Genomic DNA, 461373 nt, shown 5'->3' on the forward strand with positions numbered 1-461373 from the left:
TTACTGCTCGAACACAACCTGCCGTCCCCTCGGGACGAAGTGTTAACTTGTCATTATTCAAATTATCCTGCCAAGAATACATTTCCTTTTCCACAATATCTGTTTGCTCGCCAACACTGTGAATATATAGGTCAGTGTTTTCAACTAATGGAAGTTTTATTTCCTCATATGCAAAACGGTCTAGCACCTGATATGCGGTTTCATAAAAAAAACGCCAATACTTTTGCTTTTCAGGTAAGACGTCATAGAAACCCTTGATTGATTGATACTTTTTCATTTATCTATACTTTTTATCTATATAATTTTTGATGATGTTTTTGAACTCATCAGCAATATTATCACCTTTTAATGTGACTGTTTTTTCACCATCTTCGTAAACAGGAGCTACAGGTATCTCTCCCGTTCCAGGTAAGCTAATTCCTATATCAGCCATTTTGGACTCTCCTGGACCATTCACCACGCAGCCCATGACGGCTACTTTCATATTTTCTACTCCCGGATAACTTTTCTTCCACTCCGGCATATTTTCTCTTAAATATGATTGGGTTTGTTTTGCTAACTCTTGAAAGAAAGTTGAAGTAGTCCTTCCGCATCCAGGACAAGCAATCACTAAGGGAACAAAAGACCGAATATTCATTGTTTGTAAAAGTTCTTGCGCAACAACAACTTCTTTAATTCTTGTTTCTCCTGGCTCAGGAGTTAACGATATCCTTATTGTGTCACCAATACCTTGTTGCAAAAGATAACCCATCGATGCACTGGAAGCGACAACCCCCTTAGTGCCCATTCCAGCCTCTGTCAATCCTAAATGAAGGGGGAAATTGCAACGCTTCGCTAGTTGTTCATAAACAAAAATAAGATCTTGGGTGTCACTTGTTTTACATGAAATAATAATTTTATCTTTTGCTAATCCTTGTTTGACTGCGGCTTCAGCACTAAGCAATGCAGACTGAATCAAGGCCTCCCGCATGAGATCGTTAGAGGATTTTGGCTCACTCAATTGTTGGTTTTGATCCATCATTTTAGCTAGTAAATCTTGATCCAATGATCCCCAATTCACTCCAATACGAACTGGTTTGTCATGGTCAATAGCACATTGAATCATTTGTGAAAACTGATCCTCACGTTTTGATCCTTTACCTACATTCCCTGGATTTATTCTGTATTTATCTAGCGCCTTTGCGCAATCTGGATAAAGTTTTAGGAGCTTGTGTCCGTTAAAGTGGAAATCTCCAACAAGCGGGACATTGCAACCTACGCTTAACAACTTTTCTTTAATTTTTATTGTTGCTTGAGCAGCAGCCTCAGTATTCACTGTAATTCGTACTATTTCAGAACCAGCTTTCCATAGCTCTAGAATTTGTTCAACAGTCGCCTCGACATTTTCAGTATCGGTATTGGTCATAGATTGAATTACCACGGGGTGATGACCTCCAATATGAATATCACCGACTTTTACAACTAATCTATTTTTTTTGATCAATTATCTTTTTCCCTCTTGAATTAATCGCAACGTCCGTTTTGTTTTATCTTTTACATCCCCAGCTAACTGTCCACAGGCTGCATCAATATCATCACCTCGAGTTTTACGGATGGTTGTGACGATGCCACTGTCCATTAAAATTTTCTGAAAACTCAATATCCGCTCCCTGCTTGAAGATTCATATCCGCTTCTAGGAAAAGGATTAAATGGGATGAGATTAAATTTACAAGGGGTGTTTTTTACCAAATCAACTAATTCTTTTGCATGCTGATCTTGGTCATTAACATCCTTTAACATCACATATTCCATGGTAATAAAATCTCTTGGTGCTTCTTCAAGATAGCTTTGACAAGAATCTAGCAATACTTCAATTGGATACTTCTTGTTAATCGGCACGATTTCGTCTCTGATTTTATTATTGGGCGCATGCAACGAAATGGCTAAAGACACAGGACAATCATATTTTAATTTCTCAATCGCAGGCACTAAGCCGCTGGTAGAGACAGTAACTCTTCTTCGGCTTAATCCATAAGCCTTATCGTCCAACATAATTTTTAAAGAAGAAGCGACCTGATCATAATTGGCTAACGGCTCTCCCATCCCCATCATTACCACATTAGTTACCGGCTTATGTTCACTCGTATCATAGTCATTAGATAGTAAATGGTTGGCTAACCACAGCTGGCCAATAATCTCAGCCTGAGATAGATTGCGGTTAAAGCCTTGGCGACCGGTTGAGCAGAATGTACATTCCAGGGCACAACCCACTTGTGATGAAATACAAAGAGTCCCTCTATTTTTCTCTGGAATAAAAACCGTTTCGATCGCGTTATTTGAGCCCATATCAAATAACCATTTACGTGTTCCATCTCTTGAAACATGATCGAAGTTAATTTTTGGGAAATTGAGCTGGTAGTTGTTGCTAAGAAATAAGCGGAAATCTTTAGCAAGATCCGTCATTTTATTAAAATCGGTTTGCTCTTCCTTAAAGAGCCAACGCCATAACTGCTTGGCTCGAAAAGGTTGATGACCAGATTTTGCAATTTGATCTTGAAAGGTTTTTAAATCAATATCAAGTAAATTAATCAAAAAAAATTAGCCAAAGAAATATTCAATTTCAATTTTAGCATTTTCTAATGAGTCAGATCCATGCACAGCATTTGCATCAATACTTTCAGCAAAGTCAGCACGAATCGTGCCTGGTGCAGCTTCTTGAGGGTTTGTAGCGCCCATTAATTCACGATTTTTAAGCACAGCATTGTCACCCTCTAATGCCTGAACCATCACTGGGCCAGAAGTCATAAAAGTTACTAAATCGTTAAAGAAAGGACGTTCTTTATGAACTGCATAGAATCCTTCTGCTTCCTCTTTGCTGAGATGAGCCATTTTAGCTTGCACTATTTTTAAGCCATTTTCTTCAAATCTTGTGTAAATTTTACCAATGACATTCTTTGCCACTGCGTCTGGCTTGATAATTGATAGGGTTTGTTCTGTTGCCATGAATATCTCCAATTGATCTTAAAAGAGCGTTAAAATAACATTTTTTAAGCTTTTAATAAACGTTTTAATCGGGAAGTTTCAACCTACATGGATAAGTATCTAGTCACCGCCTTGTATCACTTTGTCAATATTGATCAATTTAAGTCTTTTCAACGGCCCATTCTAGATTTTTGCAAAGCCAATGACATCAAAGGGACCTTATTACTTGCTAAAGAAGGGATCAATGGCACTATTGCAGGACTATCAGATGCAATTACCAAATTCCACCATTTTATTAAATCCGACCCCCTCTTTTTGGGTGCTTTTGAAAATATCGATCACAAGGAATCTTGGGCATCATCCAACCCTTTTTATAGAATGAAGGTTAAGCTTAAAAAAGAAATCGTCACTTTGGGTATTACTGGAATCAGTCCTAAGAAAAATGTTGGTCAGTACGTGGACCCCCTAGACTGGAATAATTTAATCAGTGACCCAAATACAATTCTTGTCGACACCCGCAACGACTATGAGTATGACATCGGCACCTTTAAAAATGCCATTAACCCAAATACAAAAACATTTCGTGAGTTTCCGGAATATGTCAAAAAGAATCTTGGCGGGCAAAAGAATAAGAAAATTGCGATGTTCTGCACCGGTGGCATTCGTTGCGAAAAGGCCACCTCCCTTCTTCTTGATGAAGGGTTTGATGAGGTCTATCACCTTAAAGGTGGAATTTTAAAATATTTAGAAAACGTTCCCAAAGAAGAAAGTTTATGGGAAGGAGAATGTTTTGTTTTTGATCAACGTGTTAGCGTCAAACATGGTCTTGCGGAAGGAATTTATGATCAATGCTACGCTTGCCGTCATCCGCTCAATCCAGATGAAATTAATTCTTCTTTATATGTCAAAGGAGAATCTTGTCCTTACTGTCATGATAAATTAAGCCCTGAGAAAAAAGCCTCGCTGCATGAAAGACAAAAACAAATTGAGTTAGCAAAAGCCAGAGGTGAACAACATATTGGTCGGGAGTTTGATGACAGTGTTACCAAAAAGGAATTTCATGAAGACAGTTAACTGGGGTATCTTAGGAGCTGCAAGGGTCAATCAAAGACTTCTTCCAGCGATTGAGAATAATGCTCATTCACAAATATTAATGTTAGCCAGCAGACGCAATGGCGCTGCAGATGAATGTGTCAAACAATACGTAAAAAATCCTGATGGGATAAAAACAACGACCCAATTTGTCGACGTAATTAATCATCCTGATATTAACGCCATTTATATCCCCCTGGCTAATGAGGAACACACTGAAGTTGCCTTAAAAGCGATAGAACAAAAAAAACATGTACTAATAGAAAAGCCAATGGCATTAACCCAACAAGAAGTCAAAAGCATCACTCAAGCGGCAAAAGATAATAATGTCATCGTCATGGAAGGTTTTATGTATGTCTTTCATCCGCAATTTGATTTTGTTCTAGACTTTATTAACTCAGGCAAATTAGGGAAAATTCAATACACACATAGTATGTTTTCCTTTCCAATCCAACCAGCACGTTACTACCGCATCAATCGATCTATGCAAGATGGTGGTGGAGCTTTCTGGGATATCGGCCCTTATGCCATTCACACACTCAGACAAGTTATGGGGGCTCACATTAAGCAGGTTAATGCCACTGCTAAGATGAATAGTCATCAAGCGGATATGTCTGCCAGTGGAATTTTAGAGTTTACTGATCAACGACGAGCCACTTTTGATATTAGTTTTGAGTGCACAAGACGATCTGAATTTGAAATATTTGGGGAAAAAGGACGATTAAAATGTCATACCGTGTGGCAGCACGAAAATGATGAGGCGATTATTAGTTTCGAGCTAGAAGGATCCGCCCCAGTTGTTGAAAAAATTCAAAAGGGAAACCATTTTGATTTAGAAATTAATCACTTTGTCGACTGCATACTCAATAACAAAGAAAGCAAGAAATTAAGCATGGATGATGCTATTAAGCAGGCAGCTACAATGGAGGCCACATTCAAGTCTATCCAAAGCAATCAGTGGGTATCCGTTTGACCTCGGCTTTTATTTTTGATTTTGATGGGACGTTAGTCGATTCTGAACAAGCCATATATCAATGTTTTCAAAGCATTACCAAACAACTTGCTCCAGAGCGAATGGAGTATGCAAAAAATATTCTTATTGGGCCGCCCTTAAGGGATACCGCATCAGAAATATTGGGTCCTGATCATCAGGATTCATTAGATGAATTTGTGCAATTATTTATTGCCATGCATGATGAGCAAGTCATCCAGCACACACAACCCTACCCTGATGTCATTCAAGTCTTAAAACAATTGTACAATAAAAATATATCCATGACGGTAGCCACGAATAAAAGACTAGCCCCGACACAAAAACTTATCGATCATTTTGGTTGGAATGATTATTTTTCATTTATTGAGTGTAGTGACAGCCAGAATGAAATGAGAAACAAGGACAGCATGATTCAAGACATCATCAATCAAAATGAATTATTTCACGGGAGCTTCTTTGTCGGAGATACCGTGAATGATGGTTTATCCGCGAACCTGAATCAGCTCAGATTTATCAAAGCTTGCTATGGCTATGGTCGAGATCAAGACTGGTCCAATGTCACCACCTATCAAGAAATTCATCAGTTTATTGAAATTTTAAAGCTCATTTAAAGCCTCACCTCATGGCTATCTCACTCATTTAAACATCAAGAAGTTCGTTTTGAAATTTGACTATTGAATAATTAAAATAATGCATTAAATCAATAACTTAGATAAATAATTGAATAATCTGGTAGAGGATAAAACCTAACAACCCCGTCACTAAAAACAGGGCCATGTTGTCAAGAATAAAATGCATAAACTTGCTAAACATGGTTACCTTCAATATATATATCAATATGACAACATTATGCCTATTGAACGTATAAAGCAATACGTAAAATATGGTTATTTATTTGAGGCGGACGCCGGGTTGATGATCGGGGGTACCGATGAATTCCACACCTCCCTCTTCTAAAGTTTTCTGTATCGCGTCAAGAATTCTTGCTTGACCTGATGGTAATCCATTCATGGCCTCAAGTCTTCTAATTGTCGCAACGCCTATTTCTGATTTCTTTGCCAGATCATCAGCAGTCCATTTCAACATTGCTCTTGCAGCTCTTATTTGTTCGCCTGTAATCAATTGTTTTTTTATTTATTTTGATTTTTTTTATATCATTTTTAATATATAATTAATAATATTAAATATGAAAGCAATTAAAAAAATATAACACAAATATTTAAGAAACTCGAGGGTGCCTATGCGGACTCTACCATACGCGCCTACGCCAAGAACATTGAGAACTATCAAAAATATTTCCAACAACACAATGCAGCTGTGTTGCCATCTCAAATAGACATTATCGTGGGCTTCATTGACCACCTGTTAGCACAAAACCTCAGTGCCTAATAAATCCTCCGCCACGTGACCGCCATCGCCCATATCCATCGCATGAGTCACCGAACTGATCCGACCATAGATCCAGACATTAAAATCGCTATGCATCGTGCTTTTCGGCAACAAGGACGCTACCAGCAACAAGCCTACCCCATCCATCAAGAGATTATTAATGACTATCAAAAACTCTTGCCCTTAATGCAAGAAGCCAGCCTGCCAGATTTGGATACCTATGACAAATTAATGCGTTATCAAACGTCTCTCAACAATCAACTCTCTAAACAGATTGGCGAACTGGTTGAGCTTGAAAAAACGTACGCTAAATAGTGCGAAGTTTTTTAGGAAAAATGATTGCTAATAGAATACAAGCAAAGAAAAAATAGATTTTTTCACGAAGACGTCTTCGGCACTGCGGCGCATACAAAGCAAGTCTTAAAAAACCAAAACGAGATAATGGATACCATTGTTTTACAAAGGGATCTTTTTCAAGTTTCAGCATTTTAATTAGACGCAATACTTGATCAAAACCCTCCCCTAACAACACTCTCTTAAATCTCACAAAAAATCCAGCAAAACCGACATGCGCCCCAAAGGCATTTAACTCATGTTGTCGATATTGCATGCCGGCATAACAATCAATAAACCATTTACAATCATTCGTCCTAGCAAAAGCATAAATTAACCAATCGTGATACTGCTTCATTTGGCTAACTTCAGCTTGATTGTTTTCTAAAAAGGTTTGTAGATTGGTTGCGAGTTTTTTGTTAATCACAAAAGTACAGCCTGGTCCAGCGGACTCAAACAAGTGGTCAAAGTTTTGTTGAGGCTGATTTTTAATTAAAACTTTTCTCTTGCCATCGGCCCAAAAGGCTTCCACATTGGAAGAATAGCCATCGTAACCTTGTTCTAATTTTTGAATCGCTTTTTCTAGCTTATCCTCTTTCCAGATATCATCCTGATCTGCCAAGGCAATGTAATCGACATCATTAAGATCAACACGCATTAATAGATTGATAAAATTTGACGCAGCTGACCCAAATTTTTTATTTGTTTCTAAAATTTGAATTTCATTAAAACTTTTTGCGCATCTCTTAACAATATTTACTGTATTGTCTGATGACTGATCAATATTGACGAAAATTTTATTAGGCTTTTGTGTTTGATTTAAGATAGATTGGATCTGCTGCTCAATATAATCTTCACCATTATAAGCTGCTAATAATACATTTATTCTTGAACTCAAACTTGCTACACCAATTTAATAAAAATAAAAATAGAAGCTAATAAAATTGTAATCCGTCCCAATATGCGTATTGCAATAAGCTCAAAGAGAACAGATGGATTTTTTTTATTTTTTGTTGCATCAATAAATTTAGCCACTTTTGGATCCATGTAATAGACTACAAACACAGAGCTGATTGCGGTTAATGCAGGGCTTAGTTGCACAATCCATAAACTATGCTCTTTAAAAAAATAACTTAATATATTTAAGTAGAATGGAACATATAAATAAATTGCATAAATAACCAAGCCAATAAGCAATAAAAATGTATTTTTTTTCGTCAAAGGGAAATAAAAATTTATTCTCATTTTTGATGAGAAATTAACTGACTGCAGCAACGTTAATATTAATGTGGCGATGCTCGAAATCAACAAGCATAATAGTAAAAAATATAAATTATCTCGAGTGAGCATTAAGCCCAATAATGGTGGAGTAAAAAATAAAAAACCACGACTTAGAAAATCAAACTGAAATTTTTTTGTATAGGCTGTAGCAATCTTTGACGAATTGTGACGCGAGGTAAGATAAAAGATAGCGTAATTATCTAAAAATACTGCTACATTTTGAACAATAACAATAAACGCTAGTAAGAATATTTCCATCGTTATTTGATCTTATAAGCTTTCGCAAAACGTTGACTGTCTTGTCTCAATTTGATTGCTTTGAGCACCTTCTTATCATCCTTTTGTATCTCCCGAGGTGCGTAGACTGCGCGCTGGTGAGAATCAGCTTGCTTTGGTTCAGTCAGATAATATACAGCCAAGCTTTTGCGATAGATGCCTTTCGGGACCTGTAATTGCTGACTCATGCCATGCCAGGAGTGTTGCGTGGTATCAAAGATAATGGCCCTGTTGAATACAGGAGCGATCTCACGAATCAGCTCTTTGGGTTGGTTAGCAGTTTCATCATGACTCCATAACCCTAAATGTCCCTTGTGTTCGCTTGGTCGTAGGTCTTGCGACAGATACATAATGATATTTAATTTACGCTGCAAACCACACTTAGGATGAATCGAATAATCGAAGTGGGGGTTAAGATTACCCCCCGTGCCATGCATGTGCCACCCTCCTCCATGTAAGCCCATGTCCGGAAAGAGATGCGCTCCGACATATTTTTCTAATAGTTGGATCATCTGGGGAGAATTGAGCATCATTAAAATTTGGTAAGTCAGTGGCGGGTACTTATTCCAGTCGTTCAGTGCTTTTTTGTGTTCAAGCGGGTTGTTGTACTCAAACCAGACCTTGTCCTCGTACCTTGGGAAATCACTCTCCAATCCCTTCGCTGTTTTAAGATCAAAGAAGTTGTCGATCACGCAATGATCAAAGGGTTGGTTGTGTTTGAAGTTTTTGAGGGCTTGCTCTATGTGGTCGAAACGGATCATAAAATAATTTTAAAAAAAATATTTATCCATTATAACTGTTAATGCACCTGTTTAAGCACGAGATATCCCTTTCATTTACTATTCTTCACGTTAGTATTGTAAGAAAGAAAATACAAGTGATATGAATGAGGGGATAAGTATCAGTAATGAAAAAAATAAAAATCTAAAAAAAATAAATCTTGCAAAAATAAAATTAAAGTTACTTATTTTCTTTTGATTTATAAATAAAAATAGAAGCGGGGAAAATAAAAATAGTGTAAAAATAAAAAAAGCTGGAATTTTTAACAAAGGTGAATAAAAATCACTCCCCAAGAGTGATAAATTTGGCAAATAATCTCTAAAGGGGCCATTAACAATCATTGTTAAATCAACGTTTTCCTTTAGGCCGCTGCCATTAAATATAAACCAAACAAAAAACAAATATCCAATCATTTCTAAAATTGAACAAGTTACTTTCTTATTAATAAAAAAATATAACAATGAAAAAAAAGGAGCAATATAAATAAACCATTGGGGATGCCATTTAACAGAACAAAAAATTGTAACAAAAGAAAGATATGAAATTAGTGTTACATATTTTAAAAAATTATTATTTTTGTATTGATAAAAATATGAAAATAAACAGATCGTTAAATAAAAAAGAATAAAAATAACCTTTATAAAAAAATATATAGAATTTAGGCCGCTAACTGAATTTAATGAGGAGTCAGTAATTAGGTGAACAAAAAAACTTAAAAATTGTGATTGAAAAGCCGGATCAACACTGAAAATAATAACTTGCAAAAGAATAAAAGAAAATACAATTAATGAGTAATAAAATAATTTGGGAATATTTTTTTCAATAATAAGTAGTAATGGGAAAAACACAATAAGAGGAATAAATTTAAAACTAGCTGCGACGCCAAATAATATACAAAATAGAAGAATTTCTTTTTTTAGGTAATAGTAAAAGCCCAATAGTAAAAAAAACAGACCTAAAATATCATATCCTCCAAATATGAATACTGAAAAAATTGCCAGAGGGGATGAAATGTAAATAGATTTGAGATAATTTATATCATTATGTTTAGAGGTATAAATATTTAAAATCTTGTTGAAAACCTGAACAGAAAAAATAAAAAAAATCACCAATAAAAGTTTATTCCAAAGGCTAAAAATGAAAAACGGTATTTGATAATAATCTCCAAAAATTAGATAAATTGGCAGATTAAATAAACTGAAAATAAAGTATATGAACGGTAAATAATCATTTCTTAAGACTATATTTTTATTGTAAGTATAAAAATCAAAAAAATGTCCATTAAATAATGCGTAAGATGATTTTGCAGTATGCATTAAATCACCATCAAAAAAGAAAGGGTTGTTAATGTCAGCCTGAAGAAATAGAACCGAAAAAATTAAAATAATTAATAAATAAAAAAAGTTTTCTTTTGATGTAAAAACAAGATAGCTTGATAAAAAAAGCATAACTGAAATTATTATTTTTTTGTTTTAAGAAATTTAAAGTTTAAATATATAGTGTAGCATTTGATTGAACGCCATCCTATTATAAAGTAGGATGAAAAATTCAGTATCAAATGGATAAGATATTCTGACTAAAGATTATGGATAGTTAATGTTGCACCGTAAAAGTCAGTGTCTACAACGTGTTGATTTTGGTAGCTCAGCGGATCATCTGAATTTGAGTAATTTCGAATTTCATTGTATTTTCCAACATGGGCAAAAGGCGGAATGATTACGTTGTCATGAACCACTACATTGGATTGAATTACAGCTTGAGGGCCAATAACGACTCCTTCTCCGATAGATACGAAATTTCCTACTTTGACTTGACGGCCAATCTGGGTTCGACTGCCTACAATTGAGTGGATACCAATACTTACTTTTTGACCAATGGAGCAGGATAAATCAACGAACGCCCCTCTTGCCAACTTTGCTGATATATCTTCTTGTTTGAGAGGCTGAAGTTTTGGAAAACTGCTTAGAATTTGATAAATTTGTGCACGATACAAACCAAAATTCCTTGGCGATACAAAATTTATGACCTCACCCTCATTGTTTTCAATAGCTTTAATAAATTGCGTTTCATCGTTACGATCAAACAAAACTTGAACTGTAGTGGTGTTATCAAATTCGAAATGCGCCATTTTAGCCTTAGAAAAATCAGAATTATCGTGAATAATAATTAGTTTATTTTGCATACACTTCTCGGTCTAAAAATTCATTAATGCGAACATTCTGGTTTTCATAATCACCTAAATTTTGCATATCTTGACCGTTCTCGATCTGCTTTTGCAGACCCTCAACAGCCACAAAATCTTCTTTTAAAACCACCTTTGCTTTTTCAAACCATTCATAAAAGACCGCCAAACTCGGTGTTTTTCCAGTTGCTTGAGTAATAAAAAAACTTAAGTCTAAGCGTGTTTTATTAGGTGAAATGGGGACGAAATTCTCCACTGCAAATAAAGTTCCACCATCAGGTGATGGAATATGGGTGTATGGAAATAATAACCAATTTAAATAGGACTTGCCATCATCGCAACACATAAATTCAGATTTATATTTTTCTGGAGGAAGCTTGTTTTCACCATCCCGGCTAAAATTAGATAGCTCAGCAAGTTCTGTAATCGGTTGATTATTAATTACAGGTTCCTTAAATGTTGCAAAAAAATCTACCTCTTGTGTTAGAGAAGTAGGATGCAAATATAGAGGATGAACACAGTCTCTGAGGTTTTCAAAAATAAGCTTCCAATTGAAATTAAGCTCGATTGACAATGATGCAAATGTTTTATTGAGCATTCCTTTGGTCTTATTTAAATTATTTAAAACTTCCTCACCAAATTGCTCTTCAATGTCAATAGGAAAATCATCCCCATTGATAAATAAAAAATCGCCTAATTGTTTGATGGATAGTTTTTTTAAACTCATCTGTGAAATTTCTGACTGATTTAATCCATACATTTTCTCAGCAAATGGAATATTTTTTACATGCCCATTCGACTCGTAAGACCAACAGTGATATGGACAAATTAATCTTAGAGGACCATAGGGCTCTGATACGATTGGATGACCACGATGTAAACACTTGTTATAAAAAGCATTAAACTGATCATTCTCTTTAGTAATAATTACTTCCCCAATTGGAGAGTTAATTAATACATAACTGGATTGAGTTTGGTCAAACTCAGGAACAGCAGCTGCATAAATCCAAAGCTTAGAAAACAAATGCTCTTGTTCTTTATAGAAATATTCTTGTTTATGATATCTTAAGTAATCTATTCGCTTCATATGCATATTCGCTTAACATTGTTAGATGTTTCAAAGCCATTATAAGGTATAAAGAAAATTAATAATTAAATTACAACATAAAATCTATATTAATTTGACATATAATTAGGACATAAATATTAAAATTTATTCATATGAAAAATATAATTAAGAATACACAGTCTTTATTAAAATTTGGATATCAAAAATCTAATCTACTTTACCAGGCGATCAAATATAAATTAAATTTAACCTCTCCTTATATACTGCCAAGAGAATACTACATAAGTGAAAAAATACTCGAAAAAGAACATAAAAATCTTTTTGAAAAATATTGGATTTTTGCCGGCCTTACTCATGAAATTAAAGAGAACAAATCATGGGTGAGGAAAAAAATTGGTCATCGTGAAATATTATTAGTGCATGAAGATGGAAAATATTTTGCATTAGAAAATGTGTGTCCCCATAAAAATATGCAGTTGTGTAAGGAAAGTAAAGGTAAAGGAACATTTGTTTGTGACTATCATGCATGGTCCTTTAACTGTGACGGCTCGGTAAAAACTATCCCTTTTCATGACCGAAGTTATAAATTTAATAAAAAACAACAAAATTTCTCAAACATGAGCAAATTTCAAGTTGTAGCTGTTGGGGCGTTCATATTCGTAAAAATTAAAAAAAGTAATATCACTATTCAAAACCAGTTTGACCCAGCAATCATTAAATCTCTCAAGCTTATGTCAAAAATGTTACAAGATCAGTACGGTACTTTTTTTGAGGTCCGTGACTTTAATTGGAAATTAAATTTTGAAAATTTAAGAGACTCTCTCCACCCCCCTGTACTTCACTCAAAAACACTTGGCAAGGAAGTGGATTTTTCGGCACAGTATGAGGATGTTCCAAAAATATATAAATTACTTGGTCGAATATCTCTAAAATATGCATCCTCATTTACCAAAGACGGAGACAATATCAAAGGTAAAAAAGGTCACTTAGATGAGATAATTAAACCCTCATTTTCTAATGGTTATTACAATTGGCTTTTATTTCCTAACTTTCATATGGCCACCCCTGATGGAGGTAGAAGCTATAGTATTGAAGTTCACAATCCTGTAGGTCCTGATAAAAACGAGATTTCCCACTATGTGATTGTCAATAAAGCAAATGACCCTGACGATGTATTTATGGATGAGATTATTGAACACCGACTAAGAGGACTAAGACCAGTTCTAGATGAGGATTATGAAGCATGCGAAAGAGTCCAAAAAGCCATCAAATTTACAAACAGGGAACAAAATGTGGGTTGCTATGAACATTACAATATAAACATAGCTAAGATGTATAAAAAAATATTAAATAAATACTTTTTTTAGAGCAAGAGTATAGTTAAACATCATTCCCAAAATAACCCCTAATGCTTGACCAAATAGTTGCAAGTCGGCGCCATAATAACTTATTACAGCATTAAGTGTAATCAAGTTAATTAATAACCCTAAAATGTTAACGCTTAAATATTTGAAGTATTTAGCAATTAAAATATGACCGTAATAATGTCTTTTAAAAGTAAACTTTGAATTAAAAAGAAAGTTTGAAAATGTCGCAAATAAAAAAGAAATAATTGAAGATATATTTATATTAATAGAAATTTTAGTAAGAAAATAAAATAAGGTAAGGTTTACACATAAACCAATTGATCCAACAAATGCAAATTTAAAAAAAGTTTTTGGATTTAATATTTTTTGCATGTATTAGAAGCTTTAAATAAGAAAACATAAAGCTCAAAAGTTTCCTTTTTGATTTTCCATGTAATCTTTTATTAAATGAAAAAGGTATTTCTAAGATTTTAACTTGATATTTTATAGTCAACTTTATCAAAATTTCTTCAACAATGTCAAAATTTTCACCAATAAGCTTTATCGATTTTAATTGATTTGTTTTGTAAAATCTAAAGCTATTTGAAATATCTTTACAATTTAATTTTAAGGTTAACGAAAAAAATTTGTTAAGAATAATACTTAATGCTTTTAATATTAAACTATTATTAGAATAACCTCCCTTAACATATCTTGATGCAATTATTAGATCGTAATTGCCTGTTGTATATTTCTGAATAAATTGATTAATATAGATGGGATCGTGAGAGCCATCAGCATCCATGATAACCGTATGTTCAGAATTTAAATGTTCAATACCTGATCTAATTGCATCTCCGTAAGAATCAGATGGTTTTCGATTAATTATTTTGATATTATTTTTTTTAAGAAAAAACTTTTTATTGTTTTTTTTTATTAATGATTGGTATCTAGGATCTGTTACTAGGTTTTCTACTATTATTATTTCAAAATTTCTACTATATTTTTTTAGAGTCAAAATTAGTTTTGGTAGCAGTAATTTGATATTTTCATATTCTTTGTATGCGGGGACCAAGACTGATAATTTATAATTTTGCATACGAATTTACCCAATCTAACATTTTATTAATACCATCTGACCAGCTTACTTTTGGCTCCCACCCAGTAAATTTTTTAATTTTTTCAATATTTGCAATAAAAACTAATTGATCACTTTCGCGTGGTGGTTTTTTTGAATATTCAAGCTGCATAGCTAGTTTAGAATTAAGATAATTGAATAATTCTAAAATTGATAGACTATTATCAGGTCCGCCGCCAATATTAAATGCTTGTCCTCTTACCTTATCTATATTTTTTAAGATTAAAAAATATAGATCAACCATGTCTGTTGTGAATAATACATCCCTAACTTGCTTACCATCTCCACTGATATCGAATTGATGATTTTTACGATGTTTTTGCTCAGCTGCATTTAAACAAAACCAGCCTATCCATCCTTGATCAGCAGTTGAAAATTGCCTTCCTCCATACATAGATGAATGTCTTAAAACAACTCCTTTAATGTCAAACATTCTTGAATAATCAAGAATATATTGATCAGCGGCACCTTTAGAATTTCCATAAGGTGAGTGAAAATCAAGAGCTACATTTTCATCAAAACCATTAGGCATCTCTTCACAAAAATAGCGAAAATTGCCTTCTTTATAGTTAAACTGATTCAGATCACCATAAACTTTATTTGTAGATGAGTAAATTATAGATGAACCAGGGCTATACTTTCTTATTGCCTCAAGAATATTGAAAGTGCCTAGGGCATTTATTTCAAAATCTTTTCTTGGGTTAGATATGGAAGTTGTCATCGCTACCTGACCAGCCAAATGAAAAATATGATCTGGCTTTATTGAAGATACAATCTCTTCAACATCATTTTGATTTCTAATATCAGAATTAAAAAAAGTAAAATTACCTATATCTTTTAACCATAGATAATTTTTTTCAGAACCAACTCTAGACATATTGTCAAAAATGGTAAGCTCAAAATTATTTTTGATTGCTTCTTTTGCAAGGTTAGAACCTAAGAATCCCAATCCACCTGTTATAAGAATTTTCATATTTTATTTTGGGAGATTAATTTATCGAAAATATTATCAAAGTTAATATCCGGTTTCCATCCAATCTTTTTTATATTATCTAATTGTAAAATTGGATTATCAACATCAAAACTTGGTCTTTTTAATGCACCATATTTTAATTTCGTACTAGAGTTTAATTTAAATTTTATTCTTTCAATATAATCTTTTAATTTATGGTTTTCATCGGCACCAATATCAAAATTAATATCTTTATCAATACATTCCAATTGACTAATAATTAATTTAATACCGTAAACCAAATCATCAATATAAATAAAATTTCTTAATTGATCACAATCTGACAAATCAATTGATTTATTTTTATTAAAAAAAGAAGTTAAAAGATGGTTAGTGAAGCTTTTATAATTATCAGGCCCGCACATAAAGTCAAATTTAATATTTATTTTTACTATTTTTTTGAAAAATATCATTAATTTTTTAAAGGAATTTTTTGTTGCGGAATAAATACTATTTCTTGGATCAAGTGTCGTATCAATATTAATAAGATATTGAATATTTTCTTGAAATGTTTCTAAAATTAATAATGGTAAATTTATATTTACATCACAAATTTCTTTTAATGTTTCATTATTTCTTCCATAACATGTTGCCATATGAATAAAAATAATTTTTTTACCTTCAAGATTTTTTTTTAATAATCCAAAATCAGATGGTTGATAAAAATTATGATTATAAGTATTTTGTAATTTTTTTCTTGAAATCAAATGAATTTCATAACCTTCTATAGATCTTAAGAAATTAGATCCTAAATAACCAGTACCACCTGTAATGAGAATATTTTTCAAAGTTAAAAATTTAGTCCAAGAAAAGTCTCTATTCGATTAATCATATACTCAATCATTTCATCATTTATTCCTGGATAAACCCCAATCCAAAAACTATTATTCATAATAAAATCTGTATTTGTTAAAACTCCAGAAACTTTATAATTTTTATCAACCATATATGGTTGCTTTGTTAGGTTGCCAGCAAATAGTAATCTTGTTCCTATTTTTTCTTGATTCAAATATTCAACAAAAGCAGTTCTAGGAGTAAGTTCTGGGTTTTTTACTGTTATTAAAAAACCAAACCATGATGGATCACTATCCTTGGTTGGTTCTGGAAGAATAATATGGTCTAAACATGACTTACTTAAACCTTCATAAAGTTTTTGATAATTTTCTTTTCTTTTCTTAATAAAGCCATCTAATTTAGATATCTGAGCTAAACCACAGGCTGCCTGCATATCAGAAATTTTTAAATTAAAACCTTGATGTGAGTATGTGTACTTATGATCATATCCTTTAGGAAGATTGCCAAGCTCCCAACCAAATCTCTTACCACAAGTATTATCTTTACCAGGAGCACAATAACAATCCCTACCCCAATCTCTGAATGACTCAATAATTTTTTTTAATAATGAGTCATTAGTAAAAACAGCTCCTCCCTCACCCATTGTTATATGATGAGCTGGGTAAAAACTTAATGTTCCAATATGTCCAAATGTGCCAGTAAGTTGATTTCTATATCTTGATCCAAGTGCATCACAATTATCTTCAATTAACCATAAGTCATATTTTTTGCATAACTCCATTACTCTTTCAATATCAAAAGGGTTACCTAAACTATGTGCAATCATAATAGCTCTAGTTTTGTTAGTTATTGCATCCTCAATTAAATTAGGATCTATATTGTGTGTATCTTTAGTAATATCAATAAAGACAGGTACAGCTCCATTTTGTAAAATAGGATTGACAGTTGTCGGAAATCCAGCCGCAACAGTAATTACCTCACTACCTGGAAAAACTCTTTTTTCTCCTAAAAGCGGAGAAGTCAGTGCGGAAAAAGCTAGCAAGTTCGCAGATGATCCTGAGTTTGTAGTCAGTAAATGTTTCACTCCAAGAAAATTTGATAGTTTATCCTCGAATTCATTATTAAATCTCCCAGTTGTAAGCCATCCATCCAAAACAGAATCTGTCATGAACATGAGTTCTTCATAATCTAAGATTTTTCCAGAGGGTGGAATGAATGTTTCCCCAGCTATAAAGGTATTGTTTGCATACTTAATATCACTGTATGATTTAATTAACTGCAAAATATCACCCCGAATTTTTTCTAATTTATCATCCATTATCCTCAAAGTATCCTCTAATTTGATTTTCTGTAAAAGTTAGCATGTCTTGTTTATTAAAAAATGCATCGTACCAATCAATGGTCATGTTTATAGTGTCATGGTAGTCTAATTTGGAAGTCCAATTTAGGTATTTATTAGATTTGCTCGAGTCAAGCTTTAAATATCCAGCCTCATGAAAACCAACATGATCTTTCTCAAATTTTATGTCTAAGGAGCTCCATTTTTCTCCAAAGATGGTTATTATATCTTCTACACTCTTTTCTTGAATTGAACTTGGTCCAAAATTCCATGAAATATTATCTAATTCAAAGTTTTTAGTATTTAAAAATTCAATTAATTTAAGATAACCACAAAGAGGCTCTAATACATGCTGCCAAGGCCTTGTTGATAGTGGATTTCTTATGTAAACAGCAGAGTTACTCTCTACGCCTCTTATTAAATCTGGAATCAATCTATCCTTTGACCAATCACCACCACCAATAACATTCCCCGACCTTGCAGTAGCCAGGTGATTTGTCGAATTTTTAATAAATGAATTATAAAATGAGGAAGTAACAAGTTCAGAACATGCTTTACTACTACTGTACGGATCAAAGCCTCCAAGCTCGTCAATCTCTCGATAACCCCATAACCATTCGTTATTTTTGTAGCATTTATCTGTTGTAATATTTAAAAGACAAGAATTTTTCCGCAACTTCAAACACTCTAGGATATTGACTGTGCCGATCACATTAATTTCGTAGGTGTCTCTTGGATTATTATAAGAGTCGGATACAAGTGGTTGAGCAGCCATATGAATGATAATATCTGGGGCAAAATCTAGAATCGACTGATTTAACGTCTCAAAATCTCTAATATCAGCAAATGTCGTTGGTATCAAATCACATAAATTTAATAAATTAAACATTGATGGATCAGTGTTAGGTTGTAAAGCATAACCATGCATTTTTGCACCAAGATTATGAAGAATTAAAGATAGCCATGATCCTTTAAAACCAGTATTACCAGTTACAAAAACTTTTTTATTAATCCAAAAATTTTTATCTAATCCCATAACTTCCAAGGTGCCTTATTTTGATCCCACATATCATTAAGCATATTTTTTTCCCTTAATGTATCCATCGGTTGCCAAAAACCCTGATGATGAAATGCAGTAAGATTTTTATCATTCACTAGATTTTTTAAAGGAGCTTGTTCAAAAACAGTAGAGTCGTCAGCAATATAATCCTTGATTTTTTTATTTAAAACAAAAAAACCACCATTAATAAAATTGGAATCTCCAATTGGTTTTTCATAAAAGGAAGTAACAACATTTTGATCAATAGCAAGCGCACCAAATCTGCCAGGAGGTTGAACTGCAGTAACGGTCGCGATTTTATTAAATTTTTTATGGTGTTCTAATAGCTGAAGTATATTGACATCAGATAACCCATCTCCATAAGTCATAAAAAAGTTATCATCAACGTAATTAAGTATCTTTTTAATTCTTCCACCAGTCATGGTATTTTCACCTGTATCAATGAGTGTAATTTTCCAATCTTCTGATTTGTTGTTATGAAAATTTATTGAGTTATCATGTAAATTAACTGTGAAATCAGATGTATGACTGTAATAGTTGATAAAATATTCTTTTATTAAATAGCCTTTGTAGCCTAAACATATGACAAAATCGTTAAATCCATAATGTGAATAAATTTTCATGATGTGCCAAAGTATCGGCTTACCGCCGACTTCGACAAGTGGTTTTGGTTTAATATCGGTTTCTTCTGAGAGTCTTGAACCAAGACCTCCAGCTAAAATAACTGTTTTCATAATTTAATTTCTTTAAATGATATTTTTCTATTATTTAAAATTTGTAATATAAGTTTTACTCTATTACCAAAAAATAAATTTTTAAATATTATAAAAATATTATTACATTGGTTTATTTCTAGATTAAAAAAATCTAGAAATTCTTGCTCAATTACTTTTCTTGAAAACCCAAAAGGATTGAAATAATGCAATGAATATTTATCAATTTTTTTTCTTTTTAAAATATCAGTAACCTCATCATTGGATATATTATAAATTATCTTAACATTTAAAATTTTTTGACTCATGTCCCTTAAAATCCTTTATTAACTCAGGAAATAAATCATAATAATTTGGATCACAGTGACCAACAACATAGGATTTATTCTCTGGCTTAATTATCTGAGATAGACATGCATGACCCCAAGACCAATCATAGACAAAATAATTAAACCTTTTTTTGTAAAATCTTTTATCATCTTTGAAATTTAAAAGAAACTCATCTTGTAAAATATAGGGTGTTGGATTAATTTCAATATATTTTTTAAAATCATTTAGATAACTTTTAAACTCGTACGCTTTAATGAACATGAATAAAGTATTTATTAGGAAAATAATAATAAGTGTATTTAAAGATATTTTAATAAAACCATTAAACTTTTCTAGGCTAAAAAGAAATATAAATGATGTAAAAAAAATAATAATTAATAAGAACATAGTTTTTGAGAAATAAGAATTAGATGGGTAGTGGTTAGCAGTGTTTGCTAATATACAAAATACGGCAACTACAAATAAAATAATAATTCTTACTTTTGATTTTTTTTGTTTTTTATCATTTTTATTATTAGCGGTAAAAAAAATTATTGTTGATATGAGCATAGCTGCAACAAAATATATAATTGTGTCGTATATAAAACCATCTGGCTGTCTATAGGCATATTCAGTTAGCCCCTTAAGACCGTTGGTAACTATTTGAGCATCTAGTGAAAATTTAGAGCTCAAGATTGCTAAAAGAGAGATTATCAATAATCCAATTTCGGGGATAAAATAATTAATCTTTTTTTTATTGTGGTGATGATTAAAAAAAATAGTTAATAGTAATATAGAGAAAAATGGAAAAACATCGTATGAAAGAATTAAAATAAATATTGAAATATTAAATATTATTCTGGCTGTTACATCCTCTGGTAAATCCTTTAATTGAAAAAAAGATGCAATAATGAGGGGTATTAGGGGATATATTAAATTATATTCACCAACAGCAAAAAAACTGTAAGGAATATAAAACAAAGATACAATGAGAAAAAAAATAAAGTATCCTATTTTTTTGTAGTCATTTTTGAAGAGCTGAATTGCTCCAAATGAAATTAAAAATGGGATAAAAAAACCTAAAGCAAATATTTTTTCCGCAATAAAAAGATCTTTAACGTGAAATTGTTGAGAAAAAATCATTGGTATTTTTAATAAAAATTGACTTATAGACCTTGTTGGTATTTCAGAAAATACGCCCTGATAAAAATTTTCAAGCAAAATACATGCGCCATCTGCAAATAAATATCTTTCAAAAAAAATCCTATCTGCAAACAGAACAACTAGTGAAACAAAAGCCAAATAGAAAATTAAAGACTCTTCTTTTACTTTGTGAGTTATAAAATCCATGTTGCACCGCCATCCATAATCACTGTTTCACCTGTAATAAATTTAGACCCTTGAAGACATATAAAAGCCACAGCATTTGCCACATCCTCGGGTGAACCCAGGCCTAATGGATAATCATGAATATTATTCACTGCGTTACCAATATTTCCCTCCCATAATGGTGTGTCTATGGCTGCTGGTGCAATCGAGTTGACAGTGATATCTTTCTTCAATAAATCTCTGGCCAACCCATTAAAAGCTGCATCACAACCAGCTTTTGAAGCCGCATACGCCACAGTATTATTGGCGCCAATATAGGCAGAGATTGAAGAAATAAAAACTATTCTGCCTGGTTTGTTAATTTTATTAGCGCGGAGTAAATTTGAAACAAAGTCTAATGTTGAAATAAGATTAGATTCTATTACATCTCTAATAAATTTTTTTGATAACATACGCATTGGTCTAGCGCCAATGATTCCATGACAGAGAATTAAATTATCAAAAGCTTCTACCTCTTTTGCAAATTTTTTAACTGCTTCCTCGTCATTTAAATCCAAACTTACCGGCACTACTGAATTATTTTTAATTTTATTTAATTTCTCCTCAGACCTGCCGAGGGCAATTACGTTTTGACCCGAGCTTGTAAATAACTTAACAATCTCTTCACCCAAACCACCAGTCGCACCAGTGACAAGTGTCGTTTTACCATTAATTTTTGCTAAATCATCAAGCATATCGTGACTTTCCAAGCATACGTCCGGCATCTGCAGCAATCATTTGTCCATTAATCCATTTGCTCCTTTGTGATATTAAAAATAAAAATGGCAAAGATGAATAATCTACAGGACTTACCCCAATGATATCCTTGTCATTAACTTCAACGCTGTTTGACATATCAGACTCAACATAATCAAAAGATGCCACATTAAAGCGAATTTTATTAGAAAAGGATACATCTGCGACCAAAGAGCGAGCTAACCCCAACAATCCCATCTTGGCAGCCGCATAAGGAGCGGTGCATGGCGGATGACACAATCTGGCAGCCGCTGAGGTAAGTACTACAGATCCTGAGTCTTTAATTTTTTTTGACTTGAGTAAGTGTCCTATTAAAGACATGGGCGATGTGAGATTGGTGGTGATTTGCGGTTCGATCGTTTTTCGTTGCAACATTTTTGGTGGAACAAGTTTGACAATCCCACTGACTACACACACCGCATCTAATACTGGTAACTCTTGAACCAGGTGTTTTATGGACTCGTCATCATTGATGTCGCATGCGTAATAATTGGTGTTTAATTCTTGAGCTAATTCTTTTAACTTTTCTTTATTTCTTGACGAGAGAAGGGGTCTGGCTTTGAGTTTTGCTAAGTCAGAAGACAACTGTCTGCCAATCCCCTGACTTGCACCCATCACCAAGATGGTTTTATTTTCTAAGTCTTCAAAAAAATTCATTAGTCATATAAGTGAAAGCTTTTTTCCTGTCCGTTTGCAACGTATCCTAATGTCGACCATGACAAACCGATCCCAAAGCCACACATAATTGTTTTAGTACTTTGATTGTTCCATTTTCCATCAAGTCGAGCAGTCAACGTTATAGGTATAGAAGCACTGGAGGTATTGCCATGGTCAGATAATGACTCTGGAAACTTCTCTATCGGGAGTTTTAACTTCATCCGAATTGTGTTATTGATCATTTTGTTCGCCTGATGCAACACAAAATAATCAACCTCTTCCATTTCTAACTGCATTTCTTTAGCCATTTTAGTGAGCTCATCGGGCACTAATCCTACTGAGAAATTATGAATCGCAGGACCATCCAGCACCACATCTGTTCCAGAGCGCATCACACCAGTAGAGTCTAACTTTACGTCATGAGAATCTCGAGTCACAGGTCTTACTTTTCCTCCATGAGGGATGTACAGCGCCTCTAAGCCAGAACCGTCTGTACCGCAACTAAAGTGTGCTGAATGTTCATGACCTAGGGTTACACTGGTAACCGTACAACCATCGCCAAATAAAACTCCATGCCCTTCATCGGTCGTACCGGGACTGTAACTTTGATCACCAACAACGATCAAGACTCTTTTCATACCAGACATTAAATGACCGTGAGCCACAAACAACCCATAGGGATAACCGGAGCAACCCAAATTAATATCATACGCCAAGGTCGATTTGCCAAAATGACATCGGTCTTGCAATAACACGGCAGTTCCAGGAATAATATAATCTGGTGATTGGGTTACTACAATAATGCCATCCACATCATCCGTGGATAACTTTAACTCTTTAAGCAAAAAGTTTATCCCTGTTTCACCTAAAGTTGAAAATCTTTGTCCTTCACTGCAAACATATTTACTTTCAATGCCAATGGACCGCGATAGTCGCTTGATCTTATCACTCGAATCTTCTTTAATAACATTTATTTTTTTTGCAGGGCTTACAGAGACCAGGCCCTCAATAAATAAATTGTTCAATCCAATGTGTTTCATTTTGAAACCATATCATACAACTGTTTCGGAGTGACTTGATCTTCCCATAACTTTTCTCCATTAACTTGGTGATCAAACTCAATCTCACAAAAAGTCATAACCCCTAGGGTAGCCAAAGAATCGAAATCAGGAATTTGACAGAACGAGAGATCAGGATCAAGGGAGGTTATATCCGGTAGGTCAATTGCTGTAACCAAACCGTCTAAAAAATCGTCGAAACTCATATTAAAACCTTTTTAAAAAAAATATTTGAATTAATTTGATTGCTACATATGCAATTATACCTTTCAAAATAACTAATAAGTTAAAAAACCGTAAACTTTTTAAGGAAATAATTTTTTTTGCCAACAAATAATTAACCTGAAAATTAAATAAGTAAGTTGATCTTAAGGTGCCTTGCATTACGTTGATGGTTTCCAGGGTTTTATCAATCTGATAAATATCACTTTGAGTTGACCAAATCCCTGCAGCATGAACTCTATAAAAAAAACTAGGCTCTTTGATAATTTTTGCAGGGCCATGTTGAAGCAGCTGCATAAATAATGGGTAGTCCCCTAAGGGCAAATCAATATAAGCTGGGTCAATTCTTGAAATAATTGTTCTTCTGAAGACCACGGTGCCTAGTTGGATAAAATTTCCTAACGAGAGGATGGAGGCTGAGACATTCCCGTAAAATTTTGAAATGGATTGTTTATCTCGTGTCCCTTTATAAAATCGGGAGCCTACAAAACTAATGTCTTTTTGGTTATTTAATATTTGGCTTGCGGTTTCAAGGTATTTGTCATTGACCCAATAGTCATCCCCTTCTAAAATAATAACCAAATCTCCTGAGGCATGTTGAAGTAATTTATCAATATTTTTAAGGCCGCCTTCATTTTTTTCCCACACGAACAACTGGATTCGATCATCTTGTTTTGCCAATTTTTCCACCACGTGTGCTGTTGCATCCATTGAAGCATCGTCCCCTACCAGTATTTCAATATCTTTAAAGGACTGGTTTATTGCCGACACAATCGTTTGTTGAATAAAACTCTCTTGGTTAAAAGTGGGAATCAGAACGCTTATCATGATTGTATTTTTATATCATTAATTAATTTATAGAATTAATCACCTGAAATACCTTCTTGATCTCGTCAGGTTTCAAATGCAGATGAAAGGGGATACCGATGGTGGTTTGAGCTAACATATCTGTCTGCGGCAGGCTATAGGAAGCAAATTGCCTTAAATATTCATTGGCATGGCAGCCTTGATTCCACCAATCACGCCACTCAATATTATTCTTATCAAACTCTTTAATTAAAAGTTGTTTTATTTTTTTATCTTTGCAATGAATGACGCACGTGGATGAAACATAATCAACCCCCCAACCTTGCATGAAATGTATGTTGGGATTGTCTAAAGAGGATAAAAATTTGTGGGCTAATTGAAGATACTTTATTTTTGTTTTGTTCCAAAACTTCAAGGTAGGAATACCAATAGCGGAATGAATTTCACTCAACTTATGATTTAACCCAGCCTGAATAGAATCTCTTTTGTTAATAAAACCAAAATTAGAATACGCACGGGCAGACTGAATAATTTTTTTTGATGGTGAATATAACAATCCACCTTCACCAATGGCAAATACTTTAGTCGCATGCATCGATATGACGATTGACAGTCTTTTGTTAAATGCATTATCAAATCCAGCTGCTGCATCTACCAAGATTGGAATTGAATATTTTTTGGAAAATTGTCTAGGGCCAGTATCTCGAATGGGTTTGCCAAACGGGGCCACAAGAAGCAGTATGGCTGTTTCGTTTAATACTCGTTTTGGAACTTGATTTAATTGGTCCTGAGATGGCTGCATTGTTTTAAGATCAACATCTAGATAATAGGGAACCAAGCCAGCTTCTTTAATAGCCTGCACGGTTGCCACAAATGTCCAGGAAGGAACTAAGCAATATTTTTTTTTTGGTGCACTGATCGCCTTGATTGCAGACACTAATGCTGAAGTGCCACTGGAAAATAACTCAATATAGTCGCTATCTACATTGAAAAAATGTGCTAACTTATTTTTAAACTGATTGTAAAGCGGCCCAAAATTAGCAAACCATAAGTTCTTATGCATTTTTGTTAAATATTGTAGGTAATATTTTTTATCGATCATGTAAGGCTTAAACAGATTAATCATAAAAATAACCTCAATTTTGATTTTAAATCCTTAAGTACAATATATATCACTGCAAAAAAAACTATAAAAGTTAAACCACTCAAATAAAACAACTCTTCATCAAACAAGTGCGGGTAAAAACAGAGAAAATTTAATTCATAAAAAAGATGAAATGGATTGAGGGTAATAAGATAAGCAAAATTACTTTTTATATCTCGAATGAAATAAATGACTGGCGATAACCAAAAAAGAAGTTGCATAATCAAACCAAAAATTCTTTCAAAGTCATCAAAAATAAAAGCCAATGGGGCAATTAAGTGTGCCAAAAATATGATCGATAAAATTAATAACAAAGAAATGACAATGACTAAAATCAAGCTTATCAATGGAAATTGAAACCAAAAGGCATACACCATTAATAAACAGATAAAATTAATGAACTGCATTAGTACTTCAGCATTAATAATAGCTGAGGGTGATAAATAAGAATTCTTTAAGATATGGTTATATTTTTTTAATGAGGTTAATGACAATGTCAATGAATTGGCAATTAAAAAGTAAACCAAAACATTTACTGCTTTTAAGCCAGGTTGCATTGTATCTATATTGCCACTAATTAATTTCCCAATAAAAAACTCAATTGAAATACTTGTGATTAGAATGGGTAGTAACCCAATTAGAAAACCAACAATATGATTTTTTTTCTGCAAAACAAACAGCAACTTAAAAAAAGAAAAAAATTGCTGCATTAATTCACATCCTCAAAATCACTTGGACTGAGAATACGAATAATACGATCACAGTTATCTTTTAACACATTGGGATCATGTGAGACAATAATCGCACATTGAAGAGATTTTAATTTCTGTTTCATTTTCAAAGCAGATTGATCCCGAAAGTGCTGATCACCAACAGCAAAAACCTCATCTAGCAACAGGATGTCTTCATTACCATGCATGGCTAATTCAAAAGCCAACCTAGATTTCATCCCAGACGACAATGATCTTAATATGGTTGAGGGCCTCACATTCAAACCCGCATTTTCTAAAATTTCAGTCACAAATTGCTCATTAACCATAAAATTTGCTGAGAAACTGAGATTCCATAACTCTATATTCCTTTGGATATCTAAGTCAGGATGAAAAACATGTCCTAAACCCAGTAAAGGTAAGACTTTGCCTGAGGTTTTAATTTCACCTCCTTCGGCAGGTAGCAAACCAGCAATAGCAGCCAACAAGGAAGTCTTGCCCACTCCATTTGAACCCTCAATGCCAATAATAGTTGAATGACCAACCTCTAATGAAAAATTTTCAAACACTACTTTTTTTTCAGGTAAAAGATTGCCGGTCATTAAAAATTTTTTAAATGAATAATTATCAGACTCACTCTTAAAATAAGCTAGATTGAGGTTTTTGATACTAATGGCAGAATTCATCTGAGATAGTTAATTCATTTTTATTGATTTTGGGGTCACTAATTTGGATCCAGAAGGAAGGTCCCTTAATACGGTAGCGCCTGCACCAATGACACAGTCATCTCCAATGTTAATATTATTGCCAATAATAGCCCCAGAATGAATATTATTGCGGCAACCTATGGCTGAATTACCACCTATGATTACATTAACGCCAATATGATTAAAGTTGCCAATGCGGCACTCATGAGCGATAACGGTTTGACTATCTATAAAATTACCAATACCTACCGAAGTTAGATTGGATATCTTACATCCAAAATAAATGCCTGATTGAATTGAGGCTGCATCAGCAAAGTTAGTATCGACTCTGAAGTCATGAATTTGGTCATCAGAAATATTGTATTTTTTAACAAATTCAAACTTATAGTTTGGATCACCAACTCCTAATAAAAAACGATTTTTCTGATCAGAAGAATCAAGGTCATCAGGAGAAATGACCTCATATGGCATCCCATTATTCCTCAGGATTGACTTAAATTGTTGTCTATTTTCTTTCCTATCATCCAAAAAACCCATAAAACAATTTCCTGCCCCCGGTACTTTTATAAATCTGTTTGCAATATCAAAAGCAAAACCAGATGTTCCTAAAACCCATATATGTCTGTCCATAAGTTATTACTCGTGAAAATTCATTATTTTAAAATCCTGCGATAAACCGCATGAAATCTTTCGATCATTCTCTCATAAATACCATTGCTAGGCATCATAATAAGATTATTGTTCATTTTGGACTGTATTTTTTCAAGCAAAGAAAAGTCCTCTTCGTAAACTAAGTTTGATGATTTTGTTAGACGATTTAAAAATTGAATCAGCTTGTAATTGCGTAAATTGTGCTTAGTGAGAAGATAACTTATATTAATCTTAGTTTGATTGGCGCTAATGGGTTCAAAAAATTCAACCACAAACGTTGAGCCATTATCGGCACTGGCAATATGAACATTAGGAAACAAATGTAAGTTAAAGTATCGATTGCTACAGTTCCATGGATCTTTAAACAATTTAGCATAATCAGGTTTTCGAATCTCGACATCCAAGCCCCCAAAACTCAAAGACTTAATATTCAACAAGAAAGTTGGAATCCATTTTGGTATTCCAGGTAAACCGCTTTTCACAGACTGCATTAAAGTTTTTTTATGAACAAATAAAGGGTGTAGTGGATCTCTTAGATTATCAATGATTAATTTCCAATTAAAATACCTTTGCTTAACTTCAGTGTGACTTTCTTCAATACAGTTTGAAATGCTTATGAGTTCATCAATAATTTTAGTTGAAAATTGTTTTGTTAAAGGAATTGGTCTTTTTGCAAAATTAATAAACATAAACTTTCCAACAATGTTCAGTGCTATTGAGTGCAAGCCTATATTATTTGAATTGAGCTTATATAACTCCTGATTAAAGGGGATGTTGTTCACAACACCATTTAATTTAAAACTCCACCCGTGGTATGGACAGGTAATCAGATTTCGGTCACATTGCTCTTCTGCAACTAACTCTGCAAAACGATGTGGGCATTGATTCAAAAAAACATGATGTGATTTTCCATCGAATGTAAACACAAGATCCATGCCTAAGATATTTTTTTTAACAATTTTATTTTTAGTAAATTCGAAGGTAAACCCAGCAAAAATCCAATATTTAAAAAAAATATTTTTCTTTTCCTGATTGAATATTTTTTCACAACTATAGTAATTTGATGAAAGCATATTAACCGGCCAACCCAACTAAAAAGAGCAACATAAGGGACTCAATACAACTTTGTCTTTGGTAATTATTTTTTAGAAATAACTTTAATTTTTTCAATCTTGAGGATTGCATAAAATTGATAAAGTCATCAACTTGGCTTGCCTTAGAAAGATGTCCCCAGCACTTTTGATTTTGGGACAATACCTCACTAATATTGTACTGATGTTGAAAATAATTTTGTGAAACAACCTTAGCAATCGTTTTATATATGCGCATAAATAAATTAACTCTAAAACCAATGAGGGAGTCATGATGCTGCCGATAAAACAACAAAGGTCGATCATCTAAAATGACTTCTACATCATGGATCATTGAAACAATATAACACCACCAGTCATGCGATGGAATTTGAATACCTTTTGTATTATATTGCGTCAGAATATTTCTAAATGTGCTATTAAATGCCATGGTGTTACCACCAGTAATATTTTCAAAAAAAGAATTTTCTAGTGACGGACTGACCATTTCATGATTAGTAGCACCAATACATGTTTTATCATCATTTATGATTATTTTGGAGCTGGAGTAAAGGATCGGTTTGTTATTGGAGTGTCGTTTAAAGCAGTCCACAATGTAATCAAGTTTTTTGGGTACCCAAAAATCATCTTGATCACAAAATAAAAAAATATCCGCTTGTATATTTTTTTGATTTACTAATGATAAAAAATTATTAACATAATCTTCTTTTGGACCTTGTTGGTAAAAAATCTTATCTGGATATTTTTTTTGATACTGGGCAATGATCTGATATGTTTTTTTTGAAAATGAATCATCACTGACATAGAGTTTAAAATGCATATAAGTTTGCATCATTATCGAATCTAACTGATCCAAAATAAAATATTCATCTTCAAACGTCGCCATCAAAATAGCAATTGTTGGATGTTTATGCATCTGACTTTTTCAATTTTAAAAAATGAATTATTTTGATAAATACTAATAATGCAGATCTTAAGAATAATTGAATAAACTCATGAAATACAAACCAAAAATATTTCTTTTGGGTTGTTGCTATGTATTTAAAATCCTTCATTAATTGTTTAAATCGCACTTTCGAATGAATGGGTACTTTTTTACCTAAAACTGAAAATACCTCATCACCAATCGTATGTATAAATTTTGTATTAAAATTTCCATAAAGATGGAAACCCATCCTTCTAATCCTTAAGCTCCATTCTATATCGACATAATCAATAAATAAGTTTTCATCAAAGAGCCCAGTGTATCTAAAAATTGGGGCATAAATTAATAGGCCTGAGGTGATGGCAGAGTGTATCTGAATAATCTTTTTACTACCTTGTTGATACATTCTTTTTCTGAATAGACCATAACTCATGAAATATGGCTTATCTTTTTTACTTCTCACATAGCTCGCCCCAAGAGCAACCATCAATGGATCATCAATGCTGTCAAACATGTTGAGATGATCTTTTATTTTTTTAACATCTAATAACGTATCCTGATCAAACAATATTACTTTTTTTGCATTTAACTCCAGAGATTTATTAATCCCGATATTTAGTGCTTTACTCAGACCTAAATTTTTATTGTTGTTGATAATCGTTGTATGTTGATATTTTTTTATGTTTTTGTTGATATCGGAGTTGTTTTTTTTATCAATGGTATTATTTACGCAAATAACTGAAAAATCTTTTAATTTTTGAATATTATTTTCCAAAAAATCTAAATCAGGATTGAATAAAACGATAATTAAAACAACGTTGTCAGTCGATGCCGTCACAATTTATTTACTTCCATGATACTGCATCAAATATTTTTGAAAGGATATGCCGAGTTTGTCTTTCTCTGATAGGATTGGATCAGACAATAATGGCCAATCAATAGCAAGGTCATCATCATCATACAAAATACAAACCTCACTTTCTTTCGAGTAAAAATTCGTTGCTTTATATAAAACCTGAGCTGATGCTGATAAAACTAAAAAGCCATGAGCAAATCCAGGTGGAATCCATAGTTGTTTAGTATTCGTTGCTGATAACAATTCCCCCACCCACTGACCTCTTGAAGGCGAATCAGGTCTGATGTCAACAGCTACATCAAAGACTTCACCCTCAATGACACGAACTAGCTTTCCTTGCTCAAAAGGTGGACGCTGGTAATGCAATCCTCTAAGTGTATTTTGTTTAGACTTTGAATGATTATCTTGCACAAAATGGATATCATCATGTAGCAAAGAATTAAATACATCTTGATTGAAAGACTCATAAAAGAACCCCCGGTCATCATTAAACACATTTGGAGTAATCAACTTTACTTCAGGGATTGCCAGAGAGGTTATGGTAGCCATTTATCTTAATTGTTTAATTTTTTATATACATAAATATACCCTATCGACAGTAAAGATAGAGCAATAATCACAATATTTAAACTAATTTGTGGAAATAAAAATAAGACTATAGTTGTTGGAATTGTGTACAAAGGAAACAAAGCAAGAGTGGTTATTACGTTTGAAAATTTAGTCCTGTTATATTTATTCTTTAATTCATTAAAAATAATCGTATGCAGATGTCTGTTGTCCGGAGTCAAAGGACTTAATCCCGATGATATTTTTCTAATAAAGGAAAATAGCAGCTCCAAACAGGGATAAAATAGAATTAGAACTGCGAGCCATGAAAGAAGCTGGTTATGCTTTCCAAATGTATAAATAGTTAACAACGCAATAACAAAACCATAAAAATACGCACCGGTATCGCCAACAAAAACTTTCCCCAATGGAAAATTAAAGCATAAGAATACAATCAGAGGTACTAAGAAAATTGAAGATACAACAACAACCTCATTATCTCCGTAAAAAAAACCAATTGAGGCTATAGATACTAATTGAAAAATAGCCGTCAAACCAAAAAGCCCGTTCATGCCATCAATCAAATTCATCCCATTCATCACCACCAATAAAGAAAAGGTAAAAAATATGATGCCAACTGGATACACAGATATTAAATGTCCTAAATATGGAAAATCGATTACAGGAAAATCTATTGGATTAAGATAGAAAAAAATCAAACAACCCATCACCATTGTTATTAGCCTCAGTCGCGGGCTGGTATTATGGAATAGATCTTCTTTTGTACTGATTGCTATGAAAGGTATTGCTGAGATAAGAATGTTAACAATAATTTTTTGCTGGATAAATTCAAACCACACAAGCAAAGCTATAAAAATATAAATAAAAATGCCTCCTAATCTTGAAACTTCGTTTTTATGTACTCGCTGAATATTTTGATATGTCTTGAAATTTAAGGCATGAAATATATTTGTCCAAAAAAAAGATATGAAAGCAAATGCAATAAACAGACCTAGCAATGGGTACTTTAAAAATAAAAAAACATCAAAAAAACTATTGAGCATGTTTGGTTAAAATAAATTTTGTTTTTGTTTCAGGAAAATTTTTTATAATGATTTTCTGATCAATATTCACTACATTATTAATTTTATATAATTTATAAAGCGGAGAAGATTGATTATTTTCATCTTTTACAAGATCTTGGATACTGTAATTTACATAATATTTGATTCTTTGATGTTCCTGAAAATCAACCTGTTGTAATGCATTTTCTTTTAAATAATCAGCGACCTCTTGCTCTAAACTTTCATTCTTATCAATTAAACAATTTAGAATAAAAAAAGCTATCGTAATTCCTAGGATTTTTTTTATAAATCTATTTACCTTTCCATCTTTAAATATGATTAATATAACTGGTGTAATTAAAATAAATATCCACCACCAATGAAAACCCCAATACCGATTTGTCAATACATACACATTAAACAAATTGATACTGACTAATATAAAACTGACAATTAAAAAGAAATAGATGTATTTTTGGTAATTATTTTTTATTTTTTTCTTTGCAAACAATGAATAAAAAAACAAACCCCCATGTAACACCCCCAAACCCTTGATCCACTTAAAAATTAGCACTGAAAACAAAACTGCATAGGTAATAATTAAACTGTAATTTTCAAATAAATTTGATAAATATTCATTATCTGTTTGAACGGGTAATGGTTTTACAAGCTGCTGAAGAAATAAAATGGGTCGATTTAAAAACTCAGTTAAACGTGATGAGCTCATCACATTCATTAAATCAATATTTGAAAATAAAATTACTAACAGGGCTAATATTGCTGCAAGGATACATAGTGAATAATCTAGAACCAATTGTTTTAACTTTTGAGTTTTGTTTTGAGTTAAATTCCACAATGGCAAAAGAATTACAAATACCAATCCCTCTGGACGAAAAAGGCCTGCAAAGAGAAATCCTAACTGCCAAGTTATAGAATTTTTTAAGGAATATTGTTTTAAATTTTTAGAATAGAAGTAAGTCCCCATCATACAACCCGCCCACAATCCATGATCTCTTAAGACCATGCCCACATAATCATCCATGATCGGAATAAAAGATAATAAGATTACCCCACCATAAAATATGATGTGTTTTTCTTTGTTATAAATAAGTTGCAGTGTTTTTAGATAAAACAAAATAGCAATTCCAAACAAGGCTAAATCAACCCCATGCGCTACGACCTGAAAATGTAAATTTGTGAATTTATGGAATATAGCAATTAGGATGCTAAAGAATGGCCATGGGTATAAAGCTAAACCCTCTTTCCAGCTACCCTCCGCAATTAAATAAGCCTGTTTGAGGTAAAGCAAGCCATCGCGGTTGATGTGACCGTCTTGAATATAAATAGACCAGATGGCAACAAGCATAATGACCGACCACATCGGCCATAGTGAGGACAATTTCTCTCTAATTAAATCGAAATATTTCATTTAAGAATTCACGCTCCACGCATCGCGACACATCGACTCTAAATTTAACTTTGCTGACCAATTCAAGTGATTTTTTATTTTATCGACTGCTGCATAGCAGGTGGCAATGTCCCCATCACGCCTGGGTTGAATTTGATACGGAATCTTCACTTGATTAACTTCCTCAAAAGCCTTTACCATTTCTTTCACAGAAAATCCTTTGCCGCAACCCACATTATAAATCTCACAACCGATAACATCATCCATTAACGCACTCCAATGTGCCTCCATCAAATCCGTCACATGGATGTAATCCCTCACCCCTGTTCCATCATCAGTCTCATAATCGTCGCCATAGATATTGAGGAAATCATACTCTCCTCGAGCGACTCCCAATATGTATGGCATCAAATTATTAGGCATACCGTTTGGCTTTTCTCCAATAATGCACTTGTAAGAACCCACCGGATTAAAGTAGCGCAATAACTTCACCGAGGCTGTTTTAAAATACTCATCTTGTATAAATAGTTCTTCAACTTGAGCTTTGGTTTCACCATATGGGTTATAGGGCTGGACTGGATGGTCTTCATCAATCGGCAAATATTGAGGGTCGCCATACACCGTTGCACTGGATGAGAAGATCAAATTTTTAATGCCTTGCGCTTTTATGCAGTCGATCACATTTTGTGAACCCACTACATTATTGTCATGATAGAGATCAGGATTGGCGACCGACTCAGCCACTGATTTTAACCCCGCAAAATGAATCACCGCGCTGAAACGATGCTCATTAAAAAAATCTTTTAACTTATCTTGATCGCGAATATCAATATTAAAAAAGGGAATGGTGACATTGAAATGTTTTTCTAAGGTTTGTAAATTTGAGAGGTCACTATTGCTTAAGTTATCCACCACCACCAAATCGATTCGCTTTTCTAAACAGAGGGCGACCATGTGTGAGCCTAAAAAACCAGCTCCGCCAGTAATTAAAATAGGATGTGAAAATGTGTTTACATCAGTCATTCTTAAGCACTATTCAGATAAGACTTTCATGAGGTACTGGCCGTATTGGTTCTTCAGTAACGGCTTGGCTAAGTCTTCTAATTGGGGTGCACTAATCCACCCTTGACGATACGCCACCTCTTCCGGGCAGGCTACTTTCAACCCCTGGCGGTTTTCAATGGTTGAGATGAACTGACCTGCATCGAGCAATGAGTCATGCGTGCCGGTATCCAGCCAGGCATAACCTCGGTCCATGATCTCGACACTGAGATTTTTTTGAGTGAGGTATAATTTATTCAGATCGGTAATTTCCAATTCTCCACGAGGTGATGGTTTGAGGCTCTTGGCTAAACACACCACCTGCTCATCATAAAAATACAAACCCGTCACCGCGAAGTTGGATTTTGGCTTGCTGGGTTTTTCCTCTAAGGAAATGACTTGATTATTGTCATCAAACTCTGCCACACCATAGCGTTCTGGATCATGCACATGGTAGGCAAACACGGTAGCCCCAGTTTCTCGTTGATCTGCGGACTGGAGTAACTCTTGCAGGTCATGTCCGTAAAAAATATTGTCTCCCAATATTAACGCTGACGGATCGTCGCCAATAAATTCTTCGCCTAATAGGAACGCTTGGGCTAAGCCATCTGGGCTCGGTTGGACCTTGTATTTAAAGTTCACGCCCCACTGCGATCCATCACCCAACAGAGACTCAAATCGTTGTGTGTCTTCAGGTGTTGAGATGATCAAGATGTCGCGCATGCCGCCGAGCATGAGTGTGGTCAGCGGGTAATAGATCATCGGCTTGTCATAGACTGGAAGGAGTTGTTTAGAGATGGTCTGTGTCACCGGATACAGTCGGGTCCCTGAGCCACCTGCCAAGATAATGCCCTTACGATTCATGTTTTTTCCTTCCAATTAAACTTTATGTTTTTATTTCGTACCGCGATCAGATCGGGGTTGAGTATTTTACTCACATTATAAACCAAGGATTGGTCATCTAAGGTATAGATCTCACCGCCAGTTTCTTTTAAAATCGCATGTCCGGCCGCCATATCCCAGAGCGAGGTTGGCCCAAAGCGTGGATAGGCATCAGCCAACCCCTTGGCCAACATAGTCAACTTTAAACTGGATCCTGCCGCAACCGTTTCGCCTTGGTGGTGCTGAATAAAATCTTTTGTTTGTTGATTGAGGTGTGACCTCGAGACCGCAAAAATCGGTGGCTGCCTTGTTTCATTTTGTTGCTTTAAAAGAGGTTGAGTCTCTCGGTCTTTTATCTTTTTTGCGCCAGCACCCTTTGTCGCCAAAAACGTTTCATTTGTCACGGGGATATGAATCACTCCCAAGACTGGCTGATGGTTCTCTATTAATGCAATGTTTACTGTGAATTCACCATTACCTTTAATAAATTCTTTGGTACCGTCGAGTGGATCGACACACCAAAAGGTCACAACATCCCCTTCTAATTCCTCCCCCTCCTCGCTCAAGATCGGGATCTCAGGTGTCAGTTTTTTTAATGCTTTTGAGATGATGTGATGTGAGGCTAGGTCAGCTTGCGTTAAAGGGCTCTGGTCACTCTTGGTTTGAACCTCAAAGTCATCCTGCTGATAGATTTGAAGAATCGCTTGACCGGCCTCCTCTGCAATGATTTTGACGTGATCGAGTAAAGTCTGGTCTAGCTCGATCAAGTGAGATTAACTTTCTCTAAGATCAGCTGCACACATTCACTGATCGATTTATTTTGGGTGTCGATGATGACGTCTGGATTTTCGGGTGGCTCATAGGGAGAATCAATACCAGTAAATTCTTTAACCTCACCCCGTCGTGCTTTTTGATATAAACCTTTTACATCACGCTGTTCGCATTCTTGTAAAGAAGTTGAGATATAGATCTCTTTAAATTGATTATCTTTAAAAAGACTACGTGCCCAGTCACGCTCTTGTTTAAACGGTGAGATTAAACCTGCAATCACAATCAGTCCGGCATCGACTATGAGTTTGGCTGCCTCGGCTGCACGCCTCACATTCTCATTACGGTCTGCTTTACTAAACCCTAAATCTGAATTGAGTCCGTGGCGCAGATTATCACCATCGAGGATATAAGTGTGTTTCCCTTTTTTGTTCAGCTCCTGCTCTAATGCATTGGCTAGCGTTGACTTACCCGCCCCGGAGAGTCCGGTCATCCACAGGCACACAGGTGTCTGGTGTTTGATCTTGGCCCGCTCGATTTGCGTCAAAGCGAACTGTTGGAATTTGATATTCTTATCCATGAATAATTTTATTTAACTCTTGTGACCAATCATTAAAACTTAAGCCAAAAGATTTTTTGATTTTATCATTACTCAACACACTATTCGCCGGCCGTTTGGTTTTTGTTGGGAACTCATGAGTTGAAATGGGATGTAAATTATCCAGATTAAATTTTGGATTCGTTTGACCAATAATTTCATTCGCAAACTCATGCCAGGAACAAGACCCATCCGGCACCAGGTGATAGATCCCGGTATTTATTTCAGAGAGTAGCGGGATGATACATTTGACTTGCTCGGCAATAAATTGGTTGGAGGTCGGAACACCAAATTGGTCTGCCACCACCTTGAGTTCTTCTCGTTCTTGGCTTAACTTTTTCATGGTGAGGTAGAAGTTGTGCCCGATGTTAGAATACACCCAGCTGGTTCTGAAGATATAAGTTAACCGACCGACTTCTTGAATCGCCTCCTCGCCCGCGCACTTGGACTGCCCATAAATGCCTAAGGGATGGGTGGGATCATTCTCAACGTAAGCCTCTTTTTTCTCGCCATTGAATACGTAGTCGGTCGAGAAGTGAATGAGTGGGATATTATATTCGCTTGCCTTTTCCGCCATCACCTTGGGTGCGTCTTGGTTTATTTTAAAAGCCAACTCAGGCTCGTCCTCAGCCTGATCCACTTTCGTGTATGCCGCGGGGTTGATGATCAGATCCGGTTGGTGCTGGTCGATGACTTGTTTGATTTTATCTAAATTGGTCAGGTCGCAATCTTGTCGGGTGAGGCCAATTAATTCATGCTCGGTGAGTTCACGCATTAAGGCATGCCCCACCTGACCATTGATGCCCGTGATTAAGATCTTCATGAATAGTTTTTATTGAGCCAGTGTTGGTACTCGCCCGACTGAACGTTAGCGACCCAGTCCTGGTTATCCAGGTACCACTGGACCGTCTTACGGATGCCGGTCTCGAAGGTCTCTTCCGGTTTCCAGCCAAGCTCATTACTAATCTTGGTCGCGTCAATCGCGTAGCGTCGGTCGTGTCCAGGCCGGTCTTTAACGAAGGTGATTTGGTCTTTATACGACTTGCCATCCTCGCGGGGTTGGAGTTCGTCAAGCAAGTCACACAAGGTATGCACGACATCTAAATTCGCCTTCTCGTTCCAGCCACCGATGTTGTAGGTCTCGCCAATAGCGCCCTTCTCCAACACGGTCGCAATGCCCTTGCAGTGGTCGACCACGTAGAGCCAGTCCCGGATCTGCTGGCCATCCCCATAGATCGGTAGGTCTTGGCCCTGCAGGGCTTTGAGGATACAGAGAGGGATGAGTTTTTCTGGGAAGTGATAGGGTCCGTAGTTATTGGAACAATTGGTTGTTAAGACAGGTAAGCCATAGGTGTGGTGCCAGGCACGAACCAAATGGTCTGACGCCGCCTTTGACGCACTATAAGGACTATTGGGTTCATACTGGTTCGTTTCTTTAAAAGCCGGGTCGCTTGCGCTTAAGGTCCCGTACACTTCATCTGTTGACACATGCAGAAATCGGAATTGTGTTTTTGCATCATCGCTCAACGTATTAAAAAATGATCGGACTTCCTCTAACAAGCGATAGGTGCCGATAATGTTGGTCTGCATAAAGTCATCCGGTCCGTGAATGGATCGGTCGACGTGACTCTCCGCCGCAAAGTTCACAATGGCTCTGGGTTGATGTTCTTGAAATAGTTTGGCTAGTAATGTTGAGTCCCCAATGTCACCCTGCGCAAAAGCATAGTTTGGGTTGTTTTCCACTGACTTTAAATTCTCGAGGTTGCCCGCATAGGTCAACTTATCTAGGGCAATGACTTTTTCATTGTTGTTGTTTAACCAATTGAGGACAAAATTGGAGCCGATAAAGCCGGCTGCGCCGGTGACGATAATACTCATGCTTTTAACTGTAATCCTTCTTCAATGAGGTCACATAGAATATGGCCGATGGTGATGTGCATCTCCTGGATGCGTGCGGTGGTGTTTGAATTAATCACAATCGCTTCACTCACTAAAGATGATGCCTTGCCCCCACCCTTACCTAATAAACCAATCGTGGTCATCTGTTTTTGGTTGGCGACTGCCAGAGCGTTTAACACATTCTGACTGTTACCCGAAGTAGTGATACCTACTAACACATCCCCCTCAGAACCAAGACCCTCTACCTGGCGTGAAAAGATGTGTTCATAGCCATAGTCATTCACAATGCAGGTCATGACCGCCGAGTCTGCATTCAGTGATATCGATTTGAGGGCTTTCCGATCCCCAACGAAACGACCAACCAACTCGCCTGCTAAGTGTTGTGCATCAGACGCACTGCCACCATTACCGCACCAGAAGATGGTCTTACCATCCTGTAAGGCTTGAATCATGTTATTCGCCACCCTATCTATTTGTGGGGCTAATAACTCAAGGGTAGATAATACAGCTTGGTGTTCTTCGAGGTGTTTTTTAATGATTTCGTTCATAGACCCTATTATAACTAAGGAATTACATTCCATGATGAATCTTTTAGATATAAAAAAACCAGCCTAAGCTGGTTTTTTAAGATATTGTTTTATTTCTCACGCTTTTTTTAACTCATTAACAATTAATGTTTTTAATCTCAATCTTTCTTTTTTTAGCTTAGTAACTACATCATCTGATAGGTAATGTTGATAAGCATCAACGATTTTTTCACTTAACTCTTTATGTCTTGACTGTAAATGTTGTAAATTCATTAAAACTCCTTCAATTAATACGTTATATATAAAATAGAATTTGTTGCTAAATTTACATCTCCTTTTCTATGAATTTATTAGATTCACATCTTTAAATTACTCCTAAAATAATTAAAAAAGAAGGGGTAATTTGTAACAAAATTGTAAAAATTTAATCCCAATCAATTACTTAGATACCTGCACAATCATGATGCATTAAAAAAAGTTCAAAATTTGTAAAATTTTTTCCACATTATCTGTGGATAAAATTGTGTATAAACCCTGAAAATTAGTTTAAATCCCCTTTTTTTTATAGCGATTTATAAAATTGATTAATTTTTAATCAAAAAAAAAATCAATAAAATCAATAACTTATAATTAAGTCTTTGATTTTTCTATGTCTTAAGTCAGAGAAATTAGTGAAAAATAGGATGATGGGCAAAGGTGTGCATAAGTCAATCCTTTTTTTTGATTTTTTTTTCTTATTAAAACCGTTTTTTTAAAAAAAGGGGTTGTCAAATTTTACGAAGTATGTGTATTATTTTTTAATTTTTAGGGAGAAAAAAATGAAAATAATTAAAGAAATGAAAGAAGTACTAATTGCATCAGGAATTTTATTTGCTATTTTGATGTGTATTTTAGTTTTCACACAAGTTTATTTCTAACTTTTATTTATAAATCTTTATAAAAACCATACTTTAAATATAGTTTTTTCAAGCTCTATTTCGTGATAAAGTTTGCACTCTTAATTTAACTTTAATAAGGGTATTAAATTATGTTGCGATATCTAATAATTGCTTTTATGGCCAGCCTATCTGCTTGTTCATTTGTCGAACAAAAACCTGGCTCAGAAAATGTCACAGTCACTGACAAGGATTCTGTTGTGAGCTGTCAAGAAAAAGGTAAATCTCGCGTTACGGTGCTGTCTGAAATAGGAGTAGCAGACTTAATGGACGAGTATGTTGCAGAAAAACTCGACTTAATGGGTAAAAACGCTGCAGTGGATCAAGGCGGTGACACGATCGTAAAAATTGAAGAACCTGAACCAGGCATCGCCGTATACGCTATCTATAAGTGTAAATAACCATGAAAGCCCTAGTCAAAACAAAAGCCGAAGAAGGCATTTGGCTTCAGGATATGCCTGAACCGGAATGTGGTAACAATGACGTCATAGTAAAAATCCACAAAACGGCCATATGTGGCACAGATATTCATATCTATAATTGGGATGAATGGGCTCAAAAAACAATTCCAGTTCCTATGATTACTGGCCATGAGTATGCTGGTGAGATTGTCGAAGTGGGTCAAAATGTCACTGACTTATCTGTGGGCGACATTGTATCTGGTGAAGGCCACATCACATGTGGGCGCTGCCGCAACTGTTTAGCAGGCAGAATTCATCTTTGTCCTAATACTATTGGTGTTGGCGTAAATCGTACAGGAGCATTCGCTGAGTATGTGTCTATTCCAGCCAAAAATATTTTTAAACCAAGTCGTGAAATCACTACTGATCTTCTATCTGTATTTGACCCCTATGGAAATGCAGTGCACACCGCCCTATCCTTTAATATGGTGGGTGAAGATGTTTTAATTACCGGAGCAGGTCCCATTGGAAGTATGGCAGCACTTGTTGCCAAACATGCGGGTGCGAGAAATATTGTTATTACCGACATGAACCAATTCCGTCTCGATCTGATTAAAAAAATATTACCAGAAGTAATTACCATCAATGTATCTAAGGAAAAAATCACAAAAGAGATGATGGCTAAACTGGGTATCTTTGAAGGGTTTGATGTTGGTCTAGAAATGTCAGGCTCTCCACAAGCATTCAGTGGAATGTTAGATCTCATGATTAACGGTGGGAATATTGCCATGCTAGCCATCATGCCTGCTGGCTCAGGAATTGATTGGGATATGGTGGTTTTTAAAGGCTTAACGATCAAGGGAATTTATGGACGTGAAATCTTTGAGACTTGGTATAAGGGATCTATGATGGTACAAACTGGCTTGCCTTTAGAAAAAATAATCACCCACCGATTCTCTTATCAAGAGTTTCAAGACGGTTTCGACGTCATGCGCTCTGGAAACTCTGGAAAAGTCATCTTAAACTGGATATAAGTTATGAGCTTCGAAACACTAAAAGAATCCTTTCAAACAGATCTTCAAGATATTAAAGATTCAGGATTATGGAAAAACGAACGATTTATTGATTCGGATCAAAAAAGCAAAATCACACTTCAAGATGGATCTTCCGTCATCAACATGTGCGCGAATAACTATCTTGGATTAGCTAATAATCAAGAGATCATTCAAGCCGCGAAAGAAAGCCTAGATCGTTGGGGGTTTGGTGTTGCTTCTGTTAGATTTATTTGTGGAACACAAACCCTGCATAAAAGATTAGAAGAAGAGGTGTCAAAATTTCTTGGTACTGAAGATACTATTTTGTATGCAGCCTGTTTCGACGCTAATGCCGGGTTATTTGAAACTTTATTAAATAATGAAGATGCCATTATTTCTGATGAATTAAACCATGCCTCCATTATTGATGGTGTTCGCTTATGTAAAGCTCAACGTTATCGTTACAAGAATAACGATATGCAAGACTTAAGAGCAAAGCTTGAGGAAGCCAAAAAAAATAAAGCGCGACGTATTTTAATTACCACCGACGGTGTATTTTCAATGGATGGCACGATTGCCAAACTCGATGAGATTTGTGATCTTGCTGATGAATTTGGTGCTATGGTTCATCATGATGATTGTCATGCCACAGGCTTTATGGGCAAGCAAGGTAAAGGCGTGCATGAGTATCGCAATGTCATGGATCGTGTAGATATCATCACCAGCACCTTTGGGAAAGCACTTGGTGGAGCATCCGGTGGATTCACGTCAGGTCGGGCAGAAATTATTGATATGCTCAGACAACGGTCTAGACCTTACCTCTTTTCTAATTCCCTAGCACCTAACATTTGTGCCGCCTCCCTAAAAGTATTTGAAATGCTTAACCAATCAACTGATTTAAGAGATAAGTTAGAAAAAAATACTCACTATTTTAGAAAAGGCATGCAGGAGCAAGGTTTTGATGTGGATAATGGTGATCATCCAATTGTCCCAATCATGCTTGGTGATTCTGTCCTTGCGCAAAAAATGAGTCAAGAATTACTGAAACTTGGTGTGTATGCGATTGGCTTCTTTTACCCGGTTGTTCCTCAAGGTAAAGCCAGGATTCGAACTCAGCTGTCTGCTGCACATAGTTTTGAAGACCTTGATATTGCTATAACTGCATTTAGCAAAGCCAGAGAAGCTGTTTCTTAAAAAAATATTTAAAAAAACTGAGTGTTACTATTGATTTTTTAAATGAGAATCATTATCATTAGCATTAAGGTTAATAAAAGATAAATACAAATGACAGATTTTGAAAAATATTTGAAGAATCACCAGCAAAAACAAAAAACTAGTAAGAGTGTTTACTATGTTGGCATTCTATCTCTGATTGCATTAGTAGCCATTGTAGTTAATTCTGCTTCACTAATTTAGTACTTATTGTTTTACCACATTCTTCGAGAGTGTCACCTCTCTCGTGAAAGATATCAATCCAAAAATAAGTGCACTCATCGCTCCAATAAATAAGAAAGCAATAAACTGGTCAAAGTTAAATTGAATTTCTGTACCAATAAATATTGAGGCAATGACAATACAAGTCAGCAATGCTGATAATGTAGTGAGTGCAATTGCCCAATGAGTCCATTTAGCCCTTAATCGCAACATATTAAGCTCTAATAAATCATCATTACTCAATTTAGCTCGACCTTCATTTAGTACTCTGAACCGATCAATAATTCGTGCTAATCGATTAGTCATCACCGTTAAGGTAGCGCCAATTGCCGTGAGTAGAAAAGCTGGGGCAACAGCCAGCTGAATAGCGCTTGCAACTTCCATGAGTGGATTCATATGACAAATAGATTAAGTTATTAATTAATCACATCATAATATAAAAAATTGAAGTGATAATAAATATTGTCAAAATATTCATGATAAAACCTACTCTTACCATATCTATCACCTTAATTTTTTCTGTTGCAAAGATAACAGCATTTGGCGGAGTCGCAATGGGCAACATAAAAGCACAGCTGGCAGCCATCACAACAGCCATGCCAATAATATTAACCGGAAGTCCTATATCAACAGCTATTACACCAATGATCGGAAGAAAAGATATAGTTAAAGCCGTATTAGACAAAACTTCGGTTAAAAATACCGTTGCAAAAATCAAAATTAAAATTATATAAATTACAGAAAAGTTATCGAGAAAAGTTAACTGAGAACCAAGCCAATCACCCAAGCCACTGACCATAATTGCTTTTGCCAGGGCCAAGCCGCCCCCAAATAGCAACAACAACCCCCAAGGTAGTTGTTTCATATGCTTCCATTGTAATAAATCATTTTTTTTATTTGACGATGGGATAAGAAAAAATAAAAAAGCTGAGGTGATAGCAATACCTGAATCAGTTAAGTTAGATAAAAAATTAAACTGATTTAAGTAACCACGGAACACCCATGCAGAGACCGTTACAATAAAAACCAATAAAACCTTAACTTCATCGCTGCTCATAGTGGGTAATTTTTCTAATGAAATATTTTGCCACTTAGTTTGGTCAATGTTTTTATTTTTTTTAATCAAATAAAAGAAGATAAAAAAAGATACAAATAATATGATTGCTGATATCGGCAAGGCCACTGTCATCCATTCTAGGAAAGATATCTGTATATCAAAATTTTCATGCATAAAGCCAACGAAAAAAACATTTGGAGCTGTGCCAATAATGGTGCTCATCCCTCCAATACTTGCTGAATATGCAATACTAAGTAATAGTAAAATTTCAAATTGCGTATTTTCCACCTTCAACTCTTTACAGACTTGAATAGCGATTGGGAGAAGCATTAAGGCCGTGGCTGTGTTAATAATCCACATGCTTGTAAAATAAGATACCAACATAAAACATGCCAAAACACTAAACATACTTCGTCCAAATTTTGAAATCATGAGATAGGCGAATCTTTTATGTAAGCCAGATATTTCTATTACAATGGCCAGCATAAAACCACCTAAAAATAAAAAAATACTAGGGCTTGCATATGGAGCTGCTACCTCTTGGAAATTCTGATTGGTCAGTATAGGTATCAGAATTAAAGGAAGCAAGGCGGTAACATAAATGGGGATAACTTCAAAAAACCACCAGACAATCATCAATAGCATGATTGATAATACCGCCAAAGCCTCAGAGTTTAAGGATGATATAGAACCAAAAGATATGAATATAAATATTATTAAACCAACCCAAAATCCGATTTTCTTTATCGCTTGCTTTGAATCATTCATCTAATAGCTTATTGGTTGGGCGATAATTAATTACTAGAATTGCTATGGCAATAAGTAAGATTGCTCCAGCCTCAATTAATATATTTGTTGGATCCGACTGATTGCCTTTTAGAATTATAAGTCGACAAAGCGCAGTAATAGCAATGTACATAGGTATAGAAATTGGAATTCTATTGCTTTTACAAAATACAGCTACCATTCCTAAAATTTCGGAGTAAATAAATAATAAAAGTAACTCAGCAAGAGTAACGTTCATATTTAGAAACATATTTTTAATTTCTAAAAGAGCTGCACACAATGTTGCGATAGCGACGATTATAAGAAGAATCTTTTCGGCGTAAGTTATTAAATCTTTAAAATGATCTTTCACGAGGAAAATTTATTGGGAATTAAATACTTTTGAATTGCATAAGAATGTTCTTTGCAAGAGAGGCATTAATAGCATTCCAGTCCATTAGATTGCCGTTATCTTTTTGGTAGCCTTTGATTTTATCTCGATCATAAAAATCTAAATTAATAAAACGCATCGACCACGCTGCAAATTCTCTGACATCAATATCCTTCTCAGATATTAGGTTGACATTAAAGTGACGAGGGTCCTTGCAAATCTTTTTATAAAGATTTTTAAGATCTTTTTCTTCGCCCTCAAGAACCTGGCAAAAGGAACCTTGATCGTAGAGCAATAACCCTGTGATACTGTGATCAGAATTATGACGCATGCTTTCAAACATGATGGACTGCAGGTCGTCCTTAGTCATCCTGTTAGCAGCATTACTCACATAAATTAATTCAAACATTCCCAAACCTCCCCTTTTGAGAAAAGTCTTAAAGTTAGTTATAAATTAGCATATAAAAATTTACGTTGCAATAATTAATTTGCTGTGGATAAATCTGTGGATAAATTAAAAAAATTAAAATTTAAACAATTGTGATTTAATTTAACAAAACATATATTAAAAATTAATATTTAAAAACAATAATTTATCAGTAACAAAAAAAATATATCAGGTATAGGTAAAATCAAAGAGATTTAATTTTTATATAAAAAAAAATATAAAACTGTGGATAAATCGTAGGATAACTTAATTTTGACTATCCCTGAGACGCTTTTAAAGCTTGATCTATATCCGCAATAATATCCTCTATATGTTCAATACCTACAGAAATTCTGACCATATCTTCCGAAACACCTGCGCTTTTCAACTCCGTAGGGTTAAGTTGTCGATGCGTGGTAGATGCAGGGTGACATGCCAATGATTTTGCATCCCCAATATTCACTAAACGAAGAATCATTTGCAGGGCATCAATAAACTTTGCTCCAGCCTCCAGGCCTCCCTTCACACCAAAGCTGACAATACCTGAGGCCTTTCCTTTTGAGATTTTTTTACAAACATCATGATACTTATCTGTGGCAAGTCCTGCATAATTAACCCAATTTACACTTGCATGACTTTTTAAATATTCTGCTAATGCTTGGGCATTTTCACAGTGTCTTTCAATCCTCAAACCTAGCGTCTCTAGTCCCTGAAGAATCTGAAATGCACTAAAGGCTGACAGCGCTGACCCGGTATTTCTTAATGGCACAACCCGACATCTTCCAATGAATGCTGCGGGACCCAACGCCTCAGTGTAAACAACCCCATGGTATGAAGGATCAGGCTCATTCAACATTGGAAATCTTTCTTTATTTTTTGCCCAATCAAATTTTCCTGAATCAACAATTATCCCCCCCACCGTTGTTCCATGGCCACCTATATATTTTGTTAATGAATGAACAACAATGTCTGCACCAAAATCTATAGGTTTACATAAATACGGAGTCGGGACTGTGTTATCAACAATTAAGGGTATCCCATGCTTGTGAGCAATTTTTGCTAAGTTCTCAATATCAACCACATTGCCTAGTGGATTACCAATCGATTCACAATAAATAGCCTTCGTTTTGTCATCAATAGATAGTTCTATTAAGTCAAAATCAGAAGCATCAACCATCTTTACCTCAATGCCCTGCTGAGGAAATGTGTGTGCAAATAAGTTAAATGTCCCTCCATACAGCTGATTAGCACTAATGATATTATCTCCAGCTCTAGTGATGCACTGGATTGAATAAGTAATAGCTGCCATTCCTGAAGCCAAGGCCAATGCACCAATGCCTCCTTCCATTTCAGCAATTCTCTGCTCTAAAACAGCATTGGTTGGATTCATAATTCTTGAATAAATATTACCTTCAACTTTTAGATCAAAGAGGTCGGCTCCATGTTGTGTGTTATCGAAGGTAAATGATGTTGTCTGATAGATTGGAGTTGTGGCTGCTTTGGTGGTAGATTCTGATGTGTACCCGGAGTGCAGTGCTATGCTTTCTAAGTTCATGGTTATCCTTTAATTGTGTGTTTAATAACATTTTAGGGTTTTAAGAATAAAATTCAAATTTTCTAAATATCAAAATTAGGAACTTATTTCTTTAAATGTACTTTTAGATAAACGAGATAGATAAATGTTATTAAATGAATTAATACAACACATCCAAAGAAATAGGTCATTGATAGGGGTGAGTTGAATAAATTAATCCACACTAAAAATACAAACACATGAAGTATTAAAAATTTAAAGGTAAGCTTATTGATAAAATGAGTGCTAAAAAACTTTCGTAAAATAGGATAATTCAGTATTTTAATAATGGCATGCAAAGCCCATATTACAGTCATCATTTGAATTAACTTGATTGCTTCATAATAGTCCTCGCTAAAAAATTTCATAACAATGTCTTTAGCAAAAAAACTAACAATAAAAGCAAGCATCAAATAAGTTGAGATGAAAAATAAAACACTAGGTATAGTTTTGTTAAAGCTACTCTCCTTAGAATATATTCTGATCGACTGGGCAATCACATTGGTTAAGGCACCTCCCATTCGGTAAACTTGATCACCTAGGTTAAAGATTGCCATAGCCATTGGTCCTCCTACGATAGTAAGACCAAATCCCCATAAGGTGTTAATTTGATTATTAGTAACTGCATTTAATAAATAAGGGAAACTCGATTGAATAACAAGCGTGAACTGTTTTTTATTAAAATTTATCCAGGAGTAGGAATGTCGCATAATCATATGCCAATATGCATACAACGTAATTGCCCCCATATTAATTCCTTGAGCTAAGAAAGCCCAGTAAGCAGATGAATTATCGTTAACCAAGAAATATATGACGAGCAAATAAACCAGTCGAGATATTAATGTTGGCAAAATCATAGTTTGTGGAATTTTGTTGACTTGAAAAAACCACAGTGGGTATGCACCCCACATTAAAATGCTTGGAATAATACTCATCCAAAACAACAGAGGAAAGTTAAGTAAGTTTGCCATAATTAAAAAAAGGATAATCAACAAACAAACAACAGCGATGCTTAATCTGAGGCTCAGCAGAAGACTAATTAATCTATTTTTATCGCGCAGTGTTTTTGCCCTACTCCAATTCTCTATACTAAAATGCTGAACCCCCCAGTCACTAACGACCCAAGATAATTGCACCAGCACAAAACCTATGGCCACTTGACCAAAAATAAAAAAATCCAACCGTGACGCTAAGATAGGAATAGCAATAAGAACCGAGAGTTGATTGGTAAGTATTATTGAACCCCGACTAAGGGCATGCTTGAGAATATTAAAGAACATTAGTCACTATTCACTAATATTGGATACAAATTTTACCAAAATGTTGATTGGATTCTTGATGTTTGAAGGCATCAATCAAACTTTCAAATGGGAACACCTTGTCAATAACTGGCTTAAATTGATATTGATTGATGGCATTAATCATATTCAGCTGATGCTGACGGTTTCCAACCAGAACTCCCTGAATTTTAATCTGTTTTAGAAGCAAATTGATCATGTCTAATTTTCCATCGAGGCCGCTTAAAATACCAATAAAGGAAATATGGCCATTCACTTTACAAGCCGTCAATGAATGGTTGATGGTGTTTGGACCTCCAACATCAACAACATAATCAACTCCTTGACCGTTAGTCCAATCTAAAACAGCATTGCCCCATTCAGGGTTTTTTTTATAATTGATGCAATAATCAGCACCAAACTCATACAGTCTTTTTATTTTGTCATCACTAGAGCTGGTTGCAACAACTCTTGCTCCAATCATCTTGGCAAACTGTAAAGCATAGATAGATACCCCGCCGGTACCTTGAATAAGAATGGTGTCATTTTTTGTAATTTGTGTATCCTCGAACAAGGCACGCCAGGCCGTTAAAGCGGCTGTAGTTAATGTTGAAGACTCAAGATGTGTCCAAAGTTTTGGAGCCTTGGTAAAAAAATTTTCATCCACTGCAACATAATCACGAGCATAGCCATCAACACCATCCCCAGGAACTGTTTTAAAGTCTGAATAAATTGGCTCACCTTTATCCCAATCAGGGAAAAAGGTACTAACCACATGATCGCCCACTTTGAAATTTTTTACATTGGTCCCGATGGCAACAATTTCCCCCGCCCCATCTGACATTGGAATTCTGTCCTCTGTTGGTCCCCACATTCCGGACACAACAGCATAGTCATGGTAATTTAATGATGAGGCTTTAATTTTGACTAGAATCTGGTGCTCATTGATAGCTGGAATATCACTTGTTGTAATAGATACCGAATCAAAACCACCACCTTGATTTATTCGTAAAATTCTTGACTGCATAAATAACTTAGGAAATTTAAAGTAGTTTAAATTATAAACACAAAACTTTTACTTATAATTTTATTGAAGGATTTTCTATTTAAAATTTGAATCATTATTGAAAGGAAAAAAAGGGGTGGGTGTTTATCTTTAAAAGGTTTTGATAATTTTTACGTTTTTAAACTCGATTGAGCGAAAATATTAACCGATTAAAACGATTAATTCACCAATGAAAAGAAGAAATGGTGGAGCTGGGGAACATCAGACCCTTTTCTATAATGTTCTATAATCATCTTAATTATTGATATTAAATAATCTCTATTCATCCGTTTAAGTCTATAATTTTCTATAGTGTTCTTAGGTAATCTATTTAAAAGTGGTATACAAATGAAGTGGTATACAGAATTGGTATACATGTTTATAAACTTAACAAATAAATAATAATAAAATTAATTACTGATAAGTAAAATTAATTAGTGTTCTGATAGTTAGTGTGCTAATAATTATATTGGTTCACAAATTATAAGGACATAAATATGTTTAAAAATACAGTTTTTGATTTATTTGTTATTCTTTATCTGCTTTTTGGAATTGCAATCTCAGTATATTTATCTCTTTATTTTGTGTTGTCTTAAAAATTCTTCGAGGAGGAATATTATGGGAAGAGTAATTTTATTTAACTCATTTGTTGCAATAAGTTTTATTTTTGCAACAATTTTTAGTCAATCTGTATTAGCTGAAGATAAAAAAGAGAGTTTGTACACGAGATTAGGTGGTATCTATAATATCGCAATCACAGTGGACCACTTGGTTGATAAACTCTATACAAATCATGCACTTAATGCTAATCCGAACATTAAAAATGTTCATGACCAAATTCATACTAAAGCGGGTTTTAAAGTTTGGTTAACCAATTGGGTTGCAAAAAGAACTGGAGGTCCAGATGTTTATAAACCTGATGAATTTGGTAGAGGTAAAAATATGAAAGATTCACACCCACATCTAAAAATTACAGATCGTGAATTTGACATTATTATGACCGAATGTTTACAAACATTCTATAACTTCAATGTACCTGATCAAGAGATATCTGAATTAATGGCTGATCTTCAAAGCTTTAGGGATGATATTGTAACTAACCCTACAGAAGGTTATAAGAGTCCTTATCAGATTCAAGAAAAATATAGAAATTAAAAGTATTTAAAAAAAAGAGGGGGTTAGCCCCTCTTTTTTATTTACACAATATTAGTTTTAAAGATTCACGATCCTCTTCGCTAATATCCATAATTTGTGATAACTCATTAAGTCTTTGTTTTAAATCATCAAAATCTTGTTTTGGTAGATGTGTTTTACAAGCAACTTTATCTTGAATTAAAGCTACTTTCTCCTCGAGGTCTCGACCTTTTTTTGTTATTGATATATTTATTAATCTTTCATCAGACTTATCTCTTTGTTTCTTGATCAAACCTTGATCGATAAGCTTCTTAATTATTGGTGTAACTGTTGGTGCATCAAGATTGAGTTTTTTTGCAATTTCACTAGCAGTAACTGTCGTATCTTCATTTTCCCACACAACCAATAAAACAAGGTATTGAGGATAGGTAATGCCAAATTCTTTTAGGTAAAACCGATAATATCGAGTAACTGCATTTGTAGCAGAATATAGTGCAAAGCAGAGTTGGTTTTTTAAAAGTAAATTGGAAAAATTTGTCATAGTTGTTAAGTTAATTGATCACTTTAAAACATTCAAGAAAATAAATAATCTATTAATATTTAATGGTGGAGCTGGGGGGAATCGAACCCCCGTCCGCGAATCCTCCGCAGATAGTTCTACATACTTAGCTTATTATTTAATTTAATTAACACTTCAGTAACAAGCAACCAAATATATTAACGAGTCACCTTAAATTTAAGAAACTACTAAGTAACCCAATAATTTCCGAGCCTCTCTGTATGACGCTGAAACCTGAGCGAGTGGCATATCAGGACAGCGTTTAGCTGGATTAAGCAGCTAAAGCGTAGTTATCGTCGTTTGCGATTACTAATTTTCTAGCTTTTTTTACGAGGACACTAGGCCTCGGTATGCCCTATTCTGTTTTGTAACCCACGTCGAAACCGGGTCAGCCCCAAAACATAATCTAATTATACTATGCTTGTTTATTGGTAGATCGTAAAATACGTTCTTTTTCACGCTGCCAATCTTTTTCTTTTTCTGTTTGACGTTTATCGTATTGCTTCTTGCCCTTTGCCAAACCGACCTGAACCTTTATTTTTCCTTTGGAAAAATGAAAGTCTAGTGGGACTAGAGTAAAGCCTGATCGTTCCACTTTACCAATGAGTTTGACGATCTCCTGACCCTTTAAAAGAAGCTTTCTAGTGCGAATCGCATCCGGTCTGATATGGGTTGAGGCGGCTCCTAAGGGTGTAATATGGCAACCTAATAAATATATTTCACCTCTTTGAATAATGACATAGGATTCTTTGATATTAATCCGATTGTCTCGTATTGCCTTCACTTCCCAACCTTCTAAAACAATACCTGCCTCATATTTCTCTTCGATGAAGTAATCATGGAAAGCTTTTTTATTAGTGATGATTGTCATTTTTTTATAAAAGTAAAATTTTTATGTAGCCAGTAACTTGAAAATACTGAACTGAGTATAGCTAAACCATGAGCAAGGTACAAATATTCGTAATCAAAATATTTATAAAAACTATTCTTTAATAAAACTGTAACAATATAAATTTGTAATAAGGCTATTACATTAACAACGAAAAAAATAGCTGGTGATCCTTCTTTATTTTCTTCATGACTAACAAATACAAAATTTTTAAAAAGATAGTAGGCAGTAATCATCCCAAGAATATAAGCAAATGTAATTGAGATATATAAATCTAAAAATGCACTAAACAATATTCTTGATGAAAAATTTACAAAAGCAGCAAAACCACCGCATGCTAAAAACAGCAGTTTCTCCTTATATTTGAAAATAATATCTTTAGAAGTATTCATTAATTATTTTTTTAGCAAACTTAATACTTTCACTGATGCCCCTATCCTCAGGGTAATAAAATGAAGTGTCTGCAACATATAATCCTTGAACAGGTAATTTCACCTCAGGAAGAATTTTTGAATGATTAATTTCACAAACAGGTTGGGAGTAAAAGTAGCGGTTAACTTTGATATCAATAAAGTCACTTTCATTTATTTGAGGATTTATTTTTTTTATATATTTTTTTACCTTTAACTTAAATGTATTATCTGAATCTTTAAATTTAGGATTATGTTGTGGCATATAAAATGGTATATAAGCAATAGAACTCTTCTCAATAGTTCGTAAATTAGAGTATTCAATAATGCCTGGAATATCCATATCATCATCATTAATATTCAACCAAAAATGATCTGTGATTTTTTTCTTTAATTTAACAATGACACAAACAACACCAATATTTTTTATCTTTTCATAGCTTGCTAATATTTTTTTTGGAAGCTGTGGAATGATTTTTGGAATATATGGAATTGGAATTGTTGATATGATATTTTCAGCTTGAATTTTTTTAGCTTTAATACTAAAGCTTATTACTTTATTATTTTTTATATTTACCTTTTCAACAGGGGTACTTAAGTGGATTTTACCGCCATTATTTAAAATAAATTCTTGCATCGCATTTAACAATGTTTGAGATCCATTTTCCAGGTAGCCAAGCTGTTCAGTAAAAATATTTTTTCTTGAAAGACCTGTTCTTTTAATTCTCGACCAGATCCATGCGGCTGAAACTTTATCACTGTACTCATAGAACTTTAGATTGAATAATTTTTTCCATAAGATATCAAATGAATGATTGCTAATTGATTTCCGCAACCAAGTTTCTGCACTGACCTGATCCAGACTCTGCCAATTTGTTCTTTTGGTGGAAATCAAGGTACTGAAAGCGTACCTAAGTTTTTCTATTGTTGAGAGATAAGGAAATTTAAGGAGATCAAATGGACCAGACCAACTGTGTATTTTGCTTTTATACCAAAAACCCATGCGAGTATTCTTCCAGTGAAATTTTTTACTTAAATTTAATTCATCAAGAATGTTAAAAAAATCACGGTCAGTTTTACAATGAAAATGATAAAACCTTTCAATATTTAGACCATTAAAATCGAAACTAGCCGTCATTCCCCCTATTCGATCATCCGCCTCATAGATAATAGGTTTATAGCCTTTTTTTATAGCGTAAAATGCAACCCCGAGCCCCATCGGGCCACTTCCTAAAATATGAATGTCTTTTTTCAAAATTAAAATCTCAATTTAATATCTCTATATTTACTATTTCCATAGGTTCTTTTCGCAGCAATTTTAAACTTTGTAGTTTTTACATTAAATATACTTTCCCAATCAACCGTTGGAAAGACTTCCGGAATGGTTAATGCTTTTAATTGATATATAGTGAAGGGAGGATTACGATCGAATAAAGCCCACATTTTTAATAAAACGTAAAAAAAGATATATGGAATTTTTATAATCAAAGTTTTTGATTTTTGGATTTTTTTAATTTCTTTAATAATTGAAATATATGTTATCTGCTCTTTTCCTGATATATCTAAAATACCTTTTCTATTGATCGATAATGTTGATGCTAAAATCTTGGCAAAGTCCTCCACAAATAACGGTTGGCGTATATATTTACCATTACCTGGAATAGGAAAGATCGGAAATTTCATCATAAAACGGCTCAGCCATCCCAAGTGTTTTCTATCGAATAACCCAAACATCAAGGTTGGCCTAAGAATAAGAATGTTTTTAGAAAATTTCTTAACCAAACTCTCTTGAGTTTTTTTTGAACGGACGTAATAATCATCAGCCATTGAGTTCACTACAGAGGAACTGACATGGGTAATATCAGAGGAAGTAATACTTTTTTTTCGAATGACTGATAACACATTTTGAGTTGAATCAATTGTATTTCTTTTAAAGTCTTGCCAATTCAGACTGCTAATCTGTGCGTGAAGTATAAAAACATGCGACTTTTTGACAAAAATATTTTCCCATTTACCTTTTATAGATAAATCATAATGATGAATCGTAATGGATGGAAATAATTTCTTTAAGAGATTTAAATTATGAAGATTTTTGTCGATAACATGAATATTGCCAATATCTTTTTCAACTAAAACCTTTACAAGGTTAATGCCAACAATCCCAGCTCCACCAGTAATAATAATTTTTTTATTCATCTATATTTTTACTTAATCTAATAAAACAATCTTTTTCGTAATCCATAATAATCGTATTATCAAGTTCGGTACCAAATATATACCCAAGAGCATGATCAGATTCTTTTATAAAGAAAGGTAGCTTTGTAAACATAGATTTTGTCGCAATAAGCCCAGATGGAAATTCATTATCATAGACATATAATACGCTTGAAGTATTTCTATCTAGCTTAAGATCGACATAGCTGTATTGCTCATTCTTGCCTTTTGTGTATTTGATTTTTGATATTCTTTCATCACACTCATTATTAGTTTTGGAAAAGGTTGGAATTAACGCTTGTTTAGTTAATTTTTTTGAAAAAAGAAATTTATTTTTTATGTGATCGTTATTCATTAAGTCATAATTCATGTGAGGAAGGATATTTCCATGATTATTAACCACAACAGCTAAATCAATATATCGTTTAAGTGTTTTATAATCTATCTCTCTGAATACTTTTAATTGATTCACAAAAAAAGAAATTAAAACAAAAATAAATATCCATCTTATGACCCTACTGGGAGTTTGAAAATATTTTTTTATATCAGAGAAAAATAGAATTGCAAATGTAACCCAATAACAAATAGTAGGCGTTGTATACCTTGATGAAACAGCATGAATGTAACCGTCCTGGTGCCTAGAAAGGCCAACAAGAACAGCAGTACCAATGAGAAAAATTAAGTAATAAAAAATTGGATTCTTATAAAATTTAGATATTTTTGTTAAAACAAATAATATTGATAAAAAACCCATACACCCAGCTAGAAATGCTCCAAAAACACCCTTGCCAACTAAGAAACTAAAGACATTCCCTAAAAATACAAAAGAAAATAAAATTACTTTTAACGGGTGATGCATCATGCTTTCGATTGGTGACATGTAACTTGGGTTACCTTGATAGCCTATAAAATAGAGAGTGAAAATTACAATTGTTAAAAATATAAATACCAAAGCTCTGAAAAAATTTTTATTTATTACATAATAAAAAGTTACCAATATGGGTATCAACAAACCGTTCCCCATAGACAGCACGGAGAATATGGAGAGGATGATAACAAATACGAAATTCCATTCTTTTTTGATTGATAAAAAGGTCAACAATGAAAAAATTTGAACCAGATAAAACTGTGATTGAAAAGCCCACGTTAAATTAGCTTTTTGACTCCAAAAAAATAACATTGAAAGAATAAAAAGAGGAAATAAGGTTTGTTCTTTTTTATTTAAATTGTTTTCAAAACTTAAGCTAGAAAATAAATTAAATAATATAAAAATAAATAAAATATGAGTAATTAATAGAAATACCTCAGAACCTCCGAATAGATGTATATCTAACCAAAATAAAATTTTTGAGGGAAGAATTCGATGCTCGTTATGAAGAGAAATAAAAGACGAGAAGTGACCTTCAGATATATCCTTAACTAGCTCATAATTTGACCAAGAATCTGCAATAGGGATTGGAGAATAATTAACATATACTCCCAGAAGTGCTAAAAATAAAATTAAAAAGCTGTATGTTTTGTAGAAATTGATTGGCATTTAGATATTCAGCTTGTTAAAAATAAAACTAGGTAATTTTTTTATAATAAACATTATTAATAGCCATTTAAATGACAAGTATGAATGATATTTTTTTGTCGAAAGTACTTTAATGATTTTTTTAGCTACTGAATTTGGATCTGCGAATACATCCTTATTTGATAAATGATTCGTCATCTTTGTTAGGGTTGGGTGAATAATAATGTTATAAAATTCAATATCTTTATTTATTTGTGCGTACTTGTGCCTCATCCCCTGGGAAAATATATCAATCGATTTTTTTGCTGCACCATATAGAAAAGTTGTCTTTCGTCCTCTTTCAGCAGAGGGGGAGTTAAAAAAAACAAACTTGCACTTTTGTGGTTTTAAGCTAAGAATCATATCTGTAAGCTTGATAGGAATTATGGTATTGATTAGAAAAATCTTATCAATGTCCTCCGCCTCATTAGACAAAAAACCATTTGCAAAAAAAACAATGTCGATCTTAATATCTTTAAATAAAGTTTTAATTTTCTGAAGAGACTTTTCGTTGTAGTTAGTCTGAAATGAACTAATTCCATTTAGCTTTAATTTTGATCTAGAAAAAGCATATACGTTAGCTTTATCTTTTTTATATAAATCAATAATATTTTGTGAAATTGTTGATGATGCACCAAAAATAACTATATTTTTTTTCATTAGAATATTTTTCTCTTCATATTGGAGGATAAATTGACATCCATGAATTTTTTAAATGTATTAAATTCAGGATAAAAATTCTGAAACATTTTCTTATCAATAAAGGCATCTTTTGCAAGGTAAGTTCTGCCCTTATAACTCTTAATAAGCAATTGCAAATCTCTAATCAAATCTGGAGTATGTTTATTATTTCTAAAATCTACTGCAACTGAAAGTCCATTTTTAGGAAAACTCAACATCCCCGATTTTTTAAATTTTGTAAACAGTTTTAAAACTACAAGAAACGAAGTTAAATTATATTTTTTTAATAAATTAAAAAACTCAACTTCAAAATTTTGTAAATTATTCACTGGTATAAGAAATTGTAGTTGAAAAAAACCACTAGTCCCGTACAACCTATTCCATCCAAGTACAGCATCCAATGGGTATAAATTTTTTACATAATGTTGAATGAATTTATTTTTTCCTAATTTGTTGATTAAATAATATAAATAATTAAAAACAGGAATAGAAAACTTATTAAACACAGGTATTAAAGGAAAGTGCCTTAAATTAATTTTTGTTTTTAAATTTTTATTCGTCTCATTTTGTTTTGTTTTTAAAAAATTGGAATTAAATATAAAGCCTCGTCCCATATATTTACTTACACAATCCATCCAGCCAACAGAATATTCATATTGATCTTCAAATTTTTTTGATAGTTTTACAAAGTCTTGCATACTATCGAAGGGTAATTTTTGAACGTCCATAAAAAGCGAACTTACTTTTTTCAAATTTATTGAAACTTCAGTAATTACGCCTGTTAAACCTAATCCACCAAATGAGGCAAAAAATAATGATTTATTATTTTTTCTAGAGCAAAGATATTCTTTACCATCTGATCTTAAAATTTTAATATAGTTAACTGATTGAATAAAAGATCCAGCAGAGTGATAATTTTTTCCATGAATATCATTTGCTACGCAACCTCCTAGAGTTACATACTGAGTCCCAGGAGAGATATTTACCACCCAAAAATATTTTGTAACAACATCATGAATTTCTTTAATTGTAATACCTGCTTGAGCTCTTAACTCACCAGTATTTTTATTAAACAATATGATCTTATTTATCTTTCTCATTGACAGAAGTGGTTTATCATCATTCAAGCAACAGTGGCTATAACTTCGTCCATTACCGTGTATCAATAATGTTTTTTTGTTTTTTGTTTGTAATTCGTCAGTGATTTCATGAAAATCTGAAAATCCATTTGATACAAAAGGCCAAAAAAGATATTTATTATTTATTTTCATACAAACAGAACAACATTAACAATTAAAAAAATTAAAAAAAGACTGACTGGATTTTTCATTGCAAATACAACCGGATCATTAACAAATCTACTCACAAATCCAGAATACCAAAGATAAATCAACCATATGTATATCAGCCCTAAAAGCGATAAAAATGTTGAGAAATTAAATTGATTTGCAATTTGAAGGTAATTATAACTATCGATAATAAGTATAAAAGAGATGAGTAAAGCTCCTAAACCAATAACTTTTAAATTTTGTTTATCTTCAGCAATGTAAGCTCTCCCTGAGTTTTTAATATTTGGTTGATTAATCAGTTCTACTATACGCTTAAGTGACCCCAGGCTAAAAAATATAAGCAAAGTAAATAATAAAAATCTTTTAGATATGATCGAATTGGGATCAATTTCAATGCCTGAAAAAATTCTTATATTAAAAAATATTGATAATGCAAAAATATCAATATATTTAATTTTTTTTAAGTAGATTGAATAAATGATATTTAACACTAAATAGGTTAAAAGAATATAAATCAATACCATGCTGCTATTTAAAACAAAACAAAGTATTAAAAATGATAAAAATAAAAGCAATAATACAGATTCTTTTATATCAAAAAAACCATTGGCAAGAGGCCTATGTTTTTTCTGAGTATGCTCTCTATCGTGAGCAAGATCAATGATGTCATTTAACACATAAACAAAAGAGGCTGTTATGGAAAAAACGAAAAAGAATATAAGATAATTTAAAAATATTGGAACATCCAAGCTTTGAAAAACAATCAATGGGTGCAAAAAAATAAGACCATTTTTACTCCATTGGTGCATCCTTATAAAATAGCTTAGATTTTTTAAGTACCCTTTATCTTTTTTAAAAATTTTATCGAAATAATTTCTAAAAATTAACTGAAGATAAATATTATTAGCCAAGATCTTTTTTCTTGCATATTTCCACACTTTAAAATCAGCAATGGAATTTCCAATGTAGTCAAATTTTTCTCTACCAAACTTTTTGATAAGAATTTTAGCTTTTTCACTTCCTACTAAATTTTGATTATTAGTTGAATTATAGATACCAGAAAAAATTGTTAATTTACTTTTAATTAACCCTATGCTTGATTTAGTTGAGCCCGTTACTAAATAAATCTCTCTCCCCTCTTTCTTTTGATTCTCCAACCAGGATATTAATGCTGTGTTAAATGGAATTTTGTCTGGGTTCGGCTTGTATGAATCTGTTATGTAGTTTTTAAAAGTTATTCGTTGAGTGATTAATTTATAAATAGCAATGAAGATATGAAAAAAATTTAATTTTATGTAGATAAGGAGTGACTCAATGAATAAATCGCTTTTTATTAACGTTCCATCTAAATCGCAAACTATAGGTGTATTCTTTTTTTTCATTACTTCTAAATTATAATAGTAATAATGATTATTAATAAAAGTGCTTTCGTATTTTTTAACCAAAAAAAAATTTTTCAACTTGTTGACGATGTTGAACATTACCCTGACTTTTTGCCCTGGTGCGGCGGAAGCAAGGTAATCAAGAGAACAGAAGAGATAACTGAAGCTACGATTGAAATTAATTTCAAAGGTGTAAAGCAGTCTTTCACAACCAGAAACGTGAAAAAACCTTTTGAAGTAATGGAGATAAACTTGGTTGACGGGCCATTTAAAAAATTAACAGGATTATGGAAGTTTGCTGATATTGATAAAAATAGTTGCAAAATTGAGCTTAGTTTAATTTACGAATTTGATAATTTGATTCTTGAGAAGTTAATTGGACCAATTTTTAATATAATAGCTAATACATTTATTGATGAATTCATAAAAGAGGCTAATAAACGATTTAATGAGTGACGATCATATTCTGATAGAGGTTGCATTTGCATCTCCAAGCAAACAATTAATAATTCCTATTAATGTTAAAAATGGAACAACGGCAAGGGAAGCTATTATTAAGTCTGGGATAAAAAAAGAATTTCCAGAAATAAATATTGATAGTGACCCTATTGGTATCTTTGGAAAACATATCACTTACGATCAAACATTAAGGGAGAAGGATCGAGTCGAAATCTACCGTCCTCTGATAGCCGACCCCAAAGAGATTCGAAGACAAAGGGCGGAACAAGGTAAAAAAATGAAAAAAGGCGGAGGAAATAATGAAGAGGACTCCTCAAAAGCCTAAGTTTTCTGTATAATCTCGTTTTGCGCGATAAGGAATTCAACATGCGTCTCTTAGAACAAGCTTTAACATTCGATGATATTTTATTAGTCCCTGCTCGATCAAATATATTACCTAAAGAAGTATCATTAGCCACACAACTAACTCAAAATATTTCAATTAATATTCCGTTGCTTTCAGCTGCCATGGACACTGTTACTGAATCTGAATTAGCGATTGCCATGGCTGAAGAAGGTGGCATTGGTATTATTCATAAAAATATGTCGCCACAACACCAGGCTGAACATGTGTCTAAGGTAAAACGATTTGAGTCTGGCGTGGTTTTAAATCCTATTGTCATTGATCCGAATATGACGGTTGATGAGGTCATCAATTTAACCAAGAAACATAAAATTTCTGGATTACCGGTGGTTGAAGGCAACAAAGTTGTCGGTATCGTCACCAACAGAGACTTAAGATTTGAAGAGAATCTAAATCAACCAGTCAAGAATGTGATGACACCACGCGAAAGATTGGTGACTGTTAATGAAAAAGCTTCTAAAGAGGAAGTGATGCGCCTGCTTCATCAATATAGGCTTGAAAGATTATTGGTGATTGATAATAACGATCAATTAAAAGGACTTATTACTGTTAAAGATATACAAAAATCCTCTGACCATCCCTTTGCATCAAAAGACAAAAAAGAAAGATTAATCGTTGGTGCTGCCGTGGGTGTCGGTGCGGATACTGAGGCACGAGTTGAACAGTTAGTCGAGTCAGGTGTAGATGTCATTGTGGTGGATACTGCTCACGGACACTCTCAAGGCGTAATAGATAGAGTGAATTGGATCAAGAAAAATTTCTCAAATACAGATGTGATTGGCGGAAATATTGCCACTGGTGATGCTGCAAGAGCACTAGTTGATGCTGGAGCAGATGCAGTCAAAGTCGGTATTGGGCCTGGGTCGATTTGTACAACAAGAATTGTTGCTGGAGTTGGTGTTCCTCAAATTACAGCTATTAATAATATTGCTGAAGCATTAAAAGCAAAAAAAATACCTCTCATTGCTGATGGTGGCATTCGTTATTCAGGTGATGTGGCTAAAGCACTTGCTGCTGGTGCATACAACGTGATGCTCGGAAGTATGTTTGCAGGCACCGAGGAAGCTCCAGGCGAAGTTGAATTGTTTCAAGGTCGTTCATATAAATCTTACAGAGGTATGGGCTCAATTGGAGCAATGCAACAAGGGTCCAAAGATCGTTATTTTCAAGACAGTGAAGACAATGCTGAAAAATTAGTACCCGAGGGTATTGAAGGTCGAGTTCCATATAAGGGTTCCGTTAAAAATGTCATTCACCAACTTATGGGCGGCTTAAGAGCGTCTATGGGGTATGTTGGAGTCGGGAATATAAAAGACATGCGAGAAAAAGCTGAATTTGTTCAGATTACAAATTCAGGTATGCGGGAATCTCATGTGCATGACGTTCAAATCACAAAAGAAGCACCAAACTACAGATTGGATTAAGTTGGATAAAATACTAATCCTAGATTTTGGTTCGCAATATACGCAGTTAATTGCCAGACGCATTCGTGAAATGAATGTATTTTGTGAAATTCATCCCTATGATGTGAGTTTAGACAAGATAGATGATTTTTCACCAAAAGCAATTATTCTCTCAGGGGGTCCTAATTCAGTCTATGAGGATGAAACACCAAAAGCTCCTCAAGAGATTTTTAATATGAATGTTCCGACCCTTGGAATCTGTTATGGAATGCAAACCTTATGTGAGCAGCTTGGTGGTAAGGTAATAAACAGTACTAAGCGTGAATTTGGTCATGCCCAAATTAGAGCGCATGGTCACTCACTCCTATTGAAAGACATTCAAGATCATACAAACCCCAATGGCCATGGATTACTTGATGTATGGATGAGTCATGGAGATAAGGTAGAAAGCATTCCAGATCAATTTAAGATCATCGCAAGTAATGACTCAACACCCATTGCTGCCATTGCTAATGATGAAAAGAAAATTTATGGTGTCCAGTTTCATCCAGAGGTCACTCATACCAGCCAAGGCGAAAAGATCTTAGCTCGATTTGTATTGGACATAGCCGATTGCAAGCCTGAATGGAACATGCCAGATTATATTGAAACAGCGATTGAGGTTATAAAAAATCAAGTTCATGATGAGCATGTGATTTTAGGACTGTCTGGTGGAGTTGACTCATCGGTTGCAGCAGCTCTGCTGCATAGAGCGATTGGTGACCAACTCACATGTATTTTTGTTGACCATGGCTTATTAAGAAAAGATGAAGCCACAAAGGTCTTGTCCTTATTTAAAGAAAATCTTGGGGTAAAAGTCATTCATGTCGATGCAACAAAAAAATTTATGGATGATTTAAAAGGTATAGATGATCCGGAAGAAAAAAGAAAAATAATTGGTAGAAACTTTGTTGAGGTCTTTCAGGATGAATCAAAAAAAATTAAAAATGCAAAATGGTTAGCTCAAGGCACTATCTATCCCGATGTGATTGAATCGGCCGGCGGTAAAACTAAAAAAGGACACAACATCAAGAGCCATCATAATGTTGGCGGATTACCAGAAACATTACACCTCAAACTGTTAGAACCTTTACGCGAATTGTTCAAGGATGAAGTCAGAAAACTCGGGGTCGCACTCGGTCTACCCAATCATATGGTGTATCGACACCCCTTTCCTGGTCCAGGTCTGGGAGTCAGAATTCTTGGAGAAGTTAAATTAGAGTATGCTGATTTATTAAGAGAGGCTGACGATATCTTTATCCAGGAATTAGAACAATCAGGCTGGTATGACAAAACCTCTCAGGCATTTTGTGTTTTCTTACCAGTAAAGTCTGTAGGTGTGATGGGCGATGGAAGAACTTATGAGTATGTGGTGGCATTACGATCGGTTGAAACAACAGATTTCATGACTGCTAAGTGGTCTGAACTACCTTACACATTATTAGCCAAAATTTCTAATCGCATCATTAATGAGGTCAAGGGTATTAATAGAGTGGTGTATGACGTCTCCGGTAAACCACCAGCTACTATTGAGTGGGAATAAAAATTGGATCCGTTAAGTCAAGGTGTCCTTGGCGCCTCACTGCCACAGAGCTTTTCTAATAAAAACAATATTGTCTTTGTTTTTATTATTGGTTTTCTTGCTGGCATGTTTCCAGATATCGATATTTTGTTTCGTTCTAATCATGACCCACTTTTATTTCTTGAATTTCATCGACAGTTCACGCACTCATTAATTTTTATTCCAGTGGGTGGGTTCATTTTCACAACAATCTTTTATGGTTTATTTTTTAGATTAATCCCTTTTAGTTTTTTAAAAACTTGGTTATTTGCCACCTTGGGGTATGGCACACATGGATTGCTTGATGCTTGCACCAGCTATGGCACTCAGTTACTCTGGCCATTTTCAAATGAACGCATTAGTTGGAATAATATCTCCATCATTGATCCTTTATTTACTATTCCTGTTTTAATTTTATTAGTTTTATCGCTTATAAAAAGAAAATCATTCTGGTCAAAAATTGCCTTAGGGTGGGCTTTAATCTATCTAACTATTGGATTTATACAAAATCATCGAGCAGAACAAGTTGCAAATGAAATAATTACAGAAAGAAATCATCACCCAGAAATTATTAGCGTCAAACCAAGTTTTGGTAACTTAATTTTATGGAAGATAATTTATCAACACAATGATTACTTCTATATTGATGCGGTCAATATTGGTCCAAAAAAAGAAGTGTTTGCTGGTCAAAAAATAAAAAAATTTAATAAGTTGGATCTACCCTACTTCAATAACCTCAGTGAGATACAAAAAAAAGATATCGATCGATTTTTATGGTTTAGCCAGGATTTTGTAGCTGTAAATCCACAGAATGAATTTGAGCTCCTTGATATTCGTTACTCAAACCTTCCAAATGAGATTGGTGGCTTGTGGGGAATTCATTTAACTCCAAATACGGAGAACCATGTTGAATTTATATCAAACAGGTCATTACAAAAAAGAGATTTTAGGCAATTTTTCCAGATGATATTTAATGGTTATTTTGATTGATATTGTTTAAATAAAACTCACAATCACTCATCGAGCTAAATTTTTCGATTGGGATTGAGTTTTGAAAATCTGTCGATGATGAGTCAATACATTGAAAATCTTGCGTCAACTTAATTAGTCGACTCTCAGATTTGCTAAAAATTTGTTGGGTCCAGTGAAGTGAGGTTTCATCGTTAGCAACAAGATCATGAAAAAAAATAAATAAAAATATGGTAAATAACGCTTTCATCCCCATAATATACGTATTATTTTAAAAGAAGCAATATGAGTAGAGCCTTTGTAAAAGAAAATGATTTAGAACATGCTGGCATTGATATTCCAGAAAGACCAGTCAGTCAGTTACCCAATTACGTCACGCCAAACGGACATAAGCAATTAAAAGAAACCATTCATTTAATTGAAACAGAAATAAAATCAATTAAAGAATTAAAAGACTCTCCTGAGAATAAACAAAATAAGATGAAATTAGAGCGTGATTTACGTTATTATCTTAAACGCTTTGAAACAGCCATTCTTATTGATAAACATGAGGATAGTAATAAAGTGTTATTTGGTGCGCATGTTATCTTGATTGATGAAAATGATGAGACTTATGAGTTTCAAATCGTTGGCGAGGATGAGGCTGATATTAAGCAAAACAAACTGAGTTACGTCTCTCCATTAGCCAAAGAATTAATTGGCTCATTAATTGGGGATGAGGTTATCTGGAAAAGAGCTGACGGCAATCGTGTCGTATTTATTGATTCTATAAATTATTAGAGGGTGGTATGGATTTTAAAAAAATAGTTCAAGAGAGAAGATCAATTAAATATTTTGATGCAAATCACAAAATGACCAAGGATGAGGTCAATGAGCTTTTCAAAATGACTGTGTTATCACCCACCGCGTTTAATATTCAACATTGGCGATTTGATGTCATTGAGAATAGAGAGTTACGTGAAGAAATTAAAAAAATTAGTTTTAATCAATCGCAAGTAACCGATGCGTCATTGTTAGTCGTTATCTCAGGTGACCTGGATGCCTGGAAAAAAAATCCAAAAAAGTATTGGAAAAATGCTGACGAAAATGTGCAAAAGATGATGGAGTCCATGATTACTGATTTTTATATTAACAAAAAAGAAATGCAGCGTGATGAAGTGATGAGGTCTTGTAGCATGGCCGCGATGACGATGATGCTTTGTGCCAAAAATATGGGATACGACAGCTGCCCGATGGATGGGTTTGACTTTCCAGAGTTGTCAAAACTACTTCAGTTTCCCAAAAACCAGATACCAGTCATGTTTGTGGCTATTGGAAAAAAACTTCAAGATGCTTGGCCCCGAGGTGGGCAATTAAATTTAAACCAAGTGGTCAACTTCAGAGAGTAAGTATTAAGCCTCTCGGGAGGCTCTTTTACGCTCATGTTCTAATAAAAATCTTTTACGTATGCGTATTGACTCTGGGGTAATTTCAACCAATTCATCATCATCAATAAATTCAACGGCATATTCTAGCGACAAAGGTATTGGAGGAGTTAGATTTACCGCTTCATCCTTGCCAGACGCTCGAACGTTAGTCAGCTGTTTTCCTTTAATTGGATTTACAACGAGATCATTATCTCTGGAATGAATACCGATCACCATTCCTTCGTATAATTTATCCCCAGGATGCACAAACATTCTTCCACGATCTTGAAGCTTCCATAATGCATAGGCCACTGCATCGCCATGTTCGGCAGAAATTAAGACACCGTTCCTTCTACCCGGAATATCATCTTTAATTGGACCGTAATCATCAAAAATATGGGCCATGATGCCTGTACCACGGGTCAATGTTAAGAACTCACTTTGAAAGCCAATAAGCCCCCGTGCAGGAATCCGGTATTCTAGTCGTGTTCGACCCACACCATCATTCTCCATGTTCGCCAACTCGCCCCGACGATGACCTAATTCCTCCATGACTGCGCCCTGGGACTCATTATCAATATCCACTGTCAGAAACTCATAGGGCTCAGATTTAACACCATCGATTTCTTTAAACACCACTCGTGGCTTGCCTACAGCGATTTCATAACCCTCGCGGCGCATGTTCTCCAATAAAATGGTGAGGTGCAGCTCGCCTCGGCCTGACACTCTGAACACATCCGCATCCGATGTTTCTTCTACCCTTAAAGCCACATTAGTGAGCAACTCACGATCCAAACGATCCTTAATTTGTCGACTGGTCACAAACTTGCCTTCTCGCCCAGCCAGGGGTGATGAGTTCACCACAAAATCCATCGTCAGGGTGGGCTCATCCACCTTCATTAAAGGGAGACCCTCTGGTTTATCGTTGGAACAAATCGTATAACCAATACCGATGTCTTCAATTCCAGAGATAATGATGATGTCACCAGCAGATGCCTCGGGGATAGCCACCCTTTCTAATCCTTTAAATCCGAGGACTTCGTTAATACGACCCTGAGATACTTTTTTATCACCAGCCATCACAGAGACGCTCATGCCTTGTTTTATTGTGCCGTTTTGTACGCGTCCCACAGCCAATCTTCCGGTATAGCTGGAATAATCAAGTGCTGATATTTGCATCTGTAAGGGAGCGGATGGATCACCTTTAGGAGCTTGAACATGACTTAAAACTGTTTCAAATAAAGGCTTCATGTCGTCATTACTGTCTTCTTCCTTATGTTTTGCATAGCCGTTTAATGCGGATGCGTACACCACGGGAAAATCTAGTTGCTCATCGTTGGCTCCAAGATTGGCAAAAAGATCAAATGTTTGATTAATGACCCAATCACAACGGGCCCCGGGTCTGTCAATTTTATTCAACACCACAATCGGTCTTAAGCCCAGACTCAATGCTTTTTTAGTCACAAATCGTGTTTGTGGCATCGGCCCATCAACGGCATCGACTAATAATACACAGCCATCTACCATACCTAAGACTCGTTCTACCTCACCACCAAAATCTGCGTGGCCTGGGGTATCCACAATATTAATCAACGTGTCATTAAAGGTCAGTGCAGTATTCTTGGCAAGAATGGTGATCCCACGTTCCTTTTCTAGATCATTCGAATCCATCACCCTCTCAGACACTTCTTTATGGGCCTCAAAGGTACCCGACTGCTGTAAGAGTTTATCGACCAAGGTGGTTTTACCATGGTCAACGTGGGCAATAATAGCGATGTTCCTGAGGTTTCTAGACATATGGGTTCTTTATAAAAAATTAACGCGCCATTATAGCACCGTTATATGGTTTAAACAGGTTTGGTTTTGATTTGAGATCTTGCTTGTTGTGCTTTATTTCTGGCCTCTTGAATGTCGTCAGCATGGGCCAAAATAACGCCCATTCTTCTTTTCTTAAACGATTGAGGTTTGCCAAATAAGCGGATATCGAGACCCTTATCTGCTAAGGCTTTTGGAATATTTTCGAACGAAATAGCATCACAGTCATGACCACCATAAATCACCGCTGAGGCACCTGGATTAGATAGTGAGGTATCGACAGGCAATCCCAAAATGGCTTTTGCATGCAATTCAAATTCAGATTGCTTTTGAGTAATCATGGTGACCATGCCCGTGTCATGCGGACGAGGGCTCACTTCAGAAAACCAGACCTGGTCCTCTTTGATAAAGAGCTCTACCCCAAAAAGTCCTAAGCCGCCTAATGCAGATGTCACTTTTTCGGCAATTTCTTTTGATTTTATTAAGGCTTTTTCATTCATGGGTTGTGGCTGCCAGCTCTCAACATAGTCTCCATCTTCCTGACGGTGACCAATCGGCTCACAGTATGAGGTGATGATATTTCCATCGGAATTTAAAGATCTTACTGTTAATAATGTGATCTCATAATCAAAATCAATTTGACCCTCTGCGATCACCACACCCTCATTAACTCGCCCCGTGGTTGCAGCATATTCCCAAGCTCTCTCAACATCATCCATGGATGTAATGCGAGATTGACCCTTACCTGAAGAAGACATAGTTGGTTTAATAAAACATGGCAAGCCTACCTTATTCACCGCTTCTTTTAACTCGTCACAGCTGCTAGCAAAGGCATATGGTGATGTTGGAATTGTTAAGTCTTCTGCAGCTAACTTTCTAATACCCTCACGATTCATGGTGAGTTGCACTGCTCGGACATTGGGAATGACTTTGGTGACATTATCAGCTTCAAGCTTTTCAAGCAGCTTCGTGTTGATCGCTTCTATCTCAGGAACCACCAAGGTGGGTTTTTCTTGTTGAATCAATTGTTCAAGTGCCGCAGCATCAGTCATGTCAATTGAATAAGCACGATGGGCCACCTGATGGCCGGGAGCATTCTCATAACGATCCACGGCAATCACCTCCATGCCAAGTCGTTGAAGTGAAATAACAACTTCCTTACCTAGCTCACCACTACCTAGGAGCATCACCTTGGTTGAATTTGGTTTGAGTGGGGTTGTAAACTGCATGCATATCCTCTATTAATGCTGGATATTAATATTATATCGTGAGATCGGATAATAGATGGTGAAAATAAATCACAAAATACAAAAAAGCCCTCAAGTGAGGGCTTTTTCTAAACTAAGTAGATACCTTATTACTTAAATTGATATCCAATCGTTATCCAAGCAGCTTGAGGTGAACCTGGGATCACACCAACACCTCTGAATGGGTCACCTGTTCTTGCGTTGTTACCCACACCGGTAAAGCCGTTCATGAGTAGACGTCCGCCACTGTAATAGTTCTTGTCGAGCAAGTTTATTGCCTTTAAAGAAACCATCCAGTTTTTCGCTGGGCTCCAGTTAACGTCTGCATTAAAGATCATGTAACCAGGGTTTTCACCGTCACCACTGTGTTTTTGGTTCTCGTTACCCATCATGTAGGTCTTACCGTATGCCAGACCGGTTAAACCGAATCTTAGGTTTGGTGCAGCTTCATAATTTAAACGAGCTTTTAAACGGTGTTGAGGAATGTTCGCCAAACGATCACCCTTGCTAACATTAATTTTACTGGCTTCGATACCAACGTTTGTATCAATCCATTCTTCCATTTCTTCAAGGTTAGAGGCTGTCCAATCAACTGAATCAACTTCATAGTTTTCACCCTCAGCTGATGCAACTGATAAATCGACATCAGGAGCTGCAGTGCTTGTACCAAGGGTTGCGGCTGATTTATTATCGAAGAAATTGGCCAAATTATAGAAAGTCTCAGAAACTTCATATGCATCTTCTTCTTCCTCGAACTCATAAAGCTCATCAAATTTGTTGTATGAAGTGGTTGATGTTGTTCTAGAGCTATTTGCGTCTGACACCAACTCCAAGTCTGAGTCGTAGGTCGCATTCACATAACCGTAAGAACCTGACCAAGAAAATTTGGATCCTTGACCAAAGAGATCAAGCCCAAACAAACCTGAGCCACTTACTCCTACATCGAGACCATCACGGCGTGTGCGGCCGACGTTATCAAAGTAACCCAAACCGTTTTGGGCGTTACTGTTAATAAAGTGAATATCATCGTGGTTCATCGCATGATAAATAGCCGCATTCCATTTGATATCACCTGTTAGACGACCTGATGCACCAGCCTCGTATGTTTTCGAGACGATGTCGTCGAGTGGAGGATCATCTGCCATTTGAGTCGGAAGACTACAAGCGATCGCAGGGTTCGAACAACCCAGCTCGATCGATGTTGGAGCACGATTAGATTCACTATATGACGCGTAAGTCGTATAGTTCTCCGTTGGCTTATAAGTCACGCCCACTGTTGGGTTAATTCTTGAGAAGCTCATTTTCTCAGTTAATGAACCCTCACTCTGGTCCGACCTTCTATCTTTGTTATCGACCTGAATGTGGTTGTAACGCAAACCACCGGTCACGTGCCACTTGTCGTTTAAAGAAAGAGTATCTACTGCGTAAATACCGAACGTGTCAGTCCTTCCTTGTAAGTCTGTATTTTGCTCATATTCACCCGTCTTAGCATTAATCACACGAGTATCGCCTGCAAACGTTGATCCCTCGTACTCGGCCTGGTCAAATGAGATCAGTGATGTTTCAACGTTGACACCGGTAACTAAATGGTTCTTGTAGCCGAACAAATCTTCTGTAAAGGTCAACTGACCTGTCGCACCGTATTTATTCTGTCTAGTACGAGTGGTTCGCGTTTCGCCTTCGATCTCAATTGTTTCACCATCTTCGAACTCAGGTTCAATCATATATCTACCAATTGTAGAAACATAACCACCTTCACTCGCATCATATTCAGCCTCGAGCTCAGCGTCACCATTCAGAGTGTAACGATTGGATGACACTGCATATGCATTAGCACTGAGCATAATCGTATCTGAAAAGTAATCTGTGTAAGATAAGTTGAATTTGTTGTAACGGTTTTCTGTTGCGTCAGGCACCGTATTCACCCCTGATCGGTCGCCGCCTAATAAATATTTAGGAGCCAAACCATTACCAATCAGGTTATTCGATGCACCGGTGTAGCTAAGCTCAACACGACCGCCTGTTTCTAAATCAAAACCTAACTTACCAAAAGCCTGGTTAATGTGCGATGGTGAGTAATCACGCCAGCCATTTTCTGAGGTGTGGTTGTAGCCAAAGTAGTAATCAATCTTAGTACCATCAATGATGCCACCCATTTCAACTAAACCCCCTGTTCGATCCCATGAACCAGCTGTTGCAGAAATGACACCCTTATTAAACATCTTACCGTTTTTAGTCTGCATGGAGATAGCGCCACCCAATGTGTTTAAACCATAAATCGGGTTACTGCCGCCCACCACTTGAGCTCCAGCTAGTGCAAACGTTGGAATTGTGTCCCATAAAACCACATCACTAAAGGGTTGGTTTTCACGAACACCATCAACGTAGATAGATAAGCCTTGAGGGTTACCTGCAATCGCTCCCGCGGAATATCCTCGGTAGAAGATCTCAGGCTGCCAGGGGTTACCACCGACTTCGTTGAATGAGATGCCTTGTGTATTGTTATTTAAGTAATCAGCCAGTGAGACACCAGATTGCTGTTTAACATCCTCTGGTTTGATTACAGTAATTGCTCCTGGCACAAGAGACTGATCCAAACCAATGGATGGTAATGGTGCAGGACTGTATACGTTAATTTTACTGGTCTCAAGATCTTCCGCATGAGCTGAATAAGCTAGTGCAGACAGAACAGCCAGACTTAATTTGGTTTTGGTTAACTTCATAAAAATTCCTTAAGTGGTTTTCTAGAATTTAATAACAAAATCATTGATACGAGTAGGGATAGTGTCCCGTATGTTGTATTTTTTGGGGTTTTTTTTAACTATGTTGTTTTTTTGCAACAACCAACAACAAAAATGATTTTTCTTGATTAAATATAAACACTTTTTGTATTCTGCTCGAAATTAAATATTTTTTTACCCAATCCTCGAATTTTTAAAGATCAAACTTCACCAATGAGCTTGCAGATCGGGATAAAATCCCGTTTTGTCAGGATTCTGTCCCTCTCACGAAATCATTTAATCCACATAAAATTTAACTTTAATTAACTTAATTTATATCTGTATCTTATGAATGACGATTTATTATTAGTAATTGGTGTGGCCGTAGGCATGATTATTCTGTTTACACTGATTAATATTTTCTACGGTGCTCTGACTTCTATCTTCTATTAATCTAGATCAGGTTATTTTCTTTAGCCGCGTGGAATAACTCAAAATCAGAACTGACCTCCATTTTTTCTTTTATAAGCGCCAGTTTATTAGCCACAGTCTTAGGACTTATATTGAGGAGCTCTGCCACCTCACTGTTCGTCTTCCCTGAAGCGAGTAATTTTAATACCTCAAACTCACGGGTCGTGAGTATATTTAAATTTGTTTTATTAGATTGACTAGTCTGAACAGCGTCAGATAGCTCTTGTGAGATAAAGACTTTACCTGAAAGGATAGTCTTCACAGCCGTGTTTAAGTTTTCAGCAAATTCACCCTTGCTAATAAAACCCATCGCCCCTGCCGTCATCACCTGGTGAATGATGGCCGGATTCTCATGCATTGATAGCATCAGTATTTTTTGACTGGGGTATTTCTGTAAAATTTTTCTCAAAGTCTCAACACCACTGATGCCGGGTAAATTAATGTCCAGGATGATTAAATCAAACACCTGATTGTTCATCAGCTGGTAAGCATCTGAACCGTTGCCAGCCTCATGGATATCATCTACTTCGGGGTGCGTCGACAACACACTCTTAATCCCCTTTCGGATAATTTCATGATCATCAACAATTAAAAGTGTGGCCATCTACAGTTAACTTTACATAAGAAAACAAAATTATAGTTTAAAAACTCTATTTATACACAGGTTCATCTAGGCTACCGAAAGTTTTTGGATAGGTGATCACACCCCATGGCTTGCCAGGCACGTTAAGGCGCTTCTTCTCGGCATAGGTCATGGCATCGAGAACAAGAAAATCATCAGAGCCACCGCAAGCAATGAGAATATCCTCGCCGCTCGGGCTAAAACTCATATGCCAGCATCGCCTAGCGTTCAGGTCAACCGTCCTAAATTCTTCTCTGGACGCCATATCATACACAAGCATCTGTTGCGACTTGCTTGCCAGGACATACAGACGCTGGCCATCTTCACTAAACATCAAACCATAAGGATTTTTACCCGTCGGAATGGACTCGACCACAGCATATTTATTCAGCTCATTTGTAATCAAGACCACATTATCACTATGCTCCATGGTTACCGCGTAAAAATTTCCAACCGGCGATCGTTTAATACCCCTTGGTCTCTTACCGTGATCCTTTAAATCGATGGATGCAAGTTGATCACCGGACTTGATGTCATGCACACTCACAGTACTGTCATTCTCATTCGTGACAATAATCGCCTGTCTGTCATGGGTGAACTCAATGCCCTCCGTCTCAATCCCTGCCTCGATGTCTTGAATTATTTTTCCGTTGGTGATATTGACCACCTTGATTCGGGCTGGCTCCTCCTCCTCATCGTCATCGTCATCGTCGTCATCTTCTTTTTTTGCTGCATCATGTTTTTTTTCGGGCATCGGTTTACCTTTTGATGACGGTTCAGTGGATACGAAGACATGATCGCCGTACACTCGAATAAATTCTGGATTTTCCCCAACCTCTATCTGCTTATTTTGGTTATCTGATCTGAGGTCGATCAGATTAATCGACGCACTCCCCTTGTTAGCGGTTACTAGATATCGTCCGTCTCGAGTGATCCCAACTCCTCTTGGCTTATCTTTATTCTCAAGTTGTTGTGTAACCTCATAAGTCTCAAGATTGATGATACTCACCCCGCCCTTTTCCGTTGTAACAAATGCTAGTTCTTCATTCTTATTATCGGCACATCCCACCAACAAAAGACTTACTATGAAAAAAAAGTGGAGGTTGAATTTGAAAAGCTCATGCATAAGGATTTTTTCCTGAGATTGTTATAGAGCTTCTATACTAATAATTGATAAGCTAATTGAAACAGGATTTTGTCCCGTCTAGTCGGGATATAAACATTATTGAGATGAACTTTTCTTCACCGTCCAAGTCATTAAAATTGATTTTACAAATTATTCACATAGGAATTTAAATAAAATGTTAAAAAAAGCAACACTCGCAGCTCTCATATCTTTTTCATCATTGGGTATGGCAGCTCACACTGAAGAAGAAATTGCCAAATCTCTTACCTCTGGTTTAGATAAATGTTTCATGGCAGTCCATAAAAAATATGGTGGGAACATTGTCTCACTCGAACGTGAGGTTGAAGATGGCCAAGCTGTGTATGAGCTCGATATCAAAACCAAGGACGGCAAAGAGATTGAAATCGAATGTAACGTAGCTACAACTGAACTTTCTGACGAGGAAGTTGAGGTTGCCGCGGATGACAAGGCCTTTGTAGGCGCAGTTAAGATTTCTGCTGAAGAGGCAGAAAAGATTGCTCTAGAGAATACGCCAGGCAAGGTGGTTGAAAGAGAGTATGCGTTTGAAGGTGATCTTCCTGTTTATGAGTTTGATATTTATTCTGAAAAAATTGGCCACGAAGTTGAAGTAGAGATCAACGGAGTGACAGGTGAGATCATGGAATCAGAAGTTGAGATTTATGACATCGGTATGGACGGTTAAATTTATCTTTAAGAAAAAACCCCAACACGTTGGGGTTTTTTATTGCCTATTTTTTGGGAGAATAAAAAAATAGTAAAAAGCTTGTGAAATTAAATAAAATCAAACTACATGGTGAATATAACCTTGTATCTACAACTCAATGAAGGGGATTTGTCACGAATGCCAGTGTATTAGTCCCGACTCAATTACCAGTCAGCGGAATTAAAACTGTAACAACAAAGTTGTCCTTGATTTTTTTAGCGGAAAAGCTGCCACTTAATGCCGCTACTCGCTCTCTCATCCCGATCAATCCTAGTTTTGAGGTCTTTATTTTAGTTTTACGTATGCCATTATTTCTAACCATTATCTTAAGTTGATCTTTCTTCTCCAAAATTGAGATGGATGTTTTTTTTGAGTCGCTATGCTTGCTAATATTTGTGAGGCACTCTTGAATAATGCGGTAGAGGTTAATTATTTGCCGCTTATCAAGAACATCTAATTTTTCAGTTATATTTATTTCAAGCTCCACATTTTTTTGCTTATTTTTCTTAATCCATTGGTCTATTAGGTCATTCAGTGCCGTCTCAATACCCACCTCATCAATGATCCCAAGGTTTAAACTTTGCAACAGGGTCCTTAAATCTTGGATCATTGATTTACTGATACTTATTATTTTTTTAAGTTGTACATTTTTGAAAGCTTGGCTCTGCTTTTCAGTGGCGACATATGCCTCAGCCTGAATAGCCGCAAGCGATTGGGCAAAGTCGTCGTGCAAATCTCGTGATATAGATTTCTTTTCGTCCTCTTGGATATTCACTACGGCCCGATTAAGTCGCATGATTTCGTCATTATTTTTTTTTAATTGACGTGCCATGACATTAAATTTTCTGGATAACGTATTGAACTCTAAAATTTTAGGAAGAGGTACGGCAACGTTAAATTGTTTTTTTGCTAGCCGATCAAAAGACTCAATAAGCTGATTAATGGGAGACAGTATTCGCGAAAAGATAATAAAAATAGATACATTAATCAAGAGCACAAAAATAATTGTAACAAGTAAGCTGTTTTTAAACTGTTCCCATATTTCATTAAATTCTGAGGTAGGATCTGGTGTTAGTTTAATGTAACCAATGTCTTTTCCAGACACGTTTAGTGGAATAATTTCATGCTCATAATTCTCTTTTTGTTTCCACGATAGCAAAAAAGAAAACCATGCGGGAGTGAGTGCCTGCGTATTTTGATTTAAATTAGTCTCAAGTAACAAGTCATCTTTATTGTAATACTCGATCAAAAGGTGTCTCACCGTGATGAGTTCGGAAATCCCGAGCGTTCGGTTTGCCTCTAGATATTTTATATATTCTGGATTTTTTTGAATGGATTGCCTAATGGCATAGGACGCTAACTGTTTTGAAGATAAAATCTCACTTTTAGTATTCTTAGCTGAATTTAATACAATAAGAATTAAACTTAAGACGATACTTAATATAAGCAGAGTGTTGACAATCAAGATAAGGCGTAACTTAAAGCTCATAATTGTTATTTAAATTATTCTTAATTCAAAGCTTAACCCAGCTTCATCATTCTTGCATAGATAATTGATATCTGTTGCAATTCCCGGAATCGTTACTGCTTTGTTATTAAAGTAAACAACAGGATAGTTTATTCTCTCCCATGGCGGAATTTTATTTTTTTGAAAAATGTACTGCAGGGTTCTTGCTGGCTGATGAGGATGTATTTTAATCTTGGCGCTCATGTTTCGAGGTTGATCAATTTCAATTGTATTTTTTTTTAATCTTTCTTGGTGAATTCCTTGACCACCCTTATTTTTAATAATAATCATTCTATTATTATCTAAGATTATTTTCTTTTGACTGGTCCAGATGACTTTTTTAAATGATGCATCATTGTTTTTAACTAAATATAATAATTGATTAAAAGAGCAAATATAAAAGTGGTCGACCTTAATTTTGATATTACTTTCAGAATGGATCTTTTTAACCTGGCCTATAATTTGTCCAAGAACTTTTATGCTAGGCATTAAAACCTGATGTTCGTTTAACCAAAAACGAATGACGTTACCCATATCGTAATCAGATAGTTTTTTTAATTTCAGGCCATTTAATTGATTGCTGCCCTCAAGCACATTCTCATAGAGTTCTGCATGCATTGAATTTTGGTGGTTATAGGCATCAGCAATATGCTTAACGGATCTTCCAGAGGTGGTCGCAAACTGTGGAAATCTTTTTTTAATTAAGGGAATCACTTTGTTTCTTAAGTAATTTCGATCGTATTTATTATCTTGGTTTGACGAATCTTCAATAAATTTGAGTTTATGTTCTTGTTGATATCTATGAATTAGATGCTTACTCACACCTAATAACGGTCTCCAAATTTTTAATTTTTCATGGTACTCAGGCATGCAGCTCAAACCCTTTGATCCAGCCCCTCTGGCAAGCTGAAGCAGTAAAGTTTCAAGCTGATCGTCTTCATGTTGGGCGAGCACTAAAATATCTTGTTGATGTTTTTGGAATGCTAGGTACCTATGTTTTCTGGCAGCGCCTTCGGTACCTAATTTAAGATCCTGATCGATTGTGACTTTTTCATAAATATATTGAATCGATAATTTTTGTGCGAGCCGTTTTACTGTGGTGGACCATTTTTTTGAATCTGGATGCAATTGGTGATCAATGTAAATAAAATTTAAATCAAATGGGTATTTTGATCTTAATTGACTTAGGGCGTGTCCAAGAACAACGGAATCGATACCGCCACTTACTCCAACGAGGAGGTGACAATTTTTTTTAAGTTTCTGTTTTAAAAATGATTGCTCAACAAAGTTAACGAGCTCATTCATAGATTAGGACTGAAATTCACCATAACTCATCAACCTCTGATACCTTGTGCTTAATAAAATATCTATGGGTTGTTTTTTTAAGCGACTCAATTGTTTAATCAGTGCCTGTCGGACAGATTCCATGATCGCATCAATATCGCGATGTGCTCCACCGAGAGGCTCAGGAATTACTTCATCAGCTAGACCCACTTTTTTTAGATGATCGGCCGTGATCCCAAGACTTTCTGCCGCAATGTCAGCTTTTTTTGCGTCTTTGTAAAGAATCGATGCACAACCTTCAGGTGATATCACTGAATAAGTAGAATACTGGAGCATCATTAGATGATCGACGACTCCGAGTGCCAATGCACCGCCAGAACCTCCCTCACCTATAACAATCCCTATGGATGGGGTTTTCAGTTCACTCATCGCATATAAATTTCTTGCAATCGCTTCTGACTGACCCCTCTCTTCAGCCCCAATTCCAGGATATGCGCCTGGGGTATCAATTAATGTGATAAGTGGAAGATTAAATTTTTCTGCTAAGTGAAATAATCTGAGTGCCTTACGGTAACCTTCAGGTCGCGGCATACCAAAGTTACGGTATTGTCTTTCCTTGGTATCTCGTCCTTTTTGTTGTCCCACCACCATCACGGGCCCACCCTCAAACTCAGCCAGGCCGCCAATAATTGCAGGGTCATCTGCAAAGGCTCGATCGCCATGTAACTCTTGAAAGTTAGTAAAAATATTTTCAATGTAATCACTGGTATAAGGTCGTTGCGGATGGCGAGAGACCTGAGATATTTGCCATGGGGTTAATTCATCGTATATCTGATGCAACAAATCGTCTGTTTTATTTTGCAATTGTTTGACTTCTTTTGAGATGTTTAATTTTGGATTATCTCTATGAGCTAACTCAAGCTCTTCAACTTTGGAAGCTAATTGTTGTAGTGGTTTTTCAAATTCTAAGTAATGTAGTTTCATAATCAGATTATCTATATAACTTATCCGTGGCTAATTATAAATGATTTTAACATTCTCATCCTGAAATGATTTTTTCAGATCAAAGATAAGGTTTTCATGAGGAGCAACAGCCCAATTGTCACCCAATTTAATTTCTGCAGATCCCTCTTGATTTTGATACTCAATCACCACTGGACACCTTCCAATCTCTTGCGGATAGGCTCCGTTGCTGTAAGGTTTCAATAATAACTTTAGTTGTTCAGGGTTCAGATTCTCACCCACATTGATTTTTATTTGTTTTGTTTTTCGACTTTGCACAGTTAATAGATCAAAAATATTCACTGCTGATACCCGATTACCTCCAGTAAATTCATCCGGGCTGACCTTACCTTCCACGATCAATAATTGATCTTCTTTAATCAGCGGGTAGACCGTGGATAATAATTTACTTCCAACAATCATGTCTAATCTCCCTTCACCATCATCAAGAGTCACGATGGCAATTTTTCCTCGTTGAGTCATTCTATTTCTGACCGCCATCACTACACCAGACAACCATTGGTTATTATTCGATGGTCTTGCATCACGTAATGACTGAGGATACATCGCCCGAACCATTTCTTTGTAATGTGAAAAAGGATGACCGCTATAATAAAAACCTAAGGCCACCTTCTCTTCATAAATTTGCCTTTTACTATCCCACTCATCTGTTGCAACATAATTAGTCACTTCTTTATTCGCTTCTTCACCAAAGAGAGAGTCCTGACCCATATGAGATTTTGATTGCTCTGCTAGAGATATGGCTTGATTAATAGATGCTAATAAGGAAGCCCTATTTTTTTCTAACTCATCAAAGGCGCCGGCACGAATCAACGATTCTATTACCTTCCGATTTACTTTTCGTAAATCAAGTCGCACACAAAATTCAAATAGTGACTGGTAAGGTCCATTGCTATTTCTATCCTCTAAAATGACTTCAATCGCAGCCAACCCAGTTCCTTTGATGGCTCCTAATCCGTAGAGGATTTCTTTATCATTTAATGGCTGAAATCTAAATACACTATAATTAATCGATGGAGGAAGCAGTTTAATTTTATTAAGTACGCAATCATCAAATAAGAGTGCAATATTATCTGTATTATTCATATCTGCAGACATTGAGGCTGCGATAAATGATGAAGTGTAATGTCTTTTTAAATAGGCAGTTTGATAGGCTATTTTTGCATAAGCAGCCGCATGAGATTTGTTAAAACCATATCCAGCAAACTTTTCAAGTAAGTCGAATAGGTTTGAGGCCTGTTGTTTTTCTAAGCCGTTTTGAGTGGCTCCATGAATAAACACCTCTCGCTGGGCATCCATTTCTTCCACTTTTTTCTTACCCATAGCCCTTCTTAAAAGGTCTGCTCCACCCAGAGTATAACCAGCAACAGTCTGAGCGATTTGCATCACCTGCTCTTGATAAACCGCAATCCCATAGGTTTCTTTCAAGATCCCTTCTGTGGATGGATGGGGATAAGATACCAATTGTTGCCCATGTTTTCTTTTACAAAAATCTGGAATCAAATCCATTGGGCCGGGACGATATAAAGCAACCAAGGCAATAATATCCTCAAAGCAGTCCGGTTTGGCCTGTTTCAGCATATCCTTCATGCCCCTTGATTCCAATTGGAAAACTGCCGTCGTATTCGCATTACTTAACCACTCAAAGGTCTCTTCATCATCTAGCGGAATATCATCTAATTGGATAGGTGATTTGCCTTCGGTGGTTCTCATTTTATTGGCGTTATTAAGAGCCATAGAAAGAATGGTTAAGGTTCTTAAGCCAAGGAAGTCAAATTTAATAAGGCCGATGGATTCCACATCATCTTTGTCAAATTGACTCACCATACCCTCACCACCTTCTTGGCAATATAAAGGTGAGTAGTCTGAAATTTTTCCAGGTGCTATCAGAACACCTCCGGCATGCATCCCTACATTTCTAACCAAGCCCTCTAGCTTTAGGGCAAGATCAAAAAGTTCTTTTACTTCCTCTTCATTTTTTATTCTTTGTTGAATTTGTTCTTCTTTTTCAATGGCGTCTTTTAAAGTTATGCCTAGTTCCATAGGGATTAACTTGGCAATGCCGTCAACAAAAGGAAAGGGTAAATCTAGCACTCGGCCAACATCTCTTATCACCGCCCTAGCGGCCATGGTACCAAAGGTAACGATCTGACTAACGGCGTCATAACCATATCGTTCTTTTACGTACTCAATAACTCGGTCACGACCCTCTTGGCAAAAATCAATATCGAAATCCGGCATGGAAACCCGCTCAGGGTTCAAAAATCTCTCGAACAGTAAGTTGTAAGAGAGCGGATCAAGGTCAGTAATACCAAGAGCAAAAGCCACCACAGAGCCTGCACCTGAACCCCTACCTGGGCCAACCGGAACATTATTTTCTTTTGCCCAGTTAATAAAGTCTGCAACGATTAAGAAATAACCAGCATAGCCCATTTGATTGATAACATTGATCTCAAAATGTAATCGATCCAGATACTTTTTTTCTTGAGTCTTAAAATTCTCCTCTTCAGGATATAAATTTTTAAGTTTTTTCTCTAATCCATCGATGGCAGTTTTTTCCAAATACTCATTAATGGTTAACCCTTCCGGAATTGGAAAATCAGGAAGGAAAACATTCCCTAAATCAAATTCAAAATTACACCTTTTGCTAATTTCTAAAGTATTACTTATCGCTGACGGAATATCATCAAATAAAGCGACCATCTCCTCAGGTGTTTTGAAGTATTGTTCAGCAGTAAAATTTTTTGGTCTACGCTGATCTCCAAGCACGTATCCTTCAGCAATACATGTTTTTGCCTCATGGGCCTGAAAGTCTTCTTTTTTAATAAATTGAATTGGTTGGGTGGCGACCAGGGGAATATCTAAATCATAACCAAGTTGAGCTATCGCTAAAACTAAATTTTCCTGCTCCTCGACTTTTTTTGCAACCTCGTAACGCTGGACCTCAAAGTAAAACCGATCATCAAAAGCTTCTTTTAACTGTTTGGCTATGTGAATAGCTTTCTCTTTTTTTTGCGAAAGAAGACTTTGTCCAATCGCACCAAAATTAAACCCTGAAAGGCAAATTAACCCATGGTTCAAATCTGAAAACAACCACTCGAGCTTTATTTCTGGTCGGTCTCTGTATTGATTTTCTGTGTACGCTCTTGACAGTAATTTAGATAAATTCAGATAACCTTGTTTATTTTGACAAATCAATAACAGGCGACTTGATTGGTCTCGATTGTCTTCATTCTGGATGTAAACATCGGCTCCGATGATTGGCTTAATTCCATTACTGGTCGCTAACTTAAAAAATTTAACGGCTGCAAAAACGTTACTTAGGTCACTGATTGCTAGCGATTCTAATTCCAATTCTTTTGCTAAAGAAACATAATCACCAAGCCTAACAATACCGTCTGTTATTGAATATTCGCTGTGACATCTGAGGTGAATAAACTTGGATTCTGAATTACTTTGCATGTTTTAATTTTACCTGATATCTTTATTTATTCACGATATCTTTAAGACTTTATGGAGAGAAAAATGTCATCAGTTACACTTAAAGGAGACCCGGTCAAAATTGGCGGTCAGTTCCCTGAAAAAGGATCCTCAATCGCAGATTTTAATCTTGCTAATCAAAAAAGAGAAAATGTGTCATTAGAACATTATGCTGGCAAAAGAAAAATTCTGAATATCTTTCCAAGTATTGATACGCCGACCTGTGCACTTTCAGTCAAACGATTTAATGATGAAGCGGCCAAGTTAAATAATACTGTGGTGTTATGTATCTCAGCAGATCTACCATTTGCACAAAAAAGATTCTGTGGAGCAGAAGGTGTAGAAAATGTTGAAACATTATCTGCCTTTAGAGACATAGCTGGTTTTGCTAATGCATTCGGTGTGGCAATTAACGATTCCAGCCTACAAGGACTAACTTCAAGAGCGGTTATTGTGGTTGATGAGAATAATACCGTCATGCACAGTGAATTAGTCTCTGAAATTACCGAAGAACCAGATTACGAAAGTGCACTTAATTCTCTTGCTTAAGCTTGCGGTTGCTACCAGCAACCATGACAAACTCAAATAATCTGCAATCCAAGGCCCCGTTATATAGCGGGGTCTTTTTGCTGGCAGATAATCTCAAACCTCTTGGAAAAGCCATATCATTACTAATAAAGTATGCTCTCCAGCCGGAAAATTCTTTTTTTAAAACAGATCCCCAAAGCTGATAACTTTCAAGAAGCTTTTCAGACTCGTCTAACCTCACCCCATAAGGTGGATTACAAACAATCACACCATGATCATTGGGTGCATTCGATGTTTCAAATCGGCGATTATTAATTCGTATATAGGGCTTCAATCCCATCTGGTCGATGTTGGTTGATGCCGCATTAAAGGCCTGGCGATCAATATCAGAAGCATAAATATGTAATTCTTTTTCTATTTGCTTTTCTTTTAGCTGTACTTTAATTTTGTGAAATACCTCTTTATCAAAGTCATACCAATGGTGAAATCCAAACATGCGGTTCATTCCAGGATAGATATTTAATGCCATCATGGCGGCTTCAATCGGGAGCGTGCCGCTTCCGCACATTGGGTCTAATAGTGGCACCTTAAAATCCCACTCAGATAGAGTAATTATGCCTGCCGCCAGATTTTCTTTTAGAGGAGCCTCGATTGTTTTTTGTCGATATTCTCTTTGATAAAGTGGCTTGCCAGATGAATCAATGTAAATAATATAATTATTCTTTTCTAAAAAAAGATGTACTTTAATATCAGGATCTCTCACATCAACATTGGGGCGCTGTTTATATTTTTGGTTAAACACATCACAGATGGCATCTTTAATTTTTAAGGTCACAAAATCAATACTTTTTAAAGAGGTTTTAATTGAAGTTGTTGAAACTTTTATGGTTTTATTTACGGGAAAAATATCATCCCATTTTACTTTCATTGCTGCCTGATATAAGTCATTTTCAGACTTGAATTGACCGTATGATAATCTTTTTAATACTCTAGTGGCATACCTTGAAGTTAAGTTTAAGGAGTACATACTGTCCTGATTGCCATTAAAAGATACCCCGCCATCATGAACTTTTATTTTTTGACCATCGAGTGTTCTAATTTCGTTAAAGAGGAATTTTTCTAGTCCTCTAGGGCATGTGGCAAAAAGGGAAATTTTTTCTAGTGACAATGTATATTCTCAAATAATTGTTTATTTCTTTTCAGCATTCTCTTATAAAAAAAGTTTAAATCAAAATTTATTTTGGCTTGTAAAAGTTTTAATCGGTATTCCATTTTCTTATTTGAAGAGAATTTAAAATGTTCCTTGAAACAAAACACCATGATATTTCCTGGGTCATCAGATTCAACAACTATTGCCTTTGAAAAAATATCTTTGAGTTCTTTGATATACCTGGGTGTATTTTTATCAGAACCCCATAAATTAATAATAAAAATTCCTTGTTTTGTTATTCTGTCATGACAAGTTTGAAAATATTTCTTTTGTGTAAATTGTTTTGGAATCCCATAGCCGTCAAATAAATCTGAAATTAATACTTCATGTTTATTCTTTTTTGTAAGAAAGTCCATTGCGTCCTGCTCAATCACTTTATGTCTTGAGGTATCCTTGGGGACTTCAAACATCATCCTAGCTACATTGATTACCTGCCTATTGATTTCAATGGTTTTTAGTTTGGTTCTAGCACAAAAATAGAAAAAGAATTTTGTTAATGATCCTGCGCCTAAGCCGAGGATGGTGATGTTTGTTGGATGTCTATTAAATAGCAGTAGCAGCGCTGTCACTTGGGTATATTTAAGAGTTAGATGGATCGGGTCTGAAATATCCATCGAACTTTGAATGGAGTCAGTCTCAAGGTGAAGTGAGCGAAATCGATCCGTCTCGCTAATCTCAACTGGTAGTTTTTTAAGGTTCACTTTCACTTATTGGTATTCTCTTAATATTTGTGCCCATTCTTTATCCATCCGCTTGACTGAGATGGGAGAGTTAGTTTTAAGCTCCTGAGCAAAAAAAGATACTCTCAATTCTTGGAGTTTCCATTGAAAGTCAATGTATGCTTCTGGGATTTCTAATTCATTTTCAACAAATCCTAATACTTTTTCCACCCATTTATTTTTAATTCGATTGTATTGTGAGATACACTCTTGATCATGATCCATTCGCTGCGGGTATTTTTCAATGCGCAATTTCAGAGCCTCTAGGTATTTTGGAATATATTGAAGTTTGTCATATTGAAAAAGAGGTTTTTCATAAGGAGGCAACAGAGCTTCTAACTGCTCCTCGATGTCATCCTCAATCTCCTCGATATAACTTTGTGATTGACGTAACTTTTGAATCTCTCTATAGACGGAAGCAATCTTATTTAAATGCATTGTCATATGATCAATCATTCTGGGTAAGTTATTTCTTCCATCATTGATCAATTGTTCATAATCAATTTGTTTTCTTATATTGGTCTTATGGCCAATCATTTCATCAACAATTACATCACATAAATTTTCCATCAAATCTTTTGGAGGTATTTGTGTTGATAAGGCAATTGCTGCTTCAGAGAGATCGGGTGGTATTTTTTGGATTCGCTTAAACCTCTCCTTAAAATGAAAATAAATTAATCTTCTTAGCCCTTGTAAATGATTTTTTTCTGCGCGCTTAGGGTTATCAAACACCTCAATGGATATCGAATTTTGATAATCAACAAAAGCTGGGTAGGCCTCAAATTTTTTTCCATTAATGGTTTGCTCAACCTTAATCGGTAATTCGTCTATCGACCAGCTCGTAATTCCATCCTGTTCTATATTAAATTGAATACGCTCAACCACTGCCTCAACATTTTTTTTATATTCTTTTTTTAATAAATCAAGATCTTCATTAAGATCAATCATCTTCCCTTGGTCATTGATGACTTCATATTTAATTTTTAAATGACTTGGGATGGAAGCAAAATAATCATCTGACATTAAAAAATTAGGGTCAACGTATTTCCAAATAAAACGAGTAAATGTTTCCTTAAAACTTCCCTGCCTCGGATACTCCAAGAATTTTTCTAGCCAATCTTTCACCGGAATACATTTTCTACGAATATCTTTGGGTAGGTTCTTAAATGACCAGGTAATCTTTTCCTTTAATAACCCAGGCACCAACCAGTCTAACGCTGAACTATCAATTAAATTCAAGTTTGGCAATGGGATTGCAATTGTTAATCCGTCACGAGGGTGATTGGGTTCAAAATGATATTTCAATTGATACTTTTGCTGGTTGATGGTGATGTGATTAGGATACACAGTTTCTGTAATATCTTTGGCACTGTGCTGCATCAAATATTCTTTTGTTAGGAACAGGTATTCAGGTTGATTTTTTTCAACCCCCTTTCGCCAGTGTTCAAAGCCAGCGGCATTGATGACATTTTCACTAATTTTTTCATCGTAAAACTCAAATAACACATCATCGTTGATCAAAATGTCTCTTCTTCTTGATTTATGTTCTAGGTCCTCAATTTCTCTGATCAGTTTTTGATTTTCCATCCAGAACAGACCTGGGCTGATATATTGGTTTTCAACTATTCCTTGTCGAATAAATATTGATTTAGATAATTCTGGATTGATTGGTCCGTAATGAATGGTCCGGTCTGGAACGATCACTAGACCAAATAATGATAGCTTCTGTGTGGCATCTACACGATTTAGTTTTTTATTAAATCTAGGGTTTGAATATTCAGCCTCAAGAAGATGTTCTGCATATTTCTCAATCCACTGGTCATTAATTTCAGCAATACATTGAGCATAGAATTTACCTGTATCAATAATCTCTGCCGCCATAATCCATTTAAATTTTTTATTTCGAAACAGTTTAGGTCCAATAAGAAACCTTAAACTTTTACATCCTAAATAATAATTAGATTCAACTTCTTTAAAACCAATGTTCCTTAAAAGGCCGCTCAATAAAGATTGGTGTATCTGGTCATAAGTTGATTCTTTATTATTTAACCGATAACCCAATTCTTCGACGATTTGCATAAGCTGTTTATGCATCTCTTGCCACTCACGCATCCGAGTAAAAGATAAATAATACTTTTTACAAAAGACTGCAAAGTCTTTAATCTTCTTGCTCCTAACCTCATCTAACAGAAGTAACCAGAGTCTATAAAAACTCATAAAGCCAGACCTTGGATCATGAAAGTTCATTTGAGCCTTCTCTGCTTCTTCCAGCTTGTCAAAAGGTCTTTCAATGGGGTCAGCCACAGATATTGCTGCAATGATAGGAATAATTTCAGACAGACAATGCTGCTTGGAGGCTTCAATAATGATTCTGGAAAAAACAGGGTCTATTGGTATTTGGGCCATTGTGCGACCCAGCTCAGTAATGGCACGGTTTTTCTCAACCGCATGAAGCTCAAATAATAAGTCATAACCATCTTGAATAAATTTTTTAAAAGGAGCATCAATAAATGGAAAGACTTCCACATCGCCTAAGTTCAAACTTGCCATTCTTAAAATTACGGATGCAAGCGAGCTACGCATTATTTCTGGATCGGTATACTCTGATCGGTTATTAAAATCATCCTCGTCATACAGCCGGTAACACACACCTGGTGCGATTCGACCGCATCGACCGGTTCTCTGATTAGCGGCTGCCTGAGAAATTTTCTCGATGAGTAGTTGTTCGATCCGCAATCTTGGATTGTATCGGACCACTCGCGCCAGCCCTGAATCAATGACAAATTTAATATTTGGGACGGTTAATGATGTTTCGGCAATATTAGTAGCCAGGATGATTCTTTTTTTTGTACTGGTCGTAAATATTTTCTGCTGATCTGGGACAGGAAGCCTTGAAAAGAGTGGGAGGACCTCGTAATCATGATTTAGCATCTCATTCAAATAACGGCGAATGTCATGTATGTCTTTTTCGCCAGGAAGAAAAACCAGGACATCTCCGGATTGGCGGCCTATCTCTTGTATCACCTCATAGACCGACTCCTCAATCGATAACACATCCTCCTCTTCAATATTTTTCATCGGGCGATACAGCGTCTCGACTGGAAATGTTCTTCCCGATATTTCAAGCGTTGGCGCATTGTTAAAATGTTTTGAAAATTTGTCGACATCAATGGTGGCGCTAGTGATAATTATTTTTAAATCGGGTCTTTTGGGGAGAAGTTGTTTGATGAAGCCAATTAAAAAATCGATATTAAGATTTCGCTCATGTGCCTCGTCGATAATTAGAGTGTCATATTTTTTTAGCAATGGGTCTGTTTGCGTCTCAGCCAGTAGGACTCCGTCGGTCATAACCTTAATTTTAGTTTTATTGGATGTTTTATCAGTAAATCGGACCTTGAAACCGACCTCCTGACTTAAGTCCACCTCAAGTTCTTCAGCTATTCGTGATGCAACCGATCGAGCTGCGATTCTTCTTGGCTGAGTATGGCCAATTATTTTTTTTTGTCCTCGACCTAAATCAAGGCAGATTTTAGGTAGTTGAGTTGTTTTTCCTGAACCTGTTTCGCCACAAAAAATAATGACTTGGTTGTTATCAATCAGCCTTTTGATTTCATCAACATTTTGACTAACCGGTAAGGAATTTGGGTATAAAATTTTAATAAATCAACACCTTATTTTTTAACTTGGATACAATCTTCAAAGCCTGTATTACCTCCTTTATAGCCTGGTTCAAAATAGAATTTGTGAAAACTCCATGATTGATTTTCTGACTGTTTAAATTTAGCAATTCCTACACCATAATCTTCATTTTTGCGATCATCTAATGCGAAATAAACAGCCACATCCAGACCGTTCGCCGATGCAAATCCATAATAATCACCAAAACCTGGGACCTTTAATACAAAGTCATAACTCGCATAATTATCTTTGCTGAATTCAGGGATTTTTTTCATAATCACCTCACCTTGATATGCCCCTTCACTAACATCATTTCCTTCGCATTGGTATGTCCCTGTAAAGTCATTAGCGAATACTGAGCTAGTTAATAAACAGAATGAGAAAAGAAATTTGTTCAAGATGGTCTCCCGTGAGTTATTTAAATATTTAAGAATCGAGATTGTAACTCTGATAAGTCAAAATCAGTCAATAATTTTTCAATGCGGGCGCCTGCAGATGGCTTCTTTTGCTTAATATTCTCAGCTATTATGATTTCATTTTTCATAGAATGTTCCCAGCCGACCAGCTCTGTCACCGTGACTTTAAAACCATGATATTCAAGCTTTAGGCACCTTAATACGTTTGTTAACATACTTCCAAATTCTCTTGAGTGAATTCCATGGCGATATAGTTCAACTAGATGATGATTGAGGTTGTTAGATTTATTTTTTTTTAAGTGCTGATATACCTCAGCCTGACAGCAAGGGATGACCACAACCCAGTCTGCATTTTTTTGTAATGCAAAATCAATCGCCTCATCTGTAGCAGTATCACAAGCATGCAGAGCTGTAACAATTTCTGCATTTTTAATTATCTCGTTACTGGAAGCAATATCTTGTGACATGAACGACATGTTTGGAAATTTAAATTTCTGCATCAATTGGATTGATTTTTTCACCAACTCCTTATTGATTTCAACCCCTATGATTTTGCCCAACGTGTTTTTGATGATGAGGTCATACAAAATAAATCCCAGATAAGACTTCCCTGCCCCATGATCAATTAAGGTAAAGGGCTTTTTTTCATATGTTTGAATAATGGGTTCTATAAAGTTTGCAAGATGATAAATTTGCTTTAATTTTCTTCTGGAGTCCTGATTGAGCTTTTGATCGCGAGTCAAAATATGAAGCTCTTTTAATAGCTCAATTGACTGATCAGGTCTTATCTCGTAGGTTTTTTCCATGCGTTTAAGTTTACATTATAATAAGCTTAACTACAGAGGGATAATATGGCGGTTCAATGGTTTCCTGGTCACATGACCAAAGCAAAAAAAGATTTTGAAAAAAATCTCAAATACAACGATCTTGTCATTGAAGTGGTAGATGCGAGACTGCCTCACTCATCTGAAAATCCGATGTTAAATCAAATTATTAAAAATCGTGCTAAGCCGCACCTTAAATTGCTCAATAAGTCTGATATTGCAGATGAAAAAGTTACTAAACAATGGATTAATTTTTTTCAAAAAGAGACAAATATTTCAGCACTTGCCGTATCAGCTAAAAATAAAAAAAATAAAGTTGACATAAAAAATGCGTGCATGAAGCTTGTGCCTCACCGAGGAACAAGCGTCAAGCCTGTCCGAGCTATCATTATTGGAATACCAAACGTTGGCAAATCCTCCCTCATTAATCTATTAACGCAAAAAAAGATTGCTAAAACTGGGGATGTTCCTGCGGTCACCCAAATGCAACAAAGAATTATTGTTGATAATGATTTTGTTTTAACCGATACCCCAGGCTTGATGTGGCATAAAATTGAAAGTGAAATACAAGGTAACTATTTAGCCGCCTCAAACATTATCGGAATCAATGCGTATGATGAAACTGAAGCAGCACTGTACTTACTCGATTGTTTGAAAGAAAATTACTCATGGAATTTAATCGACCGTTATAAACTTGACAAAACAATCATTAATCAACCATCCGAAGATATTATTGAGGCCATTGCCATAAAAAAACACATGTTACTCAAAGGCAATAATCCTGATTTAAGAAAATCAGCAGTTATTATTTTGCAAGATTACCGATCACAAAAAATTGGGAAAATATCTTTAGAATTTCCTGAAAAATAACCTATGTATAAGGAAGGGTAAATAAAAAAATTAAGAAATTGAAGCTTGTGGCTTAGTATTTTTTTTAACAGGCTTTCTTCTTGGTTTTGATTTTGTTTTTGCATCAGTCTTAAATGCTAGTTTTTTTCTTTTACTTGAGAAAGTATATTTATCTTTCTTTTTATTGCGAACCGAAGATCTTCTTTTCTTTTTAAAGCCGCTCTCTTTTTTCTTGTAAACCAAGGAAACATCAGAGGTACTATGGGTGGATTTAATGATCTCGATTTTGATGTTTGCGTATTTTTCAATCTTCTGTAGCATGAATTTTTCTTTATCGACGACCAGGCTAATGGCCTTACCTTTTCTCTCCGCCCTGCCTGTACGACCAATTCGATGAATATAGTCTTCCACCTGCCTTGGTAAGTCAAAGTTAATGACGTGAGTGATGTCATCAACGTCAATCCCTCTTGCAGCGACATCAGTTGCCACCAGAATTTGAATTTCATTATTCTTAAAACGATTAATGGTGCGTGTTCGCTCTCTTTGGCTCATATCCCCATGCAATGTTTTTGATCGATGATTCATTAAATACAATTCATCCGAAAGGCGATCCGCCTCACGTTTTGTGGCTGTAAAAATAATCGCCTGATTAAGATCAGCCTCATTCAGCACATCCACCAACACTAATTTTTTCTGGTTATAGTCTGCGACTGGATAAGCTATCTGCTGAATGTTTTTATTTGATTTATTTTCCTGTTCAATTGCAATTCGTTGTGGGTCTTTTAAAAACTGTTGTGCAATTTTTTCTATTTGTTTATTTAATGTCGCGGTAAACATCAATACCTGCTGATCCTGGGATGTTGATTCAAAAATCTTTTTAATGTCTGGGATAAAACCCATGTCCAGCATACGATCGGCTTCATCAATCACAAGCGCATCGATATGCTTTAGATTAATTTTTCTTTGTCTTACCAAATCCATCAAACGTCCCGGTGTGGCCACTAAAAAATTTACATTGAATTTTAATAATTTATTTTGCAATTTATAAGACACGCCGCCTACAACAGCAACAATATTGGTGTCCATGAAGTGGCTAAATCGCTTTAGTTCTTGTTCTATCTGAGTCGCCAGTTCCCGTGTTGGAGACAATATCAGAACATCGGGACTGATATTTCGCTTGTGTTTGTGTTTTGGCTTGTTTGCCACTAAATCCAACAAGGGTAGACAAAATGCAGCAGTCTTCCCAGTACCAGTTTGTGCCGAGGCCAAAACATCCTTTCCTGATAGAACAACAGGAATGCATTGCTCTTGAATGGGGGTTGGGTTGGAATAATTGATGCGACTGATGGCCTTACCGATAGGTGGAATAAAACCAAAATTAGAAAACGACATGACGATCCTTTTAATTATTTATGAACAGACTGGCTCTCATAAAAACATCAAGACAATCAATTAGTTGCGCCATTATAGACAGGTATAGATATTAAGCAAGCGAAATTTAATTCGTTAAAAATTCAAAAATAATTACAATGCCAATTAAGCCAGTTATGAACCATCCAAGCTGATTAATATATCGCTGAATAAAGTAATCCACTCGCTCCCCAAAGAATTTTACAAAACAAGCAACGCCAAATAACCTCAAACCTCTTCCCAAAAAGGAAGCAATTAGAAAAAGGGGTAAATTCATCATCAAGGCCCCGGCGGCAATAGTAAAAATCTTATAAGGAATTGGCGTCACAGCAGCAATAAAAATGGCCCAAAATCCCCAATCAGCAAACCATTGCAGGGCAAGATCATAATGGCTTTGGTAACCGTATTGTTCAATGTAAGGTTGCACAAGATTAAATCCATACATACCAATAAAATATCCAAGCACTCCACCAAGCACTGATCCAAGAATAGCAATTAAAGTGAGTTTCCATATTCTCTTAGGCTGGGCTAAGCACATCGGTGCCAACATTACATCGGGAGGGACAATAAAAAAGGAGGCCTCAGTAAAGCTTAAAAGAAAGAGATAAAAAGTTGCAGCTGGTTTAGCAGATAACTCAATTGTTTTAGTGTAGGTTTTTTTAAAAATACTCATCTAAAATAGTCCATTAAGCTCAGATGAGATCATAACAAAAATTCTCTTTGTATATTAGTTGATTGTTTGTTAACTTTTACTTTTTTTTGGAAAGCTCACGTCATATATAACAAACAAGATAAACAATAAAACAAAAAATTGCGTCTGGGATAACTCTGAAAAGTTAAGCCAATAGGTTAAGCTAAAAAAATTAAACATTTCGTATCTCCTTAACTTTGATTAATGCAATTTTTGTACCAATTATTTATATTTTTAAGTTATTGTTTTTATTAAAAAATATTTTTAATCAGATACTTATATTCAATTTAATGCACCCTTATGAGACAGGAATGCAACCAAAAAGATCAAAAAAATTGAACATTGCATTGTTGAGCCAATCTGTTAATCTTTAAAACTTTTAAATCATGAAAGGTTAGATATGTATTCAAAATTACTAGCAGCTCTAGTTGCTTCAACTTTATCTCTATCAGCTTTTGCTGCAGTTGAAACTGATACAAAAGATGACAAAGAAAAAGCTGAAAGAGGCTTTTTTGTAGCAGGTGACGAAAAAGAAGGCGACAAAGATAAAGCTGAAAGAGGCTTTTTTGTAGCAGGTGACGAAAAAGAAGGCGACAAAGATAAAGCTGAAAGAGGCTTTTTTGTAGCAGGTGACGAAAAAGAAGGCGACAAAGATAAAGCTGAAAGAGGCTTTTTTGTAGCAGGTGACGAAAAAGAAGGCGACAAAGATAAAGCTGAAAGAGGCTTTTTTGTAGCAGGTGACGAAAAAGAAGGCGACAAAGATAAAGCTGAAAGAGCTATTCTAGTAGCGGATAACCATGGTGATCATGACCACGGTGATGCAAAAGAAGAAGCTAAAGCAGAAGAAGAGAAACCTGCTGAAGAGCCGAAAAAAATTGAGTACGAAGATCCAACTAAATACTATCCAAAAAAATAATTGGATTTGTTGATCTATTAAAAAAGGACTCTAGGGTCCTTTTTTTATTGAGGCCTGACATGTTTTGCTAAAATTTTCGCATTATTTTGTTTAACATAAATACTTTTTTTCCATTGCCACAGCAAGTCTTTGGACTCCCTAATACGTCCTTGAAAATTATATTGAGCTTGAGGGTAGTTCGATTCATTTGAAAATAAATCATTGGATGGCAGCGGTAAATTTATAATGTATTCAGGTTGATGAGAGTTGAGTTCTGGCACCCATGTTTTTATAAATATTGCTTCAGGATCATGATCCATTGCCTGTTTTTTTGGATTGTATATACGTATCGTATTAATGCCCGTAACTCCAGCCTGCATTTGAATCTGTGGGTAGTGAATACCTGGTTCAAAATCAAGGAAGAGTCGCGCTAGAGCTCTGGCCACTAATTTCCAATGAATCCTTAAGTAGTGACATGCAAAACTCACCACCATCGCCCTACTTCTGAAATTGACATAGCCTGAATATTTTAAAGCTCTCATTGATGCATCAATTAAAGGGAAACCAGTCGTTCCATTTAGCCAAGAAGTGAAGTCTGCATGCTCCTCATCTTCCACAAGGTATGGAAAGTTTTGATAACCTTTATTTATTGTTTCATTTTCTATACGACATTCACTCTCAAACTTTTGTATAAAATGACAGTGCCAATGAATTCTTGAAGACAATGCAGCCATAGATCTTCTCCATCCGACCCGGTTCCAATTTTCTAAAATTTTTTGATAGATTTGACGGATGCTGATGTTTCCATATGCAATATATGCCGACATCCTTGAGCAACTGATTCTACTCTTATGGGGCTTAGAAATAAACTTATAGTAATCCTGACCTCGGGTTGAAAAAAAATCTTCAAGGATAGTTTGTGCCTCGACCATTCCACCTTTTTGAAAATTACCATCCACCTCAAATGATGGAATATTTACCTCATCAAAATTGATATCAATTATATTTAATTTTTGGGGATCGATCTTAATGATTTTATCCCGCATAAATCTGGCCCATGCCTTATCCCAAGTCTTCCTATCCTGAAGGCCTCTAATAACCGCATTAGATTGTGACTCCATCCAGGAAATATTTTGTCTCTTAAAAAAATTAGCTACATTTTTATCCCTCTCAAAAGTAACATTTAATCCTGTTTCCTCGTGGCTAAACACGTATTGAATGTCATAGCGATTTGATAATTTATTAAAAATATCGACTGATTCGCCATAAGCAATTGAAAGTTTATTTTGATTTTTAGCCAGCTCTAATTGAATATCCTCCAGAGACTCCTGAATAAATCGCCAATGACGTCTGTCATAGTGAGGGTCTGAAATTAATGATGGTTCATAAATGTATAGCAGGATAAAAGGGGTATTTTCTTCTTGTGCTCTATAGAGTGGCTCATGATCTTGCAATCTTAGATCACGTTTCAACCAGACAATGTTTATTTTTGATCGCATTATTTACCAACGTACGCAATGACCGCGGTAGTTAACACGACAGATAGACTCATACATTCTTCTATACCTTGACTCAGACAACTGTTGTTTAATATCAAAAATTAACTTTTTCCATTCAAACTTTGCATCAATAGATGACAACTTACCTTGGTTAATTTGTTCTTTTAACTGCTCCCCTTTGAGAAAAAGCAAGTCTACCTCGTCCGTCTTAAGATTCTTGGTGATTTCATCCGACTGTATGCATTCAAATACATCTATAAATTCACTGTGTAAGGTTTCGCAATTAAGGTAAGCCTGGTCCATGAGAACCACAGGTTCCTTATAAGCTGTTGAACAGTTGGTTAACAACACAAACAAAATAAGCATGTAAAAAAATTTCACTTAGATTCCTTTTCTAAAATCTGGCAATGTTTAAGTCGTTTATATCTATACTCAGCAAAGATGTTATAAAAATACTTTGCTAACGAGTGAATTAAAGGGAGTTGGATAAGAAAAGACAAAAATTTAAAGTATGTGATGTTTTTCCATATCCTAGCAAAAGCATCTACGCCAATAAAAACCTTTTCATTGTCAATCACATGAAGATGTTTTAAAGCTGTGTGAAGCTCAATATTATATTTTTCTTTGGAATCAATCGAATTGACATCCTGCCAAATGAAATGACCTTTTGGAGCTACCCTTTTGTAAAAGGATATCTCTTTTGAGCAGACACCACACTTCCCATCAAACAAAACCGTTATTTTCATTGTTTTTAGCATTTAAAATTCATGGACTCTTGAAATAAAAAAAAGTTATTTTTATCTTTAAAATAAATGAACATTAATCAGGATTAACAGCCAAACACCCAAATGAATTTAGTAAACTTTATAGACAGCGCAATTAAGCTCATACAACGTGGAGTTGTGGACCGTAAATCTTTTTTTCGACATCCCGTCTTAGCCTCAACGGATGAACAAAATATTTTTCAGAGAATTGTAGTGATGAGAGAATTTGATTTTGAAAAAAAAAGTATTGTGATCTTTACTGACTCAAAAAGTCAAAAAGTTGGGCAAATTCTAAATCATCCTGAGTGTAGTTTGCTATTTTGGGACCCTAGAAAAAAACTTCAAATCAGCGTTCAATCAAAATCTCACATAGAAATAGATAGCTCTCATTATTGGTCAAAGATTAATGATAGGCAACAAAAAGACTACACCGTTAACCCTCCCCCAAAATCAGAAATAAAAGCTCATGATGATTATGAATTTAGTGACCAAAATCGTTTTACGGTAATCAACCTCACTTTTAAATCAATGGATGTATTACAACTGTCTGACCAAGGTCATATTCGAGCTACTCACGATTTTGAAAATAATTCCCAGTCATGGGTAAGTCCCTGATGTTTAAGATTTTTGAAAACCTGATTCACCCATTCCCTAAAGACAATCTCAAAGTTGGGAATCTTTCTTTAAACGGTTTTATTTGGAATTGTTTAAATGGAATTAAAAGATATATCCTCGGAATGTCTTTGCTGACAGCCTCGGTTGCCAGTATCGAAGCTGGTCTGTATCTAATCGTTGGCCTAATAATAACTAACATGGTGTCATCTGGTCCTGAAAAATTTATTTCTGACTTTGGCGGGGAGTTATTTATCATCGCCTTTATTTTTATTTTTACCATCATCTTGGTTTTATTCCAGTCATTCCTGAAACGTCAAACATTGGCAGGAAATATTCCGATGCTCTTGCGATGGAAGTTTCATAAACATTTATTGAATCAAACTTTTGATTTTTACAGCAATGAATTTTCTGGAAGAATTTCAGCCAAAGTTATGCAGACAGCCGTCTCCATTCGTGACCTAGTTTTTACCATGACTGATATCATGATCTACGCAGTCATTTATACCCTTACCATGATTGGTATTGTCAGTTCCTTTTCTCTGCTACTTTCTGTTCCTTTTTTAATCTGGCTAGGATTGTATATTCTCTCCCTTATTTTTTTCGTTCCTAAACTTATTCAGCTATCAAAAAATCAGGCAGATGCTAGATCATTGATGACGGGAAGGATTACGGATGCTTATACCAATATAAACTTGGTTAAGTTATTTTCCCACTCCGGACGTGAATCTGATTATGCAAAGAAATCGATGTCAGATTTTATGGTGACAGTTCACAAACAAATGAGACAGGTGACCTTAATTGAGGTGGTCAATCACTCTCTCAGTGTCTTTTTAATTATCTCAACCACAGCATTAGCTATTTACCTGTGGACCAAGAATATAATTGATATCGGTATTGTTGGGGCAGCTACTGCGATGTCCTTGCGCCTAAACGGGATATCTCACTGGATCATGTGGGAGATTGCCAGTCTTTTTGAAAACATTGGAGTGACTCAAGATGGGTTCAATATGCTCTCGAAGAAAATTGTTATCAATGACAGTCCCAATGCTAAACCACTGACTATTAATAAAACGCCGCAGATTGAATTCAGCAATATTCGATTCGCATATAACCAAGACCCCATATTTGATAACTTCAATTTAACGATAAAACCAAATGAGCGAATTGGTTTAGTGGGTAAATCAGGGGCTGGCAAATCCACTCTAGTTAACCTTCTATTAAGGTTTTATGAGCTTGATGATGGCAGGATCAGAATTAACAATCAAAATATTAAATCCCTAAAACAAACTAGCTTGAGAAGCCAGATCTCAGTGGTCACTCAGGATAATTCATTACTTCACCGTTCAATTAAGGAAAATATTGCTTACGGTAAGCCAGACAGCAAGATGGAGGATATCATAAAGGCTGCCAAAGTTGCAGAGTGCCATGACTTCATCATGCAACTCCAAGACCAACACGGCCGCACTGGTTATGACACCCATGTTGGTGAGAGAGGGGTAAAGTTATCAGGTGGTCAGAAGCAAAGAATTGCGATTGCTCGCTTGGCATTAAAAAATGCCCCTATTCTAATCCTTGATGAAGCCACCAGCGCACTTGACTCTGAGGTGGAGATGATTATTCAACAGAGCTTACAAAGCCTTATGGCTAATAAAACTGTTATTGCAATCGCCCATCGGCTGTCAACCATCTCGATGATGGATCGTTTAATCGTCCTGGATAACGGTAAGATCATTGAAGAAGGAACCCATACACAATTAGTCAGAAAAAAAGGGTTGTATGCCAAACTGTGGAAAAAACAAAGTGAAGGATTTATTGGCAATATATGATGGATAAAGTTTTTTTGACTATATTGATTGTAGCGGGAGTTTATTTTTTTATTTACGTTATTTTGATGAAAATAGGTCTGTTAGATAAGATTCAAAGTTGGATTAATTCTCATCTGAGATAAATTAGAATATCAAATCTTTAAAGGTAAACACAAACCACGCCGCTAATTTAATGATAATCAGAGCGAAAATCCAGAAAAGTAAGGACGTCTTACATCTATCCCAAACTGAAGGTTTTCTTAAATTGTTTAACTCTATTAAATATCTGGTGTAATCCATAAAAGATACTCTTTTCAAAAGGTTGATATCTGATAGGTTGACACCTTATTTTGTTCAATATTTTTTAAAAATTGTTAATAAATTGTTTCAGTCGGAGCCGATTAAGTCCAGTTTAATAAAGATAAAGTGAATGATTCTAAACAATAGAATGATACCTAGAAGATAGGTTAGCGAGGAAACTAGGAAATATAAGTACCAGATATTATCTATGTTTGGGAGTTGGCGCATCGTGATGGTTGCAATAACTGCTAAGATAAAAAATATGACTAATCTCTTCATGACTCAAGTGTAAACAAAATGAGAAATCGTGACAAGCAGTGCCATATTTGCATGGCCAATTACGACGTTTTATATCGTTGTCGTTATGATATGTCAAAAACATGGTATTTTTTATGTGAAACATGTTTAAAAAATATTAAAAATGAATATCAAGAATCCTATCAATACGGAGGTACTTGGAAGGCTGTGAAGAAAAAATAACTTGAAAAAAACAATGATGACGTCATATTTATATTAATGAGAAATTTAATAAAAGCATTTGAAAATTTAATGTATGCAATGGAAGCTACTTTAATTGAATTAATTAGATTTATTTTTCAATTAATTCGTGGCGCTGGAAGTTTTGCTATTTTAATTGCGATTATGATTATTGGACTTTTTGTAGCTCATGGAATCTTAATTGGCTTTTTAGTTTTAGCTGCCCTCTTTTATATAAACTATTCAATACCTGACTTAAAATATAGGTTTAATAAATTTTTAAATCGATTTAAAAAATAAATAAGATGGCTTCTTCTTTTGGTTTTAATTTCAACGATACCTACTCCAAACTACCCAAAGAATTTGTGAAAAAAGCTGAGTTATATTCCTTTAAAAATCCTCAGCATCAAATTTTTAATACTTCACTAGCTCACACATTAGGGCTTGATGAAAATGCCATCAAAGAAAGTAACTACATTTTCGCAAACGGGAACAATCTTCCACATGGCTCAAGCTCAATTGCCCAAGCTTACTGTGGTCATCAATTTGGGCATTTTGTAAAACTGGGTGACGGCCGAGCCTTATTACTTGGTGAGCATGTCACATCGGATCAAAAAAGATACGATATTCAATTAAAAGGGTCAGGTCCGACAGAATTTTCTCGCGGTGGTGATGGATTTGCTGCTCTAGGTCCAATGCTACGTGAATATTTAATCAGTGAATCAATTCATGCCTTAGGCATCCCGACCACAAGAAGCTTATCGGTAATCGCCACAGGTCAGCCGGTATTTAGAGAAACAACCTTAAAAGGCGCCATGTTAACCCGGGTTGCCCAAAGTCACATTAGGGTAGGTACATTCCAATTTGCTTCCTTGAATGGAAAAGACCATGTTCGTGATTTAGCAGAGTATACAATCGACCGTCACTTTCCTGATCTTAAAAATCAAGAAGATAAATTCGAAGGACTGTTGTTACGAATTATTGATTTGCAATCACAATTGATTGCCCAATGGATGTCTGTTGGGTTTATTCATGGCGTAATGAACACGGACAACATGTCTATCTGTGGAGAAACCATCGATTACGGGCCTTGTGCTTTTTTAAATCACTACAAACAAGATTCGGTGTTTAGCTCTATTGATAGGAATGGGCGATACGCATATAGAAACCAACCCATGATTGCCCATTGGAACCTGACACGTTTGGCTGAAAGTCTTTTAATTTTATTTGCTGAGGATATCGATATGGCAAAAGAAAAGGCTCTGGATATGTTGTCCTTATTTAAAGAGAAATATATGAGCTACTGGGTGGGCTTAATGGCTGGGAAGATTGGTATTGAGAATTCTTCAAAAATAGATGAGAAATTTATTAATGATTTCTTAAGTCTTTTGGAAAAACACCAAGCTGACTTTACCAACTCATTTAGAAACCTTAACAACTTAAATCAACTAAAAGATTCACTGACTCATGATGAGTTATTTGTTCAATGGAATAATCAGCGAATAAATTTGATCGGTAAGGAGAATATGATTAGAAGTCAAAAGATGATGGATTCTATCAACCCATGCGTGATTCCTAGAAATCATTTGGTGGAGCAAAGTTTAGACGATGCTAATAATGGAAATTTAGAAACGTTTCATGAGTTACTCAATGTCGTCCAGTATCCTTTTGCTATGCCTGAAAATCCCATGTATTTAGAGCCACCTTCGCCAGAGTATGAGCAAAGCTATCGAACTTTTTGTGGAACCTGATTGTTTACCACTGGTGAGTATTTGCGCACTCTAACTTATGACCGTCTTTAGCAATATTAAGTAATTCCCTTCGTTGTGTTTGGATTTGATCTGGCGACCCATCAAAATCATTAATCGCGATAGAGCTCCCATCAAAACTTCGTACACATTGCTGGTAAGGCGAAAATAGATAGTAGACAACAAAATAAATTAATAAAGCCGCTATTAAAAACTTAAGAAATCTCATCATTAATTTAACTCATTTAAATTTTGAAGGTATTCAATTCGCTCCTCGAGAGGTGGGTGACTCGAAAAGAATCTCATAAAACCCGCATGCTTAGTGCCTGATACTCCAAGAGCGCTCATCTGATTTGGCAGGTCAGAAGGTTGGTAATAACTTTTTAGACGCAATAAGGCAGCGATCATTTTATGCTTATCGGTTAATGCCGCGCCTCCGTAATCAGCCCTGAATTCTCTTTGCCTTGAAAACCACATCACAATCATTGAAGCAAGGATACCAAGAATAATTTCGGCAACGATCATAGTGATATAAAAACCGGGGCCTACGCCGTTGCGGGTTTTAAAGATCACTTTATCGACTGTGTATCCAATCACCCGTGATAAAAACATGACGAATGTATTGACGACGCCTTGTATTAGAGTCAATGTCACCATATCACCATTTGCGACATGTGATACCTCATGGGCCAGTACTGCCTCCACCTCATCTTTTGACATGTTATCCAACAGTCCTTGAGAGACAGCGACCAGGGCATTATTCTTATTCATTCCTGTAGCAAATGCATTTAATTGTGGTGATGGAAAAATGGCGACTTCTGGCATCCCTATTCCTGCTCGCTGAGCTTGGCTGGCAACCGTATCAATTAACCACTTTTCAGTTTCACTCTGTGCTTGTGTAATGACCCGTGCCCTGGACATGCGTTTTGCAGTCCATTTTGAAATAGCCAGAGAAATAAAGGCTCCACCGAATCCAAAACAGGCTGCGAAGATCAGTAACCCTTGATAGTTGATGCCATTTTCATCAAGATATCCTTTAAAACCGAACAGGCTCATAGTTATCGAAAGGACAAAAACAATAGCCAAGTTAGTAAGCATAAAAATAATAATTCTATTCATTTATTTACTTTCATTTTATCTAAAGAAATTGACCAAAAAAAACCCACTAAGTTTAGTGGGCAAAATCTAGGAGATTTTTTATTAAGCCTTGCTCAATGTAACCATAGAAAATAAATATTACATAAATATGAAATTATTGAAATATTTTCTTTGCACATAATTTTTGAACTCTATTGTTATCTTCAATAAAATTAACTAGATCTAGCTCAGATTTAATGTCCATCTGCTTTGATAACTGATCAAAAATTACCATTGATTCTGGCTTAAGGTTGCTGGATAGACACTCGCATATTGTTTTAACTTGAGCTTCAGCCATATTTTGGTCGCTAGGAATTGAAAAATTGACTGATGACTCATTACATTGAATTAGTTTAGATTCAACTTGATTAATATCTGCCGCAACAATGTTTAATGGTAATAAAGTCAAAAAAAATAAATATTTCATGATAAAAAATTTCTGAATGTCGTATATTATTGATGCAAATTTTAATAAAAAAATATTACACAATTATGAAAATATTGATTTACAGAACCTACTTTTTTACCATCTCTATTATTTTTTTGTTGATATATAGTGGCTTTGCCAATGCTGAAAAAAACCTGCCTTCTTTAGATCTTTTAATTGAAGAAGTTCAAGATAAAAATGATCAATTAGTAATTTTCAAAAGATGTGCTGCCGTTTATTTAACCTCCTCCACTACGGCAAAAGTTCGACCTGATACTGCACAATTTGAGAAGAAATTAAAGGGTGTAGCAAAATTTTTTATTTTTCTCTCCATCGAGCTAGCAAAAAGTGACGGAATCCATCAAGATGACAATCAAATTGAAAAAGATATTGATGACCTGTATACATATTATCTTGCTGATATTGAAAACAATAAAGATACGGATGGCAGTTACAAAGATGGATTATTACAGCAAGACCTTCCTGTCTGCAGCTCAATATATGAAGCTAGCAAATCACTGTAATCTATTTCATACACTCCAGAAATGTTGAGCCATTTTCCAAAAAAAATTGACGCTGATTCTCTCTTATTTTTTTATTCCGAGCATTCTCAAACGCCTCTTCATTGATAAGATAAAACCTACCTTCTGTCATTCCAAGCCTAAAAGTTAAATTATTTTCTGGGTTTAAATTATCTATACAAACCCAATTGTTAATATCCATAAAACTAAACTCCGAACAATAGTCCACTATAATAAAATCTTCAAAATCATGATCACTAGGTTTATCTTTTGAACCTTTTAAGACTTTAGCTCTTTGCTCAATTAAAATTTGAGACATTTCATCAAAGCGAAAACGATAGAAGAATTGGTAAGGATTGAGTATCTCTTCCTCAGAGGTAATTTGACGCTCATAGTAGTTGATACATCGATCGCTACACTCTCTAACATCTTGGTAAGAATGACAATAATGAGATTGTAGGTTGGTGTGAGGTTCAGCTAACAAGGCACTAGGCCAACAAATGATAAAGATAAAACTATATGCAATTAATTTATCCATGCGTTTTATTTTAATGCAAACATTCGGTATGCTTATGGTGTCAATTTCTAACATCAGGTTAAATTAATAATTTTCTCTTTTTTTGGTCTGACGATAAAATCAACCTCAGACTCTTTATCCAAACATGCCGATGATATCCTTGCAAACACACATGTTGGATAATCTATATTAAATTTCTTTTGAAAAAAATTAATAGCTTCGGATAAACCTGGATTGTGTCCAACAAGAAGAATGTTTGATTTATTTATCCCTTGAAGGTGATTTAATATGTATATTCCTGAAGCATGATAAAGACTATCTAGAAATCTTATTTCTTTAAAAGCACTTGGTACATTGTCATAAATTAAATCTAAAGTTTCTTTCGTTCTTGCAGCAGACGAGCATAGAGTTAGATCAAATTGAATTTTCTTATCTCTAATAAAATCAGCCAATGTAACTGCATCATCCCTACCTCTTTTTTCAAGTACCCTGCTGTGATCATCCACAAAATTCTCCCAAGAGGATTTGGCGTGTCTCAAAAGATATACGTTCATAAAAGTTATTAATAAATTAAAAAAATATTATAAAACCTGGGTCAGGATGTTTCTAGTAAAAAAATATTTATTGCAACATTTGATATCTGTCAAACTTCTTAATAATAAAGACATAATATTATTTTAATTATATTGTCTTGACAAGAGTTAGATTTAGGCCTAAGGTTAATTAAATAGTTTAAAAGGAGAGATCATGAATTTAGCTTTTTATACATATTTAGTTGGGGTATGTATAGGGAATATATGTACTTGGGAACCCACTGTGGAATATAATAAATTTACATCTATAGAAAATTGTCAAATGGCTGGTGAGCTTTTGAAAGATATTGCAAACCAAAGAGTGCTAGATGAGCATAACTATCCCTACCTCAAATTTAACTATCAGTGCTATAACTGGTGGGAAAAATACAATAGAGAGTTAAAGGACAAATTCGGATATACAAAAGAAGCAGGCTATTAATTTAGATAATAGTTACCATAAGCTTTTTTGAACATTTTGTTCACTTACTAATCACATATTTTTTAAAAATATTTAACTTATGAGATTAGTCGTCACTGATAACCAATTTAATCCAAACCCTTATTGGGATAAACCCATTGAAGGTGATATTAATACTGCATCTAATCAACTCGTTGAATTCTTTGATCAGAATGGGTATGACCTTACCGTGTTAGAACAAATCTATGCTGAGGCCAACCAGGCGAAAACAACCGTGCATAGAAATTCAGAGCACATTACTTTAAGACAGACATGGTTTTCGGACGATGCTCCAAAATCATCTGGTGCGCACATTAATCATGCGGTCATGTTCGAAAGAAAAGGTTTTACAGGCGATGCCCTTTTACAGTTGAAGGAATGGGCTCAGCAATCACCTCAGCTGTATAAGCTGATAGCCATGCGTCCAAAATGGGGGTTAGATTTTTCAATCGATTATTGTGATGAAGAGGGCAATGTTTTCGAGTTGCTGCACTGGGAATTCGACGGATTCGATTACCAAGAAATCTACAACAAAAAGATTCACATGGATGAGTTTCTAATTAAGCAAGACTGGGACGAACGGGCAAAAAAAATGTTAGAACAAAAAGAGGATTGGCATTCTTTAGGTTTTTTTGAACAAAGTGAGTGGAAAACTCATTTTTTTGGTATAGATAAAGAGCGTTTCAAGATGGTGCTCTGGAAATAAATGGTTATAAAAATATGAGAATAACAACGATCCTCTGCTTAAATTTATTTATAGGTTTTATTTTTCCCCAACTGGCGCTGTCAAATGAAGACTTGATTGATGAGGTTCTTGCTGGAGAGCATCGTGATGCTAATTATATTAAGAGGGATAAATATCGTCATCCCAAAGAAACTTTAGATTTTTTTGGTATAACGCCAGAGAAATCAGTTGTCGAAATAACACCGGGTTATGGCTGGTATGCTGAAATTCTAACACCCCTTCTACGAGAAAATGGAAACTACATATACGCCTCATATAAATTAAATGACGACATTAATCCTTTTTTTGTAAAGGTAGAAAAAGCGTTCATTGAAAAAATGCAACAACACCCTGATGTCTATGACAAACTAAACTGGGTCCACTTTGAAGCTAGCGATCCTCATTTAACACCAGATGGGCCAGTAGATGCCGTTGTAACATTTAGAAACGTTCATAACTGGGCTAAAGCCGGAACCACAAAATCAATGTTTGAGGGGTTCCACAAAGCTTTAAAGCCTGGAGGTGTGCTTGGTTTAGTTGAGCATCGCGCCATACCAGGGACGTCGCTAGAAAATCAAATCAAAAGCGGCTACATGACCGAGGATTTTGTCATTCAAATGGCTGAAAGTGTTGGCTTCCGTTTAGATGCTAAGTCTGAGATCAATGCCAACCCCAAAGATACCAAAGATCATCCAGGTGGCGTGTGGAATCTCCTTCCCAACCTTCGAAATGTTGCCGTTGAAGACAAGGACAAAATGGTCGAAGTTGGTGAATCAGATCGTATGACCCTGCGTTTCATCAAAGACTAGAATCTCAACTTTTAACAACTAGGAATTTTTCCTGTGAATTTTCTTTACTTTTAATACTCATAGTGCGATGACAAAAACAAGTTACATTTCTGTAGAGGAAGTTTCAAAGCTCCTTATGGTCGATAGAGGCACCATTAAAGAGTGGGTAAAAGATGGTAAATTTCCACCTCCAAATCGGCTGAATGAAAGAAGCTGCATTTGGAGTTATGCGGTTATTGAGAATTGGATTGCGCAGCAGCAGCAAACTCAAGACTTCATCAATAATAACGACATCGACTTAATTTAAACCCATGAAATACCTTTTATTACTATTTTTTATTCCATCCATATCGTTGGCATGGGAAAATACTTTTGAGATCACAAGCGATAAGAAAAGAAGAATTACATCTTATTTTAATGATGACAATATGCAATTCTCACGATCAAAAAACTATGAATTCGACTGTGTTAATGAAAATTATAAAATCCTAAAGGCAACCTCCTATCAGTTTCCAGAATTAAAAGGGAAATCTATGGATGAGAATGCTGATCCAGAAAAGGTATTCCAACCACAACCTCACTCAAATGAATACACCCTTCTTAAAGAAGTTTGTAACTATAAGTAGCATGCATAAGTATCTAGTATTCATTCTTTTTCCACTAGTAAGTTTTGCTGAAGAAATTACATTTGAATGTAAATATAAATCAAATAACGATAATCAACCAACAGAAATGAATGAAAGTATCATCTACGACACATCTAAAGAATCACTTATTGTTATCAGGTATAAGGAGCCTTTGCAATGTGTTAAAGATAATTGGGTAATGAATTGCCAAGGTAGATTTGAAAACGATAATGAAGACATTCAAGATTTAATTACTATTGGTCGAAAAGATATTAACTACAGACAAACTATTACGCTAACCAAAAAAGATAATTCAGCTAAAACGGTCAATCAGTTTAAAGGTAAGTGTCGTATTGTGGAAAGCAATTAGGAAGCTCTAAGTGATAAAAACATATCTTAAAGACTTAAGAAAACTCTTATTCGTAATTGTTTTACTCATTACATTGTACTTTTGGCTTTCACCAACCCAAGATTGTATTAGGAAAGGTGAAGAATTTAAATCATTTGATGTCTGGAAAGACGGTTTATCAACTAAAGAAAAAAAGTTTATTGAAGATAGCTGGGCCTCAAATTTATATGACAAAGAAAAAACTAATTGGGAAAGAGTTATTGCAAAGCAATGTCGCACAAACAATAGTTGGTAGTATCAATATTTCATTTTGAATTCATCAAAAACTACTTTATAAAACGATTATTTCACCTACCGGACATTCTGCATTGTTTTGATTTACCAATTGAATATACTTGGTTTGACCAAAGTTTTTGTAATGAGTGAATAACCAAATCCAAGCAATAATTATATAAATAAAAAAGCATTGCCAAAGTTTATTTTCCATTACCAAGCTCACTGAGAGGAATTATATTTTCAGATGGATTAAGAGGTTTAAATTCCTCTTGTCTCTCTTTTTTAACACCCCTGGCTTCATTGCTATTTGACGTATCTTCATCATGGTAATTATCAATATCCGACTCTATCCATATTAAAAAGCTAATTAGGCCTATAATTGAACTCAAAGGTATATAAAAAATTTTTTTCATTGATTCCTAATCAATCCTTACCATCAATTCATTTCTTCTAAAAAAAGGTAGGGTCCAGGGTGGGTTATAGCGAGCAATCTTGACAGCGCTCTGCTGTTTTAAACCATTCTCTTCAAGATAGTTATGTAACAGTTCGACTTTCTCAGAATAACTAAACTCTCGAACAAGCCCTGAAAATAAAATAACTGCATATTTTTCTTTAGGTACCTCAATAATCTTAACTTGAGGGTTATTAGGTTTAGGCAAAGTATCTAAGCTGTATTCTTGAGGCATAACAAAATTCATCAACCACTTGTCGTTAACCTGGTCGTCCATTACCGGACTGGTGATTAAAAAGTTTTCAGACATTGGGGACATCTCAACTGGAGTGGTCATACTAATTTTTTGGCTCTCGCCCTCTAAGAGATTATTTCCAAAAATGTAATCAGCTAATAACTTAAATCCCACGGATGAGGCTTCATCAAAATCTCCTTCTACCTCAACTTGAGCAATTATCTTTGGGTCGTATTCTCTTATTTGAAACTCACCCTCTTCCGAGATAAGTTTAAATTCTGGTTCTTCAGTCGCCATCACAGTACTAAAAAAATTATTTATAAAAAGTAAACTAGCTAAAAATAGGTATCTCATAAATTAATCTTTATTTACACCCACCATACCCATTGGAAATACATTTTGTTTCTTCCTGAGGTGAAATTTCTTTGCCTTTCACATTGATCTTTATTTTTTTTGAAACAACCACTGGGTCGTGAGGAATGTGCATATGGTCACCAAGCATTAATTGCAGTGTATGTTCACCTTGATCTAATTCAATGACAGTCTCTGTTTGACCTTTCCCAAAATGCCTGTGATTGTCATCACTTGGAATTGGTGAATTAGTATCAGGCAGTTCAGCGACATCTATTAAGAGGTGATGATGCCCTGTGTTGTTAAATTTTATTCCTGCCGGTGCTACCCCCATACCATCAAGACCAAAAACTATTTTGACAGGGTTTGTAACCGTTTCACCATCTGTGGGTGAAATAATATACAAGCTGGCATTATCTGCTGCTTTCGATTTTTCAGCTGCATATGCCGGAACTATAAAAAATCCTAAGAAAAATAGAATGCTGGTAATGTAATTTTTCATCTCAAAAATTCCTTAATACTGTAATTAGCTATATGTATGAGGAAGACAATAGAATTTATGTAATGTTTCACATCAAGACTCAATATTTTGTAATTTTAAACATATCTTTTTTTTATAAGCTAATATGGGATGAAAGATTAATTTATTGGAGAGTTATATGAGATTTTATTTAATCACAACTGTTCTACTTTCAACCATCAGTTTTGCTGAAGAATACCCAGAAGCTAAAATTATTAAGCAAGAGCAAATTAAGAGTATTAAATTTAGAACTGTCTGTATTGATGGATATAAGTTTCTAAATACCGATAGACAGATAAGCAAACATGTTTTAAATAACAGCACGATTCAGATGTTTGAAGAAAAGAATGGCATATCTGTACCATCAAAATGTGAGTAACTTACTCGTTTTCCATGGTGTCATTATTTTCTGTATGAGGTGAAACCATCTTCTCGCCATCCCATTGCTGTCCACACCAACAAACGCCTTCGGCATTAATGATACAAGTCCCACTTCCGCAACACCTCTTGTCTTCCATATTGATTCCTTTTTGATGAATAAACTTATCAGATTGATACGAGAATCATAAGTGCATAATATTTGATTTATGTTACATTTATCAAATGAAAGAAAAATATCTCTCCGCTCCCCAGGTTGCAAAAATGTTAAAGATAAGCAAAGAAAAGGTCTTTTTATTAGCTAAACATGGATTATTTCCAAAACCAATTCATTTACATACAGGGGCTCAATTATGGAGCGAAAAGGCTGTAAAAAATTGGATAAATATGCGCTTTAAAACATAAAACTGGATAACCAAAGATATCAAAACTGAACTGTTTTAACCTCCTTAAGTCATTACTATTCATTTGAATTATGGGTAAAAATAAAAAATGCGTATTATCATTATCACTCTAGGAGTTTTTGTTATTCCTTATGTGCTGAAAGTACTATTTAATTTGTTTAAAAAACAAAAAAAACAGATTAACTACCAGCAAATTTCCCGATGAGAATCATATTTATGATTTTTAGACGCTTTATTTTTCGCTGGTTAATCAGAATAATAATGAATAAATTTAGAAAGTAGATTGGTTACCGTGAATAATTACAAAAAACTAATGAATGTTTTATTTGCAATCACTATATTTCACTCACTGCTGATAATTGTATGTATGGCAAGTCTGGAATTATTTGATTCTGAAATTCTTGGAATGACCTATCTAAAACACTACACCATGTTTGAAATGCTAGTGACTCTATTTCTTGGTCCAGTAGTGGTTATATTAGTAAATTCTGTAGCAATGAAAAAACTCATGATCTGGCATCGATAGTTACCAGTTCAATCAACTAGATTTGGCTATTACTTTTGAGCAAGCCCCCACCTCAATAAAGGGGTTATTTAATTTAGATTGCTCCTCATGATTATTTACACCTGTGTAACCCATCATGTTCGTCCTGACAAATTTCATTTCCTGTAAGTCAACCAGCATCTGCCCACCAATGATGTTACAGGACAGTCTGTGAAATCCAGTTTCACTCATAATGCTGTCGTCGCAACCTTGACCAGAAGTTAAATCAACATTCTGTCCAAAGTAATTGATAACCCAATGGCTATATTTTGAAATGATATATTGTAAATCTACTGAGAATTCAGTACTGCTAAATGTATTAGATGATTTATCAAACTTCACCCCAGACGATATCTCAGGAGTGCATACATAAGTTACCGAAGATGAGCTATCTTTAGGGTACATTTGTTCCATCACATCACTTGCTGCCATTGAAGGCGAATGAGTAATAATGATTAAAAAATATACCAAAAACCTAAAAAACCTGTAAATAAACTTCATAAATATTTATGAGTTATTTATTTTTTTTATTTTTGTAATAGTCATATAGCTTGGTATAACAAGGACAAAATGCCCACATGATAAACCAAGTTAACAAAATACCATTTGTTACATAACCTGAAGCGAACCATTCCATAATATTATCTCTGTGTTATTTATTCAAACAACAAAGACGAAAATATTTAAGAACAGTTCACTCTGTTCAAATCTAAAGGGTATGAAATTATCATAAATTAACTACAGATCATCATTGATAAATTCATCATTCAAGAATTTATCTAATCCACCAAATTCATACCCACATGACTTACATTTAAATTCAGGTTTTGTTGCCTCAACATCAACTAGATCTTCATAGGCAATCTCGATAATCATATTAGATTTGCATCGTGAGCAAGCTTTCATAAGCACATTATTCACCTCGTCAAATATTAAGTAAATACCATATTGTATTCGTTCCGCTTGCTTTGATGGCTATGATGAGGTTAGTAAAATTACTGGTATTATTCTTATATGAAAAAAATTGTTATTTTTGTATTGATAGGCCTATCACTTTACTGGGTATTTAATAATACTGACTTCGAAGATTTGTTTTTCTCATCTATTGATTGAATTTCAAATCTAGCTACTATTTTTAACAGATAGTATGTTAAAAATATCCTGACCATTCATAAAACAGTCATCTCTTAACTAAGAGGTCAGTATATTTTACTTCATAGAGCCCTCTTCCGCTTAGGCTATCCAGCGGCAAGTGGATAGCCACCATCAAAGGCTGAAGTATGAATAGGATTTTAACAATTGTCTTATTACTCATTGTGCTGATATTTATTCAGTCATGTAAAAGCTCTAAAGTTGAAGTAGGTCAATCAACTATTAATTATGAGTCGATCATGACAGCAGATAAAGGAAATTAATATGGAATTAAGAAAAGCTTTTTTGCTTGTTGTTTTTTGTTTAAGTTTTTTAGTTGGCTTAGGGTATGCAGAGGCAGATGAGTTTTTATTCAACTTAAAAAGTGTGCTCAAAGTGTGTTGAAATACATTTTGAATTTTTGAAAAGGTGGCGCCCTCGGCACGAATCGAACGTGCGACCCTCCCCTTAGGAGGGGGATGCTCTATCCACTGAGCTACGAGGGCTTATCTGATTTGTATTTTAACTTGATTATTACTTTAAGGTTGGTTTGTATTTTTTATTAATAATATTTACCAAGTGAAGCATCACAGGAACCTCAACAAGAACTCCAACGATAGTGGCTAACGCAGCAGGTGAATTTATTCCAAATAAAGTAATAGCAACAGCAACAGCTAATTCAAAGAAGTTGGATGTGCCAATTAAACAGGCTGGCCCAGCGATATTTTTTGTTAACTTTATTTTTTTAGATATAAAGTAACCTAAATAAAATATTAGGTAAGTTTGAAGTATTAATGGGATAGCAATTAGAACCATATGAAAAAAATTATTTACAATATTATCTGATTGCAAACCGAATAATATGAGTATGGTCAACAATAATGAAATGACGGAAAGTGGTTTAAGCTTTTGAATGATTTGCCCAAGATTTTTTATAAAATATTGACGAATCAATATAGATGCAATTAGCGGCATCACGATAAATAAAAAGATAGATGTAAATAGCGTTTCATAAGGTACGACAATATCAGAAACTTGTAACAAAAACCCAGCAATTGGAGCAAATGCAAAAAGCATAATCAAGTCATTCACCGATACCTGAACAAGAGTGTAGTTGGCATCCCCTTTCATTAAATGGCTCCATACAAATACCATTGCTGTGCAAGGTGCCACGCCAAGTAAAATCATGCCAGCAATATACGATTGAGCCACTTCTTCAGAGATATAGCTACTGAAAATATATGACATAAAAAAAGTAGCTATAAAAAACATAGTGAAGGGCTTAATTAACCAATTTAAACTCAAGGTTAAGAATAGACCCTGTGGTTTTTTTGATAGACTTTTAATGCTTGTGAAATCAATTTGTAGCATCATTGGTAAAATCATTGCCCATATAAGTATGGCGATCACTAGGTTGATATTTTGATATTCAAGTACTGCTATTTGTTGGAAGTGTTGAGGAAAAACCAAACCTAACAATTGACCTATGACAATTGCAAGGAAAACCCAAACACTTAAATATTTTTCAAAAATACCCATTATATGAATGTCTCCTCAATGTGCTTAATATGTTTTTTTAATAAATCAGGATTATCTTGAATTAACTCAGAAAACTTTGATATTACTTTTTTTAATTTATCAAATAGATCTTGAAAAGCCCTATCCTTTTCAGGACCATCAGCGAAAACAGAAGGGTCTTCAAAGCCCCAATGAGATTTAATGCAATCGCCAACCCATATTGAACATGGCTCGTTATGAGCACTTCCACAAAGAGTTATAACTGCATCAAATCGTATATGCTGTAAATCATTAATTGATTTAGAAATTAAGTTATGAGTACTGATGTCATGATTTGTTAGTATCTCAATTGCTTTGGGGTTGATCCTGCCACTTGGGCTACTTCCTGCACTATATGCATTAAAACTATTGGAGGCAATTGACTTTGCTATTGCCTCAGCCATGATACTGCGACAGCTATTGTGGGTACAGATAAATGCAATATTCATTATTATCTTTCTATGAATAGTATCTAATTATTCTTCTTGATTTGTTCGAGTGCAATCTCATTTGGATGGCGCGGATCACCTGTTTTATTTTTAAGTGAATAATCCAATTTTTTTGATAGCCAATAGGTATGTTTTGATTCTATGTGAGGATACAAGGCCTCATTAATGACTCTTTCTTTTAGCCTCTGATTTTTAATTGGAAAGGTTACTTCAGTTCTTCTAGATAAATTTCTTTCCATCCAGTCTGCTGAGGAACAATAAACCAATTCTTCTCCGCCATGATAGAAATAGAATATCCTATGATGTTCTAAAAATCTTCCAACAGTTGATAAAACCTTTATATTTTCTGATTGGCCTTTCACTTCTGGAATTAATCTCGACACACCCCTTACAATCATGGTGATCTTTACTCCAGTATTTGAGGCCTTATATAGCATATCGATAACTCTTATATCGGTTAATGAATTAACCTTAATAATCATTTCAGCAGTTTTTCCAAGCTTAGCCTGTCTTATTTCATGGGATATCATTCTTTTTAAAAAAGACATATGCGATTCTGGCGAGTGAATTATCTCCTTTGGTTTAATTGCTTTACGTACTCCAGACAAAAGATCAAAGGTCATTAAGATATCATTGCATATTGTTTTATCAGCAGTAAAAAGACCGAAATCTGTATATGAATTTGCATTACCAGCACTATAATTACCTGTTCCCAAATGAGCATAGTTTTGTATGTATGGTTTATTATTTTTAGGGTTTATTTCTTTTCGACTAATGATTAATAATTTAGCATGGCATTTAAAATTTGGTTTTCCGTGAACTACATGTGCTCCAACATTTTCTAGTTTTTCAGCCCACTTTAAATTTGCTTCCTCATCAAATCTTGCTTGCAGCTCAATTACAACATTTACATCAATACCGTTAATTGATGCGTCCATCAAAGACTGAATAAGTTTTGACCGTTTATCAGCTCGATAAATTGTTTGCTTTATTGAAATTACATTGGGATCATTAGCGGCAGATTTTACAAACTTATTCACAATGTCAAAACTCTCATAAGGATGGTGCACAAGTCGATCTTTTTCTTTTATCCATTCAAATATATCTTTTCCAAAAGAAACTTTTTTAGGCTGATGTTTTGGGAAAAAGAAATTTTTATTTTTTATATGATCCAACAGGCCTACGTAATTTGCCAATGAAGGTGTACCTCGGAAGGGATGAATGTATTCTGTTGTCACATCGTGGTTATCAGCGATAAACTTAACGATGTTCTTTGGCATTCTAGTGGATGTTTCAATCCTAACTGGCTCCCCTGTTTGCCTGGTCTTTAATTTACCGGATATTGAATCCCTTAAATCATCCATATCTTCGGTTGATAATAAAAGGTCAGAATTCCTTGTCACCTTAAATTGGTATTCATTAATGTAGTCATGATCAGGAAATAATGAGCTAGCAAACTCACGCATCATTGCCACCAAAAAAACAAAGCCGTGTTTTTTTGCTCCAGTTGTTTGTTTTGGGAGTTCGTAGACTCTCTGAAATTGTCTCGGTATCTGGACAATAGCGTATCGGGTTTGTTTTGTATCTTTTTCATGCAACTCAACAAAATAACCTGTGGATTTGTTAATCATTTTCGGAAAAGGTCGATTAACATTTAAAACGATCAAATTGAGGTAGGGCTTAACTTGCTGGTTAAATATCCGCTTTATTGTTTTGCCATAGTTTTCTGGCCAATCATTGTCTATGAACAAGGTAATATCGTGACCTCTAAGAACAGGAATAATCTTTCCAAAAAGCTCTTCTTGGATTGATTTTTCAATTTTTTTTGATTTTTTTTGGATTAAACCAATTTTCTTCTCAATGTTTTTTGGATCTTTTGTGTTTTTGGCTTCTTCAAGGACGCTTGAAAAGCGGATTTCAAAAAATTCATCCAGCAATGAACAACAAATACAAACATAACGGAAGCGTTCAATTAATGGAACTTTTGAATTACAAGCGATGGTGAGAACTCTTGAAATAAAATCTAGATTACTCAGCTCGCGATCATGATACGTAAAACTCATATTATTTAATTTTAAAATATTTAGATGACATATTTATGACAAATATCATAAGTGACTGATTTCATTTAATTATTACTTCCATATATTGTTCAAATATAGAATCTTGGAACAATTTTTTTTAGGACATAAAAAAAATAATTTAATAATGTCTTGAGACATTATTAAAAATTTGTTAATATGTCTTCAATTGATATTTATTTAATTTATTAAATATATTTAAAGGAGAAAATAATGACACAAAACAATAACAATGTGAACAAGAGTAATTTTAGTTCGGTTGAATCTTATATAAATAAAAATACTCCATCATCTCCGGCAGTGCAAAATAATGCTGATGTGAAAAATACTCCATCATCTCCGGCAGTGCAAAATAATGCTGGTGTGAAAAATACTCCATCATCTCCGGCAGTGCAAAATAAGGCTGGTGTTAAAGGTGGTAGCAAGCCAACTTCAGAAAAGAAGAACCCTGCAGTTACTAAACAAGATGCTAAAAATACAAGTACTGCTAAAAGCTCAGTTAAAAAAACTAAAGCACCTGTCGTAATGCCAATTCCAGAGTATTTAATAGCCCCCAAATCTAGCTATCAACTTTGGTATGACGCCTATCAGCAAGCAAAGGCATCAAAAGATAAAAAAATTCACCAAGCTTTCAAAAAACATAAAAAAATTTACAAAGATTGGAAATCAGATGCATTAAGTTTTGAGGCTTGGTGGAAAGAGAAGGCCTATCTATTCGAGGATAAGTCAAAAGTCGAGGAAGTCAGTAAATATATAAAATCTAAAACCTCAGTCAATTTAAGTATTCCAGTTAATAAATCAATGGATACCTTGGTTAATCAATTTAAAACTGTGATGAAGCCAATTCTTGATAAAACAAAAACTCAAGAAGTGATCATTAAACATAAATTTGCACCGACCATCAATAAAGGACTTAAGCCAATCAATATAAAGTTATTACTTGAGCTAAATAAAACAGTTTTCAATCAAAAATTTGAAGACAAACAAGAGTTAGCGTATCAAGTGAGCATAATTGTCAATAAACCAGAATATAAAGATACTGCACCTGCTTCATTAGTTAAATTTAAAGAACTATATGAGAATATGCAGAAATCTAACCCACTTATCAAAGCCATTGTAAAAAGTGTGGATATAAAAGAGATGAGCAATGTGAAACGTTACATCAATCGGTATCGTCAAAAAGGCCACAAACTTCTAATGAATGTTGCCATGGGGATTTTTCCGGGAAAATATTAAGTGGAGCCTTTATTGAATAAAAAATTTAAAGAATCAAAAAAAGTTGAAAAACTTACAAAGAAGTAACAACTTCGGCTAAAAAACAATTGTAATGCTTCTAAACTCTACTATTACTTAAGATTCTTTTTTTGATAACAAAAAAAAACCGCCGTTTGGCGGTTTTTTTTAATCTTATATTTGAAAGTTTTAAGCAGCTTTTTTTACTGCTTTTTTGGCAATTTTTCTAGCCACCTTCATTTTTGATGGAGCCTTCTTAGCTACCACTTTTTTTGCAAATTTCAGAACTTTTGCAACTTTTTTCTTTTTAACATCAGCTTTTTTTACTGCCTTTTTCGCAACTTTTACCAATACCTTTTTTTTAAGCGATTTCGCCATCTTTTTTCTCCATAATTTTAAAAAAAATATATTATATACAATTATTTAATAAAAATAAAGACAATAATTAATTATTTTAGTTATGTCTTTTTTATTTATTTAAGTCTTTCATGCCCTTTGCAAATATTATTAAAATTAAGCTAATATTGATGTATGCAAAATATATGTTTTGAGTGCACGGTACAGGATAGAATCATGTATCGATGCCGATATGGTGAAAATCAAGACTGGGTGCATCTGTGCCAAGATTGTTTGTTAGATATTCGTTCTCAGCACAGAGATAATTTTGAATTTGATGAAACTTGGAAGACCTTCTAGTTTATTTTTTTAAAATGTCTTGTATCAAATTAAAACCAAACCTCACACCGAAGCCATTGACATCAGACATAGCAGCACCTAGACCGCCTTTAGTATTGCTTGAGGATAAATCAACATGCAGCCACGACTGTTTAGAGTCAGACAAAAATTGACTTAAGAAGCGTGCTGCGTGAATATGATCCGGCCCACCTTCCAATGTGCATTGTTTAATATCAGCAATATCGCTTTTTATATCTTCCTCATAATCCTCATCAAAGGGAAAACTACTCACCCTTTCTCCTGCTTGCTGTCCTGAACCAACTGCAAGGCAGGCAAGCTCTGGTTTGTTACTAAATATACCGCTATAACGATCTCCCATAGCTACCGCCATGCAACCGGTCAATGTGGCAAAATCAATGACCGCATCCGATTTTGTTTTTGTAGCTAAGGTAAGGGTGTCAGCGAGAACCATTCTGCCTTCAGCATCTGTATGAATAATTTCTATGGTCTTTCCATTTAAAGCTTTCACGACATCATTTTGTTTATAAGCCTTTGGTCCAATATGGTTCTGTGCGATTGCGAGCCAGCAATCGATTTTTACAGGAAGTTTATTAAGAGCGGCCGCCTCCAAGATTCCCAAGGCAGTAGCGGAACCATTCATATCCTCATGCATGCTGAACATATATTTTGAGGGTTTTAGGTTGTGGCCCCCGGTATCAAAACAGATGCCCTTTCCAACTAGAGTAATGGTTTTTTTAAAAGTTTTAGGCTGGTAAGTCAAATGTACGATAGCCGCATCTTGAGGCTCTGAACCTTGCCCCACTGCAACAAAGGCCCCCGCTCCCATTTTTTTTAACTGACCCATGTTGTATTCTTTGAATTTCCATTTTCTTTTAGTCGCCAATTTTTTTATTTCTCGACGGTAATGCGTTGGGGTCAAATCATTGGGCGGAGTCATCGTAAGCTGTCTTGACAAAGTGTTTCCCTCAACCAAGGCTTCAATTTCTGCAACATCTTTAGCAGATAAATTACCGTAAAAATTAATCACCTTAAGTTGTTTTTTCTCAGTTTTACTTTTTCTTGAAGGTAGGTCTTGAGAATTTAAAAGGGTTGTATATAGCAGCTCACGGTTCCATGTGGGGTCATCATCTTCACAAAATAAATTAATGGTATCTGGGTTTTCACTTAAAAGATTTTTGAGACCCTTTCTTAAATGTGTCTGAATTTTAAAAGTACTCTTACTGCTGTATTTTATAAACACATAATGGCCGGCATTATCCCCATCAACACTTAAAAATTTGGTCTCTAAATCATTAAATTTCATATTCAAACGTTTTAATTTAGCTTTTGCAATATCAGAAAATAATTCAGATTTATCATTTTTAATGACATTTAGATAATGTTTCGCAGATTTTAGCGACATTTTGTCTGATTTTTTTTGAAGATTAATTTTTACTTTCATGATTAAATTCCACCCTTTAAATTTTTTATGAAAAATTGAATATTTAACGTAAAATTATACTCTTCGAGATGTTTTTCACACTTAAAGTTCTTAATATTTTATTAGAACTATTTTAAGATTTATTTTTATTACGTTTTCAATTTGGAGTTGTAGTTTATGGAGTTGTATCCAGATACAGATATTCAAGAAACCCAGGAATGGATAGATTCACTTAATTCAGTCCTCGAATCAGATGGGGCTGAGCGGGCTCATTATCTGATCGAAATGATGATTGATCAGGCTCGTCGCTCAGGATCCAATCTTCCTTACAATGCTACTACTTCATATGTAAATACGATACCAACTCATTTACAACAAAAACATCCAGGCGATCCTGATATGGAAAGAAGAATTAGGGCTATTGTTCGCTGGAATGCGGTAATGACGGTATTGCGAGCTAATGAAAAATCACCTGGAATCGGTGGGCATATTGCAAGCTTTCAGTCTTCTGCAACTCTTTACGATGTGGGCTTTAACCACTTCTTCCGTGCACCAAACGAAAACTTTGATGGAGACTTGGTCTTTTTTCAAGGTCACAGTTCACCAGGTATTTATTCAAGAGCATTTTTAGAAGGTCGATTAACTGAAGCTCAGCTCAGTAATTTTAGGCTTGAGTCAAAAGGTCAAGGGCTTTCAAGCTACCCTCACCCCTGGTTGATGCCTGACTTCTGGCAATTCCCCACGGTATCTATGGGGCTCGGTCCTATTATGGGAATTTATCAAGCCCGCTTCCTTAAATATCTTCATGATCGTGGCATTGCTGACACCAGCGATCGTAAAGTTTGGGTATTCTGCGGTGACGGTGAGATGGATGAACCAGAGTCGCTGGGTGCAATCTCACTCGCGGCACGAGAAAAACTAGATAATCTTATTTTCGTTGTGAACTGTAACTTACAACGTCTAGATGGTCCGGTTAGAGGAAACGGAAAAATAATCCAAGAACTTGAATCTGATTTTAGAGGCTCTGGTTGGAACGTGCTTAAAGTAATCTGGGGCTCCTACTGGGATCCGTTATTTAATTTGGATAAAGAAGGTCTCCTTAAAAAACGCATGGAAGAATGTGTGGACGGTGAATTTCAAAACTTTAAAGCCAAAGGTGGGGCTTACACACGTGAGCATTTCTTTGGTAAATATCCTGAATTAAAAGAGATGGTCTCCGCCATGTCAGATAGCGACATATGGAGACTAAACCGTGGCGGTCATGACCCGCATAAGGTATATGCTGCCTATGCTGCGGCAACATCACACAAGGGTCAGCCATCGGTTATTCTTGCCAAAACAGTAAAAGGTTATGGTATGGGGGATGCTGGTGAGGGACAAAATATTACCCATCAGCAAAAAAGCATGGACATTGAGTCACTGAAAAAATTTAGATCACGATTTGATCTTCCGATTACAGATGAAGAAGTAGAAAATCTAAAATTCTACAAACCAGAACCTAATTCTCCAGAAATGACTTATATGCGTGAGAGAAGAGAAGCGCTGGGTGGATCATTGCCTCAAAGAAAAACCAAAGGGAACTCATTAACGGTTCCAAGATTAGATAGCTTCTCAAATCTTCTAACATCAACGGGTGAGAGAAAAATATCAACCACCATGGCATTTGTTCGCATGTTAACCACCATGGTGAAAGATAAAGAGATTGGTAAATACGTGGTACCGATTGTTCCAGACGAAGCGAGAACATTTGGTATGGAGGGTATGTTTAGGCAATTGGGAATTTATTCGTCAGTGGGTCAGTTGTATGAACCACAAGATGCTGACCAGGTGATGTTTTATAAAGAAGAAAAAGATGGACAAATTCTAGAAGAAGGGATTAATGAGGCTGGTTCGTTTTCATCATGGATTGCATCTGGTACTTCTTACAGCACCACAGGAATACAAACCATACCTTTTTATATTTTCTATTCTATGTTCGGCTTCCAAAGAATTGGTGACCTTGCATGGGCGGCTGGTGACTCAAGAACAAGAGGCTTCTTACTAGGTGCCACAGCAGGACGAACCACACTTAATGGTGAAGGACTTCAACATGAAGATGGTCACAGTCATTTATTATCAGCGACCATTCCTAATTGTGTATCGTACGATCCTTGCTTTGCTTATGAGTTGGCCGTGATTGTTCAAAATGGTCTATATCGCATGATTGAAAATCAGGAAGATGTGTACTACTACATCACAATAATGAATGAAAACTACTCCCACCCTGACATACCTAAAGGTGTGGAAGATCATATCATCAAAGGGATGTACCAATTTAGTAAAGCATCTGGCAAGGCGAAAAATAAAGTCCAGCTCATGGGTTCAGGCGTCATTTTAAGAGAGGTCATTGAAGCAGCACAGTTGCTTGAAAGTGACTGGGGCGTTGAATCAGATGTCTGGAGTGTGACCAGCTTTACTGAGCTTCGTCGCAATGCTTTGGATGTTGAAAGGCACAACCTATTAAACCCTGATGACGAACAACGATCATTTATCCAAGAGCAAATTACTGACACTGCGTCACCGATTATTGCTTCGACGGATTATATGAAATCATTTTCAGATCAAATTGCTAACTTTATTCCTAACTCATTTACCTCGCTTGGAACAGATGGGTTTGGAAGATCAGATAGCCGTGAAGCATTGAGATCATTCTTTGAAGTAGACCGATACTATGTTGTCCTTGCCGCCTTAAAAGCATTGAAGGATCAAGGCAAAATAGATAAAAAAGTTATGAGCGAAGCGATTAAAAAATACAACATTAATCCTTCTAAAGTTAATCCTGCATTGAGTTAATTATGAGTGAAATTTTAATACCTGATATTGGTAATTTTGATAGTGTTGACGTCATTGAGATCCTGGTTAAACCGGGTGATAAAGTCAATAAAGATGATCCGCTCATAACCCTAGAGTCGGATAAGGCCTCAATGGATATCCCTGCCACTGAATCTGGAATAATTAAAGAGATTAAGGTCAGCGTGGGTGACAAGGTGAAAGAAGGTATTGCCATCGCCACTTTTGAAAGTGCTCCAAGCGACGAAAAGAAGGTGGAGTCAAAACCAGCTGCAAAAAAAGAAGCGGCTAATGATGTAAAAGACAAAATTATTAGCGAACCTTCTCGGCCAGCTCCAGAACCACCTCAGACAATTCAACCTGAAAATAAACCGATGCCGGTGGCAGAAAGTATTGTTGCCGAGCCAGGTAAAAAAAGTCACGCCTCACCTTCGGTCAGAAGATTTGCCCGTGAGTTAGGGGTTGATTTATCCTTCATTAACGGTTCAGGGCGTAAAAATAGAATCCTTATTGAAGATGTGCAAAATTACGTTAAGGGTGAATTAAGCAAACCACGCTCACAAAATATGGGGGCTAATTTTGCACCAAGCCCGATGCCCGTCATCGATTTTGATCAATTTGGTCCGAACGAGACGAAGCCGCTTTCAAAAATCAAAAAAATATCAGGATCCAACCTTCATCGAAACTGGGTGTCAGCGCCACATGTTACCCAATTTGATAATGCAGACATCACTGATTTAGAAGCCTTTAGAAAATCGATGCAGGCTGAGGCAGAAAAACGTGGAACCAAATTAACTCTATTAGCTTTCCTCATGAAAGCTGCAGTGAATGCGCTTAGAGCTTACCCTATTTTCAATACTTCCTTAGCCGCAGATGGTGAGAGTCTAATTTATAAGAATTACTTTAATGTTGGTTTTGCATGCGATACACCCGACGGGTTAGTTGTTCCAGTGGTTAAGGGTGTCGAAAAGAAAGACGTTCTTGAAATTGCTCAAGATTTATCCGCCTTATCTGCTAAGGCACGTGAAAGAAAGCTCACGATTGATGAGATGCAAGGGGGTTGCTTTACCATATCCAGCCTAGGTGGCATTGGAGGCACAAAATTTACTCCAATCATTAATTGCCCAGAAGTGGCTATCTTGGGTGTGTCTAAAGCTGAAATGCAGCCCATCTATGACAACAATTCCAAAGGATTTGAGGCGAGATTAATATTACCACTTTCATTATCTTATGATCATCGAGTGATTGATGGTGCTGATGGAGCAAGATTTACATCACACTTACGCATGATGTTATCTGACGTTCGAAGACTACTTCTCTAAAAAATCTATGGCTAATAAAACATTTACTATCCCAGATATAGGTAACTTTGACTCGGTTGAAGTGATTGAAATTCATGTGAAAGCTGGCGACTCAGTCAAGACTGATGACGCCCTGATCACCCTTGAATCAGAAAAAGCATCGATGGACATTCCTGCTACTTTTGATGGGATTGTTCAAGAATTGCTTTTAAAAGTTGGGGATAAGGTAAAGCAAGGAGACAACATCCTCAGTTATGACATCATTGGCGCTAAAGAAACCAAGCCCGCTGAAACAAAATCAAGCTCAACCAAGCCTATTGAACCAACAAATAATAATGACGACGCATATGATGTTGTTGTGCTTGGGTCAGGTCCAGGGGGCTATACAGCCGCTTTTAGAGCTGCAGACCTTGGTCTGAAGGTAGCCTTAATTGAACGATTTTCTTCCATCGGTGGTGTTTGTTTGAACGTGGGTTGCATTCCTTCTAAGGCTTTGTTGCATATGGCCAAAGTCATCACCGAAGCTGAAGATGCCAGTCATCATGGCATTAAATTTAATAAGCCTGAGATTGATTTAGAAAAAATTCGTGAATGGAAAAATAACGATGTCGTGGGTAAGCTGACTGGTGGTTTGAGTCAAATGGCCGGCCAAAGAAAAGTGACTGTAATTGAAGGTTATGGAAAATTTACCGGATCCAACTCCATTGATGTTGAAGATAAAGATAAAAAAACGACTAAGGTGAATTTTAATTCAGCCATCATAGCGGTTGGCTCTAAACCAATTGTCATTCCAAACACACCGGACCATGCAAACATCATTGACTCCACTGGTGCTCTTGAATTTAAAGATATCCCTGAAAGAATGTTGATTGTCGGTGGCGGTATTATTGGGTTAGAAATGGGTACCGTTTATGATGCCCTCGGTTCCAAGATTACTGTTGTTGAGCTTGCTGATGGCCTGATTCAAGGATGTGATCGTGATCTTGTTCGTCCTTTACAAAAACGAATGGAAAAACGATTTGAAAGTATTCATCTTAATACTAAGGTTGTTGAGATTAAGGCTGACGGAGATAACCTTAAAGTTACCTTTGAAAATAAAGATGGTCAATTTGAAGATACTTTTAACAAAGTTCTCATTTCAGTTGGACGTACTCCAAATGGAAAATTAATCAATGCCGAATTAGCAGGTGTTAATGTGGATGACAGAGGATTTATTAATGTTGATCGACAATTTAAGACAAATGTGCCACACATCTATGCGATTGGCGATGTCATAGGCCAACCGATGCTGGCCCATAAGGCTACTCATGAAGCAAAAATTGCTGCCGAAGTGATTGCAGGAGAAAAAGTCGAATACCAAGCCAACGTCATTCCATCGGTCGCTTATACTGATCCTGAAGTCGCTTGGGTGGGTGTTACCGAGAACGAGGCTAAGCAAAATAACATAGAAATTGAAAAATCAGCTTTTCCATGGGCTGCTAGCGGTCGAGCCTTATCTAATAACAGAACGGAAGGGTTGACCAAACTTATCTTTGATAAACAAACCAAACGCCTTATCGGCGCAGGTATTGTTGGAGTGAACGCTGGTGAATTAATCGCTGAGGCCTGTATGGCTATTGAGATGGGTGCGGATGCTCAAGATATTGGCTTAACCATTCATCCTCACCCCACCCTATCAGAGTCTGTTGCCATGGCTTCTGAGGTGTATGAGGGAACGATTACAGACTTATTTATCCGTAAGCGCTAATTTTTTATATATCTTTAAACCCTCGATCACTGCATTATCAATCTTGTGGTATTTTTGCTGCATCTGCTCCTCAAGAGAATCGAAAATAATATTGGCATCACCACCGGTGAGATAAATATCTATCTCATTAAAATCAAGGTGATGATGCATGATAAATTTTTCAACCGCACCTGAAACAGACATTAAAAATCCGTGCAGTAAAGCCATATCAGAATTATTAATATCTATAGTCATGTCTTTGTTTTTCATTCTAATTGCAGCAGAGTTTTGCATCAGAGACTGGTTAAACAGATGGAATCCAGGAAGAATTAATCCACCTTTATGCAGATATGAATCATAATCAGACAATAACAAATCAATGGTCAACGCGGTACCTGAATCTATGATGATTGCATTTTTTTTGGTTCTCTCAGTTAGTGCTAAGACACCCAGCCACCGATCAACCCCTAATTCATTTGAATAATTAGTATTTAAAAAATGTTTATTAACTTTAGCAAACAAGATATGTGGACACAAGGGTTTTATCTTCTCAATAATTTGCTGTTCCAACACTTCAGAATTGACACTAGATATAAGCACATTCTCAATTCGTTCCGCTTTAATGGTTAAATCATTTAACTCTGTATTGAAAATGAGTCCTGTTTTTTCAACATCCTCATTGGAAGATAAACACCACTTTGTTTTTGTATTTCCAACATCAATGAATAGATCCATAAATTAAATCTTATAAATAAAAAATTAATGACATAATTATGTAATAAATAACGGGTATATTTTAGCAAAGATGGATTCTTTTTTATCGAACAAAACAGAGAACTTGGTAGCCGCCATTGATTTAGGCTCAAACAGCTTTAAATTAATGATTGCTAAAATCGTATCAAACAATGGAATTATTCATATCGAGGAACTGGACACCATTAAAGAGTCGATTAAAATTGCATCAGGATTAGACGATAAAGGTTTTCTCTCAGAAAAATACATCAAAAAAACCTATGAGACCCTTATTAGATTTGGTGATCGCCTTCGTAGGTTTGACAAAAAATCTGTTACCGCAGTCGGAACCTATACTCTCCGCTCTATAAAAAATAAAAATTTCATTGAAAATACGCAAAAGCTTTTAGGTTTTGATATTGAGATCATATCTGGTCACGAAGAGGCAGAATTTATCTACCAAGGTGTGATGCACGTCTCACCCGAGCTAAGTGGAAAACAGTTGATTATTGATATAGGCGGTGGATCCACAGAAATCATTATTGGTGACAGAAAAAAAATCAAAGATTCACTATCACTCTCCTTGGGATGTGTCACCTCTGCGGTAAGCTTTTTTGATGGCACCAAAATAACAAAGAAAGCTTTTAATAATGCCGTAGTTCATGCAAAAAAAGTATTAGAAAAAAACTTAACTAAAGATTTTAAAAACTGGGCAAATGTGATCGGTACATCTGGAACATGCAGGGCCATTGCCGATATTATTTTAATCAACAATCTTGACACAACTACCAATAGTCCAATTGATGAAATTGGAGGTTTTATAACACTGAAAGGATTAAAAGCAATAAAAACAGAACTCTTGGAGGCTGGTGATGTAAATCAATCCAATCTGAGTGGAATCAAAAGTGATCGAAAAGGCGTTATTGCAAGTGGTTTATCTATTTTATTAGCCGTCTTTGAACACTTAAAAATTAAGCAAATGGAAGTTACAGAATCAGCTCTTTTATACGGATCTATTCATAAAAGATTATTTAATTTGATTGATAATCCAAACAATGCCATTGGAGCGTATAAGAAAATTATTCCGCTTGACGTGTCAGATAAGATCAAAGATCAATGTGAAGAAGAGATAAAAATTCTTGAAGAAAAATTTTATTCTGATACAAAACAAACTAATCGAGTCTACCTCACCGCTACATCATTGTCTGAACAGTTGATTTCAAAAGAGGAGGATAGAAAAATTTTATTGTGGGCTTCAAGATTATTGGAGATTGGCAAATCCATTAATCTCAAAAATTATCACATCTATTCAAGTTACATTATTAGTAATAGTGAACTTCATGGCTTTACCAACAAACAAAAAGTTAGGCTCTCTACTTTAGTCCATGCTCACAGGGCTTCCTTAAATACTTATAACTTTAATAAGCAATATATCGATTGGATTATGTTATTTACGCTAAGACTAAGTTATATTTTATGTAAAAATAGGGAATTGTTTGATTTTTCAAATATAAAAATTGATAAATCAAAAAAAAGAATTATTGTTAGTTTCAAAAAAGATTGGTTAGGCCAAAACCCATATCTATCCTTCAGATTAAAAAAAGAAAATTCATATTGGAAAAAATTAAATAACCATTTTAAGATCGAAACTTCTTAACTATTTGTTCATTAATAATTTGATTGGCATTAATCGCAATCTCTTTTCTGTTTCTATTCTTCCCATCTATACCTTTAAAATAAGTGACGCTAGCCTCAAATCCAGGATTTTTAACTATCCGCAGAATAGATTCAACCAATGTATCATCGCCAACATATGCTGGAATATTTGTAAATTGATTATCTTTTAAATACTCAATAGAAACTGGATAAGTTGATTTACATAGATCAACTGGGATCTGAAAAAAATTACTATGAAACGGCTTAACATGTTTTCCAACTGTAGAAGTGCCTTCTGGGAAAATAAAAATTGAGGAATGACTCAATGAAGACTTGATATGCTGATAAGCCATTAGCATGGATTTTTTCGATGAGCGATCTAAGAATATTGTGTTCGTAAACCTGGCCATTAAGCCAAAGACTGGCCAGCTTTTCACAGATGATTTGGCAACAAATGCTACTGGCATAATACTGTTTATAACTATAATATCTAACCAAGAGATGTGATTTGCAACAAAAAATTTATTTTTTAATAAACTTAAATTTTGCCCCGATATTTTTATTTTTACTTTAATAATTCTTAACAAACAAAGGCACCAAGACTTGATAATTAAAGTCTTCATTTTTTTTGTCATTACAGGAAATGTTACCGCCAATAAAAGTCCTGCTAACACATGAACGAATAATTGCAATATTCTTACTAAATTTGAAACTGTCATATTTTTTACATATTCATGGCCTACCATTACAAAAAACTTTGAATGGTTTTCATGAATCACTTTCGTACTATTTGGATATCAGATACGCACCTAGGAACAAAATCTTCCAACGTCAAGCATCTCAATAATTTCTTTAAGCATAATACAGCAGATAAAATATATTTAGTAGGAGATATCATTGATGGTTGGGAGTTAAATAAAAAATGGTACTGGCCAAAGTCTCATAACCAATTCATTAGGATCGTTCTAAAAATTGCAAGAAAGTCAAAAGTTATCTATATTCCAGGAAATCATGACTCGTTTTTAAGAAATTTTTTAAGCTTAATTAAGTTTTCCTCTATCTCATTTAAGAAAAATACAATTCATATAACTAAACATAAAAAAAAGATACTAGTTACACATGGAGATCAATTCGATAATGTGCGACACGTATCTGTCTTGATGAACAAACTTGGCGACCTTCTCTATTCATTTTTTATATTTATCTCAACAAAAATTACTGACTGGAGAAATTCAAGAAATCTCCCCCATTGGTCATTTGCGACGCAAGTAAAAATGAAATCAAAAAATGTAAAAAAATACATAAAAAACTATAAATTATTTATGGCAAATGAAGCCAGAAGAAACAAATGTGATGGAGTTGTTTGTGGTCATATTCATCATCCTGAGATAGAAACTATTGATGGAATTAATTACTACAACGATGGAGACTGGGTTGAACACCTTTCAGCTTTAGTCGAGGATAAAAATGGCAACATAAAGTTGATTTACTGGAAAGAAATTAAATAACCAAAGGGCTAAATATGAAAATTACAAATCTACAAATTAACCGCAATGTCCAAACCGCAAAAAGAGTTAAAAAATCCAGTGATAGACCATTAATCTTAGCTGACTGGATTCAGAATAAAAATGATTTAAAAACAGTACAAAAACTTCGTTATAAAATTTTCAAAAAAGAAATGGGAGCAAATATAAAAGGATCTCTCGATAAGGATACCCTCGATGATTACTGCGAACATTTAATAATTAAAGATGCAACCAATAATCAACCTATTGGCACATACAGAATACTTACCCCTTATAAAGCAGAGGAGTATGGGTCTTTATACACAGAAAGTGAATTTAATATAGGAAGTCTTGCTTCTATAAAAAATGAAATGATAGAACTTGGAAGAGCTTGTATTGATAAAAAATATCGCACTGGAGGGGTAATAATGATGCTATGGGCCGAGATTGCAAAATTTATGGTTACAAATAAATTCCGTTATCTAATTGGCTGCTCAAGCGTATCAGTAAAAGATGGGGGATACAACGCTGCTAATTTGTATTATCAATTAAAATCTCATAAACAGTTTCTTGAATTAGCAGACGTTTACCCCTTGCATCCACTTCCAGTTGAAAAGTTATGTAATGGAGAAAAAGGCGCTATACCGCCTCTACTAAATGGTTATATTAGACTTGGAGCAAAAATTATTGGCAAACCTGCTTGGGATCCAGAATTTCAAACTGCTGATTTTCTTACACTACTTGACTTGGAGAATTTACCAATAAAATATAAAGCTCACTTTCTGAAATAATTAATTTTCATCAGAAATGCTGCGGGAGAAAATCTTTTTTGCATAAGGTTTTATTTTTGTATCAATGCGATTAGCAATAATTAAATCCGAATTATTGGTAAACTTTTTAAAAGATTTTTCAATGTCAAATGTCATTATACTTTTTTGTTGATTTAGTAATGGTTCGTAAATAATAATTTTTTGGCCTTCCTGTTTCAAAATTTTAATTACATCAATTATCGCAGATTCTCTAAAATTATCGGATTTTGATTTCATTACTAATCTGTATACCCCAACTGTTTTAACCTTTTTTTCAATAATTTTATTCGCAACAAATTGTTTTCTTGTCAAATTACTGTCAACTATAGCCTTCATTAAATTATTGGGGATTTGCTTATAAGACGATAGCAGCTGCTTTGTATCTTTTGGTAAACAATACCCCCCATAACCAAAAGAGGGATTATTGTAAAAATTTCCAATTCTTGAATCTGTACACACGCCATCTAATATATCTTTTGTATCCATACCTAGTTTAATTGCGTATGTATCTAATTCGTTAAAAAAAGCTACTCTCATAGCAAGGTATGTGTTTGCGAACAACTTTATTGACTCCGCCTCTAATTCATTCGTAAAAATTAAAGGAGCTGTTCTGTTAAGAGAGAGTTTTTTGAATATCTTGCCAATTTTTTTTGCGTATTGATCTTTTCCACCTACAACAATTCTAGATGGGTTTAAGCAATCATAAAGCGCTGTGCCTTCACGAAGAAACTCTGGTGAAAAGTAAATCTTGTCAAATTTAAAAGTTTTCCTTAAATAATTAATATAACCAACCGGAATGGTTGATTTAATTAAAATCATACAGTCTTTATTAACTTTTAAGATATTCTGTATAGATTTTTCAATTGAAGATGTATCGAATGAATCATTATCAACATCATAATTTGTTGGCGTAGCAATCACGACTAACTCACGATCTTTGTATGCTTTTTCAAAATTTTTAGTCGCTAAAAAATCTTTACTAACATTGCCCAGGTAATCATCGATCATAGAGTCACTAATTGGGGACTTTCCCTGATTAATTTTTTTTATTTTTACTTCATCTACATCAACTAGTACAACATTGTGCGACTGATCAAGCATTATTGCGTTTGCTAGTCCAACATACCCTATACCAACAACTGCAATTTTCAATGAATTAATCCTGAAATTAAAATATCATGGCATTGTTGCCATGACCATTTTTTTGATGATTGACGTTTAATTTCATTTCTATTTAATCTAAAAGCAAGCTCAATATTATCTTTTAAATTTTTTCCAAGAAAACCATCAACACCATGTGTGACAATGTCTTTAGGTCCAGTTACATCATAGGCTGCAACAGGAAGTCCATTTGAAAGAGCTTCAATGATTACTATCCCAAAAGTATCAGTTAAGCTTGGAAAACAAAAAACATCATTCGAATGATAATATTGCGCTAAGTCCTTACCAAACTTATAACCGACAAATTTAATATTTTTATATCTTGTTTCAAGTTCATACTTAATAGGGCCATCACCAACAATAGTTATCTCAAAGTGATTATGTAATTCACACAACTTTAAAAGATTTTTCTCTCTAGAAACTCTCCCTACATACAGCACTTTAATCTTATTTTTATTTTTTCTTTTAAAAGGAGCATCAACAATTAACTCATCCGATACCCCCCGGGTCCATAAATTAAGATTAGAAAATCCTAATTTCTTCAAATCATCTAAACATGATTTACTTGGAACGAAAATCATCTTTGACTTCTTATGAAATAATTTTAAATATAAGTAGGCCACATTTTTAAAACGTCCAAAATATGATTCCAAATATTCAGGAAATCGTGTGTGATATGCGGATGTAAAAGGTAAATTATTTATCTTGCAATAAAATCTTGCTACCAGTCCAATTGGTCCTTCTGTAGCAATATGAATGTGGGTAGGTTTGTGTTTTTTAATTTCCCTATAAACTCTCAAAAATTGAAAACAAAACTGAATCTCTGGATAAGCCTTGAAAGATCTATATTTAAATAATGCAGGATGAATGATTTTGATCTTTTTATTGGAATATTCAAAAATGTTTTTATATGTCGTAGAAACTCCATTGACTTGTTCGAAAGTATCACTAGCGATAAGTATCTTTTTCATGAACACTATTTTTTCATCAAAATATTACAATTTTGTGACAAGGAATCACCAATCTGTTTGTTTCTTCAAAAAAAAAGAAAGATGTCATAAATGTTTCATATTTGATGAATAACCTTTAATTATGCCAAAATCTATAAAGATGTTTATTAACCAATGCAACAAAGTAGACACTGATTGGTGTATAAAGCTTAATCGTCTATCAAAAATTCTATTTATACAAAACTTTTTTAATTTCATAAGCTGGTTGGGTAATGGAAAAATTTGGTATGTGACAATATTTCTGATTCCCTTCATGTCGAATAGCGGCATTCTAATCTCATTAGAAATGATTTTTTTTGGTTTAATTGGAACAACTGTCTATAAAACACTAAAGAATAAAATCAACCGACCAAGACCATACAAAATTAATCAATCTATATATCTTGGAGGAAGAATACTTGATCAATTCAGTTTTCCATCAGGGCATACTCTGCATGCAATTATTTTTTCATTGATATTAATTTTTTATTTCCCTGACCTTACAGAAATATTATTTATTTTTACTCTATTCATAGCTTTATCCAGAGTGATTCTTGGAATGCATTACCCTTCTGATGTATTTATTGGAGGGATCATAGGTTATATCATTTTTAAATTATTTCTTTATTACAAAGATTATGAAAATTTTATTTTTATCTGACGTTTACTTTCCTAGAGTTAATGGAGTATCCACTTCAATCAAGGTATTCAAAAATGATTTAAAAAAACTAGGTCATGAGGTACATTTGATATGTCCAGCCTATAATGAAAAAAATACCGATAAGACTATAACAACCATCAAATCTAAACCAATATTCTTTGATCCTGAAGATCATTTAATGTCATGGACAGAATTAAATAAAAAAATAGAATGGATTAAAAAACAAAAATTTGACCTGATTCACATTCAGACCCCATTTATTGCACATTACTTTGGTAAGAAGCTAGCAAAAACCTTAAATGTTCCGATTATTGAAACTTACCATACTTCTTTTGAAGACTACCTCCATCTTTATTTGCCCATACTTCCAGAAAGTTTTGCACGATGGCTTTCACGAAATATTGCAAAATATTTATGTAACCATTGCCAAGGCATTATTTCTCCATCTGAGCAACTAAAAGAGACTTTAAAAAACTATCAAGTGACTAAACCCATTAAGGTGGTTCCGACAGGTCTACCAGATCAATCATTTAAAAAGACTAATAAGTATACCTTCAGGAAGTTATATAATATTTCGCTAACTGACCCGTTATTATTATTTGTTGGTCGGGTCGCACATGAGAAAAATATAGATTTTTTGTTGCATGTGTATAAATATATCGCAAGGGAAAATAAATCTATTAAATTCCTTATTACTGGTGAAGGTCCAGCTTTTGAGCATATTCAAAAATTAATCAAAAAGTTGAATTTAGACCGCTCTGTTATATTGACAGGTTATCTGGAAGCTAACAATGAGCTCTTAAATTGTTATGCTTCATCTGATTTGTTTATTTTTGCGTCCAAAACAGAAACACAGGGCCTCGTCTTAATTGAGGCAATGGCACAAGGTTTGCCAGTTGTAGCCTTAGCTGAAAACGGCACAAAGTCGATACTTGAAAATAATCCCGGTGCAATAATTGCAAAAGATGATCCAAAAGAATTTGCAAAAACATGTCTCAGACTTTTAAACAATAAGAAAAAACTTTCTGAAATGTCCGTGAAGGCAAAAAAAGAGGCTAAACAAAAATGGGGCTCTGTGGCACAAACAGAAAAATTAATAGCGCTGTATGAAGAGGTCGTTAACGATTTTTGTTCAGATAAATCTAACAATAAATTACTAGCAACAAATGATCTCAGCAACTAGTTTTATACATCGTTAAGCACTTATTCTGATCAATTGATAATTCCCTTTAAGTGTCGAATTTTATGATTGATTTCATAGATACTGATATTTTTTAGAGGTAAAAAATTTTGGTCGGAACGGTGAGATTCGAACTCACGACCCCTTGCACCCCATACAAGTGCGCTACCAGACTGCGCTACGCCCCGATTATCCTTTTAGTATCTTTAGAATTTCTGCTAATTGATTTTTAAGATTTGTAACAGGAACATTACTATTTAATGGCTCATTCGATAAAGGAAGTTCTGCCTGAGCCTTTTGTATTTGTTCTTGTGACGTTGTCTCTTTGACAAACTGTTTATTAGATAACTTTTGTTTTGCTCCCTGAATTGTATACCCTTCTTCGTAGAGCAGCTCTCTTATTTTACGAATAAGGAGTACTTCCTCAGGTTGATAATATCTTCGATTTCCCCGACGGGTATTCGGAGACAAATTAGGAAACTCTTGTTCCCAGTATCTTAAGACATGAGGTTTAACGTCACACAGCTTACTCACCTCACCGATTGCGAAATATCTTTTTTGAGGGAGTGGAGGTAAATTTGTTAGAGATTTATTATTTTCCAGAGGATCCACCATCTACACTAGACTTTAATTTTTGGCTAGAATGGAAAGTGACTACTCGTCTGGCTTTAATAGGAACTTCTTCCCCAGTTTTTGGATTTCTTCCGGGTCGCTCTGATTTGGTTCTTAATTCAAAATTTCCAAAACCAGATAATTTAACACTTTCACCATTCTCTAGAGCAATTTTAATTTGCTCAAAGAAAGCCTCTACCATTTCTTTAGATTCTGTCTTATTCAAACCGACTTGTTCGAATAATAAATTTGATAAATTAGCTTTGGTTAATGTCATGTTATTTACAGTCTTAATTCAGCATTAAACTCTTTTTTTAATAAATTAATTACTTCTGTCACACTTTTTTCAACGTCTTTTTCCTCAAGTGTTTTGTAAGTATCTTGCATAAGTATCAGAAATGCAAGGCTTTTTTTCCCTTCAGCAATTCCTTGACCCTGATAAACATCAAAAATTCTGAAGTCTTTGATGAAGTTAATGTTTCTTTTACTAACCACATCAATCACATCTCCGGCGACCACATCTTCATCCACAAGGACTGCAATGTCCCTTTGTAATGGAACAGATTTAAGGATCTCGGTATTGAGTTTTAACTCATTTTCAGATAAATGATTTAAACCAATTTCAAATAGATACACTTCCTGATCCACGTCTAATTGTTTTTGTAGGGATGGATGTAATTTTCCTAAGCGCCCAATCTTTTTATTATCTCTGAAAATATCTGCTGACTGTCCAGGGTGGAATGCACCAATCGTTTCTGCTGATTCTTTCATCGCAATCCCATCACCTAATAATTGCTCAAGATCAGATTTCACATCATAAAAGTCATGGGCTCTATTTTTTTCTATCCAATTTTTAGGGATTGCCTCTCCTGACACCAGACCGCTCAGCACTTGTTCTTCTGAGAAATTTGAATTGTCTTGGGTAAATTTGTTAGCAATCTCAAAAAATTTTATTTGGGTACGGCCACGATTGGTATTAAATTTTAATGCATCGATATGGCTAGACCATAAACGACTTCGCATGGTATTCATATTTTCAGCAATTGGGTTTTCAAGTTTAATCAGATTGTCATTGCCATGCACAGTTGACTCCATCGCTTCATCAATAAAGCTATAACTGACTAACTCAGAATACCCAAGGTCTGACATCGTGTGTCTGATCTTGCGCACATCAGAGTGTCTATCCTTGGTTGATCTGGGGTTAAGCATCATTTTCGGGTTCATAGCCCCAATATTGTCATAGCCTGCAACCCTAATCACCTCCTCCACTAAGTCCTCTTCGATCTCTATATCAAATCGATAAGCTGGCGGGGTGACTGTAAAAACGCCGTCATCTAAAGTAAATGGTAGATCAAGGTTATTGAGTATCTGCACCACCTCATCTTGACTGACGTCTCTTCCTAAGATTCGGGTGACTTTGCTTGGCCTTAATTGAATTAGGTTTCTTTGCGGTAAATCATGACTGACGCTTGAAACTTGACTTGTCAGGCCACCACAATGCTCATTGATAAGATTAATGACTCGGGTTAGTGCATGTTCTGTCTGAGAGAAATCAACACCTCTTTCAAAGCGGTGCGACGAGTCAGTATTCAGCCCATAGCTTCTGGCTTTACCTGCCATCGATAATGGAGTGAAAAATGCGGACTCAATAAATATATTAGTGGTATTGGTTTCAACAGCAGACTCTAATCCACCCATCACTCCGGCTAATGCGAGTGGACCATTATCATCAGCGATCACCAAATCATTTTCCATCACCTCAATTGTTTGATCATTTAACAAGGTCATCTTTTCTTGTCTTGATGCATTTCGGACAACTACATTTCCCTTGATTTTATTTAGATCAAAGGCATGCATTGGCTGACCAGTCTCTAACATCACATAGTTCACTAAATCAACAACAGGGTTTATTGATTTAATATCGGCACAGTCCAGTCGATGAATAATCTCATCTGGAAGCTGAGCTGAATTGTTGATCTGGGAAATGGATGCATAACTATATACTGGACAGGCTTCTGTATTTGTCACGGTCGGGGTAATCTTGCATTTGTCACTTGAGGTAATCTGATTAATTTTGGGCATATCAAAGGCTAAGCCTTTAATTGATCTGACTTCTCTTGCGATACCTAAAATACTTAAACAATCTGCACGATTAGGGGTGAGCGACACCTCAATCACAGAATCATTTAAATTCAGCGCTTTTGCAACGGGCTCACCATTGGTGAGGTCAGGACTGAGTTCCATTATTCCATCGGCCTCTTCAGACAATCCAATTTCTTTTGCTGAACAACACATCCCAAAAGACTCAACCCCCCGAAGTTTTGACTTCTTGATCGTAAATTCTGTAAATTTTGTGCCAATCAGCGCACACGGAACTTTAATGCCTGCTTTTGCATTGGGAGCACCACACACAATTTGTAGTTTTTCAGAACCTACATCCACCTGACAAACATTTAATCGATCCGCGTCAGGATGTTTTTCAATGCTAACAATTTCACCTACAACGATATTTTGAAGAGATTCGCCAGGATTATGAATAGACTCAATCTCGAGGCCAGCCATTGTCAAGTCATCAGCCAACTCATTGAGATTTAATTTATTTGCAAATAATTGATTTAACCACGCATAAGAGAATTTCATTTAAATTGCTCCAAGAACCTGAGGTCGTGATTAAAGAAATGCCTGAGATCATTTATGCCATATTTCAGCATCGTCAACCTTTCAACACCCAGACCAAAAGCAAACCCTTGATACATTTCTGAATCAATATTTACATGCTTTAATACGTTTGGATGAACCATTCCACAACCACCTATCTCTAACCAGCCATCATTCCAACTCATGTCAATTTCTGCAGAGGGCTCTGTAAATGGGAAGTAAGACGGTCTAAAACGAATGGTTAAATTTTCATCCTCGAAAAAACTTTGTAGAAATGACTGCACCACACCTTTTAAATTAGCGAAGTTCACATCCTCATTAATAACTAACCCTTCCACCTGATGAAACATTGGCGAGTGGGTTGCATCAGAATCGACACGATACACTCGGCCTGGCGATATGATTTGGATAGGTGGCATATTATTTTCCATATACCTAATTTGCACGGGCGAAGTATGCGTTCTTAATACATACTCTTTGTTGACATAAAAAGTGTCATGCATTGCTCTGGCTGGGTGGGATTCAGGAATGTTTAATGCAGTAAAGTTATGAAAATCATCTTCGATTTCTGGGCCATCAGCCACATCAAACCCAATCCCATGAAAAATGGTGCTAATTTCATCTATGGTATTCATGACTGGATGGAGTGACCCTTTCATCTTCGGCCTAGATGGAAGCGTGACATCAATTTTTTCTTTTTCTAATTTTTCATTCAACTCAAGATTTGAAATTTCTTGTTTACGAGTCTCTAACAAGGCTTCTATTTGTTTTTTGACTTGATTAATCTCTGCACCTTTTTTAGGTTTCTCTTCAGGTGAAAGGCTGGCTAATGATTTCATCGCCTCAGTAATTGGACCACTTTTGCCAAGAAATTTAGATTTGATATGGTCAAGGTCCGCCAGCTTCGAGCAGCTAGCAAAATCTTTTTTTGCCTGATCAATGAGTTGATTTAATTCGTTCATAATATTTAAATAAAAAAGGGGCTTTCTTAAAAGCCCCTTTTTAAAAAGATATTTTTAAATTAGGCTTCAATATTTGATTTAGCCAATTCCGCATATTTTTCAAATGCAGCTTTATCAAATACCGCTAGATCAGCTAGAACTTTTCTATCTACTTCTACTGAAGCTTTTTTCAAACCGTTGATTAAACGGCTGTAAGTTAAACCGAATTCTCTAGCACCAGCATTAATACGTGCAATCCACAATGCTCTGAACACTCTTTTCTTTTGTCTTCTATCGCGGTAAGCATATTGTCCCGCTTTCATTACCGCTTCTTTAGCTACACGGAATACATTTTTTCGTCTTCCTCTGTAACCTTTAGCAGCATCTAATACTTTTTTATGTTTGGCTCTGGCAGTAACGCCACGTTTTACTCTAGGCATAATCTTCTCCTTATATCTTTAACTATTGAGTAGGCATCATGGCGCGCACACGTTTCACATCAGTAGAAGATATGATCTCGGTACCACGAAGATGTCTTTTTTGTTTAGTTGTTTTCTTGGTCAAGATATGACGAAGATGTGAATGCGTTCTTTTGATCGCACCACTTCCTAGAAATTTGAAGCGTTTTTTTGCTCCACTTTTTGTTTTCATTTTTGGCATTTTTTTCTCCTTATTATTAAGAGACGCTTAGGCATGCCTAATTAGCCGTATCGTCTTCTTCTTTCTTTTTTTCGACCTTCTTAGGTTTCTTATTAGGTGATAACACCATAACCATTTGACGGCCTTCCATCTTTGGAAACTGCTCAACTACTGCATATTCCTCAAGATCTGTTTCAACTCGTTTTAATAAATCCATGCCGAGTTGTTGGTGGGCTATTTCACGCCCCCTAAAACGTAAGGTCACTTTAGCTTTATCGCCATCGGTTAAAAAGCGAATTAAGTTACGCAATTTAACGTTGTAGTCACCCTCGTCTGTACCAGGTCTAAATTTAACTTCTTTAACCTGAACATTCTTTTGTTTCATTCGTGCTTCATGGAGCTTCTTGCTTTGGGCATATTTAAATTTCCCATAATCCATCAAGCGACAAACAGGTGGTTCAGCTTTTGGTGCAATCTCAACTAAATCGGTATCAAAATCATCTGCTTTTCCTAAAGCTTCTGATAAGCTCATAATTCCTAGAGCTTCACCTTCTATACCTACTAAACGAATTTCTTGGGCTGTTATGTCTCCGTTAATTCGTGCATCTTTTGATTGTGCTATGCTTAACCCCTATAAAAATAAAGCCGTTAACTCACTTTTTAACTCTTGGCTGTAATTTGTGTGTTCATGGTTTCCACAAACTCTTCTAGAGTCATTACACCCAAGTCTTCACCTTGTTGAGTACGAACGGCAACTTGTTTATTTTCCATCTCTCGATCACCTATGACTAACATATATGGTATGCGAGAAATGCTATGTTCGCGTATTTTATAGGTTATTTTTTCATTTCTCAAGTCTGATTCGCATCTAATGTCATTTTTCTTAAGAAAATCAACAACATCGCCAACATATTTGACCTGAGAGTCAGATATATTCATCACCACAGCCTGAACCGGTGCAAGCCAAGTCGGAAACTTGCCGGCGTAATGTTCAATCAAAATACCGATAAATCTTTCCATGGATCCTACAATCGCTCTGTGCAGCATCACCGGATGTTTTTTATTGCTATTTTCATCAACATACTCTGCATTTAAACGAACAGGTAGGTTAAAATCGAGCTGAATGGTGCCACACTGCCATAATCGATTCAAGCTATCCCGCAAGACATACTCAATTTTAGGACCATAGAAAGCGCCTTCGCCTGGTTGAATCTCGTAGTCTAAACCTGTCGCCTTGAGTGCTTCCTCCAAGGCTTTTTCAGACTGATCCCAAACCTCATCACCACCCACTCTTTTCTCTGGTCGAGTAGAAAGTTTGACCTCAATATCATTAAAACCAAAGTCTTTGTAGGTTTCCATGAGCATTTTGTTGAAGTTGATTACTTCATCAAGTATTTGATCTTCAGTGCAGAAAATATGAGCATCATCCTGGGTAAATCCCCTCACCCTCATTAACCCATGCAAGGCACCGGATGGCTCGTTTCTATGACATGAACCAAATTCAGCAAGCCTTAAAGGTAACTCTCTGTAACTATGCAAGCTGTGATTAAAAACCTGGACATGTCCTGGACAATTCATTGGCTTAACAGCATAATCACGGTGTTCCGAGTGTGTAATAAACATATTCTCGTGATAATTTTCCCAGTGCCCTGATTTTTCCCATAATGTTTTATCTAGCACGGTTGGGGTTTTTATTTCTTGATATCCGTAATCAACAAATTTTTTTCTCATGTAGTTTTCTATTTCTTGCCACAAAGACCACCCTTTAGCATGCCAAAATACCATACCAGGTGCGTTATCTTGAATGTGAAATAAATCTAAATGCTTTCCTAGCTTTCTATGGTCCCTTTTTTCAGCTTCCTCAAGGCGGTGCAGATAGTCTTTAAGATCATCTTTGGTCGCCCAGGCCGTTCCATAGATTCGTTGCAGCATCTCATTATTAGAGTCCCCTCTCCAATAAGCGCCAGCTACTTTCATCAGTTTGAAAACTTTTAATTTTCCAGTTGACGGGACGTGAGGACCTCGGCATAAATCAGAAAACTTTCCCTCATGGTAAACCGTCACTTCCTCATCTTGAGGAATGGAACCAATAATTTCAGCCTTATATTTTTCCCCCTGATCAAGGAAAAACTTCACTGCATCATCACGCTTCATCACTTCTCGAGTAACAGCGTGGTCTTCTTTGACTAATTCAGCCATCTTTTTTTCAATGGCACTTAAATCTTCAGGGGTAAATGCTCGATGATATGAAAAATCATAATAGAACCCATCATCAATTGTTGGTCCTATGGTCACCTGGGCTTCAGGAAATAATTCTTTGACAGCGTAAGCTAAAAGGTGAGCTGTGGAATGTCTAATGATATCCAAACCCTCATCATTTTTAGCAGTCACAATAGAGACTGCTGCATCTGAGGCTATTTCATGAGTTAAATCTACCAATTTGCCATCAACATGACCAGCCAATGCGGCCCGACCCAGACCTTTACCAATGTCATAAGCGACATCAGACAAAGTGATGGTGTTTTCAAACTCTTTAATCGAGCCGTCTGGCAGTGTAATTTTTATCATGTTTTTTAAATTGGTAGGCGCGATTGGATTCGAACCAACGACCCCCACCATGTCAAGGTGGTGCTCTAACCAACTGAGCTACGCGCCTGTAGTCAAAAATAAGCGATTATTTTATATCATCACCGCATCAACAGCAATCTATAACTACCTCTCCATATTTTGAATAATTTCCGTGTAACCAGTCTCAAAACTTGGGTGCTTAAATCGATAATTTAACTTTTGAGACAGAAAAGTTGAAATAATTTTTTTCCCCACGACCCTATTAATGGATTCAAGGGTTACCTCAGGAAGATTTAATTTTTTTCTAATAAAATTTAAAACTGCATAAAGTTCAGCAGGGTGAGAGTCCGTCACATTGATAATTTTGGGCAAGTCAAATTTTGGGTCTTTATGTTTGCTGCTGATTATTTTTACAATAATATTAGCTGCGTCTTCATCAAAAATTCTATTGGTAAAACGATTTGCTGGCCAAGATTCTTGATCTTTCGCTAGTCTCAGCATCATGGTTCTTTCTAGACCATAAATTCCTGTTAAACGAAAAACATTACCCCTTCCGCTGTTAATTGCAATACGTTCCGCATGACCTAAGATTTCACCTTGCTCATCATTTGGACTTATCTCATCATGATCATCCAATGCCTCCAGTTTAGAACTGCCATTAAAAACCCTGGTACTGGAAATAAAAAATACCCTGGTCTGCAGATTGTTGCTTTGAATTACATCTGTTATTTTTCTAAATCCTTCGACATAAATTTTTTGATAATCCGATGGTTTGGAGGTGCTAGGAGTAGCTGAATAAATGACATAGTTTGGGTTTTCGGCAACAATCCATGCAGAGGAATCTTTGGCAAAAATATCTTTGGCAAGAATTGGAAAATTGCCTTGTTCACCCGGATTTCTTCTTACACCAAGAACTTCAAAATTTGTGTGCTGAGCAAAAATATCCCCAATTTTTTCCCCTAAATTACCACAGCCTACGATAATAACTTTAGGGTTGGCTATTTCCACAATACTTTGATCACAAACCCGGGTGAGCTAGATACGATAAATAGAGATAAGAGTGCTGCATAAAACTGCCAATCTTGATTATGAACCGATCCTATCATGGACCACTCCAGTGCATAGGTGATTAATCTAAAGATTAAAAAATACAAGATAACTTCAAGAATGATAATGGGTAAAGACTTTTTAGCAGGGAAAAGGAGCATGAAGTTAGTTGTCATCCATGGCAAGTTAGCTAAAAAAATCATTAAGATAAGAATCAGTAAAAAAATCATTAAAATATGAGTGCTGAAGTCAGTGTCGCTATATCCATCAATGAAGATGGAAACAATCCAATAATCAGTAATGAAATAGTATTGATTGATAAAGTTACGCTCAGTTCATTATTCGATGATTTTGAAACTTGATTTAAATTTTTTCCTGGTTCGTCGAAGTAAGCGACTTTGATAATTCTTAAATAATAAAATATTCCAATGAGAGCACTCATGACTGCAATGACTGCTGGCCAAATCCAACCAAACTGAATTGTTGCCTGGATAATTGAAAACTTCGCATAAAAACCGATGGTTGGAGGAATTCCCGCTAAACTTAAAAATATGAGCAACAGCAAAAAAGCACACCATGGCTTTTGTTTTCCCAAACCTGAGAGGTCAGTAATTTGGTCAAGTTCTTTACCTTGGTTGCTTAAATGGATTATTAACCCAAATGACGCTAGGGTCATAAGTACATATACAGCGATGTACATCAAGGCAGATGCTATGCCAGTAATAGTTCCGGTAGCTAAACCTAAAAACATAAAACCCACATGAGAAATGGCTGAATACGCCAACAGTCTTTTAATTTTTGTTTGCGCTATGGCGGTGATGTTGCCAAATAACATTGACACAATAGCCATGATCAGTAGCATTGCTTGCCAATCTAATACCATGTGATCTAAACCTTGAAATAAAAGCCGGATTAACATGGCCACAGATGCAAATTTTGGCACTGAACCAATAAACATGGTGATGGGAGTTGCTGACCCCTGATACACGTCGGGTACCCATAATTGGAACGGGGCTGCGCCAAACTTAAAGGCAATGCCAACAACAACAAATACCAAAGCAAATGATAAGACCACTGGATTGATTGAGGCATCTGATAACCTGGATGAAATTTCTGCAATCTGCAGGCTTCCAGTAATGCCATACAACATTGAAAAACCATACAATAAAAATCCTGAAGCGACTGCGCCAAGAACAAAATACTTCATTGCCGCCTCGGTAGCTTCTGGTCTATTTCTGTCAAAAGCCACTAGGGTATACAAGCTTAACGAAAGGAGCTCAAGGCCCATGTATAGGCTCAATAAATGATAGGAAGAAATGATCAGATTAATCCCCAACAATGCAAACAGCGTAAGGGCATAGAATTCACCGTTATGTAAATTACGACTTTGTAAAAAGCTCCGGCTATAAATTAACACCAATGATAAAGCAAAATAACTGAGCAGCTTAAGAAACATCGATAGGCTATCAGCAATAAACATCTCATTAAATGCTGTTAACTTAAGATCAATGGGTAATTGTGCAGTGAAATATGCAGCGATCAGTAGAGTGAGCTGCGTAATACCAAATAATGAAGTGGTGTTCTTATAAAACACACCAAGTAAAAGAACACTCATGGCAGCAATCAAGATAATGATTTCTGGAACAGCAATGGTCAATAATGTTGAAAGCGTCATAGTGTTATAAAATTTTTGATTGTTGTATTAATCCCAACATCATTTGGGATGACTGATTCGTAATATCGGTAATCAGTGCTGGATATATTCCAATAGCTAAAGTCATCAGGGCCAATACACTCATTACAAAAAACTCTTTTCCATTTAAATCTTTAAGTGAGGCGATTTTTTTATTTTTCACCTCACCAAAAATAATTCTTTTCACTAACCATAAAGAGTATGTTGCTCCAAAAATTAGGGTCAGGCTAGCAAAAAAAGCAATCCAAAAATGATCTTGCATCGCTCCTAAGATGACAAGAAACTCTCCAACAAACCCTGATGTTCCTGGTAGCCCAGAGTTAGCCATAGCAAATAAAACAAAGAAGGAGCCAAAGATGGGCATACTATTTATTAACCCTTTATAGTCACTGATATTTCTCGAATGCATCCGGTCATAGAGAACACCAATTGCAAAAAATAATGCTGCGGAAATAAATCCATGAGAAATCATCTGAACATATCCACCTTCAAATCCCAGTGGATTTAAAATAAATAAGCCGAGCGTTACAAACCCCATATGTGATATTGATGAATAAGCAATTAATTTTTTCATATCTGTTTGTACAATAGCCACGAAAGCAATATAAACAATCGCGATCAAAGACAGACCAATTAAAAAAGGTTTTAAAAAGATTAATGCATCAGGACTAATAGGCATAGCAAATCGAATAAAACTATAGCCTCCCAATTTCAACATAATCGCAGCTAAAATGACCGAACCTCCTGTGGGTGCTTCCACGTGTGCATCAGGTAACCAAGTATGCACAGGCCACATGGGAATTTTGACCGCAAACGCCATAAAAAAGGCCAAGAAAATCAACACCTGGATATTAAGCGATAAAGGTTTGGTGTAAAAATCTAAGATGGCAAAGCTTGCCGTTTGGTTATAAAGGTATAAAAATGCAACCAACATCAACAACGAGCCAAGCACCGTATACAGAAAAAATTTGATAGTGGCATAGACGCGATTTGGACCACCCCAGATACCAATAAGCAAAAACATCGGAATAAGCATTGCTTCCCAAAATACATAGTATAGGATTGCATCAAGGGCCAGAAAAACACCAATCATTAGTCCTGAAAGAATTAAGAAGGCTGAAATATAAAAGCCAATGTCTCGCTGAATTGAATTAGATGAAATAAAAATCACAAGCCAAGAAATAAAACTTGTTAAAAGAACAAGCGGTAAAGAAATCCCGTCCAAGCCAAGATGATAATTTATCGAAAAATGATTAATCCATGGATAGATTTCTTGAAATTGAAAACCAGAAAATCCTTTATCAAAATAAATATACAAAGGCAGGGTGACAAGAAAAGAAATAAATCCAAATAGATTGCCTAATCGGTATGTTAGGGTTGTTGATAATTTATTTTGTACCAACAATAAAATTATGCCCAGTACAATCGGAGTCCAAATTGCTAGTGACAGTATGCCGGTCATGACTTACCACCCAAAATAAAATAGCTTATGAAAATCAATAATCCGATCACCATCACAAAGGCATATTGAGAAATAAAACCAGTTTGAATTTTTTTAGTGATGTGTGAGAAAAGATTAATGGTTCTAGCTGAGCCATTAACAAAGAAATTATCGATTATTTTTATATCCATATATTTCCATAAAACATTTCCAAGCCTAATTGTTAGAGGTGCCAAAATATATTCATTGAAGTTATCAAAACCATATTTATTATCTATGACTTTTTTCAAAACCTTCGGTATCTTTATAAAATTAATATTCTTGTAATACAAAAGATATGCAACGATAAAGCCTAATACCATTAGCCAAAACGGCAGTGTGACTAATGCGTGTAGAGCCATATTTATAGGTCCATGAAAGTGTTCAGTGACCTGAGAAAGAGCAAGATGTGAATCCAAAATAAAGATATCTTTTAATAAAAAACTACTATTGATTATTGGCTCTATCGTAAAAAATCCAATGAGGACCGATGGAATAGCCAATAAAATGAGAGGTATCGTTACCACCCAGGATGGCTCGTGAGGTGATTGATTTGAATTTAAGCCATGGTCATGATGGTTGCGTGTTACAGACTTATCTCTCCACATCTCCTCTCCATGGAAGACAATAAAATACAATCTGAAGCTATACAGCGAGGTGATAAAAACGCCAAAGACGGAAGCAAAATATGCAAAACTTGAACCAACAATTTCACTATATTTTACCGCCTCGATGATTGATTCCTTGGAATAAAATCCTGAGAAAAGTGGCATGCCAACCAAAGCTAAAGTGGCAAGTAAAAAAGTTATCCAAGTAATTGGCATATATTTTTTTAGATTCCCCATATTCATAATATTTTGATCGTGATGCATGCCAATTATTACTGAACCGGCGCCTAAGAATAACAAAGCCTTAAAAAATGCATGAGTAAATAAATGAAACATTGCTAAGGAGTAACTAGAAACACCCAAAGCAATCGTCATATAGCCAAGTTGCGACAAGGTCGAGTATGCAACAACCCGTTTTATATCATTTTGAAAAATACCTAAAATACCCATGAATAACGCAGTAATGCTCCCCACGATAAGGATAACGGATAGTGCTGTGCTTGATAACTCCACTATTGGAGATACTCGTGTTACAAGAAAGATTCCTGCCGTTACCATGGTTGCTGCATGAATAAGAGCTGATATTGGAGTTGGACCCTCCATAGAATCTGGTAACCAGACATGTAAAGGCACTTGTGCAGACTTACCCATTGCACCTATAAATAACAAAATTGAAATTAACGTGACTAGAGAAACTGATGAACCCACAAGCATAAACTCTTGACCAGCCAAAGTATCTACTCTTGAAAAAACTTCCTTATAATCGAGAGTTCCAAAATAAAACATTATTAGAGCGATTCCTAAAAGAAAACCAAAATCACCGACCCTGTTCACCAAAAAAGCTTTCATATTGGCATGAATGGCTGTTGGTTTTTTATACCAAAATCCGATAAGTAAATAAGAGACTAAACCCACAGCTTCCCAACCGAAAAAAAGCTGTAAAAAATTATTACTCATCACCAGCATCAGCATGGCAAAGGTAAATAATGAAATAAAACTAAAGAAACGGCTATATCCAGGGTCGTTTTCCATATATTCAATGGTATATATATGGACCATCAATGAAACAAACGTCACTACCGACATCATTAGTGCGGTCAGATTGTCGACCATGAAACCAATATTTAAATCATACTGGCCAACAGTCATCCACCTAAATAGATTCTCATTAAACACGTAACCATGATAGGAAATATATAGGGCGTATAGAGATAACAGAAAACTTCCCAACACTAAGACAAAAGGAATTAAATGTGAAAATGCTTTTGGTAATTGACGGCCAAATAGACCAATAACGATTGATGCAATAAGAGGCATCATAGGGATTAAGGTGTACAGCTTCATTAACGTCATTCTTTTAACCTATTCACATCTGCTACATTAATCGATTTATAGTTTCTAAAAATCAAAATAATGATAGCTAAACCTATGGCTGACTCGGCTGCTGCAACAGTCAGAATAAAAAAAACAAAAATTTGGCCAGATAGATCACCGAGATAACGACTAAACGCAATAAAGTTTATATTCACTGCTAGCAACATTAATTCGATCGCCATAAGAATTAAAATAATATTCTTTCTATTTAAAAAAATCCCTAGAATACTTATGGCAAATAGAATTCCTCCTAAAAATAGATAGTGAGACAAAGTAACCATTACTTCTTTTTCTCCGATTTCATTTTGACCACTCTGACTCGATCATTTCTATTCACCTTAATTTGATCTTTAGGGTCGATCGCTTTATGCGATTTCTTGCCGTACATTGTCAGCACAATAGCGGAAATGATAGCGACCAATAAAATAACTGCCGCAACTTGAAATGGCAATAAATAATCGGTATACAAAACACTGCCTATCGAGTGGGTATTGCTTTTCTCTAGAGGGATTCCGGCTGGATCTGAAGAGCTGAAAAACTTATCCGTTACCACTAAATAAATCTCAAAAATAAATAACAAGGCAATTAAAAGTGCAACCGGTAAATAACTCCAAAATCTTTGTCTAAGAGCTTCAATATTGATATCTAACATCATCACAACAAATAGGAATAACACCATGACTGCACCAACATAGACTAACACCAGCGCAATGGCTAAAAATTCAGCATGTAAAAGCAACCAGATTCCTGCTGCACTAAAAAATGCAAGGACTAATGAAAGAGCAGAATAAACAGGATTATTTGCAGTAATAACTCTCAAAGATGCCAAGACTAAAATGCTACTAAAGAGATAGAAAAGATAGTCTGTGAAAATCATTAACGGTACTTCGCCTCTTGTTGACGGTCTTTGGCAATTTGTTTTTCATACTTTTTACCCACATCTAAAAGCATGTCTTTGGTGTAAAGCAAATCACCTCTCTCTTCTCCATGGTATTCAAATATTCTCGTTTCGACGATTGAGTCTACTGGACATGACTCTTCACAAAACCCACAAAAGATACACTTAGTTAAATCAATATCATATCGAGTTGTTCTTCTTGAATTATCTTCCCTTAATTCAGATTCAATTGTGATTGCCATTGCGGGACACACTGCTTCACACAACTTACAAGCAATGCATCTTTCTTCACCATTCGGATAACGTCGCAACGCATGGAGACCTCTAAATCTAGGAGACTGAGGTGTTTTTTGTTCTGGATACTGGATCGTAACCTTCTTTGCAAAAAAATAACTTAAAGTTAATTTCATGCCTTTTAAAAGTTCGTAAAGAGATAAGCTTCTAGAAATATTTGAAATTAATTTTCTCATTAATGAAAGTATCCTGCATAACTGGTTTGCATCATAGCGCCTACAAAAATAATCCATACCAAAGTGAGTGGGATAAACACCTTCCACCCAAGTCTCATTATTTGATCGTAACGGTAGCGTGGAAATGTAGCTCTTAACCATAAAAAGCAGAACAGCACAAAAGCTACCTTAATAATTAGCCAGAATATACCATCTGGGATAAACGAAACTGGTGACAACCAGCCTCCCAAAAACATAATGACAGCAAGAATACTGACCAAAATCATATTGGCATATTCTGCTAAAAAGAATAAGGCGAAAGCCATACCTGAATATTCAACATGAAAACCTGCCACGATCTCTGACTCACCCTCAGCAACGTCAAATGGGGCTCGATTGGTTTCTGCCACAGCACTAATAAAATAAATAACAAACAACGGGAATAATGGCCAACAATACCATTGTGAGATACCTCCCTCTTGAGCTATTACGATATCTCCAAGATTAAGACTATTGGCACACATCAACACCCCAACAAGGGTGAATCCCATTGCGATTTCGTATGACACGATTTGAGCCGCAGATCGTAAACTTCCTAGAAAGGCATATTTTGAGTTAGATGCCCATCCCGCAATAATGACTCCATAAACTGCAATTGATGTCATCGCTAATACATACAAAAGACCAGCATTGATGTCAGCTAATACCATTTCATAATCAAATGGAATGACTGCCCAGGCTGCCAGAGCCGGTGCAATTGATAATAATGGAGCAAGAAAAAATAAAAAGTTATTAGACTTTGATGGCAATACGATTTCTTTAAACATCAATTTAAGGGCATCAGCGATGGGTTGGAGTAAACCAAAATAACCGACCCTGTTTGGTCCAATTCTAGACTGCATGAATCCAATCACCCTTCTTTCAAAGAAGGTAAGATAGGCAACAGAAATCATAACCGGTATAACAATTAAAATGATCTTAAAAAGATAAGATAGAGTTAAGGCAACGTCTGAACTAAAAAATTGTGAGAAAAAATCTTGCAATTACTTTTCACTCCTTAAGCGCTTGGTATTTTGTAATGCTGTTGATCTTCTTACCAGTGCATCACTATTGTTAATATCTTTTAACCAAAAATCATTGGCCTGAAGTTTCACTTGCTGATTAATTAAATTGAATCTTTTTAATTTATTTTTTGAAAGTTTCTGAACGGCTTTTTCTTTGATCTCGCTGCATGATTCAAATGTAAACTCTGGACTATCAATGAAATTACCAAGTACACGGAGTATTTTCCACAGGGGTTTAGATTCAAATTTTGGACTTATGGTTTGACTAAAACTTTGTACTCGAGATTCAAGATTAACAAACGTTCCTTCGTTTTCAAAATGAGTTGTTGACGGCAAGATCAAATCAAACTGCTTACTATTTTTATTTAAAAATGGTGTTACTCCAACATTAAATTTAGATTTATTTAACACTCTTTCGAATAATGATTTATCTTTGATATCTTCTAATTCTATATTAAGACTAATAGATGCTTGATATTTCTTATCATCAATATGGTTAACATAATTGCCAAACAGCTGTTGAAGACCAACTGTATTGGAACCTGTTGGAAGGCAGCCAATTTTCATGCTTGTTAAATCAATCAATTCATTTATGACGTTAGTCAAATTCATAAAAGCAGGATTAGTGTAAATATCTTCACCCACTAATAACAAAGTTTTTTCCGACAATAAATTCGCAATATTTTTTTCAGTTGAATTTTCTTTTTTCGCAACTTTGGTGGATAGAATTTTATGAATATGTTCAAAGGTTTTTTGGAAATCTTTTATGGGTTGAATAATTTTATTTGCAACAGTTAGTTGTAGATCAAAATCAACTGTATTGATTATGTTAATGGTCTTACCAGCATTCCCCATCTTGCGAAGACGTTGTAATAACAATGGATTTTCATTTCTTAATTGTGATCCCAAAAGAATAATATTTTCAAAACTTTCCACATCACCGATCATGCCATTTAATGATGGATTTGCAATTAAGTTAGGATTATTAGCGACATCAAACTTAACCTGCTTTGTTCCAACATAGCTCGCTAATTTATCTAGCAAATAAGCCTCTTCAAGAGTCATTTGGTTAGAGGAAAATATAGCAACTTCGTCTTCCTTAAATTTATTTAAAGATGGATGAAAGACTCTTTCAAGGGTATGAAATGCTTCATCCCAACTAATGGGTTTAAAATTTGATCCAGTTTTTAATAATGGTGTTTTAATACGATCCTCACTATTAATACCTATGTATGAGAAACGATCTCTGTCAGATATCCAGCACTCATTAATATCCTCATTTTCTTTAGGTAAGACTCTCATGACGTTACCATCTTTTACATGAGCTTCTAAATGCGATCCTAGGCTGTCATGCGGAGAGATAGTTGATTTTCTAACCATTTCCCAAGTCCGTGCAGAATATCGAAAAGGTTTTGAGGTTAAAGCGCCCACTGGACATAAATCAATGATATTTCCTGATATTTCTGAATCTACAGATTTTTCAACATAGGCTGATATTTCTGCATGTTCACCGCGTCCGATTAACCCCAGTTCCTGCATTCCGCCAACTTCTTTCAAGAAGCGAACACATCTGGAGCATTGAATGCATCGATTTAGATCTGTTGACACCAGGGGGCCAAGATTTTTGTTAAGGACCACTCGCTTCTCTTCTTGATACCTTGATTTTGGACTTCCATACGCCATCGCTGTGTCTTGAAGATCACACTCACCACCTTGATCACAGATTGGGCAATCTAACGGGTGGTTGATGAGTAAAAACTCCATCACACTCTGCTGGCAGTCTTTTGTTTGTTTTGATTTAGTAAAAATTTCCATTCCTTCATTCACTTGTGTTGCACAAGCAGGGAGGGGCTTAGGAAAGTTTTTAACTTCTACCAGGCACATTCTGCAGTTAGCAGCTATGCTTAATTTTTTATGGTAACAAAATCTTGGAATTTCAATTCCATTGTCATCGGCCACTTGAATAATCGTGCTTTTTTCAGGAGCCTTAAATGTTTTGCCATTGATTTTAATTTTTACCATCTTAATTAATTTACAGATTTTCCATGTTTAATAAAATTTTCAAATTCGCTTCTAAAGTGTTTTATAAAACTAAGCACAGGCGTTGCAGCTGCATCACCTAAAGCGCATATAGTTCTACCAGAAATTTTTTTACTCACGTCCGTTAAAAGATCAAGGTCAGCTAATGTGGCTTGTCCTTTAAATATTCGATCGATAATTCGATATACCCATCCTGTTCCCTCTCTACATGGAGTACATTGCCCACATGACTCCTCATAAAAAAAGTAGGATAATCTTCTTAGAGCTTGAACCATACATGTGCTGTCATCCATGACAATCATCGAACCAGCCCCAACACTCGAGCCGATTTGAGCAAGCCCATCATAATCAAGAGTCGCATCCATAATGATGTTGGCGGGCACTACCGGTGTTGATGGACCGCCTGGGATAACCGCTTTAAGCTGTCTGTTTTTCCATACACCGCCAGCTTCAGCAAGTAATTGTCTAAATGGCATTCCCAACTGAATCTCATAATTACCAGGCTTTTCAACATGGCCAGAAACGGAGAAAATTTTGGTTCCACCAGAATTTGGAACACCATGACTCATAAATTCTTGCCCGCCATGCTCAATAATCCATGGGATTGAAGCATACGTTTCTGTGTTATTAACATTTGTTGGCTTACCATAGATTCCATAGGTTGCTGGAAAGGGAGGTTTGTATCTTGGCTGGCCCTTCTTACCTTCAATAGATTCAATTAAAGCAGTCTCCTCGCCACAGATATAAGCGCCATAACCGTGAACAGCATGTAGCTCAAAATCAAACCCTGAGCCTAGTATATTGTTTCCCAAGAAACCGGCTTTTCGTGCATCTTCAATTGCTTTTTCAAAAGATACGTAGTCTTCCCAAATCTCGCCGTGAATGTAATTAAAGCCCACCTGAGCATCCATAATGTATGCACCGATTATCATTCCCTCGATTAGTTGATGAGGATTGAAGCGAATGATATCCCGATCCTTGAATGTCCCAGGCTCTCCCTCATCACTATTACATACAATATATTTGGTCCCATCATAATCTCTGGGCATGAATGACCATTTTACTCCGGTCGGAAAACCAGCCCCACCCCTGCCCCTTAAGCCTGAAATTTTTATTTCATCAATTAATTGTTGAGGGTCAATTTTATTTTTTAAAATTCTCTTAATCTGTTCATACCCGCCAATGGATTGATATGTTTTTATCGAGCCTGGATTTTTAAGAGATGAGGTTCTCAAGCAGATATTAAATAACTGCTTGTTATTATTTTCTAACTGAATATTTTTATCTACGACATCGTTCATTATTTAAGTTCTTTTAATAGCTGATCAACTTTATCAATGTTTAAATTCTCATGCATCTTTTGATTATTTACGGTTAATAATGGAGCTCCTCCGCATGCACCCATACACTCACTCTCTTTTAAACAGAATTTGCCATCTTTTGTAACTTCATTGAAATCAATTTGTAATTTTTCTTTTAAATGGTTCACAATATGATCGGCATCTCTTAACATACAAGAAATGTTAGTACATATAGATAACTTGTATTTGCCAACTGATTTTAAATCAAACATGTTATAAAAAGTAGCGACCTCAAGAACGGCAATTTCAGGCATATCTAAATATAATGCCACCTCGCTTATATCCTCTTTAGAAAGCCATCCCCTATCATTTTGCATAATTGCAAGAGCAGCAATAACAGCCGACTGTTTTTTATCGGATGGGTATTTTTTTAATTCTTTATCGATTAACTTTTTTAATTTTAAATTCATGCCTAACGATCAATTTCCCCAAATACAATATCTTGAGTCCCAATAATTGCTACCAGGTCAGAAATCATGTGCCCTTTAGTCATCTCATCTAAAGACGCAAGATGTGCAAATCCTGGTGCTCTGATTTTTAAACGGTATGGTTTATTTGCTCCATCAGAAACCATATAAATTCCGAACTCTCCCTTGGGATGCTCCACCGCGGCATAAGCCTCTCCCTTAGGAAGATGAAACCCCTCTGTGAACAATTTAAAATGATGAATCATAGACTCCATATCTTCTTTCATGTCTGTACGTTTGGGTGGTGCAAATTTTTGATTATCTGAAATAACTGGACCTGAGTTTTCTCTAAGCCATTTTGTGCACTGTTTTATAAGATGAACAGACTGTCTCATTTCTTCAATTCGAACCAGGTAGCGATCATAACAATCCCCTTCAACTCCAACAGGAATGTCAAAATCTAATTTATCGTAAACTTCATAAGGTTGTTTTTTTCTTAAATCCCACTCAATTCCAGAACCTCTTAACATAGGACCTGTAAAACCAAGCTCAATTGCACGCTCAGGAGATACTACGCCGATACCAACAGTTCTTTGTTTCCAAATACGGTTGTCCGTTAGAAGTGTTTCATACTCATCAATATATCCAGGAAAGCGCGTGGCAAAATCCTCAATAAAATCAAGCAGAGACCCTTGCCGATTTTCATTTAACTTATGTGTCTCAGAGGGTCTTGAAAAACGGGTATTTTGATACTGCGGCATATGATCTGGTAAATCTCTGTAGACACCACCCGGACGATAATAGGCAGCATGCATTCTTGCTCCAGAGACAGCTTCATAACAATCAAATAAGTCTTCACGCTCTCTGAAGGTATATAAGAAAACCGACATTGCTCCAACATCGAGTGCATGACAGCCAAGCCACAATAAATGATTCAACAACCTTGTAATCTCATCGAACAACACTCTGATGTATTGAGCACGAACAGGAACCTTTAAATTTAACATTTTTTCAATTGCCATAACGTAAGCATGCTCATTCATCATCATGGACACATAATCTAATCGATCCATATAAGGAACTGATTGAATGTATGTACGATTTTCTGCAAGCTTCTCTGTCGCTCGATGTAATAAACCAATATGAGGATCAGCTCTTTGAATAACCTCCCCATCCAACTCCAAAACAAGCCTGAGCACTCCATGCGCTGCTGGGTGTTGAGGGCCAAAGTTCATTGTGTAATTTTTAATTTCAGCCATTACGGAACCCCTCCTCATCAATTACGCGAGGGATATTGTTACGCGACTCTATTGTGACTGGTTGGTAAATCACTCTTTTTTGTTCAGGATCGTAACGCATCTCAACATTACCGATCATTGGAAAATCTTTTCTAAATGGGTGTCCAATAAACCCGTAATCAGTCAATATTCTACGAAGGTCAGGGTGATTTAAAAACATAACTCCAAACAAATCAAAGGCTTCACGTTCATACCAATCCGCATTAGCATAGACGGTTGTGGCCGTCTCTATAACAGGAAAATTATTATCCTCAACAAATGCCCTGACTCGCAAACGTTGGTTGTTTTTTATAGATAATAAATGGTAAACCGCAGCGTAACGATTATTATCAAAAAGTTTTTGTGGATACTGGGAATAGTCTACTGCAGCAATATCAATTAATTGCAAAAACTTAAATTGTGCGCCTGTTTTTAATTTCTTTAATGTCTTAATGATTTCATTTCCATAAATCGATAAGGTTGCCTCATCAAATTGTTTATTTACGACAGCTTGAGGAAAAGTTGATTTTAGATTGGATATTAGTTTATTAAGATCACTCATCGTGCGATTGTATTGGTCCTTTTAATTTTCTTTTGTAGTTGAAGTAAACCAAACATAAGCGCCTCTGCAGTGGGTGGGCATCCAGGAACATAAACATCAACTGGAACAATACGGTCGCAACCTCGCACCACGGAGTAAGAGTAATGATAATAGCCTCCGCCATTAGCACAAGAGCCCATCGATATTACCCATTTAGGATCGGGCATCTGATCATAGACTTTTCTTAACGCAGGTGCCATCTTATTTACCAATGTTCCTGCAACGATCATCAAATCTGACTGACGCGGACTCGGTCTGAAAACCATACCAAAACGATCCAAGTCATATCGTGATGCGCCTGCATGCATCATTTCTACAGCACAACATGCTAACCCAAAGGTCATGGGCCACATTGAATTTGTGCGTGTATAGTTAATTAAGGTATCAAGGTTTGTGGTAACAAACCCTTTTTCTAATAGACCATCAAGACTCATTACTTATTCCCAATCCAATGCACCCTTTTTCCATTCATATATAAATCCGACAACTAGAATGCCCAAAAAAATCATCATAACTATAAATCCTTGCAGACCCAGCGTATCAAGCACAACTGCCCATGGAAAAAGAAAAGTAATTTCTAAATCAAAAAGAATGAACAAAATAGCCACTAGGTAGTATCGAACATCAAACTTCATTCTTGCATCCTCAAATGCTTCGAAACCACATTCGTAGGGTGAATTTTTTTGATCGTTAGGTTGATGAGGTGCTAGTATTTTTCCAAGGACAAGGGGGCCTATGCCAACACCCAAGCCAACAAGAATAAATAGTAAAACCGGAAAATATGAATCTAACATCAAAACCTATCGTTTAATTTAATGGTGCCGTCGGAGAGACTCGAACTCTCACGACTTTCGTCACTACCCCCTCAAGATAGCGTGTCTACCAATTCCACCACGACGGCAAAAACTAATCAGGGATGTCTGAGAGCTCCTCACTCAAGTCTTCTGACTGAACATCATCAAAAGAGTTTCCATCGTCCAAAGTATCAATTGTATCTATAGAGGATGCATCTACAACACTTCTATCACCATGCTTATTGCTTGCGACAAGAGCAAGACTAATGCTGGTGATAAAAAACAGAGTTACACAAAAAGCTGTTGCTTTAGTCATAAAATTTGATGAACCTTGGATCCCAAAAGAACCACTTGAATTACCACCGCCAAAAGCTGATCCAGCATCTGCACCTTTGCCATTTTGCAGTAAAACCAAACCAATAACACCGATACTTGCTAATAAGTGCAAGATAATTAATATTGTTTCCATAGAATTTATTTAAAAAAGTTTAAATTTGATGAGCCAAGTTACAGATCTGAATAAATTTATCAGCACTTAATGAGCACCTGCCTATTAGTGCTCCATCAACCTCATCTAAAGACAGTAATTGTAACGTATTTTTCTCATTTACGCTGCCTCCATATACTACTTTTAGAGGTATTTTTTTCTGATCATCATTACCGTTAGTGAGCACTTCAGAGTGAATAAAATCTTTAATAAAAGAACACATATTTTGAGCCTGCTCAGGTGATGCCGCCATATCGCTTCCAATTGCCCATATTGGCTCATAAGCTACAACAGAATCCGTAAATATTTCTGGCCCATTGCTCAAGATTGTCTCCAGCTGCGCTTGGACCACTTTTTTTTCCATACCAGCTTCCCTCTCAATCAGAGTTTCCCCAACACATAGAATTGGTCTGACATGGTGGTCTTTTAATCTCTTAAATTTCTCTGCAATGTTTAAATCTGATTCACAATAAGCTGTATTTCTTTCTGAGTGACCAATAATGGCATACTGTGAGGAAAAATCTGTCAGCATTGTTACACTCACCTCGCCAGTAAATGGACCTTCAATATCTTTAGCAACATTTTGTGAACCCCAAGAAATTGCACTATTTGCAAAAATTTTTTCTGCCAAAAAAAGGTATGGGTATGGAATACACATGACAATCTCAACATCATTTGCTGCTAATTGTTGGTGAGCAGATTTCACTTGTGCAAACAAATCTTCATAAAATGAGGAGGAACCATACATTTTTAAATTTGCAATGATAATTTTTTTACTCATGGATAATTTTTTTTATATTTAAAGTTACTTTATTTGCATTATTAAACTTGTTAGTTTCAACTGAATATAAGCATTTTACTCTATCTGGGATTGATTCTTGATAGTTAAAAAAGATACCCTCAAATGTTTGATTATGTTTAGTTAAGTTTAATTTAGTGTGAAGGTCTTTGATTAACTCTTGATCAACACAATCAAATGTGTCTGTAAATAATGGTCTTTGAAAACCATTTCCCCACTCCAACTGATTAATTTCATCAATAATATGAACGTTAATATTATCTTGCAAAATACTATCATCCACCTCAATAATTTCACTTAAGTCCTCAGGCTTTAAAATGGATTCAGCAACTTCCTCAAAAGATTGTACAAAACTGTCAAAACGATCTTTTTTAATGGTCAAGCCGGCGGCCATTGCGTGACCTCCAAAAGTAACAACTGCTTCGGGATTTTTTTTTACCACAAGATCAATCGCATCCCTAACATGAAATCCCTCAATTGAGCGTGCAGACCCTTTGAGATATCCTGATTCATCTTGAGCAAAAATAATAACTGGACGATAGAAATTTTCCTTCAGTCGTGATGCGAGAATACCTATTACACCCTGATGCCATTTTTCATTAAACAAACAAATTGTTTTGTTGTTATTATTAAATCCACGCATGATTGCTTGAGCATCTTCCTGCATGTCAGCTTCGGTTTTTTTTCGTTGAAAATTAAACTCAATTAACTGCCTGGCATACTCATGTGCTTCATTTTCATTTGTAGCTGTAAGGCAAGCGACGCCAAGACTCATATCATCCATTCTTCCTGCTGCATTAATTTTTGGTGCAATCACAAAGCTGAGGTCACTCGTTAATGCAGTTAAGTGAGATTTATTAGTCAGTTGGAATAATTTTTTTAAACCTAAATTACATTGTTGAGATCGAATCACTCTTAAACCATGATGGACAAGCAAACGATTGTTAAAATCCATATTCACCATATCGGCAATGGTAGCCAATGCAACCAAATCAAGAAGTTGCATGAGGTTTGGCTCGTCTAGATTCAAATTATCAAAATAGTTCTGATCACGTAGCTTTTTTCTTATTGCGATCAATAAATAAAAAACCACTCCTGCCCCACATAAATTTTTACTTGGAAAGCTACATTTTTTTTGATTAGGATTAATAATAAATTTTGCATCGGGTAAATTCTCAGCTTGTAAATGATGGTCTGTCACGATCACATCAATCCCAAAGTCATTGGCATGGCTTATACCCTCAAAGCTGGCAATTCCATTATCGACAGTAATTATGATATCTGTCTTTTTTGTGTTCGCCATATCTACAATCTCACTAGATAATCCATACCCATTTTTAAAACGAGAAGGGATTAAAAAATCAACTTCAATACCTAGCAGCCTAAATCCAAGTATTGCTACTGATGAGCCTGAGGCTCCATCTGCATCATAATCACCGACAATGGTAATTTTTTTTTGTTTATGAATGGCATCAGAAAGAAAATCTGCTGCTTCATTGCAGTTTAAAAGTTTATTTGGGGAAAGAAGCTGTTCAATTGGGTATTCAACATCTTTAGAAGAAGAAATGTTTCTAGCGGCCAAGATTTGTGAAACTAAAGGATGACGTCCAGAATTGATGAGTTGTTGTTTGATGCTTTCATCAATTTTTTTATTAATTAATTTCATTCCAGAATTTTCTTGACCCGTTAAAAAAATTAATAAATCTATTTGTTTTTTCTAATGTATAAGATATGTCGTCAACAACTAAAATTAATTTTTCAATGTCGTTAATATTTTTTTTCAAATAAGTTTCAAACTGCTCATTGGAATGTGCTCCAAAAATAATAAACTTATCTGAATCTTCAAATTTTTTATCCCTTATTTGATTGCAATCTATGCCTGGGAAATCATCATCATCAGAAAATACAGTCATCTTATTTTTTTGATCAGAATAAAGACCAACTTTTAAAAATATTAAATTATTAAATGGTTGATTAATTTCATTTTTAAGAAAAAATGCATGAGTGAGCATTGAGATATCATTAAAAAAAACTTTATGTGAAATTGAACTATGCTCATTAATGCAATAGGGATTCTTTGTTAAATCATGAATTGAGTTATAACAAAAATCTAAATTACTTTTAGATAACAAAAACATAAATTTTCCAATGTTTTGAAAATCAAAAAGATTTTTGTCCAGTTCACTTTTTATAAATCGAGAATATATTGACAGTAAGTTTTTTGAAGCATTTTTTAAACCAGTAAAAATAAATGAATCTCTCTGAAGTTCAAAGTTTGCAGGTAAGGCCAAATAAACCCAATGATTTTCAACTTCAAGATTTTTAATAATTCCTGATGGTAACACCCCTACCTCATCATCTATGAGTAAATCACTGTAGATAGTGGGTAGGTCAGTAGAATTTTTTTTTATCTGAAATCTATTGCGCCAATGATAAAGAGAATCGATTATTTCTTGAGAAGGTTGATTTATTAAAACAAAGCTTTTCAATTATCCACTAACAAACAAGTAAATTAATAATGAAAAATATAAGAATGCAAAAAAAGCAATGAGGAAAAAAACTATTTTTAAAGTTTTTAAAATTGCTTGTAAATTTTGATTAATTTTTTTTAATTCTTTTTCGCTCATGACAACTAAAGATTAAAAGTGGTGCCCGGGGCCGGAATCGAACCGGCACGATCGTAAGATCGAGAGATTTTAAGTCTCTTGTGTCTACCAATTTCACCACCCGGGCAACGAAACGTATTCTATCATCATCCTTTATAAAAAAGAATGGAGGCGCGTGCCGGAATCGAACCGGCGTCTAAGGCTTTGCAGGCCTCTGCATAACCACTTTGCTAACGCGCCAAAATATAAAAGGGGAGCTTTGTCTCCCCTTTATAAAAAAAATTTGGAGCGTGAAACGAGGTTCGAACTCGCGACCTCAACCTTGGCAAGGTTGCGCTCTACCAGCTGAGCTATTCACGCAAACAGAAGCAGTATTTTAGCTTTTTTTTAAGTGATGTCAATCTCAGCGAAGAAATGATTTAGTTTAATTCCTGGCAAATGCTTTTTTCAGATAATACAACATAGAAATAATGGTGAGAATTGCTGCAAGATTAATTGCTATTTCACCAAGCAGTCGAGTTGGAATAAGATAAATATCCTCAAAATACAACAACAAAGTTATCGCAACAAACTGAATAGTCGTTTTTAATTTACCGACAAAGGCAACCGCAACACTCCCAGCACTTCCAATACCGGCCATCCATTCTCTTAAAGCACTGACAGCAACCTCCCTACCTATGATGATAATTGCAATTAATGCACTGATCCGATCCAACTCAACCAATAACACTAACGATGCGATCACTATTAATTTATCTGCAACTGGATCAATAAAAGCTCCGAACTTCGATTCTAGCTGTAACTTTCTTGCTAAGAATCCATCTAGCCAGTCGCTTATTCCAGCAAGGATAAATAGGCCGGTAGCGATTAAATTTTTATCAAAATTACCTATAACAGAATGAGGAAGATAAAAGATCAGAATTAAAAAAGGAATCAGAATAATTCGAAATAATGAAATGTAATTTGGGAGATTCATACTTTAATGATAAAAGTTATAAACAATCTCAGCAAGCTTTTGATCGACGCCTGTGACTTGAGACAATTCCTCAACAGAGGCATTTCTGATACCATCAAGACCACCAAAATACACAAGTAAGGCTTTTCTTTTTTTAGGTCCTATGCCCTCAATTTCCTCAAGAGATGATGAAAGATTTGTTTTAGCCCTTTTTTGTCTATGCCCAGTAATTGCAAAACGATGTGCTTCATCCCTAATGTGTTGCAACAAATGAAAGCCGATGTTATTTTTTGGGATATCGTTGAGAATCTCCCCATCATCAAGGATTAATGACTCCAGTCCTGACTTTCTTCCTTCACCTTTTGCTATTGAAACAAGACGAATACCTACAACATTATATTTATCGAAAACTTCAAGAGCCATTTTTAATTGACCTTTACCGCCATCGATCAACATCATGTCAGGTTTTGTCTGCTCCTCATTTATAATTCTTTTGACCCGCCTCTCTAGCACTTGATACATCGCGGCGTAATCATCACCCGGGGTAATGTCATTGATATTAAATCTTCTGTACTCCTTATTTTGCATCCCTAAATCGTCATAAACCACGCATGAAGCAATCGTTTGGTTACCCATGGTATGGCTAATATCAAAACATTCAATACGATTTAAATCTGGCATATCGAGGAGCTTTCTTAAGGACTCAATCTTGTCGGCCTTACCTGACTCAAGCAGATTTTTTTGTCTAACATTGATCATCGCGTTTCTTTTTGCCATCTTTAACCACATTCTTTTGTCACCCGTTGCTTTCGAAATAATCTTAAATTTTTTATCAGGAAATTTAAGGTTGAAGAATGAGTTCACTAAATCTTTGTCAAAAATTCCTTCTGTGACAATTACTGGCGGTGGTATCTGTTCATCATAGTGTTGACATAAAAAAATCTCAGTAAAATTACTTTCAGAGTCATTCGCATTTTTTGGGAAGAAGGTCTTGTCACCCAAATGTCTTCCGCCGCGTATCATGACTAAATTAATACACACCATCCCTGACTCCTCAGCCAAGGCAATAATGTCAGCATCATTTTCACTAAAATCACTGACGAACTGTTTTAACCTAACCTGTCTCAGGCTTTGAATGCGGTCACGGAAAACGGCTGCTCTTTCGTATTCCTCATTTTCCGCTGCGATGTTCATATGTTCCGTCATTTGTTCAACCACTTCATTATCTTTTCCTAGAAGAAACAGTTCAGCTTGACGACAATCCTCATTATAAGATTTTTCATCGATCAATTTTACGCATGGAGCTGTGCATCGTTTAATTTGATGTTGTAAACATGGACGAACCCGATTATTAAAAGTTGAATCATCGCAATTTCTCAGAAGAAAAACTTTTTGTAATAATTGAATACTCTCCCGAACCGCATTTGAATTTGGAAACGGCCCAAAATATTTATTTCCTTTTTTTTGTACTCCCCGATGAAACTTGAGCATTGGAAAGGCATGGGATGTCATCATTAAATAGGGATACGATTTATCATCCCTAAAAATAACATTGTAACGAGGCATTAATTCCTTGATTAGATTATTTTCCAGAATTAAAGCTTCGGCCTCGGTGTTCGTCACCGTGTATTGAATCGATTGGATATGCGAGACCATCAACCTAGTTCGAGGACTGGGAATGTTTTTATTAAAATAACTGGCAACTCTTTTTTTTAGATTCTTTGCCTTGCCAACATATATAACCTTATCCTTTGCATCCACCATGCGATAAATGCCGGGATGAGTTGGTAATGTCTTAATAAAATTTTTTATGTCTTCCACATTGTTAGCCGAGCAAATTTCCTCCAATGGCCCAATCTTCTGTGGCAACTTCGTCAAATACTACATAAGTATATGATGCCGGCTTATTCGCTATTCTAGACATTGTGTCGGTTATTTCTTTAGCAATTTCTGCTTTTTGTTCTTTATTAATTGATCCAGCTAACTTGACGTTAATGTAAGGCATTTTAGTTCTCCATTTCTGTTTTAATTTTAAAAAAAACATCTTCAAACATTGATTGAGTTAATCTTTTTGTCTGCGTGTTGTAACGACTGCAGTGATAACTATCATACAATATTTGCTGATCCGATATTATGTGTCTTGCACCATGGCTGAATTTAAAATAATTTTTTGTTAACTGTTGAGAGGTTAACACCGCCTCATGTGCAATTTTCCCAAGTGCCAAAATTATTAATTTATTTTTAATTTCTTTGATCTCAGTAGCGAGGTAATTGTTGCATTGTTTGATTTCACTTGTCGTAGGCTTGTTTTCTGGGGGTAAACATTTCACTGCGTTGGTAATGCGAACACCAAAAAGTTGTAACCCATCTTTTACAGAGATGGATTCTGGCGAAGAGGAAAAACCGAATTTATTAAGGGTCTCATACAGAAGAATACCAGCATAGTCGCCCGTAAAGGGTCGGCCAGTTTTATTGGCACCATGCATTCCTGGAGCAAGTCCAACAATTAAAAACTGAGGACTCATGTCCCCAAAAGGTGCTACTGGACGACAATGGTAGTCCGGATTGGATTGACTGACCTTATCTAAAAAATTTGTTAGCCTTGGACATTTTTTGCAATTAGGATCAAATTGCATAATATCAATTAACTTGCTGCAGCAATCCCAATAACTTTTTTATCGCCCGCATAGTCATCCATTAAATGGAAATTTAGGTATTGATAAATGTTATCCTCAATAGGTGAGATCTTTTCTTTCACAATCTGGTGATACTCTTCAACCGTTGGGATTTTTCCCAATAATGCACACACAGCTGCCAGTTCTGCTGAGCCTAAATACACCTGTGCACCCTTACCCATTCGATTATCAAAGTTTCGAGTGCTCGTCGAAAAGACATGAGCATCATTTTCAACACGGGCCTGATTACCCATACACAAACTACATCCTGGTAACTCAGTTCGTGCTCCAGCTTGACCGAATACAGAGTAGTATCCTTCTTTTCTTAACTGAACCTCATCCATCCGTGTAGGTGGAGCAACCCATAATCTTGTCGATATTGCTCCTTGGTTTTCCAATACTTTTCCTGCGGCACGATAATGCCCAATATTAGTCATACAACTTCCTATGAAAACTTCATCTATCTTATTGTTTTGAATTTCAGATAAAGTTTTAATGTTATCTGGATCATTTGGACAGGCAATTAAAGGCTCTGTAATTTCATTCAAATCAATCTCAATAATAGAAGCGTATTTTGCATCGTCATCAGGCTCAAGAAGTTCTGGGTTTTTCAACCAACCTTGCATGCTCTGAATTCTTCGCTCAAGGGTTCGTTGATCTTCGTAGCCTTGTGCAATTAGGTTTTGCATCAATGCAATATTCGACTCAAGATACTCAATAATAGGTTCCTTATTTAATCTGACAGTACATCCATTAGCAGAACGTTCAGCCGACGCATCAGCAAACTCAAAGGCCTGCTCTACTTTCAAATCGGGTAAGCCCTCAATCTCCAAAATTCTGCCATTAAAAATATTTTTCTTACCTTGTTTAGCCACTGTTAATTCACCATTTTTTATTGCCTGGTATGGAATGGCATTGACTAAATCTCTCAGAGTGATTCCTGGCTGCATTGTGCCTTTGAATCTCACCAAAACAGACTCAGGCATATCCAGCGGCATGACACCTAGTGCAGCTGCAAAAGCCACTAAACCCGAACCTGCTGGGAATGAAATACCGATTGGAAATCTTGTATGTGAATCCCCACCGGTACCGACTGTATCAGGAAGAATCATTCGGTTTAACCAAGAATGAATAACCCCATCACCTGCTTTTAAAGACACCCCTCCCCGACTACTGATAAAGTCTGGCAAAGTATGTTGCAGATCAATATCCACTGGTTTTGGATAAGCAGCAGTATGACAAAAACTTTGCATAACAAGGTCTGCGCTAAAACCTAAACAAGCCAGTTCCTTTAATTCATCTCGAGTCATTGCTCCAGTTGTATCCTGAGATCCAACCGATGTAATTTTTGGTTCACAGTAGGTGCCTGGCAAGACTCCCTCCACACCGCATGCTCTGCCCACCATCTTTTGTGCCAGAGTATACCCATGTTGTGTGTCCTTATTTTCGCTGATGTTGCTGACAAAAATTGTAGGCTTATCAACACCTAAAATATCAGCTGATTTATCAGACAAGCCACGACCGATAATGAGCGGAATTCTTCCTCCAGCACGAACCTCGTCAAGAATTGTGGGCGGATTATGTTCGAATGAGACAAGCGTGTTTCCTGATAGATCACAAATGATTTTGTCGTTAATTTTTAAAATGATTTCATCGCCATTATTTAGGTTTGAGACATCACATTCAATTGGCAATGCTCCTGAGTCTTCCGCAGTATTGAAGAAAATTGGAGCAATCTTACTTCCAAACACATATCCACCCGAGTGTTTGTTGGGGATAAATGGAATTTCATTTCCCATATGCCACTGCAATGAATTAATTGCAGATTTTCTTGATGAGCCAGTACCAACCACATCTCCCACATACACCAAAGGATTACCTAATTTTTTTAGATCTTCAATTAATTGCAAGCCCTCAGGCATTTTATTAATAAGCATAGATTGCGCATGCAATGGAATGTCTGCACGTGACCAGGCATTTTGTGCTGGTGATAAATCATCTGTATTGGTTTCACCATCCACCTTGAATACAGTGAGTTTTATTTCATTTGGTAATTCATTTTTACTAGTAAACCAATCTGCCTGAGCCCATGATTCAAGCAATTGTGTAGCAGATATATTTCCCGAATTATGTTTTTCAACCACATCATGAAATGCATCAAAGACTAAAGTTATTTTTGATAATGCTTTCACTGCCTCATCAGCAAATTCACTATCCAATAGTGGAACTAAAGCCTGTACATTATATCCACCCAACATCGTCCCTAATACTTGAATTGCTTTTTCTGGCGATATGACACTTGAGGTGATTTTCTTATTTGCAATGTCATTTAAAAAACCCGCTTTGATATAAGCGGATTGATCAACGCCTGCTGGAACTTTATTTAAAAGAAGATTGAGAGCTTCATTAAGATCTTGATGGGTCTCGTCTTTTAGGTATTCTATTAAATCTGCTGTTTGCTGAGGGTTAAGAGGCAATGGGGGGAGTTGTTCTTTTTTTCTTTCGTTGGTGTGGGTTTTATAGGTATCTAAAATCATAAATAAGTTTATTGTGTTCGCATGTCAAAACATTATTTTAGAGCAAATATTTTAATTTCCCAAAAACTTTCTTTATCAACAATGCCTCATCACCAAGCAAGTAAGGTAAAATATGACTTTAATAACTGAGACTTAACTAAATTATTATGGCCACACCTCTTCTGAATATCTCACCTCTTGATGGAAGATACGCTAAGCAAATTGATTCTTTACGCAATCACTTGAGTGAGTTTGGTTTAATTAAAACTCGAGTTGAAGTAGAGATACATTGGCTGATCAGTCTTGGTAATAATCCAAAAATCAAAGAGGTGAAAAAATTCAATGCAAGTGCTCAAAAAAAGATGCTGTCCGTTATTGATAAATTTTCTGAAAAAGACGCTACTGAAATTAAACAGATTGAATCTATCACCAACCATGATGTGAAGGCGGTGGAATACTGGCTGAAAAAAACTTTAAAAAAACAGAAAGATGTTGCCCCGTATTTAGAATTTATTCATTTTGCCTGCACCTCGGAAGATATTAATAATCTCTCATATGCGTTAATGACAAAACGGGCTGTCAATGAAAATACCCTGCCTGGACTCAATGAAATATATTTAAAGATTCAATCCTATGCAAAACAGTATGCAACCATCGCAATACTTGCTAGAACCCACGGTCAATCGGCTAGCCCAACCACCATGGGAAAAGAATTTGCAAACGTTGCAGCAAGATTGAAAAGACAAATAAATCAGCTAGCAAAACAAGAATATTTAGGAAAAATTAATGGGGCCGTCGGTAACTTTAATGCGCATGTTGTTGCTTACCCCGAAGTCAATTGGGAACAACATTCCAAAGACTTCATCAAATCTCTGGGGCTGACATACAATCCAATGACAACCCAAATTGAGCCACACGACTTTTTATCAGAAATTTTTAATGCCATAGCTCGTACTAATACCATTCTGATCGATTTTAATCGTGACTTATGGGGCTATATTTCTTTGGGTTACTTTAAACAAAAGTTAAAGAAAAATGAGGTAGGCTCATCTACCATGCCGCATAAGGTCAACCCGATAGATTTTGAAAATTCCGAAGGAAACTTAGGCTTAAGTAATTCGATCCTGAATCACTTGAGTGAAAAATTACCAATCTCCAGATGGCAAAGAGATTTGAGTGACTCAACAGTTCTTAGAAATATCGGAGTGGGTTTTGGCTACCATGGCTTAGCCATCAATTCTTGTCTGAAAGGTCTGAATAAATTAGAAATTAACAAACAAGTTATTTATGACGACCTGAATCATGCCTGGGAAGTGCTAGCAGAACCAATACAAACAGTGATGCGTCGTTATGGCATTCCTGAGCCTTACGAGAAATTAAAAGCATTAACTCGTGGCAACCAACATATTAACGAGGAAGTGTTGCATTCATTTATTCAAAACTTAGATATTCCGCAAAAGGCAAAAAAAGATCTAATAAACTTAAGACCTGAAAACTACATTGGATTAGCCAACAAACTGGCAAAAAAATCTTAAAAGATGGTTGATATATTAGTTCTCTATTGTTCGCAGGATGGTTCGGTTCATAAACTGGCTCAACAAATTGCTCGTGGAGTAAATTCCGTCACCGGTGCAGAAGCAAAGTTAAGAACTGTCCCTAACAATAAACCTAAAAATAATTTGTTTGCGCCGGAAATCAAACTCTCTGAAATAGAAGAATGTGATGGGCTAGCCCTCGGCAGCCCGACTCATTTTGGTAACATGTCAGGAGCAATGAAGAATTTCATTGATGAGCTGACACCGCTTTGGTTTAAGGGTAGCCTTGAAACAAAAGTTGGAACCGTATTCACCTCTTCTCATTCTCTTCATGGAGGCAATGAAGCTACCTTACTAAGTATGCAAATACCCCTGCAGCATCTTGGTATGATGATTATGGGCGTTCCATATTCAGTCAAAGAATTAAATATCACAAAAGATGGCGGCACACCTTATGGTGCTAGCCATGTGGGTGATCAGGCAGTCACGCCCGTGGAAGAAAAAATAGCTTACGCCCAGGGTAAAAGACTCGCTGAATTAACCATCAAAATTCGATCATGATCGTTTGGGTCAACCTTTTATCTTACGTTGCCTTGATATTTAACACATTGCTGTGGGAGCTTTTTTATACCCCTTCAGGCCAATCATCGTGGATGGTCATTAAGGCGGTGATTTTACTTTTACCACTGAGACAACTGATCAAGAAAAATTTATATACCCTGGAATGGATAAACTTTATAATCATTTTATTTTTTATTGAGGGAGTTGTCAGGGCATGGTCGGAGACTATCCCAAGCCAGTTATTTGCAATTACCGAGGTTATTTTGACTGTAGTTTTTTTCTTTACCAGTATATTGATTTTTAAAAAATGAAATTCTTACTATCCAACGATGATGGGTATTTCGCTCCCGGAATAAATGAATTAGCCCACACCCTCTCTTCTATCGGAGAAGTGGTGATTGTTGCTCCGGAAGAAAATAAAAGTGCTTCTAGTAGCTCATTAACTCTTAAAAACCCTCTGACTATCACGGAGCATAAAAAAAATATCTACTATATCAATGGCACACCAACCGATTGTGTACATATTGCATTGTCTGGTTTTTTAAAATTTAAACCTGACATGGTCATATCCGGAATTAATGATGGACCTAATATGGGTGATGATACGATCTATTCTGGCACAGTAGCGGCAGCCATGGAAGGTTATCTATTAGACATTCCATCGCTAGCGGTCTCCATGTCCCAATACGATCCAAAATACTATGCCACTGCTGGGCAGGTGGTATTGGGTCTGATTCCAAAAATAAAAGATTTACAACAATCAATGCTACTAAACATTAACGTTCCAGATTTACCTTACGATCAACTGAAAGGATTAGAAATCACCCGTCTTGGTAAGCGGCACAAGGCTGAACCGATCATCCATCATCCCAATCAAAATAACAAGCTAATGTATTGGGTGGGGGCGGCAGGTGAACCCAATGATGGCGGTCCCGGGACAGACTTTTTTGCAATTAAAAATGAAAAAATATCAATTTCTCCTATAATATCTGATCTAACAAACTTCAATAAATTGGATTTATTAAAAGAAAATTTAATATGAAATTAATACAATTATTTTTGCTACTTCTAACAATCAGTCTCTTTCAGGGATGCGCCTCAAAGTTACCAGTGCCGGTGGATAATAGTAAAAATGTGATTCAGAAATGCCCTGATGTTTACATTGTAAAAAAGGGAGACACTATATTTAGTCTGAGCCTTAAGTGTGGATTTGATTATAAGGATGTTGCCGAGGTTAACAATATAAAAAAACCATACAAGATCAGCGCTGGCGAAGAGATTCGATTTGATTTACTTAGAAATGAAAGCAAATCCAATTCCGAAAGTGATGACTCAAAATCAGACAATGTTGAGATTGCTCGGCTGAATGACAACGATGAGCAAGATGTTCGAGAAGAAAAAGCATTAACACAAGATGATATTGGCGAGCCCATAGAGATTAACGAACCTGTAGCCACGCGAGAAATATACAATACTCAATCAGTTAAAAAGACCAAAGAGATCGTTGCTAAAAATACCGAGTCTTTAGCTAATCGCTTTGTGTGGCCTACTGACGGAGATGTGGCTCAACAATTCAATCCTGATGATGGTATGAAGGGAATTTTAATTGAAGGTTCACTCGGTCAAGAGGTCAAATCAATTGCCAAAGGTCGAGTCATTTATGCGGGTGAAGATTTAAAGGGTTACGGCAAACTCATCATCATAAAACATGATGACGATATCTTGAGCGTGTATGGTCATAACCGGGAACTTCTGGTCACGGAGGGTCAAAAAATTAGCTCTGGAGAGATCATTTCCACCATGGGTCAGACCGATGATGGAAAAATACACTTACATTTTGAGATTCGGAAAAGTGGATTATCAGTTAATCCAATGAACTACTTTAAATCTAAGTCTTAATTAAATTCGCCGCGTTCTTGTTTATCAATATAATCACGAACTGCGGTCATGTCATATTCTCTGGCCCACTTAATGATTTCATCAAACGCCGGTGCGCCAATTTCACCGACCTGAGCGTGGATACCAGCTTTTTCACGAACGACTAATAAACCAGGAATTTTTTCAACTTCAAAGTATTCACCGATTTCTGGATGTTGTTCCACATCCACCATGCCAAAAACGATATCTTTATTAGCTTCTGCTGCCTTTTCAAAAATTGGCGTGAAATTTTTGCATGGTTCACACCAAGGCGCCCAGAAGTCAATGATCACAAAATCATTTTTTTCTATCGTGTCTTTAAAATTTTTTGTTGTCAGTTCTAATACTTTTGCCATCGAATTTTCCTAATATTCTATTAAAATTTATTTACGCTAAATATCTCTTCCAGTGGTAATCTGTTTCGAGCAGCCCCTTCACGCTCCTTTAATTCTTCTCGTGTTTGATCCAGACTTAGAGGTTTGCCAATTGCAATAACCGAGAGAATATCATAATTTTCAGGAACCTGCGCCAGTTCCCTTGCATCATCTTTACTAAACCCGCCCATCTGATGTGCCGCCAGACCCATCGAGGTCGCTTGAAGGCAAATATTTTCGGACGCTGCACCTAAGTCATAATGGGCATATCCATTTTCTTGGTCGTTGTGTCGATAATAGCGGTTGGTGGTAGTAATGATGAGTAGAGCTGCGTCCATTGCCCAGTCCTGATTGGACACGGATAAACAATTCAACGCCTGACTAAACATGGTAGCATCCCTTTTACTAAACAACACAAATTTCCATGGCTGTTCACCACGGCAGGATGGTGCCCAACGAGCAGCTTCCATGAGTGAATGTATGTCATCATCGACAAGAATGAACTCGGGGTCAAATGAACGCGGACTCCATCGGTCAGCGATGAGATCATGAATGGGGGCTTGTGTCAGTGCTTTCTTTTCCATGTTACTGCTTAATTCCTTCTACCAATAAATTGACCTCAATTTTATCACCTAATGAGCTATTTTCTTTCAATCCCCAGCTGTAGCCAAAATCAGAAGCTTTGAGATCAATATTTCCTTCCAGTCCAACGCGATACCCACCCCAAGGGTCATCGCCAAAACCAAGCAATTTAAACGGGATATCCAGTGTTTTTTCAACTCCACCCATCGCTAAAGTTCCAGACACCACTCCATTTGTATCATCTTGCATCACAATCTTGGTGCTATTAAATGTGATTGTTGGAAAAACTGAGGTGTTTAAAAATTTCTTTTCCTGAATATGGTTGTCACGTTTCTTATGATCACTATCAATCTTTAATAAACTCATTTCCACATTTATCTTTGATTGACTCATGTCATCCAGATTAATCATCATCTCTCCGGTCATGTCTGGTATGGTGCCTGATGTTTTAGAGACCACGTGACGGATCTTCCAATTCGCAAAGCTATGTTCAGGGTCCACCTTGTAAGTACCGGACTGGGCAAAAATAGATGATGAAATAAAAACCAATAAAAAGACGAGTTGCTTCACTTTTTCCCTCATAATTTATTAAACAGTTATTATGATGAAAAATAAAAAAATTAATTCAAAATTTATGACTGACCATACACAGTTTATGCAAGCAGCTTTGGATGAGGCAGAGAAGGCTCGTGAGTTAGATGAAATTCCTATCGGCGCTATTGTTTCCTTAAATAATGAAATTATAGGTCGCGGTTATAATTCAGTGATCAAAAACTCAGACCCCACCTGTCATGCTGAAATCATGGCATTACGCGATGCGGCGCATTCTCAATCTAACTACCGCCTCCCTGAGGTCAATCTCTATGTCACTTTAGAGCCCTGCATCATGTGCTTGGGCGCTATTTTTCAAGCCAGAGTCAAGCAAGTCTATTTTGGTGCCTACGATGCAAAATTTCATAGTTGCGACCCAAGTCAGAAACTAGTAAATAATAAAATGATCAATCATCACACCTCATTTGAAGGCGGCATCCTTGAGAAAGAATGCTCCACTCTTTTAAAAAATTATTTTAAAAATAAAAGGTAAAAAAAAGACCCGCTTAAAAGCGGGTCTCTAAAATTTAGGAGATTTTTAAGTATTCAAGTGAATTAGAACATCCACTGAATACGAGTTTGAAGCAATGTTTCTGAATCGAATTGCTCATTACTTGCAACGTCAGGAGCAAGAACATTTTCACCATAGTCTGAGTAAGTTAGTGAGGCCTTAGCTAAGACATTTGGGTTTGCAATCCATTTCAAACCGACCGTGTATTGATTCACTTCTAAGTCACAGCCTGTGTTGAATCCACCACTAAGCTTGTAAGTATCTCTGACTGCTCCACCACAATCGAAAGCACCTCTGAGTCGAGATTCATCGCCTGCACCGCCGCCAGTCAATTTAATATCATCAACCTCTAGTCTTTCATATCTAGCTACAACTTCCCAGGCACCTGTACCAGTTCCCTTTTCAAAGTCAAATGGGTTCTTAACTTTGATGCCCTTCATCTTGCCGCCTTTATAAGACTTCGAATAATGTTCACCGGTTAGGATGTATCCTGCTGAAATGTAGCCAATTTTTACATCAGCTTCAGCTGAATCACCTGCAACCTCATTCGTTCCTTCAAACGTACCTTGACCATATTCGGCTTGTAATTTGAAAGGACCTTTAGCAAAAATACCTTCAATAGCACCAAAACGGTTTTCGTGATGGTTAGCTGTTTTGCCTAACTGACTAGCGCCGCCAGCTCTTAAATCCTCGCCTTGAACTTGAATCGCAGCCAATGGTGAGTAGCCACGGCCAGCACTCTTGAATTTAAATAATGTAGAGTGTGTTGTAGCTCCATAATCGCCACCAGCTAAAGATGCACTTGATCCATTACTTGATGTTTTAGGACGAGCTGCATAATCTTCTGTAAAGCCTGCGATACCCACGTGAAAGATTGAATCTTTAATCTTGTTCGCTTCAGCCCAGTTGTATGTCACTCGGCCTGAGTAGTTTTTCTCATCTTCCATCACATTATTCTTGTATCCCTCTTGGTATTTAGTAAATGCGTACGTCATACCTTTAGTTGGTGTACCTTTAAAAGCAATACCCAATTTTTTATGAGGAGAGATTTGATTCATAAAAGAACGTTCAACTAAATCAATGTCGTTCGAGCTTGTTAAGCCTTCCAGGTTGAATGCTTGTTTGAATCGACCAAATTGGATCTGGAATGGCTTCATAGCGGCAAATGTTAGCGATGCGGTATCTAAATTATTACCTTTTTTGCCATTCGCATTTAAGACAACATCATATTTCCAAATGCCGTCGAGTTTACCTTTAATACCGATACGAGCACGTCTCATCTCAAACTCGCTTGGGCTTGTCGATTTTGTATCAACGTCATAATCGTCAGCGTCTGTGCTACCGAAATCGCCGTCATCTAAATCTGAGTGTCTGTAATCAAAGTGCATACGACCTGTTAAGGCAATTTCATTTTTGCCGTCAGCACTTTGAATTGAAAACTTACCACCTTTGTTTTTCAAAACTGGGGTATTTGCTTTTTTCTTATCATTACCTTTTGATAAAAGCGCACCCTCTTCTTCTGTTAACACACCTTTTGTAACTAATGCATTAATAAGGTCACCTGCCGTGTCGGCATAAACTGTACCTGAAAGAGACAATACTGCCGCAGAGACTGCACCAGCAACAATCTTTTTATTCATTACGAATCTCCTAAAATTAAAAAAATATTTATTGTTAAAGACTTATAACAATAATTACAGTATTCAAATTGTAGGAATTGAATGTGACACTTTTATGACATAAACAGGATAAGTGTGTGAATTTGAATGATTAATTTAGAGGATGTTGTTTTTTTACAACAGCAATTTTAGATATCGAACTTGACTGATCCGGTGGCCAAATCATAAACAGCACCCACAAGAGCAATGTGATTGTCTTGAACCATTTTTTTGATAATGTCGCTATTCTGTTTGATGTTATTAATCTGCTCATGCACGTTATGCCAGCACACTTTTTCAACGAAAGAGGTATTTGATGAATTTCGCTCAGAATTTATGGAAGTTTCGTGACCCACTGCTGGATTTATCATTTCGATAATTTCTCCAATATTACCCCCCTTAAAATGATCGCATGCCGCCTTAACCGCACCACAATTGCTATGGCCCATCACCACTACCAACTTTGAGCCTAGATACTGTGTTGAAAATTCTAAACTACCAATGGCTAAAGTTGACGCTACATTTCCTGCTAACCTGACTGAAAAAATATCTCCCAGGTTTTGATCAAAAATAAGCTCCACCGTCGTTCTGGAGTCACTACAACTCAATATTGAAGCAAAGGGATGCTGTTTATCTTTCAGCTCATCTCGCACACTCAACATATCGTGCTGTCGTTTGACATTATTAACAAAACGTTCATTGCCTTGTTGCAAAATTTCAATCGCCTGTTGCGGGGTCATTTGATCACGATCAATTTCAGGATGCATGTACATAACTATTCTGGCCTCATGTGTGGAAATAAAATAACATCTCGAATGCTTGGTTTATTAGTAATCAGCATAATTAAGCGATCAATGCCGATTCCGCATCCGCCCGTGGGAGGCATACCATACTCAAGAGCACGGATAAAGTCTGCATCATAATACATCGCCTCATCATCCCCAGCTTCTTTTTGTTCCACTTGTTTTTTAAAACGCTCTGACTGCTCTTCGGGGTCATTAAGCTCAGAGAAACCATTAGCTATTTCTCGACCTGCGATAAACAATTCAAAACGCTCCGTGATAGTTGGATCGCTATCTGACGCCCGGGCCAAAGGTGATACTTCAGTTGGGTAATCGATGATAAACGTTGGATACCAAAGATGCTCCTCAGCGACTGCTTCAAATAAAGCTAATTGAAGCGATCCTAATGATCGATTTGGTGGAAGCTCTTCCCCCATCTTTTGCAGAGTTTGCTCAATAAATTCAGCATTAAGGAGGTCTTCGGATTTGAATTGGTTATTGTATTTTTCGATCGCTTGCACCAGTGTTAAACGGTCAAATGGCTGTGAAAAGTCTATCTCTTTATCCTGATAGGTAAGTTTTAAATCCACCCCACATCCTGTGATACTGGAACGAATACAATCCTCTGTAAATGTCATTAGCCATTGATAGTCAGCGTAAGCAGCATAAAACTCCATCATAGTAAATTCTGGGTTATGCCGAACGCTCAAGCCCTCGTTACGAAAATTTCGATTGATTTCAAACACACGATCAAAACCACCCACCACCAATCTTTTTAAATACAATTCTGGAGCAATACGCATAAACATTTCCATGTCCAACGCGTTGTGGTGAGTCACAAAAGGTTTTGCACTCGCACCTCCAGGAATTGGATGCAACATCGGTGTTTCGACCTCAAGAAATTTATTGTTGACCATAAATTCGCGAATAGATTGGATGGCTTTAGATCTGGTTAAAAAAGTATCTTTCGTCTCTTGATTGACCATTAAGTCAACATAACGCTGACGATACTTCATCTCTTGATCTTGCAGCCCATGAAACTTTTCTGGCATCGGTCGTAAAGATTTTGTTAATAAACAAATTTCGGTAACCTCGATCGTTAATTCATCCGTGTTTGTTTTAAAAAGCTTCCCTTTAGCGCCAATAATATCTCCCATGTCCCACCTTTTGAAAGAAGAATATAGCTCGGGATTGTCTTCATTATTGATAAGATCTCTGGCTACGTACAATTGAATTCGGCCTGTTCGATCCTGAATTGTCGCAAAACTTGCCTTACCCATCACCCTTTTTAGCATCATTCTCCCAGCAACGACAACTTCAATATTTTTTTCTTCTATGGTTGGCTTATCAAATCCATCATATTCTGCATGTAATTTAGAAGAATCATGTTCAGGCTTAAAGTGATTTGGGAAAGCAACGCCGATTTTTCTTAACTCAGCTAGCTTGTTTCGACGTTCTTGAATAATCGAATTTTCATCAACTGTTTGATTTTCTTTATTTTCCAACTTAAACCCCTTGTTTTAAACTTTCTGTAATAAATGGATCAAGATTGCCATCGAGCACACCTTGAGTATTTCCCACTTCAACACCCGTCCTCAGGTCTTTGATTCTTGATTGATCAAGGACATAACTTCTGATTTGATGACCCCAACCAATGTCTGATTTAGCATCTTCCATAGCCTGCTTTTCTTCATTTCTCTTATCCAGCTCAATTCGGTAAAGCTGAGCTTTAAGCATATCCATCGCCTGAGCTTTATTTCGATGCTGAGATCGATCATTCTGACACTGCACAACAACGCCACTTGGCTCATGCGTAATTCTAACAGCAGAATCCGTTTTATTGATATGCTGACCACCCGCTCCTGAAGCCCGATATGTATCAATTCTTAAATCCGCAGGGTTGATGTCAATTTCTACTGACTCATCAATTTCTGGATATACATTCACTCCAGCAAAAGAGGTGTGTCTTCTGCTGCCTGAATCAAAAGGTGATTTTCTGACCAATCGATGAATGCCAGTTTCTGTTCTAAAATAACCATAGGCATAATCGCCTATAATTTTAATCGTAGCTCCCTTAATCCCAGCAACCTCACCTTCCGTGATTTCCATCACCTCAACCTTGAAGCCCTTTTCCTCACAATATCTCAAGTACATTCTAAGCAGCATATTAGCCCAATCTTGAGCTTCCGTTCCGCCACTGCCGGATTGAAAATCAATAAAACAATTATTAGGATCAAGAGGGTTTGAGAACATTCGTTTAAACTCCAATTGACCTAGTTTTTTTTCTAAATTAATGGTGTCTTGAAATAAATCGTTAAGTGTAGAGTCATCACTTTCCTCAAAAGCTAAATCAAACAGTTCTTTGTTGTTCTCTATGCCCGAGTTCAACTGTTCAAACTCTTGGATCGTATCTTCTAAAATTCTTTTTTCTTTACCAATTTTTTGACTTAATGAGTGATCCTCCCAGACTTTAGGATCCTCTTGTTGGCGAGTAAGCTCTTCAAGCTGTTCTTTTTTGTTATCGAGGTCAAAGATAGCTCCTGAGTGCTGAAAATCGATCATCGATTTCAGATAAGGTTGTTTTCAATTGATTAAGTTTTTCTGCTTCCATTTTTTGAATGATAAATATTAATCCTGCGACATTTTAACCTTTTTTTTGTAAACATAAAATTGTCATAAAAGTGTCATACTGAAACTTTAGAATCAGGTTTCAATTTTAATACTCAAACAGGAGCGATTATATGGTTTCAACTTTAAAAAAAGCTGTATTAGCAACTGTAGCTACTACTGCGTTAACAACTTCAGTATTTGCTGCAGACATCATTAAAATAGATGGTTCATCAACGGTTTATCCAATTACTGAAGCGGTAGCTGAAGAGTTCCAAAAAGAAACAGGCAAGAAAGTAACTGTTGGTGTATCAGGTACCGGCGGTGGTTTTAAGAAATTCTGCCGTGGTGAGACATCAATCTCTGGTGCATCTCGTCCAGTAAAAGCAAAAGAAATTAAAAAGTGTAACGAAGCAGGTATCTCATTTATTGAAGTTCCAGTGGCTTTCGACGCATTAACAGTTGTTATTAACAAAGACAATGACTGGGCAGCAGAAATGACACCTGAAGAATTAAAAAAAATGTGGGGTCCTGATGCACAAGGTAAGGTGATGAACTGGAGCCAAATCCGTGAAGGCTTTCCTGATCAACCATTAAAATTATATGGTCCTGGTGCTGATTCAGGTACATTTGACTACTTCACTGAAGCAATTATTAAAAAATCTAAATCTATTCGTGGTGACTTTACAGCATCAGAAGATGATAACGTTCTTGTTCAAGGCGTAGCTGGTGATAAAGGTGGCTTAGGTTACTTCGGTTTAGCTTACTATGTTGAAAACAAAGATAAACTAGGTGCTGTTAAAGTTAAAAATAAAGAAGGTAAGTTTGTTGAGCCATCTCTTGAAACAGTGATGGACGGTTCATACAATCCGCTTTCACGTCCTTTATTCATTTACCTAAATGCAACAAAAGCAGCATTTGATCCAAATGTGAAAAAATTTGTTGAGTTCTATTTAAATAATGCAGCTAAGTTATCTAAAGAGGTGGGTTACGTGCCATTCTCAACTGCTGAATATGATTCAATCAAAAACCACGTGAAGTCATTAAAAACTGGTACAGCATTTAAAGATGGTCCAGCAATTGGTCTTTCAGTAGCTGAAATTTTAGAAAAGGCTACTGACTAAGAGACTTAAACCCTCTTAATCTAAGATTCAGAAAAAAGAGGGGATTTATCCCCTCTTTTTTTTTTATTTTATGTAATAATTATCCTGTTTTTTTTAAAGAGTTTTACTGATGGCCAACAAAAAATCTAATGCAAAACCCAATATTAGTCCTGCCTTAGCCAAAAATATTAGACGAAATTTTTTAGAAAGAATTATTGAATTAGTTTTGATGTTCTCTGGGTTCATTGCCGTACTCATAACATTCGGTATTGTCTATATATTGGTGTCTGAATCCATTCCTTTTTTTGAGGCCGTCACCTTTAAAGAATTTTTAACTTCTACCGTCTGGACCCCAAATTTTGAGATAAAAAATTACGGGATTCTCCCGTTAGTTGCAGGCACCCTAACGATCACCGGAGTAGCATTAATTGTCGCGGTACCAATAGGTACAATTACAGCAGTGTATCTCTCAGAATTTGCTTCTCATAAAGTCAAAGAAACAGTAAAACCTGTTCTAGAACTCTTGGTCGGTGTGCCAACTGTTGTATTTGGCTACTTCGCACTACTTTTAGTGACTCCATTGTTACAAAAAATATATCCAGACTTATCAACCTTTAACATGCTTGGACCTGGTATCGTGATGGGTATTATGATAGTTCCCTACATTGCTTCAGTCGCAGAAGATGCTATGCGAGCTGTACCAATGTCTATGAGAGAAGGATCCTACGCCATGGGGGCGACTCGATTTCAAACAGCGGTCTCGGTAGTCATGCCAGCGGCAACTTCTGGCATAGTGGCTGCTTATATTTTGGCAGTTAGTCGTGGTATTGGTGAGACAATGATCGTAGCCATCGCCGCTGGACAGCAACCGAATTTCACTTTTAACCCCGTTGACAGCGCTGCAACAATCACTGCCTATATTGTATCTGTGGCCCTAGGCGATCTCGAGCATGGCGGTATTGGTTATCAAAGTATTTTCGCAGCAGGTATCACACTGTTTGTAATGACTTTAAGTTTAAATATACTAGGTCAATGGACCAGAAATAAATTTACTGAAAGATATTAAAGATGGCTATCTCGAAAAAAAATGATGACAAAGACCTAAACTTAATCAGACAACTGATTAAGAAGCATAAAAAAAATGATCAGATTTTCGCTGGCATTGGAATGTTTATAATTGTCTCTTTAGCAATCACTTTACTTGTTCTCTTTCTTGATCTTGTCATCGATGGGTATCCAAAAATAAATTTGGATTTCTTTTCCAATTTTCCATCCAGAAAACCCGAAGGAGCTGGTATCTTGTCTGCCTGGGTTGGCTCTGCTCTGGTACTAATTGTGACATTCTTTGTAGCTGTTCCAATGGGTGTAGCAGCTGGAATTTATTTGGAGGAATACGCTAAAAAAGGATGGTTTGCCGACCTCATTGAAATTAATGTTGCCAATCTTGCGGGCGTGCCATCTATTATTTATGGCCTGTTAGCACTCGGTTTATTTGTCTACGAGTTTGGTCTTGGCACCAGTGTATTAACTGCTGGTCTGACCCTCTCATTACTAATGCTTCCCATAGTCATAGTTTCAACTCGTGAAGCTATTCGTGCAATACCTGTTCATATCAGAGAGGCTGCTTTTGCAGTAGGTGCAACCAAATGGCAGGTTACTCTTCATCATGTGCTTCAATATGCCATGGGTGGAGTATTAACAGGAATTATTATTGGTATGGCAAGAGCCATTGGCGAGACAGCTCCTGTGATCACAATCGGTGCGTTAACTTTTATCGCATTTTTACCCCCATCTCCTGTGACTGATGTCGCACCATTTTTTAATTTCGCATGGCTTGAGGCAGGTTTTACTGTTTTACCAATCCAAATGTTTAACTGGATTTCAAGACCAGAACATGCGTTTCATATCAATGCTGCCGCTACAGGAGCGGTCATCATTGTGCTCACATTATTAATGAATGGTTTAGCGATTAAGTTGCGCTATAACATCCGAAAAAAAATTAAATGGTAGGAAAGATATGGCTCAAAATAAAGAAATACTAAAAGCAGAATCAAAAAACTTTAACTTTCATTACGCTGATGGCACCCATGCTCTCAAAGACATCAACATCCCATTATATGAAAAGAAAATAACCGCTCTCATTGGCCCATCAGGATGTGGGAAGTCAACTTTCTTGAGATCTTTCAACCGCATGCATGACCTATACAGTGGAAATAAGTATGGTGGGGAAATCGTTTTGCACCCGGATAATACAAATATCTTGGACAACAAAGTCGACCCGATTGAAGTCCGAATGAGAATAAGTATGGTCTTCCAAAAACCTAATCCCTTTCCTAAGTCGATCTATGAGAATGTGGCTTATGGTTTAAGAGTTCGTGGTGAAAATAACAAACGACTTCTTGATGACAAGGTAGAAGAGGCACTCAAAGGTGCATCGTTATGGAATGAAGTTAAGGATCGTTTGCAAGATTTAGCTTACAACCTTTCAGGTGGGCAACAGCAACGTTTATGTATTGCAAGAGCCCTAGCCACAGATCCTGAGATCATGTTGTTTGATGAGCCTACGTCAGCACTTGATCCTATTGCCACAGTAAATATCGAAGAATTAATGAGTGAGCTAAAGAAAAAATTAACTATTTTAATTGTGACTCACAACATGCAGCAAGCGGCTCGTATTTCTGATTACACTGCCTATATGTACCTTGGTGAAATGATTGAATTTGATGAAACAGACACCATTTTCACAAAACCTTCAAAAAAAGAAACAGAAGACTACATTACAGGTAAATTTGGCTAAATATTGCTTACTGCAAAAAAAGAATTATTGTGGAAAAAAATAAACAGACTTTTCAAGTCCAATAGATTCAATGATGTAATATCACTCACTCTTGAAAATATTAATGATAGTTTAAATTACGATAATATAAAGTTTATTAATTTAGCCGCCGAAGCCTCACTACAAACAAATCAGTTAGAGCTCGCAAAAAAATTTTTAGAGCATTCCCTCAAGATCGACTCACAACAATATCTTCCTTTATACAACCTAGGAGTAATGCACGAAATTGATGAAAAATTCATAAATGCAATTTCTTATTACAAACAATCACTAAATTACAATCCCGAATATTTTGATGCTAGGTTTAACTTAGCTAATGTTTTAAAAAAAATACAGAAATTTGAAGATGCGTTAATTCAGACTAAGCAATTAATTAAATTACATAAGAACTATGACTCAATGAATCTTCACGGAGCAATACTTCTTGAGTTAAATGAACTAGATTCAGCGTTCAAAATATTTACAGAATTAAACTCACAATATAAAGATCCAAATATATTAAATAGTATTGCAAAAATATATAGAAAATGGGGTAACCAAGATAAGTTTTTTTTGACACTTGAAGAAGCCTATGAAGTGGATAAAAATTTTCCACAAACAAATCACAATCTTGGAAATTATTATGAATCAAAAAGAAAATACATGGAAGCAGAAAAGTTTTATAACTCAACTTTAAAATTTGATGATAATCCTGATACGAGAATTAGTCTTGGAATATGTCAGCTAAAACAGCAGAAATTTAATATTGGTTGGGAAAATTATGAATCTAGATGGAAATCAAGCCACTTATTGACAAAGTTCATTAAAACTAGAAAGCCTTTATGGAATGGAGATCAATGCGATTCCATACTGGTATGGGGAGAACAAGGTATTGGTGACGAGATATTGTATTGCTCGATGCTCAATGACGTATCAAAATTTGCAAATAAAGTTTTCTATTCATGCTCATCTAAAAAGATAACCTCAATATTAAAGAGAAATTTTCCAAATATTACAATACTTCATACAGATGACGTTACCAGTGATGATTTTTTTGACACACACATACCTGTAGGCAACCTTGGGAGATATTTAAGAAATAATCCATCATCTTTTAAAAATACAAATTATCGAATACATCCGGATCCAAAAAATAAAACGCTTATTAAAACGAAATTTTCAGATCCTATGATTGGAATAAGTTGGAGAAGTAATGATCAATTAAAAAATATTGAATTAGCAAATTTTAAAAGTTTAATAAATAGCAGATACAAACTAATAAGTCTTCAATATCAACCAACAGATGATGAATTGAAAATATTAATAGAATTAGGAATCATTGAATCCAAGCTAAATATATATGATGATCTGGAATCACTTTTATCACTAATAGATTGTTGTGATTATATAGTTACAAGTTCAAATATTAATGCTCACTTTGCTGGCGCATTAAATAAGAAAACTTTTTTGTTAGATAAAAATAACATTGAGTTAAAGCATTTTCATTATTGGTCAAGCCCAACGAAAAATTCTTTGTGGTATCCAAGTATTGAAATAGTGAATCAAAAAAAAGAAAATAATTGGAAGGATGAGTTTCAATATATTAAAAGTCAAATTGATGTGTAAATTTAATCTTCAATAACTTTTTTAATCATTTGAGCCGCTTTTAGAACAAGATTTTTATTTTTCCCTTCAGTCATAATTCGAACTAAGGATTCTGTACCTGATTTGCGTAGCAAAACTCGCCCATTATTGTTCATTATTTTTTCAGCCTCATGAATTGAGTTTTGTATTTCTTCGGTCTCTAAATCAATTTCTTTATCGAGTGGAATATTTAATAAAATTTGAGGATATAAATTAATTTCTGATACAGCCTGATCAAAACTTATTTGTCTTTTTTTAATGGCTTTAAGAACTTGCAATGCAGAGATGATTCCATCACCTGTGGTATGAAAATCTTTCAGTAAAATATGACCTGAATTTTCGCCGCCATAGATCCAGTTTTTTTCTTGCATCATTTCGGACACGTATCTATCACCCACTCCTGACCTAGAAAACCCAATCCCTAGATCTTTCATGCTCTCTTCAAAAGCTAAATTAGTCATTAGGGTCCCGACCACACCACTATCAAAATGATTCTCCTCAAATGCAGCACGAACAATAATAAACAGGAGTTGATCTCCATCCACTTTATCGCCATTAGAATCGACCATTAACACTCGATCACCATCGCCATCAAAAGCGATACCAAGATCAGCATTTATTTTCTTTACTTCTGATCTTAATAATTCAAGTGAGGTTGACCCACATCCATCATTAATATTTGTTCCATTAGGAGCAACGCCAATAGTATGAATATCAGCCCCTAATTCTGTAAAAATTTTTGGGGCAACTTGATAAGTGGCTCCATGCGAACAATCAAGGACGATTTTTAATCCCTCAAGCGATAGATCTTTGGGAAATGTGTTTTTACAAAACTCTACATAACGACCTTGAGCATCATCCACCCTTTTTGCTTTGCCAATATTTTCAGAATCTAAATTCTCAATACCATCTATTGTTTTTTCTATCTCAAGTTCAATCTCGTCATCTAGCTTCAGGCCATTGCTTGAAAAAAATTTAATCCCATTATCCTGATATAAATTATGGGATGCAGAAATCACTACCCCAATTTGCGCTCTTAGGGCTTTTGTAAGATAGGCTATGGCTGGGGTTGGAATAGGTCCTGTTAAAAAAACATCCACACCAGCAGCAGAAAAACCAGCCTCCAGAGCTGATTCCAACATATAGCCTGACTCGCGTGTGTCTTTTCCAATAATTACTTTTGGTTTGCTTGATGATTGATTATCTTTCGTTAAAACTTTTCCTGCAGCAAAACCAAGCTTTGTAAAAAAGTCTACTGTAATTGGAAATTTTCCTGCCCTACCCCGTATTCCATCCGTACCAAAATACTTCCTCATATGTTTCTTTCCAGATATTTTCTTGTCACAGCAACATTATGTGTTCTGATGATTAAAGGGTTTTTAACATTTACCATCGATGAAAAAAAACCGGTTGCATCATCTAATCTTTGTAAATCATCGCCCACTATTTTTTTTAGCATACTTTTCCTCGACATAGCAATGAGCAGTGGTGTATTCAATTCTGCAATTGTCTCAAGATTTTGATAAATTTCCCAGTTATCTTCAAAAGTTTTTCCAAAACCAAAACCCGGATCAAGAATGATTCTATCTTTATGGATGCCATCCGCAATACATACATTTAATCGGTCTTGAAGAAACTGTTTTATCTCCTCTGTGATGTTTGTTGCATAATGAGGTTTGTCCTGCATTGTTTCTGGCGTGCCTTGCATATGCATCAAACAGACCATGTTGCTGGGGTAATCTTTTACTGTTTTAATCGAATCTTTTTCCCCTAATGCTTTGATGTCATTAATTACATCCACCTCATGATCTAAAGCAAACCTCATTGCCTCTGGCTTATAGGTGTCGACCGAAATAAACACTGAGGTTTCCTTTTTTATCGCTGTGATAATCGGGCCAATTCTTCGAAGCTCTTCTTTTAATGTCACTGGCTTTGCACCGGGTCGTGATGACTCTCCACCAATATCTATAATATCAACACCTTCATCAATCATTTTTTTTGCTTGCTTCATGGCCTTGTCTGGATCGATAAAAAGACCCCCGTCAGAGAATGAGTCTGGGGTGACGTTGAGCACGCCCATAATAATTGGGCGGGTTGAGTTATCAATGAATGATGAAAAAGTCATACAGGGTAATCGAGTTAATTACCCTATATTTTACTTGGATTTTGCGGATGGTTGCGGAGAAGTTACCGCTGGACCAGAACCTGTGCCTTTATCGCCAGATGGAGATTTGCCAGAATCTGCTGGCTTAGGTGCTCTCACTTTTTTTCCAGCCATGATGTCATTGATTTGTTCAAAATCGATGGTCTCATACTCCAGCAAGGCCTTAGCCATTGCTTCCACCTTCTTTTTATTTTTTTCAATAATTTTTCTAGCTACCGCATATTGCTCATCCAAAATTCGTCTTACTTCAGCATCCACTTTTTGTTGAGTTGCTTCAGAAATAGTTTTGGATGGCATACCAAAGGTAGACTCATTTTGATCATCGCTATAAACCATTGTGCCTAATTTGTCAGACATACCATATTTGGTCACCATGTCACGAGCTAATTTAGTCGCTCTTTCAAAATCATTAGATGCACCTGTCGACATTTGCTTCATGAATACTTCTTCCGCAATTCGGCCGCCAAATAAGATGGAGATTTCCTCAAGCATTTTATCTTTGAAGTTACTAAATCGATCAAATTCCGGCAGTTGCCATGTCAAACCTAAAGCCCAACCTCTAGGCATGATGGTCACTTTGTGCACAGGGTCCGCCTTCGGTAAGGACTTAGCCACAATTGCATGTCCAGATTCATGATAAGCGGTATTAATTCTTTCATCTTCTTGCATGACAAGTGATTTACGTTCAGGACCCATATAGATTTTATCTTTAGCATCCTCAAAATCCTGCATGGTCACGGTACGATGAGATCGACGTGCGGCAAATAATGCGGCTTCATTAACAAGATTAGCTAAATCAGCGCCTGAGAACCCAGGAGTCCCTCTCGCTAATATGTCTGATTTCACATCAGCATCACTTGGTATTTTTCTCATGTGTACATTTAGAATTTGTTCACGACCTTTGATATCAGGTAAAGATACAGCCACTTGACGGTCAAATCGACCAGGTCGTAATAGCGCTTTATCTAAAACATCTGCACGGTTAGTTGCTGCAATAACAATAACACCTGAATTTGCCTCAAAGCCATCCATCTCAACTAGAAGTTGGTTTAAGGTTTGTTCACGCTCATCATTTCCGCCACCCATGCCAGCTCCACGGTGTCTACCAACAGCATCAATTTCGTCAATGAAGACAATACATGGAGAATTTTTTTTGGCTTGCTCAAACATATCACGTACTCGAGCTGCACCAACACCTACAAACATCTCTACAAAGTCAGATCCAGAAATAGTATAAAAAGGTACTTTGGCTTCACCCGCAATTGCTCGCGCTAGCAATGTCTTACCCGTACCCGGAGGGCCCACCATAAGAACGCCTCGAGGTATCCTGCCGCCTAACTTATGAAATTTATTGGGATCTCTTAAAAAATCCACCAACTCAGTGACTTCTTCTTTGGCTTCATCGCATCCAGCGACATCAGCAAAAGTTGTCTTATTGGTCGTTTGGTCTAGCTGTCGTGCCTTACTTTTACCAAATGAAAACGGACCACCACCTTTACCACCGCCTTGCATTTGCTTCATAAAGAAAATCCATACACCAATAAGCAGAATCATCGGGAACCAAGAAATAAAAATACTCATCAGCATAGATTGTTTTTCTTCTGGCTTAGCCTCAACAATCACGTTATTTTTTAACAAATCGGACACCATCCATGGATCTGTTGGTGAGTAGGTTGAGAATCTCTTGCCATCAGCAGTAATGCCATTAATGTTCCGACCATCAATTTCAACCTTAGAAATATTTCCAGACTTTACTTGCTCCATAAACTGGGAATAGACAAGTTTGGTTTCAAAGCGATTCGCTGGTGAAAACTGATTAAAGATCATCATCATAAGCGCGCCAATAGCTAACCAAACTAAGATCGTTTTTAAAGTGTTATTATTCAAATCATTTCCTTATAAATTTGCGTAATTTGTTCTTATTCTATCTTTTTTCGAGACCAATTAAAAAGAATTCTGCACTTCTGTCTCGCGAGGAATCTGGTTTTTCAATCTTTACCACGTTAAAGAGACTTCTTAGTTTTTTAACATAGTCCTCAAAACCACTTCCCATAAAAGTCTTGACCATAAAATATCCCTTTGGTTTCAACCAATCTGAGGCAAATTCCAATGACAAGTCATTCAAATCGTTAATCATGGCCTGGTCACGACTTTTTATACCACTAATATTGGGGGCCATATCAGAAATTACAAGGTCTACAGCTGTATTTTCTAGCAATTCTTCAAGTTTCTGTAATATGGAAAGCTCACGAAAATCGCCTTGAATAAAAGTGGTATTTTTAACATCATCCATCGGCAATAAGTCGATTGCAAAAATTTTTCCATTATTTGATATTAGTGAGCTTGCTGCTTGAGACCAGCTTCCGGGCGCTGAACCCAAATCCACAATACGATCATTAGGACGTATCAAGTGATACTTATCATTCATTTCAATAAATTTATACGCCGCACGGGATCGAAATCCATCTTTTTGAGCTCGCTTGACAAATTCATCGGACAAATGCTCTTTAATCCAGTTTTTTTTGGTTCTTGTTTTTTTCATGTCTGATACAATGTTATTTTTTTTAAAAAATCATGTTAAATAATAAACAAATCAAGGCATTAAAGGCTGAAGCTCATCACCTCAAAACAACAGTCTCTATAGGTTCAAAAGGTATCACAAATCAGGTCATTTCTGAAATAACCAACACTATAAATTTTCATGAGTTAATCAAAATACAAATTCAGTCGGATACGAAAGAAGACCGATTAAAAATTGCAAAAGAGATCTGTCAAGCAACAGAGTCAGAATTCGTTCAATTAATCGGAAAACAGGCGGTCATCTTTAAACGAAAAGACGAAGAAAGCAAATTCTCTATTTAGCGCCACCTAAGCATTAGTACAGTGACTAATATGGTCTGAATCAAAAATGAGATGCTAGAGATGCCATGCCACATAGCAAAGCGATCAGCAAAAATACTTTCCATAACTTCTTTGGGTTGTGCATTAATTTTAAGCGCTTCCAGTGTAGGCTGAATACCAAAAAAATTTATCAGAACAATCAAGGCTATGAATAAAATGAGCCAAAACTGGCTAGATTTAACCACGGACCATCCATGATATTTGAACAAATGAAAAAAAATCAAAACTGACATCCCTATACTAAAATAACTAAGGTAATGAAAAAGCTGGCCCGCAACAACTCCAGCTAAAAAAGCCGTTGGAATTTTATCGAATAACACCTTGGCCACAATGATCATCCACCAAAGCGACCCAGCCCATATTGATAAAAAGAGTTTAAGAAAATGTCCCATAAAGTTAAATGTAACTTACGTTAGTGATTTCATATGTTTTTTGCCCACCAGGCGTTTCCACCTCAACCACATCACCATCTTCTTTGCCAATTAATGCTCGAGCCAATGGCGAGCTGATTGAAATTTTATTTGCCTTGATATCAGCTTCATCCTCACCAACAATTTGATAAGTGAATAATTTTTCTTCATCTAAATCCTCTAATTCAATGGTGGCACCAAACACACACTTGCCATCTGCACTCAGTGCTGAAGGATCAATAATCTGCACATTGGATAATTTGGCCTCAATCTCTGCAATACGGCCTTCGATAAAACCTTGTCGCTCTTTGGCTGACTCATATTCCGCGTTTTCTGACAAATCCCCTTGCGCACGAGCTTCGGCAATCGCCTGAATGATATTAGGGCGATCTTGACTCTTTAACTGATGTAATTCTTCTTTTAAACGCTCAACACCATTTCGCGTCATTGGGATTTGACCTGCCATTTATTAACCTTAATAGATAATTTAAAAACTTAATCTGATACTTTTTGAAGTATATCTGGATTTTAAAGATTGAATATTACTTATGCAAGCTTTGTAGGCTATTCACTTGTAGCTCATCCACAAAAGACATGCCTATACATGCAGCTTTCGCTCCAGCTAATGTCGTGTAGTAAGTTACTTTATTCATCAAAGCATTACGTCTAATCGTATAGGAATCGGCAATCGCTTTCTTATCCTCAGTGATGTTAACAATAAAATCAATTTCTTTATTCTTGATAATGTCAACAATATGGGGTCTGCCTTGAGCTACTTTGTTGATTCTTTGGACCATTAATCCATGGCTTTGAATAGATCTAGCTGTCCCATCTGTGGCCACTAGATCAAATCCTAATTTAGCCAGAGCTTGTGCTATATCAATAATATTTTCATGATCTTCTTTGCGAACACTTAAGAAAGCTTTGCCTTTGAAAGGCAGTGTCGTGCTGGCGCCTAACTGAGATTTAATAAATGCTTCAGCAAAGGTATTTCCAGTTCCCATGACTTCGCCTGTTGATTTCATTTCTGGGCCTAGAATCGTATCCACGCCAGGAAATTTAATAAAGGGGAAAACAGCCTCTTTGACAGAGTAAAATTGTGGGGTAATTTCTTTAGTAAAGTTCTGACTTTTGAGCGATTGCCCAACCATAACTTTGGCCGCAATCTTGGCAAGAGGTTTACCAATCGCCTTTGACACAAACGGAACAGTTCTTGAGGCTCTAGGGTTGACTTCAAGAATGTAAATTGTTTCTCCTTGGATGGCAAATTGGATATTCATCAAGCCATTAACTTTAAGTGCCTTAGCAAGCATTTTCGTCTGTTTTATTAGATCTTTTTGGATCGTTTCACTTAAATCAAATGGAGGCAGTGAGCATGCCGAGTCACCTGAATGTACCCCAGCTTGCTCGATGTGTTGCATAATCCCACCAACAACAACATCCTCACCATCAGATATCGCGTCCACATCAATTTCTTGAGCATCATTCAAAAAGCGATCAAGCAATACTGGAGATTCATGGGAGACTTTGACTGCCTCAGTCATGTATCTTTGTAAATCTGATTCTTCATGCACAATTTCCATTGCGCGACCGCCTAGAACATAGCTCGGTCTGACCACCAATGGATATCCTATTTCAGCCGCCAACTGAATGGCTTCTTCAGGGGTTCTTGCAGTTCGGTTTGGAGGTTGATTTAGTCCTAATTCAACGAGTATCTTTTGGAATCTTTCTCTATCCTCAGCAACATCAATGTCCTCTGGTGTCGTTCCAATAATCTTTACCCCGGCCGCTTCAAGGCCTTTAGCAAGTTTTAGGGGCGTTTGCCCTCCATATTGAACAATAACCCCATCTGGATTTTCAATATTAATAATTTCCAAAACATCTTCGAGGGTTACCGGCTCAAAAAACAAACGATCCGAAGTGTCGTAATCAGTCGATACAGTCTCCGGATTGCAATTGACCATGATCGTTTCATATCCTTCTTCTTTAAGAGCATAAGATGCATGAACACAACAATAATCAAATTCGATACCCTGTCCAATTCGATTTGGTCCACCGCCAAGAATCATAACTTTTTTGTTTTTGCTCGGTAAAGCCTCGCACTCCTCATCATAACTGGAATACATATATGCTGTCGAAGTCTCAAATTCAGCTGCACAAGTATCTACTCTTTTAAATATAGGTCGAATATGATGCTGTTCACGAAAGGATCGAATTGCTGATTGAGTGGTATTCAATAAATGTGACAATCGGGCATCAGAAAAACCTTTCTTTTTTAATTCTTTCAAAGATTCAGGCTCTATACAATCTAAGCCTTTGTTTTGAAGCTCTTTTTCTAAATTAATAATTTCTTGTATTTGGATTAAAAACCATGGATCAATTTTTGATTGCTCGTGAATTTCCTCAACCGTCATACCTAGTCTAACCCCATCAGCCAAATACCAAATTCTTTCGGGCCCAGGTTGTCTGAGCTCCTTAATGATTAAATCTTTATCATCAGTTGTTGAATCAAGACCGTCAACTCCAATTTCTAACCCTCTTAATGCTTTCTGAAATGATTCCTGAAACGTTCTGCCAATGGCCATGACCTCGCCAACAGACTTCATTTGTGTCGTCAGATGACTATCTGCTTTAGGAAACTTTTCAAAAGCAAAGCGTGGAATTTTGGTTACAACATAGTCTATGGTTGGTTCAAACGATGCTGGTGTTTGACCTCCGGTAATATCATTTTTTAATTCATCCAGCGTATAACCAACCGCTAGCTTTGCGGCAATTTTGGCAATAGGGAAACCAGTTGCCTTAGATGCTAAAGCCGAAGAACGTGATACTCGTGGGTTCATCTCAATCACCACCATCCGACCATCCGTAGGATTGATAGCAAATTGAACGTTTGAACCGCCTGTATCTACTCCAATTTCTCTGAGAACTGCAATAGAAGCAGATCGCATGATTTGATACTCTTTATCCGTAAGTGTTTGAGCTGGAGCAACCGTAATCGAGTCACCCGTATGAACACCCATAGGATCGAGATTTTCAATGGAACAGATAATAATGCAGTTATCATTTTTATCCCTAACAACCTCCATTTCATATTCTTTCCAACCCAATAAGGACTCTTCAATCAGAAGCTCATTGGTTGGTGACGCGTCTAATCCACGCTCGCAGATTTCAATAAATTCATCCTTATTGTAGGCAATCCCTCCCCCACTGCCACCCATAGTAAAAGATGGTCTGATAATAACAGGATATCCAATGGATGCCTGGACCTGATGAGCCTCTTCCATGCTGTGAGCTATTGCAGATCGAGCAGAAGATAAACCAATTTTATTCATGGCTTCTTTAAACAATTGACGATCTTCGGCTTTATCGATCGCTTGTTTTGAAGCACCGATGAGTTCTACATTGTACTTTTCTAAAATTCCATGCCGATCTAGATCAAGGGCACAGTTCAATGCAGTTTGACCTCCCATGGTTGGCAAAATGGCATCGGGATTTTCTTTGGCAATAATCTTTTCAACAATGTCCCATTGAATTGGCTCAATATAAGTGGCATCTGCAAGGTTGGGGTCGGTCATGATGGTAGCTGGATTCGAATTAACCAGAATTACTCTATAACCTTCTTCTTTTAGTGCTTTACACGCTTGCGCACCAGAATAATCAAACTCACATGCCTGACCAATCACTATCGGACCAGCACCAATAATTAGAATAGATTGAATATCTTCTCTTTTAGCCAATCAACTCTCCTTTGTGGACTTGCATATTAGAAAAAAACTGATCGAATAAATAAGCCATCTCGGTGGGCCCTGGACTTGCTTCTGGGTGGCCCTGAAAACTAAAAGCTAATTTGTTTTTTGACTCAATCCCTTGAATTGTTTGATCAAACAGTGATTTATGAGTGACGACAATATTATCATTCAACGAGCTTTCATCAACAGTAAATCCGTGATTTTGACTGGTAATAAAAACTTTCTTTGAGTTTAAATCTTGTACAGGATGGTTCGCGCCATGATGTCCAAATTTCATTTTTTTGGTTTGCGCCCCAAGAGCTAATGAGAGTAATTGATGTCCTAAACAAATTCCGAAAATTGGAATGGATTGCTTTAAAAATTCTTTAATATTTTTGATAGCATATTTGCATGGCTCTGGATCACCGGGTCCATTGGATAGAAAAATTCCATCAGGATTTAATTTTAAAACTTCTTGAAAGTCCATTTCAGCAGGAACAACAATTAAATCAGCTCCACGGGAAGCTAGCATCCTTAAAATATTTTTTTTAATTCCGAAATCATATGCCACAACCTTGAATTGTGTTTTAGAAATGTGTTTGTGTCCTTCACCTAAAGACCATTCCCCTTCATCAAAAGCATATTGTTTTTTTGTTGAAACCACTTTTGCAAGATCCATACCAGACAATCCGGGGAAAGCATCTAACATGCTGGTATTGTCTTGATCTTTACCTATTAAAATCAATCCTGGCTGAGCTCCATTGTTTCTAATGTGTCTTGTTAGTTTTCTGGTATCTAAGTCAGTAATGGCTGGAATGTTATGTTCTTTTAAAAATACAACAAGATCTTTTTGATTCCTAAAATTTGAACTCAATGGTGACACACTATGAATAATCAAACCCTTACAATAAGGAAGGTTACTTTCATAATCTTCATTATTTGTCCCTGTGTTCCCGATATGAGGATAAGTTAAGGTGACAATCTGCTCTGCATAGGATGGATCTGTAAGAATTTCTTGGTAACCAGTAATTGAAGTATTAAATACAACTTCACCAACTGAAGAAGTGTTAGCGCCAATTGATGTGCCATGGAACCTAGTTCCATCTTTAAGGATTAGAAGAGCCGGTATTTTTTCCGACAAAGAACACTCCTGCGTTAATTAATCTAGGGGTGTTTAAAAGAATAACTTTCAAACTTCTGAATTATATTAGAAATTTAAGTGTCGTTCAATAAATTGGATTAATTAAATCTAACTTATTTTAAATTTAACACTTCTTGCATATCAAATAATTTTGGTTTTTGCTTTGCAACAAACCTAGCTGCCTTTAAAGCGCCTGATGCAAAATTTAAACGACTGGTAGCTTTGTGAATCAATTCGATTCTTTCCCCATTTCCAGCGATGTACACCGTGTGTTCGCCAACAATATCCCCTGCCCTAATAGTAGAAAAACCGATTTCATTATTCCTTCTTTTCTCTTCACGGCCATGTCGTGTGTAGATCGCATTTTTTTCTAACGATATGTTTAACCCATCAGCTGCCGCTTGACCAAGTCTTAAGGCGGTTCCTGACGGCGCATCTACTTTATGTTTGTGATGAGCCTCAACCACTTCAAAATCATATTCAGGAAGTAATTCAGCGGCCTTCTCAACCAAAGAGATGAGGACATTCACACCAACGCTCATATTCGGAGCCATACAAATTGGAATATGTTGGCTGAACTGTTGGATCAAATCCAACTCAGATCCGTTAAATCCTGTTGTTCCAATAACATAAGAAGTTTTGTTGTCAGATGCTTTTTTAAGAAATTCCATTGTTCCTTCGGGTCGAGTAAAGTCAATGATCACATCACACTCAGACAGAAGATGATCAATATTGTCTTGAATCAAAACTTTAGTTTCTTTGCCAATAAAATAACCGGCATCTTTTCCCATGGCATGACTGCTAGTAATATCATGCGCTCCAATTAATATTAATTCATCATCGTTAATGGTTTCTTGAATTAACATTTGCCCCATCTTGCCAGAGGCGCCAAGGATAATAACTTTTATTTTACTCATAATTAAAAACCAATTTTTTCTAATAATAACTCAAAATATTTGGGATCGGATTCATCGGGTAGCGATTTTATTATATCGTCCTTGACCGATGAGCTCATCGACTGAGTTTCATCAATCGCATATTTTTCCTCTTTACTATCAACAACATCAATACCATCTTGCTCTGAAATAATCTTCACAGGTTCCTCTTTGGAAAGTAAATTCTCATCCTCTTGAGTTACATCAACAGACTTCTCTTCGATTGCAACGGTTTTAGAATTTTTCTCAACTTTGATATCTTTTACCGACCCATTTTCATTTTCATTTTCATTTTCATTTTCCCAGAACTTAAGACGGCTTAAAAGAGATTTACTATCTTTTTTCTCCTCTTCCAACTCTTCCTTCGAAATCTTTATGGTTGATTCCTCAGTCTTTTGATCAGCTTCATCTTCCCAAAATTTAAGTCGACTAAGTATAGAGTTTTTATCCTTTTTTTGCTCCTCATAATCAGCCTCTGAAAGAGTAATAACTTTGGATTGTTTTTCTGTTTCAGCGCCAATCAATATATCATTAGATTGAATAATATCTCCTTTGACATTAACTAACTCATCATCTTCAAACCAGACCACAACGTGTCGTTCTTCAATTAAGCGATCATCTTTGATCATCTTGTAAATATAATCCCAGCGATTTTCATGGAAAGAATCCTGAATCAATGGGGTCCCAAGAACATACTTTACCTGCGCCCTGGTCATTCCAGGCTTTAAACCCATGAGCATTTCAGCCGAAATAATATTTCCTTGCTGAACGTCTAATTTATATATCTTTGCCTCGAAATAATCGATTGGACTTTTAACTGAACAAGCAGTAAAAAAAATGAAAGTAAGAAAAAATATAAGATGACGGTAGCGCATTTATTGATTTATAAAATTTTTGAACATTAAGCCTGAATAATATACCATGATGATTATTAAATAAATTCATTGTCTGGAAAAATTATGGAAGACCATGTTGATTTTAAAAAAACAGGCTTAAAAGCAACCATTCCTCGTTTACGAGTTTTGAATATATTTGAGAACAACCGTGAAAAACATCTTTCTGCTGAAGAAATTTATAAAATAATGATTAATAATGGCGAGGATATTGGACTGGCCACCATTTACAGGGTGCTAACCCAATTTGAACAAGCCGGATTACTCCTCAAACACCATTTTGAAAGTGGCAAAGCAGTCTATGAGCTCAATGAAGAATCACACCATGACCATATTGTTTGCTTACAATGTGGTCACGTTGTTGAATTTGTTGATAGTGAAATTGAAAAAAGACAAAAAGCAATTGCAGAAGATAATGGATTTAAGATTATTGATCACTCATTGTACCTGTATGGCGACTGTAATAAAAAACCGTGCCCACACAAAAAGTGATTTAGCTTAGCAGCTCTTTCGCGTGCATCAAAGTTGTTTCAGTTATTTCTAATCCACCAATCATTCTTGCGGTTTCTTTAATCCTTTCCTCCGCATTAAGAATAAATATTTTAGAAATCGCCGTCTCTCCAGATTCTTCTTTATGAACCTTAAAATGGAAATTGGCCTTTGATACAACTTGAGCTAAGTGGGTAATTGAAAAGACTTGATGCTGACTACCTAATTGATTTAATAGATTCCCAACTACTTCTGCAACGCCTCCCCCGATACCAACATCGACCTCGTCAAAAATCATCACTGGAACATTTGTATTTTTAGCTGAGGCTACTCTAATTGCTAAGCTTATTCTTGATAACTCGCCACCTGAGGCTGTTTTTGCAATTGGAGAAAAATCAGCGCCTTTGTATGTTTTTATTAAAAATTTAACTTGATCGATCCCTGAGGCTACAGGTTCTGTTTTTTCTACATCAATTTTAAAATCAGCATTAGAAAAAGAAAGTTGATTTAACAAGAGTGAGATTTCACTGCCTAATTTTTTTGCCGCTATCATTCTCTTTTTAGATAAATTTTTTGCATTAATTAAATAATCATCAAATGCTTTTTTTTCTAATTCTGCAAATTGATTTTCCTCAAATAATGTTGCAATTTCATCGAATCTCTTAAACCAATTTAATGATTCATTTTCGAACAACTCAGGTTGGATGTGATATTTTCTGGAAAAGTTAAAGACTCCTTGAATATAATCTTCAATTTCTCTAACCCTTTCTTCATCATCATTGAATTTACTTAAATAATTATTTAAATTTCTTTCCAGCTCGCTAGCTTGAATTAGCAACTCATTGGAAAGATTTAAGTCCTCGTTAAGATGTTTATCAAGCTGGGAGGCCTCAGATAACAATTTATTTACATCTTTTAAAATACCAGATGCGGAAAAATCTTCATTATTCATATAACTCAGACACTGTTGAATAAGAGTGATTAATTCTTTTGCATTGGATAATTTCTTATGCTCGGACTGAACTTGTTCCCAATGATCAAAGCTAAAATTTAGATCTTTGTATTCCTTGATTTTGATTTGAAGATCCTCGTATTCTTCATGAATTTTTATCTCATTCTCATCAAATTCTTTTTTTCTTTTTTCTAAACTTTTCCATTCATGAAAAAGTTGTTGTGATTTTTTTTCAAGATTTGTTGTGTCTGCATACTCATCCAAAATACTTAATTGAGTTTTGGCTTGAGTCAAAGAATGAAATGAGTTCTGACTATAAATATCAATTAATAACTCGCTAACGTCTTTTAATTTAGATATTGGGCTGGGGATTGAGTTGATATAAGCCTTAGATCTTCCATCTGAAAATATGATACGCCTGAGTAATAAAGAATCATCATCATACAAATCATTGTCTTTTAACCATTCGATTACAGCTTGATTATTTTTTATTTCAAACTCAGTAATTATTTCAGCTTTTTCACACCCTTTCCTGATTAATCCACTTTCACTTCTTGCGCCTAAAGTTAAGGATAGTGCATCAATCAAGATTGACTTACCTGCTCCAGTTTCACCGGTCAGCCCAATAAATCCTTTTTCAAATGAAAGATTAAGCTGATCAACGATGACATAGTCTTGAATGTGCAGATTGGTTAACACCGCTTTAACCCCAGTTTAATTTGTTTCTGAGCATCTCAAAGTAACAATACTCTTTTGGATGGAGAATAGTAATTGTATTTTTCGACTTATTAATTGAAATTTTATCTCTCAAGTCTAATGGAAATTTTATTTGACCATCCACACTCAGAAAACCCTCATCCATATCAATAATTTTTGCAGATATGGGTTTTGTTGCGTCTAATGCGATGGGCCTATTGCTGAGAGTATGAGGGCTAATGGGAACAATTGAAACAGCATTAATTGTCGGATGAAGAATTGGGCCACCTGCAGACAGTGCATAAGCTGTGGTTCCTGTAGGGGTAGCAATGATTATTCCATCCGATCTTTGTTTATGGAGTAATTTCTGATCTACACTCAATTCTAATTCAATTAATCGCGAACCGCTTTTAATAACAACATCATTGAAGGCAATAGATTCATATATTAGATTATCATCTCTCATTACTTTTACCTGCAAAAGCATGCGTTTATCCAGCTCATAAGCGCCTTGTAAGATTTGAGACAGCTCATTTTCCATATCACCAAAACTAACATCCGCTAAAAAACCAAAACGTCCTTGATTGATTCCTACAATAGGAACATTGAGATGCGAAACAGCTCTTGCGACCCCCAGCATAGTGCCATCTCCACCTAGCACAATAATTAGGTCAACATTACTACATTCAGCCAAGGTAATGGATTGATGCCGGTTAATTTTGAATTGTTGCTCTGTTTTTTCTTCAATAAATACTTGAAGCCCTTGATCGTCTATAAACTTTATAAGGCTTTTTAGCTTGTCCAAAAAGCTGGGGTCCTCCTTAAGATTATTGTATTTTCCAATAATGGCAATTTTTTTAAAGTTCATAAAGTAACCAAATGTATTTACTTGATATAATTGATTTAATAATTTTAATCTATTTAAATAATAACTACTAATTATTCAATATTCATAAATAGGTGGATACAAGATCACAACAGCTTCTAAAAGTTTTAATAAGCCAACATATTGATGATGGCGCTCCCGTAGGCTCCAAAACATTATCCAGCCATGCCGAGGTTGATCTAAGTCCGGCAAGTATAAGAAATATTATGAAAACTCTTGAGGATCAAGGTTTTATATCTAGCCCTCATACATCTGCAGGGAGAATTCCTACAAAAAAAGGTTACAGGTACTTTGTGGATACTTTACTCACTTACAAAGAACCAACTTTGCAAGAGATAAATCTTATCTCTGAAAAAATGAATAATATGCAAAACGTCTCAAATACTATTGCAGATACTTTATCCAGCCTCACTCATCATGCAGGGTTGATTCTCATACCCAAGTTGAAAAAAAATACGTTTAAACATATCGAATTTATTAATTTATCTTCCAATCAAATTTTGGCGATTTTAGTTACTAGCGATGGGCAAGTAATGAATAAGATTCTTAAAGTAGATAAAGATTACTCGCCTCATGAGTTGGTTGAAATTTCAAACTACTTTACCAAGAATTACTCCGGACTAACGATTGAGGAATCATTTGAAAAGATCGCTAAAGAAATCAATGAAACAAAGAAAAGAATGTACGATCTTATGCAGTCCGCAATGGATAACTCCAATCCAAATAATTATGAAAATATTTTTATTAGCGGTAAAGAAAATTTGATTTATAACGAAGAACTTGCTAAAGATTTAGGAAGTTTAAAAAAAATTATTCAAATTTTTGATAAAAAAAATATGCTCATGGATCTTCTTGAAAAAAGTCAGAATTCTTCTGGGGTACAAATTTTTATTGGAGAAGAATCGGGCTATCACGGCCTTGATGAATGTAGCATCATTACATCGCCTTATGAAGTAGATGGAGAGGTTATTGGATCTTTGGGTGTTATAGGCCCAACAAGAATGGCTTATGAAAGGGTTATTCCAATTGTTGACATAACTGCTAAACTGCTAAGCTTAAATAATCACCAAAAAAAAATATAAATGGCCTATTACAATAAGGAACCTAAATACACTCACGGAGACGAGCCCAAAGTTGGAATCATCTTAGCCAATCTCGGGACACCAGAAAAACCAACCTCCGGAGCATTACGTAAATATCTTCAACAATTTCTTATGGACAGAAGGGTTGTAGAGATTCCTCGGTTTATTTGGTGTTGGATTCTTCATTTTATCATCTTGGTTTTTCGTCCGAAAGCAAGTGCAGCAAAATATAAATCGATATGGACCAAACAAGGATCTCCCCTTTATGTCAATTTAAAAAAACAAAAGGAAGCCTTTAATAAACTTATTCAAAAAAATATTAAACAGCCAATTGAAATTGAAATCGGTATGAGTTATGGGCAACCTTCAATCGCAAATGCTATTGATAAACTTAAAGAAAAAAATTGTAATAAGATTCTTTTTTTTCCTCTTTATCCGCAATATGCTTCATCCTCATCTGGAGCTGCCATGGATGGACTATTCAAAAAGTTAATAAAAACACGAAATATTCCAGAAATAAGGGTAATTCGTAACTACCATGACCATCCCGCTTATATCGATGCGCTTAAACATTTCATTACTAAGTTTTGGCAGCAAAAATCAAAACCAAATAAGCTTATTATGAGTTTTCATGGGGTTCCAAAGAAATCACTTCTACAAGGTGATCCTTATCACTGTGAATGTTATAAAACCGCAAGATTGTTGACTACAGCACTCAAATTAAAAGAGCAAGAATATCAAGTAACTTTCCAATCCCGGTTTGGCAAAGCAGAATGGCTCAAACCATACTTTTCAGAAGTCATAAAAGATTTGGGAAGTGAAAAAGATATTCGTGTAGATGTATTATGTCCAGGCTTCTCTAGTGATTGCCTTGAAACTCTTGAAGAAATTAATATGGAAGGCAGAGAGATATTCTCAGAACATGGCGGAGATCCAAAAAAATACAGATACATACCAGCATTGAATGATTCCGAAGAGTGGATTAATGCCATGTTTGAAATCGCAAAATCTCATCTTCAGGGATGGATTGATCACAAATATTCAGTATCTAAAATCAGCAAAGCATCTAAAGAAACAAAAACAGCTTTTGAAAAGGTTAAAAAACTACCATGATTATCATCACTGGCGCTGCAGGGATGATTGGAAGTGTTGCTGCATGGCATCTTAATAACATCTTAGGTGAAAATGATCTTATTCTTTGCGATGATCTTGCCCACGATAATCAAGAAAAGAATTTTAGTAAGAGAAAGTACCTGGATTTTGTCAAAAAAGATCAATTATTAACATCATTAAGACAAATGGATGCAAAAAAAATTGATGCCATTATTCACATGGGTGCAATCAGCGCCACCACTGAAAAAGTTTTTTCTAAGCTCATTAAAGATAATATTCGTTTTTCAAAAAAATTATGGTCATACTGTACGGAAAAAAAAATACCCTTTATCTATGCCAGTTCAGCGGCAACATACGGAGATGGTTCACAAGGATATGATGATGATTTAAATTCGGGCTTAAAGCCATTAAATGCCTACGGATACTCCAAATATTTTTTTGATCGCTGGGCCTTGGGTATGGCAGAAAATAATCTATGTCCACCTTACTGGGCTGGCTGTAAATTTTTTAATGTATATGGTCCAAATGAATATCATAAAGGTCGTATGGCGAGCGTTGTTTATCATGCGTTCAATCAAATTAGTAATGAGGGATTAATTAAGCTTTTTAAAAGCAATAATCCACAATATGAAGATGGTGGTCAGTTAAGAGATTTTATTTATGTCAAAGATGCTGTCTCAGCCATGATCCATTTACTTAATACAAAAAAAATAAGCGGGTTATTTAATATAGGCACAGGCAAAGCTCAAACTTTTTATGAATTAGCTCAATCTCTCATAAAAAATCATCAATCTTCAATCGAACAAATTAAATTCATTGATATGCCTTCTGATCTGGATGGAAAATACCAGTATTTTACTGAAGCAAAAATTGATAAGCTTATTGAAACCGGATACGATTTAAATTTTAATGATCTTAACTCTGGAGTAACAGATTATTACCAAAATTATTTATCACAAAAAGATCAATATCTATGAATAAATTAATCTTTAACGATTTTCTCACTCGAATAAAACATAATAAAAAAAATATTTTAGTTATAGGTGATGCAATGCTTGATCAGTATTACTTTGGGTCTATTGATCGAATATCACCAGAGGCTCCAGTTCCAATATTTAGCGTAAAAGAAATTGAAAATAAATTAGGTGGTGCTGCGAATGTTGTTAACAATATTATTAATTTTGGAGTCAAAACCTTTCTTGTTTCATCAGTAGCTAAAGACAAAAGTGGTGAATTATTGTTGGAACTTCTGAAGCAAAAAAAAATTACCTCAAACATTATTTTTAAAAAAAATGATGTGACAACAACAAAAATTAGGAGCGTTGTTGGTAATCAACAATTATTAAGACAAGACTTTGATGCGAAACTAATTTCCTTAACGAAATTAGAAGAATCAAAAATCATAAACAAAATTAACAAAAATATATCAGTCATTATTCTATCCGATTATGGCAAAGGCTTCTTATCCCCTGCATTGTGTCAAAAAATCATTTCTAAAGCTAATAAAGAAAAAATTCCTGTGCTTGTTGACCCCAAAGGGAGTGATATTTCTAAATACAAAAATGCTTTTGCTGTTACTCCCAACAAAAAAGAAGCGTTATCTTTTACTTACATGGGAGATGGCATCCATCACGAAAAAACTCTTAATAAAATAAGAAAAGAAAATAATATAAAAAACATAATCGAAACAAATGGTGAAAATGGAATTAACCTTTACTCGGATGAATGTCATAAGAAATTTCCTGCTGTTTCACCCAAACAAGTATTTGATGTTTCTGGTGCTGGCGACTCAGTTATTTCCTCAATTGCTGTCTCATTGCATGCAGGTTTTAATATTGAAAGTTCATTAACTTTAGCTAATATCGCTGCAGGAACAGTCATCAGTAAAATTGGAACAGAACCTGTATCTCTTGATGATCTCAAGGACTTTTTTGTTACCAAGGACAGTAACCTTAAAAGTAATAAAATATTTAAGCTTGATGAAATGAAAAGCAAAGCTGTCCAACTCAAAAAGCTAGGAAAAACCATTGGATTTACTAATGGTTGTTTCGATATTCTCCACTCCGGTCATGTTTCCTATCTTAATGAAGCTAAAAAGAATGTTGATTTCTTAATACTAGGCCTTAATACAGATAGCTCAATTAAAAAGATTAAAGGCTCATCTAGACCAATTGTTGATCAGCAAAATCGAGCTCAGGTTTTATCAGGTCTATCCTCAGTCGATGCAATAGTATTTTTTAATGAAAATACACCGATTAAGCTAATTAAAACAATCCAACCTCATTTTCTAATCAAAGGAAATGACTATAAAGTCAAAGAGGTGGTGGGGCATAAAGAAGTAAAAAAATGGGCTGGGGAGGTAATGTTAATTGACCTTATTCCAGGTCAAAGTAGTACAAATATAATAAAAAAAATAAACCATAGTGAAAAATGAAAAGATTCTAATTTTTGGTCCATCCTGGGTAGGTGATATGGTAATGGCCCATTCCTTATTCTTAAATTTAAAAAAAAGAAATCCAAATTGTGAAGTTCATTTGGCAGCTCCTAGGTGGTCTATGGATATCGGATCAAGATTTCCTGAAATTGATAAATTAATACCTCTTGAGTTTAATCATGGTAAGTTCGATTTTTTTAAAAGGTTAAGTCTAAGTTTTAAACTAAGACAAGAAAGTTATGATGAATGTATATTCCTGATCAATACCTTTAAATCATTGCTGAATATTACTTTTTCAAACATACCATTACGAACTGGGTATGTTGGTGAATTGAGATCATTTTTTTTAAATAATGTTCTTAAAAATAATTCCGACCCTACGATTCGCAAATTTACAAAACTATCAAAAAATAATTCATACCCCTCACCTAAATTAATTAACCCAAAAATTGTGAGCAATAAAAAAAATGGTAAAAATTTTTTAAAAAAAAATAGAATTCCAATAGAAAATCTTGTCATTATTTCTGGTGGGGCAGAATATGGTCCCGCCAAAATATTACCCTCAGAAAAATATGCATATATAGCAAATAATTTAATTAAAGAGAATTTCAATATCTTGCTAATCGGTTCCGCAAATGACAAAACAGTAAATCACGAAATAAATAAACTTACAAAATATAGATGTTTTGATATTACCGGTAAAACATCTCTAGGTGAATGCATTGATATAATTGCTTGTGCTCAATATTTTTTGAGTAATGATTCTGGGTTAATGCACATTGCAGCAGCTCTTAATATTCCTCAAGATAGCTTCTTTGGATCCTCAGACCCAAACAACACACCTCCACTAAACAGCGAAGCAGTAATTAATTATTTAAATCTTGATTGCAGTCCTTGCTTTGAAAGACGCTGTCCACTGAAACATTTTGACTGCATGAACAAAATCGATGAAAAAGAAATTTCTAAAAGAATCACATGCCTACTAAACAAGTAACAATAATCGTTCCAAACTACAAAACATACCAATTAACAAAAGTTTGTCTCAGGTTGCTTAGAAAAAATACAGATTTAAATCATGCAGATGTTATTGTAGTTGATAACAACTCAAATGATGAATCTTCAAAATATCTTAAAAGTTTAAAATGGATAAAATTTATTCATAGGGATGGGATTCCAAACGAGGGGGGACCAATGTCCCATGCCAGAGCACTAGATTTGGCATTAAAAAAAATAAAAAGCCCTTATGTCATCGTAATTCATACGGATACCCTTATGATCCATCCAAACTGGCTTAATATTTTGATGCAGCCTTTTGATGATCCTACTGTTGCTGGTGTTGGATCTTGGAAGCTTGAACACAAAAATATTTTTCAAAGGTTAGGTAAGCATATCGAATACCTATTCAAAAAATTACAAAAAAATAAGACTAATAATCAACGCTTTAATAAAGACTATCATTATCTCAGGAGCCATTGTGCGATTTACAAAACAGACCTTATTAAAAAAGTTAACTCATCTTTTTCAGATCAGAATGAAAGTGCGGGTAAGGTTCTTCATAAAAAACTAATCCATGCTGGATATAAAATGATTTTTTTGGAATCTAATTTTTTAAATAAATATGTAAATCATATCAATCACGCTACCCAGGCAATTAATGATGAGTTTGAAATTCGTTCTGCTAACAAAGTGATCAAAGATTATTTCGGCTACATGAATAGAAATGAAATTAAAGAAATTTTAAAAGATGATACCCTAGATAATTAGATCTTTCAGATGCTTCACAGACAAAATGTTTTCTCTCTTTACTGTTTCTTCCCAGGCACTAAAATCACTCCATCCCGAAATAAAAATAAAATCAAGATTAAAATTTTTAGCAGTTTTAATGTCATATTCCGCATCACCAAAAAAGATCGCTGGCATAAAATCACTATTTTTTTCAAGATGATATTTTACAATGTCGTGTTTTGAATCTGGACTGCCATAAATCCCATAATCAAACAGATGGTCAAGATGCTTTGAGGCTAAGATTGTTCTTACCTCTTCCTGGTCTCCTCCACTCATCACCATCCAATGCTGATTTCTCGTCAACTCTCTTAACTCATCTAAGCCAGTTGCTACTTCACAATCATTTAATATTTTCAATACATTATGATTTAAAGATTTAATTAGAAAGCTAAAGTCTTCTTCATTAAATGACTGTTGCAATATATTTGTAAGGAAATATTCAAATTTTACATATCTTGAAATACCGGTGTTTTCAACATGATATTGAACTAATTTTTCAGCTTGTTCTTTCGTTGCACCAAAATCAATAGCTGCGTATCGATAGGCTTCAGATTTTTTAAAGTTTGAATTTAATAACACACCATCACAATCAAATATGATGGTGTTGTATTTTGTGAGATCCATTACACTTTTATAGATGAAGCCTCGGCAGCAAGCTTGGTAATTCCTGCCCAATCTTTATTGTTAACTAAGTCATTGGGTGTTAACCAAGTTCCACCACAGACTGGTACATTAGGTAATCTTAAAAACTCGGATGCTGTTTCTACTTTTACTCCACCTGTTGGGCAAAATTGAATATTTGAGAAAGGACCTGCAAATCCTTTCAATAAGTTTATACCGCCAACAGCTACGGCAGGAAAAAGTTTTAAGAAATCATAACCTTGGTCTGCAGCCATCATAACTTCACTCCCAGTGGATACGCCTGGAAGTAAAGGAAGGTCAATTCTTTTACATTCATCTGATAATTCTGTAGTAAATCCTGGACTGACTGCAAATTTTGATCCGGCATTTTTCGCTTGAACAGCGTCAGACTTTGTCCTTAGAGTTCCGGCTCCAGTAATTGCCTCTGGCAGTTTGCTTGAGATTAATTCTATTGCATCAAGGGCACATTCTGAACGCATAGTTACTTCAAGAACCCTAATCCCGCCTTCTAAAAGTGCTTCTGCAATAGGTAATGCATCGTCAATTTTGTTAATCACAATAACTGGTATAACGGGACCGTAACTAGATAAATCTTTTGTATTCATTAATTTCCTTTATTTAAACCCAAGTGACTGCACCTTCTTCGGCGGTTAACACATTTTTTCTTAAAGCTCCAAAAAGCTCTCGACCCATGCCGTGGCTATTATTTTGTTTTTTGGTTTCAGGAAGTGTTTCCACCTTTCTTTCAAACCATGTATCTTCATCCACTAAAACATTTAATGAGCCAACGGTGGCATTAATTCTTAACATATCGCCCTCTCGAATTTTGGCAATAGCTCCACCTAGTGCAGCCTCTGGACTCATATGAATTGCTGCTGGAACTTTCCCTGAGGCACCACTCATTCTGCCATCAGTCACAATAGCAACCTTAAATCCTTTATTTTGCAAAACAGATAATGGTGGCGTCAATTTATGCAGCTCAGGCATCCCATTTGCTTTGGGCCCTTGAAAACGAACAACTGCAATAAAATCTTTTTCCAGGTTTCCTTCATCAAATGCCTCAAGTAATTCCTCCTGAGAATCAAAGATCATCGCTGGTCCCTCAATTATATATTTGTCTTCTGGGATCGCAGATGTCTTCATAACAGACCGACCGACATTACCTTTTAAAAGTTTTAAACCACCAGTATCTGAGAATGGTTTTTCATGTGTTCTCACGATAGTGACATCACCAGATGACTTGGGGAAATCAGTCCATGATAGAGTCTTTCCGGTTACAGATAATTTTTGTCCGTATTTTTCCATACCAGGTCCAGCAACAGATAAAACGTCATTAAACATGCAGCCATTTTCTAATAATTCTCTGATAACAAAACTTGGGCCGCCTGCTTCTTGAAACTGATTAACATCGGCTACACCATTTGGGTAGACACTGGCTAATAAAGGCACAGCTTTCGCAAGCTCATGAAAATCAGTCCAATCAATCACTATTCCAGCAGCTCTCGCAATTGCAACCCAATGAATTAAATGATTTGTTGATCCACCAGTCGCCAATAAAGCAGCCATTGCGTTAATAATCACTTTCTCGTCAACCATTTCGCCTAATGCAAATGATGTTTTAGTGTCGTTAACATTTTTTATTAACATCCGGACTGCTTCAGAAGTTAACTCATTTCGTGCATCGTCTCTTGGATGAATAAATGCTGCTCCAGGAACATGAAGACCCATCGCCTCTAACAACATTTGATTACTATTTGCTGTTCCATAAAATGTGCATGTACCCTCTCCGTGATATGCTTTTGATTCAGAATCCAACAACTCTTTTCTACCAACCTTACCAAGAGCGTATTGCTCGCGAACCTTAGATTTTGATGTGTTATCTATACCAGTTGACATAGGGCCAGCTGGAATAAATATGGCTGGCAAGTGTCCAAAATGTAAAGCTCCTATGAGTAGTCCAGGAACAATTTTGTCACAAATGCCTAGCAATAATGATCCGTCAAAAACATCATGCGACAAACCAACTGAAGTACTCATGGCAATTGTGTCTCTTGAAAATAAACTTAATTCCATTCCAGGTTCGCCCTGGGTCACACCATCACACATAGCTGGAACACCAGCTGCAACTTGCACAGTAGAACCATTTTCGCTGGCAACTGATCTGATTAGCTCAGGGTAATCCTCGTAAGGTTTATGGGCTGATAGCATATCGTTGTAGGCAGTAACAACTGCTAAATTAGGCTTCTTTTCTTGAACTATAGTTAGTCTCTTATCGGGTGATAATGATGCAAATGCATGGGCCACATTTGCACAACCGAGACGATCAGAACCCCGATCTCTATTTTTCATTGTTTTTAATCTTTTAAGGTAAGCCGATCTCGTCGGCCTGCTTTTCTCTTTAATTTTTTCAGCTAATTCAAGTATTAAATTTTTCATAATCTAAAGTATTTATTTTGTTACTAGTATATTTTCCATGATCATAAATTCTAAGTCGCATCCAAAAAACATATTTAAGGCATCTTCAGGTGAACAAACCATTGGCTCACCTCTTCTATTTAATGATGTATTTAAGACAACCGGGACGCCCTTAAGCGTCATAAAGTTTTTTAGAAGCTGATAGTATACTTTATTTGTTTTTTCATTCACAACCTGAACTCTGATTGTTTTATCCTCATGCACTACCTCAGGTATTTTTTTTATCCACTCCGGCTGTACGTTGAATGTGAATGTCATAAATGGTGAAGGATGCTTGGATCCAATAATAGATTCAGCATATTCTTCTAAAATGCTTGGACAAAAAGGTCTCCAACGCTCTCTATATTTTATTTGCTTGTTGATTTTATCCGATATCTTAGGTGTTGTTGGATCGCCCAGGATACTTCGACATCCAAGTGCTCTTGGTCCAAACTCCATACGACCTTGAAACCATGCTAAGGGATTCCCAGCAGCTAAAATTTCTGCACCAACTTTTGCCGGATCGCTAATTTTAGTAAATTTTGGTTTAGAGCTATGATTTTTACAAGCATCAAGGCATTCTTTTGATGAATAACTAGGGCCCAAGTAAACATGCTCCATTTTTTTAATGGAATTGGTTTTATTATCATGAATTGATGAAACATATGTGGCGGCTCCAAGTGAAGTTCCAGAATCTCCTGAAGCAGGTTGCACAAATAATTCCTTGACGTATGGCAGATCAATAATTTTTTGGTTAAGCTTTACATTTAGTGCGACGCCGCCAGCCATGCATATCTTTCCAGTTTCCCTTATGATATCTCCAAGATAATAGTCGATCATTTGAAGAGCGATTTCTTCAAGTTTATTTTGAATGGATGCTGCATAATGAATATAAGGTAAATCAATTTCATCACCACTTCTTTTTTTGCCATACATATCCACAAACTTTGGTGAAAAATAATACCCTTTTCCATTTTCTTTATATCTTCTCAAACCTATTACGTTAACTAAATCCGTATTAACTTTTAATTGTCCATTTTTAAAAGAAACTAGATTTGAAAAATCATACAATGACGGGTCTCCATATGGAGCCATGCCCATAACTTTGAACTCACCATCAAGCATATCAAAACCTAAAAATTCAGTAATGGCTCCATAAAGACCGCCAAGAGATTCAGGGTCATAAAATTCTTTTATTTTATGTATTTTTCCATTTTCTCCATATCCAAAAAAAGTTGTTGCATACTCCCCTTTTCCGTCAATACCCACGATGGCAGTTTTTTCTTTAAACCCTGACAAATGATATGCGCTTGATGCATGGGATAAATGGTGCTCCACAGGTATTATTTCTGCTTTATTAATATTTAATGAAGTCATTAAATCTTTTGTTTTGTTTAAGTTCCTTCTGAATCTGCGATTTCCATTGAAAATAGCATCCAGAGCTCTGTCAGGTGCATACCAATATCTTTTTGCATAATGCAAACGAGCTTTGCTGAAAAAAGGAATTTTTGCATAGGGGAATGTCACAATATCGACATCTTCAGGATTCAATCTACCTTCATTTAAACAATATTTGGCTGCTTCAACAGGGAATAAATTTTTAGCATGCTTGTCCCGAATAAACCTCTCTTCTTCAGCAGCCGCTACAATTTTTCCATCTATAATCAATGCAGCTGAAGCGTCATGTCCAAGGACGCCTGATATACCTAAAATTTTCATATTATTTTTCCAAAGACCTAATAGCTGTTAGAAATTTTGATTTGTTTTTCCAATTTGAGAGAAAACGAGCAATTTGCTTTTTAATTTTATAATTATATATGGATTGGCTCATTGAGAAAAAAGATTTATCAAAATCAATCATCCATATTTGCATTTTATTATCGACTAAAATGTTTGTTTTCTTAAAGTCACCATGGATAAATTTAAAATAAATAAATTTATCAAAAAGCTTCAAAATTTTTTCTTTTAAAACTTTAGTATCAGAATTTTTCTTAATAGATTCTTGGTAACTGACAATGTCCATGCCATCAATTTTTTCCATTGCAAAGTAACTGGCTAGTTTAAAAAAAAGAAATTTTTTCTCATAGTAAAAATATGGTTTTGGACATGCAATATTTATCAACTGAAGAGCATTTGAAATTTGCCAAGAGTTTTTACCCCGTGACTTAACAAATTGCAACTTAATAAAATGCGTAAAACTTTTAATATTGTATCTTTTTATTACTAAATTTTTATGACAAAAGACTGTGCAGGTATTACCATTTTTAATGATTTCAGCATTTTGTAATAAATTGTCGATTTTTTGAAAATCAAAGTTAAAATCTTTTTGCTTATAAATTAAAGATCTAAACGTTGAAGTTTTTTCAAATTGAGATGAGTTTCTTAATGTTTTCAAATGAAACTTCATTAATGATTTGTACACATAATACCCAACAATTTTTTTATGGATAAAATCTAAAATTTTAAAATTATAAAATGAGGTTTTATTCAGCATGATGTCAGGATCGACCTTTGATGAAATTAGACTGAAATTTAAAAACTTTCTCAAAGCTTTAAAAAAAATAATTTTTTTAACTAAACCTCCATCAATCATGTAAATTTTTTGATGCGAGATTAAATAATTTTTAAAATAATTATCCAGCTGAATAAAATTTTTTTTAAATAATTTTTTATTTAGTAACAATATTTCATTAATAATATTGTACTTTTTTGTTAATGAATCATCGCCATTTAAAAATTCTTCAACAGTAATTGCATCGATGATTTTTTCAAAAATGATATAATATTCATTATTTAATTTTCCAAATGATAAAACTTTTGGGGTTAGTATTTCCGCTTGATTAAGATAAAATGATCCTCTTAATTCTTTTGCATATAAATTCTTTTTTTTAAAAAATTTTACTATGTAGTTTTTATCTCTAGCGCTAGCCTCAACAACCCTCCTCTTACCAGGAATTTCTCTTAGCACTTTTATAAATTTCAAGTTATTTATATCAAGCATATTTATTTTTATATTTCTTTAACATTAAAGTGGCTCTATCATCAATATCCATTTTATGGTTTTCCAGGAAGTTTTTATTGAAGTAATTAGTCTTTAATATTTTTTCGAAACGTTCCTCATTACCAAAATATTTTATAGAAAATAATAAATCACCTAATTCCTTGCTAATACGTTTTGTGGAAACTTTTGTCTTTTTTTCAAGCCTATGGAAGTCAATCAAATATATTTTAATATTTTTTTTATTGCCCAATGAATTAAGATCTAGTAAAAAATGACACAGATATAGGTCATGGTGAACTATTCCATTACGATGAAGCTTATTAATGATATCAACTACTTTTTTATAAATCCGATCTTGGTATTTTTTTTTGTCTTTCTGGTATTTCTTTTTACTAAAGAAAAAATCAAGTTGCTCAAAATTTTTAATCTCCTCAGAAATTACAAATGAACGATTATTCCAGATCTTTTTTTCGTTTCCGTAACAAACTAATTTAGCAGTTTCCACGCCAATTTCTTTTAAAATTTGATAAGCCTCAAACTCATTTCTGGCATTACCAACATCCTTAACAAACCCAAGTTTATTTAGAATATTTTGCAAAAAAGACCCGCTTGAAAACCTCTTAATAAAATATTTTTTATTTTTAAATAAAAATTCCAGTGTCTCTCTATTAGCGCCAGAGCGAATTATTTTACCATTCACATTGAATAGATCAGAAAAACTGGAATCTTTGAAGTCTTCTTTATTTGAATAAAAGGTTAACATTAGTCAACAGTCTTCCTAAAATATTTTGACGCTTCACTTTTGATCTTAAAAAATCTATTTTCTCTATAACCGATTTTAAGCTTTTGTAATCATTGTTATTATCAAGCGTGTCAATTATATCGATGAATTTCCACAATATAATTTTATCAGTAATATTCGTGGCCATTTTTATAACCTGTAATTTACTATAAGGGTAATTTGAACAATTTATTTTTGGGTTTTTACAAAGGTAGTTAGATAACATTCTTTCCATTACAAAAGGATATATTGGAGCAAAGTGATTTTCAGCTTTTCTATAAAAGTACTTTTTTTTATCGGCTTTCATGCATAAAATTTTTTTTCTTGTTTTTTTAAGTTCCAAAACATATTTTTTCCAAAAGGAATACTTGGCTGCCCAGTAGTTTGAATAAACAAGATTTTTTGGCTCATGCCTTGAGTCAAATCTAATAAAATTACTGCTGGTATTTAGCATTCCTGCTATTTTTTTTAAACCTCTATGAAAACTTTCACCCTGATCCCATGCATTAAAGAAGAAATATGCCCATTTAGGATCAGTATTAAATAAAATTAAGTCACTTCCATCGTTTCGATTAATAAATAAATTGATGTCAGTAAAATCAACCTTTAATTTATTTATAAATTTTGGAGAAACTAGTGAATAGAAATTTCCATCATCTTTTACATGTCCTGCATCAAAAAAATCAATCATATGAGATGTTTCTCTCTCATCCAAATATGGTTTACCAATTTGATTAAAAATTTTAAAACCAGGGTGAATTGGCGTCAGCGATTCTTCCGAATATGCAATTTGGTAAAAATTACAAGACATCTTTAATGATCTTTTTCATTTTTTTATAGTTGATATGGATGTCAAAGTTTTTTGACATGTTAAGAGCATTTTTTGCATATTTTTTTCTAGTTATCGCATCAGATCTTAATTTTGCAATATTATTTGCCCAGTCAGATCCTTTATTTACAAGCATCCCAGACTCATATTCTTTAATCAATATGCCGTTATAACCAACATTAGATGACACTATTGGTAAACCAGCAGATGCATACTGAAGTAGTTTAAAAGCACATTTTCCTTTACTCCAATTCGAATTGTCTAAAGGAGCTAATCCAACCTTAGCGGACTTGATTTCTCTATACTGACCTGATTCAGTCCATTTAACATTTTTAATTTTTATTGAGTTACTTACTAATTTAATATTAGAGATGTTGATCAGTCTTAAATCCTTGAATCTTTTGTTTGCTTTTTCTAAAAAAGGGATAATTTCAATTAAATATTTAGATGTTGTTTTTTGACCAACCCAAACAAGATCAAAAAATTCGTTTGAGCCAATAGCTTTAATTTTATATTTTTTTGTATCAAGGCATGTCGGGATTATGAACGTCTTTTTACTAAACCTTGCGGAATAACTATTTAAGAATTCATTACCAGCAAATATCAAATCTGCTCTTCTACATATTGTTGAAAATCTGTTAAATTTATTTTTTGAAATTTTACCTTTTGAATCAATAAAAATTGCATCATCAAAATCATAGATAATTTTTTTAGCTAGAAATCTTAGTAATTTAAAATAAGTTTTCGACAAAAGTTTTCTTTGTAAGAAAACTACATCATAAAAGGGTGCATTAATCAAAGTTCTAAAATAGTTTAATGGCCTCTTTGACAAACCAATGTGTTTAAAAAGAATATTATCTTCTTTTAAACAATTCTCATAAATTAACGCCCTATCTCTAGAAGATGAAGCTTGTAACCCTTTGGTGAGTATAAGAATTTTTTTCATTTAGTTTATAATTTTATTTTATGAAAGTCTTGATTATCAAAACATCATCATTAGGTGACATTATCCACGCTAACTCTATTATAAGTGATTTAAGAAGAAATCATGCTGATGCGGAGATACATTGGCTTGTTGAAGAATCATTTTCTAGTTTGTTGAATTTATTCCCAATTCAGAAAACCATAGTAAGCAAATTTAGAAGTTGGAAAAAAAACTTATTTAAAAAAAATTCATACAGTGAATTCTTTCAATTAAAGCATTTAATTAATAAAGAAAATTATGATTTTGTCATTGATCTTCAAGGTTTAATAAGAACTGGAATCATGTGCAGGTCTTTAAACTCATTTGGTTTTAATAAGAATTCTATTAAAGAAAGCTTTGCGAGTTATTTTTATAAAAACACCATTGGGGTTGAAAAAAAAATTCATGCAATTAATAGAAATAGGCTACTTGTTGCCAAGTCAATGAATTATGAAATAGACCAAAACAATATTTCTTTTTCATATAATTTTAAAAAAGATCAAACGGATCCAAATAGTATTGTATTTATTTCAGGGACAAGCAATGATCAAAAGAAATGGCCTCTTGAATACTGGATTAAGTTGGCTGGCTTATTTGAGCGAAATAATTATAAAATTTTTCTTCCCTGGGGAAGTGTTAAAGAATATGAAGAATGTCTTACTATTTATGATCAAACAACAAATTGTGAAATTCTCGAAAAAATGAATATTGATCAACTGGCAAAAAAAATTGCATCCACACGTTTTGCAATTGGGGTTGATACCGGTCTTACGCACCTTGCCTCATCACTGGATATACCTACAATTGGAATTTATACATTCAGTAATCCTGATCTCACTGGGGTTAAAAATACCAAAACTCCTGCATTTAACATGGGCTCATTAAGCAACATCCCCCTCCCTGAAGAAATTTTCATAAAATTTAACGATTTAGCTTGAAATTTACCTTTCCATACCTATATATAAACTGTAATTAATTTTTAAAAAACTCGGTTAGGTATATGGCAGACGAAAAAAAAGAAAAAAATCTCACTGAAGAACTTGATCAAAATAAAGACCAAGATTTATCAAAAGAGAATGCTAATGAGGAAAATCAAGAGATTGATGGTCAATCTGATGATTTATTAGAGCAAATTGAGGACCTGAAGAATCAAGTTTTATATGCGAAAGCTGAAGCAGAAAATATTCGAAGAAGAAGCTATGAAGAGGCTGATAAAACGAGAAAATTTGCAATCGAAGGTTTTAGTAAAGAATTATTATCAGTAAAAGATAGTTTAGAGGCTTCACTAGGACCTGATAATGTGCACAACAAGACCTTAATCGATGGTGTTGAACTAACACTAAAACAGCTCAATGCTGTTTTTGAGAAATTTAATATTGCTGAAATCAATCCGACAGGTGAAAAATTTGATCCAAATGAACATCAAGCAATGTCAATGGTTGAATCAAAAGAGCAAGAATCTAATACGGTATTAAGCGTTTTACAAAAGGGTTATAAGCTTAATGACAGAGTAATAAGACCAGCAATGGTCTCAGTAGTTAAAAATAATGATTAATACTTGAAAATTTTATTAATCATCTCAACATTAATAAGTAATAAATATTTGAAGGAAAAAATATAATGGCAAAAATTATTGGAATTGATTTAGGAACCACCAACTCTTGCGTATCGGTCATGGAAAGTGGAAAGCCAAAGGTAATCGAGAACTCAGAAGGAAATAGAACAACGCCTTCTATTATCGCTTATCAAGATGGTGGAGAAATTCTGACAGGTGCCCCTGCTAAACGTCAAGCGGTGACAAACCCTAAAAATACCCTTTATGCTGTGAAGCGACTTATCGGAAGACGTTTTGAAGAAGATGAGGTTCAAAAAGATATTAAATTAATGCCATACACCATTGCCAAAGCAGATAACGGTGATGCCTGGGTTGAGGTTAATGGAGAAAAAGTAGCTCCACCTCAAGTCTCAGCTGAAGTTTTAAAAAAAATGAAAACAACAGCAGAAGAATATCTGGGCGAAGAAGTGACAGAGGCAGTTATCACAGTTCCAGCATATTTTAATGACAGCCAAAGACAAGCGACAAAAGATGCTGGACGAATTGCTGGTCTTGAGGTCAAAAGAATTATTAACGAACCAACTGCTGCTGCACTTGCTTTTGGTTTAGACAAACAAGAAGGTGACAGAAAAATTGCTGTTTATGACCTTGGTGGCGGAACATTTGATGTGTCTATCATTGAAATATCAAGCGTAGATGGTGAGCATCAGTTTGAAGTTCTGTCAACGAACGGAGATACTTTTTTAGGTGGTGAAGATTTTGACAATAGAATTATTGACTTCTTGGCTGAAGAATTTAAAAAAGAAAACGGTGTAGACTTAACCCACGATATGCTCGCAAAACAGCGTCTTAAAGAGGCTGCCGAAAAAGCAAAAATTGAACTATCAAGCAGTTCACAGACTGAGGTGAACTTACCGTACATTACTGCTGATGCATCCGGTCCGAAACACTTGGTTGTAAAACTCACTCGCTCAAAATTTGAATCATTAGTTGAAGATTTAATTGAAAGAACTGCTGCGCCCTGTGAGCAAGCAATGCAAGATGCTGGTTTATCCAGCTCAGATATTTCAGATGTCATTCTTGTTGGCGGTCAAACCCGTATGCCAAAAGTGCAAGAAAAAGTTAAGTCGATTTTTAATGTTGACCCAAGAAAAGATGTTAACCCAGATGAGGCTGTTGCAGTCGGCGCTGCAGTTCAGGGTGGTGTCCTCCAGGGAGATGTTAAAGATGTTCTATTGCTGGATGTAACGCCATTAAGCCTTGGTATTGAAACATTAGGTGGTGTTTGCACCAAGCTAATCAAGAAAAATACTACTATTCCAACCAAGGCTTCGCAAGTCTTCTCCACTGCTGAAGATAATCAAAGTGCCGTAACCATCCATGTCCTCCAGGGTGAGAGAGAGATGGCGAGTGGAAATAAGAGTCTTGGGCAATTTAATTTAACAGACATTCCACCAGCTGCCAGAGGAACTCCTCAAATTGAAGTTACATTTGATATTGATGCTAACGGTATATTAAATGTATCAGCAAAAGATAAGGCGACAGGCAAGGAAAATAAAATTACCATTAAGGCCAATAGTGGATTAAGTGAAGAAGAAATTAAGAAAATGGAAGAAGATGCGGCAAAATATGCAGAAGAGGATAAAAAGCTCAAAGAGCTTGTTGATGCAAAAAATTCTGCAGAGGCACTGATCCACGGCACTAAAAAATCAATGACTGATCATGCTGATAAGTTAGAAGATGGTGAAAAAGAAAAAATTGAAGCTGCTGTTAAAGATTTAGAAGAAGCGATCTTATCAGATGATAAAGCCAAAATTGAGGAAAAATCAAAAGCATTGGCCGAGTCAGCACAAAAATTTGGTGAAAAAGTTTATGCCTCTCAGCAAAATCAATCTGGTCAAAATCAACAGGCAGAATCTGCTGATGCAAATTCAGAAAAAACAGTTGATGGTGATGTTGTTGATGCTGAATTTGAAGAAGTAAATGAAGAAAAAAAAGAAGAGGATAAGTAATATCCTTATAGACTCAATCTGGCCTGGTAACTCCAGGCCATCAATATTTAGGTAAATATGGCTTCAAAAAGAGATTATTACGAAATTCTTGGACTCAACCGAGATGCATCTGGAGATGAAATCAAAAAAGCGTTTAAAAAGCTTGCAATGAAATTTCATCCAGATAGAAATCCAGATAATCCAAAAGCGGAAGAAAGTTTTAAAGAGGTTAAGGAAGCCTATGAAATCTTAAGCGACCCTCAAAAAAAATCTGCCTATGATCAATTTGGTCATGCTGGCGTCGATCAATCGATGGGTGGAGGACCAGGTGGCTTTCAAGGCGGATTTTCAGATTTTGGAGATGCTTTCGGAGATATTTTTGGCGATATATTTGGTGGTGGTCGATCAGGATCAGGAAAATCAAATGTCTATCGAGGAGCAGATTTAAGATACAACATAGAAATAACTCTTGAAGAAGCAGCACAAGGGACTGAGAAGAAAATTAGAATTCCTGTGTTGTCACAATGTAAAACATGTTCAGGAAGTGGTGCAAAAAAAGGGTCGCAACCATCCACGTGCGGAACTTGCGGTGGTCATGGACAAGTCAGAATGCAACAAGGATTTTTTTCAGTACAACAAACATGTCCAAAATGTCAGGGGTCTGGAAAGGTCATCAATGATCCATGCAATGATTGTTCAGGCTCAGGAAGAGTTAAAGAATCTAAAACGCTTTCTGTAAAAATACCAGCTGGTGTGGATGAGGGAGATAGAATTCGTCTCAGTAATGAAGGTGAGGCTGGAGTTAATGGCGGCCCATCTGGCGACCTGTATGTGGTTGTTGCATTAAAAAAGCATGCCATTTTTGATAGAGATGGAGCTGACTTACACTGCGAATTACCGATAAGTTTTTCAGTAGCAGCTTTGGGTGGAGATGTTGAGATTCCTACACTAGGTGGCAATGCAAAGATGAAAATTCCACAAGAAACCCAAACAGGGGCAACTTTTAGACTAAAAGGTAAAGGTGTTAAGCCTGTTCGGGAAAATTACACAGGTGATCTTTTATGCCATGTGGTCGTTGAAACTCCGGTAAAACTGACCGAAAGACAAAAAGAAATTTTAAGAGAACTTGAAGACCTAAATCAGGCTGATAGCGGAAAACACAGCCCAAGGTCAAAAAGTTGGGTTGATAAAGTAAGGGACTTTTTTGATTAATTAATGCGTTCCCTTTTGAATTAGCTCAACCTTATAACCATTGGGGTCCTCTATAAATGCAATCACTGTTGTACCATGCATCATCGGACCAGCCTCTCTCACAACTTTACCTCCTTTTGATTTAATTTCCTCGCATACTTGATAGGCATCATCGACTTCAATGGCAATATGCCCATATCCATTGCCAAGATCATAAGAGTTTGTATCCCAGTTATGAGTTAATTCTATAACCGTATGATCTTGCTCATTCCCATACCCTATAAATGCTAATGAAAATTTACCCTCTGGAAAATCATGTTTTCTCAATAATTGCATGCCAAAAAAATTCTTATAAAATTCAACTGACTCATCAAGGTTATTTACCCTCAGCATTGTATGTAAAATTCTCATTTAGACTCCTTTTTACTTAGTTGTAAGTATTTCTGATATAGCTGGTCATTTGTCTCAACATATTTTTCATCTTTTGGAATGCAGTCAATGGGACAAATATCCACACATTGTGGAATCTCAAAATGTCCAACACACTCCGTACATAAATTAGGATTAATCTCATATATTTGTTCGCCCATAAAGATTGCCTGATTTGGGCAAACGGGTTCACAAACATCGCAATTAATACACTCTTCTGTAATTTTTAGCGCCATGCGTTAATCAAATTAGTAATTTTTTTTGATAAAAATGGAGACAGGTCTTTATTTAGATGAATAAGTTGCCTCACTAGGGAGGACGAGATAGATCTTAAAGTTGGATCAGATTGAAGAAATATTGTTCTTATACTCCCATCAATTTTTTGATTCATATCACCCAAATCTCTCTCGTAGGCAAAATCTATTTCATCTCTTAAACCTCTTGCAATAACACTGACATTATTTTTTTTGGCCAAATCAACAGTCAATCCTGAGTATGAGATAACTTTTATATTTTGATGATTTTGGTATAACTCATTTAGAAGATTTAGTCGCTGATCAATGCTATACAAAGAATTTTTATCATTATCTTCAGCAATAGCAACGATAACGACCGATGCAAGGTTCTGTAGTTGATTGACAATATCTTCATGCCCTTTTGTAATTGGATCAAATGAGCCAGGATAAATAATTTTATCGATCATATTTATAAATTCCATAAAACAAAGTTTTGGTCTTTTTTTCACGAATCATACATAAATTTTCTAATTCAATTTTAGTTGCTGATTCTATATATATTATACCGTCAGGTTTTAATAATTTTTCTAATGCCAAGTCTAGCCAATCATAGCAATTAGATTTGTATGGGGGATCAAAGAAAACGATGTCATATCTTTGGTTGGTGCGAGTTACATATTTATGTGATTCAGAAATCTCAGTTGTGCAATCTGCAAGTTGGAGTGATTTGATGTTTAAATTTATTTGCTCAATATTTGTTTTTGAATGATCTATAAATTGGCAGGCCTGTGCGCCTCTTGATATAGCTTCAAAACCCAGACTTCCAGAACCAGCAAATAAATCAAGACAAGAAGCACCATCAATAAAGGGTGATAACCAACTAAATAAGGTTTCTTTGACCCTTCCTAAAGTAGGCCTTGTATTTTCATTGTCATGAAAAGAAATATTTCTTCCTTTTAATGACCCTGCAATAATTTTAACTGAGCTTGTGATTTAAGAATTCCCAACAATAACTGTTGAGAATCTTGACATATCTATCCTTCTTTGAAAAGCATCTTTGATATCTTCGACGGTCACCTTATCGATATTTTTAGCAAAGCTTTCAAGATAATCAATGGGGTAATTATAGATGGCCATCATTGAAATATACTCAGCGATTTTTTTATTACTATCGAGTCTTAGAGGGAATCCACCAATTAAATTCATCTTCGCATCTTTTAATTCTTCCTTGGTTGGTCCTTTTTCAATAAAATCTTTCATTACCTGTTTCACCAAGTTAAGAGCATCATTCATTTGCGATTTTTTGGTCTGCAGGCCAATTTGAAAAGGTCCCTTTTGAGTTAATGGCATAAAGTAAGAGTACACACTGTAAACCAACCCATTTTTCTCTCTGACCTCCCCAGTCAGACGAGAAACAAAACCGCCACCTCCAACAATGTAATTGCCAACATACAAAGGATAAAAGTCTTTATCTAATCTCACCATTGAAGGCATTCCATAAAATAAATGGGCCTGTTGTGCCGGATGCTCTATCGAAACATTTTGGGGATCATTTTCTGTCACCTCAGGAATTGGAACATGTCCATAATCTTTAAGATGCGACGTTAGATCACTGACAACTTTTTGTGCTTCGGTTTTGCTTAAATCTCCGACAATCACAATAGATGCGTTTTGAGAGGAGTAGAACTGATTGTAAAAATCAATAATATTATTCCGAGTTAGTTTTGATACTGATTCAGTCAGTCCCTCTTCAGGATGACTATAAGGATGGTCTCCATAGAGTGCTTTAGAAAATGCATTCTTACCTAACGAATCAGGCTGAGTTTTTGATTGATCAATTAAGGATAATGTACTTTTTTTCTCGCGCTCAAACACATCATCAGCAAAGGATGGATTTGTCAGCACAAGCTTAAAAGTGTCTACTGCCTGAGAAAATATTTTTTTATCGGATAAAGTTCTTATTGACAGCTTAGCATGATCGCGGTCGATGCCGCCTCCAAGGGTAGCCCCGATATCAGAAAAACGATTACTTATCTGATTTTCATCCAAATCTCCGGCGCCAAGTAACATTAAGTAATTTGTCAGGTTAGCAACGCCATATTGTCCCTTGGGATCTCTTGCGGAACCAGCATCAAAGTTAATTTTGATATCAACAATTGGTAGCTCATGAGATTCGACAAAATATACTCTGACTCCATTTTCTGTCTTCCAAAAATCGATGTTGATATTTGCATAAAGAATCGATGAAAAAAATAAACAAAAAATTGATAATAAAACTCTCATAAAACTCCTAAGCTTGACTTAAACCGATTCTGGTTTCAGATGAACAACCGTTAAGGTGTCGTCTTTAAAAAACTCCTCAACAACCTTTTTGACATCATCAGATGTAATCTTTTTGATATTTTCAATGTAATCATCTTTGATCTTATATGAGTAGCCCATTGTTTCTAGCTGCCCGATAATCATTGCTTGATAGAACATTGAATCTTTTTCATAAACATCACCTGAAATCACATTAGCCTTCACGCGAGCTAATTCTTGATCAGTAACTCCTTCGCTAGCTATTTTTTTTAATTCCGCCTTGATAATTTTTTCAACATCACTAACCTCTACATTATTATTCAAGGTCACAACAAATTCGAAAGTTCCAACATCTCCTCTCGACAACATTGGATAGCTTGCATAAGCACTGAGTGATTTACCAGACTGCACTAATTCTTTTTGTATTCTTGCTGTTGAAGTTCCTGATAAAACACCAGCGAGAACTTCCAAGGCAAACGCGGTTGTATCGTTATTAACATCTTCTTTGCTAAGCAGTGGAACCTTATAACCCATTTGGAGCATGGGTAATTTGCTTGCTGCTTTCAGTTCAGCCCGAACCATTCCTTTTTGGACTGGCTCTAACTGTGGTTTTCTGGGAGGTATTTCTTTGGACGGCAGCTTAGCAAAATATTTTTTTGCTAAATCAAAAACTTCTGTTGGTTTTACGTCGCCAGAGACAACCAATATGGCATTGTTTGGTGCATACCAATTGTTATACCACTCCAATGCATCTTCATATGTCATGGATTCCAAATCATTCATCCACCCAACAATTGGTCTTCCATAAGGATGAGCCTTAAACGCTAGCGCATTAAATGTTTCATTTAATTTTCCTTCAGGTTTGTCTTCAGTTCTCCAGCGACGTTCTTCCATAACAACCTTAATTTCTTTGTCAAACTCTTCAGCTGAGATCACAAGATTTTGCATTCGATCTGATTCCATCTTAAATGACAGTTCGAGCTGAGATTTCTCCATTGTTTGAAAGTAGCAAGTGTAGTCAGTGCCAGTAAAAGCATTTTCTCTACCGCCCGCACGAGCTATAATTTCTGAAAATTCGCCCGGTTTAGTTGACTTAGTTCCCTTAAACATCATATGCTCTAATACATGAGCCACACCTGTTTTGCCGTTGACTTCATCGATACTACCAGCTTGATACCAGACTTGTGATACCACAACAGGCGCTCTATGATCTTCATTAACAATAATTCTCATGCCATTCTCAAGTTTTAATTCTTGAACAGCGGCTGACAGTGAAAAACAAAATAACAATGAAAAAAGACTTAATAAAATTCGCATAATATTGAAATGATAAGGGTTAATGTTTGCTATAATCATTATCAATGACCGTTAAACATAAAGTTAGTTCGCTCACACCATAAAGAAATTATGTTTGATTTCCTAAAAAAAATTTTTAAAGGTGATGAATCAAAGAAAACTGATTCAAAACCTATCAAAAAAACAAACAAGCTAAAAACAGAGCCTAAAAAACCTGCAGTTACAAAATCAAAAAAATTTGAAAAAGAGTCTAACAAAAAAACCAAGCCAAAAAATGATGCGGCGCAATTAAAACCAGCTAAAAAAACTGAAACAAAGCCTTCGGCAGATCAAGATGACACACTTAAGAAAGATGAAAAGCTTTCATTTGCTGAAAAAATTAAGCAAGGTCTAAAAAAAACAAGAGACGCCATTAGTGGCAATTTGTCTGCTTTGTCATTTACAAAAAATATTGATCAAGAATTTTATGATGAACTTGAAATGACTTTGATTGCAGCAGACGTTGGTTATGCTGCCACTCAACAAATTATTTCTGAATTAAAAGACAGAGTAAAAAAGGAAAAGTTAGAGGATGGTGCACAATTAAAAAGTTTGCTTAAAAAAATCCTATCGGAGCTTTTGCAGCACATAGAAAAACCATTAATTCATATTGAAACCAGTCCTTTCGTGATTCTGGTTGTAGGGGTAAATGGTGCTGGTAAAACGACCACTATTGGTAAATTAACAAAGCTTCTATTAGATGAGGATAAGAGTGTTTTAATTGCGGCTGGCGATACTTTCCGTGCCGCAGCAAAAGAGCAACTTCAAGTTTGGAGCGATCGAAACAACGTCACCGTAATATCTCAAGACACCGGAGATCCAAGTGCAGTTATTTTTGATGCGATGCAGTCAGCTAAAGCTAAGGGTATAGATATTGTTATTGCTGATACTGCCGGTCGCCTCCCAACTCAAAAACACCTAATAGATGAACTGGCTAAAATAAAAAAAGTTATTCAAAAATTCGACGAAACAGCTCCGCATGAAACCATCTTAGTTTTAGATGCCAATACAGGTCAAAATGCCATCAATCAAATAAAAGTTTTCAATGAGGCTGTTTCATTAACAGGATTAATCATGACTAAACTTGATGGCACGGCTAAGGGAGGGATTGTTGCTGCGATAGCAAAAGAACAACCGATACCCTTAAGATTTATTGGTGTTGGAGAGAAAATTGATGACCTTAAAATATTTAGTGCTGAAGATTATGCAGAGGGTTTGCTGGAATGATTCGCTTTGATCAAGTTTATAAAAGGTATCCTGGATATCGAGAGGCGCTTCAAAATATTAGCTTTGAAATACTTCCTGGAGAGTTAGTGTTTGTTACCGGAGCTTCTGGTGCCGGCAAATCAACACTCTTAAAAGTACTGTCCTCTATTGAAAAACCATCATCCGGAACAGTCATCTTTGAAAATTTTAATCTTGCACAAGCAAAAGATAATACGCTCAATAGGATCAGAAAGAAGTTTGGCATGGTGTTTCAAGATCATAAGTTATTGTATGACAGAAACTGCTATGAAAATGTGGCCCTGCCATTAGCGGTCCACAATATCTTTGGTGAGGAAGCAGAAAAAAGGATTAGGGCTGCTCTTGATAAAGTTGGACTGCTTAATAAAGAGAAAATGATGCCAATAACTTTATCAGGTGGAGAGCAACAGCGTTTGGCTATAGCAAGAGCGATTGTGTGTCGTCCGAGTATTATTATTGCCGATGAGCCTACAGGAAACCTAGACAAAGGTTATGCAAACGATATTATGAATATTTTTTTCAGCTTTCAACAAGTTGGGGTCACAGTAATTATCTCAACTCACGAGCTGCCAAATATTCCTATGCGCTTTAAACATATACATCTAGAAAATGGACAACTCAAATTAAATCAACAGCCTTATGATCACCTACCTGCTTAATCACATCGAAGCATTTAAAGTGGCCTTGCGCCGATTATTTTATGCCAAGGCAGGGAGCCTTGTGATGTTTCTCATTATTGGCATCACAACCTGCCTACCAATGTCTGCACTACTTTTTTTGGAAAATATAAAGCAAGCCTCTTCACAAATTGAATACTCTGCGGAAATAAGCATCTTTTTAATAAACGAGTATAAAGATGATGACCTTAAAACGTTTACCAGCTTCCTGAAAGAACAACCCATTGTTAGTAAAATGACCTTTGAAAAAAAGGAAGACGCTTGGGTTAAATTACAGAAAAAAATTATGATTGATGGGGATAGTCTGATTGAAAGAAACCCACTACCGGATAGTTTCTACTTATCCTTAGCAACACTGGATGAAAATGAAATTGATTACCTTGTCAAAGAACTGAAAGAATTTGCCATCATAGATGATGTTTTATTGGACTCTGCTTGGGTGAACAAACTGAATTCCATTTTATCTTTAGGTGAACTCATTATTAACTTTTTAGGAATCCTATTATTAAGCGTATTGGCTGTCATCATTGGCAATACCATTAGATTGCAAGCTTTATCATTTAAAGATGAAATAGAAGTCAGCAAGCTCATTGGAGCATCAAATGCGTTTATTAGACGGCCTTTCCTTTACACAGGAATTTTTTATGGAATCGGTGGGGCGGTTGTCGCAATAGCGATCATCAAGTTGATGATCTTTATTTTTAACTATTATGCCTACGTTATCGAGTCTATACTCGGCCTCAATATTTCCATTAATGATTTACTCATCACTCATTATTTGACAATGATAACTCTTACTATTGTCATCGGTTGGCTCGCCTCATATTTTTCTACAAACCGCACCCTATCAAAAGTAAAAAATAATAGTTAAATCATTGATTTTAAGTGAACTTTTATCTAAAATTAGCACTCTTAGTTATAGAGTGCTAAAGTAACAAAAGAAATTAAGGAAATTATTTTTATGAATAACGCTTTAACCATACCTTTAAGCCCGTCTTTGGATAGCTTTGACTTGTACCAACAGCAGGTACAGGCGATTCCTTTGCTTACCGAACAAGAAGAGATGAATTTAGCAAAAAAACTTCATGATGAAAATGATCTTAATGCGGCTCGACAATTAATTATGTCTCATTTAAGGCTGGTAATAAAAATTGCTCGCTCCTATTCAGGCTATGGTTTAAATCAGGCAGACCTTGTCCAAGAAGGAAATATTGGTTTAATGAAGGCTGTGAAACGATTTGATCCATCTCGAGGGGTTAGGCTGGTCTCATTTGCGATGTACTGGATCAAGGCAGAAATTCAAGAGTTTGTCGTCCGTAATTGGCGCTTGGTTAAAACAGCCACCACCAAGGCGCAAAGAAAATTATTCTTTAATCTACGCAGCATGAAAAAAACATTACAACCCCTCAAGCAAGAGGAAATAAAAGAAATAGCTAAAGAGTTAAATGTAAAAGAATCCGATGTTAAAGAAATGGAATATCGTTTTAACGGCAATGAAATCGCTCTTGACTACCAAGATGAAGATAATGAAGATGATGTATTTCGTCCCATATCTTATCTGCAAGATGAAAATGCAGATCCAGTTAAACAATTAATTTCCAAAGAATCCGAATCTAATAATCTTTCAGCGTTATCCAATGCGATTAAATCGATTGATGAGCGAAGTCGTTACATTCTAAAATCTAGATGGTTAAATGAAGAAAAATCTAAAACACTCCATGAATTAGCCGATGAGCTGGGTGTGTCTGCAGAAAGAATTAGACAAATAGAGCAAAACGCTTTAAAAAAATTAAAAAGCTTAATGTAGTTTTATTGTGGCTGCCCCCGTCCCTGTTGAAATTAATTATCATCAAGAACAAAAGCTTCTAAAAATCAACTTCAACAACAACACTGAGTGCATGCTCTCAGCTGAGTTTTTGAGAGTTTATTCTCCTTCTGCAGAAGTACAAGGGCATCACCCATCTGAGGCTGTATTGCAGATAGGAAAAGAAAATGTTGAAATTCAAGCTATTGAGCCTGTTGGCAATTATGCTGTCAAACTGATTTTCAGCGATGGGCACAATACGGGCTTGTATACATGGGATTATCTTTATGAATTGGCATCAAATTATGATATTTTATGGCAAGACTATCAAATAAAACTGAAACAACATTTTGAAAAAAAATAAAACGCATTTTGGATTTAATGAAATCGACATTGAAGAAAAAGAACCATTAGTCAAAGAAGTCTTTTCATCGGTTGCTTCCAAATATGATTTAATGAATGACCTCATGTCTTTTGGGCTTCATCGTTTTTGGAAGCGATATGTTGCTACAAATATTACTATAAAAGACAATGATCATATTTTAGATCTTGCGGCAGGATCTGGAGATCTGTCAATTTTATTCAAAAAAAAGAGACCAAAAGCAACTATCATTCACAGCGACATAAATCAAAGCATGCTCGAAGAGGGTCAAAAAAAAATTATTGATCATGGCTTAATGATTCCCTCCATGCTCATTAACGCAGAACAAATTCCATTCCCTGACAATTCATTTAATGTGGTCAGTATTGGTTTTGGATTAAGAAATATGACCAACAAACAGACTGTTTTAAACGAAGTATTCAGATGTCTCAAGCCTGGAGGTCAGATTGTGATACTTGAATTTTCTAAAATTCACGCCTCACTTGAAAAAATTTATGACCTCTTTTCATTTAAGATCATTCCTAAAGTTGGTAAGCAAATTGCAAATGATGAAAAAAGTTATCAATATTTAGCAGAATCAATTCGCATGCACCCGGACCAAGAAACATTGTTACACATGCTTAATGATGCAGGGTTTTGTAAAACCTCGTACACCAATTTATCTGCAGGAGTAGTCGCCGTTCACTCTGGATATAAATCATGATGGTAAAAACTAAAATGATCGATGGAGTAAATCATATTCTTCATCAAAACGACTGGATAAAACCCCATTTATTAAATTTTGCAGGAAAAGTAGTTGAATTGAATTACGGCAATGATCTTGTCATCCAGTTAATGCAAATCAATAATGACGGATCACTCTCATTAGTTAAAAATGCTGAGTCGCAACCAAGCTTAACTATCAAAGTTTCTAATAGAACCATCTTTCAAATAATAACAAAGCAAGACCTTGATGATATTGAAATCCAAGGTGACATGAAATTAGCAAAAAAATTAAGCGAAGTTTTAAAAAACTTAGAGTGGGATCTAACTTTAGAGATAGATAGGTACCTAGGCCCCCAAGCTGCAGGACTTTATCAAAGACTATCGAACAAAATCATCACTCGAATCCGTGATATTACAAAAAATATAATGGAAACAACTGTGGAATATTATCAAGAAGAAAATAAAGTTTTCGCTAAGCCTTATCAAGTAAAAGAATTTAATGACGATGTTGATGAGCTTTTAATAAGATTTGAAAATTTACAACGTAAATATAATGAGATTTTTAAATGACCGTCTTTAAATTTTTAAGATTCATTGGCATCGCCCTATTCTATAAATTAGATTTATTTTTTAATACTAATATTTACGTAAGATTTCTTTCCTATTTACTTTTCCCATTGCGAATTTTTAAAAGTGGGACAAAATCCGAAAACTTAAGAAGAGCTCTTGAAGTAGCAGGACCAATATTTGTAAAATTTGGACAAATGTTATCTACAAGACGAGATTTGTTACCTACCGATATTGCCAATGAGCTAGCAAAACTTCAGGACAAAGTCCCGCCTTTTACCTTTAGAGAAACAAAAATAATTCTTAATGAGGCGTATCCGGGTGGTTATGAAAAAATATTTAGGCATATTTCAGATCAGCCTATTGCTAGCGCCTCTGTTGCTCAAGTGTATCTTGGAGAATTAATGGATGGTTCGAAAGTGGCCATTAAAATCTTAAGGCCTAATATAGAAGAGCAAGTTAAAAATAACATCAAACTCCTTAAATGGATTGCTGGATTGTTAAAAATCCTATGGTCTGAAGGAAGACGTTTAAAACCCGTTGAGGTGGTAAATGAGTTTGAAAAACACACTAAATCTGAATTAAATCTCCTTCTGGAGGCTGGTCATTGTGAACACTTGGGAGAAAACTTTAAAGATAAAAAATTATTAATTGTGCCCAAAGTGTATTGGGATTTCTGTCATGAAAAAGTGATGGTAATGGAAGCAATGGATGGTATTCCGATCTCACAAATCGAAGTATTGAAAAAAAATAAAATAGATCTCATCAAACTCTCAGAAAATGGGGTCACCATCTTCTTTACACAAGTCTTTAGAGATGGATTTTTTCATGCCGACATGCATCCAGGCAATATTCAAGTTGCCAAAGATGGGCGATATGTGGCTATGGATTTTGGAATTATGGGAACCCTTAACGAGGAAGATAAATATTATTTAGCTAAAAACTTTGTCTGTTTCTTTAATCGCGATTACCGAGGAGTAGCTCAAGCTCATTTAGATTCCAATTGGGTGCCATCAGACACTTCAGTAGATGAATTTGAGAATGCGATAAGAGCTGTTTGTGAACCCATATTTAATAAACCTCTTAAAGAAATCTCTTTCGGTAAATTACTTATTCGTCTTTTTCAAACTTCAAGACAATTTAATATGGAAATACAACCTCAGCTAACAATGCTACAGAAAACATTATTAAATGTTGAAGGTCTTGGCCGAGAATTGAATCCAGATTTAGACCTTTGGAAAACAGCTAGGCCTTTTTTAGAAAAGTGGCTTAAAGAGCAGCTGGGTATTAAACACTTTGTTAAATCGTTAAAGAAAGATTTTCCAAAATGGCTCAATATAATAAAAAATCTACCGCACTATGAGGAGCTTAAAAATCAACAAGTTGATTTATCGAATCAATTAGCAAAACAAGAGCTCTCAAATGTGCGGCATAAAAAAAATAATAATTATTTGAAATGGATCATTGCTGTTTTTTTTATATTGATGTGCATTCAATTATTCATTATTATTTTTCTTTTTTAATAAATAAACCTCGAAAACATGCTTCTCACTTTTGTCTGTATTTATATACTGATATCTGTAGGTATCGGATTTTACGTTTCAACGAAAGTTAAAAATACGAGAGATTTTGCCATTGCAGGAAGGCATTTACCCTTACCTGTTGTGATTGCAACCGTGTTCGCCACATGGTTTGGTGCTGAAGCCATCTTTGGTGTTTCCTCTACATTTGTGAATGAAGGACTGCATGGGTTGGTTGCCGACCCATTTGGGGCTAGCATGTGTCTAATTATTGCAGGTTTTCTATTTTCAAAATATTTATACCATCTCAATTTTATAACCCTCGGTGATTTTTATCGCAAAAGATATGATCGTAAAATTGAAGTCATTACCTCCATTGCTATTTTGATTTCATATCTAGGCTGGGTGGCTGCTCAAATTAAGGCATTAGGCTTAATAATTAATGTCTTAACTGATCATCAAGTCTCTGAAGAAGTAGGTATGATTATTGGGACTTTAATCGTCGTTTCATACACCACCCTTGGTGGCATGTTATCAGTTGCTATTCTCGATTTTATTCAGATGTTGGTCATTATTTCTGGGCTGCTCTTTATAAGCTATATTGTATCTGACATGTCGGGTGGAGTGATGACTGTACTTGATCATGCAAGAGAAAATAACAAATTCGATTTTTGGCCGAAAGGCGATATTTTTACATGGATTTCCTTTTTTGGTGTGTGGGTCACATTAATGCTTGGCTCCATCCCCCAACAAGATGTCTTTCAAAGAATAACTTCTGCCAAAACAGCTAAGATTGCATTCTGGGGTTCCATTTTTGGCGCATCAATTTATTTCGCTTTTACTTTTGTTCCCATGTTTATTGCTTACTCAGCAACAATAATCGATCCAGAATATTTTCAGTCAATTATTGAATTTGATTCCCAGTACGTTCTCCCCGAATTTATTATTAAGTACACTCCACCAATCGCACAAATAATATTTTTTGGAGCGGTCATATCGGCGATTATGAGTTGCTCATCTGCAACACTCTTAGCTCCGTCTGTTACTTTTGCCGAAAATGTCATCAAACCCCTAAGACCTGGAATGACAGATAAAGAATTTCTTAAAATGATGAGAATATGTTTGGTCGCATTCTCTTTTGTGGTATTGAATTATGCTCTAGCTTCAAATTTATCTATTTTTCAAATGGTGGAGTCTGCTTATAAAGTTACCCTGGCTGGAGCATTCACCCCTCTCATCTTTGGCATTTTTTGGAAAAAAGCCAATCATCATGGTGCATTGGCATCCATTTGCTTTGGGATTGCCACATGGGTCATCTTTGAAATTATATATGGTGAAGATGGGTTGATACCCGCTCAGCTAATTGGATTATTAGTGAGCATGGTATCAATGGTTTTGGTTTCCTTAATAACTCAACAATCAACGTTGGCAGGTGCTGCAAAAAAAACTTGATCTCTGGCCGATAATAGTTTTTTTTATCTTAGCGCCGCATTTATTGCACGGCTGGTCTTCACGATTGTAAACTTGATGGCCAATTTGAAAGTAACCCTGCTCCCCTTTTGTGTTCATAAAATCACTGATGGTTGATCCACCTTTTTCAATGGCTACAGATAAAACATGTTTAATATTTTTTGCTAATATTTCCATTTTTCTTCTTGTAACTTTACACGCTGAAACCGATGGTCTGATTCCTGATAAAAATAATGCCTCACTGGCATAGATATTTCCAACACCGACAACTATATGGTGATTCATGATAAAAGTTTTTATGGCTACATTTCTCTTTCGAGCTTTAGTGAAAAGATAATTTCCATCAAATTCAAATACCAATGGTTCTATACCTAGGTCAGCCAGTAGTTTAAAATCATCCAGATTATCTTTCACTAAATGTACAGATCCAAACCTCCTAGGGTCGTTATATCGAATAACCTGTTCATTATTAATAAATGTTATTTGAATATGGTCATGTTTTTTTAAGGTGTCACTGGGTTTTGCAAACACTAATTTACCTGTCATACCCAAATGAATAACGAGATAAGCATTTGAACACTTGATAATAATGTACTTTGCTCGACGATGGACGCTTAATATTTTTTTACCACTTAAAAAGTTTGGTAAATCGTTCGGTACAGGCCATCTTAAATTTGGATTAAATATGTCAATCTTTTCAATGACAGATGACTCTATTGATTTTATTCCACGGACCGTGGTTTCAACTTCGGGAAGTTCTGGCACAATTAATCTTGACGGGAAACATTCGGATTGAGCATCGTAAATCCAACATCTTGTGGAAAGTGATACAGCAGTCCTTCATCTTTTCTAAATAATAATAACTCTGGAGACTCCTGAATACGATAAAAAGTTATCTTTGCCTTATCATCCAAATAGACATCAAAACTCTTGTATCCAATTCTTGCATCAAATTTATAAGGTTCAACTGAGGTTGATACCGCTTTTAACCAATTTTCAGTAAACCATTCTGCAAGCTGCATCTCATCAAAGTCTATTTTTTTCCCATCAGCCTTAATTTTTCCCATATCGTCTATTTCAACGCGCAAATAATTTTCTTGCCATTGCTCAAGTCTAGAGAAGTCAAATTTCATGACTTTTTCAAAGGGTGCTAATGGTTTTTTATCAATTAATTCCACAGGTAGATAGCTGGCCATTTCTGAGAAAATGCCATCCAAGATATAAACATTATTGTCATACAGTACATACTGTTGTTCTGTCACTGGGTTATAGGTACCAAATGAAAAGACTTCTTTTTGGTTTTCATTACTAAATGTCATTTTAAGTTTAGGTTTATCTAAACCATATTTTTCAATTTGTAATGATTCAAGTTTTTCTTTTGATTTAGCAGCCAAAATAGATAACAACCGATACACAATATTTTGATCTGCTCTCGTTTGATAAGGTTTAGTTTGATACCAATAGCCATTAATTTTTTTAAAAGATGTTGCTGCCTTAGACGGAAAGTCGATAAAAATCTCATCAAATTCAGATAACTTTAAGTTGGATATTTCATAACTACTATCTTCTATTTCTTGATTTTTAAAACTTAAAGAAACCCATGCCAAAGGTGCAATGACTAAAATGAGGATTATGATTGGTAACCATCTTTTATTCATATGAAATCAGTTTATCTCTTTCTTCTTCTGAGCCACAACCAAATGCCTCCAATAAATAATCCAACAGGAATAAAATATTGAAAGCTATGGAAAATAGTCCAAGCTATGACAAATGATGTTCGTGTTTCTGGAATTGTAACATTTACATCTTTGAGCGGCATGGGTTGAATGTTGATCAGCTTATCATCGCCGCTGAGCCAGTTCACCAAATTGACACCTAGGTCTAAGTTACCACCCGACGTAATAAAAGCATTAGATAAAAACTCAGAATTACCTACAACAACAACTCGCTGACCGACTTCGCCATATTCACGCTTTAATGCTACCGCTATATTAATAGGTCCAGACTGATCCTGATCTTCTTCAAAGGTAGGATTAGTTTCATTGCCACGTTCAAGCCATCCCCCGGCTGCAACGTCTACTAATTCAGTCACTTCCCATCCGTTTTCGTAAGTACCCTTAGCGTTTAAGGCCTTCGGATTTGAAAACAGTGTTCTTAACATAAAATTTCTAGTTATCGGATGGTCACCGTAGCGAAGAGCGAAAGTCAAACCTGGAGTTGAACCGTACTGCTCAGAACTTGGATCGTAAATCTTCCCATCCAATACTGTCAGGCCAATATATTGTGCAACTTCGTCAAGACCTTTAAAATTACTATCATCTAAAAGCCACAAAAGATTTCCACCTGACTCAAGAAATTTCACAATTTTTTTGGCCTCAAGATCAGAAACATCTTTTTTCGGGCTGGCAATCACTAGCATTGACCCTTCTTCAGGCACTGATGGTAATACAGTTAAATCAGGGTTAGAAAATTTAAATCCTTTATTTTCTAATTGTTTACCAAATTCACCTAAATCAGAATTTTTTAAACCCAGAAGATTTTTTTCTCCATGGCCATCCAAATACATAATTGGCTTTTCATTGGTTCTGGTTAGCCTCACTAACAAGTTCGTGAGCTCTTGTTCGGCAAAAGGTGGGGTTATGTGTTCTGTTCTTTTGTTATATTCAACAACGACCTCACCATCAACACGGATACCCATGTCCTGAGCCAATTTTGGCTCCTCAACTGGACTAATAAACTTGATATTGATGTCAGGTTTTGAGCGCTGATAGCGAGCAATAAAATTAATAATTCCTTGTCGAAATTTATCACCTTTATTGACATCATCTTTGGTCGCAAAGACTGTAAGATTAATTGGGCCATCCATTTCTTTTAAAACACCAATACTTCCCTCAGTCAAAGTATTTCTGTTGGCTTGGGTAATGTCTTTTGAAAATTCATACTGATTAGAAATAAACCCAAGCAGCAAAACAAGAATGATGAATAGAACAACAAATACCCAATTTTGAAGTAGAAGCTGTAACCTTTGTTTAATATTTTTTGTATTTTTCATTAACCTCTCAACCTATCTGCATCTAAACGGCGAATTGTTAAAACTATGAAAGTTGAGATAAAGAGTAAGAAATAAATAATATCCTTTGAACTGATCACCCCCCTGGAAAAAGTCTGAAAATGTTTTAACAATGAAATATGATGAAACCAATGATTAGGCTGACTAGCAAAGTAGCTTTCTAAACCTAAAAGCAAAAATGCAAAAATAAAACTTAAAATTGCAGCGATAATTGGTTGACTGGTCAGACTTGAAAAATATATACCAATGGCAGCAAAACTTCCGACAAGAAGTAACAACCCAAATGTATTAGAAAAGAGATAACCAAAATCAATGTCAGCCCATATATTTAAGGTAGAAAGCATTAAAAATATGTAAACAACCATGAGAGCTAAAAAGGCAAAAAGTCCAAAAAATTTTCCTAGGACAATCTCAACAATAGATACTGGTGCGGAAAATAAAAATGGCAGGGTTTGCTGCCGTCTTTCTTCACTAATCAGTCTCATTGACATCAGTGGAACGGCAAATAACATAAGAAAAAAAGCTGCGCCATAAACTGTTTGACCGACATAAATAGTCACTCCAACTCTTTCCGCAGGTCGGATTGCTCCAGACATAACTTCAAAATAACTATTAACTCCCTCAAGGTAGTAGGTTCCAAAAGCTGCAGTTATTAAAGCCAAGATTATCCAACCCATTGGGGTCACGAAAAAACTTTTAATCTCCTTAGAGGCAATATTTATAATCATCTTCATATTTTTACTTATTAGTTAATTGTACAAATGTGTCCTCAAGACTTGTAATGTGAGGAGAAACTTGAAACAAACCTAGCTTTTCTTTAACACAGACCTGAATAAACTTCTCCATATCAAAATCTAGATTTTTAAATTGAATAACATGAAGTAAGTCTTCCTGTTTTTCTATTTTTACAATGTCGAACAACGATTGTAATTTCTTTAACGTTGGCGTCTTTTTAAAGCCAACTAATAATTTATTACCTCTTCTTTGATGTTTCAAATCATCTATTGATCCATGGAATACCAAATTTCCTTTGTCAATAATTTGAACCCGATCACACACAATCTCAACTTCAGGAAGGATATGAGTAGATAAGATAACACTGTGTTCCTTACCGATTTCTTTGATTAGTTTTCTAATTTCTCTAATCTGGATTGGATCCAATCCAACGGTTGGTTCATCCAGAATCACAATTTCTGGATTGTGAATAATAGCTTGAGCAATACCTACACGCTGTTGGTATCCATTTGATAAATTTTCAATCAAACGATTACTCATATGAGTAAGACCACATTTTTCCATGGCAATGTCGATAGATGAATTAATTTTTTTAGCTGGAATGTTGTGCAACTTTGCGGCTATTCTCAAAAATTCGTTTACTCTAAATTCTTTGTATAGTGGTCTCATCTCTGGAAGGTAACCAATATTTGCTTTGGCGAGTTTTGGTTCTTCAATAATATTGATACCACAAATTTCAACCTGCCCTTCAGTTGGAGCTAAGTTACCAGTAAGCATCCGCATAGTGGTCGATTTACCTGCGCCATTTGGACCCAAGAAGCCCAAAACCTCACCTTTTGACAGTTCAAAAGAAACATTATTGACCGCTTTATTTGGGCCAAATAGTCTCGTTAATCCAGATGCTTGTAATGTAGTAGCCATAATTTCTATTAAATTTAATCCACCCTAAATGACAAGGTAATTGTCAAAAAAGTTTATGTATTTTTAAAAATATGCTGAATTATATTCTAATTCGATAGTCATTTCTATTGATAGTAATCTTTCAATGAAATAAACTTGGATTTACATGAAATACATAAATAAATTTTTAATTCCTTTTTTAATATTAATTATTCCTGTACTAGGAATATCTGAAGAACAGCTTGAGAAATTCAATCCAGATCTTCCAGCTCAAATTACTGAAGCAAATGCAGAATTTGTCTACAAATTTTTGCTCGCTGAACTTGCGATCCAACGAAATGACATAAATTCGGCAGGCCATCTTTATCTCGATTTAGCTAAGTTAACAAAAAATACTGGCTTTGCCCAAAGCGCAGCGCAACTGGGTGGTATGGTTCGAAATGGAAGATTAGCCCTAGATGCCGCAGACATATGGAGTAAACTTGATCCAGAATCAAAAGACGCAATAAAAGTGTTAGCAGAAATGTACATAGCCAGTGGCAACTTATCAAAAGCCAAGCCTCTTGTTAAAAAAATACTTGAAAGTGAAGATTCTAAGGGTGATGGCTTTTTATATCTAAATAATATCCTTACGAGAGTTGAAAATAAAAGCAATGCTCTAAGATTCATCATTGATATTGCTAAGCCATATGCCAAAATGGTAGAAGCTCATTTTGCAGTCGCTCACACAGCTCACATGGCTGGAAACATCACCATTCGTGATAAAGAATTAGCAACAATTAATAAACTTAACCCAAACTGGGAAACAAGCACTTTGTTTGTTGGATCAATTCAGTTTGATAAAGATCCAATGAAGGCGATTGAAACATACCAAAAATTTGTAAAAAATAATCCGAAATCCAATACAGTGAGGCTTGAGCTTGCAAAGGCGCTTGTTCAAACAGAACAATACCCAGCCGCAAAAAAACATTTTGAAAAGTTGGTGAATAGTCCTCTAGCTTCAGCTGAAATCAGTTTTACTGTTGCGCTTCTAGCTCTTGAAACAGGCGATGACATCATGGCTGAACAGTTCCTTAACCAAAGCTTAGAAAGAAAATATTACAATCCAGATCAAGTCAATATGTACCTAGCGAGAATATATGCGCAAAGACAGAATGTTGACAAAGTCATCAAATTTGTTGAGAAGATCAGCACCGGGCCTTTATTTGTTGACTCAAGAATTTTTGCTGCACAAGCTTTAAGGGTTGAAAAAGGTATCGACCAAGCTGTTGAGTATCTCGATCAATATAAATCACTCGACAGACAAGAAAAGTTGAAATTTTTACAGCTGAAAACATCTTTTTGGTATAACGACAACCAGTACCAAAAAGCTATAAATTTAATGCTTAGTGAAGAAGAAAAGTATTCAGATTCTGCAGAATTCTATTTTGACTTCGGTTTACTTTATGAAAAAAATAAAGACTTTGATGCAATGGAAGCCAATTTAAAAAAAGCAATTTCTTTGAAACCAGACTATGCAATTGCTTATAATGCTTTGGGTTATTCATATGCTGATAGGAATGTTAAACTTGATGATGCTAAGAAATATATCGAAATAGCGTTATCTATAGAACCACAAAATCACTATATCCTTGATAGCATGGGGTGGGTTCATTTCAGACTTGGAAACTACGATATCGCTTATGAATTTATTACAAAAGCATACGCTATTCAGGAGGATCCTGAAATTGCTGCGCATTTAGGTGAAGTTTTATGGAAGCAAGGTAAAGAAAATGAAGCAATGTCAGTATGGCAAGGTTCTCTTGAGAAGTTCCCAGAAAACTCGGTTCTCATTGAAACAAAAAATAGATTATTTCAATAATTTCTTTTGTTATTTACTGCTAATTAGCCTTACGCTACTTTCAGGATGCCAAACTCTTAATATAAAAACCAATCAAGAGACTTTTGCTTACGCTGATTTCGTAAATATATATAATCCAACGTCTGAAGAAAAAAAATTTAATGGAAAATTTAAACTCTTTGTAAAAGACAAAGGTTACACAGGATCTTTTAAATTTTATCCAAGCGACGTAGGGCATGAAATGATTCTGTTATCCCCTCTAAATCAAATCATTAGCAAAATCTCCTTGGGGGAAGAAATTTTATTTGAATATCAGAATAAAGATGATCAAAGCCTTAAAAATTTTATTAAAGATTTACCTATCAAAGAATTTAAAAGAATTTTATACACTCAATACAATGAGAAGCCAGTTAAGATTGTCACAAGTTATTTTGAAATAGCTATTGAAGAATTGTCAGAGATGGAAACATCATCGAGCTTCGAACCAAAAAATATTAAGGTTAAAAATAAAGATATAGAATTAACTATACTCCTTCATTGATACATAAGCATGACTTCCAAAATTTTATACTCGCCTGCAAAAATAAATCTCTTTTTAAGGGTAATTAACCAAAGAGATGATGGCTATCATAATTTACAAAGCTTATTTACTTACATTGATCTTTATGACGAAATAAAAGTATCGTTACACAAGGATAATAAAAACCAAATTATAGTTAACAATCCAACTTTAGACTGTCCCGCAGATGAAGACTTAATTTTCATGGCATGCAAAAAAATCCTGCCAAAGAACTTTTCCATTGAAATTGATGTTAAAAAAAATATTCCTGATGGAGCGGGTCTTGGAGGAGGAAGCTCGAATGCCGCCACAACACTGATCGCAATCAATGATTTATGTAACTTGAACCTCTCAAAAAAAGAGTTAGCAAATATTGGTGCACATTTAGGTGCTGATGTGCCCTTTTTTATTCATAACAACTCAGCCATTGTGGAAGGTGTCGGAGACAAAATTACCCCAATAAATTTAGCTCCATTAAAATTACTGTTGTGTTGTCCAAGCTTGAAAATATCCACAAAAGATATTTTTACTAGTTATAAATTGACAAATAAATCAAAAGAGTTGAAAATTACGGCTCTCAGCAATTATGAAGATCTGATTGATGAGCTTGGAAATGATTTAGAAGCTTTCGTGAGGCAAAAAAACCCAACGATAGACGATCTGCTAAGCCACCTTCAAAAGTTTGGCTTAGCTAAATTAACTGGTACTGGATCGGGGTGTTTTTTAATTCTAAATGAGACAATAAATTTGGATGAAGTGAAACAAAATTTACCAAAAAATGTCAGATTTTATGAAGTTTCAAGTGTCAATTATAATATTGCTTATAATGCTCAACATTAGGGGAGTCGCCAAGCTGGTTAAGGCACAGGGTTTTGATCCCTGCATGCGAAGGTTCGAATCCTTCCTCCCCTGCCATTTTTAAGGAGGGTTTATGGATAACCATAGCTTGATGGTTTTTACTGGAAATGCTAACCCTAATCTCGCCAAAAAAGTGACTGATCACCTCAATATCAAGCTTGGAAAAGCTAATGTTGGTAAATTTAGTGATGGTGAAACAATGGTTGAATTATTAGAAAATGTCAGGGGTAAAGACGTTTTTATCCTCCAATCAACCAGCATGCCTACGAATGATCACTTGATGGAAATAATGGTCATGGTTGATGCATTAAAAAGATCTTCTGCTGCCCGAATTACTGCTGCGATACCTTATCTTGGCTACTCTAGACAAGACAGAAGACCAAGATCTGCTCGAGTTGCTATTACAGCAAAAGTGGTTGCAAATATGTTATCAAGTGCTGGAGTCGATCGGTTACTCACCATGGATTTACATTCGGATCAAATCCAAGGTTTTTTTGATATTCCGGTGGATAACATTTATGCCACACCAATATTACTTGAGGATTTAACCACTAAAAAACCGGAAAATTTGGTTATTGTTTCACCCGATGTTGGCGGGGTGGTTCGCGCAAGGGCCTGGTCAAAAATTCTAAGTTCAGATCTTGCTATTATCGACAAAAGACGCCCAAAACCTAATGTTTCTGAAGTTATGAATATTATTGGAGATGTTGAAAGTCGCTCATGTGTGATTGTGGATGATATTGTCGATACAGCTGATACATTAACAAAAGCCGCTTTAGCATTAAAAAATAAAGGTGCTACTGAAGTCAAAGCATTTATCACTCACCCCATCTTGTCTGGAAATGCTGTTGAAAATATTAATGGATCAGAGCTTGATGAAATTGTAGTAACTGATACAATTACGCTCTCTGAAACTTCACAGCAATGTAAAAAAATCAGACAAATATCTGTGGCAAGTTTATTAGCAGAAACAATTAAAAGAATTAGCCACGAGGACTCAGTAAGCTCATTGTTTATTGATTAATTTAAATTTAGAAGAATTTGGTCGCGAAATCTTCTAACTAACGGAGTTATATTATGAAAATTACTGTTACAGCAGAAAAGAGAGATGTGAAAGGTACGGGTGCGAGCCGCCGTCTTCGCAGAAATGGCAAAGTGCCAGGCATTCTTTATGGAAATCATAAGGATGCGGTATCAATTCTATTAGACAGCAAAACGCTTCATCAACAATTTCATAAAGAGGCTTTCCATGCCTCTATTTTGGAATTATCTACTGATGGTACAAAAGAATCTGTTTTGCTGAGAGATTATCAACTTGAGCCTGTCAAAGGCACAATCCTTCATGTTGATTTCCAACGGGTTAATCAAAATGAGAAAATTCATGTTAACGTTCCTTTTCACTTTATTAATGAGGATATCGCCAAAGGCGTCAAACTTGAGGGTGGCGTAATATCTCATATCATGACAGAAGTTGATATTGCATGTTTACCTAAAGATCTACCTCAATTTATTGAAGTCGACTTGGAAGACCTAGGCTTAGGTGAGTCTGTACATTTATCTGAATTAAAGTTACCTGAAGGCGTTGAAATAACGGCATTAACTGAAGAAAATGATCCTGCAATCACTTCAATTGTTAAACCTAAAGTTCAGAAAGCTGATGATCCGTTAACAGCATCTGAGGAAGCAGGAGAAGATGATGTATCTGATGGTGATTCGTCATCAGAAGCTTCTGATGAGAGTTCTAATGAAGAGCCAAAAGAAGAGTAAAATTAAATTTTTTGCAATAGACTTAACACCCTTTGTTAAAAGGGTGTTTTTGTTTATATGAGTGGAATAAAATTATTCATCGGTCTTGGCAATCCTGGTTCTGAGTATGAGGCAACAAGACATAATGTTGGATTCTGGTTTAATAATCTTATCGCGAACAACATAAAACAAACGCTCGATGAGAACTCTAAATTTTTAGGTTTCTATAAAAAAATTGCTGACCTAGAAAACATACACCTTATTAATCCTGCAACATTTATGAATGAATCTGGTCTATCGGTCGCAAAAATAGTAAATTTTTATAAATTTAAACCTCATGAAATCCTTATCATTCATGATGAATTAGACCTCATGCCTGGGGATATTCGCCTTAAGAATGGGGGTGGTCACGGTGGACATAATGGTCTCAAAAGTATTATTGCCAATATTGGAACAACTGCCTTTTGGCGTTTAAGAATTGGTATCGGTCACCCCGGTGAAAAAAATAAAGTAAAAAGTTATGTTTTAAACCGTCCACAAAAGATCGAGGAAGATCAAATTAATGACGCCATTCTCAAAGGCTACCAAAATCTATCCTATATGATTCACGGCGAGTTTGAAAAAGCAATGTTGAATTTACACACAAAGGAATAGTGAAATGAAATGCGGCATAGTTGGATTACCTAATGTTGGCAAATCAACATTATTTAACGCAATCACAAAGTCTGGAATAGAAGCTGCAAATTACCCTTTTTGCACAATTGAACCAAACTCAGGCATTGTTGAAGTTCCAGATTTAAGGCTCAACAAATTAGCAGCTATTGTGAACCCTGAAAAAATTATGCCAGCTATTGTTGAGTTTGTTGATATCGCTGGGCTAGTGGCTGGGGCTTCAAAAGGAGAAGGCTTAGGAAATAAGTTTCTCGCTAATATTAGGGAAACGAACGCTATCCTGCATGTCGTGAGATGTTTTGATGATGAAAATATCGTGCATGTGGATGGAAAAATTGATCCACTTGGAGATATAGAGACCATCAATACTGAATTGATCTTAGCGGACATGGAGTCAGTAACAAAAGCCATTGAAAAAGAAAAAAAGAAATCAAAGTCAGGTGATAAAGAAGCTTTAAAAAAACTAAATTTATATGAATTAGTTTTAGAAAAACTTAATCAAGGGACATTATTAAAAGATATGGGTCTTGAACAGGATGATTTAAAGCTTCTTCAACCATTATTTTTAATTACATTAAAGCCTGTCATGTATGTTGCGAATGTTGATGAGAATGGTTTTGAAGATAATGAGTATCTACAAAAGGTAATGGATTTTGCCGAAACACATGATTCAAAATGTATACCCATATGCGCAAAAATTGAATCAGAGATTGCAGATTTAACTGACGAAGAAAAAGAACTATTTTTATCAGAATTAAATGTTGATGAGCCTGGTTTAAATCTTATTATTCGAGAAACTTATGCCCTTTTAAACTTACAAACTTACTTTACAGCTGGAATTAAAGAAGTAAGAGCATGGACAATTAAAAATGGTTACACAGCGCCAGAGTCTGCTGGTGTTATCCATACTGACTTCCAAAGAGGTTTCATTAAAGCAGAAGTAATTTCCTTTGAGGACTATATAAATTTTGGCGGTGAACAAAAGTCTAAGGAAGCAGGAAAGCAAAGGTTAGAAGGTAAAGATTATATAGTTAAAGATGGAGATGTCATTCACTTCAAATTTAATGTTTAGCTTTACATTAATTCATGAAAAAAATATAATGCTCAGTTCTTTGGTGATGTAGCTCAGCTGGTTAGAGCGCAGGATTCATAATCCTGAGGTCGAGAGTTCAAGTCTCTCCATCACCACCACTAATGCATTTAAAATCAATCACTTATAAATAAAATTAATCTTAGTTAGTAAATTTTAAAAAGTATAATAAAGTATAATAAACTATATGAAAACAATTTCAGAAGAATACAGAAAATTACAACAAGAGTTACATGAAAATCCAAATTATGGAATTGCCTCTACTCATTTTGCCCCAATAGTCTCTGAGATAATCAAAGTTTTTAAAATTAATAGTCTTACAGACTATGGCGCAGGTAAAAAAAGATTATTTGAATCTCTTGAAAAATTAAACAATACTCCAAAAGAATATTTTCCATACGACCCAGCATTTCCGGAATATGGGGAACCAAAAGAAGCAGATCTTGTGTGTTGTATTGATGTCTTAGAACATATTGAACCAGATCTGGTTGATAATGTTATTAAGGAGTTATCCTTAATAACAAAAAATATTGGTTTTTATACTGTTCACATGGGTCCTGCCGGGAAAGTTCTTTCAGATGGGCGAAATGCTCACCTCATTCAGGAACCAACATCATGGTGGTTAGAAAAATTTATTAAATATTTTGATATTATTCGCCTAATGGAACATCAAATGATGGGTAATGGTTTTTGGTTAGTTGTAAAACCTAAGAAAAATATGAACTGATTATGCCGCAGGATTCATAATCCTGAGGTCGAGAGTTCAAGTCTCTCCATCACCACCATTAAAACATTTAAAATCAATTACTTAATATTAAAAATTTAACAGATATTACTTGAAAAAATAATATAATTTAGTATATTAAATAGTTAACTTCTTAAGCTAGCTCTTAAATGAAAACATTGCTAAATATAATCCAAAGTGTTCTTGCAGCATTTATTGGAATTCAAAAAAATAGTAAATTTAATGATGATGATAAATTTATTGAAAGAAATGGATTTATGCCCTATCTACTTGTTGGTCTGGTTTTAGCTCTTATTTTTATAATCTCAATTGTAACTGTAGTATCAATCATTCTTGATTAAAGAATCCAAAACATTTGTTTTAGTCATCTTCAAGTATTTTCCATACGGTGGCGCTCAAAGAGATTTATTTCAATTAGCTAAAAAATTATGTAAAAAAAATTTGGTTGAAATAGTTTGTATGGATTGGGATGGCAACTACCCAAAAGAAAAAAATATTTCTGTAAAAATTATTCAATCGAACTTTTTTTTTAATTATCGTCGATACTTGGAATTTAAAAATAAAGTTTCAAAATATATTGAAAATAAAACTGATGTCATATCAATTAGTTTTAGTAAAATTTCTGGGTTTGATTTTTATTATGCTGCTGACTCCTGTTTTGCCAATAAAAATAAAAACTTTTTAAAAAATTTATCGCCAAGATACCAATTTTTCCATAAAGAAGAATTTCAAATATTTAATCCAACATCAAAAACAAAGATACTATCTATATCCAAAAAAGAAGACGTAATTTATAAATCAATTTATAAAACTCCTAGTAGTAAATTTATTTTTATCCCTCCTTATATTGATAAAAATTTTTTCATTGATTCAAGTAAATCTATATCGTCAATAAATAGATATTTCAAAAAAAATAACAAATTACTTATCTTTATTGGTTCTGGATTTAAGACCAAAGGATTGGATCGTGCAATTATTGCTTTCTCGAGCCTGCCAGAGAAAATTAGAAATAACTTTAACTTTGCCATTTTTGGCAAAGATAAAGAAAAAAAATATAAAAAACTGATTGCTCGACATGATCTTGAGAATTCTATTAAAATTTTTCATGGCCATGATAATGTTCCCCAGCTCATGAGGGAAGCAAGCGCGCTTATACATCCAGCAAGATATGAAAATACAGGGTTGATACTTATTGAAGCCCTGTCTCAAAACTTACCTATCATCACTACAAATAATTGCGGTTACAGTTCCTATGTCCATGATGATAAAAAGTCAATTGTTCTCAATACACCATTCTCTCAACAGGAGTTAAATTTATCTTTAGAGAAAATTTTAAGTAAAAATAACCGTTCAAATAAAATTAATCTTCATTACAAACAATATACAAGCTATCAACTTGATGAAAAAATATTGGCTAATATTTAATCGATGATCTTTGTTCAAGCTCTTTTTTATATAATTCGTTAAGATCAGCCTCCCTTTCGACAAAATCATGAATAGCCCTTTTAAATTGAGGATGTTTTACAAAGTGAAATGAATCGGAAAATTCAGGATTAAAGCCTCGAGATAGCTTATGCTCTCCCTGTATTCCAGCATAAAATCTATCTAATTTATTATCAATACAATATTGAATTCCCTGATAATAACTTAATTCAAAATGTAAAGATGGAATAAATTGGAGCGCCCCCCAATATCGTCCATAAAGAATATTGTTGGCTTGCAATGAGAAAGAACAGGCAACTGGCAGTTGATCTTTGTAGGCGACAAAAATAACCACCCTCTCAGAGTTATTAATAAAATAGGATTCAAAGAAAGATTTATTAATATAAGGAGGGGATCCGTGCTGATAATAAGTCATCGAATAACACTTGTAAAAAAAAGAGATCAAATCCTCATTAATACCCTTACCAGTAAAGGTTTCAAATGAAATTCTTTCTGATGCGACTTTCTTTCTATCTTGTTTTATTTTTTTTCTTTTTTCGGTTCTTAAAATCTTCAAAAAATCATCAAAATTTAAATAACTCTCGTTGTCCCATACATACTGAATGGTTTTTCTATTTGCCCAGCAACGGTTTTTAAAAAGATGGTTTATTTCATCGTCATATCTTGAGAAAACGTAATGGATTGATGATAGATTTTCATTCACCATGAGTTTTTCAATGTACTCAATTGCAAGATCTCTATACTTTGCATTTTTGACAATTAATTTATTTGCATTAACCGGAGAAAAAGGAATGCCAATAAAAAGCTTTGGGAAGTATGATAAACCTAACCGTTGATGTGCTTCAGCCCATGACCAATCAAAAACATACTCTCCATAGGAGTGATGCTTAATAAACATAGGAATAAAACCTACCAATTCCTCATGATCAAACATGCATATAGATTTGATTTCCCAGCCTGTGTCGGCACCGATAGACTTAGAAGATTCTAAATCCATGAGAAGATTTAAATTCCAGAAATAGTTATTTCCAATTAATTGGTCAACGCAGTTTGGAAGATTTAAGAAAGATTTGTATTCTTTAAATGAAACCATAAGGTCATTTAAACATATTTTGAGAGATCAGAGATAGTTAGTAGTTATTCTTCTTTTGCAAATTTTTCTGAATTAGGATTTTCTTTTTTTGAAGCCTCTTGCTTTGTATCTGAGTAATATTCTTTCGCCAAGATTGATAGCTCATCCAGTGAAATCAAATTATCCTTATTTGAGTCAACTTTTCTAAACTGTCGAGCTACCTGGGGAAGACACATGGTTGTTTCAAAAACATCCAAGGTATCATCGTTATCTTTATCACAGCTTAAAAATCTTTGTTCAACACTAGACAACATCTCGTTTCTTTTTTCTTGTAGGAATGCATTAAATTCTTCGTTATTAGTGTTAGTAAATTCGTTAATGATTACTTTTAAACTTTTATCCTTAACATTTGCATTACTTAAATCTGACTGATCTGCTAGAGTTTGATGTACTGGAAACATCAACAGTATAGGAAATATATATTTAACTGTCATACTTATTACAAATTTTCTAACGAATGTCTATAATCTAATTAAAATGTTACATATTTATTACATAATTAACTGCATTTGTAAATAAATTGTAAATTTAATTTACTAATCAAAGGGTTTAATTTAGTAAAAATGAAAAAGAAAATTGTCATTATTGATGATGATCGAAAAATTCGGGACCTCATTAAACAGTATTTAAAAGACCAAGGATTTGATTGCTCTGGTGGTGAGCATGGAAAAGACTTGGAAAAAATACTTCAAAAAACAACCCCAGATCTTATTATCTTAGACTTGATGTTGCCTGACGAAAATGGCTTAGATATTTGTAAACGACTCAGGGTAAATAAAATCAAAACTCCGATTATCATGTTAACCGCCAAAGGTGATGAAGTGGATCGCATTATCGGACTTGAGATGGGGGCGGATGATTATTTACCGAAACCTTTTAATCCTAGGGAGTTGTTGGCAAGAATTAATTCTATATTTAGAAGACATGAGATGGAGCTCTCTGAAAAGACTCATGAAGCGTCAGGCAAAACTATTCAATTTGATGACTTTGAATTTAATCCCCAAGAAAGAACGTTGAAGAAAGGTAAAAAAGAAATTGATCTTACAAGTGGTGAATTTAGCTTACTAAAAGTTTTTATCGAAAATGCTAATCAACCATTGAGTCGTGATCAAATTATGCAACTAGCTAAAGGTAAGGAGCTGGATGTATTTGATCGCAGTATTGATGTACAAATATCCAGAATTAGAAAACTAATTGAAGAGGACCCCAATAAACCGAAATACCTCAAAACTAAATGGGGTTTTGGTTACGTATTCGAATTAACTAACGTTAAATGACCCTATTCCCCAAAAATCTTCTCAATAGATTAATTTTAATTATTGCCTCACTAATTATTGTTTCTCAATTAATCACAATCAAAGTTTTTGATTATTTTGAAATGGAGCCGAGAGCTGAGTCCTTGGCTCAAGAAATAAGCACTATCGTAAAATATACCAAGGCAGCCATTCAAAGTGCCTATCCATCCACCCGGCTCGATCTTTTGCAATCATTATCGAAAATGAGCGATGTTAAAATCGTGCCAGCCTACTATTTTGAAAACATTAAACCACTTCCAGATGAAATATTTTTAACGATGGTAGTTAAAAAAATCAAGCAGGACTTGGGTGAGGATACCATTGTGACTTTAAATCATTATGACATCCCAGGCATTTGGGTTTCATTTGAAATTGGTGACGGGTTATTCTGGGCTGTTATACCTCGTAATGTTTTTGACAGGCCCTTTCCGTGGCACTGGATTGGTTGGGGTATCGTTGTCTTTCTTGTTTCAATCTCTGGGGCTTATTTTTTAACCACACGGATTAACAAGCCGTTAAATTTACTTATTAATGCAACTAGTAAATTAAAAAAAGGGTTGCCCTTTAAAAAAATTCCGGAAGATACTGCAACCGAATTTAAAGAAGTAACAAAAGCATTTAACGAAATGGCTTCTAATTTAGCGAAAAGTGAAAATGAGAGAAGATTCATCATGGGAAGTGTTTCTCATGACATTAGGACTCCGCTAACAAGAATGAAACTAAGTCTAGAAATGTTGCCAGAAAAGTCAGCGTTTTTGAAAGAGAGCATGGATCAGGATATAGATGAAATCAATCAGATTATTAATCAATTTTTAGACTTCGTTCGTGGTTTTGATGATGAGCCAATAAGCTCCTTAAATTTTGGTAATTTCTTAACAGAGATAAAAAAACAACACGCCATCTTGGGTCACGATTTAAAAATTTCAAAAATTACTCGATCGAAAGATATACCTAAAAATCTATTCATTGATGTCAGGCCTTTAGCATTTAAAAGGCTATTTGATAATCTAATCAATAATGGGGTTAAATTTTCTAAATCCAACAAAATTGAATTAGTGGCCAAGCTTTATAATGAAAAAATAGTAATCAATGTTCTTGATAATGGTCCTGGAATTCCTAAGGCTCAAAGAGAGAAGCTGTTGGAGCCTTTTGAAAGACTGGATCAAGCAAGAGGCTCGATTGGTGGATCAGGCTTAGGTTTGGCAATTGCAAATAGGATTGTTATGGTTCATAACGGCAAAATGGAATTAATTAACAGAAGAACGGGTGGGTTAAACGTTAAACTTACCTTTCCTCTTATTAAAGCTAATTAAACCACTTCATTGTTTTTCTTAATTTGACCACCTCACCAATAATTATAATAACCGGTGATTGAATATCAGTTTTAAGAATTTTTGAGTTGACTCTAGAGATTGTACTCACCACCACTTTTTGATTATCTGTGGTTCCCTCCTGAACTAAAGCAATTGGCATATTTTTCCTCATTCCAGAATCTATTAGATTTTGGGTAATAATTGGTAATGCATTTAAGCCCATATAAATTACGATAGTTTGATTTTCTTGAGTCAAATTATCCCAATTAATGTTTAGCGTTCCATTTTTTTCATGCCCAGTGATAAAAATACAGGATTGTGAATAATCTCGATGAGTTAGAGGAATACCGGCATAAGCTGAGACTCCGGTGGCTGCTGTAATTCCAGGTACCACCTGAAATTTTATATTTTTAGCCATCAGTTCAGAAATTTCCTCCCCTCCTCTTCCGAACATAAAAGGGTCGCCGCCTTTTAACCTTAGGACTCTCAACCCTTTTTTTGCATAATTGACTAACAGTTTATTAATCTCTTTTTGCTCAATGGTATGGTTATTTCTTAATTTGCCAGCATAAATCATATGTGCATCACGCCTTACAAGTTCGAGAATTTCTTTTGAAACTAAATTATCATAAATACATACATCAGCTTTTTGGATCAGATGAAGTGCCCTTAATGTCAATAACTCAGGATCACCTGGACCAGCACCAACGAGAAATACTTCTCCACTTTTTTTATTTCTTAGAGTCTTGATTAGCTGATTGGATAACTTAGTTAGATTTGATTTAGTTATATTTTTCTTAGTTGCAAAAGCATCAAAAAATAACTCCCAGAAAATTCTCCTTTTATTAAATTGTGAAAATGAACGTATGACCTTTTCCCTGATAGACGAAGAAAAATCAATTAATTGCTTGGTCGATTGTGGAAGTAGTGTTTCAAATTTTTCTCTTAAGTTTCTAGCAAAGACTGGGGCGCTGCCACCGGTTGATATTGCTATCACCAAATCGCCCCTTTCTACAATAGAGCCAAAAGTGCATGTGCAGAGTTCTGGCTGGTCAACCACATTTATTAATATGTTATTTTTCTTTGCAAAATTAAATAATTTTTTATTAATTTGCTTGTTATCAGTCGCGGCTATGATTAATGAGTAGTTGCTACCCAGAGAGTTAATATCAAGACTCTGTTTTATCTTTTTTAATTTTTTTTTACTAATTAATTGTTCAACATTATGAGAAAAGTTTCTTGCTAAAACTTCCACATTGGCATTGGCTTTAATGATTAAGTTAATTTTCCTCTCAGCAATGTCTCCCCCACCTACAACCAGTACAGGTAATTTATCAAGATTTACAAAGAGTGGAAAACGTTTCATAACCAATGTTAACTTTAAGGTGTAATAATTTATAATGATAATCTATAAAAATAGATAATTAAAAATGACAAAAAAAATATTTATTAAAACGTATGGCTGTCAGATGAATGAGTATGATTCTGATCAAATATCTAACTTAATGGGCAAGATGGATAGTTATCAATCAACTGATCAAGTTGAAGATGCAGATCTCGTGGTTTTGAATACATGTTCAATCCGTGAAAAAGCAGAAGATAAAGTTTATGGACAGCTTGGAAGATTAAGAGAATTAAAAAATAAAAAACCAACAATGAAAATTGCAGTAGGTGGTTGTGTTGCTTCCCAAGAAGGCGAAAATATTATCAAACGTGCTCCCTATGTCGATTTGGTATTTGGTCCTCAAACTCTTCATAAAATCCCATCACTATTAAAAGAAAATGAAAGAGCTGGTTCAGCTCAAATAGATATTAGTTTTCCTGCTATTGAAAAATTTGATCAGCTGCCCCAGGTCAAATCTAATGGGCCATCTGCCTACGTATCTATCATGGAAGGTTGTAGCAAATATTGTTCTTTCTGTGTTGTTCCTTATACTCGAGGTGAAGAAGTCTCTAGGCCAGCCGAAGATATTATTGAAGAGATCCTGCGACTGACTCAACAGGGAGTGATTGAATTAAATCTTCTAGGTCAGAATGTGAATGCCTATCGATATAAAGACAAAAAAGGCTTCGAATATGATTTCGCGGAACTAATAAACCTTATATCAGAAATTGATGAAATTAAGCGAATACGCTTCACTACTTCACATCCAAATGAAATGAATGACACATTGATAGAGTGTTTTCAAAAAAATCATAAATTAGCAAATTTTATCCACCTGCCCATCCAGTCTGGTTCAGATCGTATATTGTCTGCGATGAAAAGAAACTACTTGTATCTTGAATACAAGCAAATTATAAAAAAATTGAAAGCTGCGTCTCCCAATATCCTAATATCCTCAGATTTTATTGTCGGCTTTCCAGGAGAAACAGATCAAGACCACCAGCAAACAATTAAAGCAATTAAAGAAATAGATTTTGACTATAGCTATAGTTTTTTATATAGCGCTAGACCCGGCACGCCTGCCTCTTATCTAAAAGATTCTACAAATGAAGAAATTAAAAAAGATAGGTTGCAAGAGATTCAAAGCTTAATTAATGAGCAAGGTAAAAATCATACCCATGCCCTAATGAATAGCGAACAAAGAGTACTCATCGATGAAAAAGTTGATGACATCACTTTTAAAGGTAAAACAGATAATAATCGAATTATTGAAATTAAGACTAAACAAGATATTTTGAATCAAATGGTGAAAGTTAAAGTCATTAAAACAACTGATAAAAGAATTATTGGAGAACTAGTTTAATTGACAACTACATTCATACTTGAACCTGAGAATAACAAACAACTTATCAATACCTGCGGCCCACTGGATGAGAACATCCAACAAATTGCAAAAAATCTTAATATAAAAATCTCAAGAAAAGGTTTTCAATTCTCTTTAACTGGAGCTGATCAAAAAATAAAAATAGCATCTGATATGCTTCAGCATTTTTATTTAAAAGCAAAAACACCCATTACCTTAGAAGATATTCAGCTTAGCCTGGTAAGCATTAATGAAGATAAACATGCAGAGAATATTGAATTAATTGAGCTAAAAACAAAGAAAAATGATTTACAAGGAAGAACGCCGCGCCAGCAAAGTTACCTTAAGCTTATTCAAGAAAATGACATTAACTTTGGCATTGGTCCAGCTGGAACTGGAAAAACATACCTTGCTGTTGCTTCAGCTATTGATGCGTTAAATCGTGAAAAAATAAAAAGAATTATCTTGGTTCGACCAGCAGTTGAGGCAGGTGAAAAATTGGGATTTCTTCCAGGCGACCTTGCGCAAAAAGTTGATCCTTACCTAAGACCCTTGTACGATGCATTATACGATTTAGGTGGTTATGAAACAGTGGACAAGTGGTTTGAGAAACAAATTGTTGAAATTGCTCCATTAGCTTATATGCGAGGACGAACACTAAATCAAAGCTTTATTATTCTTGATGAAGCTCAAAATACCACACCTGAGCAAATGAAAATGTTTCTGACTAGGATTGGCTTTGGTACTAAAGCGGTAATTACTGGAGACATTACTCAAATTGATCTGACTAAAGGACAAAAAAGTGGGCTATTGGAAATTGAGAAAGTGCTCAAGGATATTAAAGGTATTTCCTTTACCAAGTTTCAATCCAAGGATGTAGTGAGGCACCCTATTGTGCAGAAAATCATCGATGCCTACGACAAAATAGAAAATGATTAGAGTCCATATTCAAGACATCATTAATAAGAAAAATGCTCTAACAGGTCCTATATGTAAAAAAATTTTTTCATCTGTTTGGAAAAAAGAGGCTGAAATCACAATTAGAATCACCACTGCTTCAGAATCTCAAGAATTAAACCATCATTATCGAAATCAAAACAAGCCAACCAATATACTGTCATTTAATATAGAATCAAATAGATCATTGATCGGAGATCTTGTTCTTTGTCACGATATTGTAAAAAAAGAAGCTAAAGAACAAAATAAAAAAATAAAGGATCATTATATTCACCTTGTATTACACGGTTTTTTACATTTGATGGGGCATGATCACATCAATGAAAAAGATCAACTTATAATGGAAAAAATTGAAATTAAAACTTTGAGATTATTTAATATTCAAAACCCTTATATATCCAATGATTAAAAAAGATAAGCTTAAAATAATTCCAAAATTATTAAAACGAATTATTCAACCAAAAACTAAAGAAGAGCTATTAATTCTGCTGCAAAAGTCATACCAGGCTAATCTAATAGATTCAGATTCACTCATGATGCTGGAGGGTGTTCTAGGAATTTCTGATATGCAGGCAAGAGATATAATGATCCCACGCTCACAAGTGTCATTTATTAATATAAATGACAGTATCGATGTAATTATTGATACTGCTCTTCATACAGCTCATTCCAGATTTCCTGTCATTGATGAAGACAATAATAACGTCATTGGTATTCTTTTAGCCAAAGACCTAGTGAGGCTAAATAAAGAAAAAGATCTTGATTTACGCGACATTCTAAGACCGCCAGTATATATTCCAGAATCTAAAAAACTTAATGTTCTGCTCAAAGAATTTAGAAGTAATCGCAATCATATTGCAATTGTGGTGGATGAATATGCAGGCATTGCAGGAATCTTAACCATTGAGGATGTACTTGAGCAAATTGTTGGCGAGATTGAAGATGAGTTTGACTACGATGAAAATGAGGATAATATCATTCAAGAAGAGACTGCTACCATTCGAATTAAAGCCTCAACCGAGCTTGAAGAATTTAACGAATTTTTTAAAACGAATTATCCTATTAACGAATATCAAACCGTTGGAGGGTTAGTGATTTCAAAACTGGGCCACTTGCCAAAAAAAAATGAGCCTATCCATTTTGATGGATTTGACATTGAAGTTCTTCGAAGAGATAGCAGGCGCTTATATCTCTTAAGATTTTCAGTCAATCTGGATCAGATAGATCAAGATATTTTGAACTAATAATGGGCCTATTTGCCAGATATTATTAATCAATAATTATCATACTACCTAATGAAAAAAATAATATTTTTGATCCTTTTTTTCTCCCTCTCTTCTTTTGCCGATGAGGATATTTCGATCTCTGAAGCTCCCCTGGTGGATGAGCTGCCAGTGAATGAATTGGAATTTGTTGATACTATCGGACTCCTAACTCCGGCTGAAGTTGAAAAAATACTGGGAGAACCAAAAAAGATTGTTAATATTACTTTAGAATCATCAAAAGAAGTTATCGCTTCATCTTGGTATTATGAAAACATTAATACCGATCATAGTGGAAATTATTATCCAATCACGGAGATTGATATCGTTGACGGTTATATTGAGTCTGTAGTGTTTTTAAACTCAGATATGGATGAAATTGATCGTGTTGAAGGTCAGAAATACGATATTAAAAGACCTGAAAAAGTTTTCTAAAAAATAATTCACAAATGTAAAATAGCTAGATGACTTCTAGCTTGCATTTAATATGGGCATGTTTACTTGGCTCAATTTTTGTTTTTTCATTTCTGCCCTTTGATCTTTTTTTTCTTCCTTATCTTATTTTTCCAGCATTTTTTTTCTTATTAGATCAAAGTGACAAAAAATTAGCCACAACCCTTCTTTTTGGATTTTTCTTTTTTTCCACTGGACTTTATTGGTTAATTCTATGTATTAATAATTATGGAGGTGCGAGTCTCACGAATGCAGTTATCATTTGTTCCATTTTTTATATTTTTTTAAGTCTTTTTTTTCTGCCTTTTGCTTTTTTTAAAAAAGTAAGTCTTTTATCAGCCATAGCTTTATTCGTAATCCTGGAAATAATCAGAGAATATCTTTTTACAGGGTTTCCCTGGCTTTCAATTGGATTTTCCCAAACAAATAACCCCTTAGTTAATAATTATTATGAAATCATAGGAAGCCACGGAGTGTCCTTGGTAGTTCTAATAATAAGCGCCCTTTTGTATATTTCTTTTCTTAATAAAAGTAAAAGAAAATTATCGTTATTTCTTATTGCATTTATTATTTCGACAAACTTCTTAATACATTTACTTAAGCCCGAACCTACGATTGAAAATAATAATTTAAATATTTCTCTTCTCCAGGGAAATATAAGCCAATCAATAAAGTGGGATGCAAATAGAGTTGAGGAACAGATAAATGTTTATGTTGACCTTTTAAATCAAGCAAAAGGAGAAGTCGTAATTTTCCCTGAAACGGCTATTCCTTTGCTATATAAAAATTACCCTAAAAATTTTAATGAAGCAGTTGAAAATAAAATTAACGAGAATAAATCAGTCATTATTGGTTCGATCTTTGAAGATAATGGACATTATCTAAATGGAGCCATAATCAAAGAAAAAAATTTTGATCAATACTACTTTAAAGAGCACTTGGTCCCTTTTGGTGAGTATTTTCCGCTCACTGAGTACTTTGGTTTCTTTTACGAAAAAATTTTAGATATTCCTTTTTCAAATTTAACACCTCCAGAAATAAAAAATAATGTCATCAACATCAGCGATGTCAATGTGGGTTTAAATATCTGTTACGAGGATATTTTTAAAACATCTTACGATAAATTTAACAAAGCGGATTTGTTTATTAATCTTACCAATGATGCCTGGTACGACAAATCACCAGCAGCTCATCAACATTTACAAATTGCTCAAGCAAGGGCCATGGAATATCAAAAGCCAATTGTCCGCGCTACAAATACCGGAGTGACCGCCTATATTGACGCAAAAGGGACAATACAAAATCAGTTACCCATGTTCACCACAGGTGTTCTTGAATTGAGTGCTCAAACCAATCAATATAAAACTATTTTTGCAAAATATGGATATATTCCGCTTTACATCATATTGTTTTTTATGTTTTTCGCTAACAAAGTAACCTCATCGGCTTTATTGAAGGTTAAAAAGAAAGTAAAATCACAATCTAATTTTTAAATATACAAATAATGACCTTTCAAGAATTAATTTTTAAACTGCAACAATACTGGGCAAGTCAAGGCTGTGTAATTATCCAACCCTATGACCAAGAAGTAGGAGCGGGCACATCTCATACGGCAACTTTTCTTAGAGCCATTGGGCCTGAACCATGGAAAGCAGCCTATGTGCAACCTAGCCGACGGCCAAAAGATGGAAGGTATGGTGAAAATCCTAATCGCCTCCAGCATTATTATCAATTTCAGGTTGTTTTAAAACCATCTCCAGAAAATATCGTTGATTTATACATTGAATCAATTAGATCACTAGGTTTTGACCTCAATAAAAATGATTTAAGGCTTGTAGAAGATAACTGGGAAAACCCCACCCTAGGTGCCTGGGGTTTGGGCTGGGAAGTCTGGTTAAATGGAATGGAAATAACTCAATTTACTTATTTTCAGCAAGTGGGAGGGATTTCTTGCAAACCTATCACAGGAGAAATCACATACGGCCTTGAAAGGTTAGCGATGTATATTCAAGGAGTTGATAACGTCTTTGATCTTCAATGGAATGAGACGACAACATACCGTGATGTCTTCCTTCAAAATGAAAAGGAGCAAAGTGCTTATAACTTTGAACATAGTAATGTCGAATTTTTACAAACAGCTTTTTCAAGTCATGAAGAACAGGCTAAGTACCTGGTTAAACAAAAGCTAGCACTCCCAGCGTATGAGCAAGTTCTAAAAGCAGCCCATACCTTCAATTTATTGGATGCCAGAGGGGTAATTAGTGTTACACAAAGAGCGAGTTATATCGGAAAAATTAGAAACATATCACGACTAGTTGCTGAGAGTTACCTCAGCAGTCGAGCAGCGTTAAAATTTCCCCTAGCTAACAAAGAGCATGCGTCTGAAGTTCTTAAAAATTTAGAGGATAACTAAGCATGAGTGAGAATACGTTACTGTTTGAATTGTTATGTGAAGAACTTCCTCCCTCCTCACAAAAGCAGATGTCAGACTTTTTAGCTACAGAAATTTATAACCAACTTAACCAAAATAAATTTACAACATCAAATTCAAAATTAAATATTTACTCAACTCCGCGGCGTATTGGATTTAAGGTTAGTCACACGGCGACCAAAAGTCCTGACGAGTTAACTGAAATTAAACTCATGCCAAAAAAAATTGGCTGGGTTGATGATCAAGCTGCAGCGCCCCTGATAAAGAAATTAGAGAGTTTAAATTTAATTGACCTTAAAGATTCCTTGGATAACTTCATAATTCAAGATGAAGTGTTATATGCAAAAAAAAATATTGAAGGGACTAGTCTTGTTGAATTTATTCAAAAAGAATTAAATCAAGTGTTAAAAAAATTACCAATTGAAAAGGTTATGTCATATCAATTAGCCGACGGTTGGACATCCGTTAATTTTGCAAGGCCAGCAATTAATTTAATCTGTATGCATGGAAGTGAAGTTTTAGAGATCGAGATACTAGGACTTAAAGCAAACAATATTATCCACGGGCACCGATTTGAGAGCACAGAGGCATTAAACCTAAAAAATGCAGATCAATATGAAGAGTTACTGGAGAAGAAAGGTAACGTCATTCCAGAGTTTGATAGGCGTTATGATGAAATTCAAAATCAAATTTCTCACTTGATAAATAATTTAGGAAATAATTATTCTTGCCCTCTAGACAATGAATTAATGGAAGAGGTGACAACATTAGTTGAAAAGCCTAATGCAATGATGGGATCTTTTGACAGCCAATTCTTGGATATCCCATCTGAATGTTTGATTTTATCCATGAAAAGTAATCAAAAATATTTCCCCGTACTCAAGGATAATCAACTAACAAATAAATTCATTTTGATCTCTAATATCCACCCCAAAGATCCATCCATGGTAGTCAAAGGGAATGAGAAGGTAATTTATCCAAGATTGGCTGATGCTGAATTTTTCTTTTCTCAAGACAAAAAAAGGTCACTTAACGCCATGGTCAGTGACTTAGATAATATTGTTTATCATCAGAAGTTGGGATCCTTGAATGAGCGTTGCTTGCGTGTGAGCAAAATTTTCAACCATATTTGTGAAAATACGACGCTAAACTCAAACCATGACAGTGATCAATTAGCTAAGCTCGCAAAAGCAGACCTCAGTTCTTTGATGGTTGGCGAATTTCCTGAATTACAAGGAATTATGGGTAAGTATTACGCCCTAGCTTCGGACATGGATGAGGATTTTGCACAAGCCATTGAAGACCATTACAAGCCGAAATTCTCTGGAGATGATTTACCCCAGAACGATACCTCCCTAATACTATCCCTCGCAGATAAATTTACCACCCTAATTGATTTATTTTCAATCGAGGAAAAACCTTCAGGGGTAAAAGATCCTTTTGCATTAAGACGTACTGCTATCTCGATCATTAGAATTTTAATTGAATGCGATATTAATCTTGATTTAATTGAATTAATAAATAAAACCTTTCCGGGTGACAATGAAGAAAACAAAGGCCACCTAATCGATTTTATTTATGATCGTCTAGAAAATTTTATTAAAGATCGAGGTTATGAAACGCTGGTTGTCCAGTCGGTGTGTGATAGCCAACCAAGGCTTATTAACGACATTATCTTAAAAGTTGAAGCAGTAAACGAATTTAAAAAAATTGATGTCAGCGAGAATCTTGCTCAATCCAATAAAAGAGTTCTAAATATCTTAAAAAAATATGATAAACCATTAACTGACAAAGTTAATCAAGACTTATTGGAGTCAGATTCTGAAAAACTACTGTATCAGTCAATCGTTAAAGTAAATGAAAACAATAAAGGTTATTTAGAAGCTAAAAAATATAACAATCTGCTAAATAATTTGATTCATTTATCTGAAACAATAGATAATTTTTTTGAAGATACTATGGTTAATGCAGATAATAAAAATATTAAGCACAATCGACACCTTCTACTCTCCGAGCTGAATAAAGCGATGAACATCATTGCTAATTTGTCGGTGCTAGGAACCTAAAATGAAATTAGTTATTCTTGATCGAGATGGTGTTATAAATCAGGATTCAGCTAACTATATTAAAAATGAAAACGAATGGATCCCAATTCCTGGAAGTCTTGAGTCCATTGCACAATTAACTCAAAATAATTTCAAAGTAATCATAGTGACCAACCAATCAGGCATTGGCAGAGGTCTATACTCCATGGAAAATCTAAATCAAATCCATCGCAAAATGCATCGTCTGCTCGCAGATATGGGAGGGAGGATTGACTCCATATTTATCTGTCCACATACCGACGAAGATGAATGTGAATGTAGAAAACCAAAACCTGGAATGTTGCTAGAAATAGAAAAAGTTTATGGTACCAGCTTGCAAAAAGTATATGGTGTAGGCGATTCTCTTAGAGATCTCCAGGCCTTTGATGCAATGAAGATGCAACCGATCCTGGTTAAAACTGGAAATGGGCAACAAGTCCTTAAACAAAAAAATTATCCAAAAAAAACAAGAGTTTTTAAAAATCTTAAAGATGCTACACAGCACATCATAAAGTCATCATGATAAAAGTAAGGTCATTTATTTTTTATGTGGGAATGTTCCTCTTTACTATACCTTTTACTCTTATTTCATTATTAACATTTCCACTTGCTCAGAAATATCGATACAGATTTATTTCCTTATGGGCAAAAACAATGATCCCTTGGCTAAAATTTACATGTAACTTATCTTTTGAAATACATGGGTCTGAAAATATTCCAAATAAACCTTGTATTGTATTCTGTAATCATCAGTCTGCTTGGGAAACGCTTGCCCTTCAAATTGCCTTACCGCAACAAGTCTGGGTCTTAAAGCGTGAATTGTTACTAATTCCTTTTTTTGGTTGGGGTTTGTGGCTTACTTCTCCCATCGCAATTGATCGCTCCTCAGGAAAAAAAGCATTGCTCCAGATGTTTAATCAAGGTTTAACTAAAATACAAAAAGGTTTTTTCATCATCGTTTTTCCAGAAGGGACCAGGGCTAATTTAAACGAAGACAAAAAATATCATATTGGGGGGAGCTGGTTAGCAAAAAAAATTGATTGTCCTGTTTTGCCAATTGCCCATAATGCAGGCTATTTTTGGCCAAAGAATAGTTTCCTTAAACACCCAGGGAAAATTACTTTAAAGATAGGCCCTTTAATTGAGACACATGAGCTTTCAACTGATCAAATAAATGAGTCAGCAAAAAAATGGATCAATAGCAATGTGGAAAAAATTATTCACTAACCCAAAACCATCGTCAAAAGAAAAAAAAACGACTTATATTAATGGTGAGTTGGTGGAATTTACCCATATAAAAAAATCTAAAAAAAATATTAGTTTAAAAATTGACCAGGATGGTTTGATCATTTCAACTCCCTTTCATACTGATGATATTTATATCAATAGTATTATTGAAAAAAAATTTGACTGGATTAGTAAACACTTAAAACACATTTCATCCCAAACTATTTCTAGAACAAATCAAATTGAGACAATCTTACTCCTAGGTGAAGAATATAAAGTTATTCCAGAACATCGAAAAACTCAGATTGATCATGAGGATAAAATCATTTTCTGCAAAACTAACGGGGTCAGTGATGTGAAAAAAATTCTCAAAGAATTTGCTCTTCAATATTTTAAAAAACGTATTGACTTATATGATCATATTTTAGAAATAAAACCATCGAGTATTCAACTAACCAATGCAAAAACAAAATGGGGCTCTTGCTCCAATAATAAAAACATAAGGTTAAGTTGGAGGTTAATTCAAACATCTTCTGGAATTATTGACTACGTGATTTGTCATGAGTTAGCTCATTTGAAACATATGAACCATTCAAAATTATTTTGGCATGAAGTTGAAAGAATTTTTCCTGAGTACAAAATTTATAAAAAACAACTCAAGGATCAAGCACTTTCTCTATTCACGCTAGATTAATAATTTATTGATATCCTCGACCATTAATGCTGTATCTGTGCCATATGGAAATCTAATCCTTACTTGGCCACTCTTATCAATGATGTAAATCCCTGCAGAATGATCGATGGTGTAATCATTCCCCTGAGGTACCGCTTGATAAAATACTTTGAATTGATCTGCGACTTTTTTTATTTGATCTTTTGAGCCAGTCAATCCAGTCATATTGTCACCAAAACGTGGAATGTAGTTTTTCAATTCATCAACGGTATCTCGACCTGGGTCAACACTGACAAATAGCACTTTAAATTTTTCTGGTTGATCTAATTGCTCAGTGATCATTTTTAACTCAGTCAAGGATGTCGGACAGATATCAGGGCAATGGGTAAAACCAAAAAATACTGCAATAACATTGCCTAATAAATTATTTGAGTCAAACACTTCATTATCATGAGACGTTAATTCTATTCTTCCATTTAATTGAGCCTCAGTAATGTCGGAGCCATGAAAATTTGAAGTATCACTTCCACATGCACTTAAAATAAGGAATAATATGCAAATTAGCTTTTTAAACATTTATGTTGATGTAGTTCATTAATTACAAAATCACATTCTAACAAACAATAGGAAATAAGATGGCAGTAATTCAATCAATGTCTGATCGTGATGGGTTAATCTGGTTCGATAAGAAAATGACACCTTGGCGTGAAGCTCAGACTCATGTTCTCACACACACTCTACATTACGGTTTGGGTGTTTTTGAGGGTGTTCGAGCTTATGAGGCAGAAAAAGGAACAGCTATCTTTAGATTAAAAGAACACACTAATCGCCTATTTAATTCTGCCCATATTGTAAGTATGGCCCTACCCTTTTCTAAAGATGAAATCAACCAAGCTCAAATTGACAGTGTAAAAGAAAATAAACTGAAATCTGCTTACATTCGTCCCATGGCATTTTATGGATCTGAGGGCATGGGAATATCTGCAAAAACACTATCTACCCATGTAATTGTTGCAGCATGGAGCTGGGGAGCCTATATGGGTCAAGAAGCATTAGAAAAGGGAATTGCTGTAAAAACGTCTTCATTCTCACGCCATCATGTGAATGTCACTATGTGTAAAGCAAAGGCCAATGGGAATTACATGAATTCGATTCTTGCTCATCAAGAAGCAATTAATGATGGATACAATGAAGCACTTCTTTTAGATACGCAAGGTTTTGTATCTGAGGGCTCTGGTGAAAATATATTTTTAGTAAAAAATGAATACCTAATCACGCCTAGCCTATCCTCTGCTTTAGAGGGAATTACTCGAGATACAATTATTGAAATAGCCAAAGCTCATGACATACAAGTGATAGAAAAAAACATCACTCGTGATGAAGTATACACTGCAGATGAAGCATTTTTTACTGGGACAGCTGCTGAAGTTACTCCAATAAGAGCACTGGATCGACGCAATATTGGCAAAGGCGCACGTGGAGAGATTACTGAATTTCTTCAAAAAACTTATTTCGATGTCGTGTCTGGAAAAAATACGAAATATGGTGACTGGCTAACCTATGTCTAAGAATCAAAGAAAAGTATTCGAAGTCGATAAAGAAGATTTGCCTGTCTTTTGCCCACCAAAAAATCCTAATTTTTGGTCTCTTCATCCAAGGGTATATCTAGATCACCATGGCAAAGATGTTGTAAATTGTCCCTATTGCGGGACGATGTATAAGATTATTTAACAAATTCTATTTGCTCTATTTTTGAGAAATCTGTCAGCTTCTTGATTTTAGGTAAATAAGACCCTTCGTCTTTACTCATCATAAATAAAATAGTTTTCTGCTCTGAAGGATGTATCTGATCAATATACCCAGTTAACACCTTCAACACAGCTTTTGTCGTATCCACAACCTGTATTTCTGGGAGTAACTTTGTCAGTTTATTTTTTATGAGTGGGTAGTGAGTACATCCCAAAACTAATGTATCCGCCTTATCCTGAAGCAGTTGTTTAATTATTGGTAATAGAATGGCGTCTAACTTTGTATCGGATAACGACTGATTCTCTATTTCTTCAACTAAGCCCACACCCGGTATGATGGAAATTTTATGTTGATCTGATGTAAATCGATCAACAAGAGAGATAAATCTTGAGCTTTTAATTGTCCCCTCGGTCGCCAATATACCAATATTATTATTTTTTGTTAAATTGATTGCAGGTTTAATTCCTGGCTCCATCGCTACTATTGGAAATTTAAACTTACCTCTTAAGGAATTTGCTGCATAAGCAGTGGCGGTATTACATGCAATGACTGCCGCTTCAATACGATATTGTTGATTTAAGCTAGAAAATATCTCACACACCCTCTTTTCAATAAAATCTTTGGTTTGAAGACCGTAGGGTAGATACTGATTATCAGCTACATAGATTAATTGCTGACTAAAATTCAAAGAAATTATTTCTTTTAGAATAGATGTGCCACCCAAGCCTGAATCAAAAATTATAATTACTGGTGTATCTTGGGCCATAAATTTCATATAATGTTTATTCAAAAGATGATCCAAAAATTATGGCTGATAGATTAACACATATTTATACAAAAACTGGAGACAATGGAGAGACATCCCTTGGTAACGGTCAACGCGTTAAAAAAAATTCAGTTCGGGTAGAGTGCCTTGGATCGATTGATGAATTAAATTCCATCATTGGTCTAATTCTGACAGAAACTGTTCCTGAAAAAATCAAAACTACTCTCACGGAAATACAACATGACTTGTTTAACATTGGTGGTGAGTTATCTATTCCAAGTCATAAACTGTTAGATTCACAAAGAGTTGATTTTTTAGAAATTGAGCTAGATGCAATGAATCAAAAACTTCCACCATTAAAAGAATTTATTTTGCCTGGCGGTTCAAAACCAGCAGCTCTTGCCCATGTCGCAAGAACAGTATGTCGTCGTGCTGAAAGAAACTGTATTAATTTGAAAGAAATTGAAGAGATTAACAGTTCCTCACTATATTATCTCAACCGCCTATCAGACTTCCTTTTTGTTCTGGCTAGGATGCTGAATCAAGAAAATAAAGTTCCAGATACCCTTTGGAAGCGAAGTTGACATCAAGCGCTGCTAATAAAAAAATTTCTAATCAGTATTCTTTAAATAATAAATCGATACCAAGTTACGTATTAGAAGTAATTAGAAAATTACAAAAATATGACTTTCAAGCTTATATGGTTGGAGGATGTATAAGAGATTTACTTCTCAACATTCAACCAAAAGACTTTGATATCGCTACCAATGCACATCCAGATCAAGTCACTGCCATTTTTAAAAATTCCAGAATTATTGGCAGACGCTTCAAGATTGTTCATGTCAGAATTGACAGACAAATTATTGAAGTTTCTACATTTAGAAAAAAACCTTCAGAGGTGAATAAGCTAAGAAACGGAGTGGTTCAGGATAACGCATTCGGAACAATTGAGGAAGATGCTCAAAGGCGAGACTTTACAATGAATGCTATTTTTTATGACCCAATAAATAACCATCTATTTGACCCATTTAACGGTAAAAAAGATATTGAAAATAAGAATATTAATTTTATTGGAAATCCTGAACAAAGAATAAATGAAGACCCCGTAAGACTTTTAAGAGCAATCCGTTTTCATGCAAAACTTGAGTTTAATCTGGGATTAACATTAGGCAATATAAAGAAGTTCATCCCGCTATTAGACAACATCCCTTACTCAAGAATTTTTGATGAAATGATGAAATTCTTTTTAACTGGCCATGCAAAGAAAAGTATCTTCGTGTTAAAAAAATACCAATTGCTAGACTTATTTTTTCCTTTTTTATCGAATCATTCATTAGATAAAAATAGTCTTCTAATTCATGGAATGAATAATACAGACTCAAGGGTCAAGGCAGACAAGACCGTCAACCCAGGCTTTCTAATGGCTGTGATTTTATGGGATGCTTTTAATCATTCACTTAAGAATGATTCTAAACTGACATTAGATACCCAAATTAAACATTTCTTTAATAAAACAGATCCCAATATTTTTATCCATAATCGTTTTATTAAATACATCTCAGAAATATGGAGACTGCAACCCAGATTTACAAAACTTAAAACAAGATCTGTTTACAGACTTTCCAATCATCCAAGATTTAGAGCTGCCTATGATTTTCTACTTCTGAGATGCAGCTCTGATCAAGAAGAAAAAAGATATGGTGAATGGTGGACAAAATGGCAAGAGGCTAGTGAAGCATCAAGAAAAAAATTACTAATAACTAAAGAGTAATATGCATACGGTATATCTAGGTTTAGGAAGCAATATGTCAAATCCTCTTAAACAATTAAAGGATGCTATTTTTTCAATCCACAATATAGAAAAAACCTCTGTTCAAAAAAAATCAAATGTATACGAATCACTTCCTGTTGGTTATTTAAATCAACCAAATTTTTTTAACCAAGTTATATCAATTGAAACCGATTTATTACCAAAAGAATTGCTACAACACTTTCAGGAAATTGAAAAAAAACAAAAAAGAATAAAAAAAATATTCAATGGGCCTCGAACCATTGATATCGATATTCTTTTATTTGATGATTTATGCATTAATGAAAAAGAGTTAGTTATCCCTCACCCTAGAATGCTTGATAGGCCATTTGTCATGATTCCATTACTTGAAATTGAGCCATCAATAAAAATACCCAAAATAAACAACCTCAAAGAATTTTTAGGTAAACTTGATATAAAAACTATAAACATAATAAATGATTAATCCCTTTAAGAAATATCCTTATATTGTTGTTGAAGGCCCAATTGGCTCAGGCAAATCTACATTATCAAGAATGCTAAGTGAAAACTTTGGCTCTAATCTCATTAAAGAAAAAGCCGACCAAAATCCTTTTCTTCCTAAGTTTTACAAAAACATGTCTCAGTATGCCCTTCCCACTCAATTATTTTTTCTTTTTCAAAGAGTTGAGCAAATAAATGACATAAAACAAAATGATTTCTTTCATAAGGGGACGGTAGCAGACTTTTTTATTTATAAAGATCCAATATTTGCCCAACTCAACCTAGATGACGAAGAACTAAAACTTTACAAACAAATTTATCAGTTTCTCGAGCTTAAAGTTCCAAAACCAGATCTGGTCATTTATCTTCAAACACCTGTCGAGTTATTAAAAAAAAGGGTGGAGAGAAGAAGTATTAACTATGAAAAAACGATTTCTACAGAGTACTTAGAGAAAATTGCTGAAGCTTACAGCAACTTCTTTCATTTTAAATATAATCAAAAACTGTTAATTGTAAATAACGAAAACCTAGATATTATTGATGACCCTGGAGCTATTTCAATGTTAGTTGAAAAAATTGAGCAATTATCATCCACAAGAGAGTTTTTTAATCCTCGGGTAATCTAACAGCATGAGTAAAAAATTAAAAGTTAAAAAAAATAATTTTTTAAAAATCATGAGTTGTTATGATGCAACATCTGCCAATATTGCAAAGCTTCTAGGTTGTGACGCCATTTTAGTTGGAGACTCAACAGGAATTCTCAATTTAGGTTATAAAAATACCACTGATGTAAATCTAAAAGATTTAATAGAGATTCTAAAAATAATTAAAAAAGTAACGTCATTGCCTATCATCGCTGACCTCCCATCACACTCATTAACAAATAATCAGCTAGCCATTTCCCATGCAAAAAAGCTAACTAAGTTTGGTGCAGATATAATAAAAATAGAAGGTCATGGTGAGATTAATCAGCTAGTTGCCACATTAACGAAAAAAAATATATCTATTTGTACTCATATAGGCATCACACCTCAAAAACACTCGCCAAAAAATACAGCTAGTGAATATGCACGAATAGCAAAAGAACATGAAGACTCGGGGGCAAAGCTGATTGTCTTGTCCAAGATGTCGACAGCAGCAAATAAAAAAGTATCAGAGAGTGTCTCAATACCATTAGTTGGTTATAAAAATACAAATTTCTGTAATGGAAAAGTTGACGTAATGTATGTAGCACTTGGTTTACTAAAGGGTGAGGAAATAAAAATCAATATTAATCAACAAAGTGCTGCTTTCAAACACATAGCTAATTTCTTTAAAAAAACTTCATGAACACTATAAAAAGCATTCGGGGGCTGAGCAAGTTTATTTCACAAAATAAAGAAATTGCTTTTGTGCCTACAATGGGTAACTTACATGATGGGCACTTAGCTTTAGTTCGTAAAGCACGCAGTCTAAATAAATTAGTAGTAGTCTCAATTTTTGTTAATGAAATCCAATTTAATAGTTCAGCCGACTTTAAATCTTACCCAAGAACTCTTAAAGAAGATCTTATTAAGCTACAAAAAGAAAATGTTGACATTGTTTTTGTTCCCAATAAAGAACAAATGAATACCATCAATAACCCCTTTAACTTTGATTTAAAAAAAATAAAGCATGATTTATGTGACAAAAATAGACCGGGTCATTTTGAAGGTGTTATAAGTATCGTGGCTCGTTTTTGCAATATAATTCGACCGAGTTATTTACTACTAGGCAAAAAAGATTATCAACAATTATTTATTTTAAAAAAATTTTTAAATGATTTTTGTTACCCTATTAAAGTATTAGCAGTTAATACTGAACGAGAACAATCTGGGCTAGCGATGAGCTCGAGAAACTCATTAATTATAAAAAAATACCTGCCTGTTGCCTCAATGCTTTACCAACAACTGACTTACATCAAAGCAAATTTAAAAACAATTTCTGAATTGCGTTCAATGGAAGAAAAAGTTGCTAAAAAATTACAGGATAATGGCTGGAAGGTAGATTATGTATCGATACGATCACAAAAAACTTTATTAGCACCCCAGCGTAGTGAAAGAAAACTAGTTGCACTCGTTGCTGCATATTTAGGGAAGGTGCGCTTAATTGATAATATTGAATTTTGCATCTAAATATATCTGAGTTTATAATAGCCACTTACAAATTATTTGGTGTTTTAACTTTATGTTAAGAAGAATGTTAAAATCAAAGTTACATCGAGTAACAGTTACTCACTCTGAATTGGAATATGAGGGTTCATGTGCCATAGATATCAATTTACTCAAAGAAGCAAATATCAATGAGTATGAACAAATTGCTATATACAACATTACTAACGGCGAAAGATTTACCACCTATGCCATCTCGGCTGAACAGGGTTCGGGCATAATTTCAATAAACGGAGCTGCTGCTCACAAAGCCAATCCTGGTGATATGCTTATTATCGCAACCTATGCAGATTATAATGAAATTGAATTAGAAAAATATGCGCCTTCACTGGTTTATGTTGATAGTGAGAATAACATCACCATCACAAAAAACTCCATCGACATCCAAGCTGCCTAAAATTTGACTTCAGGAACAAAATTAAATCAAATCATAGTCAACTCTCTAGAAGACATTAAAGCGTTTGATATTACTGTGATTGATGTACGAAAAAAAACCTCCATTGCTGATTATATGATCATTGCATCTGCCAATTCAAATAGACAAACCAAAGCATTAGCCAGGCATTTAAAAGACACTCTTAAAGATATTGGCAAAAGTGTGACAAATATCGAAGGTGAAGGAGATGGGGAATGGGTCTTAGTTGACCTCAATGATGTTCTAGTTCATATCATGCTGCCAACCACGAGAGCTTATTTTAATCTTGAAGAACTTTGGCAATCATAATTGATTATCAAAATAATCAGCATTGGTTCACAACCTAGTAAAGAAATAAATCATCTAATTAAATCCTACTCACACAAAGTCTCTGCATATTCAAAGATTGAGTGGATCAATCTTCAGTTAAAATCAAAAGATAAGAATATTAAAATCAAGAAAGAGCTTGAGTCACAAAACATTCTTTCAAAAATTGATAGCAATGCTTTTGTTATTAGTTTGGATGAAAAAGGACAAACTTTTTCATCTGTTGAGATGTCTCAACAGCTAGAAAAAATCATGTTAAATCATTCAAATATAAATTTTATTATTGGTGGTGCTGATGGACTGGACCAGGCTATTCTTGATAAAAGCAACATGGTGATGAGTCTATCGAACTTAACTTTGCCACATCAGTTGGTTAAAGTCTTTTTAATTGAACAAATTTATAGATCGTATTCTATTATTAATAATCTCCCATACCATCGTGAATAAGTCTTTTTCAAAATCATTAGTGTGGCTTCGAAGAGATCTCCGCCTGCATGACAACACTGCTTTACATGAGGCTGCTTCTCAATCAAACTCGACCAGCATTTGCTTTGTTTTCGATACAAATATTTTGAGTAAACTAAAAAATAAAAATGATCAGAGAGTCGATTTTATTTATCAAATATTACAAGACATCAAGCAAACTCTAAAAAAATATGGTTCTGACATCTGGATACTGTTTGGTGATCCTGTCCACGAAATACCTAAACTAGCGGAGTCTATAAATGCTGAGGCTGTTTTTGTAAATAGAGATTACGAGAAATATGGTGTAAATCGTGATCATGATGTCCAAAATAAATTATCAGGATTAAATAAAACATTTCATTCTTTCAAAGATCAAGTTCTCTTCGAAGCAGATGAGATTGTGACAAAAAACAATACGCATTACTCTGTATTCTCACCTTACAGAAATAATCATCTTGAAAAACTACTAACAAGTGGCTCAGGTGAAAACCTATACCAACTAGATGATATTAATTTTGAAAAATTTACCATCGAAAAAACCTTAACACTTGATGATATTGGTTTCGATAGTTCAAATATCTCATCTTTTCAAATCGCTACCACTCATCAGGATATACAAAAGCAAATTAATGAATTTAAAGGTAGGCTTGAGGATTATGACCAAACAAGAAATTTTCCTGCCATCAAAGGAGTGTCATACCTCTCTGTTCATAACAGATTTGGAACTATTTCCATCAGAGAAATAGCTAATATCTGTTTACAAAATTATTCAACACCAGGATCAAAGTCATGGTTAAACGAGCTGATTTGGAGGGATTTTTATTTTCAGATTATTGTTAACTTTTCTCATGTACAAGATGGTCACTCCTTCAAACAACAATACGATAATTTGCAATATGAGAATAATGAGTCCTTTTTTGAATCATGGAAGCAAGGCATGACAGGATTTCCGATTGTGGATGCAGCCATGCGACAATTAAATACAACAGGCTATATGCACAATCGATTAAGAATGATCGTTGCTTCTTTTTTAACTAAGGATCTATTGATTGATTGGAGATGGGGTGAGGAATATTTTAAAGAAAAGTTAATTGACTATGATTTTTCTGCAAACAATGGCGGTTGGCAATGGGCAGCCTCAGTTGGCTGCGATGCCCAGCCATGGTTTAGAATTTTTAATCCACTACTCCAGTCACAAAAATTTGACAGTGATGGGAAGTTTATAAAGAAATACGTGCCCGAATTAAGTGAATTTGATAAAAAAAATATTCACGAGCCTCATGCTAAATTCACTCCAAAGGATTATCCAAAACCAATCATTGACCATGCCACTCAAAGACCAAAAGCATTAAAAATGTTTGAGCATGTCAATAATGTTGTAAAAAAACAACATTAATCAAATATTTCATTTGATCATTTACTTATTTTTAATGTCATTAAGATTTAATATTTAAATTCATGGATAATAACAAAGATGAACGTTAGTAATGTCTTAAAAAATCTCATTTTGATGGTAATAATCCTTTTTTTAGGGGGTTGCGCAACTACCAATAATCCAGACCCATTGGAGTCAATGAATCGAGGGATTTATAAATTCAATACTGCTTTTGATGACACTGTAGCTAAACCTGTAGCCAAAGGATATAAAGCAGTAGCCCCATCTTTTGTTGTCAAGGGAATTAATAATTTCTTTAATAATATTAGAGATATTGTTACGGTCATTAATGACCTTCTCCAATTCAAAGTCAAACACGCTTTGAATGATGCGAGTAGAGTTGCCATTAATTCAACCATTGGTATTTTAGGCTTCGTCGATGTACATACGATGACCGGTGGGGAAAGACGTAAGGAAGACTTCGGTCAAACACTGGGTCACTGGGGTGTCGGATCAGGGGCTTATATTGTTATTCCATTTTTTGGACCATCTACCGTTAGAGATGGTTTTGGATTAGTTGCTGATACCTTGTATTTTGACCCGATCAGTTACATCAGCGACGTAAGAACCAGAAACCAAGTTAGACTAGGTCAATTCATTGATGCTAGAACAGAGTTACTGAATGCTTCTGATATCCTTGAAGAGGCTTCAATAGACCCTTATGCATTCCAACGTGATGCTTATTTGCAATATCGCGACAGTCTTGTAAATGATTCTGATGGATCTGTTGATTATGATGATGAAAATTTATTATCGGACGGTTATGAGCCATTCACTGAAGAAGAATTAGTTTCATCTACCGCTAATAATTAATCTACAAATTTCTAACTGGCTCCTACAGCCATTTTTTCAACTAATACTGAGCCAATATATTTTGAGCTATTATAATTCGCATCATCTGCAATACTGACAATGTCCATCGCCATATCCTTTAAATTTCCTGCAATGGTAATTTCTTCAACAGCGTGCTGAATCTCACCGTTCTCGATATAAAGGCCAGCCGCTCCCCTGGAAAAATCACCGTTCACCATGTTTACCCCATGCCCAAGCAATTCAGTGATAAGAAACCCTTTGTTTATGTCTTTAATCATTTGAGCGAGAGAAATATTGTGATGCTCAAATATCAAATTGTGTGTTCCCCCAGCGTTTCCTGTAGTTGCAAGATTTAATTTTTTTGCAGAGTAGTTTGATAACAAATAACGATTTAATATGCCCCGGTCAACTAAGGTATTATCAAAAACCTCCACCCCTTCATCATCAAAATAAGTTGATGCATGGCCTTTTATTAACAGCGGCTTTTCTGAAATAGTTAATCGATCAGATGCTATTTTTGTTCCAACAGTGTCCAGTAAAAAAGAATTTTGTCGGTATAAATTTCTTCCTGATACGGCTGACAAGATTGGATTTATAATCGCATCAGAAATGGTGTTATGAAAAATAATTGGATAGTTTCCCGTCTTAATTTTTTTAACGTTTAGTCGATCAATCGTATTTTTTGCCGCCTCTTCGCCGAGTTGGGTTGGATTTTTTAAGTCATGAAAATCTCTGACATTAGAATAATCGTAGCTTCTTTGCATTGTTTGGTCTTTTGAACCTATGACTGAACAATAAAGCGAGTATCTTGAGCCGGGAAAACCGCCAAAGAATTGATTAGAATTGGCATACATGAATACGGAGGAGCTATAGTTAATGGTGGCACCTTCTGAGTTAGTAATTCGCTCATCATATGATTTAGCGGATGACTCCGTTTTTTTGGCAATTTCTAGCATGTCATCAAAACTTAATTCTTGTGGATAAAAAATATCTACTGGTCTTGTTTTTTTGGGATGTAAATCTTGTTCAACGATACCAAAATATGGGTCTTGCTCAGTCACCTTGAGCATATTAAGCGAATTATCAATTAAATGTTGCATGGTTTTTTTTGAAAAATCAGAAGAAGAGACAACACTTTTTCTTCCATTTTGATACAAGGTTAACGTTACATTTTTATCATTATTTATCTCAAACGTTTCAACATCTTCATTGCGCACAGTTAAATTTTTACCTGATGCGATGCTTACATCGACCTCAGCAGATTCGGCGCCTAGTTTCTTTGACTGCGTTATAATGTCTTCACAAAGATTTTTTAGTTTTTCTTCGGTGTAACCAAGAATTTCATTTTGCATAAAAATCCTAAAACTAACTAATAATATTGCTCGTTATCATATGGAAGATTCAATAAAAAGTAAAACTCAATTAAAAAAAGAAGCTGATGATATACAACAATTTGGTATTGAAATATCTAATCTTCCAAATCATAAAATAAAAGAGCTATCCTTAAGTGACGAAATAATAGAAGCTATTATTTTTTATAAAGAGATAAAAAAAAATAGTGCAAAGCGAAGGCAAGCACAGTTTTTAGGAAAACTATTGCGAGACTTCGATCTTGCAAATGTCACTCAAGAAATGGATACTTTAAAAGCCTTCTCAAGACTTCAAGTCAAATTCGAACATGAGGCAGAGTTATGGAGAGACAAACTCATTAATGATCAATCAGTACTGAATGAATACATCAATGAATTCCAACCTGACTTGACCAATTTAAACCAAACAATAAATGCTGCTCGCAAAGAATTTCAATCTGACAAGAAAAGTAAAAATTACAGAAACTTATATCGAATCATTCTTGCTGATATAAAAAAAATTAGATCTGCACCTTAATATTATTTAAGTTGCCATCTCGCATATATGCAATTTCTACAACATTTCCCTTATTCTTTATCAATTCCTCGATAAACTCATTAGGCTCTTTTAAGCTGATTCCATTGATAGTCATGATTCGATCTTTTCTTTCGATTCCTGAATTCGCTGCAGCAGAATCCTTTATAACAGCTACAACAAACAAGCCACCGTCTTCATATCTTTCATCATCTTCCTTAAAACTTATTAAGTGGGTTCCAAACAGGGGTTTTGGTAATTTTGCCCAGTAGGATACGTAAAAATCAAACATTGCATCTGAATCAGCAAGATCATTCGGATCGATGATGATTTCTTCAATTTTTCCTTCATCATCTAATTTTTTCTTTTTAATATTTTCTCTTGCCCTCTTAATTGCTGTGGCTCGAGTTGCCTCATTGATTTGACGATCATAAACAAGCAAAGTGTCCGCTTTAATTTGCTTACCAAAATCTAACGCTTCTGCAGGGGGCACATATGTTCCAGCAAAAGATGAAAAGCCAATTAAGTCATACCCTTCTTCTAACATCATTATATTGTCTTTGTCTTTATCCCAACCTCTGTAAATTTCAGTTTGAGGATCTGGATTAAGTGATTTAAGATTCTTGTCGCCTTGTTGTTGAAAATTTTTTTCAAACACATTCTCGGCATATAGATTTGGTAAAATAAAAAAAGTGAGGAGCGCAAATATGTATTTTTTCATGGTGTCTTCTTTGATATTAATAACAAGAAATCTGACTTTTATATGGGAAAAAAATTCATTAAGATTGGTTTAGTTTCAATTAGTGATCGAGCAACAAAAGGTGAGTATGAGGATCTGGGTCTACCCCACCTAAAAGAATGGTGCAAACAGGCGATTATTGATGAAATTATTTTTATAGAAAAACTAATCCCGGATGAATTTGAACTTATTAAATCAACATTAATTGATTTAGCAGACATTGACCAATGTCATTTAATCCTCACCACTGGAGGAACTGGTCCTAGTCAAAGAGACGTGACACCAGATGCCACCGAGGCTGTTGCAGATAAGATTATGCCAGGGTTCGGTGAGCAAATGAGACAAATTAGTCTTAATTTTGTGCCAACCGCCATTCTGTCCAGGCAAATTGCTGTGATAAGAAATAGGGCTCTTATTATCAATCTTCCTGGACAACCAAAAGCAATCAAAGAGACTCTTGAAGGTTTAAAAAATAAAAATAATGAAACAACTGTGCCAGGAATATTTGCTGCTGTACCATACTGTATAGAGCTCATTGGAGGCCCAATCATTAAAACGAATGACGATATCGTTAAGGCTTTTAGGCCAAAAAAATGAATGAATTTGATTTAATAAAAAAATATTTTAATTTCACAAGCAAGCATGCAGTATTAGGTGTTGGTGACGATGCTGCCCTCATCCCATTAAATAAAAATGAGTTGATGGCAATATCTATGGATACTTTAAATATTGGTCATCATTTTACGGGAGATTCTGATCCATACTATTTGGGGTGGAAGTCACTTGCTGTGAATGTCTCGGACATAATCTCAATGGGTGGTCAACCTCGCTATGCCCTCCTTTCAATTTCCCTAAAAAGTCTTGATGTAAATTGGATTGCAAAATTCACCAAAGGAATTAAGGCTTGTGCTAAAAAATATAATATTGAAATCATCGGTGGTGATACGAATAAAGGATCCACATCAATCTCAATTGCTATTACGGGAAATGTATCCTCCAAGAATGTTTTAAAAAGAAGCGGGGCAATTCCAGAGGATGAAATTTGGGTGACTAATGAGGTTGGTTATGCTGCATTACATTTTAATCAACATTCCCTGTTGCCTAAGTATAAAGAATCTATTTCAAACTGTTTAAAAAAAAGATCCCAAGAAGAATTTCTCAAGCCGCAACCCCCTTTAGAATTCATTCAAGACACGAAATCAATGATTAATTCAGCTATTGATTTATCTGATGGTTTGGTTGGAGATCTTAAACATATTCTGAACAGCAGTTCCGTAGGAGCCAAAATAGAAATTAACGAAATTCCTATGCATAAATGGTTTATGGAAAATAATCAATATGAACTAGCAATGTGTGGTGGTGAGGATTACCAAATTTTAATGACTGTCCCACATAAACATCATAACAAAATTCAAAATTTACTAAAGAAACACACCCTTAAGGGTGCCATGATTGGAAAGATAACTAAGGATAAAAAAATTGAATATTCACTTCATGGTAAAAAAATAAAATTAAGTAAGGAAGGATTTACTCACTTTGGTTAACTTAAAATTTTTATTTAGTAATATTTGGCATTTTATTGCACTAGGATTTGGTGCCGGTTTGATAAAAAAAGGGGCGGGTACCTTAGGGACCTTGGTGACTTTCATTTACTTTTTATTTCTTTATAAACTCGATTTGCAATACCAGTTATTTATATTTTTCATACTTCTTATGATTAGCTATGTGAGCGTAAAGAAAACGCTTCAGTCTTTAAGAATCAAAGATCCCTCATGTGTAGTAATCGACGAAATTATTGCCTATTTGGTTGTTCTCATTCTTCTACCAAATAATTATTTGCTTTATCTAATCAGTTTTATTCTTTTTCGTTTTTTTGATATTTTAAAACCTTGGCCAATAAGTAAATTAGAAGAATTACCAGGGGCAGTCGGGGTGATTGCAGATGACTTTGGCGCAGCTCTTTTTGCCTTGATAATTACACAAATGGCCTCATCTTATGTCATCTAATAAGCTTCAAAATATTTCTAAAAAATTTATCGATCAAAATTTTCTCCTCGGTGTGGCTGAATCCTGTACCGGTGGTTTATTTGCAAAGAAAATTACTGATGAATCAGGGAGCTCTGCATGGTTTGATTGTGGGTTCATAACATACAGCAATGAGTCTAAGGTAAGAATGCTAGGGGTAAATAAAGAATCGATAGAAGAATTTGGTGCTGTCAGTCGAGAGGTAGCTCAAGAAATGGCCATTGGAGTCCAAAAAAATTCAAGGGCTATTTTTTCTATTTCAATCACAGGGATTGCCGGACCTAACGGGGGGTCTCCAGAAAAGCCGGTTGGTACTGTTCATGTATGTTTTGCTTTTAAGGAAAATGTATTAAAAGACTATAAATTAGAGCTATCAGGAGAAAGGTCTACGATCAGAGAACAGACGGTAAGTTTTATCATTGAAGAGCTCGATAAACTTACTTTTAGTGACCAAATATGAAATAATTACAAGTCAATTAAATTAAATCTCAGGGTATAAAAATAATGGATGAAAATAAACAAAAAGCGCTAGAAGCCGCGATGGCCCAAATTGAAAAACAATATGGCAAAGGCTCTGTAATGAAGATGGATGGCACGGAAATAGATGAATCCATTGAAGCAATATCTACAGGCTCTTTAGGTTTAGATATAGCCCTCGGTATCGGAGGTCTTCCAAAGGGAAGGATTGTTGAAATTTATGGGCCTGAATCATCTGGAAAAACATCCCTAACACTATCTGTAATTGCAGCTGCTCAAAAAGCAGGCGGCACAGCAGCCTTTATAGATGCGGAACATGCACTCGATACACAGTATGCTGCCAAACTAGGTGTTAATTTGACCGACCTTCTTATTTCACAGCCTGATACAGGTGAACAAGCCCTAGAAATTACAGACATGCTTGTCAGAAGCGGTTCGGTTGATGTGGTCGTGGTGGATTCGGTTGCAGCCCTCACTCCACGCGCTGAAATTGAAGGCGATATGGGTGATTCTCATATGGGTTTACAAGCTAGATTAATGTCACAAGCTTTGAGAAAGCTCACTGGAAATATTAAAAAAACTAATACCCTAGTCATATTTATTAATCAAATTCGAATGAAGATCGGGGTAATGTTTGGGAATCCTGAGACGACCACAGGTGGTAATGCGTTAAAATTTTATTCATCTGTAAGGCTTGATATCCGCAGGATTGGTGCAATTAAAAAAGGTGATGAAGTTGTTGGTGCTGAAACGCGAGTAAAAGTCGTCAAGAATAAAGTCGCCCCTCCTTTCCGCCAGGCAGAATTCGATGTAATGTACGGCGAGGGTATATCCTTGGAAGGGGAAATTATTGAGCAAGGTGTAAAATTAAAATTGATCGAAAAAGCCGGAGCTTGGTACAGCCATAATGGTGAAAAAATTGGTCAAGGGAAAGATAATGTTCGAGAGTATTTAAAACAAAATCCTGATATCTCAAAAAGCCTTGAAGACCAAATCAGGGCGAATGCAAATCTTGCTAACTCAAAAATGATTGTCGAGAATCAAACTGATGAAGACGCAGTTGATGAAGATGCAAGCTGATGATCCTCTCAAAAGATTAAAAAATAGAGCTCTTTACTATCTCGCTAAAAGAGAATATGGCTTTGTCGAATTGGTAAATAAAATTAAACCATTCGCTACTGATGAATTAGATTTGAATCTAGATAGCTGTTATCAAATAGTCGAAGAACTCAAACAAAAAGGCCTGCAATCAGATTATCGATTTTGTGAATCATACATTAACTCGAAAAAAAGAAAGTTCGGTCTTCAAAAAATTAGTTATGAATTGAAACAAAAAGAAATTGATGATTTTTTGATTGAAGAATTTATTGAGGTGTTAAGAGGCGAGGAATACGAGTCTGCAAGAATGGTCTGGGAGAGGAAATATTCATCTCTACCATCAGATTTAAATGAAAAAAACAAACAAATAAAGTTTATGCAAAATAGAGGTTTTACTTTCGATACTATAAAAAAGATTATTAAATGAAATCATTAACCAGTAACCAAATACGAGAAATATTCCTTAATTTTTTTAAGGAAAAAGGACACACGGTTGTTTCTTCGAGTAGCTTAGTTCCAAGCGATGACCCAACTTTACTGTTTGCCAATGCTGGCATGAACCAATTCAAAGATTTTTTCCTTGGATATAAAAAACCAAAATACACAACCGCAACAACCAGTCAAAAATGTGTCCGAGCAGGTGGAAAGCATAATGATTTAGAAAATGTCGGCTACACAGCAAGACATCACACGTTTTTTGAAATGCTTGGTAACTTTAGCTTTGGAGATTACTTTAAATTAGAAGCGATTAAATACGCATGGGAATTGTTAACTGAAAGATTCCAAATACCAGCGGAAAAACTATTGGTAACCGTTTACCATGAAGATGCAGAGGCATACGATATATGGAAAAACGTTATAAAGCTTCCAACTGAAAAAATTATTAAAATTGCAGACAAATCTGAAAAGTATATCTCTGATAATTTCTGGATGATGGGTGATACTGGACCATGTGGTCCATGCAGTGAAATTTTTTATGATCATGGTGCAGACATTCCAGGAGGGCCTCCTGGAAGCAAAGATGAAGATGGTGATCGTTTTATTGAAATTTGGAACCTAGTGTTCATGCAATTCAATAGGAATGAGAATGGAGAAATGGAAGCATTACCAAAACCTTCCGTCGACACTGGAATGGGTCTTGAAAGAATATCAGCTGTTTTACAGTCTGTTCATTCGAATTATGAAATTGATTTGTTTCAAAATTTAATTCAAGATACCGCTCGAACTCTAAAATGTAAGGATTTATCTCACTCATCTTTGAAGGTGATTGCGGATCATATCAGGTCCATTGCCTTTTTAATCAATGATGGTGTCCAACCTTCCAATGATGGAAGAGGTTATGTCTTAAGGAGAATATTAAGACGCGCAATTCGTCATGGTTATAAACTGGGCGCAACAGAATCTTTTTTAATGCCCATACTGAATAGTCTTGCTAAAAATATGCAAGAAGCCTATCCTGAGCTCTTAACCAATATAAAGAAAATTGAAAAAACGACACTTCAAGAAGAGGATAAGTTTTTTGAAACCATTGCTAATGGTATGAGTATCCTCGAGCAAGAAATTAACCTAACCAAAAAAAATAAATCGACTACGTTAAGCGGCTCGGTAGCTTTTAAACTGCATGACACATATGGATTTCCAATAGATTTAACAGCTGATATTTGTCGAGAACATGACATTACTATTGATCAGACAGGTTTTGATCAAAATATGGCTGAACAAAAAAACAAAGCCAAAAATGCTTCCCAATTTAAAGCAAAAGACTCGATCGTCATTAATATCGATCCAACAAAGTTTTTGGCGTACACGCACAATGAAGAATTCTCAACCATTGAATCAATTATTCTCAACAATGAACCTGCGGTTGAAGTATCGGCAAATAGCGCATGTAACTTAGTGGTGAAAGAATCTCCTTTTTATGCTGAATCTGGTGGTCAAGTAGGCGATACTGGAAGGATTTTTAATGATCAAGCTGAGTTTATTGTTCATGACACGCAGAAACTGCCTAATGGTGTAATCCTTCATATCGGTGAATTGGTTCGTGGACAATTAAAGATAAAAGATCCTGTTTTATGCCAGGTAGATCATGTTAGAAGAGATTCAATCAAAAGAAATCACTCAGCCACCCATTTGCTTCACAAGGCATTAAAAACTGTATTGGGCGATCATGTTGAACAGAAAGGGTCTCTTGTGAATGAGTTAAGAACGCGTTTTGATTTTTCACATTCTAGCGCTCTGAGCGAAACAGAAATTCAACAAGTTGAACAAATTGTAAACAACGAAATTCTTCAAAATAACCCAACCTCTGCAGAAGTAATGGCTTTAGATAAAGCTAAAAAAAGTGGGGCCATGATGCTTTTTGGAGAAAAATATGATGATGAAGTGCGTGTCTTAACAATTGGGAATAGTAAAGAACTCTGTGGTGGTACTCACGTTAATGCAACTGGAGATATTGGACTCTTTAAGATTTTGAATGAAAGCGGAATTTCATCAGGTGTGAGGAGAATTGAAGCAACCACTGGGATGAGTTTAATTCAAATTATTGATAAACAAAACCAGCTGTTGAATGCAACTGCTAAAGAATTAAAAACTACAAAAGATGATGTAGCTGAAAAAATAAAGCTGGTGATTGATCAAGTAAAAACTCAAGAAAAAACCATTGCTCAATTAAAACAAAAAATTACCAATGCTTCCAAAAATGATCTTTTAGATCAAATTGAAGTGATTGATGGGACTAAAGTTCTTTCAACAAGCATTGATAGTATGGAGATACCTCAACTGAGAGCTTTGATAGATGACCTAAAAAATAATATTGGATCTGGCATCATCATCTTAGCAACAATCAATCAAGGTAAGATTAATATCGCTGTCGGTGTCACAAAAGATATCACAAATCAATTCCATGCTGGTAAAATAGCCAGCCAACTTGCAAACATGGTTGGTGGTAATGGTGGTGGAAAGCCAGATATGGCAATGGCTGGGGGTCAAAACATCAATGATTTACCAGAAGCCTTAATTAAGATTAAAAAACTATTAAATTCATGAGCTTGATTGTACAAAAATACGGTGGCACATCAGTTGCCAATCCAGAAAGAATAAATGCGGTTGCAGACCGCATTAAGAGATTTGTTGACGATGGCCATCAAGTAGTTGTTGTTGTCTCTGCAATGTCAGGTGAAACAAATAAGCTCTTACAATTAATTAAAGATGTTAGTAAAAAACCAAGTCCCAGAGAATCTGACGTTATAGTCTCAACAGGTGAACAAGTGACTATCGGTCTCACAGCCCTAGCAATTCAGGAAAGAGGAATTAAAGCGAAAAGCTACACAGGGTCGCAAGTAAAAATTCTGACTGATAATGCGCACTCCAAAGCAAGAATCATTAATATTGGAACCAAAAATATCCAAAAAGATTTAGCAGATGGATATGTTTTAGTTATTGCTGGTTTTCAAGGCGCTGACGAAAATGGAAATATCACCACATTAGGAAGGGGTGGATCAGATACAACTGCAGTTGCGATTGCTGCAGCTCTCAATGCGGATGAGTGTCAAATATATACTGATGTTAATGGAATATATACAACAGATCCTAGGGTTGTTTCAACCGCAAGAAAGCTGAAATCCATCACCTTTGAAGAAATGTTAGAATTAGCCAGCTTAGGCTCAAAGGTCTTACAAATTCGTTCTGTTGAGTTTGCTGGAAAATATAAAGTTAAATTAAGAGTTTTATCAAGTTTTGAAAAAAATGGTGATGGGACAATAATTACTTACGAGGAAGATCACAAAATGGAAGATCCAATTATTTCAGGAATTGCCTTCAATCGAGATGAAGCCAAAGTTACTGTTCAAGGAATACCCGATACCCCAGGACTAGCCTATCAAATCCTAGGTCCAATTGCTGAGCAAAATATTGATGTTGATATGATTATTCAAAATATTGGTCATGGAGGTGAAAATGATTTTACATTTACTGTTAATAAAAGTGAGTTAGATAGAACTTTAGAAATTCTTGAAGGGATGAAAAGTCATTTAAAGGCAAAACAAATTATTGGAGACCCTAATATTGCAAAACTCTCTCTTGTTGGTGTTGGCATGAAATCCCATGTCGGAGTTGCTAGCAAAATGTTTAGAACACTTTCTGAAGAGGGTATTAATATCAGCACTATTTCAACCAGCGAAATAAAGATATCTATTCTTATCGACGAAAATCTCTTAGATATGGCAGTTCAATCTCTACATAAAGCATTTAATTTAGATCAATAATTGGGAAGTTTAAGATTTTCATTTAAAATATCCATTTAGAACAAGGAGAGCTGGCCGAGTGGTCGAAGGCACTTCCCTGCTAAGGAAGCATACGGGTTTAAGCCTGTATCGAGGGTTCGAATCCCTCGCTCTCCGCCATTTTAAGGGAAAGTTATGCAAGTTCCAATGTATGAATTATCGGTACCCATGATAATCAATATGCTAGAAAATCTATCTGAAATTCTCAATAAAGCCCAACGATTTGCAGACAAAAGAAAAATTGACTCAACCATATATGTTAACAGTCGATTAATTGCTGACATGTATCCGTTATCTCGACAAATTCAAATTGGCACAGATATGGTAAGAAAAGGTATTGGAAGATTAGCAGGAAAAAACGCGCCGAGCTATTCAGATAATGAAAAAACAATCAAACAGCTTCAAAGCCGCATCACTAAAACAATTAGCTTTTTAAAAAAAATTAAACCTGCTCAGATGGCAGGGTCTGAAAATAAATATATTGAATTTTCTATTCGAGATAAAAAATTTACCTTCAAAAATGGTGAAGATTATTTAAAAAGATGGATTATTCCCCATTTTTTCTTTCATGTGACTACCACATACAATATTCTCAGGATGAATGGGGTCAATTTAGGTAAATGGGACTTTACAGGTAAATTTTAATGATTCAAAAAATAATATGCCTTCTCATCTCATGCATTCTTTTGTCAAGCTGCAGTCAATTTGGTCCAGACTTTATGAAAGCAGGAAGAAATGACTACAACAAAGTACTTGCGCAAACTGACGATGAAGAAACCTTATTAAACCTTGTTCGATTAAGATATGCCGACAATCCAGCTTTTCTTAAAGTAAATAGCGTGTCCACTTCATTTAATTGGAAAGAAGGTTTTGGTTTAGATGGCTCTATTTTTGAGAGTGATGCAGTAGGAAAAAATAATATTGGCATTCGTGGCAATACAGAATACATTGAAAAACCAACCATTTCTTATTCACCCTTGTCTGGTGCAGACTTTGTAAAAAATGTACTCACCCCAATCGATCATCAAGTCATTTTACTTTTAGCGCGATCCGGATGGAGTCTGGAAAGAATTCTTCGACTTACTGTCAATAAAATTAATCACATTGACAATGCTTCCGAAGCTTCAGGACCAACGCCAACAAATTCTCCAGATTATGCCGCATTTAACCAAATTGCTAAAGATTTTAGATTGTTACAAAAAACATCGAAGATTACTTTAGGTTATCAGCTTGATGGAAATCCTGGTGATTTAGCGTTGTTAATTAAAAAAGACTACATCACCGATGCTGATGTAGAAAAGTTTTTATCTGACCTTAGGATAAATAAAAAAAATAATATCATTCCCATCACCCCAAATTATTTTGACGCTTCATCGAATGACAATATTCAAATCGAATCTAGATCTCTAGCAGGTATTTTATTTTTCTTGTCGCACGGAGTTTCAATACCAGCTGATGATATTAAGGAAGGTCGAGTAACGGTCACTAAGAATAAAAATGGGGAAGATTTTGACTGGCAAGCAGTTCTAGATAATTTATTTACTGTTCATACCTCAAAAAAACCACCTGAACAGGCAACTATCGCTGTTGAATATCGTGGAAATTGGTTTTATATCAAAGATAATGATATGCAAAGTAAATACACCCTTATGCTCCTCAATCAAATTGCAGCCCTCCAATCAGGACAGATTGAAAAGGCTGGGCCTATTTTGACACTCCCGGTCTCAAGCAACTAGTTAAAACAACTAAATTAGGGATATAATAGCGTTGACGCGCCCGTAGCTCAGCTGGATAGAGTACTTGGCTACGAACCAAGGGGTCAGGAGTTCGAATCTCTTCGGGCGCGCCAATTAAATCTATCTGCGCCCGTAGCTCAGCTGGATAGAGTACTTGGCTTCGAACCAAGTGGTCAGGAGTTCGAATCTCTTCGGGCGCGCCAATATTAAACTTGGCTGTTATGATCGACAAAATGATCTGGATCAACAGCTTCAATCATCGATCTATATTTCTTAATTGATTCATCATCGCCCTCCTCAGACGATAATTCATACAAGACTTTTAGAGCGTCTAGGTTTCTTGGGTTCAAAGAAATAGATTTATTTAAAAAGAGCTTAGCGAAGTCTCGATTAAACTCCTTCTCCGCCAAGCCTAAATAAAACCATGCATTGGTGCTGTCATCTTCAGATTGTGTCCACATCTTAGCTATCCTTTTTACTTCAGCCCAGTTAGAGTCTTGAAGTGGTAAAACCACTTGCATAAAAAATGGTTTCTGCTCATCAGGCAGGGCCCAGAAGGGTGCAGTTTCGCTTCTGATATCGGTAAGCATTTTTGTTTGCATAACTTTATCTATCCATTCAGTTGGTAAGCAATAAAAATAACCCAATCGTTTTCCAGGACTCTTAAATGTTGTAATGCCAATCAAATTAAAATCATTATCAAACAAAGCTCCCCCACTTGATCCAACTGTGAATGTAGCAGAGGTGCGAATTATGGAGCCTTTGTCAAAGTTATATAGAGCTTTTACCTTTCCGTAAGATGGTAACGGCACTGGATTGTCGTTTGGAAAAGTTAAGGTAAACACCTCTTCTTCATAATGGATGGACTCACTCTGTCTGACCTCAACTGGCTCAAGAGGCAGGTTATCAAATTTAAGTACGCATATATCATGTTCCCAGTCCGCATATACTCCTATGGGACTGTAAGTATCATGATATTTGACAACGTTTACACCGGTAGCATTCTGAAAAACATGGCAATCAGTTGCAACGTGATTTTTTTTAATTACCACACCGGAACCTGTTCCAGTGACACCTTTCTCGTAACTCACCCATAATTGAATCATGGACTTATTCAGCTCAAAAAGCTCATGTTGAGCCGGGTATGCAAAAACCAAAAAGGGGAATAATGAAGTTACAATTAAGAATAATATATTTTTCATTTTTTTATGATTATCCATAAATCATTAAATTCAATTATCTTTAAAAATTATTTAAAAATAATTTTTGGATTTTTTATTCTTTTTTCACAAGCATTAAAAGCAAGTGAAAATATCTACATCGGTTATGCCTCAAGCCTTCACAATGCAATGAAAGAGATAGTCAACGATTACAAAAAACAGAGCGATGTAAAATTGAAATTTGGGATGGGCGCCTCTGGAAATATTGCTCAACAAATTATGAGAGATGCACCCTACGATATTTTTATTTCAGCAAATAAAAAATGGATAAATTATTTAGATGAACATCAGAAGATTAAAGAAAGACAGCCATGGATTTCTAATTCTCTGTCGATGATAGGATCTATGAAATCGCTTGAAAATTTAACGTTGAATGACAATGAACGTTTTTGTCTAGCTGATCCAAAGAATGCTCCTCTTGGATTTTATAGTGTTGAAGCCATTAATGCCATGAATCTAAACATAACTGATAACCAAATTATTTTTTTAAAAGATGCAGCATCGTTACAATATTATTTATCAATTGATGAATGTGACTATGCCATCACCTATTCAAGCTATATCTTTAATTTAAAAAAAAATATTGACGTCCAAAGTCTTCCATTAATTTTATATTCTGACATTACATATGAAATTGGTATTCTGAAATTAAATAAAGACACTAAAGATTTTGTAAATTATTTGCAGCAACCCGGTGTTTTAGGAATATTAAAAAATCATGGGTTTATAATAGATTGATGACTATATCTGATTATGAAATTACTGTTCTACTTCTCTCACTAAAGGTAGCATCTATTTCATCAATCATCGCTTTTTTTCCATCATTATTAATAGCTTATTTTTTAGCTAGAAAAAATTTTATTGGTAAGTCTTTTGTTGATGGCCTTATCCATCTTCCCTTAGTTTTACCGCCTGTAGTCATTGGCTTTTTTCTACTAATTATTTTTGGCAAGAATGGATTGGTTGGTGATATTTTTTTCTCAACATTTAATATAAGAATTTCTTTTACATGGATAGCAGCAGTGATTGCCTCAGCAGTCATGGGTTTTCCTCTTTTTGTAAGATCTATTCGCCAATCAATCTCTGAAATAGATCCAAAACTAATCGAGGCTGCACAAACCTTAGGTGCAAATAAACTAAAAATTTTTAAAAAAATTATAATTCCATTAAGCAAAAAAGGAATCATTACTGGTTTTATTTTAAGCTTCAGTAGAAGCCTTGGAGAATTTGGGGCTACAATTACTTTTGCTGGAAATATTTTTGGCGAAACACAAACACTCCCACTGGCTATTTATTCATCTCTTCAGGATCCAGATGCTAATCTCATAGTAATTCGATTAGTTGGGATTAGTATTTTTATCTCATTAGCGGCGTTAATGATCAGCAATAGACTTAGTAAATGATACATTTAAACTTTACATATCAAAATCCTAGCTTGTCCATGCAAATTAATGTGAAAACAAAATCACAAATTGTATGTTTGCATGGGCACTCAGGTGTTGGTAAAACTACCATCCTGAATATCATTGCAGGGATAAGAGAGCCACATCATGGCCTCATTGATATTGCTGGTAGAAGATTGTTTGATGAGAATGAAGGTATCAATATTGCGCCTCAATTTAGAGATGTAGGTTACATATTCCAAGATCTTAGATTATTTTCCCATTTGAGCGTCAAGGAAAATATAACTTTTGGGGCATTAAAACATAATAATTACGATGCGATCATTGACCTCATGGATATTGATGAATTGCTGCATAAAAATATAAGAAGTCTATCTGGTGGTGAATCTCAAAAAGTTTCTATAGCTCGAGCGCTCGTAAAAAATCCAAAAATTTTACTTATTGATGAGTCTTTTCATGCTATTGACAAACAATATCGTGATCAATTAATTAAAAAACTCCATAACCACATTATTAAAAATCAAATTGTCACGATCTTAGTAAGCCATCAACTGTCTGAAGCGAAAAAATATTCAGCAGAAATTATTAAGATCAAAAAAGAAAAAGGGGTTGTTATTGGAGGGTAAATTAAGTGGTAGGGTGTGCGAGATTCGAACTCGCGACCAACGGATTAAAAGTCCGCTGCTCTACCAACTGAGCTAACACCCCATGAATCAAACACGCAATTATGGACTAGATCGTTTAATTGGTCAATAAACAAAAGGGAATTTTATCTCATTCCGGGGAATTTTCCCGCCAACCCTCTCATCATCTTGGATAGGCCGCCTTTAGAAAACATTTTCATCATTTTTCGCATTTGTTCATACTGGGTTAACAGTCGATTAATGTCTTGAACCCTGGTACCAGATCCACTAGCAATCCTCTGTTTTCTTTTTGCCTTAATTAAATCAGGCTCTTTTCTCTCAAGCGGGGTCATTGAATTAATGATTGCCTCAATTTGCATCAAAGATTTATCTCCATCTTCTGGATTAATTTTTTGCTGAGCCTGGCCCATGAGCTGCGAGGGCATCTTATCCATTAGGGCGCCAACACCACCCATTTTTTTCATCTGAACAATTTGGTTTTTAAAGTCCTCTAAATCAAAATTCTTTCCAGATTTAACTTTCTCAGCTAATTTTTGAGCTTCTTTTTGGTCAACGTTTTTTTGAGCCTCCTCAACCAGGCCAACAATATCACCCATCCCCAATATTCTTGCAGCCAATCGATCAGGGTAGAAAGGCTCAATGCCATTGATCTTCTCATTCACGCCAACAAATTTAATTGGCTTTCCAATAATATGCTTGGCTGATAGTGCTGCGCCCCCTCTTGAATCTCCGTCAATTTTTGTAAGTACAATCCCTGTTAACTCAAGGGCATCATTAAATGCACTTGCAGTATTTACTGCATCTTGACCCTGCATAGAATCGACAACAAAAAGTGTTTCGGCTGGTTTTAATACTTTATGCAATGATTGAATTTCTTTCATCATTTTTTCATCAATTGCAGTTCGTCCTGCCGTATCAAAGATGACAACATCAAAGAAGTGTTTTTTTGCATAATCAATTGATTTTTCCGCTATTTTGATCGGCTTATCTTTTTCAGTGGAGTCATAACACTCAACGTCAATACTTGCTGCTAATGTTTTTAATTGATCAATCGCTGCAGGTCGATAGACATCTGCGCTGACAAGCATCACTTTCTTCTTTTGCTCTTTTAATAGTTTCGCTAATTTTGCTGATGTGGTTGTTTTACCTGAGCCTTGCAAGCCTGCCATCAAGATTACGGAGGGGGGTTTTTTTTCTAGATTTAAGGGAACATTTTCCGGCCCCATCAAATTTGTTAATTCATCTTGAACGATCTTAACAATAGCGTCACCTGGAGACACTGTTTTAAGTACTTCTGTGCCGATTGCTTTTTCTTTTACCTGATCTATAAAAAATTTAACAACTGGTATTGCCACATCAGCTTCAATTAAAGCAATCCTTACTTCTCTCATAGCATCGCTAATATTTTCTTCAGTAAATCTGGACTGGCCAGAAATTTTTCTAACAACTGATTGCAGCTTATCTGTTAAATTTTCTAACATAATATTTTTTAACCTATAATATAATTAATAATTGTAAATCATTAATAAGACATATGTTGTATTTTGGCTCCCTATCTGCTGCATTGATTTTTTATTTACTTAGCCTTGTAAATTTAAAAAATAATATTCAATTAAAAAATCTTTTTTTATTAGTAGCGTTAATTAGTCACCTTTTTCTCATCTATCACGATGTTGTTCTTAATGAATTTAACTTTGATTTTTCTAATGCTTTATTGGTGGTAAGTATTGTTACCGTCATATTTTATTTTATATTTAATATAAAAATGAATTACCAAGGCTTAGAAAAAATTGTGATTATCCCAACTCTAGTTATCTTAGTATTTCATTATTTTTTTTCTCATGATTATTCAATAAGAAATACGGACTCACTTTATTATCTTTCTCATATCACAATTGCAATAATTGCTTATGGTCTTTTAGCTTACTCAGCTGTTTTTTCAATTTTTATTTTATTTTTAGAAAATAATCTTCATAAAAAAAAGATCTCTTCACTGTTTTCAACTGACAATTCTTTATTAAGTATGGAACAGTTTCTTTTTACTATGATAGGAATAGGTTTTTTACTCTTATCGATTACAATCTTTACAGGAATTTTCTTCTCGCAGGAAATTTTTAACAGTCCTTTTGTTTTTAACCATAAGACTTTATTCGGAATATTTTCATGGGTTTTCTATGGCTATATTATCTATCAAAGACAAATAAATGGTTTAAGAGGAAGGAAAGCGATAAAACTATCTTTGTTTGCCTTTATCCTTTTAGTGCTTTCTTACTTCGGCAGCAAATTTGTTTTTGAATATCTCATTAGTTAATCATCCAAAGAAATTATAGGCCAATTATTTTCTTTAGCCTTTGTCTCTAAAATAGGGTCGGGATTAACGCATACAGGATTTGATACAGAATTTAACAAAGGAAGGTCATTCTGGGAATCTGAATAAAAATAAGTTTGCATAAAGCTGTCAAACGAATATTCATGCTCTTGTAACCATGCTTTTAATCTAGTAATTTTTCCCTCTTGAAATGAAGGCGTCCCGGAAACATGACCAGTAAAATTACCATCAACCTCTTCTGGATCAGTGCCTATTAAAATATCTACATCAAAAAGTGAAGCAATTGGTTTTGTAATGAATGAATTTGTGGCAGTAATGATAATACACAGATCATTATTTTTTTGATGGGACTTCACCAAATCCAGGGACTTTTTAGTTACCAGAGGCTTGATAACCTCAGCTACATATTGTTCACGAAGCTGATTCAATTGATCTCTTTTTATCAAAGTAAACGGACGAAATTGAAATTCGCAAAATTTATAAATATCAAGACACCCATCTTTATAATCTTGATAAAAAATTTCATTTTGTTTTTCATGCTCCTTGCTATCCAAAAGTCCATGTTTGATAAGAAATTTTGACCAGTTATAATCAGAATCACCTCTGAGCAAGGTGTTATCTAAATCAAATAAAGCTAAATTCAAAATTAAACCTGAGGATGGGCTCTCTCGAGCTTAGATAATATTTTATTCGCTGCATTAATGTAGGCTTTAGCTGACGCAATAACAATGTCAGTATCTGATCCTTGGCCATTCACAACACGCCCACCCTTCGCTAGCCTAACTGTAACCTCACCCTGAGCATCAGTACCAGTTGTAATATTACTAACAGAATACAGTAGTAGTTCAGAATCTGACTTAACAATTTTTTCAATGGCTTTAAAAGTAGCATCAACCATGCCGCTTCCTTCGGAATCTTCAGAAAGCTCTTCACCATCCCTGTCAATTGTAATTTGGGCAGTTGGTTTCTTATTAATCTCCGCTGTCGCTTTCAAGGATATTAATTTAAAAATCTCTGCAGTATCTGCAGAATACTCATCACTTATTAATGCATGAATATCTTCATCAAAAATCTCTGATTTCTTATCCGCTAAATTTTTAAATTTTTCAAATGCCGCATTTAAAAGATCATCCGAATCCAGATCAATACCAAGTGTTTCTAAACGGTTCTTGAAGGCATTTCTACCAGAAAGCTTACCTAATGAAATTTTATTAGCACCCCATCCCACATCTTCAGCCTTCATAATTTCATAGGTTTCCCTATGCTTTAAAACACCATCTTGATGAATTCCAGACTCATGGGCAAAGGCATTTGCTCCAACAATCGCCTTATTAGGCTGAACAGCATATCCTGTAATTGTTGACACCAGCCTAGATGTTGGCACAATAAATTCAGTATTAATATTGGTTTGTAAATTAAAAATATCTTGTCTAGTTTTCACTGTCATCACAACTTCTTCTAAGCTGGCATTTCCAGCCCTTTCACCAAGGCCATTGATTGTACATTCAACTTGTCTAGCGCCATTTAAAACGGCTGATAATGAATTTGCAACCGCCATACCAAGATCATTATGACAATGAGTAGACCATATGACTGATTTTGAATTAGGCACCTTATCAATCAGCTGTTTAATTCGATCACCCCACTGAAAGGGAATTGAATATCCTACTGTATCAGGGACGTTAATTGTTTTAGCACCAGCCTGTATAACCGCATCAAAAACCTCAACCAAGAATGGTATCTCAGATCGAACAGCATCTTCAGCAGAAAATTCTACGTCATCAGTATACTCAAGGGCCCATTTTACAGCCTCAACCGCTCTATTTAAAACTTGATCAGGGGTCATTCTTAATTTATTTTCCATGTGAATCGGACTTGTCGCAATAAATGTATGAATTCTTCCTGAAGCAGCACTCTGAATAGCATGTCCTGCTTTTTTAATATCGTTTTTTACTGCCCGAGCGAGTGAACAAACAGTAGATTTCTGAATTTTTTTTGCAACCGCCTCAATGGCCTTAAAGTCTCCAGGGCTCGCTGCCGCAAAACCTGCCTCAATGACATTAACTCCAAGCTTTTCCAACTGTAGTGCAATTCGAACCTTCTCTTCTTGAGTCATGGAAGCACCCGGGCTTTGCTCCCCATCTCTTAACGTGGTGTCAAATATTATTAAATTATCTGTCATTTTTTCTTTCTATTATTTTTTTTTTGAATTGTGAAATTTTCTCTAAAAACATTTAGATACCCTGATAATAAATAACCAAAAATAATTATAAAAATAATTTCAGCAGGACTATGTGAAAGAAGTGAAAAAGCCATCACAATCAATAAAATGGATACCGAAGGAACACTATTTCTTAAATTTACATCTTTACCGCTGTAATACTTAATATCTGTAACCATCGATAATGCTGCAATCAAAATCATAACCAGTGCAAACCACTGCATTTGAAAAAAATTTAAAAAAATATCATTGCCACTTATCCCGTTGTCAATGCAAACCCAAATAAATGCAGCGACCAAAGCTGCTGCCGCAGGAGAAGGAAATCCAAAGAAATATTTTTTTTCAAGCACATCTAATTTTGTGTTAAATCTAGCCAATCTGAATGCTGCACATGCGCAGTAGATAAAAGCTCCAATCCATCCAATCTTACCTAATGGCTTAAGGGCCCAAACATACATAACAAGTGCAGGAGCCACACCAAAAGATACCATATCCGACAAGCTATCATACTCGGCACCAAACTTGCTTTCTGTGTTGGTGAGTCTTGCCACTCTCCCATCAAGGCCATCCATGACCAACGCAAAAAAGATAGCCAATGCAGCAAATTCAAATTTTCCATTCATCGCATTTAAAATTGAAAAAAAACCAAAAAATAATGCTGCTGTTGTAAATAAGTTTGGAAGTAAATAAAATTCGCTTTGTTTTTTTACTGATTTATTCATCACATAATTTTATCCTAGATCATTCCTTTTTTCATCGTATTTAGAGAGGATTGCTCATATAATAGGCTTTTAAAAAAAAATTACTATGCTATTCAAAATCGAATCAACCGACTCAAAAGCTCGTGCAACCAAAATAACTTTAAATCACGGAACGCTTGATACTCCAATATTTATGCCAGTTGGAACTTATGGGGCTGTTAAAGGCATAACACCTTCGATGCTTGAGGAAATTGATTTTCAGATCATTCTAGGGAATACATACCATCTCTGGTTGAGACCAGGTATGGATATTGTTGAATATCACAATGGATTACACGATTTCATTAATTGGCAAAGGCCAATTTTGACTGATAGCGGTGGCTTTCAGGTCTGGAGTTTAGGCAAGTTAAGATCGTTGAATGAAGATGGCGTGGTATTTAAATCTCCAATAAACGGTGATTCTTGTTTCTTGAGCCCTGAAATTTCAATGGAAATTCAGACAAAACTCAACTCAGATATTGCAATGGTATTTGATGAATGCACAAATTATCCAGCTTCCAAAGAGGAGGCTAAATCATCCATGGAGTTAAGTTTGCGATGGGCAAAAAGATCTAAAGATTCTTTTAAATGCAACAATGCTCTATTTGGAATTGTTCAAGGGGGAATGTATAAACATTTAAGGATTGACTCGATAAATCAATTACAAGAATTAGATTTTGATGGGTATGCCATTGGAGGTTTATCTGTAGGAGAGCCAAAAGACGAGATGCTGAAAGTCATCACAGATTTATCTGATCACATGCCTAACAATAAACCTAGATATTTAATGGGAGTCGGTACACCAGAGGATATTCTTAACGCAGTTGAACAAGGAGTCGATATGTTTGATTGCGTCATGCCAACAAGGAATGCACGAAACGGATGGCTATTTACTCAGTTTGGAGATATTAAAATAAAAAATAGTCAGTATAGGAACGACCTAAAACCATTAGATGAACATTGTGGGTGTTATACCTGTAAAAATTTTTCACGGTCCTACCTCCATCATTTATTTAGGATTGGAGAAATGCTGGGCTCAACATTAAATACAATTCACAATCTATATTTTTATAATAAATTTATGGCGGATGCGCGTAAAGCAATTATTAATCAAAAATTTAAAGAATATAAGAGTGATTTTTTTTCTAAGAGAGGGACATCTCACAAATAGACTTTAATAAGGGTAATTATGCTAAAATTCATCTTCATTTTTTTAATTTGAGGTTCTAATGATTTCACTAGCTTACGCAAACAGCGCACCTGCTCCAGGTGGTCTAATGAGTTTTGTTCCGTTCATCATTATCTTTATTTTGTTTTATTTTATGCTGATTCGTCCACAGATGAGGCAAGCGAAAGAGCATAAAAAATTATTATCAGAACTAAAAAAGGGAGATGAAATCATGCTTGCATCTGGAATCCTAGGAAAGATCGAAAAAGTCTCTGACAATTTTGTAATATTAGAAATATCCGATAATACTCAAATTAAGGTTCAAAAAAATTCAGTGCAAGCGGTCTTAAACAAGGGAACTATTAAGTCTATTTAAGTCGATAAATCTATGAATCAGTTTTCTCGTTGGAAAAATACCTTAATTCTTTTAACAGTTGTCTTTGCTGTATTTTACGCGCTGCCCAATTTCTTTGGCGAGGCTCCTGCAGTACAAATTATGCCGATTAAATCGGGTGAAAAAATGGACCCCATTATTGCATCACAGTCCGAAAAAATACTCGAAGAAAATAATATTCCTTATAACGGAGTTGCCCTGACTGAGAATTACATAAAAATTAAACTCACCAATAACGAAGATCAACTAACGTCGAAAGGTTTGCTTGAAGACAAATTAGGTCCTAATTTTGTGGTGGCATTGAATTTACTTCCTAATTCACCCAAATGGCTTGAAAGTATTGGGGGTCAACCCATGTATTTAGGTCTTGATTTAAGAGGTGGTGTGCATTTTCTAATGCAAGTTGATTTAAGTAATATTGAAGCAAAAGAGTCCTCTGGAAGGATTAATGAAATCAGAACATTATTAAGAGAAAATAAGATTAGATATGATCAGATTTCTGTCGAAGACGGTTCAATATTAGTTCAGCTTACCAATGAAGACGATTTGAAAAAATCAAAAAGTCTTCTGAAGCAGGATGATTCAAGTTTTGAATTTTCTAAAAGAATAAATCTGGGTGGATCTATCGGCAAAGAAAAGATCAAAGAAATTACAGATAATGGAGCCTTTGTTCTTGCTATTGAGGGCTCGCAAGCAAATAAAGAAGAGATGACAAAATTTGCTATCAAGCAGAATTTAGAAACATTAAATAATAGAATTAATGAGTTAGGTGTTGCCGAACCAATTATTCAACAACAAGGTGAGAATCGGATTGTTGTCCAATTACCTGGTGTGCAAGATACTGCTAAGGCAAAAGATATTATTGGTCGAACTGCGCTGCTTGAAATGAGGTTGGTTGATGATGAAGCTAGTCCGGCGGATATTGATGATGCCATTGACGGCAATATTCCTTTCGGTAGAGATTTATTTTATGACCGCAATCAAAACCCCTTGCTCCTCAAGAAAGATGTGATTTTAACTGGTGAAAATATCAATAACGCAGGGCCTGGAGTGGATAATCAAACTGGGCAATCAATTGTTTCATTGAATTTGGATAGTAAGGGTGCAAATATATTCAAAAAAATTACCCGGGATAATGTTGGTAAAAGAATTGCTATTTTATTAATTGAAAAAGATATAACAGAAATAATCACTGCACCAGTGATCAAAAGTGAGATTGGTGGCGGTAGAGTCCAAATTACTGGGATGAAAAATGCACAAGAAGCTACGGATGTTTCGTTATTGTTGAGAGCTGGCTCGCTAGCAGCGCCGATGGAGATCATTGAAGAAAGAACTGTTGGTCCGAGCATGGGTAAAGAAAACATTCAAAGAGGTATTCAATCGACTTTTTGGGGCTTCATTGCAGTAATTATATTAATTTCAATTTATTACATGTTGTTTGGTCTATTCTCATCGATCGCCCTGAGTATCAATTTAGTTCTACTTGTCGCACTTTTATCTACGATACAAGCAACATTAACTTTACCCGGTCTTGCGGCGATGGCACTTACAGTTGGTATGGCTATTGATTCAAATGTTCTAATTAATGAACGTATTAGAGATGAAATAAGAAATGGTAATACTCCGCAAGCAAGTATTCACTTGGGTTATGAGAAAGCTTGGGGAACAATATTAGATTCTAATATCACAACTCTGATTGCGGGTATAGCGCTATTTATGTTTGGGACTGGGCCTATTAAAGGTTTTGCTGTCGTCCATGTTTTAGGCATTCTTACATCTATGTTTTCAGCCATCTTGGTCTCAAGAGCCTTAGTTAACTTCTTCTATGGCTCAAAAAGAAAAATTGATAAGCTAAATATTGGTGAAATTTATAAGGTTAATAACTAATGGAAATATTTCGCGTAAAAAATGATATTCCTTTCTTAAGATATCGAAAGATTGCGGCGTTCATCTCAATCATTACTTTTATTTTGGCATTTTTTTTCTTATTCCAAAAGGGCTTAAATTACGGTGTAGATTTTACTGGTGGGACGATCATTGAAATATCCTATGAAGAAAAAGCTAATGTTGATGAGATTAGAGAGCAGCTAACAAAAATAAACTTAAATGAAATTCAGGTTCAAAATTTTGGCACCGATAAAGACGTTCTAATCAGAATGCCTTTAAATGAAGCTATTACAATCGCTGAACTATCTGAGTTGGTTAATCAAGAGCTAACCAAACTGAATATTCCATTTGAAATTAAGAGAGTCGAATCGGTTGGAGGTCAAGTTGGTGAGGAGCTTTTTGAAAATGGAGCATTGGCTATTCTATTTGTCTGTTTGGGAATCATCTTGTATTTATCATTAAGGTTTGAATGGAGATTTGCCTTAGCTGCAGTTGTTGCCAACATGCACGACGTAATCATTATTTTAGGTTTTTTTGCTTTTTTTCAATGGGAATTCAATCTTACAGTTTTAGCCGCAGTCCTTGCTGTGCTTGGCTATTCTGTGAATGAGTCTGTTGTTGTTTTTGATAGGGTTAGAGAAAACTTTAAGAAAATGAGAAGGTCGAGTGTCATTGATGTAATGAATAATGCAATTACACGTACCATGTCACGAACCATCATGACCCATTTATCTACACAAACAGTGGTTATTTCGATGTTAATTTTTGGTGGTGAAATCCTTCATAATTTTTCTCTTGCCCTAACAATCGGAATTTTATTTGGAATTTATTCATCCATTATGGTTGGCTGTCCTATGGCCTTATGGCTTGGAACCAATCAATCCAACCTAGCTGGCTCAACCCCGCAAAAAAAAGAAGAAATGGAATCTACTCCATAAATTGAAAAGTGATTGACTTACCAATAACTTATCAAATTACTATTTTATTCTGCCTACTTTTTATCTCGGGTTTTTTTTCAATTGCAGAGACAAGTTTGATGGGTATTAATAAACACAGACTCCAGTATCTAGAAAAAAAGGGTGTAAAATCGGCTCGTTTGGCTAATAAATTAATTAAACAAACTGACAAGCTTTTGAGTGTGATTTTAATATGTAACAATTTCTCCAATGCTGCAGCCGCCTCAATGGTTACGGTTATATCAATTCAGCTATTTAATTCAGATGAGGAAATTTTATTGGCCTCAACTTTAATAGTAACTTTTTTAATTGTTATTTTTAGTGAAATTACCCCAAAAGTTATTGCGGCTGCATATAGTGAGAAATTGGCCTTGGCATGTAGCTTTGTACTATATCCTCTTCTTAAAGTTCTTTATCCGATAGTCTTATTTATTAACTTTTTTGTATTATCAATTCTAAAAGTCTTCAATATAAAGCTGAATTTTAATGAAAAAAATTTGATTACTATGGATGAGCTAAAATCTGTGATCTCATCTTCAAGCAAGGGCATTACAAACAAAAATCAATCTATGCTCATTAATTTAATTGATCTAGAGAATGATAGTGTTGACGATCTAATGATTCCGCATACCAATGTTGAATTCATCAATATAAATCAAGAAGTTGATGAGATATTTAAAAAATTAAAAACTTATCACCATGAGTTTATATTAGTCCGAAGTAATGATAGTCAACAAATAACCGGATTATTAAATATCAGAAAATTAATAAAATTCATTGATGATCAGGATGGCATTACAATTGATAAGATTAGGGATACCATAGAGCCAGCAGAATTTGTTGCAAGTGGAACTTCTTTGCATAAACAAATTCAAAATTTTCAAGAAAATAAATATAAGATTGCTGTCGTTGTTAATGAATATGGCGACTTTATGGGGATAATTACTCTTGAAGATATTCTTGAGGAAATTACTGGTGAATTTAGTTTAAACCTGCCTTCAGATGATGCAAAGATTATTAATGAAAATGATGGATGGATTATTGAAGGAGGATGTAACTTAAAAAAAATCAATAAAATTACTAAATTGAATTTGTCATCACAAAAAGCAAAAACAATTAACGGATATATCTTAGAATATTTTGAAGATATCCCAGAAACCAATACAAGCTTTAAAATTGATGGCATTACTTTTGAAATTATTAATGCGCAAGATAAATATATAAAAACTCTTAAGGTTTTTAAATAAAATTGTTATGGCTCAAGAAGATCACAAGATATTAGTTGAACCCAAAAAAAAGGTTAAACCAAATCTTCCCAAGATGTTCAAAGTTTTAGTTCTTAATGATGATTTTACTCCCATGGAATTTGTGGTTGACGTCATTACGAAAGTTTTCACAAAAACAGAGGATGAGGCAACAAGAATTATGTTGAAAATTCATACAGAGGGGATGGCAATATGTGGAATTTACCCATATGAAATCGCAGAAACCAAGATGAACCAGGTGTTAAAGTTAGCAAAAGAAGCTCAACACCCCTTGCAAAGTATTATAGAAAAGATATGATTAAATTATGATTTCACAAGAATTAGAAGTAAGTTTACACATGGCGTTTATGGATGCACGCCAAAAAAGACACGAGCTTATTACTGTAGAGCATCTATTAGTCGCTATGCTTGATAATCCATCTGCTCAAGAAGTATTAAAAGCTTGTGGAGCAAATTTTGACTCCCTGAAGAAAGACCTTCTTAACCATATTGAAGAGCATACCCCTATTGTCAATGGAGAAAATGAGGTTGATACACAGCCTACCCTAGGTTTTCAAAGGGTCATCCAAAGAGCTATGTTGCATGTGCAATCGTCTGGTAAGAAAGAGGTAACAGGGGCAAATGTTCTGGTTGCAATATTTGGTGAGAAAGATTCGCATGCGGTTTACTTTCTTCATCAACAAGGAATTGCAAGATTAGACGTTGTCAATTTTATCGCGCATGGAATTGAAAAAGAATTAGATAAAGAAAACGAAGCTGATGAGGTTGATGAAAATATTGATCAAAAAACTCAAAACAAAGAATCTGATCTTGAATCTTATGCGCTAAACCTTAATAAAGTTGTTCTTGATGGAAAAATTGACCCAGTTATTGGAAGAGAAAATGAAATTGAAAGAGTGGCTCAAATCTTATGTAGAAGAAGAAAAAACAATCCACTTCTAGTTGGTGATGCAGGTGTTGGCAAGACAGCCATAGCTGAAGGTCTTGCAAAAAAAATTGTTGATGGTGATATACCTGAAGTACTTAAAGACACCGTGATATATTCTTTAGATCTTGGCGCCCTTATTGCTGGTACAAAATATCGTGGTGATTTTGAACAGCGTCTAAAAAATGTCTTGAGACAACTTACAAAAAAACCTAATGCCATACTATTTATTGATGAGATCCACACCATCATTGGGGCAGGATCTGCTAGCGGTGGTACATTAGATGCATCAAATCTCCTTAAACCTGCTCTAGCTAAAGGGGAATTGAGATGTATTGGTGCAACAACTTTTAATGAATATAGAACTGTTTTTGAAAAAGATCATGCATTATCCAGACGTTTTCAAAAAATTGATGTCGATGAACCATCGATCCCAGTTTCTATAGAAATACTTAAAGGTTTAAAAAAATCATTTGAAAGTCATCACAAAATTAAGTTTTTAAACAACGCTTTGATTTCAGCGGTTGAATTATCAGCTAAATATATTACCGATAGAAAACTACCTGACAAAGCGATTGATATTATTGATGAAGCTGGGGCATTACAAAAAATACTCCCAAAAACTAAACAAAAGAAAACTATTTCTTCGAAAGAAATTGAGGAAGTGATTTCAAAAATTGCGAAGATTCCATCAAAAAATATCAATCAAGACGATCTAAGCATGTTAAGAAACTTAGAGAGAGATCTGAAAGCTATAATTTTTGGTCAAGATGAAGCCATTAATAAACTATCAACAGCAATAAAAATGGCTCGCAGTGGTTTACTGTCAGACAATAAACCGATTGGTAGTTTTATGTTTAGTGGGCCAACTGGGGTTGGTAAAACTGAAGTCGCTAAGCAGCTGGCGTATACATTAGGTATTGAATTAATTCGTATTGATATGAGTGAATTCATGGAGAGACATGCCGTATCAAAATTAATTGGTGCTCCCCCTGGATACGTTGGATTTGATCAAGGTGGTACTCTTACAGAGTCAATCAATAAAAATCCATATGCGGTTTTATTACTTGATGAGATTGAGAAAGCACACCCTGATGTTCATAACATACTTCTTCAAATCATGGACAATGGCTTCCTCACCGATAGCAATGGAAGGAAAATTGACTTTAGGAATGTTACTTTAATTATGACCACAAACGTTGGCGCTGAGTCATTATCAAAATCCTCATTAGGATTTATTGCAGATGATCAAACTGTTTTTGACGAGAAAAAAGAAATTAATAAAGCCTTCTCTCCAGAGTTTAGAAATCGTATTGATGCTATTGTTTCTTTTGCCCCACTTGAGAATGAGACTATTCTTAAAGTTGTAGATAAATTTTTAATCCAACTTGAGAATCAGCTACATGACAAAAAAGTTGAAGTGACTTTTTCAGATAATTTAAAAAATTATTTAGCCAAAAATGGTTTCGATATCAAAATGGGTGCTAGACCTATGTCAAGATTAATTCAAGACACTATTAGAAAAGCTCTTGCTGACGAATTACTATTTGGAAAATTAGTTAACGGGGGCGATGTTCATATTGATATTGATGAAAATGAAAATATCAAGCTACAGATTGAGTCGAAACAATTGACATCATCTAAGAAATCTTTGACTTCATCATAATATGTTCAAATTCATTGGATGATAACATTCGATTAAACCATTGATAAATCTTTTTAAGTCCCACGTCTTTAAATCTCTGTACGTCGACATTAATAAATTGCCTAATGAATGGGAAGATTGCATAGTCAACCATGAGAGGGCTGTCATCTAATAGATATTCATTTGATTCCAAAAGTAAATCAAGCTCTGATACAAAATCTAGACACTTTTTAAATGCGTCCACTTTTTTTCTGTCATCACTTGAATATTTATAGCTATCTAAATTTTTTTTAAAACTAGTGTCATTTGTATTTATCAGAGATAAACTACTTTTTTTCTTATCCTGAGGAAGGTATTTATCCATAATACCCTGCTGTGAAAACGCCCATATCATTATATCGAGACTCTCATCTATTATTTGATTTTCTCCTAAAATTAGAACTGGGACCGTTCCTTTGGGACTTACTTTTAGCATATGTTCAGGTTTATCCCTTAAAGAAATTTCGTATACACTAAATTCAATCCTGGCAAGATATAGTGACAAGCGTGCACGCATCGCGTATGGGCACCTTCTATAAGAATACATGAAGGGTAAGTCACTCCTATGATAACTTTTGACGAATTTCATTTACTAAAGATGGTCCTTGATAAATGAGACCGGTATATATTTGAACTAAATCAGCTCCCATTCTAATTCTTTTTAATGCATCATCAGCAGTCATAATTCCTCCAACACTAATAATTAAGAGTTTATTTTTAGATATTTTTTTAACTGTTGATAACATTTGTTCTGATTTTGTTTTTAAAGGTGCTCCTGATACACCCCCAGGAAGATGCTGATAGGGCTTAGATATTTTTGACTTATCAATTGTAGTATTAGTGACGATAACACCATCAATGTTATTAGCAATTAGTAAGTCAATGATTGGTTTAATTTTTGATTCATCAATATCTGGTGATAGTTTTAAAAAAATGGGTACCGACTTATTCAATTTTTTTTGCAACTTATTTTTTTCTATCATTAAGCTTTTTATAAATATTTTTAAATCCGAGAGATTATGAAGATCCCTTAAGTTTTTGGTATTAGGAGAAGATATATTCACCGTTAAATAATCTGCACATATGTATGCTTCTCTCATACATGCTATATAGTCATTTATGGAGTCCTCATATGGAGTCAAGGCATTTTTTCCAATATTTATGCCAATAACAAGATTTACTTTGGATTTTTTAATATTATCAATAAACTTATAAATACCAACATTATTAAAACCAAAAGAATTAATAAGAGCTTCACTTTTGGGATCTCTAAAAATCCTAGGTTTTTTATTACCAGGTTGTGGTTTGGGGGTCACAGTACCTATTTCCAAAAAACCAAATCCAAGATTTTCAAATATTTGCATATGCTCTGCATTTTTATCGAAACCAGCAGCCAAACCTACCCTATTTTTGAAATTTAATCCCTTGATAAAAAATGGCTTTTCATTTTTTATATCTTTTACTTTCAAAAGTGAAATAAAATTAACGAACTTCAAGATTTTCAAAATGAAGTGATGAGAAAATTCAGGGGGTAACAGAAATATTACTGATCGGAAGAAGCGATATAACATAACAACATTCTATCTTTAAAGTAATCTAAAATAAACTTATGAAATTAGTATTAAATAAAAAATCCTTCGTTAAAAATTATTGGGGCAAAAAACATTTTTTTCTTCCTGGTGGAATAAAAAATTTTAATGATAACTTTGTTGATTTGGATGATTTAAATTTACCATCAACGAAAGCTTTAGGGAGGAAACTGTTTATTCAAGATGGAAGAAAATACATTAATTTCACTAATGTGAAAAAAAAAATAAATGTAAATACTCCAAAAAGTAAGCTTTTTTATAAAACAAACCATATCCATCAGCTTTCCTTTGAAATAAAAAACTTATTTGATTTTATCCCACAATATTTGATTGATGATGTCATGATTTCTTTATCTAATAGAAAAGGATCGGTTGGAAAGCATAAGGATAATTACAGTGTTTTTTTGATTCAGGGCAAGGGAATTAAGAACTGGAAAATTTATGAAAATAAAAAAGTATTTTCATATACTGTCAAAGAAGGTGACGTTCTATATGTTCCGCCAGGGATTGATCATTATGGGATCAGTCAATCTGAAATATGCAACACCTACTCGGTTGGATTTAGATCCCCTGACTCTTTAAATTTAAAAGAAATTTTTAATGACTATATGTTCAATCTATTAGATCAAACATCAACAATCTTTTTTCAAAATAAAACATTTTCCAAACAAAAGGCATTAATTCCAAATGATATTAAAGATTTTTTTATTCGCCACTTGGACTGTAGACCAATAATTCTAGATGAATTTATAGGTATTTACCTTTCAAGCGTTGATGAAGAGTTATTTAAAACAAAAGTTATAAGCTTAAAAAAATTTAAAGAGCAATTAAAAAAAATGCCTATTTTTTTAAATCAAAGGACAAGGGCTTTATTTTTTGGTAAAAATTTTTATATGAATGGAATTAAAATTGATATTGAAACTGAATCAATGGAAGAAATTAGAAAATTTTTCAATGAGTCAACTATAATGGCTAATAACTTAGATAATAAATCTATTTTACTTTTATATAAACTATATAAAAAAGAATATATTGTATTTAAAAGAAAATTTGTTATTTAATTTCAGACCAATTAAATATATTTTCTTGGCTTATAAACTCACATTGAAATTCATTAAAGTACTCTTTAACTGTATTCTTAATAATCTCTTTTTGATTATTTAATTTACTCAAGTGACAAAATACAATTTTTTTTAATCTTTCTTTATTTATTTTAGAAATTAATTCAAATGTTAAATCATTGTTTGCATGACCTAATTTGCCATAAATCCTATTCTTTAAACTTATAGGATAGGAGGATTGCATTAGCAAGTTTGCATCATGATTTGCCTCCAGAACCAAGTAATTTAAATTAGAATAAGACTTAATAATTTTAGGAGTTAATGATCCAAAATCTGTAATTATTCCAATTCTTAACGAGTCTTTTTTAAAAATGTAATGGCATGGTTCGCGTGCATCATGAGGAACAGGAACGACTTCGATCTGAAGATCATTTTCTTGTAATGTATCGCCAGGGTTTATTACATTAACCTTATCAACAATTCCAATTTTTTTTGCTGTGCCATAAGAACAACTTATTTGAATATTCTCTTTCTTGATAATCATCTTAATTGCTCTCATGTGATCTTCATGTTCATGAGTGATTAAAATATGGTCAATATCTGAAAAAGTGAGATTTAGGGCTGATAATCTATTTTCTGTTTCTTTGTAATTGAAACCACAATCCACCATAACGATTGTTTTGTTAGTTTTAACTAAAAAAGAATTGCCTTCGCTACCACTTCCCAAAGATGCAAATAAGAACATTATTTTTATGTTTTTAGATAATCATAAAGAATATTGATGATAGATTGAGCAGTTTTTGTTTTATTTAATGACTCGTTAGGGTAGTCGATATAGACTTTTGCGCCATCATCAATCTCAACAATGCGCACTCTGAATCTTTTCTCCCCTTCCGGAACATTTTCTTCATCATCGTCACCCCAGTTTGCGAAGAAAGGAAATTTTTCTTCCCACGTCTTTTCAGACCATTTTTTATCAGATTTCTCTGGCGAAGCATCGTCCTGATCTTCCCCTTCAATTTCTTTTCTGTACATCTCTTGACCATCAGGATCTTCCTCTTTCGAGCTATCGTTGTCTTGCCAAAAAGCCAACTTACTAATTAATCCTTTCTTCTTTTTTGGACTCTTTCCATCCTCGTCGATTTCTAAGTTTGAGTATTTAATGTAAAAAATCCCATCAGAACGGTTTTTGTCTTCAACTAAAAAACCGACCATATCAATGGCCAAGCTTAATCTTCTCCACGCTCTGCTGTAATTATCGTTTAATTTAATATACCTATAATCATCCTGATTAATCAACTCAGCATTTTTGATTTCAACGGCAGTATCCAGTGACTCTCTCGCGGAAAGATCACTTGTTCCCAATTTAACCATAAGACGTCGTAGAAGTTCATACTGAATTTCTAAGTCGTCTTCTTTAAAATTACTAACCATAATCTCTTTTTTATCATCTTCCCCAGATTTGTATTCAGGAAGAACATATACAGTGTCTGGATTTACCGTATTGTTGTAGTGATTCGCTTTTCTTTCGTAATGTTCATCAAGTCCTTTAAGCACTGATCTTTGTGACAAATACACTTCTGTTGTTCCGTCTTCAACACCATCCTCAATCCTAGTCCTAAATTTTCGTCTTGTACCTGTATTAGCTAAGGCATCCAACCAGGCATCAAATCTTCCCAATGTGCCTTCATCTTTCTTTAGATCTGACTCTGCTATCCATTTCGTTTCAATGATTCCTGTTCGTTTGGATGATGAAACATCAAAACCCATCTCTTCCCAGAAATTTTCAACGACTGGCCACACTTCTTTTTGTCTGGCAGGAATAACCAACCATCGCATTGACCCTGATTTAACAACTTTAATTTTATCTTTTTCATTGTCGATTAGATTAGCCAGATTTTTTTCATTGTCTTTATTCTGATACTGTTTTAACGAGGTTGGCTGACCGTTGATTGTATATTGGTTAGAAGAGTTAACATCATCAAGATCGGGAGGTATTTCCAATTTTTTTGCTTTTTTTGAACTAACATAATCTGGTTGGGTTACTTTATCAATGATTGGTATCTCATCAATACTTGAGCAACCGATAAGGAAAATTGATATTAAAATTGCAAGGATTAATTTATACATATTTTTCAAATAGTTTATGATATTCTGGGTTCAGTGAAATTAGAGGCAGTCTGATACCAGGCTTAATCAACCCCATCTTATTTAAGAGATACTTTACAGGTATTGGATTGGACTCAACAAATAATATGTCATGAAGCTCTCCTATTTTCTGATTAATATTGATAGCCTCTTCAAATTGACCCAATGCATTTAACTGACAAATCGAACTCATTTCTTGTGGTTTAATATTTGCTGTTACAGATATGACTCCATGGCCACCTAGCTTTAAAAATTCACATGCAGTGGCATCATCACCACTGTAAAATAAAAAGCTATCAGCTACCTTGTTTTTTAAATTTTCAATTCGGCTTAAATCTCCCGTTGCGTCCTTAATTCCTATGATATTTTTTAATTTAGATAACTCAACCACTGTTTCATTTTCAATGTCTGAACAAGTTCTTGATGGAACATTGTATAAAATCTGAGGAATATCCACCTCATCGTTAATTTTTTTAAAATGACGATACAAGCCCTCTTGAGGAGGCTTATTGTAATACGGCGACACAATCAGAGCAGCATCAGCACCTAAGTCCTTTGCTGACTTTGTTAAAAAAATTGCCTCTTCAGTTGAATTCGCTCCAGTTCCAGCAATAACCGGCAACCTTTTTGATGTATATTCAATAGTCTCTTTAATTAGATTAGTATGTTCCTCAAATGTAATTGTTGGGGACTCTCCAGAGGTGCCAACGATAACAATTCCATTAGAATTATTTTCGCAATGAAAATCAATTAATTTTTTTAATGATTCATAATCAATTGAACCATCTTCAAACATTGGTGTAACTATTGCAACAAAACTGCCTTTTAACATGTCGTAAACTGGTAACTTAAGTAATAAATAACATTTTACTTGATTTAAGGTATGATCAACATAAATTTTAATATATTCAAAAGTTATAATTAAATTAGTTTATATTCTTTTTAATTATATTGATTTTGAGATATATTTTCGATAGCTTTTTAAAATTAAATAATATAATTAAATAAATGACTGAATATTTTCTAATCATCATTAGCGTTGTCTTTGTTAACAATATTGTCTTAACGAAAATTTTGGGACTTTGTCCATTCATGGGAGTCTCAAAAAAACTTGATACATCGATCAGTATGTCAGCTGCAACAGCCTTTGTTTTAACCATTGGCTCTATAACCAGCTGGTTAATAAATTATTTTCTGCTTGTTCCCTACAATTTAGAGTACTTAAGAACAATTTCCTTTATTGTCGTCATTGCTGCAGTGGTTCAATTTACTGAAATGGTAATGGAAAAGAACTATCCTTATTTATATAGAGTTCTAGGAATCTTTCTGCCTCTAATAACAACAAACTGCGCTGTTCTTGGGATCCCCTTGTTAAATGCACAATTGAGTTATAATTTATTAGAAGCTGCAATTTTTGGACTTGGCGGGGCTCTAGGTTTTTCTTTTGTTCTTATACTATTTGCCTCATTACGGGAAAAATTTGAAGGTGCTAATATACCAAATGCAATGAAAGGGAGTGCGATCGCTATGCTGACCGCAGGCTTAATGAGTCTATCTTTCATGGGTTTTATAGGACTCGATAGATTATGATTGCAGCGATTCTGATCATTCTTTCAATCACAGCATTAATAGGTCTTATCCTTGGTTATGCATCAATCAAATTAAAAACTGATGGTGACCCCATAATAGATAGAATTGATAAAATATTACCTCAAACTCAATGTGGACAATGTGGGTATCCTGGATGTAAGCCATACGCCACGGCCATTGCTAATGGTGAAGCGGACATTAATCAATGTCCACCAGGTGGTGATGATGGCGTGCAAAAGTTAGCCGATTTACTAGGGGTAGAATATAAACCCCTTAATGCCGAACATGGGGAAACTAAACCGAAATCGATAGCAATTATTGATGAGTCAACCTGCATAGGTTGTACTTTATGCATCCAAGCTTGTCCTGTTGATGCAATCATTGGAGCAGCTAAACAAATGCATACAATTGTTGAAAAAGAATGCACAGGTTGTGAGTTATGTTTACCACCATGCCCTGTTGACTGTATTGACATGGTTGAATTACCTGAAACAACTGATAATTGGAAGTGGAAATATCCAATACACTCTATTAGACAACAGAATTAATTTATGGAAATTACTGATAAAATTTTTAAATTTTTTGGAGGTATCAAGCCAAATGGGCATAAAGCGATATCTACAATCAATCCAATCAAAAGATTACCCATACCAAAAAAACTGATTATTCCTGTCAGACAACATGTTGGCAAAGTGCCAAATATAAAAGTTTCTGTTGGAGATAAGGTTTTGAAGGGTCAAATTTTAGCTGAGCCCATCGCTAATATTTCAGCAGCAACTCACTCCTCCTCATCAGGCACGGTAGTTGCTATTGAATCTAATAAAATACCACATCCATCAGGACTGCCTGATCTTTGCATCACCATTGAAACTGATGGTAAAGATGAATGGATCAAAAGAAATAGAATTGATCCCTCCAACCTCTCTTCAGAGGCCTTATATGAAACAATGAAGTCTTCTGGTATTGTTGGGTTAGGTGGTGCAACCTTTCCAACACACATAAAATTAAATTCTAACAAGATCAAAACTCTTATAGTAAATGCCGCAGAATGTGAGCCATATATCACATGTGATGATATGGCGATGCAAGAAAAAACCAAAGAGTTTATCGAAGGAATTCAGATTACAATGGATATCCTCAAAATACCTCATGCCATCATTGGTATCGAAGATAACAAACCCAAAGCCATTGAAAAATTAAAAACCGTCTTAAATAAGTCAAAAAATATATCAATCAAGGTAGTTCCTACAGTTTACCCAAGCGGAGATGAAAAAAGACTCATTTATTTAATGCTTGGATTACAAATCTCAAAAGAAAAAAGGCCAGTAGATTTTGGTATCCAGGTTTTTAATGTAGCTACTTTAATATCCATAGGGAGGTTTTTTTATCATAGCGAACCAGTGATCAGTAGAGTTGTTACGGTGACTGGGGCGCTAAAACGACCTAATAACTATGAAGCCTTAATAGGGACTCCTATTCAAGAATTGATCAAGGATGCTGGAGGAAAATCAGATCAAGAAATTATTATGGGTGGGCCTATGATGGGCTTTAAACTTCCTCATACTAACGTCAGTGTGACTAAGGCGATGAATTGTTTATTAGCCATCACTGATGAAATGAAGTCTAAAGATACTTTTGAAATGCCTTGCATCAGATGTACAAAATGTGTTGAGGTATGTCCTGCTCAACTTCAGCCACAAGAATTATATTGGCACGCGAAATCAAATCAATTTGAAAAGTTGACAGAAGATTATAAATTATTTGATTGTATCGAATGCGGTTGCTGCTCCTATGTTTGTCCAAGCAATATCCCATTAGTACAATATTATCGTTATGCGAAAAGTGAAATTCGAGATCAACTAAAATCTTCAGAGGTGGCTGACATTGCTAGAGAAAGAAATGAATTCAGATTATATCGTCTCGAACGGGAGAAAAAAGAACGTGCTGAGCGCAACGCCCAAAGACGAGCCCAAACAAGCGACAGTGACAAAAAAAAATTAATTGAAGAAAAAAAAGCAGCTATTGCAGAAGCAATGAAACGTATAGAGGAAAAAGAAAAATAATGGTAATGATTGATTCACCTGCGATAAAAGAAAGATCAACTGTGAGCACAGTAATGTTTACAGTAATACTTGGTCTTTTGCCAGCACTCTTCTTGCAAATTGGTTTTTTTGGTTATCAAATATTAGGTAATTTATTTGTTGGTATTGGATTTGCTTTATTCCTAGAGGCTGTTTGTTTGAAACTAAGAAATTACCCCATTCGCCCATTTATACTTGATGGTTCAGCTTTTGTAACAGCTTGGTTACTTATAATATCTGTTCCAGCAAACATTCCTATTTGGACTTTACTGATTGGAATCTTTTTCTCAATTGTTGTGGCAAAACATGCCTATGGTGGTATAGGATCTAATCCGTTCAATCCCGCAATGATTGGCTATGCTGTCCTATTAATTTCTTTCCCTAAGATTATGACTAATTGGCCAATATCTGATGGTTTTGATATTAGAAACTTTATCCAATTTTCACAGTTTATCTCTATTGAAAATATTAATGAAGCATATGATGCAATTGTTAGCGCGACCCCTCTTGATCAAATTAAAACCTCTTTATTTTTAGGAAAAGAAGTTAATGCTTTAGGTATTTCATTATCAACATTATCTTCTTACCAGATGATTGCAATATTATATTTTCTTGGTGGTCTATTTTTAGTCTATAAAAAAGTTATCACGTGGCATTTACCTTTATCGCTTATTCTTAGTATCTATATTTTTTCTGGCTTACTTCATCTGTACGATCAAAACACATACATGTCTCCACTATTTCATTTATTAAATGGAGCAACTTTTCTTGCTGCATTCTTCATCATCACAGATCCTGTATCAAGCCCAACAACTTTAAAAGGTAAAATTATTTTTGGAATTTTAATAGGTCTGATAACAGTCATTATCAGAAACTATGGAGGTTATCCTGATGGTATCGCTTTCGCTGTAATTTTTATGAATATCTGTGTTCCCCTGATTGAAAAGTTTACTCAACCTAAAGTATTTGGCTATGAATGAATACAAAATTATTCTTAAAACCATAAGCATCATTTCATTACTGGGTTTGGTATTCGCAGTCAGCCTGAGCATTACCTTTGAAAAAAGTAATCCTTTAATAGAACAAAATAAAATTGAATTTAAAACAAAGTTACTCAATGAGATCTTAGATGGCTTAGATTACGACAATGACCTTATTGATTCTTATATAAGTATCAAGCCGAATGAGCTATTAAAAAATAAAACAGAAACAAATGCCTATTTAGCAAAAAAAAATAATATCCTTCAGGCTGTTTTAATTGAATCCATTGCACCAGATGGATACAGTGGTGATATTACTATATTGACTGCAATCAACAGTAATGATGAAATTATTGGATCAAGAATAATTGATCATAAAGAAACACCTGGTCTTGGAGATTACATCGATCAAAAGAAATCAACATGGATTTTTAATTTTAATGGCATGAGCTTGAGCAACAGAGCTGATCTTGATTGGAGGGTTAAGAAAGATCAAGGTACCTTCGATTACAAAGCAGGAGCTACGATAACACCTCGTGCGGTAATAAAATCAGTTAAGAATACTTTAATTTTTTATAAAGAAAATAGAGAGCTGTTTAATGATTAGGGAACAATTACAGGACGGTTTATGGAAACAGAATGCAGGCTTGGTTCAGCTCCTTGGGCTGTGCCCAACTCTTGCAGTGACAGTAAATATCACAAATGGTGTTGCACTTGGTGTTGCAACAATTTTTGTAATGATGTTATCTAACATCTCAATTTCTCCAATACGAAACTATGTACCTGAATCAGCCCGTGTACCCATATTTATTCTGGTCATAGCAGGCTTAGTTACAATTGTTGATCTAAGTATAAATGCATTATCAAAACCCCTGTATGATGCTTTAGGAATCTTTATTCCACTAATTGTTACTAATTGTATTGTACTAGCTCGAGTTGAAGCATTTGCATCAAAAAACTCAACCCTCCCCTCCCTTTATGATGGATTTTTTATGGGGCTCGGTTTAACCTTTGTTCTAATTATTTTGGGAGCAGTTCGTGAAATAGTAGGTAATGGAACATTATTCCAAAATTTACATTTTTTAATTGGTGATAAATATGAATTTTTAACTATTCAGCTTTTTGATAGTTCGGATGGTTTTCTTTTAGCTGCGCTTCCTCCTGGAGCTTTTATTGCCCTATCTGCTTTAATTTTATTTCTTAATTTGGTAAATCAAAATAGATAAGCTCAAATGAATTATGAAAAAAGGTGGGATATTTTTGATGCATTAAAAAATCATATCAAAGAACCGAAAACAGAGCTTGTTTACAAAAATACTTTTGAGCTTCTTATTGCAGTTATACTTTCAGCCCAAACCACAGATATCCAAGTCAATCGTGTTACAGCAAAACTTTTTAAAATTGCTCCTGATCCACTCAAGTTGTCTAAGCTTTCACTTGATAAAATTGAATCATTGATTAATTCTATTGGTTTATATAAAAATAAAGCTAAAAATATTCAGCTTACAAGCTCAAAACTAATAACCGAATATAATGGTGAGGTTCCTCAGTCCAGAAAAGAGCTTGAAAGCCTCCCTGGAGTGGGAAGAAAAACAGCTAATGTTGTTTTAAATACTGTATTTGATCAACCAGTAATTGCAGTCGATACTCATATTTTTAGGTTAGCAAATCGTATTAATTTAGCTAAAGGAAAAACACCTTTAGAGGTGGAAAAAAAACTGACAAGACTCACACCAACTGAATTCCTTATTGACGCTCATCACTTACTAATATTACATGGTCGATACGTGTGTAAAGCCCAAAATCCAGATTGTTCTAATTGTTGTATTTATGATTTTTGTGAATACAAAAAAAAATTAATCAAAACTTGATTCTGCTCTACTATCAAGTTGAAGCATGACAGACTTTCTCTCATCATCAGACATATCAAACCAATTAACTATCTCGTCACACGTTCTATAACATCCGACACAAAGGCCATCAGCATTATAAGAACAAATTCCAATGCAAGGGGTAATGATTTCTTTATTCATTAACTCAACACACCATGACAATGTTTATATTTTTTACCACTGCCGCAGGGACAGCTCTCATTCCTACCAATTTTTCTTTGCTGATTAGTCTGATTATCTTGATTTTGTGAATCCATGCTCGCTTTATCTACTTCTTGTTGATTTTTTTGGTCTATTTTTTTGGTTTGCTCTTCTGTTTTTACTTCAACCAGCATCACAACCTTTGCAATTTCATTTTTTATATTAGATAAAAGAACCTCAAACATATTAAAAGCTTCACGTTTAAATTCTTGTTTTGGGTCTTTACCGCCATAAGCGCGCATACTTACCCCTTGTCGTAAGTGATCCAAGGCGGTTAAATGAGATCGCCAGTGGTGGTCAATAATCTGCAGCATGATTGACTTCTCAAAATGGCGAACAGACTCTTTCCCGGCAATAGTCTCTTTTTTAAAGTAATCACTTTGCGCTTGTTCAACAATTTTGTTGGCGATTATTTCAATCTCAATATTAGGTTCTTTATCAAGCCATTTCTTTATATTGATACTTAAGTTGTATTCAAGCTGAAGTCGATTTTCCAAGCCAGAGATATCCCACATTTCCTCAACACTATCCAATGGAATATATTCATAGACGATATTTGATATCGATTCATGAAGGATATTTTTGATCATCACTTCAGATTCGTCAGAATTTAAAACATCATTGCGTTGTTCATATATTACTTTTCTCTGACTGTTGGGCACCTCATCGAACTCAAGCAGTTGCTTACGAATTTCAAAGTTTCTTCCCTCAACTTTTTTCTGAGCACTCTCAATTGATCTAGTTACCCAGCTATGTTCAATAGGTTCATTATCTGGCATATTCAATTTTTGCATGATGCTTGAAATACGATCTGATGCAAAAATTCTCATTAATGAGTCTTCCAAGGATAAATAGAAACAGCTTGATCCAGGATCACCTTGCCTTCCTGAACGCCCCCTTAATTGATTATCAATTCTTCTGGATTCATGACGTTCAGTCCCTATGATGTGAAGGCCACCGGCAGCCAAAACCACTTCATGATCTTTTTTCCATTCATCTTTTAAGGCTTTAATTTTTTTTGTCACCGCTTCTGTCTTTTTTGACTCGTTTGACAGACGTTCAATTTCAGGGTCTATATTTCCACCTAGAACTATATCTGTACCTCTACCAGCCATATTAGTAGCAATTGTAATCATCCCTGGTTTTCCGGCCTGCTCAATAATATGAGCTTCTTTTTCATGTTGTTTGGCATTAAGAACCTGGTGTTTCAATTTATGTTTATTTAATATTTTGCTAATAAACTCTGAACTCTCAATTGATGTTGTGCCGATAAGTATCGGTTGTGACTTTTTGTTTCTGTCTAAGATATCATTGATTACCGCCTTATATCTTTCATCAGAGGTTCGGTAAATTTTATCCATTAAATCGGCTCTAGTAATTTGCCGATGTGGAGGGATGACTAATGTTTCCAAATTATAAATATGTTTAAATTCTTCAGCTTCCGTTTCCGCAGTTCCTGTCATTCCGGATATCTTGTTATAGAGGCGGAAGTAATTTTGAAATGTAATGCCTGCAAGAGTTTTTGATTCTCTTTGAATTTTAACCTTCTCCTTTGCTTCGATAGCCTGATGAAGCCCATCTGACCATCTTCGACCAGGCATCATACGACCGGTAAATTCATCGATAATTACAACTGCCCCATCTTTAACTACATAGTCTTTATCCTTGATAAATAAATTATGTGCTTTTAAAGCTGATTGGACATAATGCAATAAACTTATATTTTCAGGATCATATAAATTTGAATTTTTCTCCAAGACCCCAAGCTTAGTTAACACTTCTTCAACATTATTGTGTCCACTTTCAGATAAGATAACTCCAGTCGTTTTTTCATCAATCCAATAGTCTCCATCACCATCTTCTTTATCTTGTCTTTTTAAGCTTGGAACAATTTTGTCAAGTTTTCCGTAAAGATTGACATCAACATCTGATTGACCTGAGATAACTAATGGCGTTCTTGCCTCATCAATCAATATGGAATCCACTTCATCAATTAAAGCGAAATTTAGTCCTCTTTGAACTTTTTGATCTTGTGAGTAAACCATATTATCTCTCAAATAATCAAAACCAAATTCATTATTGGTTCCATAGGTGATATCTGCAGCGTAGGCTTTTAATTTCTCCTCAGTTGGTAACTGTGCTTGGTTGATGCCTACAGTTAAACCTAAAAACTCATAAACCTTCCCCATCCACTCGGCATCACGTCTTGCGAGATAATCGTTTACTGTAATAACGTGTACTCCATTTTCTGTAAGTGCGTTTAAGTAAGCTGGCAAAGTAGCAACTAAAGTTTTTCCCTCGCCTGTTTTCATTTCAGCAACCTTACCATTATGGAGCGCAATTCCGCCAATCATTTGCTCATCAAAATGTCTTAGCCCCAAAGTTCTCACACTAGCCTCACGCACCAGCGCAAATGCCTCTATCATTAAATTGTCTGAAAAACCATCTTTCTTATATAGCTCCTTTAACTCACTTGTTTTTTTAATGAAGTCTTTATCTTTTAATTTTTGTATGTCAGTTTCTAATTCATTAATCTTATTAACAATTGATGAATATTTTTTTAATAATCTTTGATTGCTGTTACCAATTACAGCATTGATAAGTTTCTTTAACATGATTTATTTTTTCTTTAGATATTTTCTCGGATCTAGAGATCTGCCATTAAGCCTTATTTCATAATGCAGATGAGGCCCAGTCGATCTTCCAGTGTTACCAACTAATGCAATGACTTGGTCTTTGTTAACTAAGTCGCCTTTTTTCACTAATAATTTTGATGCATGGGCATAACGTGTTTCAATTCCGCCTCCATGTTTAATTTTAACGTAATTACCATAATCTGGTGCCTTACCAGCTGCGATTACAATACCTGAGGCAGTAGCCTTAATATCATCTCCTTCCGCAGCAGAGAAATCCAACCCTTCATGAAATGATCGAACTCCAAGCATTGGATCAATCCTCCAACCATAACTTGATGAACGATAGCCAACACTGACTGGATATAAATCTGGCAAAGTATCTTTAATAACACTCTGTTTGAGAAGGATAGACTCTGTTTCGTTAAAAATATCCTCTCTTTTTTGCATTCGATTCATCAAAGTCTGTAACGCAATTTGAACATCCTGTTCTGTCAAATTATTATTTATGAATGGTCCACCTTGATTTTCAAACTCTTTCTCTTTTTTAGGCAATTTAGGTAGTTTTTGTTTGCCTACAATCTGCTTCTTCAAAATACCTTGAAGTCTTTCAGTTTGATTATCTAAGTCAGTGAGGCGAGCGTTCATTTCACCAATTTGCTGGATATATAACTGAAGACTTCTTTGATAACTTACAAAATCTAAATCTAATTTTAAAGTTTCGATTTTCTCTTCAGAACGTTGTGTTGCAATTTTTATGCTTAAGTTATAGACGTAAGCACTTATTGAAGATACGAAGACAATAATAAAAAAAACGAACAAATATATGTTTATAGATACAGGTTTTTTTGTATTATTTTTACTAATAAATAAAATTTTCATAATTTAGTATCATATTATATATGGATTCACTTAAAAAATTGCTGAAAACTGATCAATTTAAAGAAATATCAATCAACAACGAAATTATAAAAGGAATTCGATTGAATCTCATAAAAATGATTGGAGATAAGCAATCAAAACTTACCATTCGAGACAACTCACTTTTTATAACATTTAGTAAAAATTCTTTTGCTAGTAAATTTAAAATAATTAAAAAAGAAGTATTGAAAGAGCTTAATCTGATTCAGAATAAAATTATATTCACAGATATTTATTCAAAAGTGGATCCATCAATTGTAAAAAGAGAAATAAAGTTAACTTCAAATAAAAAACTATCAAATAAAGCAGCTAAAATCTGGTCCAATCTCTCTAAAACCCTGGATGATTCTCCTCTAAAAGATTATTTTTCAAGCAAAAAATGATTGAAATACTAATACTTTGTTCAACTGGTATTGTGGTTGGTTTCTTAGCAGGATTGTTTGGTATCGGCGGTGGATTAATTATTGTCCCAATTGTTACTTTTTTGATGATTCATTTCAACGATTTACCCAGTGCGGATGCTTATGCTTATGGAATTGGATCCTCTATGCTATCGATCATTTTTACTGGATCCATGGCTACTATTTTTCATATTAAAAATAATAATTTTAATTTTTCTTACATATCTAATATAATTGGGTATTTATTTTTTGGATCTTTAATTGGTAGTTATATTATCTTCTTTGCAAATTTTTCTTTTCTAAAATATTTTTTTATATTTTATTGTTTTTTTTCTGCTCTTAAATTATTAAATCGAGCAAATCTAAATTTTTTATATTCTTTACCTTTAAAGCCCATTAGCTTTATTTTTGGAGCATTATCATCCATCGTAGGAATTGGTGGTGGCACCTTGTTTGTGCCTTACTTAGAAGCAAAAAAAATTGATATAAAGCTTGCTATATCAAGCAGCTCACTTCTCGGTGTTGTAATTGGCATCGGCACATTACTAGGTTTTGTTTCTCAGAAACTTATTTTAGAAACCACCCCTTTATTAAATTCTTTTTTTGACTATGGAAATATTTACATTAAATCTTTTATATTTTTAACTTTACCTAGCATCTTTACAATCTTCATCTCAACCAAACTCTTGGTTTCTTTGAATCAAAATATTATTAAAAAATTATTTGCATATCTTTTGATATGCATAGGTCTTATAAGTCTTTTTAACTTATGAGGAATAATGTCCAAATCACCTTAAATATGAGATAATTGCTTTTTTTTGAAATATGTAACTCAGGGAGGAAGTATGTCGGAAATCCAAATGGCATTAGCAGCTGCGGTAATTGCTGTTATATATGGTGCCTTAGTTTCAAAGTCTATTCTTAGCCTACCGGCAGGAAATAAGAAAATGCAAGATATTGCAAACGCCATCCAAAAAGGTGCGTCTGCATACTTGTCACGTCAATACAAAACAATCGCTATTGTTGGTATTGTTTTAACTATATTAATTGCCCAATTTATTGACCTTGATACAGCAATCGGTTTTGTTATTGGTGCTGTTTTATCAGGTGCTTGTGGTTTTATAGGAATGAATGTTTCAGTTCGTTCCAATGTAAGAACAGCTCAAGCGGCAACCAAAGGAATTGTTCCAGCTTTTGATGTGGCTTTTAAAGGTGGTGCAATCACAGGTATGCTGGTTGTTGGATTGGGTTTGTTAGGCGTTGCAGGTTTTTATTTATACCTCGGCGGTACTGAAGCTGAAAACCTTAATCCATTGATTGGTCTTGCGTTTGGCTCATCCTTGATCTCTATTTTTGCAAGACTAGGTGGCGGTATTTTTACTAAAGGTGCTGATGTTGGTGCTGACTTAGTTGGTAAAGTTGAAGCAGGAATTCCTGAAGACGACCCTAGAAATCCTGCAGTCATCGCAGACAATGTTGGTGACAATGTTGGTGATTGCGCAGGTATGGCTGCTGATTTATTTGAAACTTATGCAGTTACTATCATCGCTACTATGGTTTTAGGTGGTTTAATGATTACTGGCGATAGTGTTAATGGTGTTCTGTATCCACTATTGTTAGGTGCTGTTTCAATTATTGCATCTATCATTGGTTGTTTCTTTGTTAAAGCTAACAATAAGATGACAAATGTAATGCCTGCACTTTACAGAGGTTTAGCTATTGCGGGTCTTTTATCACTAATTGCTTTCTACTACGTTTCTGAGTATTTATTCCCATCTGGTATTGTTGTCGATGGTATTACTTACCCAGCATTAGGTTTGTTTGGCTCAGCTGCAATTGGATTAGTGTTAACTGCTGCATTAGTATTTATCACTGAATATTACACTGGTACAGAATATAAACCAGTTCAACATGTAGCTAAGGCTTCTGAAACTGGTCATGCTACAAACATTATTGCTGGTATTGGTATCTCAATGAAAGCCACTGCGCTTCCTGTGATATCTGTTTGTTTGGCAATCTTTCTTTCATACTCATTTGCGAACCTTTACGGCGTTGCTGTAGCAGCGACATCAATGTTAAGCATGGCGGGTATTATTGTGGCACTTGACGCTTACGGACCGATTACTGACAATGCAGGTGGTATTGCAGAAATGTCCGGTCTTCCACAAAAAGTGAGGGACATTACTGATCCACTTGATGCGGTTGGTAACACTACAAAAGCTGTAACTAAAGGTTATGCTATTGGCTCAGCTGGCCTAGCATCATTAGTTCTTTTTGCAGACTACACGCACAAACTTGATGTTTACGGAATCATTGCTACATTTGATCTTAGTGAGCCAAACGTAATCATTGGTCTAATCATCGGTGGTCTGATCCCATATCTTTTTGCAGCTATGGCGATGGAGGCTGTTGGAAGAGCGGCCGGTTCTGTAGTTGAAGAAGTTAGAAGACAGTTTAAAACAATCAAGGGAATTATGACTGGCAAAGGCCAACCTGATTACGCTAAAGCTGTTGATTTATTAACCTCATCTGCAATCAAAGAGATGGTTGTTCCATCATTACTACCTGTTGCTGTTCCTGTCATTGTTGGTTTATCACCACTAGGTGCTCAAGGCTTGGGTGGTTTACTGATGGGTACAATTGTTACTGGTCTTTTCGTGGCAATTTCAATGTGTACTGGCGGCGGTGCTTGGGATAATGCTAAAAAACATATTGAAGATGGACACCATGGCGGTAAAGGTTCTGAAGCTCACAAAGCTTCTGTAACAGGTGATACTGTTGGAGATCCATACAAAGATACAGCTGGTCCAGCAATCAACCCTCTAATTAAGATTATTAACATCGTTGCGCTTCTAATTGTGCCGTTGCTATAAGTTTTAATTATCAAAAAAAAGCCCATTTTTAAATGGGCTTTTTTTATAGGTGAACGTTTATCAATAAGAAAGTTACAAATAAAACCCACAATGATGTTAATACAATCAGTAACGATAAAATTTTAGATTCGATATAAATTAAACCTGCAGTAAATGAGCTAAACATTAATGTTGTCAAATTACCAAGAATAATCATACTGAGGATAGAAAAACCCAAAGTATAAATTGGATATAAAAAACAATTCAAAATAAGTATCAAAACAAGCAATGAACTAAATTGAGATTTTAAAGATTTAAAAACAATTGTTTGAAGAATCACTAAAAGTGTCCAGGTGAGTCCTATAAAATATCCTTTTGGGAAGAAACGATTATTTTCTAAAGCTATTTTTTGAGTTACGCCTTCAAACCCAAAATTTAAAATAATAAAGTTAGAGGTACATAAAATAATTAATGCAACTATCAATAATATTATTAATGACCTTTTTTTTAAAAAGCTGATCATTATTGATTTAATAAAAGATGTTGAACATGCTGATACTTTTGTTTTGTCATCTCGATGACATCACTTGGAAGAGATGGTGGTGGAGGTTGTTTGTTCCAATCTATTGACTCAAGCCAGTCTCTCAAGAATTGTTTATCAAAACTCTGGGGGGACGTGCCTATTTTATATAAATCTGCATCCCAAAATCTTGAGGAATCAGGTGTAAGAATTTCATCCATTAAAATTAAATCACCTTGATCATCTAATCCAAATTCAAATTTTGTATCTGCAATAATGATGCCCCGATGAAGAGCATAGTCTCTCGCAAAATTATATATTTCAATACTTTTGTCTTTTATATTTTTGGCTCTATCTTCCCCAATCACATTGGACATTTGATCAAATGAAATATTCTCATCGTGATCCCCTACGGCAGCTTTAGTTGACGGAGTAAAAATTGGTTCGGCGAGTTTTTCAGCTTGTTGTAAATTTTTTGGCAATGTAATTCCTGATACACTTCCACTTGATTGGTAATCTTTCCAACCACTTCCAATCAGATACCCTCTCACAATCGACTCGACAGGAAGAGGCTGCAATCTTTTCACAACAACAGATCTATCTTTAATAAGTGGTATTTCATGATCTTTGACAACGGATTCAGGTGCAATGTCAGTTAAATGATTCTTGATAATGGATTCTGTTTTGTGAAACCAGAAATTTGAAACCCGTGATAAGATCTTTCCTTTTGACTCAACAGCTTCATTCATAATGACATCAAAGGCTGAAATACGATCACTGGTCACCATTAAAAAATGCTCATCATCCACAACATAAGTATCTCTGACTTTGCCTTGATGAAATAATTGAAGACTCTGAATAGTTGTTGTCATATTCATTTGATTTATTGTTCTAGCATTTCAATAGCAGGCAATTTCTTTCCTTCAGCAAATTCAAGAAAAGCGCCACCGGCGGTTGAAATGTATGATATTTTTTTACAAACCTTATACTTTTCTATTGCGGCAATCGTATCCCCTCCGCCAGCTAATGAGAATGCCTCACAATCGGCGATTGAACAAGATAAGGCTTCAGTTCCTGAGCTAAACTGTTCAAACTCAAACACACCTAAAGGTCCATTCCACATGATTGTTGAGACTTTGGATAAATGATCTGTAATATTCTTCAAGGTTTTGGGGCCTAAATCAAAAATCATATCTTCAGATTCAACGTCATCAATTTTTTTTAATTCAGCATGTGCGTTGACATCAAATTCTTTTGCACAAATAACATCTTCAATGGTGGGGAAAAATATTTGTCTATTTTTAATCTCATCAAGAATAACTTTTGCCTCATCAACAAAATCATGTTCATACAATGACTTTCCAATATTGAATCCTTGGGCTGCTATAAAAGTATTAAGGATACCGCCACCTAAAATTAAACCATCAACACGATTAACAAGATTTTTTAAAACAGATAACTTTGTTGAAACTTTACTACCACCCACAATGGCTAGCATTGGTTTTTTTGGTTGATTAAATGTTTTCGTTAGAGCATCAACTTCATCATAAAAAAGCAATCCAGCACATTTTTCACCAATATATTTTCCAATACCATATGTGCTGGCTTCGGTTCGGTGTGCTGTTCCAAATGCATCCATGACAAACACGTCGGCTATAGAAGCATATTTTACTGATAACTCATCAGAACATTTTTTTTCACCAAGGTTAAACCTTACGTTTTCAAGAACATGAAGCATTCCAGGCTCAAAAGATTGACCTTTTTCAAAATCCCGATGAAGCATTATTTTAAGATTTAATTTTTCTTCAAGATAGTCGACTATAGGCTTAAGTGATAGAGAGTTATCAAAATTTCCCTCTTCAGGCCTTCCTAAATGTGAGGTCAGGATCACAACCTGAGCATTATCTAGTGCATATTGAATGGTCGGAATAGATGCATCAATTCTACTGGTGGAAGAGATTGTAGAACCATCAATTGGGACATTTAGATCTGCACGAATAAAGACCTTTTTATTTTGAAGATTTAAATGGCTAATGCTTCGAATAGACATTAATTTGCATTCATCATTGCCACTGCGGTATCCAACATGCGACAACTAAAGCCGTATTCGTTATCATACCAACCAAAGACTTTCACTAAACCACCCGATGAGGACACTTTTGTTAACAAAGAATCAAAGTATGATGATGCTGGAGTGTGATTATAATCAACTGATACAAGGGGAATATCAGAATAAACAAGAATATCTTTTAATTCATTATCAGCTGCATTTTTCACTAGTGCATTCACTTCTTCAGCCGTTACTTTTTCTTCAATATTTAAAGTGAGGTCAACCAAGGAAACATTGTTAGTTGGTACACGAATTGCCACCCCATCAAGCTTTCCTTTCAATTTAGGAATAACCAAACCCACAGCAGACGCTGCGCCAGTTTTCGTGGGTACCATAGATGAACTTGCTGTTCTTGCCCTGCGGATATCTTTGTGAATATTGTCCAACAAGGCCTGATCATTAGTGAATGAATGAATCGTATTCATTAACCCAGATTTAATTGTGTAGTTTTCATTTAACACATGAACAATTGGAGCTAATCCATTTGTGGTACATGATGCATTAGAGACAACTGTATGTGATGACTGAAGAGTTTCATGATTAACACCGTACACAATTGTGGCATCAACATCGGATTCTCCGGGAGCTGAAATCAAAACTTTTTTTGCGCCCTGATGAAGATGGACCATATTTAATTTTTTGCTTCTGAAAGCACCCGTACATTCTAAAACTACATCCACATCTAATTCACCCCATGGAAGTTCTTTAGGGTCTCGAGTGGCATAATATTTAATGGTATCGCCATTAATAGAAAATTCATGCTCACCCATAGAAATATCGCAATCAAATCGACCATGGGCTGAGTCATACTTTAATAAATGTAAATTTGATTCCATGGTGCCACGACTGCTTCCGTTAATCGCCACCACTTTTACATCGGATCTCTTTTCCTCATAAATTGCTCGTAGCACTAAACGACCAATTCTTCCAAAACCTGTAATTGCGACTCTCACTGTCATATTTCTAGCTCATCCTAAATTAAAATAAAAAAGGTATTCCTATAACCTAGGAATACCTTTTTGTGGATCGATCAAATTAAAGAACAGACTTAACTGTCTTAACCACATTCTCGACTGTGAAGCCAAAGTGTTCAAATAATTTACCGCCTGGCGCTGATTCACCGTAAGTATTAATGCCAACGGAAGCTCCATCTAGACCAACGTATTTTGTCCAGTAATCCGTCACACCAGCTTCAATAGAAACACGTTTTACTCCAGGAGTAAGAACAGAATCTTTATAAGCCTGATCTTGGCGATCAAATGCATGAGTACACGGCATTGAAACTACTCTTGATGCAATACCCTCAGCCTTTAAAGCCTCACATGATTTCATAGCGAGATCTAGCTCTGAACCTGTAGCAATTAGAATAACTTTGTAGTCATCACAATCACAAAGAACATAACCCCCTTTTTTAATACCCTCAAGTTGCTCATTTGTTCTTTCATTAAATCCAACACCTTGACGAGTTAGAATAAGGCTGGTTGGATTGCTTGTATTTGCCACAGCTTGAGTCCAAGCCACCGCTGTTTCTGTTGCATCACCTGGTCTCCACACTTCCATATTCGGAATAAATCTTAAGCCAGATGTTGTTTCAATAGGTTGGTGAGTTGGTCCATCTTCACCTTGGCCAATTGAATCGTGGGTCAATACATAGATAACTCTCTGCTTCATCAACGCTGACATTCTCATACCATTTCTCATATAGTCTGTGAACATGTGGAATGTTCCACCATAAGGTAAGATACCTCCATGCAGAGCCATACCATTCATAATGGCCGCCATACCAAATTCACGAACACCGTATGAAATGTAGTTACCTGGTTTCTTGCCGCTGACGTGTTCAAAACTTCCGCAGCTGGTTAAGTTTGACCCAGTCAAGTCAGCAGATCCTCCAACAAATTCAGGTAATGTTTCCGCAAGTTTAGTGATAACGTTTTGTGATGCTTTTCGTGTAGCTACTTTATCGCCAGCAGCATTTGTTTCTTTAATTAACGCATCCACTTTTTGCTGCCAATCGGCTGGTAATTCATTTGCCATACGGCGTTTGAATTCAGCAGCTAATTCTGGGAATTCTTTTTCATATGCTGCGAATTTATCATTCCATGCAGCCTCGCTTTGTTGACCTTTATCTTTTTGATTCCAACCATCATAAATATCTTGAGGTATCACAAATGGATCATGCTCCCAACCAAGCTCTTTTCTGGTAAGTGCAACTTCTTCTTCACCTAGTGCCGCTCCATGACAATCATGTGAACCTGATTTGTTAGGTGAACCTTTACCAATAATTGTTTTACAACAAATTAATGTCGGCTTGTCAGATACCGACTTAGCTTCTTGGATGGCTTTGTCAATTGCTTCAAAGTCATGACCGTCAACATCTCTGACTACATGCCAACCATATGACTCAAATCGACCCGCTGTGTCATCGGTATACCAACCCTCGATGTGACCATCAATTGAAATGCCATTATCATCCCAGAATGCAATTAATTTACCTAAACCCCAAGTTCCAGCAAGTGCACAAGTTTCATGAGAAACGCCTTCCATCAAACAACCATCGCCCATAAACACATAAGTGTAATGATCAACAATATCGTGACCCGGTTTATTGAATTGGTTGGCCAATAATTTCTCAGCCATTGCGAAACCAACAGCATTACTAATACCCTGACCGAGAGGCCCAGTGGTTGTTTCAACTCCAGGTGCATAGCCATATTCTGGGTGACCTGCACACTTAGAATGCAACTGTCGAAAGGATTGGATCTCACTCATTGGAAGGTCGTAACCTGTTAAGTGTAAGAGAGAATAAATTAACATTGAGCCATGACCGTTAGATAAAATAAATCTATCTCTGTTTGCCCAATCAGGATTATTAGGATTATGGTTCATGTGGTTATTCCAAAGAACTTCTCCTATTTCTGCCATGCCCATAGGAGCACCAGGGTGTCCTGAGTTTGCTTTTTGAACCGCATCCATGGATAAGGCACGGATCGCATTTGCTAATTCTTGTCTACTTGCCATTCTTTGTTTCTCCCTATGTTTTGGTGAATAATTTTCTTTATTCAAGCCTGATAAATGTACAACCTGTAATTTTATTTGTATTAGGTATTCGAACGTATAATTATTGCCTAAACAGCATTATTCTTCAAGGATTTGTTGCAGATTCTTTCCATTTTATAGAGCAACCAATACTTGGTATTTGATCAATAGGGCCCTTTTGTGACTGCGCAATCATTTTCATTGCGTTAAACAAATCTCTTTCATTGTTATCTGACAGCTCACCCCGTCCTGTTGAGTCAAAACGGCCTCGATACTGAAGCTCATAATTGTTATTAAAACCAAAAAAATCAGGTGTACAAATTGCATCGTAACTTTTTGCAACCGCCTGTGTTTCATCAAAACAATAATCAAATGGAAATTCATGCTCTTTGGCTAATTTTTGCATGTTTTCAAAAGAATCTTCTGGGTAATTGATTACATCATTTGATGATATTGCAACAGTATTAATTCCCAATGTCTTTAACTCTCTAGTATCATGAATCAATCTTGGTAAAATAGCTTTTACATATGGACAATGATTGCAGATGAACATCACCAATAAACCATTAGACCCCATTGCATCTTCTAGGCTTATCAATTCATTATTAGTTGATACTAATTTAAAAGTTTTTGCTTTCCAGCCAAAATTACAGACCGGTGTAGTTAGGCTCACCACTATGTATTCCCTGTTGAATTTTAAAGATGAATAGATTTTACCATCCAGACAGTATTTCAGCACATAGCGAAATCAATCTATCTGACGATGCCTCAAAACACCTGGTTAAGTCATTGCGATTAAAGCCATCAGACAGGATCATATTATTTAATGGTGATGGATATGATTATCATGGAGAGGTATCTGACATTGATAAAAAAAACGTCAAGATTGCTGTTAATGAAAAAAAACTCAACACTAGTGAAGCAGATATTGATATTAGCATCCTGCAATCAGTAACCTCTCGAGATAAACTTGACTTTATTTTTCAAAAAAATACAGAACTAGGAATAAAAAATTTCTATTTAATTAATACCGAAAGGGTAAACTTTAAAATTCCTCAAAGCAAAACAGCAAATAGAATTGAGCATCTGAAAAAAGTCATTATCTCTGCATGCGAGCAGAGCGGACGGTCAAAAATACCAACTGTTCATGAAATAATTCTTAGCTTAAATAAGTTAACAAATGAAGATGATCATTCATGTAAGTTAATTTTGAACCCCTACACAGATTACTCACTATCAAATTTAAGAAATAATGATTTAAAAAGTAAAAAAAGTTTTCAGATTTTAATTGGACCAGAAGGGGGCTTTTCAGAAGCTGAAATCAAAGTTGCAGAAAATGCTGGGTTCAAATCACTATCTTTAGGGAAAAGAGTATTGCGAACTGAGACCGCCTCCTTATCAATTGCAAGTGCGATATTAGCCTTAACCAATAATTTTGTATAAATTACATATATTTATATAAAAATAAATATAAATATTGTAAAATTTACAATATGAATCTTAAACAACTTAGAACTGATAGAAAGTTAACTATTGCCAACCTCAGTCAAATCCTTGATTTAGATCCTGGCAATCTTTCGAAAATAGAACAAGGAAAACTGAAACCTTCCTTGCCTGTTCTAATGAAATATTCAAATTACTTCAAAGTCTCCATTGATAATTTAGTGGGACAATCAAGTGTCGACTTCATATCAGCCTTTAGATCGGCTGCACCATATATTCATCATTATAGAAATAAGATTTTCGTTATTGCATTTGACGGTTTTGCCCTTGAGAGTATCTCTTTTGTTAATTTATGTACGGACATTAATCTACTTCATTCCTTAGGGATTAAAATCATCCTAATTCATGGCATCAGGCCTTTTATCGACTTAAGATTGGATAAAAATAATATTAAATCAAGATTTCATAAGCATCAAAGAATCACAACAGCAGAGATGATGCCTCATATTATTGAAGCTAATGGGTTGGTTAAGACAAAAATTGAGGCAGCTTTATCTTCCAACATTTACCACAATAATATTTTTAAAAGTGAGTTGAAAATTTCATCTGGCAATTTTCTTATGGCTAAACCTAGAGGAGTTATTGATGGAGTTGATATGGAACAGACGGGAGTTATTAGGGAGATTAATCATGAGGCAATCATTGAAAAACTTAACCACAATGAAATCGTGATCATGTCCCCAATTGGATACTCTCCTATTGGGGAAATCTTTAATTTATCCTTTGAATCATCGGCAAGCAAGATTGCTTCTTCCATTAAGGCTGAAAAATTAATTTATATCACTGAAAATAATGGGGTACAAAATATCAGAGGTGAATTTATATCTGAAATGACGAGCATCAAATTGAACAATTTGATATCCCATATCAAAGAATCAGAGCATCCAGAATTTATAGAAAAAAATACACTACCAATATTGGAGGGTGCGGCTCAAGGTTTAAGAGAGGGCTTAGCAAAGATTCATTTAGTCAATAGGCACATTAATGGTTCATTAATTATGGAATTATTCACTAACCAGGGACAAGGGACTGTCATTACAACAGAAAAAATAGAAAAATTTAGATCTGCCGACATACAAGACGCCAAAGTGATTGAAAAAATGATTAATCCTCTAATAAAGACTCAAATCATTGCAGATAGGAGTCTTGAAAAGATAGAGATGGAAATACAACATTTCCACATTTTAGAATTTGATAATAAGATACTTGGGTGTGCGCAAGTTAAACATTATGATGGAATTTCTGAAATTGCCTGTTTTGCAATAAATGAAAATTACCAAAACATGGGTTATGGGAAAAAACTTTTAGAATATTGTGAAAATGAGTGTAAAAAAGTGAATAACAAGACATTTATTATGACAACTCAATCCAGCCACTGGTTTATGGAAAATGATTTTAAACAAGGCAACATTAATGATTTGCCAGATGAGAAAAAAAGGGAATACTCCCTACAACGAAATTCAAAAATATTTTTAAAGGAATTGGAGCAATAATGGCACCCAACGACAAAGCAAAAATACTTAGTGAAGCATTACCTTACATAAAGCAATTTTTTGATAAAACCATTGTGATTAAGTTTGGTGGCAATGCAATGATAGATGAGCAACTAAAGAGCTCTTTTGCTATGGATGTAGTGTTATTGAAATTAGTGGGAATGAATCCAGTTGTTGTACATGGAGGTGGTCCACAGATCAATGAACACCTAGAGAAAATCGGCAAGAAGGGTGAATTTATTAACGGGGTCAGAGTGACTGATGAAGAGACCATGGATGTTGTGGAAATGATTTTAGGAGGTCAAATAAATAAAGAAATTGTTCATCAAATAAATATTCATGGTGGAAAAGCAGTAGGCCTTACCGGGCAAGATGGAAACTTCATTCATGCTTCAAAGCTTGATAAAGATAAAGATGGGAAAAAAATAGACCTTGGTTATGTGGGTAAAATTGAGTCCATCGATCCCAGCCTCATCGATTTTCTAGATACTGGTGACTTTATTCCTGTAATCGCTCCAATTGGAATTGGTTCAGATGGAAAAACATACAACATCAATGCAGATGTTGTTGCAGGCAAGTTAGCTGAAGTTCTCATGGCAGAAAAATTAATCCTTATGACTAACACCAAAGGTGTTCTTGATAACCAAAATCACCTGATTACAGGAATTAAGCCAAATGATATTGAAACATTGATTAAAGATGGCACATTAAGTGGTGGCATGTTGCCTAAAATAGAATCGGCTATGGATGCCGCAAAAGGCGGAGTCAATAGTGTACATATTATTGACGGCAGAGTTGAGCATGCATTGTTATTAGAAATTTTAACCAATCAAGGTGTAGGTACATTAATCAAAGGAAAAAACTAAAACTACTGTGGGCATTTGATCTTGATGACACGCTTCATCATGCCAGTCCACATATTTTTGAGTTTATCAATAGAGATATGACTCAATACATATCTGAAAATTTAAGTATTTCGCATGAAAAGGCGAATTGTTTAAGAATCGACTATTGGAAGAAGTATGGTTCAACATTGAGAGGATTAATGATCCATCATCAAATTGATCCCCATGATTTCTTACTTAAGACGCACAACTTAAAAGACATTGAAGAGAAAATAGAGCCTGTAAAAAATTTAAAGATGGTTTTAAAAAGTATTAATGACGATAAAATTATCCTCACAAACGCACCAACACATTATGCAAAATTCATTTTAAAAAAATTGGATATACATTATTTCTTCAAACAGATTATTTGTATTGAAGATAATTCATTCATACCTAAACCCGATATTCGTATTTTTAGAAAAATTAAACGAATGCCTTATCAAAAAATTATACTGATTGACGATTCACATGAGAATTTAAAAAGCGCCTACCATGTAGGACTGGAAACAGTTCATATTTCAAATGAAAGAATAAATAAAAACTATGCAAGTAAAAAGCTACATGGGCTTGGTGAATTACTCAAATTGAAAAGATTCTAAAAAATTAAGTCTCTGTTTATTGATATGTTCTGCAATGTCTTTCCCAGTTTGATTTGAAGGAATACTTATTGGTTTATTTTTGAAAAAATTTTCTAACTTATCGTGATAAGTCAATAAAGATATATTTAAGTCGTTTTGATCAATTAATAAATCTAATCTTATTAACTCCAATATTTTATCTAACTTATCGTCTTTACCAAAAAAACCGACTCTATTTAAAACAAACAATTGATCCACCGAGGAAAGATTTCTAAAATTAAGAAGATCTTTAATTAATTCTTTAAAAGTCTTGATTATATCGAGATCCTTTTTTGAAAAATTAACTGAATACTGTTTGCAGAATTTAAAGTTGAATTTCTCTTGAAAGAAAAGCCAGCACAGATTAAAGTTCTTAAAATAACGACCATGTTTGAAAAAGGATTGAAAACACTCTGATAATTTTCTTTTGTTATTGTTTTCAAAAATTTGATCAATAGCGCCAATATCTTCCAATGTCTTAAAAAAAATATATCCTTCTTTAAGTTGAAAGACTTTTTTAATCTCAATGATGATTCGATCATAGCTCAAATACTTCAATTCTCCCTCATTAATCATGGTTTTTAATAATGCCAAGGTCTCTTCTGCAATTTTAAAATCTGGTAATTTTGCTTTAAACCTCGCAAGTCGCAATATTCTTAAAGGATCTTCCTTGAATGCATCTGAAACATGACGGAGTATTTTTTTACTAATGTCATTAATACCATTGAATGGATCAATGTATTTATTCTGATCATCTTTTGCTATTGCATTGATTGTTAAGTCTCTTCGGACCAAATCTTCTTCTAACGAAATAGTTGGGCTGGTATAAAAAATAAAATCTTTATATCCAAATCCATTCTTTTTTTCTGTCCTAGCTAATGCATATTCCTCGTGAGTATCAGGATGTAAAAAAACGGGGAAACTTTTACCAACAGGTTTAAATTTTTTCTCAATCATCTCCTCCGGAGTTGACCCAACCACAACGTAATCTTTTTCCGTATAAGGCTGATTTAATATTTCGTCACGAACTGCCCCGCCTACTAAATAAATTTTCATAACTTGTTAATATGTGTCTCTAATTCATTTAATTCTGATAGAAACTCATAAGAGTGATTAATTTCACATACATTATCCACTTGCAATGATTTCAAATTATCTCTCGTAATAATTTTCCTAGGGCTTAATTCCAGCACTGCAACCAATATTTTGTCGAACACCTTAGGCAAACTAAGTAAAATACATCTTAATTTTTTTATTTTTTTAATGGCTTTTAAGATATCAATAAACGAATAAGTTTTCGGACCGCCTAATTCAAAAGTACGACTTTTAAAGGAATTGTTTTGTACTAAAGCAGTAATTATTAATACCAAGTCCTTGACTGATATTGGCTGAAATAAGGAATTAGGTGAAATAACTGCCATGATTGGACTGATTTTCATTACCTTAAAAAACATATTAATAAAATTATCATCTGCCCCAAAAATAATTGATGGCTTAAGAATAAAGGTTTTTAATTGGTGATTTTTTTGGGAAAGTTGTTTTTCCCCCATATGTTTTGACTCTAAATAATTACTTGCATTTGTTTCAGATTTTAAAGCACTCATATGAATAAATTTTTTAACTTTATTTTTAATGCACAGATTTTGAATTATTTTTGGATAGATTGTATGAATCGTTTTAAATAGATTTTTTTTATCCTCATGTAAAATTCCCATTAAATTTATGACAATTTCTGATCCCCTGATATATCTCTCAATCGCTGCGGAATTAAAAGAATTTATCTCGTGAAAACGAACATTAGGAAGTACTTTTAAGGGGTGGATGTTTTTTTTGTTTCTAGTGATGACATCAATTTGAAAATTTTTATAGTTTGCTAATTTGATTATCAGCTCAGAACCTATAAATCCAGAGCCTCCAAAAATTACTATCTTGCTCATGTCAAAGATGCGTTATTCTCATAAAAATATAAATAACAACGACAATTAAAAAAGCTGTTATCGTATATCTAGTAATTTTTTTAACTAACTCTAGATAATTTTTATTTTTTGTTACTACATATAAAACTAGCAAGACAATCAATAGTAATGCTAATAAAAAAGCAACTGTCCTAAAAATCATACTAGAGCTGCCTCATTTTGAATTAATTCGAGCTGTTCATTATGATTAATGATATTTTGATAAACTCTATCTGATTCTGTCAATGAAACTAAATCATAGGAATCTTTATCTTTCATCAGCAATCTCAACAGTTGGTTATTTATTTCATGGCCTGACTTGAATGCAGTAAACTTTCCAAGAAGTGCATGACCTGTTAAATATAAATCACCAAACGCATCAAGCACTTTGTGTCTGACAAACTCGTCTTCATACCTTAATCGGTCGTTATTTATGATTTTATACTCATCCATCACAATAGCATTATCCAAAGAACCACCTTTGGCTAACCCATTAGATCTTAAATATTCAACCTCCTGCATAAAACCAAAAGTTCTAGCACGCGCAATTTCATCCACATAGGAGTCGTTGTAATAATCAATAGTTATTGAATTATTTCGATCAGCAAATACAGGATGAGGAAAATCAATTGAAAAATCAATCTTAAAGCCATCATAGGGTTCCAACATTGCAAATTTACCGTCAATTTCATATTTAAGGGCTTTTTTAACCTTAATGAATTTCTTTTCTCTTTCTTGATTAATTGGTTCGCCAGATTGGATTAGATAAATAAATGGATTTGAGCTACCGTCTAAAATAGGTACTTCAATGCCAGATATTTCAATGATAATGTTGTCAATTGAATAAGCATATAAAGCTGACATGAGGTGCTCCACCGTCATTACCTTTGCTGATTCTTTTTCAAGTGTTGAACACAGCCTAGTATCAGACACCAAATATGGATCTACCTTAATCGTATTATTAGAATTTAAATCTTTTCTTACAAAGGTTATTCCGCTGTCAGGTTTTGCTGGCATAAGAGATAGAGTAACGGTGTCTCCAGAATGCAGGCCAACGCCTTGAATAGATACTTTTTTCGAAATTGTTTTTTGAAAAATCATTTATTTCTTCGTAAAAATGATGGGATGTCGTACTCGTCTTCAGAAACAGCTCCATTATCAACCAAACCAGACTCATCACCTCCATCAAAAAAAACATTTGAAAAATCAGACTCATTACTTGTAGGTTTTTCAATTACATTAGTAGCATTTGCATCATCAAATGATCGATCATGATCAATAGCTTCATCATCTGGTAAGGGTGGTTGGTCTTTTATTTCTGAAATATAGTTATCGTCAAGACCAGTCGCAACAATGGTCACTTTTATTTTATTCTCAAGTTCATCATCAATAACATTACCAACAATGACAGTAGCATCATTTGCAGTGATACTTTTAACTTCATTCATCACATCAATATATTCTTTCATTTTAAATGAACTGCTTGCTGAAATATTGACAAGAATTCCCTTCGCATTTTTTAACTCAATATTCTCTAGCAAAGGGCTGTTAATTGCTAACTGAGCTGCTTTCACAGCTCTATTATCTCCTTCAAACACACCTGAGCCTATGATTGCTGAACCCATTTCAGCCATCACTGTTTTCACATCAGAAAAATCAACATTGATTAATCCAGTGTGATTTATTATGTCGGAAATACCAGAGACAGAGTTATAAAGTACTTCATTAGCTGCTGAAAACGCATTAATAAAGGTAACATCGGCTCCTAGTACATTCATTAATTTTTCGTTAGGAATTACGATCAACGAGTCCACAAAGTTTCTTAGCTCTTTCAAACCTTCTTCAGCAATTTGATTTCTTTTGCCTTCAAAACTAAACGGTTTGGTAACAACAGCAACTGTCAAAATACCTAATTCTTTTGCAATTTCAGCAATCACTGGAGCTGCACCGGTTCCAGTGCCTCCGCCCATGCCGGCGGTTATAAAAAGCATATCTGCATCTTTAATTGCATCTTTTAATTTTTCTTTATCTTCAATTGCTGCTTGTTTTCCAGAGTCCGGCCTGGCCCCAGAACCCAGACCTTTTGTGAGATGCAACCCAATTTGCACAATGTTGTTTGCTTGGGATTTTTTTAAAGACTGTAAATCTGTATTCACAGAGATAAAATCCACTCCGTGAATATTTCTTTCAATCATGTAATCCACAGCATTATTACCACATCCACCAACGCCAACAACCTTAATCAGTGCCTCTTGTTTTTTATTATCAATAACTTCAAACATTATTTAAAAGTTTCCTTGAAACCATAATTTCATTTTTTCAAAAATTTGTACTAAAGAATTACCCTCAATTTTTCTTTTTTTATCATTATCAAAATCCATTTTACCCCTTTTTATAAGTCCAATTCCTGTCGCATATCTCGGATTTTCAATAATTTGTTTTAAGCCACTTATTCCCTGTGGATACCCTATTCTAACTGATTGATTAAAGTTTTTCTCGGCTACATCAGTAATATTATTCATGAGAGAAGATCCTCCTGTTATTACAATGCCAGATGCAATCTTATTATTTAATTTAGAGCGAATTAATTCATTACTAACAAGCTCAAAAAGTTCATTTACCCTCGGCTCAATAATCTCAGATAAATCTTTAATTGTTATTTTTTTCGGGGTTCGACCATCAACAAGAGGGACGTCAATCATTTCTTTAGGGCTGGCTTTTTCTGAATCACAGCAGCCATAATTAATTTTGATCTCTTCAGCCGATTGTTGTGGAGTTCTGAAAGCAACCGATATATCGTTAGTTATTTGATCTCCAGCTATGGGGATAACGGCGGTATGTTTAACAGATCCATCCTTGTACACAATAATATCTGTAGTACCGCCGCCAATATCAATCAAACATACGCCCAATTCTTTTTCATCGTTAGTTAAAACTGCATCGGCTGATGCCAGGGGCTGAAGAATCAATTCCATTACATCCAAACCAGATCTTTTAATACATTTCACAATATTTTGAGCTGCTGCGATTGCACCAGAAACAATATGGACTTTCACTTCAAGCCTCATGCCACTCATTCCTCGCGGCTCTCTGATGTCATATTGATCATCAATGATATATTCCTGTACTAGTGTATGAAGGACCTGCTGATCGGGGGGAAGTGTAATTGCTTGAGCTGTTTCTATTACCCTTTCTACATCAGAATTATCAACTTCAAGATCACGTATTTTAACCATGCCAGTTGAATTAATGCTTCTAATATGACTTCCTGCAATTCCTGTGTAGACCTCTTTAATCTTACAATCAGCCATGAGCTCTGCTTCTTCAAGAGATCTTTGAATGGCTTGCATTGTTGATTCAATATTTACCACCACTCCTTTTTTTAAACCTCGTGAAACATGCTGGCCAATACCAAGAATTTGTATTTCTCCATCATTTTTAATTTCGGAAACAATGGTTACTATTTTTGATGTTCCGATATCAAGACCTACAATTAAATTTTTTTCTTCTTTTTGTTTGATCATAATTTATGGTTAATTTTTTTTATTGTATCTGAAGATACAGCAAAACCATCTCTGTATCTAAGGTCCACACTAGTTATACGTTTATTCATACTCTTAAGAACAATCTGAAAATTATCAACAAATCTTTTTAAAACCTCAGCGGATTTATCATCATTTAATTTAATTATCATGCCGTCAGAAGTGTTAATTACCCAGTCATCTTTTCTGGTGTATGTAATTTTGTGAATTTTAATAAATTCAGTATGTAAAATTTCATTAAAAATAAAAAATTTAGATGTTATGTAGGGTAATTTCTCTTTTGGCCCATATATTATTGGTAAATAATCCTCATAGGCTGCTCCAAAAAATTCGCCCTCCTCATTTATCAAGCCCTGCATTCCATAGCGAGCTATAGGTTGGTGTTGCATTATTAGCATTGTAATTCTATTTGGCCATTTTCGATATATGTCCACATCCTTTATCCATGGAAGCTTTTTCATCCCCTCCCTTAATTTATGAATATTTAATGAAAAAAAGTTTCCTTCCAGGTAATTATTAGCGACCATTTGAACCTGCTCTCTTTCTATGTATTTATATTCGCCACTGAGGACAATCTCATCGATAGGGAACCATTTGTCAAATGTGAATGGTGTTGCTAATTTTACAACTAAAATTAGAATGCCAATTAAACAAAGTCTGAAAAGAAACTTATATAGTATTTTTTCCAATGTATTATTCGATTAAATCAACTATTTGTTGGACTGTTTCCTCAAAATTTAATCCTGCATTTCTAGCGGCCAAAGGAAACAAACTATGGTCAGTCATTCCAGGAACAGTATTCACCTCTATCAGATATAAATTAAATTTCTTGTCCATCATGAAATCTACCCTTCCCCAGCCACTACACCCAATTGATGTAAATGCGGATAAAGCAATATTTTCCATTTTTTCTAATACTTCTGGATTTAGATCTGCTGGTTTAGAAAATATAGTTTCATTTGAAACATATTTTGCATTGTAATCATAGAATTCGTTCTTAGGAGTAATCTCTAAAACACCTAGTGATTTATTACCTAAAATTGATACCGTAAATTCTCTACCTTCGATAAATTCTTCGGCTATGACTGTTGGGTCATATTTGGATGCATCAGTAAAAGCTAAAATTAAATCATCCTTATTTTTTACTAAATTAATTCCAAAAGATGAACCTGAAGATGATGGTTTAACAATGAATGGATCCCTCAGATGTGTAATTATATTTTTATAATCTAGATTGGTTTTATTTAGTATGAGAAATTTCGGAGTTATTAATGCATGGTCATTCCAAACTAACTTTGAGTAGAACTTGTTCATAGCAAGCATTGATGCTGTTGATGCCGATCCAGTGAAGGGAACTTTTAATAACTCAAGTAAAGATTGTATTTTTCCATCTTCTCCATTTTTACCATGCAGGCAAATAAAAGCAGCATCATAATTAACTAATGCACATAGATCTGTATTTATAGGATCAATTAAAGATACTTCATAATTTAAATTTTTTAGGGCTTGGTATACAGCCAATCCACTTTTAATCGAAATATCTCTCTCTTCTGAATCACCCCCACTCAATAATGCAATTTTTTTAATCAATATTTTCTCCAATAATCTTTACTTCTAATTGCAAACGAATTTTTTTTAATTCCTCTACTTTTTCTTGGGCAAGATAAATTAATTGCTCTATATCTTTTGCAGTGGCCTCTCCAATATTTTCAATAAAGTTTGCATGTTTATTGGATATTCTTGCATCTCCAATTTGGTAACCTTTTAATCCCACTTCTTCAATTAATTTAGCAGCAAAATTTTTTTCTGGATTCCTGAATGTTGAGCCAGCAGTTGGCCAATTTAGTGGCTGACTGCTCCTTCTTAATTTAAGTAAATCATCAATTTTATGCTCTTCGTTTTCATCATCATTTTCTTTTGATGGGAAATCAAACCATGCACCAATAAATATTTCATCTTCTTTCTTTTTTACACTTCTATATCCAATTTCGAAAGATTGTTTATCTTTTATATGAATGTCACCTTCATGATTCATAATTTTTACCTTGGAAACAAACTGCCAAATTTCACCACCATAGCAACCGGCATTCATCGCAAGTGCGCCGCCCACAGACCCGGGAATTCCAGCCAGAAATGCACAATTTTTTTTGTTATTTTTTGCTGAGAATCTTGCCAATGATGAGCATGAGATCCCGCATTCTGCAAAGATCAAATGTTGATCTATAAAAATACTTTTCAATCCTCGAGATAAATTTATTACGGTCCCTTTTATTCCACCATCACGAATAAGCAAGTTAGAACCAACACCGATGACTGTGATAGGTTTTTTAACTTTATTTATTGAAAATATTTTTTGTAACGCCTCCTCAGAGCTTACTTCAATATAATTTTCAGCAAGACCTCCTACACGCCATGAATTATATTTTTTCATAGACACATCGCTATAAATTACATCTTTATCCATCCATGTCACCCAAGAGTTGATGTTTTGCCCAATTTCCAACCGAACCAGCACCCATTACTAATAGAATTTCATCATCCTTAATCTTATCCTCAATCAATAATCGGGCTTTAGCCATATCATCAAGCACATACTTCTCATTTTTAATATTTTTTATTAATTCGTTGCTGCTTATTCCTTCAATTGCTTGCTCTCCTGCCGCATATATTTCAAATAAAAATAATCTGTCCACCGTTGCTAAAATTTGAACAAACTGTTCGAACAAATCTTTAGTTCTAGAATATCTGTGAGGTTGAAAAACTAAATTTATTTTTTTCCCAGGGAATCCTTTCTTAATAGAATCTAAGACAGCTTTTATTTCTGTTGGATGATGACCGTAATCATCTATCAAGTTAATATTTTTTTCTCCTAATTTAAATTGTTCATATAAATCAAATCGCCTAGAAACCCCTTTAAATTTTTTTAGAGCTTTACTAATAACTAAAGGTTTTATGTTGAGGGATAAGGCTATGGCAATGGCACCTAATGTATTTAAAATGTAATGCCTACCAGGCATATCAATTTCAACTGAAAATGATCTCATTTTTTTTGAAATTGAATTTACTCTAAATGAAGATTTATTTTTTTTTATTACAACCCTATCAGGATAATAGTCAGCTTTTTTTGAAAATCCATAAGTAATGATTGGTCTAGCAATTAGTTTTTGTATTGATTTGATATTTTTGTCATCAATGCACAAAAAAACTTCATTATAAAAAGGTATTTGATGGATAAAATCAACAAATGTTTGCTTCAGTCTTTCTTCATCATGACCATATGTTTCCATATGATCATTATCAATATTTGTCACCAACACATTACTTGGATTTAAATGTAAAAATGATGCGTCCGACTCATCTGCTTCTACAATCATATATTTACTTTTACCAAGTCTTGCGCTTTGTCTGAGCGAATTAATTCTGCCGCCAATCACATAGGTTGGATCTAATCCAGCATCATTCATAATTGTAGCAAGAATGCTTGTGGTCGATGTTTTTCCATGAGTTCCAGCGATGGCAATACCCTCTTTAAAACGCATCAACTCTGAAAGCATTTCTGCCCTCGGAATTATGGGAATATTTTGTTTTTTAGCTGCAACTATTTCAGGGTTATTTTTTGGTATCGCTGTCGATGTAACAACCACATCCGCTTTTTGAATATTTTTGTCTTCATGTTTTGAAAAAATTGGAATCCCTCTTTTTCTTAAATGCTCAATTACCGAGGATTGATTAGGATCTGATCCAGAAACAACAAAATTCATATTGTGCATAATTTCAGCGATACCTGACATACCTGAACCACCAATACCAACAAAATGAATATATTTGATTTTATTTTCCATATTATTTTATTTTATTGTAAATTTCTTCCACAGCATTTTTATGTCTTAAAGACTTCATAGCTTCAGACATTTTCATACATTCATTTAATGAAATTTTATTGAGCATACTCTCTAATTGTGAATCAATCTCGTCTTGTTTACATATTAAGGCTCCCCCTTTATCAACACAGTACTCTGCATTCTTTTGCTGATGGTTATCAATTGCAAATGGGAATGGAATAAAAATAGCAGGTAAACCAACTTGTTCTAATTCAGCAACTGTCATTGCACCAGATCTAGCAATAACTAAATCAGCCCATTTATAATATTTTTCAATGTCATCAATAAATTCTATGATATTAATTTTTTTATCATAAAGTTTCTCTAGAGTTATTTTTTTTCCTTTGCCACATTGATGAACAACATCGTATTTTTTTAACTTATTTAAAATAATTGGTATTTTTTCATTGATAACTTGAGCGCCCAAACTTCCACCTAAAATCAAAATATTAATTTTATTTTTACCCTGATTAACTGTTTTATTTATATTAGCTATTTTTCCTCTAATGGGATTTCCACATACATTAACGGATTGATTAATTTTTAATGGAAAAGCAGAAAAAATTTTTTCTGCAAACGGAGCTAGTAATTTATTACTTGTTCCCATGATCGTATTCTGCTCATGAATGAATAATTTTTTTCTCATCAGCTTTGCTGCAAACCCCACTGGGAGTGAAATATACCCACCGAAGACAAGTACTCGAGATATTTTGAATTTCTGAATCACCCACATTACCTTCATAAGACATAATGCAAATTTAAATGGATAGCTAATTAATGAAATAACCTTCTTTCCACGAAATCCACCGATAGCAAGAGAAATAAAAAATATCTTTTTTTTATCAACAATTCTATTTTCCATGCCATTTGGCGTTCCAGCCCAAAATAAATTAAATTTTTTATTGATTAATTTATCAGCAACTGCCATTGCGGGCATGATATGTCCACCGGTACCTGCGGCAGCAATCAGAATTGATTTAGTATTAATTTCTTTTAGATTTGATTTTATTTTCATAATCAATTCTCATCAAAATTCCACTCGCAATAAATGTTACTAACAATGCGCTGCCTCCGTATGATACAAAGGGTAAAGTAAGTCCCTTGGTTGGAAAAAATCCAACATTCACACCAATATTAATAGTTGCTTGTATGCCAAACCATATAGCAATGCCCTGCGCCAAAAGAGCAGAAAAATTTTTTCTTAATTGAGTGGATATTTTACTTATTCCGAAAATTCTAATTATCATCAAAATATACAGACAAATAATTAAGGTAAAACCAAATAATCCCAACTCTTCTGAAAGTATAGCTAAAACAAAATCTGTATGGGCCTCGGGAAGATATTGTAGTTTTTGAATACTTTCGCCTAGACCAACCCCAAAAAAATCACCGCGCCCAATCGCGATTAATGAATGAGACAGCTGCCACCCTTTTCCATAGAGGTCTTCAAAAGGTGCCAAAAATCCAGTTATTCGATCCATTCGGTATGGGGCAATCTTTAATAATGCATACACGCCTATTGGGACTGAAAGTGTAAGACCAAGTATTATTTTTAATGATATTCCACCCAGGAATAAAATTCCTAAAGATATACATACAACCACAACTAATGCACCGAAGTCTGGTTGATTGATTAATAATGTACCAACAATTGCAATCGCTAAAGAGATAGGTAGAAAACCTTTTGTAAATGTTCCGATTTGACGAGATTTTCTCAAGACATAATCTGCAGCATAAATTATTGTAAATAATTTTACTATTTCAGATGGCTGAAAATTCATAAAGCCCAAAGGTATCCATCGTTGACTGCCATTAACTATTTTTCCAATTCCTGGTATGAGAACAGCTATCAACAATATTAATCCTAGGATAAAAAAGGAAGGGGCAAATTTTTGCCAGAAACTGATTGGAATTAGAAATGCAATAAATCCACAAAACACAGATATGATGAGATATATAAAATGCCTTAGCAAATAATAGTAATTTTGATAATTAGATATCTGTTTTAAGGCTGCTACATCAACTGATGCAGAATAAACCATGACTAGACCAACCCCAGATAAAATCAAAATTATCCACAATAACAGCGGGTCATAATTAGGCTGATTATAATTATTTCTTAACTGCATTAAAAAATTTTTTTACATAGTTCAACAAATTGCTTGCCCCTATCTTTATAATTCTTAAACATATCTTGACTTGCACAGCCTGGTGATAAGAGGATTATTTCATCTTTTTTAACTATCTTCTTGATTGACTCTAAAATAGCTTCTAACGAAACGAAACACTTCATATCAAATTTAATTTTTTTGTTCATAAGGTAGTCTTTGATAATCACAGCATCTTTTCCATATAAATTTAAAGAAATCAATTTTTCATTAAAAAATTTTTCTATTCCATCCAACGGCTGATTCTTTAAGTCACCGCCAAATAGCAAATGAATTTTTCCATCCAAAGAATTCAATGCCGATATAGAGGAAGCAAGATTGGTAGCTTTTGAATCATTAATAAAAATATAATTTTTATCTATTGAAACATGTTCAAAACGATGTGGTATTCCTTTTTGATTTCTGAAAAAATTCCTTACCTTTTCAAATGAAATGTTGCAATTCATAATTTCTAGTAGTTTCAACAAATACATAATATTTTTCACATTATGAACACCTTTTAAATATGGGGTGTCAATCCTGTAAATTTTATTTTGGTTTTTAAATGTAAAAAAATCAGCATTTATTTCTTTGATGTGAAAATCATTGAAGGCTATGGGAAAAGCATTAATATGTTCATTAATAACTGAAGTTTCTTTGTCATAGAGGATGGTTTTGGAATGATGAGCTAACTTTAACTTAGCATTTTTATAATCTACAAAGGAATCATATCTGTCTAAATGATCTGGCTCTATATTAAGAATGACACCGTAATCAAAAACTGTGCCCTTATCTAATACTTCAATCTGATAGCTTGATAACTCTACTATAATATAATCAAATTCATTTGGATTCGTTAATATATTTAAAATTGGTACACCAATATTACCAACAGCTATAGATTTTAAATCATCGAATGATAAGATCGATGCAAGCAATGAACAGAATGTAGTTTTTCCATTTGTGCCAGTAATTCCAATTAATTTAGTTTTCTTCCTGTCAATTTGATTTAAGAAAAAAGTATCATTACGAATAGGGATCTTATTTTTTATACATTCTTGAAAAAATGATTTTCTTAGATCCACTCCGGGGCTTACAAAGCACTGCTCAATAATTGATAGGTCATTGATCTCATTTTCATTTTCAATGCATTCAATATTATTATTTTTAAAGAAACTTTTCTGGTCTTCTGATAATTTTTTATTATCTATTACTATCAGCTTATGATTTTTTTTTAATAAATAAGAAACGATTGATTGGCCAGTAATACCGAAACCATAAACAATCGTTTTTTTTTGAAAATTCATTAGCGAATTTTTAAACTAGCTAATCCAATTAAAACGAGCACCATAGTAATAATCCAAAACCTTATTACCACCTGATTCTCATTCCATCCTTTTTTTTCATAATGATGATGCACCGGTGCCATTAAAAATATTCTTTTACCTGTGCCATATTTATTCTTTGTATATCTAAAATATAAAATCTGGCTTGCTACTGAAAGTGTTTCCATCACAAAAACACCACCCATAATAAATAATACTAATTCCTGTTTTACCATAATTGCAATTGCTCCAAGAACAGCACCCAATGATAATGAACCGATATCACCCATAAAAACTTCTGCAGGATAGGCGTTAAACCAAAGAAAACCTAAACCTGCACCTGCAATTGCTGCACAAAATATTGTGATTTCTCCAACTCCATTAAGAAAGGGTAATTGAAGGTAATTTGCAAAAATTTGATTTCCGGTAACGTAGGCAAAAACAGCTAATGCTGATGCAATCATGACTGTAGGCATAATTGCTAAGCCATCTAAACCATCTGTTAAATTTACTGCGTTACTGCTTCCTACAATAACTAAATAAGACAAGATAATAAATCCGATAGTGCCAAGATATAAATAGGTAGACTTGATGTAAGGAATCAGTAAATTCATGTCACCCGAATTACTGTTATATTTTAGTAAAAAATAAATAGCAATAAGAGCAATAGCTGATTGAGATACATATTTAACTCCTGCCGACAAGCCTTCAGAGTTTTTTTCTTTTATTTTTTTTAAATCATCTAAGAAGCCAATTAAACCAAATCCTAACAAGATAAAGAGCAATTGCCATAAATACGAATTTTTTAAGTCTCCCCACAAAAGAACTGATGCAACAATCGAAATTATGATTAATAAACCTCCCATTGTTGGAGTGCCCATCTTTTTTTGATGATCTGGACCGTATTGTCTTACATACTGAGAAAGACTGTATTCGCCCATGATTTTTATAAATAAAGATCCAAAAAATAGAGAAAATCCAAGTGCGGTAATAATGGCTAATACAGCTCTAAATGTAATGTAATTAAAAACATTTAAAAAATTAAGATCTAATTGCAGATATCTGAGTAATTCTAAAATCATTGGAGCTGCCTTTTTAGTTGAGAAACAATATTTTCAAATCCCATAAATCTTGATGCTTTTACCAGGATAATTGTATCTTTTTTTATTGCAGGAAGGGCTTTATCTAACAAATCCTCATGTGTCGACAAATTTAAAATTGCATTTCCATCAATTCTATTGATAGCAGCCTTAAATGCCTCACCCATAGTTAAAACAACATTAATCTTAGTTTTTGATATTTTTTCAATTATTTGACGATGATATTGATCTGTTAATTCACCTAACTCTCCCATATCGCCGATGATCAATATCTTGTTCTTTTCTGACTGATTTATATGATCAATAGCAGATATTAATGAGGATGGATTTGAGTTATAACTATCATCGATTAACTCAACGTTTTCTTTGAAAATATATTTTTTAAATCTACCATTGGTAGACTCAAAGTTACCAAAATACTTTTCTAAATCTTGAAAATCTATTCCCATATTTATCAAAGCAGCGCATGCCATGGCGAAGTTTTGAAGATTATGTTGTCCAGTTAATTGGAATTTAATCCTGATTGATTGTGACTGATAAGCTAATTCGATTATATTAAGTCCACAGTACTTAAAACTTAATACATCTAAGTTATCACTGTTATTTGAAATACAGAATGTTTTACCAGGAGATTGATTTAAGATCTGAAAATATTCATCATCTTTATTTATAATTTTAAATTCATTCGTCTTTAAGAAATGAAATATTTGTTTTTTTTCTTCTGCAATTTTTTCTTTTGAACCAAAATTACCTATGTGTGCATCACCAATATTCGTAATAATTGAAATATTGGGACGAATAATATCAGCTAAATGAATAATCTCACCAGGGTGATTTGTTCCTATTTCAAATACAGCAAATTTTTCAGTACCTTGAGACTGTAAAATAGATAATGGCAATCCAATTTCGTTGTTGTAATTACCTCTGGTAAACAAAACAGTATCATCATTGAATTTATTTTTTAAAAAGTGGACAATTAAATCTTTAGTGGTTGTTTTACCATTGCTACCTGTGATAGCCACTTTAGTTAGGGATAATTTTTTAAGAATTAATTTCGATAATTCAATTAAAAATTTTTTACCTGATTCAACAACTGCATATCTTGCAGTGCAGTCTTGTTCTTTATTTGTAATAAAAAATAATGGCTTTTGTTTTAATATATCATCAATAAAATTATTCCCATCATATTTATCTCCTTCAAGCGCTAGGAAAATTTCATTACCTTTAAAAGTCCTCGAGTCTGTATTGATACCTGATGAATCAAACAACAAATCATCAGCAAGATCATTGGATTTAATAAATAGGTGCTTAATGTCTCTTATATGGAGCTTCATGATTATTTTAATTTATATCCATTACTACTTTTTTATCAGAAAAATCAATTTTTTTATTTTTAATAATTTGGTATTTTTCATGACCTTTGCCAGCAATGACTACGATCGGGTAGTTGGTTTTTTTGATGGCATATTCAATTGCTTTTTTTCGATCTAAGATAATTTTTTTTAAACATGAAATATCTTCACATATTTGATCTGCAATCTGATTAGGATTCTCATTTCTAGGATTGTCATTTGTGATGCAAACAAAATCAGCGTAATGATTTGCTACATTTCCCATCAATTTTCTTTTCCCCTTATCCCGGTCTCCACCACAGCCAAACACAAGCAATATTTTGCCTTGATATATTTTTTTTATTGTTTGAAGAAGTTTTTTTAGCCCATCTGGTGTGTGTGCATAATCAATGATTACTTTCTTCGGTATGTTATTTATAGTTTTATTAATTACGTTCATTCGCCCATCAGGTACGGGAAGTCTTTTAATAACTTCCGTAACTTTATGTATGTCTATTTTTTTTAAATAACAAATACAAATGGCACTTATTAAATTATATAAATTAAATTCTCCGATTATATTGGTTTTAAAAGTATGAATTTTATTGGCTATTTGTAAACTAAATTCCGAATACTTATCAGTCAAAGACTGTTGCTTAATGTTAATAATTTTTACGTTAGCTTCTTTACTAAACCCAAATGTAAAAATTTTTTTGTTAAGTCTTATCAAATTATTTGCCAGTCTTATGCCATAAGAATTATCAATATTTATTACAGATTCTTTTTTTACGTTTTCTATGAAAAACCTTTCTTTGGATAGAAAATAATTATTCATTGTTTTGTGATAGTCCAAATGGTCACGGCTTAAATTGGTAAAGATTCCATATTCAAAATTTAGCTCATGAATTCTCCCTTGATCAATCCCATGCGAGGAAACCTCTAATACAAAATTTTTAATATTTTTTTGTATCCCTTTGTTAAAAAGACTGTATAAAACAAAAAGGTCAGGGGTGGTATTGATTATGACTTTATCTTTAGAGATCGTACCGATCAATTTTGATGGCTTTTCAAGTTTACTTAATAGATGGTTTAACCAAAAAGCGGTTGATGTTTTACCATTTGTTCCTGTTACGCCATATAGTTTGATATGCCTATTTAAATTACCATACGCTCTATCCAATACCTTTTTTTGTTTCCAGGCGAGATCGCGAACCCCTAAAAATTTTATTTTTGGATACTTTTTTAAATAAGTACTTGCATCAAAATTAGCCTCCTCATACATAATTAATGAGGCTCCATTGCTAATTGCATGATCTATAAAATTACGACCATCGCTGATTTTTCCCGGATAAGCACAAAAGGCATACCCTCTTTTGACATGAATACTATTGTTTGTGATTTTTTGAGAACTTGGGAGAGATCTATAATTTTGCATCACCAGTTTGTGGTTTCACCATTTTATTCATTAGATTTTCATTTAACTCTTTATCATAGGGTACATCGTAAAGTTTAAGAGCGTCTTTCATTATATCTTTAAAAACAGGTGCAGCTACTGTACCCCCGTAATAACTATCTTTTGATGGATCATCAATCATTACCGCTAATATAAATTTTGGGTTATTACTTGGAGCCATGCCAACAAAAGATGCCACGTATTGATTTACATACTGTCCATTTATGACTTTTTTTGCTGTTCCTGTCTTTCCAGCAACGGTATAGCCTGGAATTTTGGCTTTTCCACCTGTGCCGCCATCTTCTTCAACAACTGCTTGCATAAATGCTCTCATTTTTTTTGAAACATTTGGTGAGATTACTTTTTCTCCCACTTTTATTTCTTCATTGGGATAAAGTTTTGGTTTTAATACAACACCGTCATTTGCAAAGATAGTATAAGCTTGAGTCAGCTGAAGAAGATTTACACTTACACCATAACCATATGGCATTCTTGAGTGATCAATATCTCTCCAAGCTGTATACGTCCTTAGTTTTCCACTTACCTCACCTGGAATCTGGCTATGAATTTTTTTGCCAAATCCTAATTTATCATAAGCTCCCCAAAGCTCTTTCGGAGTTAACCTTGTCCCAATAATTGAAGCACCAACGTTTGAAGAAGTTTTTATTACATCTTTGATTGTTAATTCATTTTCTGGATGATCATCTCTAATATAAGTCCGGCCAACTTTTAATAAACCATTATTTGTATTGATAATTTCATTTGTTCTTACTTTTTTCTTTTCAAGAGCATATGCAATTGAGATTGGTTTTAAAGTCGAACCAGGTTCAAAAGTATCCGTAACTGACCTATTTCTCATTGTATCTAGGTTTGTCACTGAAGCATTAGGGTTGTATGAAGGATAATTTGCCATTACAAGAATATCTCCATTTTTTGCATCAACCAAAACAGCAGAACCAGATCTAGCTTCATATCTTTCAATATATTTTTTTAGAGACTCATAAGCAGTATGCTGAAGTCTACTATCTATTGTTGTAAAAATATCAGAACCATTTTTTGGTAGTTTAAAATCATGTAAATCATCTATTATTCTTCTACTGCCATCTATTACAACTTTTTTATGACCCTTCTCTCCAGTTAAAATAGAATCCCATTGTTTCTCTAATCCTTCATGCCCAATACCATCAAGGTTGGTTTTCCCAATAATATGTGCTGCAGATTCCCTATTTGGATAAAAACGGCGGTATTGTTTATCAAGATTCAAACCAGCTATCTTAAGTTCTGATATTTTTTTGGCTGATTCTGGAGAAACGCTCCTTTTAATGTATATAAAACCTTTATTTTTATTTTTGATTTTTTGTTGAAGATTTTTTTCATTTATTTTTAGAATTGTTGCAATATCACGAATATTTTCATTTTTAATATGATTATTGATTGTTAAGCCGACATCATAAGTAGGGCTACTAACAGCTAATAATTTATGATTTCGATCATAGATCTTTCCTCTGTAGGAATGTAGTATTTCATTTCGAACACTAAATCCATCACCCTTATTTTGTAAGAAATCTTTTTTTATTTGCTGGAGATAAAGTGCTCTAGAAAATAACATTAAAAATAACAACAATATTAGAGACAGAACAACTCGCCTTCTATTTTTTGATAATTCAAAAATATCACTCTGGTGGCTAAATTTTTTCATTTGTTTTCCAAATGAATGATATTGTCAGGATTAGCTTCAATCATATTTAATTTATTTTTGGCAAATTCTTCAATACGCTTACTGCCTGATTGATCCGTATTTTCAAGCTCTAACTTGGTCTGCTCTTCTTTTAACTCAATTTCTCTCTTTTGTTCCGAGTCTAATTGAGAAAAATTTTTTCGATACAAGTGTTCTGAGTTAACTTTGAGTAATGCAAAGATAATAAGAATTACAAATAAGAATAAATTTAATTTGATCATTTTTTTTCTACACCCCTTAACCTTGCACTTCTTGACCGGGGATTGGCCTCTAACTCTTCATCCGAGGCAACTAAATTACAAATAACATTTGCTTTGGTCTCCTCGTGATGATCTGCGTTGCGGATTGGTATAAATTTTGGAATTGTGTCTGGAGGTAGTTTTGTTATTTCTTTGATAAAATTTTTAACTATGCGATCCTCTAATGAATGAAACGTCAGAGCCAAAAGCCTTCCTTGTGGTTTTAGTGCATCAAATAACAGGGGGAGTGCATCTTTTAATTCATTTAATTCTTGATTTACTTCAATTCGTAAGGCCTGAAAAACTTTCGTAGCTGGATGTTTTCTGGAATTAGTAAAAGGCACAGATTTTTTTACTATATCTACAAGCTCTAAAGTTGTCGTAATATTTTTTTCATCTCTAACCTTGTAAATATTAGAAGCTATTCTTCTAGCAAACTTTTCTTCGCCATAGTCTCTAAATATTTTTATTAAATCTGATTCGTCATATTTATTTACAACCTCACTTGCATCAAGTGTTTGTGATTGATCCATTCTCATGTCAAGCGGGCCGTTATGCATAAAACTAAAACCTCTTGATGCATCATCTAATTGGGGTGATGAAACACCTAAATCCATAAATATCCCATCAAGACTTTTTTTTTTAAAGATTTTGCAAAATTTAATATAGATGAATGATGAATTTCAAAACGCTCATCCTGTATTAATTTGGCTGAATTAATTGCCTCATGATCTTTATCAATGGCGATTAATTGGCCCTTTTGTTCCAAGCTGTCTAATATGATTTTGGAATGGCCGCCACGCCCAAAAGTGCAATCTAAATATTTACCATTTTTATCAATAATTAAATGTTCGTTTACCTCATATGGCATTATTGGAAGATGTCTAAAATTATTCATAAAGAAAATCCTTCAAGTTCATGAAAGTTTTCAAGATTTAATTTTTTCACTGTACTGTTAATTTTTTTGGACCAAGCGCTCCTGTCCCATATTTCAAAATGAGATCCTTGACCTAACATGATTATTTCTTGCTGGATTCCTGCAAATTCTCTTAGGGAGGCTGATAACAAAATTCTACCTGCTTTATCTGGGTCAACTTCATCCGCATACCCAACCAGGAGTCTTTGGAGTGTGCTAATTTTTGGATCAAAGCTTGAGAGTGACATTAATTTTTTTTCTATTGGTGACCAGCTGAGAAGGTTATATAACACTAAACATTTATCTGGATGAGCGGTAACGATAAGAGAAGAATTTTGCTCAAAAAGTTTGTCCCGAAATTTTTTCGGTACGGCCAATCTAAATTTATCATCCAAAGCAACGATGCTTGAACCTCTGAACATCTGAAATCCCCTATTGTTTGAGGGGAATGTGAAATAGCTAACAACCCTTAGTAATGTTAATTATTTCCCATTTATTACCACTTTTTCCCCTCACTTATACTATAGGCAAAAAAAAAGCGCTTTGCAAGCGCTTTTTTTAATAAAGTCAATAAGTTAGCCTATAAGCCGGGTTCTGTATTTGTGCAGTCATTCATCTTGAATAATGATTACTCATTATCTCTAGCGGCCTACCCGATGACAGTACGAGCCATACTATCGTCATCCTATTTGGCCTTGCTCCTGGTGGAGGTTACCGCGTTTCACCGTAACTAAATACGCTCGTCTCTGTGGCCCTATTCCTCATTTCACAATGGTTGGCTGTTAGCCAACACCATGCTCTTTGGAGCCCGGACTTTCCTCTATAAATAGCGACTGCCCGGCTAACTCGGGGTTTATTATAACTCCTTTGCTATAGACCATGTTATCTTTTGATTGGCCATAAATGGAATGATTTCTTGATCACCAACAACGTATGATGACTGAACTTCAAGAAACTCTTTTTTGAATGTTATTTCTTTATCTGTTTTTACTAAATTATAAAAATCAGAACTATTATTCACAGAAAAATCTTCAAATTTATCTAACGCCCCAGCCTTATCAAATGCTTCTAAATAAATAACCAATGCCGTTGATGCAGAAAAAATACCTGCGCACCCACATGAGCTTTGTTTTTGATTTTTATAATGTGGTGCACTATCCGTCCCTAAAAAAAACTTTTTATTACCCGAAAACGCAGCTTCAGCTATTGCTTTTCTATGTCCTTCTCTTTTAACTACCGGTAAACAATAATGATGGGGCTTTAAACCTCCAGACAATAAATCATTTCTATTCAGAACCATATGCTGAGGAGTAATAGTGGCTGCAACTAGATCAGAAGATTCTTTAATAAAGTCAACAGCATCTTTTGTTGAAATATGTTCAAAGATTACTCTTAATTTAGGAAAATTCTGAGTGATTGATATCAATTCATCGATGAACAATTTTTCTCGATCGAATATATCTGTTTCTGGATTATTCACTTCCCCATGAACTAATAAGGGCAAATCATACTTCTCCATCCATTCAAAGATCTTATAACAGTCTTTAATATTACCAACACCATTGGAAGAGTTTGTTGTTACTCCTGCTGGATAAAGCTTTACACCAATCAATCTTGGGTCTGATGCCCCCTCACTTATATCAATTTCTTTAATGTCTCCTGTTAAATACATGGTTACAAGAGGTTTAAAGTGTGAATATTTTGAAACTGAAACAATTTGGTCAAAATACTTTAAAGCTTTTTTATAGTTTGTAATTGGATCTTTAAGATTAGGCATAGCTACAGCATGATGAAAATGTTCTGCAGTAGCATTAACCGCAAAATCTAATAAATCACCTTCCCTGAAATGCACATGCATATCATTGGGAAGTTTGATTGTAATTAATTCACTCATTTTTAAGTTCAATTCCTATATTATAAAGATCCTTCTTATTGCTATTATAAAACTCTGAGACAATCGCAGCAGCTTTCTTTAATGGTAATTCTTTCATCAATATTTTTAAGAGAGTAATTTCCTCATTAGATATTAATTTCTCTTTAATCTTGTTAGGAATTACTATAATAACAAACTCACCCTTTAATTCTTGAGGGATATCCTTAAAGTAACGAAATAAGTTTTCTGCAGAATCTGAATAATAGGTCTCAAATAATTTTGTCATCTCCCTTGCTATGAATACTTTGGTTGATGGCGATATAAAATTGACTACATTCTTCAAAAAACTTAAAACTCTTTTTGGTGATTCATAGAATATGGTTGGCTTTTGTTGTTGATCAATTAAATTCAAGGTTTCTTGAATGGCAATTAATTTGGTTGGTAAAAACCCTACAAAATTAAATCTTCCATCATCGATTCCTGATACTGAAAATGCTGCAGTAATAGCAGAAGGGCCAGGTATTGGTTCTATTTTAATTTTCAAAGAACGTGCTTGAGTCACTAAAAACATTCCTGGATCACTGATACATGGCGTTCCAGCATCCGTTACATAAGCAATTGATTCACCCTTTAAAACAGCTTCATGGATAATTTTTTCTGCAGCAGACTTTTCATTATGCTGATGAATTGTGTATATTTTTTTATTTTGAATACCCAAATGATTCAAAAGTTTTTTTGTTACTCTTGTATCCTCACAGACTATAATTGAACATAATTGAAGAGTTTCTATGGCTCTTAAAGTGATGTCTTTTAAATTTCCAATTGGAGTAGCAACAATATATAGTTTAGTTGACATTTTTTTACCTTGTTAAGATAACTCTAGTATACAATTTAAAAAATATTAATAATTTTATTAACATATGCCTATTAAACTATTATCAATAATACTTATATTTTTTACTTTATCGGCCTGCGCACCAACAGCTGTTTTAACAGTTCCTGCCTCCATTGCAGATAGAAGAACAACTGGTGCTCAAGTAGAAGATCAAACTATTGAATTCAAAGCAACATATGAATTTCAGCAGATTGATGGCAACTTTAGCGCAAGCGCAACAAGCTACAACCAAAATGTTTTGTTGACAGGTGAGTCTGAATCTCAGGAATTAAAAGACAAGGTTGAATCTTCAGTTGCAAAAATAGAAGGCGTCAAGGCAATATATAACGAAATCTTAGTAACCAAGCCCCTTGCGCTAAAAGATAAAGTCAAATCAAAAGCTAAAGACTATGGCATTACTACCAATGTTAAGGCGAGACTGTTTAAAGAAGAAACAAAATCAAACCTATCCCCAATGCATATTAAAGTAGTAACCGAAAGACAAATTGTTCACCTCATGGGGATTGTTTCTGACAAAGAAGCAGAAGAGGCTGAAAAAATTGCAAAAACAAGTAAAGGTGTTGTAAAGGTTAAAACCTATTTTGAGATTGACAATCACTACAAAAAGAATTGATTTATTTTAGAAAAGTTTTTATAATAAACCTACAATTCAGCAACACCATATTCTTTCAATAAATTAACATCCAAACTAAAACAATCATGAGTGATAATATTTTAAATGTAACTGATTCAACTTTTGAACAAGAGGTTCTAGGTTCTGAAATACCGGTTTTACTTGACTACTGGGCAGAGTGGTGTGGACCATGCAAGATGATAGCACCTATTTTGAACGATATTGCTGATGAATACTCAGGCAAAATCAAAGTTGCAAAGCTCAATATTGATGAAAATCCAGGCACTCCAGCTAAATTTGGAGTTCGAGGAATACCCACGTTAATGATTTTCAAATCTGGGTCCATTGAAGCAACTAAGGTAGGGGCTATGTCAAAATCTCAATTATCTGCATTTATTGATTCGACAATTTAATTATGCAAATCTCAGATCTCAAACATTTACCAGTAACAAACCTCATTGACCTAGCAAATGAAAGTAAAGTTGATAATGCAGGTCGAATGCGAAAGCAAGATCTAATCTTCGCAATTTTAAAAACTAAGGCTAAAAATGGTGAGACTTTATATGGTCAAGGTACTCTAGAAGTTTTACCAGATGGGTTTGGTTTTCTTAGATCAGCTGACACGTCATACCTTGCTGGTCCTGATGATATTTATGTATCGCCATCCCAGATAAGAAGATTTAATCTTCACACTGGAGATACAGTGGCTGGAGAAATAAGAACTCCGAAAGATAGTGAAAGATATTTTGCATTAGTAAAAGTTGAAAAAGTTAATGAAGAGCCGCCTGAAAATACAAAGAATAAAATTCTTTTTGAAAATCTTACACCTTTATTTCCAACTGAGAGACTGAACCTCGAAAGAGACATATCCAGCGAAGAGAATATTACAGGAAGAATAATTGATATGATTGCCCCTATTGGAAAAGGGCAAAGGGGCCTGATAGTTGCGAGTCCGAAAAGTGGTAAAACAGTCATGATGCAAAATATTGCTCATGCCATCACCGCAAATCATCCTGACACAGAGCTTATTGTCTTACTCATTGATGAAAGACCAGAAGAAGTTACTGAAATGACCCGATCTGTTAAAGGTGAAGTGGTTGCCTCAACATTTGATGAACCAGCCACACGTCATGTTCAAGTTGCTGAAATGGTAATTGAAAAAGCAAAAAGAATGGTTGAGCATAAAAAAGATGTTGTGATTCTGCTTGACTCTATTACTAGATTAGCCAGAGCTTATAACACTGTTATTCCATCATCAGGAAAAGTTTTAACAGGTGGTGTTGATGCGAACGCATTACATAAACCTAAAAGATTCTTTGGTGCTGCCAGAAATACTGAAGAAAGTGGCTCATTAACTATCCTTGCTACAGCTTTAATTGATACAGGTTCAAAAATGGATGACGTGATTTACGAAGAGTTCAAAGGTACTGGTAATATGGAAATCCATCTGGATAGAAGAATGGCAGAAAAACGTTTATATCCAGCTATTAACGTTAATAAGTCTGGTACTAGACGTGAAGAATTATTGATAAGCCAGGAAGTACTTCAGAAAATTTGGGTCTTAAGAAAACTGCTCTATCCAATGGATGATATTGAAGCTATGGAATTCCTCATGGATAAAATTAAATCAACCAAGACGAATGATAACTTTTTTGACAGTATGAGGCGTGGATAATCTTGCTTTTTTAGCAAATTAATACGATAATACGCAACTTAATTTATATTTAAACCAATTATTATGAAAAAAGATACACATCCAAAATATCCTGAAATAAATGTTACTTGCAGTTGTGGCAATACCTTCACGACTAAGTCAACAGCAGGTAAAGATTTAAATATTGAAGTCTGTTCTCAATGTCATCCTTTTTACACAGGTAAACAGAAAATTGTTGATACCGCAGGTCGTGTTGAGAAGTTTAAGCAAAAATATGGCATGTAAATCATTTTTATATAAAAATTAGGCAGCAAAGCTGCCTTTTTTTTTGTATATTACTTTTATGAAATATTTTTTAGATCATGATTGGCAAGGAAATATGCAAACCCCGAAGAAGAAAGTTGGGGAAAAAGCCAAAATCAATTTTCTAGTCATTTTTGCAACAATATACTTAGTTTTTGGGCTATTTTCTCATAGTCCATGGAGACCCCTTGAAACAAACTCTTTTAGTATATTTACTAATATTTTTTTTAATGGTGACATTTTAGCTCCTCATCTTGCTAGCATTAATGGTTTTGATCACGGTCACATCTATGAAACTCTTGGAGCGATTTTTGCAAAAATTATTTTTTTTCTAGAGCCCCACAATGCTGCACGCTTGAGCAATCTTTTTTGGGTTGCTTTAACAATGATAAGCATTGGTCTAACTAATCGCGAGTTAAGAGGCTTTGGTTACGGAAGACAAAGTAATATTATCTTTTTATCATCTGTTGGACTTTTTTTTACGCTTCACACTTTCACACATGAAATAGCGATCTTAACTGCAGCAAGCATAAGCCTCTATTCATTTTCTCTTTCACACAGAAGACCTTTTCGCGCTTCTATTTTATTAGGCATTTCTTTAATTATTGGTTTACTATCCAAAGGATTAATATATTTAATTCCAATAATTGGAGTCGCTGCCACACTGGCAACACTTCCTAGTTGGAATTATAAGCGAACTATTATTTTTGTTGGGTTGGGCCTGTTATCAAGTCTTTTTTTTATAGGTATCTGGTTGTTTCTATTATCTTTATATCATCCTGATAGTTTAGAAAATTTCTTATCTCCAACAATAAATTTTTCAACCGAAAATATTAAATACTATTTTATAAACATACTTTGGTTTGCATGGCCGGCAGTGCCATTATTTATTTTCACATTATTTACAGAACTCTCCACTTTTCTAAAATATAAAAGAACAAACTTACCTTTTGTTTTTATTGCATGGTTTTTCTTTCTTTTAATATGCGAAAGTCAAGCTAGTCAAATTAAGTTGATGGTTTTGCTTCCTGCTATAGCAATCATGGCAAGTACGTCCATTGATACTCTTCAAAGAGGAGCATCGGCGGCATTAAATTGGTTTGGGATTCTTATTTTTTCTGCAATAACGTTAATACTCTGGGTTGGTTGGTTTGCATTAAACTTTGGTATTCCATATAAAATTCATGAAAGAATGGTTTATCTTTCTGGAAACTTCATGCCTGAACTTAACTTTTTTCAAATTTTTATGGCTTTAATTTTCCTTATAGTATGGGTCATTTCACTTTGGAAAAATAATCTCACTAATCGATCCTCTGTCACTAATTGGGCCCTAGGCATTACTCTTGCATGGGTGACTACGACTCTACTATGGTTTCCTATGATTGAAAATCGGAAAGACTATGGCCAGATTTTCAAAAAAATCACTGCTATTGATATCCCAAAAAATGAATGCATGTCAACAAATGATGTGAATGATAGTTACATTGATCTAGTTTTTTATTTTACCCAAATTGATATTAGGAAAAATGATAAAAATTGTAAATATACAATAGCTCATAAAGACATTAGACGTTTATCAAATGATACAGAATTTAAAAGTAGCATTTTATGGGAAGGTAAAATGCCTAATGATAAAAAGACATTTTATATAACAAAAAACTAAATCGATTTTATCGCGTCTAGAACTAATTGATGGATGTTATCTATTTTACCTTGGTCAGCAATTTCTTTTAATTTAACTCTCATTTTTGGAGACCAAAATTTCTTGAGATGCCCAGAAACTCCATCAATTGCCTCTGCTTGGTCCGGATAGGCCTCGAAAAAACTGGCAATTTGGTTTGCCATATTTACTATGTGTTGATCTTCCATGAACGATATTCTACTCGATTATTCTTTTCTTGTGGCTGTATACAACGAATCTTTTATCTCTAGCAAAGCCAATTACTGAAAGATTATGTTGCAAAGCTAAATTTACTGCCATTGATGTAGGTGCTGAAATAGCAATCAAAATTGGAATTTCTGTAACCAACACTTTTTGCACCATCTCATAACTTGCTCGGCTTGAGCATACAATAAAAGAGCCGTCTAAATTATCAACTAACTTTCTTCCAATCAATTTATCTAATGCGTTATGACGACCAACATCTTCCCTGATACTTAAAAGATTTCCATCTACATCAAATAATGCTGCAGCATGAATCGATCCTGTTTTCGCTTGACCTTTTTGGCTTAATTTAAAAGCATCTAAACTTACTGTAATTTGCTCACTTTTAATCTGGTGTTCTATCTTTTCAGGGTAATTTAACTTTAATCTATTATTGAAATACTCGAGACTCTCGATACCACAAATACCACATCCTGTTTTTCCAGATAAATTTCTTTTTAGATGTTTTAATTTTTGAAATGGCTCTTGAGCAATCTCAACTTCAACATCTATCCCATAATCATTTTTAGATATTTCAATATCAAATACATCACCAATAGAAGAAATTATTCCCTCAGTAAATGAAAAACCAATAACAAAATCTTCCAAATCCATTGGAGTAGCCATCATGACAACATGGCTAATGCCATTAAAACTTATTGCTACAGGAAATTCATTGGATAAAAAATCGGTTCTATTTTGTTCAAGATTGTCTGAGTCAGAAACTTTATATTCAGAATATAGGTTCTGTTGATTCAAAAGTTATACTTTTTCCTTCTTAGATTCTACAAAAGATATTTGTTCTTCACTAAAGGATTTGTATTTCTCTTGCCACGAAGACAGCTGGGAAACTTTTGTTAATTGAACAGCAGTCACTTTGAATTCTGGACAGTTCGTTGCCCAATCTGAGTTGTCAGTTGTGATTACATTAGCGCCAGAGAATGGATGATGGAAGGTGGTATAAACTACCCCAGGTTGCACACGCTCTGTCACTTTACATCTTAGGACAGTCTCACCGGCTCGACTTGTAATCCCAACCCAATCACCTTCATTAATGCCTCTTTCTTCCGCATCATGTGGATGAACTTCTATTAGATCCTCATCATGCCATTTACTATTCTCTGTTCTTCTGGTTTGAGCACCAACGTTATACTGAGATAAAATTCTTCCAGTGGTGAGAATTAATGGAAAACGTTTATTCACTTTTTCTGTTGTCGGGATAAATTCAGTAATAAAGAACTTACCTTTGCCGCGGACAAATTCATCAACATGCATTGTTGGAGTACCATCTGGATGATCATCATTACATGGCCATTGAATACTGCCTTGTTGATCTAGTTTCTCAAATGAAACATTGGTAAATGTTGGAGTAATTTTTGCAATTTCATCAAGAATTTCTGAGGCATGAGAATAGTTCATTTTATAACCAAGAGCATTCGATAACATTTGAGTCACTTCCCAGTCCTCATAGCCATTTTTTGGTGTCATAACTTTTCTAACAGGTTGTATTCTTCTTTCTGCATTTGTAAATGTTCCATTTTTTTCCAAAAATGACGACCCTGGCAAAAAGACATGTGCATACATTGCTGTTTCATTCAAAAAGAGATCTTGAACAATGACACACTCCATAGATTCTAGTGCATGGGTAACGTGTTGTGTATTTGGATCAGATTGGGCAATATCTTCGCCTTGGCAGTATAGAGCTTTGAAAGAACCATCAATTGCTGAATCGAGCATATTTGGAATTCTTAAACCAGGTTCAGACTGAAGCGATACTCCCCATGTTTTCTCAAGCAACTCTCTTGTTTCTGAGTCAGACACATGTCGGTACCCAGGAAACTCATGAGGGAACGATCCCATGTCGCATGATCCCTGAACATTATTTTGGCCCCTTAAAGGATTAACACCAACACCCTCACGACCAATATTTCCTGTTGCCATTGCTAAATTGGCAATACCCATAACCATTGTTGAACCTTGGCTATGTTCTGTTACACCTAGACCGTAGTATATTGAGCCATTATTTTCTGTTGCAAAAAGTCTTGCTGCTTGCCTAACAATCTCGGCTGGAACTCCTGTTTCTAAATATAATGATTCAGGAGAATTTTTTTCAAGGCTTACAAAATCAGCCCATTTTTTAAATGAATCTGTTTCACAACGAGCATCAACAAAATCTTGTTTCACTAAACTCTCTGTCACTACAACATGCGCTATCGCATTGATGATAGCAACATTGGTTCCCGGCTTAAGTTTTAAGTGATAATTAGCTCGTATATGTGGAGATTTATTCACAAGATCAATCTCTCTTGGGTCAACAACAATCAATTTTGCGCCTTGTCGCAATCTTCTCTTCATTTGAGATCCGAAAACTGGATGACCGTCAGTTGGGTTTGCACCAATTACCATGATCACATCTGATTTCATTACTGAATCAAAATTCTGCGTTCCTGCTGACTCACCAAGGGTTTGCTTTAACCCATAACCTGTAGGGGAATGACAAACTCGAGCACAAGTATCAATATTGTTATTACCAAAACCAGCTCGAACTAATTTTTGAACCAAGAATGTTTCCTCGTTTGTACATCTTGAGGAGTTGATAGCGCCTACAGAATCCGTTCCATATTTTTTTTGAATTCTTTTAATTTCACTGGCAGCATAGTTGATAGCTTCATCCCAGGTCACCTCTTGCCAAGGGTCATGAATGCTTTTTCTAATCATTGGAGTTGTGATTCTGTCTTTATGAGTAGCGTAACCCCATGCAAATCGACCTTTAACGCATGAATGTCCATGATTCGCACCTCCATTTTTATTTGGAGTCATTCTAACTAATTCTTCACCCTTCATTTCTGCATTAAATGAGCATCCCACTCCACAGTAAGCACAAGTTGTGGTCACTGACTTTTCTGGGACGCCAGATTCAATAACTGAATTTTCCATTAACGTTGCCGTTGGGCATGCCTGTACGCAGGCACCACAAGAAACACATTCGGAATCAAAGAAGTTTTTATTACCAGCAGAAACTTTTGATTGAAAACCACGGCTGTCAATGGTTAAAGCAAATGTTCCTTGAGTTTCTTCACAGGCTCTAACACACCTTGAGCAAACAATACATTTGGATGGATCAAAGGTAAAATATGGATTGGTTTCATCTTTTTCAGAACTAAGGTGATTTTCACCTTCATACCCATAACGTACCTCTCTTAAACCAACGGCTCCAGCCATGTCTTGTAATTCACAATCACCATTAGTGGAGCAAGTAAGGCAGTCTAGTGGGTGGTCTGAAATATAGAGCTCCATCACACCTTTTCTGATATCTGCAAGTTTAGGTGTTTGGGTCGAGACAACCATGCCTTCATCAACTGGGGTTGTACATGATGCAGGGTATCCGCGACGACCTTCAATTTCAACCAAACATAAGCGACAAGAACCAAAGGGTTCCAGAGAATCTGTCGCACAAAGTTTTGGAATGTTTGAACCAAGCTCAGATGCGGCTCGCATTATTGAAGTTCCTTGAGGCACAGAAACTTTTTGACCATCAATAGTTAACGTCACCATTGTGGCGCTATCTTTTTTTGGTGTTCCGTAATCTCTAGCATCATCCATAGTTATAACCTTTTATTCAACATCTTTATTTTATGTCTCTGATGGCTTAGATTCAACCCCAAAGTCATTAGGGAAATACTTTAGTGCACTCATGACTGGAAAGGGCGTCATCCCTCCCATTGCACAGAGTGATCCATTTACCATGGTGTCGCATAAATTTTCTAACAATGCTACGTTTTTTGGCTGCTCATCTTTGGCTACGATCTTATCGATTACTTCCATGCCACGGGTTGATCCAATCCTACATGGAGTACATTTACCACATGATTCTATTGCACAAAACTCAAATGAATATCTTGCCATTTCAGCCATATTGACATCCTCATCAAATGCGACGATACCTCCGTGACCAACAACCGCATTTAATTTTGAATAGGCCTCATAATCTAATTCGATATCAAAATTTTCCTCGGCAATAAATGCTCCAAGCGGCCCACCAACTTGAACAGCTTTTATCTTCTTACCTGAAGCTGAACCTCCACCATAGTCGTAAAGAAGTTCTCTAAGAGTGATACCAAAAGCTTTTTCAATTAAGCCTGTTTGTTTCAGATTTCCAGCTAGCTGAATTGGTAATGTACCCTTTGATCTTCCAACACCAAAATCAGCATAATATTTGGCTCCTTTTGACATAATTATTGGGATTGTGGCTAAGGACACGACGTTGTTAACAACTGTGGGTTTTCCAAACAAGCCCTCAATTGCAGGAAGTGGTGGTTTGTACCTTACTAATCCTCGCTTCCCTTCCAAACTTTCAAGTAACGACGTTTCTTCACCGCAAATATAAGCTCCGGCGGCTCTTGTCACTTCTAATGTGAAGTTTTTGTTAGAATTCAATATATTTTGTCCCAAATAATTATTTTCAGTAGCAATTTTGATTGCCTTATTTAGTACATCTTGCGCATGAGGATATTCAGATCTTAAGTAAATGTATCCATGGTCTGCATTAACTGCGAGACCTGCGATGATCATTCCTTCAATCAGCATGAATGGATCGTTTTCCATAGTCATGCGATCGGAGTATGTGCCAGAATCTCCTTCATCTGCATTACAAACAATATATTTTTGGGTCGATTCAGTATCTAAAACAGTTTGCCATTTAATACCCGTTGGGAAAGCTGCCCCGCCTCTTCCTCGCAAACCAGAATCTTTTACTTCGTTGACAATCTGTTGCGCTTCCATGTTAATAGCTTTTTTAAGTCCCACAAAACCTTCATGATCCATATAATCTTTTAATGAAAGCGGGTCTGTAATTCCAACTCTAGCAAACGTTAGTCTTTCTTGATTTTTTAACCAAGCAATCTCATCTGTTTTTCCAAGGTATTTGTCATGCTTGCCACCTTCAAAAAACTTAGCGTCAAATAAACTAGAGATATCATCCTCATTGATCGGGCCATAAGCTATTCGCTCGCCATTGTATTCAACTTCAACAAGAGGTTCTAACCAGAAAAGACCTCTTGATCCGTTTCTAACAAGATCAATTTCTAAATTTCTTTTTTGAGCTTCAAATTCAATTTTGTGAGCAATCTCATTCGAACCTAAGGATTGTGCAGTTGAATCAATTGGAACAAAAATCTTGATAGTCATTTATTTTATATCCTCAATAAGTTTATCTATTTTTTCTTTATCCACTCTACCGAAAACATCATCATTTATCATAATTGATGGGGAACATGCACAGTTTCCTAGGCAATATACTGGTTCTAAACTAAATTTTTCATCATCTGTCATTTCGTGATAATCAATACCTAATTTATCTTTTAAATAGGCTTCAATTGATTTAGAATTCATTGCCTGACAGGACTCTGCACGACAAACTTGAATAATATTTTTTCCTGCTTTCCTTGTACGGAAGTGATGATAGAAACTAACAAATCCATGTATTTCTGCCACGGACAAACTCATCTCTTGTGAAATGAGTGGATAGCTTTCCTCAGGAATGTAACCTAAATCGTCCTGAATAGAATGCATCAAAGGAAGTAGCCCACCAGCTACATCTTTATATTTCTGAATATGTTGTTGTATTTTAATCTTATCCATTTAGCCTAAATTAGTTGACCTTCTCAATACCCCCATTATACTGAATGTAAGAGACTTTTTTACTAATAGAAATCATTAAAGATAAGCATTATTTGCATGTTACAAGACCCTTTTAAACGGAAAATAAGTTATTTAAGATTGTCGGTGACGGATCGCTGTGACTTTCGATGTCAATATTGCATGAGTGAAGACATTGAGTTCATGCCAAAACATCAAATGTTGACGATCGAAGAGATGAATCGACTCGCGAATATTTTCATTAATTTAGGTGTTGAGAAAATAAGACTCACCGGTGGCGAGCCTCTTGTCAGGAGAGGGGTGAACGAATTAATCAATAAGCTTAGCCACAATAAAAAACTTAAAGAGCTTACCTTAACGACCAATGGATCCCAACTTGATCAAAAACTTGACGTGCTTAAACACTCAAAAATTAAACGCATCAATGTCAGCTTGGATAGTTTGTGTTCTGAAAATTTCAAAAAAATCACCAGAATTGGTAATTTAAATGAAGTGCTTGCTAACCTTGAGGTTGCAAAGGAATACTTTCAAATAAAATTGAATACTGTTTTGATGAAAAATATTAATGATCATGAGATTATTGATTTAGTCTCTTACGCAATAGAGCAAAATTTTAATATCAGTTTTATCGAACAGATGCCTTTAGGTGAGATTGGCTATGATCGATCCACAAGTTTCATCAACAGCAACGAGGCAAAAAAAATCATAGAAAAAAAGTACATTCTTGAAGAAAATAATAAAAAAACTGGCGGTCCAGCAGTGTATTGGAAAATAAAAGGCAGTAATTCTTTTGTAGGATTTATTTCTCCTCACAGTCATAATTTTTGCGACTCATGTAACAGAGTGAGAGTGAGTGCCGATGGATATCTGCATTTGTGTTTAGGTCATGATGAGAAAGTAAATTTAATTGACCCTTTAAGAGCTCATGATACTGACCATGCCGTTGAAAGATTAATTATTGACTCTTTATCCAGCAAACCTAAATCTCATGAATTTAATCTAAAAAATAAAACCAATGTGATTAGATTCATGTCCCACACAGGAGGATAATTGAGAGTTGATGGTCTTATTATTGCTGGAGGGCAATCATCCAGAATGGGGCAATTTAAAGCCTCAGTTAATTTTTTAGGACAGCCATTAATTAATCATGTGTTTGAGCGCCTTCAAACTCAAGTCGACAATATTTTTATTAACAGTAATCGCCAAATACCTAGTCTTAATTTAAAAACAAAAATGATAGAAGATGAAATATCAAATTATCAAGGTCCACTTGCAGGCCTACAAGCCGGTTTAAGACAAATCAATTGCCAATGGTTACAAATTGCTCCATGTGACACCCCTTTTATTCCTCTAGATTTGACAGAAAAACTGATATCCACAGCGATTAATACAGATAATCCAATCATCGTTCCATCAGTCAATGACAGATTGCATCCTACTCTGGGATTAATGAATCAATCCATACTGCCTCTTTTGGATCAATTTTTAGAAACGGGGCAAAGGGGTTTTATCCAATTCATTGAGCATGTTGGCTACTTATCTACCCCATTTGCTGATGAAAAATCTTTTATCAATATTAATTCACATGATGATGTAAAAAAATATGAAAAAAATTAACTTAACAGATCTTTATGAAGACAAGGGGTGTTTATCTGAGTATGATCCCAATTCTCTAAGCTATAACAAAGCTATTCTTTATCTTGAGCAGCTCATTCAACCCATAAAAAAAACTAAAAAAATTTCTATTGAAGATGCAGAAGGGTATATTTTAGCCACAGATGTGAAGTCATCCATAAATGTTCCAAATTATGATAATTCGGCAATGGATGGCTATGTTTTTCGACATCAATCACTAAAAAAAAATAATAATAAAGTTAAGTTGTTTGGCAAAATATTAGCTGGTCATCCAGTCGACTCTAACAAAATAAGTAATGTCTGTTTCAAAATTATGACTGGTGGAATGATCCCAAAAGGGTTCGATACCGTCATACCTCAAGAGCTAGTCAAAATTGATAATGATTTTATCTGTTTTGATTTTCTGCCAAAAAAGGGGGCGAACATTCGCAAAACTGGTGAAGACATATCAAAAAATGAAATTGCATTAAAAAAGGGGGCATACATAAATCCCTTACATATTGGCTTATTAGCCTCTTTAGGAATTTCTCAAATAAAGGTATTTGAGCATTTAAAAATTGGTTTCTTTAGTACTGGAGATGAAGTAGTTCAACTCGGTGAGAAAATTAAGCCTGGTCAGGTTTATGATAGCAATCGATATCTGATTAAATCATTCATTCACAAAATGAATCTTCATTTTAATGATTATGGAAACCTATCAGATAATAAACCTAAGCTGGAAAAACAACTTAAAAAAGCCTCCGAAGAGAATGATTTAATTATTACAACCGGCGGAGTATCAGTGGGTGAAGCTGATTACATGAAAGAGGTTCTGTCAAACATAGGAAAGGTCCTTTTTTGGAAAATGTCTATTAAACCTGGTAGGCCGATGGCTTTTGGTAAGATTAAAAAATCTTTTTATTTTGGATTGCCCGGAAACCCAGTTTCTGCTGCCGTGACCTTCCTTCAATTTGTCAAACCAAGCATTAAGCTCATGATGGGTAATTCTCGGTTTGAACCAACCCCAACTCTGGAAGCAAAATTAGGACAAAAAATCATTCGAAAAAAAGGTCGAACTGAATTTATTCGAGCTCATTTGGAAAAAACTGTGAAAGGTTATCATGTAAAACCATTGGCTCAGCAAGGCTCCGGCATGTTGAAATCGATGTCAGATGCAAATTGTTTTATTTTCATGGCTGAAAAAGAGGAAGTTTTAGAAAAAAACACCAACGTTAAAGTCATACTTTTTGATGGTTTAATTTAGAGAATTTACCAAAAAATACTATAATTAACCCTTCAATGATGCCCGCAACACAAAAATACGAAGTGAAGTTCCTTGAGACAGTAATCTTGTCTCTGTTGATGCATGCTTCTTTGCTGGTCATTATTCCTAAAATGCAGCAGGATGACTTTGTTATCCCAGAGATCTTAAATATTGAAATTGATCTAACTCAATCTGAACCACCCCAAATTATCGAACAACCTAAGAAGATTGATCCACCGAAACCTGAAAAAAAACCTGAACCATTAAAAGAGATAGCACCCATTCAAGAGGAAGTTTTTGAGGAATTGCTGGAGCCTATCGTCGAAGAAATTTCGGAGTACATTGAGCCCGAAGAGAGTAATCTAACAGAATCAGAAGAAGCTGCTCCCATAGAAGAAGTACAGGAATATATTCCACCACAACCTTCTCCAGAAGTGGTTAAACAAGCAACTGACAGCTATACAAACCAATTGACCAGGGCTATTGCTAAACAAAAAAAATATCCTAAAATTGCCCAGATGCGTCAATGGCAAGGTGAGGTTTTATTAAATATCGAAATCGATCCTCAAGGTAATCTTATAAAAGCAGATATTCTTGAGGAGTCACGATATAAGATACTTAATAATGAGGCGATCGATATGGTGAAAAGAGCATCGCCATTTCCCCAACCTCCAGAAGAATTAAGACTTAAAAATTTCACCGTATTAGTGCCAATATCTTTTAAACTTGAGTAAAGTTTGATTGTCATAAAGTTGTAGTAATTTTTAGGTAAAATAAAAAAAATGAAATTAAAAAACTTTTCGCTTCAGGGCACCAATGATCTCAATTTTGAATTAAATAACTTTTCTGGAAAAAAATTAGTCATTTATTTTTACCCAAAAGATTCAACTCCAGGATGCACCAATGAGGGAATTGATTTTTCAGCCAAGCTGCCAGAGTTTAAAGCCAAAAATTGTGAGGTGTTTGGAATCTCAAGAGATAGCTTAAAATCTCACGAAAACTTCAAAAAGAAATACGACTTTGATTTCGAATTGCTTTCAGATCCCGAAGAGATTGCTTGTAATATTTTTGACGTTATTAAGATGAAAAATATGTACGGAAAACAAGTGAGAGGTATTGAGAGAAGTACGTTTGTTATTGATGAAGATGGCAAAATCATTAAAGAGTGGCGCGGAGTAAAAGTCAATGGTCATGTTGATGAAGTCCTTGAATTTTTAAGTTCTTAAGAAATATAAATCTATGGTAAATAAAAAAACAAAACTCTTTGTGTTAGACACAAATGTATTGCTGCATGACCCTAGCTGTTTATATCGTTTTGAGGAACATGATATCTATCTGCCGATGGTGACTCTAGAAGAGCTTGATAATATTAAAAAAGGTGGTTCCGAGGTTGCTAGAAATGCAAGACAGACCAGTCGCTTCATTGAAGAAATTATTGCTGACACAGAAACCAACCTTGATCAGGGGTGTGTCTTAGATAAGTTCAGTAAAAATACTGGTCGCCTGTTTTTACAAACCCAGCCGATTGATTATGAGCTTCCTATGTTGGCTGGAAGTAAGGCAGACAATCAGATTCTCGGAGTCGTCCATTTCCTTAAAACAGAATACTTTAAGAGGGAAGTTATTCTTGTCTCTAAAGACATTAACATTCGTATTAAAGCGCGTGCTCTATCTATTTCGGCCGAGGATTATTTTAACGATAAAGTGCTTGAGGATACAGAACTTCTTCATTCTGGAATTACTGAATTACCAGAAAATTTCTGGGAAAAACACAGTAAAAATATGGAATCCTGGCAAGAAGAAGGAAGAATGTTTTACAAATTAACCGGGCCGCAATGTAAAGATTTTGTCCAAAATGAATTTGTTTATTATGAGTTCGATAAGCCGTTTCATGCCATTGTTCGTAAGGTACAAAAAAATACAGCGACGTTAGAGATTGTTCAAGATTACTCGAATTCTAAATTCAATGTTTGGGGTATCAATGCCCGTAACAAAGAACAAAACTTTGCGCTTAACCTCCTGATGGATCCTAATGTAGACTTTGTTACCCTGTTAGGTCAAGCGGGAACTGGTAAAACACTATTAACTCTTGCTGCAGCCTTACAACAAACTTTGGATCTTAAACTTTACTCGGAAATCATTATGACTCGAGTGACCGTATCTGTAGGTGAAGATATTGGTTTTTTACCAGGAACTGAAGAAGAAAAAATGAATCCTTGGATGGGAGCATTAGAGGATAATTTGGATGTTCTCAATAAATCTGATGACACAGCTGGAGACTGGGGTCGAGCGGCAACCCAAGATTTAATTAAATCTAGAATTAAGGTGAAATCCTTAAATTTTATGCGAGGACGTACTTTCCTTAAAAAATTCTTAATTATCGACGAGGCCCAAAACCTAACGCCAAAGCAGATGAAAACTCTTATTACTCGAGCCGGACCTGGAACCAAAGTGGTTTGCTTAGGCAATATTGCACAAATTGATACACCTTATTTAACTGAAGGAAGTTCAGGTTTGACTTTTGTAGTTGATCGATTTAAAGGTTGGCAACACAACGGACATGTCACCTTACAAAGAGGCGAACGTTCACGTTTAGCAGATTATGCAGCAGAAGCTCTCTAACCAATCATCTGTTCATAGCAGAGGGTTTTACTTTTTTTTAAGTGCTCAATTTTTATCAGCTCTAGCTGACAATGCCCTTTTGTTCGCCGCCATTGCCCTTTTGGCAAATATGCAGGCTCCTGAATGGCATCAACCTTTATTACTTCAATTTTTTGTTATTTCCTATATTTTATTGGCTCCCTTTGTAGGAGCAATCGCAGATGCCTTTCCTAAAAGTAATGTCATGTTTTTTTCAAATACCATTAAGCTTATTGGTAGCCTTGCGATGTTAGCTGGGGTTCCTCCATTATATTCCTATGGTATTGTAGGCATTGGTGCAGCATCATACTCACCAGCAAAATATGGAATATTAACTGAATTATTACCACCAAAAGAATTAGTCGCAGCGAATGGTTGGGTTGAAGGATTAACTGTCGCGGCAATTATTTTAGGCGCTATTGTCGGTGGCATATTTGCTAATTTTTCACCTCAGATTGCCATCATTATTATTTCTTTTCTTTATTTAGCCGCAGCGATCTGTAATCGTTATATTCCGTTTGTGCCGATTGATCATAAACTGAATACTAAAAATCCAATCTACCTACTTAAAGACTTTTTTATCTCTTTGAAAAAATTATGGGCAGATCCACTCGGTCAACTTTCATTAGCTGTGACCACATTATTTTGGGGTGCGGGTGCAACTTTAAGGTTGGTGGTGATCGCATGGGCAGCGTTTGCTCTATCATTCGGTTTAGATAAAGCTACCATGCTCACTGCGATGGTGGCATTAGGGGTAGCGATTGGATCAGTTATAGCTGCAAAATATATCAAAATGAAAGATGCGGTAAATATTTTAATTATTGGTTTTTTTATGGGTGTTCTAGTCTGCGCGATGATTTTCCTCAGTTCTTGGCAAAGCGCAGCATTTAATTTACTTTTAATTGGTATTTTCAGCGGAATCTTAATTGTCCCGATGAATGCCTTATTGCAATATCGTGGTCATAAACTCATTGGGGCCGGACACTCGATTGCTGTTCAAAACTTTAGTGAAAACCTTGGAATCTTAATTTTGAGTGGGGCTTATACATTTATGGTCAAACATTCACTTCCCATTAATGGGATTGTTTTTATTTTTGGCTTATTTGTAGCCCTGACCATGATCATCGCCTTGATTTATTATGAAGATGCTGGCAAATAGCCTTAATGCAGTTTTACTCTTGCCTCAGTCCTTCTGGAAATAATCTTACCTAATAACCTAAAGACGACACTTACTACCCCATGCAAAGCTGACAGATGCATTTGATAAAGCATAAGATACATTAAGCGAGCAATTAATCCCTCAATGAACATACTCCCCCCAAGGAGTGAGCCCATCAAATTTCCTACGGTTGAATATCTTCCTAAATTTACTAAAGAGCCATAATCCTTGTAAACATACTTGGGTAATGCCCTGTTAGGTTTTAATATGCGAGATTTAATAGATTTATAGAGCATAGACGCTTGTTGATGTGCAGCCTGTGCTCGTGGAGGCACAAATAGATCAGAACCGGGTTTAACTGGACATGCTGCGCAGTCGCCAAATGCAAAAATATCAGCATCTGATGTACTTTGTAATGTCGATTCAACCATGATCTGATGAATAGAATTTGCTTCTATGCCCTTAATCTGAGATAAAAATTCCGGGGCCTTAATTCCTGCAGCCCAAACCACAAGCGTGGAAAGAATTTTTTTTCCGGACTGAGTTTCAATACCCTCTTTTGTAACCTTAGTCACACGCTCCCCTAAAAATAGTTTTACATTGAGTTTGCGTAATTCGGATTCCACAGACACACTAATTTTTGGTGGTAAAGCTGGAAGTAATCGATTACTTGCTTCAACTAGGTAAATGCTGATATCTCGGTCAGGATTGACTCGATCTAATCCATAAGCTGTCATCTCACGAGTGGCTTTGTGAAGCTCAGCAGCCAACTCAACCCCAGTGGCTCCCCCGCCCACAATCACTACCTCTAGCTGGCCCGGCCGGACCGAACCTTTTTGAGTTTGGGCTCTTAAAATTGAATTATGTAATTTTTGATGAAAGCGTTCAGCCTGATCTTGGGTATCCAGGGCCACTGCAAATTCTTTTGCGCCTGGGATATTAAAATCATTGACTGTACTTCCAACAGATAGGACCAAGGTGTCATATTTAATTTTACGCAAAGGTATGATTTCAGTTCCATCTATATCGTAGGTTGGCTCGATTGATACAGTTTTATTTTTGCTATTTACTTGATTAACACGTCCATATCGAAACTTGAAATGATGCCAATGTGCTTGAGCCAGATATTCCAGTTCATCTTTGTCAGGATTTAAACTACCTGCCGCAATCTCATGCAGCAAAGGCTTCCAGACATGAGTTTTTTTGGCATCAATTAATATAATTTCAGCAAGTTTTTTCTTGCCTAGGGTATTGCCTAATTTTGTTGCTAGCTCTAGTCCACCTGCACCGCCTCCAACAATCACTACCCGATGTATATTTTCCAAATGATATTCCTTCTATTCGTTACCAGTTAAATCTTTGCTGTTGCTTCTTACGAAAGCAATGATTTTAAGTAACTCATCAACAGTTAAGCCATCATCTTCTGCCATAATGCCGTAGCCTTTACCACCCATACCGCCGTTTGTACCAGCCCAGATAGTTTCAAACATACCTTTGTTGGTTGTGTCTTTAGCATAGTTATATTTAGGGCCAGTTAGACCTGGGCCCACTTGGCCTTTAGCTGTTGGACCGTGGCACTGTGTACATGACCACAGGTTGTAACGTTTTTTACCTGTTTTAATTGCTTCAGCGTCACCAACGTAAATGTTTTTACCAGTGGCTAAGAATTCCTTTTCAGCATCTGTGCCCTCTAATGCTTCTTTAGGGAATTTAATTTCACTATTGTCAGTTGTTTTAACGAACTTGACAGTTTCTTGTTTGATGTCTGAGATATCTGAGTCTTGATCTATAGATTGAGCTTGATCTTCAGAGGTAAGATTATTATCCTCAATTACTGGATCACTATTATTTTCTGAACATGCCAGTAAAAAAAGTGATAGCAAACACACGCTAATAAACTTCATAACCCTCCCAGATCACAAAAAAAACGGCTGATAAATTATCAGCCGTTATTATAAACTAGATGTAACTAGTTAGTCGCGAAGAATTATAAACCTTCGTTACCAGTTAAATCTTTACCATGACTTCTTACGAAAGCAATGATTTTAAGTAACTCATCAACAGTTAAGCCATCATCTTCTGCCATAATGCCGTAGCCTTTACCACCCATACCGCCGTTTGTACCAGCCCAGATAGTTTCAAACATACCTTTGTTGGTTGTGTCTTTAGCATAGTTATATTTAGGGCCAGTTAGACCTGGGCCCACTTGGCCTTTAGCTGTTGGACCGTGGCACTGTGTACATGACCACAGGTTGTAACGTTTTTTACCTGTTTTAATTGCTTCAGCGTCACCAACGTAAATGTTTTTACCAGTGGCTAAGAATTCCTTTTCAGCATCTGTGCCCTCTAATGCTTCTTTAGGGAATTTAATTTCACTATTGTCAGTTGTTTTAACGAACTTGACATTAGCATAGGCTAATGTGGAAACACCAACTAATGCAGCTAATAGTGATGAAACTACTACTTTCTTTGAAAACATATTTTCTCCTATTTATTTTGTAATCCAAAACAATATGAACAGTCCATATCATCAAGACTAACAAAATTGTTTAATAGTTTAATAATTTATAACTATCAGGGTTATTTAAAAACTTGATCTGAGGTAGTCAATATCTACTAAATATTATATAAAAAAAGGGGTGAAAATACACCCCTTTTTAAACATTTTTTTACAATTTATTTACAATTTTAGTTCTTATGGCGCTTATACCCGTCTAAGTTACTTCCAAATACCGGCTCTGAGTGTGGAATGCCATAATCATCAAGTATCTTCAATATTTTATCTTTATTTCTCATGATCACAGCTTCTATCTCATCACGTCTCTCAGCTTCTCTTTTTCTAACACCGGCTGAGATATTCCAGTATGTTTTTCCAGTTTGTTTTACTTGCTCATATTCTGGAACAGGTACTACCACCAAATCAACACCAGACTGTTTTGCATAGTAACCGCCAATTGGGCCCCATTCAATCGCCACATCCACAACCCCATCAATCACATCTTGCACTAATTTACCTGGCGATTCTGTGAGGTCACGCTGAATTCGATAAGGTCTTGCATTCGCCATTAGGTCATGATCATTAAGAGCAACAGCCACTGGACTTTTATCTTTCAAACCAATTTCAACTTTTCGCAAATCTTCCGATTTAAAGTCTGATATGTTTAAACCGCTATCTTTTCGATAAATAAACACATGTCCCGCTCGATAATATGGTTTTGTTGTATCTACGGCATCATAAGTTGTATTGGTACCAATCAAATAATCACAACGCCACGCATTTAAGGTATTTCTTAAGTAACCAAAGCGATCAAACCAATATTGATATGATAATTCTTTGCCCATGTCTGCTGCAAGAAGTTCAGCGATTTTATTTTCAAAACCCTCACCTTTATCATTAGAGTAAGGCATGTTATTGGAGTCGGCACACACTTTAAATTCATTATCACCTGGGACTCGTCTTACTTCACCCACTTTACCGTCATTTAAAATATCATTCGCATAGACTTCCACTATCGAAAATGGAGATGCCAATACCGCCAAAATTCCTAATAATCCTTTTTTAAACATGATCAAACTTTCCTCAAATATTATTTACTGTCCGTGATTATACACAAAAAAAAACACCCTACCGAAGTAGGGTGTTCGTAAGACTAACTAACTAGTAATTAGTTTCTTATAATTCGAGAATTATAAGCTAAATACTGTTAATGCACCACCGCCAGGAGCAGCGTTGTATTTTGTTAGTTCTTTATAACCACCAGCAGCACCAAGTGCGTCTGTGTCATTTGTTAGACCTAGGTTCATAGCAACACCAGCCCAACCACCGATACCAGAAAGCACACCTACGTATTGCTTACCTTTGTGGCCGTATGTGAAGGCATTACCAATAACACCTGAACCAACTTGGAATTTCCAAAGTTCTTTACCGCTTTTCGCGTCAAGAGCTTTTAACCAACGATCTAAAGTACCGTAGAATACTAAGTCTGAGTCAGTAGTTAAAGCACCGCCCCAAGCTGAGAATTTCTCTTTGTTGTACCATACTTTTTTGTTAGTCATTGGGTCATAAGCAGCAAAACCGCCCATAACACCGTCAGGACCAGCGAACATTGTTAATGTCGCACCAACCCATGGCTGACCAGCAACGTATTTAGATTCAACTGGCTCATATGTCATACATACGTGGTTCATTGGTGAGTAGACTAAACCTGTTTTAGGTGAGTATGCAGCAGGCTGTTGGTCTTTAGTACCTAAAGCAGCTGGACATGTACCTTTAGTGTTGTAGTCTTGGTGAGTTGCGTGTTCTGCAACTTTGTTTGGAACACCAGATTTAAGATCAACGTCTGTTGCCCAGTTCACGAATGGGTGAACTTTTTCTGCAGCAACTAAAACACCGTTGTCAGCTTGCCATGTGTAAGCAAAACCGTTTCTATCGTGGTGCCAAGCATATGTTTTACCACCTTTGTCGAATAAGATAACTTCGTTAATACCGTCGTAATCCCACTCGTCGTGTGGTGTCATTTGCATACCCCAACGTGCCATACCTGTGTCTAAGTCACGAGCAAAAACTGTCATAGACCATTTGTTGTCACCTGGACGTACGTCTGGGTTCCAAACTGATGGGTTACCTGTACCGTAGAACACTAAGTTTGTTTTTGGGTCATATGGCCACCAGCCCCATACAGAGCCACCACCATGTTGCCAGCCGTCTTTAACAGCTTGTGGTTTTAACCATGTTTTAACACCTAGGTCTGTTTCGCCACCTTTAAGTTGGTCAGTAGGGATTTTTTTGAAAGAACCACCTTGTTTGTTACCACCGTTTACATCTTCGTAAACTGATAGTGCTGAGTATAAAGGTGTGTCTTTGTTAAAGTCTTTACCGATTAAAACTTCAGCGTCAGGACCTGTTGAGTATGCTTTCCATGCAGTTGAACCGTCTTTTAGATTAAGAGCTTGGAAGAAGCAACGAACACCAAATTCAGCACCTGAGCAACCTTGAAGAACTTTGTCTTTGATTACGTGTGGAGCTGATGTGTTTGTAGCACCAACTTTAGGATCTGTAATTTGAGCAGTCCATACTTCTTTACCAGTTTTAGCGTCTAAAGCAACCATGACACCGTCGTTCTGTTGAAGAATAATTTTACCGTCACCAAAAGCTAGACCACGGTTAACGTTGTCACAGCATAATACTGCTTGAACGCTAGGATCTTGTTTTGGGAAGTATGACCAAACGATTTTTTGATCGTTGTTAAGGTCTAAAGCGTAAACGTTGTTTGGGAACGCTGTGTGAACATACATTGTGCTACCAATAACTAATGGTGAGCCTTCGTGACCACGGTTAACACCAGTCGCGAATGTCCATGCAGCTTTAAGGTTCTTAACGTTACCTTTGTTAATTTGTGTTAAAGCAGAGTGACCGTTATTTGTGTGGTTACCACGTGGGTGAGCCCAGTTATTTGGATCACTGATAGCTTTTTCTTGATCAGCAGCAGCTGAAGCAACCATAGGTGCTGAAGCAGCAAAACCAGCTACTAAACCAAGAGCTAATTTGATTTTATTTAATTTCATTATAAAACTCCATAGTTAATACTAAGGGTTAAAAAAGAAGCAAATAAAGCCCTCTCTATAAAAAAATTTACACAGTGGATTTCATTTACTGTAGCACTAACTTCATGTGCTTGAAAAACACTTTATACCCATCTAAATTAAATTGCAACACTTTTGTTACAATTTATTTACATTTATTTGATTTAAATTTTTTATTAATAAATATTGTATTAATCTACTGTATTAAACCAATATGTAGTGGTTTTTTTTAAAATTAAGCATAGTTTAGTGCATCATATATAATAAAGAGATTGTAAATATTTGTGATTATTTTGAAAGTTTTTTGCTTATGAAAACACTTTATACAGAGATAGAACCCTTCCAAATACACCATATAACAGTAGATTCCGGGCATACGATATATGTAGAAGAATCTGGAAATGCATCGGGTCAACCTATCATCTTTCTTCATGGAGGTCCTGGTGGTGGGACAGGGCCAAAGCAAAGACGTTTTTTTGATCCCGACCACTATCGCATCATCTTATTCGATCAAAGAGGTTGTGGTCAGTCATCCCCTGCTGGTGAAATTGTAAACAACACAACCAACGACCTAATCAATGATATTGAAACAATTCGGAAACATTTAAATATCGATAAGTGGTTTTTATTTGGTGGATCTTGGGGCAGCACATTAGCACTGGCTTATTTTGTAAAATTTCCAGAATTGGTTAAAGGTTTAATATTAAGAGGAATATTTCTTAGCAGACCATTTGAGCTCGACTGGTTTTTAAAAGATGTTGAGATATTCTTTCCAAAAAAATATGAAAAGTTATTATCTTTTCATCACTCCATAAATAAACAATCACTAGTGACTGATTACAGCCGTTTAGTTTTTGGCAAAGATACAAAACTTGCCGAGAAAGCCGCCCATGCTTGGAATAGTTTTGAGGGAAGTATTTTAAAACTCACTTACGAAGATCAAAAGGAAGCGCCAACGATTAATTATCCTGAAGAGCTCGCTCGAGCGCGAGTGCAATTACATTACATAAAAAATAAGTGTTTTGTCGATGGAGACGTGATTTTAGAATCAATCAAAAAATTGAATGAAGTTCCCACCGTTATCGTGCAAGGTCAATATGATATGGTATGTCCGCCCCAAACAGCAGATGACTTATATAAGGTAATGCCTCATGCTGATTTTAGATTAATTCCTGACGCTGGTCATTCTGCTTCAGAGCCTGGAGTTACTGACGCATTAATTGATGCAACCGAGATCTTTAAAAGGTATTCCTAATTGAAAGACTTTATTTGGAAAAGTAAGTTTTATTTCGCTCACTTTTCACAAAATCTAAGTCAGCATCGATTTTTATCATTGTGCGCTACGACCAGCTTTTATTTTTTATTCACCTTGATTCCTTTTATTATTCTCATTTTTCTTATACTGAGCAAGTGGGTTTCAAATTCAGATATTATTTTTAATGAGCTCCAAAACATCACATCAAACTTATTGCCTGAACTGTCAGGTAAAATTATGCTGCAAGTCAAAAAGTTTACCGATAACTCAAAGGGTTTAGGTTGGTTTTGGTTCTTTATTCTCTTTTGGGCGGCCAGTCCGCTTGCAAACTCCTTAAGAAAAAACTTCCTCATCATCTTTAATAAGAAAATAAAACGTAAATTTTATGTAAATAAATTTATTGATATCGTTATCCTTTTATTAGTGATTTTTCTTTTCTTTATCTATATCTTTATCTCCAAGTACCTTGTTGACCTAGCTGGATTATTTCATACGCTCATACCAATTAGTGAGAAATCAGTAGTGCTAATTTTATTCTCCAGCATTTCTCTAATAATGTTTATCGCTATTTTTTTCAAGATAATGACGCCTGAAAAAAAATTACCTCAATCCTTATTGTTGGTTGGTGCGGCCGCATCCTGCATTGTTTGGATTTTTCTGCATGAAATGTTTGACCTCATTATGAGTATGAGTCAATCCTATGGAATTTTTTATGGCAGTATGAGAAATTTATTTATTTCATTAATTTGGCTTTTTCTTAATGTTGCTGGGTTTTTATTTGGGATTGAGTTGATAGCCTTCATATTCAACTTGGAGGTCTATAAATTTAGGTCTTTATTTCTTCATCCGTCCAAATCATTATTAAAAATTTTCTTTCACTCCCATATTATTCGTCTTCAAAAAAAAGAGGTTCTTTTTAGTTACGATTCGCCATCAACATCAGTTTATTTTATTGTTGATGGTCAAATCAAAACAACAGTACATGGAAATGAAAGGTTATTTCACAATAATCAATATTTCGGTGAATTGTCTGTGATTAATAATACAAAAAGATTAGGCGAGGCTGTTGTTGTTTCTGACTGGGCAAAGATCATTAAAATTCCCAACTCCACTTTTAAAAAATTATTAAGTGAGGATCTAGAGTTTCAAAACTATGTTTTAAGAAACTTAAATAAAATTATTATTAATTAATTCAGGATTCGGTTTCAAATCAAATGCGATACAAATTCTCTCTTCATCAGAAGCAAATGGAATTGTGCGGTGAAAAACAGATGATGGAAAAAATATCACATCTCCCTCTTTAGGAAGTATCACTTTTTTAGGAAAATTATCATGCTCGACAGGGTAGTTATCTCCATGGGTACTAAGCTCAATTGCCCCTTCATCTGCATTATCTCTATGCTGAGGAATTTTTAGGTAAACTGCGCCACTGATCCAACCATCCTCATGAATATGTGAGGTAAGATGACCTCCTTTTTTCATTCGAACATACCACGAGCTGCTAAAGCTGATCTCTTTAGGAAACATTTTTATAAATGCACAAGATTTCTCTTTATTTGACTGAAAATACAATTGAATGAGTTTTTTTAAACCCTCAGATAATGCCCTAAAAGAATTTTCTGAACGTTGAAATAAATTACCTGAGGACTGAGTTCCATTAAACAGCCGACTTTGCTTGCGATCAGATATCTCTGCTTGTTCAATATCGTTGAGTAATGATTTAAGTAATGCTTTATTGTTATCTACCAGCTCAGGGACTTGAGCATGCATCACAAAACTCAGTGGGTCAGGACAAAAATTATAAACATCTTGTTTGTTAAAATTAATCGCAAAATGTGTTGATAATGTTGCTAAGAGGGGTGAGGTATGTTTTTTCCCAATTACTTTTTTTAATTTTTTTTCAAAGTCCTGGTACTTTTTTAGTTTGTAGAGACAATGTAGCGCTCTTGATTCTGAATCAAATATATTTGCTTTTTCAAAATGATGGAATGCTTGATCTAATAAACCATGATCATAATAAAAAATAGCTAATTGATAATTTGCTTTGGGGTGGCCTGGATCGATCTCAATTGCTTTTAGAAGAAATTTTTTTCCCTCATCCACATTACCATCATGCCAAAGTGCGTCCCCTATGTCTGTAAAAAATTCTGGGTTACCGTTTTCGATATTAATTGCATTCGTGTATTCAGTAATGGCTAGTTTTAAATTTCCCTGATTTCTCAAAGCTCCAGCTAAATTAAAATGAGTTCTCGATGCTTTAGTAATCGCTAGTGATCTTTTATAAGTTGCAATCGCATCATCCAATTTACCCAATTGCTGATATACGGATCCAATATTGTTAAGGGCTTCATAAAATCCCGGCTGGATTTCTAATGCCTTGTGATAATTTTCTAATGCCAAAGCAAATTCACCTTTTTTTTGATACAAAATACCTTTATTAAAATGGACTTCTACAAAATCTGGCTTGATGGATAGTGCTTGATCATAATTTTGCAATGCGCCATCAAAATCATTTAAGTTAAATTTAATTGCACCTAAGTTAAAAACAATCTCAGGAATCTGATTATTTAACCGAACGGCATTCTCATAACAATTTTTAGCGTTCATCAAATCATTTTCTCTCTCATAGCTGGCACCCATGATATTCCAGAGAAAAATTTGATTAGAGTTATGTTTTAAAAAACTTTTAGCAAGCTTAATTACCTGCGAATGATCTCCAGAGTTGTGAAGATCAATCATTTTTTCAATGTCGGTTTGTGTAAATGGTTTCATTGTCATTTGCAAAGATTAAATTTATTTATTTACGTTCAATTAATCAAAATTAACATGCTAGAATATGGCCGTTATGGAAAATATAACTACTATAAATATTATTGGAACAGCTTTATTCGCTATTGCAATTTTACATACTTTTTCTACAAAGTACTTTGAACATCTGGCTCATACTCACAAAAAATTTTCTGGCATCCTTCATCTTCTTGGAGAGGTAGAAATTGTGTTTGGCTTTTGGGCTATGGTTTTAGTGGTCTTTATGTTTGTTTTAGAGGGCAGCTCCTCTGCTGTTGGCTATGTTGATTCACGAAATTTTACCGAACCAATGTTTGTTTTTGTGATTATGGTCATTGCTGCAACTAAACCTATTTTAGAATCTTCAGAAAAAATAGTGGTGTTGATGAGTAAATTAATACCAATAAAGACTGAAGTTGGAATGTTTTTTCTTTTGCTGAGTTTTGTTCCTTTATTAGGATCTTTTATCACAGAACCGGCAGCCATGACGCTTGCTGCATTACTTTTAGGTAGACTTTATTACAGCAATAAATTAAGTGATAAATTTAAGTACCTAACTCTTGGTGTTCTCTTCGTTAATATCTCAATTGGAGGTACCTTAACCCCTTACGCTGCACCTCCAGTATTAATGGTTGCTGGAACTTGGAATTGGGATATCTTATTTATGATGGAAAATTTTGGCTGGAGGTCAGCGATTGCCGTTCTCATCAATGCATCAGCACTTACATTTTTTTATAAAAAAGAGTTATCTCAAATTAATTTCAAAGCTCAAACAAAAAAAGGGGTTCCTTTTGCCCTAACGGTTACCCATCTTCTGTTTCTGTTAGGTGTAGTTATTTTTGCCCATCACCCAGCTGTATTTATGGCGCTTTTCTTGTTTTTTCTGGGAATTACCACCGCATACAAACACTATCAATCTGAATTAATTTTAAAAGAAGCGTTATTAGTAGCCTTCTTCCTAGCAGGCCTTGTGGTGATTGGTGGTGTTCAACAATGGTGGCTCCAACCAGTTCTCGTTTCAATGAGTGATAATGCCGTTTATTTTGGCGCCACAATCCTTACTGCTTTCACAGATAATGCTGCTTTAACTTACTTGGGCTCTCTTGTTGATGGCTTGAGTGAACCTTTCAAAATTTCATTAGTGGCAGGAGCAGTGACAGGTGGCGGATTGACTGTAATTGCCAATGCTCCTAACCCAGCTGGGATTAGTATATTAAAAAAATATTTTAATGAGAAAGCTGTTAGTCCTTTAGGGCTGTTATTAGGGGCATTAATACCAACCTTAGTCACAATTATTTTATTTAGGGTAATATAATTTGAAAGATTCATCAGTATATGTTGATGGTAAGGCCCTCTCAACTGCAAGAGAGAAGGCGAAACTTTCAGTCAGTGATGCTGCATCTGCTTGTAGTTTATCCTCTCAACAAATTCTTTCATTGGAGACAAATTCCGATACTGGATTTTTCAATAATAAATTTAAGATAATCTGCGCAAGAAAATATATCAATTTTTTAAAAATTAATCCTACAGATATTATTTTATCTAATAATAATGATTCAACCTCTGAAGAAACAGATCTTAATATTACTGATGAGGAGACTTTTGCAGAATCACAACATCGATCACAATTCGCTCAGTTAAAAATTGAAAAAAATATAAAAACTCTAGTTGCTTTTTGTTTGATAGGGATTGTATTGTTGGCACTTTACTTCTCCAATCAACATGATGAATCAGAAAATATTTTAAATGAATCTAACTCAGAAATTGAAATTGATAATGGTTCAAGCTCTGATGAAACAGAAGAAGATCAAATTTCTTTATTTGAGTCCGCTGACGAAAACTCTGCTGAATCAATTGAACAGGACGAGCAAGAACAAAAACTGACCGTTCTTAATGATTCAGATTTTGAACAAGTCAATGAAACATCATGTAATAATATTTTTGAATCAAATGAAATTCAGAATTATCGCACACCCAATGTGCCGGACAAACCCGATAATTATGTGCACATAAAATCTAATCAAGACATTTCTTTATGCATTCAATCTAGCGATGGAGATGTTAAATTGTTTACAGTAGGTGATAGTAATCCACTCACCTTTAGGGGTCAGGCTCCTTTTACTCTTCATATTCCCAATCCAGATGGTGTTCAAGTTTTTTTTCAAGGTTGGCAAGTCTGGTTAAATCCAAATTACCAGATTGTTAAACTTAATTCTTATCAAGATCCAAACTTAGGAAGCCTCGAGTAGCTCCAACCAAGAGGTTGTAAACTTCAAACTTTTATTTAATTGTCTCATACGCCATTTACCATCTTTAGATTGCCAGCCGCTCATAATAATGTTCGCATGATATTTATCTCGAATCGCGTCAATGGTATTCGATAAATGATGTCCTTCAGGTTTCGCTGAATAATCTTGATTTAAGTTTGCCGCCCTTCTTAAATCACCTAAAATAATCCCAGCTTTATGGTAGTCGATACCCTGATGGTATATTTTTTCCAACCCATGCATTGCTAAACGTAATAACTGTTGGTGACTATCCGTGTAATCATAATGTTGCAATCGAATAACATGCTGCATCCTATGCTTGCTGCCAAATGGATTATTGCGCATAAATAATGTCATTTGCTTGGCTGTCAATTGCTGCTTTCTTAATTTGATTGACGCCCTTTGGACAAAAGTCGCTACCGCATCAGCCATGTCTTTATAACGATTAATCTTTTGCCCAAAACTTCTTGAGCATACAATTTGTTTTTGATCAGGCTTGATTGATTCAATCGGGTAGCATTGAATGCCATTCAACTCATACACCATTCTTTCCATATTGACACTGAATATTTGTTTCATCCATTTTGCATTAGCAGTCTTTAAATCGTGCGCCGTTAATATGCCCAATTCATTTAATCTTTTTTTTAAACGTGCTCCAACCCCCCATAATTCGCCTACAGAGATCTCGCACATTAACTTAGTTAAAATTTTAGGATTAGTCTCTGAAAAACAGACTACTCCATTAAATATGGGGTATTTCTTTGCCATGTAATTGGCTAATTTTGCCAAGGTTTTTGTTTTTGCGATACCGACACAGACAGGCAATCCAACATTTTTTAATATAGTTGCCCGAATATGCTGACCATGTAACAAATAATTTTTTTGATTTATTTTTAAAAAAGATTCATCAATCGAATAAATTTCTTGATCCTGAGATAAGTGTGCTAATAACTGCATCACTCGATTGCTCATATCAGCATAAAGGGGGTAATTGGAGGAATAAACATGAACGTTATTTTTTTTAATCAAATCCTGAGCTTGAAAAAATGGCATTCCCATTTTAATACCAAGGGCTTTTGCTTCATTGCTCCTGGAAATAATACAACCATCATTATTACTTAACACGACAACAGGAGCATGTTCTAAACTTCTATTAAATAAACGCTCACAGCTCACATAAAAATTATTAACATCAACCAGTGCAATCATTATTTAAACTTACGCACCGATCCTGTTACCACCCCCCAAATTTCAAATTGACTACCCTCTTCAATATAAATTGGCTTGAATTCTTTATTGGCTGGCATCAGATAAGGCCCTTTGTTGTTTTTAGCCAACACCTTCACAGTAAATTCGCCATCAATCGATGCCAGTATGATGTCATTAATTGAGGCTGATTTTGAACGATCAACAATGACAATATCATTATCCAAAATTCCTGCATCAATCATCGAGTCTCCTTTGATCCTGACAAAAAATGTTGACTCGGTCTGGTTGATCAAATACTCATTTAAATCCAACCGACTTTCTGCATGATCATCCGCGGGAGAAGGAAAGCCTGCAGGCACTTTATGGCTGAATAACGTTATAGAGACAGGCTTTTGAATAGATGGCTGTATAAAATTAACGACATTCGAATTAGTTTTTTTAGTGCTAAGCAAGAACGATTTAACATCGCCCATGCGGCTTATTGGGATACGCACCACCTTCGTTGATTCTGCATACAGGCCGCTGCCTTTTTTGCGACCAGCTCCTTTTCTTGCACCACCTCTTTGATTTTTTTTATTGCTCATATTTTGAATAATGTAACATTAATCAAAATTTATTTCTATTTATTAGCGTTAAATAATTGTAAAAAATTTATAAAATTGGTGTTGACAAGTAAATTCAAAAACGGCAAAGTGAAGTACAAGCTCTCAAGAACAGCAGTTTGTGGGCAGTTTGAGCTAATATCAGTTTCATGATTTAGCAAAAATTTATTCAATTTAAAAAAATATGGAGGAATAATAAATGAATAAAGGCGAACTAATCGAAGCAATCGCTAGCGCAACAGGATCCACAAAGGCTGATGCCGGACGTGCCCTTGATGCAACCATCGAAAACATCACTAAAGCTCTTAAAAAAGGTGACACAGTAACATTAATTGGATTTGGTACTTTTAAAGTATCAAAACGTGCTGCTCGAACAGGCCGCAATCCACAAACAGGCGCTGAATTAAAAATTCCAGCAAGAAAAGTTCCATCATTCAAAGCAGGTGCTGGCTTAAAGGATGCGGTAAACTAATTCAAAAGTTATTTATTTTAGAATATAAAAAAACCCAGAAAAATCTGGGTTTTTTTATGTCTCCTTATACCTCTACTTCGCAACATTTCTAGCAAACATTTTATACAGCACCGGTAAAACCAATAAGGTCAAAGACGTTGATGTAATCAAGCCACCAATCACAACAATCGCCAACGGCTTTTGCACCTCTGATCCAGGACCTGTCGCAAATAAAAATGGAATTAGCGCCAACATTGCCACAGAGGCAGTCATCAATACAGGCCTAAGTCTTTGTTTACATCCTTCAATAATCGCGTTATCAATCTTCATTCCTTCTTTTTGTAATCCTTGGATACAAGAAATCAAAACCACACCATTCAATACAGCAATCCCGGCAAGAGTAATGAAGCCAACCGATGCAGGAACAGATAAATATTCACCAGTTAAGGCTAAACCAAAAATTCCTCCAATACTGGCGAATGGTAATACGGTAATGATTAAGGTAGCAAAGCGGACAGAATTAAATAACAAAAACAAAAGGAAAAAAATACCGGCAATCGTTAAAGGAATAATAATAGATAAATGTCCTAGCGCACGGGTCATATTTTCAAACTGTCCGCCATACTCAATATAATATCCATCAGGTAAATCTAGCTTTTGATCAATCACTTGCTGCAGATCTGCAACCAAACCACCTAAGTCGCGACCTTCAACGTTAATGCCGGTGTAGACACGTCGTTTGGCAAACTCACGACTAATACGTGCAGGGCCATCACGCGTCTCAATGGTTGCTAAATCCCCCAAGGAGACACGAGAGCCGTTTGGTGAAGTCAGCATGATATTACGAATCACATCCTCATCATCGCGATAATGTGCAGGAAACCTGACAGCTGCTCCAAAATTTCTTTGGCCCTCATAAATACGAGTTGCTTCTTTTCCTCCAATGGCCATCTCAATCAAATCATTAATCTCAGAAACATTAAATCCATGTCGCGCAATGGCTGAACGATCTAAGACGATATTCAAATATTGCTGACCCGTGATTTTTTCTACTTTTATTCCTGTTGCTCCATCAATACCTTTTGCTAGCTCGGCCACCTCGTCTGCTTTTTTTCTTAAGATTTTAATATCGTCACCAAAAATTTTAACCGCAACATCCGCTCTTACCCCTGTTACTAACTCGTCAACCCGATCAGAAATAGGTTGCATCATCATCAATACCACGCCAGGTAAAAACTTAAGTTTTTCTTTAATGGCATTGGCAATATCATCCTGCGTCCATCCTTCAGGCCACTCTTCTTTTGGCTTCAAGCTCACTAAAGGGGTCGATTCGTTCTGTGCTTGTGGGTCAGCTGGACTTTCTCCTCGGCCTAATGCGCTGACCACTGACTTCACGCCAGGGACTTCCATGATTGCTTTCATGGCTTTAAATTCCATATTGATCGACTCTTCAATGGAGATATTCGGAACTCGATCAATACCAGGGACAATGGACCCTTCCTTCATCTCCGGAATAAATGAGGTTCCTAAAAAAGGAATGGTAATGACTGATGCCACAAAAAAACCAACTGCGATAGCAACCACCTTCTTCTGATTCACTAAAACTTTCTTCAATACATTGACATATGGCGTCTTAATTTTTTGAATTAACTTTGTATCTTCACCTGAACCACCCGTGAGAAAGAAACTGCAAAGTGCTGGGGATAATGAGAAAGACAGTATTAATGAAATAGTTAATGCAATTGCTATAGTTAATGCAAGAGGAGAAAACATTTTTCCTTCCATGCCTTGCATTGTCATCAATGGCAAGAATACTAAAATAATGATACCGACACCAAACAGGACTGGGGTGGCCACTTCTTTACAAGCAGCAAAGATAACATTATTTTTATTTTCATTTCTTTTTTTATGGCCTAAACGATGAAAGGTGTTTTCAACAATCACCACCGAACCATCAACCATTAACCCAATGGCAATGGCTAAACCACCTAGCGACATCAAATTGGCAGAAATTCCTAAGTAATTCATCACCATAAAAGTAATTAGTGGGGTCAGTACAAGTGTCATCACGACGATCATGCTTGATCTAAAGTCACCCAAGAAAATAAATAAGATCGCAATCACCAAAATAATACCCTCAATCAAGACTTTAACTACCGTCGAGATTGCTGCGCTGACCAATTCACTTCGATCGTAATAAGGAACAATTTTTAAGCCTCCTGGAAGCATTTCATTGTCATTAATTTCTTGAACTCGCTCTTTAATATTTTTAACTACCTCTTTAGCATTTCCACCTCTCAACATCATCACCACACCACCAACGGCTTCACTGACTCCATTCTTGATTACCGCACCAACTCGAACTTCATAACCAATTTTGACCTCTCCGATATCTCGCATGTAAATTGGAATACCGTCTGTCTCTTTCAATACAATATTCTCAATATCGTTCACGGTTTGAATTAGGCCTTCACCTCTGATCAGATATTGCTGAGCACCTTTCGGCAACACTCCAGCTCCGCTATTGATGTTATTTTTTTCCAATGCCTCAAACACTCGAGACATTTTTATTTTGTAGTGGGCTAATCGATCGGGATTCACCAGCACCTGATACTGCTTTACGTAGCCTCCTTGTGAATTGATCTCGGCGACACCTGTAATGTTTCTAAGCAAAGGCCTGACGACCCAGTCATTAATTGTTCGGCGATTGGTCAATTCAGGGATTGTGAGCTGCCTTCCCTCTTCACCGGGAAGCTCAAGAGTGTACTGAAAAATTTCACCTAGACCAGTAGAGACAGGTCCTAAAATGGGTGATATGCCTTTTGGCATGACATCTTGCACTTGCATTAGGCGCTCCATCACCAACTGTCGAGCAAAGTAAACATCTGTGGCGTCATTAAATACTAAAGTGATTAATGAAAGGGCATCTTTGTTAAGAGATCTCATTTCCACTAATCCTGGGAGTCCAGTCATGGCAATTTCAATTGGTACAGTAATGAATCTCTCCACCTCTTCTGGGGATTTTCCGGTTGCAACCGTTGCTACCTGAACTTGAATATTGGTTACATCAGGAAATGCATCTAAGGATAATTTTTGTGCAGCAAAAAAACCACTGATAATCAACATGGCAGATATCACCATGACAATTAACCTCTGGTTTAATGACCCTTTTATAAATGCTTCAATCATATGAAATTATTCTTTAGCATAAAGTCGTTCATTATTCAGATGAAAAGCGCCATCTATCACCACCTCTTCACCCTCGAGAAGACCGTCATCAATATGAACGGCATCTTTATTTTTTATCCCCAGCGTTACTGGACGCATCAAAAACTTATTTTCACCCGTCTTAACAAAAATATTAGGGATGTCATCAATAGAGACAATCGCATTGATTGGAACACCAACTTTTTCAATTTTTTTTCCAGACACTTTCATCGTAATTAGCATGTCTGGTTTTAATAGGCCATGAGCATTATCGATTTCAGTACGTATAGTTACGGTTCTGGTTACTGGGTCCACAATATCCCCAAGGTAAGTGATTTTTCCCTCAACAAATTTACTCTCATATGCTGGAACATCAATGAGAATTTCGTCGCCTTCTTTTAAAAAACCAATTTGACGCTCAGGTACTTGAGCCACACCCCACACTTCATTTAACATGGCAATGGTAAAAATGTCCTCTGTGGGATCTACCACCTGCCCGACATTCACATTTTTCTTAATAATTTTTCCGTCAATCTTGGCCACAATATTGGTTGTTGCATCAATTTGTGTTTCAGATTGGATAGCCTCAATATCTTCAACTGTCATGCCCATGACAAATAACTGATCTTTGCTAGCCTCCATGTCTGCCTTTGCTGCCGATAATTCAGTTTTTCGTTCTAATTTTTGAGCTTCACTCACTACATCGGCATCAAACAATAAGACAGCTCTCTCATATGCTTTCGTTTTTAATTCCACCATTTGAACAGCTTTAATGTAGGCAAGCTGTTGCTTTGCAAGCTCTGTACTGTTAATTACTGCGAGCACATCCCCTTGCTTAACGGTTTTTCCTAGCTCACCTTTAATTTCAATAATTCTTCCTTGCACCGGTGAGCCAATTCTTGCTAACAAATTTTGCTTCACTTCGATGCTGCCAGGAATATCTAAGGTTTTCTTAATGGGAATAATTTTTGCAGGCTCAAATTTAATTTGATCTAATATATCTGCACCGGCTGTGACTTCATTTGGATTTTTTTTCGCAACATCAGCAATCTCATTATCATTACTACAAGATCCTAGAATTAAAAAAATAAATAATAATAAATATTGTGTTTTCATATCACTCCATTATTTTTGACCCTAACAACTGCTCCATCTCCATAATAGAAACAATGTAATCAAGGCGTGCTGATAGATAATCTTTTCGAACAATTCGTTGAGTTCTTTGCGCATCAAGATATTCTAAAATTCCTCTTTCTCCAAATCGATATGCGGCCTCAACCACCTTTAATACCGACTCTGCTTGAGCCAACAAATTTTCTTCAAATGTTAATACCTGTTCTTTCGCAATCAAATAACGCTGATAAGCAGCATCGATATCTCTTTTTAACAACAATGATTGCTGGTTATAAGTCGCTTCTACTTCTCTTAAATTAGCCTCTGCTTGACTAATCTGACCTTCTCTTTGATTCCAGATGGGAAGGGGGATGCTAACCCCAATCGTATAATTTCTAATGCCTGGGTCTTGATTGACACCTGCACTCAAGGTTACCCCTGGATTAACAAGATTTTTTTCTAACTTAATTTTATTTTCAAAAACTGATGAAGCGGCTTTCAGTTGTTTTAATCTAGGGCTCTCGGAAATTAAGTTGGTTACATCTGATTTACTGATATTGATATTAGACTCGGGAAACTTACCTTCGAGATCAAAATCATCAGGCATATTTTGACCAATCAAGCCTTTTAGAAAAAACTTCCTTTCTTGAATTCTTAATTTCGCTGCCTGTGCATCCCGTTTAGCTGCCAACAGCTCAGTATCTGCTTTGATTAGCTCATATCTTGGAGACTCACCCACATTGACTCTGAGTTCAACACGATCTCGTATATCTTGTATGACCTTTTGATCCGCATCAGCAATTTTTAAAATTTCCTGATTATGAATCACGTCATAAAATGCTGACTTAATATTCAACATTAGGTTAATTTTAGTTCCGCGGTTTAATTCATCAACAAATTCTAGATTGGATTCCGCTATGTCTTTTCTTGATTTACGAACATCTGAGAATTCTAATGGTTGTGAAATACCCAATGCCCAGTTTTTATCATTTTCAGTAGGAGGCGTTCTGGTTTTTGTAGGGCCTACTGCAAGACCAACCGACGGGTTTAAATATTGTTCCGCAACAGTGATGCCAGCTTTAGCAGCGTCTTGTTTGGCTTGGATCACATCAATTACTGGATTGGCTTGATTCGCTATATCAATGAGATCGTCGAGGGTGAAAACTGGATTTGAAAACAATTCAAATGATACAAAAAAAATAAAAAGAAAGTATTTTGACTGTTTTAAAATCATTGCATTATATTATAAAGTATTCACATTATAAAAACAGAATTTATGAGGAAAAAATGAGTAAAATTTTTATAACTGGAACCAATCGTGGCTTAGGTTTGGAATTTGTTAAACAATTCTTAAACAGAGGTGATGAAGTCATCGCAACCTGCAGGAACTCAGAGAATGCATCAGAGTTAAATCAGCTTCAAGATAATCCAAACTTAGAAATATTTTCTCTTGATGTCGGCGATCATAATGCCGTGCAAAAATTACAACAACAACTTGCTGATCAGCCCATTGATATATTTATAAACAACGCCGGCATTTGGCGAAGTAGTCAATTAGGAAATATTTCCATTGATGAGTGGATGGAAAGTTTTCGAATTAATAGCATCGCCCCTATTAAAACTATTGAATCCTTTCTCCCAAATATAAAGTTAGGGCAAGACAAAAAAGTGATTTCCATTACAAGCAAAATGGGAAGTATTGATGATAATACCAGTGGCGGATCGTATATTTATCGCTCTTCAAAAACTGCCTTAAATTCAGCCATGCAAAGCATGCGTCATGATCTTAAAAATCATGGCATTGCAACTTGCACATTGCATCCAGGGTGGGTTCGAACAGACATGGGTGGTCCTGGAGGCTGGATTGATGTGTTAGAAAGTGTTTCTGGCATGATCAAAGTCATTGATCAGCTATCAATTGATAATTCTGGAGAGTACATTGATTACGCAGGAAAAATTATCCCTTGGTAATGCCTTTTGAAGAAGCTGAAAAATTTTTAAGTAAACAAAGCAAAGAGTGGTCAACGCTTATTCAAGAAATTGGTCCTTGTCGTTTAAAAGTTAGCGATGAGCTCTTGCCACATCAAAGTATTATTAAAAGTATTTTTTTTCAACAGCTTCATCCAAAAGCAGCTACAACAATTTATCAACGCTTTTTAGATTTATTCAACGATGTATTTCCCTCAGAGCAAGACATCATTAAAAATAAAGATTTACTGAGCTCAACAGGACTATCAAATCAAAAAGCTCAAACGATTCTATCTATTGCTGATGGCTATTTACAGAAATTCATTCCTAGTAAAAAAAAAATAAGGCTGCTCAATGATCAAGAGATCATTGAACAATACACCCAAATTAAAGGGGTCGGTGTATGGACTGTACAAATGATGCTTATTTTTAATCAGGGGCGCCCAGATATTATGCCAACATCAGATTTAGCAATTCGTAAAAAATATTCTCTACTTACACAAAGGGAATGTCTAATCACTCCAACTCAATTGATGAAAGAAACCGAAAATCTAAGTCCTTATCGAACTATTGCAGCCTGGTATTTATGGCAAATGAAATAAATTTTACTTCTTAGCTTTTTTCTTTACTGAATCAGACTGAGTGTGACAGGAGCTGCCTCTTTTATAAGCACACATGACTGTTAAAAGATCAATAACGAGTTGAAAAATTACTATATACGCCAAGACCTGAACAATGTAGCTGCCCCAATTGATTGAAACGAGATCCGTGACAGGTTGACTCATTGAGTTTGCTCCAAGACACATAAAAAATACTCTTGTATTCTCATACAAAGTAGCGCCATCTTGGACTACTGAAGTCACTGCTGGAACATATGTTAAGGGTAAGAGTAAAAATATCCAAAAAATTACACGAACAAATGCGCAACGCATGTTTATAACTCCTTATTAATTAGTAAACGAAAAATCTCTAACAAAATGACAAGAATACCCGCTGGGGTTCTTTTTTATGTAGTCCTGATGATCCAGCTGTGCAGCATAGAATGTCTGAAAAGGGAGAACTTCTGTGACCACTGGGTCTGGCCAATGACCACTTTGATTGACCTTTATAATGACTTCATTAGCGATATGCTTCTGTTCATCATTGAGATAAAAAATAGCAGAACGATATTGAGTCCCAATATCGTTACCTTGTTGATTTTTAGTTGTTGGATTATGCATCCGGAAGAATTCAAACAGTAGTTGTTCTAACGAAATAACTTTCTCGTCGTAAGAGATATAAATTGTTTCAGCATGGCCAGTTAATCCTGTTTTAACATCATCATAAGTCGCATTTTCCAATGAACCCCCTGAAAATCCGACCTCGGTATTAAGCACCCCAGGAAGGTCTTGCAGCAAATATTCCAACCCCCAGTAGCAACCACCGGCTAAATAAATTTCTTTTTTTTGCATTGAAAAAACCGTAAACGATTGAGTAAACAGCAGGAGACCTGCCAATAAAAATTTCATAAAATTTAATTACGCACAATCACCAAAAGCTTCAAGATATCTTGTCTGGCATTCTTTATCTTCGCTTAAACATTTTTCAATATCTTCAGGTATTGATTTTTTTGTGGATAATTTTTTATCCTTGGATAAGGTATTCATCGCCTCGAATCCACTACTGTGATAGCTTGGCATCATCTTTCTCCTTGTGAGATCAAATTGGTATAAATTAGCTTGTGGCTAAAACCATACGATTAAGGATATCAAAATAAGTTCAGGAAGGGCAAGATAAAAATTAATTAGTTAACATACAAGTTCCCTCTCGGATTCGAGAAGAAAATTGTTTATCTTGTTTTTCGAATTCGGAATAATCTTTTAACAACAAGTTGTATCGATTCAAATATGTTTTTTGGTAGTGAGCAACGGTTTTTGAATCTACATCCTGTGTGTACTTCTCACATACTAATTCTTCCTCGCCTAACTTACATTCTGCAAGACTGTAGTTGACATGATTTGTTTTTAATCCCAACTGGTCATCATAAACCCACAACTCTTTTTGATTATCAGATGCCTGCTCCGCCCATTCACTGCTGGTGGTGAGTTTCAAATCACACTCAATATTGATTGTTTTTGCATGAACAAAAGAAAAACAAAAAATTAGCAACAATAAAACAGATGACTTAATAGGAGTCATAAAAAATCCTTTAGTTATTTTTATAAGAAAAAGGTAATTACCAGCCTAATTCACAAATCAAATTTTCATCACCAAGCAGTTTTTCGCAACGTTCTGGGTAAATATAAAAATAACCAACGATTAAAAGCAGAATGATAATAATGTAAGTAACTTTTTTCATAATTCCTCCGTATTTAAATCTAGAGAATCATTAGTTACATGATTATGATAATAAATCTAATGAAAAGTTACATTTATTTTTTTTCTTTATTTTTTTCTGGTGACTTCTGTTTAGTTAATTTTTGCTTTTTTTCTTTTTCTTTCAGTTTTGCAAGTTCTTGCAACACGGTAAATCCGCTTTCAAAAAAATTTGCCATGAGATTCCCTTTTAATGATAGACAAAGCTTATCAAAAATAATTTAAATTTTGTATCAGCATTTTCATTAAACCTATTGACCGATGCTAATGCCTTGATAGGATCTTTGTAAATAAATTATTTGTTAATTGTTATGAAAAAGAAATACCCACGACCTAGAAGTACAGGTAAAAATCATTGGAATTATAAACATGGAAAATATACGACTGAAGAGCAGCAAAGGTGGGCTGATTTTAATTGTCGGCTCCGTTTCATGTGTGATATGGCAATCTATGGCGGCTTAATGTCAAACCCTTCTAAATTTTTAGGTAGGCCTCCGAAGGACTATTTCAAACCTGACTTTAATAATGTGTGGCATAGGGTATGTGTGCACATTAAGATTAATGGTTTAGGCAGATAAGCTTATTTAGAAACTAGAAATCATTTTTTTATTTGGCGTATTCACTTAAAGATATTAATATGAATATTATGAAGGTCTTAAATGTATAAAAAATAATGAATGAATTAATTATTAAAAGTTTTTTAATGAACACCTACTCACTGATTTGCCTGTTACCTGAGGAGATTAAAAAAATTTCATCATCTTCAAATAAATTCTCAGACCGTGACTTGTTTGATAAAACTATGGAGGACATTAAGGATTTTTCTCCCCTATTTACCAAAGAAGCACTTGATACAAGTTTAAATAATGTAAAAAATCTAAATAACAATGAATGTCAGATTTACCTGAGTGCTTTAGAAGACAAATTTAAAAATATTACGAAAGCATCTGAAATTATTTCTAAAGAAGACACATCTTTTATCAATCGAGTAGAGATGGAAAAAGAAGATTTATTGAATAAATTTGAATAAAAAAAACTCATAAATTCATGAGCTTTTTTGCTGGATATAAATCAATCATTCATGGCTATTTCAAAATCTTCAGGTTCTTTCACTGGTAAATTATCTAATGCAATCTTCGCATCTGTGTTGCCCTGATCGGCAGATCGCTGATAATAATCTTTCGCTGTATCCAAATCTACAGAAGTACCCAATCCTTTTTCATTCATCAGTCCTAAATGATAATCTGCTTGAGGTAAGTTGTAATTAGAAGCCATTTGATAATATTGGTAAGCTTCCATATAGTCTGTTGCTTTTCCCATTCCATAAAAGTGAATATGCCCAATATTTAAGAATGCTTCAGGTTGATTGGTTTTTGCAGCTTTTAGGTAATGCTGTAAAGCTTTTTGATAATTTGGATAGACGCCATGCCCATAATGCTCCATCAATCCTAAATTAAACTCTGCTTCAACTTGACCTTGTTTTGCGGCTTTTGTATACCAGTGATGGGCTTTAAGGTAATCTTTTTGGCGATCGTTATAGTGGTACTCGCGTGCCAAATTAAGTTGTGCTTCAGCCAAACCCTGCTCTGCGGCTCGCTGATAATATTGTATAGCTCCATCATAGTCATAATATTCTCCGATTCCTGTCATCATTAGTTGTGCTGCATTGAATTGCGCTTCTTTTAAGTCTTGATTGGCCGCCTCTTTAAACCACAGTAACGCTTGATCTAAATTTTTCTCAACACCTAAACCATAACGAAACATCTGTCCCAACTGAAATTGAGCTTCCGCCATGCCTTCCACTTCTACTTCACAATTGTTTTTTGCAACAACTTGATTAGATGCAGCTTGTTTGAAATATTGAAATGCTTGCTGTTGGTTGGATGCAACCCCAATACCATAGCGGTGCATCAAACCAAGGTTGAATTGAGCCTCTGGATTATTGGCTGCAATGGACCGATAATACTCAATAGCTTTTTGATAATCTTTATTAGTTGACAAGCCATAGCGATACACTAACCCTAATTTTGCTGTCGAATCTTGATTACCTCGAAGGTGGGCTCGTTGATAAAGATCTAATGCCCTAGCTAAATCTTTGTTTAAAATTGAACCTTCAAAATAATGATTGGCAAATAAATGTTGAGCATTGCTAATGACGCTATTGGTCATTTGTGAATAGAAGCCATTAAATTGCCCATTGGTAAAATTAGTTTGCCAAAAGGTTTTTTCTTTACACGGATTCTTTTCTTGGACTTTAACTTCTGGTGCTTGAATCTCATTCGCTGTAACAGCATTCGAGATCAAGAATACATTAGCAAGCACTGCAGCAATTGTTTTAATTTTCATTTTCTAACCCTTAATTGATTAACTACATTAGATAGATGTAGCAATAATTAAAGGTCAGGAATTATTGCTTTTTACTGTTTTGATTAATTAAATATTCATAGTTCACGCGACCATAATCATTGCCTAAAGCCGCAGCACGCTTATAGAACTCAATGGCTTTGTCATGATCTTCTTCCCCATCAAAACCCATGTGGTAAATCAAGCCAATATTAAATAAAAGGTTGGGGTTACTGGGATATTTTTTAAGTAAGATTAAACACCCTTCGAGATCAATTTGATCTGGATCACAGCCGCCAATATTTGTTGGCAGAGGATTAGTCAAATAACGATGGCCAAACATAATGAAAGTGCCATTCTTGAACCATTTCTTCCAAAACAATTTGGGATCCTGTCCTTCAAGTTCTTCCTGGGTGTGTGTCAATTCTAAAGGAAGTGGTTTGGTGAAATGCACATACTCTTTGGTGGCATAGACTCCTGAGGCACCAAGTATAAATGCAAGAATCCAATGCTTATATGCAAATGATCTTTTTTGTTTTGGAATAAGATAGCGATCTTGAAGAACTTTACCTATTCTTTTCTCAAAGGCTTGTTGACGTTTCTCCATCAAATGCTCTTCAAGGTTATCTTCTTTAATCATAATATTTCTAACCATACGAGCGATCACACGCCATTTAGGATCCATGCCAGGTACTTTTTTACCTTGCAATACACTCATAAAGTTATCTTGTATTTGGTGTTTACTCATGATGTTTCCAAATCCTTACATTCTTCAAAGTATGTGGTCAATTTCTTTTTCGATTGAGATAAAAATTCTTTAGTTGCTGCATAAGATCGTCCTATTCTGATTGATATATCTTCAACGGGCACGCCATCTTTTTGTAAATTAATGACATAGTGGCGATCTGGCATCTCTTCTTTAAATAATTTAAATTTTTCCTCAATGCAGCTTTGCTGATCAACATATTTCTGACCATAGCTCACCTTCACATCTTCATCGCCAGTAAGATTTTCCAGGTCTTCAGTATCAAGACCGAACATTACATTATTTTTTCTAGATGATTTTCGATAAAACTCATTCATATTATTTCTTAGAATCTGCCACAACCATGATTCAAATTTACTATCGTCTTTAAGAGTATCGATTTTTTCAAATACCTTAATATAAGTCTCTTGAATAACATCATCTGCATCTTCATCATTCAATCTATTACTTACCAAAAACTTGAAGGCTTTTTTATAAAAAAAGTTATTTAGAGACCTGTAGGCAGTATTCAGCTTTGCTTTGTCTTGTAATTGTTCTAATACTTCCCCTGCAAGCATTATTCCTCCAGTTTTGCTCTTATATAAATGAGATGCTGCAATACTCAATAGGTCAGGATTTTTTATTCAATTAATGAATGAAATTTTTTTCCTGACTTTTTCAAACTCACTCATCTATCAACTAAGGAGGCGTAATTTCTCTCTTCATCACCTCCAGCACCATGGTTATCTGGTGTTTAATATGATAACCGCTTACTTCCCTGAAACACCGCCTGACTAGCCGGCGGTTCAAATAGGCTAGTCAATAATCTTAATAACATCTTAACTATGTTTTAATTTAAATAAAATTTTTATTGTCTTAATTTGATAAAGTACGTAATAAAGCTTACATGAACTGTAAGCCTTGTTTTTATTGGTGGGCCCACCTGGACTCGAACCAGGGACCAAAGGATTATGAGTCCTTATGCTGTAATTAATATTCAATAAAAACAAATACTTATATCAACTTTACTTGTTGCTTTTTGTAGTCTATCATGATTTTTGTTACCTTAACATTTTGACATCATGGACACATTCACGAAAGTTTTAAACACCAAAGGCTTATACAAACGTCAACAAAAAGACTCATCGAGCTGGGTAGTCAAAGGTCGCATTAAAGGCGGTAAAGTCGTTACTGTCACCATTGGCGATACCAGACTGTATAAACAAGCAGAAGCCAAGCAGAAGACTCTGGATATATTAAAGATGATGTCTGAAGGAATTAATCCTAACGAGGCCAAAAGAGCTGAACAGGAAATCAATCGACTGCGAGGTTTTACACTAGAGCAAGCTGTAGCAGAATGCAGCAAATTATCCCAGTGGAAAGAATCCACCAGAAAAGATATTGAGCTTGTCATGAACCGTCGTTTTAAAGATTGGTTTAAAAAACCATTAGCGTCAATTACTAAACAAGAATGTTTAAATCGCTTTAATCAGATCAAAGTAGACATTAAAAAGAATAATCGTCAGAAGAATCGAAGTAGTGTAAATGACGTAGGTGAAGGAGAGGCGCAGAAAGCCTTTCGTTATTTGAATGCTATCTTTAACACGTTCATTGAAGATGATATTGGGGACGTTAAACTTCTTCCTAAAGGCAATCCCTGCTCCATCCTTAAAACAAAAAAGGTGCGTAAAACCCTTATTTCAAGAGAGCGATACCTAGACCTTCAGAAACGTATGAAACTTCATGAAGAGTTAAAGGCATCATCAGATCTGGAGGAATATCAGGGAAGGCATCGCATTAAAAAAGATGATCGTGATCTAATTATGCTGTTAATTCATACAGGACTAAGACTTGAAGAGGCTTTGAATATCAAGTGGTCTGATGTTCATTTAGACAATGAAAATTATCTCATTACTAATACCAAGAATAGACGTAAACATTTACTTCCTATGACTAAGGATATTAAGAATCTATTTAATAAAAGAAATAATAATGGTTCTGTTTATGTATTTCCTAGTCCATTGGATAATAGGAAGGCACTCTCAGCAAGCAAGATCTTTAAGCGAGTATCAGAAGAGGTGGGTTTTAATTTCTCAGCTCATGACTTAAGAAGGACTGTGGCCACTGTTGCTGCTGAGTGTGGATATGATATCTCTAACATCGGAGCATTACTGAACCACTCACAAAGAACGGTCACTGAAGGTTATGTTCAACGTACACAACCACGACTAAAAAGAATCCTTGAAGACATTGAGAATGCTCTTTTTCACTCATGATTAATTTCAAGATAAATACAGACAAAGCTTTTTATTACAGAAAAGCCATGCGTTTCGATGTTTATAAGTTAAGAAATGCAAAACTAAAAAAATGTATCAACAACATATGTAATGAAATGTTAAATATTTATAAACAAAAGGCAAAAAGAGTAAGGAATATTAAGGAAAGAAAACATGCTTGCTTTTATATTCTTCTAAATTTATGGAAAGCTTACTACTTAACCTTTAATCCATGGGTTTCATATTCAAGAGATAAAAATAAATACAACAAGGGTCAAAGACTAAATAAGCTTCATTTCAAATATGAAGCCTTTATCCAAACTCATAACGACCTAGTTAAAGAGGGATTAATAATTAATAAAGATAATGTTCATTTCCCTGGATACTCTTTCACCTCAAGAATGAAAGCTAGCAAAAAACTTATTAAGTTGTTTGATCAAGTTTCGCAAGACAGTAATTTAATTTCATCCTTAACAAAACAAAATGGATTGGATGAGATTGTTATTAAGAATAAGAAAAAACAACCAATTAAATATCGAGCAAACAGGCAAATCAAACAATGGAGAGAAAACTTAATAACAATCAACAATAAATTATTAAGTGCTCGAATATGCCTTGATATGGAAAATGATCAATATCTGAATTTTATTGAAAGATTAAATAAAGACAGAGATCGTGTTGACTACTTCCCTGACTTCACTTCTGTGACACTGCATAGGGTATTTAATAATTCTTCAATAAATCAGGGAGGGAGATTCTTTGGAGGATGGTGGCAATCTATTCCAAGAGAATATAGAAAGTTTATTGATATTAACTACAAACCAACAGAAGAGGTAGATTACTCAGGGCATCACATTCGTATAATGTATTCATTAGATAATAAAAATCTTGAGGGTGAGCCTTATGAGGTAGAAGATGAATCAAGAAATACTCAAGAATTTATTGATGAAAGAAAAATAGCAACACTAGTCATGTTGAATTGCTCAAGTTATACAGAGGCTCATGAAACCCTAAAAACTATGGGTTATAAATCATCTAAGTTTCTGATGAATGAAATAATTCATAGACATGAACCTATAAAAGATAACTTCTTCACAGGAATAGGCAATAAACTAATGAACGAGGACTCTAAAATAGCTGAGGAGGTTATGCTAAGGATGATTAAATTAGGTCATGTCATATTACCTGTACACGATAGTTTTATTGTTAGAAATTCTGCTACGTTTGAATTAAAACCAATCATGGAGGAAGTGTTTAATAAATACTGTAAAAATAAAACAATCCTTAAAACTAAAGAGACGTCTCTTGAGTGGAATAGTGAACAAGCGAAGATAAAAGATAAATTGACAATTAATGATGAGAATTTTCTAGAGAAATACTTTAACAACAGAACTATAGTTAACTCTATTTGGGACCCTTCGTAGGGTCCCAATCGTATACTATCAACTAGTAACTACCCTCTCTAACCATTACCCAGTAGATTAAGAGACGTTCTACTGCATATTAAACCCCATCACCACATATAAGTATTTGATTTTAAATAGAATTATTTAATTTTAATATTTTAATAATGGCTTAATTTATATATAGTTTAATACCTATTTAATAATTCATCTATGTCAGATTACAAGATTTATCTTATTAACTTACTATGAAAAAAAACTTTACTGCTGTTTTATTGATACTCTTCGAGAGCACCAGAAGATAAATTAAACCTATAGTTCAGAATTGTACCTTGTTTAATTTTTTCTATAGCTTCTTCAATAGTTTCAAGCGGGACTAAGAACCACTCTTGCGGATGATAGGGTTTGTTAAATCTATCTGGAATTTCTATTTTAATTCTTGCAGATGCGAAAATACTATGAAGTAATTGTTCAAGTTTTTTTCGTTCAATGTTAAATAATTCATAGGTAGCAACTAGCTCAGCCTTTGCAAATAGAAAAGTAGGGTCATTTTCAGCTCCAGACACTCTCTGTTTAGCATCTCGCCCTGTTACACCAATTTTATGAATATTATTTTGATTTGCTTTGATCATAGGATGGTCTGATTTGCTCCGACAAACATAAATCACTCCACTTTGAACATCATCCTCTTTTGGTTGATCATCAAACAATGGCCCAATATTAACATCAGTGATACGGCGACCATTTTCATCCTCATATAAACGCTTTTTTAGAGAGTGCATCAATTGATTGCTCTCAACACCATTATCAAAGATTACTCTAAGTCTATGTTCATTTCTTCCATCAACACCAATGAATTTCTCTCCTATATCAGCAACATAAACTTTCTGGCCAGAAAGAATAAAAAAATCTCCTTTCTCAACATTTCCGTCCCTACGATAGGGGATAAGCTTTCTTAATCCAGATTCAATATCACTTTGTACTTTTTTGAATAAAGGCTCAAAAATATAAAAATCTTTACAAGGTATTCTTTGGCCTATTTCTTTTGGTGGAGTTTTACTTGATCTTGGTTTGATGTGGCGAAGATTAGTAATATCAGAATCACTTTGCTCATTGAAACCAAGCTCCTCAAGTAATAAATCATCGTCTAAATCATCAGTTGAAGAATTATTTTCAATCAATTTGTCATTTAGGAGCTCTTGTTGATCGTATTGTTTTAATAAATCAATAATATCTTCTGGAAGATGTCGAATTTGTTCCAATCTAATAGCAAAAATACGCTCAAAGATATCTTTTTCATGATCAAATGACGGCTCTCTTCCTTTATCTTCAACAAACTTTTGGATTTTTTCAAAGCCTTCAATAATCTTTTCTTCTTTAGATGTTAATGTTGATTTCTTTTTAACCTCAACTTCAATCCCTAACTCAGCTATGAGCCTATCATCTTCTTTAGTAAACTTAGCCATTTTGTTTTGCCTCAGCCACCATCATAGCGTATGCATTCATACCTTCAGCAATTCTAACTTCCCATGGATCATTTGATGTAATATCTGGCAACCGTCCTCTCTCTCTTTTAAACTTAAGTGCTCTTAATGCTAGCTCCTTAGCCTCTTCCACGGTTAATTTTACTTTCTTGCTCGAAATAATATTACTTAATTTTCTAAGACTATCTTCACTCATTGATTTAGACAAAATTGAATAAGCTTGACCAAAAGGATTAATGCTATCTATGAAATCAACATCTAAATTAGTAACATCCATAACAAATTTACGCACACTGTCAATAAATGCAGTATTAGCTCGAGGTTCATCTTGATTTTCAGCTTCTGCTGCGAATGATCCTTTTTCATTAATTATCTTTTTAACCTGTTGAGTCATATTAATTGCAGCAATTGCATGTTGACGAACAGCTTCTTTATCATGATCATCTAATCTGGGGTATTTCTCACCGACTATTTTTCCCATTGCTATTTGAGTTATCTCTTCTGATATAATCTCTTCATCAAAAATACCTCTTTCAATAGTGCGTTTATCCTGAGCAAAAGCAGTAATCAGCTCCTCTATATCTTCTTTACAAATACGTTGAGCCTCATTACTTTTAGGCTCTGCTAATCCATCAATTTCTATCTGTATTCTGCCTGTTTCTTTATTAATCCCTACGTTAGGCTGATCAGGATTATATCCTCCCTCTCCATAATCAAATCCATTTAAGGGGCCACTGTTAATTGTTTTTGGTGAAAAATCAAATTTAGGTGCTAGAACTTGCTCCATAAGTAGGCTTGCAGCAATAGCTTTTAATGTGTCATTTACCGCATCGGCAACATTCTCTTGAGAGGCATCCGGTTCAGCTATTAAATTTGTAAAACGAGTACGATCTTTACCAGGTGCATCGCGAGTAGCTCTGCCAATTATTTGAACAACCTCTGTTAAACTGGCACGATACCCCACCGTGAGTGCATGTTCGCACCAAATCCAATCAAATCCTTCTTTTGCCATACCGAGTGCAATAATAATATCAACATAATCTTTATTATTTTCCATCTCAATTGATCTTAAACTTGCCTGAACTTTTTGGCGTTTTATAGGATCGTCATCAACCAAATCAGCAAGTTTTAAGACATGGCCATCAGTAAGCTTTATCAAATGAAAACCGGTTTTAGGATCGATACCCTGCCAATCACCTATCTCTTCAATTATGTGAGCAACTTCTTTAATTTTATCTTTAGTGCTTTCTTTTGAATTAACGTTGGGGATATGAATAATTGTTTTTTCATTCAGATCAAGGACCTTAAGAATATCATCAACATATGGGCCGTTATAAAAGAAATAACCTATATTTAATTCTTTGAGATATTCATAACCACTTAACTGTTCATAGTATGTATATGTAACTGTTTCAAATTTAGCCTCATCATCAGGAATCATAACTGCATCTGCATCACCTCGAAAGTATGAGCCAGTCATTGCAACAATGTGAACTTTGTTTCGTTCGAGAAGCTCAGCTAATTGGTTTCCAAGGACATTGTCTGGATTAGCACTTACATGATGAAATTCATCTATTGCAATTAATCGATTATCAAATGCACTAATGCCAAATTTTTCGACTGCACCGCGAAAGGTTGAATGCGTACAAACTAGGTTCGAATCATTGCTATTTAAAAAGGCATTTACTGATTTGATCGTGCCTCCATCCTCACCAGGTGAATTACAAAGATTCCATTTAGGTTTTACTTCCCAATCTGACCAAAATCCATATTCACTGAGATTTGTGCTATCAAAACTTTTTCCAATAGATTTTTCTGGAACCACAATAATTGCTTGTTGCAGACCTTGATTTGTTATTTTATCAAGTGCTATGAACATTAATGCGCGACTTTTTCCAGAAGCAGGAGGTGATTTTATTAACAAATACTGTTCACCTCTCTTTTCATAGGCGCGCTCTTGCATCTGACGCATGCCCATTTCATTTGATGTTTTTGACTTACCAGTAGATTCGTAACTTACAGATACTGATGGAATGCTAATTTTTTTATTCAAGATAAGTTTCCTTTGGTAACTGAATTACTAGGTGTAGAAGTTAATTTTACATAAAGTTCAAAGAGCTTTTCTAATCGCTCTGTATCGTTTTTAAATTTACGTCCAATGTAGATTCTTTCTATTATTTCATCATTTTTTTTATGTGCTTGAAGTAAATTTTCAGGCATATTATCTGGCTTATAAAGTTCTGCAACAGATGCAGGAAAATGTTTTTCACGAGCTATGAGGATATCTTCAGTGCAACGTATTAGATCTATTTTATTTTTTTCTGTTAAATTAGGAACTGGAAAATTATTCCATCCAATTGTGTTTGAATAACGAAAGTCTGATCTTAGTCTGCCACAAACTGTAGAAATCCATACAATATGAACTCTAGATGCAATAAGAGCAAAATTCCATAGTGGTGCATCATAAAGAGCAAATACAGCATGTGAAAAAACAGTTCCATTTTCTTCCAGAAAGACAGGAAGATATTCACGATTTTCTGATGACACTACTGGAATAGCGATTGTATGTGTGTTGCATTCTCTCATTTCTCTAAACCTATATGGGGTGTCTGCCATTTTTTTAGCCATTTGATCAGGCGAGTTAATTCTAGCGTTATAAACAGATTTAATTCTTTCTTGAACAAAATTATTATCAGAATATTTTAATAAAGCTTTTTCATCAGGAATCCATAAACAATATCGATGCATACCCTTTATCAACTCACTTGAGCCTTTAAATATCTTAATATTGTTAAGTGAGACACCATTATCAACAGCCTCTTTCAAGCCATCTTTTTCCATAAGTAGACCCTCAGACAAACCATAATAGTTACCTTTAATCATTTCACTTATTGGGCTTATAGTTTCAGATGCTCTTTTTACGTATACATTTGGTCCAGCAATTAAATATGCATTAATTTGATTAACTTCTCTTTTAAGTCCTGAATCATAAAGATAACAATTTTGTTTTGTATTGGATTTAGCGCACCCAATAATTACAACTGTAACTCCTGCATTATTTGAGGCTAGATTATTCCACTGAAAAGATAAAACAGCAAAATTAATAGGTACATCCAATCTGCGAATTTCAGCCCAAAAGTTATCAATATTTTGACCCTGACAGATTGAGTTTGTCGACACAAAAGCATAACTTGAATTTGATTTATGACAATATATATGTGCTAAATAAAACCAAGCACAAATATAATCTAACGATCTCCAGTTTGGAAAAAAACTTGATAAGCAATCCTTCATATCAAGCTTTTGAGATTTATCCATATCTGCGTTACCTTTAAAAGGCGGATTTCCACAGATATATGTTTCTCCTCCCTCATTCCTAAAATCAATAAATGGTTGACTCTTAGGCTCCTGAAAAAGATCATTGGAAAAATCCTCGGCAACTTGCTTGGTTGGTGGGCACACACTTAACCAGTCTGTTCTTAAAGCATTTCCATGCACAATCCAATTTTCAGAATCTAATGGCAGAAAATCTGCTAATGCATCTTTTTGACCTCTGTAAAGTTCATCACATTGATACTCAGCAATTATTAAAGCTAAACGTGCGATCTCTGTTGCAAATTCTCTTAACTCAATACCTCTAAAATTACTTAAAGGTATTTCAGATCTTAAATGTGACTCTCCTCTCAAATCATTTATTACTGATTCAATTTTACGCATTTCTTTATAAGCAATTACTAAAAAGTTTCCTGAACCACAAGCTGGATCAAAAATTCGTATTCTAGAAATACGCTTTTTTAAATTAATGAGTTTTCGTTGATTATCACCAGCCTCCTGAAGAGCCTGATTTAAATCATCAAGAAATAATGGGTTGAGTAATTTAAGAATATTGGGAACACTTGTGTAATGCATACCCACAAGACCTCGCTCTTCATCATCAGAAATAGCCTGAATCATAGAGCCAAATATATCTGGATTAATCGTTTTCCAGTTCAAATTACCTGCATGGATCAAATAGGATCGAGCGATACGACTAAACTTTGGAACATCTCTATTTCCTGAAAAAAGCCCCCCATTAACGTAAGGAAAATCATGCGTCCAATTGGGTAATGCTTCCTTAACTCTATCTTCATACTTAACATCCATCGCGTGAAATATTTTAGAAATAACAAAATCAACATTTCCAGAATTGTTATCACTCATCTGATCAATAGTGTTTGTGAACAAATCTTTTGATGGAAAAATACCAGTATCTTCTGCGAAAAAACAGAAAATTAAACGCGACATAAATTGGTTAAGATCATGCCTGCGTTCTGCGGTATCCCATTCTTGATTTTCTTTTAATAGTTCAACATACAAACGGTTTAAGCGTCCTGTTGCTTGAATATCAACTGGATTATTACGAATTTCTTTGGTAGTTGAAATTCCAGCTAAAGTAAGGAAAAAACCAAAATGATGGGGGAAGTTTTTAAATTCCGACGCAACTGTTTCTCCCGATACAATATTTTCTGCTACAAAATCTATACCATCCGTAGCTAAAATAATTTTTACTTTTCCTTTAGCTGAAGATGCACTTTCTTTTAACTTAGACAAATAATTGTCAGCATCTCCTTCGGGACAAACAGATATATGAATATTATTTCGCTGAAGAACTCCACCAGGTATATCAGAGATATTTGAAGAGCTTTTAGAACTTCTAAGCATTTTTATTGTGGTGTCTTTATTACCAAATGCCTTTAAAAAATCAAAAGGGAACTCTTCAGCATCAAATGGTTGTTTTGCTAGTTCTGATAATGCCTCTTCAATTTCAACGGCATTCAATTGTCAAAATTCCTATATTATTCATATTTATTTCTTTGATTTGCATACGCACAATTTTCACAACTAATATGACTGTGTGGCAATTCATTACCATTCATACATTCAATCATTAATTGCACTTGCTCATCGATCCATGAAATATCATGTTGATAAGGTATTAATGTTTCACTAAATTCCATTTTACCCATAAAACCATCAGCATTTCTATTAGCATTTACAACTAAGAAGTAGGATGTATCTGATGTTTTAAAACCCATATTGGTAAGCAAGTAATTATAGAAATCCATCTGGATTTTATAACCCTCATGATAAGGAGAATTTAAATAGGATTCTGTTTCAACTGGATTGTTGCTGGCTTGAGATTTATAGTCCACTAAAATTAATTCTTCTTTGTTTGTATCAAACCAAATATCATCCACACCACCTGAGAGAATAATATTGGAATCTTTATAACGCCACATTAAACCTTTACGTAATGAGTCACGCCAATCATCCATGGACTCATGTTGAAAAGGAACTACATGGTCTAATCCATATTGTGAAAATAAACGATGTGGGATTTGTTGTTCACGACATTGATCAAATTCTTTTTTAAGGAGTAAGTCAGTGGTTTCATTTAAAGTCCATCCGGGTAATCCTGGCTCTGCTAAACCAACCACTCGATCTAAATAAAAACATCGCGGGCATGTGATGAAGGTTGAAAACTTACCACGACTGATTTTAAAGTCTTCTGTTTGCCCAGGTTTATAGATAGAGGTTTCTCGACTTCGCCTTCCAGTTGCCTCAACTAACTCGAGTTTACTATTTCTTTTTAAGCTCACCATATCTTGATTATATTTAAATCAGGCTGATTTTGATAATTTCTATGAGATATTTTTAAGCTCTAATTCATACTAAAAAAAGAGGTCTTATCCCCCTGGGTAGGTATTATTCTTCTCGCTCTACAAATGCAAAGTGATTATTATTCAATTCATTTTCACCCATCCAAGAATACGCCACTAACTTGCCATGAACTCGAGCCACACTCCAATCGACGCAGGCAATGTTTGAAGCCAGAGTTTTAGGTTCGCCATTCATCCAATAATGTCCCATAAATACTGGAGGCTGTGTCACATCATAATTAATTAAACAATCATCTGTGACAGGCTCATCAGGAATCGTAGGAATAGCATCTTCAGGACCTAAGAACATATCACGATAAGTGGTTGCTTCCTGCATCCACCATTTAATTCTGATCTCTGTTCGCTCATTACCTTCTTTATCTAAAAATGACTTTCCACTAGGTAATGATATTTCTTTGCCTTTTAATAATGTTTCAATGGCTTGATATTCCCAATTCTCTTTATATGCTGATAGAAATAAAAACTCATCCGTCAGATAAGGTTGCTGATAGTTATCTATTACCGTTTGAATAAGATCTGGGTCCCAGCATGCATGAATGATTCTTAAGTTTCCTAAATCAATCCATAACGGTAATGTTTTAAACCAACTAAGTAACTCTAAATACTCATCTGTATCTGATGCATAAGCATCTAGGAATGCTTGGTGCTGCTTAAGGTTTTTATCACTATGTTTTCTTAAAAAACCACCGTTGGGATCTTCGGTCGCAAACGATATGGCATTGTATTCATGGTTCCCCATAACCGCTAAAGCATGTCCATCGTCAATCATGGGTCGCACAATATCAATGACTCGTCTTTGATAGTTTCCGCGATCAATAAAGTCTCCTAAGAAAATAACTTTTCGTTCAGGGTGTTGATAAATACCATTAGTTTCTTGATAGCCTAATTTGAGCAGAAGTTTTTGTAATTCTAAGGCTTGGCCGTGAATGTCACCGATGATGTCAAATGCTTGCATAGTCATCTTGAAGTTTCTTCTTTAGTAACCTTGCCATTCTTTCATCTTCTAGCTTGATTACTTTCTTTTGTTTTTCCTCATCGTAAGACCACATAGTTTCCATCATATGCATCGTATAAGGAAGCAGTTCATCTAATGGGCATAAACCTAATTCCTTATCTTTACTCACCTCACATATCCTTCACGATTACCATCTAAATCATAAATATTGGTGACTCCATTTGAGTTAGGTACAGCATATCCAGTCGCATTACCATCGTTATCACGAATAACACGATCACTATTCCAGTTGTTAGGATTATTCTCCCAATTGTTAGGACTGTTCTCCCAGTTATTCGAAGAGTTATCCCAATTGTGTTCTGAATTTTCCCAGTTGTATGGACTGTCCTCCCAAGAAGTGACTCCAGCAAATGCTGAAAAAGAAATGATTGCTAGTACTAACATAAGTTTTTTCATCGTTGAAATCCTAATCTATATATAAATCTAAAACATTTAAATACATACCAAATAAAATAAGCAATAACAGTAAATAGACATACCAACATACAAACTTCGACAAAGCCTTTCTCGATTGGATCACAAGCAACAACTTGATAATGATCAAAACCATAGCCAATTAATTTATTTTCATTAAAGAATGGGCTACAGCCTTTTATCCTTTTTAACATCTGAAAGAAAATTTCACCTGTGAAGAAACTCAACCAAAAGATATAAAATAAAATCGATCGACTTTCAAAGAACTGTAAGATTTTTAAACAGAATGCATTTAGTTTTTTCATTCATCAAATCCAAATAAAGATTTATCTTGTACATATCCATCCGCCAGTGGATTAGTGTCTTGAATATAACCATCAGCTAATGGATTCACATCTTGTACATAACCGTCGGCTAATGGATTCGTTCTTTGAATATAACCATCGGCAAGGGGATTAACATCTTGAATGTAGCCATCGGCTAAAGGGTTGGTTCTCTGATAGTAACCTTCGGCTAGCGGGTTACCTCCTGCAAACACAGGTGAGACAATGAAACACAGAATTGAAAGATAACCTTTCATATTTAATTCTTAGTCTATCAAAAGAAAAATAAAGTTGCATTAATTATCAAAATGTCCTGACGATTTCATTAAACATCATCTCCTTTACTAAGAGGTATCTCTCCTTTCGTTCCTAATGATCCTCTTCCGCTAAGGCTATCCAGCGGCAAGAGGATAGCCACCATTAAATAGAATGAAGGAATATTGTGATGGAATTGAAGAATGGTTTTCTTTTAATTGCTGTTGGTTTCTGTTTTCTGATTGGATACAGTTATGCTGAAGCAGAAGTCAATGTGTGTAATAAACATTTTTACATTGATGAGCATGGTTATCGGCATTGTGATGAGATTGATGGAGTGGCAGTGGACGATTATCTCAGCCAATCTTTTGAAAACTATCAAGTCGGTCATAACATCTGCTTTATTGATTTTAATGGTCCCTACTTTGATAAAGCCAATCCAAAGATGGTGTGCAAACCTCAAGATGGATTAACTAAAAAAGATGGAGCAGCATTATACGCCAACTCCCTATTCGCTCAACTGAAAGAATCCCCTGAGCTAGAATACTTCTTCCTCACTTACGCAGCAGCTATGGATGATCCACAAGCGAATTTTAATCTAGGCATGGTCCATTACAATGGCTTCTTTAACCAGCCTGTGAATAAAGAATTAGCTTTTCAATTCATGATGACATCGGCCATCGAGGGGTATCCAAAAGCCATGCATAACATTGGTGAGATGAAACTTGTCGGTGAGGGGACTGAGAAAGACCTTATGACTTCATTCCAATGGTATAAAAAGGCGGCTCAATTTGGTCTTGTAGGCTCACAGTTTATGGTCGGTAAGATGTATGAGATGGGTTGGGGTACTGAGCAATCTAATCAACAAGCTTTCGATTCTTATTTAAAAGCAGCCATACAACATGACGGGGAAGCCATGGTCAGAATGGCTAGTCTGATTAATAAAGATAAAACCTTAGGTTACGACTCAGCAGATTCCATCATTCTTTTGTATCTTGCAAAACATGCAGATAACCATGATGCCTTGCTCACATTTTCAGAGTTTGTTGAACAAGGAATTATTGATAACCACGACATCGTCAATATGGATGCCTGGCTTAAAAGTACTTGCGGTTATGAAAACTTAGGTGGCTGTGTGGCTGATCTTCAATCTAATCAAATAGTGAGGTTTTAATGATGCAATTAATATATAGACTTTCTGCAGTAGTTTTTTTATGTTCAGTATTAGGCTATCTGAATGCTGAAGAAGTATTCAAACATAAAGATTGGTTGGTCGCCACCTACCCTGATGATTCTAAATACATCAAATACAGCACCCATGGAACAGCTGTGTGGGGTCATGAGTTTGGTTTTTTAAAAACAGTTGGTGATTGTAAAGCTGATAATATTTATGTTTCTTGGTCGTCTACTAAAGACATTAATCAATTAAAAAGGATGGAAAGTAAAAAAGTTTTATTTGAACTAGGGCCTGATGATAATTTTGAATTTCAATTTGCCATTCCTAATTTAGCTGTGACGCATTTAATCGGTAGTAATGAATATTTTGAAATACCAAATCCATTAAATGTGATGTTGTTTACTAACTACTTCCCAAAATATACTTTCCTGCCTACACTCGAAGCTGGAAGAAAAATTAGTGTCAATGTTAGCAATCAAGATCCACATCATGGAAACTTTGATATTCCAGATGATCAATTTAGTTTAGAAGGGTACATTGCAGCTCGTCAGTATGCGATGGAGTTGTGTGAAATGAGAACCAAAGCTTTAGAAATTAAAGATCAATATAAAGTCACAATGCGTTAATTTCGGTTTATGATTAAAGGATGAAATTCTGGTTTAGTTTTATCCTTTTTTTATTTTCCTATGCTCTATATGCAGATGTCATTTATGAAAAGCTAGATGAGAAAGATTATGCCGGTCGTCAGTATGTCACTATCACTGTTACAAATGAGATCGTTACTGGTGATGCAGAAATATTGCAGAACGCATTAAATGAGATCAATCAAAACAACTATCGCCTAAAAGAAGATTCAATTTATCTAAACTCAATTGGTGGCTCAATATACGAAGCAAAGAACATGGGGCATTATATTCGGCAGCATCATATTGCTACCAAGGTAAATGAAAATGATATCTGTGAGAGCGCCTGTGTATTTATTTTAGTATCAGGGTCCTGTCGAATGGCATTAGGTCATGTTGGGATTCATAGATCCCATTCTGATTTCAGCTATCGAAGTTATGATGAGATGCAACGGTTCATTCCCACAAGAAGGCAAAGTGATGAGGACTTTTTAAGAAAAATGGGGACCTCGGAAGACCTTATTGACGCTATCAAATCTATACCTGCATGGACCATGCGTTATTTAGAAGATAAAACAAAGCTCAAAGCAGGTTTGTTTGTTTCTCCAGCATTTGAATCGAAGTATTGGCAAGAGGTTGTCTCAAGAAAAATTGCTGCTCCAAAGAGTTTTCTTCTAAATGAATTACAAATAAGAAGTTTTGAGTTGATGGATTCAGTCACTTGGTATGAAGAAAAGATTTTAAAGAAAAACTCAACTTATGTTTTTCCATCCTGTACTGAACAAATGTTCCTCGATCAATTAGAGAAGTATCCTACTGGAACAGATAAGTTCGATGAGGAATTTCAAGTCTATGATTCATTTCAAGGTTATTCAACAATAGATCAAAATGAGAAGTTTGCGTTCTTTTATAACAATGACGTTCCACTACGAGATGGAGTCAGCCATTTTTGGCGTATTGATTATTATAAGAAAGGTGCCAAATTTATTACTTACCGAGAAGAAACAATTCTCTCTAAACCAACTGAGTGGGATAGTGGTGATGAGTCAGTGAAAATTGATATGAATGGTCGAAGAGCATCAAGAACAATCACAACAGATAATACAGGGACAATATTTAACGGATGGGGATTAGATCCTCAAAAAGATCCATCAGGCCCTATGATTGTCAATATTTATGTTGATGATAAATTAGTGAAAACGTTTAATTACAAAATAGTGAAGCCTAAGTAATAAGTGATGATTTATCCTATGATCATATATATTTTATTCATACATTAATTCGTAATAGCCCTTTAATTGCAAACAAGTGCCTAATGCTTCTTCAGCAGCGTATTCATTTTTATAGTCTTTTACCTTCTTTGCACATTTTTCTCTGATCTTCAAAGCCTTTTTCATCTTTGCTTCATTTGCTTTTTTTTCTTTTTCAATTTTAGCTTTCTGTTTTTTTTCATCCTCGTAGGCAGGAAGCTCAACATCTTTAAGATATTCTGTAATATATTTTCGTGCACAATTACTATAGGGTATTCCCGCATCAATTCTTTCACCTAAAGAATCAAAATTTTCATTAGATCTATCTAAATGACTACATTCACTAAGGCAGCTAGATCTTAAATCTGAATCACTTTTTATAAATCCACAGTCAGCAAAGACATAGGAAGGTAGTAATAAGCAAATAAAAATAATAAGCTTCATAAATTATCAATCAAATACATTATTCCAACGGTAAAGGATTAGTTAAATAAAATAAAGATGATGATGTTGTCTATATGTTGTCTTAATTTAATAAAGTAGAAATAAAAAAAGCTTACGTGATCTGTAAGCCTTGTTTTTATTGGTGGGCCCACCTGGACTCGAACCAGGGACCAAAGGATTATGAGTCCTCTGCTCTAACCAACTGAGCTATAGGCCCTATTTAGATTAATCTTTTCCTTCAAGAAAGCTTTTTAATCGATCAGACCTTGTTGGGTGTCTAAGCTTTCTTAAAGCTTTAGCTTCAATCTGACGGATTCTTTCACGAGTAACATCGAACTGCTTTCCAACTTCTTCTAACGTATGGTCTGTATTCATTTCAATACCAAACCTCATTCTCAATACTTTAGCTTCTCTTGGAGTAAGCCCTTCAAGAATGTCATTGGTCACATTTCGAAGACTTGAATAAACTGCAGCATCATCTGGAGTCAATGTACCAAGATCTTCAATAAAATCGCCTAAGTGAGAATCCTCATCATCACCGATTGGAGTCTCCATTGAAATTGGCTCCTTAGATATTTTTAGAATTTTTCTGATTTTATCTTCAGGCATTTCCATTTTCTCAGCCAAGACTGCTGGCTCTGGTTCTTGGCCTGTTGCTTGTAAAATCTGTCTTGAAATTCGATTCATCTTATTGATGGTCTCAATCATATGCACTGGGATACGGATAGTTCTTGCCTGATCGGCAATAGATCGAGTGATCGCCTGACGAATCCACCATGTCGCATAGGTTGAAAATTTGTAACCTCTTCGATACTCAAATTTATCGACTGCTTTCATTAAACCAATATTTCCTTCTTGGATAAGATCTAAAAATTGCAAGCCACGATTGGTATATTTCTTAGCTATTGAAATCACTAAACGTAAGTTAGCTTCAATCATTTCTCTTTTTGCACGTCTTGCTCGAGATTCCCCTCTCGTCATTTGGCGGTTAATCTCTTTGAAATTTTTAATAGGGATACCAGAGAAGTCTTCTAATTCTTTTAATTGCGCCTGTTGGTCTAAAATTGAATGTTTTAATTTTTCTAGATTAGCAATGTAAGGTTTATCTTCCTTCATCTCTACTTTTAACCATTTATTACTGGTTTCATTTCCAGGGAATGATTTGATGAATTGGGTTCGAGGCATCTTAGCTTGATTTACACAAAAATCCATGATGGTGCGCTCATGTGAGCGAATCTGTACAATGAACTGTCTGACTTTGTCACACAAGACTTCAACAAGCTTTGCTGAAAATCTAAAATTAAGTAATTCTTTTTGTATAACATCCTGGTGTTTCTTATATTCTGGGTCATCAATCCATTTATTTTTTTCACGCAATAAGGCTAACTTTTTATGCGCCGATTTGATTTTTTTAAATCTTTTCAGAACTTCCTCTGTTAACACTTTCAAATCTTCTGAAGACATGCCTTTGCCATTATCAGAAGATGATGAATCATCGTCATCACTATCTTCATCATTTGATGACTCTTCATCATTCATGCCAAGAGCCTCATTTAGCTCCTTCTCAGCTTCTAGATCAATTAAACCATCAACAAATTCATCCACTGATAATTCTCCAGCCTTTACTTTGTCGCCCATTTGCATCAGATCATCAATAATACCTGGGCATGCAGAAATGGCTTGAACCATATGCTTTAAACCATCTTCAATTCTTTTCGCAATTTCAATTTCTTCTTTTTTATCAAGCAAGCCCACCTTACCCATTTCACGCATATACATTCGCACAGGGTCTGTCGTTCTTCCAAACTCTGAATCAACAGTAGCTAGTGCTTGTTCTGCTTCTTCTGCTGCCTCTTCGTCAGTAACAGGAGCAGGCGCATCATCCATTAATAAATTCTCTGCATCTGGAGCTTCGTCATAGGTTCGAATACCCATGTCATGGATGATAGAAATAATTTCGTCAACTTGATCAGTTTCAGATATCTCATCAGGAAGGTGGTCATTAATCTCAGCATGTGTCAGGTAACCGCGCTCTTTACCTAAAATGATTAACGCTTTTAACTGGTTTCTTCTATTTTCAGCTTCTTTTGGATTGGAAGCCTCATCCAGATATAAATCTTTTAGTTTTTTGACACGAGGTTTTCTCGTTCTTTTAGGAGTAACTTTTTCTTCAGGATTTTTTCTTGGTCTTCCCATGCATGAATGCCTTAATTAATTAATAGAACGACCCGACATGATAACAAATTCGGTCTTTTTCATCAATATTTTTGGTATAACTTGGGTCAATTTTTGAATGTAATTATTTCTTATAATTTTTAAGAAATTCTTTTTCCTCATTACTTAATTCACTTAATTTTTTATTTTTAAGTACTGCAAATTGCTGAGATTGTTGAGTCTTATTTAATTGATGAATAAAAGAGTTTTGAATGCCCTTAAACTCTTCAAGCAAATCAATATTTTCAGAATAGTCCATCATCTGTTTTTGTAATTCACTCAATATATCTTCATCAACTTTATTTGCTAAAGAATGAAGTAAGCTAGCAGTATTTCTGATATTTGAATCATTCTCTTCAAATAACTTTTTAATTTGTTTAAACAGCTCATCCTCAACTAAATTACTCTGAAAAAATACTTCATCATCACTATCAAATAATTCTGGTTTCATCACTAATATAAGAATATATTTACGCTTCGCTGTTAATGAATTCTTAGCCGATGGCGAATATTTGATTTGTTGTGGAGCAGTATAATTGCCAGTGGACTCAATCCTCATCATCTTTTCAATTTCTCTCTGTGAAAAGTGAATTAAGTCTGCAATTCTTTTAATCAGAAATATTTTATATTTATTAGAATTTATTTTTTTATAAATTGGTTCAAAATTGTTTATAAATTTAATCTTATTTTCCTGGCTAGTTAGATCATTCTTTTCAGTTAATCTTTTAACAATGAATTCAGTTAAGGGGGTAGCTTGATCGATGTATTTTTTGAAATCTTGAATTGAGTTTTTTGTTATAAATGTATCTGGATCTTCACCTTCGGGCAAAAATAAGAAATAAAATTCGTAATCATCTTCTAAAATTTCAACTGCAGTATTTAGTGCTTTCCAAGCAGCTTCTTTACCAGCATGGTCTCCGTCAAAGCAAAAAGTAATTTTTTTTGAGTAGCGAATTAATTTTTTTAAATGATAAATGGTTGTTGCAGTACCTAAAGTTGCAACTGCATTTTGAATGCCATGTTGATATAAGGATATGACATCCATGTATCCTTCTACGATTAAAATATTGTTATCTTCTCGAATGCCTTTTTTAGCTTGAGGGAGGCCATATACTTCGTAACTTTTTTTGAATAATGGGGTTTCTGGTGAATTGTAATATTTGGGTTGATCCTCCTTGTTTATTACCCTGCCACCAAATCCAATAATATTGCCTTTAGCATTGATAATTGGAAAGATAATTCTATTTCTAAATCGATCATATATTTTCCCAGAATCGTTTTTTTGAACTAATCCGGCGGTTTGTAATTTTGGCTCTTCATAGTTTTCAAATTCTTTTTTTAATCCTTGCCAATCATCACTCGCATATCCAATCTGAAATTCACGGGCAACAGCTCCAGTTAATCCTCTTTTTTTTAAATAATTAATTGCTAATTCTGAAGAGCGCAGATTTTTTTTAAAATGTTGATTAGCTCTCTTTAGAATTTCTTCTAACTTAAAATCATCTGCTTTATCTTTCTTTACATTAGATTGATCATTTGGCACGGCTAACCCAAGCTGATTTGCAATAGATTGAACAGATTCAATAAATGTTAATCCGTCATACTCCATCAAAAAACTAATGGCCGATCCATGGGCGCCACATCCGAAGCAATGATAAAACTGCTTGGAGGGGCTTACTGTGAAAGAGGGAGATTTTTCTTGATGAAAGGGGCAGCATGCAACATAGTTTGCGCCAGCTTTTTTTAGTTTTACTCTTTGATCAACAACATCGACAACGTCAATTCGATTTAAGATTTCTTGAATAAAGGACTCCGGGATCATCACATAATGATAACTGAAATTATTTCAATTTTTATAAGTGATTTATGAGAGTTTTTGTCTGACTAATTTTGACACTTCACCCATATCGGCACGGCCAGCTACTTTTGATTTGAGTACGCCCACAACTTTACCCATATCTTTCATATCAGCAGCTCCAGTTGTCGCTATTGCTTCTTCAATGAATTGATTTATCTCTTCATCCGATAATGGTTCTGGCATGTATTTGGTTAGTACTTCAATCTCTAATTGTTCTTGATCAATCAAATCTTGTCTATTCGCTTGCTGATAAGCTTCGATTGAATCTTTTCTTTGTTTAAGCATTTTTTGGATGACAGTTAGAATTTGGTCATCATTTAATTCAATTCTCTCGTCAACTTCTTTTTGTTTGATAGAGGCCTGAAGAAGGCGAACAGCTCCAAGTCGAGCCGTATCTTTGGCTCGCATGAAGGTTTTCATATCATCTGAGATTAATTGTCGGATCGACATCTCGGAGGGATTAGTACATTTTTGGAGGTAACATTTGGTTGCGAAGACGTCTATATTGTCTTTTTACCGCAGCCGCTGCTTTTCTTTTACGCTCCCATGTAGGTTTTTCGTAAAATTCTTTAGCACGTAGATCATTCATAAGACCTGTTTTTTCAACAAGACGCTTAAATCTTCTTAATGCAACGTCAAATGGTTCGTTCTCTTTTACTTTAATAGTTGTCATAAATAATTATTTTATTAATAGTTCGTTTAAGGTTCGCTATTTTAATGCTAATATCATTTTTTTTCAACAAAAATTGTCAAAATGTTAATCTTAGGTATTGAATCCTCTTGTGATGAAACGGGTTTGGCCCTTTATGACTCAGAATCAGGTCTAATCGGACATGTTTTAAATTCTCAAGTTGATTTGCATCGTTTATACGGTGGAGTAGTCCCAGAACTGGCATCTCGCGATCACATTCGATTCATACTCCCTTTGTTAGATGAATTATTCAAAAAAACTAACAAAGACGTTACCGATCTTAATGCCATTGCTTATACCAAAGGTCCCGGGCTTTCAGGAGCTCTTTTAGTAGGAGCCAGCGTCTCAGAAAGTTTGGCTATGAGTTTAGACATTCCAACAATCCCTATTCATCACCTTGAAGGACACCTTTTATCTCCCTTTTTAGAAAATAATCAACCTGAATTTCCTTTTTTAGCATTGCTTGTCTCTGGAGGGCATTCACAACTCATTCACGTGAGAGAACTCGGTGATTATGAAATTATTGGAGATACGCTTGATGATGCAGCTGGGGAAGCCTTTGATAAAAGTGCTCAACTCCTTGGTCTTGGATACCCGGGTGGCGCAGCATTATCAAAACTAGCCACTTCCGGTTCTTCGTTTTATTCACTGCCAAAGCCATTGATTAGCAGTGATGATCTCAATTTTAGTTTTAGTGGATTAAAAACGGCGGTCCTTAATCTGGTCAAAAAAGAACAGCCATTAGATGATATAAAAAAAGCGAATATTGCCTATGCATTTCAAGAGTCCATCACAGATGTCCTCACCACGAAATGTTTAAAAGCGCTTAAAGAAAAAAATTTGAGTTGCTTAGTTGTTTCTGGCGGAGTGGGGGCTAATAGACAATTGCGAGACAAGTTAAAATCACTTGCTGAAGAACATAGTTTTCAATTATTTTTCCCCAGTCTAGAATTTTGTACTGACAATGGAGCCATGATTGCTATTGCTGGATTCTTCAGGCATCAATTATCGCATAATAAAAATTATGAATTTTCTGTCAAACCTAAATGGAGACTTACAGAAATTTAATCTTCCTATTTAAAATTGGATTCTTTTTTTTCAATTAGATTTTTAATGTTCTCTTTATGGCGGTAAATTAATAAGACACTTAAAAAGAGACTAAGCCATAAAAAACTCTGATCAACATTCATGAAAAAAGCCATCAAAGGTAAACATAATGCTGCAGTGATGGCAGACAAAGAGGAAATGCGACTTACCAAAAAAATAACTAGCCAAATGATTAGCACTAAGATTGCAACATGAATATCAATTGCTAATAAGACTCCCAAAGCGGTAGCTACCCCCTTACCACCCCTAAATTGATGGTAGACAGGAAACAGATGTCCTAAAAAAACTGCCGCTGCAATAAGTAACACTTGATCATAATTAATATTTAAATAAAATTTTGCGATCAAAACAACAATTGTCCCTTTGAGCATGTCACCCAGAAGTGTTAATAGTGCAGCTAATTTTTTTCCCGACCTCATGACATTTGTCGCTCCTGGATTTTTTGAGCCAAAACTTCGTGGATCTTGAATTTTAAAAATCTTGCTTAATAAAATTCCAAACGAAATGGATCCTATAAAATAAGCTAAAATAATGCAGATAAAATTAATCATATTTAAATTATAAGGGATTGCTATTCAGATGAATAATCAAATTTTCATATCCAATCTTGTTGTTCCGATTATTATTGGAGTACCAGATTGGGAAAGAGCTATTCCACAAAATCTTTACATTGATTTGAATATTATTCTTAAAAAAAATGATGCCTTCAATTCGGATAATTTAGAAGACACTATTGACTATAGCTCTATAATTGAATTAATTAAATTACTGGCTACAGAAAATAAAGATATCTTACTTGAAAGTTTTGGAGAAAAAATAGCATCTCAAATTCTTCAAAACTTTCCTGCCCAGTCTCTTACCTTGAAAATATCAAAGAAAAAAATAATTCCTGATGCTGATTTCGTTGGCATCATTCTTAATCGATCGATTTAACCTCTTGGGTGATGTTTTTGATGTAAATCTTTCAATCTCTCGCGGGCCACATGAGTATATATTTGCGTAGTCGATATATCGCTATGGCCTAACAACATTTGTACGACTCTCAAATCTGCGCCATGATTCAACAAATGTGTGGCAAAGGCATGCCTTAACACATGTGGAGAAATTGCATGCTTTATCCCTGATGCAACTGCATACCTTTTAATTAAGTACCAAAAGGCTTGACGAGTCATAGCAGCACCTCTCAAAGTTACAAAAAGGTACTTTGATTTTTTCTCTTTTAAAAGATTGTCTCGCGAAGATTTAAGGTATTGCTCAATCCAGTGAGAAGCCTCCTCGCCCATAGGAACTAGTCTAGTTTTCTCCCCTTTGCCTGTTATTCTGATCACGCCATCATTTAAAGAAACTTCAGTGACCATAATGGTGATTAATTCGCTGACTCTTAAGCCACATGCATACAATAATTCCAACATGGCTCGATCTCGTAAACCCTGATCATCAGATATATTAGGTGCATTAAGAAGTTCCTCAACCTCATTTTCATTTAAACTTTTTGGGAGTGCTTTTGAAGGTTTAGGAGCCTCAATCATTAATGTAGGATCCTCATGAATAATATTTTCTCTTACCAAATATCTATAAAACCTCCGTAAACAAGCCAATAGACGTGCGATACTTCGTGATTTTGACAATGGAAAACGATAAGCCAAATATTCTTGAATTTCACTTTTTGTAATATGAGTAATGTCGCGATTAGAATACCAGATGGCTAGTTGCTTTAAATCATAACGATAGCTATCTAATGTATTTTTTGATAAGCCATCCTCTAACCATAAGCTATTTATAAATTGATCAACAATTAAAGGTAATTCTTTAGATGCTTCATTCATAATTGAAATTAATTATGGCATAAAAAAAGCCCCAAGTAGGGGCTTTTCATTTTGTTTTAAGATTTAATTAAGCATCTTTCTTGTCTTCAGCCGGAGCTGCATCTTGAGCTGGTGCTTCAGCCGGAGCTGCATCTTGAGCTGGTGCTTCAGCCGGAGCTGCATCTTGAGCTGGTGCTTCAGCCAGTTCTACTTCAGGAATTGCTTCAAACTGTGAATCCGTTTCACGTGCTTTTAGTCTTTCTTTAATACGCGCAGACTTACCAGAACGTTCTCTTAGATAGAATAGTTTTGCACGACGAACATTACCACGTCGTTTAACTTCAATTGAATCGATTAATGGTGAGTGAAGTTGGAATGTTCTCTCAACACCCTCTCCAGATGAAATTTTTCTAACGATAAAAGATGAGTTAAGCCCTCTATTTTTTCTGGCAATTACAACACCCTCAAAAACCTGTACTCTTTTTCGGTCTCCCTCAACAACGTTTACACCAACAGCAACGGTATCACCAGGAGCAAACTTAGGAATTTTTTTGCCAAGACGAGCAATTTCTTCTTTTTCGATAGTTTGAATAATGTTTGTCATATCTATTTCCTCTTTTTCAAATCTTGTTCCTGCTCACTCAAAGCTTCCTGGAGCAGCCCAGATTCTTCTATTGTTAATTCCTGAACATTTATTAAGTCAGGTCTTTTTTTAAAAGTTTCTAACAAAGCAGTTTTTTTTCGCCACCTTGATATCAGATTATGATCTCCAGACAATAATACATCTGGTACCTTTAAATTCTCAAAAACTTCAGGTCGAGTGTACTGAGCATGATCGAGAAGTCCTTTGTAGAAAGAATCGTCCTCAAAGGATTCGTTGTTATTTAACACTCCAGGAATTATCCTGGATAACGAATCAATTAAAACCATAGCCGGTAATTCTCCGCCTGTTGTCACAAAATCTCCAATGGAGATTTCTTCATCCACATAATGATCTATCACTCTTTGATCTATACCCTCGTATCGACCCGAGATTAAAATCATATTATCTATCTTTGATAACTCAATTAGTTTTTTCTGATCAAGCCTCTTTCCTTTAGGGCTCAAATATATCACTTTTGAGTTATGTACATTCTTGTTTTCATGATTTTTTTTGATGTCTCTTATGGTTTTCACAAGAGGTTCAATCATCATTACCATTCCTGGACCACCACCATAAGGTCGGTCATCAATAGTGTGATGAACATCATTTACATAATCACGAGGATTCCACAGATTTAAATTAACCTTGGAATCTTTCAATGCTCTACTGACCACACCGTCAGATTTAACTACTTCAAACATTTGAGGCATTATTGAAATGACATCAAATGTAATCATTAAAATTCCTTATCCCAGTCAACCTCTATGAGCTGATTGTGAGTATCCACTCTTTTAATTACTTGTGGAATGTAGGGTATTAGTCTTTCTCTATCTCCTGAAACTACCAACACATCATTGGCACCAGTTTCAATCAGACCAACCACTTTACCCAAATCTTCACGGTCAACATCAATCACTTTTAAACCTATCAGATCATCCCAATAAAACTCATCTTCAGGCAATTGGGGGAGCTGATCCCTTTCAATTGCTAAGAAATATCCTTTATGCGAGATGGATTGGTCTCGATCTGTTAATCCAATATCAGCTATGACATCCTGACCTTGAATCTTTATTTCTTTAATTTCAACACGGTTCCAATCTTTTTGATTTCTTGATAAAAACTGTGTTTTGTACTGTATAAAATTTTTAGCTGTTTCAGTAAATGGTCTTATCTTTACCCAACCCTTAATCCCATAGGCAGAAATAATTTTTCCTATGATGACTAGGTTTTCCAACAATTATTCTTCTTTAGGCGCTTCCTCAGCAGGAGCAGCTTCCTCAGCAGGAGCAGCTTCCTCAGCAGGAGCAGCTTCCTCAGAAGGAGCAGCTTCCTCAGCTACAGGCTCTGCAGCTGCAGCTTTTTCAGCAGCTTTTTTTGCTTTTTTAGCTTCAGCTTTTTTCAAATCTTTTTGTTTCATTGCTTCAAGACCAGCCGGGCCTTTCGCTTGCAACTTGATAATTCTAGACATTGTCTCTGAAATTTGAGCTCCATTATCTTTCCAATAAGCAATTCTTTCCTGATCAAGCCTTAAACTTTCAGCTCCAGATTGTGCCATTGGGTTGTAGAAGCCAACACGCTCAATAAAACGACCGTCTCTTCGTTTGCGTGAGTCTTGAACCACTACGTTGTAATAAGGTTTCTTCTTTGAACCGCTTCTTGATAATCTAATAATAACCATAAATAATCTCTAAAAAATTTTAAACAGAAAAGGGGTGGATTTTACGCTATTTTTGGGTGTTTTGGCAAGTTTTCTTGAAAATTAATTAATGACATTTTGATAGGGTGTTGGATCTTTAATGCCTGCTTTTTCAAATCCTTGGCGTCTGAGGTAACAAGAATCACATTTACCACATGCATTGCCATTTTGATCGGCCTGATAACATGAAATACTCATTGAATAATCAACGCCTAAATTACTGCCTTTTGCAATAATTTCATCTTTTGTTAACCCAATGAGAGGGGTATGGATATTGAATGGGGTGCCTTCTATGGCTGCCTTAGTACCAAGATTGACCATTTTTTTGAAAGCGTCTATGAATTCTGGCCGACAATCAGGGTAGCCTGAGTAATCAACTGCATTGACCCCCAGAAATAAATGACTTATTGCCAAGGATTCAGCCCAAGCTGCGGCAAATGACATCATAATGGTATTTCTCGCTGGAACATATGTCACTGGAATGCCCTCAGACCTTTCTTCCGGAATAGTTATATCGTGATTAGTTAAAGCCGAGGATTTGAGCCAACTCATATCCACATTAATTTCACGATATTCAGCAAGATTATATATTTTTGCAATATTTCTTGCGGCCATTGTTTCAGAGGAATGACGTTGACCATAAATTATATGTAATCCATAGCAATCAAATCCATCATTTTGAGCAATGGCAAGTGTTGTTAAGGAATCCAACCCGCCTGATAATAATACAATGGCTTTTTTAGACACCTTTTTTTTCTCCCCATAATATTTTATGCAGTTGCAGTTGCAACCTCACATTTAGTTGGTGCTTTAAAATCCACTCCGCCAGTTGTTTATTTGCAAGAACATTATGTACAGGAGAAAAGAGAATCTGGCTTTGATTGAGCTGATATTTTTCAATGATATCAATCGACCAAGAAAAATCCTCATAATCTTGAATCACAAATTTAATTTCATCATTTGCTCTAATATTTGCTAAATTTGGCCAAAAATTATTTTTATCTTCATTAGATTTAGGAGTTTTTACATCCAAGATAATTTTAACTTTTGCGTGAACATCTTTGATATCTAAAGCCCCTCCAGTCTCTAAAGAAACTTGATATCCTAATTCACACAATTGGTTCATTAAGTCTATACAGTTTTTTTGCGCCAAAGGTTCGCCGCCAGTAACAGTCACATAATTGGTATCAAACTTTTTTATTTCTTGAATTACTTCTTCAATTTCTTGTTGTTGACCCTCATGAAATGCGTACGCCGTATCACAATAAGTGCATCGCATGGGGCAACCTGTCAATCTGACAAAGACCGTCGGCATTCCAATTCGGGATGACTCGCCCTGAATCGAATAAAAAATCTCATTGATTCTTAATGTTGACATAATCTTGTTTTAAAGCTTAATTGATTCAAGAGCTTTTAATCTTTTCTTAGCGCTCTCGATATTGGAAGCATTTGGGTATTCTTTAATGATTCTTCTTAAGGTTTGCTTTGCCTTGGTAATCCGAGTCAATTGTATTTCTGTATTAGCTTTTCCATATAAAATTTCTGGCATCAGCTCATGATCAGGGTGATTGGCAATCAACTTGTCATAGGTGCTCAATGAGGCCTTGTAATTCTTTAGTGCAAATTGTATGTAACCAATATTTTTCTTTGCCTCAACAGCTCGCTGAGAATTAGGATAAGCAGTTACAAACCGATCAAATAATTCAAATGCCTCTTTATATTTTGTTGAAGTCATTAGCCCTTCAGCATCACTAAACATATTTTGTTCTTGTTCCTCATCAATCAAAGGAGGTAAATTGTCGCTTTCTACAATATTTTCAGAATCATCATCAGTTGCTGGCTGGTCTTTATTTTCTAAATTCTGCTCGATATCATTTTGGATAGATTCAATAGAAGGGGTTAAATTTTCTTGATCTTTTGCTTGAGTGTCTGCACTCTTTAAATCTTCTGTCTTTTCTTTAATTACTTCTTGTTCAGTATTGGAATTATTTTTGATTGAATTTAATTCTTCTTCGATTTGAATAAATCGACTTTCGATATCTTGATAATTTATCTTTTGACGGTCTTGGAAGCTATCAAAATTAAACTGTAATACTTCGACATCACCTCTAATCTTGGCAATATCATCAAATATTTCGTTGATTTTGGTATTGAATTGTTGCAGGCTTCCGCCCTGAAGAATTTGCTGAAGATCAATCACTTTCTCTTCTAGAGAATTTAATTGATCAGTTTTTAAAGAATTGAGCTGGCTTTGCAGGTCGTTAATTTTTTCTCTTGCTTCCTCATCTTCAAGGAAAGCATAAGAATTAAAAGATAAAATTAATAAACCAGCCCATAGTATTCTTTTCATAAATCTACAAAGTAAAAAATTATTCTACTTCGTAGCTAATATCGACACGTCGATCTTGTGAACACTCATTACCTTGGCAATTTTGATTCGCTTCCTCTTCACCGTAACTTACAGTTTCGATTTGTCCATCACTAGCTCCTGAAGTATTCATCACATCTTTCACTGACACTGATCGCTTTTGACCTAGTGCGAGGTTGTATTCATGAGAGCCTCTATGGTCGGCATGTCCTTTTAGTGTCATTTTAGCCGCAGGATGATCGGCAGCATATTGTGCGTGAGCATTTACAATATCCAAGTACTCAGGTTTAACTTCAAACTTATCAAAATCAAAATAGATACTTCTTTGTGTTAATAGGCTATCAGATCTTAATTTATCTAGGCCAAGGTTATCAGTTTCTGTTTGATCAGATGCTACCCCTGCTTTTGCGTCAGATGGGGCCTCAGCGTCTTCCAAAGGAGTTGAGCTACAGCCCGCAAGAATAGCTAAAGTAAGTCCTGCGAATACTAATTTTTTCATTGATTTATCCTTTCATTAAAAATCAATTGGGGACCAGGTGGCTTCATAATTTCTCACTGAATCCGTATTGATCACCTGAGTTTTAAAACCATTTAAAGAAACAGTTGAAAGTGATGTTTCTTTTTCTGAATCCTTATGTGTGTATAGTACCATATGTCCATTAGGACTGAAAACAGGGGCCTCATCATTTCTTCCCTGAGTTAATTTCATGACTTGATTAGAAATTAAGTTTTGAACACCCACTTTAAATGCACCGTTATCGTTTGTAATAAAAGTGAGTAATTTTCCGTCTGGAGATAGTTGAGGACTGACATTATATTTCCCCTCAAAGGTAACCCTCCTTATTTGTTCAGTTTTTAAATCAATTTTGTAGATTTGCGGACCACCTCCTCTATCTGATACAAAAAAAATTGATTTACCATCCGGAGCCCAAGTCGGCTCGGTATCAATAGATCGACTCCTCATCAATCGTTTGATATTTGTACCATCTGCATTCATGACATAAATCTGGGAAAAGTTATTGTAGGTCAATACAATAGCGAGTTGTTTATTATCAGGTGACCATGCTGGGGCGCTGTTATTCCCTTTGAAATTTGCAACCAACTGTCTTTCACCATTTTTTAAATTTTGTACATAAATAACAGGTTTCTTTTTTTCAAATGACACGTAAGCTATTTTTTCTCCATCTGGAGACCAGCGAGTTGAAATAATTGGCTGGTTAGAGGTGACGATTGCCTTTTTATTAAACCCATCCATGTCAGAGACATTAAGCTGATATTTATTGTTATTTATCTTTTGTACAAATCCAATCTTGGTATGAAATACGCCCTTACTTCCTGTAATCTTTTCATAAATTACATTTGAGATTTGATGTCCAATCTGACGGTCTTGTTTTATGTTTCCTGAATATTCAGAGGACACCATCATTTTCTCTTTAAATACATCAATCAGTTCATAGACCACTTTAATTTGATCATCACCTCGCTGCACACGACCAATGACTAAGAGCTCAGTTTGCAGGCCTGACCAAAAACTGTAATCTACATCGTTTAGGGAAGTTGGCAGTTTATTAACACCGCCGATATCAATCACTCTAAAAAAACCCGATCGCGAAAGGTCAGATTTAATCACATTGTGAATTTGATTTTTTTCATTTTCAATCAAGTCGTCTTGAAATGGAATGACCGCCACTGATAATTCATTGGCTTTGCCACCCAAAATATCAATCACCTCGATGGCGGGAAGAGGAGTTAAATAAAATAGCGTAATAAATAAGAAAGCAAGTTTTTTCATTGAGGCTGTCCGTTTGGATAAAATTTTAATTTAATTTTTTTAAGTTTGGTAAAAATTTTTGGGTCTGTTGGTACTGGTAGTGGTTCAGATTGATATATTGCTCTTTCGACGGCTTCATCGCAGCTTAAATTTCCACTTGAGTTTTTCAAGACTGGATCATTTAAAAGCTCCCCTGATGGTAATAATGTAATTTCAAAGCTTAAGCTTAAATAATCCAAACCACATAAATTATTATTTACATTCTGTTGTATTTTTTGCTGAATTAACGCCTTATATTTATCAATCACTGATTTATTTTTACCAGCTTCCATATCTTGATCTGCTTGTATCGCAATTCTTTCCGATTTCTTTTTATCCTCTGAAATAATTTCTTGTTCAGCATTTTGAGCATCTTGTTCTAATAACTCTTTTTGTAATTTTTCTAATTTCTCTTGCTGAAGTAATTGGTCCTGGAGTTGTTTGATCTGCTCTTGTTTTAGAAGCTCTTGTTGTACTTTCTTAATTTGTTCTTGTTTCTTTTTTTCTGCTAGCTCTTTTTCTTTTTTCTTCTTAAGGTTAATTTCAGCTTGAGTATCTTTAATTTGTTGATTCACCTTGGGAATTGATTTTTCAGCTTTTGCAGGCTTGACCTGTTTTGGTTTTGGTGGTGTTTGAGCTTGTTCTTTCACTGTGGGGACAGCTTCCCATAATTCTATTTCACCAAAATAAGGATATTGCGGAGACCATTGCACAGTAAAAATCATGACAAAAAAAATAGACAGGTGAATAAGTAAAGAAAATAAATTTGACTGTAAATTTATATTTTCATCGTAATTCATTTATGTATCAATTACTTTTCTGGTTTAAGTAATAAGCCCACTTTATGGATCTGATTTTGTTTCAATAAATCCATAACCGTGACCACATTCTCATATTGCGTCTTTTTGTCTGCTGCAATCACGACAGATAGCTCTGGATTTTTTTCAAGCTTTTGATTTAATTTAATCAACAATGCATCCGCTTTGATTTTTTTTCCTTCCATCTCAAGACTGCCATCTTTTTTGACAGATACTGTGATTGGGGTATTTTGTTGTTTTAAATCTTGGCCCACACGAGGTAATTCAACCACTCCAGGATTAGTCATCGGTGCTGTAACCATAAAAATCACCAATAACACCAACATTACATCAATATATGGAACCACATTGATATTGTTCATTAAGCGACGTTTTTTCATTACGCTCTGCGATCCACGTTATTAATAAATTCCTCCATAAAACTCTCATAACGAATAGCCAATCGATCCACCTTGGCTGCAAATCTGTTGTATGCAATTACCGCTGGGATTGCAGCAAATAAACCAATGGCCGTTGCGATCAATGCTTCAGCAATGCCTGGAGCAACTTGAGCTAAGGTAGATTGAGCGACATTAGAAAGACCAATAAAAGAATTCATAATGCCCCATACTGTTCCAAACAAACCAATATAAGGACTTACAGATCCAACACTAGCTAAAAATGGAAGATGTCTTTCAAGGGAATCAAGCTCACGATTATATGCAACTTGCATAGCTCGCCGAATACTTTCTTTACTTTGTTTGTCTAATTTTTGATCTTTTGTACTCGCTATAAATTCCTTATAGCCAGCAAAAAAAATTGATTTTAATCCGCCAACATTATTTGAAGAATGGCTCGCAGACTCATAGAGCTGCTTAAGCTGAGCTCCTGCCCAAAAATATTTTTCAAATTCTGTAGCGTGCACTTCTGCATTTTTGATTGTTTTTATTTTTATAAAAATATATTTCCACGAAAAAACAGAGGCAGCAATTAAGATTAACATCACTAATTGAACAGGAATGCTTGCTCCCATTACCAAGGATAAAAAGGAAAGATCACCACCTAGGCTCATTATTTATTCTCCATTAATAATTTTATTTCATTTGGGATTCGCATCGGCTTCATCGAAATGGAGTTAACTGATGCAACAACAACTCGAGATTCAATTAAAAGCTCAGATGAGCGAAAAATCTTTTGCTCAAGCTCAATTTTCACTGATCCCAATTTATCCAATTTTGTTTGAACCTCTATTTCATCATTAAAAACAGCGGGTCTCATAAATTTTATATCAATTTCATGAACAACAAACATTAAGTTTAGATTATCTTTTAACGCTTTCTGGTCAATTTCAAAATCTCTTAACCACTCCGTTCTGGCTCGCTCCATAAATTTTAAATAATTGGAATGGTAAACCACGCCCCCACTATCGGTGTCTTCATAATATATTCTTATTGGCCAGTGATGAATCCGTCCTACCATAAATTTTTTGTATTACTCGATTGATCAATTTGAATATTAAAATGTTTCAAACTGAGATCTGTAGCTATTCTTCCTTTAGGAGTTCTCATCAAGTAACCTTGCTGAATTAAATAGGGCTCAATTACATCTTCAATCGTTTCTTTTTCTTCACCGATCGCAGCCGCTAAATTATCCAGGCCAACTGGCCCTCCTTTAAATTTTTCAATGATTGCTAACAGTAATGCGCGGTCCATGTTATCTAAACCAATTTTATCTACATCTAACATTTTTAAGGCAGCGTCGGCTGTTTTATCATTAACATTTCCGTCTGCTTTAACCGAGGCATAATCTCTCACACGTCGTAATAAACGATTAGCAATTCTTGGTGTTCCTCGTGATCTTTTAGCAATTTCTACTGCGCCTGAGTCATCAATAAAAATATCAAGCAACTTTGCTGATCTTTTTACAATTTTGATTAACTCATCCTGCGAGTAAAATTCCAAACGAGAAACTATTCCAAAACGATCTCGAAGAGGGTTGGTAAGCATTCCTGCACGAGTCGTTGCACCTACTAGGGTAAATGGAGGCAAGTCCAATTTCACTGAGCGAGCTGACGGCCCGTCCCCAATCATAATATCAAGATGGTTATCTTCCATCGCAGGATATAAAATTTCTTCAATAATCGGTGACAACCGATGAATCTCATCAATAAATAAAACATCATTGGGCTCAAGATTGGTGAGAAGTGCTGCTAGATCTCCAGCTTTTTCCAACACAGGTCCAGATGTTTGTTTTAATCCGACATTCATTTCACGGGCAATAATATGAGATAAGGTGGTTTTCCCTAAACCTGGTGGTCCAAACAAAAGCACATGATCTAGTGCTTCACCTCTTTGCTGAGCAGCTTTAATAAAAATTTCTAACTGATCTCTGATTTTTTCTTGGCCAACATATTCATCAAGATCTGCAGGACGAAGCGATTTTTCGAGAATCTCCTCATTCTCTTTCGGTGTGGTAGCAATAAAACGATCTTCTTCAATCATGATTAACTAGACAGCCATTGTAATGCTTGTTTGATTCCCTCATTCACATTAATATCTTCATTGAAATTTTTAATGACTTTTTGGATATCGCTTTTAGAATATCCAAGCGCCTCTAAAGCGTCCATAATATCAGTTAAATTTTTTGAATGCTGAGATGACTGTTGTAGCTTCAGATCTTGTTTGTCCTTTAATTCAACAATTAACCTTTCCGCAGTCTTTCTGCCGATACCAGGAATTTTTACGAGAAGAGACACATCTTGTTGTTCAATGGCGTTAGAAAATTGATCCATGGATACACCACTTAAAATTGAGAGGGCAACTTTAGCTCCAATGCCGTTAATTTTAATTAAGCTTTTAAAGGATGATTTTTCCTCTTTGGTAAGAAACCCGAACAACAACTGAGCATCTTCACGAACTACCATGTGAACATGAAGAAAAATATCAGATTGCAACTCTGGTAGATGATAATAAGTCGACATGGGGACTTCAATTTCATAGCCAATGCCACCACAATCAACTTGAATCCAGGGAGGTGACTTATCAATTAAAATTCCGCGAATACTCCCGATCATAAAATTCGACCACCTTTAAAATTAATTGGGGAATTATCTTGGTTAATTTGCATGACTTGATTGTGACACAATACGCAGGCAAGTGCATCCGAAGAATCTGGGCCCAGGACCTCTGGAAGATTTAATAGTTTTTGCACCATGGATTGCACTTGAATTTTTTCAGCGTGGCCATTTCCCACCACAGACTTTTTAATTTGCAGAGCGGTATATTCATATATTTGCAGCTGGTGTTGAATTCCTGCTGCCATGGCCACCCCTCGAGCCTGTCCTAATGCCAAAGAGCTATTTGCATTCATATTTACAAAAGTCTTTTCGATGCACATTTGATTAGGCTGGTGTTTAGAGACAATCTCTGAGACTTCATCAAAAATTATTTTTAATCTTTCAGGGTAGGATAGTTTTTCCGAGGTTGTCTTAATGACGCCACTTGTAATGTAAGTTGTTTTTTTATTTTCACAATCAACTATGCCATATCCCGTGATTCTTAATCCTGGGTCAATTCCAATTACCCTAGTTGAGGTCAAATTAGTTCTCGATTACTGCGTTGGTGTATACCTCTTGCACATCATCAAGATCATCAAGTACATCGAGAATTTTTTGCATTTTTGTACCCTCGTCTCCAGATAACTCCACCTCGTTATCTGCTTTCATTGTTAATTCGGCCATCTCGAATTTTAAATTTTCTTTTTCAAATGCTTCTTTAATAGTTAAAAAATCATTGGGTGGAGTAATCACCTCAATGGAACCATCCTCATTAATTTCAACATCCTCAGCACCGAGGTCAATCGCTTTCTCCATAATCTCTTCTTCATTAGATTCTGGAGCAAAAAAAATACTGCCACAATGTTTAAACATGAAAGCGACGCAACCATCCGTACCTAAATTTCCACCATTCTTAGAAAAAGCATGGCGTACATCAGCGACAGCCCTATTCTTATTATCTGTTAAACAATCAACAATAATCGCTGCGCCATTAATTCCATAACCTTCATAACGAATTTCCTCGTAATTAACACCCTCGAGTTCACCCGTTCCTCTTTTGATAGCTCTTGTAATATTTTCTGCAGGCATATTTTCATCTTTTGCTGCCGCTATAGCAGCACGTAATCTTGGATTGAAATTTGGGTCACCGCCACTCATCCTTGCTGAAACAGTAATTTCTTTAATTAATTTCGTGAATATCTTTCCTCTTTTAGCATCCTGGCGCCCTTTACGATGCTGAATATTTGCCCACTTGGAATGTCCTGCCATAAGTTTTCCTAATAATTATTTATTCTATATTTTATCATTTTGAGCCTTCACGTGAAGCCAAAAGAATCGTAAATAACACTCCACATAAGATCATTATCAATCCAATACCTTCATTTATTTTTAATGCCTCATGAAGTTCAAGAAATGCTGCCAATGAACCGATGACTGGAGCCAGTAATGAAATAGTCGATACCTCCCCAGTTTTTAAATTTTTGACTCCGTAATTCCACAATAACCAAGCCAAAGCATTGCAAAAAATAATGTTATAAAGCGAAGCCTTCCAAAAATATGGATTGATCTCATAAATTTCTATACCTTTTGCAAGAATAACAATAAAAATAGGTAAAGAGCCCAATAACATTTGCCAGGCAGTCAGATTTAACAACTCAACTTGAGGATATTTTTCATTATATTTTTTGACACTGATCACCCCACAACCCCAAAAAAAACCTGCGCTGATCGCAATTAACATGCTGTTAAAATCTGCATTTTTGTGGACAGGATCAAATATGAGTATCAATCCAATCAAACTGACAGCAATTGCTAAAATTTGTTTATTTGTCATTTTCTCCTTTAAAAAGTAGAGAGCAAGCAAATTAGCCCATATTGGCATCGTAAAGGTTAGGACGGATGTTTTTGCTGTTCCGCCATGAACTAGAGCAGCTAAAACCAGAACAGTGAACCCAATCATCTGAAACATGCCAATTAAAAAAACAAACTTAAAATTTATAATTTTTAATGATTTCTGCATGAATACTAAAAGCACCAACAGTATTAAGGCGCCAAAAAAGTTTCTTATAAACGCAAATTCCCAAGGCCCAACTAATTGAACCGCTTGTTTCATCACCACCCAGTTATAACCCCAAAAAAAAGTCATTAAAACAACACTTAAAATTGGCAGAAGTCTCAATTTAAAAGAATTTTGCATGTTTTATAAAATTTGTTATTCTAGATTTTCTGAATTTATTAATTATGCATTATGAAAACAGCACAGCAAATATTAAATGATAAAAAACACAATGACATTCTTTCTGTTGAGCCTGATAGGCCAGTCATTGATGCATTAATTATCATGGCGGAATATAAAATAGGGGCTTTGCTGGTAATGCAAAAAAATAAGCTGCTTGGCATTATTTCCGAGAGAGACTATGCCAGAGAAATTGTATTAAAAGGTAAATCCTCAAAAGAATGTTTGATTAGGGAGGTCATGACAAAAGATGTGATTACTATTTATGCTAACGATACCTATGACAAAGGTTTAGAAATAATGACAGAAAATCATATACGCCATCTTCCGGTTGTAGAAAATAAAAAAGTGGTTGGGATGTTGTCTCTAGGTGATTTAGCTAAAGAAACCATTACACATCAAAAGTTTTTAATTGACCAGCTAGAAAGCTTTATTAAAAGCTAGTCACCAATAATTTTGACCAACACTCTTTTCTTTCTGCGCCCATCAAACTCACCATAAAAAATTTGTTCCCAAGGACCGAAGTCTAAATTTCCATCCGTCACAGCAACAACGACTTCTCTACCCATTACTTGCCTTTTCATATGGGCATCTGCATTATCCTCACCCGTATCATTATGACGATAACCACTGACGGGCTCATGTGGGGCTAGTTTTTCTAACCACTTTTTATAGTCGCTGTGCAGACCTGATTCGTCATCATTGATAAAAACACTCGCGGTGATATGCATTGCATTAACTAAAACGAATCCTTCACTAATACCGCTTTCGGCTAAGCATTCTCTAATCTCATGAGTGATGTTGGTAAAATGCATTCTTTCAGGAGCATTAAACCACAATTCTTTTCTGTAGCTTTTCATTGATCAAATCCTTTTTTTGCTGATTCATAATAATCATACCAAATCTCAGCCATATCAGTATCTCTAAAATCTTTGAAACAAGGAGTACCAAGGGTGTAATGAATTAATTTTGCATCTGCATTTTTTTCATACTCACACGCCAACCAATTCCATTCAACAGGAAGCTCACCAATGTCATTGTCATCCAACCAACTAAACCGATGCAAAAATTTACCAGTCTGGTTCGAAACAAACTCAGGGGTTAAAATTTTATGTTTTGGATGAGAACAATTCCACAAGATGACACTAGACCAGTTTTTTCTAGGATAATTTTCATTAATGTTTCCTAAATATTTAATTGATGCCTTAGTTTGATAATCATGCTTTACCACCATGAGAGCTTTATTGGGATCAGCCATACCTATCAACTCTTTTAAATCAGCTTGGCAAATCATATCTCCATCAGCAAAAATTGCCCACCCATTGAATTCATTCAAATAAGGAGTTAAAAATCGAGAGTAAACAAAATCATTACTGCGATCCTGATGAGTTTCATTAAATTCTTTTAATTGACTTAAAACTAATGGTGTAATTTTTACTGGAATCGAGGTATTTTTAATCACTGAATGACAAAAGACATGGTAAGCAATTGCTTCTCTTTCATCATATCCAACATATACATTAATCATCGACATCTTAGTTATTGGGAAAGATTAGCTCTATACCATTCCCAGCTGGATCTTTGAAAAAAATTTGACGAGTTCCAATTTCGGGTATCTCACGAATTGAAAACTTAATATTTTTTTTAGTTAGAAGGTCAATATACATATTCTCATCTTGACATGTAAATGCCATATGGTCGAATGTGGAATTCACATTTAACTCATTAACGATACCATTTTTTGAAAAACTTAAATGTAATATATCTTTTTGATTTGCATATAACCAATAGCCCCCATTATTAAATGGTGGACGATAGCCTAACTTTAAGCCAACGATTTCGATATAAAAATCTTTTAAAACTTCAATGGTTTCTTCATCAGCCCTTAAGTTGTAATGATTAATTCCTTCAATCATATTTAAAAATTAACTGGTTGAAACATTTTGATTACGAACACGAATGTGCAACTCTCTTAACTGTTTTTCATCAACCTCATTCGGTGCTGATGTTAATAAACACTGAGCTCTTTGAGTTTTAGGAAATGCAATCACATCTCTAATGGACTCTGCTCCAACTAACAACGTGGTTAAACGATCTAAGCCAAATGCCAATCCACCATGAGGAGGTGCTCCGTATTGAAGTGCATCTAGAAGGAAACCAAATTTTTCATTTGCCTCCTCTTTAGAAATATTTAATGCTGAAAATACTTGTGATTGAACAGACTGATCATGAATACGAATTGAGCCCCCGCCAACTTCCCAACCATTAATAACAAGATCATAAGCCTTTGACAGACATGCTCCTGGATCAGAGGCAAGTAATTTTTCATGACCATCTTTCGGAGAAGTAAACGGATGATGCAATGCGTCCCAACGATCTTCATCTTCATTAAATTCGAACATTGGGAAATCAACCACCCATAGAATTGACCAATCATCGCCCGTCAATATTTTACGATCGTGACCAATTTTTTCTCTTAGGGCTCCTAGAGCTTCATTCACAATTTTTTCTTTATCCGCGCCAAAAAAGATCAAATCTCCATTTTCAGCTTTTGTTTTCTCGATAATTGCTTTCAATGCTTTTTCATGGATGTTTTTAACAATTGGGCTTTGGAGCCCTTCTTCATTTAGCTTGGTCACATCATTAATTTTTATATATGCTAATCCCTTAGCCCCATATATCTTGACGAATTCCGTGTATTGATCAATTTCTGATCTTGACATATCTGCTCCAGATGGAATTTTTAGGGCAGCGACGCGACCACTGGTTGAATTCGCTGGAGTAGAAAAGACCTTAAAGTCGACATCTTTCATATCCTCAGTTAATTCAATGAGCTCTAAATTAACACGTAAATCAGGCTTGTCGGATCCATACCTCGTCATCGCCTCTTTGTAGGTTATTTCCTGAAATTTTTCTGGCAGGTCAACATTTAGCACATCTTTAAATACTTTTTTTGTTAACTTTGCAGCAATATTTTTTACATCTTCCTCTTCAACAAATGATGCCTCGATGTCAATTTGGGTGAACTCAGGCTGTCTATCTGCTCTTAAATCTTCATCCCGAAAACATTTAGCAATTTGAAAATATCGATCAAAACCAGAAACCATCAATAATTGTTTAAATAGTTGGGGAGACTGAGGTAGAGCAAAAAATTCTCCATGATGAACTCGTGATGGCACAAGATAATCTCTCGCACCCTCAGGAGTGCTTCTGGTTAATATCGGTGTTTCAATCTCTATGAAATTATCTTCATCTAAAGATTGACGAACGCTCTTAGTGATCTCATAACGTACCTTTAAATTTTTTTGCATCTGATCACGTCGCAAGTCAATGAAGCGATTTTCTAAGCGGATAGTCTCGGTAATATTTTCATCATCAATGACAAAAGGTGGTGTTAAGGATGAGTTGATGATTTCTATTTTAGAGACAAGCATTTCAACTTCGCCAGTTGGTATATTTTTATTGACTGTTCCCTCTGGACGTTTACGAACCTTGCACATCACTTTTAAGACAAATTCACTTCTAACAGTTTCAGCAATTTTAAATGCTTCTGGTGTGTCTGGATCAATCACGATTTGGGCCAGGCCCTCCCTGTCTCTTAAATCAATGAAAATTACACCGCCATGATCCCTTCTGCGATGAGCCCATCCACATAAATATATTTCTTGATCAATATGGGATGCATTCACATGCCCACAATATAAAGTTCTCATAATAATTATCTCTTAGCTTTGATTGAACGTGATTTAGATTTGGGAGGCACAACTCCCATGGAAATTACATATTTTAAGGCTTGGTCTACGGAGACATCAATTTCCTTAATTTTATTTCTTGGCACCATTAATGTATATCCTGAGGTTGGATTAGGTGTTGTGGGAACATAAACATTCACATATTTACCCTTTAAAATTTTTGCTATTTTCTCATCGGTATCGCCAGTAATAAAGGCAAAGGTATAATTTTTGGCATCGGGAAACTCAATTAAAACTGCCTTTGAAAATGCATTAGAGTTATTAGAAAACAAAGTATCTGAAACTTGTTTGATTCCTCCATAAATGGATTTAACGAAAGGAAGTTTATCGAGGATAACTTCATACAAGGAAATTAATCTTTTCCCAAAAAAGTTATTTGCAATCAAACCTACTACGAAAATTGAAGCCACCGTTAAAATCACTCCAACCCCAGGAATATTGAATCCAATTAACTGATTGGGTTGATATTCGTATGGTAAAAACAAAACCACCTGATCAAGAAAATGTGCCAAAGAATATATGACCCAGAAGGTCAAAACAAGAGGAATAAGGACAATAAGTCCAGTAAGGATATTTTTTTTAAACATTTTTTTGGTTATCCGTCTTTACCGAAGCCTCAGGAGCAGTTGATTTCACTTCTGTTTTTGTTACAGGTTTTTTAAAATCTGTCTCATACCAGCCCGATCCATTTAGTTTAAATGCAGGAGCAGATAACATTTTTTCAAAAGTTTCTTTATTACATGCGGGACAGTTTTTTATACCGGCCTCTGAAAGCTTTAAAAAAAGATCATCAGAATGAGAGCAGCTAGAACATTTGTACTCGTAGATCGGCATTTTTTTCTCTAAAATGGAATATCGTCTTCAAACTCATCAAATGAACTACTGTGTGATGATCCTGATTGATTGTTTCGAGGGGGGGTTTGATCAAACTCATTCTTAGTATCTGGCTGAGCGCTTGTTTGAGATTCTTGAGCAGGCGCACCATCTCTTCCTCCAAGCATTTGCATCGAATCAGCAATCACCTCAGTGGTATATCGATCCTGACCTTCTTTGGTTTGCCATTTTCTTGTTTGTAATCGACCTTCAAGATAGACTGGTCGTCCTTTTTTTAGGTACTCCCCGGCAATTTCCGCTAACCGTCTATACATAACGATATTGTGCCATTCTGTTTTTTCTTGCCTTTCCCCGGCTTTATCTTTCCAAGAGTCGGTGGTGGCTATGCTGAAATTACACACCGCATCTCCGTTAGGCATAAATCTAACTTCAGGATCTCTTCCTAAGTTACCCATAAGAATAACCTTATTAACTGATGGCATTTTTTTCTCCTAAAATTTTCATAACTTTATTGTTATCAAAATTTTCATTATTTTTTAATTTTATAATTATATAGCTTTCGATAGGGAAAATTAAGGCTTCATCAACAAAATCTAAGCTTTGAATCTTACTAAAAATCATATTTTTTGATTTGTCAGATTGGTTAAAAAATTCAGGTTTGAGTTTTATTACCTTATCATTTTTGCTAGAGGGAAAGATGAATCTAATCATCAAGGCCAACCAAAAAGCCAAAAGAATACCACTTAAGATAAAAATAGCCTGGTCGTTATATTGTGTAGCAATAAATCCACCTAAAATTCCTCCAACAAAAATTCCCAAAGACTGGGATGTATTATAAGCGCCGAGAACCAAACCTTTTAAATTTTTTGGTGAGAGCCTACTGATTAAACTTGGTAAGGTTGCCTCTAAAAAATTAAAAGCAATAAAATATATTAATAAAGTGATCATGATAGATTGTTTGCTATCCGACCAATTCATAAAGAGGTACTGCACAAAAATAAGTAGAAACACATTAATTAAAAAAAAGCTTCTCAACATCTTTTTCTTAGAAGATAAAATTATCATTGGAATGATGGCAAGCATGGATAAAACAAAGACAGGTAAATAAATTTGCCAATGGTATTTAATCGGATAACCGATCCCATTAAGCATCAATGGAATCATCATAAACATAATAATTTGAGATGCATGTAAAGCAAAAATTCCATAATCAAGTTTCAAAAAAACTTTATCAAAAATAATTTTTTTTATAGGGTAATCAATTCTTTCATTCCTTGAATATCTTATAGGGTTTGGAATGTAATAAATAACGACTGCCATTGCGATTAATGACAGAATTGCAATTAGCATAAATATATTTTGAAAGCCCAGATAGGTATTAAGAATGGGTGAAAGTACAATTGATATTCCAAAAGTCAGGCCAATGGATGCTCCAATAATTGCCATGGATTTTGTTCGGGCTTTGTCAGTAGTTAAATCAGCAAGTAATGCTAAAAGAACAGCTGATATTGCCCCAGCCCCTTGAAGGGCTCGACCCAAAGCAATCATTATCAATGACTCTGAGAAAAAAATGACAAGCGAACCTATAAAGAAAATACATAAACCAATAACAATTATTTTCTTTCTTCCAAAGCGATCCGACAATATTCCAAATGGAATTTGAAATAATGCTTGAGTTAATCCATAAATACCAAATGTCAGGCCAATTAAAAATGTTGAGGCTCCAGCACCTAACCCGGATAAATAGATTGACATGATTGGCAGAACAATAAACAAACCAAGCATCCTCAACATGTAAATGAATGCGATACCTAGTGTTGATTTGATTTCAAACGAAGTCATCTTGAAGTATGTATTACATAAATAATAAATTTCTCGTATATTAACAGGTTATGCAAAAAAATAATGACAATCTAATTATCAAAGGTGCAAGAACTCACAATTTAAAAAATATTTCTATCTCCATGCCTAAAAATAAGCTAGTTGTTATTACAGGGCTATCTGGTTCAGGTAAATCATCACTAGCTTTTGACACCATCTATGCTGAGGGACAAAGACGCTATGTTGAATCACTATCAGCCTACGCGAGACAATTTTTAGATAGGATGAATAAGCCTGATGTGGATTTAATTGAAGGCTTATCTCCTGCAATATCTATTGAGCAAAAATCAACATCGCACAATCCTAGGTCAACCGTAGGAACGGTTACAGAAGTCCATGATTATTTAAGATTACTTTTTGCTCGAGCAGGAGACCCACATTGTCCAGAGCACAACCATAAGTTAGAAGCTCAAACTATTTCCCAGATAGTTGATAATATTTTATTGCTTGGAGAAGAGAAAAAAATTGTCATCCTATCCCCAATTATTAGTGAGCAAAAAGGAAGTCATAAGGACCTTATTGATGAGCTTCGATCTCAAGGATTCATAAGAGTAAGGCTAAATAATTCGATTCATGAAATCGATGATCTACCAGAGATTGATAAAAATAAAAAACATACCATTGAAGTGGTCGTTGATCGTCTAAAAATTAATGCATCTTCAAAACAAAGAATTACTGAGTCTATTGAGACGGCTGTGAGATTATCTAAATCAAAGGTCATTGTTTATGATATGGATAATGAAAGTACTCATTTATTTTCTACAAAATTTGCTTGCCCGGTATGTGATTTTTCTCTGGAAGAATTAGAGCCGAGAATATTTTCTTTTAATAATCCGATAGGGGCATGTCCCTCTTGCGATGGACTTGGAAACAAAACATTTTTTGATTCAGACAAAGTAGTGGCGATGCCTGACTTATCCTTATCAGCAGGTGCCATCAAAGGTTGGGATAAAAGAAACCATTTTTATTATCAAATTTTAAAGTCACTCGCTGATCATTATCAATTTGATATCGACACACCATTTAATGAGTTAGCCCAAGAAATTCAACAAATTATTCTTTACGGAAATAATGAAAAAATTAATTTTTCATATCTCAGCTCTGATGGAAAAATTTACAAAAAAAACCATGCCTTCGAGGGGATACTCAATAATTTTTTAAGACGTTATCGTGAATCTGATTCCCATTTAGTGAGAGATGAGTTGGCAAAATATCTTAGCCATAAAGAATGTCCCGATTGCCAAGGAAAAAGATTAAAAAAATCCTCACTGAGTGTATTAATAGAGGGCTTAGATATCCATACCATCTGCGATATGTCACTAAAAGAATGTCATCAGTATTTTGAAAACTTAAACCTAACTGGATCAAAAAAACATATTGCGGAAAAAATAGTCAATGAGATTAAAAGTAGAGTCTTTTTTCTAAACAATGTTGGACTAAATTATTTGAGTCTATCAAGGACAGCTGATACTCTGTCTGGGGGAGAGGCTCAAAGGATTAGATTGGCCTCTCAAATTGGTAGTGGCTTAACAGGAGTTATGTATGTTTTAGATGAACCTTCAATTGGTTTGCATCAAAGAGATAACGATAGGCTACTAGAAACATTAAAAAATCTTCGGGATCTGGGCAACACAGTCATTGTGGTTGAGCATGATGAGGATGCTATCTTAAGTGCTGACTATGTGATTGATATTGGTCCTGGCGCTGGGGTGCATGGTGGTGAAGTAATTGCATCTGGCTCACCTCAAGAAATTTTAAAAAATAAAAATTCACTGACTGCGCAATATTTGTCAAAAAATAAAAAAATTGAAATTAACAACCTTCCAAAAACAACCAATAATTTTATTAGAATCAAGGGGGCGAAAGGTAATAACTTAAAAAGTATTGATGTAGATATTCCTGTTGGTCTTTTTACTTGTGTTACAGGAGTTTCTGGAAGTGGGAAGTCGACTTTAATCAACGATACACTTTATCTATCTTTATCGAATAAATTAAATCGAAACAATCATGCAACAGCCCCTCATGACGAAATTTTAGGTGTAAATTTATTTGATAAGGTCATTGATGTAAATCAAAGTCCGATTGGAAGAACGCCTCGATCCAACCCAGCCACCTATACAGGCTTGTTCACCCCGATTAGAGATTTATTCTCTAAATTACTTGAGAGTAAATCAAGAGGATATGGTCCAGGAAGATTTTCTTTTAATGTCAAAGGTGGAAGGTGTGAGGCTTGTGAGGGTGATGGTGTTTTAAAGGTGGAAATGCACTTTCTTCCTGACGTGTATGTTAAATGTGATATTTGCCAAGGACATCGATATAACCGTGAAACTTTAGAGATTAAATATAAAGGCAAAAATATTCACGAAATTTTATCCATGACCGTTGAGGATGCCTACCAATTTTTTGAGTCTATTCCTGTCGTTGCAAAAAAATTACAAACTCTTTTAGATGTAGGCCTTGGCTATATTACTCTCGGCCAAAATGCGACCACCTTATCTGGAGGAGAAGCCCAAAGAATTAAATTAGCGCTGGAGTTATCTAAGAGAGATACAGGGAAAACAATGTACATTCTTGATGAACCTACCACAGGACTGCACTTTGCTGATATTCAATTACTCTTAAATGTTCTTCATAAGCTTCGAGATAATGGTAATACCATCGTTGTTATTGAACATAATTTGGATGTCATTAAGACAGCAGACTGGATTATAGATTTAGGCCCTGAAGGAGGTTCTGGCGGTGGAGAAGTAATCGCTTGCGGCTCTCCTAAAGAATTAGCTAATGTTGCAAAAAGTTACACAGGACAATATTTACAAAAATTATTTTAAGGGATGTTTGAGTAATCCATCCTCCTAAAAATTTGGTTTGTTTTTTTTGTTAAAAATTCTGAATGTCTATCTTTCTGATACTTTCTCGGATTGGTTAGCATGGATGCAAGTTTTGCCGACTGATATGAGTTCAAAGACATTGGGTCAACATTAAAATAAAATTGTGATGCATTTTTAATCCCATAGAGTCCATCACCCCATTCTGCAATATTTAAATACAGCTCTAATATCCTTTTTTTACTTAAAAATATTTCTAAAAATATAACAAGAGCCGCTTCATTGATCTTTCTATAAATATTTTTCGATGGATTAAGAAATAAATTTTTTACTAGTTGTTGTGAAATTGTTGAACCGCCACGTTTATTTTTTTGATGCAGATTGTCAATATATGCATCTTTAATTGATCTGATATCAATTCCAGAATGCTGCATAAACCGGTCGTCTTCTGCAGCGACAACTGCCCTCTTCATCGAGTTATTAATCATTTCATAAACCACCCAATCGATTTTGATATTTTTTGCATAATCAACTCCTAATTGATACTTCATCATCGAAGTCGTTTTTGGATTAATAGATTTGAACTTGTAAATCTCAATAATTTTTGGAGTCAGAAAAACTAGGTATCCTATTGTGAGTATTGTAATTGCAACAAATATTTTTTTTAAACTAGAGATGATCTTAAAGATGCCTCAACACTTTTAGATTCGACTTTTTGCCCATGCCATATTTCAAAACTTGCTGCTGCTTGCTTAACAAGCATGCCAAGCCCATCAAAGGAAGTTAAGTTATTATCGCTTGCATTTTTTAGGAATGCCGTTTGTTTACCATACATCATGTCATAGCAAATAATTTCCTTACGGCAGTCATTCAAAGATATTGGGGATAGGGAGTTATCATCAACGCCTGCAGAGGTGGCATTAATCACTATATCAATCTTATTAAACTCAATTTTTTCCATCACTGAAACTCTTCTAAAACTTTCATGCCAACTCTCAGCCATGTCAAATGATTTCTGTATGGTCCTGTTCCAGAGATAAAGATGAGAAATTTTTTCACTGAATATAGATGGAATAACCCCGTTAGCAGCGCCACCGGCCCCAAGCAATAATACAGAAGAGTTGGAAATAGACCCAATTTTATCTATTAGATCATTCACCAAGCCAATTCCATCAGTTGTATGTGCTGCAATCGAATTATTATCAAAACATAGCGTGTTTGCAGATCCAGTTAAATCAACGTCTGAACTTCTTGTTGTTGAAATTTTTACAGCACATGCTTTAAATGGAAGGGTGACATTTGCACCTGAGTATTTTTTATTAATTAAATTTTCAATTGTCGATGTAAAACTTATGTCGTCATCAGCCATAATTTTTTCATAAGTTAAATCTATCGAATGCTGCCGAGCAAATTCTGAATGAATTTGTGGTGACAGTGAATGATTAATTGGATTACCTATGACAGCAAATTTTTTCATTTTTTCCTATTTTTGCACTAATATAGTGCATTTATTAGTTAATTTGTATTAAATTTGACCAAAAAAATACTTTTTTATAGTTTAGCAAGGCTTATTTATTGATGATCAACTAATATATTACATATATTTTATTTTGGCATAGATGTTGCATTTAATAAAAAGTAAATAATTAAACTAGAGAGGAAATTTTACTATGGCAGTTTCAGATGTAATGAAAATGGTAAAGGACAACAATGTAAAATTTGTTGATTTTAGATTTACCGACACAAAAGGAAAAGAACAGCATGTGTCTGTTCCTGTATCCGCTTTTGATGAAGATAAGTTTAAAGATGGTCATGCTTTTGATGGTTCATCTATTGCAGGTTGGAAAGGTATTAATGCATCAGATATGTTGCTTATGCCGGATCCAGATACGGCAAAGATTGATCCATTTTTTGAAGAAACAACACTTACACTCACATGCAATATTGTTGACCCAACAGACGGTAAACCATATGACAGAGACCCCAGAAGTATTGCTTTAAAAGCTGAAGCTTATTTAAAATCAACAGGAATTGGCGATACTGCTTTTTTTGGTCCAGAACCAGAGTTTTTTGTTTTTGATTCAATTACTTGGAAGACGGATATGAGCGGCTCGCATGTAAAAATTTACACAGAGGAAGCCACATGGGATTCCGAAAATAATCATGAAGGCGGAAACGTTGGTCACCGTCCAGCAGTCAAGGGTGGTTATTTCCCTGTTCCTCCAGTTGATTCTCTGCAAGATTTGAGGTCAGCCATGTGTATGACGCTTGAGCAGCTTGGTGTTCCAACTGAGGTTCATCATCATGAGGTTGGCGGTTCTGGACAATGTGAAATTGGTACCAAGTTTGCTACATTGACACAAAGAGCTGATTGGACTCAAATTCTAAAATATGTGGTGCACAATACAGCCAACAACTTTGGTAAAACTGCAACATTCATGCCTAAACCAGTTCTAAATGACAATGGTTCAGGTATGCATGTTCACCAATCGATCTGGAAAGATGGAAAAAATATGTTTGCTGGGGATGAGTATGCAGGTTTAAGTGAAACAGCTTTATTTTACATTGGTGGAGTAATCAAACATGCAAGATCATTAAATGCAATTACTAACCCATCCACTAACTCATATAAAAGATTAGTTCCAGGATTTGAAGCGCCAATTAAATTAGCTTACTCAGCGAAAAACCGCTCTGCTTCAATCAGAGTTCCATTCGTTTCAAGTGATAAAGCTAGACGAATTGAAACACGATTCCCTGATCCAACAGCGAATCCATATCTTGCTTTTAGTGCACTCCTAATGGCTGGCCTTGATGGCATTCAAAATAAAATTCATCCAGGTGAAGCGGCAACAAAAGATTTGTATCACCTTCCACCAGAAGAAGATGCAGCAATCCCAACTGTTGCAAGATCACTCGAAGAAGCTCTTGAAGCATTAAACGAGGATCGTGCCTTTTTAACTCAGGGTGGTGTATTTACTGATGACTTTATCGACAGTTTAATTGAATTAAAAATGGATGAAGTTACAACATTGAGAATGACACCACATCCTGTTGAATTTGACTTATATTACTCAGTGTAATTTTGAATTTCGGGGTGATTATGTCACCCCGAATTAAAATTTAAATGGTCCCCCCAATTAAAGAAAAAGAAAATAACGAATTAGAACAGTTAGCAACATCCGTTGTGCTGCTTGATAAAAATCTCAATATTAAATATTTAAACCCAAGTGCAGAAATTCTTTTTCAAATTTCTTTAAAAAAAGTAAGAGATAAACAAATTTCTTTAATTTTCGAGGATATTGATTATTTAAAGTATCGAATTGAAAAATCTGTACAGCGCTCCTCCACCTACAAAGAACATGAATGTCAAATTAAAATAAAAGATGTTATCAAAACTGTGACATTTACTGTTACGCCATATGACGATGAAGATTATGAGTTTATTTTAGAATTTATTGAGATGGATCAGGTTCTACAGGTAGCAAAAGAAGAAAGGATGATATTGCAACAAAAAGCCAACTCTGAGTTACTAAGAAATCTTGCGCATGAAATCAGAAACCCTCTTGGTGGAATTAAAGGCTCAGCTCAGCTTTTATCTGATGAGGTCAATGAGGATTTATCTGAGTACATACGGATCATCATTTCTGAAAGTGAACGTTTACAAAGATTAATGGATAGTTTATTGAGCCCTCACAAAATACCGAAATTTGAAAAAAATAATATCCATGAAATATTAGAAAAGATTCGTAGCACTCTTAAATTAGAATACTCCGAAATTGAATTTATTAGGGATTACGATATATCTATCCCTTTAATATCTTGTGACTATGAAAAAATTTACCAAAGCCTATTCAATATTATTAAAAATGCTTGTGAAGCCTTAACCTCTTCGCCATTTGAAGAAAAAAATAAAATTAAATTTGTTACTCGCTCTGAAAGAAAAGTAATATTTCATAAGAAACTTCACCATACGGTTTTAAACATATCCATTATTGATAATGGGCATGGAATTCCTAAAGAAAAAATTGAAGAAATATTTTTTCCACTTGTTAGCGGAAAAGATTCTGGAACTGGACTTGGGCTACCGCTCAGTCAAAACTTTATCACGCTTCACAACGGCATAATTGATGTTAATAGTCGACCTGGTGAAACAGAATTTAAAATTTTATTACCAATACAAAATTAAATATGGATTCTTCTAAAAAGAAAATATGGATTCTTGATGACGATAAGTCGATTAGATGGGTTCTTCAAAAGGCCTTAGAAAAGAATAATTATACTGTATTAGCATTTGGAAATACCAACGAGGCTATTAATCAATTCAATCATGATATGCCAGATCTTATTGTTAGTGATGTAAAAATGCCAGGTGAATCTGGACTTCAATTCCTGGAAAAAGTGAAGGGAAAGTTTCCAAATATTCCTGTAATCATCATGACAGCATTCAGCGACCTTGATTCAGCAGTTGATTCCTATTCTCACGGGGCTTATGAATACCTGCCGAAACCATTTGATATCGATAATGCAATCAGTGTAATTAACTCTGCATTTAAGGATGAAGCAGATGAATTGAATGATATTGACAGTACAAACAAAATTATTGGGACTTCAAAAGCGATGCAAGAGGTTTTTAAACAAATTGGTAAGTTAAGTAAGTCTGATGCATCTATCCTTATTACTGGCGAAAGTGGTACTGGAAAAGAATTGGTAGCAAAAGCTATTCATGATAATAGCTTAAGAAAAGATAAACCGTTTATAGCACTTAATTCAGCAGCAATTCCAAAGGATCTTCTTGAGTCAGAGTTATTCGGCTATGAAAAAGGTGCTTTTACTGGAGCAAATGTAACAAAAAAAGGATACTTTGAAGAAGCTCAAGATGGTACTTTATTTCTTGATGAGATTGCTGATATGCCGATTGACCTGCAGTCTAAACTTTTAAGAGTTCTCAATGATGGTTCTTTTCAAAAACTTGGAAGTAGTTCAGTTATTAAAGCAAATGTGAAAATTATTGCTGCCACTCATCAAAATCTTCAAGAAAAAATAAATAATCAAAGCTTCAGAGAAGACTTGTTTCATCGGCTGAATGTTATTACAATTCACCTTCCGCCTTTAAGAGAAAGAGATAATGACATCCCTCTTCTAGCCAAATTTTTTCTCAATCAAAGTGCAAAAGAATTAAAAACCAATTCAAAATATCTTAATGAAGAAACCCAAGATTATTTCAAGAAACTCAACTGGACAGGAAATATTAGACAGCTTCGAAATATATGTCATTGGCTCACCGTCATGTCTCCCGGGAAAGAAGTTGGGATCTCGGATCTTCCTGCAGAAATTTTAAAGGAAAATATCTATAACAAACCTTCAAATAATTGGGAAGAATCTATTAAGCTAGTAATACAAAATGATTTATCAAACAATGTATCTGACCTCTATGATTTATATCTAGAAAAACTAGAAAGTATTCTAATTAAAGAATCATTAAATTATTGTGGTGGGAAAAAAATAAATGCTGCAAATATTTTGGGAATTGGTCGAAATACAATAACTAGAAAAATAAAAGAGCTAAATATTTCTTCAGACCAATGAGTTAATTTTATAGACAATTATTAATAATAATTAATTTGAATTAGTACATAAAAATCGCAAAAATCAACTGTTTTAAAAAAATCTGATTACAAACATAATTGGTATTATAATTAACTGATTATTTATTCCAGTTAATACTATTAAAAAATTACAAGAACATTTAGATAAAATTTGGCAGTATATAAATAATGGACAATATACTGAAGCATCTTCTAATTTAAATAAACTTTTAAGAAAATACCCTACATCAAAGGATGTATTAAACACTTACGGTATTTTATTGATGCATCAAAACCAATTTCAAGACTCAATCTCTTTTTTTAAAAAAGCTTTAAAGTTTTATCCAGATGATCCGGAACTTTATTGCAATCTTGGATTGGCATATCTTAATATCAATCATTTAAATAATGCTTTAGACCATCTTCACCAAAGTCTAAAAATATATCCAAATCACATAGAATCACATTTTAATATTGCCAAAATTTATCTTACCAAATTAGAAATAAATAAATGTTTACATCATCTTCGAATCATTGAGAGATTAATTTCTCCAAATGAAAATTTATATCAACTGTTTGCTGAGGCCTATAGGTATATAAATGAATATAATTTGTTTTTAAAATCATTAAAAAAAGCAATAGAAATTAATCCAAACAATCACATAAACTATTTTTACTTAGCTTTTGGTTTCATGTGGTGTAACGATAAAAAAAATGCAGTTATGAACCTTCAAAAATGTATTGAGTTAAATCCAAAATTTACACCTGCAATATTTAACCTTATGCAAATATCCAAAGATTCTAAATACTATGACAATATTGATATTTTTAATAATATAGAAAAAAGTTTTCATTTATCAAATGATGAATTTATATATTTTCACTTATGTCTGTCTAAATTTTATGAAAACAAGAGTATTGATTCATACATAAAACATTTATCAAGAGCAAATGAAGTTAAGAGAAAAAGTATCTCCAAATTTTTTAATTTAACGGATTTGGAAGATTTTATATTTAGTAAGCTTAATCCTTCTGCTTTTACCAGAATACAACCTAGCTCTCATTCGCCAATTTTTATTGTTGGTATGCCAAGATCAGGATCTACGCTTGTTGAAAGCATTCTTTTAAATAATAAGAATATATATTCATGTGGTGAAGTTCCTCTTTTGCATGATGAATTTTATAGTCTTGTTCAATCAGATAAAAATAGCTTGATGGAATCGTTAGAAGATATTCAAGCAAGATATGTCAATCTAATTGAATCCATGACGAATTCTTTAAACTTTATTGATAAGTTACCCCTTAATTTTTTTTGGATTGATCTAATATTATTGATGTTTCCTAACGCAAAATTTGTTTTTGCTGAAAGAAATAAATTTGACACATGTTTTTCTATTTTTAAAACCTTTTTTGGTGATTCTGCACTTCCTTTTTCATACAAATCAAATGAAATTGTTGAATTTTATAATTTTTACAACAAAGTAAAAGATTATTGGCAGAAAGTATATAGAAATAATTTATATACTATTTCATATGACAATATAATTACTGATTCGAGTTCTGAGTTTAAAAATTTATTTAATTTTTTAGATATTGATTTTGATCAATCAATGATTCTTCTTGACGATAAAAGATTTGTTCAAACCGCAAGCTTTGCTCAAGTCCGAGGAGAAATCTCAAAACAAACTTCATATGAGAGTTTTAAGAAAATTTTTCCCGAATTTTTATTGTAATTTATTTTTCAGTTTTAAATAGTCGTCAATGGTTTCGAATTCCTTTTTCCAGCATCTATCTTTTTCTTGTCTCAATATTTGCACACTCGGATAAAATTGGGAGTAATTTTTTTCACCATACCAGTACCACAACTTTCCTTGTGATTTTGGACATAAAAGAATCGTTGGCACCCCCAAACTTCCTGCTAGATGAACTGTTATGTTGCTAATTGTTATCACTAAATCACATTTTGAAATTAATTTTAATAATCCTTTGATGTCATTAAAATAATCAAGTTCTTTTTCAACATCAAGCTTATTCGAAGTCCTTAAATTGAATTGCTTTATTTCATTCTCAACCTCTCCATACTGAAGTGAAACAAAGTCAAATTTGTACTTAAATAGTTTTTCGAACTGCATCAGATCAATGCTTTTTTCAGATCCTATTTTTTTATTATCACTTCTCCATGAAATCCCAATTAATTTATTTTTAAAATCTAAACCTTCCAAATTATTATTTTTATTTAATTTTTCTTTTAATTTCGGAATGTAATTTATGATTGTTGCAAGATTTATTTTTTGGTAATTTTCGTATTGAGGTATATTACTTGAATATTCTGTCATTCCTATTACTTTTATTTTAGGATATAGTCCTTTTATTGCGTCTTCTGTTTTATCGGTAGCAATGTATGTCACATCTTTATAGATTTGTGTAAATTCATCTATTAACCTAAGATACAAGAATTGATCACCTACACCTTGTTCCCAACTAATAAGAATTTTCTTTGATGGGTCTAAATTTGGAAGACTAAAGTCATCAAATTTACCAAATTTTTTTTCACGCTTTGTTCTGTACCTGTAATAGGGCATCACATTTTCAAACTCATTCTTCATGAGTTTTATTAAACCTAAATGATAATTTGTCTCTACATTCTCAGGTTCTTTTTTTAGGATCTCCTTTAAAGTTACCTCAGCATCATCAATTTTTCCCAAATTCATATTGATCGTCGCTTCTTGAAATTGAATCAAAGTATTATTTGGATCTATCCTTTTACATTCATTAATCGCATTAAAAGCTAAATCTTTCTTCCTTAATTTGGCGTACTGTGATGCAAGCGTAATCCATAAATTAAAATTATTTGAATTTAACTTTGAGGATTTTTCTAATTGCTCAACTGATTGTTTCGTTTGGTTAATATTGGCATACGTAATACCCAGATTGTAATTTAGAATAAAATTTTCTGGATCAATACTCAGGCCCATCTTGTATACGCTAATTGCTAAATCATATTTTTCGTATTTATTTAGTGTAAATCCATAGCTAATATATGTATCAATATTTTGACTTGAACTTTCAATGATTTCATCAAATGTTTTTATTGATTTTTCAAGATCTCCATTTTCCCTGTACGCAATAGCTAGTTGCAAAAGTCCCCACTCGTCATTTTTTTTATTAAATTGTTGAACATCCTCAATCACAATGTCCCATTTTTTTAACTGCGATAGAGTTTGGATGTACATCTTAAAAGTTTGATCTTTATATAAAATATTTAATGATTTTTTAAAGAGCTCTAAAGCCGAATCAGTCTTATTTAAATTAATGTTAACAACAGCAAGATTAGTCAACGCTTCTGTGTGTGTAGGATTTTTTCGTAAAACTTTTCTTAGAGATACCTCTGCAGCCTGAAAATTTCCTTGCTGAAATAAGACAGAAGCCTCGTGTAGAATTTTTTGTAAATTCATTAGTAAATTATATTGGATAATGCATTCAAAAAAAAACCCTGCCGAAACAGGGTTTTTGAATTCTTTAAGAACTATAAAATTCTAGAAGAATAGGATTGCGCCAAGAGATATTGACTGATGCTCTGCTTTATTAGCGGAGCTATGGCCCTCTGACTCAACATCATTGTACTCTGCAACTAAGTTTAAGTGCTTAGTTAGTGGGTGGTATGCACCAACAGTCCAACGCTTGTTTTCGTCGACTAATGTGCCATCAGATTCGCCTGAAGCTTCATCAAGTCTTGAAACACCGTATGAAACACCAAGTTTTGTTCCAGTTGGGATCACGTATGTAGCTTGTAAGTAACCACCGTCTGAATCACGTTTCTTAGCTTTGTTACCAGTTTGCAAATCAACACCGTTAGTACCCATTAGTGTTGTACCAACGCCTTCACCATTGTAGTAGTAAGCAACAACACCTAAGTTACCTGATGTCACCGCAGCACCAATATCGTATACTGAAGCTGTGTAGTCATCCACATCAGCTGATGTAGTTTGATCAGTACCGCCAGATGCGTCAATTGAAACGTCATATGATGCAAATGATGACCACACTTTACCAGCGACGTCACCAGTCCATTCATACTGAACCTGACCTTCAATACCTAAACGGTCTTGATTTAATTCTGTTGCTGATGTAACACCACTCACAACTTGAACAGCATCACCAAATGCACCTTGGTTAGGATTTGTTACACCAATAGTAGCTGAAAAACCATTCATGTTTGGTGTTGTGTATGAAATTTGACCTTTCCAAGCTGGATAGATATAACCTGTTCCGATACCACCAAGTGTTGTTGAGTTACCTGAACGAATACCGCCAGCAACAGTACCAACACCTAATAATGTCATGTCATTAAGGATAGCTTGGCCAGCAAAGATACCTAAATCTTTACCAATTTTAACTGTACCCCAAGACTTATCACCAAATGTTAAAAAAGCTTGACGATTAAGTGGTGTTTTTGCATCACCAGCAGCAGCATTGTCAGAAGCGTTTGGCTGGAATGAAATTGTGAATGATACGTCCACGTCATTTTGACGTGTTGTACCTGTGAAGCCTAACCATGAAGGTAAAAGGCCTGTGTTAATACCAACTGCATCACCGTCACCTTGAAGGTCTTCTCCAGATGCTAAGCCACCTGTAATTGAACTTCCTTTTGCTTTGTCAGCATCTGTCCATGTAGCGAAGGCATTAACGTTACCGTTAATATCAATCGTCCAATCACCTGCAGGAATGATGATACCTGCGTTTGCAACTGAAGCTGCAGATAAAACTGCACCAGCAACTGCTAATTTGATTTTATTATTCATAAAAATCTCCTATGTTAAAAAATACCTCTCAAACAAGTTGAGAGAAAGTTCGCGAACTTTCTCAACGTCAAACGTTAAGAAGTTAAGAATATTATGCTGAATTTATGATTTCATTACCAGTGTTAAGTGTTTTTTTTGCAACATGAGGCATATTTTGTTGTTTTTTTACAACAAAAAGTGTCTTTTTTTATTTAATTCAATGATTTATGTATTTCATTAGCGAAACGATCAGTCATTCCAGATAGGAAATCAGCAATTGAGCGGTGTTTTTTATCTGGAGTCTTATAATCAATAGGAAGGGTTTCGAAGTTATCGTTATAGTAATTAAATAAATCGGTAATTATCTTATTTGCATTGCTAGTCATGAGTTTTACCCTCGGATGTTCATAGAGTTTGATTCTTAAAAAACTTCTACAATCATTTAAGTAATTTTGTATGGTCTCGGAGAAATTAATCAATGTAGTTTTATGGTTTCTTACCTCGTCAATTGTTTTAATATTTGACTGATTCAGTAATTTTCTTGAATTATTAGTCACATCATTGATAAGAATAAACATCATTCGACGTAATGTTTCATAAACACAAACTTTTTCATCAATCTCATTGCTATTTAAATTGTTGCTTAAATTACCGTAATTTTCAGCAAAAAAATCAAGTTGCTTTAATTTGGATATGGTTAGGATCCCTGATCGGTATCCATCCTCAAGATCGTGGATGTTATAGGCAATGCTATCAGCAATATCTACAATTTGAGCTTCAAGGCTTGGTTTTGTTTTGTTGAGAAATCTTTCACCAACCTTACCTAACGCTGATGCATTCTTTGTTGAGCAATGTTTAAGGATACCTTCACGACTTTCAAAAGTCAGATTAAGGCCACTGAAGTTTATATACCTTTTTTCTAGCTTATCTACAACCCGTAAGGATTGATAATTATGCTCAAAACCCCCATGACTTTTCATACATTGATTCAATGCATCTTGGCCTGCATGACCAAAGGGGGTGTGGCCTAGGTCATGCGCTAGTGCTATAGTTTCAGACAAATCTTCATTTAATTCTAATGAGCGGGCTACTCCTCTGGAAATTTGAGATACCTCAAGCGAATGAGTTAGTCTTGTCCGAAACATATCACCTTCATGATTCACAAAAACTTGTGTTTTATACATCAATCTTCGAAAAGCGGAGGAATGAATAATCCGATCTCGATCTCTTTGAAAGTCGTTTCTCAGAGGTGATTTATTTTCTAAATGTTCTCTGCCTAAGGAATTGTTCTCATGTACGGCATATTGTTTCATTTTTGTTGAGCATGTTTCCAGTTAGCTTTTGATAACATCGTCCAATGCACTCGATGAATATTTATTGGTCACTATTGCTTTTCCAATGCCTTGTTGTAGAACTAGGTAAATTTCCTTATCTTTATTTTTTTTATCTAATTTCATAGCACCAATAAAATTTTCATAGTCAATTTTAGGTTTTTCAATAGGTAAATTAGCTCGGAAAATAAGATCTTTTACTCGATCGAACTCAGACTCACTTAGCCATGCTTGAGTAAGTGACATCTTCGCTGCAAGGACCATCCCACAACCAACCGCTTCTCCATGGAGCCACTCCCCATAACCTAAACAGTTTTCAATCGCATGTCCAAAAGTATGTCCAAGATTAAGAATGGCTCTAATACCAGATTCTTTTTCATCTTCAGAAACAACTTTAGCTTTAATTTCACAAGATCTGTATATGACATGCTCCAAATGATCAAAATCTAACTGTTTTAGATTTTCAATATTCACTTCGAGGTATTTAAAAAAATCTTCATCCCAAATCAGACCGTACTTTATAACTTCAGCAAGTCCTGCTGATATTTGTCGATTATCAAGTGTTTTTAAAACATTTAAGTCAATCACTACAGCTTGTGGCTGATAAAAAGCTCCAATCATATTTTTACCCAGCAAGTGATTTATACCAGTTTTTCCCCCAACTGATGAATCAACTTGTGCTAGAAGGGTGGTTGGTATTTGAACAAATGGAATACCTCTTAGAAATGAAGCAGCAGCATATCCAGCAATGTCTCCAACAACGCCTCCGCCGAGTGCCAGAATGGTTGTATCACGATTACACTGATTTTCTAGTAATTTGGTATAAATATAATTTAAAGAATCGTAATTTTTAAATTCTTCGCCATCATCAATGATTGCCTCTATTACTTGATAATCATCTAGTAAATTTTTTAAATTCTCTAAATATAGTTGAGAAACTGTTGTATTCGATACGATACAGATGATTTTTGTTTTGATGTGACTTGTAATTATTTTTGCATCTTCTAAAACACCACTGCCTATATATATAGGATAAGATCTGTCTCCAAGTTCAACATTTAAAATTTTCATATAGCATCCATTTTTTTTATTATAAATTTAACGACATCAATTGATTTCATGTGACTTGTATCAACATCCATATCTGCAAGGTACTGATAATAAGGCTCTCTTTCCTCCAATATCCTTTCAATAACCTGTTCTTTATCATCAACGTTGAGTATCGGTCTGGAATTATCATTTTTTAATCTATTACATAAGGTTTGGAGGTTTGCTTTCAGATAAATAACCAAAGTATTATGTTTTATAAGCTGAGCCCTGCTCTTCTCATTGGTTACTATGCCGCCACCGGTAGAAATAATCACCTTATCCTTTTCAATCGAATCACTCAGTACTTGCAGTTCTCTTTCTCTGAAACCTGCCTCACCTTCAATCTCAAAAATTGTATTGATCTTGACACCCGATTTTTCTTCGATAATTTTATCCAAATCAATAAAATCGTAACCTAATTTATTAGATAAAAGTTTTCCAATTGTGGTTTTTCCTGCCCCCATCATTCCAACTAATATTATTTTTGACACCATATCTAATATATAATCTTTCTTTAATTATTCATTATACAAGTATATTAAATACTCTAGATTGATCATGAACTCAATCAAACAAATTTTAATAATCTCAACTTCAATAATCCTATCTTCCATAGCGTTAATCTACTATGTCTATCTTCTGATTGTTCCGTCGCTACCACCTTTAGATAATTTAGCCGACTATCGGCCTAAGGAGCCGCTTCAGGTTTTCACTAAGGAGGGTGACTTAATTGCAGAATTTGGTGAAGAGCATCGAGATTTTATTAAAATAAATAATGTTCCTCAGAAAATGATCAATGCCATCATTGCAACCGAGGATAGAAGATTTTTTGAGCACAATGGAATCGACTTCATTGGGATATTCAGAGCGACTTATAAGACGCTTCTTGGAATAAGTTTTGAAGGGGCAAGCACGATTACCATGCAAGTAGCACGTAATTTTTTTCTCACATCAGATAAAACCATCAAAAGAAAAATAAGTGAAATATTACTATCTTTGGAGATAGAAAAACATTTGTCTAAAGAACAGATACTTGAGCTATACATGAATCAAATCTACCTTGGCCAAAGAAGTTTTGGTTTTAATTCTGCAGCCAATACATATTTTAGTAAAAACCTTAATGAACTTAACACTGCTGAAATGGCCCTTTTAGCAGGACTTCCTAAAGCACCAAGTCGATATAATCCATTTAATAATTATGATTTAGCAATCAAGAGGCAAAAAGATGTGCTTGCTAGCATGTTAAGGCATGGATTCATTGATGAGCCTACTTATATCATTGCTATAGATGAGCAAATTAATCTTAAAGAATCCAAAATGAAGAAGGATGTTGATGCAGAATTTATTGCCGAGATGGTGAGGAAAGACTTGTTTGAAGAATTTGGAGAAAAAATTTATTCCAGTGGATTAAAAGTCTACACCACCATTAAAAGTACAAATCAAAAATTAGCTAATCAAGCAGTCAGGGACGGGATTATCAGTTATATTAATAGACATCAACCGCGCGAACCTGATGGAATTTTTGATTTAGAAAATTTTATTTCAAATGAAACAATTGAAAATGAAGAAAAACTAAAAAAAGAGGTCATTGAGTTTTTAAAGAAATTTTCAACTTTCGATGATTTTATCCCTGGGGTGATTACCAAAATGCAACCCTTGGAAATTGAAGTAATCTTAAAAGACGGAAGAACTATTAATGTTTATAAAAAAGGTTTGAAACTAATTGAAAATGACAAAGGTTACGAGGATGAGCATGAGGAATATAGAAGGATAAAAGTTGGTGGGGTTTACCATTTTACAAAATTTAGTAAAGATTGGATTATCACTCAATTACCCGAAGTTGAGTCTGCATTAGTTGCAATGGATCCAAACTCAGGTGAAATCAATGCCCTTGTTGGAGGATTTAATTTTCAAAAAAATAAATATAATCATATTACTCAAGCTTTCCGTCAGCCTGGATCTGTATTTAAACCCTTTATTTACTCTGCAGCCATTGAAAAGGGAGTCACACCAGCGACCTTAGTAAATGATAATTTTTTCTTTATGACTGCTGATGAATTAATGACCAAAGAAAATTGGGAGCCAAAAAACTACAATGATAAGTACGATGGTCCTACACGATTGAGAGTGGGTTTGAGCAAATCAAAAAATATGGTGGCCATACGAACACTCAAATACATTGACCCTAAATATGCTCAGGATTACGTTTCAAGATTTGGTTTTGACAAGAAGAAAATTCCTCCTTACTTATCTTTAGCACTTGGAGTTGCAGAAGTGAAACCGATCAATCTAATTTCTGCATTTGCTGTTTTTGCGAATGGCGGATATTTAAAAGAGCCTTATTACATTGATAAAATCATCGATTCAAATGATCGACAAATCAAATTAAAATCCAGCATCACCAATGAAGACACTCCAAGGATTATTGATCCAAGAAATGCTTTTATTATGGACTCGTTGCTTAAAGATGTTATCAAAGATGGAACAGCTAAAAGAGCACGAATTTTAAAAAGAACTGATATCGCGGGTAAAACAGGGACAACAAATGACCTCATCGATGCTTGGTTTGTTGGTTACAATCCAGAACATATTGCTCTTACCTGGTTTGGTTATGACACCCCACAATCTCTTGGAAAACATGAAACTGGTTCTCGAGCAGCCTTACCAATTTGGATTGATTATATGAAAGGTGCATTAGATGGACTTCCTGAAAAGATTTATGCAGAACCTGAAGGAATCATTCCACATAAAATAAATCCAGTTGATGGAACATTAACCTCCAATGATGATGAATCTGGCATTTATGAATATTTTTATGAAGAATTTTATCCTCAAGATAATGCCTTCTTTATGATCAACTAATATGAAAAAGTTATCAGATCAGCATGTTAAAAAACATATTGCCTCAATGGCTGCTGAGATCATTATTGAAGAAGGAGTTAGTGATTATTTGTATGCCAAAAGAAAAGCTGCTAAATATTTAAATTACACTTCATACCAAACACTTCCAAGCAATAATGAAATTGATGAAGCCATAAGAGAGCATCAGGCCACATTTCCAACCAACAACGCAGAAGATTTTATTTTTTATAAAGAAATTGCCATTAAAATCATGGATGAATTGGAGCCATTCAATCCTCTGATAACAGGAACTCTGCAAGAGGGTAGGGTAACCAATAATCAAAAAATCCTCATAAATCTTTTTGCTGACAATTTTAAAGAAATTGAGTATTTTTTATTAAGTAATAATTACCAATTCAAAACTAAAGACCCAAAAAGGCTTGATAATTTTTTGATTAAATATATTTTATTTTATGAAAATATTGAAACAGAATTAACAGTGTTTGATATTTTGGAACCAAGACATAGGGAAAAGCATAAAAGCATGATCAAAGGCAGGGGCATCAAAATTGATGACTTCAAGAAAGTGGAATCAATGAGAATCGTCTCTTAACCACTTTGCAACATCGACCGCAAAATAACTTAAAATTGCATCAGCGCCAGCTCTCTTAATCGATAAAAGTGATTCAATCACTGTGGCTTTTTCCTCAAGCCAATTATTTTGTGCGGCAGCTTTCAACATAGAATATTCGCCGGATACCTGGTAAGCAAAAGTTGGCTTATTAAATTCTTTTTTTATTTTATAAATGATATCTAAATACAGTCCCGCTGGCTTCACCATTAATATGTCAGCACCCTCATTGACATCTAATAAGGCTTCATGAACTGCTTCGTCTGAATTAGCTGGGTCCATTTGGTAACTATCTTTATTTGCTTTGCCTAAATTATGTTTTGATCCAACAGCCTCTCTAAAAGGGCCATAAAAAGATGATGCATATTTGGCAGTGTATGATAGTATTTTGATATTTTTTTTATCATGCGACTCTAGTGATTCACGGATGGCACCGACTCTTCCATCCATCATATCTGATGGCGCAACTACATCAGCTCCAGCTTCTGCATGGCTCAGTGCTTGTTTGACCAAGACATCGACTGTTTCATCGTTTAGCACATAACCATTGTTATCAACCAATCCATCTTGCCCATGAGAGGTATATGGATCAAGAGCCACATCTGTGATAACACCCATCTCAGGAAATTCTTTTTTAATTGCTCTGATAGTATTTTGCACCAATCCATCATCTCGAAATGCCTCATGCGCATTTTCAGATTTATATTGATCCTCAATTACCGGAAACAAGGTAACGGCATTAATTTTTAATTCTTGAGCTTCATGAATTTTTTTTAAAAGCAAATCAAGACTTAAGCGAGATACACCAGGCATAGATTGAACAGGTTCATTTTTTTTAATTCCATCTAAAATGAATACCGGCAAAATTAAATCATCTGAAGTTAATTTATTTTCTCTCATCAGGGATCTGGAAAATTTATCAGATCTCATTCTTCGCATTCTATTAATAAGCTTCATACTATTTAGTCTCAAATAATTTATTCAATGCCTCTCCAGGATTTTCATGGCGCATAAATGATTCACCGATCAAGAAAGTATGCACATCATTTTTATTCATGAGCTCAACATCTGACTTTGTAAAAATTCCAGATTCAGTAACAACTATCTTATCTTTTCCAATTTTATTTTTTAGGTCAAGAGTTGTGTCCAGTGTCACATCAAATGTTTTCAAATTTCTATTGTTGATCCCTATTAATTGTGTCTGAAGTTGTATAGATGAATCTAATTCTTTTGCATCATGAGCCTCGACCAACACTGCCATACCTAAATCATGAGCAATTTTTTCATATTCAACTAACTGTTGATCACTGAGTATAGCTGCAATCAATAATATACAATCCGCTCCATTAATTTTGGATTCATAGATTTGATAAGGATCAACGATGAAGTCCTTTCTTAAAATAGGAAGGCCTACTTCTTGCTTTACTAAATTTAAATATTTTAAATTTCCTTGAAAATATTGCTCATCAGTTAAGATCGAAAGACATACAGCCCCATATTCTTCATATGATCTTGCAATATCTACAGGATTGAATTTTTCTCTAATAACACCTTTTGAAGGACTGGCTTTCTTTATTTCAGCAATAACAGATGATCTACCAGACAAATGATTTTTTTTTATGGATCCCACAAAATCACGACAAGGGTCTTTTAAATTATTATGTACCTTAATTTCATTAAAGCTAACGTGACCTTTTAATCGTTCAACTTCCTGAATCTTGGTCGCTTCAATTTTTTGTAAAATATTACTCATTTGATTCTTTTGCTAATTCTTTTAATTTACTTAAGGCACTGCCATCTTTAATTGATTTGACTGCCAACTCTATTGCATCGTTTAAATTATTTGCAAGCCCTGCAACATAAATGATCGCAGCTGAATTCAAAAGCACAATATTTTTTGCTGGCAGGTCTTCTTTATTTAGAATTTTTAAAATGATTTCCTTAGATGTATTTACATCAGCGGCAAATAAATGTTTATTATCTTCTACATTAAAACCAAAATCATTTGGGTGTATTTCATAATTAGTAATACTTCCACTATCTAGTTCAGAAATAAATGTTTCTCCAGACATCGATATCTCATCCATGCCATCGTGCCCATGAACAACCAATACTTTTTTTGATTCAAGTTTCTTTAACACCTCTGAAAAGATTGAGGTTAATGATTTATTAAATACTCCTATCACCTGTCTTTTGGCATTCGCTGGGTTAGCAAGAGGTCCTAACACATTAAATATGGTTCGAATGCCTAGATCTTTTCTTATTGGGGCGACATATTTCATAGCAGGATGAAAATTGGGTGCAAACATGAAACCAATACCAATACTATCAACCAGTTCTTTCATCTTTATATTATCAATTGACACATTCACCCCAAGGCTTTCAAGCACATCCGCACTTCCGGAGGATGATGAAATGGAGCGCCCCCCATGCTTTGCTATTCTGACACCAGCACCAGCAGCAACAAAAGACGCACATGTTGATATATTAAAAGTCTTTAATCCGTCGCCTCCAGTGCCACAAGTGTCTACAACATCATCGTCTAGGTCTACAGGGGTAAGATTATCTCTTAACACTTGAGCCGCAGCAGAAATTTCATCAATAGTCTCACCTTTAATTGAAAGGGCAGTCAGGATTGCTGAAACATAATTTGGTGATAACCCGCCTGACATAATCGATTTCATTAAATCAGTCATCTCGTTATGACTTAAATTTTCTTTAGCTATTAATTTTTTTAAAAAATTACTCATGAGTTTCTAAAAAATTTTTCAACAAGTCATGTCCATACTCAGTCAAAATTGACTCGGGGTGAAATTGAACGCCTTCAATTGGTAAAGTTTTATGTTTTATGCCCATGATCTCATTATCATCTGTTGACCAAGCAGTTATATCAAAACATTCCGGGCAGCTCTCCCTTTCAACCACAAGGGAATGATATCTGGTGGCTGTGAAAGGATTAGATAGATTTGCAAATACACCTTGATTATCATGGCCGATTTTTGAGGTTTTACCATGCATTATTTTTTTAGCATGAATTATTTTTCCACCAAACGCTTGAGCAATTGATTGATGTCCGAGACATACTCCAAGTAAAGGAATCTTGCCTTGAAAATAGTGAACGATTTCAAGTGAAATACCTGCCTCATTTGGTGTACAGGGTCCAGGAGATATAACAATGTAATCTGGTTTCATCTCATCAATTTCAGTAACTGAAATCTTATCGTTACGGAATACCTTTACGTCTTGGCCAAGTTCAGCAAAATACTGTGCCAAGTTATATGTAAAAGAATCGTAATTATCAAGCATCAATAACATTATCCGAAATCCTTCTCTGCTATTTCAGCAGCTCGCAAAACGGCTTTTGCCTTATTATTAGTTTCATCCCACTCATTTTTTGCTATTGAATCAGCAACCACACCTGCCCCAGCTTGTACAAATAGCTTTCCTGATTTGATTACTCCGGTTCTTATAGCAATCGCAACATCTAACGTACCGTCATATCCAATGTAGCCAACAGCGCCTGCATATACGCCACGTTTGGTTGATTCGAGTTCATTGATTATTTCCATAGCGCGAACTTTTGGGGCCCCACTCACTGTTCCCGCCGGGAAAGTGGCTTTCAACACATCCATGGGTGATAAATTTTTTTGAATTGATCCCTCCACATTCGATACGATATGCATCACATGTGAGTATCTTTCTATTGTCATTTTATCAGTTACTACAACACTGCCTGGTTCAGAAACACGACCAATATCATTCCTTCCTAAGTCCATCAGCTGAATATGCTCAGCAATCTCCTTAGGATCATTTAATAAATCTTTTTCCAAATCTTTATCAAGCTGACTATTCTCTCCTCTTGGCCTAGTGCCTGCAATTGGACGCACTGTAACAGTGTCATTTTCTAAACGAACCAAAATTTCGGGTGAAGCACCAACAATGAAGTAATCATCAAAGTGATAAAAAAACATATAGGGAGATGGGTTAATGCTTCTTAACACTCTGTAAAGAGAAATTGCGGGAAGCTGAAATTTTTTTACCATCCTTTGAGATAAAACAACTTGCATTACATCACCTTCGACGATGTATTGTTTTATTTTATCCACCGCTTGATGAAAATTCTTCTCACCAAATTCAGAATCTGCTTTAGTATCATCAACATTTTTTTTCGATTGAGTATTATCATTTTTAAGCTGCGACTCTATCATCAGCTCAATATTCTTAATTCTATTGATAGCATGATCGTAGGACGATAAATCATCGTTCGCATAAACAACTATGGATAATTTCCCCGTCAAATTATCAAACACAATAACCTCATCAGATTCCATTAAGTGAATATCTGGTAAATCTAAATCATCTTTTATGAATTCTTTGATTAGCTTTGGCTCAATATAGTGAATGGTTTCATAGCCGAAATATCCAGCCAAGCCTCCTGAAAAACGCGGAAGATCTAAATCTTTAGGAGTCTTATAATTGGCCAGGTATTGATCAATGAATCCAAGTGGATCTGAATTATTTTCAGTAAACATCGTTTTTCCGCTCTCAATTACTTCAAAAGTTTTTTGTCGAACTTGGATTAATTTTTTTGCCGGCATACCAATGATTGAATATCGCCCAAAATTTTCTCCACCTTCCACCGATTCAAGCAAATATGAGTAAGGGCTATTAGCAACTTTAAGATATATAGATAGAGGGGTTTCAAGGTCAGCATAGCAAGTTTTCACAAGAGGGATTCTGTTATACCCCTGAGACTGGTATATTGAAAACTGCTCTTTAGATAGATTAATTTCCATTAGTTAATGCACTAAATGCTTCAGATCACTAAATTGTTGGAGCGCAAAACTTACGGGAAAGTTTTCTATCGGTTCTTCGTATTGATAACCATATGGAACAGTTGCCACACTAACTCCTGCATTATTTGCAGCCTTAATATCATTACTCGAGTCACCAACCATTAAAGTTTCCATTCCTGTAACATCTAATTTTTTTCTCACAAAATCAATTGAAAATTGATGAGGTTTCTTGAACTCCATTTCATCACCGCAAATTATATAATCAAAAAATTTTTCAAAGCCTGATTCTTCTAAAATTAAATATGTATGACACGATGGCTTATTAGTTACACAAGCTAATTTAATTTGTTTATCTTGTAAAAATTGAAGTGTACTTTCAACGTCATCATAAGGCTTGCTTTGTTTTGCAATCTTTTTATAAAAATCATTAAACAACTTTAAAGCCTTATTTTTTTCTATATGCCCTTTTTCATTTGATGCCAATAATGATTGATTAACTAAATTATCAACCCCTTTGCCAATAAATTTTCTAATTGTATTAAACGAAAGAGATTTAAAATTTAAGGCTTGTAAGGTCTGATTCATAGCTACAGCGATTTCTGGAGCAGTGTCAAACATTGTTCCATCAAGGTCAATGAGAATAGCTTTTAATTTTTTGTTTGATATTCCAGTGGTCATATTTTTTTAAGCACTGGCTAATGAGTCTCTCAATTGTTTAATAATGGTATTGTATCGATTTGGGTCGTTATCATTAGCTGCACCAAAAACTGCCGATCCTGCAACAAAGGTATCAGCCCCTGCTCTTGCAATATCAGCAATATTATTGGCATTAACCCCACCATCAATTTCTAACCAAATCTCTCTTCCTGTTTCTTGCGTATAAGCATCAATTTTTTTTCTTGCTGCTTTTAATTTTTCTAAGGCAGAAGGAAGAAATTTTTGACCTCCAAAACCAGGGTTGACAGACATCAATAACACCATGTCAACTTTATCCATGACATAGTCCAAGTAGTCAAGGGGAGTTGCTGGATTAAAAACTAATCCAGATTTACAGCCTTGGTCACGAACTAAAGATAAACTTCTATCGATATGATTTGAGGCTTCAGGATGAAAGGTAATGATGTTTGCGCCTGCTTTAGCAAAATCTGGAATAATTCTATCCACCGGCTCAATCATCAAATGAACATCAATTATCGCATCTGTGACAGGACGAATTGCTTCACATACCAATGGACCAATAGTTAAATTGGGAACATAGTGGTTATCCATTACATCAAAATGAACGATATCAGCGCCTGAAGTAATTACATCACTGACCTCTTGTCCTAATTTCGCAAAGTCTGCAGACAAAATACTTGGCGCAATCCTAAAGTCTTTACTCATACTTTTAATCCTTAATATCTAATTAGTCATGTAAAATAAACATTTTAACTGCTTTTACATAATATTAGTAACAACGTAAACAAATTTCGCGACGATCTACATGAAAGTAACTGTCCTTGGCATTAACCATAAATCTGCTCCTGCCTCGCTAAGAGATAAATTTGTTTTTAATCAAGACTCCTTAACAAAATCATTAAATGAATTTAAAGCTAATTTAAAAACTGGAGTTCTAATTTTATCAACCTGCAATAGAACAGAAATATATTCATCCGTGTCAAATGATAAAGTTTTACGAGAATGGCTGTGCAAACATCACAACGTAAAAATAAAAGAAATTAATGATCATTGTTATTTTTTAAAAGGATCGGCAGCACTTCGACATGCCATATCCGTTGGAGCGGGTCTGGA

General features: G+C 35.0%; 442 protein-coding genes, 15 tRNA genes, 1 other RNA gene and 32 pseudogenes (2 of these 490 running past the window's edge). 190 read left to right on the forward strand and 300 right to left on the reverse strand.

Annotation, left to right across the window (positions count from 1 at the left end):
* The 4 genes in view from UZ34_03750 to UZ34_03765 are tightly spaced (at most 6 nt apart) and all read right to left on the reverse strand, a layout consistent with a single transcriptional unit that may run on beyond the window.
* Positions 1-277 carry the 5' end (the start) of a histidyl-tRNA synthase gene (locus tag UZ34_03750; protein AKO64522.1) on the reverse strand. The gene continues 989 nt to the left of window position 1, outside the view, so the window shows 277 of its 1266 coding nt (coding positions 1-277); it begins with the start codon at positions 275-277; its stop codon lies beyond the left edge, outside the window.
* Positions 278-1483 carry a 4-hydroxy-3-methylbut-2-en-1-yl diphosphate synthase gene (gene ispG / locus UZ34_03755; GenBank protein AKO64523.1) on the reverse strand — a complete coding sequence of 402 codons (1206 nt, stop codon included), beginning with the start codon at positions 1481-1483 and terminating at the stop codon, positions 278-280.
* Complete coding sequence (locus tag UZ34_03760) at positions 1484-2572, reverse strand: 50S rRNA methyltransferase (GenBank protein AKO64524.1); 1089 nt, start codon at positions 2570-2572, stop codon at positions 1484-1486.
* A 6-nt stretch (positions 2573-2578) separates the two neighbouring features.
* Positions 2579-2983, reverse strand: coding sequence for a nucleoside diphosphate kinase (locus tag UZ34_03765; protein AKO64525.1), 405 nt, complete (start codon positions 2981-2983; stop codon positions 2579-2581).
* 87 nt (positions 2984-3070) lie between these two features.
* Here UZ34_03765 and UZ34_03770 point away from each other — a divergent pair, with 87 nt between their 5' ends.
* Genes UZ34_03770 through UZ34_03780 form a run of 3 tightly spaced genes read left to right on the forward strand, consistent with a single transcriptional unit; the run spans position 3071 to position 5659 of the window.
* Positions 3071-4036 carry a hypothetical protein gene (locus tag UZ34_03770; GenBank protein ID AKO64526.1) on the forward strand — a complete coding sequence of 322 codons (966 nt, stop codon included), beginning with the start codon at positions 3071-3073 and terminating at the stop codon, positions 4034-4036.
* Positions 4023-5027: an oxidoreductase gene (locus tag UZ34_03775; protein ID AKO64527.1), complete on the forward strand. Its 1005-nt coding sequence runs from the start codon at positions 4023-4025 to the stop codon at positions 5025-5027. The genes UZ34_03770 and UZ34_03775 overlap by 14 nt, the downstream gene beginning before the upstream one ends.
* Positions 5024-5659 (forward strand): phosphoglycolate phosphatase, encoded by a 636-nt coding sequence (locus UZ34_03780; protein AKO64528.1) that lies wholly within the window; start codon positions 5024-5026, stop codon positions 5657-5659. Before UZ34_03775 ends, UZ34_03780 begins: the two co-directional genes overlap by 4 nt.
* 280 nt (positions 5660-5939) lie before the next feature.
* On the opposite strand, the gene UZ34_03785 is transcribed toward UZ34_03780, so the two are convergent.
* Positions 5940-6170 (reverse strand): transcriptional regulator, encoded by a 231-nt coding sequence (locus UZ34_03785; GenBank protein AKO64529.1) that lies wholly within the window; start codon positions 6168-6170, stop codon positions 5940-5942.
* Positions 6171-6452: 282 nt separating this feature from the next.
* On the opposite strand from UZ34_03785, the gene UZ34_03790 reads away from it, so the two are divergent.
* A complete protein-coding gene (locus tag UZ34_03790) occupies positions 6453-6752 on the forward strand; it encodes a hypothetical protein (protein ID AKO64530.1) in 300 nt (99 codons plus the stop codon).
* Here the strand turns inward: UZ34_03790 and UZ34_03795 are convergent.
* The 6 genes and pseudogenes from UZ34_03795 to UZ34_03820 all read right to left on the reverse strand — a co-directional run bounded on the left by UZ34_03795 (position 6745) and on the right by UZ34_03820 (position 12376).
* Positions 6745-7668 (reverse strand): hypothetical protein, encoded by a 924-nt coding sequence (locus UZ34_03795; protein AKO64531.1) that lies wholly within the window; start codon positions 7666-7668, stop codon positions 6745-6747. The genes UZ34_03790 and UZ34_03795 overlap by 8 nt on opposite strands.
* Positions 7669-7673: 5 nt before the next feature.
* Positions 7674-8309: a hypothetical protein gene (locus tag UZ34_03800; GenBank protein ID AKO64532.1), complete on the reverse strand. Its 636-nt coding sequence runs from the start codon at positions 8307-8309 to the stop codon at positions 7674-7676.
* A 44-nt stretch (positions 8310-8353) separates the two neighbouring features.
* Positions 8354-9088 (reverse strand): annotated as a pseudogene (locus tag UZ34_03805) (proline hydroxylase).
* A gap of 90 nt (positions 9089-9178) precedes the next feature.
* The gene (locus tag UZ34_03810) at positions 9179-10555 is read right to left on the reverse strand and encodes a hypothetical protein (protein AKO64533.1); all 1377 of its coding nucleotides are present in this window, start codon (positions 10553-10555) and stop codon (positions 9179-9181) included.
* A gap of 128 nt (positions 10556-10683) precedes the next feature.
* Positions 10684-11289 carry a hypothetical protein gene (locus UZ34_03815; protein AKO64534.1) on the reverse strand — a complete coding sequence of 202 codons (606 nt, stop codon included), beginning with the start codon at positions 11287-11289 and terminating at the stop codon, positions 10684-10686.
* Positions 11279-12376 (reverse strand): hypothetical protein, encoded by a 1098-nt coding sequence (locus UZ34_03820; protein ID AKO64535.1) that lies wholly within the window; start codon positions 12374-12376, stop codon positions 11279-11281. The genes UZ34_03815 and UZ34_03820 overlap by 11 nt, the downstream gene beginning before the upstream one ends.
* A gap of 134 nt (positions 12377-12510) precedes the next feature.
* Between UZ34_03820 and UZ34_03825 the strand changes: the two genes are divergently transcribed.
* Entirely contained in the window at positions 12511-13725 is a 1215-nt protein-coding gene (locus UZ34_03825; protein AKO64536.1) for a hypothetical protein, read from the forward strand.
* On the opposite strand, the gene UZ34_03830 is transcribed toward UZ34_03825, so the two are convergent.
* The 31 genes and pseudogenes from UZ34_03830 to UZ34_03980 all read right to left on the reverse strand — a co-directional run bounded on the left by UZ34_03830 (position 13705) and on the right by UZ34_03980 (position 39776).
* Positions 13705-14097: a hypothetical protein gene (locus tag UZ34_03830; protein AKO64537.1), complete on the reverse strand. Its 393-nt coding sequence runs from the start codon at positions 14095-14097 to the stop codon at positions 13705-13707. The genes UZ34_03825 and UZ34_03830 overlap by 21 nt on opposite strands.
* Entirely contained in the window at positions 14063-14803 is a 741-nt protein-coding gene (locus UZ34_03835) for a hypothetical protein (GenBank protein ID AKO64538.1), read from the reverse strand. The genes UZ34_03830 and UZ34_03835 overlap by 35 nt, the downstream gene beginning before the upstream one ends.
* Positions 14790-15815, reverse strand: a complete 1026-nt coding sequence (locus tag UZ34_03840) for a CDP-paratose 2-epimerase (GenBank protein AKO64539.1) — start codon at positions 15813-15815, stop codon at positions 14790-14792. Before UZ34_03840 ends, UZ34_03835 begins: the two co-directional genes overlap by 14 nt.
* Positions 15812-16642, reverse strand: coding sequence for a hypothetical protein (locus UZ34_03845; GenBank protein ID AKO64540.1), 831 nt, complete (start codon positions 16640-16642; stop codon positions 15812-15814). The genes UZ34_03840 and UZ34_03845 overlap by 4 nt, the downstream gene beginning before the upstream one ends.
* Before the next feature lie 2 nt (positions 16643-16644).
* Positions 16645-17967: a lipopolysaccharide biosynthesis protein RfbH gene (locus tag UZ34_03850; protein ID AKO64541.1), complete on the reverse strand. Its 1323-nt coding sequence runs from the start codon at positions 17965-17967 to the stop codon at positions 16645-16647.
* The gene (locus UZ34_03855; GenBank protein ID AKO64542.1) at positions 17960-19024 is read right to left on the reverse strand and encodes a hypothetical protein; all 1065 of its coding nucleotides are present in this window, start codon (positions 19022-19024) and stop codon (positions 17960-17962) included. Before UZ34_03855 ends, UZ34_03850 begins: the two co-directional genes overlap by 8 nt.
* Positions 19015-19782 (reverse strand): glucose-1-phosphate cytidylyltransferase, encoded by a 768-nt coding sequence (locus UZ34_03860; protein ID AKO64543.1) that lies wholly within the window; start codon positions 19780-19782, stop codon positions 19015-19017. The genes UZ34_03855 and UZ34_03860 overlap by 10 nt, the downstream gene beginning before the upstream one ends.
* A complete protein-coding gene (locus UZ34_03865) occupies positions 19779-20069 on the reverse strand; it encodes a hypothetical protein (GenBank protein ID AKO64544.1) in 291 nt (96 codons plus the stop codon). Before UZ34_03865 ends, UZ34_03860 begins: the two co-directional genes overlap by 4 nt.
* Positions 20044-21420 (reverse strand): hypothetical protein, encoded by a 1377-nt coding sequence (locus UZ34_03870; protein ID AKO64545.1) that lies wholly within the window; start codon positions 21418-21420, stop codon positions 20044-20046. Before UZ34_03870 ends, UZ34_03865 begins: the two co-directional genes overlap by 26 nt.
* A complete protein-coding gene (locus UZ34_03875; GenBank protein AKO64546.1) occupies positions 21408-22133 on the reverse strand; it encodes a hypothetical protein in 726 nt (241 codons plus the stop codon). The genes UZ34_03870 and UZ34_03875 overlap by 13 nt, the downstream gene beginning before the upstream one ends.
* Entirely contained in the window at positions 22126-22851 is a 726-nt protein-coding gene (locus UZ34_03880) for a hypothetical protein (GenBank protein ID AKO64547.1), read from the reverse strand. Before UZ34_03880 ends, UZ34_03875 begins: the two co-directional genes overlap by 8 nt.
* Positions 22852-22898: 47 nt before the next feature.
* A pseudogene (locus UZ34_03885) lies at positions 22899-23891 on the reverse strand (hypothetical protein).
* A complete protein-coding gene (locus UZ34_03890) occupies positions 23888-24115 on the reverse strand; it encodes a hypothetical protein (GenBank protein ID AKO64548.1) in 228 nt (75 codons plus the stop codon). Before UZ34_03890 ends, UZ34_03885 begins: the two are co-directional and overlap by 4 nt.
* A gap of 1 nt (position 24116) precedes the next feature.
* Positions 24117-24959: a hypothetical protein gene (locus UZ34_03895; GenBank protein ID AKO64549.1), complete on the reverse strand. Its 843-nt coding sequence runs from the start codon at positions 24957-24959 to the stop codon at positions 24117-24119.
* Positions 24960-24981: 22 nt separating this feature from the next.
* A complete protein-coding gene (locus UZ34_03900) occupies positions 24982-26064 on the reverse strand; it encodes a hypothetical protein (GenBank protein AKO64550.1) in 1083 nt (360 codons plus the stop codon).
* Complete coding sequence (locus UZ34_03905) at positions 26061-26792, reverse strand: hypothetical protein (GenBank protein AKO64551.1); 732 nt, start codon at positions 26790-26792, stop codon at positions 26061-26063. The genes UZ34_03900 and UZ34_03905 overlap by 4 nt, the downstream gene beginning before the upstream one ends.
* Complete coding sequence (locus tag UZ34_03910) at positions 26792-27478, reverse strand: hypothetical protein (protein AKO64552.1); 687 nt, start codon at positions 27476-27478, stop codon at positions 26792-26794. Before UZ34_03910 ends, UZ34_03905 begins: the two co-directional genes overlap by 1 nt.
* Before the next feature lie 9 nt (positions 27479-27487).
* Positions 27488-27748, reverse strand: a pseudogene (locus tag UZ34_03915) (hypothetical protein).
* Positions 27749-28152: 404 nt separating this feature from the next.
* Positions 28153-29223, reverse strand: a complete 1071-nt coding sequence (locus UZ34_03920) for a hypothetical protein (GenBank protein AKO64553.1) — start codon at positions 29221-29223, stop codon at positions 28153-28155.
* A gap of 1 nt (position 29224) precedes the next feature.
* Positions 29225-30157, reverse strand: a complete 933-nt coding sequence (locus tag UZ34_03925) for a hypothetical protein (GenBank protein ID AKO64554.1) — start codon at positions 30155-30157, stop codon at positions 29225-29227.
* Entirely contained in the window at positions 30150-31004 is an 855-nt protein-coding gene (locus UZ34_03930; protein ID AKO64555.1) for a hypothetical protein, read from the reverse strand. Before UZ34_03930 ends, UZ34_03925 begins: the two co-directional genes overlap by 8 nt.
* Positions 31005-31007: 3 nt before the next feature.
* The gene (locus tag UZ34_03935) at positions 31008-31571 is read right to left on the reverse strand and encodes a dTDP-4-dehydrorhamnose 3,5-epimerase (GenBank protein AKO64556.1); all 564 of its coding nucleotides are present in this window, start codon (positions 31569-31571) and stop codon (positions 31008-31010) included.
* Between the two features lie 5 nt (positions 31572-31576).
* Positions 31577-32632, reverse strand: a complete 1056-nt coding sequence (locus UZ34_03940; protein ID AKO64557.1) for a hypothetical protein — start codon at positions 32630-32632, stop codon at positions 31577-31579.
* Entirely contained in the window at positions 32622-34013 is a 1392-nt protein-coding gene (locus UZ34_03945) for a hypothetical protein (protein AKO64558.1), read from the reverse strand. The genes UZ34_03940 and UZ34_03945 overlap by 11 nt, the downstream gene beginning before the upstream one ends.
* A 48-nt stretch (positions 34014-34061) precedes the next feature.
* The gene (locus UZ34_03950) at positions 34062-35063 is read right to left on the reverse strand and encodes a hypothetical protein (protein AKO64559.1); all 1002 of its coding nucleotides are present in this window, start codon (positions 35061-35063) and stop codon (positions 34062-34064) included.
* Positions 35064-35072: 9 nt separating this feature from the next.
* Positions 35073-35945, reverse strand: a complete 873-nt coding sequence (locus tag UZ34_03955; protein ID AKO64560.1) for a glucose-1-phosphate thymidylyltransferase — start codon at positions 35943-35945, stop codon at positions 35073-35075.
* Positions 35942-36730 carry a hypothetical protein gene (locus UZ34_03960; protein AKO64561.1) on the reverse strand — a complete coding sequence of 263 codons (789 nt, stop codon included), beginning with the start codon at positions 36728-36730 and terminating at the stop codon, positions 35942-35944. Before UZ34_03960 ends, UZ34_03955 begins: the two co-directional genes overlap by 4 nt.
* Positions 36727-37311 (reverse strand): adenylylsulfate kinase, encoded by a 585-nt coding sequence (locus tag UZ34_03965; GenBank protein AKO64562.1) that lies wholly within the window; start codon positions 37309-37311, stop codon positions 36727-36729. The genes UZ34_03960 and UZ34_03965 overlap by 4 nt, the downstream gene beginning before the upstream one ends.
* On the reverse strand, positions 37304-38152 hold the full coding sequence (locus UZ34_03970; protein AKO64563.1) for a dTDP-4-dehydrorhamnose reductase: 849 nt from the start codon (positions 38150-38152) through the stop codon (positions 37304-37306). Before UZ34_03970 ends, UZ34_03965 begins: the two co-directional genes overlap by 8 nt.
* Positions 38149-39207 carry a spore coat protein gene (locus UZ34_03975; protein ID AKO64564.1) on the reverse strand — a complete coding sequence of 353 codons (1059 nt, stop codon included), beginning with the start codon at positions 39205-39207 and terminating at the stop codon, positions 38149-38151. The genes UZ34_03970 and UZ34_03975 overlap by 4 nt, the downstream gene beginning before the upstream one ends.
* A complete protein-coding gene (locus tag UZ34_03980; GenBank protein AKO64565.1) occupies positions 39204-39776 on the reverse strand; it encodes a phosphoheptose isomerase in 573 nt (190 codons plus the stop codon). Before UZ34_03980 ends, UZ34_03975 begins: the two co-directional genes overlap by 4 nt.
* 1006 nt (positions 39777-40782) lie before the next feature.
* Between UZ34_03980 and UZ34_03985 the strand changes: the two genes are divergently transcribed.
* Genes UZ34_03985 through UZ34_03995 form a run of 3 tightly spaced genes read left to right on the forward strand, consistent with a single transcriptional unit; the run spans position 40783 to position 43319 of the window.
* Positions 40783-41091 carry a hypothetical protein gene (locus UZ34_03985; protein ID AKO64566.1) on the forward strand — a complete coding sequence of 103 codons (309 nt, stop codon included), beginning with the start codon at positions 40783-40785 and terminating at the stop codon, positions 41089-41091.
* Between the two features lie 2 nt (positions 41092-41093).
* Positions 41094-42125, forward strand: coding sequence for an L-threonine 3-dehydrogenase (gene tdh, locus UZ34_03990; GenBank protein ID AKO64567.1), 1032 nt, complete (start codon positions 41094-41096; stop codon positions 42123-42125).
* 3 nt (positions 42126-42128) lie between these two features.
* On the forward strand, positions 42129-43319 hold the full coding sequence (locus UZ34_03995; protein ID AKO64568.1) for a 2-amino-3-ketobutyrate CoA ligase: 1191 nt from the start codon (positions 42129-42131) through the stop codon (positions 43317-43319).
* 225 nt (positions 43320-43544) lie between these two features.
* Here UZ34_03995 and UZ34_04000 read toward each other — a convergent pair whose 3' ends face one another.
* The 7 genes and pseudogenes from UZ34_04000 to UZ34_04030 form a co-directional block, all read right to left on the reverse strand.
* Positions 43545-43955, reverse strand: a complete 411-nt coding sequence (locus tag UZ34_04000) for a hypothetical protein (protein ID AKO64569.1) — start codon at positions 43953-43955, stop codon at positions 43545-43547.
* Positions 43956-43983: 28 nt separating this feature from the next.
* Entirely contained in the window at positions 43984-45384 is a 1401-nt protein-coding gene (locus tag UZ34_04005; GenBank protein ID AKO64570.1) for a hypothetical protein, read from the reverse strand.
* Complete coding sequence (locus UZ34_04010) at positions 45377-45754, reverse strand: phosphate starvation-inducible protein PhoH (GenBank protein ID AKO64571.1); 378 nt, start codon at positions 45752-45754, stop codon at positions 45377-45379. The genes UZ34_04005 and UZ34_04010 overlap by 8 nt, the downstream gene beginning before the upstream one ends.
* Before the next feature lie 133 nt (positions 45755-45887).
* Positions 45888-46187, reverse strand: a pseudogene (locus UZ34_04015) (hypothetical protein).
* A gap of 289 nt (positions 46188-46476) precedes the next feature.
* Positions 46477-47754, reverse strand: a complete 1278-nt coding sequence (locus UZ34_04020; protein ID AKO64572.1) for an O-acetylhomoserine aminocarboxypropyltransferase — start codon at positions 47752-47754, stop codon at positions 46477-46479.
* A gap of 83 nt (positions 47755-47837) precedes the next feature.
* Positions 47838-49052 (reverse strand): hypothetical protein, encoded by a 1215-nt coding sequence (locus UZ34_04025; GenBank protein AKO64573.1) that lies wholly within the window; start codon positions 49050-49052, stop codon positions 47838-47840.
* 13 nt (positions 49053-49065) lie between these two features.
* Positions 49066-50076 carry an alcohol dehydrogenase gene (locus UZ34_04030; GenBank protein ID AKO64574.1) on the reverse strand — a complete coding sequence of 337 codons (1011 nt, stop codon included), beginning with the start codon at positions 50074-50076 and terminating at the stop codon, positions 49066-49068.
* Positions 50077-50712: 636 nt separating this feature from the next.
* On the opposite strand from UZ34_04030, the gene UZ34_04035 reads away from it, so the two are divergent.
* Positions 50713-51249: a hemoglobin domain protein gene (locus UZ34_04035; GenBank protein AKO64575.1), complete on the forward strand. Its 537-nt coding sequence runs from the start codon at positions 50713-50715 to the stop codon at positions 51247-51249.
* Between the two features lie 37 nt (positions 51250-51286).
* Here the strand turns inward: UZ34_04035 and UZ34_04040 are convergent, their stop codons facing one another.
* From UZ34_04040 to UZ34_04080, 9 genes and pseudogenes are all read right to left on the reverse strand, one after another.
* A complete protein-coding gene (locus UZ34_04040; GenBank protein ID AKO64576.1) occupies positions 51287-51769 on the reverse strand; it encodes a MarR family transcriptional regulator in 483 nt (160 codons plus the stop codon).
* Positions 51770-52202: 433 nt separating this feature from the next.
* Positions 52203-52658: an SsrA-binding protein gene (locus tag UZ34_04045; protein ID AKO64577.1), complete on the reverse strand. Its 456-nt coding sequence runs from the start codon at positions 52656-52658 to the stop codon at positions 52203-52205.
* A complete protein-coding gene (locus tag UZ34_04050; GenBank protein ID AKO65157.1) occupies positions 52655-53050 on the reverse strand; it encodes a hypothetical protein in 396 nt (131 codons plus the stop codon). Before UZ34_04050 ends, UZ34_04045 begins: the two co-directional genes overlap by 4 nt.
* A gap of 4 nt (positions 53051-53054) precedes the next feature.
* A complete protein-coding gene (locus tag UZ34_04055; GenBank protein ID AKO64578.1) occupies positions 53055-54344 on the reverse strand; it encodes a hypothetical protein in 1290 nt (429 codons plus the stop codon).
* Complete coding sequence (locus UZ34_04060; protein AKO64579.1) at positions 54344-55282, reverse strand: hypothetical protein; 939 nt, start codon at positions 55280-55282, stop codon at positions 54344-54346. The genes UZ34_04055 and UZ34_04060 overlap by 1 nt, the downstream gene beginning before the upstream one ends.
* Positions 55275-56837 (reverse strand): hypothetical protein, encoded by a 1563-nt coding sequence (locus tag UZ34_04065; GenBank protein ID AKO64580.1) that lies wholly within the window; start codon positions 56835-56837, stop codon positions 55275-55277. Before UZ34_04065 ends, UZ34_04060 begins: the two co-directional genes overlap by 8 nt.
* Positions 56838-57176: pseudogene (locus UZ34_04070) on the reverse strand (hypothetical protein). It lies immediately after the preceding gene.
* A 338-nt stretch (positions 57177-57514) separates the two neighbouring features.
* The gene (locus UZ34_04075; protein ID AKO64581.1) at positions 57515-58807 is read right to left on the reverse strand and encodes a hypothetical protein; all 1293 of its coding nucleotides are present in this window, start codon (positions 58805-58807) and stop codon (positions 57515-57517) included.
* Positions 58804-60270: a hypothetical protein gene (locus tag UZ34_04080; protein ID AKO64582.1), complete on the reverse strand. Its 1467-nt coding sequence runs from the start codon at positions 60268-60270 to the stop codon at positions 58804-58806. Before UZ34_04080 ends, UZ34_04075 begins: the two co-directional genes overlap by 4 nt.
* Between UZ34_04080 and UZ34_04085 the strand changes: the two genes are divergently transcribed.
* From UZ34_04085 to UZ34_04105, 5 genes are read left to right on the forward strand one after another with little or no spacing between them, the layout of a single operon-like run.
* Entirely contained in the window at positions 60229-60663 is a 435-nt protein-coding gene (locus UZ34_04085) for a cyclase (protein ID AKO64583.1), read from the forward strand. The genes UZ34_04080 and UZ34_04085 overlap by 42 nt on opposite strands.
* Positions 60656-60991, forward strand: coding sequence for an RnfH (locus tag UZ34_04090; protein ID AKO64584.1), 336 nt, complete (start codon positions 60656-60658; stop codon positions 60989-60991). Before UZ34_04085 ends, UZ34_04090 begins: the two co-directional genes overlap by 8 nt.
* A 41-nt stretch (positions 60992-61032) precedes the next feature.
* Positions 61033-62493: an inosine-5-monophosphate dehydrogenase gene (locus tag UZ34_04095; protein ID AKO64585.1), complete on the forward strand. Its 1461-nt coding sequence runs from the start codon at positions 61033-61035 to the stop codon at positions 62491-62493.
* The gene (gene guaA, locus UZ34_04100) at positions 62489-64054 is read left to right on the forward strand and encodes a GMP synthase (GenBank protein AKO65158.1); all 1566 of its coding nucleotides are present in this window, start codon (positions 62489-62491) and stop codon (positions 64052-64054) included. The genes UZ34_04095 and guaA overlap by 5 nt, the downstream gene beginning before the upstream one ends.
* 3 nt (positions 64055-64057) lie before the next feature.
* The gene (locus tag UZ34_04105; protein ID AKO64586.1) at positions 64058-65062 is read left to right on the forward strand and encodes a membrane-bound metal-dependent hydrolase; all 1005 of its coding nucleotides are present in this window, start codon (positions 64058-64060) and stop codon (positions 65060-65062) included.
* On the opposite strand, the gene UZ34_04110 is transcribed toward UZ34_04105, so the two are convergent.
* The gene (locus UZ34_04110) at positions 65043-65291 is read right to left on the reverse strand and encodes a hypothetical protein (GenBank protein AKO64587.1); all 249 of its coding nucleotides are present in this window, start codon (positions 65289-65291) and stop codon (positions 65043-65045) included. The two genes, UZ34_04105 and UZ34_04110, sit on opposite strands and share 20 nt — an antisense overlap.
* Positions 65292-65326: 35 nt before the next feature.
* Between UZ34_04110 and UZ34_04115 the strand changes: the two genes are divergently transcribed.
* Positions 65327-65821, forward strand: coding sequence for a transcription elongation factor (locus tag UZ34_04115; GenBank protein AKO64588.1), 495 nt, complete (start codon positions 65327-65329; stop codon positions 65819-65821).
* Between the two features lie 8 nt (positions 65822-65829).
* The gene (locus UZ34_04120; GenBank protein AKO64589.1) at positions 65830-66429 is read left to right on the forward strand and encodes a drgA; all 600 of its coding nucleotides are present in this window, start codon (positions 65830-65832) and stop codon (positions 66427-66429) included.
* 3 nt (positions 66430-66432) lie between these two features.
* Here the strand turns inward: UZ34_04120 and UZ34_04125 are convergent, their stop codons facing one another.
* From UZ34_04125 to UZ34_04145, 5 genes and pseudogenes are all read right to left on the reverse strand, one after another.
* Positions 66433-68244 (reverse strand): GTP-binding protein, encoded by a 1812-nt coding sequence (locus UZ34_04125; GenBank protein AKO64590.1) that lies wholly within the window; start codon positions 68242-68244, stop codon positions 66433-66435.
* A 50-nt stretch (positions 68245-68294) separates the two neighbouring features.
* Positions 68295-69491 carry a phosphoribosylglycinamide formyltransferase gene (locus tag UZ34_04130; GenBank protein AKO64591.1) on the reverse strand — a complete coding sequence of 399 codons (1197 nt, stop codon included), beginning with the start codon at positions 69489-69491 and terminating at the stop codon, positions 68295-68297.
* An 821-nt stretch (positions 69492-70312) separates the two neighbouring features.
* Positions 70313-72232, reverse strand: a pseudogene (locus tag UZ34_04135) (hypothetical protein).
* 451 nt (positions 72233-72683) lie between these two features.
* Positions 72684-73304 carry a hypothetical protein gene (locus UZ34_04140; protein ID AKO64592.1) on the reverse strand — a complete coding sequence of 207 codons (621 nt, stop codon included), beginning with the start codon at positions 73302-73304 and terminating at the stop codon, positions 72684-72686.
* Positions 73305-73350: 46 nt separating this feature from the next.
* The gene (locus UZ34_04145) at positions 73351-74409 is read right to left on the reverse strand and encodes a hypothetical protein (protein AKO65159.1); all 1059 of its coding nucleotides are present in this window, start codon (positions 74407-74409) and stop codon (positions 73351-73353) included.
* A 214-nt stretch (positions 74410-74623) separates the two neighbouring features.
* Here UZ34_04145 and UZ34_04150 point away from each other — a divergent pair, with 214 nt between their 5' ends.
* Complete coding sequence (locus UZ34_04150) at positions 74624-75151, forward strand: hypothetical protein (protein ID AKO64593.1); 528 nt, start codon at positions 74624-74626, stop codon at positions 75149-75151.
* Between the two features lie 181 nt (positions 75152-75332).
* Here UZ34_04150 and UZ34_04155 read toward each other — a convergent pair whose 3' ends face one another.
* The 4 genes from UZ34_04155 to dnaE are packed head-to-tail and all read right to left on the reverse strand — an operon-like array spanning position 75333 to position 82448.
* Entirely contained in the window at positions 75333-76661 is a 1329-nt protein-coding gene (locus tag UZ34_04155) for a hypothetical protein (GenBank protein AKO64594.1), read from the reverse strand.
* A 9-nt stretch (positions 76662-76670) separates the two neighbouring features.
* Complete coding sequence (locus tag UZ34_04160; GenBank protein ID AKO64595.1) at positions 76671-77984, reverse strand: hypothetical protein; 1314 nt, start codon at positions 77982-77984, stop codon at positions 76671-76673.
* 3 nt (positions 77985-77987) lie between these two features.
* Positions 77988-78947: an acetyl-CoA carboxylase subunit alpha gene (locus UZ34_04165; GenBank protein AKO64596.1), complete on the reverse strand. Its 960-nt coding sequence runs from the start codon at positions 78945-78947 to the stop codon at positions 77988-77990.
* Positions 78948-78977: 30 nt separating this feature from the next.
* Positions 78978-82448, reverse strand: coding sequence for a DNA polymerase III subunit alpha (gene dnaE, locus UZ34_04170; GenBank protein AKO64597.1), 3471 nt, complete (start codon positions 82446-82448; stop codon positions 78978-78980).
* Positions 82449-82511: 63 nt separating this feature from the next.
* Between dnaE and tpx the strand changes: the two genes are divergently transcribed.
* Positions 82512-83015, forward strand: coding sequence for a peroxidase (tpx, locus tag UZ34_04175; protein AKO64598.1), 504 nt, complete (start codon positions 82512-82514; stop codon positions 83013-83015).
* On the opposite strand, the gene UZ34_04180 is transcribed toward tpx, so the two are convergent.
* From UZ34_04180 to UZ34_04200, 5 genes are read right to left on the reverse strand one after another with little or no spacing between them, the layout of a single operon-like run.
* Positions 82999-84147, reverse strand: a complete 1149-nt coding sequence (locus UZ34_04180; protein ID AKO65160.1) for a DNA methylase — start codon at positions 84145-84147, stop codon at positions 82999-83001. The genes tpx and UZ34_04180 overlap by 17 nt on opposite strands.
* A 5-nt stretch (positions 84148-84152) precedes the next feature.
* Positions 84153-84911, reverse strand: a complete 759-nt coding sequence (locus tag UZ34_04185) for a hypothetical protein (GenBank protein ID AKO64599.1) — start codon at positions 84909-84911, stop codon at positions 84153-84155.
* Positions 84912-88583, reverse strand: coding sequence for an ATP-dependent helicase (locus UZ34_04190; protein ID AKO64600.1), 3672 nt, complete (start codon positions 88581-88583; stop codon positions 84912-84914).
* 11 nt (positions 88584-88594) lie between these two features.
* Positions 88595-88999, reverse strand: coding sequence for a hypothetical protein (locus tag UZ34_04195; GenBank protein ID AKO64601.1), 405 nt, complete (start codon positions 88997-88999; stop codon positions 88595-88597).
* Positions 89000-89019: 20 nt separating this feature from the next.
* Entirely contained in the window at positions 89020-89823 is an 804-nt protein-coding gene (locus UZ34_04200; protein AKO64602.1) for an SAM-dependent methyltransferase, read from the reverse strand.
* 45 nt (positions 89824-89868) lie between these two features.
* Between UZ34_04200 and UZ34_04205 the strand changes: the two genes are divergently transcribed.
* Complete coding sequence (locus UZ34_04205) at positions 89869-90711, forward strand: GTPase (protein ID AKO64603.1); 843 nt, start codon at positions 89869-89871, stop codon at positions 90709-90711.
* A gap of 30 nt (positions 90712-90741) precedes the next feature.
* Here UZ34_04205 and UZ34_04210 read toward each other — a convergent pair whose 3' ends face one another.
* Together UZ34_04210 and UZ34_04215 are read right to left on the reverse strand one after the other, a co-directional pair.
* Positions 90742-92082, reverse strand: coding sequence for a hypothetical protein (locus tag UZ34_04210; GenBank protein AKO64604.1), 1341 nt, complete (start codon positions 92080-92082; stop codon positions 90742-90744).
* Between the two features lie 106 nt (positions 92083-92188).
* Entirely contained in the window at positions 92189-92773 is a 585-nt protein-coding gene (locus UZ34_04215; protein AKO64605.1) for a lipoprotein, read from the reverse strand.
* Positions 92774-93263: 490 nt separating this feature from the next.
* Between UZ34_04215 and UZ34_04220 the strand changes: the two are divergent.
* Positions 93264-93584: pseudogene (locus UZ34_04220) on the forward strand (hypothetical protein).
* Between the two features lie 167 nt (positions 93585-93751).
* Here UZ34_04220 and UZ34_04225 read toward each other — a convergent pair.
* From UZ34_04225 to UZ34_04235, 3 genes are read right to left on the reverse strand one after another with little or no spacing between them, the layout of a single operon-like run.
* Positions 93752-95185 (reverse strand): hypothetical protein, encoded by a 1434-nt coding sequence (locus tag UZ34_04225; protein ID AKO64606.1) that lies wholly within the window; start codon positions 95183-95185, stop codon positions 93752-93754.
* A gap of 3 nt (positions 95186-95188) precedes the next feature.
* Positions 95189-95566 carry a hypothetical protein gene (locus tag UZ34_04230; GenBank protein AKO64607.1) on the reverse strand — a complete coding sequence of 126 codons (378 nt, stop codon included), beginning with the start codon at positions 95564-95566 and terminating at the stop codon, positions 95189-95191.
* On the reverse strand, positions 95563-95931 hold the full coding sequence (locus UZ34_04235; GenBank protein ID AKO65161.1) for a thiol-disulfide oxidoreductase: 369 nt from the start codon (positions 95929-95931) through the stop codon (positions 95563-95565). The genes UZ34_04230 and UZ34_04235 overlap by 4 nt, the downstream gene beginning before the upstream one ends.
* Before the next feature lie 102 nt (positions 95932-96033).
* Here UZ34_04235 and UZ34_04240 point away from each other — a divergent pair, with 102 nt between their 5' ends.
* The 4 genes from UZ34_04240 (at position 96034) to UZ34_04255 (ending at position 100897) form a co-directional block, all read left to right on the forward strand.
* A complete protein-coding gene (locus UZ34_04240; GenBank protein ID AKO64608.1) occupies positions 96034-96564 on the forward strand; it encodes a hypothetical protein in 531 nt (176 codons plus the stop codon).
* On the forward strand, positions 96564-98390 hold the full coding sequence (locus tag UZ34_04245) for a multidrug ABC transporter ATP-binding protein (GenBank protein AKO64609.1): 1827 nt from the start codon (positions 96564-96566) through the stop codon (positions 98388-98390). The genes UZ34_04240 and UZ34_04245 overlap by 1 nt, the downstream gene beginning before the upstream one ends.
* Before the next feature lie 795 nt (positions 98391-99185).
* Positions 99186-99446 carry a hypothetical protein gene (locus UZ34_04250; GenBank protein AKO64610.1) on the forward strand — a complete coding sequence of 87 codons (261 nt, stop codon included), beginning with the start codon at positions 99186-99188 and terminating at the stop codon, positions 99444-99446.
* A 5-nt stretch (positions 99447-99451) separates the two neighbouring features.
* Positions 99452-100897, forward strand: coding sequence for a hypothetical protein (locus tag UZ34_04255; GenBank protein ID AKO64611.1), 1446 nt, complete (start codon positions 99452-99454; stop codon positions 100895-100897).
* Between the two features lie 4 nt (positions 100898-100901).
* Here the strand turns inward: UZ34_04255 and UZ34_04260 are convergent, their stop codons facing one another.
* The 3 genes from UZ34_04260 to UZ34_04270 all read right to left on the reverse strand — a co-directional run bounded on the left by UZ34_04260 (position 100902) and on the right by UZ34_04270 (position 102458).
* A complete protein-coding gene (locus tag UZ34_04260; GenBank protein AKO64612.1) occupies positions 100902-101126 on the reverse strand; it encodes a hypothetical protein in 225 nt (74 codons plus the stop codon).
* Positions 101126-102013 carry a heat shock protein HtpX gene (locus tag UZ34_04265; GenBank protein AKO64613.1) on the reverse strand — a complete coding sequence of 296 codons (888 nt, stop codon included), beginning with the start codon at positions 102011-102013 and terminating at the stop codon, positions 101126-101128. Before UZ34_04265 ends, UZ34_04260 begins: the two co-directional genes overlap by 1 nt.
* 133 nt (positions 102014-102146) lie before the next feature.
* Complete coding sequence (locus tag UZ34_04270) at positions 102147-102458, reverse strand: hypothetical protein (GenBank protein AKO64614.1); 312 nt, start codon at positions 102456-102458, stop codon at positions 102147-102149.
* A gap of 32 nt (positions 102459-102490) precedes the next feature.
* On the opposite strand from UZ34_04270, the gene UZ34_04275 reads away from it, so the two are divergent.
* Entirely contained in the window at positions 102491-102982 is a 492-nt protein-coding gene (locus tag UZ34_04275; GenBank protein AKO64615.1) for a hypothetical protein, read from the forward strand.
* Between the two features lies 1 nt (position 102983).
* Here UZ34_04275 and UZ34_04280 read toward each other — a convergent pair whose 3' ends face one another.
* Together UZ34_04280 and UZ34_04285 are read right to left on the reverse strand one after the other, a co-directional pair.
* Positions 102984-103571 carry a hypothetical protein gene (locus tag UZ34_04280; GenBank protein AKO64616.1) on the reverse strand — a complete coding sequence of 196 codons (588 nt, stop codon included), beginning with the start codon at positions 103569-103571 and terminating at the stop codon, positions 102984-102986.
* Between the two features lie 143 nt (positions 103572-103714).
* A pseudogene (locus UZ34_04285) lies at positions 103715-104050 on the reverse strand (hypothetical protein).
* 193 nt (positions 104051-104243) lie between these two features.
* Here UZ34_04285 and UZ34_04290 point away from each other — a divergent pair.
* From UZ34_04290 to UZ34_04320, 7 genes are all read left to right on the forward strand, one after another.
* The gene (locus UZ34_04290) at positions 104244-104510 is read left to right on the forward strand and encodes a hypothetical protein (protein AKO64617.1); all 267 of its coding nucleotides are present in this window, start codon (positions 104244-104246) and stop codon (positions 104508-104510) included.
* Positions 104511-104589: 79 nt separating this feature from the next.
* Complete coding sequence (locus UZ34_04295) at positions 104590-105234, forward strand: hypothetical protein (GenBank protein ID AKO64618.1); 645 nt, start codon at positions 104590-104592, stop codon at positions 105232-105234.
* A 14-nt stretch (positions 105235-105248) separates the two neighbouring features.
* The gene (locus UZ34_04300; protein ID AKO64619.1) at positions 105249-106061 is read left to right on the forward strand and encodes a methyltransferase; all 813 of its coding nucleotides are present in this window, start codon (positions 105249-105251) and stop codon (positions 106059-106061) included.
* 67 nt (positions 106062-106128) lie between these two features.
* Positions 106129-106347, forward strand: coding sequence for a hypothetical protein (locus UZ34_04305; protein ID AKO64620.1), 219 nt, complete (start codon positions 106129-106131; stop codon positions 106345-106347).
* A gap of 4 nt (positions 106348-106351) precedes the next feature.
* Positions 106352-106666: a hypothetical protein gene (locus UZ34_04310; GenBank protein ID AKO64621.1), complete on the forward strand. Its 315-nt coding sequence runs from the start codon at positions 106352-106354 to the stop codon at positions 106664-106666.
* Between the two features lies 1 nt (position 106667).
* Complete coding sequence (locus UZ34_04315; GenBank protein ID AKO64622.1) at positions 106668-107036, forward strand: hypothetical protein; 369 nt, start codon at positions 106668-106670, stop codon at positions 107034-107036.
* Between the two features lie 10 nt (positions 107037-107046).
* Complete coding sequence (locus tag UZ34_04320; GenBank protein AKO64623.1) at positions 107047-107310, forward strand: hypothetical protein; 264 nt, start codon at positions 107047-107049, stop codon at positions 107308-107310.
* Between the two features lie 181 nt (positions 107311-107491).
* On the opposite strand, the gene UZ34_04325 is transcribed toward UZ34_04320, so the two are convergent.
* Genes UZ34_04325 through UZ34_04335 form a run of 3 tightly spaced genes read right to left on the reverse strand, consistent with a single transcriptional unit; the run spans position 107492 to position 108830 of the window.
* The gene (locus UZ34_04325; GenBank protein ID AKO64624.1) at positions 107492-107704 is read right to left on the reverse strand and encodes a hypothetical protein; all 213 of its coding nucleotides are present in this window, start codon (positions 107702-107704) and stop codon (positions 107492-107494) included.
* A 6-nt stretch (positions 107705-107710) separates the two neighbouring features.
* Positions 107711-108331: a heme-binding protein gene (locus UZ34_04330; GenBank protein ID AKO64625.1), complete on the reverse strand. Its 621-nt coding sequence runs from the start codon at positions 108329-108331 to the stop codon at positions 107711-107713.
* 10 nt (positions 108332-108341) lie between these two features.
* Positions 108342-108830, reverse strand: a complete 489-nt coding sequence (locus tag UZ34_04335; protein ID AKO64626.1) for a rod shape-determining protein RodA — start codon at positions 108828-108830, stop codon at positions 108342-108344.
* Between the two features lie 157 nt (positions 108831-108987).
* Here UZ34_04335 and UZ34_04340 point away from each other — a divergent pair, with 157 nt between their 5' ends.
* The 3 genes from UZ34_04340 (at position 108988) to UZ34_04350 (ending at position 110156) form a co-directional block, all read left to right on the forward strand.
* Complete coding sequence (locus UZ34_04340; GenBank protein ID AKO64627.1) at positions 108988-109227, forward strand: hypothetical protein; 240 nt, start codon at positions 108988-108990, stop codon at positions 109225-109227.
* Positions 109228-109451: 224 nt separating this feature from the next.
* On the forward strand, positions 109452-109631 hold the full coding sequence (locus tag UZ34_04345; GenBank protein ID AKO64628.1) for a hypothetical protein: 180 nt from the start codon (positions 109452-109454) through the stop codon (positions 109629-109631).
* Between the two features lie 282 nt (positions 109632-109913).
* Positions 109914-110156: a hypothetical protein gene (locus UZ34_04350; GenBank protein AKO64629.1), complete on the forward strand. Its 243-nt coding sequence runs from the start codon at positions 109914-109916 to the stop codon at positions 110154-110156.
* A 12-nt stretch (positions 110157-110168) separates the two neighbouring features.
* Here UZ34_04350 and UZ34_04355 read toward each other — a convergent pair whose 3' ends face one another.
* From UZ34_04355 to UZ34_04375, 5 genes and pseudogenes are all read right to left on the reverse strand, one after another.
* The gene (locus tag UZ34_04355; GenBank protein ID AKO64630.1) at positions 110169-110606 is read right to left on the reverse strand and encodes a hypothetical protein; all 438 of its coding nucleotides are present in this window, start codon (positions 110604-110606) and stop codon (positions 110169-110171) included.
* A gap of 1129 nt (positions 110607-111735) precedes the next feature.
* Positions 111736-111811: transfer RNA gene (locus UZ34_04360), tRNA-Arg, on the reverse strand.
* A 28-nt stretch (positions 111812-111839) separates the two neighbouring features.
* A complete protein-coding gene (locus tag UZ34_04365) occupies positions 111840-112844 on the reverse strand; it encodes an arsenic transporter (protein AKO64631.1) in 1005 nt (334 codons plus the stop codon).
* A 107-nt stretch (positions 112845-112951) separates the two neighbouring features.
* A pseudogene (locus UZ34_04370) lies at positions 112952-113311 on the reverse strand (hypothetical protein).
* Positions 113312-113334: 23 nt separating this feature from the next.
* Positions 113335-115374 carry a hypothetical protein gene (locus tag UZ34_04375; protein ID AKO64632.1) on the reverse strand — a complete coding sequence of 680 codons (2040 nt, stop codon included), beginning with the start codon at positions 115372-115374 and terminating at the stop codon, positions 113335-113337.
* 231 nt (positions 115375-115605) lie between these two features.
* Here UZ34_04375 and UZ34_04380 point away from each other — a divergent pair, with 231 nt between their 5' ends.
* Positions 115606-116628, forward strand: a complete 1023-nt coding sequence (locus tag UZ34_04380; protein ID AKO64633.1) for a hypothetical protein — start codon at positions 115606-115608, stop codon at positions 116626-116628.
* A gap of 186 nt (positions 116629-116814) precedes the next feature.
* Here the strand turns inward: UZ34_04380 and UZ34_04385 are convergent, their stop codons facing one another.
* Positions 116815-117003 (reverse strand): hypothetical protein, encoded by a 189-nt coding sequence (locus UZ34_04385; protein AKO64634.1) that lies wholly within the window; start codon positions 117001-117003, stop codon positions 116815-116817.
* A gap of 319 nt (positions 117004-117322) precedes the next feature.
* Positions 117323-118762 carry a peptidase M17 gene (locus tag UZ34_04390; protein ID AKO64635.1) on the reverse strand — a complete coding sequence of 480 codons (1440 nt, stop codon included), beginning with the start codon at positions 118760-118762 and terminating at the stop codon, positions 117323-117325.
* Between the two features lie 156 nt (positions 118763-118918).
* Here UZ34_04390 and aceE point away from each other — a divergent pair, with 156 nt between their 5' ends.
* The 3 genes from aceE to UZ34_04405 are packed head-to-tail and all read left to right on the forward strand — an operon-like array spanning position 118919 to position 124618.
* The gene (gene aceE / locus UZ34_04395) at positions 118919-121573 is read left to right on the forward strand and encodes a pyruvate dehydrogenase (GenBank protein AKO64636.1); all 2655 of its coding nucleotides are present in this window, start codon (positions 118919-118921) and stop codon (positions 121571-121573) included.
* A 2-nt stretch (positions 121574-121575) separates the two neighbouring features.
* Positions 121576-122892, forward strand: a complete 1317-nt coding sequence (locus tag UZ34_04400; protein ID AKO64637.1) for a branched-chain alpha-keto acid dehydrogenase subunit E2 — start codon at positions 121576-121578, stop codon at positions 122890-122892.
* A gap of 7 nt (positions 122893-122899) precedes the next feature.
* On the forward strand, positions 122900-124618 hold the full coding sequence (locus tag UZ34_04405) for a dihydrolipoamide dehydrogenase (GenBank protein AKO64638.1): 1719 nt from the start codon (positions 122900-122902) through the stop codon (positions 124616-124618).
* Here UZ34_04405 and UZ34_04410 read toward each other — a convergent pair.
* Complete coding sequence (locus tag UZ34_04410; GenBank protein ID AKO64639.1) at positions 124598-125332, reverse strand: hypothetical protein; 735 nt, start codon at positions 125330-125332, stop codon at positions 124598-124600. The genes UZ34_04405 and UZ34_04410 overlap by 21 nt on opposite strands.
* Before the next feature lie 70 nt (positions 125333-125402).
* On the opposite strand from UZ34_04410, the gene UZ34_04415 reads away from it, so the two are divergent.
* Positions 125403-126986, forward strand: coding sequence for a hypothetical protein (locus UZ34_04415; GenBank protein ID AKO64640.1), 1584 nt, complete (start codon positions 125403-125405; stop codon positions 126984-126986).
* Here UZ34_04415 and UZ34_04420 read toward each other — a convergent pair.
* A complete protein-coding gene (locus UZ34_04420) occupies positions 126967-127731 on the reverse strand; it encodes a hypothetical protein (protein ID AKO64641.1) in 765 nt (254 codons plus the stop codon). The two genes, UZ34_04415 and UZ34_04420, sit on opposite strands and share 20 nt — an antisense overlap.
* Positions 127732-127755: 24 nt before the next feature.
* On the opposite strand from UZ34_04420, the gene UZ34_04425 reads away from it, so the two are divergent.
* Together UZ34_04425 and UZ34_04430 are read left to right on the forward strand one after the other, a co-directional pair.
* Positions 127756-128493 carry a serine/threonine protein phosphatase gene (locus UZ34_04425; protein AKO64642.1) on the forward strand — a complete coding sequence of 246 codons (738 nt, stop codon included), beginning with the start codon at positions 127756-127758 and terminating at the stop codon, positions 128491-128493.
* A gap of 14 nt (positions 128494-128507) precedes the next feature.
* Positions 128508-129281 carry a hemolysin gene (locus UZ34_04430; protein ID AKO64643.1) on the forward strand — a complete coding sequence of 258 codons (774 nt, stop codon included), beginning with the start codon at positions 128508-128510 and terminating at the stop codon, positions 129279-129281.
* Here UZ34_04430 and UZ34_04435 read toward each other — a convergent pair whose 3' ends face one another.
* Both UZ34_04435 and UZ34_04440 read right to left on the reverse strand, forming a co-directional pair.
* Positions 129282-130451: a UDP-glucose 6-dehydrogenase gene (locus UZ34_04435; GenBank protein ID AKO64644.1), complete on the reverse strand. Its 1170-nt coding sequence runs from the start codon at positions 130449-130451 to the stop codon at positions 129282-129284. It lies immediately after the preceding gene.
* A gap of 35 nt (positions 130452-130486) precedes the next feature.
* Positions 130487-131431 (reverse strand): annotated as a pseudogene (locus tag UZ34_04440) (hypothetical protein).
* A 121-nt stretch (positions 131432-131552) separates the two neighbouring features.
* Here UZ34_04440 and UZ34_04445 point away from each other — a divergent pair.
* Together UZ34_04445 and UZ34_04450 are read left to right on the forward strand one after the other, a co-directional pair.
* A pseudogene (locus tag UZ34_04445) lies at positions 131553-132074 on the forward strand (hypothetical protein).
* A 13-nt stretch (positions 132075-132087) separates the two neighbouring features.
* A complete protein-coding gene (locus UZ34_04450) occupies positions 132088-133293 on the forward strand; it encodes a hypothetical protein (GenBank protein AKO64645.1) in 1206 nt (401 codons plus the stop codon).
* A gap of 108 nt (positions 133294-133401) precedes the next feature.
* Here the strand turns inward: UZ34_04450 and UZ34_04455 are convergent.
* The 38 genes and pseudogenes from UZ34_04455 to UZ34_04640 form a co-directional block, all read right to left on the reverse strand.
* Positions 133402-133478 (reverse strand) — tRNA-Pro (locus tag UZ34_04455).
* 1 nt (position 133479) lies between these two features.
* A complete protein-coding gene (locus UZ34_04460; protein ID AKO65162.1) occupies positions 133480-133893 on the reverse strand; it encodes a transcriptional regulator in 414 nt (137 codons plus the stop codon).
* Positions 133883-134179, reverse strand: a complete 297-nt coding sequence (locus tag UZ34_04465) for an integration host factor subunit alpha (protein AKO64646.1) — start codon at positions 134177-134179, stop codon at positions 133883-133885. The genes UZ34_04460 and UZ34_04465 overlap by 11 nt, the downstream gene beginning before the upstream one ends.
* A 5-nt stretch (positions 134180-134184) precedes the next feature.
* The gene (locus UZ34_04470) at positions 134185-136542 is read right to left on the reverse strand and encodes a hypothetical protein (protein ID AKO64647.1); all 2358 of its coding nucleotides are present in this window, start codon (positions 136540-136542) and stop codon (positions 134185-134187) included.
* Positions 136539-137522, reverse strand: coding sequence for a phenylalanyl-tRNA synthetase (locus UZ34_04475; GenBank protein ID AKO64648.1), 984 nt, complete (start codon positions 137520-137522; stop codon positions 136539-136541). The genes UZ34_04470 and UZ34_04475 overlap by 4 nt, the downstream gene beginning before the upstream one ends.
* Before the next feature lie 59 nt (positions 137523-137581).
* Positions 137582-137941 (reverse strand): 50S ribosomal protein L20, encoded by a 360-nt coding sequence (rplT, locus tag UZ34_04480; GenBank protein ID AKO64649.1) that lies wholly within the window; start codon positions 137939-137941, stop codon positions 137582-137584.
* Positions 137942-137963: 22 nt separating this feature from the next.
* The gene (locus UZ34_04485; protein ID AKO64650.1) at positions 137964-138161 is read right to left on the reverse strand and encodes a 50S ribosomal protein L35; all 198 of its coding nucleotides are present in this window, start codon (positions 138159-138161) and stop codon (positions 137964-137966) included.
* A 37-nt stretch (positions 138162-138198) separates the two neighbouring features.
* Entirely contained in the window at positions 138199-138711 is a 513-nt protein-coding gene (locus UZ34_04490; protein ID AKO64651.1) for a translation initiation factor IF-3, read from the reverse strand.
* Between the two features lie 89 nt (positions 138712-138800).
* The gene (locus UZ34_04495; protein ID AKO65163.1) at positions 138801-140708 is read right to left on the reverse strand and encodes a threonyl-tRNA synthetase; all 1908 of its coding nucleotides are present in this window, start codon (positions 140706-140708) and stop codon (positions 138801-138803) included.
* A gap of 11 nt (positions 140709-140719) precedes the next feature.
* Positions 140720-140796, reverse strand: a tRNA-Val gene (locus UZ34_04500).
* 56 nt (positions 140797-140852) lie between these two features.
* A complete protein-coding gene (locus UZ34_04505; GenBank protein AKO64652.1) occupies positions 140853-141716 on the reverse strand; it encodes a hypothetical protein in 864 nt (287 codons plus the stop codon).
* Between the two features lie 268 nt (positions 141717-141984).
* Positions 141985-143430, reverse strand: coding sequence for an NADH:ubiquinone oxidoreductase subunit N (locus tag UZ34_04510; GenBank protein AKO64653.1), 1446 nt, complete (start codon positions 143428-143430; stop codon positions 141985-141987).
* A 4-nt stretch (positions 143431-143434) separates the two neighbouring features.
* Positions 143435-144910 carry an NADH:ubiquinone oxidoreductase subunit M gene (locus tag UZ34_04515; protein ID AKO64654.1) on the reverse strand — a complete coding sequence of 492 codons (1476 nt, stop codon included), beginning with the start codon at positions 144908-144910 and terminating at the stop codon, positions 143435-143437.
* Positions 144907-146889, reverse strand: coding sequence for an NADH:ubiquinone oxidoreductase subunit L (locus tag UZ34_04520; protein ID AKO64655.1), 1983 nt, complete (start codon positions 146887-146889; stop codon positions 144907-144909). The genes UZ34_04515 and UZ34_04520 overlap by 4 nt, the downstream gene beginning before the upstream one ends.
* Positions 146886-147191, reverse strand: a complete 306-nt coding sequence (locus UZ34_04525; protein ID AKO64656.1) for an NADH-quinone oxidoreductase subunit K — start codon at positions 147189-147191, stop codon at positions 146886-146888. Before UZ34_04525 ends, UZ34_04520 begins: the two co-directional genes overlap by 4 nt.
* Entirely contained in the window at positions 147191-147787 is a 597-nt protein-coding gene (locus UZ34_04530) for an NADH:ubiquinone oxidoreductase subunit J (protein AKO64657.1), read from the reverse strand. Before UZ34_04530 ends, UZ34_04525 begins: the two co-directional genes overlap by 1 nt.
* Positions 147787-148278: an NADH dehydrogenase gene (locus UZ34_04535; GenBank protein AKO64658.1), complete on the reverse strand. Its 492-nt coding sequence runs from the start codon at positions 148276-148278 to the stop codon at positions 147787-147789. Before UZ34_04535 ends, UZ34_04530 begins: the two co-directional genes overlap by 1 nt.
* Positions 148278-149300, reverse strand: a complete 1023-nt coding sequence (locus UZ34_04540; GenBank protein ID AKO64659.1) for an NADH:ubiquinone oxidoreductase subunit H — start codon at positions 149298-149300, stop codon at positions 148278-148280. The genes UZ34_04535 and UZ34_04540 overlap by 1 nt, the downstream gene beginning before the upstream one ends.
* 3 nt (positions 149301-149303) lie before the next feature.
* Positions 149304-151343, reverse strand: a pseudogene (locus UZ34_04545) (hypothetical protein).
* Between the two features lie 5 nt (positions 151344-151348).
* The gene (locus UZ34_04550) at positions 151349-152662 is read right to left on the reverse strand and encodes an NADH dehydrogenase (protein AKO64660.1); all 1314 of its coding nucleotides are present in this window, start codon (positions 152660-152662) and stop codon (positions 151349-151351) included.
* Positions 152662-153132: an NADH dehydrogenase gene (locus UZ34_04555; protein ID AKO64661.1), complete on the reverse strand. Its 471-nt coding sequence runs from the start codon at positions 153130-153132 to the stop codon at positions 152662-152664. Before UZ34_04555 ends, UZ34_04550 begins: the two co-directional genes overlap by 1 nt.
* Positions 153133-153134: 2 nt before the next feature.
* The gene (locus UZ34_04560) at positions 153135-154388 is read right to left on the reverse strand and encodes an NADH dehydrogenase (protein AKO64662.1); all 1254 of its coding nucleotides are present in this window, start codon (positions 154386-154388) and stop codon (positions 153135-153137) included.
* Positions 154381-154947: an NADH dehydrogenase gene (locus tag UZ34_04565; protein ID AKO65164.1), complete on the reverse strand. Its 567-nt coding sequence runs from the start codon at positions 154945-154947 to the stop codon at positions 154381-154383. The genes UZ34_04560 and UZ34_04565 overlap by 8 nt, the downstream gene beginning before the upstream one ends.
* 17 nt (positions 154948-154964) lie before the next feature.
* The gene (locus tag UZ34_04570) at positions 154965-155441 is read right to left on the reverse strand and encodes an NADH dehydrogenase (protein AKO64663.1); all 477 of its coding nucleotides are present in this window, start codon (positions 155439-155441) and stop codon (positions 154965-154967) included.
* Between the two features lie 3 nt (positions 155442-155444).
* Complete coding sequence (locus UZ34_04575) at positions 155445-155801, reverse strand: NADH-quinone oxidoreductase subunit A (protein ID AKO64664.1); 357 nt, start codon at positions 155799-155801, stop codon at positions 155445-155447.
* A 22-nt stretch (positions 155802-155823) separates the two neighbouring features.
* Positions 155824-155908, reverse strand: a tRNA-Leu gene (locus UZ34_04580).
* Positions 155909-155913: 5 nt separating this feature from the next.
* Positions 155914-156270: a secretion protein gene (locus UZ34_04585; GenBank protein ID AKO64665.1), complete on the reverse strand. Its 357-nt coding sequence runs from the start codon at positions 156268-156270 to the stop codon at positions 155914-155916.
* A 19-nt stretch (positions 156271-156289) separates the two neighbouring features.
* The gene (locus tag UZ34_04590; GenBank protein ID AKO64666.1) at positions 156290-157069 is read right to left on the reverse strand and encodes a triosephosphate isomerase; all 780 of its coding nucleotides are present in this window, start codon (positions 157067-157069) and stop codon (positions 156290-156292) included.
* Positions 157062-158744, reverse strand: a complete 1683-nt coding sequence (locus UZ34_04595) for an exodeoxyribonuclease VII (GenBank protein ID AKO65165.1) — start codon at positions 158742-158744, stop codon at positions 157062-157064. The genes UZ34_04590 and UZ34_04595 overlap by 8 nt, the downstream gene beginning before the upstream one ends.
* A complete protein-coding gene (locus UZ34_04600; protein ID AKO64667.1) occupies positions 158740-159576 on the reverse strand; it encodes a hypothetical protein in 837 nt (278 codons plus the stop codon). The genes UZ34_04595 and UZ34_04600 overlap by 5 nt, the downstream gene beginning before the upstream one ends.
* 157 nt (positions 159577-159733) lie before the next feature.
* Positions 159734-159820, reverse strand: a tRNA-Leu gene (locus UZ34_04605).
* Positions 159821-159859: 39 nt separating this feature from the next.
* Positions 159860-159933 (reverse strand) — tRNA-Cys (locus UZ34_04610).
* Between the two features lie 44 nt (positions 159934-159977).
* Positions 159978-160053, reverse strand: a tRNA-Gly gene (locus UZ34_04615).
* 64 nt (positions 160054-160117) lie between these two features.
* Positions 160118-160669, reverse strand: coding sequence for a CDP-diacylglycerol--glycerol-3-phosphate 3-phosphatidyltransferase (locus UZ34_04620; protein AKO64668.1), 552 nt, complete (start codon positions 160667-160669; stop codon positions 160118-160120).
* A gap of 3 nt (positions 160670-160672) precedes the next feature.
* Positions 160673-162469, reverse strand: coding sequence for an excinuclease ABC subunit C (gene uvrC / locus UZ34_04625; protein AKO64669.1), 1797 nt, complete (start codon positions 162467-162469; stop codon positions 160673-160675).
* A 4-nt stretch (positions 162470-162473) separates the two neighbouring features.
* Entirely contained in the window at positions 162474-162653 is a 180-nt protein-coding gene (locus UZ34_04630; protein AKO64670.1) for a 4-oxalocrotonate tautomerase, read from the reverse strand.
* A gap of 1 nt (position 162654) precedes the next feature.
* On the reverse strand, positions 162655-163284 hold the full coding sequence (locus UZ34_04635; GenBank protein ID AKO64671.1) for an SPO1 DNA polymerase: 630 nt from the start codon (positions 163282-163284) through the stop codon (positions 162655-162657).
* Positions 163285-163292: 8 nt separating this feature from the next.
* Positions 163293-165857, reverse strand: coding sequence for a hypothetical protein (locus UZ34_04640; protein AKO65166.1), 2565 nt, complete (start codon positions 165855-165857; stop codon positions 163293-163295).
* Positions 165858-166006: 149 nt separating this feature from the next.
* Between UZ34_04640 and UZ34_04645 the strand changes: the two genes are divergently transcribed.
* The 5 genes and pseudogenes from UZ34_04645 to UZ34_04665 all read left to right on the forward strand — a co-directional run bounded on the left by UZ34_04645 (position 166007) and on the right by UZ34_04665 (position 169834).
* The gene (locus UZ34_04645) at positions 166007-167374 is read left to right on the forward strand and encodes an adenylosuccinate lyase (GenBank protein ID AKO64672.1); all 1368 of its coding nucleotides are present in this window, start codon (positions 166007-166009) and stop codon (positions 167372-167374) included.
* 3 nt (positions 167375-167377) lie between these two features.
* Positions 167378-167935, forward strand: coding sequence for an NAD(P)H-quinone oxidoreductase (locus UZ34_04650; protein ID AKO64673.1), 558 nt, complete (start codon positions 167378-167380; stop codon positions 167933-167935).
* A complete protein-coding gene (locus UZ34_04655; protein AKO64674.1) occupies positions 167932-168246 on the forward strand; it encodes a hypothetical protein in 315 nt (104 codons plus the stop codon). Before UZ34_04650 ends, UZ34_04655 begins: the two co-directional genes overlap by 4 nt.
* Positions 168243-168977: a stationary phase survival protein SurE gene (gene surE, locus UZ34_04660; protein AKO64675.1), complete on the forward strand. Its 735-nt coding sequence runs from the start codon at positions 168243-168245 to the stop codon at positions 168975-168977. The genes UZ34_04655 and surE overlap by 4 nt, the downstream gene beginning before the upstream one ends.
* Before the next feature lie 116 nt (positions 168978-169093).
* Positions 169094-169834, forward strand: a pseudogene (locus UZ34_04665) (hypothetical protein).
* Here UZ34_04665 and UZ34_04670 read toward each other — a convergent pair.
* Genes UZ34_04670 through UZ34_04680 form a run of 3 tightly spaced genes read right to left on the reverse strand, consistent with a single transcriptional unit; the run spans position 169831 to position 171378 of the window.
* Positions 169831-170208 carry a thioredoxin gene (locus tag UZ34_04670; protein ID AKO64676.1) on the reverse strand — a complete coding sequence of 126 codons (378 nt, stop codon included), beginning with the start codon at positions 170206-170208 and terminating at the stop codon, positions 169831-169833. The pseudogene UZ34_04665 and the gene UZ34_04670 overlap by 4 nt on opposite strands.
* A gap of 20 nt (positions 170209-170228) precedes the next feature.
* Positions 170229-170810 carry a nitroreductase gene (locus UZ34_04675; protein ID AKO64677.1) on the reverse strand — a complete coding sequence of 194 codons (582 nt, stop codon included), beginning with the start codon at positions 170808-170810 and terminating at the stop codon, positions 170229-170231.
* A gap of 1 nt (position 170811) precedes the next feature.
* A complete protein-coding gene (locus UZ34_04680; GenBank protein ID AKO65167.1) occupies positions 170812-171378 on the reverse strand; it encodes a polyisoprenoid-binding protein in 567 nt (188 codons plus the stop codon).
* Positions 171379-171442: 64 nt separating this feature from the next.
* Here UZ34_04680 and UZ34_04685 point away from each other — a divergent pair, with 64 nt between their 5' ends.
* Positions 171443-171892, forward strand: a complete 450-nt coding sequence (locus tag UZ34_04685; GenBank protein ID AKO65168.1) for an adenosine deaminase — start codon at positions 171443-171445, stop codon at positions 171890-171892.
* 62 nt (positions 171893-171954) lie between these two features.
* Here UZ34_04685 and UZ34_04690 read toward each other — a convergent pair whose 3' ends face one another.
* The 4 genes and pseudogenes from UZ34_04690 to UZ34_04705 form a co-directional block, all read right to left on the reverse strand.
* The gene (locus UZ34_04690) at positions 171955-173550 is read right to left on the reverse strand and encodes a hypothetical protein (protein ID AKO64678.1); all 1596 of its coding nucleotides are present in this window, start codon (positions 173548-173550) and stop codon (positions 171955-171957) included.
* 167 nt (positions 173551-173717) lie between these two features.
* Positions 173718-174341 (reverse strand): carbonic anhydrase, encoded by a 624-nt coding sequence (locus UZ34_04695; GenBank protein AKO64679.1) that lies wholly within the window; start codon positions 174339-174341, stop codon positions 173718-173720.
* Positions 174342-174343: 2 nt separating this feature from the next.
* The gene (locus UZ34_04700) at positions 174344-175855 is read right to left on the reverse strand and encodes a lysyl-tRNA synthetase (GenBank protein ID AKO64680.1); all 1512 of its coding nucleotides are present in this window, start codon (positions 175853-175855) and stop codon (positions 174344-174346) included.
* 1 nt (position 175856) lies between these two features.
* A pseudogene (locus UZ34_04705) lies at positions 175857-176961 on the reverse strand (peptide chain release factor 2).
* 130 nt (positions 176962-177091) lie between these two features.
* On the opposite strand from UZ34_04705, the gene UZ34_04710 reads away from it, so the two are divergent.
* From UZ34_04710 to UZ34_04730, 5 genes are all read left to right on the forward strand, one after another.
* Positions 177092-178081 (forward strand): protein sphX, encoded by a 990-nt coding sequence (locus UZ34_04710; protein AKO64681.1) that lies wholly within the window; start codon positions 177092-177094, stop codon positions 178079-178081.
* 109 nt (positions 178082-178190) lie between these two features.
* Complete coding sequence (locus UZ34_04715; protein AKO64682.1) at positions 178191-179126, forward strand: phosphate ABC transporter permease; 936 nt, start codon at positions 178191-178193, stop codon at positions 179124-179126.
* 2 nt (positions 179127-179128) lie between these two features.
* Positions 179129-180070 carry a phosphate ABC transporter permease gene (locus UZ34_04720; GenBank protein AKO64683.1) on the forward strand — a complete coding sequence of 314 codons (942 nt, stop codon included), beginning with the start codon at positions 179129-179131 and terminating at the stop codon, positions 180068-180070.
* 7 nt (positions 180071-180077) lie between these two features.
* Positions 180078-180857 carry a phosphate import ATP-binding protein PstB gene (locus UZ34_04725; GenBank protein ID AKO64684.1) on the forward strand — a complete coding sequence of 260 codons (780 nt, stop codon included), beginning with the start codon at positions 180078-180080 and terminating at the stop codon, positions 180855-180857.
* 3 nt (positions 180858-180860) lie between these two features.
* Positions 180861-182501, forward strand: coding sequence for a hypothetical protein (locus UZ34_04730; protein ID AKO64685.1), 1641 nt, complete (start codon positions 180861-180863; stop codon positions 182499-182501).
* Positions 182502-182503: 2 nt separating this feature from the next.
* Here the strand turns inward: UZ34_04730 and glmM are convergent, their stop codons facing one another.
* The 4 genes from glmM to UZ34_04750 are packed head-to-tail and all read right to left on the reverse strand — an operon-like array spanning position 182504 to position 187225.
* Positions 182504-183835 carry a phosphoglucosamine mutase gene (gene glmM / locus UZ34_04735; GenBank protein ID AKO64686.1) on the reverse strand — a complete coding sequence of 444 codons (1332 nt, stop codon included), beginning with the start codon at positions 183833-183835 and terminating at the stop codon, positions 182504-182506.
* The gene (locus UZ34_04740; protein ID AKO64687.1) at positions 183832-184644 is read right to left on the reverse strand and encodes a hypothetical protein; all 813 of its coding nucleotides are present in this window, start codon (positions 184642-184644) and stop codon (positions 183832-183834) included. The genes glmM and UZ34_04740 overlap by 4 nt, the downstream gene beginning before the upstream one ends.
* 30 nt (positions 184645-184674) lie before the next feature.
* On the reverse strand, positions 184675-186570 hold the full coding sequence (locus tag UZ34_04745; GenBank protein ID AKO64688.1) for a cell division protein FtsH: 1896 nt from the start codon (positions 186568-186570) through the stop codon (positions 184675-184677).
* Positions 186571-186607: 37 nt separating this feature from the next.
* Positions 186608-187225: a 23S rRNA methyltransferase gene (locus tag UZ34_04750; protein ID AKO64689.1), complete on the reverse strand. Its 618-nt coding sequence runs from the start codon at positions 187223-187225 to the stop codon at positions 186608-186610.
* Between the two features lie 29 nt (positions 187226-187254).
* Here UZ34_04750 and UZ34_04755 point away from each other — a divergent pair, with 29 nt between their 5' ends.
* Positions 187255-187545, forward strand: a complete 291-nt coding sequence (locus UZ34_04755; protein ID AKO64690.1) for a hypothetical protein — start codon at positions 187255-187257, stop codon at positions 187543-187545.
* Here the strand turns inward: UZ34_04755 and UZ34_04760 are convergent.
* The 6 genes and pseudogenes from UZ34_04760 to UZ34_04785 form a co-directional block, all read right to left on the reverse strand.
* Positions 187542-187976 (reverse strand): hypothetical protein, encoded by a 435-nt coding sequence (locus UZ34_04760; protein ID AKO64691.1) that lies wholly within the window; start codon positions 187974-187976, stop codon positions 187542-187544. The two genes, UZ34_04755 and UZ34_04760, sit on opposite strands and share 4 nt — an antisense overlap.
* A gap of 4 nt (positions 187977-187980) precedes the next feature.
* Positions 187981-188460, reverse strand: a complete 480-nt coding sequence (locus tag UZ34_04765) for a transcription elongation factor GreA (protein AKO64692.1) — start codon at positions 188458-188460, stop codon at positions 187981-187983.
* Positions 188461-188536: 76 nt separating this feature from the next.
* Complete coding sequence (gene carB / locus UZ34_04770; GenBank protein AKO64693.1) at positions 188537-191731, reverse strand: carbamoyl phosphate synthase large subunit; 3195 nt, start codon at positions 191729-191731, stop codon at positions 188537-188539.
* On the reverse strand, positions 191724-192863 hold the full coding sequence (locus UZ34_04775; GenBank protein AKO64694.1) for a carbamoyl phosphate synthase small subunit: 1140 nt from the start codon (positions 192861-192863) through the stop codon (positions 191724-191726). Before UZ34_04775 ends, carB begins: the two co-directional genes overlap by 8 nt.
* A gap of 113 nt (positions 192864-192976) precedes the next feature.
* Positions 192977-193780 carry a 4-hydroxy-tetrahydrodipicolinate reductase gene (locus UZ34_04780; GenBank protein ID AKO64695.1) on the reverse strand — a complete coding sequence of 268 codons (804 nt, stop codon included), beginning with the start codon at positions 193778-193780 and terminating at the stop codon, positions 192977-192979.
* 563 nt (positions 193781-194343) lie between these two features.
* Positions 194344-194655 (reverse strand): annotated as a pseudogene (locus UZ34_04785) (hypothetical protein).
* A 102-nt stretch (positions 194656-194757) separates the two neighbouring features.
* Between UZ34_04785 and UZ34_04790 the strand changes: the two are divergent.
* A complete protein-coding gene (locus UZ34_04790) occupies positions 194758-195183 on the forward strand; it encodes a Fur family transcriptional regulator (protein ID AKO64696.1) in 426 nt (141 codons plus the stop codon).
* Position 195184: 1 nt separating this feature from the next.
* Here UZ34_04790 and UZ34_04795 read toward each other — a convergent pair whose 3' ends face one another.
* Complete coding sequence (locus UZ34_04795; protein ID AKO64697.1) at positions 195185-196831, reverse strand: hypothetical protein; 1647 nt, start codon at positions 196829-196831, stop codon at positions 195185-195187.
* 4 nt (positions 196832-196835) lie between these two features.
* Complete coding sequence (locus UZ34_04800; GenBank protein AKO64698.1) at positions 196836-197696, reverse strand: inorganic polyphosphate kinase; 861 nt, start codon at positions 197694-197696, stop codon at positions 196836-196838.
* A gap of 92 nt (positions 197697-197788) precedes the next feature.
* Here UZ34_04800 and UZ34_04805 point away from each other — a divergent pair, with 92 nt between their 5' ends.
* The 6 genes from UZ34_04805 to UZ34_04830 are packed head-to-tail and all read left to right on the forward strand — an operon-like array spanning position 197789 to position 204107.
* The gene (locus tag UZ34_04805; protein AKO64699.1) at positions 197789-198796 is read left to right on the forward strand and encodes an HrcA family transcriptional regulator; all 1008 of its coding nucleotides are present in this window, start codon (positions 197789-197791) and stop codon (positions 198794-198796) included.
* Positions 198797-199909: a ferrochelatase gene (locus UZ34_04810; protein ID AKO64700.1), complete on the forward strand. Its 1113-nt coding sequence runs from the start codon at positions 198797-198799 to the stop codon at positions 199907-199909.
* Positions 199906-200886 (forward strand): ADP-L-glycero-D-manno-heptose-6-epimerase, encoded by a 981-nt coding sequence (locus UZ34_04815; GenBank protein AKO64701.1) that lies wholly within the window; start codon positions 199906-199908, stop codon positions 200884-200886. The genes UZ34_04810 and UZ34_04815 overlap by 4 nt, the downstream gene beginning before the upstream one ends.
* Positions 200883-202343 carry a hypothetical protein gene (locus UZ34_04820; GenBank protein AKO64702.1) on the forward strand — a complete coding sequence of 487 codons (1461 nt, stop codon included), beginning with the start codon at positions 200883-200885 and terminating at the stop codon, positions 202341-202343. The genes UZ34_04815 and UZ34_04820 overlap by 4 nt, the downstream gene beginning before the upstream one ends.
* Positions 202330-203337 carry a hypothetical protein gene (locus UZ34_04825; GenBank protein AKO64703.1) on the forward strand — a complete coding sequence of 336 codons (1008 nt, stop codon included), beginning with the start codon at positions 202330-202332 and terminating at the stop codon, positions 203335-203337. Before UZ34_04820 ends, UZ34_04825 begins: the two co-directional genes overlap by 14 nt.
* Positions 203319-204107 (forward strand): glycosyltransferase, encoded by a 789-nt coding sequence (locus UZ34_04830; GenBank protein ID AKO64704.1) that lies wholly within the window; start codon positions 203319-203321, stop codon positions 204105-204107. Before UZ34_04825 ends, UZ34_04830 begins: the two co-directional genes overlap by 19 nt.
* On the opposite strand, the gene UZ34_04835 is transcribed toward UZ34_04830, so the two are convergent.
* Genes UZ34_04835 through UZ34_04870 form a run of 8 tightly spaced genes read right to left on the reverse strand, consistent with a single transcriptional unit; the run spans position 204096 to position 212781 of the window.
* Complete coding sequence (locus UZ34_04835; protein AKO64705.1) at positions 204096-204752, reverse strand: hypothetical protein; 657 nt, start codon at positions 204750-204752, stop codon at positions 204096-204098. The genes UZ34_04830 and UZ34_04835 overlap by 12 nt on opposite strands.
* Complete coding sequence (locus UZ34_04840; GenBank protein AKO64706.1) at positions 204752-205375, reverse strand: keto-deoxy-phosphogluconate aldolase; 624 nt, start codon at positions 205373-205375, stop codon at positions 204752-204754. Before UZ34_04840 ends, UZ34_04835 begins: the two co-directional genes overlap by 1 nt.
* A gap of 13 nt (positions 205376-205388) precedes the next feature.
* Complete coding sequence (locus UZ34_04845) at positions 205389-207206, reverse strand: phosphogluconate dehydratase (GenBank protein ID AKO64707.1); 1818 nt, start codon at positions 207204-207206, stop codon at positions 205389-205391.
* Between the two features lie 12 nt (positions 207207-207218).
* Complete coding sequence (locus tag UZ34_04850; protein ID AKO64708.1) at positions 207219-208943, reverse strand: carbamoyltransferase; 1725 nt, start codon at positions 208941-208943, stop codon at positions 207219-207221.
* Between the two features lies 1 nt (position 208944).
* On the reverse strand, positions 208945-210225 hold the full coding sequence (locus tag UZ34_04855) for a hypothetical protein (GenBank protein AKO64709.1): 1281 nt from the start codon (positions 210223-210225) through the stop codon (positions 208945-208947).
* Positions 210218-210988, reverse strand: coding sequence for a hypothetical protein (locus tag UZ34_04860; GenBank protein AKO64710.1), 771 nt, complete (start codon positions 210986-210988; stop codon positions 210218-210220). Before UZ34_04860 ends, UZ34_04855 begins: the two co-directional genes overlap by 8 nt.
* Positions 210966-211817: a hypothetical protein gene (locus tag UZ34_04865; GenBank protein ID AKO64711.1), complete on the reverse strand. Its 852-nt coding sequence runs from the start codon at positions 211815-211817 to the stop codon at positions 210966-210968. Before UZ34_04865 ends, UZ34_04860 begins: the two co-directional genes overlap by 23 nt.
* Positions 211807-212781, reverse strand: a complete 975-nt coding sequence (locus tag UZ34_04870; protein AKO64712.1) for a hypothetical protein — start codon at positions 212779-212781, stop codon at positions 211807-211809. The genes UZ34_04865 and UZ34_04870 overlap by 11 nt, the downstream gene beginning before the upstream one ends.
* 20 nt (positions 212782-212801) lie before the next feature.
* Between UZ34_04870 and UZ34_04875 the strand changes: the two genes are divergently transcribed.
* The 4 genes from UZ34_04875 (at position 212802) to UZ34_04890 (ending at position 217557) form a co-directional block, all read left to right on the forward strand.
* Entirely contained in the window at positions 212802-213737 is a 936-nt protein-coding gene (locus tag UZ34_04875; GenBank protein AKO64713.1) for a hypothetical protein, read from the forward strand.
* 62 nt (positions 213738-213799) lie between these two features.
* Entirely contained in the window at positions 213800-214354 is a 555-nt protein-coding gene (locus UZ34_04880; GenBank protein ID AKO64714.1) for a molecular chaperone GrpE, read from the forward strand.
* A gap of 65 nt (positions 214355-214419) precedes the next feature.
* Positions 214420-216366, forward strand: a complete 1947-nt coding sequence (gene dnaK / locus UZ34_04885) for a molecular chaperone DnaK (protein ID AKO64715.1) — start codon at positions 214420-214422, stop codon at positions 216364-216366.
* A 57-nt stretch (positions 216367-216423) separates the two neighbouring features.
* The gene (locus UZ34_04890) at positions 216424-217557 is read left to right on the forward strand and encodes a molecular chaperone DnaJ (protein AKO64716.1); all 1134 of its coding nucleotides are present in this window, start codon (positions 216424-216426) and stop codon (positions 217555-217557) included.
* Here UZ34_04890 and UZ34_04895 read toward each other — a convergent pair whose 3' ends face one another.
* From UZ34_04895 to UZ34_04915, 5 genes and pseudogenes are all read right to left on the reverse strand, one after another.
* A complete protein-coding gene (locus tag UZ34_04895) occupies positions 217558-217947 on the reverse strand; it encodes a glyoxalase I (GenBank protein ID AKO64717.1) in 390 nt (129 codons plus the stop codon).
* Positions 217944-218201: a ferredoxin gene (locus UZ34_04900; protein ID AKO64718.1), complete on the reverse strand. Its 258-nt coding sequence runs from the start codon at positions 218199-218201 to the stop codon at positions 217944-217946. The genes UZ34_04895 and UZ34_04900 overlap by 4 nt, the downstream gene beginning before the upstream one ends.
* Entirely contained in the window at positions 218192-218668 is a 477-nt protein-coding gene (locus UZ34_04905; GenBank protein AKO64719.1) for a hypothetical protein, read from the reverse strand. The genes UZ34_04900 and UZ34_04905 overlap by 10 nt, the downstream gene beginning before the upstream one ends.
* 526 nt (positions 218669-219194) lie before the next feature.
* Positions 219195-220484, reverse strand: coding sequence for a zinc protease (locus tag UZ34_04910; GenBank protein ID AKO64720.1), 1290 nt, complete (start codon positions 220482-220484; stop codon positions 219195-219197).
* A 21-nt stretch (positions 220485-220505) separates the two neighbouring features.
* Positions 220506-221855 (reverse strand): annotated as a pseudogene (locus UZ34_04915) (hypothetical protein).
* 54 nt (positions 221856-221909) lie between these two features.
* Here UZ34_04915 and UZ34_04920 point away from each other — a divergent pair.
* The 9 genes from UZ34_04920 to UZ34_04960 all read left to right on the forward strand — a co-directional run bounded on the left by UZ34_04920 (position 221910) and on the right by UZ34_04960 (position 230189).
* Complete coding sequence (locus tag UZ34_04920) at positions 221910-223064, forward strand: cell division protein FtsY (GenBank protein ID AKO64721.1); 1155 nt, start codon at positions 221910-221912, stop codon at positions 223062-223064.
* On the forward strand, positions 223061-223741 hold the full coding sequence (locus UZ34_04925; protein AKO64722.1) for a cell division protein FtsE: 681 nt from the start codon (positions 223061-223063) through the stop codon (positions 223739-223741). Before UZ34_04920 ends, UZ34_04925 begins: the two co-directional genes overlap by 4 nt.
* Positions 223722-224630, forward strand: a complete 909-nt coding sequence (locus UZ34_04930) for a hypothetical protein (GenBank protein ID AKO64723.1) — start codon at positions 223722-223724, stop codon at positions 224628-224630. The genes UZ34_04925 and UZ34_04930 overlap by 20 nt, the downstream gene beginning before the upstream one ends.
* 90 nt (positions 224631-224720) lie before the next feature.
* Positions 224721-225566: an RNA polymerase factor sigma-32 gene (locus tag UZ34_04935; protein AKO64724.1), complete on the forward strand. Its 846-nt coding sequence runs from the start codon at positions 224721-224723 to the stop codon at positions 225564-225566.
* Positions 225567-225570: 4 nt separating this feature from the next.
* Positions 225571-225927 (forward strand): hypothetical protein, encoded by a 357-nt coding sequence (locus tag UZ34_04940; protein AKO64725.1) that lies wholly within the window; start codon positions 225571-225573, stop codon positions 225925-225927.
* Entirely contained in the window at positions 225914-226648 is a 735-nt protein-coding gene (locus tag UZ34_04945) for a ubiquinone biosynthesis methyltransferase UbiE (protein ID AKO64726.1), read from the forward strand. Before UZ34_04940 ends, UZ34_04945 begins: the two co-directional genes overlap by 14 nt.
* Positions 226645-227220: a hypothetical protein gene (locus UZ34_04950; protein ID AKO64727.1), complete on the forward strand. Its 576-nt coding sequence runs from the start codon at positions 226645-226647 to the stop codon at positions 227218-227220. Before UZ34_04945 ends, UZ34_04950 begins: the two co-directional genes overlap by 4 nt.
* Positions 227217-228740: a ubiquinone biosynthesis protein UbiB gene (locus tag UZ34_04955; protein ID AKO64728.1), complete on the forward strand. Its 1524-nt coding sequence runs from the start codon at positions 227217-227219 to the stop codon at positions 228738-228740. Before UZ34_04950 ends, UZ34_04955 begins: the two co-directional genes overlap by 4 nt.
* Positions 228741-228758: 18 nt before the next feature.
* Positions 228759-230189, forward strand: a complete 1431-nt coding sequence (locus tag UZ34_04960) for a sodium:solute symporter (GenBank protein AKO64729.1) — start codon at positions 228759-228761, stop codon at positions 230187-230189.
* Here the strand turns inward: UZ34_04960 and UZ34_04965 are convergent.
* The 5 genes from UZ34_04965 to UZ34_04985 are packed head-to-tail and all read right to left on the reverse strand — an operon-like array spanning position 230157 to position 234933.
* Positions 230157-230972: a hypothetical protein gene (locus UZ34_04965; protein ID AKO64730.1), complete on the reverse strand. Its 816-nt coding sequence runs from the start codon at positions 230970-230972 to the stop codon at positions 230157-230159. The genes UZ34_04960 and UZ34_04965 overlap by 33 nt on opposite strands.
* Positions 230973-230974: 2 nt before the next feature.
* Entirely contained in the window at positions 230975-231865 is an 891-nt protein-coding gene (locus UZ34_04970; protein ID AKO64731.1) for a hypothetical protein, read from the reverse strand.
* 11 nt (positions 231866-231876) lie between these two features.
* Positions 231877-233259: an ABC transporter gene (locus tag UZ34_04975; GenBank protein ID AKO64732.1), complete on the reverse strand. Its 1383-nt coding sequence runs from the start codon at positions 233257-233259 to the stop codon at positions 231877-231879.
* Positions 233259-234005 (reverse strand): ABC transporter permease, encoded by a 747-nt coding sequence (locus UZ34_04980; GenBank protein ID AKO65169.1) that lies wholly within the window; start codon positions 234003-234005, stop codon positions 233259-233261. Before UZ34_04980 ends, UZ34_04975 begins: the two co-directional genes overlap by 1 nt.
* 10 nt (positions 234006-234015) lie before the next feature.
* Positions 234016-234933 carry an ABC transporter ATP-binding protein gene (locus UZ34_04985; GenBank protein ID AKO64733.1) on the reverse strand — a complete coding sequence of 306 codons (918 nt, stop codon included), beginning with the start codon at positions 234931-234933 and terminating at the stop codon, positions 234016-234018.
* 145 nt (positions 234934-235078) lie between these two features.
* Between UZ34_04985 and UZ34_04990 the strand changes: the two genes are divergently transcribed.
* The 12 genes from UZ34_04990 to UZ34_05045 all read left to right on the forward strand — a co-directional run bounded on the left by UZ34_04990 (position 235079) and on the right by UZ34_05045 (position 243847).
* Entirely contained in the window at positions 235079-236773 is a 1695-nt protein-coding gene (locus UZ34_04990; GenBank protein AKO64734.1) for a hypothetical protein, read from the forward strand.
* Complete coding sequence (locus UZ34_04995) at positions 236745-237293, forward strand: hypothetical protein (protein ID AKO64735.1); 549 nt, start codon at positions 236745-236747, stop codon at positions 237291-237293. Before UZ34_04990 ends, UZ34_04995 begins: the two co-directional genes overlap by 29 nt.
* Positions 237294-237302: 9 nt before the next feature.
* Positions 237303-238151 carry a hypothetical protein gene (locus UZ34_05000; GenBank protein ID AKO64736.1) on the forward strand — a complete coding sequence of 283 codons (849 nt, stop codon included), beginning with the start codon at positions 237303-237305 and terminating at the stop codon, positions 238149-238151.
* A tRNA-Gln gene (locus UZ34_05005) sits at positions 238150-238226 on the forward strand. The genes UZ34_05000 and UZ34_05005 overlap by 2 nt, the downstream gene beginning before the upstream one ends.
* Positions 238227-238242: 16 nt before the next feature.
* Positions 238243-239193 (forward strand): ribose-phosphate pyrophosphokinase, encoded by a 951-nt coding sequence (locus UZ34_05010; protein AKO64737.1) that lies wholly within the window; start codon positions 238243-238245, stop codon positions 239191-239193.
* A gap of 53 nt (positions 239194-239246) precedes the next feature.
* Entirely contained in the window at positions 239247-239936 is a 690-nt protein-coding gene (locus UZ34_05015) for a 50S ribosomal protein L25 (protein AKO64738.1), read from the forward strand.
* Positions 239937-239993: 57 nt separating this feature from the next.
* Positions 239994-240569, forward strand: a complete 576-nt coding sequence (locus UZ34_05020; protein AKO64739.1) for a peptidyl-tRNA hydrolase — start codon at positions 239994-239996, stop codon at positions 240567-240569.
* Positions 240570-240573: 4 nt separating this feature from the next.
* A complete protein-coding gene (gene ychF, locus UZ34_05025; protein ID AKO64740.1) occupies positions 240574-241659 on the forward strand; it encodes a GTP-binding protein in 1086 nt (361 codons plus the stop codon).
* Between the two features lie 42 nt (positions 241660-241701).
* Positions 241702-241778, forward strand: a tRNA-Met gene (locus UZ34_05030).
* Positions 241779-242388: 610 nt separating this feature from the next.
* Positions 242389-242459, forward strand: a tRNA-Leu gene (locus UZ34_05035).
* Between the two features lie 112 nt (positions 242460-242571).
* Positions 242572-242763 (forward strand): hypothetical protein, encoded by a 192-nt coding sequence (locus UZ34_05040; protein AKO64741.1) that lies wholly within the window; start codon positions 242572-242574, stop codon positions 242761-242763.
* Complete coding sequence (locus UZ34_05045; protein ID AKO64742.1) at positions 242756-243847, forward strand: hypothetical protein; 1092 nt, start codon at positions 242756-242758, stop codon at positions 243845-243847. Before UZ34_05040 ends, UZ34_05045 begins: the two co-directional genes overlap by 8 nt.
* Here the strand turns inward: UZ34_05045 and UZ34_05050 are convergent.
* Together UZ34_05050 and UZ34_05055 are read right to left on the reverse strand one after the other, a co-directional pair.
* Positions 243837-244856, reverse strand: a pseudogene (locus tag UZ34_05050) (hypothetical protein). The gene UZ34_05045 and the pseudogene UZ34_05050 sit on opposite strands and share 11 nt — an antisense overlap.
* A gap of 239 nt (positions 244857-245095) precedes the next feature.
* Positions 245096-245353 (reverse strand): annotated as a pseudogene (locus UZ34_05055) (hypothetical protein).
* A 207-nt stretch (positions 245354-245560) separates the two neighbouring features.
* Here UZ34_05055 and UZ34_05060 point away from each other — a divergent pair.
* Together UZ34_05060 and UZ34_05065 are read left to right on the forward strand one after the other, a co-directional pair.
* Positions 245561-246274, forward strand: coding sequence for a chemotaxis protein CheY (locus UZ34_05060; GenBank protein ID AKO64743.1), 714 nt, complete (start codon positions 245561-245563; stop codon positions 246272-246274).
* Between the two features lie 32 nt (positions 246275-246306).
* Positions 246307-247605, forward strand: coding sequence for a histidine kinase (locus tag UZ34_05065; GenBank protein ID AKO65170.1), 1299 nt, complete (start codon positions 246307-246309; stop codon positions 247603-247605).
* Here UZ34_05065 and UZ34_05070 read toward each other — a convergent pair.
* A complete protein-coding gene (locus UZ34_05070) occupies positions 247598-248971 on the reverse strand; it encodes a sirohydrochlorin ferrochelatase (protein ID AKO64744.1) in 1374 nt (457 codons plus the stop codon). The genes UZ34_05065 and UZ34_05070 overlap by 8 nt on opposite strands.
* A gap of 64 nt (positions 248972-249035) precedes the next feature.
* On the opposite strand from UZ34_05070, the gene UZ34_05075 reads away from it, so the two are divergent.
* The 11 genes from UZ34_05075 to UZ34_05125 are packed head-to-tail and all read left to right on the forward strand — an operon-like array spanning position 249036 to position 259460.
* Positions 249036-250352 (forward strand): (dimethylallyl)adenosine tRNA methylthiotransferase, encoded by a 1317-nt coding sequence (locus tag UZ34_05075; GenBank protein ID AKO64745.1) that lies wholly within the window; start codon positions 249036-249038, stop codon positions 250350-250352.
* A gap of 15 nt (positions 250353-250367) precedes the next feature.
* On the forward strand, positions 250368-251291 hold the full coding sequence (locus tag UZ34_05080; GenBank protein ID AKO65171.1) for a phosphate starvation protein PhoH: 924 nt from the start codon (positions 250368-250370) through the stop codon (positions 251289-251291).
* Positions 251284-251718 (forward strand): hypothetical protein, encoded by a 435-nt coding sequence (locus UZ34_05085; GenBank protein ID AKO64746.1) that lies wholly within the window; start codon positions 251284-251286, stop codon positions 251716-251718. Before UZ34_05080 ends, UZ34_05085 begins: the two co-directional genes overlap by 8 nt.
* Positions 251711-252553, forward strand: a complete 843-nt coding sequence (locus UZ34_05090; GenBank protein AKO64747.1) for a cation transporter — start codon at positions 251711-251713, stop codon at positions 252551-252553. Before UZ34_05085 ends, UZ34_05090 begins: the two co-directional genes overlap by 8 nt.
* A gap of 51 nt (positions 252554-252604) precedes the next feature.
* Positions 252605-253006, forward strand: a complete 402-nt coding sequence (locus UZ34_05095) for a hypothetical protein (protein ID AKO64748.1) — start codon at positions 252605-252607, stop codon at positions 253004-253006.
* 29 nt (positions 253007-253035) lie between these two features.
* Complete coding sequence (locus tag UZ34_05100) at positions 253036-254517, forward strand: hypothetical protein (GenBank protein AKO64749.1); 1482 nt, start codon at positions 253036-253038, stop codon at positions 254515-254517.
* A gap of 8 nt (positions 254518-254525) precedes the next feature.
* Positions 254526-255437, forward strand: coding sequence for a glycyl-tRNA synthetase (locus tag UZ34_05105; GenBank protein AKO64750.1), 912 nt, complete (start codon positions 254526-254528; stop codon positions 255435-255437).
* A 2-nt stretch (positions 255438-255439) separates the two neighbouring features.
* Complete coding sequence (locus tag UZ34_05110; protein ID AKO64751.1) at positions 255440-257521, forward strand: hypothetical protein; 2082 nt, start codon at positions 255440-255442, stop codon at positions 257519-257521.
* 1 nt (position 257522) lies between these two features.
* Positions 257523-258062, forward strand: a complete 540-nt coding sequence (locus UZ34_05115; protein ID AKO64752.1) for a D,D-heptose 1,7-bisphosphate phosphatase — start codon at positions 257523-257525, stop codon at positions 258060-258062.
* Complete coding sequence (locus UZ34_05120) at positions 258059-258766, forward strand: acyl-phosphate glycerol 3-phosphate acyltransferase (protein ID AKO64753.1); 708 nt, start codon at positions 258059-258061, stop codon at positions 258764-258766. Before UZ34_05115 ends, UZ34_05120 begins: the two co-directional genes overlap by 4 nt.
* On the forward strand, positions 258744-259460 hold the full coding sequence (locus tag UZ34_05125; GenBank protein ID AKO64754.1) for a hypothetical protein: 717 nt from the start codon (positions 258744-258746) through the stop codon (positions 259458-259460). The genes UZ34_05120 and UZ34_05125 overlap by 23 nt, the downstream gene beginning before the upstream one ends.
* Here the strand turns inward: UZ34_05125 and UZ34_05130 are convergent.
* Positions 259452-260015, reverse strand: a complete 564-nt coding sequence (locus UZ34_05130; GenBank protein AKO64755.1) for a hypothetical protein — start codon at positions 260013-260015, stop codon at positions 259452-259454. The two genes, UZ34_05125 and UZ34_05130, sit on opposite strands and share 9 nt — an antisense overlap.
* Positions 260016-260092: 77 nt before the next feature.
* Here UZ34_05130 and UZ34_05135 point away from each other — a divergent pair, with 77 nt between their 5' ends.
* Entirely contained in the window at positions 260093-261007 is a 915-nt protein-coding gene (locus UZ34_05135; protein AKO65172.1) for a branched-chain amino acid aminotransferase, read from the forward strand.
* Positions 261008-261303: 296 nt separating this feature from the next.
* On the opposite strand, the pseudogene UZ34_05140 reads toward UZ34_05135, so the two are convergent.
* A pseudogene (locus UZ34_05140) lies at positions 261304-261954 on the reverse strand (hypothetical protein).
* Between the two features lie 41 nt (positions 261955-261995).
* On the opposite strand from UZ34_05140, the gene UZ34_05145 reads away from it, so the two are divergent.
* The 11 genes and pseudogenes from UZ34_05145 (at position 261996) to UZ34_05195 (ending at position 269870) form a co-directional block, all read left to right on the forward strand.
* Positions 261996-262538: an ATP--cobalamin adenosyltransferase gene (locus tag UZ34_05145; GenBank protein AKO64756.1), complete on the forward strand. Its 543-nt coding sequence runs from the start codon at positions 261996-261998 to the stop codon at positions 262536-262538.
* A gap of 26 nt (positions 262539-262564) precedes the next feature.
* A pseudogene (locus tag UZ34_05150) lies at positions 262565-263710 on the forward strand (hypothetical protein).
* Between the two features lie 16 nt (positions 263711-263726).
* Positions 263727-264209: a hypothetical protein gene (locus tag UZ34_05155; GenBank protein ID AKO64757.1), complete on the forward strand. Its 483-nt coding sequence runs from the start codon at positions 263727-263729 to the stop codon at positions 264207-264209.
* Positions 264205-264852, forward strand: a complete 648-nt coding sequence (locus UZ34_05160; protein ID AKO65173.1) for a deoxyadenosine kinase — start codon at positions 264205-264207, stop codon at positions 264850-264852. Before UZ34_05155 ends, UZ34_05160 begins: the two co-directional genes overlap by 5 nt.
* Before the next feature lie 4 nt (positions 264853-264856).
* Positions 264857-265555: a hypothetical protein gene (locus UZ34_05165; protein AKO64758.1), complete on the forward strand. Its 699-nt coding sequence runs from the start codon at positions 264857-264859 to the stop codon at positions 265553-265555.
* Positions 265552-266379, forward strand: a complete 828-nt coding sequence (locus UZ34_05170) for a hypothetical protein (protein ID AKO64759.1) — start codon at positions 265552-265554, stop codon at positions 266377-266379. The genes UZ34_05165 and UZ34_05170 overlap by 4 nt, the downstream gene beginning before the upstream one ends.
* A gap of 52 nt (positions 266380-266431) precedes the next feature.
* Positions 266432-266812 carry an aspartate decarboxylase gene (locus UZ34_05175; protein AKO64760.1) on the forward strand — a complete coding sequence of 127 codons (381 nt, stop codon included), beginning with the start codon at positions 266432-266434 and terminating at the stop codon, positions 266810-266812.
* Positions 266813-266815: 3 nt separating this feature from the next.
* The gene (locus UZ34_05180) at positions 266816-267139 is read left to right on the forward strand and encodes a hypothetical protein (protein ID AKO64761.1); all 324 of its coding nucleotides are present in this window, start codon (positions 266816-266818) and stop codon (positions 267137-267139) included.
* Complete coding sequence (locus UZ34_05185) at positions 267140-267604, forward strand: hypothetical protein (GenBank protein ID AKO64762.1); 465 nt, start codon at positions 267140-267142, stop codon at positions 267602-267604.
* Positions 267582-269018: a deoxyribodipyrimidine photolyase gene (locus UZ34_05190; protein ID AKO65174.1), complete on the forward strand. Its 1437-nt coding sequence runs from the start codon at positions 267582-267584 to the stop codon at positions 269016-269018. The genes UZ34_05185 and UZ34_05190 overlap by 23 nt, the downstream gene beginning before the upstream one ends.
* 78 nt (positions 269019-269096) lie before the next feature.
* On the forward strand, positions 269097-269870 hold the full coding sequence (locus tag UZ34_05195) for an ABC transporter (protein ID AKO64763.1): 774 nt from the start codon (positions 269097-269099) through the stop codon (positions 269868-269870).
* 11 nt (positions 269871-269881) lie between these two features.
* Here UZ34_05195 and UZ34_05200 read toward each other — a convergent pair whose 3' ends face one another.
* Positions 269882-271222: a peptidase C69 gene (locus UZ34_05200; GenBank protein AKO64764.1), complete on the reverse strand. Its 1341-nt coding sequence runs from the start codon at positions 271220-271222 to the stop codon at positions 269882-269884.
* Between the two features lie 40 nt (positions 271223-271262).
* Here UZ34_05200 and UZ34_05205 point away from each other — a divergent pair, with 40 nt between their 5' ends.
* Positions 271263-271757, forward strand: coding sequence for a hypothetical protein (locus UZ34_05205; GenBank protein AKO64765.1), 495 nt, complete (start codon positions 271263-271265; stop codon positions 271755-271757).
* On the opposite strand, the gene UZ34_05210 is transcribed toward UZ34_05205, so the two are convergent.
* Positions 271741-272475 carry a hypothetical protein gene (locus UZ34_05210; protein AKO64766.1) on the reverse strand — a complete coding sequence of 245 codons (735 nt, stop codon included), beginning with the start codon at positions 272473-272475 and terminating at the stop codon, positions 271741-271743. The two genes, UZ34_05205 and UZ34_05210, sit on opposite strands and share 17 nt — an antisense overlap.
* Before the next feature lie 42 nt (positions 272476-272517).
* Here UZ34_05210 and mogA point away from each other — a divergent pair, with 42 nt between their 5' ends.
* The 13 genes and pseudogenes from mogA (at position 272518) to UZ34_05275 (ending at position 282312) form a co-directional block, all read left to right on the forward strand.
* Positions 272518-273090 carry a molybdenum cofactor biosynthesis protein MogA gene (gene mogA / locus UZ34_05215; protein ID AKO64767.1) on the forward strand — a complete coding sequence of 191 codons (573 nt, stop codon included), beginning with the start codon at positions 272518-272520 and terminating at the stop codon, positions 273088-273090.
* On the forward strand, positions 273087-274037 hold the full coding sequence (locus tag UZ34_05220; GenBank protein ID AKO64768.1) for a hypothetical protein: 951 nt from the start codon (positions 273087-273089) through the stop codon (positions 274035-274037). Before mogA ends, UZ34_05220 begins: the two co-directional genes overlap by 4 nt.
* Positions 274030-274464: pseudogene (locus UZ34_05225) on the forward strand (hypothetical protein). The gene UZ34_05220 and the pseudogene UZ34_05225 overlap by 8 nt, the downstream one beginning before the upstream one ends.
* 25 nt (positions 274465-274489) lie before the next feature.
* Complete coding sequence (locus tag UZ34_05230; protein AKO64769.1) at positions 274490-274978, forward strand: damage-inducible protein CinA; 489 nt, start codon at positions 274490-274492, stop codon at positions 274976-274978.
* Between the two features lie 44 nt (positions 274979-275022).
* On the forward strand, positions 275023-276075 hold the full coding sequence (locus tag UZ34_05235; GenBank protein AKO64770.1) for a recombinase RecA: 1053 nt from the start codon (positions 275023-275025) through the stop codon (positions 276073-276075).
* Positions 276059-276520: a hypothetical protein gene (locus UZ34_05240; protein ID AKO64771.1), complete on the forward strand. Its 462-nt coding sequence runs from the start codon at positions 276059-276061 to the stop codon at positions 276518-276520. The genes UZ34_05235 and UZ34_05240 overlap by 17 nt, the downstream gene beginning before the upstream one ends.
* Complete coding sequence (locus tag UZ34_05245) at positions 276517-279138, forward strand: alanyl-tRNA synthetase (protein AKO64772.1); 2622 nt, start codon at positions 276517-276519, stop codon at positions 279136-279138. Before UZ34_05240 ends, UZ34_05245 begins: the two co-directional genes overlap by 4 nt.
* Positions 279135-280355 carry an aspartate kinase gene (locus UZ34_05250; GenBank protein AKO64773.1) on the forward strand — a complete coding sequence of 407 codons (1221 nt, stop codon included), beginning with the start codon at positions 279135-279137 and terminating at the stop codon, positions 280353-280355. Before UZ34_05245 ends, UZ34_05250 begins: the two co-directional genes overlap by 4 nt.
* Positions 280356-280399: 44 nt before the next feature.
* Positions 280400-280493, forward strand: a tRNA-Ser gene (locus UZ34_05255).
* Between the two features lie 15 nt (positions 280494-280508).
* Positions 280509-281018 carry a hypothetical protein gene (locus UZ34_05260; GenBank protein ID AKO64774.1) on the forward strand — a complete coding sequence of 170 codons (510 nt, stop codon included), beginning with the start codon at positions 280509-280511 and terminating at the stop codon, positions 281016-281018.
* Positions 281018-282109: a hypothetical protein gene (locus tag UZ34_05265; protein ID AKO64775.1), complete on the forward strand. Its 1092-nt coding sequence runs from the start codon at positions 281018-281020 to the stop codon at positions 282107-282109. The genes UZ34_05260 and UZ34_05265 overlap by 1 nt, the downstream gene beginning before the upstream one ends.
* Positions 282110-282145: 36 nt before the next feature.
* Positions 282146-282222: transfer RNA gene (locus UZ34_05270), tRNA-Arg, on the forward strand.
* 13 nt (positions 282223-282235) lie between these two features.
* Positions 282236-282312 (forward strand) — tRNA-Arg (locus UZ34_05275).
* Positions 282313-282315: 3 nt separating this feature from the next.
* Here UZ34_05275 and UZ34_05280 read toward each other — a convergent pair.
* Positions 282316-283311, reverse strand: a complete 996-nt coding sequence (locus UZ34_05280) for a hypothetical protein (protein AKO65175.1) — start codon at positions 283309-283311, stop codon at positions 282316-282318.
* 6 nt (positions 283312-283317) lie between these two features.
* On the opposite strand from UZ34_05280, the gene UZ34_05285 reads away from it, so the two are divergent.
* From UZ34_05285 to UZ34_05295, 3 genes and pseudogenes are all read left to right on the forward strand, one after another.
* Positions 283318-284067, forward strand: coding sequence for a hypothetical protein (locus tag UZ34_05285; protein AKO64776.1), 750 nt, complete (start codon positions 283318-283320; stop codon positions 284065-284067).
* A complete protein-coding gene (locus UZ34_05290) occupies positions 284067-284732 on the forward strand; it encodes a molybdenum ABC transporter permease (GenBank protein ID AKO64777.1) in 666 nt (221 codons plus the stop codon). Before UZ34_05285 ends, UZ34_05290 begins: the two co-directional genes overlap by 1 nt.
* Positions 284733-284770: 38 nt before the next feature.
* Positions 284771-285358: pseudogene (locus tag UZ34_05295) on the forward strand (hypothetical protein).
* Positions 285359-285364: 6 nt separating this feature from the next.
* Here UZ34_05295 and UZ34_05300 read toward each other — a convergent pair.
* Both UZ34_05300 and UZ34_05305 read right to left on the reverse strand, forming a co-directional pair.
* A tRNA-Lys gene (locus tag UZ34_05300) sits at positions 285365-285440 on the reverse strand.
* A 61-nt stretch (positions 285441-285501) separates the two neighbouring features.
* Positions 285502-286857, reverse strand: coding sequence for a signal recognition particle (locus UZ34_05305; protein ID AKO64778.1), 1356 nt, complete (start codon positions 286855-286857; stop codon positions 285502-285504).
* Positions 286858-287228: 371 nt separating this feature from the next.
* Here UZ34_05305 and UZ34_05310 point away from each other — a divergent pair.
* Positions 287229-287687 (forward strand): annotated as a pseudogene (locus UZ34_05310) (hypothetical protein).
* Here the strand turns inward: UZ34_05310 and UZ34_05315 are convergent.
* Genes UZ34_05315 through UZ34_05325 form a run of 3 tightly spaced genes read right to left on the reverse strand, consistent with a single transcriptional unit; the run spans position 287684 to position 290648 of the window.
* Positions 287684-288349, reverse strand: coding sequence for a phosphoserine phosphatase (locus tag UZ34_05315; GenBank protein ID AKO64779.1), 666 nt, complete (start codon positions 288347-288349; stop codon positions 287684-287686). The pseudogene UZ34_05310 and the gene UZ34_05315 sit on opposite strands and share 4 nt — an antisense overlap.
* Positions 288350-288351: 2 nt before the next feature.
* On the reverse strand, positions 288352-289887 hold the full coding sequence (locus tag UZ34_05320) for a 2-isopropylmalate synthase (protein AKO64780.1): 1536 nt from the start codon (positions 289885-289887) through the stop codon (positions 288352-288354).
* On the reverse strand, positions 289884-290648 hold the full coding sequence (locus tag UZ34_05325; protein ID AKO64781.1) for a CDP-diacylglycerol--serine O-phosphatidyltransferase: 765 nt from the start codon (positions 290646-290648) through the stop codon (positions 289884-289886). Before UZ34_05325 ends, UZ34_05320 begins: the two co-directional genes overlap by 4 nt.
* A gap of 85 nt (positions 290649-290733) precedes the next feature.
* Between UZ34_05325 and UZ34_05330 the strand changes: the two genes are divergently transcribed.
* Genes UZ34_05330 through clpA form a run of 7 tightly spaced genes read left to right on the forward strand, consistent with a single transcriptional unit; the run spans position 290734 to position 298927 of the window.
* Positions 290734-291837, forward strand: a complete 1104-nt coding sequence (locus UZ34_05330) for a queuine tRNA-ribosyltransferase (GenBank protein AKO64782.1) — start codon at positions 290734-290736, stop codon at positions 291835-291837.
* Between the two features lie 58 nt (positions 291838-291895).
* Positions 291896-292210, forward strand: a complete 315-nt coding sequence (locus UZ34_05335) for a preprotein translocase subunit YajC (GenBank protein ID AKO64783.1) — start codon at positions 291896-291898, stop codon at positions 292208-292210.
* A 12-nt stretch (positions 292211-292222) separates the two neighbouring features.
* On the forward strand, positions 292223-294115 hold the full coding sequence (locus UZ34_05340) for a preprotein translocase subunit SecD (protein AKO64784.1): 1893 nt from the start codon (positions 292223-292225) through the stop codon (positions 294113-294115).
* Positions 294115-295053 (forward strand): preprotein translocase subunit SecF, encoded by a 939-nt coding sequence (locus UZ34_05345; protein AKO64785.1) that lies wholly within the window; start codon positions 294115-294117, stop codon positions 295051-295053. Before UZ34_05340 ends, UZ34_05345 begins: the two co-directional genes overlap by 1 nt.
* Positions 295054-295061: 8 nt before the next feature.
* The gene (locus UZ34_05350) at positions 295062-296318 is read left to right on the forward strand and encodes a magnesium and cobalt efflux protein CorC (protein AKO64786.1); all 1257 of its coding nucleotides are present in this window, start codon (positions 295062-295064) and stop codon (positions 296316-296318) included.
* A 28-nt stretch (positions 296319-296346) separates the two neighbouring features.
* Positions 296347-296634 (forward strand): Clp protease ClpS, encoded by a 288-nt coding sequence (locus UZ34_05355; GenBank protein ID AKO65176.1) that lies wholly within the window; start codon positions 296347-296349, stop codon positions 296632-296634.
* Positions 296635-296641: 7 nt separating this feature from the next.
* The gene (gene clpA, locus UZ34_05360) at positions 296642-298927 is read left to right on the forward strand and encodes a Clp protease ClpX (protein ID AKO64787.1); all 2286 of its coding nucleotides are present in this window, start codon (positions 296642-296644) and stop codon (positions 298925-298927) included.
* On the opposite strand, the gene UZ34_05365 is transcribed toward clpA, so the two are convergent.
* Both UZ34_05365 and UZ34_05370 read right to left on the reverse strand, forming a co-directional pair.
* The gene (locus UZ34_05365; protein ID AKO65177.1) at positions 298902-299492 is read right to left on the reverse strand and encodes a hypothetical protein; all 591 of its coding nucleotides are present in this window, start codon (positions 299490-299492) and stop codon (positions 298902-298904) included. The genes clpA and UZ34_05365 overlap by 26 nt on opposite strands.
* A 16-nt stretch (positions 299493-299508) precedes the next feature.
* Positions 299509-300516, reverse strand: a complete 1008-nt coding sequence (locus tag UZ34_05370; protein AKO64788.1) for a hypothetical protein — start codon at positions 300514-300516, stop codon at positions 299509-299511.
* 38 nt (positions 300517-300554) lie between these two features.
* Here UZ34_05370 and UZ34_05375 point away from each other — a divergent pair, with 38 nt between their 5' ends.
* Complete coding sequence (locus UZ34_05375) at positions 300555-301595, forward strand: hypothetical protein (protein AKO64789.1); 1041 nt, start codon at positions 300555-300557, stop codon at positions 301593-301595.
* Here the strand turns inward: UZ34_05375 and UZ34_05380 are convergent.
* The 3 genes from UZ34_05380 to UZ34_05390 are packed head-to-tail and all read right to left on the reverse strand — an operon-like array spanning position 301588 to position 304575.
* Positions 301588-302340 carry a hypothetical protein gene (locus UZ34_05380; protein AKO64790.1) on the reverse strand — a complete coding sequence of 251 codons (753 nt, stop codon included), beginning with the start codon at positions 302338-302340 and terminating at the stop codon, positions 301588-301590. The two genes, UZ34_05375 and UZ34_05380, sit on opposite strands and share 8 nt — an antisense overlap.
* A gap of 5 nt (positions 302341-302345) precedes the next feature.
* The gene (locus UZ34_05385; GenBank protein ID AKO64791.1) at positions 302346-303725 is read right to left on the reverse strand and encodes a hypothetical protein; all 1380 of its coding nucleotides are present in this window, start codon (positions 303723-303725) and stop codon (positions 302346-302348) included.
* Positions 303718-304575 (reverse strand): dihydrodipicolinate synthase, encoded by an 858-nt coding sequence (locus tag UZ34_05390; protein AKO64792.1) that lies wholly within the window; start codon positions 304573-304575, stop codon positions 303718-303720. The genes UZ34_05385 and UZ34_05390 overlap by 8 nt, the downstream gene beginning before the upstream one ends.
* Positions 304576-304751: 176 nt before the next feature.
* On the opposite strand from UZ34_05390, the gene UZ34_05395 reads away from it, so the two are divergent.
* The 7 genes from UZ34_05395 to UZ34_05425 are packed head-to-tail and all read left to right on the forward strand — an operon-like array spanning position 304752 to position 310265.
* Positions 304752-305333, forward strand: a complete 582-nt coding sequence (locus UZ34_05395) for an electron transporter RsxA (GenBank protein AKO64793.1) — start codon at positions 304752-304754, stop codon at positions 305331-305333.
* Entirely contained in the window at positions 305330-305881 is a 552-nt protein-coding gene (locus UZ34_05400) for an electron transporter RnfB (protein ID AKO64794.1), read from the forward strand. The genes UZ34_05395 and UZ34_05400 overlap by 4 nt, the downstream gene beginning before the upstream one ends.
* Before the next feature lie 3 nt (positions 305882-305884).
* Complete coding sequence (locus UZ34_05405) at positions 305885-307396, forward strand: electron transporter RnfC (GenBank protein AKO64795.1); 1512 nt, start codon at positions 305885-305887, stop codon at positions 307394-307396.
* Entirely contained in the window at positions 307396-308394 is a 999-nt protein-coding gene (locus tag UZ34_05410; protein ID AKO64796.1) for an electron transporter RnfD, read from the forward strand. Before UZ34_05405 ends, UZ34_05410 begins: the two co-directional genes overlap by 1 nt.
* The gene (locus tag UZ34_05415; GenBank protein AKO64797.1) at positions 308387-309001 is read left to right on the forward strand and encodes an electron transporter RnfG; all 615 of its coding nucleotides are present in this window, start codon (positions 308387-308389) and stop codon (positions 308999-309001) included. The genes UZ34_05410 and UZ34_05415 overlap by 8 nt, the downstream gene beginning before the upstream one ends.
* Positions 308994-309620, forward strand: coding sequence for an electron transport complex RsxE subunit (locus tag UZ34_05420; GenBank protein AKO64798.1), 627 nt, complete (start codon positions 308994-308996; stop codon positions 309618-309620). The genes UZ34_05415 and UZ34_05420 overlap by 8 nt, the downstream gene beginning before the upstream one ends.
* A gap of 6 nt (positions 309621-309626) precedes the next feature.
* Positions 309627-310265: a DNA lyase gene (locus tag UZ34_05425; protein AKO64799.1), complete on the forward strand. Its 639-nt coding sequence runs from the start codon at positions 309627-309629 to the stop codon at positions 310263-310265.
* Between the two features lie 161 nt (positions 310266-310426).
* On the opposite strand, the gene secA is transcribed toward UZ34_05425, so the two are convergent.
* Both secA and UZ34_05435 read right to left on the reverse strand, forming a co-directional pair.
* Positions 310427-313102 (reverse strand): preprotein translocase subunit SecA, encoded by a 2676-nt coding sequence (gene secA, locus UZ34_05430; GenBank protein AKO64800.1) that lies wholly within the window; start codon positions 313100-313102, stop codon positions 310427-310429.
* A 3-nt stretch (positions 313103-313105) separates the two neighbouring features.
* Complete coding sequence (locus UZ34_05435; protein AKO64801.1) at positions 313106-314002, reverse strand: peptidase M23; 897 nt, start codon at positions 314000-314002, stop codon at positions 313106-313108.
* 20 nt (positions 314003-314022) lie between these two features.
* On the opposite strand from UZ34_05435, the gene UZ34_05440 reads away from it, so the two are divergent.
* The 3 genes from UZ34_05440 (at position 314023) to hppA (ending at position 317315) form a co-directional block, all read left to right on the forward strand.
* Entirely contained in the window at positions 314023-314424 is a 402-nt protein-coding gene (locus tag UZ34_05440; protein ID AKO64802.1) for a hypothetical protein, read from the forward strand.
* Positions 314421-315215, forward strand: coding sequence for a hypothetical protein (locus tag UZ34_05445; GenBank protein ID AKO64803.1), 795 nt, complete (start codon positions 314421-314423; stop codon positions 315213-315215). The genes UZ34_05440 and UZ34_05445 overlap by 4 nt, the downstream gene beginning before the upstream one ends.
* A gap of 72 nt (positions 315216-315287) precedes the next feature.
* On the forward strand, positions 315288-317315 hold the full coding sequence (gene hppA, locus UZ34_05450; protein ID AKO64804.1) for a pyrophosphatase: 2028 nt from the start codon (positions 315288-315290) through the stop codon (positions 317313-317315).
* Positions 317316-317358: 43 nt separating this feature from the next.
* On the opposite strand, the gene UZ34_05455 is transcribed toward hppA, so the two are convergent.
* The 6 genes from UZ34_05455 to UZ34_05480 form a co-directional block, all read right to left on the reverse strand.
* Positions 317359-317817: a hypothetical protein gene (locus tag UZ34_05455; GenBank protein AKO64805.1), complete on the reverse strand. Its 459-nt coding sequence runs from the start codon at positions 317815-317817 to the stop codon at positions 317359-317361.
* Complete coding sequence (locus UZ34_05460; GenBank protein AKO65178.1) at positions 317817-318686, reverse strand: phosphoribosylaminoimidazole-succinocarboxamide synthase; 870 nt, start codon at positions 318684-318686, stop codon at positions 317817-317819. The genes UZ34_05455 and UZ34_05460 overlap by 1 nt, the downstream gene beginning before the upstream one ends.
* Positions 318687-318697: 11 nt before the next feature.
* Positions 318698-319864: a phosphoglycerate kinase gene (locus UZ34_05465; GenBank protein ID AKO64806.1), complete on the reverse strand. Its 1167-nt coding sequence runs from the start codon at positions 319862-319864 to the stop codon at positions 318698-318700.
* Entirely contained in the window at positions 319864-320883 is a 1020-nt protein-coding gene (gene gapA, locus UZ34_05470) for a glyceraldehyde-3-phosphate dehydrogenase (GenBank protein ID AKO64807.1), read from the reverse strand. The genes UZ34_05465 and gapA overlap by 1 nt, the downstream gene beginning before the upstream one ends.
* Before the next feature lie 76 nt (positions 320884-320959).
* A complete protein-coding gene (locus tag UZ34_05475; GenBank protein AKO64808.1) occupies positions 320960-322945 on the reverse strand; it encodes a transketolase in 1986 nt (661 codons plus the stop codon).
* 124 nt (positions 322946-323069) lie between these two features.
* Positions 323070-323636, reverse strand: a complete 567-nt coding sequence (locus UZ34_05480) for an alkyl hydroperoxide reductase (protein AKO65179.1) — start codon at positions 323634-323636, stop codon at positions 323070-323072.
* 29 nt (positions 323637-323665) lie between these two features.
* On the opposite strand from UZ34_05480, the gene UZ34_05485 reads away from it, so the two are divergent.
* The 4 genes and pseudogenes from UZ34_05485 to UZ34_05500 all read left to right on the forward strand — a co-directional run bounded on the left by UZ34_05485 (position 323666) and on the right by UZ34_05500 (position 327367).
* The gene (locus tag UZ34_05485; GenBank protein AKO64809.1) at positions 323666-324406 is read left to right on the forward strand and encodes a hypothetical protein; all 741 of its coding nucleotides are present in this window, start codon (positions 323666-323668) and stop codon (positions 324404-324406) included.
* 209 nt (positions 324407-324615) lie between these two features.
* Positions 324616-325959 carry a hypothetical protein gene (locus UZ34_05490; protein AKO65180.1) on the forward strand — a complete coding sequence of 448 codons (1344 nt, stop codon included), beginning with the start codon at positions 324616-324618 and terminating at the stop codon, positions 325957-325959.
* Positions 325959-326825, forward strand: coding sequence for an acetylglutamate kinase (locus tag UZ34_05495; protein AKO64810.1), 867 nt, complete (start codon positions 325959-325961; stop codon positions 326823-326825). The genes UZ34_05490 and UZ34_05495 overlap by 1 nt, the downstream gene beginning before the upstream one ends.
* Before the next feature lie 5 nt (positions 326826-326830).
* Positions 326831-327367 (forward strand): annotated as a pseudogene (locus UZ34_05500) (hypothetical protein).
* A 537-nt stretch (positions 327368-327904) separates the two neighbouring features.
* On the opposite strand, the pseudogene UZ34_05505 reads toward UZ34_05500, so the two are convergent.
* The 23 genes and pseudogenes from UZ34_05505 to UZ34_05610 all read right to left on the reverse strand — a co-directional run bounded on the left by UZ34_05505 (position 327905) and on the right by UZ34_05610 (position 349819).
* Positions 327905-328519 (reverse strand): annotated as a pseudogene (locus UZ34_05505) (hypothetical protein).
* Entirely contained in the window at positions 328516-329400 is an 885-nt protein-coding gene (locus tag UZ34_05510; protein ID AKO64811.1) for a hypothetical protein, read from the reverse strand. Before UZ34_05510 ends, UZ34_05505 begins: the two are co-directional and overlap by 4 nt.
* Position 329401: 1 nt before the next feature.
* Positions 329402-329581, reverse strand: coding sequence for a hypothetical protein (locus UZ34_05515; protein ID AKO64812.1), 180 nt, complete (start codon positions 329579-329581; stop codon positions 329402-329404).
* Positions 329578-330519 carry a UDP-3-O-(3-hydroxymyristoyl) glucosamine N-acyltransferase gene (locus UZ34_05520; GenBank protein AKO64813.1) on the reverse strand — a complete coding sequence of 314 codons (942 nt, stop codon included), beginning with the start codon at positions 330517-330519 and terminating at the stop codon, positions 329578-329580. The genes UZ34_05515 and UZ34_05520 overlap by 4 nt, the downstream gene beginning before the upstream one ends.
* Positions 330516-331700 (reverse strand): cell division protein FtsZ, encoded by a 1185-nt coding sequence (locus UZ34_05525; protein ID AKO64814.1) that lies wholly within the window; start codon positions 331698-331700, stop codon positions 330516-330518. Before UZ34_05525 ends, UZ34_05520 begins: the two co-directional genes overlap by 4 nt.
* Before the next feature lie 3 nt (positions 331701-331703).
* A complete protein-coding gene (locus UZ34_05530) occupies positions 331704-332942 on the reverse strand; it encodes a cell division protein FtsA (GenBank protein ID AKO64815.1) in 1239 nt (412 codons plus the stop codon).
* Positions 332939-333649: a hypothetical protein gene (locus tag UZ34_05535; GenBank protein AKO64816.1), complete on the reverse strand. Its 711-nt coding sequence runs from the start codon at positions 333647-333649 to the stop codon at positions 332939-332941. Before UZ34_05535 ends, UZ34_05530 begins: the two co-directional genes overlap by 4 nt.
* A 4-nt stretch (positions 333650-333653) precedes the next feature.
* A complete protein-coding gene (locus tag UZ34_05540; protein AKO64817.1) occupies positions 333654-334562 on the reverse strand; it encodes a hypothetical protein in 909 nt (302 codons plus the stop codon).
* A complete protein-coding gene (locus UZ34_05545; protein AKO64818.1) occupies positions 334543-335424 on the reverse strand; it encodes a hypothetical protein in 882 nt (293 codons plus the stop codon). Before UZ34_05545 ends, UZ34_05540 begins: the two co-directional genes overlap by 20 nt.
* Positions 335417-336802 carry a UDP-N-acetylmuramate--alanine ligase gene (murC, locus tag UZ34_05550; GenBank protein ID AKO64819.1) on the reverse strand — a complete coding sequence of 462 codons (1386 nt, stop codon included), beginning with the start codon at positions 336800-336802 and terminating at the stop codon, positions 335417-335419. The genes UZ34_05545 and murC overlap by 8 nt, the downstream gene beginning before the upstream one ends.
* A 115-nt stretch (positions 336803-336917) precedes the next feature.
* Positions 336918-337856 (reverse strand): annotated as a pseudogene (locus UZ34_05555) (hypothetical protein).
* On the reverse strand, positions 337825-338970 hold the full coding sequence (locus tag UZ34_05560) for a cell division protein FtsW (GenBank protein AKO64820.1): 1146 nt from the start codon (positions 338968-338970) through the stop codon (positions 337825-337827). Before UZ34_05560 ends, UZ34_05555 begins: the two are co-directional and overlap by 32 nt.
* Positions 338970-340295 carry a hypothetical protein gene (locus UZ34_05565; protein ID AKO64821.1) on the reverse strand — a complete coding sequence of 442 codons (1326 nt, stop codon included), beginning with the start codon at positions 340293-340295 and terminating at the stop codon, positions 338970-338972. Before UZ34_05565 ends, UZ34_05560 begins: the two co-directional genes overlap by 1 nt.
* Positions 340295-341395, reverse strand: coding sequence for a phospho-N-acetylmuramoyl-pentapeptide-transferase (locus UZ34_05570; protein ID AKO64822.1), 1101 nt, complete (start codon positions 341393-341395; stop codon positions 340295-340297). Before UZ34_05570 ends, UZ34_05565 begins: the two co-directional genes overlap by 1 nt.
* On the reverse strand, positions 341392-342747 hold the full coding sequence (locus UZ34_05575; protein AKO64823.1) for a hypothetical protein: 1356 nt from the start codon (positions 342745-342747) through the stop codon (positions 341392-341394). Before UZ34_05575 ends, UZ34_05570 begins: the two co-directional genes overlap by 4 nt.
* Before the next feature lie 7 nt (positions 342748-342754).
* Positions 342755-344143, reverse strand: a pseudogene (locus UZ34_05580) (hypothetical protein).
* A 22-nt stretch (positions 344144-344165) separates the two neighbouring features.
* Positions 344166-345896: a hypothetical protein gene (locus tag UZ34_05585; protein AKO64824.1), complete on the reverse strand. Its 1731-nt coding sequence runs from the start codon at positions 345894-345896 to the stop codon at positions 344166-344168.
* On the reverse strand, positions 345893-346156 hold the full coding sequence (locus tag UZ34_05590) for a cell division protein FtsL (protein ID AKO64825.1): 264 nt from the start codon (positions 346154-346156) through the stop codon (positions 345893-345895). The genes UZ34_05585 and UZ34_05590 overlap by 4 nt, the downstream gene beginning before the upstream one ends.
* Positions 346153-347072 (reverse strand): annotated as a pseudogene (locus tag UZ34_05595) (hypothetical protein). The gene UZ34_05590 and the pseudogene UZ34_05595 overlap by 4 nt, the downstream one beginning before the upstream one ends.
* The gene (locus UZ34_05600; GenBank protein AKO64826.1) at positions 347069-347512 is read right to left on the reverse strand and encodes a protein MraZ; all 444 of its coding nucleotides are present in this window, start codon (positions 347510-347512) and stop codon (positions 347069-347071) included. Before UZ34_05600 ends, UZ34_05595 begins: the two are co-directional and overlap by 4 nt.
* Positions 347513-347657: 145 nt before the next feature.
* Positions 347658-347939: bacterial RNase P (locus UZ34_07215), an RNA gene on the reverse strand.
* A gap of 7 nt (positions 347940-347946) precedes the next feature.
* On the reverse strand, positions 347947-348984 hold the full coding sequence (locus tag UZ34_05605) for a dihydroorotase (GenBank protein AKO64827.1): 1038 nt from the start codon (positions 348982-348984) through the stop codon (positions 347947-347949).
* The gene (locus tag UZ34_05610; protein AKO64828.1) at positions 348977-349819 is read right to left on the reverse strand and encodes a hypothetical protein; all 843 of its coding nucleotides are present in this window, start codon (positions 349817-349819) and stop codon (positions 348977-348979) included. Before UZ34_05610 ends, UZ34_05605 begins: the two co-directional genes overlap by 8 nt.
* Before the next feature lie 64 nt (positions 349820-349883).
* Here UZ34_05610 and UZ34_05615 point away from each other — a divergent pair, with 64 nt between their 5' ends.
* From UZ34_05615 to UZ34_05635, 5 genes are all read left to right on the forward strand, one after another.
* Positions 349884-350471, forward strand: a complete 588-nt coding sequence (locus tag UZ34_05615; protein AKO64829.1) for a hypothetical protein — start codon at positions 349884-349886, stop codon at positions 350469-350471.
* Between the two features lie 86 nt (positions 350472-350557).
* Positions 350558-350884 (forward strand): thioredoxin, encoded by a 327-nt coding sequence (locus UZ34_05620; GenBank protein AKO64830.1) that lies wholly within the window; start codon positions 350558-350560, stop codon positions 350882-350884.
* A 2-nt stretch (positions 350885-350886) separates the two neighbouring features.
* Positions 350887-352146, forward strand: coding sequence for a transcription termination factor Rho (gene rho, locus UZ34_05625; GenBank protein AKO64831.1), 1260 nt, complete (start codon positions 350887-350889; stop codon positions 352144-352146).
* Positions 352147-352209: 63 nt separating this feature from the next.
* The gene (gene rpmE, locus UZ34_05630) at positions 352210-352410 is read left to right on the forward strand and encodes a 50S ribosomal protein L31 (GenBank protein ID AKO64832.1); all 201 of its coding nucleotides are present in this window, start codon (positions 352210-352212) and stop codon (positions 352408-352410) included.
* Between the two features lie 58 nt (positions 352411-352468).
* Positions 352469-354091 carry a hypothetical protein gene (locus UZ34_05635; GenBank protein AKO64833.1) on the forward strand — a complete coding sequence of 541 codons (1623 nt, stop codon included), beginning with the start codon at positions 352469-352471 and terminating at the stop codon, positions 354089-354091.
* Here the strand turns inward: UZ34_05635 and UZ34_05640 are convergent.
* From UZ34_05640 to UZ34_05660, 5 genes are read right to left on the reverse strand one after another with little or no spacing between them, the layout of a single operon-like run.
* A complete protein-coding gene (locus UZ34_05640) occupies positions 354088-354297 on the reverse strand; it encodes a formate dehydrogenase (GenBank protein AKO64834.1) in 210 nt (69 codons plus the stop codon). The two genes, UZ34_05635 and UZ34_05640, sit on opposite strands and share 4 nt — an antisense overlap.
* A 10-nt stretch (positions 354298-354307) precedes the next feature.
* Positions 354308-355111 carry a hypothetical protein gene (locus UZ34_05645; GenBank protein ID AKO64835.1) on the reverse strand — a complete coding sequence of 268 codons (804 nt, stop codon included), beginning with the start codon at positions 355109-355111 and terminating at the stop codon, positions 354308-354310.
* 3 nt (positions 355112-355114) lie between these two features.
* On the reverse strand, positions 355115-357955 hold the full coding sequence (locus UZ34_05650) for a formate dehydrogenase (protein ID AKO64836.1): 2841 nt from the start codon (positions 357953-357955) through the stop codon (positions 355115-355117).
* Between the two features lie 30 nt (positions 357956-357985).
* On the reverse strand, positions 357986-359539 hold the full coding sequence (locus tag UZ34_05655) for a formate dehydrogenase (GenBank protein ID AKO64837.1): 1554 nt from the start codon (positions 359537-359539) through the stop codon (positions 357986-357988).
* Complete coding sequence (locus UZ34_05660) at positions 359540-359992, reverse strand: formate dehydrogenase (protein AKO64838.1); 453 nt, start codon at positions 359990-359992, stop codon at positions 359540-359542.
* Between the two features lie 96 nt (positions 359993-360088).
* Here UZ34_05660 and UZ34_05665 point away from each other — a divergent pair, with 96 nt between their 5' ends.
* Genes UZ34_05665 through UZ34_05695 form a run of 7 tightly spaced genes read left to right on the forward strand, consistent with a single transcriptional unit; the run spans position 360089 to position 366687 of the window.
* Positions 360089-361060, forward strand: a complete 972-nt coding sequence (locus UZ34_05665; GenBank protein ID AKO64839.1) for a molybdenum cofactor biosynthesis protein A — start codon at positions 360089-360091, stop codon at positions 361058-361060.
* The gene (locus tag UZ34_05670) at positions 361061-361627 is read left to right on the forward strand and encodes a hypothetical protein (protein ID AKO64840.1); all 567 of its coding nucleotides are present in this window, start codon (positions 361061-361063) and stop codon (positions 361625-361627) included.
* Positions 361614-362888 carry a hypothetical protein gene (locus UZ34_05675; protein ID AKO64841.1) on the forward strand — a complete coding sequence of 425 codons (1275 nt, stop codon included), beginning with the start codon at positions 361614-361616 and terminating at the stop codon, positions 362886-362888. Before UZ34_05670 ends, UZ34_05675 begins: the two co-directional genes overlap by 14 nt.
* 35 nt (positions 362889-362923) lie before the next feature.
* Entirely contained in the window at positions 362924-363622 is a 699-nt protein-coding gene (locus tag UZ34_05680; GenBank protein AKO64842.1) for a hypothetical protein, read from the forward strand.
* Positions 363623-363670: 48 nt separating this feature from the next.
* Positions 363671-364114, forward strand: a complete 444-nt coding sequence (locus UZ34_05685; GenBank protein AKO64843.1) for a peroxiredoxin — start codon at positions 363671-363673, stop codon at positions 364112-364114.
* 13 nt (positions 364115-364127) lie between these two features.
* A complete protein-coding gene (locus tag UZ34_05690) occupies positions 364128-365510 on the forward strand; it encodes a phosphate starvation protein PhoH (protein AKO64844.1) in 1383 nt (460 codons plus the stop codon).
* Positions 365491-366687, forward strand: a complete 1197-nt coding sequence (locus UZ34_05695; GenBank protein AKO64845.1) for a major facilitator transporter — start codon at positions 365491-365493, stop codon at positions 366685-366687. Before UZ34_05690 ends, UZ34_05695 begins: the two co-directional genes overlap by 20 nt.
* Positions 366688-366689: 2 nt before the next feature.
* On the opposite strand, the gene UZ34_05700 is transcribed toward UZ34_05695, so the two are convergent.
* The 5 genes from UZ34_05700 to UZ34_05720 all read right to left on the reverse strand — a co-directional run bounded on the left by UZ34_05700 (position 366690) and on the right by UZ34_05720 (position 372252).
* Positions 366690-368012 (reverse strand): pyridine nucleotide-disulfide oxidoreductase, encoded by a 1323-nt coding sequence (locus UZ34_05700; GenBank protein AKO64846.1) that lies wholly within the window; start codon positions 368010-368012, stop codon positions 366690-366692.
* Positions 368013-368024: 12 nt separating this feature from the next.
* Positions 368025-368591 (reverse strand): cytochrome C, encoded by a 567-nt coding sequence (locus tag UZ34_05705; protein AKO64847.1) that lies wholly within the window; start codon positions 368589-368591, stop codon positions 368025-368027.
* An 83-nt stretch (positions 368592-368674) separates the two neighbouring features.
* Positions 368675-369166: a cytochrome C gene (locus UZ34_05710; GenBank protein AKO64848.1), complete on the reverse strand. Its 492-nt coding sequence runs from the start codon at positions 369164-369166 to the stop codon at positions 368675-368677.
* A gap of 209 nt (positions 369167-369375) precedes the next feature.
* Positions 369376-370254: an ABC transporter substrate-binding protein gene (locus tag UZ34_05715; protein AKO64849.1), complete on the reverse strand. Its 879-nt coding sequence runs from the start codon at positions 370252-370254 to the stop codon at positions 369376-369378.
* A gap of 120 nt (positions 370255-370374) precedes the next feature.
* Positions 370375-372252, reverse strand: coding sequence for a methanol dehydrogenase (locus UZ34_05720; GenBank protein ID AKO64850.1), 1878 nt, complete (start codon positions 372250-372252; stop codon positions 370375-370377).
* Between the two features lie 328 nt (positions 372253-372580).
* Here UZ34_05720 and UZ34_05725 point away from each other — a divergent pair, with 328 nt between their 5' ends.
* Together UZ34_05725 and UZ34_05730 are read left to right on the forward strand one after the other, a co-directional pair.
* On the forward strand, positions 372581-373525 hold the full coding sequence (locus UZ34_05725) for a proline iminopeptidase (protein ID AKO64851.1): 945 nt from the start codon (positions 372581-372583) through the stop codon (positions 373523-373525).
* The gene (locus UZ34_05730; protein ID AKO64852.1) at positions 373526-374716 is read left to right on the forward strand and encodes a hypothetical protein; all 1191 of its coding nucleotides are present in this window, start codon (positions 373526-373528) and stop codon (positions 374714-374716) included.
* On the opposite strand, the gene UZ34_05735 is transcribed toward UZ34_05730, so the two are convergent.
* Positions 374693-376297 carry a hypothetical protein gene (locus UZ34_05735; protein ID AKO64853.1) on the reverse strand — a complete coding sequence of 535 codons (1605 nt, stop codon included), beginning with the start codon at positions 376295-376297 and terminating at the stop codon, positions 374693-374695. The two genes, UZ34_05730 and UZ34_05735, sit on opposite strands and share 24 nt — an antisense overlap.
* A 73-nt stretch (positions 376298-376370) precedes the next feature.
* Here UZ34_05735 and UZ34_05740 point away from each other — a divergent pair, with 73 nt between their 5' ends.
* Both UZ34_05740 and UZ34_05745 read left to right on the forward strand, forming a co-directional pair.
* Positions 376371-377627, forward strand: a complete 1257-nt coding sequence (locus tag UZ34_05740; protein AKO65181.1) for a membrane protein — start codon at positions 376371-376373, stop codon at positions 377625-377627.
* Position 377628: 1 nt separating this feature from the next.
* Positions 377629-378561, forward strand: a complete 933-nt coding sequence (locus tag UZ34_05745; protein ID AKO64854.1) for a hypothetical protein — start codon at positions 377629-377631, stop codon at positions 378559-378561.
* Here UZ34_05745 and UZ34_05750 read toward each other — a convergent pair.
* Both UZ34_05750 and UZ34_05755 read right to left on the reverse strand, forming a co-directional pair.
* On the reverse strand, positions 378544-379788 hold the full coding sequence (locus UZ34_05750; GenBank protein AKO64855.1) for a hypothetical protein: 1245 nt from the start codon (positions 379786-379788) through the stop codon (positions 378544-378546). The genes UZ34_05745 and UZ34_05750 overlap by 18 nt on opposite strands.
* Positions 379788-380372, reverse strand: coding sequence for a peptidase S24 (locus UZ34_05755; GenBank protein AKO64856.1), 585 nt, complete (start codon positions 380370-380372; stop codon positions 379788-379790). The genes UZ34_05750 and UZ34_05755 overlap by 1 nt, the downstream gene beginning before the upstream one ends.
* 217 nt (positions 380373-380589) lie before the next feature.
* Between UZ34_05755 and UZ34_05760 the strand changes: the two genes are divergently transcribed.
* Complete coding sequence (locus UZ34_05760) at positions 380590-380862, forward strand: transcriptional regulator HU subunit alpha (protein ID AKO64857.1); 273 nt, start codon at positions 380590-380592, stop codon at positions 380860-380862.
* A 72-nt stretch (positions 380863-380934) separates the two neighbouring features.
* On the opposite strand, the gene UZ34_05765 is transcribed toward UZ34_05760, so the two are convergent.
* Genes UZ34_05765 through UZ34_05775 form a run of 3 tightly spaced genes read right to left on the reverse strand, consistent with a single transcriptional unit; the run spans position 380935 to position 386395 of the window.
* Positions 380935-384030: a cytochrome C peroxidase gene (locus tag UZ34_05765; GenBank protein AKO64858.1), complete on the reverse strand. Its 3096-nt coding sequence runs from the start codon at positions 384028-384030 to the stop codon at positions 380935-380937.
* Positions 384031-384036: 6 nt separating this feature from the next.
* Entirely contained in the window at positions 384037-385164 is a 1128-nt protein-coding gene (locus tag UZ34_05770) for a hypothetical protein (protein ID AKO64859.1), read from the reverse strand.
* A gap of 1 nt (position 385165) precedes the next feature.
* Positions 385166-386395 (reverse strand): transporter, encoded by a 1230-nt coding sequence (locus UZ34_05775; GenBank protein ID AKO64860.1) that lies wholly within the window; start codon positions 386393-386395, stop codon positions 385166-385168.
* Positions 386396-386448: 53 nt separating this feature from the next.
* Here UZ34_05775 and UZ34_05780 point away from each other — a divergent pair, with 53 nt between their 5' ends.
* Positions 386449-387132 carry a short-chain dehydrogenase gene (locus UZ34_05780; protein ID AKO64861.1) on the forward strand — a complete coding sequence of 228 codons (684 nt, stop codon included), beginning with the start codon at positions 386449-386451 and terminating at the stop codon, positions 387130-387132.
* 56 nt (positions 387133-387188) lie between these two features.
* Positions 387189-387725 (forward strand): annotated as a pseudogene (locus UZ34_05785) (hypothetical protein).
* Positions 387726-387734: 9 nt separating this feature from the next.
* On the opposite strand, the gene UZ34_05790 reads toward UZ34_05785, so the two are convergent.
* The 3 genes from UZ34_05790 to UZ34_05800 all read right to left on the reverse strand — a co-directional run bounded on the left by UZ34_05790 (position 387735) and on the right by UZ34_05800 (position 389307).
* Entirely contained in the window at positions 387735-388061 is a 327-nt protein-coding gene (locus UZ34_05790) for a hypothetical protein (GenBank protein AKO64862.1), read from the reverse strand.
* Between the two features lie 15 nt (positions 388062-388076).
* Positions 388077-388580 (reverse strand): methionine sulfoxide reductase A, encoded by a 504-nt coding sequence (locus UZ34_05795; protein AKO65182.1) that lies wholly within the window; start codon positions 388578-388580, stop codon positions 388077-388079.
* A 328-nt stretch (positions 388581-388908) separates the two neighbouring features.
* Positions 388909-389307: a hypothetical protein gene (locus tag UZ34_05800; protein ID AKO64863.1), complete on the reverse strand. Its 399-nt coding sequence runs from the start codon at positions 389305-389307 to the stop codon at positions 388909-388911.
* Positions 389308-389795: 488 nt separating this feature from the next.
* Here UZ34_05800 and UZ34_05805 point away from each other — a divergent pair, with 488 nt between their 5' ends.
* Positions 389796-390062, forward strand: coding sequence for a hypothetical protein (locus UZ34_05805; protein ID AKO64864.1), 267 nt, complete (start codon positions 389796-389798; stop codon positions 390060-390062).
* Positions 390063-390157: 95 nt separating this feature from the next.
* Positions 390158-390514, forward strand: a complete 357-nt coding sequence (locus UZ34_05810) for a hypothetical protein (GenBank protein ID AKO64865.1) — start codon at positions 390158-390160, stop codon at positions 390512-390514.
* 134 nt (positions 390515-390648) lie between these two features.
* Here the strand turns inward: UZ34_05810 and UZ34_05815 are convergent.
* From UZ34_05815 to UZ34_05825, 3 genes and pseudogenes are all read right to left on the reverse strand, one after another.
* Positions 390649-391569: pseudogene (locus tag UZ34_05815) on the reverse strand (hypothetical protein).
* Positions 391570-391891: 322 nt separating this feature from the next.
* Entirely contained in the window at positions 391892-392575 is a 684-nt protein-coding gene (locus UZ34_05820; protein AKO64866.1) for a hypothetical protein, read from the reverse strand.
* The gene (locus tag UZ34_05825; protein AKO64867.1) at positions 392572-393150 is read right to left on the reverse strand and encodes a hypothetical protein; all 579 of its coding nucleotides are present in this window, start codon (positions 393148-393150) and stop codon (positions 392572-392574) included. Before UZ34_05825 ends, UZ34_05820 begins: the two co-directional genes overlap by 4 nt.
* Positions 393151-393654: 504 nt before the next feature.
* Between UZ34_05825 and UZ34_05830 the strand changes: the two genes are divergently transcribed.
* Together UZ34_05830 and UZ34_05835 are read left to right on the forward strand one after the other, a co-directional pair.
* Positions 393655-394848: a hypothetical protein gene (locus tag UZ34_05830; protein AKO64868.1), complete on the forward strand. Its 1194-nt coding sequence runs from the start codon at positions 393655-393657 to the stop codon at positions 394846-394848.
* Positions 394845-396272 carry a hypothetical protein gene (locus UZ34_05835; protein ID AKO64869.1) on the forward strand — a complete coding sequence of 476 codons (1428 nt, stop codon included), beginning with the start codon at positions 394845-394847 and terminating at the stop codon, positions 396270-396272. Before UZ34_05830 ends, UZ34_05835 begins: the two co-directional genes overlap by 4 nt.
* A 251-nt stretch (positions 396273-396523) precedes the next feature.
* Here UZ34_05835 and UZ34_05840 read toward each other — a convergent pair whose 3' ends face one another.
* From UZ34_05840 to UZ34_05880, 9 genes are all read right to left on the reverse strand, one after another.
* Positions 396524-397717, reverse strand: coding sequence for a hypothetical protein (locus tag UZ34_05840; protein AKO64870.1), 1194 nt, complete (start codon positions 397715-397717; stop codon positions 396524-396526).
* A complete protein-coding gene (locus UZ34_05845) occupies positions 397710-399788 on the reverse strand; it encodes a DEAD/DEAH box helicase (protein ID AKO64871.1) in 2079 nt (692 codons plus the stop codon). Before UZ34_05845 ends, UZ34_05840 begins: the two co-directional genes overlap by 8 nt.
* Positions 399785-402553, reverse strand: coding sequence for a lactate dehydrogenase (locus tag UZ34_05850; protein AKO64872.1), 2769 nt, complete (start codon positions 402551-402553; stop codon positions 399785-399787). Before UZ34_05850 ends, UZ34_05845 begins: the two co-directional genes overlap by 4 nt.
* Before the next feature lie 17 nt (positions 402554-402570).
* Positions 402571-403377 (reverse strand): hypothetical protein, encoded by an 807-nt coding sequence (locus tag UZ34_05855; protein AKO64873.1) that lies wholly within the window; start codon positions 403375-403377, stop codon positions 402571-402573.
* Positions 403378-403480: 103 nt separating this feature from the next.
* A complete protein-coding gene (locus tag UZ34_05860; protein AKO64874.1) occupies positions 403481-404410 on the reverse strand; it encodes a hypothetical protein in 930 nt (309 codons plus the stop codon).
* Positions 404397-404579, reverse strand: coding sequence for a hypothetical protein (locus UZ34_05865; protein ID AKO64875.1), 183 nt, complete (start codon positions 404577-404579; stop codon positions 404397-404399). Before UZ34_05865 ends, UZ34_05860 begins: the two co-directional genes overlap by 14 nt.
* Positions 404576-404866, reverse strand: coding sequence for a hypothetical protein (locus tag UZ34_05870; GenBank protein ID AKO64876.1), 291 nt, complete (start codon positions 404864-404866; stop codon positions 404576-404578). Before UZ34_05870 ends, UZ34_05865 begins: the two co-directional genes overlap by 4 nt.
* Positions 404863-405189: a hypothetical protein gene (locus UZ34_05875; GenBank protein ID AKO64877.1), complete on the reverse strand. Its 327-nt coding sequence runs from the start codon at positions 405187-405189 to the stop codon at positions 404863-404865. Before UZ34_05875 ends, UZ34_05870 begins: the two co-directional genes overlap by 4 nt.
* Positions 405186-405464, reverse strand: a complete 279-nt coding sequence (locus UZ34_05880; protein ID AKO64878.1) for a hypothetical protein — start codon at positions 405462-405464, stop codon at positions 405186-405188. Before UZ34_05880 ends, UZ34_05875 begins: the two co-directional genes overlap by 4 nt.
* Positions 405465-405652: 188 nt before the next feature.
* On the opposite strand from UZ34_05880, the gene UZ34_05885 reads away from it, so the two are divergent.
* The 3 genes from UZ34_05885 to UZ34_05895 are packed head-to-tail and all read left to right on the forward strand — an operon-like array spanning position 405653 to position 408494.
* Complete coding sequence (locus tag UZ34_05885) at positions 405653-406636, forward strand: hypothetical protein (GenBank protein ID AKO64879.1); 984 nt, start codon at positions 405653-405655, stop codon at positions 406634-406636.
* Positions 406636-407265, forward strand: coding sequence for a hypothetical protein (locus UZ34_05890; GenBank protein AKO64880.1), 630 nt, complete (start codon positions 406636-406638; stop codon positions 407263-407265). Before UZ34_05885 ends, UZ34_05890 begins: the two co-directional genes overlap by 1 nt.
* Positions 407266-407285: 20 nt before the next feature.
* Positions 407286-408494, forward strand: a complete 1209-nt coding sequence (locus tag UZ34_05895) for a hypothetical protein (GenBank protein AKO64881.1) — start codon at positions 407286-407288, stop codon at positions 408492-408494.
* 33 nt (positions 408495-408527) lie between these two features.
* Here the strand turns inward: UZ34_05895 and UZ34_05900 are convergent, their stop codons facing one another.
* The 6 genes from UZ34_05900 to UZ34_05925 all read right to left on the reverse strand — a co-directional run bounded on the left by UZ34_05900 (position 408528) and on the right by UZ34_05925 (position 413701).
* Positions 408528-408956 carry a hypothetical protein gene (locus tag UZ34_05900; GenBank protein ID AKO64882.1) on the reverse strand — a complete coding sequence of 143 codons (429 nt, stop codon included), beginning with the start codon at positions 408954-408956 and terminating at the stop codon, positions 408528-408530.
* A 140-nt stretch (positions 408957-409096) separates the two neighbouring features.
* Positions 409097-409173: transfer RNA gene (locus UZ34_05905), tRNA-Met, on the reverse strand.
* Positions 409174-409181: 8 nt separating this feature from the next.
* Positions 409182-411065, reverse strand: coding sequence for an RNA polymerase sigma factor RpoD (locus tag UZ34_05910; protein ID AKO65183.1), 1884 nt, complete (start codon positions 411063-411065; stop codon positions 409182-409184).
* 190 nt (positions 411066-411255) lie between these two features.
* A complete protein-coding gene (locus UZ34_05915) occupies positions 411256-412992 on the reverse strand; it encodes a DNA primase (GenBank protein ID AKO64883.1) in 1737 nt (578 codons plus the stop codon).
* Positions 412993-413034: 42 nt separating this feature from the next.
* Complete coding sequence (locus tag UZ34_05920) at positions 413035-413478, reverse strand: glutamyl-tRNA amidotransferase (protein AKO64884.1); 444 nt, start codon at positions 413476-413478, stop codon at positions 413035-413037.
* 10 nt (positions 413479-413488) lie between these two features.
* Entirely contained in the window at positions 413489-413701 is a 213-nt protein-coding gene (locus UZ34_05925) for a 30S ribosomal protein S21 (GenBank protein AKO64885.1), read from the reverse strand.
* An 81-nt stretch (positions 413702-413782) separates the two neighbouring features.
* Between UZ34_05925 and UZ34_05930 the strand changes: the two genes are divergently transcribed.
* Positions 413783-414787: a UGMP family protein gene (locus tag UZ34_05930; protein ID AKO64886.1), complete on the forward strand. Its 1005-nt coding sequence runs from the start codon at positions 413783-413785 to the stop codon at positions 414785-414787.
* A gap of 5 nt (positions 414788-414792) precedes the next feature.
* Here the strand turns inward: UZ34_05930 and UZ34_05935 are convergent, their stop codons facing one another.
* On the reverse strand, positions 414793-415377 hold the full coding sequence (locus tag UZ34_05935; GenBank protein AKO64887.1) for an acyl-phosphate glycerol 3-phosphate acyltransferase: 585 nt from the start codon (positions 415375-415377) through the stop codon (positions 414793-414795).
* A 28-nt stretch (positions 415378-415405) separates the two neighbouring features.
* On the opposite strand from UZ34_05935, the gene UZ34_05940 reads away from it, so the two are divergent.
* Positions 415406-415759, forward strand: a complete 354-nt coding sequence (locus UZ34_05940; GenBank protein AKO64888.1) for a hypothetical protein — start codon at positions 415406-415408, stop codon at positions 415757-415759.
* Here UZ34_05940 and UZ34_05945 read toward each other — a convergent pair.
* From UZ34_05945 to UZ34_06035, 19 genes and pseudogenes are all read right to left on the reverse strand, one after another.
* Positions 415756-416652 carry a tyrosine recombinase XerD gene (locus UZ34_05945; protein AKO64889.1) on the reverse strand — a complete coding sequence of 299 codons (897 nt, stop codon included), beginning with the start codon at positions 416650-416652 and terminating at the stop codon, positions 415756-415758. The genes UZ34_05940 and UZ34_05945 overlap by 4 nt on opposite strands.
* Before the next feature lie 67 nt (positions 416653-416719).
* A complete protein-coding gene (locus UZ34_05950; protein ID AKO64890.1) occupies positions 416720-417235 on the reverse strand; it encodes a 50S ribosomal protein L19 in 516 nt (171 codons plus the stop codon).
* Between the two features lie 2 nt (positions 417236-417237).
* On the reverse strand, positions 417238-418011 hold the full coding sequence (gene trmD, locus UZ34_05955; protein AKO64891.1) for a tRNA (guanine-N1)-methyltransferase: 774 nt from the start codon (positions 418009-418011) through the stop codon (positions 417238-417240).
* Positions 418011-418490: a hypothetical protein gene (locus tag UZ34_05960; protein AKO65184.1), complete on the reverse strand. Its 480-nt coding sequence runs from the start codon at positions 418488-418490 to the stop codon at positions 418011-418013. Before UZ34_05960 ends, trmD begins: the two co-directional genes overlap by 1 nt.
* A gap of 21 nt (positions 418491-418511) precedes the next feature.
* Positions 418512-418952 (reverse strand): 30S ribosomal protein S16, encoded by a 441-nt coding sequence (locus UZ34_05965; GenBank protein ID AKO64892.1) that lies wholly within the window; start codon positions 418950-418952, stop codon positions 418512-418514.
* Between the two features lie 81 nt (positions 418953-419033).
* A complete protein-coding gene (locus tag UZ34_05970; GenBank protein ID AKO64893.1) occupies positions 419034-419717 on the reverse strand; it encodes a 7-cyano-7-deazaguanine synthase in 684 nt (227 codons plus the stop codon).
* A complete protein-coding gene (locus UZ34_05975) occupies positions 419710-420348 on the reverse strand; it encodes a 7-carboxy-7-deazaguanine synthase (GenBank protein AKO64894.1) in 639 nt (212 codons plus the stop codon). The genes UZ34_05970 and UZ34_05975 overlap by 8 nt, the downstream gene beginning before the upstream one ends.
* Positions 420349-420357: 9 nt before the next feature.
* Positions 420358-420753: pseudogene (locus tag UZ34_05980) on the reverse strand (hypothetical protein).
* A 586-nt stretch (positions 420754-421339) separates the two neighbouring features.
* Positions 421340-421837 (reverse strand): hypothetical protein, encoded by a 498-nt coding sequence (locus tag UZ34_05985; protein AKO64895.1) that lies wholly within the window; start codon positions 421835-421837, stop codon positions 421340-421342.
* Positions 421838-421852: 15 nt separating this feature from the next.
* Positions 421853-423130: a hypothetical protein gene (locus tag UZ34_05990; GenBank protein ID AKO64896.1), complete on the reverse strand. Its 1278-nt coding sequence runs from the start codon at positions 423128-423130 to the stop codon at positions 421853-421855.
* A complete protein-coding gene (locus tag UZ34_05995) occupies positions 423127-423948 on the reverse strand; it encodes a hypothetical protein (GenBank protein ID AKO64897.1) in 822 nt (273 codons plus the stop codon). Before UZ34_05995 ends, UZ34_05990 begins: the two co-directional genes overlap by 4 nt.
* 11 nt (positions 423949-423959) lie before the next feature.
* Positions 423960-424346, reverse strand: a complete 387-nt coding sequence (locus UZ34_06000; protein ID AKO64898.1) for a biopolymer transporter ExbD — start codon at positions 424344-424346, stop codon at positions 423960-423962.
* Positions 424346-425017 carry a protein tolQ gene (locus tag UZ34_06005; protein AKO64899.1) on the reverse strand — a complete coding sequence of 224 codons (672 nt, stop codon included), beginning with the start codon at positions 425015-425017 and terminating at the stop codon, positions 424346-424348. Before UZ34_06005 ends, UZ34_06000 begins: the two co-directional genes overlap by 1 nt.
* A complete protein-coding gene (locus UZ34_06010) occupies positions 425017-425424 on the reverse strand; it encodes a 4-hydroxybenzoyl-CoA thioesterase (GenBank protein ID AKO64900.1) in 408 nt (135 codons plus the stop codon). Before UZ34_06010 ends, UZ34_06005 begins: the two co-directional genes overlap by 1 nt.
* Positions 425418-426446 carry an ATP-dependent DNA helicase RuvB gene (locus UZ34_06015; protein ID AKO64901.1) on the reverse strand — a complete coding sequence of 343 codons (1029 nt, stop codon included), beginning with the start codon at positions 426444-426446 and terminating at the stop codon, positions 425418-425420. Before UZ34_06015 ends, UZ34_06010 begins: the two co-directional genes overlap by 7 nt.
* Positions 426447-426448: 2 nt before the next feature.
* On the reverse strand, positions 426449-427018 hold the full coding sequence (locus UZ34_06020; GenBank protein AKO64902.1) for an ATP-dependent DNA helicase RuvA: 570 nt from the start codon (positions 427016-427018) through the stop codon (positions 426449-426451).
* Positions 427015-427542 (reverse strand): crossover junction endodeoxyribonuclease RuvC, encoded by a 528-nt coding sequence (locus UZ34_06025; GenBank protein ID AKO64903.1) that lies wholly within the window; start codon positions 427540-427542, stop codon positions 427015-427017. Before UZ34_06025 ends, UZ34_06020 begins: the two co-directional genes overlap by 4 nt.
* A 1-nt stretch (position 427543) precedes the next feature.
* Positions 427544-428269, reverse strand: coding sequence for a hypothetical protein (locus UZ34_06030; protein ID AKO64904.1), 726 nt, complete (start codon positions 428267-428269; stop codon positions 427544-427546).
* Between the two features lie 34 nt (positions 428270-428303).
* Complete coding sequence (locus UZ34_06035) at positions 428304-429197, reverse strand: hypothetical protein (GenBank protein AKO64905.1); 894 nt, start codon at positions 429195-429197, stop codon at positions 428304-428306.
* Positions 429198-429248: 51 nt separating this feature from the next.
* On the opposite strand from UZ34_06035, the gene UZ34_06040 reads away from it, so the two are divergent.
* Positions 429249-429680, forward strand: a complete 432-nt coding sequence (locus UZ34_06040; GenBank protein AKO64906.1) for a histidine kinase — start codon at positions 429249-429251, stop codon at positions 429678-429680.
* On the opposite strand, the gene UZ34_06045 is transcribed toward UZ34_06040, so the two are convergent.
* The 8 genes from UZ34_06045 to UZ34_06080 are packed head-to-tail and all read right to left on the reverse strand — an operon-like array spanning position 429677 to position 435664.
* Positions 429677-430096, reverse strand: a complete 420-nt coding sequence (locus UZ34_06045) for a secondary thiamine-phosphate synthase enzyme (protein ID AKO64907.1) — start codon at positions 430094-430096, stop codon at positions 429677-429679. The two genes, UZ34_06040 and UZ34_06045, sit on opposite strands and share 4 nt — an antisense overlap.
* Positions 430093-430764 (reverse strand): glycosyltransferase, encoded by a 672-nt coding sequence (locus tag UZ34_06050; protein ID AKO65185.1) that lies wholly within the window; start codon positions 430762-430764, stop codon positions 430093-430095. Before UZ34_06050 ends, UZ34_06045 begins: the two co-directional genes overlap by 4 nt.
* A gap of 7 nt (positions 430765-430771) precedes the next feature.
* Positions 430772-431152, reverse strand: a complete 381-nt coding sequence (locus tag UZ34_06055) for a diguanylate cyclase (protein AKO64908.1) — start codon at positions 431150-431152, stop codon at positions 430772-430774.
* A gap of 9 nt (positions 431153-431161) precedes the next feature.
* On the reverse strand, positions 431162-432952 hold the full coding sequence (locus UZ34_06060) for an aspartyl-tRNA synthetase (GenBank protein AKO64909.1): 1791 nt from the start codon (positions 432950-432952) through the stop codon (positions 431162-431164).
* Positions 432953-432954: 2 nt separating this feature from the next.
* Positions 432955-433575 carry a membrane protein gene (locus tag UZ34_06065; protein AKO64910.1) on the reverse strand — a complete coding sequence of 207 codons (621 nt, stop codon included), beginning with the start codon at positions 433573-433575 and terminating at the stop codon, positions 432955-432957.
* Positions 433568-433822, reverse strand: a complete 255-nt coding sequence (locus UZ34_06070) for a hypothetical protein (GenBank protein ID AKO64911.1) — start codon at positions 433820-433822, stop codon at positions 433568-433570. Before UZ34_06070 ends, UZ34_06065 begins: the two co-directional genes overlap by 8 nt.
* Before the next feature lie 8 nt (positions 433823-433830).
* Positions 433831-434304 (reverse strand): single-stranded DNA-binding protein, encoded by a 474-nt coding sequence (locus UZ34_06075; GenBank protein AKO64912.1) that lies wholly within the window; start codon positions 434302-434304, stop codon positions 433831-433833.
* Positions 434291-435664, reverse strand: a complete 1374-nt coding sequence (locus UZ34_06080; GenBank protein AKO64913.1) for a hypothetical protein — start codon at positions 435662-435664, stop codon at positions 434291-434293. The genes UZ34_06075 and UZ34_06080 overlap by 14 nt, the downstream gene beginning before the upstream one ends.
* Before the next feature lie 50 nt (positions 435665-435714).
* Here UZ34_06080 and UZ34_06085 point away from each other — a divergent pair, with 50 nt between their 5' ends.
* Positions 435715-438531: an excinuclease ABC subunit A gene (locus UZ34_06085; GenBank protein AKO64914.1), complete on the forward strand. Its 2817-nt coding sequence runs from the start codon at positions 435715-435717 to the stop codon at positions 438529-438531.
* Here UZ34_06085 and UZ34_06090 read toward each other — a convergent pair.
* Positions 438528-439208, reverse strand: a complete 681-nt coding sequence (locus UZ34_06090) for a hypothetical protein (protein ID AKO64915.1) — start codon at positions 439206-439208, stop codon at positions 438528-438530. The two genes, UZ34_06085 and UZ34_06090, sit on opposite strands and share 4 nt — an antisense overlap.
* Positions 439193-440005, reverse strand: coding sequence for a hypothetical protein (locus UZ34_06095; protein ID AKO64916.1), 813 nt, complete (start codon positions 440003-440005; stop codon positions 439193-439195). The genes UZ34_06090 and UZ34_06095 overlap by 16 nt, the downstream gene beginning before the upstream one ends.
* Positions 440006-440198: 193 nt before the next feature.
* Between UZ34_06095 and glnA the strand changes: the two genes are divergently transcribed.
* From glnA to UZ34_06115, 4 genes are all read left to right on the forward strand, one after another.
* Positions 440199-441608 carry a glutamine synthetase gene (gene glnA, locus UZ34_06100; GenBank protein AKO64917.1) on the forward strand — a complete coding sequence of 470 codons (1410 nt, stop codon included), beginning with the start codon at positions 440199-440201 and terminating at the stop codon, positions 441606-441608.
* Positions 441609-441652: 44 nt separating this feature from the next.
* Entirely contained in the window at positions 441653-442714 is a 1062-nt protein-coding gene (locus tag UZ34_06105; protein ID AKO64918.1) for a hypothetical protein, read from the forward strand.
* 2 nt (positions 442715-442716) lie between these two features.
* Complete coding sequence (locus UZ34_06110) at positions 442717-444114, forward strand: nitrogen regulation protein NR(I) (protein ID AKO64919.1); 1398 nt, start codon at positions 442717-442719, stop codon at positions 444112-444114.
* Between the two features lie 283 nt (positions 444115-444397).
* Positions 444398-445846: a hypothetical protein gene (locus UZ34_06115; protein ID AKO64920.1), complete on the forward strand. Its 1449-nt coding sequence runs from the start codon at positions 444398-444400 to the stop codon at positions 445844-445846.
* On the opposite strand, the gene UZ34_06120 is transcribed toward UZ34_06115, so the two are convergent.
* The 5 genes from UZ34_06120 to UZ34_06140 form a co-directional block, all read right to left on the reverse strand.
* Entirely contained in the window at positions 445838-447568 is a 1731-nt protein-coding gene (locus UZ34_06120) for a hypothetical protein (protein ID AKO64921.1), read from the reverse strand. The two genes, UZ34_06115 and UZ34_06120, sit on opposite strands and share 9 nt — an antisense overlap.
* 81 nt (positions 447569-447649) lie before the next feature.
* Complete coding sequence (locus UZ34_06125) at positions 447650-448915, reverse strand: hypothetical protein (GenBank protein ID AKO64922.1); 1266 nt, start codon at positions 448913-448915, stop codon at positions 447650-447652.
* Between the two features lie 191 nt (positions 448916-449106).
* Positions 449107-450207 (reverse strand): deoxyguanosinetriphosphate triphosphohydrolase, encoded by a 1101-nt coding sequence (locus UZ34_06130; protein ID AKO64923.1) that lies wholly within the window; start codon positions 450205-450207, stop codon positions 449107-449109.
* 21 nt (positions 450208-450228) lie between these two features.
* Positions 450229-451296: a 3-dehydroquinate synthase gene (locus UZ34_06135; protein ID AKO64924.1), complete on the reverse strand. Its 1068-nt coding sequence runs from the start codon at positions 451294-451296 to the stop codon at positions 450229-450231.
* Positions 451293-451808, reverse strand: coding sequence for a hypothetical protein (locus tag UZ34_06140; protein AKO64925.1), 516 nt, complete (start codon positions 451806-451808; stop codon positions 451293-451295). The genes UZ34_06135 and UZ34_06140 overlap by 4 nt, the downstream gene beginning before the upstream one ends.
* A 64-nt stretch (positions 451809-451872) precedes the next feature.
* On the opposite strand from UZ34_06140, the gene UZ34_06145 reads away from it, so the two are divergent.
* Both UZ34_06145 and UZ34_06150 read left to right on the forward strand, forming a co-directional pair.
* Positions 451873-454176: a penicillin-binding protein 1A gene (locus UZ34_06145; GenBank protein ID AKO64926.1), complete on the forward strand. Its 2304-nt coding sequence runs from the start codon at positions 451873-451875 to the stop codon at positions 454174-454176.
* A gap of 1 nt (position 454177) precedes the next feature.
* Entirely contained in the window at positions 454178-454768 is a 591-nt protein-coding gene (locus UZ34_06150) for a hypothetical protein (protein AKO64927.1), read from the forward strand.
* Here UZ34_06150 and UZ34_06155 read toward each other — a convergent pair.
* The 7 genes and pseudogenes from UZ34_06155 to UZ34_06185 form a co-directional block, all read right to left on the reverse strand.
* Positions 454748-455743 (reverse strand): delta-aminolevulinic acid dehydratase, encoded by a 996-nt coding sequence (locus UZ34_06155; protein ID AKO64928.1) that lies wholly within the window; start codon positions 455741-455743, stop codon positions 454748-454750. The genes UZ34_06150 and UZ34_06155 overlap by 21 nt on opposite strands.
* 1 nt (position 455744) lies before the next feature.
* A complete protein-coding gene (gene trpC, locus UZ34_06160; GenBank protein ID AKO64929.1) occupies positions 455745-456539 on the reverse strand; it encodes an indole-3-glycerol-phosphate synthase in 795 nt (264 codons plus the stop codon).
* A complete protein-coding gene (locus tag UZ34_06165; protein ID AKO64930.1) occupies positions 456532-457536 on the reverse strand; it encodes an anthranilate phosphoribosyltransferase in 1005 nt (334 codons plus the stop codon). Before UZ34_06165 ends, trpC begins: the two co-directional genes overlap by 8 nt.
* Positions 457529-458101, reverse strand: a complete 573-nt coding sequence (locus UZ34_06170; GenBank protein ID AKO64931.1) for an anthranilate synthase component II — start codon at positions 458099-458101, stop codon at positions 457529-457531. Before UZ34_06170 ends, UZ34_06165 begins: the two co-directional genes overlap by 8 nt.
* On the reverse strand, positions 458101-459582 hold the full coding sequence (locus UZ34_06175; protein ID AKO64932.1) for an anthranilate synthase component I: 1482 nt from the start codon (positions 459580-459582) through the stop codon (positions 458101-458103). The genes UZ34_06170 and UZ34_06175 overlap by 1 nt, the downstream gene beginning before the upstream one ends.
* 84 nt (positions 459583-459666) lie before the next feature.
* Positions 459667-460260: pseudogene (locus UZ34_06180) on the reverse strand (hypothetical protein).
* Between the two features lie 6 nt (positions 460261-460266).
* The gene (locus tag UZ34_06185) at positions 460267-460965 is read right to left on the reverse strand and encodes a ribulose-phosphate 3-epimerase (GenBank protein AKO64933.1); all 699 of its coding nucleotides are present in this window, start codon (positions 460963-460965) and stop codon (positions 460267-460269) included.
* 100 nt (positions 460966-461065) lie between these two features.
* Between UZ34_06185 and UZ34_06190 the strand changes: the two genes are divergently transcribed.
* On the forward strand, positions 461066-461373 hold the start of the coding sequence (locus UZ34_06190) for a hypothetical protein (GenBank protein AKO64934.1). 919 nt of this gene lie beyond the right edge of the window; only the first 308 of its 1227 coding nucleotides appear in the window; it begins with the start codon at positions 461066-461068; its stop codon lies beyond the right edge, outside the window.

The sequence above is a fragment of the Methylophilales bacterium MBRSF5 genome, from assembly GCA_001044335.1.
Taxonomy (GTDB): domain Bacteria; phylum Pseudomonadota; class Gammaproteobacteria; order Burkholderiales; family Methylophilaceae; genus BACL14.

Bases quoted from the DNA above. Each gene is read 5' to 3' on its own strand.
- UZ34_03765 (AKO64525.1), bottom strand. From the start codon at position 2,983: ATGGCAACAGAACAAACCCTATCAATTATCAAGCCAGACGCAGTGGCA.
- UZ34_03770 (AKO64526.1), top strand. From the start codon at position 3,071: ATGGATAAGTATCTAGTCACCGCCTTGTATCACTTTGTCAATATTGAT.
- UZ34_03775 (AKO64527.1), top strand. From the start codon at position 4,023: ATGAAGACAGTTAACTGGGGTATCTTAGGAGCTGCAAGGGTCAATCAA.
- UZ34_03800 (AKO64532.1), bottom strand. From the start codon at position 8,309: ATGGAAATATTCTTACTAGCGTTTATTGTTATTGTTCAAAATGTAGCA.
- UZ34_03810 (AKO64533.1), bottom strand. From the start codon at position 10,555: ATGCTTTTTTTATCAAGCTATCTTGTTTTTACATCAAAAGAAAACTTT.
- UZ34_03815 (AKO64534.1), bottom strand. From the start codon at position 11,289: ATGCAAAATAAACTAATTATTATTCACGATAATTCTGATTTTTCTAAG.
- UZ34_03820 (AKO64535.1), bottom strand. From the start codon at position 12,376: ATGAAGCGAATAGATTACTTAAGATATCATAAACAAGAATATTTCTAT.
- UZ34_03825 (AKO64536.1), top strand. From the start codon at position 12,511: ATGAAAAATATAATTAAGAATACACAGTCTTTATTAAAATTTGGATAT.
- UZ34_03830 (AKO64537.1), bottom strand. From the start codon at position 14,097: ATGCAAAAAATATTAAATCCAAAAACTTTTTTTAAATTTGCATTTGTT.
- UZ34_03835 (AKO64538.1), bottom strand. From the start codon at position 14,803: ATGCAAAATTATAAATTATCAGTCTTGGTCCCCGCATACAAAGAATAT.
- UZ34_03840 (AKO64539.1), bottom strand. From the start codon at position 15,815: ATGAAAATTCTTATAACAGGTGGATTGGGATTCTTAGGTTCTAACCTT.
- UZ34_03850 (AKO64541.1), bottom strand. From the start codon at position 17,967: ATGGATGATAAATTAGAAAAAATTCGGGGTGATATTTTGCAGTTAATT.
- UZ34_03855 (AKO64542.1), bottom strand. From the start codon at position 19,024: ATGGGATTAGATAAAAATTTTTGGATTAATAAAAAAGTTTTTGTAACT.
- UZ34_03860 (AKO64543.1), bottom strand. From the start codon at position 19,782: ATGAAAACAGTTATTTTAGCTGGAGGTCTTGGTTCAAGACTCTCAGAA.
- UZ34_03865 (AKO64544.1), bottom strand. From the start codon at position 20,069: ATGAGTCAAAAAATTTTAAATGTTAAGATAATTTATAATATATCCAAT.
- UZ34_03870 (AKO64545.1), bottom strand. From the start codon at position 21,420: ATGGATTTTATAACTCACAAAGTAAAAGAAGAGTCTTTAATTTTCTAT.
- UZ34_03875 (AKO64546.1), bottom strand. From the start codon at position 22,133: ATGCTTGATGATTTAGCAAAAATTAATGGTAAAACGACACTTGTCACT.
- UZ34_03880 (AKO64547.1), bottom strand. From the start codon at position 22,851: ATGAATTTTTTTGAAGACTTAGAAAATAAAACCATCTTGGTGATGGGT.
- UZ34_03890 (AKO64548.1), bottom strand. From the start codon at position 24,115: ATGAGTTTCGACGATTTTTTAGACGGTTTGGTTACAGCAATTGACCTA.
- UZ34_03895 (AKO64549.1), bottom strand. From the start codon at position 24,959: ATGATAAGCGTTCTGATTCCCACTTTTAACCAAGAGAGTTTTATTCAA.
- UZ34_03900 (AKO64550.1), bottom strand. From the start codon at position 26,064: ATGATTAATCTGTTTAAGCCTTACATGATCGATAAAAAATATTACCTA.
- UZ34_03905 (AKO64551.1), bottom strand. From the start codon at position 26,792: ATGCAGCAATTTTTTTCTTTTTTTAAGTTGCTGTTTGTTTTGCAGAAA.
- UZ34_03910 (AKO64552.1), bottom strand. From the start codon at position 27,478: ATGAATTCTGCCATTAGTATCAAAAACCTCAATCTAGCTTATTTTAAG.
- UZ34_03920 (AKO64553.1), bottom strand. From the start codon at position 29,223: ATGCTTTCATCAAATTACTATAGTTGTGAAAAAATATTCAATCAGGAA.
- UZ34_03925 (AKO64554.1), bottom strand. From the start codon at position 30,157: ATGCATAAACATCCAACAATTGCTATTTTGATGGCGACGTTTGAAGAT.
- UZ34_03935 (AKO64556.1), bottom strand. From the start codon at position 31,571: ATGGCTACCATAACCTCTCTGGCAATCCCTGAAGTAAAGTTGATTACT.
- UZ34_03940 (AKO64557.1), bottom strand. From the start codon at position 32,632: ATGCTCAATAGTTTTTTTGATGTTTTTTTATTTTTAAAGTACCCATTG.
- UZ34_03945 (AKO64558.1), bottom strand. From the start codon at position 34,013: ATGTGGTCGGTCATTATGCTTGTTGCCATCTGGTCTATTTATATTCAA.
- UZ34_03950 (AKO64559.1), bottom strand. From the start codon at position 35,063: ATGACTGATGTAAACACATTTTCACATCCTATTTTAATTACTGGCGGA.
- UZ34_03955 (AKO64560.1), bottom strand. From the start codon at position 35,945: ATGAATCGTAAGGGCATTATCTTGGCAGGTGGCTCAGGGACCCGACTG.
- UZ34_03965 (AKO64562.1), bottom strand. From the start codon at position 37,311: ATGGATAAGAATATCAAATTCCAACAGTTCGCTTTGACGCAAATCGAG.
- UZ34_03970 (AKO64563.1), bottom strand. From the start codon at position 38,152: ATGAAGATCTTAATCACGGGCATCAATGGTCAGGTGGGGCATGCCTTA.
- UZ34_03975 (AKO64564.1), bottom strand. From the start codon at position 39,207: ATGAGTATTATCGTCACCGGCGCAGCCGGCTTTATCGGCTCCAATTTT.
- UZ34_03980 (AKO64565.1), bottom strand. From the start codon at position 39,776: ATGAACGAAATCATTAAAAAACACCTCGAAGAACACCAAGCTGTATTA.
- UZ34_03985 (AKO64566.1), top strand. From the start codon at position 40,783: ATGTTGCGATATCTAATAATTGCTTTTATGGCCAGCCTATCTGCTTGT.
- tdh (AKO64567.1), top strand. From the start codon at position 41,094: ATGAAAGCCCTAGTCAAAACAAAAGCCGAAGAAGGCATTTGGCTTCAG.
- UZ34_03995 (AKO64568.1), top strand. From the start codon at position 42,129: ATGAGCTTCGAAACACTAAAAGAATCCTTTCAAACAGATCTTCAAGAT.
- UZ34_04000 (AKO64569.1), bottom strand. From the start codon at position 43,955: ATGAATCCACTCATGGAAGTTGCAAGCGCTATTCAGCTGGCTGTTGCC.
- UZ34_04005 (AKO64570.1), bottom strand. From the start codon at position 45,384: ATGAATGATTCAAAGCAAGCGATAAAGAAAATCGGATTTTGGGTTGGT.
- UZ34_04020 (AKO64572.1), bottom strand. From the start codon at position 47,754: ATGAACTTAGAAAGCATAGCACTGCACTCCGGGTACACATCAGAATCT.
- UZ34_04025 (AKO64573.1), bottom strand. From the start codon at position 49,052: ATGTTCTTTAATATTCTCAAGCATGCCCTTAGTCGGGGTTCAATAATA.
- UZ34_04030 (AKO64574.1), bottom strand. From the start codon at position 50,076: ATGCAGTCAAGAATTTTACGAATAAATCAAGGTGGTGGTTTTGATTCG.
- UZ34_04035 (AKO64575.1), top strand. From the start codon at position 50,713: ATGGGAAGAGTAATTTTATTTAACTCATTTGTTGCAATAAGTTTTATT.
- UZ34_04040 (AKO64576.1), bottom strand. From the start codon at position 51,769: ATGACAAATTTTTCCAATTTACTTTTAAAAAACCAACTCTGCTTTGCA.
- UZ34_04045 (AKO64577.1), bottom strand. From the start codon at position 52,658: ATGACAATCATCACTAATAAAAAAGCTTTCCATGATTACTTCATCGAA.
- UZ34_04060 (AKO64579.1), bottom strand. From the start codon at position 55,282: ATGAATAAAAAAATTATTATTACTGGTGGAGCTGGGATTGTTGGCATT.
- UZ34_04065 (AKO64580.1), bottom strand. From the start codon at position 56,837: ATGCCAATCAATTTCTACAAAACATACAGCTTTTTAATTTTATTTTTA.
- UZ34_04075 (AKO64581.1), bottom strand. From the start codon at position 58,807: ATGAAAATAAATAATAAATATCTTTTTTGGCCTTTTGTATCAAATGGA.
- UZ34_04090 (AKO64584.1), top strand. From the start codon at position 60,656: ATGAGTGACGATCATATTCTGATAGAGGTTGCATTTGCATCTCCAAGC.
- UZ34_04095 (AKO64585.1), top strand. From the start codon at position 61,033: ATGCGTCTCTTAGAACAAGCTTTAACATTCGATGATATTTTATTAGTC.
- UZ34_04110 (AKO64587.1), bottom strand. From the start codon at position 65,291: ATGAAAGCGTTATTTACCATATTTTTATTTATTTTTTTTCATGATCTT.
- UZ34_04115 (AKO64588.1), top strand. From the start codon at position 65,327: ATGAGTAGAGCCTTTGTAAAAGAAAATGATTTAGAACATGCTGGCATT.
- UZ34_04120 (AKO64589.1), top strand. From the start codon at position 65,830: ATGGATTTTAAAAAAATAGTTCAAGAGAGAAGATCAATTAAATATTTT.
- UZ34_04125 (AKO64590.1), bottom strand. From the start codon at position 68,244: ATGTCTAGAAACCTCAGGAACATCGCTATTATTGCCCACGTTGACCAT.
- UZ34_04130 (AKO64591.1), bottom strand. From the start codon at position 69,491: ATGCAGTTTACAACCCCACTCAAACCAAATTCAACCAAGGTGATGCTC.
- UZ34_04140 (AKO64592.1), bottom strand. From the start codon at position 73,304: ATGGCCACACTTTTAATTGTTGATGATCATGAAATTATCCGAAAGGGG.
- UZ34_04150 (AKO64593.1), top strand. From the start codon at position 74,624: ATGTTAAAAAAAGCAACACTCGCAGCTCTCATATCTTTTTCATCATTG.
- UZ34_04155 (AKO64594.1), bottom strand. From the start codon at position 76,661: ATGAGCTTTAAGTTACGCCTTATCTTGATTGTCAACACTCTGCTTATA.
- UZ34_04160 (AKO64595.1), bottom strand. From the start codon at position 77,984: ATGAATGAGCTCGTTAACTTTGTTGAGCAATCATTTTTAAAACAGAAA.
- UZ34_04165 (AKO64596.1), bottom strand. From the start codon at position 78,947: ATGAAACTACATTACTTAGAATTTGAAAAACCACTACAACAATTAGCT.
- dnaE (AKO64597.1), bottom strand. From the start codon at position 82,448: ATGCAAAGTAATTCAGAATCCAAGTTTATTCACCTCAGATGTCACAGC.
- tpx (AKO64598.1), top strand. From the start codon at position 82,512: ATGTCATCAGTTACACTTAAAGGAGACCCGGTCAAAATTGGCGGTCAG.
- UZ34_04200 (AKO64602.1), bottom strand. From the start codon at position 89,823: ATGGAAAAAACCTACGAGATAAGACCTGATCAGTCAATTGAGCTATTA.
- UZ34_04205 (AKO64603.1), top strand. From the start codon at position 89,869: ATGGCGGTTCAATGGTTTCCTGGTCACATGACCAAAGCAAAAAAAGAT.
- UZ34_04210 (AKO64604.1), bottom strand. From the start codon at position 92,082: ATGTCGTTTTCTAATTTTGGTTTTATTCCACCTATCGGTAAGGCCATC.
- UZ34_04215 (AKO64605.1), bottom strand. From the start codon at position 92,773: ATGAGTATTTTTAAAAAAACCTACACTAAAACAATTGAGTTATCTGCT.
- UZ34_04225 (AKO64606.1), bottom strand. From the start codon at position 95,185: ATGCGATCAAAAATAAACATTGTCTGGTTGAAACGTGATCTAAGATTG.
- UZ34_04235 (AKO65161.1), bottom strand. From the start codon at position 95,931: ATGAAAATAACGGTTTTGTTTGATGGGAAGTGTGGTGTCTGCTCAAAA.
- UZ34_04240 (AKO64608.1), top strand. From the start codon at position 96,034: ATGAATTTAGTAAACTTTATAGACAGCGCAATTAAGCTCATACAACGT.
- UZ34_04245 (AKO64609.1), top strand. From the start codon at position 96,564: ATGTTTAAGATTTTTGAAAACCTGATTCACCCATTCCCTAAAGACAAT.
- UZ34_04250 (AKO64610.1), top strand. From the start codon at position 99,186: ATGAGAAATTTAATAAAAGCATTTGAAAATTTAATGTATGCAATGGAA.
- UZ34_04255 (AKO64611.1), top strand. From the start codon at position 99,452: ATGGCTTCTTCTTTTGGTTTTAATTTCAACGATACCTACTCCAAACTA.
- UZ34_04260 (AKO64612.1), bottom strand. From the start codon at position 101,126: ATGATGAGATTTCTTAAGTTTTTAATAGCGGCTTTATTAATTTATTTT.
- UZ34_04265 (AKO64613.1), bottom strand. From the start codon at position 102,013: ATGAATAGAATTATTATTTTTATGCTTACTAACTTGGCTATTGTTTTT.
- UZ34_04270 (AKO64614.1), bottom strand. From the start codon at position 102,458: ATGAAATATTTATTTTTTTTGACTTTATTACCATTAAACATTGTTGCG.
- UZ34_04275 (AKO64615.1), top strand. From the start codon at position 102,491: ATGCAAATTTTAATAAAAAAATATTACACAATTATGAAAATATTGATT.
- UZ34_04280 (AKO64616.1), bottom strand. From the start codon at position 103,571: ATGTTAGAAATTGACACCATAAGCATACCGAATGTTTGCATTAAAATA.
- UZ34_04290 (AKO64617.1), top strand. From the start codon at position 104,244: ATGAATTTAGCTTTTTATACATATTTAGTTGGGGTATGTATAGGGAAT.
- UZ34_04295 (AKO64618.1), top strand. From the start codon at position 104,590: ATGAGATTAGTCGTCACTGATAACCAATTTAATCCAAACCCTTATTGG.
- UZ34_04300 (AKO64619.1), top strand. From the start codon at position 105,249: ATGAGAATAACAACGATCCTCTGCTTAAATTTATTTATAGGTTTTATT.
- UZ34_04305 (AKO64620.1), top strand. From the start codon at position 106,129: ATGACAAAAACAAGTTACATTTCTGTAGAGGAAGTTTCAAAGCTCCTT.
- UZ34_04310 (AKO64621.1), top strand. From the start codon at position 106,352: ATGAAATACCTTTTATTACTATTTTTTATTCCATCCATATCGTTGGCA.
- UZ34_04315 (AKO64622.1), top strand. From the start codon at position 106,668: ATGCATAAGTATCTAGTATTCATTCTTTTTCCACTAGTAAGTTTTGCT.
- UZ34_04325 (AKO64624.1), bottom strand. From the start codon at position 107,704: ATGAAAAAAATTTTTTATATACCTTTGAGTTCAATTATAGGCCTAATT.
- UZ34_04330 (AKO64625.1), bottom strand. From the start codon at position 108,331: ATGAGATACCTATTTTTAGCTAGTTTACTTTTTATAAATAATTTTTTT.
- UZ34_04335 (AKO64626.1), bottom strand. From the start codon at position 108,830: ATGAAAAATTACATTACCAGCATTCTATTTTTCTTAGGATTTTTTATA.
- UZ34_04340 (AKO64627.1), top strand. From the start codon at position 108,988: ATGAGATTTTATTTAATCACAACTGTTCTACTTTCAACCATCAGTTTT.
- UZ34_04345 (AKO64628.1), top strand. From the start codon at position 109,452: ATGAAAGAAAAATATCTCTCCGCTCCCCAGGTTGCAAAAATGTTAAAG.
- UZ34_04355 (AKO64630.1), bottom strand. From the start codon at position 110,606: ATGGCAGCAAGTGATGTGATGGAACAAATGTACCCTAAAGATAGCTCA.
- UZ34_04365 (AKO64631.1), bottom strand. From the start codon at position 112,844: ATGGGTATTTTTGAAAAATATTTAAGTGTTTGGGTTTTCCTTGCAATT.
- UZ34_04375 (AKO64632.1), bottom strand. From the start codon at position 115,374: ATGAGTTTTACGTATCATGATCGCGAGCTGAGTAATCTAGATTTTATT.
- UZ34_04380 (AKO64633.1), top strand. From the start codon at position 115,606: ATGACACAAAACAATAACAATGTGAACAAGAGTAATTTTAGTTCGGTT.
- UZ34_04385 (AKO64634.1), bottom strand. From the start codon at position 117,003: ATGGCGAAATCGCTTAAAAAAAAGGTATTGGTAAAAGTTGCGAAAAAG.
- UZ34_04390 (AKO64635.1), bottom strand. From the start codon at position 118,762: ATGAAAGTAAAAATTAATCTTCAAAAAAAATCAGACAAAATGTCGCTA.
- aceE (AKO64636.1), top strand. From the start codon at position 118,919: ATGGAGTTGTATCCAGATACAGATATTCAAGAAACCCAGGAATGGATA.
- UZ34_04400 (AKO64637.1), top strand. From the start codon at position 121,576: ATGAGTGAAATTTTAATACCTGATATTGGTAATTTTGATAGTGTTGAC.
- UZ34_04405 (AKO64638.1), top strand. From the start codon at position 122,900: ATGGCTAATAAAACATTTACTATCCCAGATATAGGTAACTTTGACTCG.
- UZ34_04410 (AKO64639.1), bottom strand. From the start codon at position 125,332: ATGGATCTATTCATTGATGTTGGAAATACAAAAACAAAGTGGTGTTTA.
- UZ34_04415 (AKO64640.1), top strand. From the start codon at position 125,403: ATGGATTCTTTTTTATCGAACAAAACAGAGAACTTGGTAGCCGCCATT.
- UZ34_04420 (AKO64641.1), bottom strand. From the start codon at position 127,731: ATGGTAGGCCATGAATATGTAAAAAATATGACAGTTTCAAATTTAGTA.
- UZ34_04425 (AKO64642.1), top strand. From the start codon at position 127,756: ATGAATCACTTTCGTACTATTTGGATATCAGATACGCACCTAGGAACA.
- UZ34_04430 (AKO64643.1), top strand. From the start codon at position 128,508: ATGAAAATTACAAATCTACAAATTAACCGCAATGTCCAAACCGCAAAA.
- UZ34_04450 (AKO64645.1), top strand. From the start codon at position 132,088: ATGAAAATTTTATTTTTATCTGACGTTTACTTTCCTAGAGTTAATGGA.
- UZ34_04465 (AKO64646.1), bottom strand. From the start codon at position 134,179: ATGACATTAACCAAAGCTAATTTATCAAATTTATTATTCGAACAAGTC.
- UZ34_04470 (AKO64647.1), bottom strand. From the start codon at position 136,542: ATGAAATTCTCTTATGCGTGGTTAAATCAATTATTTGCAAATAAATTA.
- UZ34_04475 (AKO64648.1), bottom strand. From the start codon at position 137,522: ATGAACGAATTAAATCAACTCATTGATCAGGCAAAAAAAGATTTTGCT.
- rplT (AKO64649.1), bottom strand. From the start codon at position 137,941: ATGCCTAGAGTAAAACGTGGCGTTACTGCCAGAGCCAAACATAAAAAA.
- UZ34_04485 (AKO64650.1), bottom strand. From the start codon at position 138,161: ATGCCAAAAATGAAAACAAAAAGTGGAGCAAAAAAACGCTTCAAATTT.
- UZ34_04495 (AKO65163.1), bottom strand. From the start codon at position 140,708: ATGATAAAAATTACACTGCCAGACGGCTCGATTAAAGAGTTTGAAAAC.
- UZ34_04510 (AKO64653.1), bottom strand. From the start codon at position 143,430: ATGACGCTTTCAACATTATTGACCATTGCTGTTCCAGAAATCATTATC.
- UZ34_04515 (AKO64654.1), bottom strand. From the start codon at position 144,910: ATGACCGGCATACTGTCACTAGCAATTTGGACTCCGATTGTACTGGGC.
- UZ34_04520 (AKO64655.1), bottom strand. From the start codon at position 146,889: ATGACGTTAATGAAGCTGTACACCTTAATCCCTATGATGCCTCTTATT.
- UZ34_04525 (AKO64656.1), bottom strand. From the start codon at position 147,191: ATGGTTACTTTGTCTCACTATCTATTTTTAGGAGGAATTCTATTTGCC.
- UZ34_04530 (AKO64657.1), bottom strand. From the start codon at position 147,787: ATGATTTTCACAGACTATCTTTTCTATCTCTTTAGTAGCATTTTAGTC.
- UZ34_04535 (AKO64658.1), bottom strand. From the start codon at position 148,278: ATGAGAAAATTAATTTCAAATATTTCTAGAAGCTTATCTCTTTACGAA.
- UZ34_04550 (AKO64660.1), bottom strand. From the start codon at position 152,662: ATGAACGATGTCGTAGATAAAAATATTCAGTTAGAAAATAATAACAAG.
- UZ34_04555 (AKO64661.1), bottom strand. From the start codon at position 153,132: ATGAATTTAAAATTAAAAAAGTTAATCGATAAAGAATTAAAAAAATAC.
- UZ34_04560 (AKO64662.1), bottom strand. From the start codon at position 154,388: ATGGCTGAAATTAAAAATTACACAATGAACTTTGGCCCTCAACACCCA.
- UZ34_04570 (AKO64663.1), bottom strand. From the start codon at position 155,441: ATGAGTCTTGATGGTCTATTAGAAAAAGGGTTTGTTACCACAAACCTT.
- UZ34_04575 (AKO64664.1), bottom strand. From the start codon at position 155,801: ATGTTAGATTCATATTTTCCGGTTTTACTATTTATTCTTGTTGGCTTG.
- UZ34_04585 (AKO64665.1), bottom strand. From the start codon at position 156,270: ATGGAAACAATATTAATTATCTTGCACTTATTAGCAAGTATCGGTGTT.
- UZ34_04590 (AKO64666.1), bottom strand. From the start codon at position 157,069: ATGAGTAAAAAAATTATCATTGCAAATTTAAAAATGTATGGTTCCTCC.
- UZ34_04620 (AKO64668.1), bottom strand. From the start codon at position 160,669: ATGAATCTCCCAAATTACATTTCATTATTTCGAATTATTCTGATTCCT.
- UZ34_04630 (AKO64670.1), bottom strand. From the start codon at position 162,653: ATGCCTTACATTAACGTCAAGTTAGCTGGATCAATTAATAAAGAACAA.
- UZ34_04635 (AKO64671.1), bottom strand. From the start codon at position 163,284: ATGCAATTTGATCCTAATTGCAAAAAATGTCCAAGGCTAACAAATTTT.
- UZ34_04645 (AKO64672.1), top strand. From the start codon at position 166,007: ATGGCCACACCTCTTCTGAATATCTCACCTCTTGATGGAAGATACGCT.
- UZ34_04650 (AKO64673.1), top strand. From the start codon at position 167,378: ATGGTTGATATATTAGTTCTCTATTGTTCGCAGGATGGTTCGGTTCAT.
- UZ34_04655 (AKO64674.1), top strand. From the start codon at position 167,932: ATGATCGTTTGGGTCAACCTTTTATCTTACGTTGCCTTGATATTTAAC.
- surE (AKO64675.1), top strand. From the start codon at position 168,243: ATGAAATTCTTACTATCCAACGATGATGGGTATTTCGCTCCCGGAATA.
- UZ34_04670 (AKO64676.1), bottom strand. From the start codon at position 170,208: ATGGCAAAAGTATTAGAACTGACAACAAAAAATTTTAAAGACACGATA.
- UZ34_04675 (AKO64677.1), bottom strand. From the start codon at position 170,810: ATGGAAAAGAAAGCACTGACACAAGCCCCCATTCATGATCTCATCGCT.
- UZ34_04685 (AKO65168.1), top strand. From the start codon at position 171,443: ATGACTGACCATACACAGTTTATGCAAGCAGCTTTGGATGAGGCAGAG.
- UZ34_04690 (AKO64678.1), bottom strand. From the start codon at position 173,550: ATGAATAAAAAGATTGTTGCTGGTGCAGTCTCTGCGGCAGTATTGTCT.
- UZ34_04695 (AKO64679.1), bottom strand. From the start codon at position 174,341: ATGTACATGCATCCTGAAATTGATCGTGATCAAATGACCCCGCAACAG.
- UZ34_04710 (AKO64681.1), top strand. From the start codon at position 177,092: ATGGTTTCAACTTTAAAAAAAGCTGTATTAGCAACTGTAGCTACTACT.
- UZ34_04715 (AKO64682.1), top strand. From the start codon at position 178,191: ATGGCCAACAAAAAATCTAATGCAAAACCCAATATTAGTCCTGCCTTA.
- UZ34_04720 (AKO64683.1), top strand. From the start codon at position 179,129: ATGGCTATCTCGAAAAAAAATGATGACAAAGACCTAAACTTAATCAGA.
- UZ34_04725 (AKO64684.1), top strand. From the start codon at position 180,078: ATGGCTCAAAATAAAGAAATACTAAAAGCAGAATCAAAAAACTTTAAC.
- glmM (AKO64686.1), bottom strand. From the start codon at position 183,835: ATGAGGAAGTATTTTGGTACGGATGGAATACGGGGTAGGGCAGGAAAA.
- UZ34_04740 (AKO64687.1), bottom strand. From the start codon at position 184,644: ATGACTTTTTCATCATTCATTGATAACTCAACCCGCCCAATTATTATG.
- UZ34_04750 (AKO64689.1), bottom strand. From the start codon at position 187,225: ATGAAAAAAACAAGAACCAAAAAAAACTGGATTAAAGAGCATTTGTCC.
- UZ34_04760 (AKO64691.1), bottom strand. From the start codon at position 187,976: ATGGGACATTTTCTTAAACTCTTTTTATCAATATGGGCTGGGTCGCTT.
- UZ34_04765 (AKO64692.1), bottom strand. From the start codon at position 188,460: ATGGCAGGTCAAATCCCAATGACGCGAAATGGTGTTGAGCGTTTAAAA.
- UZ34_04780 (AKO64695.1), bottom strand. From the start codon at position 193,780: ATGAGTAAAATAAAAGTTATTATCCTTGGCGCCTCTGGCAAGATGGGG.
- UZ34_04790 (AKO64696.1), top strand. From the start codon at position 194,758: ATGGAAGACCATGTTGATTTTAAAAAAACAGGCTTAAAAGCAACCATT.
- UZ34_04800 (AKO64698.1), bottom strand. From the start codon at position 197,696: ATGAACTTTAAAAAAATTGCCATTATTGGAAAATACAATAATCTTAAG.
- UZ34_04810 (AKO64700.1), top strand. From the start codon at position 198,797: ATGGCCTATTACAATAAGGAACCTAAATACACTCACGGAGACGAGCCC.
- UZ34_04815 (AKO64701.1), top strand. From the start codon at position 199,906: ATGATTATCATCACTGGCGCTGCAGGGATGATTGGAAGTGTTGCTGCA.
- UZ34_04820 (AKO64702.1), top strand. From the start codon at position 200,883: ATGAATAAATTAATCTTTAACGATTTTCTCACTCGAATAAAACATAAT.
- UZ34_04830 (AKO64704.1), top strand. From the start codon at position 203,319: ATGCCTACTAAACAAGTAACAATAATCGTTCCAAACTACAAAACATAC.
- UZ34_04835 (AKO64705.1), bottom strand. From the start codon at position 204,752: ATGGATCTCACAAAATACAACACCATCATATTTGATTGTGATGGTGTG.
- UZ34_04840 (AKO64706.1), bottom strand. From the start codon at position 205,375: ATGAATACAAAAGATTTATCTAGTTACGGTCCCGTTATACCAGTTATT.
- UZ34_04845 (AKO64707.1), bottom strand. From the start codon at position 207,206: ATGAAAAATTTAATACTTGAATTAGCTGAAAAAATTAAAGAGAAAAGC.
- UZ34_04850 (AKO64708.1), bottom strand. From the start codon at position 208,943: ATGAAAATTTTAGGTATATCAGGCGTCCTTGGACATGACGCTTCAGCT.
- UZ34_04855 (AKO64709.1), bottom strand. From the start codon at position 210,225: ATGCTTGATATAAATAACTTGAAATTTATAAAAGTGCTAAGAGAAATT.
- UZ34_04860 (AKO64710.1), bottom strand. From the start codon at position 210,988: ATGTTAACCTTTTATTCAAATAAAGAAGACTTCAAAGATTCCAGTTTT.
- UZ34_04865 (AKO64711.1), bottom strand. From the start codon at position 211,817: ATGTCTTGTAATTTTTACCAAATTGCATATTCGGAAGAATCGCTGACG.
- UZ34_04870 (AKO64712.1), bottom strand. From the start codon at position 212,781: ATGAAAAAAATTCTTATACTCACCAAAGGGTTACAAGCTTCATCTTCT.
- UZ34_04875 (AKO64713.1), top strand. From the start codon at position 212,802: ATGAAAGTCTTGATTATCAAAACATCATCATTAGGTGACATTATCCAC.
- UZ34_04880 (AKO64714.1), top strand. From the start codon at position 213,800: ATGGCAGACGAAAAAAAAGAAAAAAATCTCACTGAAGAACTTGATCAA.
- dnaK (AKO64715.1), top strand. From the start codon at position 214,420: ATGGCAAAAATTATTGGAATTGATTTAGGAACCACCAACTCTTGCGTA.
- UZ34_04890 (AKO64716.1), top strand. From the start codon at position 216,424: ATGGCTTCAAAAAGAGATTATTACGAAATTCTTGGACTCAACCGAGAT.
- UZ34_04895 (AKO64717.1), bottom strand. From the start codon at position 217,947: ATGAGAATTTTACATACAATGCTGAGGGTAAATAACCTTGATGAGTCA.
- UZ34_04900 (AKO64718.1), bottom strand. From the start codon at position 218,201: ATGGCGCTAAAAATTACAGAAGAGTGTATTAATTGCGATGTTTGTGAA.
- UZ34_04905 (AKO64719.1), bottom strand. From the start codon at position 218,668: ATGATCGATAAAATTATTTATCCTGGCTCATTTGATCCAATTACAAAA.
- UZ34_04910 (AKO64720.1), bottom strand. From the start codon at position 220,484: ATGAGAGTTTTATTATCAATTTTTTGTTTATTTTTTTCATCGATTCTT.
- UZ34_04920 (AKO64721.1), top strand. From the start codon at position 221,910: ATGTTTGATTTCCTAAAAAAAATTTTTAAAGGTGATGAATCAAAGAAA.
- UZ34_04925 (AKO64722.1), top strand. From the start codon at position 223,061: ATGATTCGCTTTGATCAAGTTTATAAAAGGTATCCTGGATATCGAGAG.
- UZ34_04930 (AKO64723.1), top strand. From the start codon at position 223,722: ATGATCACCTACCTGCTTAATCACATCGAAGCATTTAAAGTGGCCTTG.
- UZ34_04935 (AKO64724.1), top strand. From the start codon at position 224,721: ATGAATAACGCTTTAACCATACCTTTAAGCCCGTCTTTGGATAGCTTT.
- UZ34_04950 (AKO64727.1), top strand. From the start codon at position 226,645: ATGATGGTAAAAACTAAAATGATCGATGGAGTAAATCATATTCTTCAT.
- UZ34_04955 (AKO64728.1), top strand. From the start codon at position 227,217: ATGACCGTCTTTAAATTTTTAAGATTCATTGGCATCGCCCTATTCTAT.
- UZ34_04960 (AKO64729.1), top strand. From the start codon at position 228,759: ATGCTTCTCACTTTTGTCTGTATTTATATACTGATATCTGTAGGTATC.
- UZ34_04970 (AKO64731.1), bottom strand. From the start codon at position 231,865: ATGAATAAAAGATGGTTACCAATCATAATCCTCATTTTAGTCATTGCA.
- UZ34_04975 (AKO64732.1), bottom strand. From the start codon at position 233,259: ATGAAAAATACAAAAAATATTAAACAAAGGTTACAGCTTCTACTTCAA.
- UZ34_04980 (AKO65169.1), bottom strand. From the start codon at position 234,005: ATGATTATAAATATTGCCTCTAAGGAGATTAAAAGTTTTTTCGTGACC.
- UZ34_04985 (AKO64733.1), bottom strand. From the start codon at position 234,933: ATGGCTACTACATTACAAGCATCTGGATTAACGAGACTATTTGGCCCA.
- UZ34_04990 (AKO64734.1), top strand. From the start codon at position 235,079: ATGAAATACATAAATAAATTTTTAATTCCTTTTTTAATATTAATTATT.
- UZ34_05000 (AKO64736.1), top strand. From the start codon at position 237,303: ATGACTTCCAAAATTTTATACTCGCCTGCAAAAATAAATCTCTTTTTA.
- UZ34_05010 (AKO64737.1), top strand. From the start codon at position 238,243: ATGGATAACCATAGCTTGATGGTTTTTACTGGAAATGCTAACCCTAAT.
- UZ34_05015 (AKO64738.1), top strand. From the start codon at position 239,247: ATGAAAATTACTGTTACAGCAGAAAAGAGAGATGTGAAAGGTACGGGT.
- UZ34_05020 (AKO64739.1), top strand. From the start codon at position 239,994: ATGAGTGGAATAAAATTATTCATCGGTCTTGGCAATCCTGGTTCTGAG.
- ychF (AKO64740.1), top strand. From the start codon at position 240,574: ATGAAATGCGGCATAGTTGGATTACCTAATGTTGGCAAATCAACATTA.
- UZ34_05040 (AKO64741.1), top strand. From the start codon at position 242,572: ATGAAAACATTGCTAAATATAATCCAAAGTGTTCTTGCAGCATTTATT.
- UZ34_05060 (AKO64743.1), top strand. From the start codon at position 245,561: ATGAAAAAGAAAATTGTCATTATTGATGATGATCGAAAAATTCGGGAC.
- UZ34_05070 (AKO64744.1), bottom strand. From the start codon at position 248,971: ATGAAACGTTTTCCACTCTTTGTAAATCTTGATAAATTACCTGTACTG.
- UZ34_05075 (AKO64745.1), top strand. From the start codon at position 249,036: ATGACAAAAAAAATATTTATTAAAACGTATGGCTGTCAGATGAATGAG.
- UZ34_05085 (AKO64746.1), top strand. From the start codon at position 251,284: ATGATTAGAGTCCATATTCAAGACATCATTAATAAGAAAAATGCTCTA.
- UZ34_05090 (AKO64747.1), top strand. From the start codon at position 251,711: ATGATTAAAAAAGATAAGCTTAAAATAATTCCAAAATTATTAAAACGA.
- UZ34_05095 (AKO64748.1), top strand. From the start codon at position 252,605: ATGAAAAAAATAATATTTTTGATCCTTTTTTTCTCCCTCTCTTCTTTT.
- UZ34_05100 (AKO64749.1), top strand. From the start codon at position 253,036: ATGACTTCTAGCTTGCATTTAATATGGGCATGTTTACTTGGCTCAATT.
- UZ34_05110 (AKO64751.1), top strand. From the start codon at position 255,440: ATGAGTGAGAATACGTTACTGTTTGAATTGTTATGTGAAGAACTTCCT.
- UZ34_05115 (AKO64752.1), top strand. From the start codon at position 257,523: ATGAAATTAGTTATTCTTGATCGAGATGGTGTTATAAATCAGGATTCA.
- UZ34_05120 (AKO64753.1), top strand. From the start codon at position 258,059: ATGATAAAAGTAAGGTCATTTATTTTTTATGTGGGAATGTTCCTCTTT.
- UZ34_05125 (AKO64754.1), top strand. From the start codon at position 258,744: ATGTGGAAAAAATTATTCACTAACCCAAAACCATCGTCAAAAGAAAAA.
- UZ34_05130 (AKO64755.1), bottom strand. From the start codon at position 260,015: ATGTTTAAAAAGCTAATTTGCATATTATTCCTTATTTTAAGTGCATGT.
- UZ34_05135 (AKO65172.1), top strand. From the start codon at position 260,093: ATGTCTGATCGTGATGGGTTAATCTGGTTCGATAAGAAAATGACACCT.
- UZ34_05145 (AKO64756.1), top strand. From the start codon at position 261,996: ATGGCTGATAGATTAACACATATTTATACAAAAACTGGAGACAATGGA.
- UZ34_05155 (AKO64757.1), top strand. From the start codon at position 263,727: ATGCATACGGTATATCTAGGTTTAGGAAGCAATATGTCAAATCCTCTT.
- UZ34_05165 (AKO64758.1), top strand. From the start codon at position 264,857: ATGAGTAAAAAATTAAAAGTTAAAAAAAATAATTTTTTAAAAATCATG.
- UZ34_05170 (AKO64759.1), top strand. From the start codon at position 265,552: ATGAACACTATAAAAAGCATTCGGGGGCTGAGCAAGTTTATTTCACAA.
- UZ34_05175 (AKO64760.1), top strand. From the start codon at position 266,432: ATGTTAAGAAGAATGTTAAAATCAAAGTTACATCGAGTAACAGTTACT.
- UZ34_05195 (AKO64763.1), top strand. From the start codon at position 269,097: ATGAACGTTAGTAATGTCTTAAAAAATCTCATTTTGATGGTAATAATC.
- UZ34_05200 (AKO64764.1), bottom strand. From the start codon at position 271,222: ATGCAAAATGAAATTCTTGGTTACACCGAAGAAAAACTAAAAAATCTT.
- UZ34_05205 (AKO64765.1), top strand. From the start codon at position 271,263: ATGGAAGATTCAATAAAAAGTAAAACTCAATTAAAAAAAGAAGCTGAT.
- UZ34_05210 (AKO64766.1), bottom strand. From the start codon at position 272,475: ATGAAAAAATACATATTTGCGCTCCTCACTTTTTTTATTTTACCAAAT.
- mogA (AKO64767.1), top strand. From the start codon at position 272,518: ATGGGAAAAAAATTCATTAAGATTGGTTTAGTTTCAATTAGTGATCGA.
- UZ34_05220 (AKO64768.1), top strand. From the start codon at position 273,087: ATGAATGAATTTGATTTAATAAAAAAATATTTTAATTTCACAAGCAAG.
- UZ34_05230 (AKO64769.1), top strand. From the start codon at position 274,490: ATGTCATCTAATAAGCTTCAAAATATTTCTAAAAAATTTATCGATCAA.
- UZ34_05235 (AKO64770.1), top strand. From the start codon at position 275,023: ATGGATGAAAATAAACAAAAAGCGCTAGAAGCCGCGATGGCCCAAATT.
- UZ34_05240 (AKO64771.1), top strand. From the start codon at position 276,059: ATGAAGATGCAAGCTGATGATCCTCTCAAAAGATTAAAAAATAGAGCT.
- UZ34_05245 (AKO64772.1), top strand. From the start codon at position 276,517: ATGAAATCATTAACCAGTAACCAAATACGAGAAATATTCCTTAATTTT.
- UZ34_05250 (AKO64773.1), top strand. From the start codon at position 279,135: ATGAGCTTGATTGTACAAAAATACGGTGGCACATCAGTTGCCAATCCA.
- UZ34_05260 (AKO64774.1), top strand. From the start codon at position 280,509: ATGCAAGTTCCAATGTATGAATTATCGGTACCCATGATAATCAATATG.
- UZ34_05265 (AKO64775.1), top strand. From the start codon at position 281,018: ATGATTCAAAAAATAATATGCCTTCTCATCTCATGCATTCTTTTGTCA.
- UZ34_05280 (AKO65175.1), bottom strand. From the start codon at position 283,311: ATGAAAAATATATTATTCTTAATTGTAACTTCATTATTCCCCTTTTTG.
- UZ34_05285 (AKO64776.1), top strand. From the start codon at position 283,318: ATGATTATCCATAAATCATTAAATTCAATTATCTTTAAAAATTATTTA.
- UZ34_05290 (AKO64777.1), top strand. From the start codon at position 284,067: ATGACTATATCTGATTATGAAATTACTGTTCTACTTCTCTCACTAAAG.
- UZ34_05305 (AKO64778.1), bottom strand. From the start codon at position 286,857: ATGTTAGAAAATTTAACAGATAAGCTGCAATCAGTTGTTAGAAAAATT.
- UZ34_05320 (AKO64780.1), bottom strand. From the start codon at position 289,887: ATGACAGATAATTTAATAATATTTGACACCACGTTAAGAGATGGGGAG.
- UZ34_05325 (AKO64781.1), bottom strand. From the start codon at position 290,648: ATGAATAAATCAGTAAAAAAACAAAGCGAATTTTATTTACTTCCAAAC.
- UZ34_05330 (AKO64782.1), top strand. From the start codon at position 290,734: ATGCTATTCAAAATCGAATCAACCGACTCAAAAGCTCGTGCAACCAAA.
- UZ34_05335 (AKO64783.1), top strand. From the start codon at position 291,896: ATGATTTCACTAGCTTACGCAAACAGCGCACCTGCTCCAGGTGGTCTA.
- UZ34_05340 (AKO64784.1), top strand. From the start codon at position 292,223: ATGAATCAGTTTTCTCGTTGGAAAAATACCTTAATTCTTTTAACAGTT.
- UZ34_05345 (AKO64785.1), top strand. From the start codon at position 294,115: ATGGAAATATTTCGCGTAAAAAATGATATTCCTTTCTTAAGATATCGA.
- clpA (AKO64787.1), top strand. From the start codon at position 296,642: ATGATTTCACAAGAATTAGAAGTAAGTTTACACATGGCGTTTATGGAT.
- UZ34_05365 (AKO65177.1), bottom strand. From the start codon at position 299,492: ATGTATTCTTATAGAAGGTGCCCATACGCGATGCGTGCACGCTTGTCA.
- UZ34_05370 (AKO64788.1), bottom strand. From the start codon at position 300,516: ATGTTATATCGCTTCTTCCGATCAGTAATATTTCTGTTACCCCCTGAA.
- UZ34_05375 (AKO64789.1), top strand. From the start codon at position 300,555: ATGAAATTAGTATTAAATAAAAAATCCTTCGTTAAAAATTATTGGGGC.
- UZ34_05380 (AKO64790.1), bottom strand. From the start codon at position 302,340: ATGTTCTTATTTGCATCTTTGGGAAGTGGTAGCGAAGGCAATTCTTTT.
- UZ34_05385 (AKO64791.1), bottom strand. From the start codon at position 303,725: ATGTATAAATTAATCCTTGCAATTTTAATATCAATTTTCCTTATCGGT.
- UZ34_05390 (AKO64792.1), bottom strand. From the start codon at position 304,575: ATGTTAAAAGGCAGTTTTGTTGCAATAGTTACACCAATGTTTGAAGAT.
- UZ34_05395 (AKO64793.1), top strand. From the start codon at position 304,752: ATGACTGAATATTTTCTAATCATCATTAGCGTTGTCTTTGTTAACAAT.
- UZ34_05400 (AKO64794.1), top strand. From the start codon at position 305,330: ATGATTGCAGCGATTCTGATCATTCTTTCAATCACAGCATTAATAGGT.
- UZ34_05405 (AKO64795.1), top strand. From the start codon at position 305,885: ATGGAAATTACTGATAAAATTTTTAAATTTTTTGGAGGTATCAAGCCA.
- UZ34_05410 (AKO64796.1), top strand. From the start codon at position 307,396: ATGGTAATGATTGATTCACCTGCGATAAAAGAAAGATCAACTGTGAGC.
- UZ34_05415 (AKO64797.1), top strand. From the start codon at position 308,387: ATGAATGAATACAAAATTATTCTTAAAACCATAAGCATCATTTCATTA.
- UZ34_05420 (AKO64798.1), top strand. From the start codon at position 308,994: ATGATTAGGGAACAATTACAGGACGGTTTATGGAAACAGAATGCAGGC.
- UZ34_05425 (AKO64799.1), top strand. From the start codon at position 309,627: ATGAATTATGAAAAAAGGTGGGATATTTTTGATGCATTAAAAAATCAT.
- secA (AKO64800.1), bottom strand. From the start codon at position 313,102: ATGTTAAAGAAACTTATCAATGCTGTAATTGGTAACAGCAATCAAAGA.
- UZ34_05435 (AKO64801.1), bottom strand. From the start codon at position 314,002: ATGAAAATTTTATTTATTAGTAAAAATAATACAAAAAAACCTGTATCT.
- UZ34_05440 (AKO64802.1), top strand. From the start codon at position 314,023: ATGGATTCACTTAAAAAATTGCTGAAAACTGATCAATTTAAAGAAATA.
- UZ34_05445 (AKO64803.1), top strand. From the start codon at position 314,421: ATGATTGAAATACTAATACTTTGTTCAACTGGTATTGTGGTTGGTTTC.
- hppA (AKO64804.1), top strand. From the start codon at position 315,288: ATGTCGGAAATCCAAATGGCATTAGCAGCTGCGGTAATTGCTGTTATA.
- UZ34_05455 (AKO64805.1), bottom strand. From the start codon at position 317,817: ATGATCAGCTTTTTAAAAAAAAGGTCATTAATAATATTATTGATAGTT.
- UZ34_05460 (AKO65178.1), bottom strand. From the start codon at position 318,686: ATGACAACAACTATTCAGAGTCTTCAATTATTTCATCAAGGCAAAGTC.
- UZ34_05465 (AKO64806.1), bottom strand. From the start codon at position 319,864: ATGTCTATTCGAAGCATTAGCCATTTAAATCTTCAAAATAAAAAGGTC.
- gapA (AKO64807.1), bottom strand. From the start codon at position 320,883: ATGACAGTGAGAGTCGCAATTACAGGTTTTGGAAGAATTGGTCGTTTA.
- UZ34_05475 (AKO64808.1), bottom strand. From the start codon at position 322,945: ATGGCAAGTAGACAAGAATTAGCAAATGCGATCCGTGCCTTATCCATG.
- UZ34_05485 (AKO64809.1), top strand. From the start codon at position 323,666: ATGAATAGATTTTACCATCCAGACAGTATTTCAGCACATAGCGAAATC.
- UZ34_05495 (AKO64810.1), top strand. From the start codon at position 325,959: ATGGCACCCAACGACAAAGCAAAAATACTTAGTGAAGCATTACCTTAC.
- UZ34_05510 (AKO64811.1), bottom strand. From the start codon at position 329,400: ATGAGCAAGATAGTAATTTTTGGAGGCTCTGGATTTATAGGTTCTGAG.
- UZ34_05515 (AKO64812.1), bottom strand. From the start codon at position 329,581: ATGATTTTTAGGACAGTTGCTTTTTTATTAGCATTACTATTGATTGTC.
- UZ34_05520 (AKO64813.1), bottom strand. From the start codon at position 330,519: ATGATTTTTCAAAAAACAATTTCGAAAAAAGTATCTATTCAAGGCGTT.
- UZ34_05525 (AKO64814.1), bottom strand. From the start codon at position 331,700: ATGTTTGAAGTTATTGATAATAAAAAACAAGAGGCACTGATTAAGGTT.
- UZ34_05530 (AKO64815.1), bottom strand. From the start codon at position 332,942: ATGATCAAACAAAAAGAAGAAAAAAATTTAATTGTAGGTCTTGATATC.
- UZ34_05545 (AKO64818.1), bottom strand. From the start codon at position 335,424: ATGGATAAAGATGTAATTTATAGCGATGTGTCTATGAAAAAATATAAT.
- murC (AKO64819.1), bottom strand. From the start codon at position 336,802: ATGGAAAATAAAATCAAATATATTCATTTTGTTGGTATTGGTGGTTCA.
- UZ34_05560 (AKO64820.1), bottom strand. From the start codon at position 338,970: ATGCAGTTAAGAAATAATTATAATCAGCCTAATTATGACCCGCTGTTA.
- UZ34_05565 (AKO64821.1), bottom strand. From the start codon at position 340,295: ATGAATTTTCAAAAAAAAACGATTGTTTATGGTTTCGGTATTACTGGC.
- UZ34_05570 (AKO64822.1), bottom strand. From the start codon at position 341,395: ATGATTTTAGAATTACTCAGATATCTGCAATTAGATCTTAATTTTTTA.
- UZ34_05575 (AKO64823.1), bottom strand. From the start codon at position 342,747: ATGAAGCTCCATATAAGAGACATTAAGCACCTATTTATTAAATCCAAT.
- UZ34_05585 (AKO64824.1), bottom strand. From the start codon at position 345,896: ATGAAAAAATTTAGCCACCAGAGTGATATTTTTGAATTATCAAAAAAT.
- UZ34_05590 (AKO64825.1), bottom strand. From the start codon at position 346,156: ATGATCAAATTAAATTTATTCTTATTTGTAATTCTTATTATCTTTGCA.
- UZ34_05600 (AKO64826.1), bottom strand. From the start codon at position 347,512: ATGTTCAGAGGTTCAAGCATCGTTGCTTTGGATGATAAATTTAGATTG.
- UZ34_05605 (AKO64827.1), bottom strand. From the start codon at position 348,984: ATGAGTGAATTAATTACAATCAAACTTCCCAATGATATGCATGTGCAT.
- UZ34_05610 (AKO64828.1), bottom strand. From the start codon at position 349,819: ATGTCAACTAAACTATATATTGTTGCTACTCCAATTGGAAATTTAAAA.
- UZ34_05615 (AKO64829.1), top strand. From the start codon at position 349,884: ATGCCTATTAAACTATTATCAATAATACTTATATTTTTTACTTTATCG.
- UZ34_05620 (AKO64830.1), top strand. From the start codon at position 350,558: ATGAGTGATAATATTTTAAATGTAACTGATTCAACTTTTGAACAAGAG.
- rho (AKO64831.1), top strand. From the start codon at position 350,887: ATGCAAATCTCAGATCTCAAACATTTACCAGTAACAAACCTCATTGAC.
- rpmE (AKO64832.1), top strand. From the start codon at position 352,210: ATGAAAAAAGATACACATCCAAAATATCCTGAAATAAATGTTACTTGC.
- UZ34_05635 (AKO64833.1), top strand. From the start codon at position 352,469: ATGAAATATTTTTTAGATCATGATTGGCAAGGAAATATGCAAACCCCG.
- UZ34_05640 (AKO64834.1), bottom strand. From the start codon at position 354,297: ATGGAAGATCAACACATAGTAAATATGGCAAACCAAATTGCCAGTTTT.
- UZ34_05650 (AKO64836.1), bottom strand. From the start codon at position 357,955: ATGGATGATGCTAGAGATTACGGAACACCAAAAAAAGATAGCGCCACA.
- UZ34_05655 (AKO64837.1), bottom strand. From the start codon at position 359,539: ATGACTATCAAGATTTTTGTTCCAATTGATTCAACTGCACAATCCTTA.
- UZ34_05660 (AKO64838.1), bottom strand. From the start codon at position 359,992: ATGGATAAGATTAAAATACAACAACATATTCAGAAATATAAAGATGTA.
- UZ34_05665 (AKO64839.1), top strand. From the start codon at position 360,089: ATGTTACAAGACCCTTTTAAACGGAAAATAAGTTATTTAAGATTGTCG.
- UZ34_05675 (AKO64841.1), top strand. From the start codon at position 361,614: ATGAAAAAAATTAACTTAACAGATCTTTATGAAGACAAGGGGTGTTTA.
- UZ34_05680 (AKO64842.1), top strand. From the start codon at position 362,924: ATGATGCCCGCAACACAAAAATACGAAGTGAAGTTCCTTGAGACAGTA.
- UZ34_05685 (AKO64843.1), top strand. From the start codon at position 363,671: ATGAAATTAAAAAACTTTTCGCTTCAGGGCACCAATGATCTCAATTTT.
- UZ34_05690 (AKO64844.1), top strand. From the start codon at position 364,128: ATGGTAAATAAAAAAACAAAACTCTTTGTGTTAGACACAAATGTATTG.
- UZ34_05695 (AKO64845.1), top strand. From the start codon at position 365,491: ATGCAGCAGAAGCTCTCTAACCAATCATCTGTTCATAGCAGAGGGTTT.
- UZ34_05705 (AKO64847.1), bottom strand. From the start codon at position 368,591: ATGAAGTTTATTAGCGTGTGTTTGCTATCACTTTTTTTACTGGCATGT.
- UZ34_05710 (AKO64848.1), bottom strand. From the start codon at position 369,166: ATGTTTTCAAAGAAAGTAGTAGTTTCATCACTATTAGCTGCATTAGTT.
- UZ34_05715 (AKO64849.1), bottom strand. From the start codon at position 370,254: ATGTTTAAAAAAGGATTATTAGGAATTTTGGCGGTATTGGCATCTCCA.
- UZ34_05720 (AKO64850.1), bottom strand. From the start codon at position 372,252: ATGAAATTAAATAAAATCAAATTAGCTCTTGGTTTAGTAGCTGGTTTT.
- UZ34_05725 (AKO64851.1), top strand. From the start codon at position 372,581: ATGAAAACACTTTATACAGAGATAGAACCCTTCCAAATACACCATATA.
- UZ34_05735 (AKO64853.1), bottom strand. From the start codon at position 376,297: ATGAAACCATTTACACAAACCGACATTGAAAAAATGATTGATCTTCAC.
- UZ34_05740 (AKO65181.1), top strand. From the start codon at position 376,371: ATGGAAAATATAACTACTATAAATATTATTGGAACAGCTTTATTCGCT.
- UZ34_05750 (AKO64855.1), bottom strand. From the start codon at position 379,788: ATGATTGCACTGGTTGATGTTAATAATTTTTATGTGAGCTGTGAGCGT.
- UZ34_05755 (AKO64856.1), bottom strand. From the start codon at position 380,372: ATGAGCAATAAAAAAAATCAAAGAGGTGGTGCAAGAAAAGGAGCTGGT.
- UZ34_05760 (AKO64857.1), top strand. From the start codon at position 380,590: ATGAATAAAGGCGAACTAATCGAAGCAATCGCTAGCGCAACAGGATCC.
- UZ34_05765 (AKO64858.1), bottom strand. From the start codon at position 384,030: ATGATTGAAGCATTTATAAAAGGGTCATTAAACCAGAGGTTAATTGTC.
- UZ34_05770 (AKO64859.1), bottom strand. From the start codon at position 385,164: ATGAAAACACAATATTTATTATTATTTATTTTTTTAATTCTAGGATCT.
- UZ34_05775 (AKO64860.1), bottom strand. From the start codon at position 386,395: ATGATTTTAAAACAGTCAAAATACTTTCTTTTTATTTTTTTTGTATCA.
- UZ34_05780 (AKO64861.1), top strand. From the start codon at position 386,449: ATGAGTAAAATTTTTATAACTGGAACCAATCGTGGCTTAGGTTTGGAA.
- UZ34_05790 (AKO64862.1), bottom strand. From the start codon at position 388,061: ATGCGTTGCGCATTTGTTCGTGTAATTTTTTGGATATTTTTACTCTTA.
- UZ34_05795 (AKO65182.1), bottom strand. From the start codon at position 388,580: ATGCAAAAAAAAGAAATTTATTTAGCCGGTGGTTGCTACTGGGGGTTG.
- UZ34_05800 (AKO64863.1), bottom strand. From the start codon at position 389,307: ATGACTCCTATTAAGTCATCTGTTTTATTGTTGCTAATTTTTTGTTTT.
- UZ34_05805 (AKO64864.1), top strand. From the start codon at position 389,796: ATGAAAAAGAAATACCCACGACCTAGAAGTACAGGTAAAAATCATTGG.
- UZ34_05810 (AKO64865.1), top strand. From the start codon at position 390,158: ATGAATGAATTAATTATTAAAAGTTTTTTAATGAACACCTACTCACTG.
- UZ34_05820 (AKO64866.1), bottom strand. From the start codon at position 392,575: ATGAGTAAACACCAAATACAAGATAACTTTATGAGTGTATTGCAAGGT.
- UZ34_05825 (AKO64867.1), bottom strand. From the start codon at position 393,150: ATGCTTGCAGGGGAAGTATTAGAACAATTACAAGACAAAGCAAAGCTG.
- UZ34_05830 (AKO64868.1), top strand. From the start codon at position 393,655: ATGGACACATTCACGAAAGTTTTAAACACCAAAGGCTTATACAAACGT.
- UZ34_05835 (AKO64869.1), top strand. From the start codon at position 394,845: ATGATTAATTTCAAGATAAATACAGACAAAGCTTTTTATTACAGAAAA.
- UZ34_05840 (AKO64870.1), bottom strand. From the start codon at position 397,717: ATGGCTAAGTTTACTAAAGAAGATGATAGGCTCATAGCTGAGTTAGGG.
- UZ34_05855 (AKO64873.1), bottom strand. From the start codon at position 403,377: ATGGTGAGCTTAAAAAGAAATAGTAAACTCGAGTTAGTTGAGGCAACT.
- UZ34_05860 (AKO64874.1), bottom strand. From the start codon at position 404,410: ATGCAAGCATTTGACATCATCGGTGACATTCACGGCCAAGCCTTAGAA.
- UZ34_05870 (AKO64876.1), bottom strand. From the start codon at position 404,866: ATGAAAAAACTTATGTTAGTACTAGCAATCATTTCTTTTTCAGCATTT.
- UZ34_05875 (AKO64877.1), bottom strand. From the start codon at position 405,189: ATGAAAAAACTAAATGCATTCTGTTTAAAAATCTTACAGTTCTTTGAA.
- UZ34_05880 (AKO64878.1), bottom strand. From the start codon at position 405,464: ATGAAAGGTTATCTTTCAATTCTGTGTTTCATTGTCTCACCTGTGTTT.
- UZ34_05885 (AKO64879.1), top strand. From the start codon at position 405,653: ATGGAATTGAAGAATGGTTTTCTTTTAATTGCTGTTGGTTTCTGTTTT.
- UZ34_05890 (AKO64880.1), top strand. From the start codon at position 406,636: ATGATGCAATTAATATATAGACTTTCTGCAGTAGTTTTTTTATGTTCA.
- UZ34_05895 (AKO64881.1), top strand. From the start codon at position 407,286: ATGAAATTCTGGTTTAGTTTTATCCTTTTTTTATTTTCCTATGCTCTA.
- UZ34_05900 (AKO64882.1), bottom strand. From the start codon at position 408,956: ATGAAGCTTATTATTTTTATTTGCTTATTACTACCTTCCTATGTCTTT.
- UZ34_05915 (AKO64883.1), bottom strand. From the start codon at position 412,992: ATGATCCCGGAGTCCTTTATTCAAGAAATCTTAAATCGAATTGACGTT.
- UZ34_05920 (AKO64884.1), bottom strand. From the start codon at position 413,478: ATGTCGATCCGACAATTAATCTCAGATGATATGAAAACCTTCATGCGA.
- UZ34_05925 (AKO64885.1), bottom strand. From the start codon at position 413,701: ATGACAACTATTAAAGTAAAAGAGAACGAACCATTTGACGTTGCATTA.
- UZ34_05930 (AKO64886.1), top strand. From the start codon at position 413,783: ATGTTAATCTTAGGTATTGAATCCTCTTGTGATGAAACGGGTTTGGCC.
- UZ34_05935 (AKO64887.1), bottom strand. From the start codon at position 415,377: ATGATTAATTTTATCTGCATTATTTTAGCTTATTTTATAGGATCCATT.
- UZ34_05940 (AKO64888.1), top strand. From the start codon at position 415,406: ATGAATAATCAAATTTTCATATCCAATCTTGTTGTTCCGATTATTATT.
- UZ34_05945 (AKO64889.1), bottom strand. From the start codon at position 416,652: ATGAATGAAGCATCTAAAGAATTACCTTTAATTGTTGATCAATTTATA.
- UZ34_05950 (AKO64890.1), bottom strand. From the start codon at position 417,235: ATGACAAACATTATTCAAACTATCGAAAAAGAAGAAATTGCTCGTCTT.
- trmD (AKO64891.1), bottom strand. From the start codon at position 418,011: ATGATTACATTTGATGTCATTTCAATAATGCCTCAAATGTTTGAAGTA.
- UZ34_05965 (AKO64892.1), bottom strand. From the start codon at position 418,952: ATGGTTATTATTAGATTATCAAGAAGCGGTTCAAAGAAGAAACCTTAT.
- UZ34_05975 (AKO64894.1), bottom strand. From the start codon at position 420,348: ATGTCAACATTAAGAATCAATGAGATTTTTTATTCGATTCAGGGCGAG.
- UZ34_05985 (AKO64895.1), bottom strand. From the start codon at position 421,837: ATGAAAAAATTAGTATTCGCAGGACTTACTTTAGCTATTCTTGCGGGC.
- UZ34_05990 (AKO64896.1), bottom strand. From the start codon at position 423,130: ATGAAAAAACTTGCTTTCTTATTTATTACGCTATTTTATTTAACTCCT.
- UZ34_05995 (AKO64897.1), bottom strand. From the start codon at position 423,948: ATGAATTACGATGAAAATATAAATTTACAGTCAAATTTATTTTCTTTA.
- UZ34_06000 (AKO64898.1), bottom strand. From the start codon at position 424,346: ATGAAAAAACGTCGCTTAATGAACAATATCAATGTGGTTCCATATATT.
- UZ34_06005 (AKO64899.1), bottom strand. From the start codon at position 425,017: ATGAGCCTAGGTGGTGATCTTTCCTTTTTATCCTTGGTAATGGGAGCA.
- UZ34_06010 (AKO64900.1), bottom strand. From the start codon at position 425,424: ATGGTAGGACGGATTCATCACTGGCCAATAAGAATATATTATGAAGAC.
- UZ34_06015 (AKO64901.1), bottom strand. From the start codon at position 426,446: ATGATTGAAGAAGATCGTTTTATTGCTACCACACCGAAAGAGAATGAG.
- UZ34_06020 (AKO64902.1), bottom strand. From the start codon at position 427,018: ATGATCGGGAGTATTCGCGGAATTTTAATTGATAAGTCACCTCCCTGG.
- UZ34_06030 (AKO64904.1), bottom strand. From the start codon at position 428,269: ATGGCAGGACATTCCAAGTGGGCAAATATTCAGCATCGTAAAGGGCGC.
- UZ34_06035 (AKO64905.1), bottom strand. From the start codon at position 429,197: ATGCAAAATTCTTTTAAATTGAGACTTCTGCCAATTTTAAGTGTTGTT.
- UZ34_06040 (AKO64906.1), top strand. From the start codon at position 429,249: ATGAAAACAGCACAGCAAATATTAAATGATAAAAAACACAATGACATT.
- UZ34_06045 (AKO64907.1), bottom strand. From the start codon at position 430,096: ATGAAAAGCTACAGAAAAGAATTGTGGTTTAATGCTCCTGAAAGAATG.
- UZ34_06050 (AKO65185.1), bottom strand. From the start codon at position 430,764: ATGATTAATGTATATGTTGGATATGATGAAAGAGAAGCAATTGCTTAC.
- UZ34_06055 (AKO64908.1), bottom strand. From the start codon at position 431,152: ATGATTGAAGGAATTAATCATTACAACTTAAGGGCTGATGAAGAAACC.
- UZ34_06065 (AKO64910.1), bottom strand. From the start codon at position 433,575: ATGTTTAAAAAAAATATCCTTACTGGACTTATTGTCCTTATTCCTCTT.
- UZ34_06070 (AKO64911.1), bottom strand. From the start codon at position 433,822: ATGCCGATCTACGAGTACAAATGTTCTAGCTGCTCTCATTCTGATGAT.
- UZ34_06075 (AKO64912.1), bottom strand. From the start codon at position 434,304: ATGCCATCAGTTAATAAGGTTATTCTTATGGGTAACTTAGGAAGAGAT.
- UZ34_06080 (AKO64913.1), bottom strand. From the start codon at position 435,664: ATGACTTCGTTTGAAATCAAATCAACACTAGGTATCGCATTCATTTAC.
- UZ34_06085 (AKO64914.1), top strand. From the start codon at position 435,715: ATGCAAAAAAATAATGACAATCTAATTATCAAAGGTGCAAGAACTCAC.
- UZ34_06095 (AKO64916.1), bottom strand. From the start codon at position 440,005: ATGAAAAAATTTGCTGTCATAGGTAATCCAATTAATCATTCACTGTCA.
- glnA (AKO64917.1), top strand. From the start codon at position 440,199: ATGGCAGTTTCAGATGTAATGAAAATGGTAAAGGACAACAATGTAAAA.
- UZ34_06105 (AKO64918.1), top strand. From the start codon at position 441,653: ATGGTCCCCCCAATTAAAGAAAAAGAAAATAACGAATTAGAACAGTTA.
- UZ34_06110 (AKO64919.1), top strand. From the start codon at position 442,717: ATGGATTCTTCTAAAAAGAAAATATGGATTCTTGATGACGATAAGTCG.
- UZ34_06115 (AKO64920.1), top strand. From the start codon at position 444,398: ATGCATCAAAACCAATTTCAAGACTCAATCTCTTTTTTTAAAAAAGCT.
- UZ34_06120 (AKO64921.1), bottom strand. From the start codon at position 447,568: ATGAATTTACAAAAAATTCTACACGAGGCTTCTGTCTTATTTCAGCAA.
- UZ34_06125 (AKO64922.1), bottom strand. From the start codon at position 448,915: ATGAATAATAAAATCAAATTAGCAGTTGCTGGTGCAGTTTTATCTGCA.
- UZ34_06130 (AKO64923.1), bottom strand. From the start codon at position 450,207: ATGAAACAATATGCCGTACATGAGAACAATTCCTTAGGCAGAGAACAT.
- UZ34_06135 (AKO64924.1), bottom strand. From the start codon at position 451,296: ATGAAAATTTTAAATGTTGAACTTGGAGACAGATCTTATCCTATATAT.
- UZ34_06140 (AKO64925.1), bottom strand. From the start codon at position 451,808: ATGGTGTCAAAAATAATATTAGTTGGAATGATGGGGGCAGGAAAAACC.
- UZ34_06145 (AKO64926.1), top strand. From the start codon at position 451,873: ATGAACTCAATCAAACAAATTTTAATAATCTCAACTTCAATAATCCTA.
- UZ34_06150 (AKO64927.1), top strand. From the start codon at position 454,178: ATGAAAAAGTTATCAGATCAGCATGTTAAAAAACATATTGCCTCAATG.
- UZ34_06155 (AKO64928.1), bottom strand. From the start codon at position 455,743: ATGAAGCTTATTAATAGAATGCGAAGAATGAGATCTGATAAATTTTCC.
- trpC (AKO64929.1), bottom strand. From the start codon at position 456,539: ATGAGTAATATTTTACAAAAAATTGAAGCGACCAAGATTCAGGAAGTT.
- UZ34_06165 (AKO64930.1), bottom strand. From the start codon at position 457,536: ATGAGTAATTTTTTAAAAAAATTAATAGCTAAAGAAAATTTAAGTCAT.
- UZ34_06170 (AKO64931.1), bottom strand. From the start codon at position 458,101: ATGTTATTGATGCTTGATAATTACGATTCTTTTACATATAACTTGGCA.
- UZ34_06175 (AKO64932.1), bottom strand. From the start codon at position 459,582: ATGGAAATTAATCTATCTAAAGAGCAGTTTTCAATATACCAGTCTCAG.
- UZ34_06185 (AKO64933.1), bottom strand. From the start codon at position 460,965: ATGAGTAAAGACTTTAGGATTGCGCCAAGTATTTTGTCTGCAGACTTT.